The organism is Bacillus sp. JK106 (assembly GCF_053663355.1).
Window position 1 is genome coordinate 342,390 of sequence record NZ_JBSJQC010000003.1, and the last position, 461,373, is coordinate 803,762.

A 461,373-nucleotide genomic window follows, 5' to 3' on the forward strand; every position below is an offset into this window, starting at 1 on the left:
ACAAGCTGAATCAATGTATGTTCTTTCGGATGGTCTGTCAGTTCCCGTTTGAGCATATGAAATATGCGCTCGGCATCTGCTCCAAACTGCTCATCTGCAACCTCATGCTCCCTTTTCAGTTCTATCACTTCCGCTTCCGGGCAATATGTGCCGAGTTCACCGGTGAGACGGGGTCCTGCCTCGGCAGCGATAATGAGATGACGGGTGTGTTTTTGCCCGTTCTGCACCGCCGTTTCCAGCGGCTGATCTTTCCAGGCGGGTTCAAAAAACAGAACCTCATCAGCAATGTCAGCGTCTGATGTATGCCGTTCTTCGGCCGAATCTTTCAGCACACAGCCCGCTTCATTGATAAGGTAATCCGCAAGGCGGCGGACAGATGAATATTCAAATAGCAGTGTCGGATAAAACTGCTGCTGAAAAGTCTGCTCTAATATCTTTACAAGCTTCAGCAAATGCGCCGAGTCAAGCCCCATATCATAAAAGCCTTTCCGCACATCAATAGCCTGTGCCGGACGATTGATCAGCCTGGCGATTTCCGACTTTATGTAAGTCACCATGTTTTGTTCCGGCGTTTGCTGTTCAGACACGTCTTCTGCGGCCACAGGACTTTCGGGCTCTCCACGGCCGCTTCTGTTCTGCTGAGGCGGCTTCTCTTTGTCTATCAGATGGGTAATCATATTCGCTTGTCTGACCCTTTTTACTGTCAGTTTCTCACATTCGGCCAATACGTTCCCTGCCCTGTCGTAAATCGTGAAGTCGGCCGAATAAAAATCAGGTTCGCTATCTGATGCGCCGCTTTCAGTGCGGCTGTTTTTCGCAGAATAAGTGTAAATCGTTTTCGGAAACGGATGATGTATGCAAAAACGATTGATCATAAAAGGAATATAAGGTGTGTCATTCTGCTTTTGGGCCGACAATGCAAAGGAAGAGCCGGCAAGGGTGGACGCATCTAAAAAAGCCGGATGCGCCTTAAATTTCTCCCGGAATCCTTCAGCCAAATCACTCAGAGTGAGCTCCATTAATTCTTCTTTATCCTGAAGCTGATAAACAGCCCCTTCATTTTTCATAAACTCGCCATGCTCAATATGGCTTCTTCTTGCAATTCCGTAAATGTCATGCATGTCCCATTTTCGGCTTGCGTTTTTCTTGAATGCTTCAATATTCAGTTCTTTTGCCCGGGGCGTGTCTTTTTGCAAATAAAGCTGACATTCCATATTCTCATCCCGTTTTCCGCCAAGCGGTGTGCCGTTTTTTGCTTTTTCGCTTGTGATCTCAACTTTCCAGCTGTCACTCGCCGGCGTAAAGGTGACATACAGGTGTTTATCAAACTCTTCAGATGTTACAACAGGCTGCTTAAAAATAATCTGTCTTAATTCTATAGGCCTTTCACCGAGATACCCGGCGGCGAGCCGATACAGCATATCTATTAAAGTCACGCCCGGGAGGACGCGGATTTGATGAACGCGATGATCCCGGACGATATAATTCGAATGGCTGATTTTCTGCAGGAACGTTTTGACTTGATCGGTGGCAACTGCCAATCTATCACACCTCGCTTATTTCAAACATTGCTTCTGTGCCCGCCTCATTTTCTTCCGCTTCGGACAACTGTGCTTTTTCAGGCCAATACCGCTGTTTTCGGTATACTGTCTGACCGCCTTTCGGTTCCATGGTCGCTTTTCGTTCTTTCGGAATTCCTTCGTTGCTGACAATGATATGGGCGTTATTCCCGCCCAAACCGAACGCGCTGACCCCGGCCCTGAGTATCTCTTTTTTTCCGTCCCACCGCTTCAGCTCAAGCACAGGATAAAGCGGCGAATCATGAAATTGAAAGCGGGGGTTCGGTTTATGGCAATGCAAAGTCGGCGGGAGTTCTTCATTGGCAATCGCCAGCAAAACTTTGATGATTCCCGCCGCGCCCGCCGCACTCAGCAAGTGGCCGATATTGCTTTTGACGCTCCCTACACCGCAAAATTGTTTTTCATCGGAATAAGCAGACAAGACATTGGTTAATCCTTTTAATTCAATCGGGTCGCCGATCAAAGTACCGGTTCCGTGAGTCTCTACGTATGTCATGGTGTCCGGCTCGATTTCCGCTGATTGAACCGCCTGCTCAATCAAGTCCTGCTGCGCCCGGGGATTCGGCGTCGTCACCCCCATTGTGCTGCCGTCATTATTTATCGCAGAGCCGTCAATAACGCCGTATATTTTATCTTCGTCTTCTATCGCTTTTTCGAGCGGCTTCAGCATCAGCACACCGCAGCCCTCTCCGATTCCTGTTCCGTCCGCATCGGCATCGAAAGATTTTGAACGGCCATTTGGCGATAAGATTCTCGCCGCGCTCATTGTGAGAAAAGGTTTTTCATCAAGCAAAATGTCAACCCCGCCCGCAAAGGCCGCCTCCGCTTCTCCATTTTGAATAGCCTGCACAGCCAAATGAATTGCCGTAAGCGAACTGGAGCAGGCCGTATCTACGACCAGGTTGGGCCCTGTAAAGTTATAAATGTGCGCCATATGTGCGGTAATAAAATTTTGCCCCGCGCCAATAATCGCGTCTTTTTGCAAATATTGAAATTTCTGATGAAACGCACCTGCCCTTGCACCGGCAAAAACGCCGATACGGCGGCCCCAGAGATCCTCTTTTTGATAACCGGCATCGGCCAAAGCTTCCGCGCTCACTTCGAGCCACTGCCTTTGCAGCGGGTCTATCATCGGTGCCAGCGTTTCTGAAATATTAAAATACTCCGGGTCAAATTGATCAATATCGCGAATAAAACCGCCCCATTTACTGATGCTTTTTCCTTCTTGATATTCACCCGGCTGATAGTGTTCCCCGGCGTTCCATCTGTCCGGCGGAACTTCAGTGACGGCATCCGTTCCGCTGCGGAGATTCTTCCAAAATTCTTTTATATCCCCCGCTTTCGGAAAATGACAGGCCATGCCGATGATCGCAACCTTTCCCCGTTTCCCGGGCTTATCTGCCGTTTTTTTGCTCTGTTTCGGCGTTTTCTGCAAAGGGACCTTCTCCGCGGGAACCGCTGCATCTGCCGAAAAAGCTTCCGAACAATGTGCGGCTAAATAATCCGCGAGCTGTTCTATGGTAGGGTGTTCCAGAAGGACAGTCGGATCAATTGAAACGGACGGCAGTTTTTGATCGATCTTTGTCAGCACTTGCGCCAGAAAAATAGAATCCATTCCGTATTCCTGAAAAGGCACATCGATATCCATATGCGTTTCATCGATACTCAGCTCTTTTGCCAAAAGCGACTTCAGCCAAGATTGAATATCAGTCCGGTTTTGGACCCGTTTTTTTGTTTCAGGAGGTTTGGAAGCTGTTCTCATTCCTTTATGGGCGGCTGGCTTGGCGTTTTCAAGCGCTTTGATGTCCCAATCATGTTTCACTTGTGCCGGCAGCACGACAGCTCCGGGTCTTTCTCTTAAAATGTAATCAAGCATCTTGAGACCTTCCGCGTCAGAGTGCCGCAGCAATCCCGTTTGCTGATACACCCCGCTTTTTGTATCCCTGCTCATGCCCGTCTCATCCCATGCCGGCCATTGTATGCTCATGATGCCGCTCTCATTGTTTTCTGCAAAATAGTCCATATAAGAATTTGCCATCGCATAATCGCTCTGACCCGCCGCAAGAATCGGGACGGCTGCCGAGACAGATGAAAACAGGACGAAAAATGCCGGCGCATCATCCTTTACACTCTCATACAGACTGTGAAGGCCGTCTGCTTTCGGTGCGAGCACCCGCGCGATACTGTCTTTGGATTTGCGGAGAAAAGCAGGGTTTTCACGGTCCGCAATTCCCGCGCAATGCAAAATACCTCCGACAGGTCCGAGCGTTGTGGTTACCTCTTTTATAAGCCGTCCGACGGCCTGCTTATCCGTCAGATCAACTGTAGAGACGCACACTTTTACGCCTTGTGATTCCAGCTTTCGGATAAGCTGTATTTTTTCCGAAACGACAGGGTCTGTTTGCTCAAGATCCCACTCGGTTTTCGGCGGCAGCTCCTTTCTGCCTGTCAGAAGCAGTTTCTTCACACCGTATGCGGAAACGAAATGCTTGGCGCATAAAGCGCCGAGTCCGCGCGTTCCTCCGGTTATCATCAGGACGGCGTCTTTTGGAAACACAGTCCGGTCTGTTTGCACGGCTTCTGGTTCAATCTGATCAGTCTGCCGAAGAACATAGCTGAAGCGCATGCCGTCCCTGTAGCAAACAGCAGATTCCGTTAAGTCTGATTCAATTTCTTGTTTAATAAAAGCGGCTGTCTGCTCCAGCGGCTTTTCAGGATCAATATCGGCGTGACAGGTGAGAATATGGCTGTATTCATGCCGCAGCATGCGATAAAGCCCCGCTTTTTCAATACCATGCATAGCGGCCGCCTTATTTTTGAAGGATTCAAGGCCTTTTGTAAGATAAAGCATTTTCATGTTTTCTTTTCCGCGGCCGTATTCAATCAGCTGCTGCAGCGATGCCACCCAGCTGATGTCCTGCCGCTTTTGCCGGGAGCCGCAGCCGGTGAAGTCAATAAACCCGGAATAGATGGCCGCATTCGCATCCTGTAAGAAAGAGATGAGCTGATTTTCCTGCACAATGTCAGCATCGTTCAGCTGTTTTTTCACCTCGGCGGCAAGGTCTTTTGTATCCTCGGAAACGATGAGCGCTATTTTGCTGAATGGCTCGGATGAAGACACTGCCTCGCAAGGCTCCCATGTTTTCTGCAATACTACTGTTTTTTGATTCGAAAGCGGCAGCTGCTCCCGTTTCGGCACCCAATAGCGGTCGGCTCTGAACGGATAGGAGGGCAGGCTGATGCGGCGCGGCTTACTGTCCGTATACAGCTGCTCCCAATCTGTGTCAAATCCGTTTGCCCAGAGCCGCAGCACTTTCTTGTATTTCTTTTTCTCAATCCAGGCGCTGACGAGGTCAGCAGCGTCTTCATCGTCTGAGAACATGGAGATCGTGTTATTCTCGCGTTTTTTGCGCCCGCTGATGATATCTTCGCTGTTTTTTTCCGTCAGAAACGCGTTCAGTTTTTCAGTCAGTTCCTCTGCGGAGCCTGCAATGATTCCCAGCCTCGCTTCCATTGCGTCCCGTCCGGTTTGCAGTGTGTATGCAACATCTGCAAGATCGATATGGCGGGATGATCCGTTTTGGATAAAATCCCGAAGGAGACGCGCTCTTTCTTTCAGCCGCTCTTCATTTTTAGCCGACAAAACAAAAAGAGATGACGCTTTCTCACGGGTTTCCGGCTGTTCCGTCTCACTTTTGTCCATGTATTCTTCAATAACGATATGCGCATTGACACCTCCGAAACCGAATGAGCTTACACCCGCCCGGCGGGGAAGGACCCGGCCGTTTTCATCACGCAGCGCTTCCCACTCCTTTGTTTCTGTCACAATGTAAAACGGGCTGTCCTTCAATTTGATATGGGGATTGATGTTCTCGCAATGCAGACTTTTGGCGAGCGTCCGATGTTTCAGCTGCATCAATACTTTGATAACGCCCGCAATACCTGCTGCGAGCTCCAAATGTCCGATATTTGTCTTCACTGAGCCTATCCCGCAATATCCGCCCGGAGCCCCGTCTGTTTGGAAAGCTTTTTTCAATGCATTGATTTCAATCGGATCTCCGAGCGCCGTACCTGTTCCGTGCGCTTCTATATAAGTGATCGTTGACGGGTGAATACCGGCTTTTTGATAAGCGCTTTTCAGCACATCCGTCTGAGCCTGCGGGTTCGGCGCGGTAAGTGACGCTGAGCGTCCGCCGTGATTTTCCGCTGTACCGCGGATGAGGCCGTAGATGTGATCCCTGTCATGCTCAGCCTCTGAAAGCTTTTTCAAGACAATCATGCCGGCACCCTCTCCTCTGACATAACCGTCAGCCTGATCAGAAAATGTTTTGCAGCGTCCGTCTTCACTGAGCATGCCTGCTTTTTGAAAACCGATATGGCCTTCAGGCGTGACGATCGTGTTGACGCCCCCTGCGACCGCCATATCACAATCTCCCGTTTCAATGGCTTTTACCGCGCGGTGAATGGCGACTAAAGAGCTTGAACAAGCGGTTTCTACCGGCTCGCTCGGCCCGTGGATATCAAGAAAATAACTCATCCGGTTCGGCCCGACGGACGGCACGATTCCGGTCATCGTATACCCCTCGACAGGAAGACCCGCCTTATTGATTAAGGTTTGATATCCGCTTCCCAATGTGCCGGTGAAAATGCCGGTTTTTGTTCCGGCAATCCGTTTTGCTGAGTACCCCGCGTCTTCAATGGCTTTCCACACATACATCATTAATAGGCGCTGCTGAGGATCCATCATTTCAGCTTCTTTCGGAGATATCCCGAAAAACAGCGGGTCAAACCCGGCGATTCCATCTATAAAACCGCCCCATTTAATTGACGTTTTATTTGCATCCGCTGCCGGATCGCCGTCATATTCGCGCCAATCCCAGCGATCCCGGGGAATTTCTGTGATGCAATGCTCTCCTTTTGATAAACGTGTCCAGAATTCATCTATGTCTTTCGCTTGCGGAAAAATACCGCTGATTCCGATAATGGCTATCGGTTCGGTTTTTTCTTCTGATTTTCCTTTTACGGATACGGGCGTTTCCCGTTTGACATGAACGGCCGCCGGAGCTTCAGCTTTTCTTATTCCGGCTTTTGGAGCGGTTTTTAAACGCTCTCTTTCTAAGCCGCTGAATGCTTCTTTCCATTCAGATATCAAATGGCCGCTCAGTTTGCGCAATGTCGGAAATTCAAAGAAGATAGTCGGGCTGAGCTCAAGCTGATAAGACCGATTTAATAGATTTGTAAATTCAGTGAAGATGATCGAATCAAATCCGTATTCCGTCAGTTCGCTGTCAGCCTCAATATCTTTCATGCTTACCTTTAAAAGATCTGATACATGCCGCTTTAGTTTCTCTTGAACCCGATCTTTCAGATCTCTTGCATCTGTCTCTGCCGCAGCTTGTCCGGCGGCGCTTTGTTCTTCGCCCAGATCGAAAATATGGCTGCGAATCCGCTTTTCATCTCCTTCTGCCACCATGACCTGGTGTGCTCCGGAGGCAAAAGCGGCGTACAGCGCCTGGATGCCTGATGCCGATCGCATGGCTTTCATTCCGGTCTGTTCATACATCAGCCGTTCGGTCTCTTTGTCCACACGCATACCGCCTTCTTCCCAAAGCGGCCAGTTGACGGACAGGGTCTGCCCGCTCCGCTTGTTGTCCCGCACGAGACGGTTTCGGCGGGCTGCATATACGTCCATAAATGCGTTGGCTGCCGCATAACCGGCCTGCCCCGGATTTCCCATGCCTCCCGCCAAGGAAGAAAACAGAATGAAAAAGTCCAGCCGCATATCTTTCGCTGCTTCATCAAGATTGATAAGCCCTTTCACTTTCGGCGCCATGACGGCCTTCCGTTCGTTTTCTGTCTGGTTCAGAATGTAATTGTCAGCGATCACGCCGGCGCCGTGAATGATCCCGTCGAGTGTTCCGTGCTCCTCCTGTATGCCGCGGACGAGGGCGATGACCGCCGCCCTGTCTGTCACATCTACCGGTTGATACAATACGCGGGCGCCTGACGCTTCCAAGCGCCGTAAGCGGGCGGAGCGGTCTTTATTAAGCGCTTCCGCCCTTCCCGTTAATATGAGGACGGCGTTTTTGACGCGGGAGGCTATTTCTTCAGCGAAAATCAGCCCGATGCCGCCCGCTCCCCCGGTGAGGAGGTAAACCCCTTCGTCTTTCCACGGAACGGTGCCGCTTTGAGAGGCCGGCAGGTGACGCCAGTTTCTGACGAGACGTTTGCCGGCTTCATAACGGATTTCTGCTTGTTCAGGGTGCGCCCGGTTTTCTTTCAGCTTGGCAAGAAGCGCTGATGCTGACTCGTCCGGATCGGCTTGGATGACTTGGCCGTACAGCTTCGGATGTTCAAGGTGAGCCGTTTTCAGAAAAGCGGCCAGCCCCGCCAATACATTGTCTTCCCCCCTGTCGGGGACAAGAAGCTGGATCAGCGTTTTTTTCTTCTGTTTTTCTTTGATAAGACGCTTGACGATCGCTGACAGCTCCGCCGCACAGGCGTCATAACGGTCTTCAATCGGACCTTCGCCGTCAGCCGCACATACGGCGCCGCTTATCTCCTCAGCGTTCATTCCGCCATACAGCGTCACGTATCTGAAAGACTCTTCTTGTCCGCCGCCTTCATCCGGCGGTGATTCCTGCCACTTTGGCTGAAGCAAGAGCGGTTTTCCCTCCGTTTCCTCCTCCAGAAAACGGGCGGTGAGCCCCGTCAATCGGACACATACCTCGCCGTTTTCATCACACAGCTCAATATGATAGGCGCCGTCCGCTGAGGAAAGCACCGCCCACATCGTCTCCCGGCACGCAGAAAACACCTGCATATCCCGGAGGGCAAACGGCAGAAACGGCCGTCCGGACGCGGAACCGTCTGAGAGCACGAGACCGATAGAAGCCTGAAGGGCGGCGTCCAGCATGCTCGGATGCAGGATGAACGGCTCCTTTTCCTCGCGGGCGGACGGCGGAAGAGTGAGCTTCGCGAGCACTTCTCCGCTTCCGGCATAGACGGCGTCAAGCGCCTGATGAGACGGTCCGTAGGTGATGCCGAGACTGTCGAATGCTTCATAGCACTCAGCCTTTGACATGCGCCGGCCGCCGCAGCGCGCCTGAACCGCCTCCACATCGAGTACAGGAGCACGCTCCGTCTCTTCGAGCACGGCCTTTCCCTGGAAAAAGACAAGCGGCTCTTCTCCTTCGGCATACGCTTCAAAAGCGATGTCTCCGTTTTCTTCCGGCTGAAGCTTTACATGAAGCGTCACGCCTTCAGAAAGCGCCGTCACCGGGCGAAGCCAAACGATCTGTTTGAGCCGGACACCCGCTTTCCCGCCCGGCAAGTCCTCAGCGGCAAGTGTAACGGCGGCCCGGGCCATTTCTAAAGCAGCCGCGCCCGGAAGCACCGGTTTTCCATTGACGATATGATCAGCAAAAAACGGTTCATGCCCTGAAAAAACAGAAGTAAAGCGCTGGGCGGTAAAGGTCGACGTATTCGCATGGAGCAGCGGGTGAAGCTTTTCACGTTCAGCTGAATTCCGGCTTTCAAGCTCTCCCTGAAGACAATCGGACGCCCAATACGTCTGCCTGGCAAACGGGTAGCCCGGCAGATTGCCGATTCGCGGCAAAGGTCCGCCATAAAGCAAGTCCCCTTCGATTTCATAACCTTGACAATAAAAATCTGCCAGCACGCATAACAGTTCCTGATATTTTCTATGGTCAGAATATGAGGCGCTGCACTTGCCGAGCACTTCTATTATGTGCTCCTGAATATGCTGTCGGCCTGCAAAGTGCTGCGGTACTTTTCCCGAAAACACATAAGGATGATGTTCATTAAGCTTTGCCTGCTTCCATACATACACTGCGTCATCAGCATCTTGAACCACGATGGCGGCGCGATGGTTAAAGTGATGCCGTCCTTTTAGCAATGTATAGCTGAGCTGGGCTAGATCATTTTCTTTCAGTCCGCCATTTTCCGCCCAAGTGATCATATCTTCGATTTTTTCCTGAAGGGCCTCCTTTGTTTTTGCTGATAAAGTCAGTAAATAAGCAGGGGCATCCGGATGAGGTGAAGCGCTGCGCTTATAGCTTTCCATAACGACATGGGCGTTTGTTCCGCTCATCCCGAATGCGCTGACTGCCCCCATTCGGTTTTTACCCGGCAGAGATGGCCACGGTTTACCCGTTTTATTCACATAAAAAGGACTCTTCTCCCAGTTGATATAGCGGTTTTCCCCGCTGCAATGCAGACTGGCGGGAATCATTTCACGGGAGAATGCCTGTAAAAGACTGATCAAACTGACAATGCCTGACGCGGCAAACGTGTGGCCGATATTGGTTTTAATTGATGTGAGCGCGCAAAATGCTTCTTCGTTTGTATAGGCAGAAAATGCGTCATAAAGCGCGTTAATTTCCACCGGATCACCGAGTTTTGTACCCGTGCCGTGTGTGACGATATATTCGATATCTTCAGGGTTGATACGGCCCCGGTCATAAACGGAAGTAAGCAGCCGGGTCTGCGCGACGCCGCTCGGAGCGGTAATTCCGTTTGTTTTCCCGTCATAATTGATGCCGCTCGCCCGAATCACCCCGTAAATCGGATCACCATCTTCTTCCGCCTCTCTCAGCGGCTTCAGAACAACCGCCGCGGCCGCTTCCCCGGGAACCATGCCGTCAGCCCTTTTATCAAACGCGAAGCATTTCCCGTTTTCCGACAGCATTCCGGCTTTATCTATCGTTTCAAAAAAGTCCGGAGTATTCATGATATTCACCCCGGCCGCAACAGCTGTTGTACACTCTTTATTCTGCAGGCTTAATACCGCCTGATGGACAGAAACGAGCCCCGAAGAACATGCTGTATTTATCGCCATCACAGGACCTGATAAATTCAAGTGATAAGCCAGCCGCGCCGCCAAAATACCGTTATGATGAGACGTGACATTGCCTTTGTCCCGTGTTAAAAGGTGATAATCTCCTTCTTCCGCACCCACAAACATACCGATCGTCTGCTGCCTGATGTGACTGGCGCCGTAGCCGGCGTCCTCAAGGGCCCTCCACGCTTCCTGTAGAAGAAGCCGCTGCTTCGGATCCATCGTTTCAGCTTCCCTCGGCGATATTTCAAAAAATAAAGGGTCGAATTCGTCCGCCCCCGGTACAGCGCCGAGTTTCCATTTTGAACTTGTGAAGCCTTTTTTTGCGACCGGTGCGACAACGTCCTTTTCCTGAAACAGAATGTCCCACAGCTCGTCCGCCGTGCGCGCCTGAGGAAATCGGCCGCTCATGCCGATAATGGCAATGGAATCAGCTGCCTGACTGCCCTCGGTTCCGGCGTTCAGCTTATTCCTTCCCCTCTGCTTCTTTCGCTTTTCCGTTTCTGCCTTTTCAAAGACAGATTGATCTGCGGATTCAGGTTTCTTTTCTTCATAGACATGCTCTATGACGGACTTGTGTTCCGTCAGAAAATAGCGGACGACCTTCTCCAGTGTGGAATGTCCGAAAAACAGGGCCGGGGTCACTTCAATTCCGTAGTGAGCGGACAAAGAAGAAGCGAATTCCGCCAAACTGATAGAATCAAAGCCGAAATCAGCCAAATTGTCAGCGTCCGTCAGTCTGTTCTTGTCTATTTTCAAAAGCCCCGCCGCCAGTTCCTTCACATCCCAGCTTACGCATTCTTCCAGTGTAAAGCCTTTCATTTCACTCCGCCTTCCTGAAAACGGGACGTTCCTGTGTACAGAACCCGAAATCGGCCGTTCGCCTTGATCTATCTGCAGGAAGCGTTTAGCCCTCGACGGAAAGCCGGCCAGGACGAGATACTGGCTGGACGGCTGGACCAACAATGTTTCAAAAGCTTCGAGTCCTTCCTCTGTGTATAAATAACGCTGTCCGCTTGATTTTAAATACATATCGGTGCTTTCCGCCGTGCCGACATGCATCCCCCCTTCTTTCCAAAGCGGCCAATTGATGGCAAGTGACTTGCCGCTTCTGAGTCCGAGGCTCACAAGCTTATCCCGGTGACGGACAAAAGCCATTTGGAAGCGGTTCCCCATGGCGTAGTCACAAGAACCGAAGTCTCCTAAAATCGCTGAAGAAGAAGAGAAACAACAGAAGAAGTCAAGCGGCTCCCGTGACAGAACCTGATCTAACACCGCGGTGCCGTCCGCTTTTGGCGATAAGACTTGCTGAAAGGTTTGCAGATCTTTCTCCAGAATGCTTTCAGTGCCTTGAAGACCTGCAGCGTGAATGACACCGTGAATCGGCCCGCATCCTTTCTCTTTCGCTTCTTGCAAACCTTTCTCCATCTGAGCCTGATCTGCGGCATCCGCCTGCACGTAAAACACCTTGGCGCCTGATTCTTCCAATCTCTTTATCTTGTTCAGCACCGGGCCGCCTGCCGCTGATCTCCCCGTCAAAATGAGCGTAACCGGTCCTTTTTCAGCAAAATATCCGGCAAATAACAAGCCTAATCCCCCGCATCCGCCGGTAATCAAGTACGTTTTTCCGCTTTTTATCACACGCTGCTCAACAGGGGCAATATCCGTCTGCTTCATTTCCATGACGTGACGGCTTTCCCCACTGTACATGACACTGCGGAATGACTCGCTGTGAAACTCTTCACATACGTTATGGATCAGCTTTTCAAACGGTTCTTTTTGTCCAAAATAAACCGCGGCCGTATCCGTCTCCGGCAAGATCAGTTTCAGCGACCGTTCCAGCCCGATCCATGACTCGGCGTAACTGATATCGGTATCGGTCCCGCACTGAGCGGAAAGAAGGATTCGCCTCGGTTTAGAACGCAAAGAAGCCGCTGCGCGGATCACATGATAGAGAATAGAATAGTCTTTCACGGCCTTTTCATCTTCAAGCGGCCATCCATATAAAACAGCATCCGCTTTGCCAGCAGCCGTTTCAATATGCCGAAACGTTTCTTGATATGCTTGTCCGTCAGTGATTTTAATTTGATAATGCGTGTTTGAAAGCTTTTGAGTTTCCTCACCCTGTGAAATAAAAAACACGCCGGTTCCCGGATAAAGGGATTGTAAAGACCGATAAGCATGCTTTCTGGCAGCTTCTCCCGTAAGAAAACAGATGACCGTTTTCAGCTCTTCATGAATGGATTTCACCAGAGGCTGCTGAGTCCACATTTCTTCAAATATCATCATCTCGGATTGTTCATCTTGCCCGTAATCCTGCTGAGACGGCTGTCTCATTCTCACCCCTTTGATTTCTGCGCAGACAATGCCGGTTTCGTCACAAAATTGAATGTCACAGCCGGTTTGATTCTTTTTATTCATATACATCCACATGCCGGATGAGCACGGACGCATGACGCGCAGTTCTTCAACCGCTTCAGGCACGATATGGACTGACGGCTCCGTTTTTGCCAGGACATGAAAAGCTGCGTCCAGAAATTCCGGCGGCAGATGATATCCCGGATTACGGCCGCTTTCATCTGTAAGAGCAAGCTTCGCCCAAACCGTATTTTCTCCCGTATAAAGCTTTTCAACGGTGCGGAACTCCTTACTGATCGTTACACCTGATGTGCCTGGTGTTTCATAATCGAATGACAGCGGGCGGCAGTCTTTTTGTAAGGAGGCAATATCAAGCATGCGGGACGGCTGTATGTTCCCTTGACCGATGATTCCATAATGATGCAGCTTCTCTTCATCACTGTATATTTCATAATGGATGCCTTCCTCGTCTTCAGACAGAAGGGAGAGATTGACGCCCGCACCGTGATGTCCGCCGGTAATCGGATCAGTCCATGCCGCCGTTCGGATCCATATCTCTTTTTCTTCAGAGCTGTCTGCCGCATGATGATAAGCCGCAAGCGCCATTTCTAAATAAACGGCTGCCGACAGAACCCGCTCCCCTCTCACATCCTGGAAAACGTGTTCCCGGCCTGTAAAAGATGTATGATAGCTTTGCTCCGCCAAGGTTGACGTATTTTCATGCAGGAAAGGATGCACATATTCAGTTGTTCCTGTTTTTGGTTCTTCCCGCTTCATCCAGTAGCTTTCTTTTGCAAATGGATAAGACGGCAGACTGATACGATGCGGCAGCGCGCCTTTATATAAAGATGCCCAATCGACGGGCGCCCCGTGGACCCAGGCATTCAAAAGACTGTCAAATTGACTTTTTTCCATCCAATCACCGACTGTGCCTTCCGTCTCTGTGACAGCACTATCACTCCGGCCCGTAAACACCCCGCTTACGGAACCGGCATTATTCAGAAAAGCAGTCAGCTTCTGTTCCAATTCAGAAACAGAGTCCGCTGTCATCGCCAGCCGTTCTTCCATCTGAACCCTGCCGACTTGAAGGGTAAATGCCGCGTCAAGCAGATTCGCATCTGTAATTGTTCCGTTTCCGGCGGCATTCGACAGCAACAGAGCCCGCTCGCGCAAGCGGTCTTTATCTTTTGCCGATAAAACAAAAAGCGCCGGACGGCCGAAGTCCGCCGAAGTCATTTCAGCCGGTTCATACTCTTCTATAAGCAGGTGGGCATTTGCCCCGCCCGCTCCGAAAGAAGATGTACCCGCGATTCTCGGATATTCCCGTGTTACTCCTTCAGATTCTATGACCGGCCGTCTCCATTCCGCCGTTTCCTGCTGCACGATAAAAGGAGAAGTTTCAAAATCAATTTCCGGGTTCAGCTGCTTTGAATGCAGCGACGGCACCAGATATCCGTGTTTCATCTGAAGAAGAATTTTGGTGACCGCAGCAATGCCCGCCGCACTTTCCAGGTGTCCGATATTGGATTTAACAGAACCGATGGAACAAAATTGCTTTGCATCCGTATAGCGGCGGAAAGCCTTGGTTAACCCCGCGATTTCAATCGGGTCTCCCAAGGAAGTGCCGGTGCCGTGGGCTTCCAGATAGCTGATTGCTCTCGGATCAATCCCTGCCCTCTCCATCGCGTCTGCGATCACTTCCCCTTGTGCATTCGGGTTCGGAACGGTGAACCCGTTCGTTTTGCCGCCGGCATTCAGAGCGCTTCCTTTAATGACACCGTATATATGATCATGATCTTCAACAGCCTTCTTCAACGGCTTTAACACGATACAGCCGACGCCCTCTCCGTCAACAAACCCGTCAGCCTTATCACCGAACGCTTTGCACGCGTTTGACGGCGACAGCATTCTCATAGAAGAAAGTCCGATATAATGAACCGGATCTGTAATCAGGTTTACGCCGCCGGCAATCGCGCATTCAGATGCACCTGTTCTGATGCTTTCTGCGGCGAGATGAATGGCGGTTAAGGATGAGGAGCATGCGGTATCGACCGCGATGCTCGGACCGTGAAAATCAAACACATAGGATACGCGGTTCGGGATAAAGTGGTAGTGGGCCCCTGTCGGATAGTTGCCGTTCATGACACCTGCAAAGACACCAACCTTTTTACCGGCGCATAGTGAATCAGGGGTATATCCGGCATCCTCAAGGGCCGCATAAGCGGTTTCCAGAAACAGTCTCTCCTGCGGGTCCATGCGCTCCGCTTCTTTCGGGGAGATTTTAAAAAACAGCGGATCAAATTTATCAATATCTGTTAAAAAGCCGCCCCACTTTGTATACATCCGGCCTTCCTTACCTTTTGTCTCATCATAGTAGTCCCGCCAATCCCAGCGGTCTTTCGGAATTTCGGTGATTCCGTGTTCACCGGTCTTTAACCGTTCCCAGAACTCATTAACATTTTCAGCTCCGGGATACTTCCCGGCAAGACCGACAATTGCCACTTCAAGGTGTTTTGACGGCGGTTCGGAAGCGGGCGGCGCTTTTTCAGAAAAAGATGCCGCTTGGCGCTTCGTCAATCCGGCGCTTTTTTTGCGGCTTTGCTTTTTCTGTAGAGTGTGCGGCACCTTTTCGGCTTCTTTATTTGTCTTGAAAATCCCAGCCATATCTTCCTGTCTTGAGCTGACGAGATATTCCGCTAATCCGCCGATTGTCGGATACTCGAAGAACAATGTGCTGCTGATATCAGGGACGTCTTCCCGCACGCGGTTGGTCAGCTGTACGATTAAGATGGAATCGATTCCGTATTCTTCAAGGGGCGTATGGGCTTGAACGTCCTCAATCGGCATCTTTAAGATGACGCTGACGATCTGTTTCAAATACTCTGTGCTTTTTTCAAGCAAAGAGCCGGATGATACCGCTTCAGTATGAGGGAGTTCTTCAGAAAATTGCGCAAGCAGTTCGCGCTCCTTCGTTTCAGCCAAGTATGCGGCAAGCTCTTCTATCGTCCGGTATTCAAAAAACAGCGTGCTGCTGATATCAGGTACGAGATCCCGCAGCTCATTCGTCAGCTGAACGATCAGAATAGAGTCAATGCCGTATTCATCCAGAGGAGCCAGCGGGTTTATCTCTTCTGCCGGCAGTTTTAATACTTTTGCCGCAGCCCTTATCAGAAAAGCCGCTGTCTTTTCCGAAAGCCCCTCTCCCGCTTGTTTGATGGGGAGCTGACGATCAGAGGATGTTCGCGGTACGTTTGATTGGCGCTTTTGCGCGGTGTAAGCTTCCCTGCTCTGCCTGATGACTCCGTTGCTTTTCGCCGTGATAATCTGCTGGGTGTGCAGACGTTCGTTTTCAGCCGGAAATTGAATGGAATGAAAGCCTTCAGCCATTAAAACCGATTTCCATGTTTCCGGATAAAGACCGGGGCACCCCGGAATCCGCAGCGCCTCGTCTTCGTACAGCCACCAGCCCTCTAATAAGCCGAATGTAACATGTGTAAACGGCGTATGTCCGCCCAGTTCATTAACGAGCAGCAAACCGTCTTTTTTCAATACGGCTTTTGCCGTCCGTAAGGTTTTCCGGATATTTTTGGTCGCATGCAGCATGTTTGCGGCGATAGCGATATCGTAGGTTCTCAGATGTAATCCCTGGCCCGCCGCAGGCTTCTCCACATTAAACAGCTGATACGTCAAATACGGATTGTCCGCGCCGTATTCCTTTTCGGCATGCATTAAAAAAGCTTTTGACAAGTCGGTATAACAGTATTCCTGAATATGGTTTTGATAGGGGCGGAGCTTTTTAAACAGTGTGCTGCTCGTTCCGCCGGTGCCCGCTCCGATCTCCAGCAGACGGATGTTTGCCTCAGGATTGTTTTTAATTACATTTTCCACATAAATACACGCTTCATTTGCCAGCACATCGTTGTAATAATCAGCGAGAATGTTATGCTTATAGATTCCTTCAACAAGCTCCATTGAAGAATCGGGAAACATCACGTCAGTGGCTTTTATTTTGCCTGTTAAAATGTCAGGCAAAGCTTGAATGACGGTATCCGCCAGCAGAGCCTGCGCTTTCATATCCGGATCTTTCAGCCATTCGTTTTTCTTCTTATGCCACTCTTCCCACACCGCGGCCGTTTCACCGCTTTTAAAATCGCTGTCTAAAAGACGTATGCTTTCTTCCAGCCAGCGCTCATATAAAGGCAGACAGGAAGCTGCCGGCGCTTCGCCGGTCAGACCCATTGAACGCAGCGTCACCCGCAGCACTTGCAGCAAAAGCCGATTCAATTCTTTCATTTGATTGCTTATTTCTGTTCTTAAGGATAACTGTGTACGGTCTTTTTGTTTGTCTCCCTTACCCAAAACCTTATCCTCCTAAGAAAATTAAATTTGCTCCGTCATTTTGACAGGCAATCAGATAGTCACAAATTCATGAGGGTTCATTCCCTCGATCGGAATCGGCTTGGTCAGCTTCATCAGCCCCATGCGGGAGATCGGCTGCGTCAGCAGAGTTTCCAGCGCCTGCATCCCTTCCACCCGGCTGATCAGTCCGAGACCGATTGCACTCAGTCTGTCAAACTCTTCAGAAATGTGATTGTCAGCCCGCTCCCAATACCCCCAGTTCATCACTTTGACCGGGCATGACAGCCGCCCGGAAAGCTCATGGGCAAATGCGTCTTTAAATGCGCACCCCGCCGCATAATGACTTTGATTCGGATTCTTAATATATGAAATAACCGAAGAGAAAAAGAGAATAAAGTCCAAAGACTCTTTCGCAAATACTTCGGCAATGTTGACGGAAATATCCACTTTCGCCGCAAGGCCGGCGCGAAACTGTGATTCTTCCATATCTTTTACGCTTTCATTCGCAAATACCATCGCTGAATGAACGACGCCGCTGATGGTGCCGTATGTGTTTTTAATCTGTTCATAGACGCGCTGAAGCGATGGAAGATCAGAAGCATCTGCGGCTATATATTCGGGAGCCGAGCCTGATGGCCGGTACCGGTCTATTTTTTGGCGTATCCGGCTGTCCAGCGGCCGCCTCCCGATCCAGACGACTCGGGCTTTATACGTCGTCACCATATAATCTGTCCAAACCTCGCCGATGCCTCCCGCACCGCCGATGATGACATATACGCCTCCATATCGGTAAGGAACACTTTCAGACGGCCCGCTTTGGACCGGAAGCAATTGAGGCCGGTGCCATTCCTGATGTCTGCGCACCCATGCTTTACCCGTACGGTCGCGGGGCAGGCTGAATATGTCTTCTGCGGGGAAATCCCCCCCGTCTTCAAGATCGACCAGACGGATGTGCCAGCTCGGATGTTCTTTTGCAAGAGACCCGACGAAACCATGCACACTGGAATGAGCGGGACGCACCTCATCATATTGGGTGATAGGCTGTGCTTGGTGCGTAATCACCGTCATCCCGAGCTGCTCTTTTCCATACCCGAGACCGATAAGAGCTTTGGCCGCTCTGAAAATTTGCAGCACCCCGCTTTTTTGATCATGGATGTAAGAATCAGCCGGCTGAGGGGCAAACCAGATCATATGCTGAATCTCACCGAGACGGCGGAGCCGATCGGATATCACTTCAACGGAAGCACTTTGGCTGCTATCAAATCGCACAGCTTTAGGAAACAATCGTAAAACCGCGTCCGCCTGCCCGTCTGTACCGCCTATGATGACAGCTTTTGCTTCAGAAATGGGGAAGCCGGTTTGGTTGTCTATCGGTTCCGCGTCCCATACCTGCATCAGTTTGACGGCTCCGGTAAGGTTACCCGGCAGATCGTATTGCTTGTCATCCGTTTCAGCCGGCGCACTTTCGGCCATCCGGGCAGAAAATCCTTTTATTCTTACACACACATTGCCGCGTTCATCACATATATCAATGTCCATTCTTCGCACGGCCGGTGTTTCATGCGTCACAAACACGGCCGCCCACATGTTTGGACTGCACGGATGAAAAACGGTCAGTTCATGCAATTCAAAAGGCATTAACGGCTGCTCCGGATAACCCGCTTTATCTTCATTCATAACGCCGATGGCCGCCTGAAAAGCGGAATCAATCAGACTCGGATGGAGCACAAACTGTTCGGCCTCATCACAAACGGAAGCAGGGAGCACCAATTTAGCCAAGGCTACTTTTTCCCCGCAATAAATGTGATCAATTCCTTGATGTGAAGGTCCGTATACAATTTCCGCCTTTGCAAATGCCGCATAGCAGTCTTCTTTTGACAGCACTTTTTTGCGGCAGCGCGCTTTCAGCTGTTCAATATGCAAAACCGGCGCCTCAGACAGCGGCTCAATCACAGCACTGCCTTCACAATAAATGTCTGAATCGTTTTCATTGCTGTACACTTGAAATGAAATATTGCCGTTATCCTCTAAGGAAAGACCTGTCGTCATACGCAGCGGCTCTTTTTTATGAACGGCCTGGCGTATCCAGCTGATATACCGCAGCGAAATGCCGGTTTTAGCCGTGTATTCAGCGGCTAACGGCGCGGCAGCCAGTTCAGCCGCGGCTCTCGCCATTTCAAGATAAGCCGCCCCGGGGAGAACACGCTTGTTTCGGACGATATGATCGGCTAAGAAGAATTCATCTCCGTTCAGTACCGTGCTGAATTTTTGTTCTAACAAATCTGAAGTATTGCGGTGAAGCAGCGGGTGAAGCCTGCTTTCTGTATTTACGGAAGTGACGGGATGATCGGGCTCCGGTATCCAATAGCGGTCCTTTGCAAACGGGTACGTCGGCAGACTCATCCTGCGCGGTTTCTCCTCCTGATACAGCCGCGTCCAGTCTATCTCAAATCCTTTTGACCACAGCTCCGCAAGTTTTTTGTAAGTGCCGCTGTCCGTCCATTTTCGGATCAGCTCCTCCGTATCCTGATCATCATTCAGGAAACCCCTGATTTCCGTTCCGCTATCAGACCGCCCTTGAAAGCAGCCGTCAATCTGCCGTTTTCGTTCTGTAAATTCGGTTAATTTCCTGATCAGGTCCGCTTGATCGTTCACTAAAAAAACAAGCCGTTCTTCCATTGCCAGCCGTCCCGTTTGCAGCGTATACGCCAGTGACCGCAGGGAAAAAGGTTCATCAGACTGCTTCTCTAAGCCGGACTGACCGAAAAGACCGGAAAGAATATTCTTATGTTTCTCATCGTTTGTCAGACATTCTGCTAAAGTCCGGACGGAAGTATGCTGTATGAGATCAGTCATGTCTATTGCCAGCCCGTATTGATCCGTCAGCCGCTCAGAAAACTGTGTCAGCTGCATGACATCCAAGCCGAATTCCTTCCAATCCTGTTCACCATCTACCGAGCCGGCCTCTACATGCAGAACTTCGGCCAGAGCACCGCGCAGCGCATTTTCCAGCTGATTTTGCATTGTATCTATTTTGTCATAAAGCGGCCCGCTTCCTTCAAGCGCTTTATCTTTGAGAAACATCAGCAGGCGGGCAGCGTATTCCTTCAGCCGCTCCGGATTTTTCGCTGATAGAGGCACGATATACGGTCTCTCTTGATTCTCCGTAATGCCGGGGTTTTTGGGCCTGTACTCTTCTAAAATGAGATGAACGTTTGAACCCGTCGCCCCGAATGAACTGATGCCTGCGCGTCTCGGACAGGAATGTTCTCTGCCGTTCTCTGTATACGCCGGCTTTTTCCATGACTCGGTTTTTTGCTGCACGTAAAATGGCGAGTCCTCTAAACGGAGATACGGATTAATCGTCTCTGAGTGCAAAGAAGGGACAAGCGTTTTGTGAAACAGCTGCAAAACCGTTTTATGAAGCCCGCTGATTCCGGCGGCTGATTCCGCATGTCCGATATTCGATTTAACGGAACCGATCGCACAAAATTGCCGATCCTCCGTAAACGTGCGGTAAGCTTTAACAAGACCTTGTATTTCAATCGGATCTCCTAAAGAAGTTCCGGTTCCATGCGCTTCCACATAAGAAATCGTCCTGGGATCGATCCCCGTCTTTTCAAGACATTCGGCTATCATATCCCCCTGCGCCACGGGGCTCGGCACGGTAATCCCGCTGACGGTTCCCACGTGATTGACGGCGCTGCCTTTTATCACCGCATAAATATGATCCTTATCTTCTTCGGCTTTGTGAAGCGGCTTCAGCAGCACGGCCCCGATGCCGTCAGCTGAGACATAGCCTGTGCCGCCTTCGCCGAACGTGCGGCACAGCCCGTCACTCGAATGCATATCCATCAAGCCGTATGTGATATATTTTGTCGGGTGCAATGATAAATTGACGCCTCCGGCAAGAGCTGCTTCACATTCACCGCGTCTCAGACTTTCCGCCGCCATATGGACGGCCGTCAGAGATGACGAACACACCGTGTCAACCGCCATGCTCGGCCCGTGAAAATTGCAGAAATATGAAACCCGGTTTGCAATCGGCGCATAGTTCAAGGGATAAGGAAAGACCAGCCCTTTGGCCGCAGCTTCAGCGCCGGCGAGAGAATAATCCATATGCATCACCCCGGCAAACACACCGACGTTCATTCTCTTATTCGGCCCTTTCGGCTGAACGATTGTTTCCGGGGTGTAGCCCGCATCCTCAATCGTTTCCCAGCATGTTTCTAAAAACAATCGTTCTTGCGGATCTTTAGCTTCTGCCTCCCGCGGAGAAATCCGGAAAAATTTCGCATCAAAACAATCCGGATCGTCTATAAAACCGCCCCATTTGGAAATCGGCTTGCCGGACGGCGATCGCAAATGCTCATATTTCCTCGTATCCCAGCGGGAACGAGGCACTTCCGTTACGCTGTTTTCTCCATTTTTTAAATTTGTCCAGAATTCACGAAGATTTTTGGCGCCGGGGTACCGTCCCGCCATCCCGACAATCGCAATATCTCCATTCTGCGTTCCGGCTGACGCCGATTTTTTCACACGGATTTGGGTCGTCCTCTTTTTTTCCCTGTGCAAAGGTTCAGCATTTGAATGCCCGCTTTGAGCACGGCCGAAGCCGGCTCCGTAATGTTCGCACAAATACCCCGCCAATTCCGTGATTGTCGTGTATTCAAATAACAGCGTCGGCAGAAGCTGCGTTCCGATTTTTCGTTCAATTTCCTTTACCATGTCCAACAGCCCCGGAGAATCCAGCCCCATTTCATAGTAGCCGATATCCGGGTCGATCTCTTTCACAGGTTTGTTCAATCGGGCGGCAAGCAATTCTTTTAAATAAAGGATGCACTGTTCAGTAAGGCCGGCGGAAGGCGCCGGTTCCGCTTGCGGAGCCGGGACGGCATTCCGCCCGTCAGGTTCTTTCTTTTGCCGTTTCTGATTGATCAGTTCCGGGCCCCTCACCCGTTTATTGGCGAAGTTTTTCAGTTCGCCGACTTTTCTGCCTTCCTCATTGAAAAACTCCATTGTCACGTAAACGAGATCTTTCTTACGGGTGACGGATTCTTTTTTTATCTTGGTGATACATGTCGTCTGCAGCAATTCGGCGCAATAAAACGATTCATAAAACAGCGGCAGAAATAATTGCCCCTCCTCCCTCGTCAAAGGAGCGAGATATACATTGGAGCCGATGCTGCTCGCATCTATCAATGCGGGATGAAACATCGCCTCTCCTGCATGTTCCAGCTGATCCTTTTGCACCGACAGATCAATATAAATCTCTTTTTCAGTCTGGTAGACGCTTCCGCAGCCTTTCATCATTCCTGAATGAACCAGTTCTTGATCCCTGCATTCCGCGTAAATGTCCTCAAGCGGTATTTCTGCCGCCGTTTGTTTTACGGCATCCATCCGGACGCTCTCTTGGAAGCCGGCGGGCTTGACGGAATGCATTTGCGCCGCGGCATATATCTTTGTCTCTGCTGCTTCGTCACCTTGTTTTCGCCCTTTCACCTCTACCTTCCATTGCCCTTCGCCGTTCTCTGTACAGTCAACGGAAAGCAGGATTGTTTCTCCCTGTTCAGGAGCTAAAGGGTGAAAAATCGATAAGTGCCTGAGTTCAAGGCCGGCATAAAAAAAACCGTTTTCTCTGAAAGTCTGATAGATCAGGTCAATATAAGCCAGACCCGGCAGCAGTTCCTTTCCATAGGCTTTATGATGTTTCAGAACGGGATGCTGATTGTTAATAAGAAGCTGCTCTTGCATATGAACTTCCTCCATATCGACGTTCAATTTTCAGCGCAATCAGTAAGTCTTCATTTGTTTCCAAAACGTATTCGGGCGGGACTTATGTGCGTTTTCATGCAGGTTTTCAGCTTTGTCCGGACGGATGGGCCGGCGTTTTAATTCCTGTCTCGGCAAAGGCTTTCTAACCGGGGTGTACGCCTCTTGCTCCCAGGCTTCCACTATGACATGGGCATTCGTCCCTCCGTCAGCGAAGCTGCTGACGGCGGCAATCCGCGGTGAATCCGTCCATTCACGCAGAACGTGCGAAAAATAAAACGGCGAGGCGGACAGATCGTAATGCGTCATCGGCTCTTTGCCCGAAAGGAAAGGCACACGCATTCGGCGCGAAAGCATAAGCACTGTTTTAATGAATCCGGCAATCCCTTCAGCGCATAACGGGTGTCCGATATTCGGCTTCATCGACCCCAATTCGCAAGGCGCGCTGTTTTGCATACGGTACACCGCTTCAATCGCCCTCAGTTCCAAAAGGTCGGTTACTTCAGAGCCTGAACCGTTTGCTTCAATGTAGCTGATATCCTCCGCTTTTCTGCCGCTTTTGGCAAGCGCCTTGGCCATCACTTCTTTCTGCGCCTGTATATTCGGTGTGGCAGGCCCCGCGGTTCTGCCGTCATTGTTTACGGAAATGCCTTTAATGACCGCATGAATCCGGTCCCCGTCTTTTACAGCCTGGGCCGCTGTTTTTAAATACACCATTCCGACGCCTTCTCCCAATACGATGCCTCCGGTGCGGCGGTCAAAAATATGAAACGCAGGCTCTTCGCTTAACAGATTGCGAAGTTCGAACATCCGGTGGGTTTGACCGGATTCCAGCAGACTGACTCCCCCAACCACCGCTGAGTCGATTTCACCGCAAGAAAGCGCCTGTATCGCCATATTCATACCGACAAGCGCTGAAGAACAGGCCGTATCCAAAACGAGACTCGGCCCCTTCAAATCAAAGAACTGAGAAAGATTGGCCGCCAAGTAATTCGGGCCGGCGGCGACTATCGGATTTTTTGCATGCTTCAGACGGTTTTCGTCAGGCATACTGCCGCCGCGTCCTCCTAAATAGACACCGGCTGACCTGCCTTTCATTTCTTGTAAAGAGTAACCGCTGTCTCTGAACAGATGAAGCGCCTCTTCTAATATAAGAAAGGACTGGATATCCATTGCCTTGATGTCTTCTTCGGGAATAAGGAAAAACTCCGGGTCAAAATGCGTTACATTTTTTAAAAGGCCCGCATAATCCGCCTTCTCCGTTTTCCAGCGCTCTTTCGGCACCCTTTGAATGGCCGACGTTCCTTCAGACAGCAGCTTCCAATAAGCTTCAATTGATTCAGCTCCCGGAAAACGGCAGGACATTCCGACAACAGCGATGTCTTGCGCCGCTGCAGCGCCAGAAGGCTGAATGACAGCGGCTGCTGTTTGTTTGGGAACGTCCGGGATTACAGGCTGAACCGGTTTTGAAACGGCATCTTTGATTTCCGGATATGCCGTTTCAAGCCATCCCGCCAGCGCAGCAACCGTAGGGTATTCATACAGCACCGCCGGGTCAAGGTCAGCTTTGATCCTCATTCCGATCGCTCTGGACACTTGGGCAAGCATGATGGAATCGGCTCCGTAATCTTGAAACGGTGTATCAGATTCAAATCTTGACGGCTCCAGTCTTAATTCCCGGCAGCAAATGCCCGTCAGCCACTCCTCTACGCTTTCTGTCTCACCCTGTACATGCTGCTTTGTTTCGGTAAGGCCGGTTGAAAGCATCAGACGGTCGGGCTCCCATTTTTCCGGGTGAATGACGGCCGGCATAATAACAGATCCGCAATCGCCTGCCATAACGGCATCAAACAGACTCAGCCCTTCTCTGTCAGTGATGCTCTTTAAACCGCTTTTCAGATAGGCCCGGCTTTTTGATTCGCCCATACCCGTTTCTTTCCAGCTCGGCCATTGGATGCTCAGCACCGGAAAACCTTTTGCGGCCGCAAAATAATCCATATAGGCGTTAGCCATGGCATAATCGCTTTGTCCCGCTCCTAATTCGGGCATCACGCCGGACACTGAAGAAAACAGCGCAAAAAATCGGAGAGGCTCCTTGTGCAGCGCTTGATACAAAAGGTCCAGTCCGTCTGTTTTAGGTTCAAGCACGGGCATCATCTGTTCTCTCGTTTTGCGGATAAAGGCTGGATGATCGAGATCTACGGCTCCCGCTGCGTGTATCACGCCTCCTATCGGCCCCATCTTCTCTTTCACCCGGCTGACGGCCTGCTCATATTCAGGACCGGAAGATACAGTCAGCACTTCCGTCCGGACACCTTTTTGTTCGAGCTCTCTGATTCTTCTCACTTTATCGGAAAACGGGGAATTCCGTTTGATATGATCATCCCACTCCGCTTTCGGAGGCATTGTTTCTTTTCCGGTAAGCACGAGTTTCGTGACTCCGTAACGTTCGGCAAAATGCCGGGCGAATAAATATCCGAGTCCCCGGGTCCCTCCGGTGATCCAGAGCACATGGTCTTTCGGAAATGAAAATTCTTTTTCAGCTAAGCTGTTTGTTTCCTTTAACCGCGCGTGATAGCGCACATCGTTTCGGTAACACACTTCGATGTCTGCAGAATCGCGAAAAAACTCCTCTGCGATCTGGTTTGCCAGCTCGGGATCTTCGGCAGTCCGTTCTGCATCCATATGCCGCGAGCGGATATCCTTATACTCACTTTGGAGCATCCGGTACAATCCGGCCTTTTTTGCACCTGAAAGATTTATCGTTTCATTTGCAAAAGGTTCAAGCCCCTTTGTCACACAAAGCAGCTGAAGCTTTCGGCCGCGGTTTCTGTTGTCAATGAGACACTGCAGACGATGAATCCAGCCGTCATCATGCTTGATTTCCGTCCCGCACCCCGTCACATCAATCAGACCGCCAAACCGGGCCGCGTCCCCGGATATTTCCGGTGATGCAGCGTCAATGATTTCAGACTCGGGGAAATAACGGGACAGCTCAACGGCCAAATTTCCTGTCTGGTGATCAGCAGCTATTCCGATGACGCCCCGCACTTCCTTAACCGGAACACGGCTGCTTTCTGCCCAGCTTTTCTGTAAAAAGCGGAATTCACGAAATGTTTCAGAATGTGTTTCAGCATCACGAACATTGTCCGGCGCTGCATCGTCCGGCCAATAACGATCCTTTATAAATGGATAACCGGGAAGGCTGACGCGATGCGGCAGGCTGCCGTTATAAAGCTCTGACCAATCAATCTTCAGCCCTTTTACCCAAAGTTCCAGAAGCTTTGCGAATTTTTTTCTTTTCATCCATTTACGGACGGCTTCCTGCATATCTTCATCCTTAAAAACGGCTAGAATATCTTTATACTGTTTGCTTTTTCCCCTGAAGCAGCCGTCTGTTCCGCCGTCAATAAAACGCTGCAGTTTTTCCGCTAACTGCTCTGTCGACGTCACGATAAACGCCGCACGTTCTTCCATCGCTTCTCTTCCGGTTTGAAGGGTGTAAGCCGCATCCCGGAGGCTACGGTCTGTGACGTCATTTTTTCTGACCGCTTGAAGAAGCTGCTGCGCCCGCTGCTTCAGGCTGGCCTCCTGTTTGGCGGATAATAAAATGACTGCGGGATCTTCATCTGTGAATGGCTCAGAAATCTCCCTATCAGGTTCAATATATTCTTCTATCAATATGTGGGCATTTGCCCCGCCCGCGCCAAAAGAAGAGATTCCCGCGATTCTCGGAATCTCTTTCTGCGCCCCGTTTTCCTCAATGACCGGCCGTTTCCAGTCTGCCAATTCACGCTGCACCGCAAACGGCGTCCGGTCGAATGCAATATTCGGATTCAATTTTCGGCAATGTAATGAAGGGGCCAGCTTTCGTTTCTGAAACTGGAGCAGCAGTTTTGTTACACCGGCAATGCCTGCCGCGGCTTCCAAATGCCCGATATTGGATTTAACTGAGCTGATGGCGCAAAAGCCTTTATCTGACGTTTTCATTTGAAATGCCCGGGTCAAACCGTCAATTTCGATCGGATCTCCGAGTTCAGTGCCCGTGCCGTGGGCTTCGATACAGCTGATCATCCGCGGATGTATTCCTGATTTTTCAAGCGCGCCGGAAATCACGTCAGCCTGGGCGCTCGGACTCGGCACTGTATACCCGTTTGTTCTGCCGCCGTGATTGATATGAGTGCCGCGAATCACCCCGTAAATATGGTCCTTATCAGCCATCGCTTTTGACAGCGGCTTTAACAGCACGGCCCCGACGCCTTCCCCGGGAACAAATCCGTCCCCGCCTTCACCGAAACTTTTGCACGTTCCGTCTTTTGAAAGCATTCGATAGGCGCTGAGCTCCGCATAAGCCGAAGGATGCGTATACACATTCACACCGCCGGCAATCGCCATGTCACATTCGCCGCGAAGGATGTTTTCACACGCTTCATGAATTGCAGTCAGCGAAGACGAGCACATCGTGTCGACCGGCATGCTCGGCCCTTTCAGATTAAGAAAATAGGAAACTCTGTTGGCCGCTGAACTGAACGACGTTTTCGGCTGCAGGGTGCCGCCGTTTTTCCAGTACATTCCGTACCCGTTTTTCGTAATGCCCGCAAAAACGCCGACCCGGCCGTTATACAGATTCTCAAGCTGTTCCTTCGTATAACCGGCATCCTCCAGCACCTGCCAGCACATTTCAATAAAGAGACGCTCCTGCGGGTCCATATTCAAAGCATCACGGGGTGAAATTTGAAAAAACAGCGGATCAAAGAAAGCGGCATCTTTCAGAAACCCGCCCCGCTTACTGTAACTTTTCCCTGCTTTCACGGCCGCTTCGGGATCAGGGTTGTAGTACTTGTCCTTTTCCCAGCGCTCTTCGGGAATTTCCGTCACACAGTCTTTTCCGGCCGCTAAGTTATCCCAGTACGCTTCAAGTGTTTCAGCTTGCGGATAACGTCCGCTGACGCCGATAATCGCAATCCCTTCTTTTGTCTGTTTCTCATTGGAAAAAGCAGGCCGTTTCTTTCGCTTGATAAACGACGGAAGCACCGGAAAATCTTCATTTGCCAAAACCTGTTCTGATATGCCTGAACGGTGCTCATCATCATTTGTCCATTTTCGGCATTCATTCGGATAATCCGTGACAAAGTGAGCTGCCAGGGAGCCCAGTGTCTTATATTCGTAAAAAACCGTTTTGGAAAGGTCACCGAAAAGCAGAGACAATTCGCGGTTCAATTTCGTCACAGTGACTGAGTCGATTCCGTAAGTTTCCAGCGGCTCTTCAGTATCTATGTTGGAAACAGCAATTTTTGCAGTCAGGCCAAAAAGCGTTTTGAGCTGAAGAAGCGTTTGTTCATACAAACGTTCACTGCGGTGTTCGGTATTGGTTTTTCCGGAAGCGCCCGTCTTGATGACAGGCTGCAGCTTCAACCCCGACAGGGAAGCCCATATTTTTCCTTCTTCATCACATAAATCAATATAAAAGCTCCCCGCCTTCTCTTGTATCTCGGCCCATACCTTGTCAGGACAAGATTCATAAAACAAAAGCTCGTCCAATGAAACCGGGGCGAGCGTTTTATATTCTTTGCCGCCAAGCAGCGCGCATGCCTCTGTCACACTTTGCATCACACAGGGAGGGAGGCCGAATCGGGCGGATTCTTTTTGGTCTGTCAATGGAATTGATATGTCTGCCAGCATCCGTCCTGCTGAGGCGTAAATACGCTCAATTCCTTTCATGTGCTCACTGTATTGAACGGTATCGTTCTGAGTGATGGCTTCAATTTGCTGCTGATCCATCAGGGAACCGCTGTTTTCCATCAAGCGGCTGATATCCAGCATGCCGGGCGCAGCATCAACTGGCTGAATCGTCCCTTGGCTGTACACATCATAATGACTGGAATCAGCAGAAAATGGATTATAAATCTCAAACCTTTTGGCTTCACCCTCTGCGGGTATCAGCCTGATTTCGATATGGAACGGCTCAGCCTCAGTCAGAATGGGCTTTGACCACACGATATGCGTCAGCCGGACAGCCGCAGTCTCCTTTACTGTCAAAACAGCCGCAGCTCTCGCCATTTCCAAAAGAAGTTCTCCAGGCATAAGCTTTTTATGCTGTAAAGAAACATCAGCGAGAAAAAATTCCCGGCCGCTGAAAGCTGCCGAGAATCCCTGTCCCGTTTCATCGGAAATATGCTGCTGAGCAAGCGGATGAAGGGAAGCCGCTTGGCGAAGTCCCATCCGCATATCATAATCACGCAAAATGCCGATCGCATCCTGTTTTGTCATTTTTTTATTTTTGACGTCAGAAAAAACCCGGTACAGAAACTCTTTCATATGGTTTCCTCCATTACGCTAATCCCTGTAAAAACCGATCGTTCTTTTTACAGCGGCTTCTATGCTTATTTCGTTTTTCTCCAATTCATCAAGCAGGCGCTCATAAGTCTCAAGCGGGGACGTATCAGTCCCGTAAGTCTCCCGGTGCCTTATATGCTGCGCACTGTGCGGTATCCAGCAATGTGTTTTCGCAAAAGGATAGACGGGCAGGCTGACTTTTTTCGGTCTTTCGTCCTGATACAATTTACTCCAATCAACATGCAAGCCTTGCACCCATAATTTTGCAAGCATTGCATACTTTCCTGCTTCAATCCATTGATCTACGGCCCCGCTCATTTCTGCATTGTCCGTCATCTCTGTAAACAGCTGTTTCATCGCTTTGTTCCGGCCTGTAAAGAAATTCTGCCCCGTCTCCTTGCCGCTGAGGAAATCATTCAGCGCGTTCGTAAGCTCTTCTTTTGTTTCAGCAATGACGGCAAGGCGCTCTTCCATTTCATCCCGGCCAAGCTGAAGCGTATAAGCGATATCCGCAAGAGCTCCGTCAGCTGAATGTGACTTTTCCAAATATCTGCGCAGCTGTTCCGCACGTTCCTTCAGCTGTTCCGCCGTCTTTGCCGAGAGAATGAATAAGGACCGCTGAAGTTCACCGGCCGTCCATTGTTTCTCTTCAACAGGAGAAACATATTCTTCGAGCACGACATGAGCATTGACACCGCCAAATCCGAACGAGCTGACACCCGCTCTCCGCGGCAGTTCATTTCCGCTATCATCAGTCGCCGCTTTCCACGGCTGAGTGTCGCGGACGAAATAAAACGGGCTGCCGTCGAGGCTGATATACGGATTAACGGTTTCACAATGCAGACTTTTAACGAGCGTTTTGTGCTGCATCTGCAAAATAATTTTTAAAAGACCGGCCATGCCGGCGGCAAGCTCTGTGTGGCCGATATTCGTTTTGACGGAACCGAGGCCGCAATGAGGCTGCTCGGGTGCCGTTACTCCGGCTTTCTGATAAAGCGCTGCAAAAGCCGCTTTGAGTCCGTTGATTTCTATCGGATCTCCGAGCGCCGTTCCCGTGCCGTGGGCTTCAATATAACTCACTGTACGGGGGTCGATGTTCGCTTGCTGATACGCTTTTATCATGACTTCTGTCTGCGCTTTCGGATTCGGCGATGTAAGGGAAGCCGCCCTTCCGCCATGATTTTCCGCCGTTCCGCGGATAACGGCATAAATACGGTCGCCGTCACGTTCCGCATCGGATAATGTTTTCAAAACAATCATGCCGGCACCTTCAGCTCTGACATACCCGTCCGCTTGATCGGAAAATGTTTTGCAGCGCCCGTCTTCACTGAGCATTCCCGCTTTATTAAAGCTGATATGCATATCCGGCGACACAATAGCATTGACGCCTCCTGCAATCGCGATGCCGCAGTCTCCGGCCTGAATTGCTCTGACCGCACGGTGGACAGCGACCAATGAGCTTGAACAGGCGGTTTCAATCGGTTCGCTCGGCCCATGTATATTCAGAAAATAGCTCATGCGGTTCGGACCGATTGACGGAACCGTTCCGGCGGCGGAAGAACCCTCAATCTCTATATGGAACTTTGAAGCTTCCTGGGCGTAACCGCTGTTTGCCGTGCCTGCAAAAATGCCTGTATTTGTACCTGACAGGCTTTTGGCAGAGCAGCCGGCATCTTCAATCGCTTTCCATACATGCATCATTAAAAGTCTTTGCTGAGGATCCATCATTTCGGCTTCATGCGGAGAAATACCGAAGAATAAAGGATCAAATTGAGCGGTTTCATCAATGAAGCCGCCCCACTTTACATTGCTCGCATTTTTATCTTTCTGCGGATCTCCGTAATACTGTCTCCAGTCCCAGCGCTCCGGCGGTATTTCAGAAATGCAGTCTTTTTCTCCGGCTAAATTCTCCCAAAACATTTCCGGATTTTCAGCCATTGGAAATGCACAGCTGATTCCGATTATCGCCACGGGCTCTTCAGGTGCAGCTGCGGTTTTTGTTTTAGGAAGGCGGGACGGAATCGAGAATGGCTCCGTCTTCATTTTTTTACGCTCAACCGGTTTCTCCGTTTCTGTTTCTTCCTGTGAGCCGAATGTATCCGGATGTTCCGTCAGCAAGTATTGGGCAAAACTAAAGACTGTCGGGTATTCAAAAAACACGGCCGGTGTCAGTTCAAGCCCATACATTTTATTTAGTTCATTTGCAAACTGCGTGAATGAAACCGAATCAAAACCATAATCTCTCATCTCTGATTCAGCATCTATTTCTTCTTCTTTCACCTTCAGAATGCCTGATATCATATGTTTGAGTTCCGCTTGTACTTTATTTGGCAGATGGACGTGCATCTTCCTTGACACATGAATGCTACGTGACGGTTCCGACGCTTCAGGCATCAGGTTTTTTCGAATCCGTTTCTCATCGCCCTCTGCCACCATGACCTGGTGTTCTCCGGAGGCAAAAGCGGCGTACAGCGCTTGGATGCCTGAAGCCGATCGCATGGCTTTCATTCCGGTCTGTTCATACATCAGCCGTTCTGTCTCTTTGTCCACACGCATACCGCCTTCTTCCCAAAGCGGCCAGTTGACGGACAGGGTCTGCCCGCTCCGCTTGTTGTCCCGCACGAGACGGTTTCGGCGGGCTGCATATACGTCCATAAATGCGTTGGCTGCCGCATAACCGGCCTGCCCCGGATTTCCCATGCCTCCCGCCAAGGAAGAAAACAGAATGAAAAAGTCCAGCCGCATATCTTTCGCTGCTTCATCAAGATTGATAAGCCCTTTCACTTTCGGCGCCATGACGGCCTTCCGTTCGTTTTCTGTCTGGTTCAGAATGTAGTTGTCGGCGATCACGCCGGCGCCGTGAATGATCCCGTCGAGTGTTCCGTGCTCCTCCTGTATGCCGCGGACGAGGGCGATGACCGCCGCCCTGTCTGTCACGTCAACCGGTTGATACAGTACGCGGGCACCCGTCGCTTCCAAGCACCGTAAGCGGGCGGAGCGGTCTTTATCAAGCGCTTCCGCCCTTCCCGTTAATATGAGGACGGCGTTTTTGACGCGGGAGGCTATTTCTTCAGCGAAAATCAGTCCGATGCCGCCCGCTCCCCCGGTGAGGAGGTAAACCCCTTTGTCTTTCCACGGAACGGTGCCGCTTTGAGGTGGCAGATGACGCCAGTTTCTGACGAGACGTTTGCCGCCTTCATAACGGATTTCCGCTTGTTCAGGGTGCGCCCGGTTTTCTTTCAGCTTGGCAAAAAGCGCTGATGCTGACTCGTCCGGATCGGCTTGGATGACTTGGCCGTACAGCTTCGGATGTTCAAGGTGAGCCGTTTTCAGAAAAGCGGCCAGCCCCGCCAATACATTGTCTTCCCCCCTGTCGGGGACAAGAAGCTGGATCAGCGTTTTTCCCTTCTGTTTTTCTTTGATAAGACGCTTGACGATCGCTGACAGCTCCGCCGCACAGGCGTCATAACGGTCTTCAATTGGACCTTCGCCGTCAGCCGCACATACGGCGACGTTTATGTCCTCAGCGTTCATTCCGCCATACAGCGTCACGTATCTGAAAGACTCTTCTTGTCCGCCGTCTTCACCCGGCGGTGATTCCTGCCACTTTGGCTGAAGCAAGAGCGGTTTTCCCTCCGTTTCCTCCTCCAGAAAACGGGCGGTGAGCCCCGTCAATCGGACACATACCTCGCCGTTTTCATCACACAGCTCAATATGATAGGCGCCGTCCGCTGAGGAAAGCACCGCCCACATCGTCTCCCGGCACGCAGAAAACACCTGCATATCCCGGAGGGCAAACGGCAGAAACGGCCGTCCGGACGCGGAACCGTCTGAGAGCACGAGACCGATAGAAGCCTGAAGGGCGGCGTCCAGCATGCTCGGATGCAGGATGAACGGCTCCTTTTCTTCGCGGACGGACGGCGGAAGAGTGAGCTTCGCGAGCACTTCTCCGCTTCCGGCATAGACGGCGTCAAGCGCCTGATGAGACGGTCCGTAGGTGATGCCGAGGCTGTCGAATGCTTCATAGCACTCAGCCTTTGACATGCGCCGGCCGCCGCAGCGCGCCTGAACCGCCTCCACATCGAGTACAGGAGCACGCTCCGTCTCTTCGAGCACGGCCTTTCCCTGGAAAAAGACAAGCGGCTCTTCCCCTTCGGCATACGCTTCAAAAGCAATGTCTCCGTTTTCTTCCGGCTGAAGCTTTACATGAAGCGTCACGCCTTCAGAAAGCGCCGTCACCGGGCGGAGCCAAACGATCTGTTTGAGCCGGACACCCGCTTTCCCGCCCGGCAAGTCCTCAGCGGCAAGTGTAACGGCGGCCCGGGCCATTTCTAAAGCAGCCGCGCCCGGAAGCACCGGTTTTCCATTGACGATATGATCAGCAAAAAACGGTTCATGCCCTGAAAAAACAGAAGTAAAGCGCTGGGCGGTAAAGGTCGATGTATTCGCGTGGAGCAGCGGGTGAAGTCTGGCTGCTTTCTCACTTTCCGCTGAGCCTGTTTTGTCAAGTGACACATCAGCTTTTGTGACCCAATATCGGTCTTTGGCAAAAGGGTAAGCCGGGAGACTGATGCGGCCCGGGTTGCGCTGATAAAGAGCTGACCAATCGACGTCAAGTCCTTTAACCCAAAGGTCAAGCAGCTTTCCGTATTTCCCTTTTTTCAGCCAGGCATTTATGGTAAGCGCCATATCTTCATCGGAAGTGAGCGAAGCCGCCAATGAATGATGTTTGGCTGTCCTGCCCCGCCAGATATGAGCATGTTCGATATTATGATCGTTTGAGAAACTCATAAGCTTCATTTTCAGTTCTTCTATCGACTCGGCCGTAAATGCAAGCCGCTCAGCCATCGGTTCTCTTCCCGCCTGAAGCGTGTAAGCGATTTTGGCCAAATCCCCGTCAGAACGTTTTTTTCTTATGACATCATCCAGAAGCTGGCGGGCGCGCTCTGTCAATTGCTGCTCATTTCGTGCTGATAAAATAATAACAGCCGGTTTTTGCGGAGAAACAGACGCGTTTTCCATTGGTTTCAGGCTGTCAGACGGCACATATTCCTGAATGATGACATGCGCGTTTGAACCTCCTGCTCCAAATGAGGAAATACCGGCAATTCTCGGATATTCTTTCATTTCACCCGTGATATTTAAGACAGGTCGTTTCCATTCCGTTTCTTTTTGCTGTACGAAAAACGGAGTGTGCTCAAACTCAATATTCGGATTCAATTCCGCCGCATGCAATGAAGGGGCAATCCTCTTATGTTTCAATTGGAGAAGCAGTTTGGTGATTCCCGCAATCCCGGCAGCGCTTTCTAAATGTCCGATATTTGATTTAATTGAACCGATGGAACAAAACTGCCGGTCTTCTGTTGTCAGGCGAAAAGCTTTCGTTAACCCGTCGATTTCAATCGGATCACCGAGCGCAGTGCCCGTTCCGTGGGCTTCCAAGTAACTGACCGTTCTCGGGTGAATGTCTGTCCGTTTCAACGTCTCTGCGATCAGATCAAACTGCGCTTTCGGATTCGGCACCATATAAGCGTTTGTCCTGCCTGCTGCGTTCAGCATGCTTCCTTTGATAACGCCGTAAATATGATCGCCGTCTTTCTCCGCTTGAGCAAGCGGCTTTAACACAATCGCCCCTACTCCTTCACCGTCAACAAAACCGTCCGCCCTGTCTCCGAAAGATTTGCATTTATCACCGGGAGACAGCATTGAAAAAGCGGACAGCCGCTCATAGTGAGCCGGATCAACGATAAGATTGACTCCGCCGGCAATCGCTGTTTCACTCATTCCGCTCCGCAGGCTTTCTGCAGCGAGATGGACAGCTGTTAAAGAAGAAGAGCAGGCTGTATCCACTGCCATACTCGGCCCTTGGAAATTGAACAAAAACGATACTCTGTTTGCGATAGACCAGTCGCTGGGAACTGTCGGGTAATTGCTGTTCATCACACCGACAAAGACTCCGATTTTCCGGCTGTCACATAGCGTGGCCGGGGTGTACCCCGCATCTTCAATGCTTGAATAAGCAGTCTGCAGAAACAACCTTTCCTGTGGGTCCATCCTTTCAGCTTCCGCGGGAGATATACGGAAAAACAGCGGATCAAATTTATCAATGTCATCGAGGAAACCGCCCCATTTTGAATAAATGGACCCCCATTTTCCGCGTTCCTCGTTATAAAACGTTTTCCAGTCCCAGCGATCTTTCGGCACTTCAGTAATAGAATGCCTGCCGGCTTTTACATTTTCCCACAGCTCATCAACGTGAGCGGCGCCCGGATACCGGCCTGACAGACCGATGACAGCGATATCCTGGATATAGGGATCTCCGTTTGTCCTGCTGCCTTCCTCGTTTTGAGGAATTACATTCAGGTTATCTGTGTGATCAGACAGCTGCTCCTCACGCACACCCATTGCTTTCATAAATGCTCCCCGCTGAGAAAGAAGCAGGTAATCCGCGATTTCTTCTATCGTCTGATATTCAAAAAAGAGGGTGCTGGTCATTTGGTCAAACACGTTACGAAAAGCATTTGTAAGCCTGACGACCAGAATAGAATCCAAACCGTATGCGGTTAAGGAAACCGACGGATCCATTCTCCCGCTCGGAATCTTCAGCGTTTTTCCTATTAATTCCGTCAGATATGTGATGCCCCGTTCCCTTACGTTTGGAATCGGCGCGGCGCTTTCTGCGGGAGCCTGCACCCGTTCGGCGTTTTCAGGATGAGCCCGTCCATTCCCGAATTGCCGCTCGAGCGCTTCTTTACGGGAAGACAGAAAGTAATCAGCAAGCTCATCAATGGTTTGATATTCAAAAAACAAAGTGCTGCTGACAGAACCGAAGACGTCTTTTAACGCGTTGGTCAGTCTGACGACCAGTATGGAATCCAATCCGTATGCGGTTAAAGGTTCATGGGATAAAAGACGATGCGCCGGCACTTTAAGCGCTTCACCGATTACCTTCTTCATCAGTTCAACGCTTTTTTCTCTCAAGCTGAAATGCAAGGTATCATCCGAAAGACCATCTGCGTCATACGGACGGCGCTCCGGTTTTTCTTCTGACGCCTGCGGGAGGGCAAGCCTGACCGTTCCGTCACTTTCAGCCGCTATAATCTGCTGGCCCAAGTCGTGTGCGGCTTCAGCCGGAAACAGAGGATGGACGAATCCTTCAAGTGAAAGCGCTTCCCCCCAGCCGGCCGGCTCAACCCCCGGACAGCCCGGAATCCGTAAATCATGATCCTCATACAGCCACCAGCCTTCAAGAAGGCCGAATGTCACATGGTTAAATATGGTGCGGCTGTTGATCTCATTTATAAACAACTGGCCGTTTTTTTGCAGCATTGCTTTCGCATGGCGCAGCGTAGAGCGGATATTTTTTGTCGCATGAAGCACATTGGTCGCGATCACTGCGTCATACGTGCCGATGTCCGGCACTTCTGTTGATACCGGCTGCTCAGCGTTGAATATTTTATAAGTGACATAAGGATATTCCGGACCGAATATGTCTTCTGCATGTAAAAGAAATGCTTTAGAAATATCCGTGAAACAATATTCGGCAATATGCGCTTCATACGGTTTCAATTTTCTCATGACCGCGGCGCTCGTCCCGCCCGTTCCGGCTCCGATTTCTAAAATGCGGATTTTCGCCTGCGGGTCTTTTTCCAGACGTTCCCGCAGAACTGCAATCAATGTGTCAGCAAGCTTGTCATTGAAAAAATCAGAAATGATATTATTGCGGTAAATACCTTCCACAAGACGGAAAGAGGAGTCTGGGAACATCACTTCCGTTGCCGGAAGCTTACCGGTTAAAATGTCTGGAAGCACACGCAATGTCTCTTCTGCCAATCTGACATGCGCCCTCATGTCTTTCTGGCGCAGCCAAGTCTCTTTTTTCCGCTCCCATTCCTCCCACACCTGCCCTAAATCCGTTTTTTCCTGAGCAAGCGCTAATTCAGTCAGGAAGACAAAGCTCTCTTTCAGCCATCTGCTGTATTGTTCCGTTATGCCGGCAGCCGATTGAAATAACGGCAAAGTCTCATCAAGCCTTGTGCCCATCTCATAAAGGGTTGATACAAGTATTTTTTCAATGAGGGATTCCATCTCTCTCATGCAGCTCATGACATTTGATGCTTTTACCCGCTCAGCTTCGTCATTCTGCGTGATGTTAACCGCTAATTGTCCGAGTGCGGAAGGAATCTTTTCCGGATAAACCGTTACTTGTTCTTTCAGATCATCTTTCATAAAAACCGGATCTGTCGTTTTGATCAGCGCCAGCTGGTCATAAGGTCCCGAAAGCAGGGTTTCCAGCGTTTTCATCGCTTCGGGCGCCTCAATAGAAGCGATTCCGTCCCGCTCCATCCGTTTCCGGTATTGTTCTGAAGCGACAACGCCGACACTTCCCCAAAAGCCCCAATTGACAACCTTTACGGCATACGGCGCTTTTTGTGAGATCCGCTTAGCAAAAGCGTCTTTAAACGTGCACCCGGCGGCATAATTGCTCTGTCCCGGCGCTTTTTGAAACGACATCATCGAAGAGAAAAACAGCAAGAAATCCAGCGGTTCCCCTTCAGCTACCCGGGCAATCTGCAAGCTGACATCAGTTTTTGCAGAAAGTGAAGCGCGGAACTGGTCCTCTTCCATATTGGCAAAACTCCGGTCTGATAACACGATGGCGGAATGAATGATTCCGCGCACCTTTCCATGTTCCTTCACAATGGTGTCATACGCCCGCTTGAGAGAATCATAATCCGCAGCATCCGCGCTGAAATATTGCGGTGCGGGACCTAAAGCCGCAAGTCTTTTCAGCTTTCTTTCAATCTGTGTATCTTTTTTCCGTCTCCCGATCCAGACAATTTTCGCCTGATAGGTCTGAATCATATATTCAGTCCATACTTCTCCTATTCCGCCTGCTCCGCCGATAATCACATAAACCCCGCCGTGCCGGTATAATGAAGGCTCACCTGCATGAGTCTGGCAGACGGCCAATTGCTGGCGGTGCCACTGACCTGCACGAAAGACCCACGGGTTTCCCTCGGGGTCCGCCGGTAAAGAGAAGATATCGGGAAGATGCCGGTCTCCCCTTTGAGATTCCAAATCAAGAAGCCGGATGCTCCAATTGCTGTATTCTTTTGCGAGCGATCCCGCTAATCCGTGTATGCTTGCATGACTCGGATTAACCTCATCATGTTCATGAATCGGCTGTGCTTGAAACGTGCAGAGTGTCAATGATAGTTGTTCCGTGTCAAAATTCAGAAGCAGAAGCGATTTTACCAGCCGGAAAAGCTGCATGACCCCGTGCTCCTGTCCGTCGGCCGTATCCGCATCATAAACGGATGGAATCGGATGATCCGGCGCCGCCCATATCATGTGTTGAAAAGAGCCTTGCGCTTTCAGTGTTTCAGCCATTTGTTCCGCGCTGTCCAAAGAAGTGATGTCCGGAAAACGGACATCGGAATACATCTCTTTCAAAGCCTGCTGAAAATCCGGCCCGCCCCCGATGACGATTATTTTTTCTTCACGCATGAAAGACATGCCGGTTTCCGGAATGGTGACGGTGTTCCAAACCGGTGTCATAAGCAATTCCGTTTCACGGCTTTTCTTCGGCGTGAAGCCGGCTTTTTGGTTAAACCCGGCGCTTTCCTGCACCTCTTTTATGATAAAATCTTTCACTGCCGCCAGCAGCACGCCGCGCTCATCACAAATATGCAAATCAAATTGGTGAACGGAGGCCGCTTTTACCTCCGCATGCACAAATACGGTTTTCGCTAACGGTTTAAGCAGCTGTATTTCTCCGAAGGAAAACGGTACGATAAGCGCAGGCTCTTTTTGAAATTGCAGCACATGCGCCATTGCGGTTTGAACAGCGCCATCCATTAAGGACGGGTGCAGGATGTACTGTTTAAAATCGGCTTCCAAGTGTGACGGGAGCGTTAATTTGGCCAGTGCTTTCCTTTCTGTATAAGAAAATTCGCGGATGACCTGAAAACTGTCCTTTTGCACGATTCCCGCCTCAGAGAACGAGTGATAGATGTCTTTCGGCTCCGTTCTCTGCGAAAATAACGCCGGGAGCTGAAAGACCTGGACCTCAAAAGGCGCTCCTTTTTCTTTACAAATCACTTCTCCTTGCGAAAAGAGAGTGCCGGCCGCTCCTTTTTCCTTAATGACATAGCTTATACGCTCTTTTTCCGCTTCAAACTCTATCATGACGGATCTTGGGTCTGTCCCTGTCACAATCGGTTCCATGTACCACACATTTTGGAGAGAGACGGCCGGGCGTTCTCCCCACAATGCCGCGCCGTATGCCGCCATTTCCAGATGACAGACTCCGGGGAGCACGTATTTTTCGTTCACTAAATGATCTTTAAAGAAATATTCATCCTTGGAAAATATCTTTTGAAACGTCCCTTTCCGGGCGGATGAAACATTCTCATCTAGCAGAGGATGCAGCGCTTCACGCCTTTTGGTATTTTGGGGCTTTTTTGTATACCGCTTTTTTTGATCGGTCAGCCAGGACGTTTCCTTTAAAAACGGATACGTAGGAAGCGGAACTTTCTGATACGGCGTTTCCGGCTTTTTGCAACCTTGAAAGCCTTTCACCCACAGCGCGGCAAATTTTTCAGGATCTGAAACGGATTGGCCAGAAACGTCCGGCCGCCCGGGTGACGCTTTTCCGAAGTAAATATGCCTGCCGCCGCTGTGACCGCTCACAAATCCGTCCAATCGCTGTTTCAGCTCAGAAAGAGATGATGCGATTACCGCAAGCCGGAAGGAGAAAGGCTCTCTGCCTGACAATAGGGTGGCAGCGATATTTTCCAGGCTGTATCCGCCGGCAGAAGGCAAGTTTTCCAATCGGGCAAGAAAGGAGCTCAATTTCCCGGCATATTCTTTCAGCTGCTGTTCGGAATGTGCGCTTAGTACGACGGCATGCGGTTTTTGCTCAGTATTCCCGTCCGCTTGCCGTTTTGGCTGATAAGCACCTACGATCAGATGGGCATTAGAGCCTCCTGCGCCGAATGAACTGATTGCGGCGATTCTCGGTTTATCTCCTTCAGCCGGCCACGGCCGATTGTTTCGGACGACATAAAATGGCGAATCAGAAAAAGAAATCTTGCGGTTCAGTTCCTCGGCGTGCAGACTGGCGGGAAGCGTTTCATGTTTCATGCTTAAAAGCACCTTGATTAAACCGGCGATCCCTGCAGCCGCTTCCAAATGTCCGATATTGGATTTCACCGAGCCGATTCCGCAGTCATTTTTCTCATCGGTCTGTTTCTCAAATGCCATAGACAGACCGCGTATCTCAATCGGATCGCCGAGTGCCGTGCCGGTACCGTGAGCTTCAATGTAGCTGATATCCGCCGGACTTACCGCGGCTCTGTTTATAGCGGATAAAACCAGGTCCCGGTGCGCTTCCGGATTCGGCACCGTATACCCGGTCGTTTTGCCGCCGTGATTAGTGGCGGACCCCTTAATGACACCGTAGATGTGGTCGTTGTCCGCAATCGCTTTTTTCAATGGTTTTAACAAAACGGCTCCCGCGCCTTCGCCGGGCACGTAACCGTCTCCGCCTTCACCGAAACTGCGGCATTTTCCTTCAGAAGACAGAAAATGCGATTGGCTTAAAAACATGTATTTTTGCGGATGTAAGCTGAGGTTGACGCCTCCGGCAAGCGCCATTTCACAGTCGCCCGACATAATGGCCTGACAAGCCTGATGGACGGCGACAAGCGATGAAGAACACGCCGTATCAACAGCGATGCTCGGCCCATGGAGATCAAGGAAATAAGAAACCCGGTTCGGAATGCCCCAATATAAGGAGCCGGGGCCTTTATACTGATCTTTGAGGAAACCTTCTTCGTGTGCAATTAATGAATATTCATTCCAGGTCACTCCGGCGAATACACCGATTTGATCCGTCGGCCTCGCCGCCGGGTTCCCGTAACCGGCATCCTCCATCGCTTCCCAGCAGCACGTGACATACAATTTTTGCTGAGGGTCCATTAAATCAGCTTCCCACGGGGAAACAGAAAAAAACAGCGGGTCAAATCGATCCGGACGATCAATAAAACCTCCCCATTTACTGTATGACGCGTATTCTGCCGTTTTCTCTTCCGAGTAATAAGAGCTGTCCCATCTGTCCTCAGGGATTTCGGAGACACAATCTTTATTTTCCATTAAATTGTCCCAAAAATCATGCTGGTTTTCCGCTTTCGGAAACATCCCGCTCATTCCGATAACCGCAATATCAGAACTCCTATCCGTTCCCGGTACAGGCACCTTTTCAGCCGCCTGTACAGGAAGCAATTCTTCTTCCTGCCGGCTTCCCGTATCAGGCTCCGTTTCTTTGAATTCAAGAACGCTTTCGGGATTTCGTTTCTGCGCACTTAAAAACTCACTCAATTTCTCAATGTTCGGATATTCAAACAGCAGCGTTTCAGAAAGGCCGGTAAATTCTTTATGCAATATGGTCATGATTTCTTCACTGATGAGAGACGTCACGCCAAGAGTAAAAAAAGCGGTTTTATCTTCTGCTTCGGTCACCTCGGCACCCAGCTTTTCCGCTATTACCGTTCTTAAAAATTCGTTAATACATTTCATGAAGATACCATCCCTTGTACAAAAGAATTTTTCTGTGCTTTAACAAGTTAATCCGCCGTCTATCGCAATTATCTGTCCGGTCATAAAGGACGATTCAGGAGAAAGCAGGAAACGAACGAGTCCGGTCATATCGTCTGTTTCGCCTAAACGCCCCATCGGCGTCCTTCTGATAATCTGCGATTTTTGTTTTTCCGGCATATTTTTCGTCATATCGGTGTCCACAAAACCGGGGGCAAGTGAATTGACACGGATTCCTTTAGACCCGAGCTCCCTGGCCAGGCTTCGCGTCAAGCCGTCAAGAGCCGCTTTGGATGCGCTGTAGACTGAAGTGCCTTTAAATCCTCTTGAACCGATAATGGAGCTTATGTTAACGATTGATCCGGAATTTTGTTTCAGCATGACCCGGGAAACGTTTCGGGTCAGCTTGATGACTGAACCGATATTCAGATTGAGGATGCGGTCAATGTCTTCATCATTGGTCAGGGGCAGCAGCTGATCAAGGTTCAAACCGGCGTTATTGACCAAGCCGTCTATTCTGGAAAACTTGCGGTATACTTGAAGAACAAACTGTTTCATGGCGGCATCATCCGCCGCATCCGCCGCTTCCCAATAAAAACGGTCACGGTACTTTTCACTCTCTCTCAATGTGTTAATAAAATCAGATTCACTGCGGCTGAAAGCGGCTACTTTGTAATTCTCATCCAAAAGCGCCTGTACAATCGCTTTTCCGAGCCCCCGGCTACCTCCGCTGACGACCGCTACTTTTCCGTTATTCATATTTGCCTCCTGTTTTACACGTTTCTTATTTTTTTAAATCGGTCATTAGACAGTTTCCGATCTGTAACAGAGATGATCTGCGGTATCTGATATGGCTGCAGCTTCTGTCTGCAATGAGCTACGGCCCGCTTTCTGAAAGATTTGATATCTTCCTCTTTTTCAAGCACGGCCTCTGCCGCGACAATCTCGCCCGTAATCGGATTTTTTCGGCCCGTTATGAGAACATCCCGGACATTCGGTATCTCCAGAAAGACGCTTTCCACCTCTGCCGGAAACACTTTCTCTCCGCCCACATTAATAATTTCACTCTTTCTTCCGAGAATTCTTATATATTCGCCGTCTGTTTCCACCTGGTCACCGGTGTCGTACCAGCCGTCTTCATCGAAAGGTGAGGGTGCGTTTAAATAGCCGAGCATCGCCGACTCAGAACGGACCCAAAGCGTGCCTCCGGTAATTTTGGTCTCTGTTCCGGCACCGCCTACTTTCATCCAAGTGGATTGGCTGTCTTTTGATTTCGTTGAGAATATACCCAACTCAGTTAATCCGTATGTTTGTTTCAGCCGTACATCCGGAAACAGCCGGTGAATGCCGCGCAGCGTTGATTGGGGCATCGGTTCTGTGCCGTAAGTGATCAGCTGGAGTGAAGACAGGTTATAGCCGGCATCCGCCTTGGACATCAGCAGCATGTTTAAAAAGGTCGGGGTGGCGGGGAGCACTTGGACAGCATGTTTGTCGACCGCCTGATAAACGGACTCCGGCGTTCTGCTGTCTGATGTGACGATCGTTCCCCCGTTAAACAGAATCGCAAACAGCGTATTAATGCCGCCTATATGATCCAATTTCAGAAAAATGAGCGTACGCAGCGGTTTTCTCTTCGCCGTTTTGTATTTTTCAAGCAGCCGGCCGGCGCTTAACACGGATGCTTTGCTTTTGCCGGAGGTTCCCGATGTGAAAATAATAATGCCTGACTCCCCTCTCTCTCGCAGGTCATCAAGCAGAGGGTGAGAGGCGCTTTCAGAACCTTCACGAAGCGTCCAGCTGTCATTTTCATTTATTTCAATGATTTGATTCACTTTCGCGTCTTCAAACATATCAAGATGCTTTTCCCTTGATTCATTGCTGAGAGGGACAACGATATTTCGGTTTAACAAAAGCGCCATCAGCAAAAAAATGGCGTTCGGGGAATAATCCCCGATAAGCGCCACACATTCTCCTTCACGTATTCCGTTTTGTTCAAGTTCTTTCTGAAAAAAGCTGATTCGTGTCAGCAAATCATCATACGTAAAAGTCTGCCCTTTAAAAATGAGAAACTCACTGTCCTGCGTTTCCCTAAGCTTATCAGTCACCCAGCTGATATCTCCCCTGCTTTCTGTTTTCATGATTGAGCACTGTCCATATATTTTTGATAAATATCACAAATGCTGCCGACGGTTGTAATGCTGGAAATCGTTTCTCCTTGGGAAAAAGGATCTACTCCGGTTTCCATCTCCATCTGTGCGACTAATTGAGCGATATCCAGTGATGAGAAGCCCAGATCCTCTATGACTCTCACATCATCTCCCGCTTCGACGGCCCGATATGACTGCTGTTCTTGAATATCCTGAATAATTTGAGCGATGATCTGCTTCATTTCCTTGGTTTGTTCCATTTGCTTTCAGCTCCATTCTTTATTTTATAAACTTCTGATGACCCGTTTATAATCCGGAATATGATCTTGTGAAGAGGTCGGCACCGCCAGCAGCTTATCCACCTTGGAAATGGCCAGCAATGTATGATTCCTTTTCATATAGACTTCAATCTGATAGCTGATTTTCGCCACTGAGATCATACCGAGGGACTCACCGTGAAAGTCGGGATCGCATTCTTCAATGTGTCCCGTCATATAAATATCAAGCTCTTCATCTGCAAAACAATTTCCGTAATAATACGTCTCTCTTTCAAGCAAAAATAAATGCCGCGCGATTGAAACCGGAAAACCCGGCTTCGACCGGCGCGTCATCCATTCAAATTCCGCCGCATCCATTATCTTGCTGAATTTCGCAAACACCATGGCATGCCCCGGCGCAGCATCCTGATCAACAGGAACCCGATATGAAACGGGGTCCGCTGTTTTGAGGTTGCCCGGCTTCATACCGAAAGCGTCCGTTCTGATTTTCTTTGAGCGCATCAGCGCGTAAGGCGGCTTGGCTAGCTTAGAAAGTTCCGCAATGCATTCAGCCTTCGGCGCTGAGACTTTGCGGGTCGAACCTTCTGTTTGCGTGACGTCGACGACAATTAAACTATTGGCTTTCATAGAAGGAAACCGTCCGCGGTCCCACTCGCTTTTATCAGAGCTGACCGCTCCTTTCGGCCCGAACAAATAATCAGATTCTAATATGGTTTCTCCAAACCGGGAGATATCGACTCCGACGGAAACCTCGTCCCATAATCGGTACTGATCAAGAGGCTTATCTGAAGGAACTTTGAGATGTGTCATAAAATAAGCCGGATACAAAATCAGCCCTTGGTGATCGGCCATCTGATCAGGCCGGAATCCCGTTCCGTCCGTTAAATGGTGACTGTGTGCGTTGCCGAATAACAGCAGCAGCGCGTACTCATTCAAATTCCCTAACCCGACATGGCTCATCGTTAATTCATGATTTTCAATCAGCATGGTAGTCCTCCGCAGAAAAAATGTAATGTCTGGTCATACTCAGCCTGTAATCGATACCAGCCTTTGCGCAAGAAGGCCGGCTGTTTCTTCCATGAGCTGTTTGCCGATCAAGTCGACATGCCTGTTCCTCCAATTTTCAAGCGGGGTTCCTTTCACCCATTGATTAAACGCCCCGAGTGCAGGGCCGCAATGAATTTGGTAATCTATTTTACTTTCGCTTTTTCCTTCCAGAGCGAGTCTCGTCGTATGGGAAAAATACCATTTAAATACCATCGCCATTTTGTGTTTCGGATTCTGTTCGGCTTTGGCGATCTGTTCAGGAGATTTATCACGTTTCAACTGCTCATACACTTCCTCAAAACTGCGCTGGAAATACTTATCTTCAATTAATGTTTTCGTTTTTTCATCTATTTCATCTAAAGAATTGTATTGTCTGTACAAGTCAAAGAGTTTATTGGCTCTTGCCGGGAAAAACAGGCCTTTTTTCAGCACCTGCACCCTTGCTCCCGCTTCAAACATATCTCCCGCGGGAGCGTATGACGTATCCTGCACGTTCGCTTCCTGAAGCAGATCTTTCACTGAATCACTTGTCCCGGCTTCGACCGTGCATTGATTAATAGAACCGGTTCCGATAAATTCGGCGCCGAGCAGAAACGCCGCAGCAGCCGCTTCCGGAGTGCCGATGCCCCCGGCTGCGCCGATTCTTACTTTTTTCGCATAACCGTGCTTCTCCATCATGCGGTCTCTGAGTCTGATCATGGCAGGCATTAATGTATACGGAATCCCTTGGTCGGTATGCCCTCCTGAATCCGCTTCAACGCAAATGTCATCAGCCATCGGAATTTCTTTTGCAAGCGCCGCTTCCCCGGCTGTCAGCCGATTGTCAGACACAAGTCTTTCCAGCACATGAGCCGGAGCCGGATTCAGAAAGGCCTCAGCGACTTCAGGCCGGGATACTTTCGCGATGATTCTGTTTTGAACTGACACCGACCCGTCATGATTCCTGCTTAATCCCTTTGCCCTGTATATCACGAGAGCCGGGGTTATGCCCATAAATGCCGATGCTTCAATAAGATGAATGCCGTTTTTCAAATATAAATCTATCATTCTGACTTCCTTGTCAGGTGACATCATATGATGAAGAAGATTCAATCCGAATGTTTCCCCTTGCCGCAGTGCAAACCGGATGGTTCCGATGGCCTGCCCGATCCGTTCGATACTCAATCCGCCCGTTCCGAAAAAGCCCAGCATTCCCGCTTTTGCCGCTTTAATGACCATCTGTTCCGAAGCAATTCCTCTGTACATGGAGCCCGTCATGTAAGCATATTGGATGTTATAATCTTTTTTAAAATCTTCGTTCCCTAATCTCATTCCCGCCGTTTTTTGTGAATCAGCTGCCGATGCTTTAACATCAGCAGTATCAGACTCTTCTTTCGGCATTGGTAATGGGACGGCATCTTTTTTAATCTGCCGCGTCAGTTTTGTCAGCACTTCCCCGGGCCCGACTTCTGCAATTTCATTATTTTCAAGCCCCATCAGACGGCGTATCGTGTCCGTCCACTTTACCTGATTGGTCATTTGCAAAGTCAGATTTGTTTTGATTTCATCATTTTTATAAGGTGCGGCATGAAGATTTGAAATCACCGGAAAACGAAGAGGCATAAACGCCGTTTCTTCTAAATAATCCGCGAACTCTTTTTCAGCATCTTTCATATAGCGGGAATGGAAGGCGCCGCTCACATTTAAAGGAAGATACATTCTCACGCCGGCTTTTTCAAAGACGGGGCCCGCTTTTTCAATGTCTTGTTTCGTTCCGGCGATCACAATTTGCGAAGGTGAATTGTGGTTAGCGATATCAATGCCGGTCAGATGATAATCGGATAGAACCTCTTTTACTTGTTCAGCCGTAAACCCCAAAACCGCCGCCATGCCTCCGGGAGCTGCCTTGCTCATGAGCTCCCCTCTTTTTTTCACAAGCTGCAAACCGGTCTTAAAATCAAAGCAGCCGGCCGCAAATAACGCATTATATTCTCCTAAACTGTGCCCTGCGGCGTAATCGGGCTCTCTGCCGGACTCTTTAATCTTCTTTAAATAACTGAGTGCACTTACCGTATATAACGCCGGCTGGGTAAATTGCGTTTTCCCCAGCTGATGATTCGGATCCTCCAGACACAATTCTTCTATAGAGTAGCCTAATATGTCATCAGCCTGACGTGTCAGATCTTGAAATTCATCAAACAGCCCGGCTCCCATTCCTTTAAATTGAGAACCCTGCCCCGGGAACACAAACGTAAGCATCTTATCCTCATCCTTTCCGCATCGTCAATTTGAATATCACATGTGGTTCTCCATACAAAAACGTCTCTTATATTTATTGACTGGTGTAAACACCGCCATAAAAATAAAAACACAAACGCGTTTGCGATTCAGCACAGGTTTAAAAATCGCAAACGCATTGTGTTTTCCTTTTCTAACATAATTTATATAAAGACATCTTGCTTGTTTACTGAATGTTTCGCATGACAAGCTGCAGTGCCAATATGCCCGAAAACAGCCATGACGGCACACTTCTCCCTTATCATGTATATGTAGATATATACACTGCAATCATTTTTATAATCCCTATTTCCTCTTCAACGTGCCGAAACAGCGATTGAAATTTAATAGGTGCTTTACTTTAATTTAATAAATTTAACAAATAGTTGCTATTTAAAGAGAATAATATCAATTTATAGATAATAATGTCAAGGCTTTATTTCGTTATTTTCTGACATTTATTCCACAGTTTTATATTCGGTGGACAGTCGGCATAATTGTTTCGGGATAAATGTCAGATAATTCCCTGAACCCTTTTCATGTCAAAGAAAATTCATCACCTCTCTGTCAATTGGGTCTATACTTATTTTTCATTTTCATATATTATGTAAAAAAAAGACGAATTAGAAAAATTTTTAATCACTTTAAATACTATCCATTAAATACTTTCTTTGTATAATAATTTCTTATTATTCTAAGGAGGATCCAGTCATGAAATGGTACGCACTTTTTGTAGAGTCGGGAAAAGAAGAAGCAGTTCAAAAATTTCTGCGTCTGCAGTTTGATGAGCAGGCTCTCTACTCAATCATACCCAAGAAAAAAGTCACAGAACGAAAAGCCGGAATCAAATACGAGGCACTCAAAAAGATGTTTCCGGGATATGTTCTGTTTAAAACAAAGATGACAGAGCGGACATTTCATAAAATCAAAGAACTCCCCATTTCATGCAGAATCGTGAATAACGGCGCATATTATTCCAAAGAGCGTAAAACCTATTTCACGACAATTAAGGATGAAGAAATCCTCCCTATTATCAGACTGATCGGAGAAGGAGACACTGTAGATTATTCAAAAGTCTATATTGAAAATTCAAAAGTAACCGTTGCCTCAGGGCCTCTTAAAGGAATGGAAGGCATTATTAAAAAGATCGATAAAAGAAAAAGACGCGCCAAAATCTGCCTGTCTTTTATGGGACTGGACAAAATGGTCAACGTCGGAATTGAAGTGCTCTCCAAACCCTAGCATTTCAAAAAAAGCATCAACAGCATGTGCCGTTGATGCCCTTTTTATATAAACAGACGAAAGCCCGACATCAAAATAACCCCGCTCACCACCGTCACGGTCAAATTTTTGTTTTCAAGGCATAGTTGACCTGAAGCCGGGCTGCGCCTATGAGACAAAATCATATTTAGGGGAATCCATTTTAATCAAGAGCGGTGAATTGACGGTTGAGCTTCATGACGAAAAGCATATGCTGACTTCGGGCGATGCCGCACAATTATTTTCATTCCTCGGATGAACCGGTGACATATTTTATGCTGGTCTATTATCCTGAACCGGCTTAAACGCATATCAGGCTTCTTCAGACAGAAGCCTGATGGACCGCAACCCATTCTTGTATGCATTGAATCAGTTTCTGGACAGAAGGTGTCTGCGTCTCCTTTGCATGAGCTGTCAAAATGCCGAGCTGCCTGGAGACATACCGGTCGAACCGTTTGATGAGCACATCACAATCATTCACCAAAAGCTGCGGCAGGATGCTGATCCCCAGATTGTTCCGCACCATTGCAATTATCGCTTCATCCCCTCTGATTTGATAAGCGACCCGCGGTGTGATCTTTTCTTCCTTCAGCACTTTCAGCACATCAAAATGTGTCTCCGGATAAGGCACGATACATTTGACGGATTCCATGACATGTAACGGAACCGTTTCACATTGCGCCAATTCATGCTGCGGGCTCATCACCGCTACAATCGGGTCCTCGGCCAACGGGTAAAAATGCCACTTCTCGCTGTGGGATGTCCCGATCGCCGCATCAATCCGGTCATCTTTCAGCCATTGTTCCAGCTCAGTAGAATTTCCTTCAAACAAATGCACCTTAATAGAAGGATACAGCTCATTAAATTCCCTCAAAATTTTCGGCAGCCATTTTACCGCCACGCTCGTAACAGTGCCGAGCCGGACTTCCCCTCTTTCTAACCCATTAATATTATCAACGGTTTGAGACAGTTTTTCATAGTTTTTTTGAATTTCCTTCATAATATGTAACACTTTCAACCCATTTGCGGTGGGCCTCACTCCATGCCGCTGTCTGATCAAAAGCGGAAAACCGTACTCTTCCTCTAATTTACTGATCATTTGGCTGATGTTCGGCTGTGTGTAATTCAATATGGCAGCGGCTTGGGTCAGGCTGCCGCTTTCTACCGTTTTAATAAAGGCTAAATGCTTCTTTAAATCCAACCGGCTTCATCTCCCAGATATCATTACTTATTATCCAATGCATTAGTTATATTTAGTTTACTTATACATCAATCAAAAATAAAATGGCAATGTCTCCATCATTATACTTGATAACAAACAGAAGGTGAGCGTTTCAGCATGAGTTTTCTCATTCAATTTTTTATCGGCGGCACCGTTATGGTGGCCGCCGCGTATTTAAGCAAGTCGAAATACTTATTTTTATCAGGCGTTATCACATTGCTGCCGATCATGACGTTATTGAATATTCACTTGCAGCTGAAAAATATGAGCCCCGACGATTTCAGAGCCGCTCAAAAAAACGGAATATTCGGTGCCTTCGGCGCAGTGATCTTCATCAGCAGTATTTTCATCCTGACAAACTGGTTCAAAGGAGGCCACGCAGTCATCGGTGCGTTTCTCATCTATATTTGCTATATGATCGGCTGTAAATGCCTGTTATGAAGATACGGCCACGCTGTGTATAAAAAAATGCCCGTCCAGAACAATAAGAACGATCTGTTCAGTTGTGAGCAGTTTATATGACTGAATGATCATGAGTTGTTATAATCAATGTCTAAAAACATTCCGGGAGGCGAAATAAATGGCGAGAAAATTATTCACACCATGGACCGTTAAAGATGTAACGATCAAAAACCGTATTGTTATGGCACCGATGTGCATGTATTCCTCACATGAGAAGGACGGAAAACTGCAGCCTTTTCATATGGCGCACTACATATCGCGTGCAATCGGACAGGTCGGCCTGATTATCGTGGAAGCGACAGCCGTTAATCCTCAGGGGCGCATTTCCGATCAGGATTTGGGCATTTGGAGCGATGATCATATCGAAGGTTTTGCCAAACTGACGGAACAAGTGAAAGCGCAAGGATCTAAAATCGGCATTCAGCTTGCGCACGCCGGACGTAAAGCTGAGCTTGAGGGAGACATTTACGCTCCGTCAGCCATTCCGTTCGATGAGCAGTCCAAAACACCGGCTGAAATGACGACAGAACAAATTAAAGAAACCATTCAGGAATTCAAACAGGCAGCGGCGCGCGCGAAAGAAGCCGGCTTTGACATTATTGAACTTCATGCCGCACACGGCTACTTAATGCACGAATTTTTGTCCCCTCTGTCCAATCACCGTACAGACGAATACGGAGGCTCACATGAAAATCGCTACCGCTTCTTAGGCGAGACCATTGAAGCCGTCAAGGAAGTCTGGGACGGCCCGTTATTTGTCCGTATTTCTGCATCGGATTATACAGACAAAGGGCTGGACATTGCGGATCATATCGGTTTTGCGAAGTGGATGAAAGAACAGGGAGTCGACCTCATTGATTGCAGCTCAGGCGCACTCGTTCAAGCTGATATTAACGTCTTCCCCGGCTACCAAGTGAGCTTCGCGGAGAAAATCCGTGAACAGGCCGAAATTGCAACAGGCGCCGTCGGTTTGATAACGACGGGAACAATGGCGGAAGAAATTCTGCAAAACAACCGCGCTGACCTTATTTTTGTCGCGAGAGAACTTCTGCGCGATCCGCACTTTGCAAGGAGTGCAGCGAAGCAGCTGAATACTGAAATACCGTCACCGGTCCAATACGACAGAGCATGGTGATGAAGTGACAGCCGGAGTTTTTCGATCCGGCTGTCTCTTTTTTTATTTTTCGAGAAACGATTGCCGAAGCTTCTCCGTCTTCCCTATAGAACCAATTAGAGGAGATGACTCCAATGAAAGCAGCATGGATGGAAAGGACATATCTGATTGACGGGTGTCCGTTTTATACGAAACACCGTAAAGGCGCCGGCGAAGTGACGATCGTCTTTGAAGCCGGCTACGGCACTTCTTCTGAAACATGGACATCATTACTCGCTGACATAGATGAAGAATTTGGGGTTTTCACATATGACAGAGCCGGAATCGGCAAAAGCGGACGAAGCCGAAACAAGAGAACGGCGGACCATATGGTACAGGAATTAAACGCTCTTCTTCTGAAGGCCGGCGTCAAGCCTCCTTACCTTGTCGTCTCGCATTCATACGGCACGATTATCAGCAGACTTTGGGCGAGCCGGAACCGCCGGGATATTCTCGGGATGGTGCTGCTTGATCCGGTTTCTGAGGATCAGGAGACGAAAGTGCTTCCGCTTCTTCCTGAAGAAATGAAGGCCGCCTATTTGAAACAGTTCAAATTGGAAGGATCACACGCGGAATTTTTAACAAGCCTTAGGCAGATCCAGCATCAGCAGATTCACTTCGGCGATATGCCGCTGTTGATTTTATCATCGGGAGAGCGGGATGAGCGCTTAAAGCACGCTCATGAACAATGGGTGAAACTGCACAGAAGCATGCTTGATGTCTCTTATCAAAGCGGATGGATTCAGGCCAAAAACAGTTCTCATGCCATTCATCACGATGAACCGCACATCGTCCACCTTGCCATTTATGATGTTTGGTGCGCGGTGCGCCAGCAAATGAATGCTCCTGCCTATCAGGCGGTAAACTGATAAAACAAAAGCCATTGTGCAACGGCACAATGGCTTTTGTTATCGTGATCTATTTGGTCTCACGATGCAAAGTATACTTTTTCAACCGGGGTGAATACTTTTTCATTTCTAACCGGTCCGGATTCGTCCGTTTGTTCTTCGTCGTGATATAATTTCTGTCCCCTGTCTCTGTACAGGCCAATGTAACATTCACACGCATCATTTTCACCCCTTTTGTAAATCGTAATTATTACGTTTTATTATATCTCATCAGAAAAAAATGTCAAGCGTCTATTTTTTAAGACCGCTCCACAGTGACCTCCATGAAGTCAAATGCGATCTTACTGTTTTCAAATACCGCTTTCGCCTCATGTTCGAGACGCTCTATCGGCGATTCACCCTGATACCTTGCGCTGATATGAGTTAAGATCAGCTGTTTGGCGCCTGCTTTTTTTGCCGTTTGCGCAGCCTGTTCTGTCGTCGCGTGATAATAATTATGTGCGAGCTTTGCATCTTCCTTGGCAAACGTCGCTTCATGAACAAGCACATCCGCATTGCGCGCAAGCTCCGTTACCCGCTCTGATGCCCTCGTATCCCCGGAAAAAGCGACGATTCTCCCTTTTTTCGGGGATTCCAGAAAATCCCGTCCGTTAATGATTCTGCCATCGTCAAGTGTGACCGTTTCGCCTTTTTTGAGTTTCTGATAGACGGGTCCGGGCGGGATATTCATTTCTTTCAATCTGCCGGCCTGCAATGCGCCGGGAATATCCTTTTCCTGAACCCGATAGCCGAACGCTTCCACACCGTGAATGACGGATGCTGCGGTAACAATGAAGTGCTCATCTTCAAAAACCGTCCCCTCTTCGATTTCATGTACGGTAAGAGGATACGTCAGATGAGTCGCCGTCACGTTCAGGCTTGTTTCGATAAAGGCTTTAATGCCTTTTGGCCCGTAAATCGTCAGCTCTTCTTCACCGCCCTGAAATGAACGGCTCCCCAACAGACCCGGAAGACCGTAAACATGGTCGCCGTGAAGGTGGGTGATGAAAATCTTTTCTATTTTCCTTGGTTTGATTGTTGTATGTAATATCTGATGCTGAGTGGCTTCTCCGCAATCAAACAGCCATACGGAACGCCTTTCTTCAAGAAGCTTCAGCGCGACGGACGTTACGTTTCTCGTCTTTGCCGGCATGCCGGCCCCCGTCCCTAAAAATAATAATTCCACAATGCTTCCTCCTAGACCTTTGTACTACTAAGGATACAGGATCAGGCTGAAAATGTGAATTCACCCGGGCCTTCTCCTGCCTGATTAATTTTTTTCCGCAAACCGCAAAAAACAGGCTGAAATGTTTGCTTTCAACGAATTTTAGATTTAAAATGAAGGAAATATGCGGGGTTTTAAACCATGCTTCAGATAAAGTGAGGTACTCTAAGTGAAAACAAACGACAAACCAAAAGCAGTAATTGTAATATTTGGTGCCACAGGGGATTTGGCAAAACGAAAACTTTACCCATCCATTCACCGTTTATATAAAAATGGTCAAATTGGTGAAGAGTTTGCAGTTGTAGGTGTTGGAAGAAGACCTTGGTCAAACGAGGACCTCCGGGAAACGGTTAAAACGTCTGTTTCTTCTGCCGGGCAAAAAGACATAGACGATTTCACATCTCATTTTTATTACCATCCGTTTGATGTAACGAATCCGGGTTCCTATCAGGAGCTGAATGTCCTGCTGGATCAGCTTGAACATACATATGAAATCCCGAACAACAGAATGTTTTACTTGGCGATGGCTCCTGAGTTTTTCGGCACGATCGCAAAATCACTTAAAAACGAAGGTGTCACAGCGACAAATGGCTGGTCCCGTCTCGTCATTGAAAAACCGTTCGGCCATGATCTGCCGAGTGCGAAAGAGCTTAACAAAGAAATACGCGAAGCTTTCACGGAAGATCAAATTTACCGGATCGACCATTACTTAGGCAAACAAATGGTTCAAAATATCGAAGTCATCCGGTTTGCAAATGCGCTGTTTGAGCCGCTGTGGAATAACCGCTACATCTCAAACATCCAGATTACATCAAGTGAGGATCTCGGCGTTGAAGATCGCGCGAGATATTATGAAAAATCAGGCGCACTCCGTGATATGGTTCAAAACCATATTTTACAAATGGTCGCTCTCTTGGCAATGGAACCGCCGATTAAACTGAACACGGAAGAAATCCGCAGCGAAAAAGTGAAGGTGCTGAGAGCTCTCCGCCCTGTCGCTCCAAACGAAGTGAGTGACTTCTTCGTCCGCGGACAATACCAAGCGGGAAAGATTGACGGAAACGCTGTACCGAGCTATACAGATGAACAAAATGTAGCACCGGATTCCAATACGGAAACATTCGTGTCCGGAAAGCTGTTAATCGATAACTTCCGCTGGGCCGGCGTTCCGTTTTATATCCGCACAGGGAAACGGATGAAAGAAAAATCAACGAAAATCGTCGTTCAATTTAAAGACATTCCGATGAATCTTTATTACGGCAATGAAACGAATGTAAATCCGAACCTGCTTGTCATCCATATTCAGCCGGATGAAGGCATCACACTATATCTGAACGCTAAAAAATTAGGCGGAGCCGCTCATGCTCAGCCGATTAAGCTGGATTACTGCAGCAACTGCAGTGATGAAATGAACACACCGGAAGCCTATGAAAAATTAATCCATGACTGTCTGCTCGGTGATGCGACAAACTTTGCCCATTGGGACGAAGTGGCGCTTTCCTGGAATTTCGTCGATGCGATTTCCGAAACGTGGGCAGCCGACAAAACCCTTTCTCCGAATTATGAAGCCGGGTCAATGGGACCGAAAGCTTCGGACGACCTTCTTGAAAAAGACGGCCTTCACTGGTGGAATATATAAGAAAAAATTAAAAAACCGCGGCGCCGTTCATGACGGCCCGCGGTTTTTAATATCAGGAAAAGCCCCCGCAATCAATGCGGGGGCTTCTTCATTACTTCATCCATTCAGTATGGAAAATGCCTTCTTTATCTGTGCGTTCATACGTATGCGCGCCGAAGTAATCACGCTGCGCTTGAATCAAGTTTGCAGGAAGCACTGCCGTACGGTAGCTGTCGTAATACGCAAGTGCGCTTGAGAACGAAGGTACCGGCACGCCTTGGGCTACGGCAAGTGAAATCACTTGGCGAAGGGCGCCTTGGTAGCTTTCTGCAATGTTTTTGAAGTAGCTGTCTAACAGCAGGTTGTCAAGCTCCGGTTCACGGTCATATGCGTCTTTGATCTTTTGCAGGAACGCCGCGCGGATGATACAGCCGCCGCGGAAGATCATCGCGATTTCACCGTATTTCAGATCCCAGTTATATTCTTCAGACGCGGCTTTCATTTGGGCGAAGCCTTGTGCGTAAGAACAGATTTTACTCATGAAGAGCGCTTTTCTGACCGCTTCAATCAGCTCTTCTTTATTTTCAGTGACCGGCTTAACGTCTGGTCCGGACAGAAGGCCGCTTGCTTTCACACGCTCTTCTTTCATTGCGGAAATGAAACGCGCAAAAACAGATTCAGTGATAATCGGAAGCGGCACGCCTAAGTCAAGAGCGCTTTGGCTTGTCCATTTACCCGTTCCTTTTTGGCCCGCTTTATCAAGGATGACGTCAACAAGCGGTTTGCCCGTTTCTTCATCTTTTTTAGTGAAAATATCAGCCGTGATTTCGATCAGATAGCTGTCAAGCTCTCCTTTGTTCCACTCAGCGAATACTTCGTGAAGCTCTTCGGCAGACAATCCGAGCACCTGTTTCAGAATGAAATATGACTCAGAGATCAGCTGCATGTCACCGTATTCGATACCATTGTGCACCATTTTTACATAGTGCCCCGCTCCGTCCGGGCCGATGTATGTCGTACAAGCTTCTCCGTCCACTTTAGCAGAAATGGCTTCTAAAATCGGTTTTACGAGTTCGTGCGCTTCCTTTTGGCCGCCCGGCATAATAGAAGGCCCTTTCAGCGCTCCCTCTTCACCGCCTGATACACCCGTTCCGATAAAGTGAATGCCGCTTTCGGCAAGCTCTTTGTTCCGGCGCTGTGTATCTTTATAGTATGTATTTCCGCCGTCAATCAAAATATCGTCTTTTTCCAGATGAGGAAGAAGAGATTGAATCGTCGCATCCGTTGCAGTTCCCGCTTTAACCATTAATAAGATTTTACGGGGTGTTTCAAGAGACTGGACAAACTCCTCAATGCTGTATGTGCCGACAACATTTTTGCCTTTTGCCTCTTCTAAAAACTCTTCCGTTTTGCTGCTTGATCTGTTGTATACAGACACAGAAAATCCCCGGCTTTCGATGTTAAGAGCCAGATTTTTACCCATTACCGCAAGACCGATAACTCCGATTTGTTGTTTTGACATATTCTAACGTCCCTTCTTCAAACGTTTAACCATTTTAAAATTTAAATTAAAATAAAATGATATTTATACTAAAGAAATTATCATACATAACCCCTTTTTTCAAGTTATTCACCTTTTCTTTTCATCCTGAAAAAAGTCTCTGTTAAAGCTCGTTCCCCTTGTTTTGCTTTCTTCTTTTTTTATAACGGCGCCTTTTCTGATCAGGTTTTGGCCGTACTTTTCATTCAGCTCGTTCATCATCTGAAAAATCGGCTCATCCTTTGCGTCCTCCTTGAATGAAAACAGATCAAGCTGTTTATACGCCTGCTGTTTTTCAACCAGTTCCGTCCCGGTGATGCCGAGAAGCCTTACCGGATTTTGGTTCCAGTGCTTGTCAAACAGTTCCATCGCCGCTTCCATGATGTCTTTTTTCTGATCAGCCGGATTGCTGAGGGTCATGCTTCTTGTGACCGTTTTCCAATCCGCATACCGAATCATGATGAACAGCCGGCAGGCCATGACCTCCTTACGCTGGAGCCGTTCGCTCACAGACAGCGCGAGCCGGTCAAACACGCCCGTTAATTCATCCCAGTCAGCCGAATCATGCGACAGGGTGGATGAGTTGCCGACGCTTTTAAATTCATAAATCCGCTCGGGATTGACTTCTGCAGGATGGATGCCGTTCGCTTTATCCTTCAGCCTCGGGCCGTTTATGCCGAGAAGCGTTTTCAGCGCATGTTCATCTCCTTTTGCCAAATCACCGATCGTTTTGATGCCGAGCGTTTTTATTTTTTCCGCAGTTTTCGTTCCTATACCGTGCATCTCTTCAATCGGAAGAGGCCATAAGACGTCCGGCAGCTCTCTTTTTCTTAAAATGGTGATGCCGAGCGGTTTTTTCATGTCAGACGCCATTTTAGCGAGAAATTTATTCGGGGCGATGCCGATGCTTGACGGAAGCAAAAGCTCTTTTTGCAGTCTCGCCTGAATGTCTTCGGCTGTCTCATACGCCCTGTGTCGGTGCGGTGTGTCCGTAATATCCATGTATCCTTCATCAATAGAAACAGGCTCGACTAAATCCGTATACTCCCTCAGAATGCTGAACATTTCTTTTGACGAACTCCGATAGCGGTCAAAATTCGGAGGCACGACGATGAGTTCCGGACAGAGGCGTTTTGCCCGCCACACCGGCATGGTGGTCTTTACGCCCCGCGCTCTCGCTTCGTAGCTGCAGGTGACGATGATTCCTTTCCGTTCCTTCACGTTTCCGGCAACGGCGATAGGTTTTCCTCTTAAAGACGGATCATACGCCATTTCTACGGAGGCATAAAAACTGTTCATATCGATATGAAATATAATTCTCCCTTTTCCGGCCACTCCCGGCGCCTCCTTTCCTTTCATAGACAACCTTATATATATGTAGTAAAATAAGAGCTGAATGGATGTGATAAAATGATTCTTGAGTCAATGAATGACTTTTTATTTTTAGTCGATTTTTTCACAATTATTCTTCCCGCTCTGACCGCGATCGGCATCGCTTTTCTTTTGCGTGAGCGCCGCGCAGGCGAGCATTGGAGAACGAAACGAATAGATGGACATCAAGCAGTCGTTCAGCTGAACCGAACAGACTTTCTTATTATTATATATCATCGCATTACAACTTGGATACGTAAAGTCATCCGCATGAATTCACCGGCGAATGATGATGAAGATGTCAGCTTCCTCCTTTTATAACGGCAAGTGAAGATAAAAAGGAGGAGACATAATTGTCTAAAACATATCAAAAATGGATTGCATTCGGATTGTTTTTTATCGTACTGTGCACAGGCCGCTCGGCTTTTGCCGCGACATCTCAGACTCAGACGGGAGGCCTCGGGAATATCGGTTTTTTCCACGATTACCTGATCGAGCCGTTTTCGGCACTTTTAAAAGGGGTGGCGGGCCTGTTCCACGGTGAGTACGGACTGTCGATTATTCTAGTGACGATTATCGTCCGGATCGTTGTATTGCCTTTGTTTGTGAACCAATTTAAGAAACAGCGGGTGTTCCAGGAAAAAATGGCTGTGATCAAACCGCAGGTCGACAGCATCCAGGCTAAAATAAAACAAACGAAAGATGCGGAAAAACAAAAAGAACTGCAAATGGAAATGATGAAGCTTTACCGTGAGCACAATCTGAATCCGATGGCAATGGGATGTCTTCCGATGCTGGTGCAATTCCCGATTTTGATCGGTTTTTATTACGCCATCCGCTCAACGCCGGAAATCGCTTCACACTCATTTCTGTGGTTCAGCTTAGGGCATTCTGATATTCTTGTATCACTGTGCGCGGGGGCCATGTATTTCTTACAGGCTTATATTTCCCAAAAATTAAACGAGAAATATTCACCGGCTGCTCAAAATCCGGCCGCGATGCAGTCAGCAAAAATCATGGTCTTTATTTTCCCTGTCATGATGACCGTTTTTTCGCTTAACGTACCGGCTGCGCTGCCGCTTTACTGGTTTACAAGCGGACTGTTTTTGACAGTGCAGAACGTACTTTTACAGCAGACGCATCATAAAAAGAAACAGGCTGCGGCTCAGGCGGAGCCCGCCAAATCATAATACTGAAACCCTGCCGGAACCTATCCGGCAGGGTTTTTTCTTGTATCTGCGAAGCTTTACGCCAATTATCATGAAGAATGAAAAAAGCACCCAATCAACTGGGTGCTTCGTTTTTAGTTGGCCGCTGTTTCGATAATGGCAACGACCATTTCCGCCGTTTTGACGAGCTCTTCAATCGGCATTTTTTCATTTTTCGTATGGATTTGTTCATAGCCTACTGACAGGTTGACTGTCGGAATGCCGTGGCCGGCAATGACGTTTGCATCACTTCCGCCGCCGCTTGTCTGAAGTTCGCTCGGACGGCCGATTTTTGCCGCTGCTTTTTTCGCGACTTCCACAACCTGATCGCCGTCCTGATATTTGAAACCCGGATACATGACCGCGATGTCCACTTCCGCGCGGCCTCCCATCTCAGCTGCAGCAGATTCGAAAGCTTCTTTCATTTTCTGCACTTGCGCTTCCATTTTTTCAGGCACTAATGAACGCGCTTCAGCCAGAATATCAACCTGGTCGCAGACGATATTGGTTTGCGTGCCGCCTTCGAAACGGCCGATATTAGCCGTTGTTTCTTTATCAATACGGCCGAGCGGCATTTTAGAGATTGCTTTTGATGCGATGGTAATCGCGGAGATGCCTTTTTCCGGTTCCACTCCCGCATGAGCCGTTTTCCCGAAAATGGTTGCTCTCACTTTCGCTTGTGTCGGCGCGGCTACAATAATGTTGCCGACTTTTCCGTCTGAATCAAGCGCAAAACCGTATTTCGCGGTAATGTCTGAACGATCCATTGCTTTTGCCCCGACTAATCCCGATTCTTCTCCGGCCGTGATAATGAATTCAATGGTGCCGTGCTCGATGTTTTGTTCTTTCAGCACTTTAATGGCTTCAAACATTGCGGCAAGACCCGTCTTATCATCAGCGCCGAGAATCGTCGTGCCGTCGGATTTTACATAGCCGTCTTCCACAATCGGCTTAACGCCTTTGCCCGGAACAACCGTGTCCATGTGCGATGTGAAATAAATCGTATCCGCATCTTTTGTGCCCTTTAACGTACAGATTAAGTTGCCGGCTCCATGCCCGGTCACTTCTTTTGTATCATCTTCTTTTACGCTCAATCCTAAATCAGTGAATTTTTGTTTGAGCACCTTGCTGATTTCCGCTTCATGTTTTGTCTCTGAATCAATTTGAACGAGTTCAAGAAATTCTTCAAGCAGACGTTTTTCATTTACCATTTTCAGTTCCCTCCGTTTAAAGCGGTATATTACCGTGCTTTTTTTTCGGTCTTTCCTCTTCCTTATGCGCAAGCATGTCAAATGCCTGAATCAATTTTTTCCTCGAGTCTTCCGGCCGGATGATATCATCCACCATTCCGCAGGCCGCCGCTCTATACGGACCGGCGTTTTCCTTTTCGTATATGGCTTTTTTTTCGCGCTTCGTCTTCTCCGGGTCGCCAGAAGCCTGTATGTCTCTGCTGTATAAAATCGACGCCGCGCCTTCCGCTCCCATCACGGCGATTTCCGCATTAGGCCAGGCGAATACAAGATCTGCCCCGAGCCCTTTCGAATTCATGGCAACATAGGCGCCTCCGTAAGCTTTTCTGATGATGAGCGTCACTTTCGGCACCGCCGCTTCGGCAAAAGCATACAGCAATTTTGCTCCGTGACGGATGATTCCCGCATGTTCCTGCTGAAGGCCCGGAAGAAATCCCGGAACATCAGCGATCGTCAATAGCGGAATATGAAACGCGTCGCAAAAACGGATGAATCTCGACGCTTTGTCAGCGGCATCAATCGTGAGGCTCCCCGCCAAGTGTTTCGGCTGGTTTGCGACAACACCGACTGTGCGCCGTCCGAGTTTCAGAAAACCGACAGCAATGTTTTTGGCAAAATACGGCTGAATGTCAAAAAACGTTCCGTCATCCGCCAGCTCTTTTATTACCTGTAACACATCGTAAGGTTTCGAACTGTCCGCGGGAACGAGGGTGTTTAATAACGGTCTGGCGTCTTCCTTTTTAACGGGTAATGCCGTCTGTCCGCCGTGCGGGAGATAAGAAAGCAGGGTTTTCACAGCGGAAAGTGCCTCTTTTTCCGTTCGTGCGGAATAGTGGGCATTTCCGCTTATCACATTATGTATTCCCGCACCGCCTAAACTTTCCGCGTCAATCTGTTCACCCGTCACCTGTTCAATGACTTTCGGGCCTGTAATAAACATGTGCGACGTATGTTCCGCCATAATCACAAAATCCGTCAAAGCGGGTGAATAAACAGCACCGCCGGCACACGGCCCAAGGATGACAGAAATTTGCGGAATCACTCCCGAGTAAAGGACGTTGCGCCTAAAGATATGACCGTATCCATTTAATGATACCACACCCTCTTGAATTCTCGCACCACCTGAGTCGTTCAGCCCGATGATCGGGGTTTTGTTTTTCGCCGCCAGATCCATTACCGCCGCGATTTTTTCCGCATGTGTCTCGCCGAGCGTCCCGCCGAGTACGGTAAAGTCATGGGCAAACAAATACACGGGCCGTCCTTCAATTGTGCCGTATCCGGTAACAACGCCGTCTCCCGGAGCATTCTGGCACCCGGGCGTGCGGCTTTTGGCAAACGGCTGCAGCTCTGAAAAACTGTCTTCGTCCAATAGATAGTCAATTCTTTCTCTTGCCGTCAGCTTGCCTTTTTTGTGCTGTTTTTCATTTTTTTCCGCTCCGCCGCCGTTTGTTAAAAAGGAGCGTCTTTCGTTTAAGTGTCTGATATGATCACTCATGCTCATCTTGAGTTTCTCCTTTTTCAATTGTTTCACAAAGCTCAATCAGGACCCCGTTCGCCTCTTTTGGAGAGAGAAATGCGATCTTCTTCCCGCCCGCTCCGTTTTGCGGTTCATGATGAATCAAGGTCATGCGGCATGATTCAAGCTCCTTGATCGTTTCCTTCATATCGGCGCAGCGGAATGCCAAATGATGCAGCCCTTCGCCTCTTTTCTGTAAAAAAGAGCTGACGGGAGACGCGTCCGACAGCGGCTCAATCAGCTCAAGCTTTGTGCCTCCCGCTTTTAAAAAAGCAACTCTCACATTTTGGCCGTTTACCAGCTCGTCTCCCATATACGTAAGCCCGAGCATCCGTTCGTAAAATCCTCTCGCGGCTTCAATAGAGCTGACGGCAATGCCGACATGATCAAGTTTTTTCATAGCGCGGCCACCTGCTTTCCGCCATAGGATATGGCTTGTTCATACAAGCAAAACACGTTAAAATGGTAGACAGTAATCTTAAGGAGTGAAACAATGTCTCAAAAATTTATGAAAAGCGCCGTCATCGTCATTTTGGGCGTATTTATACTTTCAACCCTCCTCTCAGGTATTATGATGTATTTGCGGTAAAAAAGCAGGCGCCTCATTGCAAGGGGGTTTCCTGCTTTTTTATGAGGGCTTTCCGCTCTATTGCAATGTCCTCAAATGAGCGGTTTTCTTTTGTGATCAATACTTTCGTTCCGGGAGGGATAATCCGGAAAATACGGATGACATCCCGGTTTTTCATACGGATGCAGCCGTTTGATACAAACCCCCCGATCAGCTCTTCTCTGTTTGTTCCGTGAATGCCGTATATCCTGCCGTCGGTTCCTTTCGCATCAAAGCCGATCCAGCGGACGCCGAGCGGGTTTTCCGGCGCGCCTCCCTCTACATTTTTCTTCCGGTAATACGGATTGACGGCTTTGACCGTTACCGTAAATTCTCCTTCAGGCGTCAAATCATCCGTTTTTCCCGTCGCCACCTGATAAATGCCTTCTATTCGGTTATCCTTCACAACAGCAAGCGCATTTGTGGCTTTATTGACGATAATATAAGGGTCACCCGGCAAAGGGTTCGCGCCAAGCGGCCAAAGCGGAGACAGCAGCAGGGCGGCTGACAATAAAAAAAATCGCATGGGCTCCCCTCCTTTTTTCATTAGAATGACCAATGAAAGGAGGACTCATGCGATTGATCCATATGTTTTTTTACAGCTTGATGCCTTTGAAATAACTTTTAATCACGAGATATTGTTCCATCTCACCGAGGAGGTGGAACAAAGCCGCCCGCGCTTCAAACTCCTCGCGCGTTGCCGGGAGCGGCATTTCTTCAAATTCCGTTCTCATTTCTGCAAGTCTTTTTAAAAATTTATGAGCGGTATTGCCGGGATGAATGGCTTCCCTTAATTCATGGATGAAATGGGCGATTATTTTTCCCTGCTCCACCGTTATTGAAATAGAGGTAATCTTCGGCAGCAGCCGTTCAATGATTTCAAATTGTTTCTGTCTCATCTTAAAATAATGATAGTAGAGATTTTCATGGCGCAAAATATGATTCTGCACGTCCCGATAGGCGAGGTTTTTCGCCTCTTGAATCATCTGATGCGTCTCCGGTATTTCCTTCCCCGTCCAATCTTGCTCACCAGTTAACAAATACCGTTCGATTTCGGCGAAGATGACGGAAAAGTTGTCCTCGATTTTTTTCCTGTACGCCGCGAGTTTTCTGTCGAGGCTCGGCATATACAGATTCATTAACAGCGCGACGCCGATACCTACGGTGATCAGCTGGAACTCATTCCAGATAAACGCCATCGTAATGCCGCCGGACATATATAAATGAAGAATGATTACTGAACTGGTGACGATCCCTTCATTTATTTTTAAAACGACTGTAGTCGGAATGAACAGCACCAGCAATATTCCGATCGCAAACGGATAATAGCCGATCAGTCCGAAAAAGACATATGAAAAGACGATCGCCAATAAACAGGCGGCAAATCGGGCCCACGAGGCCTGAAGCGACCGCTTTTGCGTAATCTGGATGCACAATATGGTGATGATTCCTGCGGATGCGAAGTTTTGCAGATGCAACAGCTGGGCTAAATAAATGGCCAGCGCCGTTCCAAGTGCGGTCTTTAGTGTCCGGTAACCGATTTTAAACATTGCTTGCTCCATTCTGTTTGTTTCTTTCTCAAAAAAAAGAAGAAGAGCATTCTTCTTCTTTTCTTACAGTTATATTTTATAATATTTTTTCTAAAAAGTCCTGTGCTCTTTTTGACTTCGGAGAAAGAAAAAATTCTTCCGGCTGACCGTCTTCCACGATCGTCCCTTCATCCATAAATAATACGCGGTCTGCGACTTCTTTGGCAAATCCCATTTCGTGCGTTACGATCACCATTGTCATGCCCGTCTGCGCGAGCTCTTTCATCACCTCAAGAACTTCTTTGACCATTTCCGGGTCAAGAGCCGAGGTCGGTTCATCAAACAGCATGATGTCAGGATTCATGGCAAGCGCCCGCGCGATGGCGACCCGCTGCTTCTGTCCGCCTGACAAACGGTTCGGATAGTCGTTCCGTTTGTCAAGCAGTCCGACTTTTTCAAGGAGAGCGCATGCCTTTTCCTCCGCCTCCTTTTTAGACTCTTTCTTCACGCTGACCGGCGCGTATGTGATATTTTCAAGCACCGTTTTATGAGGAAACAGATGAAAATGCTGAAATACCATGCCGATATTTTCCCGCACTTTCAGTTTATTCGTTTTAGCTGCGGTGATTTCGTTTTCTTTAATGGCAATCGTTCCGCCGCTCGGGGTTTCCAGCAGATTTAAGCAGCGCAGAAACGTTGATTTGCCGGAACCGGAAGGGCCGATGACAGCGACGACTTCCCCTTCTTCGATCTGTGTTGAAATGTTTTTCAGTACTTCATGTTTCCCGAATGATTTTGACAGGTTGTCGACCTTAATCATTGGCTTTCAGCTTCCTTTCTACGCCTTTTCCGATGAATGCTAAGATCAAAACGAGCACGTAATAGATTAAGCCCGCCACAATAAGAGGTTCTAAATAGTTGTATGTTGCGGCGCCGGACTGGTAGGCCCGTCTCATAATGTCTCCGAGACCGATTACCGTGACGATCGCCGATTCTTTCGTCAAGGTGATTAATTCGTTAATAATAGCCGGAGAAATGTTTTTAAACGCCTGCGGCAGCAGCAGATCTTTCATCATTTTTCCGTACGGCACGCCGAGAGCGACGGCAGCCTCTTTTTGTCCTTTGTCAATTGCGTTGATTCCCGCTCTGATAATTTCAGAGACGTAAGCGGCTGAATTGAGCGATAATGCGGTGACCGCCGCCCAAAATTGATCGATCTGAAAGCCGAGAAGCTGCGGCATACCGAAATAGATGATCATCAGCTGCAGCACGAGCGGCGTGCCGCGGAATATCGAAGTATAAAAATCCGCAATCCATTTCAGCGGACTGATCATGCTGATTTTAAATAAGCTGAGCACGATTCCTAATACAAGACCGATGACCGCTGAAACGAGCACAATTTTTAATGTGACCGCAAGGCCTTCCAATATAAAAGGAATTTGGGGGATTGTCGCTGAGAAATCCAAATTCATACGTGTGATCTCCTTTGTCTTTATTCAAGATAAAAAGCTCAACGAAAAGTTGAGCTTTCTTTTATTTCTCGTTGGTGAACCATTTTTTCTTCAGTTTTTCGATTTCTCCGTTTTTCTCCATTTCTTTCAGCGCTTTGTTAAACTTCGCTGTCAGATCACTGTCTTTGCGGAACGCAATCGCGGAGCCCGATTCGTCTGACTTCGCATCTGCTGACGCAAAGCCCTGCAGATCGTTATTTGAACTGAAATAGCCTTGTGCTACGATGTCTTCGATAATCGCGGCATCAAAACGCCCGGATTTGATCTCTTCCGTTAAGTCTGAGATCCGGTTGCGGTCTTCGAGCTGAAAACCGTATTTCGAAGCGAGCTTCTTGCCTTTTTCCTCTTGAATGGAGCCGAGCTGAACACCGACGGTTTTGCCTTTCAGATCATTCAGGGATTTAATGCTGCTTCCCTTTTTCGTAACGATCATATTGTTAGCAGTATAATAAATATCAGAAAAATCAACTTGCTTTTTCCGTTCCGGCGTAGGTGTCATTCCAGATAAAATCATATCTACCTGCTTGGACTTTAAGGCTGTAATCAGGCTGTTGAAGTCCATGTCCTGCACCTCAACGTCATAGCCGGTCTTTTTGCCCAGAGCTTTTGCCAGATCAACGTCAAACCCGGTGATCTGATCGCCGTCTTTATATTCAAATGGTTTATAGTCAGCCGATGTACCCATAATCAGCTTGTTCTTTCCGCCCTCTGAGCCTGAATTGCCTGATCCGCAGGCGGACAGCGCAAAGGTGATACATGCGGCAGCTAATACCAACAGCCATTTCTTCATAATTCATTTCCCCCATATCTACTGATCTCTTAAATTTGAATATTTATTCGTCAACTTGTATTTTAAACACTTTTTAATTGTGATGCAATACTATTTTTGAAAAATATATTTTCCTTTCTGTGTTTATTATAGTCATTGTTTTTCCGATTAGTGACAGCTGAACGCCGGTGTATAAATATTTATATTTATACAGATTCCATATAAAAAACCCCGGAAGCGCTCGGCTCCGGGGTTTTTCTTTCACTTATACTTCTTCACAATATTCTTCAAATGCTTCCTGCAGTTTTGTGACGACGGCCATCGGCTCATGGCCTTCAATTTCATGGCGTTCCACCATTTTCATGATTTTCCCGTCTTTTAAAATGGCAAATGACGGAGAGGACGGCGGATAGCCTTCAAAGTATTCTCTCGCTTTGGCTGTCGCTTCTTTATCCTGTCCGGCAAATACCGTCACAAGCTGATCCGGGCGTTTATCGTAATGTACGGAATGGTACGCGGCAGGCCGTGCAATACCGCCTGCGCATCCGCACACAGAGTTGACCATAACGAGTGTCGTTCCTTTTTTCGAAAGCGCTTCGTCCACTTCCTCAGCGGTTTTCAGCTCTGTATACCCGGCGGCCGTGATTTCCTGGCGGGCTTGACGCACGACATCATTCATAAATAAATTAAAATCCATATTCAACTGGGACCTCTCCTTTTTGATCATCTCTTCTTATGATAGCAAGGAACCTCCCTATCGGCAAATGACACCGCTCATATCCAATTGTTTTTGTCCCTTTTATGTACCCGATGTAAGTTTATGACCTTTTAAAAACGGGAAACTTGTTAAAGAGATTGTCTGAAATAAAGGAGCAGTCGTATGAGCCAACGGAAAGCAGTATTAATTTATAACGGAAACGCCGGTCAAAAACAGATTGATAAAACGCTCGGCACGGTCGTCCCCATTTTGGCCCAGTCAGCTGACGAACTTTTGATTAAACCGACCAAACATCAGGATGATGCCCGTCAGTATTGTGAAAATCTCGACAGTTCAGTTGACCATTTATATATTTTAGGCGGAGACGGCACTGTGCATCAATGCATCAACAGCATCAGCAAACTTGATCACAGGCCCGCTGTCGGCATTTTGCCGGGAGGAACGTGCAACGATTTCTCACGGGCGCTCGGCATCCCGCAAAACCTTCAAAAGGCCGCTGAAGCGCTCGCGGCCGGACATAAACGGATGATTGACGTCTGTAAAACGGATGACGGCTATTTTCTGAACTTTTGGGGCATCGGATTGATCACTGAAGCATCAAGCCATATCAATGAAACTGAAAAAGCATGGCTCGGTAAAATCAGCTACTTCACGAGCGCCTTGCGAACGATGACAAGCGCGAACCCGTTCCCTGTCAAATTGACGATTGACGGCGAGGTGAAAGAAGACGAAGCCGTAATGGTGCTTGTCATGAACGGGCATTATATCGGGACAAACCGAGTTCCCCTGCCTGATGCCAGCCTCCGGGACGGCTTAGCCGATGTGTTAATCTGCCGCAACACAAGCCTTGCCGCGTTGCGGGAGCTGATGACGATGGAGCAGGGTTCATTTGATGATTTCAAAGGGGAGCTGTCCTATATTCAGGCCTCGAGGATTGAAATCGAAACCGGACGTGAAATGGACGCGGATACAGATGGCGAGGTATACGGAACAACACCTTGTACGATCGAAGTGAAAAAACGTCATCTCACTATGCTTGTTCCCGAGGACTCACAATGAAAATAAAAAAGCTCCTTTTGCCGCCCGGGCAAAAGGAGTTTTTTTAATAGACGGAAGTATGTTCATCAATGTTTTCTAAGATCTCTTTGACGCGTCCGAGGAATCGGCCGCATACGAGCCCGTCAAGCACTCTGTGATCTAAAGACAGGCAAAGATTAACCATATCACGCACTGCGATCATCCCGTTATTCATGACAACCGGACGTTTGACGATTGATTCTACCTGAAGAATGGCCGCCTGCGGATGGTTGATAATGCCCATAGATTGAACTGAGCCGAAAGATCCCGTGTTATTGACGGTAAATGTGCCGCCCTGCATATCTTCCGCGGTAAGTTTTCCGTTTCTCACTTTTTTCGCAAGGTCCGTTATTTCTCTGGCTATGCCTTTAATCGTTTTTTCATCAGCATGCTTAATAACCGGAACAAACAGCGAATCTTCCGTGGCAACGGCAATGGAGATGTTGATGTCTTTCTTTTGGACGATTTTGTCTCCCGCCCACATGCTGTTCATCTGCGGGAACTCTTTGAGAGCCTGCGCCGCCGCTTTTACAAAGAAAGCGAAAAATGTTAAATTGAAGCCTTCTTTCTGTTTAAATGAGTCTTTTATGCTGTTTCTGTACGCCGTCATGTTCGTGACGTCGACTTCCATCATCGTCCAGGCGTGCGGAATTTCTGTTTTGCTTTTATGCATATTGGCGGCGATGGCTTTTCTGACGCCTGTAACCGGAATCTCAATATCACCGGCTGACAGAGCTGGCGCCGGCGCTTGTTTTTGCTGTTGTTTCGGCGCTTGTTGCGTTGTTTGAACGGCAGCCGGCGCCGGTGCTTCCGACTTCTGCTGCATTCCCGAATCAATGATCTTTTGAATGTCTTTTCGCGTAATTCTTCCGCCTGCGCCCGTTCCTTCAACTTCTTCAAGCTGAATGCCGTGTTCTCCCGCTAATCTGAGCACGGCCGGCGAATAACGCGCTTTATTTGACTGGTCTTTACCTTTACGGTTTGCATCGGTGTCTGAAGGGGTATTCTGCTCTTCTTCCCGCTTCGGCGCCTCTTCGGTTTCCGTTTCTTCCGTTTCAATTTTGCAGATGATCTCGCCGACTGTAAGAGTCTGGCCTTCTTCTCCTACAAGTTCTGTAATCGTACCGGTAAAAGAAGACGGCACCTCCGCATTCACTTTATCCGTCATGACCTCCGCAATGGGGTCATATTTATTCACTTGATCACCGGGGGATACCAGCCACTTACTGATCGTCCCTTCCGTCACGCTCTCTCCGAGCTGAGGCATAGCCATTTGTTCAATCGCCATGTCAAAAACCTCCTTACGTCTTTAAAACTCCGCTAATTCTCTCATCGCGGCTTCTGCTTTGTCAGGATTCATCATGAAGTATTTTTCCATTGTCGGCGCATAAGGCATTGCCGGAACATCAGGACCTGCAAGCCGCTTGATCGGCGCGTCTAAATCAAATAAGCAGTTTTCAGAAATAATGGCGGCGACCTCACTCATAATACCGCCTTCTTTCGTATCTTCTGTGATCAGCAATACTTTTCCCGTTTTAGACGCAGCTTCAATGATGGCTTCTTTATCTAACGGATAAACCGTACGCAAATCTAATACGTGCGCGGAAATTCCGTCTTTTTCAAGACGCTCGGCAGCCTGCAGAGCGAAATGGACGCATAATCCGTACGTAATGACAGTAATGTCGCTGCCTTCGCGTTTTACATCCGCCTTTCCGATCGGAAGGACGTAATCATCCGCAGGGACTTCGCCTTTAATCAGACGGTACGCCCTCTTATGTTCGAAAAACAGCACCGGATCTTCGTCACGGACTGCGGCTTTCAACAGCCCTTTTGCGTCATAAGGAGTTGAAGGCATGACAATTTTAAGACCCGGCTGGTTGGCAAAAATGGCCTCCACAGACTGGGAATGATACAACGCGCCGTGCACGCCGCCTCCGTAAGGCGCTCTGATGACCATCGGACAGCTCCAATCATTGTTTGAACGGTAGCGTATTTTGGCCGCTTCTGAAATGATTTGGTTGACCGCAGGCAGAATGAAATCGGCAAACTGCATCTCGGCAATCGGGCGCATGCCGTACATCGCGGCGCCGATCCCGACACCGGCAATCGCTGATTCCGCAAGCGGCGTATCCATCACCCGCTCTTCTCCGAACTGTTCATAGAGACCCGCCGTGGCTTTAAACACGCCGCCTTTTCTCCCGACATCTTCCCCGAGAACAAAAACGCGCGGATCTCTTTCCATTTCTTCTTTCATTGCTGCATTAATACTGTCAATATAAGACATTACAGACATAAGTATTCCTCCCTACTTCGCATAAACGTGATCAAGCGTTGATTCAGGAGATGCGTATGGCGCTTTCTCCGCTTCGTCTGTCGCTTCGTTTACGATAGCCATGATGTCATCCAGCATGGTCTTTTCTTCTTCTTCATCTAGAAGCCCGGCTTCTTGCAAGTATGCTTTGTATAAAAGAAGCGGATCCTGTTTCTTTGCTTCTTCTACTTCTTCGCGTTCTCTGTAGCTGCTGTCGTCGTCATCACTGGAATGCGGCGTCAACCGGTAGGAAACCGTTTCTATTAATGTAGGACCTTCGCCTTTAGATGCCCGTTCGCGCGCTTCTTTCACGGCCCGGTAAACTTCCAGCAGGTCATTTCCGTCAACTGTGACTCCCGGCATGCCGTAGCCTGCCGCCCGGTCGGAAATATTTTCGCACGCCACCTGTTTGTCATACGGAACAGAAATAGCATACTTATTGTTTTCACACATGAAAATGACCGGCAATTTATACACGGCGGCAAAGTTTGCCCCTTCGTGAAAATCCCCCTGGTTGGAAGATCCTTCTCCAAAGGTAACGAAAGAGACGATATCCTTTTTATCCATGCGTCCCGCAAGCGCGATTCCGACTGCATGAGGCACCTGCGTTGTCACAGGGGATGAGCCCGTTACGATTCTGTTTTCCTTTTGCCCGAAGTGGCCAGGCATCTGCCTTCCGCCTGAGTTCGGGTCAGCCGCTTTCGCAAAACCGGACATCATCAAGTCCTTTGCAGTCATACCGAATGCAAGCACAACTCCCATATCTCTGTAGTAAGGAAGCACATAGTCGGTATCACGGTTTAAAGCATAGGCCGCGCCTACTTGAGCCGCTTCCTGTCCTTGACATGAAACAACGAACGGAATTTTGCCCGAGCGGTTTAAGAGCCACATTCTTTCGTCGATTTTTCTGGCTAACAGCATGGTTCTATACATTTCAACGGCTTCTTCGTCAGAGAGCCCTAATGCTTGATGGCGGTTTGTAGTCATTCAAACCCCTCCTTCTTTCCTTTTAAAAATGAATCGCGTTTCCGTCTGCGGCTAACGCAGCTTCTCCAATCGCCTCTGAAAGCGACGGATGCGGATGTATGGACTGGCCGATTTCCCAAGGCGTCGCGTCGAGCACCTTGGCAAGCCCCGCTTCAGAGATCATATCGGTGACGTGCGGGCCGATCATATGAATACCGAGAATATCATCTGTATTCCGATCGGCGACGATTTTAACAAAGCCATCGCTTTCTCCGTATACAAGAGCCTTTCCGATTGCCATGAACGGAAACTTCCCGATCTTCAGTTCATGTCCTTTTCGGGTTGCTTCCTCTTCTGTCAGACCGACACTCGCCGCTTCCGGATTTGAATAAATGCATTTCGGCACAAGAGCGGCATCAAGCGGAGCCGGATTTAGACCCGCCATATGCTCAACAGCAATGATGCCTTCACGGGAGGCCACATGCGCAAGCTGAAGACCGCCGACAACATCACCGATCGCATAAATGTGCGATTCCTTCGTCTGCCCGGCTTCGTTCACGATGATAGAACCGTTTTCCGCTTCAATATCCGTGTTTTCAAGGCCGATCCCTTCAATGTTCGGCTGGCGGCCGATGGAAACAAGCATTTGTTCCGCGTGATACGTTTCTTTTTTTCCATTCTTTTCAGCGGCAATTGAAACGCCGTCCGCTTTTTCCAATGTATCCGGAAGCACTTTCGCACCCGTTACGATCTTAATTCCTTTTTTCGTTAACAGTTTTTCCATCTCGCTTGAAATATCACGGTCTTCAGTCGGCAAAATGCGGTCCGCATATTCAATCACAGTGATATTGACGCCGAAATCGTTCAGCATGGATGCCCATTCAATTCCGATGACACCGCCGCCGACGATCATCATGGATTTGGGCAGACGCTCAAGCTCTAACGCTTCATCTGATGTCAGAATATATGTACCGTCTGCTTCTAAACCCGGCAGCATTTTCGGCCTTGAACCGGTTGCGATAATCAATTGTTTCGGTATCAGCATGTCGTTTTCTTCACCATTTGCGTATTCGACAGAAACCGTACCGGGAAGAGGTGAGAAGATGGAAGGGCCGAGCATACGTCCGTACCCGTTGAATACATCAATCTTCCCCTTTTTCATCAGGTGGGCGACACCGCCGGCCAGACGGTCAACGATTCCCTGCTTTCGTTTTTGCACGCTGTCAAAGCGGAGGGAGACACCTTCCGTTTCAATGCCGAATGCTGCCGCTTCCTTTGCGGTTCGGTACACTTCCGCGCTTCTTAACAGCGCTTTACTCGGGATACATCCTTTATGCAGGCATGTTCCGCCGAGCTTTTCTTTTTCTACAACGGCCGTTTTTAAGCCGAGCTGGGCCGCTCTGATGGCGGCTACATAACCGCCCGTCCCGCCGCCCAGAATGACCACATCATATTCAGTCGCCATTTGTTTTCACTCCTTCGCCGATCTGATATTGCTTTGACTGCTCCTCACCGGCTAAAACCCGAAGCGCGCCTTGCGCGAGAGATTGCAGTTCATTTTCTCCCGGGTACACCAGTACATCCGAAATCCAATCTATGTACGATCTGATGGCGGATACGAAACTTTTCCCGTACGCCAATCCGCCCGTCAGGACGATAATGTCTACTTTTCCTTTTAATACGGCGCTTGCCGCCCCGATTTCTTTTGCTACTTGATAAGCCATGGCGTCATAAATGAGCCTCGCATGCTCATCTCCGGCCTGAATGCGTTTTTCCACCTTCACCGCGTCCGTTGTCCCCAGATAGCCGGAGAGTCCGCCCGTGCCGACAAGTTTTTTCATCATATCGGCTTTTGAATACTTGCCGGAAAAACACATCTCCACCAAATCACCCGCAGGAACGGTTCCCGCGCGCTCCGGGCTGAAGGGCCCTTCTCCGTGAAGCCCGTTGTTGACATCCGTCACCCGTCCGCAATCATGGACACCGACTGTGATGCCGCCGCCCATATGAGTGACGATCATCTTCATCTGTTCATACCGTTTGCCGAGGGACGCCGCCGCCTGACGGGCAACAGCTTTTTGGTTCAAAGCATGAAAAATGCTTTTCCGCTTGATTTCAGGCATCCCTGATACTTTAGCGAGCGGAGTCATCTCATCCACCACGACCGGATCGACGATATACGCGGGGATATTTAGTCCGTCAGCTATTTCCCTGGCAATAATTCCGCCCAGATTAGAAGCATGCTGGCCGTTGTAGCCGTTTTTCAAATCAGTGATCATGGCGTCATTCACTTCATATGTGCCGCCCTCAATCGGTCTGAGCAGGCCGCCCCTGGCACAAACGGCATCAAACTTTGAAATGTTGATGCCCTGTTCGTGCAAAGACTCAAGAATGCTTATTTTTCGAAATTCGTACTGGTCGATAATGCCGTTAAATGTTTTCAGCTCTTCTTCGGGATGCCGCAGCGTCTTTTCAAAGATACAGCGTTCATTGTGAAAGACACCGATTTTCGTTGATGTTGAGCCTGGATTCAGAATGAGAATGCGTTTTTCCTTTTCGAACATTTTCATACCTCCAGATCGAATTCCTATCGTCTGCTTAATATACTTTGGCCGTTTTGCAGAAACTGGCTTCTTGAACGGCGCATGCGTTCAATTCGTTCCTCAGCCAGACGGTCGGCCGCTAAGTATGTCGGAATGCCGTCACGCGCGGAAATATCGAGCACCCGCTCAATGTTTGCATAGATGCCTTCAACTTTTTTTAAAGCCCGCTCAGCATTGTAGCCGTAAAGCTCATCGGCCACATTGATGACGCCGCCTGCATTGATAACATAATCCGGAGCGTACACGATTCCCATTTCATGAATGGTATCGCCGTGACGTGTTTCTTTCAGCTGGTTATTGGCCGCCCCCGCAATGACTTTCGCCTTCAGCTGTTTAATCGTGTCATCGTTAATGACGGCGCCGAGAGCACATGGGGCATAAATATCGCACGCCTGTGAGTAAATGTCGCCGGGATCAACTGCGCGGGCGCCGAAGTCCTCAACGGCACGTTTAACAGATTCTTTATTGATATCCGTTACGATTAAAGAAGCGCCTTCTTCGTGAAGGTGGCGGCATAGATTGTAAGCCACATTTCCCACGCCTTGCACGGCAATTGTTTTACCTTCCAGTGAATCAGTGCCAAACGCCGCTTTCGCTGCGGCTTTCATCCCTTTGTAGACGCCGTACGCCGTAACCGGGGACGGATTTCCTGATGAACCGAATGCCGGAGAAATTCCGGTTACATAGTCTGTTTCATCATGAATAATGTCCATATCTTCAACGGTGGTGCCGACGTCTTCCGCCGTAATATACCTTCCGTTTAAGCCTTGGATGTAGCGGCCGAACGCGCGGAACATTTCTTCATTTTTATCTTTGCGCGGGTCTCCGATAATAACGGTTTTCCCGCCGCCTAAGTTTAAACCGGCAGCCGCATTTTTATAAGTCATGCCTTTTGCGAGTCTCAGTGCATCTTCAATCGCCGCTTCTTCACTGTCATATGTCCACATTCTTGTTCCGCCGAGTGCAGGGCCGAGCGTCGTATCATGAATCGCAATGATCGCTTTTAATCCGGATTGTTCATCTTGGCAGAATACCAATTGTTCGTAATCGTAAGTCTCCATATATTTAAAAATTTCCATAGGTTCGTTCCTCCTACTGTTCTTGTGATGCGCAAATCGCAAGCGCAATTGAATACAGTTTATTTTCTGCGGTATCCGCTCTGCTCGTTAATGCAATCGGCGCTTTTGCACCGGCGATGACGGCAGCAACATTTGCTTTCGCAAAATAAATCATTGACTTATAAAGCATATTTCCGGCCTCGATTGAAGGAACCAAGAGAATGTCCGCCTGGCCCGCTACGCTTCCGGAAATCCCTTTTTGCAGCGCAGCCGCTTGGGATACGGCATTATCCAAAGCAAGCGGTCCGTCCGCAATGCAGCCGGTAATCTGTCCTCTATTGCACATCTGGACGATCGCAGCCGCATTCAGCGTCGCCTCCATTTTCGGATTAACCGTTTCAATAGCGGCAAGGACTGCGGCTTTCGGCATAGGGTTCCCTACTGAATGTGCGACATGAACCGCATTTTGCAGAATATGCCCGAGCTCTTCAAGAGACGGGGCAATGTTCAGCGCTGAATCAGTCACATACATCAGCCGGTCATAGTCCGGCACCTCAAAAACGGCTACATGTGATAACACCCTTTTTGAACGAAGCCCTTCCTGGCGGTTTAAAACCGATTTCAAAAGAGTTGAGCTCGGGAGATTCCCTTTCATTAAAACGTCCGCCTCTTGTTCACGCACTGCGCGCACTGCTTTTGCCGCAGATTCTTCTGGTGAATCGGCGTGGATGATGTCAGCATTGAACTTCGGCTCATTTGCCAGAAGCTCTTTCAGCTTTCCGCTGTCACCCGTCAGTAAAAATCGTGCCGACAAGTGTTCTGCCGCCATTTTGACGGCCTGGATCACTTCTTTATGTGCTGCGTGGGCCACTGCAATGGTTTTTGCGTTTTTTGCCGCGGCTTTTTCAACTAGGTCTTTCAGCTTCATTTTGTACCACCTTTCTTGTGCGAATCCGCTTTTAACAATGCAAGTTCCGTGCCAAATATGCGAAAGGGTTTATTCCGGCTTTTTTCAAGAACACATGCAGCTGTTTGCGCTTTCTCTGCAACTTATTGCATGCCGTCATTTGCAAGGCCGTACTTGTCCATTTTGTAGTACAGATTCCGAATGCTGACACCAAGCGCTTTCGCCGTTTTGGTTCGGTTGAATTTATGCTTTTCAAGCGTTTTTTGAATGACGTGCGCTTCAAATTTTTCAACAGCCTGAGACAGCTTTTCCCCTTCTACATCCGGAAAATCACTTTGGGTGCCGTTTTTTTCATTCAGCTCTGATTCGAAAACAGGCAGATGCTGCTGTTCGATCCGTTCCATGTGCGGCTCTAAAAATATCATTGCCCGTCCGAGAACATTTTCAAGCTCCCGTACGTTTCCCGGCCAGCTGTAGGCTGATAAAGCTCGCAGCGCGTTCGGCGTGAGCCCCTTTACATTGCGGCCGTAATCCTGATTGATTTTTTCAATGAGCCGAATGCTCAGCGCTTCAATATCTTCTTTGCGCTGCCGAAGCGGCGGGATTGAGATCGGATAGCGGTTAATCCGGTAATACAGGTCTTCACGGAACGCGCCTTCCGCCATGGCCTTTTCGATGTTGACGTTTGTCGCTGCGATAATTCTGACATTGACAGAAATCGCTTTAGCGCCGCCGACTCTGATAATTTCTTTTTCCTGCAGAACTCTGAGCAGCTTTGCCTGGGTGCTTTGGGTCAGCTCTCCGATTTCATCTAAGAAAATGCTGCCGTTATTCGCTTCCTCAAAAAGTCCTTTTTTGCCCCCGCGCCTCGCACCCGTAAACGCGCCTTCCTCATAGCCGAAAAGCTCGGATTCAAGCAGGGATTCAGACAGGGCCGCACAATTGACCCGGATGAATTTATTGTATTTTCGGTCGCTTTCATTATGGATGGCATGGGCGAAAAGTTCTTTTCCTGTGCCGGATTCTCCCCGCAGCAGAATCGTCGCCGGCGTTTTCGCCCCGAGCTTCGCCTGTTCAAGGGCGACCAGCATTTGTTCACTCGTGCCGATAATGTCGTCAAACGTGTATTTCGCTTCAAGCGTGCGGATGATCTGGCGCGCCCGATTCAGCTCAGCAGTCAGCGTTTTAATTTCTGACACGTCATGGATGACGCCGACGCTGCCTTTTAAAATACCGTCCACAATAACGGGGGCAACATTTACGATGACATCCTTTTTATTGGGGCCGACCTTCATCCTCACACCCCGAACGGGCCGCCTTGTCCCCAATACTTTCAGGTGCATGCTTTCCCCTTCTGAGATATCGGTGGAAGCGGGTTTTCCGATGACTTCGCTTTCTGACAGCCCGGTCATTTTTGTATACGCTTTGTTGATTAACATTCCGATGCCGTTTTCATCAACGACGGAAATGGCCTCGTCTGACGATTGAATAATCGCTTCAAGCATGGTGCGGATTTGTTTTAAGTTCGTGACCTCTTCCGCCAGTTCAACTGCGTCGGTGATGTCTTTAAACACGCATAACGCGCCGAGAAGTTTTCCGCCTTCATCAATGATCGGCAGTCTTGTCGTGACAATCTGCAGGTGCTTGCCGAGAAGCTGCTTCTGGTTATATTCCGGCTCTCTCGTTTCCAGAATCCGCGGCAGCTTTGTGTTCGGCACTACATCTTTAATTTGGCGGCCGATGACATCCTCCCGTTTTCGGCCGACCATTTTTTCTGCCATCTGATTAAATAAAATGATCGTTTCGTTGACGTCTATAAAAATCATACCGTCGTGCGTTGAATTAAAAATGCGGTCATGCTTATACGTCTGCGACTTCAGCATTTGGATAAGCTGCTGTTTTTCCTCCATCAGCTGAAACACCATGTACGCCAATTTTCCCGGCATGACGATGGTTTGTTCTTTTTTCTCATGGAGCAGCTCATCCATGACCGCTTTATCGCCTGTTGTATGGATGATAATATCTATATCTTCAGTTATGTAGGGTTTCCAATCTGATGAGGTTGCAATTCCATATCTCCGGGCTTCTTGCAGCCCTTGCGCCTCCGGATCTTGATCAACCACCGCAATAATCCGGATCAGTTTTGTTTTCATCAAAATCTGTAGGAGCGCCGTGCCTCCTTTACCAGCACCTATAATCAGCACCTTCTGCATCCCGATACCCCTTTATATGAAAAAATTTGCACACCTGTATTTCCCGTTGCAATAATTTGCACAACCCCTATGTTACCACGTTTTGATCTCTTGACAAAATATTTTTTCGATTGGACAATAAAGGAAATCATATCGTAAAGGGGTTTTCTGAATATGAGCCGGCTTGTTGCGCTTTTGATTCTGGTCCTCCCCGGCGCTGTCGCGGCGCTCGGCATTAAGCTGATGAGAGATGCATTATTCGGGCATGCGTTTTCCCCGTTTCCGTCCCTTTTTCTTCAGGGGGCGGCCGGATTGGCGTTTTTTTTGTTCGGCCTTTATGTTCTGGCCGGGTTTATTTTGTACAGAGATCGGAAACGCAATCAAGTCAGCCCGCGGTTCAGGAAAAAAAAGCTGTAAAAAAAGCCCTTGCAAAAAAGGGCTTTTTCAGTCGTCCGGCAGTATCGTTTTGGCAATGGATTGATCCAGTTCTTCATAGTCATCGTAAGCGATCGTTTCATATAATTCTTTTCTCGTCTGCATATCCGAAAGCCCCTCTTTTTGAGAGCCTTCTTCTTTCAGAAGGCGGAAAATACGCTCAAAAGCCTTGGCAGCCGTTCTGAGTGACGTGACCGGGTAAATGACCATCTGACAGCCCATATCGGAAAATTCATCAGCACTGTAATACGGCGTTTGTCCGAATTCAGTCATATTTGCGAGAATCGGCACACTGATTTGTTTGGAAAACGCTCTGAATTCACTTTCGGATTGGAGCGCTTCCGGAAAAACAGCGTCAGCACCCGCTTTTATATAAGCGGACGCCCTTTTTAATGCCCCCTCCAGCCCTTCCTGCTGTCTGGCGTCTGTTCTCGCAACAACAAGAAGAGTCGGCGCGGCCCGCTTGACCGCTTGGATTTTTTGCGCCATTTCTTCAATCGGCACGAGCTGCTTCCCATTCAGATGTCCGCATTTTTTCGGCAGGCGCTGATCCTCCATTTGGACGGCGGCCGCGCGCGCTTCATACATTTCTTTCGCCGTCCGGGCGGCATTCAGCACGCCTCCGAAACCCGTGTCAATATCGACGAGGACGGGCAGATCAGACGAGCGGACCAGATCTTTAACCCGTTCAGCCATTTCCGCCGACGTGATGATGCCTAAATCGGGCAGCCCTCTGCTCGCCGTGTAAGCCGCGCCTGATAAATAAAGAGCCGAAAAACCCGTTTTCTTGGCGATAAGAGCGGCCATCGCATCGTGAGCGCCGGGAATCTGCAATAGATCCGGCGCTGCCATCAGCGTACGGAACCGCTCTGCAAGCTCCTCTTGAGACGACTGCTTGCTGACGATCCACGTCATGTTTGTCACCCTCCTAATTTATATGAGAAATAAGTCCATAAATTCACTAACGCTGAGCTTCTGCATTTGGCCGCTATCTTTACAGGCCTCTTCGATTTTCCGCTGCTGCTTCAATGAAAAATGAGTGCTGATGTTTGCTGAAAACTTGGCAAGAATCTTCGGAACGGCTTCTTTTCTGCGGAATCGGTGCCCGAGCGGATATTCACATTCAATCCGTCCCGTAGCCGTGCCGTCTGTAAAATGCACCTGTACGGCATTTGAGATGGATCGCTTATTCGGGTCTAAGTAATCTATTGAGTACGCTTTGTGTTCCGTCACCTCCATTTTGCTCCGCAATGTATCAATTCGCGGGTCAGACGCCGTTTCCTCTTCATAATGATCCGCCGTGATATCTCCGAAAAGCAGCCCGATTGCCGTAATATACTGGAGGCAGTGATCCCGGTCAGCCGGATTGTGAAGCGGCCCTTTTTTATCGATAATCCGGATTGCCGACTCATGGGTCATAATCGTGATCCTGTCAATGTCTTCGATGCGGTCTTTCACCTCCGGATGAAGCCGGACCGCGCATTCCGCCGCTGTCTGGGCGTGGAATTCAGCCGGGTAGGATACTTTAAACAGAACATTCTCCATCACATAGGACCCAAGCGGGCGGGCAAGCTTCATTTCCTTCCGGTTAAATAATACGTCTTGAAATCCCCACCCAGATGCGGTCAGAGCCGTCGGGTACCCCATCTCACCTTTTTGCGCCATAAGGGCCAAATATACCCCTCTGCTCGTCGCGTCGCCGGCCGCCCATGATTTGCGTGATCCGGTGTTCGGCGCATGACGATACGTTCTGAGGCTTGAATTATCAATCCAAGCGTGAGATACGGCGTTATTGATTTCCTCTCTTGAGCCGCCCAGCATTTGTGCGCAAACAGCCGCAGTCGCCACTTTCACAAACAGCACATGGTCAAGCCCGACTCTGTTTAAACTGTTTTCCAAAGCGAGAATTCCTTGAATTTCGTGCGCTTTGATCATTGCGCAAAGCACATCACGCACGGTAAGCGGTTCTTTCCCTTCTGAAATCCGCACTCTGGATATATAATCCGCACAAGCCAATATGCCTCCGAGATTGTCAGACGGATGCCCCCATTCGGCCGCAAGCCACGTATCATTATAATCGAGCCACCTGTTGATACAGCCGATATTAAAGGCAGCCGTGACCGGGTCTAAAACAAAAGGCGTGCCCGGGACTCTGCTGCCGTTGGGCACGGAGGTTCCCGGGACAATCGGGCCGAGCAGCTTTGTACATTCGGGATAGCTGAGCGCCAAAATTCCGCAGCCTATCGTATCAAGAAGCACATGTCCTGCCGTAGTGAAAGCTTCTGAACTGTCAATCTCCTGATGGAGCACGTAGTCAGAAATCTCTTCGATTACAGCATCCATTCGGCGGGGTTCTGTCATGTTTTCATCTTCCTTTCTCATCTGTTTACAGGCGCGCTCCGGTATAGCGGACACGCGGGCGGAAAAGCCGGTTTCGGCTGTGCTGTTCAATGACATGAGCGCACAGTCCGACCGTCCGTGCGCTGAAAAATATAGGCGTATACAGCGGGATCGGGATGCCGAGCATGTAATAAACCGGCGCTGCGTAGTAATCTAAGTTCGGATAAAGGCCTTTTTTCTCCCGCATGACGGTTTCTCCGGCTTCACACATATGATAAAGACGGAAATCGCCTGAAAGATCAGACAGTTTTTTCAATGCTTCTTTCATCATGAGCGCCCTCGGGTCCATTTTTTTCATGTAGACGCGGTGGCCGAAGCCCATGATTTTTTCTTTGTTTGCGAGTTTTTGAGTTAATAATTGTGTAAACCCGTCTGTATCCTTCGCTTCCTCAAGCATGTACATAACCGCTTCGTTCGCTCCGCCGTGAAGGTTTCCCTTAAGCGAGGCGACGGCTCCGGTCAGCGCGCCGTAAATATCCGATTGCGTCGAAGCAATGACACGGGCCGTAAACGTTGAGTTCGGCAATTCATGCTCACTGTATAAAAGAAGCGACCGGTCGAATATTTCTTCTTCCAAGGAGGACGGCGTTTTTCCGGTAATCATATATAAAAAGTTTGCGCTGTACGATAAGGTTCCGACAGGCGCTAAAGGCTCCAGTCCGTTGATGACTCGATAGCTGTTGACGGTCAGATTGGGCATTTTGCCTATCAGCCCGCGGACACGGTGCCGATTTACAGAAGAGGTGCGGTTATCAATATCCTTATCAAAGCCTCCAAGCGCGGACAAACCTGTCCTCAGTCCGTCCATCGGGTGAGTACGTTCGGGCAGCAGACGGCATATACGCAAGATTTCCTCGGGAAGGTGTCCGCCGCGCCGAACGTCTTCTTCTAGCGCCTTCTTCTCTTTCGCATCAGGAAGTCTGTCTTCCAATAAGAGATGAACAATGTCCATATAGCCGGCCGTTTTAGAAAGCTCAATCAGATCGTGGCCTTTGATTAAAATACTGCCCTGCTGTGTATCCAGGAAAGAAATCCCCGTTTCCACCGCAATGACGCCATCTAAACCGGGAGAATAAGATTCCATGGTTTCGCTCCTTTGCGCACTTTTTATTGAAGAAGATACTTAGAAATAATCAGCCTTTGAATCTCATTGGTTCCTTCATAGATTTGCGTGACTTTCGCATCCCGAAATAAACGCTCCGCGGGATACTCTTTCATATAGCCGTAGCCGCCGTGAATCTGCACAGCCTCCACCGCCGCTTTCATCGCCGCATCGGACGCGAATTGCTTCGCCATAGATGCTTCTTTTCCGCACGGAAGCCCTCGCTGATAAAGATCAGCAGCATGATAGACCAATAATTTGGCAGCTTCCGCATTCGTTGCCATGTCAGATAATTTAAATGAAACGGCCTGATTCGAAGCGATGGGTCTGCCGAACTGGCTGCGGGTTTTGGCGTACTCCACCGAGCAGCCGAGCGCCGCTTCGATAATCCCGAGCGCCTGAGCCGCTATGCCGATCCGTCCGACGTCAAGGTTTTTCATGGCGATTGAAAAACCCTCGCCCTCTTCGCCGAGCCGGTTTTCAATCGGAATTTCCGCTTGGTCAAACTGCAATTCGACAGTATTGGAACCTAACAATCCGAGCTTTTTTTCTTTTTTTCCGACAGAAAAACCGGGTGTGTTTTTTTCAACGATAAACGCCGAAATTCCCTTTCTCCCTTTACCCGGATCGGTTATGGCGAATGTCAGATACAGATCAGCCGCTCCGCCGTTTGTAATAAAGATTTTTGAACCGTTCAGAATATATGAACCGCCTTTTCGCACGGCTGTTGTTTTCAGACTTCCCGCATCAGATCCGGATTGAGGCTCAGTAAGCGCAAATGCCCCAATATATTCGCCCGCTGCCAGCTTCGGAATATACGTTTGTTTTTGGGCTTCTGTCCCGAAATGCAAAATCGGGATTGTCCCTACCGATGTGTGGACGGACAAAATGACGCCGACGGCCGCGCTGACTTTTGATATTTCATGAATCGCTAAAATGTAAGATGTTGTATCAGCACCCGCCCCGCCGTAAGCTTCCGGGACGGGAATGCCCATCAATCCCGCTTCGCCCATTTTTTTAATCAGCCGCTCCGGAAATTCATCTGTTGATTCCATGAGCTCAACCACCGGCGCGATTTCCTTGCGGGCAAAATCACGCACCATTTTCCTCATCATGATGTGCTCTTCTGTAAAATGCATGGCTGCCGTCTCCCCTCATGATCTTTACATCATCTGCCGTACTCATAAAAACCGCGCCCGCTTTTTTTGCCGAGCCAGCCGGCGCTGACATATTTTCTGAGCAGAGGGCATGGGCGGTATTTCGGATCTCCGAGCCCCGCGTAGAGAACCTCCATAATGGAAAGGCACGTATCCAGCCCGATGAAATCAGCTAACGTTAAAGGGCCCATCGGATGACGCATGCCGAGCTTCATCACCTCATCAATCGCTTCCTTTGAAGCTGCTCCTTCGTAAAGGCAATAAACGGCTTCGTTAATCATCGGCATTAATATGCGATTAGATATAAAGCCCGGGAAGTCATTGACTTCGACAGGGGTTTTATTCATCCGGACGGCAAGCTTCTTTACTGTTTCCGCCGTTTCTTCCGATGTGGCGAGTCCTCTGATGACTTCGACAAGCTCCATGACAGGAACCGGATTCATAAAATGCATGCCGATTACTTTTTCAGGCCTTTTTGTGGCCGCGGCAAGCTCCGTAATGGGAAGAGAAGACGTATTGCTTGCCAATACGGCATGAGGGGGACAGATTTTATCAAGTGTGTCAAACAATTCCGCTTTTGCTTTTTTGTTTTCGGCAATGGCTTCAATGATAAAATCAGCATCTCCCGCTTCTGTAAGCTCTGCCGGGGAAATACGGCTGAAAACGGCATCTGTCTCCTGCTGTGACTTCCGTCCTTTTGCCTGCTCTTTCTCCAGGTTTGTCTTTATGCGGTGAAGACCTTTTGTTACCGTTTCCGGCTCCCAATCGTATAACTTGACGGCAAACCCGGCTTCTGCAGCCGTCTGAGCGATGCCTGCCCCCATCTGACCGGCACCTGCGACCATGATTGTTTTCATCTTCATCCGGCGCTCCCTCCTTTGATCAGTACACCTCCAGCAGGACGGCATCTCCTTGAGCCGCTCCGCTGCATATAGCCGCTATGCCTAAACCTCCTCCGCGACGCTTTAATTCGTATATTAAACTCATGATGATTCTCGCTCCGCTTGCGCCGATCGGGTGGCCGAACGCGATTGCCCCTCCGTTTACATTCACTTTCTCCCGGCTGAACCCGGCTATTTTTTCACTCACGAGCACGACGGACGCAAATGCTTCATTTACTTCAAACAAATCAATATCGTCAACGGACAGTCCGGTTTTTTTCAAGAGCCGGCTGATGGCCTCTCCCGGCGCGCTTGCCAGCTCGGACGCTTCCAGTCCGACTGACGCAAAGCCAAGTATTGCTGCGAGCGGCCTGACATGCTGCTTTGCTGCTTTTTCCTCTGACATCAGCACAAATGCTCCGGCCCCGTCATTTACACCGGGAGCATTTCCGGCTGTAATCGTTCCGTCGGCTGTAAAAATTGGCTTGAGCGCTGCGAGCTGCTCAAGGCTTGTATCAGGACGCAGCCCCTCATCCGCTTCAACGATATGCTGTTTGCCCTTTTTGCCGATCCAGGTGACGGGGACAATTTCTTCACGCAATTTGCCCGCCTCAGCCGCCTCAGCCGCGCGTTTCTGACTCAAAAGAGCGTAATGATCCTGTTCATCCCGGGAAATGCCGTGCTTTTTGGCCGCAGTGCTTCCGTGGACAGCCATATGCACCTGGTCGAACGCACAGGTGAGCCCGTCATGAACCATTAAATCCTGAAAAACCCCGTCCCCCATCCTCACACCCCAGCGGCCGGCCGGAATGGCGTACGGAATGTTGCTCATGCTTTCCATTCCGCCTGCAATCAGCACGTCCGCATCTTTCGCCCGGATCATTTGATCACAGATGGTAACAGCCCTGAGCCCTGATGCACAGACCTTATTAATGGTTTCAGCCGGAACGGACCACGGAAGCCCGGCATATCTTGCAGCCTGCCGTGCCGGAATCTGCCCGGCACCCGCCTGGACGACCATTCCTATCACCGCTCCTTCCGCTTCGCTTTCACTGATAGCGGCGCGCTTCATTGCTTCTTTTATGGCAATGCCGCCAAGCTCGGCTGCCTTTACCTCTTTTAATGCACCGCCGAATTTTCCGAACGGCGTTCTTGCCGCACTGACGATAACCGTTTTTCCCACAATTTTGCCTCACTTTCAATAAGATAAAAGATAACGCTTACAGAAAACGCCCTGTTACAATATATGAACCGGCTGACCGAGTTATGAGTGCACCGCCTTTTTCCCGCCCATAAAAAAAGAAGACTGTCTGAACAGTCTTCTCAGCTGCGGCATTCTTCTTTTATAGAAACAGCCAGCTTTGGATAATCGGTAAAAATTGCGTCAATCCCCGCTTTCATCATCTGCTTCATATCCTCAGGACGATTGACAGTGAACGGACGGAGCGCCGCTTGGTGTTTTGCAAGATGTTTGATCACTTCAGCGCTGACCGCAGGCGTACCGAGCTTCGGATGATAACCCGAAGCGGGAATGGCGGCAAGATACCGTTCAGGCCGGTACAGCACATCCATTGTCAGCACCGCCCGTTCAATTTCAGGCGCCAGGGCATGGCAAACCGCGAGACTCTCATGATTAAATGAAGAAAAAATAACGCGCTTTTCCAGTCCGTAATATCTGACTTTTTTAATCACTTCTTCTTCCATTCCTTCGTAACGGAATACACTGTTTTTCAGCTCAATGTTTATCAGAAAATCAGCACGTTCCGCAAAACGCAGCACATCTGACAAAAGCGGAACTCTGACACCTTTAAAAGCATCTTTCCATTTTCCGGCGGCATCGGCGGTTCTGATTTTGTCATACGCCGTATCTTTCACAAATCCTTTCAAAGACGTCGTGCGGTCGAGGGTTTCATCGTGAATGACCACGATCCGGCCGTCTTTTGTCATCTGTACATCAAGTTCGATTCCGTCAGCCCCGTCCTCAATCGCTTTTTTGAATGCGGGCATCGTATTTTCAGGGCAGTCGCCCGACGCCCCCCGGTGGGCAAAAATATTCGTCATATGTGTCACCTCAGATGTTTGTCATCGGTTTTCTCTATTATAATCGTTATGCACATCAGGAGGGCGCTATTTACACATATTTTATCATTACCGTCCGCTGTAATAGGTTTCGATTCCGTTTACAACGGCGTCCGCGGCATGCTCTTGTCCGTTATCGCTTTTCAGCTTGTCCGCATCTTGAGGATTTGTGATAAAACCTAATTCAGCCAGCACACTCGGCATCTTTGAATATGTAATAACATAAAAAGGAGCTTCTTTTACGCCTCTGTCCCTCATCCCTAAAGACGTGACAAGCTGCTGCTGAATGTCGGAAGCAAGCCTTTCGCTGTCCGCGCCTTCATATGTCGAATTAAAATACGTTTCCGTGCCCGATGCCGTTGATACGGCTGAATTCGTATGGAGGCTGACGAATAAATCGGATTGGCTGGCGCCCGCTTTCGCCACCCGCTCGTCCAAACGTAAAAAAGTATCGTCAGTCCTTGAAGCTACAGGTTTTGCGCCTTCTGTCTCCAATTTGGCGATCACCTTGTTTGACACCGCTAAATTGATGTTTTTCTCAAGCAGTCCATTTCCGCCGGCCCCGCTGTCTTCTCCGCCATGTCCGGCATCGATATAAATGGTTTTCCCTTGCAAAGGTTCGGCTGCATAAGCGGACGGCGCAAGCAGAAGCAGAGCGGCACCGAAGGCAGCAGCGCTTTTTGTCAGTAAACCCACGTTTTTTCCTCCTCGTTTTCACATATCTGTTTCTTTTTTCAGTTTCTCAAGCCGTAATTGTCCGTTGCTCTCTTTTTTATAGGTGATTTGCACCGCCGTATGTTCAGGCAGAGACTGACATTCAAACCGCTTAGCGAAAGGCACCTTCACCTCTTGCCTTTCTCCGTCAATTTCGACCGCGATCGCATCGTTTCCGGCCGCTTTTATAAATGTTCCTTCCTGTGTAAATGACGGCGCCGCATCAGCCTCCGCGGTATACTCGCAGCCTGATAACAGCCATGCGGTGAAGATCAGAAGTATGACAGACTTCACACAGATCACCTCACGTTTTCTCATTCGGCTTTATCTTTGAACAGATTGGCCGATTTGTAAAGGGAGCCTCCATTCCTCCAGCGCTTTTCCATATTTGGAATGAAGGCTATCTGACCTGCTGTTTACCTGAACTTAGAAAGAAAACAAGCTGATCAGTCTATGAAAAAGGTTCTGTCTGAAGGCCGAATATGCAGAATTTAACGGAAACGGACGACTTTCTGTTCATTTTGAAAAAATATCAGATCGGCAAAAAAAAGAGAGCCGCGTCATGCACTCTCCCGAATAGAAACATTCATATTTATTTTGAGCTTTTCATAAAATGAACGGGACAACTTAAAAGAACAGCGTATCGGCGGCAATGATGAGAATAATCACTCCGCTCAGCACCGTGCTGAACTGTCCGACGTGAAAAGAACCGATGCGCAATGACGCGGCTTTTTTTCCAAGCGAGCAGCCGATCCATATGGTCAGAAAGCTTCCGATCGCCGCAGTGATGGAAATGGCAGCAGGAGAAAGCCCGATCAACCCCGCGCTTAATCCGTTGGTCAGCGCATTTGCGGATACGGCCACCCCGAGAACCATGGATTCCAATATACCGATTTCTCCCGAACCGTCGGCATCCGCTGCCTCCGGATTTTGCAGCAGACCGGCAAAACGGCCTTTTTTTCCTGACGCGCCAACACGCGCTGTTTTTCTCGGCACAGCCAGCAGAATGATGCGGATACCGATGACAGATAAAATAAACGCCGCCAGCAATACAGGAAGAAAGCCCGGTAAAACGGCTGAAATCCATTTTCCGAAATAAATTCCGATATAACTGAATACAAAACAGATAAAAGCGATCATCATATTTGACGCATGCGATATTTTGATTTTTCTGATGCCGTATGACATCCCCACTCCTAAATTATCAATGCTTGAGGACACTGCCAAACCTAAAATCAATAACCAAGCCATGTTCGTTTCTCTCCATTCTTTGATGTCTTTTCAACATGTTGTGCCGTTGAATCTACACTATCCTATTCAGCAGCACAGAAAAGGTACCTTTTCTGCAAAAATTATTGATTGACGATCATCATTCCGGCGGAAACGAGGTGACACCCTTGACAGAAAATAAAAATAAGACACTGGGACCCCTTTTAAAATCACTGCTTGATAAGCACTCGCTCTCCATGAGAAAGCTCGGCGCCTTAACAAACATTGATACGGCCACCATCTCCCGGATTATCAACGGCAAACAGAAGGCCAATTTAAAGCATCTTCAGGAATTTTCAAAACACCTCCGCACCCCGCTGGAGGAATTGCTTGAGGCGTCAGGCATAGACATCGGTCATGAAAAAGAAACTGCGCCGCAAGACCCGATGCACGCGATTCAGGATATGCTGAATATGGCCGAGATGTTTGATCAGCCTTTTTCCCGGGAGCAAATTGAGCGCGAACTGACCAGATATGAACAATACGCCAAAACCCAGCAGGGCCATCGCCTGATTTGCGATGAGTTTCAAAAGAAAATGGACAATGAAGAAAGCGTCGGCCCTTTTATTGATCATTTGAAAAACATGCATCATCAGTATATGGATGAATCAACACCGGCTGAAGACCGCGCGATTCTCGGGAGCGCGCTGCTGTATTATATTTTAGCGACCGACGTCATTCCGGATTACATGTTTCCGATCGGCTACCTGGATGACGCCATCGCCGTGCAAATCGCTTTGAACCGGCTGAAAAAAAAGTAAAGGCGCTTAAAAAAGCGCCCTTTTTGTGTTGAAAAATATGAAACACCGCATTACGGTTTTGTCAAAACAGAGACAGCTGTCATATGATACATCAACCTAACAAAAAGGAGGGTGTCTTCTATGGACAGCAACACAGTAGTGGCAGTGTGCGCTCTGTTAAGTGTTGTGATTCAGATCGGAACGATATTCGCCGCAGGAAAGTGGAAAAAAGAATAAACAAATTGACGGTTTTTTCGCACAAGCGTATGCTTATAAATAACCTTGTAAAAGATAAGAAAGAAGATATGCATATGAAAAAAATCATTCTCCTCTTCGCCGCCGCTGTCATATTCAGCTCGATCGGCCATCAAATTTCAGGAGGATATAAAGATCCTGAAAAGGAACGGAGAAAACCGTTTCATTCGTTTAAATGGTTCAGCCGGTCATAACCTCCGGAAGAAGAACAAGCAAAATAATTGCACACAATGAAAACATAAGCTAGAATACGGACGAGTTAAACTCCTAAGGAAGAAGGCGAAATGATGAAGCAAACTTATCAACCGCTGTTTGAACCTTTTACGTTCGAAAGCGGCGTCACCATACCAAACCGTATTTCAGTCGCACCGATGACACATTATTCATCAAATGATGACGGAACGATTTCCGACCGTGAATTAAGCTACATTACTCCCCGTTCAAAAGAAATGGGCATGGTCATTACGGCATGTGCAAACGTAACGCCGGACGGCAAAGCGTTTCCAGGCCAGCCCGGCATCTATGATGATTCTCACATTCCCGGCTTGAAAAAACTCGCTCAGGCGATCCAGTCTCAAGGAGCGAAAGCCGTTGTGCAGATTCACCACGGAGGATTGGAATGCCCTCCTGAACTCGTGCCAAACAACGACGTCGTCAGTCCGAGCGGCTCAGAAGAAGACGGCAGACAAACGTCCCGGGCTCTCACCGAACAAGAAATTGAGCACATCGTGAAAGCATTCGGCGAAGCGACACGCAGAGCGATTGAAGCCGGCTTTGACGGTGTTGAAATTCACGGGGCAAACGGGTACCTGATTCACCAATTTTATTCACCGAAAACAAACCGGCGCACAGACCGCTGGGGCGGAAGCGATGAAAAGCGCCTTGCGTTCCCGCTTGCAGTCGTTGACGCTGTCAAACAGGCGATTGATACACACGCTGAAAATCCATTCGTTCTCGGCTACCGCCTGTCACCGGAAGAGCCGGAAACACCGGGGCTTACAATGAAAGAAACATTCATGCTCGCCGACGCGCTTGCGGAAGAGAACTTGGATTATCTGCATATTTCACTGATGGATGTCAATTCCAAAGCCCGCCGCGGCGCGGATACTTCACGGACCCGGATGGATTTATTAAACGAACGCGTCGGCCATAAAGTGCCGCTGATGGCCGTCGGTTCCATCTATACCGCGGACGAAGCGCTTGCCGTATTAGAAAGCGGAATTCCGCTGGTGGCTCTGGGACGTGTCATTTTGATTAACCCCGAATGGGCGGTGCTGGTCAAAGAAGGCCGCGAACAGGAAATCGAAAAAGCCATTCAAGCATCTGAAATTGAGAAATACCGACTTCCTGAACCGTTATGGGAAATGATTCAGAATACAGGCGGCTGGGTGCCGTTTGAAAAGTAGACTAAAAAAACTGCCGGATGTCCGGCAGTTTTTTTGATTCACAAGTTTTTACCGCTTTGTTTACTCTTATTTCCAACACACAGCGTACATATAGTAAATAGATTAATAGAAAGGAGACCGTATATGATGGCTGGTTTCCCTATTACGATTAACAGTCTTTCCGGAAACGGGGTTGTCAATGTCGGCGGTGCGTTTTCGATAAGTCCTTTAACCGTATCAAAAACCGTCTACGGCTCAGGAGGGGGAAATACAGGTATGGTCCTGCAAATGAATCAATCCAGCACATCTCAATCTTCAAACTCTCAATACTCTGATCAAAATGTAACGAAAACATTATGACATCCGTATTTCCCTCCCTTTCCGGCTGGCAGCAGCCGGATTCTTTTTGCCGTTTTGTTTAATCTTATTCAAATATCACAGCGTACATATAGTTAGTAGACTGAGAGAGAAAGGAGAAAAAATAGAATGAGCGGTTGCCCGATTACGATAAACAACGTATCAGGAAACGGAGTTGTCAATGTTGGCGGCGCCATATCCATCAGTCCGCTGACTGCATCAAAAACCGTTTTCGGTGCCGGAGGGGGAAATATCGGCATTGTCATTCAAAACAATGCTGTAAGCCAGTCCAAAATGTTTGAACATCAATTTTCAGATCAGAATATTGTGAAGTCATTGTAAGGGCTGCCATGCAGCCCTTACTGCATAAATAAAGCAGGCGCATGATTTCCCGAAAACTTGATTTTAAACATCAGCGGTCACCTTCTCATGTTTTGAATGATTTCAGTTAAAGATGAATAGAATGCAGATTGAAAGCATGAGTACTGAATCTCATTAAGGAAAGAAGGAATCGTGATGAAAAAACTTTGCCGGGAAGTTTGGATTGAAGTTGACCTTGATGCGATAAAAAAGAACGTACGGGCGATCCGCCGCCATATTCCGAATACGTCTAAAATTATGGCCGTCGTAAAAGCGAACGCTTATGGCCACGGCTCTGTGGAAGTAGCGCGGCAGGCACTGGAAAGCGGGGCGAGCGAGCTTGCTGTCGCAAGCGTCGAAGAGGGAATTGTGTTACGGAGAGCGGGAATTACGGCACCTATTCTCGTGCTCGGCTTCACAGCTCTCAGCTGTGTGAAAAAATCTGCCGTTTGGAACATCACATTATCAGCGTTTCAGGTCAGCTGGATCAAAAAAGCGAATCGGATATTGGAAAAAGAAGCAGATTCGAAACGGCTGTCCATTCATATCAATGTGGATACCGGAATGGGCCGGCTGGGTGTGCGCACGGAAGAAGATCTTTTAGCAGTGGTGAAAGCGCTCAAGTCGAGTACATACCTGTCATGGGATGGCATCTTTACACATTTTTCAACAGCGGATGAACCGGACACTGAGCTGACGATGCTGCAGCACGAAAAGTTTATCAGCTTCCTCCGCTTTTTAAAAAATCAAGACATTACGCTGCCTACCGTGCATATGTGCAATACAGCCGCCGCTATCGCATTCCCGGAATTCAGCACCGACATGATCCGTTTAGGCATTGGGTTATATGGTTTATATCCGTCCGCCTCGATAAAGGAGCTGAGCCTCGTGGATCTCACGCCCGCACTAAGTTTAAAGGCGCGTATCGCTTATGTGAAAGCCATGGTGACAGATCCCCGGACCGTCAGTTATGGTGCCACATATATCGCCGAACCGGGTGAAATCATCGCGACGATTCCGATCGGCTATGCTGACGGTTACTCCCGCGCCCTGTCCAACCGCGGGTTTATTCTGCACCGCGGCAGACGGGTGCAGGTAGCGGGGAGAGTGACAATGGATATGATAATGGTCAGTTTAGGTGAGAATGAGGGCAAACAAGGAGAAGAAGTCGTCATCTACGGCAAACAAAAAGAAGCCGAGATTTCCGTTGATGAAATTGCCGAAATGCTCGGTACGATCAGCTACGAAGTCCTGTCAGTGTTAAGCCGCCGCATCCCCCGCTTTTATTTCAGAGACGGCAAAATCATTAAAATATCAGCTCCGGTATTATACGTATAGACGCCATAGTTCCCGCATTTATGTATAGAACAAGTACCAGCGTGAGTGGTTCCCATTGTTTTCGTCAGCAAAATCTCAAAACGCCTTCTCTTCCGCGTTCATGCACGGAATAGAAGGCGCAAAAAGACATTTAGCCAAAGGCTTGCGTTACGAAGCTTTATGCTCCAATCTCAGCTTGTCAGCAACCATCGCGATGAACTCCGAGTTGGTTGGTTTTGCTTTTGTCATGCTTACCGTATACCCGAACAGTGAAGAAATGGAATCAATATTTCCCCTGCTCCATGCGACTTCAATGGCGTGGCGGATGGCCCGTTCTACACGGCTTGCGGTCGTGTTGAATTTTTTGGCGATGTCGGGATAAAGGACTTTTGTGATGCTGCCGAGGAGTTCAATATCGTTATACACCATGGAAATGGCTTCACGCAAATAAAGATAGCCTTTGATATGGGCAGGCACACCGATCTCATGGATAATGCTTGTAATGCTGGCATCGAGATTTTTCCGCTTCGGCTCCGGCTGGCTGCGGATAATGCTGCTTTGCGCGGACGGCGCACGGTGTGTGACACTGCTGACATTTCCGCTTACCTGGCGGATATGGCCGACAAGGTTTTCCATATCAAACGGCTTCAGGATGAAATAGGACGCGCCTAAATCGACGGCTTTTTTCGTAACGTCTTCCTGACCGAATGCCGTCAGCATGATGACGTTCGGCTGCTTCTCGAGCTCTGATTCCCGCAGACGCTCCAAAACCGCAAGTCCGTCCAGATGCGGCATGATAATGTCTAAAACGAGCACATCGGGATTCTTATCTTTAAACAAAGAAAGACATTCCTGTCCGTTATAAGCAACGCCGATCACTTCCATATCATCCTGTCCCTCTATATATTCACTCAACAGGCTTACAAGCTCTCGATTATCATCAGCAACACAAACTTTAATTTTCTCCACGTTTCTTCCTCCCCCAATGTATTAACAGGACGCAACCCATTTGACTGCTATATGTTACATTCGACAAAACCACTACTTCCCCTTTTAAAAAATCCATATTTACCAATAATAGTGGTATATCTTTGTTTTTCTAGCATTTTCTAGGTTTTTCGACTAAAAATTAAGTTTGACAAATCAGGAAACGTGAATTTGTCGAAAAATCTTCATGTCTTATTTTACATGAATCCAGGAAAGAAGTGAAGAACGCATCACATAAAAAAACTGCCGGATCATCCGGCAGTCAGCTTGCTTTGTCTTTCCCGTAAACATCAACACCCGCTTCAGACAGCATCCATTCGATATGAACGCCGTAGCCGCTTGTCGGATCATTGACAAATACGTGGGTTACGGCTCCGACGACCTTTCCGTTCTGAATGATCGGGCTTCCGCTCATCCCCTGAACGATTCCGCCGGTTCTTTTCAGCAGTTTCGGATCTGTCACTTTCAACACCATTCCCTTTGTCGCCGGGAATTTTTGCGGCGTGGTGCTGACGATTTCAATATCAAATTTCTCTACTTTATCGTTTTCGATAACCGTCAGCATTTGCGCAGGTCCTTTTTTTACTTCATTTGACAAAGCAATCGGAAGCGCTTTGTCGGAAATGTTGTTTTTAATCGGCTGATGCAGTGTCCCAAAAATGCCGAACGGGCTGTTGCGGTTAATATCGCCGATTGTTTTCCGTTCTGACGAAAACCTTGCCAGTTTTTCGCCGGGATTGCCGCCTTTTCCTTTTTCAATCGATGTTACAGTAGAACGGACGATTTCTCCGTCTTCTACAACAATCGGTTTTTTTGTATCCATATCAGAGATGACGTGGCCCAATGCGCCGTATTTTTTTGTTTTCGGTTCAAAAAATGTCATGGTGCCGATGCCGGCTGCCGAATCGCGGATATAAAGGCCGATTCGATATTTCCCCTCGGCTTCGTCCTTTGTCGGAATCAGCTTTGTTTTGATTTTTTGCTTATCGCGTTTCACCAATAAATCCAAAGATTCACCGGTTTTGCCCGCTTTTTGAATAAACGGGGCGATGTCGCTCATTTTTTCAATTTTATGTCCGTTCATTTTAATAATGATGTCGCCAGATTCAATACCCGCTTGTTCTCCCGGAGACTTTTTCCCATCCTTTGTCATCACCTGGTGAAAACCGACGACCAAAACACCGACTGAATGCAGTTTTACACCGATGGACTGTCCGCCCGGAATGACCTTCAATTCTGGAAGGACACGCACTTTCGTTTTTTTAATGGGAAACCCGGCAAGATCATATACTACTTCTGACCGGCCTTGTGTTTGCCCTGTTATGTTTGCATGACCGTGCTCTTCTTTCAGCGTAAAGGCTTCTGATAATTCGCCCTTTTCAGCGCTTATTGATGCATTGACCGGAACGGCCTGAGTCTGGTTTTCAAAGACGCTCATTTCTGACGGTATCAGTAAATATTCTTTAAACGGCTTAAAAAAGCCTACACTTAGTAAAGAAACAAGGAGAATTACACCTATTGCTTTCCTCATGTTATCGTGCATTCATTCCTTCACTCTCCTCGCTCCTATCCCACACCACTTTCTTTTTCTGCTACATCTATACTTTTGCCTTCCTGCGCTTGATTTATAACCGGCATACGAAGAAAAACATTGGATACACTGTTAGAGAAATGGAACAAAAAAATAAGCTGCCTGTATCAGCAGCTTATCCTGTCGTTTTTACCTGTCCGGCCTGTTTTAAAAGCTCTTGTGCATGCCGCTTCGTCAGCTCGGTCACTTCAACACCCGCAATCATACGGCCGATTTCCGCTACCTTATCCTGCTTGGAAAGCGGCGTGACATGCGTTGTCGTCCGTCCGTCTTTGAATTCTTTTGCGATCAGAAGGTGCGTATCCGCCATGGCGGCAACCTGGGGCAGGTGTGTAATGCAGAGCACCTGTGAACCGGTCGATACTTTATGGATTTTTTCCGCGATGGCTTGGGCAACCCGCCCGCTTACACCGGTGTCCACTTCGTCAAAGATGATGGAGGTGACATCCTGCTGGGAAGAAAAAATACTCTTCATCGCCAGCATCACCCTTGAAAGCTCGCCTCCGGAAGCGACCTTTGACAGCGGTTTTAAAGGCTCACCGGTGTTTGTTGAAATTAAAAACTTCACAAGGTCAATCCCCTTTTGGGTAAGCTGCACGGGCTGCCCGTTGACAACCGGTGCTTCACTGGCTGACGGATCGGTTTTCACGAGAAATTCCGTATCAAACGTTGATTTGCCCATATACAGACTTTGTAATTCCTGATGAATCGCTTCCGCCAGTTTCTTGGCCCATGCTTTTCTGATTTTTGATAAATTGGCGGCTTCTACGGCCACATCTTTGCCGACCGACTCCAATTCCTTCTTCAGGGCTTCAAGGTGGCTGTCGCGGTTCTCGATTTGATCGATTTCCTCTTCTATTTTAGATCCGTATTCCAAAATGTCTTCTACCGTCGCTCCGTATTTGCGCTTCAGCTGTTTGATCTCATTTAAACGGGTTTCAATAAAATTCAGCCGTTCCGGATCATATTCCAGATCATCTAACAGATTGCGCATCTGAAAGGTTGCATCCTCCAGCAGATAATAGGAACTTGACACACTTTCAGACAGCTTTTGCAGCGGTTCATTGATATCCGAAATATCTTCAAGCTGAGCAGAGGCCATTCCGACCCAGTCAAGCCCCCCCTGCTCGCTGCGGAGCGCATTATAGGCGTTTTGCAATGATTCATAAATTTTTTCAAAGTTGGATATCTGCTTCCGCTCTTCCTGAAGAAGTTCGTCTTCATTCAATTCAAGCTTCGCCGACTCGATTTCTTCAAGCTGAAATTGAATCAGGTCTAACCGATGCGCCATTTCCTGCTCGCTTTCTGACAGCTTCTTCACTTTTTTGAGCAGCTTCATATAACGCTCATAGCCTTCATGGTAAGCCTGAAGCGCGGATTCGGCCTCAACGCCCGCAAATTTATCCAAAAGCTCCAAGTGTTTGTCGTCCTCCATTAACAGCTGGTTATCATGCTGTCCGTGAATATCTAATAAAAGTCTGCCGATTTCCCTTAAAGCCGCAATCGTCACTAATTTTCCGTTGACACGGCAGACGCTTTTTCCTCCGGCATTGATGTCCCTTCTCATGACAATCATGTCGTCAGATGCGTCTATTCCCTGCTCACGGCATACTTCAAAAACGGGATGACCGCTGTCCAATAGAAACAGTCCTTCAAGCTCGGCCTTTGTTTCACCGTAACGGACAAATTCAGACGAGCCGCGGCCGCCGACTAATAGGGAAACGGCGTCTATAATAATTGACTTGCCGGCCCCTGTTTCTCCCGTCAGGACGGTGAGCCCCCGTTCAAACGAAATCGTCAGTTCCTCTATAATGGCAAAGTTTTTTATTGATAGTTCAGCTAACAAACAGCATTCCACCTTTTATCTGATAATTACGCTACAGCAGCTCCAAAAGACGGCTTTGTACGCCTTCCGTATCTTCAGGCGTCCTGCAGATGATTAAGATCGTGTCATCTCCGCAGATCGTGCCCATGATTTCTTCCCATTCGAGATTATCCATCAGAGCGCCGATTGCCTGAGCATTCCCCGGCATCGTTTTTAATACGATCATATGGCTTGCTGAGTCAATTTTTACGAACGCATCCATTAATGAACGCTTCAGTTTTGACAGCGGATTGAACCGCTGATCCGCCGGCAGGCTGTATTTGTAGGAGCCGTTGTTCGTCGGCACCTTTACGAGATGCAGCTCTTTAATGTCTCTGGAGACAGTCGCCTGGGTTACCTTATATCCTTCTTCTCTCAGCATGTCAACTAAGTCATCCTGCGTTTCAATCTCATGGCTTGTAATAAGCTCTCTGATTTTTATATGCCTTTGGCCTTTTGTCATGTAAGCACCTCTGTTTTCAAGCTGTTTGTCATTATGTTAACCGCTTCTTGATAAAAAGTACATGATGGCAGAAAAAAGGAATAATAGCCCCCTATTATTCCGGTACATCTGTCTTTTTGGCTTTTAATGTCTCATGTGCTTCGCGGACGGTACGGAGAATGTCTTCTTCCGGCAGTTCAGCGCCGTTTCCGTCTTCTCCGCCCCATTCCAAATGAAGCAGAAACTCAATATTGCCGTCTCCCCCCGTAATCGGTGAGAAGGACAGTCCTTTCACTGTATATCCTTCAGAAGCTGCAAATTGATTCATGCGGCGGAGAACGTCAGCATGAACGCCGGGATCTCTGACAATGCCTTTTTTTCCGACGGATTCCCGTCCGGCTTCAAATTGCGGCTTCACCAGTGCGATACAATCGCTCCCCGGTACAAGCAGCGTTTTTAAAACCGGCAGAATGAGGCGGAGTGAGATGAAAGAAACATCGATTGTCGCAAATTCCGGCAAACCCTCTGTGAAATCGGAAGGCTCGGAATAGCGGAAATTCGTCCGTTCCATGACGACGACCCTCTCGTCCTGTCTGAGCTTCCAAGCAAGCTGATTATAGCCGACATCCACTGCGTAGGACCGCTCAGCTCCGTTTTGGAGGGCGCAATCCGTGAATCCCCCTGTAGACGAGCCGATGTCAATCATCGTTTTGCCTTTTACCGAGACAGGAAACACTTCCAGGGCTTTTTCAAGCTTTAATCCGCCTCTGCTGACGTATTTAAGAGGGTTTCCTTTTACCGTTAACGGAAGATCCCGGGCGATTTTTTCACCCGGTTTGTCCAATCGGTTTTCATTTGAGTATACGATGCCCGCCATAATGGCGCGTTTCGCTTTTTCCCGCGTTTCCGCAAGGCCTTTTTCTACAAGAAGTACATCTAATCGTTCTTTTTTTGCTGTCATGATCCAATTCCTTTATGTGTCTTCGGCGGCATCAGCAGTTTTATCCGGTTCATAACCTCAGCCTTCGTGAGACCGATTTCTTCAAGCAGGGCGGTTACGCTGCCGTGTTCAATAAACCGGTCTGGGATGCCCATTCTGTCAATCGGTGTATGATACATGCCGAGGTCATGAGCGTATTCAAGAATCGTGCTGCCGAATCCGCCTTCAAGCACGGCTTCTTCTATCGTTAAAATCGGCAGACCTTCATTAAGAATGGCCTTCATCATTTGTTTATCAATCGGTTTTATGAACCTCGCATTCACGACACGCACGGACAGGCCTTCTTTTTGCAGTTCTTCAGCCGCTTCAAGCGCCATTTCAATGGTCGTACCGAATGTTAAAATGACCGCGTCTTTTCCGGGACGGAGCACTTCCCATGTTCCGATCGGAATGGTTTTCAGCTCTTTATCCATCTTAACGCCGAGCCCGTTTCCGCGCGGGAAGCGCATCGCGATCGGACCTTCCTCATAGGAAAGGGCTGTATTGACCATATGGCGGCCTTCATTTTCATCCTTCGGCATCATTAAAACGAGGTTCGGTATATGCCGCAAAAAGGCGATGTCAAAGACGCCTTGATGCGTCTCCCCGTCAGCGCCGACCAAACCGGCGCGGTCAATGCCGATAAATACATTCGCGTTTTGACGGCAGATATCATGGACGACCTGATCGTACGCCCGCTGCAAAAAGGTCGAATAGATCGCAAGAAACGGCTTCATACCCTGAAGCGCCATTCCCGCGGCCATTGTCGCCGCATGCTGTTCTGCGATTCCGACGTCAAACATGCGCTCAGGAAATTCTTTCGCAAATCCTTCAAGCTTAGAGCCGACCGGCATAGCCGGTGTAATCGCGACAATTCTGTCATCCTCGCGCGCCAGCTCCTGCACGGTGCCGCTGACAAGTCCGCTCCATGAAGGCGCCGCGGCTTTCGGTTTGACAAAATCACCCGTATTGATTTTATAAGGACCCGTTCCGTGCCATGTGCCGATTGTGTCGGTCTCAGCCGGTTTATAGCCTTTGCCCTTTTTCGTAATGACATGTAAAAGGACAGGGCCTTTCGTTTTTTTGGCGTATTGCAGGTTTTCAAACAGTTCGTGGTAGGAATGACCGTCAACCGGGCCTAAATACGTAAAGCCCAGCTCTTCAAAAAACATACCTGACACAAGCATATATTTTAAGCTGTCTTTTATCCGTTCCGCTGTGGCGGCCAATTTTCCGCCGACGGCCGGGATGCGCTTAAATAAATATTCAAGCTCGTCTTTCACCCATTGATATTTGCCGGCCGTGCGAAGCCGTCCCAGCATAGAATGAATCGCCCCGACATTCGGCGCAATGCTCATCTCATTATCATTCAGAATGACGATCATATCTTTTTTCTCATCACCGATATGGTTCAGCGCTTCAAGCGCCATTCCTCCGGTTAAAGCGCCGTCTCCGATAATCGGGATGATATATTCTTTCGATCCTTTAATATCACGGGCGGCAGCCATTCCCATCGCGCCTGAGAGCGATGTTGAGCTGTGGCCTGTTTCCCATACGTCATGTTCGCTTTCGCTGCGTTTCGGGAAACCGCAAAGCCCTTTATATTGGCGCAAGGTTTCAAACTCCTTGCCGCGCCCGGTTAACAGTTTATGAACATAGGACTGATGTCCGACATCCCATAAAAATTTATCTTTCGGACTGTCAAATTCTTTGTGAAGCGCAATTGTCAGCTCGACAACCCCGAGGTTCGGCCCGATATGGCCGCCAGAGGCAGACAGCGATGTGATGAGGAAATTGCGGATCTCCTCACTCAGCTCTTCCAGCTGTTCAATTGACATCTTTTTAAGAAATGACGGGTCCTGTATTGATAAAAGATCCAAAGCGGATCAACTCACTTTCAGCATGAATTTCTGCAAATTAAACAGTGTCTTTTTGAAAAAAGAAAAAGACTCCCTTTGTATTTTCATCGAAACTGCTTACATTTTACCATAGGAGCGGCAGCCCCTTCAAATCAGGACCGTTTTTAATGATCTCTCGCCGCGATTAAATCACAGAGGTCATGCAGCAGTTCTTTCTGAAGAGAAAGGCCGCTGATGATCCGTTTCGCCTCGCTGATATGATACGCCAGCTTCTCTTTCGCGCCTTCTAGCGTTAAAAGCGACGGATACGTTGACTTATCATTCGACGTGTCTGAGCCGACCGGTTTGCCGATCTTCTCCTCATGCCCTTCAATATCAAGGATGTCATCTCTGATTTGAAATCCGATGCCGATATGGCTGCTGAACAGACGCAGCTTTTCGACTTCATCCTCCGGCGCATCTGCCAAAATGGCGCCCGCCGTCACGGAAAAACCGAGGAGCTTGGCCGTTTTCCGCTCGTGGATGGATTCCAGCTCCTCAAGCGTTATCCGCTTTTGTTCCGCTTCCATGTCGGCAGCCTGCCCGCCGACCATTCCTTCCGTTCCTGCCGCGCTGATCAGCTCATCGACGAGACGGAGCCGTTTTTCTGCTGAAACCGCCTCAGACACGTGAGATGTGATCAATTTAAAGCTTTCTGTCAGAAGCCCGTCTCCGGCCAATACGGCTGCCGCTTCTCCGAAGACTTTATGGTTTGTGGGCTTTCCCCGGCGCAGATCATCATCGTCCATGCAAGGAAGATCATCATGGATTAAGGAATACGTATGAATCATTTCGACAGCGCATCCGACCGGAATCCCGTCTTTTTCATCTTTTCCGTAAGCATTCAGAACGGCTAAGACGACGAGGGGACGCAGCCTCTTTCCGCCCGCTTCCAAAGAATACAGCATAGATTTTTTGAGGATTTCCGGCATCGCAAGCCGTTCCGTATACAAAAAAAGCTGCTGTTCAATCAGTTGTTTGCGCGATGCTAAAAATGCGTCCAGTTTATTTGTCACCTTCTTCTTCCTCCTGAACGCTGAAAGGTGCAAGTTCGCCGTTATCTTTTAAAATAAAGTCCATTTGCTTTTCGACATGCTGAAGCTTTTCATGGCACATTTTTGAAAGGGCCATCCCTTCCTGAAAATAATTAATCGCCTGCTCAAGCGGCACGTCTCCTTCTTCAAGCTTTGCCACAATGCCTTCAAGGCCTTTCATCGCCTCTTCAAATGTCAGCTCTTCACTTTTTTTGGTTTCTGTCATTTTCGTTCGCCTCTCTTTTGCAATACTTCACACGTCAGAACGCCGTCTGTCATCTTTACTTCAAGCGTATCATTTTGTTCCACTTGATCAACGCTTTTGATCAGCTCTTTGTCTTTATAGGCCAGACTGTATCCTCTCTCCATCACCTGAAGGGGACTTAATGCATTCAGTTTACCAAGAACCGTCTGAAACTGCGAATGAAGCTGCTTCAGCTGGACATTCATGCTTCGGGCGAGCTGATTTGAGCGCTCCTCGTACCGTTTTTTCGCCTGTTTCAGTTGGGTTTCAGGGTGGAGCGCCGTTAATCTGTACGTATTCCGCTCCAGCTGCCTTTGTTTCCTGTCCGTAAGCCCTGTGAGCTGTGATTGGAACTGCTGATACAAAAGATCAAACTGCTGTTCTTTTTGGGTATACAATCGTTTCGGAAAACGGAACGCGTAGGATGACTGGAGCGATTGAACCCGTTCTTTTTTCTTGCTGATATGCTGCTGTATCGCTCTTGTCAGGCGGACTTCCGCCGTTTTTGTCCGTTCCATTAAGTCCGTCGTGTGGGGGACGGCGATTTCTGCCGCTCCTGTCGGCGTTGCCGCCCGGATATCCGCGACGAAATCACTGATTGTAAAATCTGTTTCATGTCCGACGGCTGATATAATCGGAATGGCGGAAGCAAAAATCGCCCGGGCCACGATTTCTTCGTTAAATGCCCACAATTCTTCGATCGAGCCCCCTCCCCTTCCGACGATCAGGACGTCACACATTTTTTGTGCATTGGCTTCTTCAATGCGCTTCACAATCGATCTGCTGGCATTTTCACCTTGAACGAGCGCGGGAAGCACAATGACTTTCACAAGGGGGTATCTTCTTTTGAGTGTGGTAATGACGTCTCTGACGGCTGCTCCCGTCGGTGACGTGACGACCCCGATCGTAGCCGGAAAAGCGGGGATGGCCTGCTTATGCCGGTCATCAAACAACCCTTCGCCGGCAAGTTTTTTCTTTAATTCTTCATATGCTAAGTAGAGCGCCCCCACACCGTCCGGCTGCATTTCTTTCGCGTACAGCTGATAGCTTCCGCTCGGTTCATAGACGGAGATGCCGCCTCTTACGATGACCTTCATTCCGTCCTCGGGCTTAAACGCAAGCCTCGAACTTTGTCTTTGAAACATGACGGCCTGCATGCGGGCATGCTCATCTTTTAATGTAAAATAGATGTGGCCTCTCGTATGAATTTTAACATTGGAGAGCTCACCCTTAATCCAAATGTCTTCAAGATGAGGGTCCACATCGAATTTTCGTTTAATGTATTTGGTCAGCGCGGAAACCGTGACATATGCCGCTTCACTCACATCCTGCACTCCTTTCATAAAGGCTTTTTGCCCTAAACTAAGAAAACCCGCTCTGGCTGAAAGGAGCCTTAAGAAGCGGGTATCGTGCTCATTGTCACACTTTTTGTGACTGTCTCCGGTTATCTATGATAACGTACGTCTGGCAGATTTAACAGTATTATGCGCAAGCATTGTGATGGTCATCGGACCTACTCCGCCCGGCACCGGTGTAATGAAAGATGCTTTTTCTTTCGCTTCATCAAACTGAACGTCTCCGCAGAGTTTTCCGCTTTCGAGACGGTTGACGCCGACATCAATGACAATGGCGCCCTCTTTGATTTGATCGGCTTTGATGAAATTCGCTTTACCGACCGCTACCACAAGAATATCTGCTTTTTTCGTATGCTCAGCCATATTTTTCGTGCGGGAATGGCAATATGTGACGGTCGCGTTTTCGTTCAGCAGCAGCTGGCCGACCGGTTTACCGACAATATTGCTTCGTCCGACTACAACAACTTCTTTGCCGGAAAGATCTACGTTCGTCTTTTTCAATAACTCGACAATTCCGTGCGGCGTGCATGGAAGAAATGTATCTTCGCCAAGCAGCATTTTCCCGACGTTGAGAGGGTGGAAACCGTCAACATCCTTATCGGGAGAGATCCGCTCGATTACGGCTTTTTCAGAAATATGATCCGGGAGCGGCAGCTGGACGAGAATGCCGTGGAATTCCGGATTTTGATTATACTGATCAATCACTGTTAAAAGCTCCGCCTCGGTTAAGCTTGAGTCAAAGCGGTCAAGCTTAAATTTCATTCCCATTGTTTCAGCGGCTTTTTTCTTGCCTGTCACATATGAAACAGAAGCGGGATCGTCTCCGATTAAAATGACCGCCAAACCAGGCACTACGCCTTGTGCTTTCAGCTCTTCTACTTCTTTTGCCAATTGTTCGCGTTTTTCTTTAGCCGTTTCTTTTCCGTCGATGATTGTTGCAGTCATTTTCTTTCCTCCTATGATTCGATATCAGTTTTAATGTTAGAAAGAACCCCGTTTACGAATTTTGCAGCTTTATCGTCGCCGAACCGTTTTGCCAGCTCGATTGCTTCGTTTAATGACACGTTAGCAGGAATGTCGTCAGTATAAACCATTTCATACACCGCCAGACGCAGGATCGCGCGGTCTACGTTTGCAATCCGGTCAAGCTTCCAATTGACGAGATGGCCGGAAATCATTTCATCAAGCTGAACCTGATGTTCGATCACTCCGTACACCAGCTGTTCAAAGAAGGCATCTGTTTTTTCACCATCAAGCGCGTGCTCAATGGCATCGTTCGGTGCAATATCGCTGACATCAATCTGAAAAAGTGCCTGCAAAGCTTTTTCTCTAGCTGTTCTTCTTTTCATTTTCTTTCTCCTTCAGATCCGCTTTATCCGCTTGTCGTTAAGCTTAAAGAGATCATAACATATTTTTTTCTCAATCGCATGTCGAAATTTAGGTTTTTTCACCCTAATGCCGAATATTTTCACAAACCGTATTAATTTCATTCGGATTTCACAGCATGAAGAAACTCGGCTGCCGTTTGTAAGCCGGCTTTCTTCATGCCTGAAATGACGGGAAACGTATAAAAAACCAAAGGGCTGCCCATCCCCTTGGTTTTTATACGCTCATTACATTTCTTCGTCGATTTCGACTTCTTGGGCTTTCGTGTCAAATTGAATGCCGACGATATGAATATTGATTTCATTAATGGTCAGAGACGTCATGTTTAATAAGGTTTGGCGGATATTCTCCTGAACGCTTGCCGCCACTTTCGGGATCGAGATCCCGAATTGAACGACGCAATAGACGTCGATGGTAATCCCGTCATCGGCTAAATCGACCTTTACGCCTTTACCGTGATTGATTTTGCCGAAGCGCTCTACGACGCCGGTGGCGAAATTGCCGCGCATTTCAGCAACTCCTTCAACTTCGGAAGCGGCGATGCCGGCAATGACTTCAATGACCTCAGGAGCAATTTCAACCTTGCCTAAATGAGCCTCATCATGATCCATTTTAAGCACACTGTTGTCTTCCATTCAATTCACCTCCCGCAAAAATTATGAGCCCATTACATCATATGTTTCTAAAAACTTTGTATTAAACTCTCCGCTGACAAATGTTTCGTGCTCAAGCAGTTTCAGATGGAACGGAATCGTCGTTTCAATACCTTCAATCACGAATTCGCTCAGCGCGCGTTTCATCCGTGCGACTGCCTCATCACGCGTTGTTCCGTATGTGATGACTTTAGCAATCATACTGTCATAGTACGGCGGGATCGAATAGCCGGGATATGCGGCTGAATCCACGCGTACGCCGAGTCCGCCCGGCGGCAGGTACATGTTAATTTTACCGGGTGAAGGCATGAAGTTTTTCGCAGGATTTTCAGCATTGATGCGGCATTCAATCGCCCAGCCGTTAAATTCAACGTCTTCCTGTCTGAGCGAAAGCTCCTGTCCGGATGCCACTTTGATCTGTTCTTTGATCAGATCCGTTCCCGTCACCATTTCTGTGACAGGGTGCTCTACTTGAATACGCGTGTTCATTTCCATGAAGTAGTAGCGCTGTTCTCTGTAGTCATAAATGAATTCTACTGTGCCGGCTCCCGTGTAACCGACGGCCTTCGCTGCTTTTACCGCAGCTTCGCCCATCTGCTCCCTGATTTCAGAATCAAGCGCAGGTGACGGTGACTCTTCAAGAAGTTTTTGCAGACGTCTTTGGATAGAACAGTCACGCTCTCCGAGATGGATCGTGTTTCCGTAATTATCCGCAAGCACCTGAATTTCAACATGGCGGAAATCTTCTATGTACTTCTCGATGTACACACCCGGATTTCCGAATGCCGTAGCGGCTTCCTGCTGGGTAATCTCAATGCCTTTGATCAGTTCTTCTTCTGTGCGTGCGACCCGGATGCCTTTTCCGCCTCCGCCCGCAGTGGCTTTTATAATGACAGGATACCCAATTTCACCTGCAAGCGAAACCGCTTCTTCCGTATTTTTTATAATTCCTTTTGAACCGGGCACAATCGGCACGCCGGCCAGCTGCATCGTGTCGCGCGCGATATCTTTTGTTCCCATTTTTGAAATGGCGTCAGCCGTAGGGCCGACAAACGTTACGTTCAATTCCTCGCACAGCTCGGCAAAGTCGGCGTTTTCAGCTAAAAACCCGTATCCCGGATGAATCGCATCCGTGCCGGTCAGCTTTGCGACGCTGACGATGTTCGTTACATTTAAATAGCTTTCTTTTGATGTTTTCGGCCCGATACAAAAAGCCTCATCGGCCATTTGGACATGCAGGGCATCTTTATCTGCCTCAGAATAAACGGCTACAGTTTCAATGCCCAGCTCTTTGCAGGCCCGGATGATTCTGACGGCGATTTCTCCTCGGTTGGCGATCAATAGCTTTTTAATCATAATAGCAGGTCTCCTTACTCAGCTTTTACAAGAAATAGAGGTTGTCCGTATTCGACCAGCTGGCCGTTTTCAACTAACACTTCAACGATTTCTCCTTTTACTTCGGCTTCAATCTCGTTAAAGAGTTTCATTGCTTCTACGATACAAACAACTGTATTTTCGCTCACTTTTGAACCTTGGTTTACGTAAGGGCCGGCTTCCGGCGATGAAGAAGCATAAAACGTTCCGACCATCGGAGACGTAATTTTGTGCAGGTTTTCGTCTTGTTTCGGCGCTTCCTGAACAGGAGCGGCTTCACGCGCTTCCTGTTTTGCAGCCTGCGGAGCAGGTGCGTAAGCGGCGGGAACGGCTTGGGCTTGTCCCGTTACATTCACTGCCGGCGCTTCATTTTTTTTCAGTTTGAGGCTTACGCCTTCGATTTCGTAAACGAATTCGTCGATGGAAGATTCATCGATTCTTTTTATCAGTTCATGAATTTCGTTGATTTTTAACATCAGTTTCCACTCCTATGTATAAAAAATAGAAATTTATGGGTTGCTACTAAAAGTACATACTATGTTTATCTTACAGGAGCGCTTGTGTAAATTCAACACTGATCTAAAATGACATCAGAAAAGCCCGCAGCAGGTGCGGGCGGTGGAGATCTCTTATTTTGTCGGTTCAAACGTGACGGCGACGTCTTTCATCGTCTTGATTTCTTTTTCCACCAGGTCAATGATAGCGGAAGCTTTTGCGTTTGAATGTTTGTCAGACATGACCGTAATGTTGATTTTGTCTCCTTCAGCATCCACGAGCGCATCTTTGTAGCCTTGTGTTTTAATCAGCGTTTCCAGCTGTTTTTCCGTCCCTTCAGCATTGCTCAGCGCCGTCATTTTATCGTAGGCTTCGCTTTTTTCCTTCGCGGTCGCATCATCGCTTGAAACTATGCTGTTTAACTGTTCCCTTTCTTTGCTTCTCGCGTCTTCAAGCTCCATGCGGTATGCGGTAAATAAGTTTTCATCAGCTGTTTCTGTAGCGACCGATCCGTCTTTGTCCGATGCTTCGGCGGATGTTTCTTTATCCTCTTTTGTGCCTTTAGAATCTTTCGTTCCTTTTGTTCCGTCTTCTTTATCCGTGCCGCTTCCGTTCTTATCTTTCGTTTCAGGAGCCGGCGTTTTTTCAGTTGCCACTTCTCCGCTGCTTTTTTCGCTTTTCATCTGCACGGCATTTTTGCTTTCCGGCGACATAATATAATAAACACTTAATACCACGACGAGACTGAGCATTGTTAAAAGCCAAACCGTTTGTTTTTTCAGCATGATTTATGAATCCTCCTTGATTTTTTTAGGGGCAACCGCTACACGGTAGCTCGGAACATCAAGCACCCTTGTGACGGCATCAATGATGGTTTTTTTTATTTGAACGTTGTCCACTCCCTGAGCGACAACGAGTACACCGCGGATATCGGGTTTTTTCGTCTGGACGACGACCGGGGTTTCCTGATCCCCGTTTCGAATCATGACAATTTGCTCCTCTGAGGTTTGATCGGTTACGCTTCTTTTGCCGCCTTCTTTATCGGTTTCTTCGGTGGTGGTGTCTTTTTTCGTTTTATTTTTCTCAAACACTTTCAAAGATGTTGCGTCTACGTTCACGACAATTGATACATCCTCCACGCCGATAATCGTTTCAAGGATTTCTTTAAGCTGGTTTTCATAGTCTCTTTCATAATCATCGATCGTGTTTTTGGCGCTGCTGTCTTTCGATGCCTTAAAAACGGGTGCGCTTTTTTGCCCGCTTTTGTCTTCCGTTCGGCCGGACATGACGGTCTGCGCCGCTTGGTCCTTCCCGGTTTTCTCCGGTGAAGAGAACAGCTGGCTCACCAGCATAAAAGATACCCCGAGCACAAACACGAACAGAAAATAATGATATTTTGTCAGTTTTGGTTTTTCTCCGTCTTTCGCCTGTCCGATCATCAGCTGTTTTTTGAGTATGGTCCATAGTCCGTTTTTATTCATGGCCGTTTTTCTCCCCGCCTTCCATATAAACCGTAATTTTCTCACTGCCGATTTCCCATATATCCGCAAGTTTTTCTTTGATGTCTGCGGCCTCTTTTTTTTCGGCTGCGCCTTCCGGTTCGTATTTGCGGTCTGTGCGGATGTCGATCGGTGCGACGGTTTGCACGGTTTTTTCAGAAGATGGGGCCATATACACGCTGATCGTTCTTACATCTTCTTCTGAACGAACCTGTTCTTCCGCTGTAAGGCGGATGTCGTCTATTTTGTATTCGTCATGACTGAACATCTCCTCCGCTTTCTTTTTTAGTTGGACAGCCATTTCTTCTAAAACATATGCGCGGTTTGATGCTTGTATTTCTTTTTTTTCTGATTTGATTTGATTTTTTATATCAGCGGATTGAGATTGCTCTTGTTTTGTCAAATAATCGAAGATGATTTCCGGGTCTGTTTTGAAAAGTTTGAAGATCGGGTTGAGCATGACAATGATTAACAGCAGGCTGACAACCATCTTGGCGTATTTTTGCATACTGGAGCTTGGCAGCAGCATGTCGATGACGATGGCGAATAAGATAAATAAAATAATGCTTGTCAGCCATTCTGTTAAAAAGCTCATATCCAATGGGCCTCCTTTATTTCATCATCATGGTGAGGTTGCCTGCTGTAATAATGACTGTAATACTGAGGAAAAACATGAGAGAGACGATGGCGAGCGCCGCGAAAATATACAGCACGCTTCTGCTGATGACGCCGAGGCACGTAATGACGGGCCCGCCTCCGAGCGGCTGCAGAATAGCGGCCGCGAGCTTATAAATAAAAGCGAGCGAGAGCACTTTAATCGCCGGAAACGCGGAGATGCAGATCAAAATTCCGACTCCTAGGATTCCCACGGTGTTTTTTAATAGGAGCGAGGCGCTGATGACCGTATCCGTCGCATCCGTAAACATCCGGCCGAGCACGGGAATAAAATTGCCTGTGATAAATTTTGCAGTCCTGAGGGTAATCCCGTCCGTCACGGCAGCCGAAGCCCCCTGTACGGAGATGACGCCGAGAAACACGGTGAGAAATACGGCAAGCGCGCCGATCGCGATATTTCTGAGCAGATTGGCAAGCTGCGTGACTTTATATTGATCCGTCATCGTGCTGACGATGCTTAAAATCGCTGACAGGAAGATAAGCGGCATGACAATGTTTTGAATGAGAAGGCCGCTCGTATTCATCAGAAATAAAATAACGGGGTGAAAAAAAGCTGCGGAGACGGCTCCCCCAGAAGACGCCAAAAGCGCGAGTAAAAGCGGGATGAGCGCGAGAATGAAACTTGTCATCGTCTGGATCGCTTCACTGGCATAATTGACGGCAACATGAAAGCTGTTTAAAGCGAGAATAATCAGCACCATGTAGACGATTGCATAAGCCACTTTGCTGACGGTGCTCTGCTGGAACGCATTTTGCAAAAGCTGCAGAATGACACAAAAAATGGTGAGAAGAATCAAAGTTCCCAGGAGCTTTCCGTTTGCGAGCACTTCATGAAACAAGTATGAAAATAAAGCCTTCAGCCATGCCTCCGGCGAGAACGTTTTTTCTCCGTTAATAAAGTCGATGATGCTTCCCTTTTGGCTTTCAGGCAGAAGACCGCCGTATTCTGTCATGATGTCGTCCCAAAACTTTCCGATGCCTTCTGTTTTCAGCGCTTCAGCCTGCTTTTTCGCCACTTCATCAGCGGATTCTTGGTGAACTGCGGTTTCCTGCGACGCACCGTCTGTTCCGGCAGCTTGTACACATTCAGTCTGAAAAAATAAGAGGATGAACAAAAAAGCCCCCGCCCACCGAAAGCGCTTCATTTTTTGTGCCCCCCCTTTCCATTTTATTGATGATCAAGAAGGAATAAGTCCGAGAATCGTTTCAATAATGACGGTGAGTATCGGCACGGCCATTACCAGTATCAAAATTTTTCCGGCCAGCTCTATTTTCGAAGCAATCGCTCCCTGGCCCGCATCCTTTGTCAGCTGCGCACCGAATTCAGCGATGTAGGCGATGCCGATAATTTTTAAAATGGTTTCCACATAGACCATATTGACATTTGCATTGACGGCTATTTTTTCTATCATTCTGATAATGTCGTAAATCTGATCGATGAGATAGAGAAAGATCACGCAGCCGCTGAAGACGACAATCATAAACGCGAAAGTCGGTTTCTGTTCTTTCACGATCAGGGAGAGAAATGTGGCGATCAGGCCTAAACCTACAATTTGAACAATCTCAATCTGTAAGCCCCCCTATCCTTGGAATAGAAACACAGCTTTGATCTTTTTGAACAGGTCATCGACAATCGTCGCCACCATAAATAAAATATAGATAAAGCCAAGCAGCGTCACCCATTGGGCGTATTCTTTTTTTCCCATTTGGTCAAGTATGGTGTGCAGAAACGCAACCACGATACCGACTCCGGCGATTTGAAAAATGACATTTACGTCGACTCCCATTTTATGTTTGCTCCCCTCATGTTTACATCAATAGAAGAATGAGTAACAGTCCGGCTAAAAATCCTAAGCTTTTCACCATTTTTTCATTTTTCGCCTGCGCCCGTCCGGCATCCGCTTCCGCCGCTTCCAAATGTGTAAGCGCAAGCTTGATATGTTTCTGCTGAGAAACACGGTCATGGAGCCCGAGCGTCTCTCCGAATTGCTTCAGCACATCGTATTCGCTTTTTTTCATCGCCATGGAGGGCCAGTTATGTTTCAAGCTCTGTTCCCAAGCCGTTTTGGCGGAATCGCTTCCCTGCTCAAGCCTTCTGCTGAAAGCTAGAAACAATAACGATACAGGTTCGGAAAGCTGTGCGGCAATTTGTCCCGAAGCTATGTGCAGCGGTGTATGCCCGAACATGATTTCCGCTTCTAGCGATTGGAGCGCCGCGCGCAGCTGACGGATCTGCCTCGGCCTTTCAATATACATTTTGGCGATCTCAAATCCCGTCCATGTCGTCGCCGTCAGAATGAACACGGCACCCAAAAGCTTCAGCATGTCATCACGCTTTCAGCATGCGGAACCGGTTCTCCGTCCTTTCCGTACATCCTGCTGATCGTTCCCGGACCGCGGTGCCTTGACAGTTCAACATACCGGTCAAACACGTTTTCCTCCCAAAGCATTTTCAGCGACGGCCTCTTGACCAAGTCTTTCATATTCCATCCGTGCGCAGAGACGATAACGGATACGCCCGCATGGAGCGCCTCCAGCAGCGCTTGTGAGTCTTCCATTCTCCCGATTTCATCCACAATTATGACATCAGGACTCATAGAACGGATCATCATCATCAGCCCTTCCGCCTTCGGACAGGCATCAAGGACATCGACTCTGCGGCCGAAACTGTGCTGGGGAATGCCCCGCAGGCAGCCGGCAATTTCCGACCGTTCATCTACGATACCTGTCTTTTTTGCCGGAATGCGTTTTGATCCGGTGCTGGAAAGCCGGGCCAAATCACGAAGCAAGGTCGTTTTCCCCGTTTGCGGAGGACCGATGATCAGCGTGTTCAGCCAGTTTTCTTTCCATAAGAAAGGAATGAGCGGTTCTGCGATCCCCAGCTTCTCCCGGGCGATTCGGATATTAAAAGAAGTAATATCCCGGAGTCCTTTGACGGCTCCGTTTTCGACGATGACTCTTCCGGCCAGCCCCACACGGTGGCCTCCTCTGATTGTGATGTATCCTTTTTTCAGCTCTTCTTCAAGCGTGTACATACTGTAATTGCTGAGCCGGCTGAGGATCAGCTGTGCGTCGCCGGCCGTACACACATATGACAAATACAAAGGTTGTCCTTTTTGGATCAGTTCAACCGGCCTGTCGACCCGGATTCTGATTTCTTCTGTATCCCGCCTTGCTTCTTCGGGCACGGCGGAGATGGCATCTCTCAATAATTCAGGGAGAACCTCTGTAATTTCATTCAATAGAGTCTCCTCCTTTTTACCGATTGGCTTCTTTAAAATGTATGATCCGGGACAGACTTTATGACACCCCGGCCCTCTATTTATGCACACCGGCCAAAATCAGCACCACCCCCGCAAAAATCAATATTAATTTTGCATATGAGAGCTGTCCGGCAATCTGATAAATGCCGATCGTCATTGTGATGATAAAGATCAGAGGGCCGACGATTGCCAAAATACTATTCACCACAACCGCTTTTCTGATGTCGTTTGTCAAAAGCATGATAATAGCGGCCGATAATTCAATGAGCGAGGACAAAACTCGTAAACCGGCCATCGTTAAAACAGTAGAATTGATTGAACCGAACAAAAATTTCATTGCAATCCCCCAACTTCAAGCATTTTGTTACACTATATGCTCTAGCTGACGGAAGTAGTCTCACTATTTTCATATAGAAGAAAGATTCTGAGGCAGAACGCAAAAAAAGCCTGCCCCGTAAAAGGAGCAGACTCCGAATTTCTTTAACTACGCTCTTGACACGTAAGAACCGTCTGATGTATTTACAACCAGCGTATCGCCTTCGTTCACGAAGAACGGTACGTTTACGACAAGGCCTGTTTCCGTTTTGGCAGGTTTCGTGCCGCCTGACGCCGTGTCGCCTTTAATTCCCGGCTCTGTTTCAACAACTTTCAGTTCAACTGTGTTCGGCAGTTCAATACCGAGCGTTTCAGACTGATACATCATGATATGCACAGACATATTTTCCAGAAGGTATTTCAATTCTTCTTCGATTTGGTTTTCGTTCAATTCAAGCTGTTCATATGAGCTTGTATCCATGAACACGTGCTGATCGCCGTTGGCATAAAGATACTGCATCGTTTTTGTTTCGATTTGAGCTTTCGCGACTTTTTCACCTGCACGGAATGTTTTCTCCTGAATAGCGCCCGTGCGCAGGTTACGCAATTTAGAACGGACAAATGCCGCTCCTTTTCCCGGTTTTACGTGCTGAAAGTCAACGACGCGCCAAATGCCGCCGTCTACTTCAATCGTTAGTCCTGTACGAAAATCGTTAACTGAAATCATGTTTGATGTCCTCCTATATTCCGATCACAAAATAATTAATTCTTTAGGGGAATGCGTAATTGTCCGGTTGCCGTCCTCAGTGATGATGATATCATCTTCGATTCTTGCGCCCCCAACATCCGGTATGTATATGCCCGGCTCAACCGTTACCGCCATGCCCGGCTCAAGAACGGCCGATGACCTGAAAGACAGCCCCGGTGATTCATGGACTTCCATTCCGAACCCGTGTCCTGTCGAATGGCCGAAATACTGTCCGTAGCCTTTTGCGGTGATATGATCCCTCGTCAGGGCATCCGCTTCTTTTCCCGTCATGCCGGGTTTTATATGCAGGACACCAAGCGCTTGGGCATCGTATACGACTTGATAAATCTCTTTCAGTTTATCACTTGGCTCTCCGACCGCGACGGTGCGTGTGATATCAGAACAATAGCCTTTATAATAAGCGCCGAAATCAAGCGTGACCAAGTCTCCCTTTTCAATCAATTTGCCGCTTGCCACTCCGTGGGGAAGGCTGGATCTGACTCCCGAGGCGACGATCATATCAAAGGAAGAGCCGTCTGCTCCTTGACGTCTCATATAAAATTCGAGCTCGTTTGCAACTGAAATCTCTGAGATGCCCGGTTTGATAAACGTCAGAATATGTTCAAACGCATCATCCGCAATCTTCGCAGCTTCCTCTAATATCTTAATCTCTTCACTTGACTTAATCAAGCGCAACTTTTCAACGGAATCCGCGACGGGAACCATCTCCGCTTCCTGCAGCACCGCTTGGTAGGATGCATATGTTCCGTACGTCATGCTGTTTTGCTCGAAGCCGAGTTTTTTAACGCCGTACTCAAGAATCGTATCCGCAGCCGTTTGGATTAAGCTACCGCCGTGCTCGATAATGTCAAAACCCTTCACTTGCGTCTTCGCCTGCTCGGTGTAACGGAAATCCGTGATAAATGCCGCACGTTCTTTCGATATGACCGCAAGGCCTGACGAACCCGTAAATCCCGTCATATACTGCAGATTGGCGGAGCTTGTCACCAACATTCCGTCTATATCCAGCTGACCGAAAAGATTTCGCAATTTCTCAAGTTTCATTCCCTTTCTCCTCCTCGCCGATTCTTGACTGCCGCCTGACAACGCGGGAGCATCCCCGCCCGGTTTTCAGCACAAAAAATGTTCACTTCTCGTGAACATTTTACCATACCGGACAGGGATTATACACTTATTCACTTGTTGCCGAGCGCCCTTGCAAGCTTGTCTGACGTAAGTTCATTGTAGTTGAAGGAAATTGAGTAGCCGACAAACAAACCGTACAGAATGTAAAGGCAAAGCGTCGTCACGATTGTATCTGATTTCAATTCAGTGACGGATTTCACATCTTCGAAAATCGGATTGAATAAGAAAAAAACCGCACACCATAAAATGACGCCGTACACCATCCCCGGCCACATGGTTTTAAAACGCTTCAGGCAGACGAAATAAATAAACGCCCCGGCAATTGAAATGAATCCGATGACAACGATGCTGACCATCGTGCCTAGCCATTGTTTTTTCCATTCTCCGATCATAAACGGCTGAAGAATCATGTTGGGGCTGATCTCTGAAAAATGAAAGACATACCCGAGATAGCCGATCAAACTCCAAAATACACCGCCGGCAAATCCGATACCGCAAATTCTGCCGGTAAATGAAACAGGCTGCTGATCATCATCCTGCTTCTTTTTTTCTTCCTGTTCTGAATGTTTTTCGCTTGTCATCATGGCACCTCCAGTCATAGACTGCCCAAAAATTAAAAAGTCATAAAAAGCTGCGCCATATTTTCATTCAATGAGTAAAATCTAAAGAAACGGGGTATACTGCATGTAGAAAAAGCATTGATTTTCCGGCTGTCTAACTAGAGGTTTACCGCGGTTTCCTGTACAATAGAGTGAAAGGAAATGGTTAGTAAATCCTAAGAAAACAGGCAGGTTGATAAACAATGTCCAAACAAAAAACGCCCCCTGCATACGGCGGGCAGGCTGTCGTTGAAGGGGTAATGTTCGGCGGCAGAAAAAATTATGTTACCGCCATCCGCAGGAATGACGGAAGCATTGATTTTTTCAAGCTTCCGAGAGTGCCGAACGCCAAGCTTTCGGCTTTAAAAAAGATTCCTTTTTTGCGGGGAATCGTCGCCATCATTGAGGCGAGCGCCAACGGCACAAAGCATTTAAACTTTTCCAGCGAACGTTACGGGCTTGATCCTCAGGATGACGCCAAGCTGGAGCAGGAAGATAAGAAGGGTTCCGGCTTATCGATGTTTTTCAGCCTGGCGGTGATCGGCGTTCTGTCGTTTTTGTTCAGCAAATTCGTTTTTACGCTCGTCCCGGTCTTCTTAGCGGAGCTTGTAAGGCCCGTATTTTCCTCAGACGCCGCGCAGATCGGAATCGAAAGTCTGTTTAAGCTGATTCTGCTTCTCAGCTACATTTATTTTTTATCAATGACGCCGTTAATTAAAAGAGTGTTTCAATATCATGGAGCCGAACATAAGGTCATAAACTGTTATGAACAGAATTTGCCAATTACAATAGAAAATGTTCAGAAACAGTCACGGCTTCATTACCGTTGCGGTTCAAGCTTTATTTTATTTACGATCATTGTCGGCATGTTCGTCTATTTACTTGTTCCGACAGATCCGCTTTGGGTGCGGATTTTAGACAGGATTGCGCTTATACCGGTCGTTCTCGGCATCTCCTTTGAAGTGCTCCAGCTGACGAACAGAGTGCGGAATATCCCCGTTTTGAAAGTGCTCGGTTACCCCGGCCTGTGGCTGCAGCTTTTGACGACAAAGGAACCGGCGGATGATCAGGTCGAGGTTGCCATAGAAAGCTTTAACGAGCTTCTCAGACTGGAAGACATTTCAGAACAGAGCGAAAAGCCGTCTCACAACGTAATCTGAACCGTTACCGTTATTATTTTGGAGGTGGGCAGTTATGAATCATCGTGTACAACCTTTTTTTGCTGTATTGATAGCGCTTGGCGCATTCGGTTTCATTTATGCGGCGGTAACCAACCCCGGGCAGATGATTTCAAGAGCGATCACCGTAATTATCGCAGGCGTTATTATTTATTTTATCGTGAGGACGGTCCTGAACCGACGCACCGGCCGCGACGGAACCGCTTTCAAAAAAGCGGCCAGACAATCGCGGCTCCGAATGAAGGAGCAAAAAGCGAAGCACCGCGCCGGACACAGAGGCCGGGTCAGCCATTTGCGGAGCGTGCCGAGCAGCAGCAGACCGAAGCCGATGATTCTTAAGAAAAAAAGCCAGACCCAGCTTACCGTCATAGAAGGCAAAAAGAATAAAAAGAAAAACAGAGCGCTTTTTTAATAGCTCCATTGCTTCAAAAATTGCTCTGTTCTGCTTTTTCCTAGCTCAATGAGAGCTAGTTTTTTTTGCGGTGTGAGATGAAACTCCGTCGCCATCACATGTTCCACCGGAATAAAAATAATATTCTGTTCGTACTTTGTCGCGATATGCCTGGCATCATGAGCGTCTTTCATCGTTTCAAACAAAGCCCCGAACAGCTCAAAAGCGTTGCGGATTGATTTTTTCGGGCGCTCTTTTTCGTTGGGCGAAAGCGAAATTCCGATGACCGGCCGTTTGCGTTCTTTTGAATACAGCCAAATCGGGAAATTGCTTAACACGCCGCCGTCAACGACCGTTGAGGTGCCTTTTTCGGTCTTCAGTTTTATCGGTTCAAAAAAATAAGGAATGCTGCAGCTCATTCTGACGGCTCTGGCAACCGGGAACATCTCCGGATTTAATCCGTAGCGGGGAAGATCGTCAGGAAGCACGATCATCGTTCCGTTCGTCAGATCTGAAGCGATGAGACGGAGCGAGCCTTTTTTCAAATCGCCGAACGCGATGATGCCCTTCGCTTTTAATTTATCCGCAATCCATTTTTCCAGCATATCGCCTCTGTATAGTCCGAGGCGCCAATATATCGACACCCACTGCAGGATTTTCAGCGGGAGGAATGAGCATCTCTGATCAAGCAATTGCCTTCCGTCCACCTCATCTATGATGGAATGAACCTCTCTGCTCGTATAGCCCGCAGCGATAAATGCGGCAATAATCGCGCCGGCGCTTGTTCCGGCGAGCCTTTCAAAGCGAAAGCCCTTTTCTTCCAGCGCTTCATAAGCGCCGGCAAGCGCCACCCCTTTTATCCCCCCGCCCGAAAATACGCCGTCAATCTGCATAGCGCGCCCTCTCCCTTCCATCTCAAGGTGTATTATTATTTTAAGAAACGGCTGGGCGAAATAGACCAAAGAATGAAGACATTAAAAAAAGGGCGCCCCATTTCGGGCTGCCCTTTATTCACCGGGATTTTCGGTTTTTTTCTGTACGGATTTCAATTCTTTTTTCCGGCTTTCGTCATCTTCAAAATACTGAACGAGGTCGCCGATGCGGTCAATGCTGTTCCAGCTCAGATGATGTTCGATTCCTTCAACATCATTGTAAATCTTCTCTTCATCAACACCAATGATTCTTAAAAACTGCTCAAGCAATTCGTGTCTGTATACGAGCCGTTTGCCGATCTTTTTGCCTTTTGACGTCAATACGAGCCCGCGATATTTTTCATAAATCAAATACTCGTCTTTATCTAGTTTTTGAACCATTTTCGTTACAGAGGAGGGGTGGACTGCCAAAGCTTCCGCGATATCAGAAACCCGTGCATATCCTTTTTCTTCTATCAGCATATAAATCTGTTCAATATAATCTTCCATACTTGGTGTTGTCATAAGTAACCCTCCCAAAAAGCACCTTAACTTTATAAACCATTACAAGTTTACACTAACGGTCATGAAAAAACAAGGATGCTTCCGGTCTGTCAAGCCTTATCAGCGCTTATAATTCCATTCATCAGACGCGTATTTCGTCTCAGCCAGCTCATTGACAAATGCAAGCTCTTCAGACGTGAGTGTGTAAGGCTCAAGATGAATGTTCAGCCCTTCCTCAAAACCGGCTTTAAAAGCGATTCTGGCCTCATCCATCGTTACCCGTTTCGGCGCTAAGGCGTTGATGGCTACCGCTTTGTTTTTGAAATTCCGCTGCATGCGCTCACGGACTCTGTCGCTCGGATATAAAAACAGATCAAACAGTTTATCCTCATCAATGTCAAGCAGGATGGAACCGTGCTGAAGAATGACGCCTTTTTGGCGTGTCTGTGCGCTTCCGGCAACTTTCCGTCCTTCGACGACCAGTTCATACCACGAAGGCGCATCAAAGCAGACGGACGAGCGCGGATTTTTCAAGCTTTCTTTTTCTTTCTCCGTTCGCGGAATCGCAAAGCAGGCATCAAGTCCAAGGTTTCTGAATCCCTGCAGAATACCTTCTGAAATCACCCGGTACGCCTCTGTCACCGTGGCCGGCATTTCCGGGTGATCCTCTGAAACGATTACGCTGTATGTCAATTCTTTATCATGCAGAACACCCCGTCCGCCTGTCGGTCTTCTGACAAACCCGAGGCCGTGTTTATGTACTGCGTCAAAGTTAATTTCCTTCTTAATATTTTGAAAATACCCGACAGACAAAGTTGCCGGATTCCAGCCGTAAAATCGGATCACCGGAGGAATTTTCTTTTGGCTGTGCCAATATAAAAGCGCTTCATCCAGCGCCATGTTAAATGCCGGGCTTTCATTCCCTGAGTCAATAAACCGCCATGTTTCTTTTTCCATATACTGAACCCTTCTTTATCGTTTTAATAAAATCAGTTTAGCAAACTGCCTTGAAAATGAAAAATATTTCGTTTCATTAAGGATGACAATCGCTTCATGCTTTACTATAATAGTATTTGTCCCAAAACGTCCGGTAAGCCTTGTTTTCAGGAAGCAGGGTTTTGATTTTATAAGCTAAAGGAGTAGAATTGCATTGTCTAATATGATTGCTTTAATTATTGTTGCGGCGTTTATCGTTTATATGATCGTGTCGTATTTTTACCAGCAGCGTTTAATGAAAACACTTACGGAAGAGGAATTCCGCGCGGGCTACAGAAAAGCGCAGCTGATTGACGTCCGTGAACCGAATGAATTTGAAGGCGGCCATATTCTCGGCGCGCGCAACATTCCGCTGTCACAGCTGAAACAGCGCAAAAGTGAAATCCGTCCTGATAAACCCGTTTATCTGTACTGCCAAAACAATGTCCGCAGCGGACGCGCGGCACAGACGCTCCGCAAACACGGCTGCAAAGATATTTACAACCTGAAAGGCGGATTTAAAAAATGGGGCGGAAAAATTAAAGCAAAAAACTAATCATGAAAAAAGAGCTGTCCGTTTTATACGGAAGCTCTTTTTTTATACCGTGTCAGCGGCTGACGTCAGGTGTACGTTCGTATTTTAAAACCGGCTTTCTTGCCGCCTTGGTTTCATCCATTCTTTTGACAACTGTTGTATGCGGCGCCTCCTGAACGATTTCAGGCGATTCCTCCGCTTCCCGCGCAATTTGAATCATGGCATCTATAAACGCATCAAGCGTTTCCTTCGATTCCGTTTCCGTCGGTTCGATCATGATGCTTTCTTCAACATTGAGAGGAAAATACACAGTCGGCGGATGATAGCCGAAATCCAAAAGCCGTTTGGCAATATCAAGCGTTCTTACGCCGAGCTTTTTCTGCCTTCTTCCCGATAACACAAATTCATGCTTGCAATGACGGTCAAACGGGAGATCATAATAAGGCGCGAGTCTTCTCATCATATAATTTGCATTTAAAACCGCGTTTTCGGTCACAGCTTTTAAGCCGTCAGGCCCCATGGAACGGATATACGTGTAGGCTCTGACATTAATGCCGAAGTTGCCGTAATAAGGTTTTACGCGCCCGATCGACTGCGGCCGGTCATAGTCAAAAGTCAAACGGCCCTCTTTTTTCGTAAGAACGGGTTTCGGCAGATACGGAATGAATTCTTTTTTCACTCCGACCGGCCCTGAGCCCGGTCCTCCCCCGCCGTGCGGCCCGGTAAATGTTTTATGCAGATTAAGGTGAACGACGTCAAATCCCATATCTCCCGGTCTTGCTTTACTTAAAACGGCATTTAAATTCGCTCCGTCATAATAAAGCTTTCCGCCGGCCTGATGGACGATGTCAGCCATTTCCGTAATGTTTTCTTCAAACAACCCGAGGGTGTTCGGATTCGTCAGCATCAGCGCCGCTGTTTCTTCGTTTACCGCTCTTTTCAAATCTTCAATGTCAACCAGCCCGTGCTCATTTGACTTAACGGTAATCGTTTCAAAACCGGCGACCGTGGCGGATGCCGGATTCGTACCGTGGGCTGAATCAGGGACAATCACCTTCGTCCGTCCGAAGTCTCCCCGCGCTTCGTGATAGGCGCGGATCATCATCAGGCCGGTCCATTCGCCGTGAGCGCCCGCCGCAGGCTGCAGCGTCACCTCGTCCATGCCCGTAATCTCCTCCAAGTGTCCGCTTAAATCGTATAAAAGCTCAAGCGCCCCCTGAACTGTGTCCTCGTCCTGAAGCGGATGAATAGCGGAAAAACCTGCGAACCGGGCAATTTTTTCATTTAATTTCGGATTGTATTTCATCGTACAGGAGCCGAGCGGATAAAAGCCTGAATCAACTCCGTGGTTTCTCTTAGAAAGAGCGGTATAATGCCGCATAATATCAAGCTCTGATACTTCCGGCAGCTTTGCGTCTTCATCGCGGATATAGTCACCGGGAAGAAGGCTTTCAAGCTCTGTTTCCGGCACATCAAGCTCCGGAAGGCTGTAACCGACACGCCCTTCGCGGGACATTTCAAAAATAAGCGCCTGATCTTGATTATTCATGTTGATCCCCCAATCCCGCAATAAGCGAATCGATCTCTTCTTTCGTTCTCAGCTCTGTGACGGCAATCAGCATATGCTGATTCAGTTCCGGATACGCAAGACCTAAGTCATATCCGCCGATGATGCCGTCTTGCAGGAGCCGCCGGTTTGCTTCCTTGACGGGAAGATTCAGCCTGACGGCAAATTCATTAAATATCGGGCCGTCAAATGCTACGTGCAAGCCGGCTTTTTCCGCTTGGCGTCTCGCGTAATCAGCTTTCAATATATTTTGACGGGCCATGTCTTTGACGCCGTTTTTTCCGAGCGCCGTCATTGCGACTGAAGCCGCTAAAGCATTCAGCGCCTGATTTGAACAAATGTTAGACGTGGCTTTGTCTCTTCTGATATGCTGCTCGCGCGCCTGAAGAGTGAGAACAAAACCTCTTCGCCCGTTTTCATCCTCCGTTTGGCCGACAAGCCGGCCCGGCACCTTTCTCATCAGTTTTTTCGTTACTGCAAAATAGCCGCAGTGCGGGCCGCCGAATGCCGCAGGTATGCCGAAAGGCTGCGCGTCCCCGACGACAATATCAGCTCCGTATGCCCCGGGCGGTGTCAAAATACCGAGCGCGAGCGGGTTTGAAGAAACAATCAGCTGGCTGTTTCCTTTATGTGCGAGCGGCTCAATGCCCTTTAACGGCTCGATTTGTCCGAAGAAGTTCGGATACTGAACGATCACGGCGGCCGTCTCATCACAAACGGCATGTTCCAATGCTTCAAGATCTGTGACGCCGTTTTTCGCGGGCACCTCTACAACCTCAATATATTGGCCCTTTGCGTATGTTTTCAAAACATCCCGTGATTCCGGATGAACGGCTGCGGAAATGACGATTTTTTTCTTTTTCGTATGTCCCGATGCAAGCATCGCCGCTTCCGCAAGCGCCGTTCCCCCGTCGTACATAGAGGAGTTTGCGATATCCATTCCCGTTAATTCACAGATCATCGTTTGAAATTCAAAAATCGCCTGCAGCTCCCCTTGTGAGATTTCAGGCTGGTAAGGCGTATAAGCCGTGTAAAACTCTGATCGGGAAATCACATGATCGACGATAACCGGCTGATAGTGATCGTACACTCCTGCGCCCAGAAAAGATGCATATGTAACAGCGTCTTTATTTTTCGCCGCAAGCTTTGTCAGCTCTCTCGTCAGCTCCGTTTCAGCTTTTGCTTTTTTAATTTGGTAGTCTTTTTGAAACCTCACATCTTCCGGAATATCGGCAAACAGTTCATCAATTGTTTCTGCGCCGATGGCTTTCAGCATTTCTTTTTTATCCTGTTCTGTCGCGGGCAAATATCGATGCTTCATATGACTCTCCTTTTTCAGCTCTGTTTTGGACGTTTATAAAACGGTGTGCGGACAATCTTCGCTTTTACCGTTTTTTTACGGATTTCCACTTCTACTTCCGTTCCGACTTCACTGAATTCCGTTTTGATTAAGGCAAGGCCGATATTTTTCTTTAAAGTCGGAGATTGCGTGCCTGTCGTGACTTCCCCGATCGGAACACCGTCTTTTTTCACGGCGTACCCGTGTCTCGGAATCCCTTTTTCAATCATCTCAAGTCCGACCAGCTTTCGCGGGGCTCCTTTTTCTTTCTGTTCGCGCAATACAGATTTCCCGAAAAAATCGGAATCTTTCTTGTGTTTCACGGCAAATCCGATTCCGGCTTCAATCGGTGTAATATCTTTCGTCAATTCCTGACCGTATAAAGCAAGCTTCGCTTCAAATCTCAGCGTATCACGGGCGCCGAGGCCGCACGGAACGAGGCCTTCATGCTCTCCCGCTGCAAGTATCTCCTTAAATAGATGAACCGCATCTTCATTGCGGCAATATAACTCAAACCCGTCTTCACCGGTATAGCCTGTTCTTGAAAGCAGGACTTGGCGTCCGGCAACGTCCGCCTCGTCAATAAATGTAAACGGCTTTAAGGAGGACAAATCACATTCAGTCAGCTTCGCAAGAACCGACTGAGCATTCGGCCCCTGAACGGCAAGCAGTGAAATCCCGTCAGACTGATTCGTCAGCGTGACGTCGCCTTCCGCATGTTCCGTCAGCCAGGCGATGTCTTTTTCAATATTAGACGCGTTTATCACGAGCAGATAGCAGCTCTCGCTTTTCTGATAGATCAGCAAATCATCGACCGTACCGCCGTCAGGATAACACATGGCGGTATAAAGCGCGTTTCCCGGCTTTAAATCGGCAACGTCATTTGTCATCATTTTTTGCAGAAAAGACAGGGCGTCTTTACCGGATACTTCAACTTCCCCCATATGAGACACATCAAACAGTCCCGCTTTTGTGCGGACGGCTTCATGCTCCTCTTTAATAGAAGAAAATTGAACCGGCAGCTCCCATCCTCCAAAATCAATCGTTTTTCCGCCGTATTCTTTATACACGTCATAAAGCGGTGTTCGTTTCAGCATCATCTTCCCCCTTCAGTCATTGGCGCATTGTAAAAACATATAAAAAAGGACAGAGAAACACCTCATGAAAATGAAGGTTTCTCTGTCCCGGCACCTGAAAGTTTACTTTATGAACATATCATAAAGACGTCCCCTTTGGTGGCCTGCTTCTTCTAAGTGCAGACACTCTCCAGAGTTGCGTCGAGCAAGAGTTCTTTTGCCTGAGAGATTCACTCCGCAGTTTGCTCCTTCGGCGCCCGGACGCCCATCTTTCGTCCGAGTCTCTCCCCTTGCTGTCATTCGCTCATATTTACCAATTTTATGGACATACTAAAGCAATATCTTTTAGTGAAATCATTACTTATATCCTACCACCCTCATTTACGTCCGGCAACAAAAATTATGATAAATCAGTTTTTTAAAAGAAAGGCGGTTTTGTTACATATGACAGCAGAGATCATATTTGATGCAAACTGGCCGGGAGAGTTTTCTGAGCGGCTGAAAACGGACGGTCCCTGGTCAAATTGGGAGATGTACAAACTGTCGGCTGAAGTCCAGCAGACCCTTGCCATTCCTGAATTCGAAGGGTTGAGGGCTCCTTTGTACCTTCCCGATTTCACTCCGCTTCCCCATCAGCTTGAGGTCGCGCAGAAAGTCGTTGAAAAAATGAACGGCAAGGCGATTTTGGCTGATGAAGTAGGGCTCGGAAAAACGGTGGAAGCGGGCCTGATTTTAAAAGAATATATGATTCGCGGGCTGGCCAAAAAAATCCTGATTCTTGTGCCGGCATCACTCGTTTCCCAGTGGGTGAAAGAGCTTCAGGAGAAGTTTTTAATACCCGCTGTTGAACAGAAGAAAAGCTATGTGTGGGAACAGTGCGATATCGTCGTTTCTTCTATTGATACGGCCAAACGCTCCCCTCACAAAGACATTGTCCTTTCTATTCCGTATGATCTCGTCATTATTGACGAGGCGCACAAGCTCAAAAACAGCAAAACGAAAAATTATGAATTTGCGAGAAGTCTTGTGAAGAAATACTGCCTGCTTCTGACGGCGACGCCGATTCAAAACCGGATCGAAGAAATCTTCAATTTAGTGTCACTGTTAAAGCCCGGCCATTTAGGAAACGAAAGCGGATTTCAAGAAACCTTCAATCAGAAGGACGGGATTGACGCTCATGAGCATTTGAAAGAACTCGTCAATAAGGTGATGATCCGCAACACGCGGAGCGACACCGGCCTTACATGGACGAAGCGCCACGTGGAAACAGTGCCGATCACCTTTTCACCGACGGAACAGGCGCTTTACGATGACATTGCCGCACTGAAAAACGGCACGGAAAAGCCCGCAAGCGCATTTTCCATTATGACGCTGCAAAGAGAGTGCTGTTCAAGCCGGGAAGCCGTGTATATGACGCTCAAAAAAATGCTTGACCAAAAAGATAAACAAGCGCCCGCATTCGATGAACAGACGATCGCTAATTTAATGGACCGCATCAATCAAGTCACGCAAAACTCAAAAGCGATTCAAGTTGTTGACTTGATCCAAAAGATTAATGACAAAGTCATTATTTTTACTGAATACAGGGCGACACAGATTTACCTGCAATGGTTCCTTCAGCAGAACGGCATAAGCTCCGTTCCGTTCAGAGGCGGATTTAAACGCGGAAAAAAAGACTGGATGAAGGATCTCTTCCGCGGCAAAGTGCAGGTGCTGATCGCTACAGAAGCAGGAGGCGAAGGGATCAACCTGCAATTCTGCAACCATATTATCAATTATGACCTCCCGTGGAACCCGATGCGGCTTGAACAAAGAATCGGAAGGATTCACAGACTCGGTCAGGAAAGAGATGTCCATATCTACAATATGGCGACAAAACATACGGTGGAAGAGCATATCTTAAAACTTCTGTATGACAAAATTCATTTATTTGAAAATGTCGTCGGAGAATTAGATGACATTTTAACAAAAATCAAAGTGAGCAATTTTGAAGACCATTTGCATGATATTTTATGCCATTCGCTGACAGAGGAGGAAATGAGAATCAAAATGGACAATCTCACCTCTTTTCTGTCGTACAGTACGGAAAAGCCCGCCAGAAAAAAAGGCTCTTAAAAAGGAGGAAGCGCGACATGAGACAGCAGGAGGTTCACCAATTTTTACTGCGCTTTTTTGAAGCGAACCACTGCCCGATTACAGAACACGGGCCGGGTTTTATGACGGTTCAGTTGACGGTCGAGATGGACAAACAAATTATGAACCGCCCGTTTTATTGGCATTGGCGTGAAAAAACGGGCGGCGAACCGAACCCGATGAAGATTACGTTCATCACTGATAAAGAAACGGCTCCGGAGGATATGGACGGCGAGTTTATTTACTTTGGAGCCCCGCGCCTCTTTCAAATCTTTCAAGCAGTTAAACAAAATGGGAGATTTACAAGAATATATGAGAAAATTGTATCAGCCGGAGCCAGAGTGCCGCTTCAGCCCTGGCTTGGATTAAATGTAGTGATTTCATACCAATCCGACATGAAAAAAGACAGACTTTTGTCTTTAGGCCTGCATCTTGTTTCTGGAACAATTATAGAAGGGTTTCAGCAGAAGCTTGCACCGCTTCCGCTGACCTCGCAAATATCAGACTATTGCTTTACCATATCGCCGATGATTAAGCCGGAAAGCGGGATTAAAAGGATGGAGCATTACTTAAAAGACGCTGCCGCCAAAGAGCCGTCAGACTGGGCTGACAGCGCGATCGCCAGATGGAAAAAGGACCTCAGGCTGCTCGATCAGTTTTATGAGCAGACAGAAGAAAAACCTGAGGAATACCATTTGGAAAAACAAGCGCTGAAAGCCTTATATCAGCCGAAAATTCACATTCAGATTGAAAACGGCGGTTTATTTTTCCTGCAAAGTAATTTTTCTGGATAAGCGTTATCCATTCGACACCTTTCCCGTTTTTTCTGGAAATTCTATATTATAATAAAAGTATATAGAAAAAATTTCTGGCGTTTCGCATGCGATGAATCACTTCCAGACATGTAAAGATAAGGTCATGGGCGGATTGGCTGAAATACATAAACAAGTATTTTAGGAGGAGAAAATGCATGAAAAATGCAAAAATGGAATTTTCGCAATTAGATAAGGAATGGGTTGAGCTGATATTAGAAGCCCAAAAAGCAAATATCAGCCTAGAAGAAATACGCAAATACCTGCTTTCGCATAAAAAGTCTTCTCAACATATCCAGGCAGCCAGAAGTCATACCGTAAATCCTTTCTGAATGTGCTATAATATCACAAGGAAGGTGATGACATTGATTGGCCAGCGTATTAAACAATACCGAAAAGAAAAAGGCTACTCACTATCAGAACTAGCTGAAAAAGCTGGGGTAGCGAAGTCTTATTTAAGCTCAATAGAACGAAATTTACAGACGAACCCCTCCATTCAATTTCTCGAAAAAGTCTCCGCTGTTCTGGACGTCTCGGTTCATACTTTACTTGATGAAAAACATGAAACCGAATACGATGGTCAATTAGATAGTGAATGGGAGAAATTAGTTCGCGATGCGATGACATCCGGGGTATCAAAAAAACAATTTCGTGAATTTTTAGATTATCAAAAATGGAGAAAAGCGCAAAAAGAGGAGTAGTGCCGCCATATGTGCACAACTCCTCTTTTAACTGTCCGACTTTCGGATTAGTTTTTATCCTCACTGTGAGCCTTTTCATTTTCCTTGACGTAACCGTCTTTATCCGTATGATCTTTCGTAATGGTCAAGCCGTTCCATTGCGTTGCTTCAAAAGAGAATTGAAGAGAAATCGCATTGCCTTGGAACTTGTTTTGCACACTTAATCCGTCCGCAGTTTTTGCGGTGTCATTTTTAAATTGGATTTCCATTCTCACCTGGTCATAATCAGCAGGCGTTTTCGGAACTCCGTCGTACTCAGGAGCTGTTTTGCCGTTAATGGTTGCCACATTGACTTTTCCGCTCTCACTCAGGAATTTCGGATCAATGTGCTTGCTGATCGCTTCGGCAGCTGCTTTATCCTGTTTTGTTGACATTAAGTATAAGTCTTTCAGGCTGGCCGCCTTTAAAATGATATTTTTAGGATAGCCGTTGCCCCCTTCTTTACCGACTGTCAGAACCGTAATTTCAAACTGGCTGAGGAAATCCTCCGCAGATTCATTTCCTTTCTTTGCTCCTTTAAAGTCAGTAAAATTCAAAGCCATCAGCACTTCTTTAATGGCAAGTGAACCGTTGTTTCTGAATTCAAAATCTTTCGTCAATTTATCACCTGGTTTTAAGTTTGACAAATTGACATTGGCTGATTGTTCTTTAGCCGATAAATCAAGTGTTCCTGACGCAAATGTAGCGTCCGTCGACTTCACATCATTAAATGCGGCCCATGTGCCTCCTCCTACTAATGCTAAACCGAGTGCGGCAGAGGCAACGCCTAAGCTTAATTTCTTTTTCATACCCATGTTTGTACTCCCCTTACTTTTTATTTTTTGTTATCAAATCCTGTCGCCAGGTTGCAACCGTATTCATGTGGAGATGGTTCCCTTTTTCGCATGTTCTTCCAGCGCTTTCGTTTTCCGCTCAATATCGCGGAGGGCGCTGACGATGACTGTTATTGAGTAAATCAAAAGCATGACGCCGGGAACGATTAACAGAATCGCCGTTCCGATCGGCTGGCTTGCCAAATGTATGACATATCCTGCATACGGAAGCTGATATCCCGTATACTGGGCCGCCACTTTTTCAGCTTGAACGGGTGCGGCATCCGGGGCGGCATTATGGTCCCCTTTTGTCTCAAACAGCAGGTTCCCGTCCTTTTTTGTGATCCCGATTATTCTGTGTGTGACGGCTGTTCCGTCATCTTGCGTAAAGGTGATCACATCCCCTTTTTTTAAGTCATTCACGTCAGAAATTTTCTTTACCGCTATGAGCGAACCCGTCTTAAATTCCGGGTCCATTGAACCCGACAGCACGGATTTCAGCGTATAGCCGAAGATGGCCGGCTCACCCCCGGAAGCCCGGGTCGAAATCACCGTTAACGTCAGCACAATAATCAGACTGAAGATGACGGCATACAAAATATTACTGATCAGTTTCAGCGTTTTTTTCATGTTCTTCCCCGCTTTCTTTTACCGGCTCAGCCGGCTCTTTCTCCGTTTTCTTTATATCAGAAACGGTTGCCTGTTCCCGGCATTTGACGAGTTTCATCGGTTTTGACCACTCAAATTTTTCTTCGTCCGCCGGATACCCTTCAGGCTTGTAAACCTTGAATGCGTATATGCCCGGCTGCAAAGACCGCTTTGACTCAATTTTATAAATCGTTTTGCTTTTTTTATCAGTAATAAGCCCTTTATCCACAACATTGCCGTTTCGTAAAGGCTGCTGCTGAGAAGCGATTTTATGGAGCTCCCATTTCCAGTCAGAAACAGTCCGCTCTTTTCCCTTATTCTCCAGCTCGGCATAGAGTTGAAGCGGCGCACACACGGTGCCTGACGTATCAGTTTGATTTGTTATATGTAAATCACTCTGATCCCAGCGTTCGTCATAACGGCAATCGTCATCCGTATATTGAAAATCTCCGCACGTTTGAACCGGGAGACTGAAGCTTTTCACATCATTGAAGGAGGAACTTGTATCACCTGTGAACTGAGCACATATCGTCACGGACAGGCAAAAAATGAACGAAAGCCGTAAAAATAGCATCATCCGCCATCTCACCTTGCCCTTTTTTTCCATTCGCAACCATCGGAACATGCCTTACCCCCTGTAAAACTGTTAATAAATATGACAACCGTTCTTTTTAAAGAACCGCATGAACAAAGTATAATCAAGGATTATCGTCTTGAAAAATGTCAAAATCGGTCAAATTGTTCGTTTTTAAGAATGGTATCTTTCAAAAACATCGTTTTGCTTCAAATTACACACCTTTTTGGAATTTTTTCTAATAAAACGTGAGAAAATAACGAGGTGACTAGAACAAAATGGAAAGTATATACAGCGAAAGGACGAAGAATGATGATCACACAAAGTCTGATTTGCCTTTCTCTTCTTGTTTTCGGGGTTTCAGGAACAGCTCAGGCGGAAACGGTGCCTTATTATGCTGTTCACCATAAATCAAAATGGGAAAAGTTAGCAGAAAAAGAAGCTAAAAAAAGATATCCGCTCGCCCAAACATTATTTATTCAAAAGGTGTGGGATCGGAAAAGAACGGATGAAGCAGTCAAACAATACCACTTGACATTGCGGGATGGCGCAAAAGAATTTGGTGTGTTTGTTACGATTTCTTTTAATCCCTACAGCCAAAAGGTAAATAAAATTGCCGTCATTGAGGAATACCAATAAGGCCCTCCTGATACAGGAGGACCTTTCGTGTGATTCACTTTATTTTTTCCGCTGCATCCACAGCTTAAAACTGTACGGCAATATTCCGAACCAGTGCTGAGAAGCCGGCACTTTCTTTTCTTTCCGCACTTCTTTTCGCTCTCTCCGTTCCTGTTTCGGCGTATCGAAATATTTAACGAATTGCTCAGTCATATATTTTACATAATCATTTGTTTTCACGGCTCTCACCTCATAGTGCTGTCTTTACTATGAAGTGTTGTCCCGCCGCCTCTTTTTTATACTTCCGTCCATTGAATCAGCTGTTTCTTCTTCTGATCGAACAAAAGGTGAGCCTCGCGTCTCGTGCCTGACACTGTTTCGGCCTGAATTGTAACCTGAACCGTTTCCCGGCGATCACTCCCGGTGATGTGGAAGGAAACAGTTCCGTACGGAAAACGCTGTGTACCAGTTTGGACCTTTTGTCCCTGTGTCATATGGCGGCTTGACAGCAGCGCGCCGTTTTGGAGCAGATTCTCTCCGATCCAGTACTCCCCGGCCTCTTTCGCAAATGTTTTTCGGGTGATGAAATCAGATGAAGTATAGCTGATGACAAGTAAAACTGCGGCAGAAACAAACAGAATCGCGGGATATATAAAACCGTCAGATTTGTGCATTTAATCACCTTTTAAAGAGCTGTAAACCGGAATGACCGCCTGATTCTTTTTACCTGTAACGCTTGAGATCTCTAATAAGAGCAGGCCGTTTTTCACATCAGCCGTTAATGATGCCGTGTTTTGCAGGATCGGCACGTGGCCTTTTCCGTTTACTCTTTTCCTTATCATCTTATGATAAATTTCAAAACGCACTTCTTCGCCCCCTGTTTTCCGGCATGCTAACGCCCGTCCGCCGTCCGCCGGCTTAGCAGTCTCAGCCTGTTTACATTCGTTCATGATCTGCTGAACGGCAATTTGATGCTCCCGGCTGTCTATTCCGCCGTTATCGGTCCGGTTTGATAAAAACAGATGTAAAATCGGGCCCAGGGTGCCTGATAGGAAAAGACAGACTGCCAAGGAGAACAAAACATTAAGAAGCGTAAAGCCAGTCTGTTTTGAGAATGCTGAGGCACATTTCTTTTTCGCCGCGGTCAGCCGCACACACTTTGTAATACTCACCATCCTCCTTCCACTTCACACCGGGAGACGGCGGCTTTTTTCCGGTCATCATATAAGTGCTGATATGTTTCTGAAGAAGCTGGTACGCTTCCTGGCGATCTTCTATTTTCAGACCATCTGTCAGCATGCCCGTCCAGACCGGAATGATAGACGTCATAAGGAACAGCCAAATGGCCATTGCTGATAGTGTTTCAATAGTAGAGAACCCTTTATTTCCGTTTAGCATGGACATTTCCGCTCCCTAAGTAAACTGTGATCTCATAGGTGAACCCGGCGCTCTTCAATTGAATCTTTCCTCCCGAATTCGGATGGCCTTTTTCGTTAAATTCAAGGCTCTCCGGTAAAGTTACAAGTGTAATGTGAAGCGAATCAAAAGAACGCTCGACAATCCTTCCGGCTGACTGCAGTTTGTATTTATGCTCTTTTGGAAGAAAAGTGATTTTTGTTCTTTTATGTTCTGCGATAGCCGTTTCCTGCGCAAGCTGAATATCTTTTTGAAGCTGTTCTGTTTTTTGCCGCACGGCAAGGTGGGTGCAGACCGGCGGAACCGTCGTGAACAAAACCGTCAGCAGGACGGACGCCAGGCTTAACACAATCAGGCTTTCAAGAAGGGTAAACCCGTTTTCTGTCCGCCTGTTATTGTTCAACTGTAACTTCTCCGCCACTAATTAAGATCTGTTTACCATTCGGGCAGGCTGTATTCTTTTTGATATACCCCTCTGATTGTAAATCGTTCATATCCGGCATTTTACCTTCATGGTCGATTTCGTACGCCGTCACTTGGGCTTTCACCATATTCTGCAGTCCTTCACAGCCTTTATGCTGAATGCTTTGATTATGTTTTGTAACGTTAGGAATGGTGATTAAAAGCAGAATGGAAACGATAAATAAAACGATCAGCATTTCAATTAAAGTAAATCCATCTTGATTTTTCAGACGAAGCACTCCCTTACATTTGGTTCATCATCTGGTACATCGGCATCAGCATTGACATGTAGACAATTAAAATCATACCGGCCACAACACCGTAAATGACAGGCTGGAGAATGCCGGTATACTTCGCCGCGTTTTGTTCAAGACGCTCCATCATAAACTGGCTGTACGTATAAAGTTCGCGGTGAAGCAGGCCGTTTGCCTGTCCGTGGCTGACTGCAGCCGCAAGATCTTTTTCATAACACGGATGCCCGGAAAGAGCGGATTCTATGGTTTCTCCGGCTTTCAGACGTGTAATGAGCATCTCTGCTTCTTCACGATAAAAAGGCAGAAAAGATTGTTCTTTAAAAGCTGTTAAGCTGTCATAGATAGAAAGGCCGGATTTCAGAAGACTGCTGAGCTGTAAAGAGAAAAAGTAGCTGTTAAAAAGAACGGCCGCTTTTCCTAAGAGGGGTATTTTCACAACAATGAGCATTTTATCTTGCGGGGATTTTTTCTTACATAAGAACCAAACGTACAAAAACAAGCAGAAAGCGGCGGACAGCGCCAGTGCGCAGGCTTCATGAAAATGCCGAAAAAACGCAAAGATGAAAGCAGTCGCACCGGATGTATTCATATTCATTGATTGATAAATCCCAGAAAACTGCGGAATAATTAAACTTTGCAGGATATAAAACATGACACAGACGGAAGAAATTAAAAACATCGGATACCGGAGCATTTTTTTGATTTGATTCGTCTGCATGAGCTTTCTCTGTAATAATTCGCCGCTTTGTTTCATCGCCCCTGGCAATTCTCCGTGTTTCTCTGCGAAATAGCAGATAGAGACGGCTTCTTTATGAAAAGACAGTGCCTCAAGCACTTCGTAAAACGCATCACCTTCCCTCAGCCGGCGGATTCCGTCCGTCAGCTCTGCAAGCTGACGTTTATGTAGCTGGAGTTTCAGCAGTCTGAGCCCTTCAATCAGACTGTATCCTTTTTCCGTCATTTCACCGAGCCTTTTCAAAAAAGCCGCTTGATCCTTCAACGGCCAGGTTCGTTTAATCCGCTTCATGATACACCCACCGATCGTAATTGTCGGTCGTGACATAGCCGAGCGCGATTCCTTTTCTGATCAGCCTGCGGAGCGTCTGATATTGAAAATTGGCGTGCTCTCCCTTTGCTTCCTGAAAGCATTGGGTAAGGTTTTTCCCGTAGAGCAGTTCATAAATGCCCGCACGGCGTGTCTGCCTGTACATCCGGCAGTACACCGAACAGTTTTCCTCTTTGCAGAACGGACATGTTAAATCAACCAGACGCTGAGCAGCGATGGCAATGACGGTTTGTTCAATTTCTGTCATGTTCACCCCAAACTCCAGCAGTCTGTATATGGCGCCCTTAGCATCCCTTGTGTGCAGGCTTGAAAGAACGAGGTGTCCCGTCATGGCCGCGCGGACTGCGATTTCAGCCGTCTCGGCATCCCTGATTTCCCCTAAGATGATCATATCGGGATCATGTCTTAAAATCGCTTTTAAACCGGCGGAATATGTGACTCCGGCTTTTTCATTCACCTGGACTTGCAACACATCCTCATCTCTTGTTTCTACGGGGTCTTCAAGCGTGACAATCCGCCGGTTGAAATGCCTTTTTGCATAGTTGACAAGCGAGTAAAGGGTGGTCGTTTTTCCAGATCCGGTCGGTCCGGTAAACAGAAGCAGGCCGTGCGAATGCTTCAGAAAGGACAATAGTGCGGCGCCCGCCCCCCGAAATAAAGACAGTTTATCCAGAGGGGGAATCTGCCGCTTAGGCAAAAGCCTGATGACAAGACTTTCATCATTCATTGTCGGCAAGGTTGACATTCTCAAATGAACGGTTTCCGTCGGAAGCGGCAGAGACAATGACCCGTTTTGCGGCTTACGTCTTTCTCCTATATCCATGGCCGATAAAAACTTGAAATGAGAAATAAGCCTTACGCATTCCTCTTTTTTTAAGACTCTTTTTTTCACAAGAGCATGGCCGATGCGAAAATGAATGAAAGCATCCTTTTCTCTCGGCACAATGTGTATATCTGAAGCCCTTGCTGTATAGGCCTCATTTATGATGTTCCTGCTGTATGTTTCAATATTTTTCACAAGACTTTCCTCCTTCCGCACGTATTGTAAATCAGATACACAAAAGCCGGCAAAGGAGAGATTATGCGTTTTACACTGTGTAAAACGCAAAAAAATAAAAAATAAGCCCCCTGACTTTGATTTACTGAATGAAATCCGGAACCATTCGGCCATTTTCAGCCATCAAAAAAGCAGGCGTATGCCTGCTCTTCTTAGCGTTTCTTTTCTTTCCGCAAATATTTTTTTTGATGCTCCCTCAAAATGTCCCCTGTCCAGCCTTTCTGCCGCAGATAAATATAAATCAGCAGGGTTGATACAATAATGAGCACGATGGAACAGATATACGCATATTTCCAATGAAGCTCCGGCATGTTATCAAAGTTCATCCCCCAGAGAGCTCCAAGCGCGGTCATCGGTGTAAAGAGAGTTGTAAAGATCGTCAAGGCTTTCACAATTTCATTTCCTCTTTGGGAGGTAATGACTTCCTCGGCGTGCAGCAGATTGCTCAGTTCCTGATCAAACTCATTGATATATGTAATCCCTCTTTCCATCTTATGATGAGCCCTGAGGTAATCTTTCTGCCTGTCATTTTTCGGGAGAAACGCTTCTTTTAAAGCCATTTCCACTTTTTTAGCTCCCAGTGTAAGACCTTTCCAAATGAACAGCTCATGGCGCAGTTTATGCACATTTTCCAAGATTCCTTTGCTGTTGTCATCATGAATCTGCCATTTCAGCGTCCGCTGCTTGACTTCAAATTCATCCAGTCCGATCAGATAGGAATTCATCAGCTCTCCCAGCAGAACAAAAAAGCCTTCAATCGGATTTTCACAGGTTTGAATCTGCTGTGTGGCATGCTTTTCTTTTACACCGCGCAGCAGCGAAAAATCAAAATTAATCGTAAAAAAGAAGTCTCTCGTAATATAAAAGTGAAATACGGTATGGTTTTTTTCATCATCTAATCCTTGATGATAGATTAAAGATCCGAAAACCGCTTCATTATTCTGATCATTTGTATCTGAGCGCAGAAAGTTTATATGATTTTCATGTTCAAACCACTTTTCGCATTGCGGCCAGTGATTGTGATGGATCATTTTTTTCGCTTCCGCTTTTTCATGCGGACCGAGCTGGTACCACAGCCAGTCCGCTCCCGAATGTACCTTCATCTCTTGTCATCCTCCAGTATCGCTTTCTTGTTTTATTACCGTAAATGAGGCGGGCTAAACCAGGTTCGATGTTTGAGCAGCTTTCTACAGTGGTATTATTCCGAAAAAAGGGAGGTGCAAGCCTTCCTTCGCGGAAGGCGTTACATTGTATATCATCAAACTATCTGCCATCGTACTATTTATTTTATTAACGGCGTGTTTTGTCGCCATAGAGTTTTCAATTGTTAAAGCAAGGCGCTCCCGCATTAATCAGCTCATTGAGGAAGATGTAAAAGGAGCAAAAGCAGCCAAGCATGTCATTACACACCTCGATGAATATTTATCGGCGTGCCAATTGGGCATCACCGTCACCGCTTTGGGGATCGGCTGGCTGGGTGAACCGACAGTCAAAGCAATGCTTCAGCCGTTATTTTTAAAAACCGGAGTTCACGAAGCGGTTGCCCAAGTACTGTCATTGATCATCGCCTTTCTGCTGGTTACATATGTGAATGTCGTCATCGGCGAACTCGCCCCGAAAAGTTTTGCTATCCAAAAAGCCGAGCGGATTACACTTTTATCTGCCAGACCGATGATTTTGTTTTATAAGTTAATGTTTCCATTCATCTGGCTGCTCAATCATTCCGCCCGCCTGATTACAGCCATGTTCGGCTTGAAGCCTGCTTCCGAACATGAAATGGCTTATACGGAAGAGGAATTGCGGGTGCTCCTTGCCGAAAGCTATCGAAGCGGCATGATCAAAAAAAGCGAGCTGCATTACGTAAATAACATTTTTACATTTGATAAGCGCACTGCCAAAGAAATTATGGTGCCCCGGAATGAAATGGTGAGCCTGCCGTTAGACAGCGGATCGGGACATATGCTCCGGGACATTATCAAAACAAATAAATATACCCGGTATCCCGTAGTAAAAGGAGATAAAGATCATGTAGTCGGCATCATCAATATTAAAGAAGTTTTATTCAGATTCCTGTCAGAAGGAGGGGCGTTTACAAAACACGAACTCAGCCCTTACATCCAGCCGGCGATCCACGTGATTGAGACGATTCCGATTTATCAATTGTTCGTTAAAATGCAGCGAGAACACGCCCATATGGCCATTCTCATTGATGAGTACGGCGGAACCGCGGGATTAGTAACGGCGGAAGATATCATTGAAGAGATCGTCGGCGAAATCCGCGACGAATTTGATACGGACGAAACACCTTCCGTTCAAAAGCTTGGGAAGAACCGCTATCTCCTGAACGCCAAATTGCTGATCAGTGACGTCAATGATTTACTCGGAACAGAGATTACGGCTGATCAAGTCGATACACTCGGGGGCTGGTTTCTTACTCAGCATATTGACGCGAAGCCCGGGAGCACCATTGATTTTGAAGGCTACACATTTACGGTAAAAGAAATCGACAGCCATCATATCATGACGATTGAAGCTGACAAAGCTGAATAGCTGAGGGAGAAATCCTCCCCGGCCATTCAGCTTTTTATCATCTTAATGATTCTTTTACGATAAATCCGTTTTTTGCCAGCGCCTTCGCCAGACTCTGCTCTGTTTTCACCTGAGAAAAATCGATGCCGAGCTTCACGACAGTCTGCGCGATTTCCGGTCTGATGCCTGAGATTGTCGTTTCTATGCCAAGAAGTTTTGTGCTGTCAATCACTTTGAAAATCTGATAAGCGACCATCGTATCCACAATCGGCACTCCTGATATATCTAAAAATAAATAAGAAAGACGGAGTGAAGAACATTGGTCAAGCACCGATTCCAAAATCATTTTTGCCCGGTAGGTATCAATTTCGCCGACGAGCGGCAAAATTCCAATACCGTCGGCAATCGGCATAATCGGCGCGCTCAGTTCGTTAATCATTTCCTTTTGGGCGTTTAATTGTGTAACCGTCACTTTATAATATTCCTCTGTAAATACTTCAATCATATGGTCAATTGCTTTGTTCAGCTTCTCTCCCCAATGGAATACCGCATTCGCCCCGGGCTTCTCAGACATCGTTTCACAGCATGTCTGTATGCGGTTCCAGACCAATCTCCGGAATTCTTTAAAGCTCGTGACGCTTTCATAGACCGGTACTTCATGGACGGCCCGGTCCCTTGCGAACTGAAGCGCCCACTTTGTCAGCTCCTCTTCCCCGCCGTCTTTTTCCGATAAAATGCCGGCAACGATTTCAATTAACAGACGGTGCTGCATTTCCGCTTTCTGATCATCTGAAGGCCGCCCCGATTTTGGTATGAGCAGCCACTGGCGTGTGATTTCACCTGATTCTTCAATTAAGGTTCGAGATAATGTTTCATTCAAATGTTTCACGGGTCTCCTCCATTCAAATTACTTTGTATGTATAAATCGGCGCCGGACGCACATACTGTAATTACATCCGATGGGCTATAGCCAAGCGGTAAGGCAATGGACTTTGACTCCGTGATCGTTGGTTCGAATCCAGCTAGCCCAGTCCCGCAACCGCAAAAAACGAAGATTAGCTGATAAATTTGATCAGCGGATCTTCGTTTTTCTCTTATGATACAGATTGATGTACCGTTTTTTTCTTCGTCAGCTTCATCAGTTCTCCCGGATTGTATCCGATAACGAGCTTATTGCGATCGATCAGAATCGGACGCCGCAGCAGTTTCGGCTTCTCAGTCAAAAGCTTCAGCACTTCATTTACAGTCATTTCTTCAATGTTCAGGTTGAGGTTTTTAAATGTTTGGCTTCTCGTCGCCAATATTTCATCAATTCCTTCGGTCGTTAATGATAAGATCTGCTTCAATTCATCAATTGTCGGTGTCTCCCTGAATAGATGGCGCTCTTGAAAGTCAACATTGTGGGCTTTTAGCCAATGTTTCGTTTTTCGGCATGATGTGCAGCTCGGGTATGAATAAAAAATAAGTTCTTTCATTTTTAAAAATTCCTCCCTCGGATAATCCGTCTCTTTGTTAACATAAGTACCCTGAACTTTTTTTCCCTAAACGTATTTCAAAAAGATTTTTCGGATCTTTTTTAGAGAGCGGCATAAGATATAAAACACAGGGAAAGACATAAATTCCACAATAAATATAATCATGAAAATGTTTACATTTTGAGTGCCGATCTATTATAATAAACTTCAGATAGACTCTCGGGAGGGGATAAGGAATGAATCGCATGTTCCGGGTGTTAGGATTTTGGACGGGGATATTTGCAGTCATGTTTTTTCTAGGGGGCATGAAAGACGCTTCTCTTTTGTTTTTTGGACAGACGATCTTTTTCGTATTTCTTTCTTATTTGAATCTGACTGAGCGGATGTATATTTATATTTTTGGAGCTTACTTAACCGTATTTTTCGCCGGATTTACATATTACTCTATTTTTATTATGACACCGGGCGGCGGAACCCATTGAACAGAAAAAGACAGACCGATTATGGTCTGTCTTTTTTCATTTACAGTGAAAAACCATTGATAAACGGGTTTCGCTCCTGCTCTGTCTGGATGTCCGTTTCCGGCCCGTGCCCGCTTAATACAAGTGTATGTCCGGGAAGCGTGAGCAGTTTTTGATGAATGGAATCAAGCAATACGTCCTGACTTCCGCCGTGTAAATCAGTTCGGCCGATGCCTCCCTGAAAGAGCACATCACCTGAAATCACCAGATCCGCGTCCTTCACATAATAAGAAACGCTTCCCGGTGAATGTCCCGGCGTAAACAATGTCTCCAAATGGAAAGGCCCGATGTCCAAAATGCCGTCGCCTTCGATGAGCCGTTCGGCGGGCCGTGCCGTTACGGCAATGCCCCGCAATATGCCTGATCCGTTTAAGGAAGAGTCCTCCAGCCACTTTTCTTCATTTTTGTGAAGATAGACGGGAACATCCCATCTGTCTCTTACTTCGTCAAGTGCGCCGATATGGTCAAAATGGGCGTGCGTCAGTAAGATAGCCAGCGGCTTCAGATTGTTTTCTTTTATGTAATTGTTGATTTTGTCCGCTTCCCCGCCCGGATCAAAAATAAGACAGGACTGATCCTCACTGACAAGAAAATACGCGTTTGCCTGAATCGGACCGGCCGGCATTCGTCTCCATTTCACTTTCATCACCTCTTTATGTATATGCCCTTATTATGAAGGTTTTCTGCGGAAGATTCAATGAATGCGGCCGGGAAAACGCTATCGACAAACAAAATGAAAACGGTTAAAATAAAATGGAAAGATTTTCAGGTTCCAATGACAAAGGAGGAGCATGATGTTACTTGTTGTAATCTTCGGCCTTGTCGCATTATTAGCTGTATTAGGAGTCCTGCGGGCTGTCAGACAGAGAAATATCCTGGGATTTTTGTTAGCCGTCGCCACGCTGGGCGTGTTTGGCTGGTTTACCGTAATGACCGTTGTAACCAGCGGCTATCCGACTGCACATTAAAAGCCTGTATCCAATGGATACAGGCTTATTTTTTATTGCTGCAAATGTTTGCTGACACTTTTGATTTTGCTCTCCAGCGTCGTTTCTTTATCACGTCTGTCATCAATGCGGATATTTGTCGCCACTCTGTGCAGCCCTTTTTGAAACGGGGCTTCGTGAATGTCCTGAATGACTGCGAATAAGTCGCTCAGCTCACCTTCAATCAACGTGTTCATCGGCGTGAGCTGAAATTTGATTTTGCCGGCAGCTTTGTAACCCTCCAAAATGTTTTGCACATCCGCTACATACTCACTGACGCTCGGTGTTTTTGTTCCGATCGGAATGATTGTGACATCTGCAATTGCCATTTGGTTCAAACTCCTTTTTCATTTGTTATGATTGGTTCTGTCATGCCTGTTTTCAGTGAAATCAGACGGTCATACGTAAAGCCGTATAAAGCGTATTCCCCGTTCGGAGAGATCTGAATCGGCTCCATTTCCGTGTTTTTGAGCACCGTCCGCTCCCGTTCGTCTCCTAAGTCAAAGCTGATCAGATTGTAAGAGCGGCCTTCAGGCTTAAATATGTAAAACCGCTTGTGTGTCTGATCGTAATCATATTCCATCGGCGCAAAGCTCTCATACTTTTTTTGGAGAGGAAAGCGGTGTGTCACGGATGCCGGCTTTTGGAAAAGGAACTCGCCGTCTCCGTCCGATTGATCCGTTTGTCTGACGGCAATCGTCATGCCCGGGCGGGAATCAGCCCAGATGACGTGATGAAGCACTCTTTTTTCTTTTTTCGTCTGCAAGTCATAAGAATATAAAGGACCCTCTTCCTCCGTTTTTCCTTGCTTGATATATTGGAATTCATTAGGGGAGGTCCAATGAACAAAAGGGGCCTGAACGGGACTCTTTTTTAAAATGCCATTGTTCATATCGGCCGTATAGGCTGTGAAGTCCCATGTTTCAGTAAAAACGGTAATCATCATTTGATACGGGTCATACGGATTCCAAGCCGTCTCCAGCTCATAAGAGTTAAAGGCTTTGTGATAAAGTCTTTTCCCCTGCTTGTTTATAAGCACAAGCTCAGTCTGACCGCTGCTTGTCACCTGTACAAGAATCAGCTGTTTTTTCCGGCTGATCTTTACATTGACAATATTGCCCTTTGTTTCATAGAGCCGTTCGGACTTTCCGCTGAAAAGATCATATTTCATCAGCTGATGATGTGCTGTATACAGAATTGTTCTGTTATCCAGCCATCCTTCCGTTTTTTCCGCTTCCTTTTTACTGAGCGGAACGATTTTCTGTTCTGCCGATTTTGCCGAAACGCCTGTGTCTTGCTGCTGATGAGATGGTTCACAGGCCGCTAAACACAGAACGAATGCGGACAGCAGAACACAAACCAAGTATCTCATCAGCCTTCCCTCCATTCTTTTCTATTGTCCCATATTTGTTTATGTAAACAAATGAGAAATTTCACAGATGTCTCAAAAAACAAGCGACCTCCACAAAATACCTTCCGTCGCTTGATAAATATCAGCAAACTGATGAAAAGGCAAAGGGTTTTTTCCCTTCCCGAGCTCAATGGTATAGCCCTCTTTTCCATACTGCTGTATAAACCAATCCCTAAAACCGGCATGGCTGTCAATGGTTTTAACGCCTTGATAGCGGTTTCCGCTTATCGCTTCAAACTCCCGAATCATCTGAGATGATTGCTCCGGTTCACATCCTTCGTATCCCCAGTAAATCTCTTCTCCCTGCGTATGAAGCGCGATCAGCCGGTCAGGCGGCTGTTCCGTTATCATCCGGTGCATTGCCTGCGCCTCCGGTTCAGTGAGCGGCGCCGTTCCCGGAAAATCACGGTATGAAGGGGCTTTCGGTTTGCGCCTTTGTTCAATATCCCAATTGGATGGGAAATGTTTATTTAAATCCACACCGTTTATATTCGCCTTCCATTCGCGGAAATCCGGGCGGTACTCATTTAATTCGTTGAGAAATTCATTTTTTTCTGATAAATCTTCACACCCGTAAAGCACGAGATCAACCCCGTCGGGATTTACGAGCGGAACGAATGACAATGATGTCCGGCTGAATATATCAAGCGCAGAGTGCCCGAAAACGGTTTTATTTTCGCATAATGCCGCGCAATATTCTTTACACCATTTAAGCGCGACCGAGGTGGTGATCCATTCATTGGCATGAAATGAGGCGTTTACATGGACTTTTCTTTCGGCCGTATCCGCACCTATTTTCAGCTCATAAAGCGGCTTTCCCAATACGGAACTGCCGATTTTACGGCATGTGACAAACGGAAAGACATCCGTTATTTTCTCAATTTCTTCATAAACCGATTGGGAGCCGTACACCTTTTCTTCCTTCACCCATTGATCAGCGGAAAGAACGCTTTCACAGTGCCGGATGTATCGCGAAAGCCCGCTCAGCGTCTCAAGCGGCGGACCCTCTGACTGCCCGCTCACGGCAAAGCCGGGACAAAATAATTCATCGCTTTCCGCCATTTTATCAGCGGCTTTCAACAGTTTTTCATCAATTGAAAGCACCTTTGCAATATCTTTCATATGCTGTTTCAATTCAGGTTTGACACGAATTCCCGCCATGTTCATCCCCCTTTTTTTAAAACTATATGACAGGGGAGATAAAAAAAGAAAGCTGCCCGCGATATGGGCAGGCAGACTTTCTTCAGCAGTTTTGATGTTTGAGCCATTCATTTTTGGCAATCCACGCCCCGCCGATGACTCCGGCGTCATTTCCAAGTGCCGCAATCGAAATATCGGCCGCTTCCGCAGAACGCGGGAACGCGGTGATTTTGAAGGTCTCTTCCACTTTTGACCGCAGGATTTCACCCGCTTTAGACACGCCTCCGCCGAGCACGATTTTCGTCGGATTCATGGCGCTTGCCAGATTTCCGAGCACGAGGCCTAAATGTTTTGCGACGTAATCAACGACTTCAAGCGCTGTCTTATCCTGCTGTTTAGCCGCTTCGAACACGTCACGTGCCGTCAGATCGCGCACTTTTAAGAGCGAAGAGTCGGAAACCGCTGCAAGCTTTTCTTTCGCGATGCGGACGATGCCGGTTGCGGACGCAATCGTTTCGATGCAGCCGGATTTTCCGCAATTGCACGGAGCTCCTCCTTCCGGAATACTGCAAATATGACCGATTTCTCCGCCGGCCCCGTTTTTACCGTGAACGATTTCTCCGTTGACGATGATGCCTCCGCCGACTCCGGTTCCGAGCGTCACTAAAATGACATCTTTGGCCCCGTCACCTGCACCCTTCCACATTTCTCCGAGCGCCGCGATATTGGCATCGTTTTCAATGACGGCCGGAATACCCGTTTCCGCCTCGAGATGGTCTTTCAGCGGATAGTTTTTCCACCCCATATTTGTCGTCTCATAGACCATTCCCGTCGCCATTTCCACGGGTCCGGGCGCTCCCATTCCGATCCATTTTACGATCCGTTTCGGCTTGTTCAGTTCTTCCAGCTTCTGATCAAGCGCTTTGGCGATCGTGACCGTAATTGTGTTTCCTGATTTATCGGTCGGAACTTCCCATTTATGCTGAATTTCACCGTACATGTTGATAAAGGCCAGCTTGATGGTCGTTCCGCCAAGATCAATCCCCGCAAACCATGTATCTTCCATAATAATCTCCTTTTCTTATTTAAAATCCTGCTGTGTTATCTGTCTTTGATCCGCTCCGATTCTCTCTGAAGAACTCCGGCGGCTTTTTGCCATAATTCTCTTTCAATCACGTTTGACAAGTACATTTCCTTTAATTCATCTTTCATAAAGTCAATTTCGGCTTGTCTGTCACCGAAATAAACGATATGTCCGAATGACTTAAACAGCTGCTGCACGTCATAAAATGAATTCATCTTCTTCACCATTTCTATTCTTCTTAGTATAAGCGTATTTCATCTCTGATCCGGGCGTCAAGCAAAAAACGATTGGAGAAAATATCCTTGTATTATTTTCATAAATTGTATATTCACAATTGTAAAAAAACACTCATTTATGCGTTTTTCTGTTACAATACTTTCGTGCCCAAAAGCACAAAAGGATTAAAGTTTGATGGGGTGTTGTTTTGAAACAAGAAAAAAGGCTGACGTTCATCTCAGCCATCAGTTTATTTGTCTTGATGTTAGCAGTCATTATTTCCTGCCTGTTTTTCTTTCATACAGAGCCGCATATGCCGCTGTTCTTTTGCGTCATTATTCTGTCTCTGGCAGGTTTATGGCTCGGTTTCTCGTGGGACAGTCTTGAAAAAGGAATTGTCAGCGGATTGAAAAACGGTGTGCAGCCGATTATCGTGCTGGCTTTGATCGGTGTGCTGATCGGCGCCTGGATGTACAGCGGCGCCATTCCCACCGTCACCGTTTACGCTTTGTCAATTATACAGCCGAGTCAGCTACTTTTGACTGCATTATTTTCCTGCATGATTATCAGCACGCTTGTCGGCTCAAGTCTGACAACTGTCAGTACAATCGGCGTCGCGCTGTTAGGGGTAGCAAGCGCGGCGGGAGTTCCGCTCGAATGGACGGCGGGAGCAGTCATTTGCGGAGCTTGTTTCGGTGATAAAATGTCACCGATGTCCGACACGACGAATTTTGCCGCCGGAATCGGCGAAATTCCGATTTTTAAGCATATTCGCCATATGATGGGCACCACCGTTCCGGCACTGCTGATCACGATCGTTCTTTTTTATATTCTCGGTTCATCTGTTTCAATAAATGCCGCTTCAACGCAAAATATTGAGGCGGTCATTTCCGGAATAAAAGAGGCCGTGCACGTTACGCCTTGGTCGCTTCTTTCACCTCTGTTGGTGATCATTTTAGCTGTGAGACGGGTTTCCGTGATTCCGGTGCTTACCGCCGGTATTATTTCCGCAGGGCTTCTGACTGCTGTTTTTATTCCTGACAGCAGCATTCAAGGATTTATATCCGCCCTGCAAAGCGGGACGGCGTTTAAAACCGGCGACCAGGCTGTGGCCAGCATTATCAACAGAGGCGGGCTCCAATCGATGATGGGATCAGTCTCTCTGATCATGATCGCCTTTGCGCTCGGCGGCCTGATGGAAAAAACGGGCCTGATCGCGGCGCTGCTTCAAGGATTGATAAAAGGCGTGCATACGAAAGGACGTCTTGTCATGGCGACCGTCTTCTCAAGTATAGGCGTAAACCTTGCGACAGGTGAGCAGTATTTGTCGATCTTAATTCCGGGTCAATCTTATAAACCTTTATATGACAAGCTCAGTATTAAGCGGATTCACCTTGCGCGGTCGCTTGAGGACGGCGGAACATTGATCAACCCGCTGATTCCCTGGGGAGTAAGCGGCGCTTTTATGGCAAGCGCATTAGGGGTTTCCGTCATCGACTACCTGCCGTTTACCTTTTTCCTGTACATTTCTCCTATGATCTCAATTCTGCTCGGTTTCCTGAAAAAAAGCTGACAATACGAGAAAACCTGCCGTTTTTTACCGGCAGGTTTTCTTATGCAAAAAATCCCGCTGAAAAAACGGGATTTGTTTAAAATGCCTGCTGAATGAATTTGTTTCTGATAAACGGTATTTTTAAAAAGAAATGAATGAATGTCCGTCTGATCCCCGGCTGGCTGAGCACGCTGTTCATCAGACGGTAGCGGTTTTGGTAAACGGCTAAAACAGATACGGCGCATAATGAGTAGATCAACAATTTTTTCATCTTATCCCTCCTGCCCCTATCGTTTGTCAAACAGCGAGAATTATTCCGGTGCAAGAAGTTTTTTATGCGATTAAGCGATGGTTTCAGATTCAGTCACGATCATATCGACCGGAATATCGTGGGGCATGCGGGGAATGCGGTCTGTCAGCTGGCAGTCAAAGAGAAGCGACACGGTACGGCCTTTATAACCGGACAGGTACCGATCATAATATCCTCCGCCGTATCCGATTCTGAAGCCTTCCCGGTCAAAAGCCACGCCGGGCACAATCACAAGGTCAATGTCATTTTGGGCGGCTTTTTCCGTCAGACTCCCGATCGGTTCACTGAGGCCCGCATATACGGTTTCCAGCTGATCATACGCAGAAAATGTACGGAACTCCATTGCTCCCGTCTGCGGAAAGCATTTTGGGATACAGACTTGTTTTTTCTCTTGCCAGGCCTGTTCAATAATCGGCCGTGTCGGAATTTCCAGGCGTGTCGAGATGGTAACGGCGATCACGCGGGCCTGTTTCCATTCTTTTAAAGAAAACAGCGTTTCACGCATGCTGCGGCATTTTTTCTCCCATTCACTTTCTGTCATGTCAGAAAGCTTTGCTTTTATATCGGTTCTGATTTGTGCTTTCACGTTTCTCAAACCTCCCTGAAAGACAAAAAAGCCAGAACTTTATTGAAAGCTCCAGCTTTTTCCGCTGTGTTAAACAGCTTATTTTGTTTCACGGTGTAACGTAGATTTTTTATCACGTGGGCAATATTTTTTAAATTCAACGCGGTCCGGATTGTTGCGTTTGTTCTTTTTAGAAATATAGTTACGCTCACCACATTCAGTGCAAGCCAAAGTAATATTAACGCGCATTATTTTCCCTCCAAACTAAATATCATTTACTTATTCAGACTTATATATAATACCACTATAATGGACGGAATGCTAGAGCTGATTTACATGAAATGTTGTTTAAGTGCAGAAAACATCAGTTTACGCTTCTGATCCTCTGAATGAGCTTGCGTCAGAAGAAGGCAAAATATGACGAAACAGGACAAAAAAGGGCTTTCCGATACGAAATCTATAGAGAAATAACCGTTTGCTCCCCGAGTAAAAAAGATTTTCCGACAAAATTCCGTTTTTTTCTCTATTTCCTTTAGAATGGCGGCGTTTTATGGTATAAAAAAGAAGGGCAAATTAATAATAGAAGGTGATGAAACGTGGAAATTGCTATTATTGCGTTGTTTATCGTCAGTATAGCGCTTATTGCATTCTCATATTCTCAAAGAGATCCGATGAAAGACGTGGAACAGGAGCTAGAAACGCTTCAGCTTTCCGCCATGCAGGAAATTTACAAGTTGAAAAAGAAAATGACGGTGCTTGAAGAAGAATTGCTGGAAACCAACCTCGTGATCCGCAAAGCCAAAAGCAGCGGCATTAACCAAAAAATCGCCAAACAAATCATTTCAAAATATAACAACGGAATGTCTGCGGAAGCCATCGCAAAAGCGGAGCACGTGTCTGTCGAGGACGTCAATACCATTATTAAAGATAATGAGAAGGTGCTCGTATGACAAAACGGGGCATTCAGGCTTTTGCAGCAGGCATGATTTTAGCGACGGCCGTTCTCGCCGCTGTCTTCTATTTGACTGACCATGACCAGGCAGCCGCCGTTAAAACCGAAAAAACAGCATTGACAGAAAAAGAAGTAAACAGCTACCTCGACGATCAGCACAAAGTCTCCGTCAACCGGGATGACTATCAAAAACTGCTTGATTCTAAAGAAAAATCATTAAACAACGACCAAAACATAGACGCTAAAAAGAAAAAAGTAACATACAAACTGACGATTAAAGACGGAATGAGCACTGCTGATGTGTCATCCATTCTTGAAAAAGAAGGGATTATTCCTTCAGCGAAAGACTTCAATGATTACGTCATTGACGCAGGCTACCACAAAGAAATCCGTGCCGGCCATTTCAAAGTCGACTCAGATATGAGCTTTAAAAAAATCGTCAAAACATTAACCCGCTAAAAAAGCTTGCAGGCATCGTCCATTCAGATGGATACGGCCGGCAGGCTTTTTTAATAGGCATATAAAAAGGACCCGGTCAATGGCCGGGCCCGTTTTTTTATCCGAATTTTCCGGTGATATAATCATGTGTTTTTTGATGATCCGGCTGACAAAATATTTTTCCTGTATCGCCCCACTCCACCAGTTCGCCCATATAGAAAAACGCGGTTTGATCAGAGACCCTCGCAGCCTGCTGCATGTTATGAGTCACAATGACGATTGTATACTTTTCTTTCAATATCAAAATCAGCTCTTCTATTTTCCGCGTGGACACGGGATCAAGAGCGGACGTCGGTTCATCCATCAGAAGGACGTCCGGTTTGGTGGCGAGCGCCCTTGCGATGCACAGGCGCTGCTGCTGACCGCCTGACAGTGAAAGCGCCTGCTGGTGAAGGCGATCCTTCACTTCATCCCAGAGCGCAGCTGCTTTTAAAGATTCCTCAGCGATTTCAAGCAGTTTCTTTTTATTTTTTTCGCCGTGAATTCTCGGACCGTACACGACATTCTCAAATATTGACTGGGGAAACGGATTGCCTTTTTGAAACACCATACCGATCTGTTTTCTTAATTCTGCCGCATCCGTCTTTTCCTTCAGCAGATTGCGCCCGTTATAGATCATGTCGCCTGTCACTTTGACATTCGGATCCATTTGCAGCATTAAATTTAATGTTTTAATAAAAGTGGATTTCCCGCAGCCGGACGGACCGATGATCGCAGTTACCTTCCGCTCCTCAAAACCGATCGTAATGTCTTTTAAAGCCTGATGGGCTCCGTACCATACGTTCATGCCGTGAATATCAAATAAATTCTGTGTGTGCACCGCTTCCTTCACAAGACTCACAGTCCTTCCCCCTATCCGAACTTTCCGTTAATGTAGTCATCTGTCTTTTGCGCTTTAGGACTCGTAAAAATTTGTTCTGTCTGCCCGTATTCCACCACTTCCCCGTTTAAAAAGAAAGCCGTTCGGTCAGACACCCTCAGCGCCTGCTGCATGTTATGCGTAACGATAATAATCGAATAATCTTTTTTCAGTTCTGTCAAAAGCGTCTCGATTCTGGCGTTTGAAATAGGGTCCAGAGCGGATGCCGGTTCATCTAAAAGAAGCACGGCAGGTTTCATCGCAAGCGTACGGGCGATACAAAGGCGCTGCTGCTGGCCGCCTGATAACGACAGAGCCGATGAATGAAGCCGGTCTTTGACTTCATCCCAAAGCGCCGCCTTCGTTAAGCTTTCCTCGACCGCATCATCCAAAACGGCTTTCCTGCGTTCCCCTGCATACTTCAGCGCATGTGTGATGTTATTGTAAATGGATTTCGGGAACGGATTCGGTTTTTGAAACACCATACCGATCTCCCGTCTGAGAGACACGACATTAATCGCTTCACCCAAAATATTCAGCCCTTCATAAAGGATCTCTCCCTCGCTTCTTGCCGAAGCAATGGCATCGTTCATTCTGTTAATCTGTCTCAAAAATGTTGATTTCCCGCAGCCTGACGGACCGATCAGAGCCGTCACCGCATGTTTTTCAATATTCATGTTTACATCTTTTACCGCTTGTTTGTCACCGTAATAAATTGATAAATGCTTCACTTCCAAAATCGAAGACTCCGGCGAACGCTTTGTCTGTTCCGCTTGTTCCCTGATGATGTGATCAATCATGTTTTCGCCTCTTTCCGATTAATTTGCCGTAAGCTTTTTATAAATGACAGACCCGAGCCATCTCGCAGAAAGGTTAAACAAGAGAACCGAAATCACCAGCACCGCCGAGCCGCCGTTTGCAATCGCTTCGGCGTCAGGGATAATTCCCTGCGTATTGACACTCCATATATGAACCGCCAGCGTCTCAGCCGGCCTGAAAATGTTGAAAGGAGATGATTCAGAAAACGGGTTCAAATCCGTAAAGTTCAGCCGCGGCGTTGTCAGCCCAGCTGTAAATAACAATGCGGCCGCTTCTCCGAATACTCTTCCTGATGCCAGAATGGCTCCGGTTAAAATTGAAGGAATCGCACTCGGAATCAGCACCGTTTTGACGGTATGCCATCTCGATACGCCTAAAGCGAGAGAAGCTTCTTTCAGCTCCTTAGGGACTGCAGTGAGCGCGCCTTCTGTCACCCGGACCATAACGGGAAGGTTAAAGACCGTTAATGCGAGCGCGCCCCCGATAATCGTGTAGCCCCATCCGGTCAGGTTTACAAACATCAGCATGCCGAACATCCCGATGACAATGGACGGAAGCGAAGACAGCACCTCAATACACGTTCTGATAAAATCGGTGATTTTATTTCGGGGCGCATATTCAGCCATAAAGACGCCGCCCCCCACACCAAGCGGTATCGTGATCAGCATGGTGATAAACAGAATGTAAAAGGAGTTAAAAAGCTGATCCCGTATTCCGCCGCCTGACGCAATGGCGCTCGATTTTGACGTAAGAAAATGCAAGGAGATTTCAGAGACGCCGTGAATAAGAATGTACAAAAACAATCCTGCCAAAATCGCCGCGATTACAGCGGCGCATAACCCGAATACACCGGTGGCCAATTTATCCGTTATTTTCCGGTTCATTACACTTTCCTCCTAGATGACAAGTAGCGTATGAGCAATATAAACAGAAACGACATGATGAGAAGAACAAGCCCCATAGACCATAACGTATTATTTTCAATACTGCCGTATGTGGTATGGCCCATGTTTAACGTGATAATCGTCGTTAATGTTCCCGCCGTATCAAGCAGGCTTTCCGGCAGAAGCTTTGTATTTCCGATAACCATCTGTACGGCGAGTGCTTCTCCGAACGCTCTTGCCATCCCGAGCACGACAGCGGTCAGCAATGTCGGAAACGCCGCCGGGATAAGCACCTTTCTGATTGTCTGCCACCTCGTCGCACCAAGCGCATATGAACCGTCGCGAAGGTGTTTCGGAAGTGACGCAAGCGCATCAGCGGAAATCGATGTAACAGTCGGCAGAATCATTACCGAGAGTACGATCGTCCCCGCCAGAAGGCTGTGACCCGTTCCGCTTGATTTAAAAGAGCCGATAAACGGAACCAATACTGTAAGACCTATGAATCCATAAACGACGGACGGAATGCCGACAAGCAGCTCAATTACCGGCTGCAGCACCTTCTTTCCCCAAGTCGGCGCAATTTCCGTCATAAACACGGCACCCGCAATACCGAGGGGCGCTGCGATCAGAGCGGACAGAACCGTGACCGCAAATGATCCGAAAATAAAAGGCAGCGCGCCGAACTCAGGTTTTGCCTGGGTTGGATTCCAATTCAGACTTGTTAAGAACTCAATCGGGCTTACACCATTTACAAAAAAAGATTGCAGCCCCTTTATACCGAGAAAAATTGTGATCGCCGCTGATGCCGCAATGATAATCGCGGCACACACAGACACAATCACCCTTCCGCGGACTTCATCCAATTGCCTGTTTTGTTTTGAGCTTATTAAGCGTTCGCTTACAGACTCTTTTTCTCTGTGATTTATCATTTGTTTACACTCCTATAAAGAAGAAGAGGCGGGGAGCCCGCCCTCCCCTCAGCTTTGCTTGCCGTTTGCGTCACGTGTGACTTTCATATCAGAGATCGGAATGTAGCCCTGATCTTTTACGATACTTTTCTGTACTTCATCGCTGTTCATATAGTCAAGAAACGTTTTTGTAAGGCCTGACGCTTCATCTTTCGTATAAGAGTGCTCGTAAGCCCAAATCGGATACTCGCCTGTGACGACGTTTTTCTCTTCCGGTTTGATGCCTCCGATCGATAAAGGCGTTACTTTGTCATCGTTTATATAAGAGAATGCCAGATAACCGATTGCTCCCGGCGTTTCCGCAATGATTTTTTTGACTGTATTGGAGGAATCCTCTGTAATGCCCTCTGCAGGCTCTGCTCCGTCAAGAGCATATTTGACGAACGTAGCGCGTGTTCCAGATGAATCAGGACGGTTCACGAGTGTAATTTTTTGATCTTTACCGCCAAGCTCTTTCCAGTTTTTAATTTTTCCTGTAAAGACGTCTGTCAGCTGTTTTTTGGTTATATCCTTTACGCCCGCACCGGGGTTGACCGCAGCCGCCATCGCCACTACCGCTACTCGGTGGTCTTTTAGGGCTTTCGCATCAATGCCTTCTTTTTCTTCAGCAAAGACATCTGAGTTGCCGATTTGCACTGCCCCTTCAGACACTTGCGAAAGTCCTGTTCCTGAACCTCCCGCTTGCACCTGCACATCAGCATCCGGATGTTTTTCCATAAACTTTTCCGCCGCTGCCAGTACTAACGGCTGCATGGCTGATGAACCAGAAATGGTTAAAGAACCTGATGCTTTTTTATCCTCACTTGCAGATTGACTGTCTGTCTTGCCGCTTTCCTTTGCATTTCCGCATGCTGCAGCAACAATCATAACAGCAGCCATCAGAAGCATAAGCATCCATTTGTTTTTTTTCATTTCCTGAATTCCCCCTGCATTTAATGTGTAATTTGTCCTACACGTATAGAGTAAAGGGTTCTTGTAAAATGCGTATAAATCAAGTGTTAAGGTTTTGTAAATCCGGATGTTTTTTTGTATAAAAAAAACGCTCACAGGTTGTGAGCGTTTTTCTGTTAGTTGCTTGTATTGCCGTTTTCAGCGTCTTCCTGAATTTTATCTTCGTTTTTCTGCTTCGTATTATTATCTTCTTGTTTCTTTTTCAGCTCAAAGTATTTGTCCAGAGCTGCTTCCCCGATGTCATTAGTTATTGAATACCTGTCATTGTAATTTTCATAAGCCCATGGAACCACTACCGAAATAGCAACTTCAGGATGATCTGCCGGAGCATAAGCCACCAAAGTTGTGTTATAAGTAGAAGCACCAGTTCTTGATTTTATAGGTCCATCATAGAAAGCTTGTGCTGTTCCAGTTTTACCGGCAGGGTGATAACTTTTATTAGCAAAATTTGCTCTCGCAGTCCCTTGAGCTCCATTCATAACAAGTTTAAAGCCTTGTTGAACACGTTTAATTTCACTTTCCGTCATATCAAGACGGTTCATCACTTCCGGATTAACAGATTCAACGACGGCCCCGATACCTTTTTTTGAAGGTTTTCTTACTTCTTTCACGACTTGGGGCTTCATACGATAGCCGCCATTAGCAATGGTCGATACATACTGAGCCATTTGAAGCGGAGTGTATGTGTCATATTGGCCGATCGCAAAATCAAGCAAGAAACCTGACTGTCTTTTAGTTCCCACATATCCTGTAGCTTCGTTAGGCAGATCAATTCCTGTTTTTACCCCTAAACCGAATTCACTGAAGTAATAACGAAATTTATCAAATGCGCTGTAATCAAGCGGCAGTGGATGTCCTGATATATATTTACCCTTACCAATTGCAATCGCAGTTTTAAACATATAAACGTTAGATGAACGCTCAAGTGCAGTTAAATCATTTATCGGCCCCATTACACTTACCGATTTTTTAGGAGGAGAATCTTTAATATTTAAAACTTCATCCGTAAATATATTTCCGATTTTTATAGCACCTGTTTGATAACCTGTTAACAATGTTGCCCCTTTTACAGCTGAGCCCATGTTATAAGAGGAAGTCATTGTTCCTAGTGCATAATCATCAATTTTATATTTGCCGCCTGCTTGTTTAATCTGTTTACCCGCCATTGTAAGCACTTCTCCATTACGGGGATCCATCATTACGACAAATGCTCTGTCAAGCAACTGTGTACTCGGTCTTGCCTTTGCAGCCCTTAAATTTTTCTCAATAATTTTTTCAACGTCTTTTTGCAATTCGGTATCTATAGTGAGTACTAAATCATCCCCGGCTTTACCTTTTGAAACCGTTTCTGTATCTGTTACGTTTCCAGAGGAATCTGTCACATTTCTCACTTTCTCTTTTTGGCCCTGCAGCAGATTTTCATATTGATACTCTAAATAACTTTTTCCTACTCTGTCATTCCTGCTGTAGCCGAGGGACAAATAATGCTCAAGAAGATTTGAAGGGAGTCCCTCATTGGAGCTTGAGACACTGCCGAGAACTGATTTTAACAACCCTTTATTTGGATAAGACCGTTCCCAGTCAGACGTCACGTCAACTCCCGGCAGTTCATCTAAATGTTCGCTGACGACGGCCATTTCTTTTGCCGACACCCCTTCATTTTTGATGTATTGAGGCGTCAGTGAATAGCCTGAATCCATCTGCCTTTTGATCGCAAGGATCTGCATATCTTTTGAAGTGAGCTCATTCAGCTGTTTGTCTGTGATACGTTTCAGCTGAAGCTGATATAAATCATCTTCAGACAGTTTTTTGTCTTCAGCTTTTTGCTTTTCTTCGGCCGTAATCAGTTTTTTCGCTTCATCAGGCCTCGTTAACATCCAATAGTCTTTTTTATCCCGCTCAGTCACCTTTTTGGTGCTTACCTTAATCATACCCGACAGTTTTTTTGCGATTTTTAAACGCTGCGCCTGGGTGGTTGAGGCTGAACGTGTATATGTAATCGCATTTAATGCTTTATTCGTTACGATAGGATTTAGGTTCCGGTCGTATATTTTCCCTCTCGGAACCGCCGTGCTGACATCAGACTCCTCCTGCTTATTAGCGGCGTTTTTATAATCATCACCCTGAACGATCTGCTTGATGCCAAGCTCGACGATAATCCAAGTAAAAATAAGAAACGCGGCCAAAAACAAAAAATTAAGCCGGATCGGCAGTGATTTTTTCTTTTCTTTGTTTACAGCTATTTTCTTTTTATTTCTCCTCATGACATCACCTTTTCTTATTTACAGAAAGAAATGACACCTTCTGTTCAGGTGCCATTTTTCATTCTAAAGGTTTTTTCGATATTTTTCTACAGATAACCCTTTTATCTTTCTCCTTTTATAAAATTCGGTTCCGCCGCCTGTTTTTGTCGGTCTTCTTCTACTGTTTCATCAGAAGTTTCCGTATCCAGTCTGATGTCTTTTATAAAGTAATAAATCAGCGGATGGCCGGCTCCGAGCAGCACGAGCGCCGCCGGTATTCCCACTTTTTCCTTGAATAATGTAACGATTACAAGGAAACAAAGGATGGAAACGATCCGGCCCGCATTTAAAAATAACTCCCTGAGCACAATGTATTCAATTCTGGCTTTTCTGGCAAGACGCGCCCGGCCTATCACATCATATGTAAGCGAGACATACGGCACGAGCAGAACTGGATAGCCGATCGCAATAAACACTCCGTACAAAAGGAGCGTCGTGAAGCTCATTTTAAAAATGATGAGAAACAGGGCGCCGTACAAGATCAATCCGCCGATAAGAATCGCCTTTTTCCGCGCTCTTTTTTTGATGAGCCTTGATGCAAAATAATAGGCAAAAAAAGAAACCGCGGAATTGACGAGACCGAATGTTCCGAGCGCCAGCTCACTGTTTGTCGCAATGAATACAAATACGCTGATTAAAAAAACAAAAATCCCTTCTCTCAAGCCTTGAAAAAAGTGCGCGTTGGTAATCCGGCGCCAATTCAGATTCGTATGGCGCTCATCAAAAACTTTTTTCAGCATAAACCGGCCTTTCGACTCCCTCCGCTTCAGAAAAAAGCTCATGACCACGGCAAGGGCAAATAAGCCGAGCGACAAGCTGAAAATGATTGTATAACCCGTATTGTTTTCAAGTCTTGAAATGACATATCCGGCTACAATCGGACCGATCATGCCCGCCGATGAAGACAAAATGCCTAAAAACCCGTTAAAAAAATCTCTCGTTTCCGGTTCCGTGATTTCGAACGTCAGCACATTAAAAGCCAGCCAGTAAAAGCCGTATCCAACTCCGAGCACGGCCCCTATCAAAACGAGACGGGAAGCCGCAGTTTCTCCGGCAAGCAGCACACTTAAATAAAAAGCAGCCAAAAAGATAACGCCGAACCTGAGAATAAACACCCTGTCAATTTTTTTAGCCAGCCGGCCGGCCAGCAGAAAGGTAACCGGCTGCATCGTTACGACCGACAAATTGTATATGGCCAAATCAATAAATTTTCCCGACTGCTTCCACAAATACACGTTGACAAATGTATTTGACAGCGCGATGCCCAATGAGTAAAGGCCGCCAATCGTCAATAACAGCAGCAGCCCTTTATTTATTTCGATGTCGCCGATAATTTTTTTTATTTTGCTCATCATTGACTCCCCTTTACTACACATTAGTTTGTCTCACTCAAACTGAGATATGTAAAAGGATTCAAAGTCAATAAAAAAACAAGGCCTCCCGCGGGAGACCTTGTTTGATCGAACTATTTATTTTGCTTCGCTGTAAAGACGGGCAACTTCATCCCAGTTCACAACATTCCAGAAAGCTGAAATGTAATCAGGACGGCGGTTTTGGTAGTTCAGGTAGTACGCATGCTCCCAAACATCAAGACCGAGGACAGGCGTTTTACCCTCTGAAAGCGGTGAATCTTGGTTTGGCGTGCTTGTAATTTCAAGTTTGCCGTTGTTTACAACAAGCCAAGCCCAGCCTGAACCGAAACGGCCGGCAGCTGCTGCGGCGAATTTTTCTTTAAATTGATCGAAGCTTCCGAACGTGCTTTTGATCTCTTCAGCAAGCTCACCAGTCGGTTCGCCTCCGCCGTTCGGAGATAAAAGAGTCCAGAATAAAGAGTGGTTGGCATGTCCGCCGCCATTGTTGCGGACAGCTGTGCGGATGTCCTCCGGCACTGCGTTCAAATCAGCAACAAGCTCATCTACAGATTTCTCTGCAAGCGCTGATCCTTCGATCGCTTTGTTGAGGTTTGTCACGTATGTGTTATGGTGCTTCGTATGATGAATCGTCATCGTTTCCTTATCGATATGAGGTTCTAAAGCATCATAAGCGTAAGGCAATTCTGGAAGTTTGTAAGCCATAATTTTTTTCCTCCTTTAAATATATGTACTGAAATGCCGCTTAACGCGAACTTTTCTAATCTCAATGTAACAAAAGAAAGCATGGTAATCAATGAAAAAGCTCACAATCCGGCGATTCCAGCAGACATAGTACACTTTATCCGTTCACTGCCGAAATTAAACCTTTCTAAAGCACCGTCCATAAGAAATATCCGATCATAAAGAGCTGAATGACGCCTTTTGCCGCCACGCTTGTTAAAAAGCCGATTAACGAGCCGAGCCCCACTTTTGCCGCGGACTTGATATCCTTTTGATGAACAAACACCTCAGCGCAGACAGCACCGATAAACGGGCCTATTATAATGCCTGCCACGGGAATAACGAAGGGCCCTATCAACAATCCGATCGTGCTTCCCCAGATTGCCGCCCTGCTTCCTCCGTACCTTTTAACGCCAAGTAAATTTGACACATAATCAGCTGCAAATAAAACGGCCGCAAATACCGCCTCAATGAGCCAAAACAGGTAAGAATAAGGACTGAAGGAAAACAAAAATCCGTAGAGAAGAAAACCGGCCACAATAAAAATAACGCTTGGAATCACCGGATATACAAGCCCGATAAAAGCAATGACGAAGACCGCAATGATAATCAGCCAATACAAAACACTCATGACAAAAACACCCTCCTTTGTTTTGCGGGCGATCACCGCTTCCCGCTTTATCTTATTATGTATGATTCCTTATCACCGCTTTAAATACTCTCACTTGTGTTCATCCCCTGTGAACGATACAATAAGCAACATATACCAGTTTAGGCTAGGAAGTGAAGATGTTGAACATATTTACGGCTTTATTGAAAAGTACATACTCTCCGGCAGATATTGCAAAAACACGGTTTCAGGGGATAGGAAAAGCGATCCTTTATGTATTTTTGCTGTCTGTCCTTTTTACGCTGCCAAGCGCTTATTACCTTTGCTCCGGCACCGTAAACTCAATGAACGGTTTCAAAACCGTGTTAAAGAAAGATTTCCCTGATTTCAGCATTTCAAACGGAGAATTGCAGACGAAAGCATCCGCCTCTAAGGAAACGGAAGCGAACGGGTTCGTCATCGTGTTTGATCCCACAGATGCTTACGGCGCTAAACAAATAGCGGCGAAACAAAATGCGATCGGCATTTTGAAAAATAAAATGGTGCTTGCTGTAGACGGACAGGCGACAGAAATGAATTATTCGCTGATGCCTGCCGATATCACAAAAAAAGAAATCATATCAGCATTAAACCAAAATAAAACAATGATCGTCACCGTCCTGTCCGTTTTGCTGTTCATCATGACAGCGGCCGGCAAATTCATTGAAGTATCATTTCTCGCCGTCATCGGCCTGATATTGAAAAATGCGCAAAGAAAGACATTGAATTACCAGCAGCTCTGGAAGCTTTCGGCTTATTCCATTACACTTTCGACCGTATTCTTTACGATCATGCGCGCGCTTGTTATTACGGTGCCGAGTGAATTTTTAGTGAATTGGTTTGTAAACTTTATCATCCTTTTCCTCGTCTTAAAAGAGATACCGCGAAGTAAAACAGCTGTGTAACAAAGACTGCCCCCGGCGGTCTTCTTTTTTGTCATGAACAAAATGGGACAAGCATACAATGAAGTAAAATGTATGCGGGAGGCGGTTGGAATGAAGCGGCTTACTTTTGTATTCGGCAGTTTATTTGTGATATTCATTATCTTTTACGATCTTAAAATCGGCACGATCCCTTCTCAAGACCTTCCAGCATACGCAGCGGCGGCACAGCCAGCCCAACAGGAAGCTTCATACAGAACGGTTACGGTCAAAAAAGGCGATACGGTGATGTCGATAGTCGGCGCACATAAAGCGCCAGATGATATTGCACAAGATTTTGAAGCGCTGAATCCGAATGTAAAAGCAAACGCCATTCAGGCAGGCACCGCTTATAAATTCCCCGTCTACCGCAATTAAACGTTAATTTCTTGTCAGTTCGGCAAATACACTGTTACAATATAACATGTAAATAGAAGTTGCCTGACATGTAAAAGGCTCAGCCTGCAAAAGCGGTAACTACAATTAAGGAGCGATTGACAAGTGAGTGAAATCACACATCGTACAAAAACGCGTCCCGTCAAAGTGGGACCTTTAACAATAGGCGGAAATAACGAAGTCGTCATTCAGAGTATGACGACGACCAAAACACACGACGTAGAAGCAACAGTTGCGGAAATCAACCGTTTAGCCGAAGCCGGCTGCCAAATTGTCCGGGTGGCATGTCCGGACGAACGCGCCGCTAACGCGATTGCCGACATCAAAAAACAAATTTCCATCCCTCTCGTTGTCGATATTCATTTTGACTACAAGCTTGCATTAAAAGCAATTGAGGGCGGGGCCGACAAAATCAGAATCAACCCGGGTAACATCGGCCGGCGCGAAAAAGTGGAAGCCGTCGTAAAAGCGGCGAAAGAAAAAGGAATTCCGATCCGGATCGGCGTAAACGCGGGATCTTTGGAAAAGCGTATTTTAGAAAAATACGGCTATCCGACTGCTGACGGAATGGTTGAGAGTGCGCTTCACCATATCAAAATCCTGGAAGACCTTGACTTTCATGACATCATCGTCAGCATGAAAGCCTCTGACGTCAATCTCGCCATAGAAGCATACGAAAAAGCGTCAAAAGCATTTGATTATCCGCTTCACCTCGGAATTACAGAATCGGGCACGCTGTTTGCCGGAACGGTAAAAAGCGCGGCCGGACTCGGAGCGATTTTAAGCAAAGGAATCGGAAACACGCTCCGGATCTCTCTGAGCGCCGACCCGGTTGAAGAAGTGAAAGTAGCCAGAGAACTGCTGAAATCATTCGGTCTCGCTTCAAACGCGGCTACGCTTATTTCATGCCCGACATGCGGACGGATCGAAATTGATCTCATCAGCATCGCAAATGAAGTGGAAGAATACATTTCAAAAGTCAAAGCGCCGATTAAAGTAGCGGTTCTCGGATGTGCCGTTAACGGACCGGGAGAAGCAAGAGAAGCCGATATCGGGATTGCCGGCGCGCGCGGCGAAGGACTTCTTTTCCGCAAAGGCCAAATCGTCCGCAAAGTCCCTGAAGAAACAATGGTCGAAGAGCTCAAAAAAGAAATCGACAAGCTGGCAGAAGAACACTATGCAAAGCTTGAAGCAGAAAAAGCAAAAGCAGAACAAGAAACACAAAAAGCTTGACGGATATTCCGCCAAGCTTTTTTTTTGCGTTGTGTTAAAAAAACGGTGTAATGAAGATGCCAAGCACAAGGGAAACAATACCGATTCCCATCGCCCATCCGCCTAAAGCGCCTGCTCCTCTTCTTCTGGCGATATAGCCGACGATAATGCCGCATGCCCCTAATAAAACAGGGAGCACAAACAGGGAAATGATAGAAATAGCCAATGCTGCATACCCTATCCCCCGGCCTTCACTTACTCCGTCCCGATTATCATCACGGTCTGCTGCCCGGTCAGAAGCACGATATGGCTCTGAGATTTCGGCCGCTGTTTCTTCTGAATAAACATCACGCGTGATATCGGTTCCTTCCGATCCATGATCTACATAGTAATCGTTGCCTTTTCGATTTTCGTAATCGTATGCCACCTTCAATTCCCCCTTTTTCTTTTATGAAAGGAGCTTTTTTAGTTTCCGCGTTTTTTACGAATTCATGTTTGCTAAACTTTTCTGGTATTGTTAATTGTTTATGTTACACTTGAAGGGATGAATTTATAGGAGTGTGGACATGTTACGGTTAGGTATAGATATTGACGGCACAGTTACAGCACAGGATACATTTGTCCCTTATTTAAACCGCTCATTTCATCTTTCCATTACCTTGGATGATATGACTGATTATGATCTGACGAAGCTTTTGAACATTACAGACGAGGAATTTTGGGAATGGATGAACGTTCATGAAGCAGCCATATATAAAGAAGCGAAGCTCGCGGAATTTGCCAAGCAGGCACTGGACGGACTGAAAGAAGAGCACCGTCTTATCTACATTACGGCAAGACGCGGCCACTTAGAAGATGTTACGCTGGACTGGTTTGCAAACCGGGACATTCATTACGATCACATTGAGCTTGTCGGAGGCCATCACAAAGTGGAAGCCGTCAAAAAACACGGCATTGATTTATTTTTCGAAGATCACCACGGCAACGCGACAATGATCGCAAAAGAAGCAGGCATTCCGGTTATCCTTTTTAACTCCCCATATAATCAGCTCCCCATCGATTCCAATATTATCAGGGTGCAGAATTGGCTTGAAGCCGTCGCCTGGATTAATAAAAACAAACACAGCTTTCAGCATGTTAAAAGCTGAAAAAAACCTCCTGTATAAGCAGGAGGTTTTTTATCGGCACGCCGGACAGGTGCCGTAAATTTCAAACTTATGGCCGCTGATTTCATACCCTTCCAAATCATCGTGCAGCTTATCCATCGGACAGGACTCGATTTCCTTCGTTTTCCCGCAGGTTAAACAGATAAAATGGTGATGATGATGGGTATAAGAGCATGTAAAACGGAACAGTTTTTCTCCGGAAAGCTCCGTCGTTTCCAAAATGCCGAGTTCTTCATATAACGAAAGATTTCTGTATATGGTATCAAAGCTCAGACCCGGATAGTCGTCATTTAATGCGGCAAGCACGTTTTTGGCGGTCAGATATTTATCAGAATCAGCAAAAAGCTGCAGCATGTCTTCTCGCTTACTCGTATATTTATACCCTTTTTCTTTCAGCAGGTTCAACGCTTCTTGTACGTTCATGAGGACCTCCCCTTTACAACACGGTATCGCTCCAAAAAGAAAATGGCAGCTGTCTGAACAGCAGGCCATTTTCTTATGATGTATCAAATTATACCTATAAAATGATGAAAAGTAAATGAAAGCCTAGTGAATCGCGGTTTTGAACTTACCGCCCCTCGTTTCATGGGTATTCATGATCGTAATAAAGGCGTTTTTATCAATTTCAAACACAATGGATTTCAATTTAGTCACTTCAAGCCTTGTCACGACCGCGTAAATGACTTCTTTGGATTCATCCGTATATCCGCCTTTTCCCTGAAGCTTGGTGGTTCCCCTTCCAAGCCGGTGCAAGATTGCGTCTGAAATTTCCGCATACTGATCTGCCACAATAATGACCGCTTTTGTTTCATCAAGCCCCTGGATCACAGCGTCAATCGTTTTCATGGCAATATAATAAGTCATGAAAGAATACATCGCCTGCTCCGGACCGAACACAAAACCGGCCCAAATAAAAATAAACACATTGATGAGCATAACGAATTCTCCGACTGAGAAGGGCAGCTTTTTTGTGAGAAGGATACCGAGTATTTCAGTACCGTCCATCGAGCCTCCGTTTCGGATGACAAGGCCTACCCCGAAACCGAGCAAAAGCCCGCCGAATACCGTCGCCAAAATAGGCTGGGTCGTAATGGCCTCCACATGGTGCAAGGAGGATTCAATCAGCGCTAAACCGACGATTCCAATAACAGTAGAGATGAGAAATGTTTTTCCGATATATTTATATCCGAAAATCATAAATGGAATGTTGAGTAACACAACGAATAAGGCGAAATTGAGGAGGGGATTGGACATAAAGAGGTGGTCTAAAATTAATGAAACACCGATAATGCCTCCGTCGATAAAATTATTAGGGACCAGAAACAATTCAATACTTACGGCGGCTGAACCCGCCCCGATCAGAATCATGATGACCCTGAAGATAAAGTGTAAAAATGATTCTCTTTTGTGCTGTTTATTTGGGGTCATAAAATCTCCTTTCCTGTAATAACTATTTTAAACAGTAAGCAACTTCATTTTACCATTAAAAGCCGTAACATTTTAATGATTTGCTCAATACATTATGTCTAAAGAGGTGAAAGTATCGATGATTTTAATACAAAGAATTATTTTGCAGCGGCTCAATCAAGTCACTGCGGACGATCTTCTGAAATATTCCAAGCAATACGGAATCAGCATTACGAGAAGTCAAGCGGCTGAGGTAGCGGCTCTGATGCACGGAAAAAACATCAATATTTTTGATGAACAGGAGCGGCTGCGCCTGCTGAAAAAAGTGGAAACGATAACCTCAAAAGAAACGGCTCGGAAAGTTGACGAACTTTTCAATCAATTCTCAGGATAAAAAAGGAGGGGCAATTCCCCCTCCTTTTTTATTGAGCTGATATTTTTTCAAGAAGCTCCTGATCAAACTGCTTTTCTTTCAGCATTTCGATTTCAAAACGGTACGGCGGCTTCTTATTTTTCTTGTCTTCGCCTACATACGGTGTTTCGAGGATTTTCGGAATATCGGCAAGCTGCTCGTGATGAACGATGTACTGCAGAGCGTCAAAACCGATCTCTCCGAACCCGATATTTTCATGGCGGTCTTTCCGGGCGCCTTTAATATTTTTACTGTCATTCACATGAAGGACTTTTATTCGATCGATGCCGACGATTTTATCAAACTCGTTAAGAACGCCGTCAAAATCATTGGCGACATCATATCCTGCATCATGGGTGTGGCAAGTGTCAAAGCAGACGGATAGATGTTCATTATGCGTAACCCCCGAAATGATCTCGGCCAGCTCTTCAAAGCTTCTTCCGCATTCTGATCCTTTGCCCGCCATTGTCTCCAGCGCAATCTGCACGTTTTGACCGGGAACAATCACTTCGTTTAAACCTTCAATGATTTTTTTGATGCCCGTCTCAGCCCCGGCTCCGACATGCGCTCCCGGATGAAGCACGATCTGTTTCGCGCCGATCGCTGCCGTTCTTTCAATTTCAGAACGCAGAAAATCAACACCCAGCTCAAACGTTGCCGGATTTGTCGTATTTCCGATGTTAATGATGTACGGCGCATGCACGACAATCTCATCGATGCCGTTTTCCTTCATATGGGCGCGGCCCGCTTCGATATTCAAGTCTTCAATTTTTTTGCGGCGCGTGTTTTGGGGAGCGCCCGTATAGATCATAAATGTGTTCGCCCCGTATGAAACGGCTTCCTTGCTTGCGGCAAGGAGCATATGTTTTCCGCTCATTGAGACGTGTGAGCCTATTTTCAGCAACCCGATTCCCCCTACTTTCCTCTGTTAGATTGGTTTCTTCTCTGCTTCTTTCTGATTTTTTCCATTTCGTAGCTCATTTTCTTTTTATAGCCCGGCTTTACTTTTTTCGGCTTTTTCACAAGGCGTTTCGCCATTTGGTCAGCCTCATTTGCCGTCTTTTTGCGATTTTTGCGGCGGTGGCGGTCATCGCCTTTCTTCCATTCGCCGTTTACAAGCTCCGCATATTCAAACACAATACCCATCTTTTCGAGTCTTACGAGCGCATCTTCGTCAGAAAGCTCATAAATGGTCAGTGCTTGGCCTGATGAACCGGCGCGTGCGGTTCTCCCGACGCGGTGAACATAAAAATCCAGATCGTCCGGAAGCTCATAGTTGATGACGTGGCTTACGCCTTTAATGTCAATTCCTCTTGCCGCAAGGTCTGTCGCAATGACATAAGTGAATTCCAGATCATTAATCTGCTTCATTACCTTCTTACGCTCACGCGGCGTTAATCCCCCGTGCAGAAGACCGATCCTCATGCCCTTTTCAGTCAGGTATTTCGCAATATGGTCAGCCGTGTTTTTCGTATTGGCAAACACAATGCCCAGATAAGGGTTCAGATGAGACATCATATCAAAAAGCAGTTTGTCTTTATCACGCTGTTTAGAAGGAACCAAAACATGTTCAATCTTTTCGGCTGTGATTTTTTTCGGCTCAACATGCGCGTACTTCGGATTTTCCATATACTTTTTCAAAAACGGCTTCAGCTTTTCCGGAATCGTAGCTGAGAACACAAGCATCTGAAGTTCTTCCGGCATCCGTGATCCGATGTAATCAACGTCTTCTAAAAAGCCCATGTCAAGCATCAGATCTGCTTCGTCAATGACGAGAGACTGCGCTTTATAGACGTTCAATGCCTGCGCCTTAATCAGATCCGCGATCCGGCCCGGCGTTCCGACGACGAGATGAGGCTGTGTTTTCAGCTTATCAATTGATTTTTGCTTGTCCGTCCCGCCGATGAAGCATTTTGTCCGGATCGGCTCATCTTCCGCACCCTGTGTGATTTTGAGCGCTTCCTGATGAATCTGATTGGCAAGCTCTCTCGTCGGCGCCGTGATAACAGCCTGCACCGTATCAGAACCCGGATCAATCCGATTCAAAATTGGCAATAAATAGGCGTGGGTTTTCCCCGTCCCCGTCTGGGACTGCCCGATCACGCTTTCGTTTTTCAGTACGGCAGGTATCAGCCGCTTTTGAATATCTGTCGGTTCATAAAAACCAAGGCGGTGAACTGCATCTATAATAAACGGTTTTAAGTTGTATCCATCAAATTTAGTTTCTTTCATTTTTCCCAGCTCCTTAAAGCGGCACATTCTGTGTCCATCATCACATTATAACCGATTTTACTTAAAAACACCATGTCTTGGGGGAATCCTGTTTTCGAGACAGAAAAGCAAATGCCCCCTCCGATGCATATTGTAATAGCAGAGAGACAGAAAGGAGGTACAAGTATGTTTCCACAGCAGCCGATGAGAAATATGGCGCAACAGGGCCGGCCGTTGATGAATCCGCGTATGATGATGGGAGGAAGACCGTCATTGCCGGGCCGGCAGCTGATGCAGCAGGGCCGGCAGCTTTTCCCTCAGCAGCAGATTGCCGGAGCGGGCCTGAGAAACGCAGGCACGGGCGGCGGAGGGGGCTTAAAAGGGATGCTTTCCCGTTTTTTACCCGGTTCAGGAGGAGGAAGCGCTGCCGCGTCGGCACCGGCGGCGGCCAGCGGAGGAGCAGGTGCAGGACTGCAGGGAATACAGAACCTGGCAAGTCCGGCATCCCTGTCGAGCATGCTCGGCAACGTTCAGAAGGTGCTCGGCGTGGCGCAGCAGGTTACGCCGATGATCCAGCAGTACGGTCCTTTAGTACGGAGTCTGCCCGCCATGATGAAGCTTTACAGCCAATTAAGCAGCAGCGATGATGAGAATGAATCTGACGAGACAAAAGAAACAGACGAACAGAACAAAAAGGATGAAGCTGAAAAAACAGATGAAACAGAAGCTGAAAACAAATCAGACGCCTCATCCAACACATCAAAGAAGACGTCTGAAAAAGCATCCGCTTCAAAAGAAAAAGACGCCGCACAGGCAGAATCAGCGGAACAGCCGCGTCCAAAAAGAACATCGGGCAGATCAAAGCCGAAATTATATATTTAACATTCTTTGATATCTCACGAAAGATTAGCTATAATGAGATCAGAAGAATGCAAGATTTGAGCCGTTTAACTACGGCTTTTTATATTGCCTCTACACTCACTTTTGATAGGAGGACATCTACATTGGACGTTATCAAAATATCGCCGCGCGGCTACTGTTACGGCGTTGTTGATGCCATGGTCATAGCCAAAAACGCGTCACTCGATAAAACACTGCCAAGACCTATATATATACTCGGAATGATTGTTCATAATAAGCATGTCACAGATGCGTTTGAGGAAGACGGCATTTACACGCTTGACGGCACAAACCGTCTGGAGATTTTAAAGAAGGTGGAAAAAGGAACCGTTATTTTCACGGCTCACGGGGTATCTCCGGAAGTAAGAAAAGCCGCTGAGGAAAAAGGGCTTGTTACGATTGACGCCACATGCCCGGACGTCACGAAAACACATGACTTAATCCGAAAAGTAAAAGCTGAAGGCTATCACGTCATATACATCGGCAAAAAAGGCCACCCCGAGCCTGAAGGAGCCGTCGGCGTCGCTCCTGAAATCGTTCATCTCGTTGAAACAGAAGAAGACGTGAGAAATCTCGATATTCAGGCTGAGAAATTAATCGTTACAAACCAAACGACAATGTCCCAGTGGGACGTCCACGATATTATGGAATCAGTCAAAGAAAAGTACCCGCACGTGGAATACCACCAGGAAATCTGCCTGGCCACACAGGTTCGTCAAGAGGCTGTATCGGAGCAGGCAAAAAAAGCGGACTTAACCATTGTTGTCGGCGATCCGAAAAGCAATAACTCCAACAGGCTGGCTCAAGTGTCAGAAGAAATCGCCGGAACAAAAGCCTACCGAATCGGAGACATCAGTGAACTGAAGCTCGAATGGCTGAAAGGCGTCAATACCGTCGCCGTTACCGCGGGCGCATCAACACCGACACCGATTACAAAGGAAGTCATCCGCTTTTTAGAGCAGTTTGACCACAACGATGAATCGACATGGCAGCTTGAACACAGTGTGCCGCTCAAAAAAATCCTTCCGAAAGTAAAAATAAAAAACTGAGGCCCGGGGCCTCAGTTTTTTTTATAAGAAGGTAAATGGGTTTGTATCTGTTTCGGAAGCGAAAATGCGCACGTCATAGTTTTTCTCTCCGGCCATTGCCGTAAGCTTCTCAGCCGTGCCTTTTCTCATGATCTTTTCAGCATAATGCCCCGGGTCCACGACGTTTAATCCCATCATCATCGCATCATGCGCTACATGAAAATAAAGGTCGCCCGTCACGTAAACATCTGCACCTTTCCGCTTTGCCTGATAAATATATTTATTTCCGTCCCCGCCAAGAACCGCGACTTTTTTCACCTTGCTGTTTCGCTCTCCGACCATCCGGACTCCGTTAACGTCAAACTTTTCTTTCACAAACAGAGCAAACTCTTCAAGCGTCATGTCCTGCTGAAGTTTTCCGATCCGGCCGAGGCCTTTTTCAAGCGGAGACTGCTCCACCGGATAAATATCATACGCCACCTCTTCATACGGATGGCTTTTTTTCAGCGCTTTTACGATGGTTTTCTCCATACTTGCCGGAAAAACGGTCTCAAGTCTCACTTCATGGACGAGTTCCAGCTCTCCCGTCTGTCCGATAAACGGGTCTGCCCCGTCCAGCGGCTTAAAGCTCCCGATTCCCTCAGAAGAGAACGCGCAATGGCTGTAATTGCCGATATGTCCCGCTCCGGCGTTGCCGAGTGCGGTTCTTACAGCTTCTTCATAGTCTTTCGGAACATATACGGCAAGTTTTTTCATCGGGTCCGAATATGTCGGGACGAGCACTTCTGTGTCTGTCAGGCCGAGAGCTTCGGCAAGCAGATCGTTAACACCGCCGTCCGCTACATCAAGATTCGTATGAGCCGCATATACGGCAATATCATGCTTTATACATTTCTCAATCAGTCTTCCGCCCGGCTGATCAGTGGTGATCTGTTTAAGCGGCCGAAAAATCGGCGGATGGTGGGCGATAATTAAGTCAACTTTTTTCTCAATGGCTTCATCTACCGTTTGTTCCAAAACATCCAGTGTCACCATGACATTTTTCACCGGCTTATTCAATGTACCGATCTGCAGTCCGATTTTATCTCCTTCCACCGCATAAGCCTTCGGTGAAAATTGTTCAAACAGCTGGATGATTTCCTGTCCGTTCACATGTTTAGGCATGTCCGATTACCTCCTTCAGCAGAGAAATCCGCTCTTTCAATTCAGCTAATTTTTCATGATTTTCATGCTTTGCGCTGCGGCTGATCTGTTCATAAATTTGTTCAGTATGCTTAAGTTCCTGGCTCCATTTCCGAAGAAACACTTCATTCCTCTCTTTTAACAAAAACGGACCCGCAAGCATTCCGGCAGCCATCGGCACGTCCCGATAAGGCGCATCACGGTCGCCAGTTTCCGCAACGAGGATTTCATAACACTTTCCGTCTTCTTCGAGAATCACTTCATCAAGCAGTTCATAGCCTTCCTGATACAGCCACTCTCTTATATGAACGGCATGAATATTCGGCTGCAGAATCAGCCGTTCACGCCCCGTCAATTTCGTTTTCCCCGATTCCAAAATATGAGCGATCAGTGCTCCGCCCATGCCAGCGATTGTAATGGCGCCGGCTTCTCCTTTTTCAAGGACGCTCAGCCCGTCACCTTTCCTTACGGAGATAAGAGTGCTTAAGTCCAGTTTTTCCACCTGCTGTTTGGCGGATAGATACGGCCCGTCTGTAATTTCACCGGCGATTGCCCGGCTTGCCAAATGATTCAAAACTGCATAGCAAGGAAGATACGCGTGGTCTGACCCGATATCAGCAACCAGGGCACCCGGAGGGATATATTCCGCCACAGACTGCAATCTTTTAGATAACTTCATTTCATTCACAATATCACAACTTTTCTCAGGTTCTTTTTCCTTTACTATCATATAAAAAAACCGCCCGGAATCCAAGCGGCGGATAGAGTTTTTCATATGTCTTTTATATAGGGACCGGTAAAGCTTTATTTAATGTCAGAAACCCATTTTGCCATGTCATCCAGCTTTTCGGCCGGCACAAGGCCCGCGGGCATCCCGTTGCCGCCTTTTTCAATTTTTGTTTTAATCTCAGCGACATCTTTTCTTTTGCCGACGCCTTTTAAGTTCGGCCCTGACACACCTTCATAGTTTTCTCCGTGACAGGTGATGCAGTTCGCTTTATAAATCTCTTCAGGTGAAGCGTTTGCAGTTTCCTTCTCGGCATTTTTGCTTTCACCGCCGCTTGCGATCTGATGCGCATCTCCATTGCCTTTTACAGCTAAAAAGAAAGTCAGCCCTATTCCCAGCACTGCAATGAGCAAAAAAGGAATCAGCGGATTCCACTTCATATCTCCATCCCCCTTTTTCATTCTCCCCCTATGTAAACACTTCTAATTCTAACTTATTTTTACAAAAAGTAAATGGTCTTGCTCAGCAATTTCATTGATTTCACAATTTATACAAAAAGCAAAAATAACTGTTTTGTTTATCACAAAATTATCTTTATTCTATTGTATAATGAATTGTATACGCTTACAATAAAGAATATAAATAAACTTATCTCATTTTCCCCCTCCCAGGACATGCCGCATTTTTTCCGAACTCATTTGCAAAACATATGCTTATCCAGTAAAATAAAGGTATATTATCCATATATCTTATACACAAAAAAGAACGGATCAAAAAGACCCGTTCCATTCTATTCGAGAAAATCCTTCAGACGTTTGCTTCTGCTCGGATGTCTCAATTTGCGAAGCGCTTTTGCTTCAATTTGGCGAATACGCTCTCTCGTTACTCCAAACACTTTGCCGACTTCTTCCAAAGTTCTTGTGCGTCCGTCATCCAGACCGAAACGGAGACGCAGCACGTTTTCTTCACGATCTGTCAACGTATCCAGCACATCTTCCAGCTGTTCTTTTAATAGCTCATATGCCGCATGATCCGACGGAGATGTCGCTTCCTGGTCTTCGATAAAATCACCGAGATGTGAATCGTCTTCTTCACCGATCGGTGTTTCTAAAGAAACTGGCTCTTGAGCAATTTTTAATATTTCACGGACTTTTTCAGGCGTAAGATCCATGTCTTCAGCAATCTCTTCCGGTGTGGGCTCTCTGCCAAGATCCTGAAGAAGCTGACGCTGCACCCGGATTAATTTGTTGATGGTTTCCACCATATGAACCGGGATACGGATTGTTCTCGCCTGGTCAGCGATGGCGCGTGTAATCGCCTGTCTGATCCACCAAGTCGCATACGTACTGAATTTATATCCTTTACGGTAGTCAAACTTCTCGACGGCTTTCATGAGACCCATGTTTCCTTCTTGGATCAAGTCTAAGAAAAGCATGCCGCGGCCGACATACCGTTTAGCAATGCTGACAACTAAACGAAGGTTTGCTTCAGCCAGTCTGCGTTTAGATTCCTCGTCACCCTCTTCAATTTTTTGAGCGTAGGTGATTTCTTCTTTAGCAGAAAGAAGATTTACCCGTCCGATTTCCTTAAGGTACATGCGGACTGGATCATTGATCTTTACGCCAGGCGGTACGCTGAGGTCATTAAGGTCAAATTCTTCTTCGGCTTTGGCAAGCTGTTGAATATTAGGATCTTCCGTTTCTTCATTTTCACTAATTAATTCAACACCTTGTTCTCCTAAAAATTCATAATACTCATCCATTTGGTCTGATTCAATTTCAAAGCTGGACATGCGTTCAGCAATTTCTTCATATGTTAAAACGCCACGTTTTTTTCCAGTTTCAGTAAGCTGCTCTTTTACCTGGTCTAATGTAAGTTCTGTTTCTGTTTCGTGGGTTTGTTTATCAGCCATTATGGATCCCTCCTTCCAAAGCTTGCAACGAATTCTAAAAGCGGTATGTTTCTTATCCGCCCCGGAAGCCTTCTCTCTTTTTCAGCATGCAGGGCTGCGGATAATAAATGACAATTCATGATGAGGTTAAGCGATCTATTTGCTCCTCCGCAAGGAATCATTGCCAATCAGAACGCAAGCCTCTTTTTGGTGTTACTTTAATGATCGGTTCAATGCAACAATTTCTTGAGCCAGAGACGCAGCTTTCACGAAGTCTTTCTGCCTCTCCGCATCCGCTCTTTCTGCTTCTTTTTCCTTTATCATTGACCATTTTCGGTGATCCAACACTTTTTTTACGTAATCGGATAACTCGGCCTCTGAGAGCTCCTCGTTTACTTGGAGCATCCCTATATCTGAAAGCAGCTGGCTGATTTCCTCATCCTGCATTCTCGCCATAAGATGCTGCGGCGTCATGTCAGCACCCTCTTCATAAACAGCGTACAGGTATGCTGCCAGCGCACGATGTCCGTCAATGTTAAATTCAAAGCCGACACGCTCAATCACTTTCTTTATGACGTTTCGGTCTCTCAGCATATGAGCGAGCAGAAGTCTTTCCGCGTTCTCATAGGCGGGACGGAGACGGCGCCGTTTCGCTTTTGTCTTCACCCGGGCCCGTCTTGTCTGCGGTTCGGCGTTTTTGTCGCCGGGGGCGTTTTGTCTGGCATAGATGGAAAGCTGTTCCGTCAAAGATTCTACCGAAAGAGAAAATTCAGAGGCGAGCTGCTTCACATACATTTCCTGCTCAAGCGACCCGGAAAGAGCGCTGATTTCTTTCAGCACTTCTTTCATGTAAGCGAGCCGGTCTCCTTCGTCAGATAAGTTTTTCCCTTTGCGGAAATATTGCATTTTAAAAGCCATGACCGTAACGCTTGCATCAATGATATCGGTCCGGAATTTTTCTCCGCCCCGGGTTCTGATATAATCATCAGGATCAAGCCCGTCAGGCAGCATGCTTACTCTTACCTTACAATCAGCTTTCTGGAGCAGGCCGGCCGCTTTCAGCGTAGCTTCGTACCCGGCTTTATCCGAATCGTAGCAGAGAATGACCTCCTGAACATTTCTTCTGAGGATTTTCACATGCTCTTCGGTGAGCGACGTCCCCATTGTGGCGATACTTTCTTTTACGCCTGAGCTGACGGCGGATATGACGTCAGCGAAGCCTTCAAACAGAACGGCTCTCTCCTCTTTCCTGATCGGCAGGCGCGCCTTATGAAAGTTATACAGCAGCTTAGATTTATGAAACAGCGGCGTTTCCGGGCTGTTCATATACTTCGGCTGCTGGCTTCCGAGCGCCCTTCCTGAAAAAGCCGCCACGGCTCCGTGGTGATCATGAATGGGAAACATAATTCTGTTTCTGAAACGGTCAAAATACCCGCTGCCGTCTTCCCTTCTGATCAGCAGACCCGCTTTTTCCATCATTTCTTCCTCAAAACCGCGCTTTTTCAAGAATTTCGTCATGAAATCCCAGGAATCCAGCGCGTAGCCGATTTCAAACTCATCTATGAGCTCTTTCGTAAAACCCCTTGATAAAAGGTAATCTAACGCTTCCTGGCCTTCCTTTGTATTTATTAGCAAATGATGGTAAAATTTCTTCAGAAGCTCGTGGGCTTCCGCCATCTTCTGCTCTCCGGAAGATTCAGGCCTGGATGCAGAGTGAATCGTTATATCATCAGGGAAATCAATCTGATATTTATCCGCAAGGTGAGAAACAGCTTCCGTAAATGAATAGCCTTCCATCTGCCGTAAGAAAGAGAAAACGTTCCCGCCCGCTCCGCATCCGAAGCAATGAAAGATCTGCTTATCGCTGGAGACGGAAAACGAGGGCGTGTTTTCCCCGTGAAACGGACAGAGCCCAAAGTAGTTGCGGCCTTGCTTTTTCAATTGGACATAATCACCTATGACTTCAACAATGTCTGCTGACTGCTGCACCTGATTAACTACTTCATCTGGTATGCGGTTTCCCATCTTATAACACTCCGTCGTACATTATTCGATGTTTTGATTTGAAATCCCTTCATCATTCGACAGGATTTTTTTAAGCAGGGTAACAAATCGATTCCGATCTTCTTTATTTAATTTTTTAGGTCCTTTGGAATGAATGCCGCTTCTTCTCATTTTGCCTGACATATGACGGCTCATCAGAGCGAAGTCAATCGTGTCTTCAGTATAAGAACGGCCCCTTTCCGATAAGACGGCAATATTTCTGTTCAGCAAAAGAGATGCTAAACCGATATCCTGCGTGACTACGACGTCTCCCGATCTCACATGGTTTGCGATATATAAATCTGCCGCTTCTTTATGAGGATCAACGTATACCCAGTTCTCGTCTTTGCTTCTGGAAAGCTGGTAGTGTTCAAATGATGCGACGAAAATAACCCGAACGCTGAATTGCGATGCAATGAGCATTATTTCCTCTTTTACGGGGCATGCGTCTGCATCGACAAAAATCGTCTTTTCTTTTTCATTTAGAAGACTAATTCTCCATCCCTCCATCAATCTCCTGCATAAAAACAAGCGAAATCGCATATGCTCCATGACTGCGGATCTATTTTGAGCTTTGTCGAAAAATTTCCGGGAGTTATTCTTGACATCTTACCCATAATAGTTTATTCGTATCACACGAAGCTTAAACCTAAAAATAAACATTTTATCACAATTTTTTATTATAATACAAACTTCGCGAAGATGCCATCCTTTTTGTTTATTCCCTATTTGCATACCCAAAAACCCAGGATAAAGCGTCCTGAGTTATCGGCCCTTTGTTTTGAGATGATGAATGATGTTCGCTGTTTCTTCGACCGCTTTATTCGAAACGTCAACGACTTGGCAGCCGATCCGGTTCACGATTTTCTCAAAATACTCCAGCTCTTCTTTAATTCTGTTGATATTGGCGTAAATGGCTTTGTCATTTAAGCCGAGAGATTTTAACCGTTCTTTACGTATATGGTTCAGTTTATCAGGGCTGATTTTTAAGCCGATGCATTTTTTCGGATCAACGCTGAACAGTTCTTCCGGCGGATCGACCTCAGGAACGATCGGCACATTGGCCACTTTCAGACGCTTATGGGCAAGATATTGTGATAATGGGGTTTTAGACGTTCTGGATACTCCGAGCAGGATGATATCGGCTTTTAAAATGCCTCTTGGATCCCTGCCATCGTCATATTTGACGGCAAACTCGATCGCCTCGACCTTTTTGAAATAATCTTCATCAAGCTGGCGGACGCGGCCCGGTTCATATTTGGCGGTCAGACCGTAAGCCGATTCCATTTTATCGATGAGCGGACCGATAATATCGTAATACAGCACATTCGCTTTTTCCGCTTGTTCAACCAGGTATTTGCGCATTTCAGGAACAACGAGCGTAAAACAAATAATGCCGCCGTCCGCTTTGGCGAGAGACACGACTTCATTAATGGTGCCGATATCTTCCACATAAGGTATTCTTCTGATATGCGTATCATCGGCTGAGCCGTTAAACTGGCTGAGCGAGGCTTTTACAACGAGTTCGGCGGTTTCTCCGACTGAGTCTGATACTACATAAATGATGCGATTGTCCATGTTATCCCCCCGTTAGTTTTCAAGCTTATATGATTTCATTTTCTGATAAACTGACAAGTATCTTAGTCATATTCGTTTTGGTAAACCGGCCGATGACCTCAAAGCCTTTATCCGTATCTTTAATAACGGGCAGGGCATCGATCTGTTTCTCAATTAAATACTTGGCGATGTCCATCACATAATCATCACGCCGGCAGACGGCGATATTCGGCATTCTTGTCATGATAATATGAACCGGTATTGAGGCAAGTTCCTGCTGGCCGATGCTCGCCCGCAGCAAATCTTTGCGTGACAGCACACCGACTAAGACAGCATCACGATCTACGACAAATAACGTGCCGACATCTTCTAAAAACATGGTGCAGATGGCATCGTATACCGAGACATTTTCATTGATGACAACAGGGATCGATTGAAAATCTTTCACTTGCAGCTTTTTCAATTTATCCGCAAGCAGCTGATTTCCCGTTTTCCCCGTATAAAAATAACCGACCCGCGGACGGGCCTCTAAGAAGCCTGACATGGTGAGTATGGCCAAGTCCGGCCGCAGCGTGGCCCTCGTTAAATTGAGCTGTTCTGCGATATGCTCTCCGGTAATCGGGCCGTTTTCCTTTACAATCTGTAAAATTTGTTCTTGCCGTTTATTTAATTCGATCGTACTCACCACCTTTATGGAAGGGTTTCTTTATCTATGTTTTCATTCTGTGATGTTTATGTAAAAGGGGAAAAGACGATTGCCGATCACACAGCAACCGTCTTTTTCTTTATTTTACAATAAGATGATTCATATTAGCAAAAGACTTGATTACATCTGCAAGAGCGGTCATTTGCGCTAAACGGTTGGTTTTTAATGCTTCATCGTCCGCATTTACCATCGTGTGATTAAAGTAATCTTCGATCGGCTCTTTTAATCCGCTGAGCACGGCAAGCGCCTGTTCATAGTTTTTGGAGGCAAAGCTTTCCGCGACACTGTCTTTTGTTTTTTCATAAGCGTCAAACAGCTTTTTCTCCTGTTCATTTTCAAACAGATCCGGCTTGATATCGCGGCTCTCGCCTTTTTTACTGATGGAGATAACCCGGCCGAGTGATTCAGCCGTTTCTTTAAAGCCGGGTGTGCCGAGGTGCTTCTCAAGCACTCTTGCCTTATGAACGGCTGCATACGGCTCAAGTTCTGTGCTGTCCAGAACGGCTTCAATAACGTCATGACGGATGTCTTCAGCGTTTAAGACGTATTTCAGACGCTGTGTAAAGAAATCAAGGAGCTCATTTTCTTTTTCCGTTTCTGTCAACGACAGCAGTTCTTTAAAAGAAATGCCCCAGTTGCGGTCGATCAGAATGGAAACAATGCCGCTTGCCTGACGGCGCAATCCGTACGGATCCTGAGAACCTGTCGGAATTACGTCAATGCTGAAGAAGGAAGCAATCGTGTCCAGTTTATCAGCTAACGCCACGACCGCGCCGGTAAAGGTTGAAGGCACTTCTCCCCCGGCCGCTCTCGGCATATAGTGCTCATTGACAGCGGCAGCGACGGCTTCATCTTCACCGAGCATGCGCGCATATTTTTCTCCCATCACGCCTTGAAGCTCAGGGAACTCATAGATCATATGTGTAACCAGGTCAAATTTAGAAATCTCTGCGGCGCGCTTCACAAGTTTTTGCGTCTGTTCATCCGCTTTCAGGCGGACGGCAAGTTTGCCCGCAATGGTGACCGCTCTTCTCACTTTATCCCCGAGGGAGCCGAGCTCTTCATGGAAAACGATATTTTCCAGTTTCTTCACGTTCTCATCAATGTTCAGCTTTTGGTCTTCTTTGTAGAAGAACGCAGCATCTGAAAGCCTTGCTCTCAGCACTTTCTCGTTTCCGCGGGCAACATTTTCAATTGCATGGCTGTTCCCGTTTCGCACCGTAATAAAATGAGGAAGCAGATTCCCGTTTTCATCTTTTACCGGGAAGTAGCGCTGATGCTCTTTCATTGTTGTCACGAGCACTTCTTCAGGGATAGAAAGAAACTCGGATTCAAAAGATCCGTAAAGCGCCGTCGGATATTCCACCAGATGGTTGACTTCGTTCAGCAGATCCTCATCGACCGGAATATTCCATTTTTTCTTGGCCGCAAGCGCATCCAGCTGGCTTTGGATCATTTGTTTGCGTTCTTTCGGGTCAGCAATGACGCTTTGTTCTTTCAGCAACTTTTCGTATGATGACGGCACATCAACAGATACTTCTTGGCCGAGAAAGCGGTGTCCCTGCGTGTTCCGGCCCGTCTCGACATTTGTGATTTCAAACGGAATGACATCTTTTCCAAAGAGGGCGGCAATCCATTTGATCGGACGGATATAACGCAGATCCTGCGTGCCCCAGCGCATGTTTTTCGGAAAATGCATTCCGGCAATCAAATTTTCCAGCTGCGGTAAAAGTGTCTTCGTCTCTTGTCCCGCCTGGAATTTTTGAACGAAGACATATTCCGTGCCGTTTACATCTTTTATATACAGGTCATCCACTCCGGCGCCTTGGCCTTTTGAAAATCCGATAGCGGCTTTTGTCCAGTTTCCGTCAGCATCCAGAGCGATTTTTTTCGCAGGGCCTTTTGCTTCTTCCTGAATATCAGCCTGTTTTTCTGCTACGTCTTTTATATATACTGCCAGACGTCTCGGCGTATTAAAAAGTTTCACTTCGCCGTGGGCGATATTTTTTTCAGCAAGCCAGCCGGTCAGCTTTTCACCGAGCTGCACCATGCTGTCATGTAAAAACCGCGCCGGCATTTCCTCGAGTCCGATCTCTAAAAGCAAGTCTTGTTTACTCATGGGAAGAGCCCTCCTCTTTAAGCATTGGGAACCCTAATTTTTCCCGTTCTTCATAATACGTTTTTGCCACTTTTCTCGCTAAGTTGCGGACACGGCCGATATAACCCGTCCGCTCTGTCACCGAGATCGCGCCTTTTGCATCAAGCAGATTAAATGTGTGAGAGCATTTCAGCACATAATCATAGGCCGGATGCACAAGCCCGTTATCCATTTGTCTGATCGCTTCTTTTTCATAGGTGCTGAACAAATGGAAAAGCATATCCACGTCAGATGTTTCAAAAGTATAAACGGAATGCTCATATTCAGCCATCATAAATAAATCTTTCACAGTAAATCCTGACGTCCATTCAAGATCAAAGACGTTTTCTTTATCCTGAATATATGACGCGAGACGTTCAATACCATATGTGATCTCAACGGACACCGGTTTACATTCAATTCCGCCCACCTGCTGGAAGTATGTAAACTGAGTAATTTCCATCCCGTCAAGCCATACTTCCCAGCCGAGACCTGCACAGCCTAAAGACGGGTTTTCCCAGTTGTCTTCTACGAAACGGATATCATGTTCAAGCGGGTCAATGCCGAGCGCACGCAATGAATCAAGGTAAAGCTCTTGAATGTTATCAGGCGACGGCTTGATAATGACTTGGAATTGGTGATGCTGATAGAGCCTGTTCGGGTTTTCACCGTACCGTCCGTCCGCAGGCCGTCTGGACGGCTCAACGTAAGCCACTCTCCACGGCTCCGGCCCGATGCTTCGTAAAAATGTATACGGACTCATTGTGCCTGCGCCTTTCTCCACATCATACGACTGCATGAGCACACAGCCTTCATTCGACCAGTGCTTCTGCAAGGTTAAAATCATATCTTGAATGTTCATTTCAAGCACCTCCACTTTCTCCATTCTTTTACAAGTGCGGCGGCAACCAAAAAACTCCCGTCTCTATGCTTGCCGGCCGCAAACATAGGGACGAGAGTTCTCCCGCGGTTCCACCCTAGTTGCTGAGGATGTGAATCACTCAGCCTCTTTTTAAAGGGTTGCTCGAGAATGCCTTTCGTTGCGCGCTCATCCTTAGCTTACACTGCCCTAAGGTCGCTTGTATGAGTTGGACGCAAGTACTTCTTTCTGTCACTGCAACATATTTTATAATAAATGATCATATAAAAAGATGGGCAGAATGTCAACTTTTGTTTTCATCCAAAAGGTTCTTCATGCTTTCCATCTGGTCTAAAAACCGTTTTGACTTTAAATAAAGTCCTGAATATTCCTCGTAATACAGATCAATGACCTGTTTAATTTCGTTTTTGGTTTCCTGTTTTAACGAGACGCTGCCGAGCCTTCCGATATCAAAGTAATAAAAAAGCCTTAGCAGCCTTGCCGTTTGCGGCGAAATCGGAACTCTGTACGGATCCTTTTCAAAGCAACGGTGGCAGATAAAACCGTTATCTCTTATCGAAAAATGAAACGTCCCTTCCCCGCTTTTGCAGTGGACACAATGATTCAGCTCCGGATACAGCCCCATGACGCCGAGCATTTTCATCTGCACGATGAATGTGATCACGTCCGGGTCAGTCCCGTCATTCAGCCTCTTAAAGGATTCGAGAATCAATTCGAATAAATAGGGGTTCGGTTTCTTCTCTTCCGTTCCTTTGTCAGTGAGTTCAGCGATAAAAGCGGCATACGCCGTCAAAAATAAATCTTCTCTGATCGTTCTCATGCTGAGAATCATTTCACCCTGCTGGAGCGTGCCGAGTCCGGATGTTCTTTGCATTAAAAATGACCCGTACAAAAACGGCTGGCTGACTGCTGACAGCCGGCTGGCTGACTTCCTGGCGCCTCTTGCCATGACGCCGATTTTGCCGTGTTCCCTCGTCAGCAATGTCACGATTTTATTCGTCTCCCCGTAGTCATTCGTACGGAGCACGATTCCTTCACATTTAGTCAGCATTTCCGCACCTTCCAACAACGGGAGGGGCCAAGAGGTTTACAAAATTGGAAAATCAATTCGGGCTAGCTCATCTTCCGGTTCTTCGGGTCTTTCCAGGTTCTCTTTTTCCAGTTCTTTAAAAAGAAGGTACGTATCAACACTTCCTGTTTGAGAAAATACGTTCCAGGTAAAATTCAACACAAAAAACCCACCTTTCATCATTAAACTAGCTTGCCAATCCAAATTCTTACCCTTATCTTGACCTGATGTCCTCCTTTTCATGTTAAACAAATTTTGCTAACGAATCCTTGTTTCTGTGAGGTAATCCCACACATCAGGCATGCGCCTCAGATGAATTAATATTCATCCTCTTTGAAGCCGAAATCACGCAGCTGAGACATTTTATTCCGCCAGTCCTTCTGCACTTTCACCCATAATTCGAGGTAAACGCGTGAACCCAGCAGCGCTTCAATATCAGCCCGCGCTCTTTTGCCGACTTCTTTCAGAAGCGCTCCTTTTTTCCCGATGACGATGCCTTTTTGAGAATCCCGCTCAACCACAATGGTGGCGGCGACATGGACGGAGCCGTTCTCCTGCCCTTTAATGGACTCGATAGCGACAGCGATGCTGTGCGGCACTTCTTCCCTTGTCAGATGGAGCACCTTTTCCCTGATCAGTTCAGAAATAATGAACCGCTCGGGATGGTCAGTCACCTGATCGCTCGGATAGAACTGAGGCCCTTCCGGTAAATACGCTTCAATCTGCGCGAGAAGGGTTTCAACGTTGTTCCCTTCCAAAGCTGAGATCGGCACGATTTCTTTAAACGGATAGCGCGTACGGTACTCATCAATTAAAAGAAGCAGCTGGTCGGGGTGGATCTTATCAATTTTGTTTACGATCAGAAAGACCGGCGTGGACGTCTGTCCGAGCTTTTCAATGATAAACTCGTCGCCCTTTCCGTACCCTTCTTCGGCGTTAATCATAAATAACACCAAGTCAACTTCTTTCAGCGTATTCTGCGCCACTTTCATCATAAAATCGCCAAGCTTGTGCTTCGGTTTGTGAATGCCCGGTGTATCAATAAAAATGGTCTGCGACGTGCCGGTTGTCAGCACCCCTTGGACTTTATTTCTTGTCGTCTGGGGTTTGTCGCTCATGATGGCGATCTTTTGACCGATGACCCTGTTTAAAAAGGTAGACTTTCCTACGTTCGGTCTTCCGATGATAGATACAAATCCTGATTTAAAGCTTTCGTTCGTCATGTAAATCCTCCGATGAAAATGCGCCCGGCAATAATTCTTCCGCAGTCATTTCTTTTATTTGTCCTTGTAAGTTGGTCAGAATAACAAGCATATCCTTTGAGCACAGCTCGGAAATTACTTGTCTGCAGGCTCCGCACGGCGAAACCGGTCCCGGAGTATCCGCAGCCACGGCGAGCATCGCAAATTCCGTATCCCCCTCGGAAACAGCTTTGAATATCGCCGTGCGTTCAGCACAGTTGCACATGCTGTATGCCGCATTTTCAATGTTGCAGCCTCTGTACACTTTTCCGTCTTTGGTAAGAAGAGCGGCTCCCACTCTGAAATTTGAATACGGTACATACGCTGTGTCCCGTGCTTTTAATGCTTCTGCAATCAATTCTTGTCTGTTCATGTGTACTTAATTCCTCTCTTACCTTTATCCTGTATGATACCGCTGTCACTTTTATTTTACATAATTATGATCGGTTTTTCACGCCCATTTTTGGCAATGTAAAATAATTGTAAGAATCTTCTGCTAACATATCTTCGGCAGGAAGATGAGTAAACCAATGATACACGATATCACGGCAAAGACGCAAACGGCTCCGGCGGCCGCGTCCTTTGCCGCTTTTGCGAGCGGGTGATACTGATCGGTAACTAAATCCACAACATGCTCTATCGCCGTATTTAAAAGCTCCAAAGCAAGCATCCCTCCGATCAGCACCAAAACAACGGCCCATTCGGCTGTGCTCAGCCCGGTGAGAAAACCGCAAACGATAACGGCGCAGGCCGCGGTAATATGAAATTGAAAATTCCGCTCTGACCGCGCCGTTTTCCAGATTCCCCTCCATGCATGGACAAAGCTCTTCAGGAACCTGCTCCACTCATTTTTATGATCTCGTGAGTCCATACTCATCCAGCAAATCCTTTTGCTTTGAAAACATTTCTTCCTCTTCTTCTTTTGTCATGTGATCATAGCCAAGCAAATGCAAAAAGCCGTGCACGGCCAGAAAACCGAGCTCTCTCATAAACGAATGGCCGTACTCTTCCGCCTGCTCTTTCGTTCTGTCTGCGCTGATGATAATATCTCCTAAAACAGGCGGCATGTCGGCGCCTACGATTTCAACCTCGTCTTCGCCTTCTTCTTCAAGCGCAAATGAAATGACGTCAGTCGGAGTGTCTTTTCCCCGGTAGTCTCTGTTGATTTCTCTGATTTCTTCATTTGTCACAATCGTGACCGATACTTCAGCCTGATCCTGAACGCCTTCTTTTTCCGCCGCGAATTGGAGCAGCTTCTCCACTTCTTGGAGCGCATCAGCTGAGACGCTGTTCGTTTCATCAACAATATCTATGAGTAAACCCATTTATTTCACCTTCTTCGTAGCCTCCGGATATTCAATCCGGGAGTGGAAAATTCCTTTTAAAGTCGCACATAGCGTTTTGGCGATCGTATCCAGTTCTCGGAACGTGAGATCACATTCTGAGAATTGTCCGTCCTGAAGCTTATCGGATATAATTCCCCGCACCAGTTTTTCGATCCGCTCGGGATTGGGATTATGCATGGAACGGACGGCGGCTTCAACGCTGTCGGCCACTGAGATAATAGCCGCTTCTTTCGATTGCGGCTTCGGCCCCGGGTAGCGGAACTCTTTCTCTGTAATCTGGTCGCCCTTTTCTTTCGCTTTATAATAAAAGAATTTTAAAAGGGACGTTCCGTGATGCTGCTCCGCGATATCCACAAGCTCTTTCGGAAACTTATAGCTTCTGAGCATATTCGCACCGTCTGTCGTATGTGCGATAATGATATTTTTGCTGAGCTGCGGAGACAGCTTGTCATGCGGATTATCCATATTCATCTGATTTTCAATAAAATATTGCGGACGTTTCGTTTTGCCGAGATCGTGATAATACGCTCCGACCCGTGCCAAAAGACCGTTTGCCCCTACGGCTTCACAAGCCGCTTCCGACAGATTTGCCACCATGACGCTGTGATGATATGTACCGGGTGTTTCCGTTAAAATCTTTCGAAGCAGGGGATGATTCGGATTAGACAGTTCAATCAGCCTCATCGTTGAAAGAATGCCGAATCCCGTCTCAAAAAACGGCATCAGACCGATAATTAAAACGGATGAAGCAAGTCCCGAGACGACCCCCATCAGCATCAGCGTTCCGATTTCAACAGGTGACAGCGCCGTATTTTGTATTAATAAAAGCGACAGCACGATAATCATATTAATAAATGAGACGAACAGTCCCGCCTGCAATATTTTTGATCTCGCATTGTGTTTCCCCAAAAACAGAATGCCTGAAATGCTGCTGATTAAATAGTAAATGCCGATGACGTAATTAAATGTTCCCGTCACACCCTGATTAAACATCATACTGCCGCAGATCGCCAGAATGATGCTTCCTAAAATGGCGAGCCTTTCATTGAGCAGCAGCCTGATTAAAATCGCGCCGGCGGCGATCGGCACAAGATAGCCGATATTGGTGTATTCAATCTTCTGAAAGAGACTGACGACTTCCATAATGACGAGAATAAGCGTTGTAATGATAGAAAACAGCAAAAGAGATTTATTTTTCAGCTTAAGCTCCTGCTGCTGTTTCTCAAAATAGTAGACAAGCGTGGCAATAAACAGCCCGATCATCAGAAGCAGACCGCTGATCGGTTTTAACAGGTTGGAATTATTCAAAAGCCCCGTCAGTTCAAGCTTCCTGTATACTTCCCGGTCGATCAGATCATTCTCTTCCACGAGAACCTGTCCCTGTTTGATCTGTACCGGCTGGACGCTGTCTGACGCTTCCTGGCGTTTTTCATCCGTCGCTTTCGGATCAAATACGTAATTCGGGATGACCGCGTATTTTCCGATTTCAGTCGCAGCCGCTAAATATTTTGACGGCACAGAAGCGCTTTTGAGCTCTTTTGCGACCTTATCCTTCGCTTCGGCAAGCTTTTCAGAAGGAATTTCACTGCTCATCACCGTATTCACCGCGGTAATGACGGAATCCCTCACAAATGAGAAATCTTCATTGTTTGCATGGAGAAGCGATTTAATGGCATCTTCCGAGACGGATTCATTGACATCCTGTGTCAGCTTGTTTTTCACCGATTTGACCAGTGATTTTTCCGAAGGTGACTTTTTGTCTTTTTCCGCATCTTTTTTCACTTCGCCGATGCTGTCAAAAATGGAAGTGATCAGGTCAAGCCGGTTGTCGGTATAGCCTTTTTTCAGAGTGTATTGATCTTCCACCGCATCTTCGGCCGCCTGTTTTTTCGATTCCGTCGCCTGCTGATCTTCCACTGTGGCGGGCGCGTAAATCGTCTTATCACTGACTGAAAACAAATCCAAATTAAGTGATTCAGGTTTTACATGAATAAAGAGCAAACCAAACATGATCGCTGAAAGCAGCAGGTACAGCAGCACATGGGCTGAGCGGGCATGTCTGAAACTGCGGAACCGTTCCCGGGCGCTTTTGCCCTTTCCCTTCTTTTTCAAAACAAGAACCTCCTCCCTGAAACATCAGGAACACATCATATAAAAATGACCCGATAACGGGAGATCGGGTCATTTTCGCATTACTTTTGCTTATCATAAGCTTCAATAATTTTTGCAACAAGCGGATGCCTGACCACATCTGTCTGGTCAAGTTCAATAACGGAGATGCCGTTTATGTCCTTCAGCATATCCTTCGCTACTGCAAGTCCCGATGTGACGCCTTTCGGCAGGTCAATTTGGCTTACGTCGCCCGTAATGATCATTTTAGAGCCAAAACCCAATCTCGTCAAAAACATTTTCATTTGAGCGGGAGTGGTATTCTGGGCTTCATCAAGAATCACATACGCGTCGTCAAGCGTCCGCCCTCTCATATAGGCAAGCGGGGCGATTTCGATAACCCCTCTTTCCATAAGACGCTCCGTATGGTCGCTTCCGAGCACATCATGGAGCGCGTCATACAGCGGGCGCAGATAAGGATCTACTTTTTCCTTTAAATCTCCGGGCAGAAAACCGAGGCTCTCGCCGGCTTCCACAGCGGGTCTTGTTAAAATGATTTTTTTAATGTGGCCGTTTTTTAAAGCATGCACCGCTTTTACGACCGCCAAATAAGTTTTGCCGGTTCCCGCCGGCCCGATGCCGAACACCATGTCGTTTTTCTTCATCGCCGCCACATATTCTCTTTGGCCGAGGGTTTTGACACGGATCGGTTTGCCTTTTGCCGTTTTCGTTATTTCCTCTTCATACATGCTTTCAAAATAGTCCAGTTCATCTTTTTTTGCCATTTTCACGGCATACAGCACATCACGTTCCGAAATCTCGATCCCCTTACGAATTAAAGTAAGGAGCGAGCCTAATAATCTGTCAGCGATCTCAAATGTTTCATCATTCCCGGAAACGTAAATGGTTTCACCGCGTGTGATGAGGCTAATGCCCAGATCCTTCTCCATTAAATGTAAAAAGGCATCTTGGCTGCCGAACAAAGAAAGTGCTTCGTCCGGGCTTTTCAGTTTGTGATTAATCGCAAGTAAATGTTCTGCCATTCTTTAGTCTCCCTGAACAATAGGTGTGGTTTGAACGATATCTTCTATAACTTGGTAGAGAATAATCAACTTTACTTTACCATTCTCAACGGATTGGTGCAAAACTTTTTCACTTTCCACCTCTCCGCTGCCGTTTAATCGCTTTTCTACATCTTGTCTTCCCATTTTGATACCGGCCTGAACCGCTTCGCCTTTCGTATAAGTCCGCACGGTTGTTTCACTTTCTCTTGTCTGTTCTTGAACGTAAGAAACCGGAAGCTTCATCCCCAGAAATTGAAACGGGTGCTTTTCTTCCTCTGTTTTCGGATGTTTCAGCGGCTCCTCATTAAATTCAAAGCCCCAAAAAGGCACGCCCCATGATCCGAAAGACAGCTTGTGCTTCGTCCTTACTTTACCCGTATATAGCGTAAATGATGTTTCAAGAGGCACGGTTACTTCTGACTTGTACCATGTTTCTCCGTAAATTTCCGCTTTTGAGGCGACTTTCCGATCTTCATTTCCGATCAGTCCTGAGACGAGGAGCTGTCCTTTGTTAACATGATCGTTCACAAAAGCCATCGGCTGCCCCTTTTGCACGAACATCCTTTTGATGACCGCCTTCTTTTTGGCAACGATATGGCGGGGGCTCACGTACTTTTCTTTTGTCGGTTCGTTTTTTTCGACCACTTTCATATGAAGGGCTGTCCCGTTCAATTCCACACCGACCCACGTAATATTATCAATGCCGTTTGTTAATGATTTTTGAATTTTCTCCGGCGTCATCATTAAAAATTGCAAACGGCCTTTTTTCACACCGATTTCTTCAAGGTGCTTTACCATCTGATGCTCTGTTTCGGGCTTGGCCCCTTTAATATCAATGTCCCAAATCATGTTGGACAAAAGAAACAATATAATGAAAAACATCACAAATCCCGCAGTGAAGCCCAGGTTTAATTTTGATTTGAGAAGCAGAAAGGGAAGACCCTTTCTTTTTGTAAAGCTTGCTTTGCATTCATGTTTTCTGATGACTCTTCTGAAAGCATGTACATCTTGAAGCTGAATCATCAGCAGAACACAGTCTTGCTTTTTTTTCACCGCAAAGATGGCGATTCCGTTTCTCGTGCATTCATTCAGCAGCCGTTCAATCCCTTTTCCTTTGACTTCCATTTGGACTTTACCCGAAAAAAATGACAGCCATTTGTTTTTCACATTATTTCCCCCCGGCTTTATGAATCGACATATCGTACGTGATCTATCGTGCCTTCCAAAAGAATTTCCTCAGGAAGGATTGCCTTAATGACCAAGTTTTTTCCTGATATGATACATTGCCCCTGCTTGAGCATCAGCCTGACTTCTTCTTCGCTGAACAGCAGGAGGCCTCTGTGATTCTCTATGTAGATATGAAGTCTGCCGACCATCGTAATACGAGGCAGATCCATCATAACGTCCGGGGGAATTTCCAATGCTCTTGTCAGCCATGCCTTTACACGATTCTTTCTTTGCCCCATAAAAAAAGAACCCCCTTTCATCTCATATGTATGATTTGAAAAGGGGTTCTAACACTTTATTTTTTACCGATGCTCCGCATGGTCCGGTGCGGTTTTTTTGCACGGGGCGGACCCAAAACCTCACTGAATATAATGCCTTGAACCGCAGTTTCTTTATTTATTTTGAGGGCTGATTTCTTCAGAGACGCGTTTCGTGCGCGTTGAGATGTCAGCTTATGTTCAAGCCCGTTAAACATCTGCTCCGTCTCCGCTAAGCGCTTTTCAGCTTCCCTTCTTTTTTGCTCAAAAGGGTTCTCTTCTGAAACGGCAGGCAATTCTACCGCTTCCGGCTTATGCTCTTTCTGCGGCTGTTTTTGATCCTGCTTTTTTGCCTGATTTTCGGGACGTGTACCCGGCGGCCGTTTTTCATCTTTGTTTTTCTTGCCGAATATTGCCGATATAATGCCGATGACGGCGGCAATGACGAGCGGATTTGTCAGAATCTCGTGCATATAGCGGCTCCCTCCTTAATAGAGAGGTTATTGTTGGTCTTCATCTTGCTGGTCATTCGTCAGCTTGCCGATAGAATCCCTCATGTCCGTATCCGCGTCGATATTTTTTATGTTCATATAGTCCATGACGCCGATGTTTCCTTCACGCAGCGCTTCTGCCATCGCAAGCGGCACTTCGGCTTCTGCTTCCACGACTTTTGCACGCATTTCTTCTACGCGAGCGCGCATTTCCTGCTCTTGGGCGACCGCCATGGCACGGCGCTCTTCGGCTTTGGCCTGCGCAATGTTTTTGTCTGCTTCTGCCTGATCCGTTTGAAGAATCGCTCCGATGTTTTTGCCGATATCAACGTCGGCGATGTCAATCGAAAGAATTTCAAAGGCGGTGCCTGAATCCAGCCCTTTGCCAAGTACGGTCTGCGAAATCATATCAGGGTTTTCCAGCACTTTTTTATGATTACCCGAGGAACCGATTGTCGAGACAATCCCTTCTCCGACACGGGCGACAACCGTCTCTTCTCCCGCTCCTCCGACAAGGCGCTCGATATTGGCTCTTACGGTGATTCTGGCTTTTGCTTTTACTTCAATTCCGTCCATGGCGACACCCGCGATAAACGGTGTTTCAATGACCTTCGGATTGACGCTCATCTGTACGGCTTCCAATACGTCACGCCCGGCCAGGTCAATGGCTGCGCAGCGTTCAAATGTCAGCTCAATATTGGCGCGCTGTGCCGCAATCAGGGCATTGACTACCCTGTCGACATTACCACCGGCCAGATAATGGCTTTCGAGCTGATTTGTTGTTGCGGATAGGCCGGCTTTGTGCGCTTTAATTAACGGATTGACAACGCGGCTTGGTATGACGCGCCGCAGCCTCATCCCGACCAAAGTGAAAATGCTGATTCTGACTCCTGCCGCAAGCGCCGAAATCCATAGCATCACCGGTACAAAGGTGAAGAATATGGCTAACACGATTATGGCAGCTGCAACTATTGCTAAAATCGCCAAACTTGACAGTTCCATCTAATTCCTCCTCAAGGTTATCATCTATATTTCTCTCACGACAATGCGTGAGCCTTCCGCTTTCACTACTTTCACCTGTCTGTCTTTTTCAGTGAATGATCCTTCCGAGACGACATCCAGACGTTCATCATCAATAATGACGGTGCCTGACGGTCTGAGGGCTGTAGCGGTAACGCCGACTTTCCCCAACAGCTCCGTCCGGTTCTGATTTGAAACATAACCGCTCTCCGTGCTTGTTGAATCAGTTAATATTAATTTTTTAAAGAATTTCATTCGTTTCCCCAACACCCTTGTTAATATGATAAAGGCTGTAATAGACACAGCAATGGCGATCAAGAGAGAAACCGCCATTACGGTAAAGCTGCCCGCAGCGAGAAAGAGGCTCGCGATGACGCCTGCAATACCGATAAGACCGATTATGCCTCCGGGCAGAAATATCTCTAAAAGGATAAAAACCAAGCCCGCGCAAAATAAGAATACGCTGTCATAGCCGGCGAATCCGGCAGCGATATGCCCGGTGAAAAACAGCAGCATGGCCGTCAGTCCGACGGCACCCGGTATCCCGAGGCCCGGCGAGAACAATTCAATGGTCAAACCAAGCAAAGCAAGCGTTAATAAGACGGGGACAACAAACGGATTTGTCAGCCATCTGCCCAGTTTGCCGACGAAACCTTCTTTTGCATGGTGAACATCCGCTTTGTCAAAACCTAGCTTTGTATATAAAGCATCAAGGTCTGAAACCGTGCCCTCCGAATATCCGACTTCCTTGGCTTTTTCAGCTGTCAGTGTCAGCAGTTTTCCCTTTGGGGCGCCCGCTTCCTTTGCATTGATGGCGGGATCTGCCATGGCCAGGGCGTATTTCTGATTTCGGTTGTTTTTAACCGCTGCGTCCTCCATTTCTGCATGCCACAGTGATTGAGCCTTTTTGTCCGCCGCGTTTCCTTTTCCGTCGATGATGGCTGCGGCACCCATTTTTCCGCCCGGCGCCATATAGATTTCATCTGCCTGAAGCGCTATATACGCTCCGGCAGAAAGCGCCCGTTTATTAACGTAAGCGGTAACAGGCACATCCGCGCGGCCGATGATATCCGCAATATCCAAGGCTGATTGAACGGCGCCTCCCGGTGTATTGATGTCAAGAATAATGTGTGACGCGCCGGACTCCTTCGCTTCTTTGAAAGAACGCGATAAAAACGAGGCGAGCCCCTGTTCGACATTTTTCTCAACCGGGATGACATAAACCGATGGATGATCAGCTTTCGCGTTCAATTGAACCCCTAATAAAGATAATACAAATAAGCCCAATAGAGCAACAGCAATTCCGGTTTTTTTTCGGAACAAGGCAAATATACCCTCCTTCCCGTTTCGTTCTTCTTTATATACGTAACAAATGTACTTTAGTTTCATTTTTTTATGTATAAAAAAAGACATCTCTCTAGGAAAGATGTCTTTTTTCTCGTCAATTAAGATAATTGACTGCTGACAAGTCTGTTAATTACGCTGCCGTCAGCTTTACCTTTTACTTTAGGCATAATAGCACTCATCACTTTGCCCATGTCCGCTTTGGAGCTCGCACCGACTTCAGCGATGGTTTCATTTACAATTGTCTGCAGCTCTTCTTCAGAAAGCTGCTTCGGTAAATAAATTTCTAAAATGTCCAGCTCTTTTTGAACTTTATCTACTAAATCTAAACGATCAGCGTTTGAAAATTCATGGAGGGAGTCTTTACGTTGCTTAAGTTCACGAGATAGGACAGTAAGTTCCTCATCCTCGGTCAAACTGTCTTTCTTAAGCTTAATTGCTTCGTTTTGAAGTGAAGCTTTCACCATTCGAACGACAGTCAGTTTGTCTTTCTCACGGCTTTTCATATACAGCTTCATATCTTGGTTAAGTCGCTCAAGAAGACTCATAAATCCACCCTCTTTTAGAATTTGCGTTTTCTAGCAGCTTCTGACTTTTTCTTGCGCTTTACGCTAGGTTTTTCATAAAATTCGCGCTTTCTTGCTTCTTGCAAAGTACCTGTCTTTGATACACTGCGTTTGAAGCGACGAAGAGCATCTTCAAGCGATTCGTTTTTTCTAACGACCGTTTTTGACATTCTCTTTCCCTCCCTCCGAATACACCAATCGACTACCTTTAAAAAGATACATATATAAACATGTACTTTGACATTATAATATAAGCCATCAGTCAGGTCAACTAAGCGAGCTCACTTTTCCGTCATGAATAAGGCTGCTTGTCTATATAATGATGGAAAGGGGTGTTTCGTTTGATAATACTGATTCTCTTTACCGCACTTATCCTGTTTTTTTTACTCGGAATGAGCCTGCTCAGGCAGGGCCTGATCGCATTAACGTATTCAAAAATTGAGAAAAGCCTGCTCTTATTTACCGACCACCCTTTGAAAGCTTTTCTCATAAGCATCATATTCACCGGTTTTCTTCAGAGCAGCTCAGCCTTCATGGTCATTGTCATCGGCTTTGTCAGCGCAGGCGCTTTATCTTTTAAACGGACCATTCCGATGATTCTCGGCACGAATGTCGGCTCCACATTTACGACGGAGTTTTTAGCCATAAAGATGGATGTGCTCATTTGGGTGCTTTTTATCGGAGGCCTTGTGTTTATCCTCATCCGTAAATATCCGTTCAGGCAGATCGGTATAAGCTTCCTCGGTCTCAGCATCATCTTTTTTTGCATCACATGCTTCAGCCGGCTTGCCGTTCCGCTGACAGAAATGAAGGCGGGGGCGGAGGTTTTGCGCCATGTGAATGATTCGAGCTGGTCCGCTCTTTTTATCGGTATGATATTGACGGCAATCATTCATTCAAGCTCCGTCTGCATCGGCATTTTGATGAGTTTTATGAACGAAGGGGTGATCGGCATTGAACAAGCGGTCAGCGTCGTTCTGGGATCTAATATCGGGACATGCGTCACGGCCGTCATGGCTGCTGTTTCAGGCGGTTATGCCGCCAGACAGACCGCCGGTGCTCACGTAGTGTTTAATATTCTCGGCGTACTGCTCGTCTTTCCCTTCCTGTCTGCATCAGCAGGTATTACGGAGCGCTTGTCTGATGATCCCGCGCAGATGATTGCGCATTTCAGCCTGTTATTTAACGTAGTCACCGCCTTATTGTTTCTGCCGTTCACACATTTGTTTTACCGGCTGATTGACAGGATGATTCCTCCGAAACCGTAAAAAAACCGATGCGGGAAGGCACCGGTTTTTTTATCTGTTATGAAGACATGCGCATGTTCCGGGTCATTTCATCCTCAACGACGCGGACGAATTGTCCTTCATTATACGGATAGCCCGCTTTTTGAATTTTGACTTTGACAAGTTTGCCGATTACATCTTCCGTGCCTTTGAAGACGACTTTCATGTAATTGTCCGTATAGCCGACGAACATGCCGTCCTCATCAGACTCTTTAAATGCCTCTTCCGGAATGATTTCCAGAACCTCTCCTTCATAATCGGAGGCGTATTCTTTGGCAAGCTGGTCAGACAGCGCAATCAGCTTATGCACCCGTTCGTTTTTCACGTTCTCGTCAACCTGGTCTTCCATTCTGGCCGCAGGTGTTCCGGTACGTTTGCTGTAAGGGAATACGTGAAGCTCTGAAAACTTATGTTCTTTAATGAACCGGTATGTTTCCATAAATTCTTCTTCCGTTTCACCCGGGAAACCGACGATGACATCAGATGTGACGGCAAGACCCGGCAGCGCTTCTTTCAGCTTATTTAAACGGTCCGCGAAAAATTCCATCGTATATTTGCGTCTCATCCGTTTCAGAACGGTGTTTGATCCTGACTGAATCGGGATATGAAGGTGGCGGACGATTTTATCAGACGCGTCCAGCACTTCAATCACTTCATCAGTGATTTGGCTTGCTTCAATAGATGAAATTCTGATCCGCTTCAGTCCTTCTACACGTGTATCAAGCTCGCGGAGAAGCTTGGCGAAATTATAATCTTTCATATCTTCGCCGTAGCCGCCCGTATGAATCCCCGTCAGGACGATTTCTTTATAGCCGGCATCCACCAGCTGCTGCGCCTGTTTAATGACTTCTTCCGGATCGCGGGAACGAAGCAGGCCGCGCGCCCAAGGGATAATGCAGAACGTACAGAAGTTATTGCAGCCCTCTTGGATTTTTAACGACGCTCTTGTGCGGTCAGTAAAAGCGGGAACATCCAGCTCTTCAAACACGCGTGCTTTCATAATATTGCCGACGCCGTTGATCGGCTGACGCTCTTCCCTGTACTGCTCAATGTAACCGAGCATTTTTTCACGATCCTGCGTGCCGACGACGATGTCAACACCCGGGATGGCCATAATTTCTGCCGGAGAGGTTTGCGCATAGCACCCTGTTACGCAGATGACGCCGTCAGGATTTTGGCGGATCGCCCGTCTGATGACTTGACGGCTTTTTTTATCTCCCGTGTTTGTTACCGTACATGTATTAATGACATATACATCTGCTGTCTGTTCGAATTCTTTTCGTTCATAACCCGCATCTTTAAACAGCTGCCAGATTGCTTCTGTTTCATAATGATTGACCTTGCAGCCAAGGGTATGAAAAGCAACAGTTGCCATTACTGATCACCTCTTAATAACTCTGTATGATAGGAAACTGCGCTTAACGCGTAAAGAGGCGCAGTTTCAGTCCGTAAAATTCTCGGTCCGAGGCCGCATAAGACGGCGCCTTTTTCTGAAAGCTGATGAACTTCAGACTCAGTCAGACCGCCTTCAGGGCCGAATACGATTAAAAGAGACGAACCTTGCGGAAGGCTTTTAAGCTCCGCGGCGAAAGCGCCCGTTTCTCCCTGCTTTGATGACTCCTCGTATGCAACGACACATTTATCGACATTCTCCGCCATTTCAAGCAGCTGCCGGAACGTATGAACGGTTTTCACTTCGGGAATTTCATTGCGGTACGATTGCTCCGCCGCTTCCTTCGCGATTTTCGCCCATCTCTCCCGCTTTTTCTTTGCCTTTTTGTCGTCTAGCTTAACGACGGATCTGGCGCCTTGAAAGGGGATGAACATACTAGCCCCCAGCTCGGTCCCTTTTTGGATAATCCATTCAAGCTTATCGCCTTTCGGAAGGCCGCTGGCAATCCTGATCTTCAAAGGCAGTTCACGGTTTTCACCCGTCCATTCAGCAATGCTGCATGATATATGATCTTTAGAAACCGCTTTGAGCAGGCATAACGCTTCATGGCCGTCTTTCGAACAGCAGATAATCCGGTCTCCCGCACTCATTCTCATGACGTTCGCTATATGGTGGACGTCTTCCCCCGTAATTTGAAAATCGGGAGTTTCGTCCATCTCCTGCTTCGTGAGCTCGATAAAATATCGTTGCATACGCTGTGACACCTACTAACTGTTATTTTTTCGCGATGATGCTGACCCAATCTTCCATAGACAGAATCTCTGTGATGGTAAAGCCGGCTTTTTCCAACGCTTCTTTTACTTCCTGTTTTTTCTGGCCGATAATGCCTGAAGTAATAAAATGGCCTCCGTCTTTGAGCAGGTCGTACGCCTGTGATGTAAAGCGGAGAATCACTTCTGCCAAAATATTTGCGACAATGACATCATGTTCGCCCGTGATGCCGTCTAACAAATTGTTCTGCTTCACTTCGGCCGTATCACTCACTTTGTTCAATTTTAGATTCAGACGCGCGCTTTCAACAGCGACCGGATCAAGGTCATATGCATGAACCGATTCGGCCTCAAGCATGGCGGCCGCGATGCTTAAAATTCCTGAACCGGTGCCGACATCAATGACACGGTCGCCTTTTTGAACGATACGCTCAAGCGCCTGAATGCACAGAACGGTTGTCGGATGCGTTCCCGTACCGAATGCCATGCCCGGATCCATTTCGATAATCAGTTCATCGGTATTCACGGGTGTGTACGTTTCCCATGTGGGCACGATCGTGAATTTTTCAGAAATTTTCACCGGATGATAATACTTTTTCCAAGCTGTCGCCCATTCTTCTTCATTAACTTCAGAAATGGTGATTGTGTTTCTGCCTAAATCAATGTCGTACAAAAGCAGATTATTAATCGTCTCTTTAATGCCGTCCACCGTTTCGCCGAGGAAACTGTTAATCGGCAGATACGCTTTGACAATGACACCCTCATCGGGGTAATCATTGGGGTCGAGCTGGTAGATTTCCCCGTAAACATTCTCACGCTCTTTCATTAAATCAAGCGGATCTTCGATGACAACCCCGCTCGCACCAGCTTCATGCAAAATATTTGAGATGGGTTCGACCGCTTCATGTGTTGTGTGAATGCTGATTTCGGACCATTTCAAAACTACCAACTCCTATCCAATCATTACTCGCCTTTAAATGCGCGTTTTACTTTGTCAAAGAAACTCATTTCTTGTTCATCCGGCAGGTTTCCGCTGACTTCAGCGAACTCGCGGATGATGTCTTTTTGTTTGTCTGTCAGATTCGTCGGTGTGACGACGCGGACGACAATGTGCTGGTCGCCTTGTCCGTAGCCCCGGACGTTCTGAACGCCTTTGCCTCTTAATCTGAATTTCGTGCCGGTTTGTGTGCCGGCAGGTATTTTCAATTTCACTTTTCCGTGAAGCGTCGGCACTTCCACTTCGTCTCCGAGTGCCGCTTGGGCAAACGTTAACGGCATTTCGCAATAAATATCGTCTCCATCGCGTTCAAAGAACTCGTGGGCGCGCACATGGAATACGACAAACAGATCTCCCGCAGGCCCTCCGTTTACGCCAGGTTCACCTTGGCCCGGAACGCGCAGCTGCTGTCCGTCATCCACACCGGCAGGAATCGTGACATTGATTTTTTTCCGTTTTTTCACTTTGCCCGTACCGCCGCAGTCAGAACACTTGTTTTTGATGATTTTTCCTGTTCCTTCACAGTGGTGGCAGACTCTTCGGTTAACCACTTTGCCAAACGGCGTGTTCTGTTCGACGTTCAGCTGGCCTGAACCTCCGCAGTGCGAGCACGTATCCGGCTTTGTTCCCGGCTTTGCGCCCGATCCTTTACATGTTTCGCAATTCTCTTCGCGCGGAATTTCAATGATCGTTTCTTTTCCGAAAGCCGCGTCTTCAAATGACAGGGTCATTGTATACTGCAGATCCGCGCCTTGCCGCGGCGCATTCGGGTCACGGCGTCTCGTGCCGCCTCCGAAGATGCTTGAGAATATGTCATCGAAACCGAAGCCGCCGAAGTCTCCGCCGCCTCCGAAACCGCCGCCGAATCCCTGGTTAGGGTCTGTATGGCCGAATTGGTCATATTGAGCGCGTTTTTGGTCGTCTGAGAGCGCTTCGTACGCTTCTTTTACCTCTTTGAATTTTTCATCTGCTCCGGATTCTTTATTGATATCAGGATGATATTTTTTTGAAAGCTTCCGATAGGCTTTTTTGATTTCATCCTTTGAAGCGCTCTTACTTACCCCAAGCACTTCATAGTAATCACGCTTACTCATCTCGCTTCACTCTCCCGAATTTCTCACATAAATTAGATTGTATCATTTTGAATTATGTTTTTTCAATTCCTTTTATCCCGGGCAAGAAAAAAAGTCAAAGCCAAGAGATGCCTGACTTTGACTTTCTGTCTGTTGAATCAGAATATGCTGTGTGTTCTTCCGCCTAAAGCCATGCGGGAAAGAACTTATTTTTTCGTTTCGTCGTCTTTTACTTCTTCGTATTCCGCATCGACAACGTTGTCATCCGCTTTTTTGCCTTCAGCGTTTGCTGCGCCTTCAGCCTGCTGCGCTTTTGCCGCTTCTTCATAAAGCTTCATAGAAAGCTCTTGAACGATTGTTTGAAGCTCATCTTTTTTCGCTTTGATGTCTTCAATTTCGTTTTTCTCGATAGCGGCTTTCAGCGCGTCTTTCGCGTCGTTTGCTTTTTTCACTTGCTCTTCGTCCACTTTGCCTTCCAGATCTTTTAATGTTTTTTCCGTTTGGAACACAAGCTGGTCAGCTTCGTTGCGGACTTCGATTTCTTCTTTTCTCTTCGCATCAGCGTCAGCGTTTTCTTCCGCTTCTTTTACCATGCGTTCGATCTCATCATCAGAAAGACCTGAAGAAGATTTGATTGTAATCTTTTGTTCTTTTCCTGTGCCTAAGTCTTTCGCTCTTACGTTTACGATACCGTTTTTGTCAATATCGAAAGAAACTTCGATTTGCGGTACGCCGCGCGGTGCAGGCGGGATATCAGTAAGCTGGAAGCGGCCGAGCGTTTTGTTGTCCGCAGACATCGGGCGCTCACCTTGAAGCACGTGAATGTCAACAGCCGTTTGGTTGTCAGCTGCAGTTGAGAATACTTGAGACTTGCTCGTCGGAATTGTCGTGTTGCGGTCGATCAGTTTCGTGAACACGCCGCCCATTGTTTCAATACCGAGAGAAAGCGGTGTAACGTCAAGAAGAACAACGTCTTTTACGTCTCCCGTGATGACGCCGCCTTGAATCGCTGCACCCAGCGCTACAACTTCATCAGGGTTTACGCCTTTATGCGCTTCTTTACCCGTTTCTTTTTTGATTGCTTCCTGTACGGCAGGAATACGTGTTGATCCGCCGACAAGGATAACTTTGTCGATTTCGCTCGCAGAAAGATCCGCATCTTGAAGAGCCTGACGGACAGGAGCCATTGTGCGCTCAACAAGGTGAGCGGAAAGCTCTTCGAATTTAGCGCGGGTCAGTGTCAGCTCAAGGTGAAGAGGACCTGCTTCTCCCGCTGTGATAAACGGTAAAGAAATTTGTGTGGATGATACGCCGGAAAGATCTTTTTTCGCTTTCTCAGCCGCATCTTTCAAACGCTGAAGCGCCATTTTGTCTTTTGAAAGATCAATGCCGTTTTCTTTTTTGAATTCTGCTACGAGATGATCGATGATGACTTGGTCAAAGTCGTCCCCGCCAAGACGGTTGTCACCGGCAGTTGAACGGACTTCAAACACGCCGTCGCCAAGTTCAAGAACAGATACGTCAAACGTACCGCCGCCAAGGTCGTAAACAAGAATCGTTTGGTCTTCGTCCGTTTTATCAAGTCCGTATGCAAGCGCTGCTGCAGTCGGCTCGTTGATAATACGCTCTACTTCAAGACCGGCGATTTTACCGGCATCTTTTGTCGCTTGGCGCTCTGCATCGTTGAAGTATGCAGGAACCGTGATAACGGCTTTTGAAACTGTTTCGCCGAGGTAGCTTTCAGCGTATGCTTTCAGATGCTGAAGGATAATAGCTGACACTTCTTGAGGCGTGTAGTCTTTTCCTTCGATTTCCACTTTATAGTCAGTACCCATATGGCGTTTAACAGACATGATTGTGTTAGGATTTGTGATTGATTGGCGTTTCGCCACTTCCCCTACTTGGCGCTCGCCGTTTTTAAATGCAACGACTGACGGAGTCGTACGGTTTCCTTCAGCGTTGGCGATTACTGTAGGCTCTCCGCCTTCAAGCACTGCCACACATGAGTTTGTCGTACCCAAGTCAATTCCGATTACTTTACTCACTTTGAATTACCTCCTGCTATGTAGTTATTGATTCACTTTTACCATTGAAGGACGGATGACGCGATCCTTCAGTTTGTAGCCTTTTTGCAGTTCTTCGATAACAATATTGCTGCCGAAGTTTTCATCTTCCACCTGCATGACGGCTTGGTGAAGGTTCGGATCAAATTCCTGACCGACAGCTTCGATGGCTTCAACGCCTTCTTTTTCAAGTGCGTCCATCAGCTGGCGGCGGACCATTTCCATACCTTGCAGCAAGCTTTTTGTCTGCTCGCTTTCAGCTTCTACCTGTAACGCCCGTTCAAAGTTGTCGAGAGCCGGAAGGATTTCCGTTACGACGTTTTGAGAACGGTATTTCTGAGCAGCTTCCATTTCAAGGCGGCTGCGTCGTTTATAGTTTTCAAAGTCTGCTTGAACACGCAAAAGCTTGTTTTCTTTTTCATCAAGCAAACCCTGCAATTCATCAATTTGGTGCTGAAGGGCTTCTTCCTGACCTGCCGTTTCTTCATGCTGCTCTTGTGAAGCCGCTTGTTCTGCCTGTTCTGTCACTTCTTCTTGTTCTGCTGCTTCAACCTGTTCTGCGGTTTGTTTTTCTTCTGACATTGTGTTCACCTCCCTCAAATGCTGTAAAAAGATGACTGAAAATGATTGCCAAAATTCCCTTATTCATCATACAAACTTGTGAATGCTTTTGACAAGTCTGAAGTCACGTGCTGCAGCAGGCTGACGACTCTTGAATAATCCATTCGCGTCGGCCCGATAATCGCGATTGATCCGATCTGTTTCGTATCAACTGTATAAGTGGCCGTGATTAAGCTGCAGTTTTCCATTTCTTCGTAGTCGTTTTCTTTCCCGATTTTGATTGAAATCCCGGCTTTTGATGACTGAAACAGCTTCAGAACATCCTGCTCTTTTTCAATTAAAGATAAGAGCGAGCGGACCCTTTCAATATCATGGAACTCCGGCTGATTCAGCATGTTGATCTTTCCGCCGAAAAACAATTTCTCAACGTGGGCCGCCGGATGGAATGTGGAGCGGAGCGATTCAAGTATGCTGTCATAGTTGGCGATATGCTGCCTTAAATATGTGACAACCTCTTTAAAAATGCGCTCATTCAGTTCGTCCATCGGCACGCCCGCTAATCGATCGTTTAATATATTGACCAGTTTTTCAATATCGGCCAAATCCACTTTAGCCGGGAAATTGATGGTGCGGTTTTCGACATGCCCCGTGTTCGTGACGAGGATGGCGACCGCCTTATCCGGCTGGATCGGAACGATTTGAATCTGTTTAAGATAGTTCTCGCTCAGCGTCGGCCCGAGGACAATCGATGTGTAGTTTGTCAGGTCGGACAGGATTTGCGCTGATTTTTGGACTGTTTTTTCCAGCTCGAAGATTTTTTCTTTAAATATCGAGTGAATTAAATCCAGATCGGTTTTTGTCAGCTTGACGGGTGACAGCAAATGATCGACATAATACCTGTACCCTTTTTCCGACGGAATCCGTCCTGAGGATGAATGGGTTTTTTCAATAAAGCCCAATTCCTCCAAGTCAGCCATCTCGTTTCTGATCGTTGCAGAGCTGAATGTAATCTCGTCTTTTTTTGAAAGAGTTCTTGATCCTACAGGCTGCGCTGATTGTATAAAATCATTAATAATCACTTGCAGGATCAACAGCTGACGATTTGTTAACATCATCATCACCCCTGTTAGCACTCAAGGTCAGCGAGTGCTAATTCTATATCAAAAGTAACAAACCAAAAGAAAAATGTCAATTATAACTCACCCAAAAAAGCGCCAAAAACCTCATTTCCTAATAATTTGCCCTCATGCGTTAATGCAACCGATTCTTCCGTGTCACAGATCAGGCCTTTTTCGGTTAAATCTTTGAGAACATCGGGAAACAGTTCGTCAACCGAGCGTCCGAATTTATCGAGGAAAGCTTGCTTTTGTACGCCGGACATTTTTCTGAGACCGAGGAACATTTCTTCTTCAATCTGCTCCTCACGTATCACCTCGTGCGTGTCACGATAAGGCAGCCCCTTTTCTTCGATGAGCTGAATGTAATGTTTCACAGGCCCGGCGTTGACGGTGCGCGTGCCGCTGATATACCCGTGAGCGCCTGCGCCAAAACCGAAATACGCTTCATTGCTCCAATACGTCAGATTATGCTGCGACTCGTATCCGGGCTTTGCAAAGTTACTGATCTCGTATTGACGGATGCCCGCTTCGCTCATCTGCCTCATGACCGTTTCATACATCTCGGCCTCTTGTTCTTGCGCCGGGAGATGCAGACGGCCTTTTTGCATTAAATTATAAAACACCGTTTTCGGCTCTACGATCAGCGAGTAAACGGAATAATGCTCCGCATCAAGAGACAAAGCCGTTTTGACGGAATTGTCAAGATCGGCCAGCGTCTGACCCGGCAGGCCGAACATTAAATCGAGACTGATGTTGTCGAAGCCGAGAGCCCTCGCACGTTCAAAGGAAGTGAATACGTCCTTTTGTTTATGCACTCTGCCGATTTTTTGTAAAAGCTCATCTTCAAAGGTTTGAACACCGAAGCTCAGCCGGTTGACACCGGCATTTTTCATGATTTTTAATTTTTCCGGGGACAAATCATCCGGATTCGCTTCCGCGGCAAATTCTATGAGTCCGTCAGAAGGTTTCAGCACGCGGTGAATGGAATCCATCAATTTTTCCAGCTGGTCGGGTGAGAGCGATGTCGGCGTGCCTCCCCCGATAAAAATCGTGCGGAGATCGGGGCGTCCTGTCCGTTCTATTGTGTTTATCATTTCCTTTTCGAGTGAGTTTAAGTACTCATCGACAGGCTGGCTCTGAATAAAATATTTATTGAAATCGCAATAGTGGCAGATATGCTCACAAAACGGAATATGAATATAAGCTGATTTCATTTTGAAACACCTTCTTCTTTACAGAAAGAAGCCGCAGCGCGGGACTGCGGCGGCTTCCGTTATTTTTTCGGGCTGTCATCCATTTTAAGAACGGCCATAAACGCTTCCTGCGGCACTTCTACCGAGCCGACCTGCTTCATCCGGCGTTTTCCTTCTTTTTGTTTTTCAAGAAGCTTCCGTTTCCGCGAGATGTCTCCTCCGTAACATTTTGCAAGGACGTTTTTCCGCATGGCCTTAATGGTTGAGCGGGCCACGATTTTCTGTCCGATCGCTGCCTGTACGGGCACTTCGAATTGCTGGCGGGGAATCAATTCTTTCAATTTTTCGACGATGACTTTCCCGCGCTCGTATGCGTAATCGCGGTGCACGATAAACGACAGCGCATCAATTTTTTCTGCATTCAGCATAATATCCATTTTGACGAGTTTGGACGGTTTGTAGCCGATCAGCTCGTAATCGAAAGAGGCGTACCCTTTCGTGCTGGATTTCAGCTGATCAAAAAATTCATATACGATTTCCGCAAGAGGCATCTCATATACAATGCTGACCCGGTTGGCGTCTAAGTACTGCATATCGATAAAGTTGCCCCGTTTCCCCTGACAAAGCTCCATAACCGCTCCGACGTAATCGTTCGGAACCATCATCGTCGCTTTGACATAAGGTTCTTCCACCCGCTCTATTTTTTGCGGGTCAGGCATGTTTGACGGGTTATCCACGATGATCTTTTCGCCGTCCGTCATATAAACGTCATAAATAACGCTCGGCGCGGTCGTAATAAGGTCAATTTTAAATTCCCGTTCAATCCGCTCTTGAATGATTTCCATGTGAAGCATTCCTAAAAAACCGCAGCGGAAACCGAAGCCGAGGGCTTGTGACGTCTCCGCCTCGTATTGAAGAGATGAATCGTTCAATTCAAGTTTTTCCAGAGCTTCACGCAAATCATTATATTTGGCTGTGTCAATCGGATAAAGTCCGCAGTATACCATCGGATTGAGTTTGCGGTAGCCCGGAAGCGCTTCTGCCGCAGGCTTAACCGCGCTCGTGATCGTATCACCGACACGGGTGTCGCCGACGTTTTTGATTGCGGCTGTCAAATAGCCTACGTCACCGACTGTCAATTCGTCAGCCGGCTGCGCTTTCGGCGTAAAGACGCCGACTTCAATGACTTCAAACTCTTTTCCGGTTGCCATCATTTTAATTTTCTGGCCCGGTTTGACCGTTCCTTCTACGACTCTGATATACGCGACGACTCCGCGGTACGCGTCATAAAGCGAGTCAAAGATGAGCGCTTTCAGCGGAGCTTCCGGATCTCCCGCGGGAGCCGGCACTTTTTCTACGATCTGTTCTAAAATGTCTTCGATGCCGATGCCCGCTTTCGCTGAAGCGAGGACGGCGTCTGAAGCGTCAAGGCCGATAACGTCCTCAACCTCTTGACGCACACGTTCTGGCTCTGCGCTCGGAAGATCGATTTTATTAATGACAGGAAGAATCTCAAGATCATTATCAAGCGCCAGATAGACGTTCGCCAATGTCTGCGCTTCTATTCCCTGAGCCGCATCAACAACGAGAATCGCGCCTTCACAGGCAGCCAGGCTTCGCGAAACTTCATATGTAAAGTCGACGTGTCCAGGCGTGTCGATGAGATGGAATATATATTCTTCTCCGTCTTTTGCTTTGTATTTCAGCTGAACGGAATTTAATTTGATGGTAATTCCCCGTTCGCGTTCAAGGTCCATTGAATCAAGCAATTGTTCTTTCATTTCCCGCTGGGTGATCGCCGATGTTTTTTCTAAAATCCGATCCGCCAAGGTCGATTTGCCGTGGTCTATGTGGGCGATGATGGAGAAATTCCGGATTCTTGACTGCCTCTCTAAACGCTTTTCTTTATCTGTCACAATCTATCACTCCTACTATTAAACGCAAAATACACTAGCTTAGATTATATCAATAGGATTGTAAACATTCAATTAAAACAAGAAAGAGAAAAGCTTCCTTTAAGGAATCATCCGCTTTTCTCTTCATCAATGCTATCGGTTCAGTTTCGAAACCCACTCGTACATCGCCTGCGCCGAGTCCGTCACGGTATTTGAAAGGGTTTCTCCCGCTTTTGAAAACAGGTTGAAGGTTTCCGCCTGTTCCAGCTGTTTTTGTTTTTCTTCCAGATCTTTCGCCGTAACGGTTTGCCCCAAAATGGAAGCTTCTTTTTCCTGTCCTTCTCCGCCGCCGAGCGTGAATGCTCCTTTTAAGGAGGGATCTTTGTATCCTTTCATATCAAGCATTCCGCTGTTTGCCTGCTGCATGCCGAACAAAACGCCGAAAAACATGACAATGGCGATCAGCAGGCATTTGCCGGTAAAACGGATCATTCGAATCACCTGATTTCTATTGTTTTTTCTTCTCTCCTGATTGCGAGCTGACCTTGTCTGCATCCCAGTACAGTTCGCTGAACACATCGGCCACGGCATCTGATGCGCGCCTCAGTTCTTCTAGATTGTTATCCACGCCCCCGAATTCCAGCAGAAGCGACCTGTCGTTTAAATCCTGGTTGTATACTCCATTATCTCCCGGAGAGCCTTTTGATAAAACACCGACGCTTAAGCCGGGGTATTTTTTCTCCATCAGCTTATGAAGTTCACTTGCGAGTTTATAGTTTTCTTCAAAATTAGCGCTTTTTTTCCCGACCACGATGGCGACTCTGGCATAGCTTTTTCCTTTGATGTCGGCTGTCGTATTTTTCTTGCGGCGGGAATCCCGGTGAATGTCTATGGTATATTGCAGATTTTTATTTTTGGCGAGCGCGCTTTTTACGACCGGCCTTGATTCGTCATAGCTTCGCGCATAATTTAAGCCGTCTTTGTTCAGGCGGGCCTGAATGTCGGTTTTATCTACGGTCGCTCCTACACCTTGCGCTTCAAGCGCTTTTCCGAACATATCTCCGACAAGCGTGACATTGGCCTTCGAATGGCGGGCGTTATTCGGATTTGTTTCCCCCTTTAACAGAGGAAGATAGGATTCGGTATTATGAGTGTGGTAAATAAAAACGACTTTTTTGCTGCCTGTTGAATGTTTCGGCGGCGCCGTTTCTTCTTTTTTCGTTTTGTTTTCGATTTCTGCCAGGTTCACTTCTTTTTCTTTTTCCATCACCTTCGACGGCGGCGGAGATTCAGCAGGCATATTCGTATAATCCGTCCCCTGCCCCGCCAGAAGGATCTCCGTATCGTATTGGGCAAATCCCGGCAGCTCACGTCCCAAGAAACTCCGCGGGTCTTCCATATTAATGCTTGTCGCCAGTTTTAAGGAAAGCCGGGACAGCTGAAAAGAGTCTTTTTCAGGAAGCTCTGAGGCGAAATAATGATTTTCCATACCGAGGAGGTGTGCAAACGCGTCACCCGGAAGTTCTCCGGCAATTCCGTGAAGAGAATCCGAAGAAAGCCTCAGTTCAGGGCGAAGCGATGTGAGCACACCCGATAATACGAAAATAACGATAAGGCTTGTCATAAACAAAAACATGCCCTTGAGCGCATTTCCACCGTTTACTGCAACGACAATTTGACGGTTTCTGCGTTTTTTTCTCATGATTTGAATCCCTCCAGCGCTTGTCTAGTAATTACTCTATGAACAAGCTAGAGGAGGTAGAACCATTTTAATGATTATAAGAGCCTTTGTTATCTTGTGACACTTTTTCATGAAGGGCGGTGTTTAACCCGTTTGCAAGCACGTTCGCCATATCATCAATAAAGGTGTCAATCTCCTTCGGTGTGACCATCAGATTATGGCCGAGCGGAGAGAGCACTTCGTGAATCAGCTGGCGTTTTTCGTTTTCGTCCAGTGTGCCGACAATACCGAGAAAGGATTGGCGTTCTTTTTCTCCGGGAAGGTCTTCGTCTGTCAGCACCTTCTTTTTGCCGAAGTTCATTCCGGCGGGCACCAGAGATCTTGACGGGCTGTCATCTTTCATCTCTCTGCCGAAATGCTTTAATATATAATCCACCGTATCGCTCGCGATCGTAACCGCATCAACGACAGTCGGTACCCCGATTGCGATGACGGGGATGCCGAGCGTTTCCTTGCTTAATTCTTTTCTCTTATTGCCGACGCCTGATCCCGGGTGAATGCCCGTATCAGAAAATTGGATGGTCGTGTTCACCCTTTCAACGGCTCTTGCCGCAAGAGCGTCTACCGCAATCACAAAATCCGGCTTTGATTCTTTGATCACACCTTGAATAATATCGCTCGTTTCAATTCCCGTTAATCCCATCACACCGGGAGCAAGCGCGCTGACCGGCCTGTACCCTTCCTGTACGTTTTCCGGCTGAAGCCTGAACAGATGCCTTGTCACAAGAAGGTTTTCGGTCACGAGAGGGCCGAGCGCATCCGGCGTCACATTCCAGTTGCCGAGACCGACGATCAAACAGCTTGCATCCTTTGGAATCTTTAATGCCGACAGATAGGCGGAAAATTCCTCGGCAAACACTTCCGTTACTTTTTCCTGCATGTCAGAGTCGTGTTCCCGAACCCCTTGAGCCTCGATCGTGACATAGCGTCCCTGCTTTTTCCCCGATAGCTCGGCGCCTTCTTTGGTAATATCGACGGTTCTGACTTTAATGCCGCCCTTGTCGCGTTCTTTTTCAATAAACCCGTTTATTTCTTTTGTCTGACCGGCTTGTCCGTCTTTTACCGCCTGTTTCGTTTCTACCGCTAAATCCGTCCGTATCAGAAATTGATTGACATCCAGTTCGTTGTTTTTCACAGGAAAGACCTCCTTCAATCATCGTGGTATATAGTGTGACCATTTACAAAACGAATCATGCGAATTTACCCATCAACGAAAAATACTTTACATTTATATTGCAATCTAAAGTTCTGTTTGATAGAATACAATTTGTTCTATTGTGAAGAAGATTTAACCTTAAGACACTGTGCTACAGGTTGTATCTTAGGAGGTGAAACACATGCCAAACATTAAATCAGCGATTAAACGTACAAAAACAAACAACGAACGCCGCGCTCATAACGCGACAATCAAATCTGCTATGCGTACTGCAATCAAACAAGTTGAAGCTTCTGTTGCTAACAACGAAGCGGATAAAGCGAAAACTGCTCTTTCTGAAGCAGCGAAACGCATTGATAAAGCAGTGAAAACAGGTCTTGTACACAAAAATGCCGCAGCTCGATACAAATCTAGACTTGCGAAACAAGTGAACGGACTTTCTGCATAATACAAAAACGATCCCTTTAACGGGGATCGTTTTTTTCATTCAGTCCGGAGAAGCTCAAGGAGAAAGAGCTCCAGCAAGAGCTGCTTGTCCTTTTTCCCCGTTTTCATTTCATAATCCATCACTGCGAGCCTTTCTATAATACGCCGCAGCTCTTCTTCAGAAAAAAGCCTCGCCTGATCCATCGCCAGCTTTACCCGGAAAGGGTGCACCTTTAAGTTGGAAGCGATTTGCTTTTGGCCGTATCCTTGTCCCGCAAAATACTTTGTCTGCATAATCAGACGGAATTGGTTGGCGATCAGCGCCATAATTTTGATCGGTTCTTCGTTTTGTTTTAAAAGATCATAAAATATTTGAAGGCTTTCCGTCCGTTTTCGGTTCACGATTTTGTTGATCAGCTCAAAAATATTCTGCTCCAAACTTCTTGCGACAAGCTCCCGGACATCTTCAAGCGTGATCTCATGTCTGTCACCGGTGTAGGCGGAGAGTTTTTGTATTTCCTGATATATGGAAGACAGATGGCCGTTTGCAAGCAGAACCAAATGCTCGGCAGCTTCTGTATCCATCGTTTTATTTTCGGATTTCGCCAGATTAATCGTAAAATCAGTCGTCTCCTTTGCATTCAGCTCCTTAGCTTCAATCATAAGGGCTTTTTGCTTCAGCGCTTTCGTCAGCTTTTTCCGTTCGTCCAGCTTTTCATACGGAGCCACAATCACAAAGACCGTATAAGGCGCAGGCTCCTTCAGGTAAGTCTCCAAAGCGCTTGTATTATGCTCTATTTTTTCTTTCTTTTTTTCCCCTGTTAAAAAAGACGGATTTTTTACGATAACCAGCCGCTTCTCTCCCATAAACGGAAACGTTTCCGCATCGGTTATGGCCTGGTCAAGCGGATCCTCTTCAAGATCAAAAACAGACAGGTTAAAATCTTTAGTCTCCTCATCAACGACAGCTTGTCTGATCCGGCTGACAGTCTCTTGGAGCAGATACGTTTCTTTTCCGTATAAGCAATAAACGGAGCGGACATCCCCTTTTTTCAGGGCTTTCCAAACATCAAATACCATGATCGTATGACTTCCTCTCTTTCTTGATCCCCTTCTATCCTAAATTGAGTTCGGCAAATAGTAAAGAGGAAGCTTTAAAAAGGACAGCTTCCTCATTTATAATAAACGCCTGATTCACAAGCTCCCGGGTCTGCTTGTAAAAAGGCGATAATCACAAGAACAGAAAACGTTACCATCACTTCTAGATTTTTCAAAACAATTCCAGTATACTTAGGGAAGTCAGGAGGGATGAAATTGAATGATTTTGAAAAAAACGTTCAAAGCAAACGAAATGATGCTGTTGACTCAGCTGTCGGTTTTGTCGTGTCCTTCGGATTTTTCGCCTTTTTGTTCGTGATGGCAACAGCCATCCATCTTATCGGCTCTTAGCCGCATTCCGGGCTGCTGTCAATCGGCAGTCTTTTTTACTTCTTGCGCCCTGGTTTCTTCTATATCATATGGAGGGAAGACGGAAAACGTTCCGGCGCCTTTTTCAAATCTGTATTGAATCGTTCCGCTGATATCGGTGCGAAGCACATTGACAGAGTACGCCTTCAAACGATCCAGCACTTCTTCATGCGGATGATGGTATCGATTCTCTTTTCCTGCTGAAATCAGCGCTGCTTCCGGCTGAAGCTGTTTCAAAAAGGCTTCACTCGTTGAGCTTTTGCTGCCGTGATGACCCGCCTTCAATATATCAGCCTTCAGTTTCGGATACGTTTTCAGCACTTCTGTTTCGCCGTCCGATTCTAAATCTCCCGTCAAAAGCCAGCTCACTCCGCCTAAAACCGTCCAAAGCACCAGTGATGAATCATTTTTACTCTTTCCGTCAGATGACTCCGGAGACAGCACCTGAAACTGAAGATCACCCGCTGTAATGGTGTCGCCCCGCTTTGCTTCGGCAACGGGAATGTTGTTTTCTTTCGCCATTTTTAATATGTTCTGATCCTTCGGTTCTTTTACGAATCCCACGGGGACAATTAACCGTTTGACTCTATGATTTTTGATTAACACTCCGGCTTCTCCGATGTGATCCTGATCCGCATGGGTTAAAAACAGCGCATCCAGCTTTTTCACCCCTTTTCCGTTTAAAAACGGAATCAAAACCTTCTCGCCGATAGAATACGGGTGGCGTTTTTCTTTCCATGATTCTCCGGGATAAGCAATCACTCCCCCTGTATCAACCATTACGGTCCCTTTGCGGTATGGCGCGCTTATAAACAGCGAGTCTCCCTGCCCGATATCAAGCATATCCGCTTCTCCCCATGGACTGAAATACGGACGGCATATTAAATAAGCCAAAACCGCGCAGAAAAAAAGAGCCGATTTCCTGAGTTTTAAAAAACCTCCCTTTTCCAAAGCCGCAAAAAGCGTAAAAACGGAAACCGCAAGCAGAAGAAGGGAAAGAAAGTCAGGCTTTGACACAATCATAGTAAATAAATCAACGGATGCCGCATATGTAATGAAATCATGCACAGGCTTCATCACAAGGTCAAACATATCAAACAAACATTCTCCCATCTGCCTTGAAAGCAAAAGAAGAAGGAAGCCGATGACAGAAACCGGAATGACAAATAACGTATAAAATGGCACCATCACCATGTTCATCGGAAAACTGACAAGTGAAATTTGCTGAAAATGATAGAGAAGAAACGGAAGTGAGCTGAGCTCTGCAATGAATGAGGCCATCGCAAGCCCGGCAAGTCTGCTTTTCCCCGCTTTCTTTAAAATGGAGGATGACAGAATTAAAGAGGCGCTTACCGCAAAGGAAAGCTGGAAGCCCGCCTGCCAAAGGAAGTAAGGATTAAACAGCAGGAGCAGCAGATAAGACAGAGACAATGCAGCAGAGGAATGAATGCCGCGTTTAACAAGAGTTCCGGCGATATAAAATCCCAGCATGAGGGATGCGCGCAATACGGATGGGGCGGCACCGCTCAGCAGCGTATATACCGGCAAAAACAGCAGCAGCAACACCCCCGCCTTTTCTCTTGTCAGCCCGATTCTGATCAGAGCATAAAATAGTCCCGCCGTAATAAGACCGACATGCATTCCTGAAATCGCCATTAAATGAACGACTCCCAAATTTTGATATGCACTCAGTATATCGTCCTCTATAGAAAATCTTTCACCTAAGGTCAGCGCTTCAACAATTCCGGCGGAAGATTCAGGCACGTGATTCCGAATGATTGAAATCAAATTTTTTCTGATGTTCAGCAGTTTAAACAGCGGCTGTTTGGATTTTTCACACCGCTGAATGGAAGTCACGGAAAATAACCAGTGAATCTGCTGAGAGTAAAGATATTCCTTATAATCAAAACCTCCGGGAATCGTCGCATGTGCAGGCTGTTCCAGAGAGCCTGTAAACGTGCAGCGCATCCCCGGTTCAAGCTGTTCAATGAGTCTCTTTTCCTCAAGAGACCGGATTTTATACGAAGCCGCCCATTTTTCCTTGTCATGTGTACGGATAACGGCTGACATTTTCGCTCCGTCAACCTTCGGAATATTAGTGATGACGGCCTGTTCAGTATAACTGCCGGCCTGATATCGCGTTACATTCGCAGCGTCACAAACCGTATAAAGAAAGAAATAAACACAAAAAGAAACGAGGCAGATGATAACCGGAGCAGGCTGCTTTGTTTTTATCATAATAAAGAGAAGATACAGAAGAAAAAGGAGCAGAACCCAGAAGACATGAGCGGCGGCAATTCCCGCAGTTGCAGAAACCGCCGCCAGAGGCAGAAGAAGGTATTTATATTTCATTTATACGTAACTGGTAAACAGCTCATTGGCCTGTTCATGAATTTTTTTCAGTTCATCTGCCTTAACTCCCGCATCAGATAATTGCTGAATCAGACCTGCGACAAAAGACAATTTTTCGCGATTTTTGAGATCGATGATCATTTCATCAAGTTCGACCTGCTCCACCTTGACTCCGGCTTGGCTGAACAGCTCTTTTGCATAAGGCTGTGTTTTGTAATCTTCGGCATAATAGACCGTTTTGATGCCTGCCTGGATAATTGATTTGCAGCATTGAATACAAGGATAATGCGTCACATAAATTTCGGCGCCCTCCGTCGGAACACCGAACTTAGAACATTGCAGAATCGCATTCATCTCTGCATGTATGGTCCTCTGGCAATGATTATCTATTAAAAGGCATCCTTCATCAGCGCAATGGACGCCGCCGGCAATTGAGCCGTTGTATCCGCCGGCAATCATCCGCTTATCTCTGACTACGGTTGCCCCGACTGACAGTCTCGGACATGTGCTTCTCAGCGCCAGCAAATGGCTTTGCGCCATAAAATATTGATTCCATGAGATTCGTTCCACAAGTGTTCCCTCCAAAAAGTCTTGTTGCTTTTCTAAGTTTACATAGATTTAAGCAGAACCGTCAATTCACTTTACCGTAATGGAAGTTTTTATCCGCTCAAATGACTTTTCTCCAAAGCCTGATACATTCATCAAATCTTCAGCAGTCTGAAACCGTCCGTTTTCTTCTCGGTAGGCGATAATGGCTTCCGCTTTTTTCTGCCCCACCCCGGAAATCGCCTGAAGTTCGTCCAAAGATGACGTATTGATATTGACAGCTGCATTCTCCTTTTCACCCGCTGCTGTTTTCGGGTGATTCTCTTCTTCGCCTTCACTCGGAATATAAACAATCGTCCCGTCCTGCAGCTGCTCTGCTAAATTAACATTCAATTCATCCGCCTTTTTCTTCAGGCCTCCGGCTTTTTCAATGGCTTGCGTCACTCTGTCTCCCGCTTTCATTTCATACACGCCGGGATTTCGGACCGCACCTTTCACATCAATCATAATCTTATCGTCTGCGGTGTCTTTGTTGTCCGCGACGGATGCCGAGGCTGTTTGGCCGAGCACGGACTGCTGTTTGACCGGCTCTTCCTTTTCAGAACGAAACAGCCAAATACAGATAAAAACCGCCCCTGCCGCAAGACAAGCGCCCAGAATTTTCAGGTTCCGCCGCAGCCGCTCCGTCATCATCGCTTTCGTCATATTGCATTGCCTCCCCGCATAAGGTTTAGAGGATTAAGGGAAAAAGGAGGGGAATTCATTGAAAATAGGCTTTATCGGCACCGGAAACATGGGAACGATCCTGATTGAATCGTTTATCGAATCAAACGCTGCCGATCCCTCACATATCACCATCACAAACAGAACAATCGAAAAAGCATTAAAACTAAAAGAACGTTTCAGCGGCATCCATGTCACCGAGGATCAGGAAAAGCTCGTACAGGATAATGAAATAATATTCATTTGTGTAAAACCGCTGGATATATATCCTTTGCTGAAAAAACTCACACCGCATTTACGGAAAGATCACATTTTAATCTCCATTACCAGCCCCGTTCAGACGGATCAGATTGAACATACGGTTCCGTGTCAGACGGCCCGCGTCATTCCGAGCATTACGAACCGCGCCTTGGCCGGCGTCTCGCTTGTTACGTTCGGCAAAAGCTGCAGCGAGTCTGCAAAAGCGGATATTCAAACGCTGTTCACTCATATTTCAAAACCTGTGGAAATCAGCAGCGGCATTACAAGAGCGGCGTCAGACATTGTCAGCTGCGGACCCGCTTTTATGAGTTATCTCGTTCAGCGCTTTATTGACGCGGCAGTGGAAGAAACGGACATCACCAAAGAAGAAGCCGTGATTATGTCGACAGAAATGCTTGTCGGTCTCGGAAAGCTTCTTGAAACGGGGCATTACACGCTTCCCGCCTTGCAGGAAAAAGTATGCGTAAAAGGCGGCGTCACCGGAGAAGGACTGAAGGCTCTCGAAAGCGGTGTTCAGGATATGTTCAATCGTGTCTTTCAGCGTACACATGACAAATACGATGAAGATATATCGTTAGTGAAGAAGCAATTTCACGTGTAACTGAGTATGCCATAAAGAGCTTTATCGCGCCAATCGCAAAAAATGCATTTTAAAAACCATCGTTCCGTTTAAACGATGGTTTTTGGTTTGCCTGCCGTAAAGAAAAGACGTTCAGACTCTGTTGAAGGAGGCCGGTCTGTAAAATCAGCCGTCACTTTCTTCAATTCAAATCCGGTCTCTGCAAGCATTTGTTTATATTCTTCAATGTAAAATGTTTTTTGCTCATGCGTCTCGTCATAGCGGTCATAAGATTGTCCGTTCCATACGAAAAAGGACATATCATGGATGACAGAAAGCTCTTCATCGCCGGCAAAGCTTTGCCAGATATAGCTGATCTGCTCATCCTGATCCGCATGGGTGCTGTCCGGAAAAAGCTCCGTCATTTTATACGGGGAATGGACGTCAAACAGAAGCAGGCCGCCCTCCTTCAAAACTTGAAAAACACTTTTGAAGGTGCTTAAGACATCATTTTTCGTTTTTAAGTAATTTAGGGAATCACAGCAGATGACTACGGCATCAAACTGTTCTTCAAAACCGGAAAGCTCTCTCATATCCTGCTGGAGAAAAAGAATCGGCTTTCCTGTTTTTTTCTGCTGGGCACAGCTCAGCATATCTTCACTCAAATCAATCCCCGTGACTTCGCAGCCTTTTTCAGCAAGCCTGATGGATATTTCTCCGGTTCCGCAGGCAAGATCAAGCACCCTTCCCTTTTCCGGAAGAGACGCTTCGATCCAGCCCGCCCATTCATCATACGGCGCATGGGACATTAACTCGTCATATACACCGGCGAAGCCTTGGTAAATCATGAGTTCAAGCCGAGTTCAAGCTCTGCGAGCGGCGCGTCGCCCCATAGCTTTTCAAGATTATAGTAGCTTCTTTCATCTTTATGGAAAACGTGGACAATGACGTCGCCGAGATCAACTAAAACCCAGCGGGCCTCATCAAACCCTTCCATCTTTTTGACATCAATGCCGTTTTCTTCTGCCTGATCTTTAATTTCGCGCGCAATTGCCTGAACCTGTTTATCAGAATTCCCGTGGCAGATTAAAAAGTAATCCGCTACAAGTGAGATTCCTTCCATGTCCAGCGCTAAAATATCTTCTGCACGTTTATCGTCGCATGCTTTTGCCGCGATTTTTAATACGGAAGCTTGATTCATTTTCCATATTCCTCCTGTCGTTTTTGAGACACCAGCCAGTTATAGGTTGCAAACGTCTCCGGAAAGACCGGCTGGTTTTTGTTCATCAGAAATATCATTGTATTTTTCATCGCTTGTATGAGCGCTTCGTTCAGATCTGTTTCCGCCAGACGGCGCACCTCTTCCACTCCGGGAAAGTGGCGGCCGGGTTCAATGTAATCCGCAACGTAGATGACTTTGTCTAAAAGGGTCATTCCGGGACGCCCTGACGTGTGATAGCGGATTGCATCCAAGATCTCGGGATCAGTGATCCCCGCTTCTTTCTCAGCCAAATACGCTCCCACAGGGGCATGCCACAGCTCGGCATTGTAATCCAAGAGCTCAGCCGGCATTTTTTCCCGCACGATGATCTGCTTCATTTCTTCTTTCGGCCGGAATTTCGCATAATCATGAAAAATAGCCGCCATTTCCGCTTTTTTCGGATCTGCTCCGAACCGGCCTGCGAGAATAACCGCCGTATCTGTCACGCCGATTGTGTGGATGTAGCGATGCTCGGTCAGCTGTTCTTTGACGCAGGCAAGTGCTTCCTCACGATTCATATAAATCATTCTCCTCTATATACTGCCTCACTTTATCCGGCATTAAGTATTGCGTCGGCTTTTTTGCTTTGAGACGTTCTCTCAGCATCGTTGACGAAACGTCAAATTCCGGAACGTCGGCAAAAAGCAGCGGGTACGGGGTCTCAATATGATACCCCGGGCGCCGCACTCCGATAAATTGAATGAGCGTGAGCAGTTCGTCCAGTTTGTACCATTTCGGCAGATATTCAATCATATCCGCCCCGATAATAAAGAAAAGCTTGTCGTTCGGGTGCCGCTCCTTCAGTAAACGGACGGTATCATAGGTATAAGAAGGGCCTTTCCGGTCCATTTCCGCAAGCTCAAGCTTAAAGAAGGAATTAGAGCTGATGGCAAGCTTCAGCATCTCCACCCGGTGCCGGCTGTCTGTAAAGTCTTCATTCTGCTTATGCGGCGGGATTTTATTGGGCATAAACCAAATCTCATCGAGCTCCGCCTGATGAAGGACTTCATTAGCCATCAGAAGATGTCCGTTGTGCGGAGGGTCAAATGTGCCCCCGAATATTCCGATTTTCTTCATGTCAACCACCTTACGGAAGCTCGATTTGTTTATTTTCCTTTGATTCCTTATACAATACGATCGTATTTCCGATCGTCTGCACCAATTGTGAGCGGCTGCCTTTCACAAGCGCTTCTGCGACATCGTTTTTATCGTCTTCGCAGTTTTGAAGCACGCTGACTTTAATCAGCTCTCTTGCTTCTAAAGCCTCGGCAATCTGTTTCACCATGTTTTCGTTGACTCCGCCTTTTCCCACTTGAAAAATAGGCGTTAAATGATGCGCTTTTGAACGCAAAAACCGTTTTTGTTTTCCTGTTAACATTGTGTTCCTCCTAGTTTTCCTTCAACAATTGCTCTCATTAAGCTGCTGTCAGGCTCTTGTTCCGTCCACAGCTTGAAAGACAGTGCAGCCTGTTCCACAAACATGCCGACACCGTCAAGGGTTGTTAAACCTCTTTTTTCAGCTTCTTTTAAGAACGCCGTTTGAATCGGGTTGTATACGATATCACAAACGATGGCGCCCGTTTTGGCCCGTTCCAATGAGAGCGGCACGGCATCCGTTTTCGGATACATGCCGACAGATGTTGTATGAATAATGACGTCATATTGTTCAAGCTGATTTTCAGCTTCTTTTAAAGTAAGGGCGCGTTTCTGCTGAAAAGAGGGAGCGGCAGAAATAAGACTTTCTGCTTTTTCCGGCGTGCGGTTGCAAACGTCAAATTGTTTCGGCTCTCTGCGGACGATCGTCGTAAAAATAGCTCTTGCCGCTCCTCCCGCCCCAATCATGAGGATGGAGAGCTCTGATATCGGTTTGTCCAATACTTTGACTAAGGATTTATAAAACCCATCTCCGTCAGTATTATACCCGATGAGCCTGTCTCCCTCTCTTTTGACGGTATTTACGGCCCCGAGTACTTTCGCGCTTTCATGTATTTCATCCAGATGCTCCAGGATCGCGACTTTATGCGGGACTGTGACGTTCACTCCGCAGATGCCAAGCGCCTTGATTCCGTTAACGGCGTCCTTGAGATAATGAGGTTCCACCTGAAACGCAAAATACTGCCCGTTGATGTTCTTATCTTGCAAAGCCGCGTTATGAATATCGGGTGACATTGAATGCCCGATCGGATTTCCGATTACTCCGTACAATTGTTTCATGCTCCCTCTCCCCTTCTCTCTATATTAATGAACGGCGGACAAATACGTGTACGCCTTTCGGAGCGTATGCCGTTATTTTTTTATCTGCTTGCTGCACCGTGACCCAGCCGAGTCCGGAAAAAACGATATCCGTCTTTCCTTCTTTAATCGTAAACGTGTGGGCCGTGAGCTCCGGAAATTCATCCAAATGATCTTTTCCGGGCGGGGTAAGCAGTTCTCCCGCATGCTTTTCGTATAAGGCATCAGCATTTTCAAGCTTTGTTCTGTGAATCATCAATTCATTCGGCATATAGCATACAAACGCCGTTTTATCGCCTGATACATAGTCAAACCGGGCAAGCCCGCCGAAATAAAGCGTTTGTTTTTCATTCAGCTGAAAAGTGCGCGGCTTCAGTTCTTTTTTCGGTGTCAGCACCTTTAAGTCACGCTTGTCCACGTAATGCGCCATCTGGTGATGGTTAATGATTCCCGGCGTATCATAAAGCGCAGATCCGTCATCAAGCGGGATTTCAATCGCATCAAGCGTCGTGCCCGGAAATTGAGAGGTGGTAATAATATTCTCTTCCCCTGAGACCTCTTTAATAATCCGGTTGATAAATGTGGATTTACCGACATTGGTACAGCCCACCACATACACATCGCGCCCTTCGCGGTAATGTTCAATGGCGTCAATGACTTCCTTCATCCCTTGTCCGCGGGAAGCGCTGATTAAAAAGACATCAAGAGGTTTTAAGCCGTATTCTTTCGCTTCGCGTTTCATCCATTGGACGAGCCGTTCCCGCTTTACGGATTTCGGCAGGATATCGGCCTTATTACCGACAAGAATGATCGGATTACCGCCGACAAAGCGGTTCAGCCCGTTTATCCAGCTTCCGTTAAAATCAAAAATATCAACGACTTTGACAATAAGAGAGTCAGTATCGCCGATTGTGTGCAAAATATTTAAAAAGTCATCATCCGTTAATGAAACATCTTGAATTTCATTGTAATTTTTCAGTCTGAAGCAGCGCTGGCAGATGACATTCTCCTTTGTGAGTGATGCCTTTGGCGCGTATCCGAGACCTTGTTTATCCTCGGTCTGGATCGTTACTCCGCAGCCGATGCAAACAACCTTTTCCATTCCTAATCCTCCCACTGAATATGGCCTTTACGTTTCAAAGAACTCAATATTCTCCGTTCAATCCGGCGGTTAAAGCGCGTCATGACTCCGTCAGAGGAAGCGACAGGCACGACGAGGATCGTATGATACCCGTTTCTGTTTCCGCCGAGAACATCAGTAAGCAGCTGATCGCCGATGACCACACAGTCTTCTTTTTTCAGATCCATGCTGCTGACAGCTCTTTTAAAGGCGCGCCCCATCGGTTTTCTTGCCTTATAAATAAACGGTATGCCAAGCGGCTCCGAGAATAATTTCACTCTTCGTTCATTATTATTGGAGACGATCGTGACTTTAATGCCGTGCTCCTTCATTTCTTCAAACCACTCGATTAATCGAGGTGTCGCACTCGGTCTGTCCCACTCCACAAGCGTGTTGTCAAGGTCTGTAATAATCCCTTTCACATTGCGTTCCTTGAGCTTTTCCGGTGTGATATGAAATATATTTTTCACAAATTCGTCAGGTAAAAAAAACTTTTTTAACAAAACCCGCACCCTTCCTTTTCTTTCTATCATCTATATGTCGAAACCTGTCAGATTTAAAAACAAAGTCGGACTCAGTAAAAAAATTTCGACAAAAATTGGGTTTCTTCACCAGTTGTGGATAAAATTACACACATTATCCACTCTTATTACATCCGGATTTATCCAGATTATAAACAAGATACTAACAAGTTATCCACTTACGAGTGTGGATAACAGAACGATTGTTCTTATTTGTATTTCATGGTAGATTAAAGATAACCTCACCATGATTGAAACGCAACCTTCCATCATATGCTTGCGTCTGATGATTGATTACAATTGTAAGGAGGTGCCACTCCCATTAATTGGGTCCCCGGCATGAGAAAGCTTTCTGATGAATTACTAATAGAATCTTATTTCAAAGCCAATGAAATGAATTTGAGCCGTGAATTTATCGAGTTAATTGAAAACGAAATCAAAAGAAGATCGCTCGGACACATTATTTCCGTTTCTTCTTAAACAGAAAAAAATTCCCGGGCGAATTTCCTTTTTTTACTCAGATGACTGATATTATATCACTTCGGTTATGCGCATTACTACCACTTTCAACAAAAAACACCCCTAAAATAGAGGTGTTTAAGAGGACGGCTGCTATATATTGAACCAATACAGACCGCCCAGGATGAGAATGACGACGAGCAGCACAACAAAAAATGCGTACCAGTACCCCGCATTCACCCGAGGAGGCGGGCATACAGGATATTGCGGAGGGAAACCGCGGTTCATAGCAATCGCCTCCAAAAGATGTTTTTTCTACAGCCTATGAAGCAGAAGCAAAACGGTTTAGGCAGCTGACGGCGTCAGCGTTCCAAAACCCGCCCATTTTTTATGCCTTCAATTAAGATTCTGGCGCCTTTTGGCGTCATATGATTTCCGGAGGGATCTATCAGTCCGGATTGGATCAGCGCCCGGTCTGTATCTTTGCCGCCGTCCGCGCGTATAAAGTGTTTCCAGTTATCCACCAGCGGCACTTTCAACTCAGCTGCAACCTGCCTCGTAACGCCGTTATAGGAATTATGCCATTTTCTCGCGCCGCCTTTTTCTTTAAAGGCTGAGGCTTTATATCTCGAATAGTAATAGAGATGATGCGTTCCGTTTCCTTCTATAACCGGGATGCACGTCATTAAAATCGGCTTTATGCCGTGATTTCTGCTTTCGTTTATGAAATAAGTCAGGTTTTCTTTAAACCGTTTCTTTGATACTCGCGGCTGATCTCCCGTCAAAATGCCCGCATCATTTGTTCCGAACATGATAAATAAATATTGGGGCTTACGCTCCAGCACATCGCTTTGAAAGCGCAGGCGCGCATCCTCAGTCGTCTGGCCGCCTATTCCCGCATTTATAACCGTAAGACGGCCGCGTTCCGCTGTTTTTAAAATATTTACCCACTGCTGCGCCTTCGGATAATCACGATAATCCCAGTTGGAACCGCGCGTATTGCTGTCGCCGAACGCGACAACACTTTTCTCTTTGCCCGCAGCGCATCCTGATAACAGACAGGTTATCGTAATAAAAAGAACAGCAAACTTCATTTTCTCTCCCTCCAAACCTTACCTCCTATGGTACACATCTCTTTGGCGGCTTTCAACGCGGCGCTCTCTTTACTGGATATGAAAAGGACCGGAATCCTGTCCGATCAAATCCGAAACCTTAACAAACGTGTAGCCCTGCTTTTTCAGCTGGGGAATGATTTCTTTCAAAGCCTCCACCGTCTGGCGCCGGTTTCCTCCGCCGTCATGCAGAAGAACGATATCTCCATCTCTGGCATGTGAAACAACGTGCCTGACGATTTTTCCTTTTCCGGGCCTTTTCCAGTCCCTCGGATCTTGGTTCCATGACCACATGATGATATGATAGCCCTCTTTTAAGATGCTTTTGAAAGCCGTCTGATTCAACGACCCTCCCGGCGGGCGGAATAACTTGTCCCCTTCCGGCTGCAGCGATCTGATATGATGCGCGGAGCTGTGAAGCTCTTGTAAAATGTCTTTGCGTTTTAAACGGTGAAAATAAACATGGTTCATCGTATGGTTGCCGATTTCATGTCCTTCTTCAACGATGCGTTTTGCCGTTATGGGGTATTTGTCTATACGGCTCCCGATACAAAAAAAGGTTGCTTTAACATTGTGCTGTTTCAGCACGTCTAACACAGCCTCCGTATAGACAGGATGGGGGCCGTCATCGAAGGTTAAAGATAGCTTCTTTTTTTCAGACCTTATATCCCAGTACACGTTTCCCGTCTTCTCCATGTCACTTCTTTTTAAAGATTTCGCATCGGCGGACACGGCAGTGAGACTCGTGAGGACGCATATCATGATGATCAGATGAAAGCATCTCAACGTTTACACCTCCAGTAAACACTACTGTTAACGTGTCCCCTTTTATAAAAAATCATTCTCTGCATCAAATGATGTACATCCCCGCTTCCCGCTTGTTTTTGTCCAAATCCGGGTGCAGCCGTTTCTCATCAAACGGCAAATGCTGATAAACAAGTACGCTTATCGGACAGCTTATTTTAATAGAAGGAGATAGATTTGTGCTGTATACTAATTGAAAAGAGGTGAACGTACAGATGATAAAAAAGGGATTCAGTCTTGCCGTCATCATTGCTGTCGTGATGATCGGCTTTATGCAAAAAGACGTCTGGCTCAGCATGATTCGCGCGGGCGGCATGTACGCCGTGCTTATGAGTATCCTTCTGGTCGCAGCTGACGTATTTTTTCCGATCGTTCCATTCGCCATTATCGCAGCCTTAAACGGAGCGGTTTTCGGGATTGTAAACGGAGTGTGGATTACATTGTCAGGCGCGATGCTCGGAACAATGGCATTGTTTTTTCTCGTCCGGTACGGATTCAGAGACTGGGCCAGAAAAAAGCTGGCGGCTTACCCGGCCGCGGCTCAATATGAAGATTCATTTCATCAGCACGCGTTTACGGCGGTGCTTTTCGGGCGGCTGATTCCGATTATACCGTCGCTTGCCATGAATACCGTCTGCGGGCTGAGTAACATACGATGGCCGATCTTTTTTTCTGCGTCGGTGCTCGGCAAAATTCCGAACATTGTGATCGTGACCGTCGCAGGCGCTTCATTTACAAGCAACAAACTGCTGTCTTTCGGGATTTACGGAATGTATATGCTCGTCTTAATGGCGGTCATTTATAAGAAGTTTCCCGGTCTTTTAAAAACAACGAGAAAATGAAACGCGTACCGCCCCCTATTCCGGCGGTACGGCTCCTCTCATTCTGAGAACTTTTCCGTTACATTCTGAACCGATCACTTCCATGTTTTTCTTTCTGTAAAATGACAAAGCCGCTTCATTGCCCGGCGAAACTCTCAGGTGATATTCCGAAACACCGTTCGCTCTGAAAAACTGATTCGCGTATTGATGCAGTTTTGTTCCGCTCCCTCTTCCCCTCTGCTGCTCAGTCATATAGTAAAGGTGCACATAACCGATTTTTTGGCTGCGGTAAAATTTGATGGAAGCTTCAAGCTGTCCGATCGGCTGCCCGTTATGAAGAAGCAGCATAAAACCGTCGGGAAAGCATTTGATTTGGGATGACAGCCATCTGAGATATTCATCCTTATTAAAATGATCCGCCGTGCCAAAGCTGACGAAAAACGAATCCTCACGAAATGAAACGGCCGTCTCTTTATGTTTGTTTACATTGATCCGCTTGAAATACATCGGGAGTCCTCCTTTTTGAGGCTGCAAATAAGAACGAGCATAAAACGGCTGCCAACGCCAGCATAACAGCAGCCCCTGCGAGGACGATGCCGCGGACGGAAGAACTGACAGCCGCCGCTCCGAAAACCGCCGTTATCAATATAATGAAGACGGCTTCGACTAATGAATAAAAGCTCCCCACTCTCCCCATAATGTCCACCGGAACATTTTTTTGATAAAACGTCTGAAATCCCGTATTGGCAAACGCCAGAAAAAAAGCGAGAAGGAAAAATCCGAAAGCAGCCGTCCAAAAAACGTCAGAAAACGCATAAATTATATATCCAAACGCTGTGAATAAAGAGCCCATTCCCATCAATAAAGAAGCCGGCATTTTTTTATTAAAGAATACATTGACAAGCGCCCCCGCAATAATGCCTGCCCCTGAGACACTGACGAGAAAACCGTAATCGGCATCAGTCAGCTGAAGAACTTCTTTTGAAAAAGCGGCTTCAAGCGAATCAAGCGCGGATGGCATAACGGTCATGACCAGACTGAATAAAAAATAAATGATCATGACGTTTCGCGCCGTTCGGCTGAAGCGATAGACGAGCTTCCAATCTTCTTTGCACACTGCCAAAGAAAGCTTCTGTCTGGGAGAATGTACGTGGGGCTCATTTTCAAGGTTCGGCAGCATCATCGTGATGAAACCGGACAGCACTAAAGCCGCCGCATTCACCCAAATCGCAAAAATCGGCGTGCCGGCGATAAAAAGCAGCCCGGCCGCAGCCGGCCCGAGGAGAAAAGCCCCTGATTCCGACAAAGCCCTTAGTGAATTGAATCGTTTTCTCCTTTCAGCCGGGATAAGCATCGTCACATACGCTATGGAACACGGTCGAAACATCGCATTGGCCATTTGAATCAAAAACACGATACAATAAATGGAAAATAAAGACCATACAGTAAACATCAACGGCAGAACGGCAATGAATGCAGCCCGGATGAAATCAAGCGACATCATCATATTCCGTTTGTTACACCGGTCGATGATGCTGCCCGCCCACCCATTTGTCATCAAAACAGCCGCAGGTCTGATTAAATAAAGGATGGAAACCGCAAAAGCAGACCCCGTTTCTTTTAAGACAATAAGATTAAGAGACAAAAAATAAATCCATTCACCAATATTTGCTATCCCGATTCCGGTTAACAGAAGCATCGGGTACCGCCAAGACTTCAGGTTTTTCATCTTATCCCTCCCTTAGAAATAAAAAACGCCCTCAAGACAATAAAGTCTTGAGGACGGGAAACAGCCCGCTATGCCACCTCAATTCGGTTTGGTGCCGGCCTTGCCGGGTACAAAGCTTACTCGGTAACAGGAGTATCCGCCGCATCATCCTCGTTTTTCATGATTCCGATGCGAAGCTAAGAGGTTTGTTTCAACACATCCATTCATACTCCTTCACAGCTCCCGGAGCTCTCTGTCATGAATGATATCTGTCTACTCGTCTCTTCAGCGCTTTTCGTTATATTCTTTTCACCCTTACTTTTTTTAACAATATACAGGCTCAATCAGCAAAAATCAAGAGGCTGTAAGAAATAAAACCTGCCTTTGATTAATTTCCCTGTACAGACACAAACAGCCTGACTGCCACATACAGTTACATATAGGCTTTTGCCTACATAACTTTGTGGAGGTGAGGATGGTGACAGGTGTTTTTGCAGCGCTCGGGTTTATTGTGAAAGAACTCGTGTTTTTAGTATCATACGTGAAAAATAATGCCTTTCCACAACCGCTCTCAAATAGTGAGGAGAAAAAATACTTAGACCTTATGGCTGAAGGCGATGAACACGCCCGCAACATGCTGATCGAACATAATCTCCGTTTAGTCGCCCATATTGTGAAAAAATTCGAAAACACGGGAGAGGACGCAGAAGATCTGATCTCCATCGGTACAATCGGACTGATCAAAGGAATTGAAAGCTACTCAGCCGGAAAAGGCACGAAGCTTGCCACATATGCCGCACGATGTATTGAAAATGAGATTTTAATGCATCTGCGCGCATTGAAAAAAACGAAAAAAGACGTCTCCCTTCATGACCCGATCGGCCAGGATAAAGAAGGGAATGAAATAAGCCTGATTGATGTTCTCAAGTCGGAAAGCGAAGATGTGATCGACACCATTCAGCTCAACATGGAACTTGAAAAGGTCAAAAAATATATTGATATTTTAGACGACCGCGAAAAAGAAGTCATCGTCGGCCGCTTCGGGCTTGATTTAAAAAAAGAAAAAACGCAGCGCGAGATCGCAAAGGAGCTCGGCATTTCAAGGAGTTATGTGTCGCGGATTGAAAAACGCGCATTGATGAAGATGTTTCATGAGTTTTACCGGGCGGAAAAGGAGAAGCGGAAGAAGAAGGGAAAGTGAGCAAAAAGCCGGATCTGACATTCCGGCTTTTTCTATTTTATCTTTTTCAATCATGACTATAAACAGAATATGCGTAGCGCTCAGTGTGAAGGGACAAATATACAAACTGTTTAATCGCGTCAAGGCCTGTGATGAATTCATTTGTGATACGGCCATTTTCAAAATATATTTTGTAGGTTTGAGAGGTCCCTATGACTTCGCTGTCATCTTCAATATCATCAAATTCAATTTCTGAGGAAAGGGTCATGATAAGATCACTCCTATAACGTTCCTCCATTTATTGATTGAATGAACCATAATAAAAACCGCTCCTAAAGAGCGATTTTAAAATATAAGAAATAATCATTCTAAGAAGAAATCGAAAGGGATTTATTTACTGCTTTTTGAGCATGGATTAAAGTCGTATCAAATAATGGCACTTTTGAATCGTCTGCCTTTACTAATAGTCCAATTTCAGTGCATCCAAGAATGATTCCTTCTGCTCCTCTATCCACCAAATTATTTATGATCTTCTTATAAATGTTTTTGGAAGACTGTTTAATTTCACCCAGACACAGTTCTTGATAAATAATATTATTTATTAATTCCCTTTCATCATCATCAGGAACAATGACATTAATATCATGAGACGCAATACGTGATTTATAAAAATCTTGTTCCATCGTATATTTAGTACCTAGCAATCCTACTGAGCGAATGTCTTGTCTAATAATTTGTTCTGCAGTTGCATCGGCAATATGCAAAATAGGTATAGTGATCATTTCTTGGATATATCCAAGAACTTTATGCATAGTATTTGTACATATTACAATAAAATCTGCACCTGCTTTTTCTAATGATCTTGCAACTTGACCTAAAGCTTCACCTGCTTTATCCCAAGCTCCTATGGATTGATAATGTTCAATTTCCTTAAAATCAACACTGTATAAAAGGCATTTTGCCGAGTGAAGCCCTCCTAACTTCTTTTTTATTTCTTCATTGATAATTCGATAATACTCAGCTGAAGATTCCCAACTCATTCCGCCAATAAGACCAATAGTTTTCATAACCCACCTCGGATAAAATTTTCAAAATATTATAGTTATTTTAAAGCATAGATTAGGTCTTTACAATTATTTATTTTTTCAGGATTACTATTATTAAATTTTATCGAGAATAAAAAATGATTGCCCGCCTTTTAAGGAGACAACCATCAAATTCTCACCCATTTTCAGTTCTTCATCTTCTCCAGAGCGCAACCGTTTAGGAATAATAATCAAATCAGCAGTATTATTAATTTGTCATTTTCATTAAGCCTTATTTCAATAGATGAAACGGAAATCACTTCAGCCGGCATAATATCCACCGGTGACTCAGAATCAATAAAGTCAGAATATAGAAAAAGAGATGTGACAGTTATGAAAATCATTTTTCTCATTCGTTACTGCATTTTGGTATCAAATGACTTGACTTATAAGTCCTTAACTTGCGTCCTCTCTCAAACGATTCAACGCCGGACGCTCTAAAAAGCTCTCAGAAAGTCCTTCACAGGCATACTTCAGTCCCTGCTTTCTATTTGCAGACCTCGATCTGGCTGCCGATGCTCGATCCCTTGTTCCTCGGTTGATAACCTTACAGCTAATGGCTATCATCCTGAATCTTCTTCTTATACAGTTTTATTAAATAATGATAGAAATCGTTATGCATTTTCCAGTTTGCGGCTCTCGAAGATTATCACCTTCTTTAAATGCATCACCCCTTTGGTTATACTACGTAATAACTGTTTGTCCTACTTAGGTGATTTTCAACGGTGGAAAAAAGAAAAACTAGTTACTGATTAGTAACTAGTTTTTATCTTAAAAGATTCAAATATTAGGTTTCGGATTTTCTGGTTTAACCATCTCATCACATTGTTCTTTCGTTAATAATGTAAGCTGCACGCAGTCTTTTTAGCATTAACCCTTCCTTATGAACAAACTTGGTATTTTCTAATAATTTTCATACCCGATAAGGTTCTAATTCCCTAAGTTGTAGTATCAATATCCTCTGTGTAATCCATGGAATTAACCTTTTAAGTTTATTAAACCTAACTGTTTTATTAGACAAAGCTTACAGATCGAATTTCATGGCGCCTATCGATTTTACAATTTCCGGATCTCGGTGCGACCCGAAAAGACTTTCTCCTTTATCAAGGGTGGAAATCTTTTCGATATCCTCTAAGCTCAACTCAAAATCAAAAATGTCAAAGTTTTCGACAATCCGTTCTTTGCGCACCGATTTTGGAATCGTAACGACTTCACGCTGAACAAGCCAACGCAGCACGACCTGGGCGACGGATTTATTGTGTTTTTCCGCAATGGAAGTCAACACGCCGTTGCTGAACATGTTATTGCGTCCTTCAGCGAACGGTGCCCATGACTCGTGTTGAACTCCCTGCTCTTTCATAAAAGCAGCACTTTCTTTTTGCTGGCAGAATGGATGCGTTTCGACTTGATTGACGGCTGGCACGATTTCATTATGCATGATCAGATCCATTAGACGGTCGGGATGGAAGTTGCTGACTCCGATTGCCCTGATTTTTCCTTCGCGGTACAGATCCTCCATCGCGCGCCAAGCGCCGTAGTAATCGCCGTATGGCTGGTGAATAAGGTATAAATCAAGATAATCCAGCTGCAGCTTATTTAAAGATTTGGAAAATGCCGCCTTGGCACTTTCATAGCCGGCATCCTGAATCCAGAGCTTGGTCGTAATGAACAGCTCCTCACGCGGTACGCCGCTCCGCTTGATTGCACGTCCGACTGCCTCCTCATTTAGGTAACCGGAAGCAGTGTCAATCAGGCGATAACCGGCCATCAGTGCTTCATATACTGCGTTTTCACATTCTTGAGCATCGGGGACTTGGTATACACCGAAGCCGATAATTGGCATTTTCACTCCGTTGTTTAATGTTACGGTTTGCATTGTAATTCCTCCTATTGTTCAAATGTAGAACGACAAACGGCACGCATCCCGAAAATCGGGCACTGCAGAATGAATTCCGCTGCGGCTGGTTTGCGTTATAATAAGCTTATTACCTTCGTGCAACACGAAGGCAAGCACTTTTTTTAAAAATTTTTAAAGGAGGATTATACATGCATACAGTCAAAGAAGCAGCGATGATAACCGGACTCACTGAGCATGCGGTGCGCTTTTACACGGATAAAGGCCTGGTGCCGAGCGTACAGCGCAATAAAAACAATATCCGTTTGTTCGATGAAGAATCAATCAACTGGCTGTTTGGCGTCAAATGCCTCAGGCAATCCGGAATGCCGATTGAAGACATTAAAACGTACGTGAATCTCTGTCTCGAAGGAGATTCGACCATCCCACAACGGTACACACTCATGATGGAGCATAAAGAAGATGCGCTCGCTCAGCTCGAAGAAGCCAAACAGCACATTGCCCATTTGGAACAAAAAACCGCCCTATATCAAGCCATTCTGGAGCACCGCTCTTTTGATACAACCAATCCCGCCAACTGGGAAAAAATACAGCATATGCATAGTGACGTATTTTACTCGCCCACTGTCCGGTAGATGTGAAAGATATTTATGAGCACATCAATGGATCTTAAACTCCTAAATTGGAATCCATATTGAATAGGCTAAGTTTGATGACATGTTATGAGCGATTAAATTTGTTTATATACGGCTATAAGGCTGCAAGTCCTTAAGGTTACTTTCTATTAATATAAATTGATAGAGGTCGCATCTGTATGCGACTTCTTGTTCGATGTTGTTTTCAAGTGTGTCATAGGTAATGTTAACTTCAGCAATTACTTCTTTTGTGCTTAAGTTAACTGTGCTAGTTGATGGAACTGACTTTCGATCTTTAGTCAGCGCAACTCCCTCTTGAGCTGCTCTTAAAATACGCTGACCAAAACAGCTCTTCTCGATTTTCTGTGTGTCATGATCCATTCGGATAACTCGCACATCTCTTAAAATCGTTGGCGTATCTTGAACCATTCGAATAAAAGTTGAAGCTTGAACAGGCTTGCCATCAAAAGGATCGGCTTCTCGCACGCTTGGTTTTCTGTATTTTCTTTGTTTGAAGGCTCGGAATCGATAATTTCTGAACTGTCTGCTTCATTAATAACTGCTTTTTTGAAAGAATCCCCCACTTGTTCAAAACTGCTTTTCATACAGTCTTAAGAGCCATCGCATCCCAGTCATTTTTCCATCCAACATCAGATTTACTGAGTTTCTTTTTGTGTTTCTCCACTTGTACCTTTGTCCAGTACACTGTTTTTCGGAAACCATTTATCAAAAATAAGCTCCATAACCAATCACTACGTCTGAATTCACGCTTTTCAAACTCAATCTCGATCTCCTCAGTCAGCGGATTCCGCTTCTCCAATTCGCCTTCATGAATGGGTATGCAATTGATGGACTTATATTGGCCTGTTCGCAAAGCAAGCTGTATGTACCCTTTGTATCCTAGCTGGAATTGGGCCTTTCCTCCATAAGGAACTATCCAGGCATACCCTAAGTTTTTATCTATAGGCAGGTCGAGTGTCTGCCACAGGAACGCTTTTCATACATCATAATAAAACCTTATTAAAACTTTACAAGACAAGCTGAATTGACTATAGTCTAATTAGACTAAAATATTGATGTAAAGAAGTGAAAAATCAGATGATAAAGTCTTTTTTAATGTTGGGGCAGTCGAATATGGCGGGCCGTGGATTTTTGAATGAAGTAGACCCTATCTATAATGAAAAAATTAAAATGCTGCGCAATGGACAGTGGCAGATGATGACAGAGCCGATTAATTACGACCGTCCGGTTTCCGGCGTTGGCCTGGCGGCATCTTTTGCAGATGCATGGTCGAAAGCTCATCCCAATGAAGAAATTGGCTTGATCCCGTGTGCGGAAGGCGGCAGTTCATTGAATGACTGGCATCCGGAAGGCATCCTTTTTCAGCATGCTTTGTCCGAAGCCCGCTTCGCCCTCCAGTCCAGTCAAATTTGTGGAATCCTTTGGCACCAAGGTGAGAGTGACAGTTATCGTTCGCTGCATGAAACTTATTACGAGAAATTAACTCTTATCATCGAGACGCTAAGAAACGAGTTGAAACTTGATGAGGTACCGTTGATTATTGGAGGGCTTGGTGACTTTCTTGGGAAGACCGGTTTTGGACAGCACGCGACTGAATTTCGACAGGTTAATGAACAATTGCTGCGTTTTGCTAATGAACAACAGAATTGTTATTTTGTTACTGCGGCAGGTTTGACTGCGAATCCTGATGGCATTCATTTAGACGCAGCTTCACAACGCAAATTCGGTTACCGCTATTTCGAGGCTTTTTCGAAAAAGCACCATATCCTTAAACCCATTTCGGGAGAGGAGCAATCACTGAAAGTGAATGGTGACTATTCTAAAACAGAACAGATTTACCTTCATAGTATGGATTTGGCTTCGGGTAAAATCACGTACGCGGAATTTGAGGCGCGGATGGCGAAGTTGATGAAACCATGATTCCCTTACTTATCCTTGGCTTGCTCATCCAAAACCCCGGAGCTCACGGCTATGAACTTCTGGCTTTAATGGAAAAACGTCATTACAAATACATTGTTAACTTCACGAAAGGTTCATTTTATTACAATCTGCAGCAACTTGAAGAAAAGTGTTTGATTGAACAGATTCAGCAGAAACCCTCAACCAGCGGGCGTGAAATCCGTAACTTTAAAGTCACAGATTCGGGAAGGGCAGAATTCGAAAAATTAATGATCAAATACGGCACCAAATCGGAATATGTGAACCTGCAATTTTATGGGGCGTTACTCTTTGCCGATGAATTCGACAAAAATAAATTACTGGATCTGATCCAATCACAAATCGATCAGACTAAAACTCGAATCGAGCTCCTTGATGAATACCTGTCCATCACTCAAGAAATTCCCGGCACAATCAATTACTTTCGCCGTATGAATGAAAATTCCCGTTCACATCACTTGGTTAATTTAGAGTGGTTCGAAAAATTGAAAGCAGAAATAGAGTGAACTATTGCATAATAAAATTTCGCATCGTCGGCATTAAAAAAAAGAGTCCCTATTTTGTTCAAAGGCGTGAATCCTGACATTGCAGCGATGTGGGAAAGTTTAGATGAAGCAGCAATCAATCAACTAAAAGAGCTTTCTAATGCAGCGCCTGCAGGACTCATCAGTGCATCCACGAACTTTTCTGAAGGCCGGACAGAGGAAAACGGAGAGCTTGATCACTATATTGGCGCAGCCACAACGAAACATTGCCCAAATCACCTATCACAGCTTGAAGTCCCTGCCTCAACGTGGGCTGTATTCGAAGCAGCCGGATCATTTCCGGATGCACTGCAGGAAGTATGGGGACGGATTTATTCCGAATGGTTTCCATCGTCCGGATTATGAACAAATTGAAGGCCCAGAAATCCTGTGGAACGAGCATAAAGATGTAACATCGCCATCTTTTAAAAGTGAAATTTGGATACCCATTTCAAAAAAGGAATATATCTTACAATGAAATTAGAGGAATTGAAGGTTTTAAGGAAGGGGTCTCATCCCTTCCTCTTTATGTCACTAACCCGATCTGCGGCAATATTGATGCCACTAATCTTCGAATTGAGTTTTTTAATGAGCAGAGCCGATCTTACTGAAAATATAAATTGAGGTGTATTGCGTTTTGATGATCTGCTTCTCACTTCTTATTTTCCGCCTTAACGTCCGATCATTTCTGCAATTCTTCCCCAAAGTCTGACGTTGATGATTGACCGCCAAGTCTCCCGTTTTGATTCCTGCCTTCACGGTTTCCCGAAGTGAGTTCTCTATTAATTCCGCTGCTTCTTTCCGGAAATAAATCACTTCACAACAGACAAACTGAAGGCGGTATAAAAAAACAGCTCCGTTAAAATGGCCGGAACTGTCTTTGAATTTTGGATTTTGCAGTTATCTCCATCCGTTAGTTTAATTAGAATTCAGATAATCCAAGACACGATCAACTTTTTCATTGACTGAGTAATCTCCTTCAATTTTTAACAATGGACAAGATAAATCTGCCATCCAATGTTCGTGTAAAGCTTTGCTTCTAACTTCCATTCCGGCATGATCATATAAAGAAGCCCACTCTAAAAATGTTTTTGATTGTTCATATTTACTGCCGCCGGCTAACACTTCGTTTCCATAACGCTGAAATTCCCTATGCCTTAATCTCTCAAGCCGTATATCCTGCGGAATCCATAAGAAGATGACAAGGTCAAAATAACTTTTTAGATCATCGCCCCAGCGGCACACTGCGCCAGAAAGAATCCATTTCTCATTTATTGTCAAGTCTTTTTCAAGCAACTTTCTTCTTTCAGGGATTTCTCTTTTTTTAGTGAATTTATCTGTCCAATAGTAATCATCAGTATCAAGATGCGTATGCGGCAAATGCTTTGATAATGCAACACCCAATGTTGACGTTCCGACACCAGAGGCTCCCAATATGTGAATCTTATTTTTCATACTTCCCCCTCCTTATGAAGCAACCAAACTCCCTGTTGCATAAGGTATTTACTATTATTTTGACATAAATCCCCAAAAACCTTTACTTTGCCAGGAGAATCCAGATGCATGTTAAAACCATACTGCTTACGAACTTCATGGTCATTTTCAAACAGAATGATTAACTTTCTCTCCGGCCTATTTTAATATCCCTATACACTTTTTCAAAAGTCTCGATTGGCAGTGAAAACTTGGTTGTTTTCTCGTTACGGTGATTGATTACGATCTCAATTTGATTATTTTTTTGTTCAAACTCAATAAGTGCGTTCTCCCATTTATCTCTGATTGAAATGATACAATTTCCATTTTTCTTTTCCTTTTTCTTATAAATGTAATTCACTTTAACTCCCCTTTCATTGATCGGCAAAAGGTTTCGGAATAAGGAAGCTCCTCAAAAAAAGGATCAAAACTTTTATCAAGTTTGATCCTTTTCCCTTTTTAGTCATTTCTTCGCGAACGTTTATAGACATTCACGGTTACCAGCCAGCTCATAACAACGATTCCTGAAAAAAGAATGAGCATATTACTGTACAAATAAGCGGAATGATCAGCGTTAACAGGCAGCAGCCTTTGATTCAGCAAGCGGATCGATAATAAACCGCCTGCAATCGAAATACCCGTTCCCTCTGATAAAAAGCTCGTAAAATTAAGAAGACTCATTCCGGCGCCGGCTTCCTTTTGTTTCAAACTGCCAGACACAATTGTAGATATAACCGTTTTTGTGAAGGAGAGCCCCCCAAAAACAAAAACGATTATAACGGTCATGAGCCAAGGTGCCGCATCTATGAAAAAGGCAGCGATTAAAAAGCTGGAAGACATCAATACAATCCCAATGGTCAGCACATACAAAGAACCTTTCCGATCAACAAGCAATCCTCCAATGTAACCGAAGATGATGACGCTCATCGTCCCGGGGAACATAATCCCGCTTCCAATTGCCGCAGTACTTAAATGGTGAACATCTTTCATCATATAAGGAACCATAGACACAAATCCTGCAGCAGTGCCGAATATCAGGCCTCCGCAAAGGACGCCCATCATAAACAAAACATTTTTCCCCAGTGCAGGGTCAACAAAGGGATCTTGAGTTTTCCTAATATGTCTCACAAATATCAGGAAAGCTAGAGTACTGATGATCAGAAAAGATAGTCTATATGACGTTGTAAACAGCAGAAAAAATACGATGCCTGCAGACATTAATATAATCCCCGTCATATCAAAGCGCCCGCTGATTCTTTCTTCCTTTTCCAGCAGTTTCATCAGGAATGGAACGGTGATAACTGTTGCTGTCGGAATAAGCAGCAAATATGACCAGTGAATATAATGAGCGATCATTCCGCCAATAGCTGGCCCGACACCTTCCCCCATTGCCACCAGCGACCCGATCAGACCAAATGCTTTACCCCTGTTTTCTTTCGGAATATAGCGTACTACTGCAACCATCACAAGAGCCGGGAATGCGGCTGCACCAGCCCCTTGAATAAATCGGGCCAGAATGAGTACAGGAAAGAAAGAGTGTCCGACAAATCCAATGATCGATCCGAAGCCATTTACCATAATTCCAAATAGGAGCAGTTTTTTGATGCCCAGCTGATCTGATAACTTCCCATACAGAGCAGTTCCGATGGAAAAGGTTAACATAAAAGCCGTGTTCACCCAGTTTGCACTCGATGGCAGTTTATGAAAATCGTTAGCGATATCAGGTAACGAGACGTTCAAAACCATTTCATTTAATACGCTGAAAAATGACAAAACACAAAGCCAAATGAACACTTGGTTGTGCCGTAAAGCTGACTGTGAATAAGGCGTATTCACAAATTTCCCTCCATTAATGAGGGCAGACGCAGTTTATAGGGCCATTGATACGCTTCCCTCTTTTAATTGTACCCTGTTCATTTTTTTGCACTTCATACATAACTCCCCCTGCATTGATTGATATACCTTATTATAAATCCTCAAGCCGATGTTTTGAATACTTTGCGGCACACACCCGCAAATGACGAAACATCAAATACTGTTATATTTAAAATTTACAGTACCAAAAAACCGCAATTTCATTTGCTGTTGAAAGATTGGAATAAAGCATTGTATCGACCGCTCCTATGACAAAGTTATTTTTGGCATAAAAATGACAAGCTGAAACATTAATATCTTGTGTTTCAAGCATAAGACCGCATAAATGATTCTCCTTTGCCCACTCAATCGCTTTATGTAATAAAGCCGTCCCGACACCATTTTTTCTATAATCTTTTGCAACGGCAATGTCTTCAATCAGTGCGTATCCATTCCAATTAGAACGAAGCTTACTCCGGCCGACACAGTCGTTCTCTGCGTAATAAAAAAAGACAACTTTATCCTCTTCTTCAATATAACTGACATCAATGTCTTCATCATCATATTTTTTGACATAAGGTTCAGCAAATTTCTCCTCTGTATATGTCCAAACATTGTTTTCAAATGAAGGGATGATTCTCCCTGAAACAACGAAAGGTTCGTTTGGTTTATTGAAGTCTTTCATATTGAAACAAGTCATTTTAGTTATCATCATAATCACCTTTCTGCAGTTATTGAATTCACTTTACACCTTTTGAACTGTTGATTCGTCTGCATGTCACGAAGACTAAAACAAAAAAGATACCAACCAACATCGATTGGTATCATCTATTCATTCGAGCCCTTACAACAACATCCTATCTCGGAGCTTCCAAACCAAATGTTGTCCATTCCTCTTTTGCCGGACCATAAATACCCGGAACAGGTAAACCCGCTTGTCTCATAAGGACAGTCATTTGTCCTCGATGATGGTTTTGATGTTGAATTAAAAACATCAAAAGTGAACCATTCGGCAATTGCTGACCAATAAAGTTGACACATTCTTGAAGTGTATCGTCAGTCCATTGCGTTTTTAACGCCTGTACAAATGCATTACTGGCTTGGTGATAACTCTCAGCAATAAACCGCGCCGATGCAGGAACAGGATAATCTTCAGCAGGAGCGTGGAACGTTAAATCTGTGTTTGAGGTAATGATGTGAATGGCCGCGACAGTATGCCATGCAATACGGCCTAAAGTCCAATGTTGTGAAGTGATTTCTTGTTTAAGTGATTCATCAGTCAGATGATTCAGCAGTTTTTGTGTCGCATCGGCTTCGAATTCCCAAGATTTCAAAAAATGGTCTAAGGTTTGAAACATAAAAATCCTCCTTATCCTTTTTTGTTTTTCTATGTATCTGCAGTTCAATTATAGTGCTCCGTTTAGTTAAAAAAGAACAAAACGATAGACAGACATGACAATAACAGACAAAATATAAGAACATAACAGATCACTCTATACTTCCTTTTCTTCAATCGGCAAAAAAGGATCGCTGCTCAAACAGGATTTTTCAGTCTAATATTTTCGCTTTGCAAAAGTCCATATCGTCTTAGTGATTGAACCGGAGATAAAACAGCTCCCCGTCATCATAGCCACCCAAATGAAAAATGTCGGTTCGGCACCTATTACAATAAACATAAATATCAAGGACAAAATGAATACAATAACAACCATCATCCATACTTTTTTGAAAATGAAATATCCTAAAATCCCTAACAGAAAAGAAGCTGCCGGAAGAAAAATGAGAATGATATACGCGGGACTCAACAGCGGGCTAATACAAACACCTCCCAATTTCAAAACGAGAAAGTTCCTACTTTTTGTCTGATATCAAATGATATGAAGTGATTTTTTTCATCTTGATATTACGCCGTTTCATTCATTTTATACATATTATACCAATACAATCGAGTCAAATATAGATATTTATTCATTTTTAACACATTTTAGGGAAATGAGGAGTGGATTAAAGTCTGAGGATAGCCCGCTTTTTCTTTCCCTAGTAAGTCCTGCCGCATTGATTTTAGCGCATCTGCTTTCTCATTGTTTTTGCAGCGCTAATATTCTCATAATCGTGTGCATGACGCTGCTTTCGTCATTTGATTTGATGACAAAGTGCGCCGCATCTTTTATTTCGTCAATGGCGTTCTTAACCGCAAAGCTGTAGGATGCCGCTTCCATCAATTCTTTGTCATTGCGGCCGTCTCCGAATGCCATTGTTTCATCTGCCGAAACCCCTAATAATCGCTGCAGTTCTTGTACTGTTGATCCTTTATGTATTCCGATATTTGATATATCCATCCAGGTATCTTCTGATGCTACGATATATAATTGGTGAAAAAATTCATGCAGCTTTTCTCTCGTTTCCGGACAGTTGGCGTCGGGGTCATGAACCGTAATCTTGATAAAATCGTCTTTTATCTCAGTAAAATCAGTTATTTTCGTTACATGTGCATAAGAGGCATTTACATATTTCATTTCACTTTCAGACAGATTTTCTTTTACGATCGCGCCTTTTTTTGTGCACGCGATAATGGTGTGCCCGCAGCTGATTTTTTCTAAAGCGCCTATAATTGACAGTCCGGCTTTATTGCTGATCAAAGATTCATATACGAACTTGCCGTTCTTTTTCATACGTGCGGCACTGTCTCCTAAAATCCAAAAATCTTTCGCGTCTTCTCCGAATAAGGCTTCCACCCTTTCACACTGTTTCCCGGTGCAGATGGCGAAAGCGACATGCTGTTCCTCCATTACTCTTTTTGTCTTTTCAAATAACGTTCTGTCAAAATCGCCTTGATTATTTAAAAATGTGCCGTCTAAATCCGTAATCACTAATTTAATTATCGTTCAGCACCTCCGCAGTTAAAATGTCTTTTTTCAGACAAAGGGTTTTTCACATTTGAGAATGGAATCAATCGCGTTTAAGACCCCTTCCTCATTGTTTGATTGCGCGATATGCGCCGCGGCCTGTTTAATGCTTTCCTGCGCATTATCCATGGCGACTCCGTATTTCACGGCGGACACCATCTCCAAATCATTGCCGCTGTCTCCGAAGGCCGCGCATTCTTCAGCATTTATCCCCCATTGTTTCTGGAGAAGCTTAATCCCGCTTGCTTTATGAAGCCCCGGTATGATCAGATCTATGTCACCGTGCCCGCTTGATACAGACGTGACGAAAGACCCGATTGCGTTATTTAAATGGCTCAGAAGTGCGGAACAATGTTCGGCGGGAAAGCTGATGGAAAATTTTAAAATGTCATCATCGATGTTTTCAAAATGCGGCACCCTTTTTAACACATAATAATACTTACTGGCATGCAGATATTCATCTTCACTGGCATTTTCATGAATATACGCGCTTTTTTTTCCGCAGACAATGACGTTTTTCACCTCATACTGCTCTAAAGCAAGGATTACTGCTTTTATAGTGTCTTCAGACATGCTACCCGCGAATACTTCTTCTCCGGCATTCACGACGAAAGCGCCATTCTCGGCAACGAAAGCGATTTCACTTTTGATTTCCGGAAAGAAGGATGTAAGCTGCGCATATTGGTTTCCGCTTGCTACGGCAAATTTAATTCCCCGCGCATTTAATTCACGATACTGATTCATAAAACGCTCTTCGTTATATGCCATTTCATCATTCAAAAACGTTCCGTCCATATCAACCGCTATCAGTTTGATACTCATATTGTCCTCCTTTTTTCGGCCGCTTTTGTCAGCGCCCCTTGAAGAGATCATGCATAAAGCGTATGAACGAATTATATCCGCAGTTGTTTTGACCGTAAATCATTGGCTGACGTCTTGTTTTGAATGACACAAAAAGTGATTTGTCACATAAATATAACACTATGTTTCTTTTAAAAATGATATGTTACGATGAGATGTACATTCACCATTCTCATAAAAAGGAGAATCCCCCTGCATGTTCACACACGAAATGATTGCTTCATTTAACGAGCTTGAAACTTCTTTATACAACTACATCTCCCAAAACAGCGAGAAAGTCGTCTATATGCGCATCCGTGAATTGGCAAATGAAACCCATGTATCTACGGCTTCTATTTTACGTTTCTGCAAAAAAATAAACTGTGAAGGGTTTTCAGAGTTTAAGGTGAAGCTGAAAATGTATGCGGAGGCAAATAAAAAAACGATTTTAAAGAGTCCCCATCATTCCGTTGCCGAGTTTTTTGAAAGAACAGTAAGCGGAGGGATGGAAGAAAAGCTGAAGGAAGCAGCAGCCCTTGCGGCCGATGCAGAAAGCGTCATTTTTATCGGAGTGGGAAGTTCAGGAATTCTCGCCGAATACGGAGCCAGATATTTTTCGTGCTTAGGGAAACTTTCAATGTATATTAAAGATCCTTACTTTCCGGCCCATTCCCATTTCCGCCATAACAGCATCACGATCGCATTATCGGTTTCAGGTGAAGGAGATTCTACGGTGACTCATCTGAATCAGCTGAAACAAGAAGGAAGCCGGGTCATCAGTATTACAAATCATAAACATTCAACCATTGCCAAAATGTCCGATGTGAATATTTCATATTACGTGACGGAAGAATGGGTTGAAAATGCGAATATCACCACCCAAATCCCCGCGATGTACATACTTGAATCGATGGCTCGAGAGATATACAAATTGAGAGAATAAATTCAGGAACGAACCACGGAAATTTCGGCCTTTTTGTAAAAGTAACGAGAAACCCTTCTCTGATGCCAGAGAAGGGTTTTGAAGATCACAGATGAGACACAATACAATTTGCATGGCCCGCCAGTTTATATTCTCCCAAACCGGAAGGCAGGAGAATATGATCTCCTTTTCTAAAGGAATGTTCATGCCCGCCTGCAATCATTATTCCGTCTCCTTCGATCACGCTGACAAGAAGGAAGGGATGATTCTGGAATAAATTCACTTCACCTTTTACATCCCACTTTTCGACTGAAAAATAAGGACATTCTATTAAAACAGCTGCCAGCAGATCATCTGTTTGTTTATATTGAACGGTCGGCCGTTCACGGACAGATGGAACGTCTGTCACTTCTATACTTTTTTCCAAATGGAGCTCGCGCAGCCTGCCGTCCGCATCTTTTCTTCCGTAATCATACAATCTGTAAGTCGTATCTGAATTTTGCTGCGTCTCTAAAATAAGTGTGCCCTTTCCAATCGCGTGAACGGTGCCGCTTGGGACAAAAAAGAAATCTCCCGGCTTTACCTTAACTCTGTTCAGGAGCCCGTCCCATTCTCCGCGCTCAATCATGGATATCAGTTCTTCTTTTGTTGTTGCGTTATGGCCGAAAATGATCTCCGCATCTTTTTCACAATCAATGATATACCAGCATTCGGTTTTTCCAAGTTCCCCGTTTTCATGCATTTTGGCAAAGTCATCATTCGGATGCACCTGAACGGACAGGTCTTGGTCCGCATCCAAAATTTTTGTAAGAAGAGGAAAACGGTCTCCTTCAAGGTTTCCGAATAAATCTCTGTGATGCTCCCACAATTCACCGAGCGTACATCCTTTATACATGCCGTTTCGAACTGTGCTCTGTCCATTTTGATGAGCGGCAAAGGCCCAGCACTCCCCTGTCCGCTCGGACGGAATATTATAGTGAAAATCACGCAGGGCGGCGCCTCCCCAAATTCTTTCTTTGAAAACCGGATTGAAAAATATCGGTTCAGTAGACATGATCATCCCCCGCTTTATTCGATTTCTTCCAGAAGCTCATACGCCTCTTCTTTTGTCTGAACGGAGAGCAGCCTTTCCCGATAGCTGTCATCCATCAGTTTTCGGGATAACATCTGCAATATTTTCAGATGCTGATTTCCGCCGCTTTCCTTCGGTACGGCAATCATAAAAATCAGTTTTGCATCAGAACCATCAAGGCTGTTCCAGTCAACACCCGAACGTCTTATTCCGAATGCGACACCCGGCGTTCTGACGGCATCAGACTTTCCGTGCGGAATGGCGATATTCATACCTATCGCCGTGGTTCCCTGCTGTTCACGGCTCAAAATGGCCTGTTTAAATCCGCTGTCAGACAGAAGCATACCTTTACGGGACAATTTCTCGATCATTTCATCGATAATGTCATCCCTCGTTTCGCCGGATAAATGCGGTTCAATCAAGTCCGTGCTGATAATGTCAGTCAGTTTTTTGATTTCGGTCATCCCGGCTTTTCGGCTGTCAGCCTGAGATGGTTCCTTTGTTTCTTTTGCCGCTGCAGCTTCATTTGATGCGGCAGACGGCAGCACCTCACCGGGCGCGGGGGATTTCGCCATATCTTTCTTCAGTACATTAACCAACAGAGCGGTGACAAGAGAGCCTGCTGTTACAGCGATAAAAAACATCAATACATGATCTACTGCTCCAAGTACAGCAACGATGGGGCCGCCGTGTGCCACTCTGTCCCCCACATGGCCGATCATCGCTATCACCGAGCCGGTCATAGAACCCGCCATAATACTCGGGATCACTCGAAGGGGGTCTTGGGCCGCAAATGGAATGGCTCCTTCCGTGATACCGAAAAGGCCCATCGTAAATGAAGCTTTTCCCATTTCTCTTTCTGCGGCGGCGAATTTTCTTTTTCCTAAAAACGTCGCAATCCCAAGCCCTATCGGCGGTATACAAATGGAAACGGCAATCGGGCCCATAATTTCATAATTTCCTTCTCCGATCATTGCCGATCCGAATAGAAAGGCCACCTTGTTTACGGGTCCTCCCATATCAAAGGAAATCATCGCTCCTAAAATCAATGCCAGGAGAATTGAGCTCGAGCCTTTCATTCCCGCAAGCCAAACCGTTAATGATGCGAAAATATGAGCGACGGGGGCGCCGATCAGAAACACAAACGCCAAACCGACGATCAGTGAGGCAAACACCGGAATAATAATGATCGGCATAATCGGCTGTATTGCTTTAGGAACTTTACATTTTTTGATTCCAAGCGCCGCATATCCCGCCAAAAATCCCGCAATGATTCCTCCAAGAAATCCTGCGCCGCTCGCACTGTCGTAAAAGCTGCCGGATGCCGCAATATATCCGCCGATCATTCCGGGGACAAGACCCGGCTTATCGGCGATGCTGAACGCGATGTACCCGGCTAAAATCGGGATCATGAATGAAAAAGAAGCGCTGCCGATCTGTTCAATCGTTTTCCAAAAAGACGCATCCGGAATGACTAAGCCCTTTGGTGTTTTTTCTCCTCCAAGCGTCAATGCAACCGCTATCAATAATCCGCCGACGACAATGAAAGGAACCATAAAAGAAACGCCGTTCATTAAATGACGGTAAATCGGGTTTTGTTTTTTGCCCTGCTGACTTGCGGATTCAGTTTTTGAAGCAGATTGATAGACCGGCACTTCACCGCTAAGCGCTCTTTGAATTAATTCTTCCGGTTTGCGGATGCCTTCCTGAACCCCGACGGCCAGCAGCTTTTTTCCCACGAATCGGTCTTTGTTCACCGAACGGTCCGCCGCGATAATGATTGCGTCTGCTTCCCGGATTTCCTCTTCGGTCAGCCTATTTTCCACCCCGATTCCGCCCTGGGTTTCCACTTTGATCTCAACGCCTAATCTGCCGGCTGCTTTTTGTAAATTTTCAGCAGCCATATACGTATGGGCAATGCCGTTCGGACATGATGTAATCGCTAACAGTTTCATATAAATTCTCCTTTGCAGTCTGAATTTCAAGATCTTGTCTCAACTTTATACTGAAATCAGCCTGTGATAAGCGCGTTTTTTTACCATAAGTTCCGGAAATAACGGCATTTTTCCCTATAAACAGAAAAAAAGCAGGGAGCCATTCCCTGCTTTTAATAGTTTAAATACGATAAAAACGTCATCACATTTTTTTCTTCCGTCAGTTTTTGAATAAATGCCGGCTGCTCGCTAAGATAGGAAAGCTCACTGAATAATTGCTTTACCTTGTTTTGATCTTCGTGTTTGACGGCAAGCATAAATACAAGCGACACCTTTTCCGTCCCCCACTCAATGGGCTCTTTTAAGGTGGCGATTGCAATGGCTGATTGTTTGATATATTTAGAGTTCGCGTGAGGGATGGCAATACCCGCCCCGATATTTGTCGCCGACATTTTTTCTCTCATTACTGCATGAATGCCATACTCTTTTTCTACATAGCCTTTTTCATACAAAGCCTGCGCCAGCTGTTCAATGACCTGATAACGGTGCTCTGTCTCTTGCTGTAAAAAAACGAGAAACGGAGTCGTATCATTCAGCATTTTAAACGTTTTTTGCTCCCGGCGGTATGATGTATCAAGCTGTTGCATAAATGCGCTGAGCTTCTTTTCATCAGCAGGCTCCAAAAGCGGTGATACGACGATATGAGGGATCGTTACATTTCCAAGCTCTATCGTAGAAATGACGAAATCTATATCTTTATGCTTTTTGATATACTCTGTCAGCTCCGCTTTTGCGATACAGTCTTTTATCGTAATGTGATGAAATTTGCGTTCAATTTTAGTCCGCAGCAATTGCGACATGCCAATGCCCATATGGCAGACGATGATCGTCCTTTTAGGGTTATGACTGCTTCGGCGCAGCCGTTCGATCGCTGCCTGAAAATGCAGCGTCAAATAGGCCGCCTCTTCTTCAGGAATATAAAGATCAAATGTTTGATTGATGTCTTCTAAAACGTCAATGATAAGATGAAACAAATAAGGGTACATTTTTTTGATATCGTGGAGCATGGGGTTTGAAACAGAGAGATCATAGCTCAGCCGCTTCAACACCGGATCGAGATGAATGTTCAATCCGTTGATCAATTCCTGGTCTTTGTGAAAATCCAGCATTTTCAGTTCTGAAACACGATTGATCAAATGCCTGACGACTTTGGAAAGCTCAGAATCTTCAAGATCAAGCTTCTTTTCTTGCTGCAATGGATAGCGGACTTTCCCGCCTATTATATGTAAAGTTAAATAGACGGCTTCTTCCTCGGGAAACCGGATGGCAAATACCGGCTCAAGCCGTTTTAAACAAGCCAGTGTCCATTCATATTCTTTCTTCTTTTTTACCGCCTCCAGCTGTCTTGCAGAGATGGCGACCGGCTGTTTCATTTTGATACGGCGGATGGTCAGCAATGTATGCAGCAGCAAATTTTCAAATGTTTCATCCGTAAAATAGATAGAATGTTTTTTTTGTAATAACTTGATTTCTTTTCTCACAAAGTCCGCTTCATGACTTAAAAACTTACTTTTTATAAATTGGCTTGTAAACTCCGCATTATCAATCAAATCTGACATTCGCGCCAATGCTTTTCTTTTGTTTTTTTCGTCCCCTTCAATCTTTAAGCCGAGCCGCTGTTTAGAAACCAGTATGAGGTCAAATCGCTTCAGCCACTCTTCAACCGCACTAATATCCTTTTTAATGGAAGCTCTGTTTACAAAATGCTGTGCGGCAATTTCTTTTGCGGAAACGGGCTTTGAATTCATTAATAAATCATAAGCGATGTGAAGTATTCTTTCTTCATCGGTCTTGTGCCTGCATGTAAAGTGCTCATTATAAATGTGCCGGCTTAACCGTGACCTTTCCTGTTCAGATATATGTAAATAGACGCCTAATCCCGGTTTGCGGATCAGCTGAGCTTGAGCATGTTCATTCAGGAAATCTTCAATCGTTTTCAAATCATTCCTGATCGTTTTTTCAGAACAGCGGACCCTGTCTGCGAAATCTTGCACAACTAAGTAGTCATCAGGTTCAGATAACAACAGATACAAAATCTTTTTCTGTCTTGAATTCATGTATTTCATCTGTTTTTCTATCCTTCCTGTCCGTTTCTGCTGGAGCAATTATGATAGGTTAAATATACTGCGCATACGAAACCGTTTTCATTGTATAGTGAAACAAAAGAGTAAAAAGTTTTGTTTTTTACCGCAGATTCCGGAAAAATCATGTTTTATACTGAGGCTGTTCACCTTTGGTTGACAACAAAACACCAACCGTTTTTAAACGATTGGTGTCGGCAGCGAAAACCTGCTGTTACAGCCAAAATGTTTCGCCAAGCGCTAATGCTTTCAGGTTTTCAGGAGGTAATGCACGCCGGTCCCACTCGCTGTGCAGTCTGCTTAATGCTTCCGGGCCTGTATCATCAGCAAGCCGGAATGCCCCGTAATGCATGGGAATGAAGCTGTCAGCCTTCAGCTCCAAAAACGCTTTCACGGCGTCTTCCGGATTGATATGTGACACTTTCATAAACCATTCGGGTTCGTATGCTCCGATCGGCATCAGAGCCGCCTTAATACGAAACCTCTCTCCGATTTCTTTAAAGCCTTCAAAATAGCCTGTATCTCCTGCAAAATAGATGGACTCGCCGTTTTCGCTTTCTATGACCCAGCCTCCCCAATGAGAGGTATCGGTATCCCAAAGCGTTCTCCGTGTCCAGTGCTGGGCCGGAACAAATGATATACTCACCTCCCGCACCTCAAAACGATCCCACCAATTCATTTCATGAACCTTTTTGCGGCCTTTTTTGATGAACAGCTTTTTCAATCCCGCAGGCACGTAAAAATCCGGGTTTCCTCTCAGTTTTTTTATACTCGGAAAATCAAGATGGTCATAATGCCCATGTGAGATGAGCACGGCATCAATGTCAGGCAGTTCGCTCAATTCATATCCCGGCTCTGTCAGCCGTTTTTGAAAACCCATCCTCCGCGCCCATACAGGGTCGGTCATTATGTTAAGCCCCTGTATTTGGATCAGAAATGAAGAATGGCCGATCCATGTTATGGCGGTTTCCGTCCGATTGACGGCAACATCACGGACATCCCTTGTGACCGCCTTCGGAATATTCTCGTTTAAATCTTTACTTTTTTCTCTTCGTTCTTTCATCCATTTCCACATATCTCTGAATCCATGTTCATTCTTCACGCCATTCAAGTTTTCATATCTTTTTTTCATTATCATTCTCCCTTGAAACGTGTATTCCATTAGATTCATCGGACATTTATACAATGTCTGTAAATACCGCTCCGCTTGCTTCGGCTAAATCTTGAGGCGCTACTTTCAGCTGCATTCCGATTTTCCCCGCACTGACAATCATAAACTCCAGTGTTTCAGCGGATCTATCAATAAAAGTCGGAAACCTTTTTTTCATTCCGATCGGAGAGCAGCCGCCGCGTATATAGCCGGTCACTCCCAAAAGGTCCTTCATGGCAATCATTTCTATTTTCTTCTCACCTGCCGCCTTCGCAGCCTTTTTCAGATTCAGTTCTTTTGCAACGGGAACGACAAAGACGTAATAACGATCAGTTCCTGCAGATGCCACTAAGGTTTTATAAACATATTCGGCAGAGTATCCGATTTTTTGTGAAACGGAAAGACCGTCTGCGGGCTGTCCCCCTTCTGTTTTGTAACCTAATAGCTCATAGGGAATGTTTTGCTGCTCAATGATACGGACAGCATTTGTTTTCACTGTTTTTTTCGCCATGGTTTTCCTCCGTTTTCTGTATTTCTTTCTGCTTTATTTTCAACTTCGATTTTAATAAAATGACCGCTCAGTTGCGTGCTTTGTAATAATCAAGTGCAAACTGTTTAAAACGCTCAGCAGCGGGAGAGAGAGCATGGTTTTTTAACTGGGCTAACGCTATGGTGCGTTCGCATTGGTAATCTGCAACCGGGAGAAAAACGACCGGAAAGTATGAATGCTCCGCGGTTTTCGGCAGCACTGCAGCCCCCAGACCCGCGGCGGTCAGCCCTAATATGGTTGACACTTCCTCTCCTTCAAATGCGAGATGCGGGTGTATATTCAAATCCCGGCACATCAGATCAAACATATACCTCAGCCCGTATCCCGGTTTAAATCCGACAAAATCCTCGTCCTGCATCTCTTTCATTTGAATGCTTTTATTTCCTGCAAGCGGGTGGTTCTCAGGAAGCACCGCATAAAGAGGCTCTTTCTCCAGCACTGTCCATTGTAAAAGCTCGCTGGGAAGCGGCGGGGAGCTGAGACAGATATCCGCATCTCCCGTTTCCACCATTTTGCGAAGCGTTTCATTTGCGCCTTGATAAAGCCGGAAGGTCACGTTTGGGTATAGCTTTTTAAATTCGGCAATCAGCTGAGGCATTAAGCGCAGCCCGAGCGTATGAAGAAAAGATACAGATATTTCGCCGTGCTCCAGGCTCATATTTTTTTTCACTTGTTCAACGCCTTCATTTAAAGCTCGTCTCGCTTGTTTTGCTTTTATTAAGAACTGCTCTCCGTGCCTTGTCAGCCGGACGGCTTTTGTCTCTCTGTAAAATAACGGCGCGCCTAATTCTTCTTCGAGCCTGATAATCGATCGGCTTAATGCCGGCTGAGAAATCATCCTTTCTTTTGCCGCATTTGTGAAATGCTGATGAGTTGCCGCCGCAATGAAGTTGTCAATTTGATGAAGCTCCATTTTCTCCTTCTCCCCTTTCCTCATAACCTACACGCATTAATTCTATAGTTATTATAAATTAGACACATTGAAATGAAAAGCGTACGATACATATATAACCAACAGTGAGAAAAGAGGGACATTCATGACGTTTATTCAGCCTCATACAAAGGCTTACAGAAAGGCCAGCTTGGCTCTGTTTATCAGCGGCTTTGTGACATTTGCCACGCTTTACACGACACAGCCGCTTATGCCTTTGTTTTCGGAAGAGTTTCATATTTCCGCTGCAGCTGCCAGCTTAACTTTATCCATCTCAACAGCCGTTTTGGCATTTTCATTATTGGCCGCCGCTTCGTTGTCTGACGGATTCGGCAGAAAAAAATTAATGGTGCTGTCGTTAACAGCTACTTCTGTTTTAGGTCTATTAACAGCGTTCAGTCCGGCTTTTCCGGCGCTTTTGGCGATGAGGGGGCTGCTCGGTATTTTTCAGGCAGGCGTTCCTGCTGTCGCTATGACATATGTAGGCGAGGAGTTTGATCCGAAGGGCCTCGGGAAAATGATGGGCTTATATATCAGCGGCACAAGCATCGGGGGAATGAGCGGCAGGCTGTTAACGGGGCTTCTGACTGATGTATTCGGCTGGCGGCCGGCGCTTGCCATTATCGGCATTCTTTCTATTGTATTAAGCTATTTGTTTTGGCGTTTTCTTCCGGCTCCGCGCCATTCATCTCAGCGGCATGCGGGCGTAAAAGCGGCATGTAAGGAATACGGAGCGGTTCTACACCGCAAACGGCTGCTTTTGTTAATATCTCTGGGATTTATATTAATGGGGAGTTTTGTGACATTATATAATTATATCGGCTTTCATTTAATGGCGGCTCCTTATCATTTGTCACAGACTGTGATCGGTTTTATTTTTATTGTCTATCTCGCGGGAACGTTCAGCTCTGTCTATATGGGGAAAAAAGCGGACCTTTTCGGAAGTGCAAAAATGATTAAGATTGCGATTTTTGTTATGCTGGCCGGTGCAGCGGTGACACTTTTGCCCCAGCTTGCCCTTAAAATCGCGGGGATTGCCGTCTTTACCTTCGGCTTTTTCGGCGCACATTCGATCGCAAGCGCCTGGGTCGGCCGCGCAGCCGGTGATCAGCGCGCGCAAGCCTCTTCATTATATCTGCTTGCATACTATATCGGGTCAAGCGTGGCCGGGTCTTGCGGCGGTTTCTTTTGGACGCATTTTCATTGGATCGGTATCATTTCATTTATTTCGGTTTTGCTATTGCTGTCTTATCCGGTTTTATTTCTGGCGGAATTCAGAAAAAAGGGACATAGCCGCCTGCATGTAAATCAATAAAAACATTAAAGATTTGTGTCTTTTGTCCGATACTAAAGATAAGGCCGGCACGATACTCCCTATAACTATTCCTTTTGATTCAGTAGATTTCAAATATCGTGCCGGCTTTCTTCAATTAAAACACAATCTTCAATTGCCTTACGCTTCTGTTACACACCTGCCCAAACATCTTTTGCATATCTTCCTTCCGCCTGCAGCTGTTCAAGCCAATTCAAGGAAACTTTTGAATCAGTGTTATGCACCTTTTCATACGCCTGAAGCAGTACATTTTCGACAGCCGGAGCCATTTTGCTTCCGTCTCCGCATATATAGAGATGGCCGCCTTGGTCAAGAAGCGCAATAATCTGTGCAGCCTCGCGAAGCAGGACATCCTGTACGTAAACTTTACAGTCCTGATCTAATCTGGAATACGCCCGATGCACGGTGACAAGGCCGTTTTTCTCCGCATGGTCGAATTCATCTTTGTACAGATCGTCTTCTTCAGGATGTCTGCAGCCGAAGTATAAATGAGCTTCGCCCAGGCTGTTACCGGACATTTTTTCTGCAGCCCGCGCCTGGATAAATCCCCTGAACGGTGCAATTCCGGTGCCTGCTCCGATCATAATGAGAGGCGTTTTCGTATTTTCAGGCAATGCGAAACCCGACTGCGGCGAGCGGATGAAACAGACGGCAGAATCGCCATTTTGTAATCCGGCTAAATAGTTCGAAGCCACGCCCTTGTATTCTCCCCGGCCGCTCCACGCCGGAGCCGTCACAACGCCGACCGTGATACTGAGCTCCCTTTTGTTTGACTTCGGTGAGCTTGAGATTGAATAATAGCGCGCCTTTAAGGACGGCAGAAGTTCTAAAAAGCGCTCAAACGGCAGTTCACAAGCCGGATAATCTTCCAGCAGGTCCAGCATGGTCATTCGTTTTTTCAGCACGTTTTCTTTATATGCCGCATCGTCAGAATAAAGATGCTCCAATTCTTTTTGGTGCGGCGGGCACACGGTATGGGCGGCAAGTTCGCGAAGCTGGGCTCTCGTTGCCGGTTCCTGCAGCTCTACATATGACGCCAAAAGCTCCGGCGCATTAACCGGCCGGTCCATCGGCAGATGAGGCAGCTGCCGGCCCTTGATCTTAAAGTGCTGGTTCGGATCAAGACCGAATCGGCGAATGACACGGCTGATCAGTTCCCCGCTGTTTTGCGGAAGCACCCCGAGATGGTCTCCTTCCCGATACGTTTCGGTTTTCGGGAGACGCAGCTCAATATGCCGGACTGAACGCTTGCTGCTTTCGGTATGAAGCTCTTTGTTTGTGATGACTTCCGCCTCAAATGCTTTGTACGTTTTGGCAATCGGCGTCTCGGCTGCTTCACTTACGTATTCGATTGATAACTGTGATTTGTTTGCCTGTTTTGGAGCGGCCTCTATATGAAAAGCCTTCATGATGTCCTTCCAGAATGAGTCTTCCCAGGCTTCCTGACTGTACTCAAAATCATCGGCATTGTCGCCCTCCCCGATAGAAGTCAGCCGTTTTGCCCCTTTTTCTTCAAGCACTTTGTCTATCAGGCGGGGGATCCTCTGGTAAGTGGCGGCCCAGTTGCGGTCTCCGCAGCCGAAGACAGCATAAGAAACACCCTTTAATTCCTGATCTTCAAGGGTTTCCATCCATTTCACAAAACCCGCCGCATTATCAGGCGGCGCCCCGTTATAAGAAGCCGTCACAATAACGACTGCGCCTTTTACAGGCAGTTTCCCCGTATAATCATCGAGCGGGCCGGTTTCAGTTGAAAATCCTTTGCTTCTGCCGATGTCAGCCAGCTCTTCCGCGATTCCTTCCGCAGTTCCCAAATTTGAACCGTAAAGAATGAGAAGCGGCGTTCCGTGGGACGGGATTTCTTTCGTTTCTTCTTTGTGACCGCTGCCTTCAGCTTTATGGTTTTGTGCGGACTGCTGATTGGACACATCCTTGTTTTTCACACGGATTTTAAAATCACCGGGCTTAATGGTTAAAGCTTCTTTAATCGTAAGCTCATAATCAGTATGATCAATCAGTTCAAAGTGTTTAAGGACAAGGCCGAGCACCATTGTCGCTTCCTGCAGGGCAAACTGCATCCCGATGCATGCGCGCTGTCCGTTTCCGAACGGCTTATACGCATCAGCCGGAATTGCCGCGGGATCGCTGAACCTTTCCGGACGGAATAACTCGGCATCTTCTCCCCACGCGCTTTTATCCCGGTGCAGCTGCGGAGTCAGAATCGTCACCGGCTGTCCCTTCGCAATCGGATATTTCCCGCCGAGAACCGTATCTTCTTTCGCGTACAGGGAAAATGCCGGGGCAGTCGGATACAGCCGCAAAGTCTCGTTCAGCACCATGCGGATATATGTCAGCTGCTGAATCTGCTTATATTCAGGTGTCTCTCCCGTCAGCACCCGCTCGGCTTCCTGAACGGCTTTTTTCAATTTATCTTTATTTTTCAGCAGGCAGTAAATCGCGAATGAAAGCAGTCCGCTTGTGGTTTCATGCCCCGCGATCAAAAAGGTAATGATTTGATAGCGGATATTTTCATCATCCAGCCTTTCACCTGTTACAGGATCTTTCGCTTCAAGCATCAATGCTAAAAGGTCAGACAGATTCTCATCCGGATTTTCCCTCCGCTCAGCGATGATCCGGTCTACGAGTTCATTCATCACTTCAATATCCTGCTGGAACTGATGTCTCGTTTTGATCATCAGCTTGTCCTGCAGGCTGTGTCTCTGTGATTGGCGCATTGCCTCCTGCAGCGCGCGAAGCATGCTCGTGATAAAAGGATGCTGTGTGTCGCGGTAAAAGCTGTTAAAGCGGTAATGAAATCCGCACAGGCCGATTGTATCCAGCGTCAGGCGCGTCATATCTTCAGCGACGTCAATTTCTTCATTCGGATTTAACCTGCTCCACTTCTGCACGAGCTGCATGGCAATATCAAGCATCATTGAATGATAGCCTTTCATCGCCTTCTGGCTGAAGCTCGGCAATAAAATCCGATGCGCTTTCTGCCAATTCTTTTCGTGAGTCCAGCTCGTAAATAGTCCGTCACCGCCAAACTCACGGACTTTCAGCAAGGCTTTACTGAGGTTTTTATCAAATCGCTTTTCATCACAGACTTCTGCCGCGAGCTCGCGGCCTGAGACGAAGACCCCGACAGAGTTCGGAAATTCAAAACGAAAGATCGGGCCGTATTCTTCGGCAATTTTCCAGAGCGATTGTGACAGTTTTTCTTTTTCCAAGTGAGGGAGATTTTTCAGAGGTCCGTATGTTTTCGGCTGCGGTATAGCGCTTAGCTGTTTCATATCGATCTTCCTTCCTTCGGCGAATAATTAATGAGTTCTGATGGCATCCCAAGAACATTGTTCCAGTTCTTTCAGAAACGGTTTTGTTATTTCGACGCTTCCCGTCCGGATAAGCTGATAGAGTTTGAGATATGCCCCGAGCAGCAGCGCCATCAGCACATTGGACGGCAGATTGCGGAGCACACCTTCAGACTTGCCGCGCTGAAAAAAGACGTCAAGCATCTGTGTTATTTCATCAAGAAGCTTACGGCTCGTTTCATTCAGAAAGTAGGCGTCCTTATTCGTTTCAAGAAAAAACAATGCATACTCACTTTCCTTCGTAAAATCAATCAGACAATAAAACAGGTGATGAAACCCTTCTCTTACAGAGATACCCTGAAAGTCCGTTTTGACTTTTTTCATAAAACGCTGCGCACTTTCCTGATACAGTACGTTCACAAGTGTCTCTTTACTGTCAAAGTAACGGTAGATTGTGCCGGTTCCGACATCGGCCTGAGCGGCAATCATCGGAATCGTCGTGGCGTCAAATCCTCTATCTGTAAACAAAGTAAGCGACGCTTTCATAATGAGTTCAACCTTGTTTGAAGCTGTCATTTCATCCCCCTTTCTAAACGCGGAATGAATATTCATTCCGTTTGTTCAAAATATTTAAAATGTACGGTCATCTGATTACCATTGTATAAGAAAAAAACTTTTTTTAATATAAAATAGATGTGAAATAACCAAAAATAAGGAAATATGCCCAATTTCACAAAAAGAGCTGCAGTGACTTAAGCAGCTCTTTTTATTTCCCAAGAAATATTCTATTTAATGGCAGTAATAAAATGGAATGAATCTCTGCTGACAACTGAAATGTGTCTGAAATGCTGATCATAGAGCACCTCAATCATATCCTTCTCACTCATCCGCGAAGGTTTCAAAACCATATAGAAACACCCGTCAATTTGAAGAACGCGGTACACTTCTTTACATGCTGTCCTGTAATCGCTGACTGTTTCAGCAGTATGTAATGAAAAAACTTTATGAAAGCTGCGATCGCGGAACGGTAAGTTTTCAGGCCTCCCCTGCTGAATGTTTCCGAGCCCGGCTTTTATAACCGAACGGTTTGCGCGCTGTGTTTTCCGTATTTTACGTTTCGATGTTTCTATGCTTTTAAGACTGCCCTTTTCAAGCTGTCCGATGATTTGTTTAAACATTGAGCCGTTTCCGGTCCCGATTTCCAAAATGCGGTCGTATTCCTGTATGTCCATCAAGATTTGCTGAATGACTGACTCTGCCGGTTCTGATGCAGCAAAGTATTTCGCGCGCATTCGTTTTAATGCTGAAGATGTATGTTGCAACATTGTATAACACCCGCTTTTCCATTCCTGTGATTTATTATTCAGAAATAATATCACCTCGTATTAGTATGAGGTACTAACTAGACGCACTTCTCTTCATGAACGTTTCGATTTATTTGAAATTTATATTTGTTTTCATAAAAAAAAGACGGAAAACGTAGGTTTTCCGCCTGCTCTAGTACCAATAATACGGTGCTGTATATCTTGTCTGCCGGGAAAGCGCCGCCATTCTCTGCCGGCGATACGGGTTGCCGTAGCCGTGTTTAAATGAATGGGGCATTGACGCATACCCGTGCCCGATGGATGGAATTCTGTTCTGACCGCCTTGCATGCTATCACCCGCTTACCAATTTTTCTTTCTTTACCATGGTATGCAGGCCGTCTGCGACGTGACAGCAACATCCTCGCTAAACCTGGTCCTTCTCCATTGTGTAATGATTCAGCAGTTCAATTCTGAACATGATGATCTCCTCCTTCTCCTCCGTTTTAGCCCTTCGTGTCCGTTCAGTTCATATAAAAGTGTTTCAGCTGTCGTTCTTTCGCTTCATTATAAAACTCTTCGACCTGCTGTTCTCGTTCATACTCTTCCGCACTTTTAAAACGCTTTGAAATGGTCAGTGTTAAAAAGAAAAGATTAATGGTCATTATCGCTCACCCCCTTTCAATATCCGCACAAGCGAAAATAACCCGCAGCAAACTTCATATGCGCTGCGGGCAGACTAAATCCGCAGACAAAAGAAGACGGAGCTTCTTTCCCTGCGGGGAGCTGCGAATGTCCTGATACTCCGAAATTAACGTGCTTGACGGGCAGAGGTTAAGGAAGGACACGAACTCTTCCACAGGCTGAATCGGTTCAATTGTAAATTTTGATTGCCGTTTAACGTCGTCATGTGATTCAACCTCCCTTTGCTTTTTTCTTACTTTGTAAGTATATCCATCAGCTTCCATTTTGTAAACATTTTTTTCAAGATTTGGACGGAAAATGTGCTGGCATTCCGCTTCAATTGTCCTTGTTTTCCGGCATCTTTCTTACCTCAGGAAACTCTTTTCATCCCTTGCTTTTTCTGATCTTTTTTTGAATATGCAATAAAATAAATAAGGCCGACAAACACTGCCCCGCCGATTACATTCCCGATAAAGGCCGGAATGAGATTGCCAATCAGATCACCCCACGAAAAAGAACCTGCAAAAATCGCAGCCGGGATGATAAACATATTGGCTACAACGTGCTGAAAACCAATCGCGACAAACGCCATAATCGGAAACCATATACCCGCGATTTTTCCGGCTCCGTCTTCTGCGCCGAAAGAAAGCCAGACGGCCAAACAGACAAGCCAGTTACAGCCGATCGCCGAAACAATAACTTTTCCAAACGGCATATCCAATTTGCCTTGTGCGACCGCAATCGTTTTTTCCAAGTAAGGTCCTGTTTCGGTTAATCCGACAACATGTCCGAAAAAGTAAGCGACAAACAGTGCGCCGACAAGATTCATCAACGTCACGATCACCCAATTTTTCACTAATGCACCGGCGGATATTCTTCTGGAAAAAAGCGCCATAGATACCGACATCATATTACCCGTAATCAGCTCCGCGCCGGCAAGAACGACGAGCACCAATCCGATGGGAAACACGGACGCCCCGATTAAACTCGACAGGCTTCCCCATTCTTTCGGAAGGTCGCCGATGACACGGATATCAAGCAAATAACCGAGTGCGATAAACGCTCCTCCCAAAAATCCTAATACAATCAGTGCTGAAAGCGGTGAATGCACCTTTTTTACCCCTGATTCGACCGCAAGCTCCGCTATTTCGTCCGGTTTACGAAAAGCCATAATAACCCCTCCATTTATCATTTCAGCCCCGCAGTTTCCAAAGACGCCTAACAAAAAAGGCAGCATTCAAACAGCCCGTCTAAAACGGGTTTGAATGCTGCCTAACTTGTATGCATACCCATACAACAATATCAAGCAGAATGAAAATATTAGCTATAGAAAATGTACAGATCATGCACACATTCCATAAAAAAATCGTCCTTAAGCCACTGCTGGCAGTTCATATCATATCAAATGTGACAATTTCGTGTCAATTGAATTTTTTTCAGCTTTTGATTTCTTCACGGCGCTCTTCAATGGTTCGGTCAAAGACAAATACAGACACCGCAATATTCTCTTCGATCTTGATGTCTGAAAACAGATGCACGAGCTTTGCTCCGATGAGCTCTTCCATTCCGTCAGGCGTTTGTTTTGAATACAGTTCCTGAATTAAGCTGGTCCGCGCCGCATGAACCATTTCTCTTCCTTCAGGCGTGCGTGCGATAAACTGCTCACTTGCGCTTAGATTGCCGTAAAGCGTTGATACCGCCATGTTATCCACAAAAACGGTGTGAATTCGTTCCGGCCCCTTTCCAAATAATTCTTTGCGCAATTTCCGGATAATATCGTTAAATTCATGAATTTTTTTAGACATATTGTCCCCTCCGATTTCAGCCTATGAAAGACATTCCCGGTTCCCCTTTTTGACATTTCACCTGGTTAAAGTTTTCCTTTCGTATTGTATTATAATAAATATCACCTTATAATAAAAGCAGTGAAGATGGATTTGTAATAGGAAACGTGTTACGAGTCTATCGTTTTATACAAATAGGATTGGTCTGTTAGTAAGACTTGCTAGTGAACTATTCCGCCATGCGTATTTATACCGTTCTCCGGACAGGAGGCCGGTATCTATGTGCATGGCTTTTTTTCGAGTTTAAAAGATGGAGGGGAATTGGAAGTGACAGACGTTCAGTCTATCCGTGTCAAAATTGACGGCACGGAGTATGAAGCACCAGAGGGGTCTAAGATTTTAGATATTTTAAACCAAAACGGCATTGAGATTCCGCAAATATGCCATGTACCGGAAGTAGATCCGATTCAAACATGTGACACCTGTATTGTTGAAGTAAACGGGAAATTGCAGCGCTCTTGTTCCACGGCTGCAGAAAACGGGATGTCCATCTCGCTTACGTCGGGAAGGGTAAAAGAGGCTCAAACAGAGGCCATGGACCGCCTGCTCGAGAATCACCTGCTTTACTGTACGGTATGCGATAACAACAACGGCAACTGCACACTGCATAATACAGCGGAAATGATGGGAATTGAGCATCAGAAATATCCGTATACGCCGAAAGATGATTCAAAGTGCGCGGTTGATATGTCTCACCCGTTTTACCGCTATGATCCGAACCAATGCATCGCCTGCGGTCAATGTGTGGAAGTGTGTCAAAACCTTCAGGTGAATGAGACCCTTTCAATTGATTGGGAGCGCGACCGCCCGCGGGTCATTTGGGATGAAGGCGTCGCCATTAATGAATCATCCTGCGTCAGCTGCGGCCAATGTGTCACTGTCTGCCCTTGTAACGCACTGATGGAAAAATCAATGCTCGGCCAAGCCGGATTTATGACAGGAATAAAAGAAGATGTCATGGAACCGATGATTGATTTAGTGAAAAATGTTGAACCCGACTATACCAGCATCTTCGCCGTGTCAGAAGTGGAAGCGGCTATGCGCGATAAACGGACGAAAAAAACAAAAACAGTCTGCACGTTCTGCGGCGTCGGATGCTCTTTTGAAGTATGGACAAAAGGCCGTGACATCCTTAAAATTCAGCCTGTTTCCGATGCTCCGGTTAACGCGATTTCCACTTGTGTGAAAGGGAAATTCGGCTGGGACTTCGTGAATTCGGAAGAACGGATTACAAAACCGCTTATCCGGAAAAACGGCGCATTTGTTGAATCGTCATGGGAAGAAGCTCTTGATCTTGTCGCTTCAAGACTCGGTTCGATCAAGGCCGAACACGGAAATGGTTCTGTCGGTTTTATTTCTTCTTCTAAAATTACGAATGAAGACAACTACGTTATTCAAAAATTAGCGCGTCAAGTATTTGAAACCAACAACGTGGATAACTGTTCACGCTACTGCCAGTCACCGGCAACGGACGGCTTATTCCGCACAGTCGGTATGGGAGGTGACGCCGGCACAATTAAAGATATCGCAAAAGCGGGCCTCGTGCTCATCGTCGGCGCCAATCCGGCCGAAGGACATCCGGTTCTGGCTACACGCGTGAAACGCGCACATAAGCTGCACGGACAAAAATTAATTGTTGCCGATCTGCGCAGAAATGAAATGGCTGAACGGTCCGACCTCTTTATCAGCCCGAAACAAGGGACTGACCAAGTCTGGCTCATGGCAGTGACAAAATATATGATTGACCAAGGCTGGCACGATCAAGCGTTTATTGATGAGAATGTCAACTACTTTGAAGATTATAAAGAAACGCTGAAAAAGTATACATTAGAATATGCGGAGCGCATCACCGGACTTTCTCAGGATACGATCATCCGCATTGCCGAAATGATTCGTGATGCAGACGGCACCTGTGTTCTTTGGGGCATGGGCGTTACCCAGAATACAGGCGGCTCTGATACATCAGCGGCGATTTCCAATCTGCTGCTTGCCACAGGGAACTACCGCCGCCCGGGCGCCGGAGCCTATCCGCTGCGGGGACATAACAACGTTCAAGGCGCTTGCGATATGGGAACTCTTCCAGGCTGGCTTCCGGGGTATCAACATATTACCGATGATGAGGCACGCGCTAAATTCGAAAAAGCTTACGGTGTTGAAATTGACGGCAAGCCGGGTCTTGATAATATCGAAATGCTCCATGCGATTGAAGAAGGAAACATGAAAGCCATGTATCTTGTCGGTGAAGATATGGCGCTCGTCGATTCAAACGCCAACCATGTTCATGACATTTTATCCAGCCTTGATTTCTTTGTTGTGCAGGATATTTTCCTTTCAAGAACGGCGCAATACGCGGATGTCATCCTGCCTGCGGTTCCATCTCTTGAAAAAGACGGAACATTTACAAACACAGAGCGTCGTGTACAAAGATTGTATCAGGCGCTTCCGACACTAGGCGATGCCAAACCCGACTGGTGGATTATTCAGGAAGTCGCCAATCGTTTAGGCGCTGATTGGAATTACACGCATCCAAGCGACATTTTCTCAGAAATGGCAAGCCTTTCTCCGCTGTTCGGAAAAGCAAGCTACGACGTTCTTAGCGGCTGGAACAGCTTCCTGTGGGGAAGCTTTACGGGAGAAAGCACTCCGCTTCTTTATGAAGACGGCTTTAACTTCCCGGACAAAAAGGCCCGTTTTGCGCTGAGCGATTGGGTGGAGCCTGCCGTATTCCCTGAAGAATATGACCTGCATATTAACAACGGACGGATGCTTGAACATTTCCACGAAGGAAACATGACAAACAAATCGAAGGGCATTCAGTCTAAAGTGCCGGATGTATTTGTTGAAGTATCGCCGGAGCTCGCGGCTGAACGCGGAATTTGCGACGGAACAATGATCCGGCTCGTCTCTCCTTTTGGGGCGGTTAAATTGAATGCGCTTGTGACAGACCGTGTCCGCGCAAATGAGCTTTATCTGCCGATGAACTCTACAGATAAAGATTCTGCGATTAATTTCCTGACCGGGCCTGCGTATGATTCACGGACACATACACCTGCCTATAAACAGACAAAAGTCCGCATGGAAGTGCTCGGTTCCTGTGATACACCGCCGCTTCCGAAAACGAATCCGCGGAACAAAAAACGTCATCCGCAAAACGGTGTGGAAGCTCAGCGAAAATGGAACCGTCCGGGCTATGTGCACTTAACTGATTAAGGAAAGGGGGAAACATTATGGCAAGCCCAATTACTGAAATTCAAAAAGAAACGAAAACAGAGGAACAGCTGAAAGCTGAAAAACTGGAAGAACTGAAGACGCTTCTCGCAGAAAATGAAGAAGCCGTCGCGAAAACGATGTCTATTATGGCAGAGCTGAATGGCTTGGGCATTTTTGATGCCGCCGGCTATATGCTCCAGGCAAAAGAGGAGATTGCCAAAATCGCACTCGGACAGATTTCCCGGGAACCTGTCACCAATCTTCTGAATACGATGATGGCCGCGGGAGGCGCGCTGTCAAAAGCTGATCCCGAATTTATGGGCAGACTTTTAGAAAGCGCCATGGCCGGGACGGATCAGGCGCAAAGATTTTTAAAAGAGGACAGGAAAGTCAGTATGTTTGAACTGATGAAAGCCGTCGGTGATCCTGATATTAACCGCGCGCTCGGCTTCGGGCTGCAGTTTTTAAAAGGAATGGGAAAAGAATTACGCGAAACCCCGTCTGAATAAGAAATGAAAAAGCCATTGTCAAAAGACAATGGCTTTTTTTTATTCATCGGCCTCTTCCAGCCTCTTTTTATAAATAAGTGAACGGTCAACGCAGAAATAAGCGCCCGCTAAAAATGCACAATCCGTTACAAACATCAGCATTTTCTGGCCCGCAGTCAGCCCTTGTCCGGGAAGAACCGCGCCGATATAAATGAAGGTGCTGACTGCAAGCAGAATAAATGCGTAATGCTTAAAATCTTCTATTAATGATTTCAGTCTTTTCTTCTCCATATAAGGTCACCTGCCAGTTTTATAGTCTACCAACATTATAATACAAGCTGACAGCCGACAGAGAATGTAAATCTATCCATTCTTTATAAAAGTGAATCAAGCGCCTGTTTCACATCCGCCGTTAAATCCTCAGTATCCTCAATACCGACTGAGATCCGTACGAGCCCGTCGGTAATGCCAAGCGCAAGCCGGCGGTCGCGCGGGATCGAAGCGTGCGTCATTCTGGACGGCACGGAGATTAAGCTTTCAACCGCTCCTAAGCTTTCAGCGATTGTAAACAGGTTCAATTTTTCTAAAAATGCGTCGACGCGTTCACTGCTGCCGATATCAAAGGAAATCATTCCGCCGAAACCGGAGCTTTGCGCTTTTGTCAGCTCATGGCCCGGATGTTTCGCTGATCCCGGATAGTAGAGCGTCTGAACGGCATCATGCGCTTCAAGCAGCTCGGCGATTTTCCCGGCGCTGTGATTGATGGCATCCATTCTGAGTCCGAGTGTTTTAATGCCTCTCATTAAAAGCCATGAATCCTGCGGTCCTAAAACGCCGCCCGTTGAGTTTTGCACGTAATGAAGCTTTTCACCGAGCTCTTTATCAGCCGTCACGACTAAGCCGCCGACGACATCACTGTGGCCGCCGAGATATTTTGTCGCGCTGTGCAGCACGATGTCCGCGCCAAAGCTGAGCGGCTGCTGGAAATACGGCGTGTAAAATGTATTATCGACGATAAGCAATACGCCCGCTTCTTTTGCGATGTCAGACATCAGTTTGAGGTCAGTCACTTTCAATAGCGGGTTTGTCGGTGTTTCGATATAAATGGCTTTCGTATTCGGGCGAATGGCCTTTTTGACTTTTTCTTCACTGCTCGTATCAACAAAGTCCGCTTCAATGCCGAAGCGGTTCAGCACACCTGTCATCACCCGGTAAGTGCCGCCGTATACATCATCCGTCAAAATAACATGATCGCCGCTGTCAAACAGCATCATGACGGCAGTAATCGCAGCCATGCCTGAGCCGAACGCATATCCCGCCGCGCCGCCTTCAAGCTCCGCAATTAAGCTTTCAAGCGCCGTCCGCGTCGGATTGGCCGTTCTTGAATATTCATAACCCGTGTGCTCGCCCGCTTTCGGCTGCCGGTACGTGCTTACTTGATAAATCGGTACGGAAACCGCTCCTGTTTTTTCATCTCCCGTAATTCCTCCGTGCACCATCAGCGTTTTTTTCTTCATCTTACTGACCTCCTTGAAAAATGTTTTTGCTTATATATCGATCGCTGCCGTCAGGGAAAATAGTGACGATATTTGATCCGGCGGGCGCTTTTTTCGCTTCTTCAAGTGCTGCATAAAGAGCCGCCCCTGAAGAGCTGCCGATTAAGAGGCCTTCTTTCTCGGCCGCTTCTCTGACAAGCGAAAACGCCGTATCGTCTTCCACTGTGTAAATGGCGTCAAAATGGTTCTCGTCCATATATTCCGGGATAAACTCCATGCCGATGCCTTCCGTTTTATGGGCATGCGGCTCTCCTCCGTTCAGGATCGAGCCTTCCGGTTCAACGATCACCGTTTTGACGGCAGGATTTTTCTCTTTTAAATAAGCTGCCGTACCGGCAAAGGTGCCGCCGGAACCCGCTCCTGCGACAAAGGTGTGGATATCCCCGCCGAGCGCGTTCCATATTTCGGGTCCGATCGTTTTATAGTAAGTCAATGGATTTACTCGGTTTTTAAATTGCAGAACGGCATAAGAATTATTAATCTCTCTCTCCAGTTCAAGCGCTTTTCGAATGGCTCCCTGCATGCCTTCTTCTCTCGGCGTATGCACGATGTCCGCTCCGAGAGCTTTCATAATTTGCTGCTTTTCTCTGCTGAAATGCTCCGGGACGCAAAAAACGGCGCGAAGCTGATGCTTTCTGGCGCACAGAGCGAGTCCGATCCCGGTGTTTCCGGCAGTCGCTTCGATGATAACACCGCCCGGTTTCACCTTTCCCGTGCGTAGCGCATCTTCAATGAGCATTCCGCCCAGCCTGTCTTTAATGCTTCCGCCCGGATTCATCATCTCAAGTTTAGCATAAACCGCTGTTCCCTCCGGTATATCAAAATGCTTGAGACGGAGCAGCGGTGTATTTCCGATCAGTTCTGTAATATCTGTTATCACGTTCAATATGTGTCCTCCTCCTGGAAAAGCGGAGGAGAACGAGAATCCCCCGCTTAGTGAATTCGTTTGATGACATTCAGGACAAGCTCAGTTGAATGAACGGCAGCCTGTTCTAAAAATTTATCAAATGAAACGTCAGATTCTTTTCCGGCAATATCAGATAAAGCTCTGATGACAACAAAAGGCGTTTTGAACTGGTGGCACACCTGTGCGACAGCCGCAGCTTCCATTTCAACCGCGTACAAATCCGCAAATTTGGCGCGTACGTCTTCAACCCGCTTCGGATCATTCATAAAAGAATCTCCCGTAGCGATTGTGCCTTTGGCGACTTGAATGCCGTTCAGTTCAGAAACCGCTTCCTCAGTAATACTGATCAGCTTTTCATCAGCTTTGTATGCTGCCGGAAGACCCGGCACCTGTCCGTATTCATAGTCAAACGCCGTCACATCCACGTCATGATGGCGGACATCTGTTGAGATGACGACGTCGCCTACATTCAATGTATGATGAAAACCGCCCGCTGAGCCTGTGTTAATCACATAATCAGGTTTGAAACGGTCAAGCAGAAGCGTCGTGCTGATCGCGGCGTTGACTTTTCCGATCCCCGATTTCAGCAAGATAACTTCGACGCCTTCATAGCTGCCCGTCGTAAACTCACAGTGAGCGATCATCTCTTGTTTTGCGTCTTTCAGTTTGCTTCTTAAAATCGTAACTTCCTCTTCCATTGCTCCGATGACTGCCAGTTTCATTTATACACAATCCCTTCGATTTACCGTTTAATCGCCTCCATTATCCAGACAAAGTCATTTTGCTGCGTAAACCGCGCGGCAAATCCCTCTTCTGAAAAGATGTTTTTCATTGTCCCGAGTGTCGGATAATGTTCCGTCTTTAAATCGTCCGCTAATTGATGATAGCCGTTTCGGATTGCTTTTTTAATTGTTTCATCATAAGCTTCATGATCTTTAAAGACGGTATCGGCAAACACTATTTTATCATGCTTCTGAAGGATTGTGCCATATTGCTTTACAGCCGCTTGCTTTTCTTCATCTGTTAAATGATGAAAGGCGTACGAGCTGACGATGGTATCTATTTGAAAAGGCGGAGCGGGAAACTCCAGAAAATCTCCGTCACTGAACACGGCTTTGTCAGAAAGCTTGTCAGCCGCCAGTTTTCTCATTGACGGAGACGGTTCTACACCAAACACCTTTTTGTTCGCGGCGGCTAATTTCGCCGTTAAATTCCCTGTGCCCGGTCCGAACTCTAAAACGTTTGAACCTGAAAGTGCGACGATGCTGTCAAGAATATTGTCATACCCTTTAAAAACATCAGCATATTGTTTGTCTGCCCCATGCACTGTGGCATCATAAGTCGCTGCCCAATCTTCAAATAATGGAATAAATTCACGGCCCATATTTTTCACTCTCCATAATTTATAATTCCTATGAGTATAGTATGGATTAATCGTGGAACAGTTCCTATCCTATCACAAAAAAGAATGGAAGGGTACTAAAATACTTTGGGATTATTGCGCAATTACGGCAGAAAGGCTTATACTTTCATTGACTCAGAAGAAAAATCAGGAGGATCTGTACTGATGAATTTTCAATTGGATTTAATCAAAGATAAAGTAGAATTTTTCGAAGCGGCATCTTTGCAGGAGCTTGAAAAGAAAATAAACGTTCAGATTGAAAACAACCAGGCGATTATGCTTCGCGTCCGTTCTGTATCCCATCAAGTGACGGCCGTTGACGGCAGAATCCTTTACAGCGCGTCGGTGCATTTTTCAGCTGACGTATGACAGAAAAAAGCAGCTGAATAATCAGCTGCTTTTTTGCGGTTATTTTAACGTTTCTACTTTTGTCGGCTTCCAGCCTTTTTTGTCTTTCCAAGTGATGGTGACCTGATACTTTTTGCCGTTCGTTTTGTCTAAAACTTTACCCTTCGCATCTTGCGGGCTTCCATTGTTTCCGAGCCACAGCACTGTCATGTGATCTTTTGACACGCCTGTTGCGTAAGAGATGGCGTCAAGCATTTCGGACCAGTCTTCAGAGCTTGAGTCATACGTCGCCGCATGTTCTCCCGTCTGCTTTGTTCCGACCGCTTTCCATTTTGGGTTAACAATTGTTTTCTCAACATCGCTTGATGAGCCGCCCTCTGTTATTTTTGCTCCTTTAAAAGGATCGCTTGAATCAGAGTCTTTTTTGCTGCTGTCATCACTTTTCGATGAATCATCGTCTTTTTTGCTGTCAGAGTCTGAAGATGAATCAGATGTGTCCTTATCCTGTTTATCTTTTTTGTCATCGTCTGATGCCTTATCTTTTTTGCTGTCTTTTATGTCTTCATCGGATGTCTGCTTCGTCTTGCCTGATGCAGGTGTTTCCTGCTTCTGGCTCGTGTCCGCTTTTTCGCTCACGTCGCTCGACGGACTGTTGATGAAGAGGCTGACTGCAACGACGACAATAAGAATAGATACGATAGCAATTAAAATGTTAAGCACCATATTTGCTTTTCTGCGCTTATCACGGTTTTCAAAACGAGATTGTTTATTGCTCAATCATTCTGCACTCCTTTATCCCTCTTGCTCAGCATATATTTTAACATGGGCTGAGCGGTTGTTCTATGTCTGATTTGTTTCATTTTCATGTACCTTTTTAACAATATCATAAAACACTGTATTTGTCAGAGCCTTATCCCCCGGCGTGTCCATATGCAGCACCACGAGAGCGTATTTCGGCTTGTCCGCGGGAAAGTATCCCGCAAACCATTTGTGGTAAAGCGTCTGTTTTTCTTTTGTGAACATTCCAGTCTGGGCCGTTCCCGATTTGCCTGCTATCTCATACGGCAGATCCTGAAACCTTCGGCCGGTTCCTTTCGGTGAGGTGACGACTTCTCTGAGAATTTTTTGAAGCTGCTGCGCCGTATATTTGTCGATGTTTTCCCCTTTTAACGGCTGATCTTTGAATGACGCCATCGTCGTTTTGTTTTTGTATTCAATTTTGTCCGCGATTTTGACTTGTTTTTTTTCACCGCCGCGCGCGATCGCCGCCATCATATTGGCGACTTCAAGAGGCGTGACTTTCACGTTCTTTTGCCCGATCGCCGTCTGTGCGACGGCTTTTTTTACGGTTTTGTCTTTGTCATCTCCCCAAATGACCCCGCTTTTTTCATTATACAGCTGCCTGAATCCGTCTTCCCGGTACAGCTTGCCTTCCCAGCCCGCCCGCTGTGTGAGACCTAGTTTTTCCGCCATGTTTTCAATAACGGAATCATCTTTTTTGATCAATTTTTCCGCAAGACTTGTAAACGTATAATTGCAGCTTTGGGCAAAGCTTTCTCCAAAACTGAGCGTGCCTTTGTCATCCCCCGGCTCTCCGTACAGGTTGAGATTGCAGTTAAAGGATGTGCCCGGCTTCACTTCGTTTTGTTCTATTGCGGCTGCGGCGATCACCGTTTTAAACACTGATCCCGGATAAATCGGCGTCAGCATGTAATTTTGCAGTGTCTGCTGCTTTGACATGTCAGCGTCAGGCTTTGATACCATTCCGAGCACACTGCTTTTTTCAATGTCTAAAAGGACGGCTCCCCCCTTTTTTAACCCGCGGTCTTTCAATACATCTTCCATTGCTTCTTGAATATTGCGGTCGATGGAGGTTTTGACTTGCAGCGGATAAAACGCGTTTGCTTCAGCCGTATATTTGACGTCCATTCCGAATAAAGGGTTTCCCCTTCCGTCGACATGATACAAAAGTTTTGTGTCCTGATCCGCCAGTAAAAACTCATCAAACGTCCGCTCCATCCCGCTTGTCCCGATTTTTGCCGTGATCGGCAGTTCCTTCCTCCCGGGGTATTTCTTTTTCAAAAGCTCAGGGTCCTGGTTTGTCGCGCCCAACAGATGAGCGGCTATGTTTGTTTCTTTGCTGTCTTTCATATATACGCCGTAAATGCCGGGATATTTCAAAGAATTGATATTTGCCACGGATTGTTTCGTCAGATGTTTTATTTTTCTGCTGTTCAGGATCACCGGTTTTTTTGCTTCCGTGAGCAGCTGCCTGAGCTCCCCCTGTTTCATTCCGAGAATGTCTGATACCCGGTCAACCGGCCAATCCTGCGTCACGAGAAAGGGAAACAGTATGACGGCAGGCTGCTTTTTTCCGGTCAGCTCTTTGCCGTTCCGATCAAGAAAAGAGCCGCGTCCGTCTGAAATAAGGACTTCTTCCGTCCGCTGCTTGACGCTTTCCTGAATCAGATTAATATTGGATTTTGAAAAAGATTCTGTAAAAAACAGCTGAATTTCAGCCAGCCTAGCAAGCAGAAAGAAAAACACGAGCAGAAAACAAATCACGGCCGTTTTCAGCCTTTTTGATACGATCATAAAAAACACCTCATCCACATTTTGGACGAGGTGTTTCATTGTTAAACGGATCTTATGAAATTTTCACAATTTTCACGAGCATTTCTCCGCCCGGCGTCTGAACTGTCACTTCTTCGTCCACTTTTCTGCCGAGCAGGCTTTTTGCGATTGGCGAGTCGTTTGAGATTTTTCCTTCAAACGGATCAGCTTCAGCGCTTCCGACAATCGTGTAAGATTCTTCTTCACCGTCGGGCAATTCGATGAATGATACGGTTTTTCCCAAACCGACTACATTTGAACCGCCGTCATCCTCGATGATTTTCGCATTGCGGATCATGTTTTCAAGCGTCGTGATGCGCCCTTCCACAAATGCCTGTTCTTCTTTTGCGGAATCATACTCAGAGTTCTCTGACAGATCTCCGAAGCTTCTTGCGATTTTAATGCGTTCTACTACTTCTTTACGTTTAACCGTTTTCAATTGCTCTAATTCTTGTTCAAGTTTTTGTTTTCCTTCGTGAGTCATCGGAAAAACTTTTTCTTGTGCCATGTTCCTTCACTCCTTGGTGGTTGTCCCTCAACAATAACGTGTGATTATGTATGAGAGCATAAACGAAAAAATCAAGAATGAGAACACAGGGCAGTCCTCGTTCTTCTCTCCCATATAGGTACTGTTTATCTTAAACTGAATGTGTGTTTTCTGCAAATGTTTCGGTTTATAAACAGGGAAAGAAGGGAACTGTCTCATTCCCTTCCAGCCTATACATAATATGGTCTGAGTTATTTATGTCTATGCTATGGTATTACAAAATTGCATTTTGTTCAAGGATCGTTTGAATCTTCGTGACCATCAGATCAATTGCGACGTGGTTTTGTCCGCCTTCCGGAATAATGATGTCCGCGTAGCGTTTCGTCGGTTCAACAAACTGATTGTGCATCGGTCTGACGACGGACACATACTGCTCAATGACAGAATCGATTGAACGGCCTCTTTCGTTAATATCTCTCATAATCCGTCTGATGATACGGAGATCCGCGTCCGTGTCCACATAAAGTTTCATATCCATGAGGTCGCGAAGTCTTTTATCTTCGAGAACGAGAATGCCTTCCAGAATAATGACATCCTTCGGCTCAACCGGAATGGTTTCCTCAGAACGCGTATGCAGTTTATAATCATAAATCGGCTTTTCTATCGGCCGGTAATTCAAAAGCTCTTGAATATGCTCGATTAAATAGTCATTATCAAATGCGAGCGGGTGATCATAGTTTGTGTTCAGCCTTTCTTCAAACGGAAGATGGCTTTGGTCTTTATAATAAAGGTCTTGCTGGATCATTAAAATCGAGTGTCCTTTAAACTGTTCATAGATGGAACGGGTGACGCTTGTTTTTCCTGATCCGGAACCTCCTGCGATGCCTATAACTACAGGACTCTTACCCATTGGTGATTACTTCCCCTTTCTCATCATGTTGCTCGGATAAATCTTTTTGTCTACTTTAAATGTAACGATTTGCAGGGGATGGCGGGCAGCATCAAGCTCGTTTCCGTCTTCGTCCCAAATAGTGCCGATTGTGAATGTAAAATTGTCGATTTCAGGACCGAAAAATTCCACTTCGTCACCTTGTTTAAAGAAATTGCGCTGCTGGAGCGTCACCATTTGAGTTTCCTCGTTATACGCGAGCACGAGACCGGCAAAATCAAATGTTGTTTTCTTTCCGTGTTCGCCGAACATCTGCTCTTCATACCCGGGCGTGCCTTCAAAGAAAGCAGGCGCGGTATCCCGGTTTGCACATTTGTCCAGCTCATCCAGCCATTCTTTTTGAATGACAAAGTTTTCAGGATCAGCGCAGTATGCGTCGATGACTTTGCGATACACGCTGACAACCGTCGCAACGTAATGAATCGATTTCATCCGGCCTTCAATTTTCAGACTGTCGATACCCATCTCGATCATTTGCGGAATGGATTCAATCAATTTTAAATCTTTCGGGCTCATCGCAAACGGAGCGTCTTCTTCGTCATAAAGCGCGACCGCGTTTGCACCGTCTGTCTGATACAGGTCATAATCCCAGCGGCAGGACTGACAGCAGCCGCCGCGGTTGGAATCCCGGGCCGTCATGTGATTGCTCAGCACGCATCGTCCTGAATAAGCGATACACATAGCGCCGTGGATAAAGGTTTCAATTTCAATATCCACCTTTTCCTTCATTTCTTTAATTTCCAGTCCGCTCGTTTCACGGGCAAGCACCACGCGGTCAAGCCCTTCTTCTTTCCAGAACTGCACCGCTTTCCAGTTTGAAAGGGACTGCTGTGTGCTGAGGTGAATTTCTACGTCCGGGGCCACTCTCCGGCATGTTTCAATAATCAGCGGATCAGCGACGATAATTCCGGCAACTTTTGCGTCTCCCAACGCTTTTAAGTATTCTTCCAGACCGTCCATATTTTCATTATGGGCGAAAATGTTTGTTGTCACATATATTTTTGCCCCGTATTTTTTGGCAAATTCTACGCCCTCTGCGATTTCTTCTATTGAGAAGTTATCCGCATTTGAGCGGAGTCCGTATTCCTGTCCTCCGATAAAAACCGCGTCCGCTCCGTAATGAACGGCAATTTTTAATTTTTCAAGGTTTCCTGCCGGAGCAAGGAGTTCAGGTTTTTTCGTAATGACGCGTTTTCCGTTTACGACTTTGGAAATGGTTTGATTTACGGCTGTCATCCGTTGCACCCTCCTTTTTAATAGACCGTTTCTTTAAAGAAGAATCCTGTGTCGATGCTTCTGTTCACAGGCTGAATGCTTTCAATCCGCTCTATCCAGCTCTCTTTTTTCTCTTCGTATGTCTCTCGGCTTTCAAAGCACAGATCGATTGCTTCTCTGTACATGCGGGTCACTTCAGTTAAGTATTCAGGAGACTTCAAAACTCCGTCAATTTTGAAAGAATCGATGCCGGCGTCCATCAGGTCCTCTAATTCATCAATCATGCACACATCGTTCGGGCTCATGATGTGCGTGCCGTTTTCATCTTCAAAAATCGGGTATTTATTGCCCCGTTCCTTGTCATGCAGAAACATTCCCGCTTCTTTTTTCTTCTGTTCGATGTCCATGACTTTTCCCTGGTATTCGAAGTAATGGCCCACTAAAGAACGCTTCGATTGGAACATGCACGTCATGCCGTGGATTTGAATTTCAATTTCCACTTCGGCGTTTTCTTTTATGTCAATGATGCTGTCCATATTTAATTCTTTAGCCAGCACTGCCCGCCGTGCGCCTTTGCGTCCCCAGTAATTGCAGGAATAGTAGTTGGTACCCGTTGTTTCCGTGCTCCAGTGCAGTTTGAGATCGGGAGCCGCTTCACGCGCCGCCATTAAAACGGCCGGATCACCGAAAACAGCCGCATCAACGCCGGCCTCCTGCAAAAAGGCAAGATAGCCGTTCAGCTCGTCCACTTTTTCGTTGTGAAAAATAGCATTGACGGCGGCGTACACTTTCGCGCCTTCCTGATGAGCTGTCTTTACGGCTTCTTTTATATCTTCTCTTGAAAATTCACCGGCCAGTCTCAGGCCGTATCTCTGTTCTCCGACTAACAGGGCCGTTGCGCCCGCTTGAATGAGCGGAAGAATATCCTGTACAGAAGTCGGAGTCACCAAAAGTTCAGGTTTTTTCATGATCATTCACCTCTTCTTTTTACTGATGGCGATGCCGTCTCCGACCGGCAGTATGACCGTTTGATAGTCAGGCCGGTTCATCAGCCATTGGTTATATTGATCAATTTTTTCAACAAGCTTCCGTCTTCTTTTCGGCTCAATGTCCGAGTGATTTTGTGCCACCAGTCCTTTAAACAGAACATTGTCCGTAAAAATGACTCCATCCGGCGCAAGCATCGGTTCATAGAGCTCAAAAAAGTTCGTGTACTGGCCTTTGGCCGCGTCGATAAAAATGGCATCATAAGGAGCCGTGACACGGACAGACTCAGAAAGTTCCAGCGCATCCCCGTGCATTACGTGAATCCGTTTTTCCATTTCAAAGTCTTTTATATTGTTCACAGCTTCTTCATAGCGTTTGTCGTCCCGTTCAATCGTGTAAATATTCGCATCCGGAAGCTCAAGCGCCATCCGTATGGCGGAATATCCGATTGCCGCGCCGATTTCCAAAATGTTTTTCGCCTGTTGAATCGACAGCATTTGAAGCAGCACTTCAATGCCCGCTTCTTCCATAATCGGAACATGGTGCTCTTTTGCATAGGCTTCAAGCTTTTTCACTTTATCAGGCCGAGGCTTCAGCATCGCGTTTATATACTCGTTTATTTGTTCATACCGATCATTCACGGCAAACAGCCTCCGTTCTAAAAAGGAGTGCCCCTGACGAATCCGCGGGGACACTCTCTTAAGACACTTCTTTATCCATAAGTAAACAACCCGATATATTTTATCATAAAACCTTTCAGAATGGAATAAAAGGAGAGCTTTTGCCCTCCTTTTATTCGCTGTCTTTTTTGGAAATATACTTTTCCTTCGCTTTATTATGGTCTTTTAATGTTTTGGTGAAAACGACCTCGCCGTTTGATTTTGCAAGGAAATAGAGATAATCCGTTTTGTCAGGGCGGAGAGCCGCTTCCCATGATGAATCGCCGGCATTTGCAATCGGTCCCGGCGGCAGCCCCTTATGTTTATACGTATTAAACGGAGAATCAATTTTCAGGTCTTTGTAGTAGACCCGGCTTTTATGCCTGCCGGCCGCATATAATACCGTCGGGTCAGTCTGCAGCGGCATTTTTTCTGCAAGCCTGTTGTAAAAAACGCTGGCGATTTTGTGACGGTCGGCTTTGGCGGTGGCTTCTTCTTCAATAAGCGATGCCATCGTCAGCGCGTTATGGACGGAAAGTTTCTTTTTTTCCAGTTCAGATTTATACGTTTCGATACGGGTGTTTGTTTCCTGAACCATTGCCGTCAAAATCGTGTCAAGCGATGCATCCGGATCATTAAACGGATATGTGGCCGGATACAGATAGCCTTCGAGCGGATGCTTGAGCTTCTTGTTTGAAAGTGCGTCCGTTATTGTATCAGGAAACTGTTTTTTCAGTTTGCCGATGAATGTTTTGTCATCCAGTTTCGCCATAATCTCTTCTTTTGAATATGATGTTTCTTTTGCGATCGCATCCGCAATCTGTGTAAGCTGTTTTCCTTCAGGAACGGAGATCTGAAAGGCATATCCCGTTGATCCCGCGGTCAGTTTTTTGATAATCGCATCCGCATCCATTCCTTTATTCAGGTGGTAAAATCCCGCCTGAAACCCGGAAGCGCCTTTATACTTCACATACAGCTGAAATGCTTTTTTGCTTTTGATGACATGCTGATCCTCAAGAATTTCAGCGATTGCCGAAACGGAAGAACCGCTAGGAATATTAATATTGACTGCCGTTTTGCTGCCTTTGTCAACCGGAGACAGCAGAGATTTTCCATAGAAAAAAGCACCGCAAATGATGATAAGCAGAGCAATCACGGAGGACAGTATTATCGTTGTTTTTTTGTTTTTACGCGGAAATGAATTTTTAGTCTGATTGATATTCATACAAGTATTTTCCTCCCAACAGCTCTTATACTACATGATTCATGTGCATTCGGCAATTTATTACAAAAAAAAGCCGAAGCACATATGCGCTCCGGCTTTTTCTGTTCATTTTATTCTTCGTCTTCTTCCGCTAAAAACGTGTTCAGCGTTTCTTCGATCATTTCCCACTCTTCATCAGTTTCAATCGGCATCAGTTCGCCGTCTTCACCGTTTTCGTTCGGTTCGAAGCTTGAAGCGTGAATTTCGATTTCATCATCGTCTTGAGCATCAATCGGATAATAAAGTACGTAAGATTTGTTGAATGTGTCGTTTTCAAATGTGAACAGCACTTCGCAAAGCTGTTCGTTGCCTTGATCATCGACAATTGTAATGTGTTTTTCGCCGTGTTCCATTTCTTTCACCTCTTAGTTTAAACTGTCCAGATATCCTTGAAGGATCATGACAGCCGCCATTTTATCAATGACTTTTTTTCGTTTTTGCCTGCTGACGTCAGCCGCGATCAGCATTTTTTCAGCCGCCATCGTCGTCAGACGCTCGTCCCACAGCACAACAGGGACATTGTACGCTGTTTCAAGCAGTTTCGCAAATGTTTGGCTGGCTTCGCCTCTCGGACCGATCGTCCCGTTCATGTTTTTCGGAAAACCGAGCACGATCTTCTCTACATTATAGTCTTTCATCAGCTCGGATAAACGGTCCAGACCGTAATCTCCTTCAGCCTCGTTTATTTTTATCGTCTCAATGCCTTGAGCGGTCCAGCCCATTTCATCGCTTAAAGCTACGCCGAGTGTTTTCGTACCAAGATCAAGTCCCAATATTCTCATGAATGTATTTACGCCTCTTTATGCTGTTCTAGATAGGATTTTACCAATTCCTCGATTAATTCGTCACGTTCCAGTTTGCGAATTAAGTTCCGGGCGTCGCGATGCCTAGGAATGTATGCAGGATCTCCAGACAGCAAGTATCCGACAATCTGGTTGATAGGATTGTACCCCTTTTCCTGAAGCGCATCATATACCGTATTCAGCACTTCTTCGACGTTTGTTTCAGCAGAATCATCGGAGAAATTAAATTTCATCGTTTTATCAAACGAGCTCACCGTTTTGCACCTCTTTCCCAAATTCGCAGGCAAAGTTCAGCCTGAGGTCCTCATCTTATCATCATTCTACACTAGTTGAAAGGATTATAAAACGGATTTTATCCAATCTTCCGCAGATGCGAGCGCCTCTTCCAATTTTTCAGGCTGCTTTCCGCCGGCCTGCGCCATGTCCGGACGGCCTCCGCCTCCGCCTCCGCAGACTTCAGCCGCTTGTTTGACCATTTTGCCGGCGTGAAGGCCTTTTTCGATCAGGTCTTTCGTCACGCCTGCTGAAAGGTTGACTTTCTCGTTTTGCACGGCGCCGAGAATGATGACCGCAGAACCGAGCTTCGCTTTCAGATCATCCACCATAGTGCGAAGGTGGTTCATGTCTTTCGCATTTACTTTTTCAGCCAGCACTTTTACGCCGCCGATGTCTTTTACTTTAGACAGAATGGCTCCGGCTTCCACATTGCCGAGTTTGCTGAGCAATGATTCATTTTCTCTTTGCGCTTCCTTCAGCTCTGCTTGAAGAGACTGAATTCGCTTCGGTACGTCTTTTACGTTTGATTTCAGCTCGTCCGCAGCGTGCTGCAGAAGGCTGAGCTGGCTGTTCATTTCCTGATAAGCGCCTTTTCCTGTTACGGCTTCGATTCTTCGCGTACCTGCGCCGATCCCTGATTCGGATACGATTTTAAACAGACCGATTTCAGCCGTATTCGTGACATGGCATCCGCCGCAAAGCTCAAGGCTGTAATCTCCGACTTGTACGACGCGGACGATATCGCCGTATTTCTCGCCGAACAGGGCCATCGCGCCCATTTCTTTCGCTTCATTGATCGGTTTCAAATCAATCGCTACCGGAATGCTCTCCCAGATTTTTTCGTTGACGATTCCTTCAATGCGTTCAAGTTCTTCTTTTGTCACTTGACCGAAATGAGAGAAGTCAAAACGCAGACGATTTTCGGTAACGAGTGAACCCGCTTGGTTGACATGTGTGCCGAGAACGTCTTTCAGCGCCTGGTGCAGAAGGTGGGTTGCTGTATGGTTTTTCACCACGCCGCTTCTCATTTGATCTTCAACTTCAGCCGTCACGCTTGCGCCTTTTTGAATCGTGCCGCTATCCACCGTGCCTTCGTGTACATGCTGACCGTTCGGAGCTTTTTTCACGTCCTTAATGGTTACGACAGCCTGCTCGCTTCTCAGCACTCCTCTGTCACCGATCTGTCCGCCGCTTTCAGCATAGAAAGGCGTTTTGTCGAGAAGGATTTGGACGGTATCCCCTTCCTGCGCCTCGCTGATTAATTGCCCGTCATGAAGAAGCTCGATCACCTTCGCTTCAGCTTTTACGGCACTGTAGCCGACAAATGTGCTTTCTGCGGTAATGTCGCGCAATGCGCCGCCCTGCACCTGCATGCTTCCTACATCTTGGCGCGCATTTCTCGCCCGTTCACGCTGTTTTTCCATTTCGGCTTCAAAGCCCTTATGGTCAACCTTCATTTGCTCATCTTCCGCGTATTCCTCCGTCAATTCAACCGGGAATCCGTACGTATCGTACAGTTTGAATACGTCTTTTCCGGAGATGATGCCGCTGCCTTTTTCCTTCTCTTTCTTTATCACGTCGGATAAAATGGCCAGACCTTCGTTTAATGTTTCATGGAAGCGCTCTTCCTCCGTTTTGATGACTTTGGCGATAAACTCTTGCTTTTCTTTCACCTCCGGATAGAAAGCGTCCATAATTCCTGCAACAGTCGGAACCAGCTCGTACATAAACGGACGGCTGATACCGATGGTTTTCGCGTATCTCACTGCCCGGCGCAAGAGGCGTCTCAGTACATACCCGCGCCCTTCATTTGACGGCAGAGCTCCGTCGCTTACCGCAAATGCGACCGTTCTGATATGATCGGCGATCACTTTAAAGGCCGTATCCTTCACTGCATCCTTTCCGTAAGTATCTCCGGAAATACGCTCTGTTGCTTCAATAATCGGCATAAACAAATCAGTGTCAAAGTTTGTCGGGACGTCCTGAATCACGGAGACCATCCGTTCAAGCCCCATGCCCGTATCAATGTTTTTCTTCGGAAGCGGTGTGTACGTGCCGTCCGGGTTGTGGTTGAACTCTGAGAATACCAGGTTCCACACTTCAAGATAGCGGTCATTTTCGCCGCCCGGATACAATTCAGAATCTGACGGATCATTGCCGTATTTCTCGCCGCGGTCATAGAAAATTTCTGTATTCGGTCCGCTCGGGCCTTCGCCGATATCCCAGAAGTTCCCTTCCAGACGGATGATTCTTTCTTCCGGAACGCCGATTTTTTCCGCCCATAGCGTATAAGCTTCTTCATCCTCAGGGTGAACCGTTACAGACAGCAGCTCCGGATCAAAGCCGATCCACTTTTCGCTCGTTAAAAACTCCCAAGCCCACGTGATGGCTTCTTCTTTAAAATAATCACCGATGGAAAAATTTCCGAGCATCTCAAAGAACGTGTGGTGGCGCGCCGTTTTCCCCACATTTTCAATATCATTTGTGCGGATTGATTTTTGCGCGTTTACAATTCTCGGATTCTCCGGCACAACGCGGCCGTCAAAGTATTTTTTCAGCGTCGCAACGCCGCTGTTGATCCATAATAAAGACGGATCTTCATGCGGAACCAATGAGGCGCTCGGTTCAACGGCATGGCCTTTTTCTTTAAAGAAATCTAAAAACATTTGACGCACTTCAGCAGAAGTTAAGTGTTTCATCTATATTCCTCCTTATCACTACCCGAAATTCTCTTTTGCGACAGCAAAAAAGCTCTCTCCCTATGCAAACCATGCGTTCACACAGGGACGAGAGCTGTCTCGCGGTACCACCCTGATTACAGGCCGAAAAAGGCCTGTCACCTTTCATCCCGTAACGCAGGATTGCGGCAGCCTTTAACTGCACTCAGGATTAGCTTCGGCCGATCTTCTGCTGAAGCTCCTTTCAGCGTATCGGAGCTTCTCTCTTAAACAGGGCTTCGGCGTACTCATATCCGTCACTCGAGATTCGTATGTATTCTACTCGAAATTATAGACAAGCAGAACCCGAATGTCAATGTTCCGTCCTGATCCGCAAAAAGTGAATGGCCGTCACTTTTAAAACGGCTGCCGCCGGAACAGCGAGAATCATGCCGGGAATGCCCGCGAGCTCCCCTCCGGCAAGAAGCGCAAGCATGATCACGACGGGGTGCATTTTGAGACTTCGCCCGACAATGAGCGGGCTCAAAATGTTTCCTTCTATAAATTGAAGAATAAAAATCGTGACGATTACGATGATCACAGCCTTGGAGGAAATCGCCAGCGAAAGGAGCAGCGCCGGCACAGCGCCGATAAACGGACCGAAATACGGGATGACATTCGTAATCCCGATGGCAAGGCCCAAAATCAGCGGGTAAGGAAGCCCGAACAGCCAAAATGAAACACCGGCTATTAACCCGAGCAAAAAACAAACGAGAAGCTGACCGCGGATGTAATCACCGAGAGAGTCGTCCACATCCCGCAGAAATTCACTCCCCCTTTTTCTCCAGGACTTCGGCGTCAAATACCAGACCGTCTTTTTCATGACGCCTATATCCTTCACCATATAGAACACGAGAAAAGGAATCGTCGCCGCGATCAGGATATAATCAAGCACGAAACGGATGCTTCTGATCGTGCTTTCAATCGTGCCGGCAAGAAACGTTTCTGTCTGCTGAATCATTTTGTCCATCCGATGGTGCATGCCGTCAGGCCAATGATCCGTGTGATTATGCAGATGCCTCAGCATGCTGTTGTAGTTTTCGGCAAGACCGGGAATGCTCTCAGACAGATCCTGCAGCTGTTCAATTAAAACAGGAACCCCTTTATAAACCCCCCAGCCGATTCCGCCGAAAAACAGGCAATAAATCAGAAGCAGGCTTAAAGTTCTAGGCATCCCTTTTCTATGAAGCCATTCAGTAATCGGAAGTAAAAGATAAGCAATAAATACTGCGATGAATATAGGAATAAAGAGAGATTTTATAACAAGCCAAATGGGAGACCATAACATATCGAGCATGCAAAAGACATACACTGTTAACAAAACGAGCAGACATACAGCCGTCCACAGTAAGAGCTGCAGCGGTTTTTGAAGCATGACGTTTCACCTCTTGCTTTATCTTTTGACAGAAAGCCGGAATTATTCCCGATTCATAAACTCCGCCTTATGACGCAGACCTCTTGACGGGAATAATTATCAGAAATTACGAAATAATCTAAATAATATTCATAAAAGTCTGTATAACCATCGTAATGTGTTAAAGGATTTCAAAACTGTCCAGTCAATATGACTCATGTTTTTTAAGGAGGATGGCCATGATTTCATTTCAGGATGTAAATAAGCACTACGGACATTTCCACGTGCTGAAAAACATTAATCTGCACATTAAAAAAGGGGAAGTCGTCGTTATCATAGGACCTTCAGGATCGGGAAAAAGCACGCTTCTCCGCTGCATTAATCAGCTGGAAACAGTTGATGGAGGCGCCTTAACGGTAAACGGCGTCTCCATCCATGACAAGAAAACGGATATCAATCAGGTCCGCCGGAATATCGGCATGGTGTTTCAGCATTTTCATCTGTACCCGCACAAAACCGTTCTGCAAAATATCATGCTCGCACCGATCAAAGTGCTCAAGCAATCAAAAGAAGAAGCAAAGGAAACGGCTTTATACTATTTGAAAAAAGTCGGTATACCGGACAAAGCGGACGCTTATCCTTCACAGCTTTCCGGCGGCCAGCAGCAGCGTGTCGCCATCGCCAGGGGGCTTGCGATGAAGCCCGAAATTATGCTGTTTGATGAACCCACATCCGCGCTTGATCCGGAAATGATCGGGGAGGTGCTGGATGTCATGAAAACACTCGCAAAGGAAGGCATGACCATGGCAGTCGTCACACATGAAATGGGATTCGCAAAAGAAGTGGCGGACCGCATCGTGTTTATCGACGGCGGATCCATCTTAGAAGAAGCTGCACCGGCTGAATTTTACGAAAGCCCCCGTGAAGAGAGGGCGCGTTTATTCTTAAGCCGTATTTTAAATCACTGAAAAGAAACGGAGGAGCGCTTATGTCACGCGTAACAAAATGGTTGTCATTCGGATTGATATCACTGCTGGCCGTCTTTATGCTGGCAGCCTGCGGAGGGAAAGAAACGTCCGGGGATTCAAAAGGAACGGGAAAAGACACGTTAGCCTCTATTAAAGACAGAGACAAAATCATCTTCGGCGTCAAAACCGATACGAGGTTATTCGGGCTGAAAAACCCAAGCTCCGGTGATATTGAAGGCTTCGATATTGATATCTCAAAACAGCTCGCAAAAGATATTCTGGGGGATGAGAAGAAAGCGGAATTTAAAGAAGTGACGTCAAAAACGAGGATTCCGATGCTGCAAAACGGCGATATCGACGCCATCACCGCCACGATGACGATAACGGATGAGCGGAAAAAAGAAGTTGATTTCTCAGATGTTTATTTTGAAGCCGGGCAATCCCTGCTCGTCAAAAAAGGAAGCAGCATCAAAAGCACCGAAGACCTGGGAAAAGGCTCAAAAGTATTGGCGGTAAAAGGCTCCACTTCCTCACAGAACATCAGGGAAAAAGCGCCTGACGCCTCAGTGCTGGAATTTGAAAATTACGCCGAAGCGTTCACTGCGCTTAAAGCGGGACAGGGAGATGCGCTCACAACCGATAATGCGATTTTATACGGCATGGCGGATGAAAATAAACAATATCAGCTGACAGGCGAAACCTTCACCGATGAACCTTACGGAATCGCCGTCAAAAAAGGCCAATCCGGCCTTGTCAAAGAAATCAACGCCTCTTTGAAAAAAATGAAAGCCGACGGCAGGTACGAAAAAATCTATAAAAAATGGATAAAAGAAGAACCGGCAAAATAGGACGGACCGCGGGATGAGCAGGCATGCTCATCCCCGTTTTATAAGGAGTGACATAGATGAACTTTTCAATTTTAACGGAAAACTTCGATATGTATATGGACGGTTTCCTGCACACATTGCTTGCGAGCTTCATCGCGCTGGCAGGCAGCTTTGCGCTGGGCGTTCTGATCGCAGTCATGAGAATCACGGCTTTCAAACCCCTTCAATGGATCGGCACTGCGTATGTGGAATTTATCCGGAACATCCCGCTTCTCCTCATCACATTCGTTTTTTATTTCGGACTTCCGAACGCCGGGCTGAGACTGGACGGCTTTCAGGCGGGAACAATTGCGCTTACGATTTACACGTCCGCCTTTATCGCAGAAGCCATCAGAGCCGGAATTCAGACTGTCCCCAATGGGCAGATGGAAGCGGCCAGATCGTCAGGCTTCACCTACAGTCAGGCGATGAGATATATCATTCTTCCTCAGGCCGTAAAAATCGTCATTCCCCCGCTCGGAAACCAATTTCTCAACCTTGTCAAAAACTCATCAATACTCGGAGTGGTGGCGGGACTCGATTTGATGTATCAGGCGGATCTCGTGTCCTCGAGCACTCTTGTCGTGTTTGATGTCTATATTTTCGTCGCGCTTTTTTATTTGATATTAACGATCCCGCTCAGCATCGGGGTTCACTATTTGGAAAGACGTCTCGGAAAGAGTTATTAGAGAAGGAGAGTGAAAAACATGGATTTTAGCGGCGCCTATACACCTGACCATCTGCTGTTTTTATGGGACGGCTTTTTGGTCACACTTTATGTTGCGCTGATCTCCATTGTCCTGAGTTTTATTTTCGGGCTTGCCGCCGGCACTTTGCGCTATGCGAACATTCCTATCGTCTCGGGCATTATAGCGGCCATTGTGGAAACCATCCGCAACCTGCCGCTGTTATTAATCATTTTCTTTACGTTTTTTGCCCTTCCGGAAATCGGGATCAAACTGGAAATTACCGCGGCCGCCATCACGGCGCTGACGATTTTTGAATCGGCCATGCTGTCAGAAATCATCAGAAGCGGTTTGCAATCCGTTGACAAAGGACAGATTGAAGCGGCGCGTTCTTCAGGACTGACGTACACGCAGACTCTTTTTCTCGTCGTCATGCCGCAGGCGCTCAGGCGTATGGTTCCTCCGATTGTGAGCCAGTTTATCTCCTTATTAAAGGATACGTCACTTGCGGTCGTCATCGCTCTGCCCGAACTGATTCATAACGCGCAGATTTTAAACGGACAAAGCGCTGACGGGGGGTATTTTTTCCCGATCTTTCTGCTGGCGGCCCTGATGTATTTCGCGGTCAATTACAGCCTGTCTCTCGCAGCCAGACGGCTGGAAGCGAGACAAACGTAAAAAGGATACTTCCGGAGAAGTATCCTTTTTTCTGCTTAAAACATTTTCATGACTCGTCTTCTCATCCGTTTCATCCCTTTTTTATTCAGCATATCGGACTGAGAAGCCATACGATACATAACGGCTCCAGCTCCTAAAGCCAACAGAGAGGTCATTGTTCTGCCCATCGCGCGTATCTCCTTTCAACTTTAAAAATTGATACTGCGTTCGTCTTCAGAAAACAAATCATCAAGACTGCTTAACGTGCCGTCTTCCTCTACTTGATGTGTCGCAATTTTGCCTTTGGCCACCGTCAGCTCAATGAAGCAGCCCCAGCAATAGTATTGGTTTACGCCGATTTTGCCGATATCTTTACTTTTGCAGTTCGGACATACAAGCACAGACTACACCTCTTATCCGTTCAGGACGATGCCTTCTTTCCCCGCTTCAATAAGCGTATCGGCGGCGCGGCGCACTTGGCGTCTGCCAGCCAGATCTGAAAAGAAGCCGTCCGAGAGTTCATATGCTACGATTATGCCCCTGTCCAAACAAAAGTATACATCTTCCAGCAAACCGAACATTTCACCATCAGGCGATTTCACCGGCTGCATTTTAATCTGTTCAAAGGTGAAACAGCTCTTCGGCAAAGGCTGCAAATGAGCATGACCGGCAGCTACGGCTTCTTGATCCATCTCTTTTATATCACTTGCCCCTAAAAAAAGATGGCGGTTGTGAAACAAGCGTTTCTGCTCCAGCACGAAACCGAGAAACCGGCCGTCCAGAGAGAAACATACATCCGATATCATTCCAAGACTGCGCCCGGTGTTTTCGTCATATACTGTTCGTCCTTCAGCTGCATGGCATGTTCTCAAAGTGTGATCAACCACCTTTTGTTGAACACGTATAGGTTTTGCCAAGAAGCCGGGCAGCATACTTTGAAATGACTTCCACAGGCGAAAACCCGGCGCATAAACATACGCCGGGTTTTATTTACGCTTTTTCTTCCATAAAGTCAAAAGGCGTGATGCCTTCCATTCCGATGTTCGCATCGTATACACTGAACGGCAGCTCTTTTTGCAGGGCGGCCAGTTCTGCATCCATCTCTTCAGTCTGCTCTGTGAGCCTGTTTTTAAGCGATGTCTGTCTGACGGTGGCATCATTGTTTTTGACGCCCCATTCAAGCGCTTCTTCTTCTCCGCAAAGAATCAGGAATTTTTTCGCTCTTGTAATGGCGGTATAAAGCAGATTTCTCCTGAGCATTCGATAGTAGCCTTTGACGACAGGCAGGACGACAATCGGGAATTCGCTTCCCTGCGACTTATGGATGGAACAGCAGTACGCGTGGGTAAACTGGCTGAAATCCTTTTTCGTAAAGGTGATTTCGTTGCCGTCAAACGAGACGACGACCATGTCTTCTTTTTCCGTATTTTCTTTGGCATAAAAAATGGACACGATTTCGCCGATATCGCCGTTAAACACATTGTTTTCCGGCTGGTTGACAAGCTGCAATATTTTATCGCCCGTCCTGTAGACGACATCCCCGAATTTCAGCTCCCGCCTTTTTTCTTTAGGCGGATTCATGATGTCCTGAAGAAGCATGTTCAGCTCGTTAATTCCCGCTTTTCCCCTGTACATCGGGGCAAGCACTTGAATATCTCTGGAGGTATACCCCTTTTTTAACGCGTTCGAGACGACCTGGTCCACGACTTCTTTAATCTGTGAAGAATTACAGCGGATAAATGAGCGGTCCTTTGTCGGCGCGGTCAGCCCCTTTGGAAGCAGCCCTTTTTTCATATCATGGGCAAGTTCCACAATGGATGATCCTTCAGCCTGACGGTAAATATCTGTCAGGCGTACGGTCGGCAGCACCTCAGAAGCCAAAAGGTCTCTGAGCACCTGCCCCGGTCCTACTGAAGGAAGCTGGTCTTCATCACCGACTATAATGAGCTGAATGTGCTTAGGAAGCGCCTTAAACAAATGGCTGGCGAGCCAAATATCGAGCATACTCGCTTCGTCTATAATGATCAGTTTTCCTTCAATCGGCTGATCTTCATTATAGGTAAAGCCTTCAGCGCCATTCCAGCCAAGCAGCCTGTGAATCGTAACAGCCGGCAGACCCGTAGATTCGCTCATTCGTTTGGCGGCTCTTCCGGTCGGCGCGGCAAGCAGCACCGGAAATGCTTCATCTTTTTTATAATCACCAGGGTCAAGCGATACTCCGTGCAGTTCACTGTATAATTCCACGATTCCTTTAATAACGGTCGTTTTCCCCGTTCCCGGTCCCCCGGTCAGTAAAAGCATCGGTGAAGACAGCGCTTTTTGAATGGCATCCTTTTGGCTTGGTGCGTATTGAACATTCATCCGTTCTTCCAGTTCACCGAGCGCAAGAAGAAATTCCGATTCAGGAAACTGATCGGCATACTCCGTCTGGGCCGCAATGTCGAGCACGCGTTTTGCGACGTTTTGTTCCGCGTAAAACAAGGACGGAAAATAGCAGCGCTCTCCTTCGATGACGATATCCTTACTCTCCCCGAGGGCGATGATGCCGTCAGCCGCATCCATTTCCGTGACCCGGCCGCCTTCAACTGACTGATTCAGAAGCGTTTGCGTATTGATAATCAGCTGCTTCGTTTCTATGTACGTATGGCCCTCTGAAAGACAGGTCGATTCAATTGTATATAAGATAGCCGCTTTGATCCGCTCCGGGTGGTTTCCTGACAGACCCATTTTTCCGCCCAGCTCGTCAGCTTTCACAAAGCCGATGCCTTCAACGTCTTTTACAAGCTGATAAGGATTTTCCTGAATTTTCTCCAAGGTTTCCGTTTCGTAGGCCTGATATATTTTCATGGATAGCTGGGGCCCGAAACCGTATTGGTTCAGAGAGATCATAATCTGCTCGAGACCCTGATGCCGCTGCAGCTCTCCGGCAAGCTTATCCGCTTTCTTTTTTGACATTTTCGGCACATCATAAAGCACCGATGCATCAGCCAGAATTTTATTGAGCGCGCCGTCTCCAAGCTTTTTGACGATTTCTTCCGCCGTTTTTTTTCCGATTCCTTCAAACAGATCACTTGATAAATAGTGAATGATCCCTTCTTTTGTGGTCGGAATTTCTTTTTTAAAGTGTTCAGCCTGAAATTGCAGGCCGAACTTAGGATGCGTGGCGGTTTTTCCGTAAAATGTGTAGGTCTCATCTTCTTGCAGCAGAGGGAAGTAGCCCGTTACGGATACGACCTTGTCTTCGATCGCCTCAGACGTTTCTGCAACCTTGACTTTCAGCACTGTATACAGGTTGGTGTCATTATGATAAATGACCGTATGAATGACGCCTTTTACATACGGCTGTTCTTCGATGTTCAGCTGATCCACGAGCCTTCCCTCCTTTTGTTATGACTGGGTGATAAGCTGTTTCGCATGAAGCGCAAGCATATGATCAGGCTGTATGCCGATTGCGCCTTCCAGCATCTCAAGCGCCTTTTCACGATTTTCTTTGTACGCGTAAGCGACCCCGGCATTATAAAATGCGTCCGCGTGGCCTGGATCCTGCTCGATCACCGTCTCAAACTGCGCAAGAGCTTCATCCAGCATTTCTTCATTTGCGAGACACATTCCGAACTGGAAGCGCGCTTCCGTGTCATTTTCGTTTAATTCAACGGCACGCTGCAAATACGGCAGTGCAAGCTTCGGCCGCTCTAATTTAACGAGAACGGTCCCCAGCATATAAAACAAATCTCCGTTTTCCATTCCGGAGCGAAGCGCTTTTTCAAACATATCCTTCGCTTCGGAAAACGATTCTTTCATCACATATACGTTTCCCGCACCGTAATAAGCGGCTGCCGCCGAATTGTCCAATTCAAGCGCTCTGTTATAGAATGCAAGCGCTCGTTCGAGTTCGTTCACAGAAGAAAGCAGATTTGCGAAGTTGATGTACGGCACCGGGTCTTGGCCGTTTTCCTCAATCGCTTTCGTAAAAGCCTCTGCCGCTTTTTCAAAATCGCCCTCCTGCATGGCGTCAATCCCGATTTTATTATAATCCATTTTTAACTTCCTTTCGCTAAAAAACCCCAACATGCGAGTTGAGGTTTTTTACATGTGTTATACGTACCACAGTTTTGTTCCGTCTTTATAAACGTCATCTATCGTTCCGCCGCCGAGGCACTCTTCTCCGTCATAAAAAACGACGGCTTGTCCCGGCGTAACGGCGCGTACCTGCCCGTCAAAAATGATTTCCGCTTCATCATCACCCGTCATTTTCACCGTTACTTTGTGATCTTCCTGACGGTAGCGGAATTTCGCCGTGCATGTCATTTCGCCGCTGTCCATCAGACCGGGACGCGTCCAGCTGACATTTGTCGCCGTGATCTTATCGGAATACAGAAGCGGATTATGGAATCCTTGATCAACATACAGAATGTTTTTTTCAAGATCTTTACCGACGGCGAACCACGGCTCGCCGCTTCCGCCGATTCCAAGACCGTGGCGCTGTCCGATTGTATAATACATCAGACCGTCATGACGCCCTTTTATTTCTCCGTCCATTGTCATCATATCGCCCGGCTGAGCGGGGAGATATTGGCTGAGAAACGTTTTGAAGTTGCGTTCGCCGATAAAGCAGATTCCCGTGCTGTCTTTTTTCGCAGCTGTCGCAAGTTCCGCTTCTTTGGCGATTTCCCGCACGCGGCTTTTTTGCAGATCACCGATCGGGAACATGACTTTGCTGAGCTGTTCCTGATTGAGCTGATTCAGAAAATAAGTCTGGTCCTTGTTTTCATCCAGACCGCGGAGCATGCGCACTGTACCTGCGCTTCTATCCACGCGGGCGTAATGGCCCGTCGCAAGATAATCCGCGCCGAGTGACAGAGCATGATCCAAGAAAGCCTTAAACTTAATTTCTTTATTGCACATGACATCCGGATTGGGGGTTCTTCCGGCTTTATATTCATCAAGGAAATATTGAAATACCTTTTCCCAATATTGCTTCTCAAAATTGACGGCATAATACGGAATTCCGATCTGGTTGCAGACCCGGATGACGTCTTCATAATCTTCCGTTGCCGTGCAAAAACCGTTTTCGTCCGTATCATCCCAGTTTTTCATAAAGATTCCGATTACATCGTAGCCCTGCTCCTTCAGCAGAAGGGCCGCCACGGAAGAGTCCACGCCGCCGGACATGCCGACTACGACTCTTGTATCCTCCGGCCGTTTTTCCATTTGCATTCACTCCATTAAAAACGTAAGTCCGCCGTTTTAAGCAAGCCGTTTAACGACGGCGGCAAGCTTTTCGGCGGCTGTTTCGATTTGTTCCGCCGTATTGCCGAGGCCGAAGCTGAGGCGGATTGACGAAGTCAGCCTGCCGCTCTCACTTCCGAACATGGCCGTAAGCACATGGGACGGAAGAACGGATCCCGCTGTACAAGCAGATCCGCTGGAGACGGCAATGCCTTCCATGTCAAGATTGACCAGCAGCGCTTCCACCGGCACACCGGGAAAGTAAAGGTTTAAAATATGAGGCAGGCATTTCTCGGCATCTCCGTTCACCTCCGCTGTGACGCCGGCTTCTTCCAGCGTGCTCATGATGATGTTCTTAAACTCCTTATACTTCGCTGTTTTCTCTTCCCTCTCACGGTTTGAAAGGACGACCGCTTCTTTTAAGCCGGCGATGCCCGGTACATTTTCCGTCCCCGCGCGGCGCTTTCGTTCCTGCTCTCCCCCAAGAAGAATCGGTGACAGCTTCACCTCTTGATTTACATATAAAAAGCCTGTCCCTTTAGGCCCGTTAAGCTTGTGACCGGAAACAGACAGCATGTCAATTCTGCTTTTTTTCACATCAATCGGCATATAACCGAATGCCTGGACGGCATCTGTGTGAAAATAGGCCTGATGCCCGCTTAACAGCTCTCCGATTTCGTCAATCGGCTGAATGGTTCCGACTTCGTTATTGCCATACATGACGGTAACAAGGATTGTATCATCACGGAGCGCTTCTTTCACCTGATTTGCACTGATCCGTCCTGAAGGGCCGGGGATGAGGTATGTCACCTCAAAGCCGTCTTCTTCCAGCTTTTCGCAGACGTGCAATACAGCATGATGCTCAACAGCCGTCGTAATGATATGCTTTCCTTCATTCTTCCGGGCGGCAGCCGTTCCGAAAATCGCTAAATTATCAGCCTCCGTGCCGCCGCTTGTGAAAATAATTTCCTGTTCTTTCGCACTGATTTCGCGCGCGATGTCCGCTCTCGCTTCATCGACCCATTTCCGGGATTCTCTCCCGAATGAATGAATGCTTGACGGGTTGCCGAAACTGCCGAAGAAATGGGGCTTCATTTCTTCGAGCACACGTTCATCCATCGGGGAAGTCGCGGCATGATCTAAATAAATCCGTTCCATTGTCTTTACACCTCTGGTTTAAATATAGAACATATAAGCTTCCTGCTCGCCGTCCGTGTAGCTCGCAAGGTCTTCTAACGTCGTGCTGTCCAGCACGTCTTTTACAGCGTCGCGGATGCGGATCCATAACTCCCGCTTGGCAGGCTCTTCATCCTCAAGCACTTCTACCGGGCTGATCGGCCCTTCCAGCACTCTGATAATATCTCCGGCCGTTATCTCTTCAGGCTGGCCCCCGAGCACGTAACCCCCGTAAGCGCCTCTGATGCTTTTTACGAGTCCGGCGTTTCTGAGCGGTGATACAAGCTGTTCCAAGTAATGCTCAGAAAGGCTGTTTGTTTGGGCGATGCTTTTGAGCGACGTCGGACCGTCTCCATGCTTTTTCGCCAATTCAATCATAATGGTGAGCCCGTATCTTCCCTTTGTCGATATTTTCAATATGAACACCCCAGTCAATTCTAATTGTTAATTTATACAAGTAAATGGATATGAATAATCTGTTTAGTATCTTATAGACCAACTGTTATTATAACATAACTTATCCTAATTTTCATTGAAACACGGGGCCCGCCGCAATTCGCTTTTCTAATCGGCCGTTTTCCGTTACCCTGTATATGTAAGGAGAGATGTTCATGAAACCATTGGCATATCGGATGCGGCCTGCCAATATCGAAGACATTATCGGCCAGGAACATTTGGTCAAAGAAGATAAAATCATCGGCAGAATGGTGCGTGCGAAGCACTTATCATCCATGATCCTGTACGGACCGCCGGGCATCGGAAAAACGTCCATCGCCACAGCGATCGCAGGATCGACAAGCATCGCATTCAGGAAATTGAATGCCGTCATTCATAATAAAAAAGACATGGAGATTGTCGTACAGGAAGCGAAAATGTCAGGTCAGGTCATTTTAATCCTTGATGAAGTGCACAGGCTTGATAAGGGAAAGCAGGATTTTCTGCTGCCCTATTTAGAAAACGGCATGATTATTTTAATCGGCGCGACGACCGCCAATCCTTATCATGCCATTAACCCGGCCATCAGAAGCCGAACCCAGATATTTGAGCTTGAACCGTTAACACCCGACCTGATCAAGCAGGCATTGAAAAGAGCGCTCACAGATGAACACCGGGGACTCGGTTCCTACAGCGTTTCGGTGGACGACGACGCGATGGATCATTTCGCACAAGGATGCGGAGGAGACGTCCGCTCCGCTTTGAACGCACTGGAGCTTGCCGTGCTCTCCACAAAGGAATCAAGCGACGGCACGATCCGGATTACACGGGAAACGGCGGAGGAATGTCTGCAGAAAAAAAGCTATACCCATGATAAAAACGGCGATGCGCATTATGACGTCTTATCCGCGTTCCAAAAATCGATCCGGGGCTCGGATGCAAACGCCGCCCTTCATTATCTGGCCCGTCTGATCGAAGCCGGAGACCTTGAAAGCATATCAAGAAGACTTCTCGTGATCGCCTATGAAGATATCGGCCTCGCAAGCCCGCAGGCAGGCCCCCGGGTGCTGAGCGCGATTCAGACCGCAGAACGGATCGGCTTTCCGGAAGCGAGAATTCCGCTGGCCAATGCGGTAATCGAATTATGCCTCTCGCCAAAATCAAACTCCGCCATCTCAGCCGTTGATGAGGCGCTCAAAGACATCAGGACTGGTAAAATCGGCGATGTGCCGAAACATTTAAAAGACGCTCACTATAAAGGGGCCCAAGAGCTCGGACGCGGGATCGGCTATCAATATCCTCACGATTTCGAGAACGGATGGGTCGAACAGCAATATTTGCCCGATTCGTTAAAAAACAAGCAATACTATAAACCGAAACAAACGGGGAAATTTGAAGCCGCCATAAAGCAAGTGTATGAAAAACTGATGAAGCAGAAAAAATAACCGGACAAGATCTTTCGTGTAAACGGCGGATTCAAATAAAAAAACAGCCTTTCCTGAAGAAGGCTGTTTTTCTTTTTACTTATCTTTAACCCGTTTAATGTCGATGTCCTTTAAGAGCTCCATGACAACATGTCCGCCCATAATCAGACCGCCCACTGACGGAACCCAGGCGTTGGAAGACGGCGGCATTTGCGCTTTGCGGATTTTCGCTTCATCATTCCCGACTTCTTTTCTGACGTCTTCACGGATGACGATCGGGCTTTCATCAGAAAAAATGACCTGTATGCCTTTTTTAATGCCCTCTTTACGAAGCCTTGTGCGGACGACTTTGGCAATCGGATCAGTATGGGTTTTTGAAATGTCAGCAATCTGAAAGCGTGTCGGGTCTGTTTTATTCGCCGCTCCCATGCTTGAAATCAGCGGAACATTCCGTTTCAGACATTCTTTCATCAGATGAATTTTATAATGAATCGTATCCGACGCGTCAATGACGTAATCAAGCGGATACTCAAAGAACTGCTCATACGTCTCTTCTGTATAAAACATTTTTAAGGCGACGACGTCACAATCCGGATTAATATCAGCGATCCGCTCTTTCATCAATTCTGTTTTCGGCTGTCCCACCGTCGACAAGAGCGCATGCAGCTGGCGGTTTACATTTGTAATGTCAACATCATCTTTATCGACAAGCACGATCCGCCCCACTCCGGACCTCGCCAATGCTTCGGCTGCGAATGAACCGACTCCGCCGACGCCGAGAACGGCAACCGTGCTGTTTCTTAACGTGTCCAGCCCTTCTTTTCCAATCGCTAGCTCATTTCTGGAAAACTGATGTAACAAGAGACTCACTCCACATTCTGGTTTTATAAACTCGGCTTGTCAGAAAGCCGCTGGTTTTAGCGCACAAAAAATAAAGTCCCAATTGTGCCGTTGCAGCTTTCCTTCGTTTTGAACCCGCTCTCAGCAGGTGGGTGCCCTTTTTTAAATCTTGTAAGTCCTCTTTAGCGAATGAAAAGAGGCATGTACGCCATTTAAAAATGCGGGCTCCCAAATCAAAAAAATGTTCGGTCAAAACTAGGTGTACAACTAACACATCAGGACTTTATTTAACTTGTCAAAATCATATCACAGCAGATTTTGATTTTCAAGAAACAAACTGCCGATCTTTACTGTTTCACTTTTCTTTTGACAGAAAGGTGAAGTTCTTCAAGCTGGGCGTCGCTCACTTCGCCGGGCGCTTCCGTAAGAAGGCAGCTTGCGCTTGCCGTTTTCGGGAAAGCGATCGTATCTCTTAAGTTAGTGCGGCCTGCAAGAAGCATAACCAACCGGTCTAAGCCGAGCGCGATTCCGCCGTGCGGAGGGGCGCCGTATTCAAAGGCTTCAAGAAGGTATCCGAACTCCTCCTCCGCTTCTTCTTTTGTAAAGCCGAGAAGCCCGAACATTTTTTCCTGAACGTCTTTTTCAAAAATACGGATTGAGCCTCCGCCGAGTTCATAGCCGTTTAAGACAAGGTCGTAAGCCTGCGCTTTCATATCTTCAGGCGCCGTTTCAATCAGGTCAAGATCTTCACGGACAGGCATTGTAAACGGATGGTGAGCCGCATAGAAACGGCCTTCTTCCTCGTCATGCTCCAGTAACGGCCAGTCCACAACCCACAGGAAGTTGAAGAGGCTTTCGTCAATCAGGCCGCGTTCTTTGCCTAGTTTTAAGCGAAGCGCGCCGAGGGATTGAGCCACAACCTCAAACTTATCAGCGCCGAACAGGAGCAGATCGCCTTCAGAAGCATCCAGCGCTTCAGCCAGTTTTGCCTGCTTCTCTTCATCAAAGAATTTCGCAATCGGGCCTTTTACGCCGTCAGCTTCAACTTTCACCCAAGCGAGACCTTTCGCGCCGTAATTTCCGGCAAAAACGCCGAGCGCATCGATATCTTTTCTGGAATAGTCGCCGGCAGCGCCTTTGACATTGATCGCTTTTACAACGCCTCCGTTTGCCACGGCTGATGAGAACACCTTAAATTCAGTATCTTTCACTATGTCTGACACGTCCGTCAGCAGCATGCCGAAGCGGGTATCGGGTTTGTCGGAACCGTAGCTGTTCATCGCTTCTTCATATGTCATTCGCGGAAGCGGCAGCGGTACTTCAACACCTTTTGTTTCAAGCATGACTTTCGCCATCATCTCTTCCGCCAGAGCCATGATGTCCTCTTGACTCATAAAGGACATTTCAATATCAATCTGCGTAAATTCCGGCTGGCGGTCGGCACGCAAGTCTTCATCGCGGAAGCAGCGGGCCACTTGATAATACCGTTCAAAGCCCGACACCATCAGAAGCTGTTTAAAAATCTGCGGCGATTGCGGAAGGGCGTAAAATTCCCCTTCATGCACCCGGCTCGGCACTAAGTAATCACGGGCGCCTTCGGGAGAACTTTTTGTTAAAATCGGTGTTTCAATATCAAGAAATCCGTTTTCATCCAAGAAATGGCGGATGGATTTTGTGACTTGATGGCGCATTTGCAATGTTTGAAACATCGCCGGGCGGCGCAAATCCAAATAGCGGTGTTTTAACCGGACGTCTTCAGAAACATCAGCCGCCTGATCACTGATCGGAAACGGAGGCGTTTTCGCCGTACTGAGCACCGTCACCGCTTCAGCTTTGATTTCAATTTTACCGGTTTTCAGGTTGGGATTCACCGTGCCTTCTTCACGGGCAGAAACCGTGCCTTCGATATCAAGCACATATTCGTTTCTGATTGCTTCCGCTGCGGCAAGGGCTTCCTTCGATACGTCAGGGTTGAACACGACTTGCACAATACCCGAGCGGTCCCGCAAATCAATGAAAATCAAGCCGCCGAGATCGCGCCGTTTCTGCACCCACCCTTTCAGTTTGACGGTTTCGCCAATCGCTTTTTCAGTTATCTCGCCACAATAATATGTTCTTCCAAACATAGCGTTCCTCTCCTTCACTGCTTTTGATCTGCCTTTAACACTTGTATCAGCTCGTCTAACACCACTTCACGCTGCTCTCCTGTTTCCGCATCTTTTACATTGATTTTATTTTGAGCAAGCTCATCTTCCCCTAAAATCGCAATAAAACGTGCGCCGAGACGGTCAGCCGTTTTGAATTGGCCCTTCATCTTTTTATTTTCATAATCGATTTCACTTGAGATGCCCGCTTCTCTCAGTTTGTACACAAGGGAAACGGAATAATCCTTCGCTTTTTCTCCGAGCGTCACGATGTAGCAGTCAATCCCCTGATTGACGGGAAGCTCTGTTTTCTCAGCGTCAATGGCTGCCAGCAGACGTTCGATGCTCATCGCAAATCCGATACCCGGCGCTTCAGGTCCGCCGATCTGTTCAACAAGCCCGTCATAGCGGCCCCCGCCGGCAAGGGTTGTAATCGCTCCGAATCCTTCGGCATTGCTCATAATTTCAAAAGCGGTATGGTTATAATAATCAAGCCCTCTGACAAGGTTCGGATCTATTTCGAACGGGATGCCGAGATCGTTTAAATATTGTTTTACCTTCTCAAAATAAGCGGCTGATTCTTCATTTAAGTAATCAAGAATGGACGGAGCCGTTTTCATCAGTTCATGCTCTCTGTCTTTCTTGCAGTCAAGAATTCTGAGCGGATTTGTGTGCAGGCGCGACTGGCAGTCTGAGCAAAACTCTCCGATGCGCGGTTCAAAATGTTTGACGAGCGCTTCCCGGTAGGATTTGCGGCTCTCCTGGTCACCAAGGCTGTTCAGCACAAGCTTGACATGTTTCAAACCGGCTTTACGGTAAATACTCATCGCAAGCGCAATGACTTCTGCATCCACGGCCGGATCTTTGGAGCCGATCGCTTCAATTCCGAATTGATAGAATTGGCGGAAACGCCCTGTCTGCGGACGTTCGTAACGGAACATCGGTCCGACATAATAAAGCTTCGTCGGCTGCACCGGGTTCGCAAATAATTTATTTTCATTGAACGCGCGGACTGCGGCGGCTGTTCCTTCCGGCCGAAGCGTCAGGCTTCTCCCTTTACGGTCTTCAAACGTGTACATTTCTTTCTGCACGATATCTGTAGACTCACCGACGCCTCTTGCGAATAATTCCGTATGCTCGAAGATCGGCGTGCGGATTTCTTTATATTGATAAGTGCGGCACGTCTCCCTCATAATTTGTTCGACGAACTGCCATCTGTCTGATTCACCCGGCAGTATGTCCTGTGTGCCTCTTGGAATGTGATATGCCATGTTACAGGCCTCCTTAATGTCTTTCTTCAAATAAAAAAACTCCCGCTCCTACTATACATGTATAGTAGGGACGAGAGTTATACCCGTGGTGCCACCCTAGTTGGAATGCCGAAGCATCCCCGCTCTGACCTTTAACGCAGGTTCACGTCCGCTGCCTAATGACTTGCAAAAGCGTTCAGCAGGGAACCTCCGGAGTGTTGTTTCGAGAAAGATGCAGTGCGGATCCGCTTTCAGCCCGGGACGGTTCCTCTCTTCTCCATGCATTCTGACCTACTCTTCTCCATTATCGGTTCAAAATCGTTATCATGACTTATGTACATCAATTTCTATTATAATAATGGGATTGCACTCCCCTGTCAAGTTTTATTCCGTCTGTTTTTCCTTGCGACCGCTTCTTTCGATAAGAGACCGAACTCCGTCGACGTCTCTTCTAGAAAACCCGCCTTTTCTCTATCGCTCTGATCACTGAAGTGCAGATTTCCTTCCGCATCGTGCAGCGCGCGTCCCATTTTTGGTTGATATTTCATGATTTGCACACCTTTTCGCTGTATTTATGACTAGTATAAACAAACCATTTTATTTTTATTTAACATTCAGCAAGGAAAATACGATATTATACAAGAATGTATTTTAGTTAGTTCAGAAAGGAGGACAGCCATGAAGAAGAGAACTCTTGCTCTTATTTTATGCGGCGTCATCATCACAGCGCTTCTTCCGTCATTTCACACCGCAATCGCCGCAGAGGGAGAAGCGGTCATCGCGACAGACAAGATCAATGTCAGAGGCGGTCCCGGCCTGAGCTACGGAATTAAGGCTGAAGTGAAAAAAGGGGAAAGATACCCGATCACTAAAGAAGAGGGAGACTGGGTACAGCTTCAGCTGAGCCCAGGTAAAACCGGATGGGTCGTTTCCTGGCTGATATCAAAAACAGCCGGGGGAGCAGACAATTCATCCGCAACAAGCGGAACGGTCACTTCCACCGATCCTGACCTCCGCATCAGAAAAGGCCCGGGGACATCGTATGAAGTCATCGGCAAACTTCCGCAAGGCGCGCATGCATCCGTGCTGGACAAGAACAGCGGATGGGTGAACATTTCTTATCAAGGCACAACCGGGTGGGTTTCTTCCGAATACGTCACCGCGGACAGCGGCGGATCGGATACGAAAGCAACTTCGGCCCGAAGCGGGTCAAAAAGCGGGACTGTCGGCGTTTCTTCATTGAATGTCAGAAGTGCAGCGTCACATGATTCAGCGATTATGACTAAATTATCACGCGGAACAAAGGTTTCCATCTTAAGTGAAGACCACGGCTGGCTGAAAATTGAAGCAAACGGTCAAAAAGGCTGGGCAGCAAGCCACTACATCATAAAGGATTCTGACTCATCGGGCAGCGCATCCGGCTCGGGAGACGGTTCTGCGGGCTCAGGCTCCTCGAAAAAAGCGTATATTGTTTACGGCGGCACCAACTTAAGGAGCTCGGCCTCGACTTCCGCTTCTATCGTAAAAAGAGCAGATAAAGGCGCAGCCTACCCGATTGTCGGCTCAAGCGGCAAATGGTATGAAGTCCGGCTTGAGAACGGACAAACCGCATATGTGGCAAACTGGGTCGTACAAACGTCAAAAAGCGGTGAGGAAACAGGCGAAGCACCTTCTCCCATCACGTCAGGCGGCAGCGGCTCACTTAAAAACAAAACGATCGTCGTTGATCCCGGACACGGAGGAAAAGACAGCGGAACGATCGGCTACTCCGGAAAGTTTGAAAAAAACGTAACGATTAAAACAGCTAAGCTGCTGGCCCAAAAATTGAGAGCGGCCGGTGCAAACGTGTATATCACCAGACAGGATGATACATTTATCAGCCTGCAGGCCAGGGTTTCAACCTCTCATTACCGGAATGCGGATGCCTTTATCAGCATTCACTATGACAGCTATGCCGATACGTCAACGCGGGGAAGCACGGCTTATTATTACAGTCCGTCTAAGGACCGCCAGCTTGCCTCAGACGTCCATTCTGAAGTAGTGAAGCGTTCCCCTATCCCGGATCGCGGCGTTCTGTTTGGCGATTATTACGTCCTGAGGGAAAATAAACGGCCTGCCATGCTGTATGAGCTCGGCTATCTCAGTCAACCGCAAGAAGAAACAATCATACATAGCGGCTCTTACCAGGAAAAAGTGACAGACGGAATTGAAAGCGGATTGGAACATTATTTTCAATCATAAAAAAAAAGCTGCCGAACGGCAGCTTTTTTATTGTTTAGAATCCATAATCAATGTAATCGGCCCGGAATTCGTCAGCTGAACATCCATCATGGCTCCGAATATTCCGGTTTCCACTTTGACTCCTTTTTCCCGAAGGAGTTCGTTCCACTTTTCATAAAGGAGCACAGCCTGATCCGGTTTAGCCGCATTCATAAAATTCGGGCGTCTCCCTTTCTTCGTTTCGCCGTAAAGCGTAAACTGGGAAACGGATAAAATCTCCCCGCCCGTATCCAAAAGCGATAAATTCATCTTGCCGCTTTCATCATCAAAAATCCGAAGATTCACGATTTTATCCGCCAAGTAAGCGGCATCTTCTTCTGTATCTTCATGAGTGATGCCGACAAGCGCCATAATACCGGGTCCGATCCGGCCTGCGACAGCGCCGTCAACCGTCACACTCGCTTCTGTTACACGCTGAACAACTAATTTCATAGCAAGCTCCTTTTAGTTCATTACCCGGCGGACTGAATAGATGTCTCTGATCTGTTTAATCCGCTCGACCACTTTGTGCAGATGATTGATGTTTTGAATAAAAATCGCCATATGAATCGTAGCGACTTTATTGCGGTCGGATTTGCCGGAGACAGAGGAGATGTTGGTTTTCGTTTCATTTACGGCTTGGAGCACCTCATTTAAAAGCCCGAGACGGTCATACCCCAAAATCTCAATCTCAACGTTATATTCTTTGCGCCTTTGAACCTGTGATTCATGCTCCCATTCAACGGGGATCAAACGTTCCTGCGCTTCATTCGTTTTGACGTTCGGACAGTCATCCCGGTGAACGGATACACCGCGCCCTTTTGTAATAAAACCGACAATATGGTCGCCCGGCACCGGGTTGCAGCATTTCGACAAGCGGACGAGAAGGTTGTCAATGCCTTTTACGCGCACACCCGCTTCCCGTTTTCTCCCTTGCGGATAATGTTTCGGCTCGGAAGTGACTTCCTGAACGATTTTTTCCTGCTCTTCCTGGTCACGCAGCTTCCGTTCTTTTTCGGTGAGCCTGTTGGCCACCTGAAGAGCGGTAATGCCGTTATACCCGACCGCCGCGTACATATCCTCTTCATTTGAGAAATTGAACTTGTCGGCAACTTTTTGAAGATTTTCAAGCGTTAAAACATCTTTCACTTCAAAATCAAGATTTTTAATTTCTTTCTCGACAAGCTCACGGCCTTTTTCGACGTTTTCTTCCCGGCGCTGTTTCTTAAAGAATTGGCGGATTTTGTGTTTCGCCTGGGACGTCTGCGCCAGTTTGACCCAGTCTTGGCTCGGACCGTAAGAATGCTTGGACGTCAGAATCTCGACGATGTCGCCCGTCCGGAGCTTATGGTCAAGCGTCACCATTTTTCCGTTCACTTTCGCCCCGATTGTTTTGTTGCCGATCTCCGAATGGATCCTGTAGGAAAAATCAATCGGCACAGAGCCTGACGGCAGTTCAATGACATCGCCTTTTGGCGTAAATACGTATACCATGTCAGAAAACAGATCGATTTTCAGCGATTCCATAAATTCTTCCGCATCGGTAGACTCGTTTTGGAATTCCAGAATTTCACGGAACCAGGACAGTTTTTTCTCAAATGTCGCTTCTTCGTTTGCAGCCTTGCCTTCTTTATATGCCCAGTGTGCGGCCACCCCGTATTCAGCGATCTCATGCATCTCAAACGTTCTGATCTGCACTTCCAGCGGATCGCCTTTAGGCCCGATTACGGTCGTATGCAGAGACTGATACATATTCGGCTTAGGCATCGCAATATAATCTTTGAATCTGCCCGGCATCGGCTTCCAGCACGTATGAATAATGCCGAGTACGGCGTAGCAGTCTTTAATGCTTCCGACAAGAATACGGACGGCGAGCAGATCATATATTTCATTGAACTGTTTATTTTGCAGCGCCATCTTGCGGTAAATGCTGTAGATGTGCTTCGGACGTCCTGAAAAGTCCGCTTTAATATTCACTTCTTCAACGCGTTTTTTCACTTCATTGACAACCTCTTCGACATAAAGTTCGCGTTCCGCGCGCTTTTTCTTCATGAGGTTGACGATTCTGTAATATTGCTGAGGATTCAAATAACGGAGAGCGGTGTCTTCCAGCTCCCATTTGATCTTAGAAATCCCGAGCCGATGGGCCAGCGGAGCGAAAATCTCCAGCGTCTCATTTGAAATTCTCCGCTGCTTTTCCTGCGGAAGATGCTTTAACGTCCGCATATTGTGAAGGCGATCCGCCAGCTTGATCAATATGACTCTGATATCCTGAGCCATAGCGACAAACATTTTTCGATGGTTTTCCGCCTGCTGCTCCTCTTGAGATTTATACTTAATTTTACCGAGCTTCGTCACGCCGTCGACAAGCATCGCCACTTCTTCAGAAAATGCTTCCTTCAGGTCGTCGAGGGTGACATCCGTGTCCTCCACCACATCATGCAGAAATCCGCCCGCAATTGTGGAAGGGTCCATTTCCAGATCCACGAGGATCCCCGCCACCTGAATCGGATGAATGATGTACGGCTCACCTGATTTGCGGTACTGTTCGCGATGCGCGTCTTGCGCATACAGGTAAGCTTTCTCAACAAACGCAATCTGCTCCTCCGGCAGATAAGTGCGCGCTTTATCTATTACTTGCTCGGCAGTCAATACTTGTTCGTTCGCCATGGAATCACCTTTTTTAAATGTAAACTGTATTAGTTTATTATCAAGAAAAAAACGAGAGATGTAAAGGGCAGAAGTTCAAAACACCTAAAGAATCTGTCAGGATGATGAAATAATAGGAAAAAAGCACCCTGACACGAGTGCTTTTTTCCATATGCGGTTAATATTTCATTAATGTTAAAATATCGTAATCGTCAAGCTTGTCTCTGCCGTCAAGGTAAGAAAGCTCGATTAAGAATGCAATACCGGCTACGACGCCGCCCAGTTCTTCGACTAGCTTAATCGTTGCTTCGATCGTGCCGCCTGTTGCAAGCAAGTCATCAGTAATCAGCACGCGCTGTCCCGGCAGGATCGCATCTTTATGAATCGTCAGTACGTCTTTTCCGTACTCCAAACCGTAATCGACTTTAATGACCTCACGCGGAAGTTTTCCTTCTTTCCGAACCGGGGCAAAACCGACTCCGAGCGCGTATGCAACCGGACAGCCGATAATAAAGCCGCGCGCTTCAGGCCCGACAACTAAATCAATTTCTTTTTCTTTTGCATATTCAACAATCTGGTCAGTGGCGTAACGGTATACGTCGCCTTTGTCCATCAATGTCGTAATATCTTTAAATTGTACGCCTTCTTTCGGGTAATCGGGCACAATTGTTACGTATTTTTTAAGATCCATCTGTTCTATGTCCTCCTCGTACTTTCATAAGCCTCTGAACCTTGGTTCATCAGCTTATTCAGCCATTCCTTCAGCTCATGGGCTGCGGAATAATTGAGCTTCTGGTCTAATTCCATCAGCTGCTGTTTTACCTGATAGGTTTGCGAATCTGCCAGGTCGCGTTTTTTCGCGCCGTTCACGACAGACAGCACACCATCTTCTATTTTAACAAAACCGAGATCAAAAAACACCTTTGTCATAAAATTGATTGTGTCAATTGACCATCCTCTGTGTCTCGCAAGCTCTGAACCATGCTTGCCGAAGTCAAAAGCGCCCCTTTTCAAGAGAAATGCGTAAAACCACTTGAAATCATTCCGCGATGGAAATGAGGACAGGAAATGTTCTTCATGATTGATAAAAACAAAATAAATCCGTTCCGGCTTCTTTCCGTCTAGCAAATGCTGCAGGCGATCCGCTGACGGCGGCACATCCAGAAAAACGGCATATTTTCCGTCAAGCTGGAGAACTTCCGCCTCGGATTCCGAAGTGATCTCGGCAAGCTCGCCCGACAGCTCTTTTTCACGGAGCTTCTGAGCGGTTTTTTCGTTAAAGCTGATGAGCACCCGTTTTTCCTTCGGCAGCGCGGTGACCGTATCTTCCCACGTCCGCTTGCCTCGAATATCAAAAAGCTGCCATTCCGGCACCGCAGCATCTTTAATCATCAGCTGGGGCTTCTTTCTGTTGTTCCATTCATTAATGGACATCTCGCCGACAATGGAAATCGTTGATCCGGGAACAACTCCGGCTTCCAGCTCTCCTTTGTTAAAGCCGACGCAGTCAAGGACGGCGGAATCACTTTTCACCGTCATTTTTACGTGGTTTTTATTCGCTCCGATCAGGCGCACATCATCAAGCACGGCATTTTTCACCATCACATGCGGTTTAGGGTTAAGCATGCCGAACGGCGACAGCATATTCAATTCTGTAATGCTTTCAACGGTTATGTCTTCAACGCCGCAGACAAGATCAACCTCCTGAACGGGAATAAAATCCTCTTCCGTCAGGGTTTCTTCAGCCATTTGATTCAGCCTGTCCCTTAATTCCGCCACATCTTCAGCCTTCAACGTCATTCCGGCCGCCATCGGATGCCCGCCGAAATGAGGAAGAATGTCTCTGCACTGTGAAAGGCTCGTAAAAAGGTTGAAGCCCCTGATGCTTCGCGCCGACCCTTTAGCGATTCCCTGCTCCTCATCTATTCCAAGCACAACAGCGGGCCGGTAAAAACGTTCAGCCAGCTTCGATGCGACAATACCGACGACTCCCGGATTCCAGCCGGCTTTTGCCACTACAATGGCAGACGGGTTTCCGCCTTGCTGCTGAACCATTTCAACAGCCTCTTCGGTCATGGTTTTCACCATTTTCTGCCGCTCTTTATTCAGCCGGTCAATATCCGAAGCCAGTTCCTCCGCTTCAAACTGATCTTCGGTCATCAGCAGGTGAACGGCGGGATCGGCCTGTTCTATTCTTCCGACGGCATTGAGCCTCGGTGCGACCTGAAATCCGATCGTTTCCTCATCAGCTTGTCCGATATCTCCGCCGGAAAGCTTAATCAGAGCTTTGAGGCCCGGCCGATTTGTCGTCCGAAGCCTTTCAATTCCGAGTGACGCAATTAATCTGTTTTCATCATGAAGAGGCACCAGATCTGCAACCGTACCGATTGCCGCCAAGTCCAGCATAGCTTCCGGCAAAGAACCCGTAAGCGCGTGGGCAAGCTTAAAGGCCACACCGACGCCGGCCAATTCTTTAAACGGATAGCCGCATCCCGGCTGCTTCGGGTGGATGATCGCAAATACGTCAGGAAGCTCGGGTCCCGGCTCATGGTGGTCGGTAATAATGACGTCTAAGCCCAGCTCTTTTGCGACTTCAGCTTCATGGACGGCGGCGATTCCCGTATCCACTGTAATGATCAGCGAAAATCCCCGCTCTTTTATGGAGCGGAAAGCTTGTTCATTCGGGCCGTAGCCTTCTGTAAAACGGTCGGGAATATAAAAGTCAACGTCCGCCGACAGCTGTCTGAGTGCCGTCAGCATCACTGACGTGCTTGTAACGCCGTCTGCATCGTAATCTCCGTAAATCATAATCGGTTCCCCTTGAGAAACCGCCAGTTTTATCCGATCAACTGCTTCCCGCATCCCCTTTAATTCATACGGGTCATAAAAGTCTGCATCCTTTGTATGTAAAAACAGCCTTGCGCTTTCGGCAGTATCAAAACCTCTTTTTACAAGCAGTGATGCCACAAGAGGTGTTATGTCCAATTGTTCTGTGAGTGATTTGACTTTTTCCTGATCCGGCTGCTGGATTTCCCAGCGCATTATTGACGCTAACATAAATTCACCCCTCAACCACCCTATTATACTAGAGCGGACTGAGGGGTTTCAAATGTTATTCTGATCCTTTTTTCTCTTCAAGCATTTCTTCCGGCGGAGCGGCTGTTTTTTTGCCGTCCGAATCAGCCGTCAATTCACCTGCGGATCTGTTTTCTTTCCGCAGCATTTTAATTTCGCGCTTCAGTTTCATCACTTGAAAGATACCGGCTGAAAACACGATCAGCGCTCCCATTAACACAGAGCCTAAAATGACTAAAATCAGCGGCCATTCAGCGGTTCCGAACAGATAATCAACCTCAACCGCCCGCACGTTAATGACAGCAAAGATGGCGACAATCAGAGTAAATAGTAAAGCGAATATAATAGTCCATTGTTTATTCATGCGTCTGCCCCCAATTATTGATTCTTATCTTTTCCCCCGTTTTCCCGGGAGTAAACCCCGGCCTCAGGAAATCCGGGCCGTCAACTGCTCGCGGACCAGCTTTTTCAGTCCGCTTCTTTCTCCCGATATGACGAGGGTGTCCCCTTCTTCAATTATGGTATCAATACCGGGGCTCAGCTGTTTTTGCCGGTTTTTCTTCACGATCGCAATAATCTGGACGTTGTAATGTTTCTTGGTCTCCAAATCTCCGATTGTACGGCTGACAGCCGGTGCATGAGATTCGGCTTTAAACCACTCAATGACGAGGTCATCAAGCGCGACTTCCACAGATTCCAGCGCTTTCGGCTTATACGTCATCCCGCCTAAAATAGCGGAAATCTGCCTTGCCTCTTCGTCGTTAAATTCAACGGATGCCAAGCATTCGTCATGATCATTCTCATCGAAGTAATAGAGCTCTTTTCTGCCGTCATCATGAAGAATAATACTGATTTTATCGTGATTTTTCGTAATGACTTCTACTTTCTGGCCGATGCCCGGAAGCTCCGACTCACGAACGTTCATAAGAACCCTCCTACATGTTTTTACAATGATGATTGATTATGTAAGCGTATGTCATTATAGCAAATGCAGGTTTTAAGTTCAATGCGGCCTAAAAAAACAGGCTGCCTTCCGGAAGACAGCCTGTTTCCTTTTACTCTTCGATTGATTTTTTCCCTTTAAATTCTTTTCCTTTCCATACAAGCCACAGCTGCGCGGCGATGTAAAGAGAGGAATAAACGCCCGTCAATAAACCGACCAATAAAGCGACGGAGAAGTTTGTAATTGACGATGAGCCCAAAATGAGCAGCACGACGACAACAATCACAACGGTCAAGACCGTATTGATCGAACGTGTAAAGGTTTGCTGCAAACTCAGATTCACGATGTGTTCCAGATCGGCAAATGACTTCGGCTTGCGTTTTTTCATCTGCTCGCGTATCCGGTCAAATGTAACGATCGTATCATTTATCGAGTAACCGATTATGGTGAGAATAGCGGCGATAAAGGTTACGTCAACCTCCAGCCTTGTAATGCTGAAAAACGCGACGATAAAGAAAGCGTCATACAGCAGGGATACAATTGCGGCGATAGCCATTCTGTACTCGAAACGTATTGATACGTAAATAATGATGCCGATTGATGCAATGGCGACAGCATATAAAGCATTACGGGCCAGTTCTTTTCCGACTGTCGGCGATACCGTGCTGACGTTCGGTTCAGATCCGTATTTGTCCTTAAAGTACGTTTTGATTTCAGCGATCTTTTCTTTAGATGGCTCTCCGACAAACCGGGCTGCGGCAACATGGTTCTCTTTACCCGAGAGCACGATGTTTTCCGGATCCATGCCGAGAGAGTCAAAGTCTTTTTCAACCTGCTGCGCCGTCAATGCATGATTGCTCTGCACGTCAATCCGCGCACCGCTTGCAAAATCGATTCCCAGGTTGAGCTTAAAGACCAGCAAGATGATAATTCCCGCAATGGTTACAGCGCTTGAGAAAATAAAGAAATATTTTCGCTTGCTCGTGAAATCCCATTTTTGGAATGCCGTATGCGGTTCAGTATTTTCATCCGTTTTTTGAATGTCCATAATATGTTTTTTCTTGACGCCGAACCAGCCTTTTTTCCGGTCAAGCCATCTGCTTTCCACAAGAAGGGCGAGCAGGAATCTTGAAAGGAAGACAGCTGTAATAAAGCTTGTCAGTATTGACAAAATCAGCATCGTCGCAAACCCTTTTACAGAGCTTGTCCCGAAAATAAAGAGCACGACTGCTGCGATGATCGTTGTGATGTTCGCATCAAAGATCGTCGCAAATGACCGTCTGTTCCCTGAACGGAAAGCTGAGCGGACGGATTTGCCGAGTTTCAGTTCTTCTTTTATCCGTTCATAGGTGATGATGTTGGCGTCAACCGCCATCCCGACACCCAAAATGAGCGCCGCAATACCCGGAAGCGTCAGCACCGCCTGCATCCAGTCAAACACTTGAAGCGTAATATACACGTATACAGAAAGCGTAATGACCGCTATGAGTCCAGGCAGTCTGTAATAAAGCAGCATAAATAAGAAAACAATTGCAATACCGATGATGCCGGCCTCTACCGTATCATGCAAAGCCTGCTGTCCGAATTGCGCCCCTACTGAAGTAGAGTATTTTTCGGTCAGTTTCACAGGCAGCGCACCCGCGTTTAAAATATTGGCCAAGTCCTTCGCTTTTTGAACGGTGAACTGACCTTCAATCGTGACATCCTTCGTGTTTAATTCCTGGCTCACATTCGGAGCGGATACATATTTCGGATGTTTTTTGCCGACTTCTTTTTTAAATGAATCGCCCTTTTGGTAATCAAGCCAGATCACAAGCTGATTATTAGGGGCCATTTTCTTGACTTTTTTCGTCACTTCTCCGAACTTATCCGCATCCTTCAGCTTAACGCTGACAATCGGTTCGTTCGTCGTCGGATCAAAGGTTTGCTTCGCGCCGTTTTCCACGAGATCAGAGCCGTTTAACAGCTCTTTATCATTCGTATCCCTGAACGAGAGCTGCGCTTCCGTTGACAGAATTTCGCGCGCCCTGTTCTGATTCGTGACGCCCGCCAGCTGAACGCGTATGCGGTTATTTCCTTCAATCTGAATGTTCGGCTCGCTTACGCCGAGAACGTTAGCCCGGCGGTTCAGCGCCTGCACCGTGCTGACGAGCACGTCTTTTGTGATTTTATCGCCTTTTTTGACGGGCTGCACATCGTACAGAACTTCAAACCCGCCGCGTAAATCCAATCCTAACGTAATATTATCGGCAGCCGGTTTTGTAAAATACCCCAGCCCTGTGCCGATCAATAATACGATCAGGAAAAACGCAATCAAGCGTCCTTTTTTCATTATGTATTTCCTCCTTAAACCTATGCCATCATTATCTCAGCAGTTCATCCAAAGCTTCCTGACCCTCATCGCTTTCCAGCCAATTAGACGACTTAAAAGCTTCAACGGTTGCATAGTTCATAAAATCGCCAATTTTAACTGATAAAATATTACCGGCCAATTCATGCAGCGGCAGTTCCTTTTTCTGTTTCCACTTTTTATGTATTAAGTATGACCATAAACTCTCGTGCTCAACATCATCGTATCCGAGGATTTTGAACTCTTCAAGTTTACTGTACAAGAAAGGCCGCAAATGATCTTTGTACATTTCGGCGGGATGTTTCTCCACTGGGCGCTCGCTCCTTTTTCCATTTTTCTCGAAGACTTGTCATGCTCGGACGACATCGGCGCATATCTTTATTGTATATGATTCCAGGTAGTTTGAGAAGGCAGGGGTTTATAAAATGGCAAAACAGACTTTTTTAAGGGGCACTCTTATTCTCATTGCAGCCGGGATGATTACGAGAATGCTCGGCTTTGTCAACCGGGTGGTTATCGCCCGGTTTATCGGTGAAGAAGGGGTCGGTTTATACATGATGGCTGCCCCGACATTTTTCTTGGCCACCACTTTGACTCAATTCGGCCTCCCCGTTGCCATCAGCAAACTTGTCGCTGAAGCAAGCGCGCGGGGGGACCGGCAGAAAATGAAACACATTTTAGTGATGTCGCTTACCGTCACTGGGATATTAAGTCTCATCTTCACGCCGCTGTTTTTATGCTTTGCGCCGATTATGTCCGAAACGATGCTGACGGATCAGCGCACGGTTTACCCGCTTCTGGCGATTACGCCCATCGTGCCGATTATCGCGATATCCAGCGTGCTGCGCGGTTACTTTCAGGGCAGGCAGAATATGAACCCGCTGGCGTTTTCCCAAGTGCTTGAGCAGATCGTGCGGATTTCACTTGTCGCAGTCTGCACGACGGTGTTTCTGCCGTACGGGATTGAATATGCCGCAGCAGGAGCCATGATTTCGTCTGTCATCGGGGAGCTTGCCTCTCTTATTTATTTATTCATTTGTTTTAAAGCAAATAAAACAATCAGAATCAGAAAACAATTTTTCAAGTCGATTGCAAATGGAAAAGAAACCTTCCGCCAGCTGATGAGCGTGTCGCTCCCGACAACCGGAAGCCGCTTCATCGGAAATTTATCTTGGTTTTTTGAACCTATTGTCGTCGCGCAGAGCCTTGCGATTGCAGGAGTAGCCACCGCTGCCGCCACCAGCCAGTACGGAGAGCTGACCGGATTTGCCATGACGGTTTTGACGCTGCCCAGCTTTATAACCTATTCTCTGTCAACGGCGCTTGTTCCTGCGATCAGTGAAGGAATGGAGCAAAAAAAGCTGCAAGTTGTCGAATACCGTCTAGAACAGGCGATGAGGCTGTGTCTTTTAAGCGGAGGCATTTCGGTGGTTATTTTATTCTCTTTCGCTGATGAACTGATGTCCGTCATGTACGGATCAACTAATGCGGCGGTATTTGTTAAAGTGATGGCGCCGTTTTTTCTGCTTTACTATTTTCAGGGGCCCCTTCAGGCGGTGCTGCAGGCTCTCAATTTAGCCGGGGCAGCCATGATGAACAGTTTTATCGGCGCCGCTGTCAAAACCGGCCTAATTTTTGTTTTGGCGACCAGGCCTTCCTTGGGCATCATGGGCGCCGCACTTGCGATTGTAACGGGGATGGTCCTTGTCACCCTGCTGCATGCGGCCACCGTAAGCAAGGTGCTTCCGATCAGCATTAAAATAAAAGAATACGCGCTCTGTTTTGCCGTCATATTCATTTGCGGTTATGTCAGCCGCATCATCAAGCACGCCGTTCATTTTTCAGGATCAGAGGCTGTTAATCTCACAGGCTGGATTGCAATGACGGCGGCTTTGTACATTGCGCTTCTTCTGTTATTCAGGCTGATTAAAAGGGAAGAGCTGATCCGTATTCCGGTCATCGGCAAGTTCGTGACGCGGTGAAACCGATTTATGGCTCCCCTTTTTCATCTTTAAGATCAATAAAAAAAGCGCCGTCCGTAAACGTGCAGAATGATATAACCGAAAGATCGCGATATCCTCTTTTTGCTAAATTTTTTTCAAGCCAGTGTTTATCTTTCCCGATTCTGTCCAGATGCTCGTTCTGAATGACCCCGTCAACGATAAGCGATGTTTCCATCTGCTTATCCTTATTGTTTTTCTTTTTGACGATTGACAGTTTGCCCGAAGACTCCAAAATGGCGTACGACACGTCAGAGATTCTATCGATGTTATTCTCTCTCAGCTGCATAAGAAGATCGTCAAAATTGTAGCGCTGCGATCTCATCGCCCGTTCATCAATTTTTCCCTGTTTTATAATAATGGTGGGTTTTCCGTCAAGCAGCTGCCGTATTTTTTGGCTTTTGAGCGAAATAAAAGCAAGGCTTACTTGAATAATCATTAAAACGACAATCGGCACTATTGTGTGCAAAAGCTTATCTTTTACATTTTCAATTGCCAATACGGCAATCTCGGCAATCATAATGGAGACGACAAGGTCTAAAATGCTCAGTTCTCCGATTTCCCGTTTTCCCATCAGTCTGAAAATCACAAGAATGATAAAATAAAGCACAATCGTACGAAACGTAATAATGAAAATATCTTCCATATCGCACCTCCAACGGTCATAGCATTTGCCATCGGCTCTGAATTATGTAATAAACGGGCTGAACATCATGCATTTACGTCTAATTCGAACATTCAGAGAATACATTTAGAAAAAGACGGGCTCCGGCTTGTCATATATCAGGCCGCAGAGCGGAGAGGAGATAAAAATGGAAGAAACGAAACAAGTGGGAAGAGGCGTTTTGTACGGCTTAGTGGCTATTTTTGCGGTGATGCTTCTTACGAGTTTGGCGATTTCGCTTTTACTGACGGTTACCTCAATGGAAGAATCATCTTTCAGCTGGCTGATCACCGCGCTTTCTTTTCTTTCTTTATTTGCGGGAGGTTTTATATCGGGCGGCAAAGCGAAGGAAAAAGGCTGGATGATCGGAGCGTTAACCGCCGTCTGTTTTTCATTAATCATCTTGCTGTTTCAATATTTAGGGTTCGGAAAAACGTTTACATCCGGTCAGCTTTTGTTTCATCTCGGCTTTTTGGGAGTCAGTATGCTGGGCGGCATTTTCGGAGTGAATTTGAAAGGAAGCAGATCAGCGTAATAAAAAAAGAGCGGAGAATCCGCTCTTTTTTTGTATGTATGAGCTTCGCTGTTATTCAGCGGAAGCTTCTCTGATTGCGCGGCGGTCAAATGTTAAACGGGTGTTATCACCTGTTTTAATGACGACCTTGCTTTCATCAATTGAATCAACAGTGCCGTGCAATCCTCCGATTGTCACCACTGAATCCCCTTTTTTCAGCTCTTCCTGCATCTGGCGTACGGCCTTCTGCTGCTTTTGCTGCGGACGGATGAGCAGGAAATAAAGCACTGCAAACATTAAAATAATAGGAACGATTGTGCCTAAAGTACCCATCTGTTTCCCTCCTTTCAAGAATGGTTTTATTTAGAAGCTTTTCGCATTTGGCTTATTATAGCCGTAACGCTCAAAGAACTCTTCTCGGAAATCACCAAGACGATCCTCCCGGATGGCTTGTCTGACCTGCTCCATTAAGTGTAACAGAAAATGAAGGTTATGGTAAGTTGTTAATCGAATTCCAAACGTTTCATTACAGCGGATCAAATGTCTGATGTAAGCGCGGGAGTAATTTTTGCATGTATGGCAGCTGCACTCTTCGTCAATCGGACGGAAATCACGCTCATATTTGGCGTTTTTCATATTCAGACGCCCTTCATTCGTAAACACCGTGCCGTTTCGGGCAATCCGGGTCGGCAGTACGCAGTCAAACATATCCACGCCGCGGATGGCGCCGTCAATTAAGGCATCCGGTGAACCCACACCCATTAAATATCTCGGCTTGTCCTTCGGTAAAAGCGGAGTTGTAAACTCAAGCACTCGGTTCATGACGTGCTTCGGCTCGCCGACAGATAATCCGCCTATGGCATAACCCGGAAAATCAAGCGAAACCAAGTCTTTTGCACTTTGTGTCCGCAGGTCTTCGTATTCTCCGCCCTGTACGATCCCGAACAGACCCTGCTCATCTGAGCGCCCGTGCGCCTCCAGGCAGCGTTCCGCCCAGCGACTGGTCCGTTCCACAGAGCGTTTCATGTAATCATACTCTGCCGGATACGGCGGACACTCATCAAACGCCATCATGATATCAGAGCCGAGGGCGTTTTGAATTTCCATCGCTTTTTCCGGAGATAAAAACAGCTTGTCTCCGTTTAAGTGATTGCGGAAATGAACGCCTTCTTCTTCTATATTACGAAACTTGCTCAATGAAAAGACCTGAAAACCGCCGGAATCTGTTAAAATCGCGCGGTTCCAGTTCATAAACTTATGAAGCCCGCCCGCTTCTTTTACAATGTCGTGTCCCGGACGGAGCCATAAATGGTACGTATTGCTTAAAATAATGCCCGCATCCATAGATTTCAGCTCATCCGGAGACATCGTCTTTACCGTAGCAAGCGTGCCGACCGGCATAAATACAGGCGTCTCAAAGGAGCCGTGGGGCGTATGAACTCTGCCCAGCCGTGCTCCCGTTTGTTTGCATTCCTTTATAAATTCATAACGTATCGGTTGTTCAGCCACTTTGTATGAGGCCTCCTGTCATTCAAATTAGATAATCAGCATGGCGTCGCCAAAGCTGAAGAAACGGTATTCCTCTTCTACCGCATGACGGTAGGCGGAAAGAACATGCTCTCTGCCGGCAAGCGCAGAAACGAGCATGATAAGGGAAGATTTCGGCAGATGAAAATTGGTGATCATGCCGTCAATCGCTTTAAATTCATATCCCGGATAAATGAAGATGGACGTCCAGCCGCTCGAAGCGGTAAATACGCCGTCATGCTCGCCGGCAATGGTTTCCAGGGTGCGCGTTGATGTCGTCCCGACCGACACGATGCGCCCTCCCGCCTTTCTGACCTCGTTTAAAGAGGCGGCGGTTTCTTCCGTCATTTCATAAAATTCCGCGTGCATGTTATGCTCTTCCACATCATCCGCGCTGACCGGGCGGAATGTGCCGAGTCCCACATGAAGTGTGATAAATTCAATCCGCACACCCTTTTGCTTCAGCTCGTCCAGAATCTCTTCCGTAAAATGAAGTCCGGCCGTCGGAGCTGCGGCAGATCCGATTTCTTTTGAAAAGACGGTCTGATACCGTTCTTTATCATCAAGCTGCTCTTTAATATAAGGAGGCAGCGGCATTTCACCGAGTGATTCAAGCACTTCGTAAAAAATCCCGTCATACCGGAATTCAATTTTTCTGCCTCCGTGATCAAGCTCCTCCGTGCAGACCGCTGTCAGCCGGCCGTCGCCAAATGTCAGGACCGTTCCTTTTTTTACGCGTTTCGCCGGCTTTACGAGCGTTTCCCATGTATCATTTTCTTCCTGTTTTAATAACAGAAGCTCCACTTTCGCTCCCGTATCTTCTTTTGTGCCGAATAATCTTGCAGGCAGCACACGGGTATTGTTCAAGACGAGACAATCCCCTTCATTAAAAAAGCTTACAATCTCTTTAAATGAACTGTCCGTCAGCCCGCCCGTCTGTTTGTCGAGCACCATCAACCGCGATGCGTCACGCTCTTTCAGCGGCACTTGGGCAATGAGGCGTTCAGGCAGTTCAAAATCAAATAAATCGACTTTCATCATTTCACCTTTATTCTGTCTATTGTTATTTCATTCTGCCGAAAAAATTAAGCAGAATGGATAGTATCACACTGATCACAATACAAGTGACAACGGGAAAGAAAAATGTAACATTTCCCTTCTTAACGAAAATATCTCCGGGCAGCCTTCCGACAAAGTGCCAGACTGCGCCGGCAATAAGCAAAACGGCACCAAGAACCATGAGAACCTTCGGAAAGTCAGTCACGGGCGGGCGCCTCCAATCGAAAATGTTCATACACAGCCGGAGTCACGACCCGTCCCCTCGGCGTCCTCTGGAGAAATCCGATCTGCAGCAGATACGGTTCGTACACATCCTCTATTGTATGCGGTTCTTCGCCGATTGTCGCGGAAATCGTATCAAGGCCGACAGGACCGCCGCTGAATTTTTCGATCATGCCCATCAGCAGCTTATGGTCGATATGGTCAAGGCCGAGCGCATCGACTTGAAGACGTTCGAGCGCGTCGTGAGCGATTTCTTCCGTGATGCGGCTGTCGCCGAGCACCTGGGCAAAATCTCTCACCCTTCTGAGAAGCCGGTTTGCAACCCGCGGCGTTCCCCTTGACCGTCTGGCGATCTCCAGAGCCGGAGCTTCTTCGATATCCACTTCAAAAACGTCAGCCGTTCTTGACACGATATCTGTCAGCTCTTCCTGCGTATAGTATTCAAGGCGCGACAGCACCCCGAACCGGTCTCTGAGCGGTGCGGTCAATAATCCGACCCTTGTCGTCGCTCCTACAAGCGTAAAAGGGGGAAGGTCGAGACGGACGGAGCGGGCGGACGGGCCTTTTCCAATGACGATATCAAGGCAGAAATCCTCCATCGCCGGGTACAGCACTTCCTCAATCGAGCGGTTCAGCCTGTGAATTTCGTCTATAAACAGCACATCCCCTGGTTCGAGCGCCGTCAAAATGGCTGCCAAATCTCCCGGTCTTTCGATGGCGGGACCTGACGTCGTCCGCATCTCCACACCCATCTCATTGGCCACGATAGACGCAAGCGTTGTTTTCCCGAGACCCGGAGGCCCGTATAAAAGAACGTGGTCCAGCGTTTCCTGCCTCATTTTCGCCGCATCGATAAACACGCGCAGATTTTCTTTCACCTTCTTTTGGCCGATATACTGGGCGAGATTCTGCGGCCTGAGGCTTTGCTCGATTATTGATTCATGGCTGTCTGCTGCACTTGAAACGAGCCGTTCATCCATGAACATCACCTTACTTTAATAATTTTTGCAATGCTTTTTTCACATATTGATCTGTTGAAAGCGCCGTTTCCTCTTTTAAGTGAGGAAGCACTTTTTTAATTTCTTTTTCGGCGTAGCCGAGAACCCGGAGCGCTTCAAGCGCCTCGTCAAGCGCCGTTTCAGCCTCTTGTTTTTCAATGCGCGCTTCATGATTGAACAGGTTGTCAATCATTTCAGGCACGACGTCGGCCAGTTTGCCTTTCAAATCAAGAATAATCTGCCGCGCCGTTTTTTTGCCCACACCCGGAAATTTCACCAAAAAGGCTTCATCTTCCTGTTCGATCGCTTCGATGACGGCTCCGGGGTCACCGGAACCGAGGATGGCGAGCGCCCCTTTCGGCCCGATGCCGGTGACGTTCAGCAGCTTTGTGAAAAGCGCTTTTTCTTCCCGGGTTGAAAAACCGTACAAAGAAAAGGCGTCTTCTTTTATATGATGATACGTAAAAATGGTCTCTTGATTGCTTACCTTATAAATAAACGGGTTCGGAGTGAAGACCTGATAGCCGATTCCGCCGTTTTCAATCACGATGTATTGGGGAGATACATAATCAATCGTCCCCTTCACGAATTCAATCACACCTATTCACCTCTTTGACTGCTTATCATTGTAACACAAAAACAGCCAAAGTCTTATAGAAAAGTTAACGTATGTTCGCTTTGACACCTTCCGTTCAGAAAAAAAAAGACATGTGTCACATGTCTTGCGTCAAAGTCAGCCGCTGTAAGTCTTAATATGATCGATCACGCTCTCAAACTCCGCTTTTGTCCTGTACGGTATGCCGTGTTCCAAGTGCTTTTGCAATCGGCTTTCCAGCCTTTCTATATCAATCTGGAAGAAAGATTGAATCGGCTCGGCCAGCGATCCGGGACGGCCGTGAAAAGTGGAGATGACGCCTCCGTCCGTAACGCCGATATAACCGTTAACCTTACTGAGCGGAGAAATGTCATCAACATGCTTACGGAAAAGGACGAAGCCTTTTTTCTGCTCAACGAGCGTCCAGCCCGCATATGCGGCCCAAAAATCCTCCATCGCCAAAACGGTTTCATCCGTATGTTCGATGCCGACATCACCGTCCAGATAGACCTTTTCCAGCTGGACGTGCACCCGAAGCGGCCCGTAATGCTCAACCTCCGCCCCGTATGCGCCTTTTCCTCCGCAAATCAGGACTGCAGCCGATAAGATAAGCATAAACAATAGACGAGCACCGCAAATTCGTTTCACCAATAACACCTCTTTATTCAATCAAACTCTTGATGCTAGTTTGACCAAAGATGCCGGTGCTTAACCGTTTTCTTTCATTTGTCTGTTTAAGCCGAAAAAAAGCAGCCTCTATATGAGGGCTGCCCCGATGATTATGCCCGGCCGGCTGAAATCAGTTTCATTTGTCCGGGCGTCAGTTTGAGCCGGTATCCCCTTACGGTCAGATACATAGTTTTTTCTCCGCGGCTTTTGTCATGCTCCGTTTTTTTCATTCCGGCCCCTCCGTTACGTTTTATTACTTTTATATTAACACCGCAACATAAAGAGCGTTTTAAGAATATGTAAAGAAATGATGAAGCTTTATCCATAAAAATACTGCCGGATGAAATCATCCGGCAGTCCCGTTTAACGGCTGTTTCTGTTCATGTCTTGCAGCTTTGTAAAAGTAGCGTTGTCGGTAAACACTTGAATTGTACGGCCGTCCGCAAATTTTTTGGCCGCATGTTTGACATGTTTATCATCATTTTTCGTAAAAGGATGATTTGTTCTGACGGCAATGACGACTCTCGTGTCAGTCACGATGACCTGACTATCCTGTACGCCTTTTACTTTTTTCACGCGGTTTGCAACTTTTGCCGCCAGCCTGATGTTTTCGGCGTTGTCATACCCATTATAAGACATTGCTGCCGGCGGCGTATTGACATTTCGGCCGTTATATGTGCCGTCCGTCGTTAACGGAACCCCGTCATTAGGCGCATACTGGTCGGACACGTTTGTCGTATTATGACGGCCGTTTCGGTTTTCCATCATTTCAGAAACGGGTCCTTGATGGTCCATTCCGTACTGGCGTCTGCCGTTATCATTATCATTCGAATAATATCCGACCGGACGTGTTGACTGATTGTAGCGTCCGTCATTCATGGCATTATTTGCTCCGCATGCCGTTAAGCTTGCCGTCACGGCTAAAACGCCTGCGATCGTCATCAGTTTTTTACCCAATGGAAAAACCCCCCGTGGATTCATCGCTGTTTGAGCGTTTTCCGCTCATGTTTAGGATGTGCGGCCGACGGCGGGTTTAAGCTTGTCAGTTATGTCCATTCCTCAGTTGGACATAAAAAAAGGAACGACATACATCGTCCCGAAACATTAATCTTCTTCTTCCTCCGGCCGTCCGAATACTTGATTTGGACTCGGCTGATTCGGCGCGGCATTAGGATTTGCTCCGCCGTAAGGCATAAAATATCCGGCGTTTGCACCCACATTCGGATACGGCTGCACAGGCACATTTGCGTGATGGTGATGTGAACCGTGGTGATGATGGTGGTGGTGATGTGAATCATGGCAGCCGCAATCATCATCCTTATATTTTCCATCATGATGAGGCGCGTTTGCGTAATGTGACGAATATCCGCCGTAATACGGCATTTGACCGTACGGAGCACCGCCGAAACCGGATGCAGAACCATCATAATGCTCTGCATTTTCATGGGCTTGGTTTTCATATTCACCGTAACCCGCTTGCGGCCCAAATCCCGGATGATGGAATCCGTGATGATGGAATCCGTACGGTAACGGCATCGGCATTACCGGAAAGCCTCCATAACCTCCTCCAAAACCGCCGAAACCTCCGCCTACCGGGAAGCACGGATGGCATAGTCCCGAACCCGGCAGCATCGGTGTCACCGGAACCGGACAAGGACAAGGCATGCACGGCATCGGGTAATGCATAAAAGGCGGTTCAACGGCCGGCATATTCGGAAACGGGACATTCGGAATGTTTGGCATGTTCGGCAGATGATAAGCGGCGTTTTCTTCTTCCATCTTTCCGGCTTCAGGCGCCTTCGGCATATTCGGGTAATTCGCGTTTTCCATGTTGATCATTTCCTCCTGTTGTGGAATGTTATTGTCATGCTCTTTTTCTTTCGGCTCGACAAAATGTGTCACCGGTTCCTCCGGCTTAGGAGGCGACCACGGCTGAAACAGCTGATTGGACGGATAATATTGGTTCATATCAGCTTCCGGCAGCACATTTTCATGCTTTTCAGGGATTGGCGGCACATACGGAATTGACGGCTTTGGTTCTTCCGGTATGGTGTCTTCAATGTCCACAACTGATTTCGGTTTTTCTTTGGCATATGGATGCTCATGCTTATGCGCAGACGTTCCGAAGCCGGCCTTGGGCTCTTTTCTGACCGGAACGGCTTCTGAAGGCACCTTTATCTTCATTCCAGGCATAATTAAGTCTGGATTGCTAAGCTGATGATTCAGTTTTTTTAACTCTTCAAGATCAACTCCGTATTTTTCAGCTATTTTCCAGAGCGAATCGCCTTTTTGAACGATATGAATTTTCAACGTTTTCCCCTCCTATGCACAAAACGTGAACGGTACATTTGTCATTACAATACGTTTCTTCACACTATATGCCGGTGGACTGGGCATGATGATAAAAAATTTGGGAAGGAGGGGAAATTTTTATGATTACGTATGACTCAGCATTCTGTTCAAAGCACGAAGCGCTTCTGTCCGAACCGCTTCCGGAACTTTAATGACACCCTTCGGCTCGCCTTTTTCAAGCTGCTCAAGCGACCACAATAAATGCGGCAGGTCGATTCTGTTCATTGTCAGACACGGACACATATCGGGATTCAATGATTCAATCTGTTTATCCGGGTGCGAGTGAATGAGGCGCTGAACAAGATTCATTTCCGTGCCGATCGCCCACTTGCTTCCCGGTTCTGCCTGTTCAATCGTATCAATAATATATTTGGTAGACCCGCTGTCGTCACTGAGCGAGACCACTTCCCGCGAACATTCCGGATGAACGATAATGCGGATGCCGGAATCCCGCTGCCGCAGCTGAGAAATATTTTCCGCTGTAAACTTTTCGTGTACGGAGCAATGCCCTTTCCAAAGGATGACTTTAATGTTTTCCGGATGTTCAGTAAGCAATCGGTTCTGCCCCGGGTCCCATACAGCCATTTCTGTCAGCGGAATGCCGAGGTCATAGGCCGTATTTCTGCCTAAATGCTGATCCGGCAAAAATAAAATTCTTTCTTTTTGTTTAAAAGCCCATTTCAGCACACTCCGGGCATTCGAAGAGGTGACGGTCGCTCCTCCGTGCCGTCCGACGAATGCTTTAATTTCCGCCGTCGAGTTAACATATGTTAACGGAATGATGGTGTTACCGTACAGTTCTTGAAGCTCTTGCCATGCTTTGTCCGTCTGCTGAATATCTGCCATATCAGCCATCGAGCATCCGGCGCGCATGTCGGGCAAAATGACAGTTTGGTTATCATCAGTCAGCATATCAGCGGTTTCCGCCATAAAATGCACGCCGCAAAACACAATATATTCCGCCTCTTTATTTTTTTCCGCCACTTGAGCAAGCTGCAGGGAGTCACCTGCCGTATCGGCGAATTGTATCACTTCGTCTTTTTGATAGTGATGCCCCGGAATGAATAAGCGCTTTCCGAAATCCCGTTTAATGGCGGCGACACGCTTTTCCATTTCTCCGGTGCTCATGTCTTTATAATGGCTCGGCATCATTTCGGCTGATGCAGTTAGCACGTCAAAAATAGACATCTTAAAAATCCCCCTGTTCCGCAGCCTCAACATCCATGCTGATGTCGGCGCTTTTTACTGAATGAGTCAGAAATCCGAGTGAAATATATTGGACGCCCGTCCCTTTATAAGCGGGCAATGTGTCGAGCGTTATGCCTCCGGATGCTTCCGTTTTGATATGACCCGGTGTCATGCCTGCAAAACGCCGGACGGACTCAGGCGGACAGTTGTCAAACATAATAATGTCTGCGCCCGCTTCTATTGCCTCGAGCAGCTGCTGTTCGGATTCAATTTCGACTTCCACCGCAAGCATCTGCCCCGCCGTTTTTCTTGCCCGCTCCACGGCTGCCTTTATCGATCCGCAGGCGGCAATATGATTATCTTTAATCATGATGCCGTCATATAAGCCGAAGCGATGATTAAAGCCGCCTCCGATGCGCACAGCGTATTTTTCCAGCATTCTGAGCCCGGGTGTCGTTTTTCTCGTATCACAAAGCTTGATGGACGGATCATCAAGACGCCTTTTGGCCTCATCCGTCATGGTCGCAATGCCTGACATTCTTTGTATGAGATTCAAAATGACCCGCTCCCCCGTAAGAAGAGCTGCCGCCCGGCCTTCCATTTCAGCGAGCACGTCTCGTCTTTTCATCCGTTCTCCGTCTTTTTTCAGGGAGCGGATGCGGATATCATCGTGTAAAAGCTTCCATCCTTCACGGATAACGTCTTCTCCGGCAAACACGCCGTCTGTTTTTGCGATGATCCGCGCTTTACATTGCTGATCAGAAAAAATCGCTTGTGACGTCGCATCACCCGTTCCGATATCTTCCTGAAAAAAATGAGTCAGCATTTGTTTCAGCTGCAGAATGTCCATAGTTCCCCAATCCTTTCGTTTTTTCTGATAACTGTTCCAGATGTTGAATGAATGATTTGTTTTCCGTGCCACTCTTTCTCCGTCCCGGGAAAATCAGTGCGAAAATGAGCGCCTCTGCTTTCTTCCCGAATAAGGGCTGAGGACACAACAAATTGCGCAGTCTTCCATAGGCAGGATAGCTCGGCTTGTTCCATTGTGATATCCTTCACATTCATATGACGCACAGATACGTTGTTAAGCCAGGATGCCAGCGCCTGCAGGTTTTCTTTTTCCCTGACGATGCCCGCTCCGGCTGTCATTTTGGCTTGAAGGACATGAAGCGTTGTGTCCGGCACTTGTAAGATGACATCAGTTTTCTTCGGGGTTTTTTTATATCTTCCGTTTAACGGTGTTTGAATGATATGTTCAGCACATCGTTGCCCGCTTGCCAGCGCTTCCAGCAGTGAGTTGCTCGCAAGGCGGTTCGCCCCGTGCAAGCCTGTGCAGGCGGTCTCGCCTATAGCGTACAAATCAGGCACGGACGTTTTCCCCCATGTATCGGCTTTTACTCCGCCCATTAAAAAATGCATTCCGGGTGCTACAGGAATCCCGCTTTCAAGATCAACGCCGGCTGTTTGACAAATTTCTGTTATGGTCGGAAAACGTTTGTTAAAATCGGCTATTCGGCTGCAATTTATAAAAACAGGATTTTCTTTCATCATTTCTTCATAAATCGCCCGTGAAACCACATCCCGGGGCGCCAAATCTTCAAGCGCGTGTCTGCCAGCCATGATCCTGCGCCCGAAGCGATCCGCTAAATATCCGCCTTCTCCTCTCACTGCTTCAGAAATCAGACCGTAAACAGTCCCGTTTTTCACAAGGAGGGTCGGGTGGAATTGGGTGAACTCCATATCCGTGATCTCAGCACCCGCGCGGAAGGCAAGAGCGATGCCGTCTCCCGTTATGGCGGAATCATTTGTGTGATATTGGTACAGACTGCCGCAGCCGCCTGAAGCAAGCACTACACAATCCGCCCTTCTGTAAGAAACGGCGCCTGAAGCATCCTTTACGGCAACGCCTGCGCATCGCCCTTGTTCAATCAGCAGATCGACAACCGTCTCGTGTTCAATGATCCGAATGCCGTCTCTCAGCTGCCGAACCAGAAACTCAACCAGCATCCGTCCGGTCGCATCTCCCCCGGCGTGCAGAATCCTCCTTTTGGAATGAGCGCCTTCCCTGCCGAGACAAAAGGTTCCATCCGACTTCGTATCAAAAGGGAAACGGCCTTCTATCAGCCTGTTTATCATGCTCTGTCCGCTTTTCAGCAAATGCCGCACGGCTGTCACGTCATTGTGTCCGCATCCCGCATACAGTGTATCGTTCACATGGGATTCTATAGAGTCATCTTTTGCGTATGACACAGCAATCCCGCCTTGAGCATAATGCGAATTGCTGTTCGTTACGTTTCTCTTTGTAATGACGGTCACTTGGTATGACGGAGGAAATGAGGAAGCACAGGCAAGGGCCGCCGTCCCCGAACCAATGACGATAATTGTTTTTTCAGACATACATCACCCTCCTGTTATATTTACACCTGTCTTGACACCTATATTTACACAACGATAAAATAAACTCAAGCTTTTTTTAACATAAACGGATAGGAGACGGGCTGTATGATTTATCTTGATTACGCGGCGGGAACGCCTTTAAGCAAAGAAGCCGCGAAAGTCTTTCAGCATCTCAGCACAGAGGTATACGGCAATGCAAGCAGCCTTCATGACGCCGGAGGAAGAGCGGCGGACGTGCTGGAATATTGCAGACATTCTGCAGGAAAATTGATCGGCGGAGCGGCAGACGGCATTTACTTTACAAGCGGCGGAACGGAAGCGAACATCTTGGCCGTCCAATCGTTGCTGCACGGTCTGCCCGACCACAAAAAACATTTTATTACGACCGCAATGGAACACCACTCGATCCATAATGCCGCGGCGTTTTTAGCTGACCGGGGAATTGATGTCACCATCATATATCCCGACGAAAACGGCCTTATAACCGAGGACATACTGGCGGCTCATATCCGTCCTGACACGGGGCTCGTATCCATACAGCACGCCAATTCAGAAACCGGCCTCATCCAGCCTGTGAATCGTCTGGCCGCTTTTCTTCACCAGAGAAACATTTTGCTGCATTGCGATTGTGTTCAAAGTTTCGGCAAACTGCCGATTGATGCGGATCAGGCGGGAATCGACGCCCTTTCCGTCTCCGGTCATAAAGTATACGGCCCGAAAGGCACCGGGGCTGTTTACATTCGGCCCGGTGTCAGCTGGAATCCGGTTTATCCGCATACCGTGCATGAAAACGGGTTCAGGCCCGGTACGGTGAATGTGCCGGCCATCGGCGCTTTTACCGCTGCTGCGGAGTACGCAGTGAAACATATGGAGGAACACCGTGAGCATGCTGACAGGCTGAGGAATTATTTGTATGATCAAATTCGGCGTCAAGGCCTCCCCATTTCATTTTCAGAGGAAGAAACCGGCGGTGAATGCCTGCCCCACATTGTCGGGTGTTTTTTTCACTCCTTTGAAGGACAATATATTATGTTAGAATGTAATCGTAACGATATTTGCATCTCAACCGGGAGCGCATGTTCCGCCGGCAGCCACGGCCCTTCTTCAGCTATGAAGGCGCTGAGAAAAACCGAACGGGAAGCGCGGCAGTTTTTCCGGATCTCATTCGGAAACGAAACAACATGTGAACAGCTCGATATGCTGATACATACATTTACGGCGCTATGGGAGCAAAAGAAAGGAGAATCAGCAATTTGACAGAAGGAACGAAGCTTACTGGGGCGAAAAGACGCGACATGCTGCTTCATTGGCTGAAAGAAGCCGGCTCGCCATTAACAGGAGGCGAATTGGCCAAAAAAGCAAATGTTTCAAGACAGGTGATCGTGCAGGACATATCGCTCTTGAAAGCAAAAAGCGAACCGATTATCGCGACGAGCCAAGGCTATTTATACATCAGCATGAATGCCGGCGGCGAAAAAAACGCCGAACGGATTGTCGCCTGTCTGCACGGCCCGGAGCGGACGGAAGAAGAGCTTGAACTCATTGTCGATGAAGGCGTCACCATAAAGGACGTCATTATTGAACACCCCGTATACGGCGATTTAACCGCCGCCATAAGAGTCAGCACACGGAAAGAAGTCAAACAATTCATGGATCACATTAACTCGACAAATGCCGCTTACCTTTCACAGCTGACCGGAGGCGTGCATCTCCATACGTTAAGCGCCCCGACAAAAGAGCGGATTGACCAAGCCTGCCAAGCGCTGGACGACGCGGGTATTTTAATAAAAGATTAAAAAAAAGCCCCCTGAAGGGCTTTTTTTATATCGAATAGGATTGATATGTTCCCAGAAGCTTGACCCGGCAGCCGAGGGCTTCCATCTCTTGAACGGCACCGGGAATGAGAACCTGATCCATCGCCTGTTCAATATCAATAATAAAGAAATAGTTGCCGAGACCCGTTTTTGTCGGGCGCGATTCGATCTTTGATAAATTCAGGTTTCTCCATGAAAAAGCGGACAGCACCCTGTGCAGCGCGCCTGATTGGTCATCTTGGGGAAGCGTTACCATCATCGTCGTTTTCGGCCGTGAAGACAGTTTCGCATTCACTTCGAATGAGACGTCTTTTTCAGGCGAAAGTATGACAAATCTCGTGTGGTTGTCCTGATAATCCTGAATATCCCGCTTCACGATGCTCAATCCGTATGTAGCGGCGGCCATTTCATTTGCAATCACGCCGATCGGAAGGTCCGAATGCTCACTGACATACTTGGCAGCCGCACCTGTTGACTTCGCATACTCATAAGGAACGGACGAAAAATGCCGGTGAAGAAATTTGTGGCATTGCGCAATCGCATGGGAATGAGAATAAATTTTCTCAAGCTTTTTCCACTCATTTTCTCTCGAAGGGTGAACGAGCAGATGCTGGTGAATCGGCAGCGTCATTTCCCCCACGATCGCAAGAGGCTGCTCATGAATCAAGTAGTCAATCGTTAAGTTAACCGAGCCCTCCAGCGCGTTTTCCAAAGGAACAAATGCAAGATCAACTTCTCCCGCAACCGCCGCATCCATACATGCCGGTATTGTTTGATAAGGTGCTTGTGTCACGCTGTTTTGAAAGCAGGAACTGACTGCTAGATGTGTAAATGTGGCTTCTGGCCCTAAATAACCGACTTTCATGTCTCTTCTCTCCTTACGCGCCTGACCCTAAGATCTCAACTTTTTCTATAAAATCAAATTTTCTCAGTTTATTCATTAACGTATGAATGTTTTCTTCCATTGCGGACGTACTGATTGAGAGCGTGACATTCGCCCTGCCCTGAAGCGGAATCGTCTGGTGAATGGAAAGCACGTTGCTTCCTGAGTCAGCCACCGCCTGCAAAAGCTGGGATAACGCGCCTGACCGATCCTCCAAATGAAAGAAAAGTGTGATTATTTGTTCTTTAACCATCGTGTAAAAAGGGAAAACCGCATCTCGGTATTTGTAAAAAGCGCTTCTGCTTAAATCAACTTTCTGCACGGCATCTGCAACCGATTCAGCCTTTTTTCTGTCGAGCAGCTTTTTGACTTCAAGGGTTTTCCGCATCGCATCAGGCAGAACGTCTTCACGCACTAAATAAAATGTCTCTTCTTTCACCTGCACCCCTCCCTTTTACATCAGAGAGCCTGCATTGCAAGCTCTCCATTTTTTTAATCAATAAATTCAAATTCAAATTCCAGCAGCCGGATGATATCGCCGTCTTTAGCACCGCGTTCTCTGAGCGCTTCATCAACGCCCATACCGCGCATCTGTCTTGCAAAACGCTTGACGGATTCGTCACGGGAGAAGTCAGTCATTTTAAAGAGACGTTCCAGACTGTCACCTGAAAGCACAAACGCGCCGTCCGGATCACGGGTAATGTCAAATGGAATTTCTTCATCTTCCATCGTGTACATTACGCGGTTTTCCGCCAGTTCTTCTTCATCATACAGCGGGAATTCAGGCGTTGTTTCCAGCTGGTTGGCGACTTCAAACAGAAGATCGCGGAGCCCTTCTCTCGTCACCGCGCTGATCGGGAAGACAGGATGGTCATCCTGAAGCTTTTCTTTAAACGCTTTAAGATTTTCAGCCGCTTCGGGCATGTCCATTTTATTCGCAACGATAATTTGCGGACGCTCCGTCAGCCGCAGATTATATTCACTGAGCTCCTGATTAATGGTCACATAATCCTCATACGGATCACGGCCTTCCATCGCTGACATGTCAATAACGTGAACGATGACGCGCGTCCGTTCGATATGGCGGAGAAATTGGTGGCCTAAGCCGACTCCTTCGTGCGCTCCTTCAATCAAACCGGGCAGATCCGCCATGACGAAGCTTCTTCCGTCATCCGTTTCCACCATGCCCAGATTCGGAACAAGCGTTGTAAAATGATAATCGGCGATTTTCGGCTTTGCCGATGAAACGACAGACAGAAGCGTAGATTTTCCGACGCTCGGGAAGCCGACGAGACCTACGTCTGCAAGCACTTTCAGTTCAAGCACGATATAGCGCTCTTTTCCGGGCTCTCCGTGCTCTGACAGCTGCGGTGCCGGGTTGGCCGGTGTCGCAAAGCGGGTATTTCCGCGTCCGCCGCGTCCGCCTTTTGCGATGACGGCGCGCTGCCCGTGCTCTGTCAGATCGGCAATGACCTGTTTTGTATCGTCATCCGTTACGACTGTGCCGGGCGGAACTTTAACAACCATATCGTCCGCATTTCTGCCGTGCTGGTTTTTAGACATGCCGTGCTCGCCGCGTATCGCTTTGAAATGGCGCTGGTACCGGAAGTCCATAAGCGTGCGCAGTCCTTCATCAACCTCAAAAACGACGTCGCCTCCATTACCTCCGTCACCGCCGGCAGGCCCGCCTTTCGGCACATATTTTTCACGGCGGAACGCAACCATTCCGTTACCGCCGTCGCCGCCTTTTACATATACTTTCACCTGATCTACAAACATAATATCCTCCGTTCTAAACCGTAAAAAACCGCTAGTTCATTCCAATTTCGGCCACACATTCATGGCCGGTCAGCTCAAATTGCATGACATCAAAGTCCTCATACCGCGATTTGCGAAATTCATCAAACACATCTGCATTTGCAATCGTTCCATGAAAATCGAGATATACAATAAGCTGTCTGTCAGGGTGATCCGTCTGCAGCGATACGGTCAGATGATTTTCACTTTCATTGCTTACCGCCAGACCGAACAGATGAAACAGTTTTCTCATCAGGTTCGACAGCTTTTGATCATATGCCGATAAATCTTTAATTTCTCCGAGCACTTCGTATTCGAGCCTCATATAACGGGACTTCCAATTAAATGTCAGAAAGTCAAACGCCAAGTGCGGGGTTTTCAGGTTTGAGAGCTTTGACTCGTGCTTTGCATCTATGACCATTTCGTCGATTATTTCAACGACCCTGTCATACTTCTGCAAACTTAAGTTTCCTTTTATCAGCTGCAGCTTATTCATCCAATCATGACGGAAATGGCCCATTAATTGGATCAGTTCATTGATCAGAGCCGCATCGCTTACAGGTTCTTCTTGTTTCTTCGATACATCCTTCATTTTCGCACTCCCAATCGTTTAATTTCTTTTTAGGAGTCTTGATAAGTGTGTACTATGAATTATAACAGAGAAGGCTTTGTTAAAAAAACACTTGTTTTTCCTGGTTCATCATGTTCCTTTTTCGGATCGCATACAATGCGGATGCCAGGCAGAAACATTTTTGGTATCACTGCTTGGGGAACATATCCAGTGGGTATGAGAAGCTGATGTCCTCATTCAAGGCGGGGTTCACTCACGCATCCTCTGCTTTTCATTCTTGATGTTACTCCGCTTACTGCAAAAAAAACTCCAGTCAACGACCGGAGTTTTTTGTGTCATTATTGAGCTACAGGATATACGCTCACTTTTTTGCGGTCACGGCCGAAACGTTCGAATTTAACAGTTCCGTCGATTTTAGCAAAAAGAGTGTCATCTCCTCCGCGGCCCACGTTTTCACCTGGGTAGATTTTCGTTCCGCGTTGACGGTAAAGGATAGATCCGCCTGTTACGAATTGACCGTCTGCACGTTTAGCGCCTAAACGTTTAGATTCAGAGTCACGTCCGTTCTTTGTAGAACCTACACCTTTTTTAGAAGCGAAAAACTGAAGATCTAATCTAAGCATGTAACTCACCTCCTATATTTGGTTTGCAGTCAACCGTAAGTGTTCACTGTAATCCCGCTCGATCGTTTCAAGAGAAACAATCATGCCTTCAATCAGCAGCTGCGCTTTTTGCAAAGCTTCCTGATCAGCGGCTTCAGGGAATTCAAAGTAGAAATAACCCCCGTCCTCGCCTATATCAAGAATCGGTTCGAGAGGAGCCAGCGCGATAACCGCATTGACCGCTCCGAAAACGACAGCCGTGACCCCGGCGCAAACGAGATCTCGTCCATGTTCAGCAAAATCGGCATGTCCCGTCATTTCAAAGGACAAAATGCCCCCGTCATCCCGGGATCTTCGAATTGTTGCCTCAATCATGCTTACGCGTTGATTTTTTCGATTGTCAATTTAGTATAAGGCTGACGATGACCTTGTTTTTTATGAACATTTTTCTTTGGCTTGTAACGGAAAACAGTGATTTTTTTCGCACGGCCTTGTTTTTCAACTTTAGCTGTAACTGTCGCGCCTGCAACTGTTGGGTTGCCGACTTTCACGCTGTCTCCGCCAACAAACAATACGTCTTCAAACGTCACTGTTTCACCTGCTTCAGCAGCAAGTTTTTCGATGTAAACAGTTTGACCTTCTTCAACTTTGATTTGTTTTCCGCCTGTTTTAATGATTGCGTACATTCTCTGCACCTCCTATTAGACTAAGACTCGCCAGCAACAGGGGGCTTTAAAGCTCTTATCACCTGTCCCGAGCGGTTGTAGCATTGGTGCTACATCCATAACATTAAAAAATATATCAGAACCAAAAGGATATGTCAATCTATTTCTAGTAAGGCAGCAGCAGGTCTTCCATAGAGGAATCTGTCCGTTTATCGGCAAAATACGCATGAAGCACTTCATTTTCATCGAGCTGGCTGAGCTTTTCGCCGGCTTTTTCAATGATAATGGGGTGCTTGCATCCCCGTTTGAATTCGGCCATGACATGCTTTACTTTGGCATCGGCCGCGACCGTCAAAGGATGCAGCATGGCGACATCTCGGTTTTTGCCGTAGTATCTCTCCAAAAGAAACCTCAGCTGAATATAATGCCGCTTCCGGTATTCATCCCATAAAGAAGCGGCGAGAAAGACGAACAGCACCCATGCGCTGACCTGAAGGGGGACGGCCAGCACAATCCAGCAGCAGAGCAAAAGCGCGGAAACGGCCGATGTCTGCAGGCTGAGGAGATGCGCTTTTTGAAAAGCCATTTGTTTAGAGAAGTATAAAAACACGAACTTGCCGCCGTCAAGCGGCCAGATCGGCAAAAGATTGATGAAAAGAATGGAGAGATTATAAAAGGTAAACATCTCAAATGTCTGCTCACTTGCAAAGCCTGACATGAAAAAGAGCCAGGCTGCCGCCTGAAGCCACACATGCTGAAGCGGGCCCGCCAAAATGACCGCGAATTCCTCTTTTAGCGGCCGGTTTCCGTGCTCCTCCACCTCAACCGTCCCGCCGAAAGGCAGCAGAAAGATGCGTTTAATGCGCCACGAAAAAAACACAGCCAGAGCAGCATGCCCCAGCTCATGAACGGATACGACCAGCAAAAGACACAGCAGCGCTTTGATGTGCCCCGTCATAAGACCGAGCCCCATAATAATCCAAAGAAAAGGATGGACATGAATTTTAAAAAGGAGGATGAGCCATTTATTCATCAAATGTGATCACCTGGATCGGATCTATGAATTTATCGCCATCCTGGATCGCGAAATAGTACTGGCCTTTACTTTTATCGTTGAGCTTGATCGAACCGATCTTTTTCCCTTTATCGACAAAGTCGTACAATGAAACGTTAACATCTTTTAGCCGGCCGTAAATGCTGCTGGTATTGTCGGCATGCTGCACCTTCACTGTCAGCCCTGTTTTTTTATCTTTGCTCACTTCCATAATGTAGCCTTCTTTTACGCTGTCAATGGCTTCACTGGCGGTTTCGACGACGACGCCCTCTCCGTTATTTTGAAAGTCCTGCTGGATTTTCCCCGCGGCAGGAACGGCCATATCCTGACTGACCGCCACCTGACCGTCCTTCTTTTTCGTTCCCGGCGTAAGAAAAGCGAGCGGGTTTCCGAAGGAAGATACGAACCAATTGCTTACGGCAGCAAACTGAAATTCTTTTTGAAAGGTTTGTGCGATTGCCGGTTTGATCTGACTCAGCGGCTGTTTATCAGTTTTATAGGCAATAGCGGAGATCAGTACGAGACAGGCGGCCAGCAGGCATTTTAAAATAATAGAATGAGCGCTGATCAATGGATGCCGCCCGTTAAATTCGGGCGGGTGTTCCGTTTGATATTCGTAGTCCGGAAGAAGCTTGTGCTTTTCCTGCTCCTTGACCGTCTGCCACGCGGGAAAATTCTGCGTTTGAGCGTTTTGAACGAAAGTCCGTTTTGATTCAGGCCGCTGTTTTCTTCTTTTGGCCAGTCTTTTTCTAATTTCATCAGCTCTGTGACTCATCGCCATCATCCTTTGCAATCGTTGGGTTTGTACATCCTATGTCTTGTCCATTGCAAATATGCGCTCTTAAAAAACAAAAAAGACCTGATAAGCTGGGCTTCATCAGATCTTTGTATTCTGGTATATATTATGAACGCACGCCGAAAAATGACTTGATTTTCGCCATCATCCCTTTTTGCTGCTCTTCAAGCACCTGCAAAGGAACGGATTCTCCTAAAATGCGCCGGGCGATATTGCGGTACGCAATGCTGGCGCGGTTTTTGGAATTCATGGCAATCGGTTCGCCGATATTTGAAGCCCTGATCACTTCATCATCGTCAGCAACGATTCCGAGGAGATCAATAGACAGATGATGAACAACTTCATCCACATCCATCGTGTCACCGTTTTTCACCAGGTGATTTCTGATGCGGTTCACGATAAGGCGCGGCGGTTCGATATCTTCCTGCTCCAAAAGTCCGATAATGCGGTCAGCGTCCCGCACCGCTGATATTTCCGGCGTCGTCACAACAATCGCCTTATCAGCTCCGGAGACGGCATTTTTATAGCCTTGTTCAATTCCGGCCGGACAATCAATAATGACATAATCAAATTCCTGCTTAAGCTCCTGCACAAGCAATTTGATCTGCTCAGGGACAACAGCCGTCTTGTCGCTTGTCTGGGCAGCCGGCATTAAATGTAGCAGATCATCAAAACGTTTGTCTTTGACAAGCGCCTGATGCGTCTTGCATCTGCCTTCAATTACATCTACTAAGTCGTAAATAATTCTGTTTTCAAGACCCATTACGACATCAAGGTTGCGCAGTCCGATATCTGTGTCTACCAAACAGACGCGCTTCCCTAAAATGGCTAAGGCGGTACCGAGGTTTGCAGATGTTGTTGTTTTACCTACTCCGCCTTTTCCCGAAGTTATTACGATAGCCTCACCCAATTTCACATTCCTCCCTCAAGCCTTGTTAGATCAGGTCTTAAATGAGCCAATTGCTGAAGGCGTTCAATGACCATATTTCCGTCAGTATCTAAATAAGCACATTCCATGTCGTTCCCTTTTTGAATGTGGTCTGGGGAGCGATTTAACACATGATTGATCCTCAATTGTGTCGGCATCATTTCGGATGCGGCGATCACAGCCCGGTTATTTCCGTTATAACCCGCGTGGGCAATCCCTTTTAATGAACCGAGAACAAATATATTTCCTCCGGCTCTGATCGTACCGCCGGGATTCACATCTCCGATTAAAAGCAAATCTCCTGTCACGTGAAGCACCTGGCCCGAACGGACGATTTTGGAAACCGAAACAATTTCCTGCTCCTCTTTCATCCGCTGCGCTTCTTCTTTGGCGATGACTTCACTGTCAATTGAATGCACGACTAAATCTTTCTTTGACGCGATCAGATCAGTCAGCTGCTCTGCCTGTTCCTGATACAGATACCGATGCCCGAGTTTAATATGAACACTGATTTTTTGGCCTTTGCCATCAGTATATTGTTCAATCGACAGCATGTTTTGAAGACCATCGAGAAGCTCATCAAAAGAACACGCATCATCCAGATGCAATGTTAAGCCGTTTTTTGTTCCTTTTATTGTTACATATTGCTGCTTTTTGGTCTTCATCAATGTTCACCTCAACAACATACTCTTTTCGTCAAAAAAAGATAAAATCCTTTTTACTCATCTCTTAATTCTTTCTTCAGACTTATATAAAACAGCCTGAAGGGCAGGACTAATATAACGGCTCCCGCAATATTCAGCAAAGCGGTCGGCAAGAACCGCTGAATGACAAAATCGTTAAACGTCATAGTGCCGCTGCGGATTAACGTCTGAATGCCGTAGACGTAAAATTCAAGCACACATACGCTCAGCACCGCGACCAGAATGACCATCAGGGCGTTTGTCTGCAGCACTTTAAACGCTTTGGCCGCCAGATAGCATAAACCGGCAAAACCAAACATATAAACGCCTAAAACACCCGTATAATTGATGTCATAAAGAAATCCGAAAATGAAACCGTAGATCACCGCATGCTTTTGATTGATATAAGCCGACATAAAAATCAGCGCAAGCAAAAGAAAATGCGGAACGACCTGCTGCTCGACGGAAACGAAAGGAAAACGCACCAGATCGGTATAGATGCTTTCCGCACAAAAGACCAAAATCATAATCAAAGGGAGAAGGAAACGTTTCACGATCCTTCCTCCCCTGTTGCTACGCTTCGGTTCACGACGATGACATGGTCAAGATCGTACAAGTCGGCAGCCGGTTTCACGTAAGCGATTTTCGTCAGGCCGTAAGCATCTGATTCTACATCGGTCACTTCGCCGACCGTCAGCCCTTGAGGAAATACGCCGCCCGTTCCGGAGGTCTCCACGAGGTCGCCTTTTTTCACTTCACGTTTTTCATCCGGTTCAAGGATGGTCATTTTCAGGGTCTGTTTCTTTTTATCATACCCTTCAATTAAACCGTAGCCTTTGCTTCCCTTTTTGCCGGAGATTTTGGTGGCCACTCTGTTATTGCGGTCAACATCGCTCAGCAGCTGAACGGCGGATGTGAAACTGTTGAGTCCGCTGCTTTTGATCTTCCCGACCAGCGCACCCTTTTCGTTCGTGACAGCCATGTCTTTGGCCACTTTGTGCTTCGTTCCCTTATTGATCATGATCTGCTTGTACCATTGATCAGGGTTTCTCGCGATAACGGTCGCTAAAATCGGATCATAGTCGGAAATTGATTTGACATGCCCGAGTTCATCACGCAGCTTCTTGTTTTCATCTTTGAGTTCTTGGAGCTTCGCTTCATATTGTGTCTGTCCGTCCAGCTTTTGTCTTAAGCGTTCGTTTTCTTTGTACGTGTTTTTCAGGTCTTTTATGTCCCCGAAGAACCCTGCAAAATATTCGGCAGGCGTGTGAAAAATGTTTTGAAATACTCCCGTCGTATCACCGATCAGCTTTTCAGGCCAGGTGGTATTACGGCCGTTCTTCAGCGAGAATCCAATCATAGCCACCAATATGATAATACACAGAAGTAATAGCATTAACCGTTTGTTCGGCATCGTGATACACCTCTTCTATTTAACTCCTGATTATCTTGTTTTTCCTTTGAAAAGATGGATGTGCTCCAGTGCTTTTCCAGTGCCGATCGCAACACAATCCAGCGGATCTTCAGCGATAAGAACAGGCATTTTCGTTTCGTCGCTGATGACTTTGTCGAGATTGCGGAGCAGGGCGCCTCCCCCTGTTAATACAATACCTCTGTCCATAATGTCAGCGGCCAGCTCAGGCGGTGTTTTTTCAAGCGTGCTCTTCACCGCATCAACGATTGAGAGAACTGTATCACGCAGTGCATTTGCAATTTCCGTTCCCGTGATTTCGATCGTTTTCGGCAGACCTGTCAGAAGATCGCGGCCGCGGATTTCCATTGACGCATTTTCTTCACCGGTTTCGGCTGAACCGATTTCCATTTTAATGGCTTCCGCCGTACGGTCACCGATCATCAGATTATATGTTTTTCTGATATAGCTGATGATTGAGTCGTCCATTTCGTCACCGGCTACGCGGATTGACTGAGACGTGACAATGCCGCCTAAAGAAATGATCGCCACTTCAGTTGTTCCGCCGCCGATATCAACGACCATGCTGCCCGTCGGCTCCCATACCGGAAGATTCGCGCCGATTGCGGCCGCAAACGGTTCTTCAATCGGATAAGCGTCACGTGCGCCCGCTTGTCTTGTCGCGTCGATGACCGCCCGTTCTTCAACGGCCGTAATACCTGACGGCACACACACCATAACGTACGGCTTTCTCGCAAACAATCCTTTATTTTTCACAGCCTGATTAATGTAGTATTTCATCATTGTCGCAGTTGTTTCATAGTCAGCGATAACGCCGTCTTTCATCGGACGGAGCGCAACCACGTTGCCCGGAGTTCTTCCGATCATGTTTTTCGCATCGTTACCGACCGCAACGATTGACTTCGTATCCGTTTGCAGAGCAACGACAGACGGCTCTCTCACTACGATTCCTTTACCTTTAACAAACACAAGCGTATTCGCGGTTCCCAAATCTATACCAAGGTCTCTTGTACCAATTCCGAACATATGTATGTATCTTCCTTTCTTAAAGCAAAAATACCCTAAAGGGAAAAACTCATAAAATCTATTATATCTTAAATCAACGAAAAAAAAAGTGTTACAAATATCCTTTTTCCTTTAAACTCACAAATTTTTTATCACCAATGACCAAATGATCCAGCAGCTCGATGCCGATTAAATTTCCGCACTCAAAAAGCCGCCTGGTTACCTCTATATCTTCTCTGCTCGGTGTAGGATCTCCTGAAGGATGATTATGAACGCAAATGAAGGACGCGGCGGATCGTTTGAAAGCTTCTTTAAACACCTCCCGCGGGTGGACAATAGATGAATTCAGACTTCCGATAAAAACGGTGCGTTTATGAATGACTTGATTTTTGGTATTTAAATATAAACAGACAAAATGCTCCTGGGATAAAAAGCGCATATCCTCCATCACATACTTCGCCCCGTCTTCCGGAGAGCGGATGACGCAATGCTCCCCGGCGGATGTCTTATGAATGCGGCTCCCCAGCTCAATTGCGGCAAGAATCTGAACGGCTTTCACCGTGCCGATTCCCGGAATGCTGGAAAGCTCCTGGGCAGAGGCGCCTTTTAACAGGCGCAGCCCGTCAAACGTCCGCAGCAGCCGGTGAGCGAGGTTCATGACGGACTCATGTTTCGTTCCCGTCCGCAGCAGGATGGCGAGCAATTCATTGTTAGAGAGATGTTCGGCTCCGAAGTGCAGAAGCCGCTCTCTCGGTTTTTCTTTTTCGGGGAAATCTCTTAATTTTAACGGCAGATCACGGATGATCAACCCCTCCTTGTTCCCCTTCCCGGTTTGAACATCAAGCTTTTATATTAAATTCTTTCAAGGCTCTCATTGTTTTAGCGACAGGAAGCCCGACGACAGAATAAAAATCACCGTCTATTTTTTTCACTAAAAGCGCGCCTTTTCCTTGGATGCCGTATGCACCTGCTTTATCCATCGGTTCTTTTGTTTCAATGTAGAGCTGTATGTCGTCTTCACTGAGCGGCCAAAACGTCACTTCCGTCGTGTCACAGAATGTTTCTTTCCGGTCATGCGTCTGAATGCTGACCGCCGTAATGACTTGATGGCTTCGGCCGGAAAGCCTCCGCAGCATCTGTGCCGCTTCTTCCCTGTCACGCGGTTTGCCGAGGCACTCGCCGTCTATGCACACCATCGTGTCAGCCCCGATAACGACTGCATCGGGATTTTCGGCCAATACAGCACCGGCTTTTTGCTCGGCCAAACATTGGACGTTTTCTTCCGGCGAAAGGTTTCGATTTAATTTTTCTTCTGTGCGGCTCGCAATAATGCTGTAAGGAATCTGAAGAAGATTAAGGAGTTCTTTTCTTCGCGGAGATTGTGATGCGAGTATTAAGCGTTTTGTCATGGTTGTCATCCTTTCAGGGTTTGCTTAAGAAAAAAAGATACTTGTCTATCCTACCAAATCAAACGGGCAACCACAATTTCAGAAAAATAACTTTTTGATGACAAAATAAAAAATCCCGCCGGATGACGGGAAATGAGATACTATTTTACAACACTTAAAAGCTCTTTTTGGGCTTTCCAGCCGGATTCTGACCCCGACGTTTCCAGTTCTTTCAGCGCTTGAAGCACGGCCTCTTTCTGCTTTTTGTCAGCGGCGTCTGCGCCGTCTGCCGCTTTTGCCGCTTCAGCCACTTCCGTTTTTGAAAGATCTTTGCCGATAATCGCTTTGGCGGAGAGCTCAGATGCCTGTTTAAAAGAGTCTTCCAGCCCTGAATCGACCGCAAAGCTGAGCTCTTTTCCGCCCCAAGCCTCAAAATCATGGTCTATCAGTGTCTGACCCAATTGCTGTGATAAGCTTTTTTCCGCTGCAAGCCCGGCGATCACGTATGTGTATCCGTCTTCTTTTGCCAGAGAGACGGCCGAGTATCCTTTTTCAGTCAGCTGGTCAACAAGCGTTTGCGCTCCTTTTTCTGATGAAAATTTTCCGGCCTGCACCGCATATGTTTTATAGTTTCCCACTGAAGATTCCGCATCTCCTGTGCCGGCTGTTTCAGATTTGTCTTTAGAAACATCACCCGCTTTCACCGTCTGCCCTTGTGAACCTTTGTCAGCTGATGCCGGAGCGGAGGCTTCTTTACTTCCCGACATATTTAAGGCGACAAGGCCGAGCCCGGTGCCTAAAACAGCCGCAACGGCAATTGTCGTGACCGCTTTTTTAACTGGAGAAGACGGCTGCTTTTTTTTCGGAAAATGAGGGCCTGTTTTTTTCTTCTGGTATGGCGGAACAACTTTCGGGTCATCTTCAAATACCTCAGAATTCTTCTCATGATCCCAATTGAAATCTTCTTCTTTCGGATCTTCATGGGAAGCGGCGGTCTCCTGTTCCGCCTTTTTTGTTTCTTCCCAATTGGAAAATGTGACGGTCTTCTCCCCGCCTTCATTCACATCTTCTTGTCCATACATCGTTTCTTCTTGTCCGTTAATGGTTACTTTAAGGGCATTGTTTTTAGCTTTGCTGTGCTTTTTGCTCTTCCTTTTTTTCAACGTCTCTTCCCCCTTGCATTCGTCTTGGCCGTACCTTGAACTGATCATGGTTCACACTTTAGCATAGGCGAAAAAAAAAAGAACAAGACTTTTGTCGTCTTGTCCAAAAAACGTTCGCCAAATTTTTCAAGCTCCGCCTGAAGCGAGCTTGATGTAAAACGAAAACAGCTCTTCACCGTATAAATAACTCAAAGCGCTCCCGGCTGAGATGGCCGGCGCAAACGGAAATGGCTGCTTTTTACCAAGCCTGCCCCGGGCTGCGGCGCACATACCGTATACGGCTCCGATCATAACGGAAAGAAAGAATGCAATGAGCACGAGCTTCACGCCGAGCGTCAGGCCGATCACCCCAAACAGTTTCACATCACCTGCGCCGATGCCTCCTTTACTGATAAACATGATAAAAACTAGCAGAAAAAATCCGCAAACAGCTCCGGCAAACCCCGCATACCATGAATCCAGCGGAGAAAACATACGGCCGGCGATGAAAAGCGGAAGAAAAAACAGCAGAACTTTGTCAGGAATCAGCATATATTGCAGATCCGTCATAGTAACAATCATGAGCAGAGACAGAAATAACAGCGCGACTAACAGTTCTTTTGAGAAACCGAAATGAATGCCTGCAGCCGTGAATAAACACGCCGTCCAGCATTCCGCCGCCGGATACATAACCGACAGCTTCGCACGGCAGTTTCTGCATCTGCCTCTTTGCAGAATATAGGAGACGACGGGCACAAGCTCCCCCCAGGAGAGCGGCAAGCGGCAGAACGAGCAGGCTGAACGCGGCGAAATAACCGAGATTCGAAGCGGGATACGGCACGCTGCTGTATAAAAAAAAGAACCGAAAATCAAGCCGAGAAAAAACAGAATCAAAAGCACTCAGACCACACCTTTACTATCAATCTGGCTCAGATTATAGCAAAGAAAAACACCATGACTGAAATGGCTGAAAATATATTTTCAGCATAAAAACACCCGGCAAAACCGGAAAATGGTCTGCCGGGCATCCGAGGGGCTGTCAGATAAGCCGCTTTCTCATTTCTGAAATAAAATATAAGGAGCCGGTAATGATGATGACATCATCCGCCTCGTCTTTTTGTTCTATCCATTCTTTCACACTGTCCGGGTTCTCATCGAAGCTCTTAGACGCAAGACTGCTTGCATTGTAAAGAGCTTCGGCGCTTGAAGCACGCGGAAAGTCAAATGATACAAAGTGAATGGAATCTGCTTCGGTTTCAAGCTTTTTAATCATTTCCTGATACGGTTTGTCTTTTAATGCGCTGAATACGACATGGACGTTTTTATCAGCAAAGCGCTGCCTGATCGTTTCTGTCAGCGTTTCAACGCCCTCTTCGTTATGCGCGCCGTCCGCAAACACTAAAGGGCGGCTTTGAAGACGTTCAAACCGGCCCGGCCAGGAAGCTTTTTTCAGGCCGTTTCGCATCGCTTCTTCTGAAATGACTGCGGCTTCCAGGCGATTCAGCCATTCAGCGGCCAATATCGCCAATGCCGCATTCTGCCTTTGGTGAATGCCGATCAGCGACGTTTGAATGTTTTCATAGCATTTCGTTTCTGTTTCCAGCGAAAAGCTTTCGCCGGACGGAAGCGCCGCTTCATTAAACAGTCTGCACGTTTTATATAGTGACTGATACGGAGCCTGCTTTTTTTCGGCTTCCGCTTCAATAACGCCGAGTGCTTCCGGCTGATTGACACCCGTAATGACCGGAATGGAATTTTTAATGATACCGGCTTTCTGCCCGGCGATCTCCTCGATGGTATTGCCTAAAATGGCCATATGGTCATGTCCGATACTTGTAATGACCGACAGGAGCGGTTTCACAATATTGGTTGAATCAAATGTGCCGCCGAGCCCCGCTTCAAAAATAACAAAATCGATATCAGCCCGCTTCGCAAAATATAAAAATGCACACGCTGTAATGATTTCAAATTCTGTCACCGTTCCGGCATCAGTCTTATCGAGCTCATCGACTATCGGCTTTATGTCATTAACGAGCGTTCTCCATTCCTCATCGGTAATCGGCGTGCCGTTGACGCTGATACGCTCATTAAACGTAATCATGTAAGGCGATGTGAACGTGCCGACCGTATAACCGGCTTCTTGAAGCACGGAACGGATAAAAGAGACGGTTGATCCTTTGCCGTTTGTGCCCGCCACATGAATGGCGCGGATGTTCTTTTCCGGGTGTTCCAGTTTTTCCATCAGCTTTTCCATACGGAGAAGGCCCGGCTTAACGCCGAACTTGAGTCTGCCGTGAATCCAGCTGATCGCTTCTTTGTACGTATTAAACAATGAAATCCCCTCTTTTATACGACAAGGCGGTTTCTTAGGAAACCGCCCCGCTGTTTTATCAGCCTTTCAGCTCTGCAATCCGCTGCCGGACAGCTTCGCGTTTTGCCGTGTAGTCTTTCTCTTTTCCGCGTTCTTCTTCAATGACATGCTCAGGAGCTTTTTTAATGAATCCTTCGTTGCCGAGTTTTTTCTGAACGCGTTCGACTTCTTTTGTCAGCTTGTCGAATTCTTTTTGCAGACGGGCGATCTCCTCATCAATGTTAATCAGCCCTTCAAGCGGCAGAATGACTTCCGCTCCGGTGACGACCGCTGTCATCGCCTTGTCTGCCGCAGTGATATCCGTCCCGATTTTCAGCGTGCTCGGATTCGTGAAGCGTTCAACGTAAGAACGGTTCTTCTCAAGGCGGCCGGCAATGTCTTCGGTAGATGTTTTAATGTAAAGTTCAACCTGCTTGCTCATCGGCGTGTTGACTTCGCTCCGGATATTGCGGACAGAACGGATTAATTCTACGAGCAGTTTCATATCCGCCGCTGCCTCTTTATCCGTATGTTCCGGCACCGGAACCGGCCAAGAGCTGATCGTGATTGACTCGCCTTCATGAGGAAGGTGCTGCCAGATTTCTTCCGTTAAAAATGGCATAAACGGGTGAAGAAGACGCATCGTCTGGTCAAGCACGTATGCCAGAACAGACCGGGTTGTTTTCTTCGCCGCTTCATCTTCCCCGTACAGCGGAAGCTTCGCCATTTCGATATACCAGTCGCACACATCGTCCCAGATAAAGTTGTACAGGTGGCGTCCGACTTCACCGAATTCATAACGATCCGCAAGCTGTGTTACGTCTTCTATCGTTTCATTCAGTCTTGTCAGGATCCACTTATCAGCAACTGTTTTTTCACCGGACAGATCAAGCTCGTCATACGTCATGCCGTCCATGTTCATTAATGCAAAACGGGAGGCGTTCCAAATTTTATTTGCGAAATTCCATGTGGATTCCACTTTTTCATAGCTGAAACGGAGATCCTGTCCCGGTGAACTTCCGGTTGCCAGGAAATAGCGCAGGGAATCCGCTCCGTACTTGTCGATGACATCCATCGGGTCCACGCCGTTCCCAAGGGATTTACTCATTTTTCTGCCCTGCTCGTCACGGATTAAGCCGTGAATCAGCACGTCTTTGAACGGACGCTCGCCGGTAAACTCAAGACCTTGGAAAATCATCCGGGATACCCAGAAGAAAATGATGTCATATCCCGTTACAAGAACATCGGTTGAGTAATACCGCTTAAAGTCTTCAGCGTTTTCATCAGGCCAGCCCATTGTAGAAAACGGCCAAAGCGCGGAGCTGAACCATGTATCAAGCACGTCTGAATCCTGTTCCCAATTTTCGCTGTCCTCAGGCGCCTCAAGGCCGACGTACACTTCTTTTGTTTCTTTATGATACCAAGCCGGGATGCGGTGGCCCCACCACAGCTGACGGGAAATACACCAATCACGGATGTTTTCCATCCAGTGCAGGTACGTTTTCTCGAACCGGTCAGGAACGAAGTGAACCTTCTCTTCTTTTGCCTGAAGGTCAACCGCAGCATCAGCCAGCGGCTGCATTTTGACAAACCATTGTGTGGACAGGTACGGCTCAACAACGGCGCCGCTTCTCTCACTGTGGCCGACAGAATGCATATGGTCTTCGATTTTAAAGAGAACGCCGGATTCCTGAAGATCTTTGACGAGTTTTTTGCGGCATTCAAACCGGTCCATGCCGTTATATTGCAGCGCTTTTTCATTCATTGTTCCGTCTTCATTCATGACGAGAATCCGCTCTAAATTGTGGCGGTTTCCGAGTTCAAAGTCATTCGGGTCATGGGCAGGCGTAATTTTAACGGCGCCTGATCCGAATTCCATATCAACATAATCATCGCCGACAATCGGAATTTCGCGGTTTGTAATCGGCAGAATCACCGTTTTGCCGATTAAGTGCTTGTAGCGCTCATCTTCAGGATGAACCGCGACAGCCGTGTCGCCAAGCATCGTTTCCGGACGGGTGGTCGCGATTTCAATTGAGCCTGAGCCGTCTGCTAACGGGTAGCGCAAATGATAAAACGCGCCCTGTACGTCTTTGTAAATCACTTCAATATCGGATAAAGCCGTTTTTGTGGCAGGGTCCCAGTTGATGATATATTCGCCTCTGTAAATCAAGCCTTTTTCGTACAACTTGACGAATACTTCACGCACGGCTTTGTTCAGCCCTTCATCAAGAGTGAAACGTTCGCGTGAATAATCGAGTCCGAGTCCCATCTTGGCCCATTGGCTGCGGATGAAATCAGCATACTCTTCTTTCCACTTCCACGTTTCTTCTAAAAACTTTTCACGGCCGAGGTCATAACGGCTTGTGCCCTGTTCGCGGAGTTTCGCTTCGACTTTTGCCTGAGTGGCGATGCCGGCGTGATCCATGCCCGGAAGCCAGAGCACGTCATAGCCCTGCATGCGTTTCATACGTGTAACGATATCTTGCAGCGTCGTATCCCACGCATGTCCGAGGTGCAGCCTGCCCGTCACGTTCGGCGGCGGAATGACGACAGAATACGGCTGTTTCGTTTGATCGCCGCCCGCTTCAAAATATTTTCCTTTCAGCCAAAAATCATAGCGGCCTTTTTCAATCGCAGACGGATCATATTTTGTCGGCATTGTTTGTTCGTTTGTATCCATGATAACCCTCCAGCATGTTTAGAAATGGCTGAGCAACTAAAAAAGAGCCTTCATCCTGATAAAGGACGAAAAGCTCTTTCGCGGTACCACCTTTTTTCATGAACAGATTTGTTCATGCACTTAAACGGATAACGGGTGCGGCCCGAATTTCTCTACTGTATGTTCAAGAAATTATGCTCCCGGGCGACCTTCCAATGAGACGGCATAAGAAGCCTTTCAGCACAGTAGCTTCTCTCTCTTCATGCGTCTTTCTTGTACTCTTCCCGTTCAAAGCAGGTGTATTTATATCAGCTCATGATCTTATTTATTATGTTCTTTATTATAGTAAAAGTGTTTTTGATTCGTCAATCATCTTTTCCAAAAACCGCTGCCGTCATACATAAATGGGCATGCACCCCGCTCTTCCCCTTACATACGATACATAGAAAGGCGAATGTGAGGAGGAATTGCCCGTGAGAAAAAAATTCAATTCTTATTCGCTCCCCCAGTGGGCCAGACAGGTCCGCCTTGTATCCGTGCAAGTCATTATCCCGATTACGATCTTTCAGGGGATCAGGACGATTTTCTTTCCGACGACTTTTGATGTCCTGCTGCTTGCCATCCTGCTGTTTTTAGCGTGCGCCCTGCATTTGGAATGGATATAAAAAAACGAGTCCCGTTATGAAGAGGACTCGTTTTCCGCTTTTATTTTTTTCTCCCGCTCAATCTGATGAACCTTCATGAGAAAAGGTTCAACATTTTTCATCTGCCAAAACGCTCTTAATAATTGCGTGCACTCTTCTTTTTCAGAGCCCCTTTGGCCGGTCTGATACCGTTTCAGCACTTTGTACATGGCGGACGGATAAGCCATATAGCTGAGAAACAGGCTGATTTCCGCTTCACGGAGCGGGAATGATTTGTGATACGTATAAAACCAGTCCAGGCATTCCGGACATGCTTTCGGATAGCTTCTGAACATTCTGGAGTAAAAGCCGAGCAGGTCATTTTGCGGAGGACCCAGCGCAGCTTTCTCGAAATTCGTGAAAAAGCCCGATCCCGCATCATTATACAGAAAGTGGCGGCTCGATAAACTGCCGTGGTTGATCACCGCTCTCGTCTTGTCATGATCCTTTGCCGCGTCAAACCATTCTTCCAGACGTTCGAGAGCAAAATTGACGGCGGAAACCGTTTCTGTAAGATACGTAACAGCCTGCAGTTCAAAAGGTGAAAGGTACCACTCTTTTTCCGCCCGGTCGGCGAATTGTTCATAGACAAGTTTATCATTTTCCCAATCTCTTTTCGTTGCTTCATAAAAGCGGCTGATATCTTCAGTCCGGATTTGGATGTCCCGCACAGTCGCAGAATGGAGCTTCGCGACCTCTTTAAAAAGGTAAACATGTTTTTGGTCCCGTTCTTCTTCCTGATCGTACTGAAGCCAAGGCATTAAATAATAAGAATTCTCCGTCTGTCTTCCCGCAAAAAAATCGCCGGCATACGTGCGGCAGATCGGCACAAATGATCGGTAGCCTTTCTCCTCAATCTCAATCATAAGATCCGTAAATTCACTGCTGCGGGCCGGCTTGAGCTGTTTCAAAGCAAAAATGCCGTAGTTTGAGTAGACCTTCCAAACATGCGGGCTGACAGGCTCAATGTACTCAGCCGTCAGCCCGTATTCCTGAAGCACTGATTGGACTGCTTCCATTCCATTCACCACATTTTTACGGCCTCTTTGTGCTTACACATGGCTGTTATTATATTCAGGTATATACAGAAGCTGACCTTCCTCAAGCTCGTCATCAAACGATAAAGCATTCGTTCGGATGAGCTGCTGGGATGTAATGTCATATCGTTCACACACCCGGTCGATTGTATCTTGCTGCTGCACGATACAAATTTTCATTCTTGAAAACTTTTCTTCTTCCCTTGTAAATAATTTTGTCAAGTAATGAGAGTTGTCATTTTCCTTCTGCTCGGTTCCCGGTGCCGCTTCTTCATTCTTTCTTTCAGGCTTAAGCGGCTCAGGCTGTTCCGCTTGCGCCGGCTCCTCCGGCGGCAGTTTGGAAAACTGAAAAGACAAATCGAGAGGCTTCCCGGTTTCCTCCTCCGGCGGCGCCATCTTCCTTACCTCAATTTCAAACCCTTCTTCATCATGAGCCTCTTCTTCAAGCAGCTTAGGAGCGCTGTAAAACTCCTCTTCCTGCCGTTCCGGAACGAACTCACGATAAACGGGCGCCTGCTCTTCTTGAAAAACCGCAGGCTCATCTTCGTCTTCTGCCGCCTTATGATCGCTCTGACGGAGAAGCGGCTCGGCCTCTGGCTGTTCTTCTTTTTGAAGGAAGGGCTGTTCCGCAATTTTTGTTTTTTCTGCATGCGGAGTCAGAGTGAATGCAGGGAAAACCGGTTCGATATCATCTTTTGGCTCTTCCTGCGCTTCTGCTGAATCATCCTCAAATACGGGTTCATTCCTCACGGCTGACATGATTGCAGGCTCCTCAGCTTCTTCCGGCTCTTCTTCGTGCTGGAAGGAAACGGGAGGAGGAGGCTCAGTAAAGGAAACAGGTTTCGGCACCTCTTCTTGCTCCCTCATAATCGGGGCTGCTTCCTGCTCTTCTTCCTGCTCCCTCAGAATCGGGACTGCTTCCTGCTCTTCTTCCCGCTCCCTCATAATCGGGGCTGCTTCCTGCTCTTCTTCCTGCTCCCTCAGAATCGGAGCTGCTTCCTGCTCTTCTTCCTGCTCCCTCAGAATCGGGGCTGCTTCCTGCTCTTCTTCTTCCCGCTCCCTCAGAATCGGAGCTGCTTCCTGCTCTTCTTCCTGCTCCCTCAGAATCGGGGCTGCTTCCTGCTCTTCTTCCTGCTCCCTCAGAATCGGGGCTGCTTCCTGCTCTTCTTCTTCCCGCTCCCTCAGAATCGGGGCTGCTTCCTGCTCTTCTTCCTGCTCCCTCAGAATCGGAGCTGCTTCCTGTTCTTCTTCCTCCTGCCTGAGTGAAGACGGGATTTCTTCCTCGTTTTTCTCTGTTTCTTGTGCTGCTTCTTCTGATACAGTCAAAGGTATTTCAGGCTCATGGCGTATCATTAATTCTGGTTCATTTTCGTCCTCTGAATGATGTCCGGCAAGATTGATCATTTCTTCTCTGGCAAATTCAGGCGCCACGTACAAAGGGATCTCCGGCTCTTTTGGCTCGGATTCCTCAAGCAGCCCTTCAATTGCCAAATCAGCTTGAATGGTTAAGATCCTTGAATCCGTCAGCTGATAATCAAAGGCATCAATAAATACGAAAACATCATTGAGGTGGCTCACTTTATTTTTCGGAATCGTAATGTCCACCGGGAAACAATGAATGAGCTCGGCCGTGCCATCCTCCCTTGCCCTCACTTCCTCTACATGCCTCAGCTCACTATTAAGCTTTTCAAAATGACTGCTGTGATCTATGTTGTACTCGCCAGTAAGTTCTAATGACCCTTTAATTGAGACATAATCATTTACTTCCTGCACCCTGATGTCAGGGTCTAATGAAATCGAAAGTAATTCAGAAACTTCCTGTCCTTTTTGGAAACAGATTGATTCTTCAACAGAAAATTGCAATCGGTGATTATGCGGCAAGTTCATATCCTCCTTTCATCTAATCCATACAATTAGATGTCACTAAAGGTGTATGCCGCAATCCGGGAAAATATGATAATGGAGGCATTGAAAAAAGCCGATACAAGTCTTGCTTGCATCGGCTTTTCGGTATCAGCGGCTGATCGCCTGGAACACTTTCTCAGCGGCTTGAATGGTATTTTCAATATCCTCCATTGTATGCGCAGTGGAGAGAAACAATCCTTCAAATTGAGACGGCGGCAGAAATACGCCTGCGTCGGCCATCCCTTTATAATACTTGGCGAACAGCTTTAAATCAGAAGATTTGGCTGCTTCATAGTTAATGACAGGCTCATTGGTGAAAAAGAAGCCGATCATTGACCCTGCCCGGTTAAACGTGTGCGGAATGCCATGTGCTGCAGCTGCTTTTGAAATGCCTTCTTCAAGCATATCGCCTTTTTTCACAAATTCTTGGTAAGATTCAGGTGTGAGCTGCTGTAACGTCTCAAGTCCCGCTGTCATGGCAAGCGGATTTCCTGACAATGTTCCCGCCTGGTAGATCGGACCGCTCGGCGCGATTCGTTCCATGATTTCGGCTTTGCCGCCATACGCACCGACAGGAAGACCGCCGCCGATGACTTTGCCGAGACACGTTAAATCAGGCGTCACGCCGAAATATCCTTGCGCACAGTTATAGTCCACGCGAAAACCGGTCATGACCTCATCAAAAATGAGCAGCGCGCCATACTGTTCCGTAATGTCGCGAAGTCCTTGTAAAAAGCCTTCCTGCGGCGGAACAACGCCCATATTGCCCGCTACCGGTTCAACAATGACCCCGGCAATATCTTCACCGTACTCCCGGAATGCGAGTGCAACGCTTTCCAAGTCGTTGTATGGAACGGTAATCGTATTCATCGCTATTCCTTCCGGCACGCCCGGGCTGTCCGGCAGGCCGAGTGTCGCCACTCCGGATCCCGCTTTGATCAGCAGCGAATCACCATGGCCGTGGTAACAGCCTTCAAATTTCAAAATTTTGTTGCGGCCGGTATATCCTCTTGCCAGACGCAGGGCGCTCATTGTCGCCTCTGTGCCGGAGCTGACCATCCGCACGATTTCAACAGACGGCACACGGTCAATGACCAATTTGGCCAGTTCGTTTTCCACTTCAGTGGATGCCCCGAAACTTGTCCCGTTCTCGGCTACTTTTTTCAGGCTTTCAACGACCCGGTCGTTCGTGTGACCCAAAATGAGCGGCCCCCAGCTCAGGACGTAGTCGATATATTCATTGCCGTCAATATCAAAAATTTTCGATCCTTTTCCGCGCTGCATAAAGATCGGGTCCATATCAACTGATTTAAACGCGCGCACCGGGCTGTTCACTCCGCCCGGCATCAGTTTCTGCGCTTCTTTAAAAGCGGCTTTTGATTTTTCATAGCTTCTCATCTGCCTCAGCTCCCGTCAAATGAAATCGTTACTCAGCAAGCCATTTTGCTGCGTCTTTTGCATGATACGTCATAATCAGATCGGCTCCTGCACGTTTCATGCCCGTTAAAATTTCCAGCACCATTTCTTTTTCTTTAATCCAGCCGTTTTGGGCTGCCGCTTTCACCATGGAATACTCCCCGCTCACATTATATGCGACCAGCGGCAGGTGATGGCGGTTTTTCACATCACGCATAATATCTAAGTATGACATAGACGGTTTGACGATTAAAAAGTCAGCGCCTTCTGCCGCGTCTGATTCAGCCTCACGTAGCGCTTCCAGGCGGTTGGCCGGATCCATCTGATATGTTTTTCGGTCACCGAACTGCGGCGTGCTGTCAGCCGCGTCGCGGAACGGGCCGTAGAATTCACTTGAATATTTCACGGCATAAGACATGATCGGAATATTCGTGAATCCTTCTTTGTCGAGCGCTTCCCTGATCACTGTGACAAAACCGTCCATCATATTTGAAGGAGCGATGATGTCAGCGCCGGCTTTAGCCTGGCTGACGGCTGTCTGCGCCAGCAGCTCAAGCGACTCGTCATTGAGGATTACTCCGTCTTTCACGACCCCGCAATGGCCGTGATCCGTGTATTCACAAAGACATGTATCAGCGATGACGATCATTTCAGGATAATGCTTTTTAATTTCAGCAATCCCTTTCTGCACAATGCCATGATCGTGAAAAGCCTGGGTTCCGCAGGCGTCTTTTTCTTCCGGCACGCCGAAAACGATGACCGACTTAATGCCGAGCGATATCAGCTCAGCCATTTCATCCTTTAACAAATCGAGTGATACATGATAAACCCCCGGCATGGAAGGAACTTCTTTTTTTCCTTCGAGTCCTTCAACGACAAATAACGGGTAAATAAAATCTGAAGGGTGAAGACGTGTTTCTTTTACTAAATCTCTCATCGCAGCGTTCGCGCGCAAACGGCGGTGTCTGTTAAATGTTTGATTCATCATTATCTATCCTTTCCCGACATGCTGCACATGACGTCCAGCATGCCTTCAATCGTATAGGTGTCAGGCACATGGGATGAGATCCCGTATTCCAAGAGCGCTTTCTCTGTCAAAGGGCCGATGCTGATATAGCTCGCACCGCTGTTTTCCCACGCTTTTTCTCCGTCTCCGACCGCGTGCATAAACGTATGCACCGCCGATGAGCTGGTAAACGTAATAAAATCAAAATGAGAGCGGGATGCAGCCCGTCTCAGCTCGTCCATGCCTTTTTCATCCTGAATGGTATTGTATAACACCCATTCCCTTATTTGATAGCCAAGCGGCTCAAGCTCCGCTTTTATGACATCGCGTGATAAATTGCCCTTTATCACTGAAATGGGTTCGGCAGCTGATGCGTGCCGTTTTAAAGTATCAGCCAGACATTCCGCCACATACTCGTCAGGCATCGCATCCGTCCGGGCTCCCCGCTCTTTCAGGGCGCGCGCTGTCTTTTCACCGACGGCTGCGATTTTTTTCCGTCCCGAAAGCGCAAGGCCATGCTGATCAAGGTAGGAAAAAAAGAACCGGACACCGTTTACGCTTGTAAACACAAGCCAGCCCGGTTCAGAAAGGTCTTCCCGCAGACTGTCCGCACATTCATCCGGGAGCGCTTCCTGAAAAGCGATCAGAGAGGCGGAAACAGCCGTTCCGCCGAGCGCCTCCACTTTTTTTCGGAACGGTGCTGCCTGTCTTTTGTTCCGGGTGACGAGCACGGTCTTTCCTTGTAAAGGAAGGTCAATTGCCATCCTGATCGAGCTCCTGTTTCACGCTGTCGATTAGTGCTTTGGCTCCTTTTTCAGACATCATCGCCGCACAGCGTTTCCCGATTTCTTCCGGATCATGTCCCGCCGCTGTTTCTTTATAAATCGTCTTTCCGTCCGGAGACGCGACAAGACCGACCAATTCAACCTCATCCCGGTCATTGACGGACGCATACCCGGCTATCGGCACTTGGCAGCCGCCTTCCATCGCGTGTAAGAAAGCCCGTTCGGCTGCCACCGTGCGCTGCGTATACTCATCGGTAAATTGCGCAAACAGCTTCAAAAGCTCTTCATCCGACTCTCTGCATTCAATGGCAAGAGCGCCTTGGCCGACCGCAGGCAGACAGCGGTCCGGTTCGAGGAATTCAGATACGACATCATCTTTCCAGCCCATTCTCGAAAGCCCCGCAGCCGCTAAAATAATAGCATCGTAATCTTCCGTTTCAAGCTTTTGAAGTCTCGTATCGATATTGCCTCTGATCCACTTAATTGTAAGGTCAGGGCGTTCAGCAAGAATCTGGGCGCTTCTTCTTAAACTGCTGGTGCCGATGATGCCCCCTTCTTTTATGCCGTCCAGCTTTTGATGCCCTTTTGAAATGAGCGCATCACGCGGATCCTCACGTTTCGGTATGCAGCCTATGACAAGACCTTCAGGCAAAACGGCGGGCATGTCTTTCATGCTGTGAACCGCCATATCAATCTCCTGATGCAGCAGCGCCTGTTCAATCTCTTTGACAAACAAACCTTTGCCGCCCACTTTTGACAGTGTAACATCGAGGATGCGGTCGCCTTTTGTGACAATCTCCCGGATTTCAAAGTCATAGGAAGGATTCAATTCCTTCAGTTTGTTAATCACCCATTTTGTCTGGGTCATAGCCAGTTTGCTCCGTCTGGAACCTACCTTAATCGTTCTCATTTTCTTTCCTCCCGAATCTGTTTGGGCGCGTGCGTTAACTGAACCAATGGAATTGTGACAGGCTTCCGAGCAGGAAGTAATTAATCATCAGCACGAGAAAACATGCTGAATTCCATAACGCCGCCACTTTTCCCTGCAGTTCCTTAATCATTCTGATATATAAATAGTAGCTGTATAAAAGCAGCACAATAAACGAGCCGAGCACTTTTGAATCAAACCAGTACAGCGTTTCCAGCGACACATACGCCCAGATCACGCCTAATATCAGGCTCAACAGCAGCATCGGAACCCCGATGACATTTAAAACGTAAGCCATATAATCAAGTTTTGACAAATCTTCAATTCTCAACAGCCATTTTCCCCATTTTTTCTTCTTTAATAAAGAATATTGAAACTGATAAAGAAGCGAAAAGACAAAAGAAAGGGAAAAAGCGCCGTAAGACAGAATCGCCATTGTAATATGAATGACCAAAAGCTCTGAGACCAGCTGACCGGAAAAGGCGGCCGAATGCTGATCCGTCGGTGAAAACGTATGGATCGCAATCATCGAGAAACCGATGACATTCGTGAAAAACACGATAAAATCAACCCGCAGAATCTGCGTGACCACAAGTGAAAGCGTGACAAGCACCCACGCATAAAAGTAAAGGGCCTCTGTAATATTCAAGACCGGAAATCTGCCCGTCTGCCACATGAAATAAGAAAGATAGACGGTTTGCAGAGTCCAGACAATAGAAAGCAACCAGAAGGCTATTTTTCCAGCCTTCCGGTTGTGTTGAAGAAAATCTATAAAGTAAAAAAGGACGCTTACTGCATAAATAACAATTGTCGCTTCATTAAGTCTTGCCATTGCTGTATCAATCATACAGCCCTCACTCACTTACAAGCGGACGTAAGCCCGTTTTTGCTTCTGCCTTTTGAAACGAATGAACCGTCTGGCGGTTATCCAGGCTTTTGTCCAGCTGGCGGCCGGCCTCTTCCTCAATATCGAAAATCTGCATAAACAGCTTCAGCTTTTCATCTGAATCCGCTTCAGCCGCAAGCTCTTTCGCTTTCAGAATCGGGTCGCGCAGCATTTGGTTAATGATGCTTTTCGTATGTTTGCTGAGAAGTTTTTTCTCTCTCACCGTCAGATGAGGCAGCTTGCGCTCAATGCTCTGCATCGTATCGGACTGGATGGACAGCGCCTTTTCACGCAGCGCCGAAATGACCGGCACGACGCCGAGCGTATTAAGCCACTGCTTAAACTCAACAATTGCCGCTTCAATAAACAGCTCGACTTTTTCAGCGGTTTCGCGGCGTTCTTGTAAGTTGGCTTCAACGATTCCTTCAAGGTCATCAATATCGTACAGAAAAACACCTTCAAGATCGTTAAGCGCCGGATCGAGGTCTCTCGGCACAGCGATATCCACCATAAATAACGGACGGCCTTTCCGCTGTCTGCCCGCTCTCTCCATCATCTCTTTAGACACGACGAAATCACTTGCGCCTGTCGAACTGATTAAAATATCAGCTTCAGCGAGTGCATGTTCAAGCTGGTTTAAGCTGCGCGCTTCTCCGGAGAAACGGTCAGCAAGCGCTTTTGCCTTCAAAAACGTTCTGTTGATGACCGTTACTTTGCCGATACCCTGACCGTGCAGGTTTTCTGCGGCGAGCTCGCCCATTTTTCCCGCACCGAGAATCAAAATGTGCTTATTTGACAATGAGCCGAAGATTTTTTTCGCGAGTTCAACGGCGGCGTAACTGACGGAAACGGCATTGGCGCCGATATCGGTTTCGGCATGCGTGCGTTTGCCGACGGTCACCGCCTGTTTAAACAGCTCATTGAAAATGGTGCCGATCGTCTTTTCTGCCTGCGCCGTTTTAAAGCTCGAGCGGACCTGGCCGAGTATTTGCGTCTCTCCGATGACCATGGAATCCAAACCGCACGCCACACGGAATAAATGCTCGATCGCCGCGTCGCTCTCATAAAATTTCAGAAACGGAGACAGCTCTTCTTTCGGCAGCGAGAACCATTCGGATAAAAATGTCTTTATATAATAACGGCCGGTATGAAGCTGGTCGACCACCGCATATATTTCGGTGCGGTTGCAGGTTGACACGATAATGTTTTCAAGAACGCTTTTTTCTTCTTTTAAACGGAGCATCGCTTCTGCAAGCTCATCCGGCTGAAAACTTATTTTTTCGCGTATTTCAATAGGGGCGGATTTATAATCTACTCCCACAACAAGAATATGCATCGCTTTCATGCACCCCCGTACATCGCAATTTATTTATAATCATTCTAACATAGAATTTATTATTTATAATAATTATAACATAGTTTCTTCGGGAAAATGTGAACAGATTTCAAAAATGTTATGCTATAGTATAAAAAGCTCGTTTCCACTGTAATCATCATACTAAAAATCCTTTACTGCGGGTAGGTGACAGGATGAAAAAAACATCAATTTTATTACCGGGACTTCTGCTAGCCGCTTCATTATTCGCATGGCTTCAGAGCGGACAGGTTCACCTGTTTGCGAATCAGGGGGAATGGCCGGTGCTCCTTATGCTCTTGGGGGCCGTGCTCTTGTATCAGGGCAAAAGGGAAGCGGCCGGGCCTCACGTCCTGATCGGCATGCTTCTTTTCGGCATAGGTTTACACTTTTTCGCCAAACCTGAGCTCTCATGGTGGCCGGGAGATTTTGAAATGATTCTCTTCGTCTTCGGATTCTCCTTATTTGCGGCAGCCAGAAAAGAATATGTATACGAAGCGGCTGCCATGATTGGTTTTTCCCTCTTTTTATACTTCTTTAAACAAATTACGGCGTGGCTGGAGTCCGTCCATATTCCGACGGAACACTTCAAAACATACTGGCCGTATGTTTTCATCGGAATCAGCCTTTTATTATTGTTTATCAAGCGGAACAAAACTATACGATAAAACCCAAAACGCACTGCGTTTTGGGTTTTTCATTACCGGCTGATCATTTTTTTAATGGCTCCCCATGCTTCATCTTTGCCTTTTTTCGTTTCAGAGGAAAATAAAATCAGCTCATCTTCAGGATCCATATCAAGCGTCTGTTTGACAACCTTTAAGTGCTTGTCCCATTTTCCTTTTGGAATCTTATCCGCTTTTGTCGCGATAACGATGACGGGAATGCCGTAATACTTCAGGAATTCATACATGTTCACGTCTTCAGCAGACGGCGCGTGCCTGAGGTCGACAATCTGCACGCAGGCTTTCAGCTCTTCGCGGGTCGTCATATAGGTTTCAATCATTCTCCCCCATGCTTCCCGCTCGCTTTTGGAAACTTTCGCAAATCCGTACCCGGGAACGTCGACAAAATGCAATTCATCATTGATGATGTAAAAGTTTAAAGTCTGTGTTTTCCCCGGTTTTGATGACGTTCTGGCCAAGTTTTTCCGATTGATTAATGAATTGATAAAAGATGACTTTCCTACATTTGATCTTCCCGCCAGCGCGATTTCCGGAAGCCCCCCATCAGGGTACTGTTCGGGTTTGACCGCGCTGATCACGATTTCTGACTTTGTGACTTTCATTTCTTCTCTCCTACTAAGGCATGTTCCAAAACGTCATCGAGATGAGACACATATATAAACTTCAGTCCTTCTCTGACGCTTTCAGGAATATCCTCTATATCTTTTTCGTTATCTTTAGGCGCAATAATAGTGGTCAGGCCCGCTCTGTGCGCGCCGAGCGCCTTTTCTTTCAGTCCGCCGATCGGAAGCACGCGGCCCCGCAGCGTGATTTCTCCCGTCATACCGACTTCGCGTTTTACCGCACGGTCCGTTAATGCTGAAACGAGCGCCGTGGCCATCGTAATTCCGGCAGAAGGGCCGTCTTTCGGCACCGCTCCTTCAGGGACATGGATATGAATGTCATACTTCTCATGGAATTTCGGGTCGATTCCGAACTGTTCCGCTTTCGAGCGGACATAACTGAAAGCGGCCTGCGCTGATTCCCGCATGACATCTCCAAGCTTCCCGGTCAGAATCAGCTTTCCTTTTCCCGGTGACAATGACACTTCGATTGACAGCGTATCTCCGCCGACCGTCGTATACGCGAGCCCCGTGACAACCCCGATTTGATCTTCGGTTTCCGCCTGTCCGTATCTGAATATCCGTTTTCCGAGATAGTCGGCCAGATTTTTCTCTGTAACGGTAATGCGTTTTCTCTCCTCAGACACAATGGCTTTCGCAGCCTTTCGGCAAATGGCGGCAATCTGGCGTTCAAGCGTTCTCACGCCGGCTTCCCTCGTGTAGTAGCGGATGATGTCCGTAATCGCCTGATCCCGAATCTGCAGGCTGCTCTTTGTGAGCCCGTGCTCTTTGATTTGTTTCGGCAGCAGGTGATCCTTCACGATCTCCAGCTTTTCGTTTTCAGTGTAGCCTGACAGGCTGATAATCTCCATTCTGTCTCTGAGAGGGCCCGGGATGGAAGCAAGGTTATTCGCAGTCGCGATAAACAGCACTTTCGATAAATCGAACGTCTCTTCAATATAGTGGTCGCTGAATGTGCTGTTTTGTTCCGGATCCAGCACCTCAAGCATCGCCGAAGACGGATCGCCTCTGAAATCAGATGACATTTTGTCGATCTCATCCAGGAGAAAAACCGGATTTTGTTTGCCGGCTTTTTTCATTCCCTGGATAATCCGGCCCGGCATCGCCCCGACGTATGTGCGCCGGTGCCCGCGGATTTCAGACTCATCGCGCACTCCGCCCAGTGAAATTCTCACAAAACGGCGCCCCATGCTCGTACTGATTGATTTTGCAAGAGATGTTTTACCGACTCCCGGAGGTCCGGCGAGACAAAGAATCGGCCCTTTCAGCGTTTTCGTCAGCTGTTTCACGGCCAAATACTCCAAAATCCGCTCTTTCACTTTCTCTAAGCCGTGATGCTCTTTATCTAAAATTTCCCCGGCTTTTTTAATATCAAGTTTATCTTCTGTTTCATCCGACCACGGAAGGGCGATGAGCCAGTCGATATAGTTGCGGATAACAGAGCTTTCCGCTGAGCTTGACGGCACTTTTTCGTAACGGCTTAATTCCTTAAGCGCCGTTTCTTTGACACGCTCAGGCATGCCTGCTTCTTCTATCTTTTCCGTGAGCGACTGAACTTCGCCGGTTTTTCCTTCTTTGTCGCCAAGCTCCTTCTGAATGGCTTTCATCTGTTCACGCAAATAGTATTCCTTTTGAGTGCGTTCCATCGAACGTTTGACGCGCTGACCGATTTTTTTCTCAATCTCCAGCACTTCTTTTTCATTATGAATGGAACGAATGACCTTATTCAGACGTTCTTTAATATCCGCCGTTTCTAAAATGTCCTGCTTGTCCTTTAATTTCAGCGGGAGATGAGAAGCGACGATATCCGCCATTCTGCCGGGCTCTTCAATATCAGTCACAGCCGCATACGTTTCTGCGGAGATTTTTTTAGAAATTTTTATGTACTGGTCAAAATGGTCCAGCAGCGTCCGCATAAGCGCTTCGTCTTCCACGTCTTTTGAATCATCCTCATGCATCAGCTGTATATCGACCGAAGTATAATCTTCGAGTTCGGTGTATTCAAGGATCTGCGCCCGCTGAATGCCTTCTACAAGCACTCTGATCGTACCGTTGGGCAGCTTCAGCATCTGTTTAATTTTTGTATAAGTGCCGACGGCGAAAATATCCTCTTCACCCGGTTCGTCTATCGAAATATCCTGCTGAGTGGCTAAAAAAATCATATGATCATGCATCATTGCCTGTTCAAGAGCCTGAACCGACTTGTCACGGCCTACATCTAAATGTAAAACCATTGTCGGGTATACCAATAAGCCTCTTAAAGGGAGGAGCGGGATGCTGCGTTTTGTATCTTCTGCCATGTGACTGACACCTCCGTGACTTTAGTATGAACCATTATAATACAACTTTTTCATCGTTGTACAATTCCGGGATCGGGCTTTAATCGGCTTATCCGCCTGCCCTGTATATAAAACAGTCTCTTCGTAGTATACCCTTTCTTTCTGTTCTGAAAAAGGAAAAGATGTCCTCCATAAAAAAACCCCATTATAAAAATGGGGTTTATACAGATTCTTTATTCATTTGGATATCAAACGGTTTTTGTTCTGAAGGAGGGTCAACCAATATGACGTCAAGCACTTCCTGGAACGTTTTTACCGCTTTAATGGTGATTCCGTCTATTCGTTTCAGAATGGACTGCTGATTTTCATATGGGATAATGACCGTTTTTGCTCCGGCCTGTTTTGCGGCTTTAATTTTCGGAATGACGCCGCCGATCGGTTTGACAAGCCCCGTCAGGCTGATTTCTCCCGTCATCGCCACCGTATGGTCGATCGGGATGCGGTGAATCGCGGAAAAAATCCCCGCGGCCATCGCGATACCTGCTGAAGGTCCGTCAATCGGGCCTCCGCCCGGAAAATTGACGTGAATGTCATAGTCTGAAGGTTTGATGCCCATTGTGCGGAGAACCGTCAGAACATTTTCCACAGATCCCTTCGCCATGCTTTTGCGGCGGATCGACTTCGATTGGCTGCCGATGCTTTCTTCCTCTGCAATTCCCGTGATATTCAGGCTTCCTTTGTCCTGCGCCGGTGTGACATTCACTTCGATTTCCAGCAATGCGCCGCTGTTCGGCCCGTAGACGGCGAGTCCGTTCACGATGCCGACTTGCGGTTCATCGGCGATTTTCTGCTCATTTTTAGGTGTGAGCTGACTGGAATGAACAACCCATTCTATATCTTCTGTCGTGATTTCTTTTCTGTCCTCAGTCACCGCCATGCCGGCGGCGATCTGGATCATATTGACGGCTTCACGTCCGTTTCTCGTATATGCGGTCAGCACGCTGAGAGCTTCGTCAGAAATCTCTTTCTGAATTTTGTCGGCTGCTTTTTTCGCAACGATTTTAAGTTCATCCTTTTCCAGCTCGCGGAAAAATACTTCAAGACAGCGCGAACGGATGGCCGGAGGAATTTCAGTCGGCATTCTCGTTGTCGCTCCGATCAAACGGAAATCCGCCGGAAGCCCATTTTGAAAAATATCATGAATGTGATTCGGTATTTGCGTATTTTCTTCACTGTAATACGCACTGTCTAAAAATACTTTTCGGTCTTCAAGCACCTTCAGCATTTTATTCATCTGAATCGGGTGAAGCTCGCCGATTTCATCAATAAACAATACCCCGCCGTGAGCATGGGTCACAGCCCCTTGCTTCGGCTGCGGAATGCCTGCCTGGCCCATCGCACCCGCTCCCTGATAAATCGGATCATGCACTGAACCGATAAGCGGATCGGCAATCCCCCGTTCATCAAACCGCGCGGTCGTCGCATCAAGTTCAACAAAAACAGCCTGCTTTTGAAACGGTGACTGTTTATGTTTTTTCGCTTCTTCCAATACCAGCCGCGCCGCAGCCGTTTTACCGACTCCCGGAGGACCGTAAATAATGACGTGCTGCGGGTTCGGTCCGCAAAGCGCTGCTTTTAACGCTTTAATTCCGTCTTCCTGGCCGACAATGTCCTGAAAGCTTTTCGGCCGCACCTTTTCTGATAAAGGTTCTGATAAACTGATGGCGCGCATTTTGCGCAGCTGTTCCATTTCCTTTTTTGATTCTTTATCTATCGTCACTTTTTGTGTTCGCTGGTTTTTGAGCAGATTCCAAAAATATAGTCCGATGACTATCCCGAAAAACAGCTGTACAAATAATGCGATCCCTGTCCAACTCATACTGGTCCCTCCTGAAAAAACGATTTATGTATCCAATTCATTCCTCTGTCCGCTAGTATCTCCCAGCAAAGCCCGGAATAAACATTTTCAGAAGGGTCAGGACAAGAAAAAAAACCTCCTGATCAAATCGGGTCAGGAGGTTTTGTCGTGTTATGCTGATGTTTTATCTTGGCCGACAACAGTGCCGTCTTTTAATACAAGACGCGGCGCTTCACCGTCTGCGACTGTCGCTCCGGTAATGACACATTTTTCAATATCATCGCGGGACGGCAGATCAAACATGACGTCAAGCATGATGCCTTCAATGATAGAACGCAGGCCGCGTGCGCCTGTTTTACGCTCGATCGCTTTTTTCGCAATTTCAGATAATGCCTCGCCTTCAAATTCAAGCTCGACATCATCAAGTTCTAACATTTTCTTGTATTGTTTGACGAGTGCGTTTTTCGGTTTAGTCAGAATTTCAACCAGTGCCGTTTCGTCAAGCTGCTCAAGGCTTGCAATGACAGGAAGACGGCCGATGAATTCAGGAATCAGACCGAAACGGAGCAAGTCTTCCGGAAGAACTTTAGAAAGCAGTTCTTCTTTTTCCAGGTCTGCCGCTTTATTATCAGAGCCGAAGCCGATGACTTTTTGTCCGAGACGGCGTTTGATGATTTGTTCAATGCCGTCAAATGCACCGCCGCAAATGAACAGAATGTTCGTCGTATCGATCTGGATGAATTCCTGATGTGGATGTTTACGTCCTCCTTGAGGCGGCACGCTTGCAACCGTTCCTTCAAGAATTTTCAGCAGCGCCTGCTGAACGCCTTCGCCTGATACGTCGCGTGTAATGGACGGGTTTTCAGATTTTCGCGCTACTTTATCGATTTCATCGATATAAATAATGCCTTTTTCTGCTTTTTCCACATCATAGTCTGCTGCCTGAATCAGCTTGAGGAGGATGTTTTCTACGTCCTCACCGACATATCCGGCTTCAGTCAGAGATGTAGCGTCCGCGATCGCAAACGGAACGTTCAGAATACGCGCAAGCGTCTGGGCAAGAAGTGTTTTCCCGCTTCCAGTCGGTCCGATTAAAGAAATATTACTTTTAGAAAGCTCAACATCATCCACTTTACTGTTGGAATTGATGCGTTTGTAATGGTTGTATACCGCAACCGCAAGTGATTTCTTCGCCTGATCCTGTCCGATGACATATTCATTCAGAATCTCACGGATTTCCTGCGGCTTCGGAACGTCTTTAAATTCGACTTCTTCTTCTGTACCAAGCTCTTCCTCTACGATTTCTGTACAGAGCTCAATACATTCGTCGCATATATATACACCCGGTCCTGCAACCAGCTTACGAACCTGATCTTGCGTTTTTCCGCAGAACGAGCATTTCAATTGTCCTTTTTCCTCGTTGAATTTAAACATTCTTTCACCCCTTAATCTTGTCTCACTTTTTCTTTTACCTGAAGGGCAAAAGAAAACGGTTCTTGCTACGATCGAGTATGTATTGCATTTTACCATACTTTCCAGTAAGACGGTAACAATGTGTTTCGCACTTGCACATTCTATATGTATGACGAAAAACAGCCCGGCAATGACTATCTTGCCCCAAGAAAAAGAGTTATATCATAATTGTACAAAACAAGGCACGAATTAATCGCGCCCTGTTTTATTATGTCTATTATTATGAACCATATTAACGGTTTTCTACAAGAAAATCAATTGCTTTTCGAACTTTTAAATCTTCTTTCATCGCGTCAGTTGAACCGATTGCCTGCTTGATGTTTTCAACCGGCATGTTGTAAGCTTCAGCCATTTTAGTCAGCTCAGCTTCAACTTCTTCGTCCGTTACTTCAAGGTTTTCAGCTTGAGCGATCGCTTCAAGAGTCAGGTTTGATTTTACGCGTTTTGCGGCATCTTCTTTCATTTGCTCTTTTAACGCGTTTTCGTCTTGGCCTGAGAATTGAGTGTAAAGCTCAAGGTTCATGCCTTGCATTTGCAGACGCTGTTCGAATTCTTTCAGCATGCGGTCAAGCTCAGTGTCGACCATCGCTTGAGGAACATCAGCTTCAGCGTTTTCAGATGCTTTCAGAACAAGCTCTTCACGCAATTTAGCGTCAGCTTCGTTTTCTTTTGCTTCTTCAAGGCGTTTTTTTGTTTTCTCAGTTAATTCAGCAAGCGTTTCAACTTCTTCGTCAATGTCTTTTGCGAATTCGTCATTAAGCTCAGGAAGCTCTTTCGCTTTGATTTCATGAATTTTCACTTTGAAAACAGCTGGTTTTCCGGCAAGCTCTTCAGCGTGATACTCTTCAGGGAATGTTACTTCAACATCCTTTTCAGCGCCTGCTTCAAGGCCTGTTAACTGCTCTTCGAAGCCCGGGATGAATGAACCTGATCCTACTTCAAGTGAGTAGTTCTCAGCTTTTCCGCCTTCAAACGCTTCGCCGTCAACGAAACCTTCGAAGTCAAGAACGACTGTATCGCCGTTTTCAACAGCGCCTTCTTCTTTCACGACAAGCTCAGCCTGACGCTCTTGAAGCGCTTTAAGTTCGTTTTGTACATCTTCGTCAGTAACAGCAGTGTCATCTTTTTCGATTCCTAAGCCTTTGTAATCGCCAAGTTTCACTTCCGGTTTTACAGTCACTTTTGCAGTGAAAATTAAGCTTTCGCCTTTTTCGATTTTTTCAACATCGATTTCAGGGCGGTCTACAGGCTCAATGCCGGCTTCTTCAACCGCTTTAGGGTATTCTACAGGAAGTAAAATATCTAAAGCATCCTGGTAAAGAGCTTCAACGCCGAAACGCTGTTCGAATAAACCGCGGGGAACTTTCCCTTTGCGGAATCCAGGAATAGAAACCTGTTTTACTACTTTTTTAAATGCATCATCAAGAGCTGTTTTGAACGTATCCGCATCAACTTCAACCGTTAATACGCCTACGTTGCCTTCTTGTTTTTCCCATTTTACAGACATGTGTTTCCCTCCAAAAATCTATTCAGGTTGTGTCGGTCTTCCATTCTAAAGCAATCCGCGGCTTTGTCAAAGAAAAAACCGCTTTGAATCAGAATCATTATGTAAAGAACTGGCAGCCTGTCCAACCGTAATTCTCATTTCAGTTAAACCGCTATACATAAATACAACCACTATATTATAACATAACGCCTACCGCTTTCAACTATATGGTGTGATTTACAAATAAGAAATTTCTTCAATATCCTTAATCATCGTGCAGGCTTCTTCGAGTTCGCGGCTGTCAAACTCGTACATCATATGAAGTTCCTCCGGCTCAATGTCAATGCCGTGCATCTCGTAACCGACCTTATGAAGCGCAGCCGCCCATAAATCCGCGTTCAAAAACTTCGGCATAAAAGGGTGCAGGACGTACAGATGCCTTCTCCACAGCTCCTCGACGGCAGCGTATAATGTAGGGTTTTCATTGCCGAGCGTTTCATCAAGCACCCGAAGAACGCGATGCAAAATCGGAGCTGCATCAGGCTGAACCGTTTCACTCGGAACCGCGGTCATTGAATCGCCGAATTTTGTAATATGAACCGGCTTGCTGTAGTCATGCTCCGCCATCAGCGTCAAAATCATCGTCTTGATAAGCGGATGCGCGCCCGGATCTTGAAGAATTGTTTTTAAGAGACCCGTGTATTTTGCAATATTGCGGTCTTTAAGAGAATGAATCAGATTCATTTGTTCAGCCGGGCTGTTCAGCACTTTTTCCGCATCAAGAATGTCCTCGTATTCCTCCTCCCACGCCTCATCCTGCTGATCGGGATCGGTCATTTTGCGGCTGAATTCGAGCAGCCGGTAGAATTGCTCCGCACTTTCTGCGGGCAGCTGGTTTTCTTCCAGCACAGCTTCAATTGTGCTTTTGACTTCTTCATATTGTTTCAGCTGAATTAAAATGGTCATGTACACCTGCAGCACTGTGAAATAATGGCCGTACCCTTCATTCAGCATTTTCTCGCAAACTTGTTTTGCTTCTTCCAATTCCCCGAGTTCCAGAAAACAAATCGCCATGCCTAAATGTACGTCGGACTCGGTATCGCCGTGGCTTACCGCCTCTGAAAACAGTTCGAGGGCCTCCTCATACTGTTTATCCTTCATGGCGGCCATCCCTTTATCAACCAAGCGTTCTTTCAGACGGGGGAAAGGAATGATATCAGCTTTTTTCTTGTCATGCGTCATACTTTATTTCCTTTCAGGCGCTATTTTGTTCAAGTGTATCAACACGCGTCATGAAACACAAGAAAGGATGATGCACACGGTAAAAAAAGCCGCCGGACAGATGCCGGACAGCTTTTTTCAGGCTTGAAGCCATGAACTTCTTTTCGATTCAAACTGCTGAATGTCGTCCTCCAGCAGAAGCGTTAATGAAATTTCATCATAACCGTTAATCAGCATTTCCTTCCAGTGAGGATCGACTTCAAATGAAATCTCTTTTCCTTCACTGTCATGAATGAGCTGGTTTTCCAAATCAACCGTCATGTTAAGAGACTGATTTTCATATTGACCGGCGAGTTTTTTCCACTGATCATACGGCATACGGATGGGAAGCATACCGTTTTTAAAACAGTTTTGATGAAAAATATCGGCAAATGACGGAGCAATGATGATTTTGAAGCCGTAATCATCCAGCGCCCAAGGAGCGTGTTCACGGGATGATCCGCAGCCGAAATTCTCTCCGGCAATTAATATGGACGCGCCTTCATAGACTTTACGGTTTAATTCAAATTCAGGGTCAGGCTCACCGTTCTCAAGGTATCTCCAATCAAAAAACGCGAATCTGCCGTATCCGGTTCTTTCAATTCTTTTCAAAAACTGTTTCGGAATAATCTGGTCCGTATCGACGTTGATCCGGTTTAAGACGGCCGCTTTTCCCGTATGCGTTTTTAAAGGTTCCATCTTTTCGCGCACTCCTTACACAACTGTTTTTTCTTGATAAAACTTTCTTACATCGACGAAATGCCCGTGAATGGCCGCCATTGCCGCCATCGCCGGGCTGACAAGGTGTGTTCTCGCGCCTTTTCCCTGTCTGCCTTCGAAGTTGCGGTTGGAAGTGGAAGCGCATCGTTCCCCTTCAGGCACGACATCATTATTCATACTGAGGCACATGCTGCAGCCTGATTCTCTCCATTCAAAGCCGGCCTCGAGAAACACGCGGTGCAGCCCTTCTTCCTCGGCCTGCTGTTTCACGCTTTGAGAACCCGGCACCACAATGGCTCTGACGCTGTCGGCGACTTTTCGGCCTTTGATCATATCCGCAGCCTGGCGAAGATCGGTCATCCGCGAATTTGTACAGGAGCCGATAAACACATGCTCGACTTTAATATCTTCAATTTTTTGATTCGGTGAAATTCCCATGTATTCGTACGCGCGGATGGCTTCTTTTTTACCGTCTTCAGAATCAATCGTTTCCGGCGCCGGTATTTGGGCATCGACCGGAAGAACCATGCCGGGATTGACGCCCCATGTTACCATTGGAGAAATCTCGCTGCCGTCTAACACGATGGAATGATCGTATACGGCGCCCGGATCGGTTTTTAACGCTTTCCATTCTGCGGCGGCTTTTTCAAATTCCTCGCCTTTTGGCGCGTATTTACGGTTTTTACAGTATTCAATCGTCGTGTCATCTGGAGCGATCAGTCCCGCCCGTGCTCCCGCTTCTATTGACATATTGCAGACGGTCATGCGTTCGTCCATAGACATGTTTCTGAATACTTCCCCGGTGTATTCAATGACATATCCGGTACCGAATTTCACCCCGTATTTTCCGATGACCGACAAGATGACATCCTTCGCTGTCACTCCTTTTTGGAGCGTTCCGTCAACGCGGATTTCAAGCGTTTTCGGCCGCTGCTGCCATAATGTCTGTGTGGAAAGAACATGTTCCACCTCACTTGTGCCGATACCGAAGGCAAGCGCTCCGAACGCGCCGTGAGTCGATGTATGGCTGTCTCCGCAAACGATCGTTTTTCCCGGAAGTGTCAGACCAAGCTCAGGCCCGACTACATGAACGATCCCCTGGTCTGCGCTGTGAAGATCCGCAAGACGGACGCCGAACTCCTCGCAATTCCGTTCAAGCGCGGTTACTTGGCGCTTTGCGACTTCATCTTTAATGTCAAAACGGTTGACGGTCGGAATATTGTGGTCCATCGTCGCGAATGTGTTCTGCGGCCGTCTGACCTTTCTTCCCTTCTGCCTTAACCCTTCAAACGCCTGAGGAGACGTCACCTCATGAATGAGGTGCAGATCAATATAGAGAAGGTCGGGTTTTCCTTCACCGCTTTTTACAACATGCCGATCCCAAATCTTTTCGATGATTGTTCGAGGCATCATCTTTGTTTCCTCCCTCTACCTATGAACTAAGACCGCTTTCTTTAAAGCGTCATACTATAGATTTTGTATTCGAGCCGGCTAATGCGGCTTTTACTTTTTCAGTAATGTCATGCGTTCCGGCATATTGGCCGTCCCGGGCGATATCACGTGTACGGCTGCCGTCTGCAAGCACCTTTGCGACCGCTTTTTCCACCGCCTGCGCTTCGTTTTCAAGTCCGAAAGATGTTCTCAAAAGCATCGCCGCTGATAAAATCGCCGCAAACGGATTGGCCATCCCTTTACCGGCGATGTCAGGCGCAGATCCATGCACGGGTTCAAACAAGTGAAGACCTGAACTTGATAAACTGGCTGACGGCAGCATGCCGAGCGAGCCTGTCAGCATGGAGGCTTCATCGCTTAAAATATCGCCGAACATATTCTCAGTTACGATGACGTCAAACTGGCTCGGAGCGTAGATGAGCTGCATCGCGGCATTATCGACAAGCATATGTTCAAGCGTCACATCAGGAAATTCTTTTGCGATTTCATCTGCCGTTTCACGCCACAGTCTGCTTGAAGAAAGCACATTCGCCTTATCAACGGACGTCACTTTTCCTTTTCTGCCGGCAGCCATCTTAAAGGCTTCTCTGACAACGCGTGCGATTTCTTCTTTCTTATAAAAAAGGGTATCGACCGCTTCCTTTTCTCCCGCTTCATTGACATACTGTCTGCTCGGTTCTCCGAAGTAGAGGCCGCCCGTCAGTTCCCTGACGATTACAAAGTCGACGCCGCTGATATATTCTTTTTTCAGCGGAGACGCCTCAGACAAGCTTTCAAATACGGTCACGGGACGCAGATTCGCAAACAGGCCGAGTTTTTTTCTGATGCCGAGCAGGCCTTTTTCCGGTCTGAGCTCCGGAGGATTTTGGTCCCATTTCGGTCCGCCGACTGCCCCGAGCAGGATGGCGTCGGATCTTTCACAAAGAGCCACCGTCTCCTCAGGAAGGGGGTTTTGATGGGCGTCAATGGCCGCTCCCCCGATCAGTCCGTTTTCAAATTCAAATTCATGTCCGAATTGTTCGGCAACGCTTTTCAATACATCTGCCGCTGATTCCGCCACTTCCGGTCCGATTCCGTCACCGGGAAGCAAAGCAATGCGTTTTTTCAAATCAAACGTTCTCCTTTCTATTACGAGCCGACCGCAGTCCGTCTCTTTAATCCGTCTAAATTGCAATCCAGCACCAACTGCCGGTTCACGGCGTTCAGATAAGCTTTAGCAGAAGCTTCCAGAACATCCTGCGCGATTCCCCGCCCTGATGTTTCTTTTCCGTTCACGGTCACTCTGACATAAACTTGAGCCAGCGCGTCTTCGCCTTTCCGGTTGGATTGGATGCGGTAGTCTGTCAGTTCAATATTTTTATCGATGCAGCGCCCGAGCGTATTATAAACGGCTTCTACGCTGCCCGCCCCCGTTGCCGCCTCTTGCATCAGCTGTTCGTTTTCCTGATTTTTTAAAGAGACTGTTGCAGTCGGAACCTGAGACGTCCCGTAATGCACTTGCAGAGACAGAAATTCATAGCCGATTTTTTTGTCCGTCACTTTTTCTTCTAAAATAAGAGAAATCAAGTCATCATCGGTGATTTCTTTTTTCTTTTCGGTCAGTTCTTTAAACATCGTAAAAAATTTATTGATTTCCTCACTATCAAACTGGAATCCAAGCGCATTCAGGCGGTCTTTGAACGCATGGCGTCCGGAATGCTTTCCGAGTACGAGCGCATCAGCAGTCACGCCGACAAGTTCCGGTGAAATGATTTCATATGTTGATTTTTCTTTCAGGAAACCGTCTTGGTGAATGCCGGATTCATGTGCGAAAGCGTTATCTCCGACGATTGCTTTATTGCGGGGAACGGCCATGCCCGTCAGTTTGCTGACAAGATCACTCGTCCGCTTCAATTCATGAAGATTGAGAGATGAATCGGCTTGATGCGCGTCATTTCTGACATGAAGCGCAACGGCGATTTCCTCTAGCGCGGCGTTCCCGGCTCTTTCTCCTATGCCGTTAATGGCGCATTCAATTTGATCAGCGCCGTTCTCAATTGCCGAAAGTGAGTTGGCAACCGCCATTCCGAGATCATCGTGGCAATGGGCTGAGAGCTTTACCCGGCTGATATTCGGAACGTGTTCCTTCATATATTTAAAGATGTTTCCGTATTCAGCAGGCGTCAGGTAACCTACAGTGTCCGGCAGGTTGATGACGCTCGCGCCGGCATCAATCACTTTTTCCACGATTTCAGCCAGAAACGGAAGTTCGGTGCGGCATGCATCTTCTGCCGACCATTGAACGATCGGAAAGCGTTCTTTTGCATACTTCACCATTTCAACCGCTTTTTCCTTAACCTCTTCCCGCGTCATTTTCAGCTTATGCTTCAGATGAATGTCAGAGGTGGCGATAAAGATGTGAATGCGCGGGCTGACCCCGTCTTTCAGCGCTTCCCAGGCTGCGTCAATGTCACCTTTGACAGATCGGGCAAGCCCTGTTACCGAACAATTTTTAATCGTTCTTGCGATTTCCTGCACGGCTAAAAAATCACCTCGGGATGAAGCGGGAAATCCCGCTTCAATAATGTCCACCCCGAGTCTTTCAAGCTGCTTGGCTATCGCCAGTTTCTCCCGGGAATTGAGGTTGACCCCGGGAGATTGTTCACCGTCACGAAGGGTCGTGTCGAAAACATTAATTTTGCGCAACGGAGACCACCGCTTCCTTCTTCTTGCCTTGTTTGACAAACGGCATCATTTCACGAAGCTGTCTGCCGACCTTTTCAATCTGATGCTCGTTTTCGCTTGCATTGATCGCATTGAAACGAGGACGGTTCACTTGGTTTTCCACGATCCATTCTTTTGCGAATGTACCGTTTTGAATATCCGTTAATACTTGTTTCATCGATTCTTTTACCTTTGCATCAACTACGCGCGGTCCTGATACAAAGTCTCCCCATTGAGCCGTATCGGAGATAGAGTATCTCATGCCGGCCAACCCTTCTTCATACATCAAGTCTACGATCAGCTTCAGTTCGTGCAGACACTCGAAGTATGCGAGTTCAGGCTGGTAGCCGGCTTCTGTCAGCGTTTCAAAACCCGCTTTGACAAGCGCCGTTAAACCTCCGCACAGAACAGCCTGCTCACCGAACAAATCTGTTTCCGTTTCTTCCTTAAATGTTGTTTCAAGAACCCCCGCACGCGCTCCGCCGATTCCTTTTGCATAAGCAAGAGCCGTATCTTTCGCTTCGCCTGATACATCCTGGTAGATGGCAAACAATGCCGGTACGCCCGCGCCTTGTTCATATGTTCTTCTGACAAGGTGTCCCGGTCCTTTAGGGGCGACAAGGAATACATCCACATCAGCAGGAGGCACGATCTGATGGAAATGGACGTTAAATCCGTGTGCGAATACCAATGACTTGCCCGCCGTCAATTCATCTTTGATTTCAGCTTCATATACTTTTTGCTGCTGTTCATCCGGAAGAAGAACCATAATGATATCAGCCTGCGCAGCCGCTTCTCTTACCGAAAAGACTTGATGACCGTCTTCTTGGGCCTGTGTAAATGATTTGCCTTGTCTGACGCCGACAATGACATCAATTCCGCTTTCTTTTAAGTTCAGCGCGTGTGCATGACCTTGTGAACCGTAACCGATAATCGCTACTTTTTTACCTGCCAATACGTTCTCTTTGATATCACCGTTATAATATACTTTTACCATTTTAATCTCTCCCTTTTTTGTGTTATACAATTGAAATTGTTTTATTGGATGACGCCCTCTGCTGGGTTCCCCTCGCAAAAGCCGTTGTGCCCGTTCTCGCGATTTCTTTAATTCCGTAAGGTTTGAGAAGCTCTATGAGCGCTTCGATTTTATTAGATTCGCCGGTAACCTGAACGACGATGCTGTCTCTTGAGACATCAACGACAGAAGCTCTGAACGGCTCAATGATTCCATTGATTTCCGTTCTGGCCGACGGTGCGGAAACAACTTTGATTAATGCCAGCTCACGCTGTACAATCGATTGGTTTGTAATATCCGTCACTTTCAGGACGTCAATTTGTTTGTTAAGCTGCTTTGTCAGCTGCTCTACGTCATTTTCGCCTTCCACATGGACGACAAATGTAATCCTTGAAACACCGCTTGTTTCCGTGTGGCCTACAGTGATGCTTTCGATATTATAGTGTCTTTTTGTAAACAGGCCGGTGATCCGGTTTAATACTCCCGAGCGGTTGACCACCGTTAATGTGATAATGCGTTTCAAGGTTTCACCCCCACCATTTCATGAAGTCCTTTACCCGGCGCGATCATCGGGAATACTTTCTCGCTTTTGGCGACCCGGACGTCAATAACGGCCGGTTCTTTTGATGAAAGCGCCTTTTTAAGCTCTTCTTCCGCCTCTTCTTCCGATGAAATCCGGACGCCTTTAATGCCGTAGGCTTCTGACAATTTGACAAAGTCAGGCTGCGCCGAGAATTTGGATTCAGAATAGCGTTCTTCATAGAAGATTTCCTGCCACTGTCTGACCATGCCCAGACATTCGTTGTTCAAGATAACCACTTTGACAGGAAGATTCAGCTGCCGGATGACATCTAATTCCTGAAGGGTCATCTGAAAACCGCCGTCTCCGAGGATGGCAACGACCGTGGCGTTACGATCGGCCAACTGCGCACCGATAGCCGCCGGAAGGCCGAAGCCCATTGTGCCGAGTCCCCCCGAGGTAACCCACTTATCAGCCTTTCGGAAAGGATAAAACTGAGCCGCCCACATCTGGTGCTGGCCGACATCCGTCGCCACAATCGCCTCACCGTTTGTGAATTGGTGAATATACTCAATCAGCTTTTGGGGTTTCAAGCCTTCTTCACTGTCGTCTGTATACCAAAGCGGATATTCTTCTTTCCATTCTGAAAGCTGCTGTTTCCATTCCTCTGTCTGTCCCTGTTTTCCGTTTTGCTTCAATAATTCCTGAAGGACGATTTTACTGTCGCCGACCACCGGAATCTGCGTTTCAATAATTTTTCCGATTTCAGCAGGATCAATATCGATATGCGCTACTTTGGCCGTTTTTGCAAAATGCTTCAGATTTCCGGTCACGCGGTCATCAAACCGCGCTCCTATGCTGATCAGCAAGTCACAGTGATAAAGCGCCATATTCGCTGTGTATGTGCCGTGCATCCCCGCCATTCCCAGAAAAAGAGGATGGTCTGCCGGGAAACCGCCCAGACCGAGAAGCGTGTGCGCTACCGGAATTTGCTGCTGTTCGGCATAATTTTTTAAATCTTCTGAAGCTTTACCGTGCAAAACACCCGCTCCGGCTAAAATAACCGGCTTTTTCGCACTGCTGACAGCTTCCACGAGCTTTCGGATCTGCAGATAGTTAGGCTCTTTTACCGGCTGATAACCCGGAAGATTGATCTCGTGATCATATCTGAATTCTCCTTCAAATGCTGCGACATCCTTCGGTATATCAATTAATACCGGGCCCGGTCTTCCCGTCGTGGCAATATGGAACGCCTCTTTAATCACACGAGGGAGATCTTCCGGACGGCGGACTTGGTAGCTGTGTTTCGTAATCGGCATCGTAATTCCTAAAATGTCGGCTTCCTGGAAAGCGTCGCTGCCAATGACCGAAGTGGCCACCTGACCGGTAAACACCACGAGCGGCAGTGAATCAATCATCGCATCCGCAAGACCGGTAACTAAATTTGTCGCTCCGGGTCCGGAGGTAGCAATCACAACCCCCGGCTTTCCGGAGACTCTCGCATACCCTTCTGCCGCATGAATCGCGCCTTGCTCGTGGCGGGGCAGGATGTGAACCAATCCTGATTGATACAGTTTATCGTAAATCGGAAGGACGGCTCCCCCCGGATAGCCGAAGATCATCTCGACATTTTCTTTCTTTAATGATTCAATCAGCATCAGAGCCCCGTTCATTGTTTTTGTACAATCGGCAGACAAAGAATCCGCCTGTACATTTGTGCCCATTTTCAGTTCCTCCTTTTCAATGTTCCCTTCTAAAATCCAATTCATAAAACTCAGCGCCGGCTGACGCAAATAAAAAAGCCTTCCCACCCACATTCAGCCAAGCATTTCATGCGATAGCCAAAAGGGGCGAAAAGGCTTTGCTCTCCGCGGTACCACCCTTGTTTACGGTCATATGCAGACCGTCTCATGGATAATGATTATCCGTTTTGATAACGAGTAAACATTGCGTTCACTCGGCCGAGTCCTACTCTTTACATTTCAGACCGGCACTCTGAGGGGAGTTCACTTTGATTTGTTTTACCGGCTCTCAGCGTTACCGGCTCTCTGTGAAAAACTTCAGCAAAGCTACTTATCCTCTTCTGCGCTTTTTATTATGGCAGCTCTTTTATTAAAAAAGAACCTTCATTTGTTTGTTTTTTCAGTGTTTTATGATTTTTCTTTTTAGCGTGAATCATTTATTTATTTTTGTTTGAACTCATATTACGCCCGTTTGCAGACAGTGTCAACAGCATTTTTATAATTATTAGACAATTTAGATTAATCAATCTACTTTGTATACGCTTTCATTACTGGTACAAAGGGATCTGTAAATATTAAAAGTTTTTATCATTTTTTTATTAATCTCTCAAGATTACATGAAATTTTTCCGTTCATATACGAATATGTCACATTTTATTACGCGATTTTTCTCTGTCCTTCCGGCATGCTTGTCAGATATTCCGTTCGATTGAACAGGCTCTTTATACAGACATACGCATACACTGTTCTTATCTCGTAAGAAATGAGTGATGTCATGAATAAGATGTTATCAGGCATGCAGGGCCTGCCTCCTGGATTTCCGCCTTTACCGGTCTTACCGCCGCAATCTTACTATCCTCCGGCCCCGATGCATACAGCACCATATCAAGGCGGCCCTTCTTTTCAGCAGGGATTTCCGCCATCCGGATACGGACAGCAGACCCCGCAAAGCACGCTGTCATTCGCCGGACAGCAATTCGTTCCGTACCCTTATACATCCGGGTACTACGGCCAAACCTTCAGTGACGTCGGCGGAAGCCTCGGCGCCGGGGCACATCCCGGCGCGCTCGGAGGCGGTTTCAGCGGCCATGCCGGGGGCTTCAGCGCTCCGAGCGGATTCAGATGATACAAAAACCGGTCTCACACGGCCGGTTTCTTTTCTTATTCACAGAGTATAACGGTCATTCCACTGATTCATTTCCTGCTCCGTATAGTAATCAGCCCTTGAAACCTCAACAATGATTAAACCGCATTGAGTGATTAAAAATTGTTTCAGTTCCTCAAACAGCTCGTCTTTTCCGCAAAAGATCGTTTCTATATTGTGATTTTTATATGCAAATGCGTACTTCAAAAGCTAATTCCTCCTGCTGTCTTTCTAACAATCACCGACAAAACGTATGATAGAAATCAGATAATTTATCACTCAAGGGCGCCTTAAGTATCTTTATACATATATTTATTACGGTAAATATTACATTAAGTTTCATTTATATTAAAATTACTTTACAATTTTCATCAAATACGGAACTTTTGTTTCGTAAAATAAAAATAAAATACAAAAAAAACCTCAAACCCATTGTCAGGGCTTGAGGTTTTTTATACGTCCCAGGAGAGATTCGAACTCCCGACCGACGGCTTAGAAGGCCGTTGCTCTATCCGGCTGAGCTACTGGGACATGAAAAACAAATATCTGCTGATCATTTTACCATGATATCAGCGAATTGACAATATAGTCATCCGATAAAAAAGGCCAGCGGCATCAGTTTTCACTCTGATGTCACCAGCTCTTTTTTTGTACGTCCCAGGAGAGATTCGAACTCCCGACCGACGGCTTAGAAGGCCGTTGCTCTATCCAGCTGAGCTACTGGGACAGCTTTTGCTTTATGTATCAGCGACAAGATTTATTATATACAGGTTCAAATCATAAGTCAATATTTTTTTAAAAACTTTTGATGGGGAAGAATGAAATCTCCCCCATCACTTGTTAAAAACTGATTGTATTCCCCAAGTCCTTCAATTCCCGACCCGTTTCGTCGTAAAATGTCACGGCGCCTTCTCTTTCTGTAAGAGTAAGAATGGCATAGCTTTTCACATTGCGGACTCTCGGAAGACGGATGCTGCCCGGATTAATCAAAAGCTTGCCCCGAAGCACTTCACTCCCGGCAATATGTGAGTGGCCGAAGCAGACGATATCCGCCCCAAGCTCTTCCGCCCGGTAAAAAACAGTTAAAAGTGACTGTTTAATGCCGTGAAGATGCCCGTGAACGGCCAGAATTTTCTTTGAGCCGGAGTCCAGAAGGAGTTCATCCTGAAACCCGCCGCCAAAGTCGCAATTGCCTTTTACCGTGTGATACGGCGTGAGCGCCGGATGTGCGGCGTCAAGCTCTGAATCACCGCAATGAATCATCAGATCCGCTTCGTCTTCGTGCCGCTTTGCAATCGTCTCCAGCTCGTCTTCAAGGCCGTGACTGTCACTTATTATCAGCACTTTCATTGCATACGCTCCCCCTTATGAATCAAGCAGCTTTGACAGTTTCTTGAGCGCCTCAGCCCTGTGGCTGATTTTGTTTTTCTCAGCGCTTGTCAGCTGGGCCATGGTTTTATCTTTATCTTTTACAATAAAAATGGGATCATAGCCGAACCCGTTATCTCCCTCGGGTCCTTCCGCAATATACCCTTCAACATGACCTTCGACCGTTTTTGTTTCCTGCCCCGGCATGCTGACGGCAAGGGCGCAGCGGAAACGGGCCGTGCGCTGCTCTTTTTCGATGCCTTTTAATTCTGACAGCACCTTGTCCATATTCGCCTTATCATCTTTTGCTTCTCCGGCATAACGGGCTGAATAAACGCCCGGTCTGCCTCCAAGGTTGTCCACTGATAAACCGGAGTCGTCTGCAATGACCATTTTGTTGACGGCTTTTGCCACGGCTTCCGCTTTTAAGATGGCGTTTTCTTCAAAGGTATGTCCGGTTTCCTCAATTTCTTCCATAAATCCGATTTCCGCCAAAGAAGAGACGCTGTAGCCTTTCGGTTCGAGTATTTCCTTAAATTCTTTCACTTTTCCCTGATTGTGTGTCGCAATAATGGCTTCTTTCACGCTGATCAGGCCTCTCTTTCTTATTTCAGTTCAGGCAATGTTTCTCCGAGCACTTCTTTTTGCTTTTGAATAAGCGTCTGGATTCCTTTTTCGGCAAGGCTTAACAGTCCGTTTAAATCTTCACGGGAGAATGTGGCTTCTTCGCCCGTCCCTTGAAGCTCTACAAAACGTCCGCTTCCCGTCATGATGATATTCATGTCGACTTCAGCAGCCGAATCCTCTTCATAATTCAGATCCAAAAGAAGGCCTTCTTCTTTATCCATCCCCACAGAAATGGCCGCGAGATAATCTGTCACAGGAGAGGTTTTGATAACGCCGCTTTTTACGAGTTTGCCGGTCGCAATGGCCATTGCCAAGAATGCGCCGGTAATGGAAGCCGTTCTTGTTCCGCCGTCAGCTTGAATGACGTCACAGTCGATCCAGATCGTCCGTTCGCCGAGCTTCTCCAAATCAACGACGGCCCGGAGCGCGCGCCCGATCAGCCGCTGAATTTCCATCGTTCTGCCGGAGACCTTTCCTTTTGAAGATTCTCTTATCGTTCTTTGATTCGTCGCGCGGGGAAGCATGCTGTATTCCGCTGTGATCCAGCCTTTTCCTCCGCCGCGTAAAAATGGCGGCACCCGGTCTTCCACAGATGCATTACAGATGACCTTTGTATTTCCCGCTGTAATTAAAACAGAGCCTTCCGGGTGAGTGATAAAATCCAAATCAAATGTGATAGGGCGCAGCTCATCGTGCTGTCTTCCGTCGTGTCTCATATTTTACCTCCGATTATATGTACATAAACCTTTTGTTCCGGATTGTGAATAAAGAAAGAGGCAGCCGGAACGCTAACCTCTTTTTTACTAGTATATCAAAAATCGCAAATTAAAAACTACCCGTATTCACTTGTGCCGGCCTCGAAACAGGTTTTGAAAGGGATTCTCCTTTTTCATTCACCAGTTCTGATTTTCCGTTTACTTTTATAGAAACACTTTTAATCGACGGCTGTTCGGTTAACGTGAGAACGATGCTGTCCAGTACGCCCGATGACACCATTTTTGTTTTTTCGTCGGCGCTTCCGTAAATAGAGCTGTTAAAGTCCAGTGTAACCTGGCCGTCTTTCACTTTCGGCTTGCTGAGAAGCTTAACATCGTTGTTAAAGTCCGTCAAAAGCCCGCTTGCTTTGCCCGGTCCGTCGGTGAGCTGTTCAACGGCAGCGGTGATGTCATTTGTTTCCGAATTGTCAATCCGCTTTGTAACAGGCACGTAGTATTCGCTTGTCTCTGTTTCCGCCAGATAATATACAGTCAGCGGATGGGTGTCTGTCAGATCATTCACTCCGGCCGTTTCAATATTAATCCCGTCTTTTCTGCTTAAGTCGCCCGTAATCGGCGTGCCGCCCACCGGCATTTCTTTCAATTCGTGCCCGTTGATTCTGATTTTGACTTTATCTATTGAGCTGAATTGGGTAAGCGTCCATGTAATCGATTGCAGGATTTTTTGTTCGTCTTCTTTTTTATAGTTTTTAAATTCCTTCGAAAAATCAGCGACGGCAGTGCCGTCTTTTTTAATATCGACATTTACCGTCGTATCCGCAGGGAGCACCGCTCTGAAGCCGTTCGGCAGGATTTCTGATACAGGCCCTCCCTGAACCAAGTACTCAAGGGCCTGCTTTGCGGTTCCCTCACTGTTCGGAAGAGGCAGTGTCTGTGCTGCGACATAGCCGTTTTTATCAATCAGATACAGCTCTCGCATGACTGTATTGGCCGGCTGGTCGGCTTTAGAAGTGCCGTTTTTCTCTGACTGCTTTGGTTTTGCCTGAATTCCCGCTTCATCCTTTACATATGAAATGTCTTGAGGCGGGTCAATTTCCCCGGCTGTTTTATCGGATTGAAACAAACCGCATCCAGATAACACAAAAGCCGAAGTAAGACATGTTGCAGCAATGACTGCAGGTCCTTTTTTCAGCATACTTTTCCCTCCTAAGGCTGTTTGTACTATGATGTATACGAGCCCTGTCCGGGAAATAGACCGGGAAGCGCAAAAAAACCCGCTGTAAACAGCGGGTTTTTTGATTTATTTTCTGACCGGCTCTTGAAGGGAGATGCACTCGACATGGCCGATTTCGTGGCCGAACCAGTCTTCGGCAATTTTTGCGAAGCCGTTCCGCTCTCCCGTTGTAAGAAATTGATGCTCCGGTGCATGTTTCGATTGGTTTAACAAACCTTTATAAGACAAGATGGTGCTCACTTCTCTCGCCGTCTCGTCTCCGGAGGAAATGATTTTCACATGCTCTCCCATATAATTCTGAATCGGGTCTTTTAAAATCGGATAATGCGTACATCCTAAAATCAAGGTGTCAATTGATGTACCTTTTAAAGGTTCAAGCGATGCTTCAACCGCTTCCTCCGCTGATTCCTGAAGAAACCGTCCGCTTTCCACAAACGGCACGAGCAGCGGACAAGCCGTGTTCTCAACTTGAAGTTCTGCGTTTAACCCGAGCAGCGCCTGCTCATACGCTCTGCTTTTAATGGTATTGACCGTGCCGATGACGCCGATATGCTGGTTTTTCGTGACCTTTATCGCCGTTCTCGCACCCGGCTGAATGACGCCGACAACCGGAATATCCGTTTTGCGCTGAATATCCTCCAAGGCAATGGCCGTTGCCGTATTGCAGGCGATCACGAGCATTTTGATATGGTGGTTTTCCAGCAGGTAATCGGTCATTTCCCACGTGTATTGAAGAACTTCTTCTTCAGGACGCGGGCCGTACGGGCAGCGTTTTGTATCTCCCACATAGATGATATTTTCCTTCGGTAGCTGTCTCATGATTTCCTTAGCAACGGTTAACCCGCCAACCCCGGAATCAATGACTCCTATCGGCTGTTCCAACAAAATCGCCTCATTTTCTTTTCATTTCATGCTGCAGTTTCAATAATGATTTTTCGAAAGCGGCTGTTTCTTCTTCGGAAAATGTCGCAAACATATCCCGCAAATAAGCCTGTCTTTTCAAAATCACTTCTTGGATAATGCGCTCTCCTTCAGCGAGAAGATGAATTCTGACGACCCGTCTGTCAGCCGGGTCTTTGACCCGCTCGACAAGCTTATTTTTTTCCATGCGGTCTATCAGATCCGTCGTCGTGCTGCAAGCCAAATACATTTTGCCTGATAATTCGCCTATTGTCATATCCCCCAATTCATAAAGCCATTGAAGCCCCACGAATTGCGGCGGTGTAATTGCATATTGGTTAAGGATTTCTCTTCCTTTTTGTTTAATGATCGCAGCGATATGGCGGAGTGATTTTTCGATATCCGCAACATGCTCTACAGATTTTGATGTCATTTGTCCATCCCTCACTCAAGGATCTTTCTGGGCTATGCGCTCCGTGTCTATTTTCCTTCTTTTTTTAAGAAAATGCAAGACTGACGGAGAAAAAGGAAAAACCGGGATTTTCACCGCATGCCCATCAGCCCGGGCGCCAACGCAAATAACCGGCTCCTTCTCGTAAAGAAGGAAAACCGGCAAGAATCAGAGCTCTAGCTCACCCATTCTAAGAAGCTCGACAACAGCTTGCGAACGCCCTTTCACACCTAACTTCTGCATGGCATTTGAAATGTGATTCCGTACAGTTTTTTCACTGATAAATAGCTCGCTTGCAATTTCCTTTGTTGTCTTGTCTTGAACGAGCAATTCGAATACTTCTCTTTCTCTTTTGGTCAGCAGCGGCTTTGATTGAAAATCTTTCTCCTTCAAGTATTGTAACCCTCCTTGCTAAGGTGAGAGCGAATCTGAAACGAATGGGTTTATATAGTCAAGATATCATATGTAAAGGGCGCTTCGGAGGTGACGTCTCTTAGAGAAATAGTTATCCGTTCAGGCGAGCAGAATGCCTTTCTCCCGCTCCGTCCAGCTGACCGCTTTGCCGCTTTTCTTCGACACTTGAACCATAACGACGGAACCTGTAAAGCACGGCAGGCCCGACTCATTTTCTCCAAGGTAATGTAGGGTGACGGACGCATTTCCGGCAGCGCTTGCTTTCACATAAATCCGCAGATTTTCATACGGCATCACCTGACGCATATAGTCGCACTGCTGGCTTGCGACGACCGTCATCGTTTCCGAGTTTTGCGCCGTCATGCCCCGCTGTTTAAAATAAGCGATCCGTGCTTCTTCAAAATAGATGAAAGGGGTTACATTATTCATATGACCGAACATATCCGTTTCTGAAAAACGAACCGATACTTCAGTAAAGAAAGAAAACGACTGTCTCCATTCTTCAAACGGGATATCAATATATTGCGGTTGTTTCATCACCTTCAGCTCCTTATAAAAAAACCTCTCCCGTGCGGAAGAGGCTCTTTTTCTCTTTCTTATACTCTGTCGCTTCCGAAGAAATTACGGAATGCTTGTAAATTGGTATCTCTGTTCAAAGCAGCGATTGAAGTCGTAAGCGGAATGCCTTTCGGGCAGGATTGAACACAGTTTTGTGAATTCCCGCAATCTCCGAGGCCGCCGTCTGTCATTAAAGCTTCTAAACGTTCTGCTTTGTTCATCGCGCCCGTCGGATGGGCGTTAAACAGACGCACTTGCGACATCGGGGCAGGCCCCATGAATTTCGACTTGCTGTTGACGTTCGGGCAGGCTTCGAGGCAGACGCCGCATGTCATGCATTTAGACAATTCATATGCCCACTGGCGGCGTTTTTCCGGCATTCTCGGCCCCGGCCCCAAATCGTAAGTTCCGTCAATCGGCACCCATGCTTTCACTTTTTTCAGTGAATCAAACATTCTGCTGCGGTCAACCTGAAGGTCACGGACAACCGGGAATGTTTTCATCGGCTTCAGACGGATCGGCTGTTCCAGCTTATCAATCAGCGCAGTACATGACTGGCGCGGTCTTCCGTTGATGACCATGGAGCAGGCGCCGCATACTTCTTCAAGACAGTTCATGTCCCATGCGACCGGAGTGGTTTTCTCTCCTTTTGCATTCACGGGATTTCTGCGGATTTCCATCAGGGCGGAAATCACGTTCAGATTCGGGCGGTAATTGATTTCGAATTCTTCATCGTATGGCGCGCTTTCGGGCGTATCCTGGCGTGTAATGATAAACCGTATCTTTTTCTCACTCATGATTATTTCGCCACCTTCTTCTTCGAGTAGTCGCGTTTACGGGGCGCAATCAGTGATACATCGACATCCTGATATTCAAATTCCGGAGCTTCAAACGGACCGGCATGTTTAGCCATCGTCGTTTTGAGCCACTCATCGTCATTTCTTTCAGGGAAATCCGGTTTATAGTGCGCTCCCCGGCTTTCATTTCGGTTATATGCGCCGAGCGTGATGACTCTGGCAAGCTGAAGCATATTGGAGAACTGGCGGGTGAACATCGCCCCTTGGTTGCTCCATTTTGTCGTATCGTTGATATTGATTTTCTTAAAGCGTTCCATCAGCTCTTGGATTTTGTCATCCGTTTTCAAAAGCTTGTCGTTGTGGCGGACCACCGTGACATTGGCCGTCATCCATTCTCCGAGCTCACGGTGAAGCACGTAGGCATTTTCGTCGCCGTCCATCTTCATGATATCGGCCCATTTTTCTTCTTCTTTTTTCACATAGGAATCAAATAATGAAGAAGACAGGTCTTCCGCTGATGTTTCAAGTCCGGAAACATATTTCACCGCATTCGGTCCGGCCACCATTCCTCCGTAGATGGCGGAAAGCAGAGAGTTCGCCCCTAGACGGTTTCCTCCGTGCATTGAATAATCACATTCACCCGCTGCGAACAGTCCGCGGATGCTTGTCATCTGATCATAATCAACCCACAGTCCGCCCATTGAATAGTGAACGGCAGGGAAAATTTTCATCGGAAGCTTGCGCGGATCATCGCCCATGAATTTTTCATAGATTTCGATAATGCCGCCAAGCTTAACGTCAAGCTCTTTCGGATCTTTGTGCGACAGATCGAGATACACCATGTTTTCTCCGTTGATGCCGAGTTTCTGATTCACGCACACGTCAAAGATTTCACGTGTCGCAATATCCCGCGGCACGAGGTTTCCGTAAGCCGGATATTTTTCCTCGAGGAAGTACCAAGGTTTTCCGTCTTTGTACGTCCAGACTCTTCCGCCCTCGCCGCGCGCCGATTCACTCATCAGACGCAGTTTATCGTCCCCCGGGATTGCTGTCGGGTGAATTTGGATAAATTCGCCGTTTGCATAATAAGCGCCCTGCTGATAGACGATTGATGCGGCAGATCCCGTGTTGATCATACTGTTTGTTGATTTTCCGAATACGATTCCGGGTCCTCCCGTCGCCATAATAACGGCGTCAGAACGGAATGACTCGATTTGCATATTGGTCAGATTTTGGGCTACGATACCGCGGCACGTGCGCTCATCGTCAAGAACGGCGCCGAGGAATTCCCAGCCTTCGTATTTTGTGACGAGACCCGCCACTTCATATCTGCGCACCTGCTCGTCCAGTGCGTAAAGAAGCTGCTGACCCGTCGTCGCTCCCGCGTAAGCGGTTCTGTGATGCTGTGTACCCCCGAAACGGCGGAAGTCCAAGAGCCCTTCCGGCGTTCTGTTAAACATAACCCCCATGCGGTCCAATAAGTGGATAATGGACGGCGCCGCTTCACACATCGCTTTTACAGGAGGCTGGTTTGCCAAAAAGTCGCCTCCGTATACCGTGTCATCAAAATGCTCAAACGGAGAGTCTCCTTCCCCTTTTGTGTTGACAGCTCCGTTTATCCCGCCCTGCGCGCAGACCGAGTGAGAGCGTTTGACAGGAACGATGGAAAACAATTTCACGGCCGTGCCTGATTCCGCTGCTTTAATTGTCGCCATGAGGCCGGCTAGACCCCCGCCGACTACGATAATGCTTGATTGACTCATGATAGCCCCTCTCCCTCTAGTAATCTAGTTCTCTTACACAAACGCAAAAATCGCTTTTAAACCTACGTATGAAAGCGCTAAAAATATAATCAGCGTCACGTAAGTCGAAATTCTTTGAGAACGCGGCGTAACCGTGATCCCCCATGTGACCGCAAAAGACCATAAGCCGTTTGAAAAGTGGAAAATGACCGATAAAACGCCTACAATGTAAAAACCGAGCATAAACGGCGAGCTCAGAATATTCGCCATCATATCGAAGTTGACTTCAGCGCCCATCTGCGCGGCAATCCGCGTCTGCCACACATGCCAGCTGACGAAAATAAGGGTGAGAATACCAGTGACACGCTGAAGCACAAACATCCAGTTTCTGAAATAACTGTAGTGGCCAGCGTTGTTTTTCGCAGTAAATGCTATGTACACACCGTAAACCGCATGATAAATTAAAGGTAAGAAAATAATAAAAATTTCTAACGCATACCTGAACGGCAGACTGTCCATAAAGCCGGCCGCCTTGTTAAACGCATCCGCTCCCCTTGCGGCAAATTGGTTGACGACTAAATGCTGGATCAAAAAGATGCCGACCGGAATAACACCGAGCAAGGAATGCAATCTTCGAAAATAAAACTCTCTGTTCCCAGACATTACTTTACCCCCTGTTTGATTTAAGTGCGAAATGTACTAAAATCTCTGCCCCCACTTCGTTTCAATTGTAAGCACTTTATTAAAATTTATTGACAATTTCATTTTACTCCTCCCTCAAAAGGGCGTCAAGAAAACGTGTACATAAATTATAATTTTCGGAATTGATTATCTGGAGGGAAAATTTTATTTTCCTGCGATATCTTTCTCACATTTTTTCGCGTGTTTTATAGGATCATCCTGTAATCCTCCCCCCTGTTTAAGCTATAATAAACGAAGGAGAGAGGGGAATACATAATATGAAGAATAATTATGAAGCAGCTTTAGAACCTTTAACTGAACTCGACGTCAGCGCATACGGCTACGAATTAATCCGGGAAATCGTGCTTCCGGATATCCTCGGCCCGGATCATTCATCGATGATGTATTGGGCGGGAAAACGCCTCGCCCGCAAATTCCCTCTTCAATCGTGGGAAGAAATCCCCGCCTTTTTTGAAAAAGCCGGATGGGGAACTTTGACAAACGCAGGATCAAAAAAACAAGAATTGGAATTTGAACTGGAAGGACCGCTCGTGTCCAACAGGCTCAAACATCAGAAAGAGCCTTGTTTCCAGCTTGAAGCCGGTTTTATAGCCGAACAGATTCAATTGATGAACGATCAGATTGCAGAATCTTATGAACAGGTAAAAAAGAGAGCGGATAAAGTCGTCCTGACCGTAAAATGGGATATGAAGGACCCTGTATAATTGAAAAAAGGCGGTGACTCCAAGTCCCGCCTTTTTTCCTGCCCGTTTATACGGCAGACGGCTGTTTAGAAAGCTCAAACGCGTCATGAAGCGCTTCGACCGCTTTCACCATATCATTTTCGCTGACAACCGCTGATACTTTTATTTCGGATGTGCTCACCATTTTGACTTGTACATTTTTTTCCGCCAGTACGGCAAACATGTCCGCGGCGACGCCGGGATTTGAAACCATGCCCGACCCGACAATGGAGACTTTCGCCAGTTTTCTTTCGGTTTCAATTTTTTCATAGTCAAGCGCGTTTTTATATTCTTCAAGCACGGCGACCGTTTGCGCGGCATCTTCCGTTTTCACCGAGAAAGAAATATCCGCTTCCCCATCATCCGACTGTGTCTGAATAATGATGTCAACGTTGATGTTTCGTTTTGCCAGCGCGGTGAAAATTGTTGAAAGTGTTGTCAGTCCGCTTGCAAGGCCCGTGACGGACACCCTTGTGATCTGGTCTTCAAATGCAATTCCTCTGACGATTAAATTCTGCTCCATTGATGATTCCTCCTCAATTAATGTTCCGGCTTCATGCTCCGTGCTTGACCGCACTTCTAAAGGCACTTGGTAGTTTTTCGCGAACTCAACCGCCCGCGGGTGAAGAACACCCGCTCCTAGATTTGCAAGCTCCAGCATTTCATCATAAGAAATTCCCGCCAGTTTTCTCGCTGACCGGACATACCGCGGATCTGTCGTAAATACGCCCGGAACATCTGTATAAATGTCGCATTTATCCGCTTCCAGCGCTGCTGCAAGAGCGACCGCCGTCGTATCGGAACCGCCCCGTCCGAGCGTCGTGATGCCGCCGTCTTCCGTTACGCCCTGAAAACCGGCAACGACTGTAATTTTGCCTTCTGCAAGCTGCGAACGAATCGCCGTGATATCAATATCCGTAATTCTCGCATTGCCGTGAACGGCTTCCGTGCGGACACCCGCCTGCCAGCCCGTATAAGAGACGGCGTCATATCCTTTTTCCTGAAGCGCCATGGCCAAAAGCGAAATCGTGACCTGCTCCCCCGTAGACAAAAGCATATCCATCTCGCGTCTGCTTGGTTCAGATGTGATTTCAGCCGCGAGGTTAACGAGCGCGTCGGTTGATTTTCCCATTGCCGAAACGACGACTACGACATCATGGCCTTTTTGCTTTTCAGCAATGGCGCGATTTGCGGCATTTTGAATTTTTTCGGCAGAGCCGACGGAAGTGCCTCCGAATTTTTGTACGATAAGACCCATACTAGACCACCCTTTACATTTTGGTTCGTGCGGGTGAGGAGAAAAGAGCGTTTTGTCCACAATAAAAAAAGCAATGAGAGGAATAGCTCTCATTGCTTTTTCATATCAGTACGATTGATTATGAACAACGAGATAGCCCTCCAAGAAAATGAATTCTTGACAGCCTTACATTTATTTAATGCAAGGCCAGCAAATCACACCGATGGGATGTGATACACTTCGGCGACGCTCCCCTTTCAGCCTTTTTCGCAGAATCCATCATTCTCCAAAGGCTTACTATTGAAGTTCGCACCTCTATCTTCACCATATAACACGATCTTATGAAATTAGTTCACATTCTAGCAGATTTTTCAGAAAAGCACAATACTATTTTTTTAATTTTTCAAACAGCAGCTGGGCCGCCGCGGCCGGCACACCGGCTTTTTTGATATCGTCAAGGCTTGCTTCCTTCATCTTTTTGACAGATCCGAAATGTTTTAAGAGCATTTTTTTTCGTTTTTCGCCGATTCCGGGGATATCATCCAGAACGGATTGAAAGACGCTTTTTCCCCGGATCTGTCTGTGAAAGCTGATCGCAAAACGGTGAACTTCGTCCTGAATGCGCTGAAGCAGGTAAAACTCTTGGCTGTTCCGCTCCAGAAACACCGGTTCAAGCGGGTCGCCGATCAAAAGGTTCGATGTCCGGTGTTTATCATCTTTCGCCAATCCCGCTACCGGGACATCAAGGCCGAGCTCATTCTCGAGCACGTCGCGCGCCGCGTTAATCTGCCCTTTTCCGCCGTCAATGATGATTAAATCCGGCAGCGGAAGATTTTCGCGGAGCACCCTCGTGTATCTTCTTCTGACGACTTCCCTCATTGAGCCGTAATCATCAGGCCCTGTTACGGTTTTAATTTTATATTTGCGGTATTCCTTTTTATTCGGTTTTCCGTCTATAAAGACAATCATGGCCGATACGGGGTTTGTGCCTTGAATATTGGAGTTGTCAAACGCTTCAATCCGATGCGGCGTGTAAATATTCAGTGCTTCGCCAAGCCGTTCGGCTGCACCGATTGACCGTTCCTCATCCCGCTCGATTAACGAGAATTTTTCCCGCAGGGCGATTTTCGCATTTTTGTGCGCAAGCAAAAGCAGCTCTTTTTTCGGGCCTTTTTTCGGCTGATGCACGGCGGTTTCCAACAGCTCGCTGATCATGTCCCTGTCAACGCTGTCAGGCACCAGAATTTCCTTAGGCAGAAAGTGATTGTTTTTGGAATAGAACTGGCCGATGAAGGTCAGAAACTCTTCATCCGCTTCCTGATACATCGGAAACATGCTGACATCGCGTTCGATCAGTTTTCCTTGGCGTATAAAAAAGACTTGGACGCACATCCAGCCTTTATCGTAGGCATATGCAAACACATCGCGGTCCAGAAGGTCATTCATGGTCATTTTCTGCTTCTCCATCGTCGATTCAATGTGAGCAAGCTGGTCGCGGAATTCTTTAGCCCGTTCAAATTCAAGCTTTTCGGCCGCTTCTGCCATTTTCGCTTCAAGCTCTTTTTTGATTTCGTTATGCCCTCCCTTTAAAAAACGGGTGATGTCTTCAACAATCTCCCGGTTTGTCTCCTCAGATATATCCTTTACACATGGGGCGAGGCATTGTCCGAGATGATAATAAAGACAGACGCGGTCCGGAAGCTTTGAGCATTTCCTGAGCGGGTAAAGGCGGTCCAGCAGTTTTTTCGTTTCCCGCGCCGCCTGCACATTCGGATACGGGCCGAAATAGCGTCCTTTGTCTTTTTTGACATTCCGGGTGACAATCAGCCGAGGATGGCGTTCATGGGTGATTTTAATAAAAGGATAGGTTTTATCATCTTTCAGCATGACATTGTATTTCGGATCGTATTTTTTAATCAGATTCATTTCCAAAATAAGCGCTTCAAGATTGGAGGAAGTCACGATATATTCAAAGTCCTCAATCTCCGTCACAAGCCGTTGGGTTTTTGCGTCGTGAGAACCGGTGAAATAAGACCGCACCCTGTTTTTCAAGACTTTCGCTTTCCCCACGTAGATGACTGTTTTTTGACGGTCTTTCATTAAATAACAGCCCGGCTGATCGGGAAGGAGGGCCAGCTTTTCTTTCAGTTGTTTATTCATACGTTACCCTTCCTTACATTCATTTCTCGTGTCCATTCAGTGTATCACGAACATTTGTTTTTCTCCATTCTCAGCTTTTGGAAGATCAAAAAAAGGCGATTCCCTTTCAAAGGAATCGCCCTGCCGTAACGGAAGCTTTCGGCTTACAGATGTTTGTTTACAAGCTCTTCAAGAGCTTCTTTCGGTTTGAAGCCGACAGATGTTTCAACGACTTCTCCGTCTTTTAGCACGAGAAGTGTCGGGATGCTCATGACGCCGTATTTACCGGCAGTTTCTTGGTTTTCATCCACGTCGATTTTGACGATTTTCAATTTGTCTCCCATTTCTTGATCAAGCTCTTCAAGAACGGGCGCGATCATTTTACAAGGTCCGCACCAAGGAGCCCAGAAATCAGCCAATACGACACCTTCACTTGTTTCAGCTGAGAACGATTGATCAGTTGCTTTTACGATAGCCATTTGTTATTCCTCCAATTGTCAAATGATGATTTTTAGTATAGCATCTCCCATTCGTTCATGCTAATTTAATGCTTATATTATTTTCTCCCGAACCCGCCGGAAATAATCTTATTTATACAGTGTATTATAACCGGGCGGCGGGCGTTCAAAACTTAAGATGGATCCGCAGGCAGCGTGATTAATACAATCGCCATCGGAGGAAGCTCCGCCTCAAGTTTTCCTCCCTTTTGAGCAAACCCGGAAAACGGCTTCGGTTTGACGTTTTCCGGACTGCTGAATGTATTGCGGGCATTCATTTTTTCCGCGTGCAGAATCGTTCCCGAAGGCGTCCCTGTCTTTTTCATGCCCCGCAGTTCAATCTTCACGTCAGCTTTGTGCAGATGATCGATATTGCAAATGCTGATATGTATGTCTCCGTTTTGCTGTTTGGACGCTGAAATGCTGACTTGCGGGAGCCGGCCGTCATTCCATTCGTACCCGGCCGCTATTGTTTCTGAGGCTAAAAGAGATGCGTCCTGGTGCACCTTAAACATATCAAACACATGATACGTCGGCGTCAACAGCATATCGTTCCCTTCTGTCAGGATCATTGCCTGAAGCACGTTGACGGTTTGCGCGATATTGGCCATCTGTACGCGGTCTGCGTGCTGATGAAAAATGTGAAAATGCGCGGCGGCGACAAGGGCGTCGCGGATCGTATTCTGCTGATACAGAAAGCCCGGATTCGTGCCCGGCTCAGGATCAAGCCACGTGCCCCATTCATCAATGATCAGCCCGACTCTTTTTTCGGGATCGTACTGATCCATGATGGCGCTGTGCCTTGTGATCAATTCATCCATATGCGCCGCTTTTTTCATCGTGATGAACCATTCATCTTCCGTAAACTCCGTCGCTGATCCTTTCCCCTTCCAGAAGTCGCCCGGTATTGTGTAATAATGCAGGCTCAGCCCGTCCATGAGATCCGCGGCTTTTTTCATTAAAATTTCAGTCCAGCGGTAATCGTCGACATTCGCGCCGCCGGCAATTTTATAGATTTCATTACCGCTGTAATTGCGGACATAGGTTTGAAAGTTTCTGTAAAGGTCGGCATAATACTCAGGATGCATGTTTCCGCCGCAGCCCCAGTTCTCATTTCCTATTCCGAAATACTTCAGCTTCCACGGTGTTTCCCGCCCGTTTTCTTTTCTCCAGTCGGACATCGGCGTGCCTGCTTCAAACGTCATGTATTCAATCCAATCAGCCATTTCTTTAACCGTTCCGCTGCCGACGTTTCCGGCGATGTACGGTTCGCATCCGAGCAGTTCACAAAGCATCATAAACTCGTGCGTGCCGAATTCATTAGAATCAATCGTCCCGCCCCAATGGGTATTCAGCATGGTTTTGCGTTTCCCTACGCCGTTCGCCCAATGGTATTCATCAGCAAAACAGCCGCCCGGCCATCTGAGGACGGGAATCTGAAGCTGCTTGAGGGCGGCGGCGACATCCGTCCTGACCCCTCCGGTATTCGGAATATCGGAATCTTTTCCGACCCAGATGCCCTCATATATGCCTCTTCCCAGGTGTTCCGCGAAATGTCCGTATATGTTTTTATTAATGGTTCCCCGTGTGATATCAGTTTGAATGACTGCCGTATTGTGAGACAAACTTGATCATTCCTTCCCCTTAATAAGAATGAAAGCACTAGAGCCGATCTATCTGGGATGTATGCTGACTGGATAAGTTTGTAAGCGCTTTACAAAAGCTTATTACATTGGTTCGTACATGTCAATCTATTGTTTTATCAATATGTAATTTGTACGAATCAATTAACGCAAACCAAAACCCTCTGACAAATAAGCCAGAGGGTTTTGATTATGAATGAATATTGGCATTTTTAAATTCCTGGGTCAGAAGCGGTACCACTTCGAACAAATCGCCGACAATTCCGTAGTCCGCTATTTTAAATATTTCCGCTTCCGGGTCTTTGTTAATGGCAACGATGACCTTACTGTTTGACATGCCCGCCAAATGCTGAATCGCTCCGGAAATGCCGCAGGCGATATACAAATCCGGCGTGACGACTTTTCCCGTCTGGCCGATTTGAAGAGAATAGTCGCAGTAGTCCGCGTCACACGCGCCGCGCGAAGCGCCCACCGCTGCTCCGAGCACCTCGGCAAGTTCTTTTAACGGTTCAAATCCATCTTTGCTTTTTACACCGCGGCCGCCTGCTACGATAATTTTCGCTTCTGATAAATCTACGCCGTCCGCCGTTTTTTTGACTACTTCTTCAATGACCGTCCGCAAATCTGCCGGAGGCGCCGCAAGCTCTTCAATATCACCCGTCCGGTTCGCGTCTTTTTCTAATGCCTGAATATTATTCGGACGAATTGTCGCCAGAATGAAAGGATCGGTTGAAATCACCTGTTCAAAGGCTTTTCCGGAATAGATCGGTCTTGTAAAAACGATGTTGTCTCCGGTAACGCTTACATCCGTGCTGTCTGAAATCAGCCCCGTTTCAAACCGGGCCGCAAGCTTAGGCGACAAATCTTTTCCCATAGAAGTGTGGCCGAAAATGACCGCATCAGGCTTTTCATTTTCGATCAAATCCCCGAGAACCGCGGCATATCCGTCCGCCGTATACTGAGAAAGCCCCGGCGAATCGGCCGTAAATACTTTGTCGGCGCCGTACTGAATGAGTTCTGATGCTGCATCAGCCGCGCCCTTTCCCATCAGCACGCCGATGACATCTCCTCCGCCGGAAATGGTTTTGCCTGCGGCTATGGCTTCAAAGGTGACGTTCCGTAAGGCGCCGTCACGAATTTCTCCGAGTACGATCACTTTTTTTCCCATTCTGACATCCCCCAGTTTCTTTAATATCAGTTTATACGACTTTGGCTTCTTTTCTCAGCAGTGACACAAGCTCCTTCGCCTGCTCAGCGGCTTCTCCTTCGATCAGTCTGCCCGCTTCTTTTTGCGGCGGCAGAAAACGTTCGATCGTTTTGAGCTTCGGTGCGGCATCATCTTCATCAATGCCGAGATCATCGAGCTCAAGTTCTTCCAGCGGTTTTTTCTTCGCCTTCATAATGCCCGGAAGCGACGGATAGCGCGGCTCGTTTAAGCCTTGCTGTGCCGTGATGACTAAAGGAAGTGAGGTTTTAATGATTTCGGTATCCCCTTCGTTGTCTTTCTCTGCCACAGCTTCATCGCCGCTGATTGTCAGTTTTGTAATCGTTGTGACGCAAGGAATGTTAAGCAGTTCGGCAAGCCTTGGAGCCACTTGGCCGGAACCGCCGTCAATCGCGACATTTCCGCCGAGAATCAGATCATATTCCCGGTCCTTGAAATAATGATATAAGATAGTTGAAATGGAGTATTGGTCAGGATCGCTCAGATCATCTTCAATATTGATTAACACCGCCTGGTCACAGCCCATTGCAAGGGCGGTTCTCAGTTCTTTCTCCGCATCTTCTCCGCCGACGGTTACGGCGGTCACGGTTCCGCCGTGCTCTTCCTTCAGCTGAATGGCTTCTTCAATGGCGTATTCATCATACGGATTAATGATAAATTCGGCCCCGTCCTCCTGAATCTTTCCTGCTTCAATGACGATTTTCTCTTCTGTGTCAAACGTCCGTTTCATCAGTACAAATAGATTCATATTCTTATCCCCTTTATCTTCGCCCACCGAATTGAGGCTTTCTTTTTTCGAGAAATGCCTGAATGCCTTCTTTTGCGTCATCTGATGCAAATGCTTCCCCAAAGCGCTTTGCTTCAAGCTTTAAGCCGCCGTCATAAGAATAGACCTTGTTTGAATAAAGGAGCTCAAGCAGAGAAGCCATCGACTGCGGGCTTTTTTCCGCAAACTTGCCCGCGAGCGTTTTCGCTTTTTGCAGCAGCTCTTCCTCATGTTCGGCGCCTATCGTGACAAGACCGAGGCTGAGCGCTTCTTCTCCGGTCACAGGTTCTGAAGTGCCGATCATTTCAAGCGCTTTCGCCGTACCGACGTACCGGGGAAGCCGCTGCGTCCCGGCAAAGCCCGGAATAATGCCGAGATTCAGCTCGGGCAGGCCGAGCTTTGCATCCAATGTTGCGATTCTGATATGGCAGGCCATGGCAAGCTCAAGGCCGCCGCCGAGCGCAGCGCCGTGAATCGCCGCGATAACGGGCTTCGGAAACCCTTCAATTCTTTCCATCAGCTGCTGGCCTTTATCCGCCATGGCAGAAGATTGCTCAAGATTTTCAAGCGACGTAAATTCCTTTATATCGGCGCCCGCCGAGAAAAATTTCCCCTCTCCGCGAATGATGATGCTTCTGACGCTGTCATCTGTTTCACAGCGGTCGAACAGACCGGACAACTCATCTAAAACCGCACCGGACAGCGCGTTTGCCGGCTGATGATTAATGGTGATCACCGCAACAGATTGTTCTACCCCCATCGAAAGGCTGTTCATCCGTCAACCCCCTTTAGTTTTGATGAATCCCTGACACCAACAGCTCTAATACCTTGTCTGACAAATCCGGAAGATCATATTTCTGATCGTTCATCACCCATGTTGTCACTGTTTCATCTATCGTCCCGAATATCATCTGCCGGGCGAGGCGGACGTCGAGATTGTCTTTCCATTCCCCCGACTTGATTCCTTCGGTCAAAATGGTGTCCAGCATGTTTAAATAACCTTTTAAAATATCATTGATTTTCAGGCGCAGCTTGATATTCGACTGTCTGAGCTCAAGCTGGGTCACAATCGCGAGGTGGCGGTCATTGCCGAGCAGTGTGAAATGCTGCTTAATAACGAGAGCGAGTTTTTCTTTTGCCGTCGTTTTTTCTTTCACTTCTTCTTCCATGCGTTCAATGAACTGGCCCATCTTTTCTTTAAAAAGAGAAATGAGTATATCCTCTTTGTTTTTGAAATATAAATAGATGGTGCCGTCCGCAACGCCGGCCTGCTTGGCGATTTTGGACACCTGTGATTGGTGATAGCCGTTTTCCGCTATGACTTCTACTGCTGCATCAATAATCTGCATATACTTTGGCCGTTTTTGGTTCAATGTCATCGTTCCTTCCTTCGATAAATGAATGACTATTCATTCATAACTTCATGATAAAAAGGAATCCGGATTTTGTCAAGTTTTTCTTTTAAGGCACCTTGTTTTCATGGGAAGCATCTTCCTCTTCGACTAAACGCCTTCTTAATATTTTTCCGACGGCCGTTTTCGGAAGCTCTTTTCTGAATTCGTACAGCTTCGGGACTTTGTACGGCGCAAGCCGCTCTCTTGCAAACGCATCAAGCTCATCGGCATCTGCCTCGGCGCCTTTTTTCAAAACGATAAATGCTTTCACCGTTTCCCCCCTGTAGGAATCAGGGACGCCCGCTACGACGATTTCCTGAACGGCTTCATGCTCATAAAGCGCCTCCTCCACCTCCCGGGGGTAGATGTTGTATCCGCCGGCAATGATGATGTCTTTTTTCCTGTCGGCGATGTAGAAAAATCCTTCCTCATCCATATATCCCATATCTCCGGTAAACAGCCAGCCGTCTCTGATGACACGCGCCGTCTCCTCCTGCTTATTCCAGTATCCTTTCATGACCTGAGGGCCTTTTACGATCAGTTCGCCGTGTTCATACGGCTCCGCAAGCCCGCCTTTTTCTTCTGAATAGATTCCGGCATCGGTATTGGGCCAGGGACAGCCGATGCTGCCGGGTTTATTTTTTCCCCAGATGAAGTTTGAATGGGTAACCGGTGATGCTTCGGATAATCCGTAGCCTTCCACAAGCTTTCCTCCGGTCACTTTTTCAAATTTCTGTTTGACCTCAACCGGAAGCGCCGCTGAACCGCTCGGACAGCTTTCAATGGAGGACAGATCATACTTATTCAGCTCCGGGTGATGCAGCAGCCCGATGTAAATCGTCGGCGCCCCGGGGAAAACCGTCGGCTTCAGCCTGTCGATTGTTTTCAGGGTATCAAGAGGATTGAATTTAGGAAGAAGGATCATTTCACATCCCTGCATAATGGAAAAATTGAGCACGGCGGTCAATCCGTACACATGAAAAAAAGGCACGATGCCGAGCACCTTTTCGGCTCCCTTTTTCATTTTGTACATCCAGGCGGCGCACATTTCTGTATTGGCCTGAATGTTTCGGTGTGTGAGCATGACGCCTTTCGGATAGCCGGTTGTTCCGCCCGTGTATTGAAGCACGGCGATGTCATGCGCAGGGTCAATATCAAATGGCTCTGCTTCCTCCGCTTTTTCGTTTTTTAAAATATCCGCTAATTTGTGAATTTGTTCGCAGCCGTCATAATCAATATGCACCTGTTGTTTTTGCGTGAGCGTATAAAGCATATTTTTCGGAAACGGCAAAAAGTCTTTTATACTTGTTGTAATAATGCGTTCGACGAGTGATAACGTTTTCATTTTTATCACTTTCGGAAACAGCATATCGAGGGTGATGATCACGCGCGGCGCACTGTCTTTCAGCTGATACTCAAGCTCGTGTTCCGTGTAGAGAGGATTGGTCTGAACGACAATGCCGCCGGCAAACAATACGCCGTAAAAAGCGATGACCGACTGCGGACAATTGGGCAGCATAATGGCGGCTCTGTCACCTTTTTTCAGGCCTGTTTTGCGTAAAAAAGCGGCTAGCTTTAATGAATCTGTGAGAACGTCTTGGAATGTGAGTTTTTTTCCTAGAAAATAAATGGCGGTATGGTTCGGGAATTGAGCTGCGGAGTTTGTCAGATTGGATGGCAGGGTTTGATCGGTAAATTCAAGCTCATGCGGAATCTCTTCGGGATATTGAGAAAGCCATGGCTTTTCAGACTGCATAATACCTCTCCCTTCTGTTTTCCTATACGCTATTATTATAGCAGAAGGGTGATTGGAATGGGAAAGCGTTTCATGTGAAATTTCGAGTTTCGGGAGGTGTTGAGTTTGCTGGAAACGCTGCATTTTGAAGAGGGAGTTCCTATCCTGCGCCAGCTGCCGAAGCCGTTTACGTCGGCCGCCTTTTTGCTCCATCCCTTTGTCCGGATGCCGGATGGTCGGGAAGAGCAAAAGCGCAAACGGCCTTATGAACATATGTATCCGAGTGATGAGGAGATCATCGCGATGGGCAGACCCGTTTCCTGGCAAACCGTCATGAGCATTTGCGGCCTGCGTTCTGAAAAAGAAACGGCGCTTGCGCTTATGACTGCTGTCACGGCATTGCGGGAGGAATATGCACATCCTGAATCCGCCGAGCGGTTAAATCGGCTCCATCATCCCGATCTGTACTTGCCGAGCGATGATGTCACTTCGCCATTTTTGATTCCGGGACTTTTGGATGTGTTCCGTTCAAAAGGCATAAAGCGCTGCACTTATTATGAGCCGTTCGAAGAGAAAGGCATATTTTTACTCAATCAAACGGCGGCTTCGGATGTATGCGGACTGCTGCGGGCTGACATGATCATTGCCGATGTAAAGCGGCGCGCCGCTTTTATGAGCATATATGATTCTTTTACGACACTCTTTCTTATGGAAGAACAAGACATGCCGTCTGTTGTCCACGCCATGAATTGGGAAGCCGTCATTTGCTCTGATACGGCCTGCATAAACTGGTATTCTCAATAAAAAAAGGCCGCCGATTTGAGTTCGGCAGCCTTTTTTCAGTATTAAGATGTCATGACCAGATAAATAAGTCCGATGAACAGAAAAATCCCCGCTGCCGACAGCAGCACTTTCGCAAGCTTCTCCATTTTTCCCCGTCCCCTTAAATCCCGGCGGCCACCACAAATGACAGGCCGACTGAGATGACAAATGAAATAAAGCCGACAGCTCTGTTATCTTTTTCAATTTCTTTATCAATTTTAAACCGGGGCGTCAGAAATTCAAAGATAAAATAGCTGATTAAAAGCATAATAAATCCGTATACGCCCCAGCCGATCATTTGCAAAAGCGAATTATGCTGGGCGATGCTGTGCTGAAAGACATTTGCGATACCGAGAATTTTCCCTCCGGTCGCCATTGCCACCGCAAGATTGCCTTTTTGGATTTCCACCCAGTTTTTATAGGATGTCACCAATTCAAACACGGTCAGAAAAATGACGAGACACAAGACGGCCACACTGTAATAAGCCGCGATTTCAACAAGCTCATTTTCCCAAAAAGCATTCATGACGTTTTCTCCCTTTTTATTTTAGTTCGACAATCGTTACGCCTGATCCTCCTTCTCCCGCTTCCCCGAACCGCGAGCTTTTCACGCTGCGGTGGTTTTTCAGAAGATCCTGCACCCCTTTTCGGAGGGCGCCCGTGCCTTTTCCGTGAATGATGGACACTCTCGGATAGCCGGCAAGCACCGCGTCATCTAAATATTTTTCGACGCGGCTGAGGGCGTTTTCGTAACGCTCTCCCCTGAGGTCAAGTTCAAGGGATACGTGATAATCCTTCCCTTTTACGGCGGTGATTGCTTTTTCTTTTTTCGGTTCAGGAGCCGATTTGAGAAACTCGAGATCTTTTTCCTTCACCTTCATTTTGAGGATGCCGATTTGGACGTTCCATTCTTTCTCGCCGGTTTTTTCAAGCAGCGCCCCTTTTTGTCCGAATGTGAGCACCTTTACTTCGTCGCCCGGCTTCAGCTCGCGTTTTTTCTCTGTTTTTCTTTCTGGCTGCTTTGATTTTTCAAAAGCCGGCATCGCGTCTCCGAGACGTTTTTTGGCGTCAATCAGCTCGTGTTCCTTAAAGGATCTGTGTTCTTGCTTGATGGACCTGAGCTCGCGGATAATCTGTTCGGCTTCATTTGCGGCGGCTTCCAGTTTTTCAGCAGCTTTCCGCTCGGCTTCTTCCATCATTTTATCTTTTTGGGCGTTCAGCTCAATGATTTGCTGCTGAAGCTCTTTGTGCAGTTTTTCTGCTTCTTTTCTGAGTGATTCGGTTTCAGAAAGCTCTTCATCCGCTCTTTTTTTGCTTTTTTCAAGCGATGCGATCATCAGATCGACTTCGTTATGTTCGGCGGTCATTTCTGACTTCGCCTGGCCGATGATATGCTCCGGAAGCCCAAGGCGTCTTGAGATTTCAAATGCGTTGCTTCGGCCCGGCACTCCGATCAGAAGCTTGTAGGTAGGCGAAAGCGTTTCAATGTCAAATTCAACGCTGGCATTCATGACGCCTTGTCTGTTATATCCGTATGCTTTCAGTTCCGGATAATGGGTGGTCGCAAGCACTCTGGCGTTTGTCCGGTGAACTTCGTCAAGGATGCTCATGGCAAGCGCCGCCCCTTCCTGCGGATCTGTTCCGGCACCGAGTTCGTCAAACAGCACAAGACTGTTTTCAGACACGTCTTTTAAAATATTGACGATATTGACCATGTGGGATGAGAACGTACTCAGACTTTGTTCGATCGACTGTTCATCGCCGATATCGGCAAACACATTGTCAAATACAGCTGCTTCCGAGCCCTCGTCAGCCGGTATGTGCAATCCTGCCTGCGCCATTATCGTCAGCAGCCCGAGTGTTTTTAACGTAACGGTTTTACCGCCCGTATTCGGTCCCGTGATGACGATCGTTGAATAATCTCCGCCCAGTTCAATATCGTTGGCCACGACTTGATCTTGGGGCAGCAGCGGATGGCGCGCTTTTTTCAGACGGATAAAGCCGTCTCCGTTCATGAATGGTTTTGTCGCCTTCATTGCTTTTGCGTATCTCGCTTTGGCGAAAATGAAATCCAGTGTCTGCAGCACTTCCACATTTTGAGCGATTTCTTGTGTGTGTTCAGCCGTATGCTCCGTCAGCATCCGGAGAATCCGTTCGATTTCCTGTTTTTCTTTTACTTTCGCCTGCTGAAGCGAGTTGTTCATATCTACGATCGCCTGCGGTTCAATAAACAGTGTCGCACCGGATGAAGATGTATCGTGGACAATTCCGCCGTAGCTTGATCTGTATTCCTGTTTGACCGGGATGACAAAGCGGTCATTCCGAATCGTAACGATGGTGTCAGACAGCATTTTAGAAGCGGAAGATGAACGCAGCATCGATTCAAGCCGGTCTCTGACTCTTGATTCAAGCGTCCTGAGCTGTGTGCGGATTCCCCTTAAAGCGGGAGACGCATGATCAAGTACTTCACCATGGTCATCGATGCAGGAGTTAATCTCCCTTTCCAAATCGCCTAATGTAATCAGCTCTTCTGCATGGGCCTGTATCAGCGGAATGCCGACGCCGTCTTCTGTCATTTGGCTGATAAAATGCTTCATTTGTTTAACGGCATACAGCAGCCCGGACAATTCGGTGAATTCCGCCGGCGTCAGCACACTGCCGATTTCCGCCCGCCGTAAAGCGGATCTTATGTCGGTCAGGCCGCCGAACGGAGCATGGCCTCTCAAGCGCATGATTGCGGATGCTTCTTCGACTTCATCCAGCTGTTTTTGGATGTCGGCGAGATCCGTCAAAGGTTTCAGCTGCAGAAGCTTCTCCCTGCCGAGCGATGAGGCGGCATGTGCGGTAATCTGTTCTTTTACTTTATGAAATTCAAGTGATGATAACACTTTTTGCTGCACGGTTTTATGGTCCTCCTTACTTAATCATTGCGCGTCAGAAATGCTTTGACCTCATGTAACGGCCGGGCGTTTAACACATGTTTTGTCTCCGTCCAGCCTTTGCGCGCAGCGGTCACGCCCGTTTTCATATCATCGAGCATCTCGATATTATGGGCATCGGTATTAATGACCAAAGTCACACCTTTTTCATTTGCTTTGATCAGATGCTCAGTCCGTAAATCGAGGCGCGCGGGGTTTGCATTCAGTTCAAGCGCCGTATTTGTTTTGGCTGCGAGTTCAATCAGCATGTCGATGTCGACTTCATAGCCGGCCCGTCTGCCGATCAGGCGTCCCGTCGGGTGAGCGATAATGTCCACGTGCTTATTCGTCAGCGCCTGTTCAAGCCGTTTCATAATGACATGCTCCGGCTGGCTGAAGCTTGAATGAATAGATGCGATGACAAGATCCATTTCAGACAGAACGCTGTCATCATAATCAAGCGAACCGTCGGGGAGAATGTCCATTTCTACGCCTTTAAAAATATGAAAATGTTCAAATTCAGCGTTTAACGCGTCAATTTCTTCCGCCTGTTTTCTGAGCCGTTCGGCCGTTAACCCGTTGGCTACCTTTAAATATTGGGAATGGTCGGTGATCGCCATGTACTGGTAGCCTTTTGCCATACACGCTTCTGCCATTTCTCTGATGGAAAAAGCGCCGTCACTCCAGGCTGAGTGCATGTGGAGATCGCCTTTTATCGCTTTATGCTCCACAAGGTCCGTTTCTTCCCGGTACGTGTCGACCTCCTGCCCGCTTTCTCTGAGCTCAGGAGGAATAAACGGCAGACCGAAGTGGGCGTAAAACGCTTCTTCGCTCGGGAATGTTTTGACGTCTCCCGTTTCTATGGTTTCTACTCCGTATTCACTGATCCGTTCACCGCGCTCTTTCGCCAGCTGGCGCATTTTAATGTTGTGATCTTTAGAACCTGTAAAATGATGCAGTGTGGTGGCAAACTGTTCCTCTGTCACAAGCCGGAAATCCACACTCGTCTCATATTCAAATGTGAGGATAACGGATACTTTTGTATCCCCGCCCGCTATCACGTCTTTTACGTTCGGGAGGGAAAGAAGCTGTTCTCTGACAGCCTCCGGATGATCTGTAGCGATAATGTAATCCAGATCTTTTACGGTTTCCCGCGCTCTTCTGAGACTGCCGGCCCGGGAATATTTCTGAATATCCGTCAGCCGGGCCAAATGTTCTTCAATGACTGAAGCAATGCTGAGCGCATAGCCGATCGGAAACCGTTCCGGCTGTTTTCCGGCTTCTCCGAGAGCCTGAAGGATTTTCTCCTCCGTTTTTTTGCCGAAACCGGCGAGCCCCTGTACTTTTTGCTGCTCGCATGCTTCTTTCAGTGATTCCGCGTCATGAACACCCAGTTCCTGGTACAGCTTGGCGATTTTTTTGCCGCCGAGGCCCGGAAGCTTCAAAAGAGGAACCAAGCCTTCCGGGACTTCTTTCTGTAATTGGAGAAGCGTGCCGGACACACCTTCCTGCATATATTCACGAATGACGCCGTAGGTGCCTTTTCCGATTCCGGATAAAGACATCATGTCGTCGATTTCCGACAGGCTGCGGTCATCCTGCTCAAGCGCCGCTGCCGCTTTTCGGAAGGCTGATATTTTAAACGGGTTGTCCCCTTTCAGTTCCATATAGACCGCAATCGTTTCAAGCAGCCTGATGATATCTTTTTTATGCATACTGTTAACCCCCAGTCGTTTCCTGCTTTTCATCATACAAATTTTTCTCCTCCGGCACAACTGACGCAGAGCTTGAAAAAAACTTCTCCGGTCAAGAGAAGTTTTTTATGCCCCGTACTGGGCCCACAGTTCTTGCAGGAGCCCTGACAGATACGGCGTATGATGTGTGATGATATTTGCAAGCGTCGATTGTGCGAGCATATCCTGAAGCGCGCTTACCGGCAGTACGGATGCGACGTATAACAGGATAAACGCAAATAAATAGACTTCCAGAAATCCAAGCACCCCGCCCAGCAGTTTGTTGATCTGTTTAATGACCGGAATGCCGGCGATGATATTAAGCGCCGCTCCGATAATCCGGAGCAGAATCTTTGCGATGATAAACAAAATGACAAACGCGATCGCGTTGTAATAAGCCGTCTCCACGTTTCCTTTAATAAAAGACAGAGCCGCCTGCCCGCCGGAAAAATCAGGCGCGGGTATAAAACTCAGATGCGGGGCCAGATTTTTGTAAAAAAGCGCCGCAAACGCAATCGAGAGGATGAAGCTCGTTAAATATATAAATTGGAGGATAAACCCTCTTTTTAATCCAAGCAATGTGCCCATTAAGAGCAGAACTAAGATGATGATATCTATCATATGGTGTTCATTCCTTTTCTTTAAGCTGCCGCTCCAGTATTTCATATTTTTCTTGCAGTTTCATATAATCATGCACGACATTGACCGCAGTCAATACAGCGAGCTTATTTATATCAAGATATGGATTTTTCTCGTTGATTTCTCTCATTTTATCATCAACCATTCCGGCCACATGGCGCATGTGCGCTTTGCTTTCTTCTCCGATAATGGTGAAGTGCTGGCCGTAAATGTTTACTGTCGTTTTGGTTTTTTTGCCGTCAGACAACGTTTCTCCTCCATTCCGCGAGAATCCTAGTTCCTATCATACCACGATTATCGTTTGAATGGAAAGACGAGCCTCGGGCTGTTATGATACACTGGTATATACAGTGAAAAGTGCCAAAAAAGGAGATTATATCGTGTCCCATTCTGTTATAAAAGTATCCGCTTCCGCTATGGAACAAATGAAACAATCCTATGCCGGCTCCCTAACTCCCGCCGTTCCGCAGGGCGCCGTCTTCCAGGCCAAGCCTCCGGGCTGTACCATTACAGCCTACCGCTCGGGCAAGGTTCTCTTTCAAGGAAAAAACGCCGGCACAGAAGCGGCCCGCTGGGGAACGGCTGAGGCGCCGAAAGCAAAGAAAACCGTCAAAAAAGCGGCCGACCCGCTTTACGCTCCCCCGGCGGGCATTGCCTCCATGTCAGTGATCGGCTCTGATGAAGTCGGAACAGGCGATTACTTCGGGCCGATAACGGTTGCCTGCGCTTACGCCGACAAAACAAAGCTTTCTTTAATGAAAGAACTCGGTGTGAAGGATTCGAAGGATTTAAAAGATCCGCAGATTATTGAAATCGCCAAACTGTTAATTAAAACCATTCCTTACAGCCTGCTTGTGTTAAAAAACGAAAAATACAATCAGATGCAGGAAAAAGGCATGAGCCAAGGAAAAATGAAGGCGCTCCTTCATAATCAGGCGATTTCCAATCTGCTGAGAAAAATGAACGGCGTTAAACCGGAAGCGATTCTGATTGACCAATTCGCAGAGCCCGGCATTTATTTTAAGCATCTTTCCGGACGGGATATCGTAAAAGAAAAAACGTTTTTCAGCACGAAAGCGGAAAGCATACATCTTTCCGTCGCCGCAGCCTCTATCATTGCGCGATATTCTTTCTTAATTGAAATGGATAAGCTTTCCCGTGAGGCTGGGATGACGATTCCAAAAGGCGCGGGGCCGCACGTCGATGAAGCTGCCGCCAAGCTGATCATCAATAAGGGAGAAGGTGCGCTCAGAACGTTCACCAAACTTCATTTTGCCAATACGCAAAAAGCGAAACGCCTTGTAGAACGGAAACGGTCATAATAAAAAAGCTTGCAGAATGATCTGCAAGCTTTTTCTTTATCCTCTTAATACCGCCTGATACGTTTCTTCCAGCGCTTTCAGCACGTTTTCATGTACTTTTGTCACTTCTTCTTCTGTCAATGTTTGTTCAGGGTTAACATATTGGAGCGAGAAGGCGACGGATTTTTTGCCCTCTTCCATATGCTCACCTTCGTACACATCAAATACGGTGACTTCTTTCAGCAGCACGCCGCCGGCTTCTTTGATCACGGCTTGGAGCTGTCCGCTTGTAACGGTTTTATCTGCCACAAGCGCAATGTCGCGCGTGACAGACGGGTACTTCGGAATCGGCGTATACACGACAGGTTCTGTTTCCTCGGTCAGAAGCGCGTGCAGATCAAGCTCGAACACATACGTTTCTTTGATATCCAGCTCTTTTTCCATTGCCGGATGCACCTGGCCGATAAATCCGGCAAGCGAACCGTTCAATAGAATGTTTGCCGTCCGGCCGGGATGCATGTTTTTGCGTTCAGACTGGACAAATTCAACCCGGTCTGACACATTCAATTGATGCAGCAGGCCTTCAACGATTCCTTTGGCGACGAAGAAATCAACCTGCTTTTTCTCACCCTGCCATAAATTTTTGCGCCACAATCCGGTTACAGCTCCGGCAACCCGTTCTTTTTCAACCGGTTTTGTGTTTTCTTCTTTCGTCAGAAATACAGAACCCGTTTCATATAAAGCAACGGAATCAGTCTGTCTGGCCAGATTGTATGAAACGGCTTCAAGAAGATTCGGCACGAGGCTGTGTCTGAGAATGCTTCTTTCTTCGCTCATCGGCAGAGAAAGCATCGTGTTGAATGATTTTTCGATCGCAAAAGCGGCCGCTTTTTTATCATTCGTTAATGAATAAGTGGTCGCTTGTGAAAGACCCGCTCCTTCAAGGAAACGTCTCACTTTCCGGCGTTTTGCCTGATACGGTGTCAAGCCGCCTGTCGTGCCGGCCGTTTCCGGAAGCGTGGACGGAATATTGTCATATCCGTACAATCTCGCCGCTTCTTCAATCAGGTCTTCTTCTATTCTAATATCTCCGCGGCGCGACGGCACCGTTACGACGAGAACGTCTTCAGCTTCACCGACTGCAAACCCGAGGCGCTTGTAAATGCTGATGATTTCTTCTTTAGCGATTGCCATGCCAAGCACGGCGTTCACTTTTTCAACAGACACGTGAATGTTGTTTGCTTCGATTTTCAGATGGTTTTCTTCAACCGTGCCTGAGAGCACTTCTCCGCCGGCATATGCCTGAATGAGACTGCAGGCCCGTTCAGCCGCCAGCAAAACGCGGGCCGGATCAATGCCTTTTTCATATCTGGCGCTCGCTTCGCTTCTCAGTCCGAGGTCTCTCGACGCTTTGCGGACGGTCTGTCCGTCGAAATAAGCGGCTTCCAGTAAAATCGCAGTGGTGTCTTCACGGACTTCAGACTCAGCTCCGCCCATGACTCCCGCAACGGCTTGCGCTTTTTTTCCGTTTGTGATGACCAAATGGCTGCTTGACAGCTTGCGCTCTTGTTCATCCAGCGTCACGATGGTTTCGTTTTCCGCCGCTTTTCTGACGACGACCTCTTTTGAACCGAATCGGTCGTAATCGAAAGCGTGAAGCGGCTGTCCGTACTCAAGGAGGACGAAGTTTGTAATGTCCACGACGTTATTATGCGGGCGGATGCCTGCATTCATCAGCTTCGTCTGCATCCAAAGCGGTGACGGGCCGATTTTGACGTTTTTAATGATTTTTGCGGCATAATGCGGATTGGCCTGCGTATCTTCAATCTTGACGGAGACAGCATCCGCCGCTTTTTCTGCCGCTTTTTCATATGAAGCCTCCGGAAGCTTTACCTCTGCGCCGAGGATAGCCGCAACTTCATAAGCCACGCCAAGCATGTTCATCGCGTCGGCGCGGTTCGGCGTTAAGCCCAATTCTAAAATCGCATCATCAAGCTGAAGGGCCGCCATTGCGTCAGCTCCCGTTTCAGCATCATTCGGAAAAACGAAAATGCCTTCCGCATATTCTTTCGCCACGAGCTTGCTTTCAATGCCGAGCTCCTGAAGGGAACAGATCATGCCGTGAGACGCTTCGCCGCGCAGCTTGGCTTTTTTAATTTTGAAATTGCCGGGAAGCACGGCTCCGACCGTTGCAACGGCAACCTTCTGTCCTTTATCAACATTCGGGGCGCCGCAGATAATCTGAACGGGTTCCTCCGCACCGATATCAACAAGGCATTTGTTGAGTTTGTCGGCATTCGGGTGCTGTTCACGCTCAAGCACGTGTCCGATGACAACGCCTTTTACGCCTTCCCCTTTATACTCGATACCCTCAACTTCAATACCGGCTCTTGTAATTTTTTCTGCAAGCACGGCCGGGTCGATTCCCTGCAAGTCAACGTAATCTTCTAACCATTTATATGAAACAAACATGTGTATCCTCCTCTTACGCCTGTTTAAACTGCGAAATGAATCTGACATCATTGGTATAGAAATGGCGGATATCTTCAATGCCGTATTTCAGCATCGCGATACGTTCAACACCCATTCCGAAAGCGAAACCCTGGTATTCCTCAGGATTGAATCCGGCCATCTTCAGCACGTTCGGGTGAACCATGCCGGCGCCGAGAATTTCGATCCAGCCTGTTTTTTTGCAGACGGAGCAGCCTTGGCCGCCGCACTTAAAGCAGGTTACATCCACCTCGACAGAAGGCTCTGTGAATGGGAAGAAGCTCGGACGGAGCCTGATTTCACGGTCTTGGCCGAACATTTTTTTGGCAACCAATTCAAGCGTGCCTTTCAGGTCGCTCATGCTGATTTTGCGGTCCACGACGAGACCCTCGATCTGCATGAACTGATGGGAATGTGTCGCGTCATCGTTGTCGCGGCGATACACTTTACCGGGACAAATGATTTTGACGGGGCCTTTTCCTTTATGCTTTTCCATCGTTCGCGTCTGCACCGGTGACGTCTGCGTTCTCATCAGCATTTCTTCTGTAATGTAAAAGCTGTCCTGCATGTCGCGGGCCGGATGTTCCTTCGGCAGGTTCAGCGCCTCAAAGTTGTAATAATCCGTTTCCACTTCAGGGCCTTCTTCGACGGTATATCCCATGCCGATAAATAAATCTTCAATTTCTTCAATAACGACCGTCAGCGGATGGCGTCCGCCAATGTTTACCTGACTGCCCGGCAACGTGACGTCAATCGTCTGGCTGCTGAGTTTTTTATTCATCTCTTCTTGTTCAAGCTGTTCATTTTTCGCCGTAATGGCTGCTGCAATGCGCTCTCTCACTTCATTGGCGAGCGCTCCCATTTTCGGGCGCTCTTCGGCGGACAGTTTGCCCATGCCGCGGAGAACTTCTGTAATCGGCCCTTTTTTTCCGAGATATTGCACCCGAATGTCGTTAACTTCTTTTAATGAACCCGCCGCTTCTACTTTTTCTGCAGCTTCCAGTTCAAGCTGTTTAAGCTTCTCTTCCATCATGCATCCTCCTTTTATGTAAACCAAACCGTTCTATGCCTTTTTCAGAAAACAAAAAAACCCGCCCCTTGAGAGAAGGGACGAGTTGTGGCCGCGGTACCACCCTTTTTAAGGCAGACTTCATCTGCCGACAGCTTCATTGACATAACGGAAACGATCGTTCCGGTTCACCTTTACGCGCGTTTGGCGCGGTCCCGGTGACAACTCGAGAGGTGAAAATCAATTTCTGTGCTGCGATAAAAATGCTCTCAGTCAGCGGCATTTTCTCCCTGGAAGGCAGCGTGTGCAAAAATTGACGTCCTCTGTCACGGTTTTTACATTATTGCTATCTATTATAGTGAAATCCAAGGCTTTTCGCAACCTATCCTCTGAGATGATAAACGAGGATGGCGGCCGCTACCGCCACATTCAGCGATTCCGCCTTTCCGTACAGCGGAACGTACAGGTTGAGATCGGTTTTTTGCAGAAGGCCGGCGTCCACTCCCGCCCCCTCGTTCCCGACGATTAACGCGAACGATTCTTCAGGCTTCACGCTTTGATAAGCGGCACCGTTTTCAAGCGCCGTGCCGTAGATCGCGACGCCTTGTGATTTCAGCTCAGCGGTAAACTCATCAAGCGGACGTTTCAAAATGGGAATATGAAAATGAGATCCTTGCGCTGAACGCAGCGTTTTTCCGTTGTACGGGTCTGCCGTTCCCTCACCAAGGACAACGGCGTCGATTCCCGCCGCATCTGCCGTTCTGATCATTGTTCCTAAATTCCCCGGGTCCTGTACGGCATCAATAAGAAGCAGCCGCTTCAGCTGATCAGGCCGCTTATCCGGCATATGGCAGACCGCGGCGATCCGCTGCGGCGTTTCCGTTTCCGTCACGGCTGAAAACGCGTCTTCGCTCAGCACGTAGCATGGAATGCTCATGTCCAGATCGGCCGGGATGGCGCTCTCATCGTTTACGAGAATTTCTTTTACCGTTCCCTTTGATTTGAGCGCTTCTTCTGCCAGATGCTCTCCTTCTATCAGAAATGTATTCGTTTTAAGTCTCTCTTTTTTTGTGTGAAGTTTTTTCCAGTCCTTCACTTTTTGGTTTTTTGCAGAGTCGATTCGTTTCACTTTATGTCTGTGCTCTCCTTTTTTCATGCATGTTGTTATTATATCTCAAGAACAGCACATAATAAACCGCGTGCGCGGTAAGAATATGCGTATCACATTCAGGAAAAAGGAGCGGTTGTAATGGATCTTAATTTACGCAACGCCGTTATTGCCAATGTAACCGGCAATAACCAGGATCAGCTGGAGCATACTATCGTTGACGCCATCCAAAGCGGTGAAGAAAAAATGCTTCCGGGCCTCGGCGTCTTATTCGAAGTTCTTTGGCAGCATGCGTCAGACTCAGAAAAAAATGAAATGCTCAAAACACTTGAAGGCGGATTAAAACCTGCGCAATAAGCATGAACCGGGTGATGGCACACCCGGTTTTTTTTGTATAATAATGGCGAGGGGGATCGCCATGCAGTTACAGCCGGAACTGGCAAAGAAATTGATTGCCGAAGTCAAACATATGTACAGCCGCGAAGTGATTATTGCCGATACAAAAGGGATGATCATCGCAGGCACCAACGAGGCGCGCGCCGGATGGTTTCATGAAGGCGCACTGATCTGCGCCCGCGAAAAACGGAATGTCATCATTACGAAAGAAGATGAAAAACGGCTCCAGGGCGTAAAAACAGGACTGAACCTCCCCGTTTTTTCAGGCCATGAGGTGATCGGAGTGTTCGGTCTGACAGGAGACCCTGACGATATCCTGCCTTTCGGAGAATTGCTCAGGAAAATGACGGAGCTGTTTATTAAAGAAACGCGCCATATGGAAGAAGCGCAGTGGCGTGCGAGAATGCTTGAATCCTTTATGGTTGATTGGCTGCAGCTGAAAGAATGGTCTCCGGGCTTTTTAGAAAAAGCAAAGCTCATCGGCGCAGACCTTCACGCATACCGCCGGATCATACTCATTCAAGGACGTTATGAGCAATATAAAGCGGAGGAGCTCGGGCGGCTCTGGCAGAACGAATGCCCTGAAGACCTGTTTGTCCGCTGGGGAAATGAACGCATTCTCATTAATCATGAAGCAAATTCGGCTTCCAAAACACAGCTCATCAAAAAGATCGGCGCCGTTTTTGGGCAGCCTGTCACCGCCGGCATCGGACGGATCGTTCCGGGAGAGCGCCTCGCGGAATCATACGAACAGGCGGATAAAGCACTTTCAGCCGGAATCGGTGACAAGCAGGCCGTCTTTGAAGAAGATTTAAAACTGGATATGTGTATTGCCGATATCGCACCCGGCACGCGGTCGGAATTTTCACGGCGGGTTCTCGAGCATGTACTCGGCCGGGAAGAACTTCTGGATACGCTGCGCGCCTTTTTCGACCGGCAATTATCGTTAAAGCGCACCGCCGACGACATGCATATTCATATCAATACATTGCGCTACCGTCTTTCCAAACTGGAATCACTGACAAATATGAAGCTTGACCGCCCCGAAGACATAACGGCTTTTTATTTGGCGCTCCGCTTTTTAGATCAACATACAAAAAGCATGTAATCAAATCATCATTTTTCATATGTTTCTCCATAGTGTGCGGAATCGTTTTTCTTTACAATTAAATGAAAACGCTTTTCTTATCAGGGAGGTTGGGAGAACATGATTTCACGAGAGGCAAAAGAAGCGTTCATCCGGACGGTCGGGAAGGAGAATTATGATGATTCGGCGGCGGGGCGTCTAGTGTATTCTTATGATGCGGCTCCTCAGCTGCAAGCCATGCCGGATGCGGTAATCGCCCCCCGCAGCGCGGATGACGTGTCCCGTATATTAACGATTTGCAGCAGGCATGACATTCCGATCGTGCCGAGGGGTTCAGGCACAAACTTATGCGGCGGCACATGTCCGTCTGAAGGCGGGCTTGTGCTTTTATTCAAACATATGAACCGCATTCTTGAAATTGATGAAGAAAATTTGACGGCAACCGTCCAGCCGGGCGTGATTACGCAAGATATGATCCGTGCGGTTGAGCAAAAAGGTTTATTTTATCCGCCTGATCCGAGCAGCATGAAAATATCGACGATCGGCGGGAATATTAATGAAAATTCCGGCGGACTGCGCGGTTTGAAGTACGGCGTCACCCGGGATTATGTCCTCGGCCTTGAAGCCGTCTTGGCTTCAGGCGATATCATCCGCACAGGAGGAAAGCTGACAAAGGATGTCGCCGGTTATGATCTGACCCGGCTTTTCGTCGGATCAGAAGGTACGCTCTGCGTTGTGACGGAAGCGACTTTAAAGCTGGTTCCGAAGCCGGAAACGAAAAAAACGCTGCTTGCACTCTATGAACATATTGAAGCGGCTGCGGAATCTGTTTCTGCCATCATCGCTGAAAAAATCATTCCGGCCACACTCGAATTTCTGGATCAGCCGACACTGCAGGTCATTGAAGATTACGCCAAGATCGGGCTTCCGACCGACGCAAAAGCGGTGCTGCTGATCGAACAGGACGGTGACATCGAAACGGTCAGACGGGATATGGAAAAAATCGAAGCCATCTGTAAAAACGGAGCAGCCGTATCCGTCCAAACGGCCGAAACCGAGGAAGAGGCATTCGCGCTTACAGAGGCCAGACGGTCCGCATTATCAGCCCTTGCCCGGCTGAAACCGACAACGATTCTGGAAGACGCGACCGTGCCGAGATCACAAATTGCCGGCATGGTCAAAGCCATTAACGAGATTGCAGAAACATACGGCCTGTCCATCTGCACATTCGGCCATGCCGGAGACGGCAACCTTCATCCGACGTGCACCACCGATATCCGAAATGCAGAGGAGATGGAACGTGTCGAAAAAGCTTTTGCCGCCATTTTTGAAAAAGCGATTGAGCTGGGCGGGACGATAACGGGTGAACACGGGGTCGGTATCGTAAAAGCGCCGTATTTAGAAATGAAGCTGAAAACAGAAGGCATCACCGCCATGAAAGCGATCAAACAAGCGCTTGATCCCCAAAATCTGCTGAATCCGGGAAAAATATTCGCCAATTCATCAAGGAAACGCGTGGTGGTGATGAAATGACAACGGCTAAAGAGCAGCAACACATTCAAACAGAATTCAAAACCCGCATGGATGAAGGTGAATTGCTGAACTGTATGCGCTGCGGCTTTTGCCTTCCTTCCTGTCCGACCTATATCGAATCGGGATTTCAAGAATCTCATTCGCCGCGCGGCCGGATCGCCCTGATGAAAGCCGTCACAGACGGACTGATCGAGCCGGATGAAGATGTCGAACGCTCACTTTCGCTGTGTCTCGGATGCCGGGCATGCGAGCCCGTTTGTCCGGCAGGGGTCAATTACGGACAGCTGCTTGAAGAAGCGAGGGATATCATTCATCAAAATAAAAAACATAAGCCGGGCGTGCGCCTCTTGCGGAAAGCCGCCTTCACCGGGCTTTTCCCTCATCAAAACCGCATGCAGGCAGCCGTGAATCTTCTCGGAATATACCAAAGATCGGGACTGCAGACAGCCGTCAGAAAAACCGGTATGCTGCGCGTTTTGCCTGAACATCTGCGCACGATGGAACAAGTGCTCCCGCCCGCCCCGAAACGGAAAGACATGAAGGAAAGGCCGCGTTTTCTTCCTGCCGCGGGTCCCGTCCAAAAACGGGCCGCTTTTTTCTCGGGCTGCTTAATGGATACGATGTTTTTAGCGACAAATCATGCGACAACGGCGCTTTTACAGGCGGCCGGGTGTGAAATCGCGGTTCCGGACGGCCAGGCGTGCTGCGGCGCGCTTCACGGGCACAGCGGAGAAAAAGAGATGGGAAAAGAACTGGCCAAGCGGAATATCGCCGCTTTTGAGGCGCTTGACGCTGATTATATCATTACAAACGCCGGCGGATGCGGCGCCTTTCTTCAGGAATATCCTCATTTACTGAAAGATGAACCTGGATGGGCGGAACGTGCCGAACAATTTGTCCGGAAGCTCAAAGATTTTTCATCCGTACTGGTTGATCTGAAGTTCCATCAAAAAAACCTGCGGGCGCAGTCTCCTCATATCGTCACATATCAGGACTCCTGCCATCTCCGCAATGTGATGCATACGTCAGAGGAACCGCGAACGCTTTTGAAAAGCATTAAAGGGGCGGAGTACAGAGAAATGGAAAAGGCCGACAGCTGCTGCGGGTCGGCGGGAATTTATAATATAACAGAGTCAGAAATGTCTATGAAAATATTAGACAGCAAGATGAAAGCCGCCGGAAAAACGGAGGCGGCCGTCATCGTGACAGCCAATCCCGGATGCCTTTTGCAAATGCAGCTCGGCATTTTACGCGAAGGATTAACAGACCGTGTCCGCGCGGTTCATTTGGCGGATTACCTTTTGGAAGCGGCGGATTTGTCATAAGCCGAAAGCAGAGAGACCGATCGGCTCTCTGCTTTTATGATGCTGCAATGTTCGGGTCGGCCGCGGATTTATCCGGGTATTGAAGCTTCCAGTCTGGCACTCGGATCACGCCATACATTCGCCCATTTTTTCACAGCCGCAATGATAATCACAAGCCCGAGAATGAGCATGATAATGGATAAAACGCCATTCAGCACGTTGTATCCCGCCGCTTCGGGGTTCAAATACACATACCGCACCATCCAATAACCCGCATAGTTGACGGTCACGTACAAATAAGCGAGAGGAATCAGGCATGTCAGCATATAGCGCCGCTTATCCGCTATTTTTAATACGACGGTCGCACCGATGATTAAGCCGACAGATGCCATAAGCTGATTGGATACGCCGAACAGCGCCCAAATGGAACTGATGTCGCCCGAATACAGAAGATAGCCCCACAGCAGGCAGGCGAGCGCGCTTGAGAAAATCGAGCCCGGCAGCCAGTCTGTTTTTTTCAGCGGCTTATAGACCTCTCCGAAAAACTCTTGAATCAAGTACCTGGCGACACGGGTTCCCGCATCAATCGCCGTTAAAATAAACACCGCTTCAAACATAATGACGAATTGAAAAAAGTATGAAGCTAAATGACTGAAAAACGGAATCTCCGTAAAGATATACGTCATTCCGACGGCAAGCGTAACAGCGCCGCCCGTTCTTCCCTCCAGACTGAGCCCGATTTCTTTGCTCAATTCAGGCAGATGGACGACATTCATCCCGAGGGTGCGGAATATTTCAGGCGTGCTGTTAATTGCAAAATAGTCGGCGGGCTCAAGAGCGGCAGCTGCAATGAGCGCCATAATTCCGACGAGACATTCCACAAGCATCGCTCCGAAAGCAACCGGTTTTATATCACTCCATTTATCCAGCATTTTCGGCGTTGTGCCGGAACCGACAAATGCATGAAAGCCCGAAATGGCGCCGCAGGCAATCGTTATTGAAATAAACGGCCAGACAGGACCCGCGATCACCGGCCCTCCGCCGTGAATAAACTCCGTTACGGCCGGGAATTTAATGGCGGGGTTGACGAAAAAGACGCCTGCGATCAAAGCGGCAAAAACCCCGATTTTCATAAAACTGCTTAAATAGTCACGCGGAGCCAGCAAAAGCCAAACCGGAAGCGCCGCGGCGAAAAACGCATAGACGGGAAGCGCCACTGCAAGCGTTTTCGCATCCAGTGTCAGCATGTCCCCGAGAGCCGTTGTCTGCAGCCGCGGTCCGATTACAACACCGGCCATTAACAAAAGAAACCCGACAGTTGATGCGAGTTTGAGATTGCCCGTTTTTTTATAGTAGAGGCCGACCCCCATCGCGATCGGAATCGTAATCCCCACCGCAAACGTTCCCCACGGGTTTTTCTCAAGCGCATGCAGCACAACCATGGACAGCCCCGCCATCGTGATCGTAATGATAAACAGCATCGAAAGACCGGTGCAAAAGCCCGCCACCGGGCCGAGCTCTTCTTTGGCGACTTCAGAAAGCGTTTTCCCGTTTTTCCGCATTGATGCAAACAATACGACAATATCGTGCACGGCTCCCCCGATCACCGCCCCGATTAACAGCCATAAAAGCCCGGGCAGATAGCCGAACTGAGCTGCCAGAATCGGTCCCACAAGCGGGCCGGCAGCGGCGATTGCCGCGAAGTGGTGGCCGAATGACACCCACTTATTCGTCGGCACATAATCTTTCCCATCCTCAAGCACATGGGCCGGAGTCGGTGTCTGATCATTGATTTTTAATACTTTGACCATCATAAAGGTACCGTAAAGCCGATAGGCGATCGCCAAAATACATATAGACGCTATGACGATTGTAATCGCATTCATTTAATCCCAGCCCCTTTTCTCTTTTTCTAAATATTATCACAATTATCAGATAACAGGAGATGATTTTTGCGTAAAAAAAAGCCGGCAGCGGCAGCCCGGCTTTTCGGAACATTATTTTCCTGATAAACGGATGACATTCCAGGACAGCGGAGTAAAATGTGCCGTTATCCCTTCAGCGTTTGCCGAAGACGTTCCGTTGGAGTGAGGAATGACTTCTTTTCTGTTTTTTTGATTGGTCGCTTTCATATCCTGATGCTCCAGCACGATATGCTCAATGATGCGGTAATCTTCAAACCCTCTCAGTTTGATCTCCGTTTCCATCAGTTCCTTGCTTTTGTTGACGGCAAAAATGGTCAGTGCTTCATCCTCTTCATGGTAAACGGCCGCGGCATCAACATACGGCACATCCGTAAAGTCCGCCGAGTCGTATTTCGGGGAGGTGATCAGCAGCTTCATTGAAGCCCCTCTCCCGTAGACTGAGGCGTGCATGTAAGGGTAAAAGATCGGCTGCCTCCATGCTTCTCCGCCCTTTTCAGTCATGATAGGCGCAATCACGTTGACAAGCTGGGCGAGACAGGCGATCTTTAGTCTGTCCGCATGCTGCAGCATCGTAATCAGCAGTGAACCGATCAACAGCGCATCTTCAAAATTGTAGATGTCTTCGAGAATCGGCCGGGCCGTAATCCATGGCTCCACTTTTTTATCCGCTTCATTTGAGTGATACCACACATTCCATTCATCTAAAGAAAGGTGAATCGTTTTTTTGCTGCGTTTTTTCGCTTTCATATAATCACATACGGCTGTGACGGATTTAATAAAATGGTCTAAATCCATAGACTTCGCCAAATAGTTCTCAAGATCATTTTCATGGTTGCCGTAATACGTATGCAGTGAAATGTAATCCACATGCTCGTACGTATGCTCAAGCACCTCGGCCTCCCACTCGATGAAGGACGGCATGCCGCTGTTTGAGCTTCCGCAAGCCACCAATTCGATCGTCGGGTCCGTCCATTTCATCACCTTTGCTGTTTCAGCGGCGAGCCGTCCATATTCATGCGCCGTTTTATGACCGATCTGCCAAGGGCCGTCCATCTCATTTCCTAAGCACCATGTTTTGATGCCGTAAGGTTTTTCATATCCGTGCGATTTTCGTAAGTCGCTCCAGTATGACCCTTCAGGATGGTTGCAGTATTCAACGAGGTTCCGGGCGGCATCGATCCCTCTCGTCCCGAGATTGACCGCCATATTCACTTCGGCGTTCACTTTTTTCGCCCACGTTAAAAATTCATTCGTCCCCACTTCGTTCGTTTCTGTCGTCTGCCATGCCAAATCAAGCCTCCGCGGGCGGTTCTTCACCGGCCCGACGCCGTCCTCCCAATTGTAGCCTGAGAGAAAATTCCCTCCCGGATAGCGGATGAACGGCACTTGCAATTCCTTGATTAACTCCTGCACGTCTGTTCTGAAACCGTCCTTGTCGGCTTTCGGGTGTCCGGGCTCATAAATGCCTTCATACACCGCCCGGCCCATATGTTCTATAAAAGATCCGTACATCCGTTTGTCCACTTCACCGATGATATATTCTTTATCTGCTGTAATCCCCGCTTTTTTCATTACATTTCCTCCCTCTCTCTATCCCTTCACTCCGCCTACTGTGAGGCCGGAAATGAAGTATTTTTGGAAAAACAAGAATATGATGATCACCGGCAGTATCGCAAAAACGGACCCGGAAATCAGCATGTCATAGTTGTTGCCGTACGGACTCAGCAGCCCTGAAAGTCCGATTGGAAGCGTAAACATTTCTTTCGACCGAAGCACGATCAGCGGCCATAAAAAGTTATTCCAGCTGTTTAAAGATTGAAGAATGATCATTGCTCCGAATGCCGGTTTCATGAGCGGCGCCATAATTCTGAAAAAAATGCCGAATTCGGTGCAGCCGTCCATTCTCGCTGAATCAAGCAGATCCTTCGGAAGTCCGAGCGCATATTGCCGGAAAAAGAACACGGCGACAGGCGACACAATAAACGGCAGAATCACCCCCGTATAAGAATCGATCAAATGAAGACCCACCGTCAATTTGAACAACGGAAGCATCATCACTTCAAGAGGCACCATCATAATGATCAGCACAAGAACAAAAATAATATTTCTGCCTTTAAACTCGTAGACACCGAGTCCGTAGCCGATCAAAGAGGAAAAAAACAGCGTGAGAACCGTGGTGAGGACGCCGAGCAGCAGGCTGTTAAAAAACCATTTAAAATAAATGCTCCCCCCGTTGAACAAATAGGTGTAGTTATCAAGGCTCATCACATCCGGATCAAGACGCAGATTCAGCCCGATGCGCATCAGCTCAGATGACGGCTTTAATGAACCGAGCAATAGACAGATCATCGGAAAGATATACAACAGGCTCAGCATGATAAAAAACAAGGTAAACGCGACTCTGTACACGGAAAACATGTGATTGTTACGCAACGCTTATCCCTCCCCTTTAAACGAACCGGACAGTTTCAGTGAAACAAGGCTGACTAGTAAGATGACAAGCAAAAGGACAATTCCGATTGCGGCCCCGTACCCCATTTCGTTGTATGCAAGCCCCTGCTGATATAAATAACCGACAAGCGTGAGGCCGATATTGCCCGGGGAATTATTCTGCCAAAGCACATAGCTTTCCTCAAACATTCTGAAACCGCCGATCATACTGATCGTTAACACATAAACGGACACCGGCTTTAAAAATGGAAGGGTGATATGCCGGAACTTTTTCCACGTGCTCGCCCCGTCAATTTCAGCCGCCTCATACAATTCTTTCGGCACGTTTTGCAATCCGGCCAGAAAGTAAAGAATGTTAATGCCCATCCACCTCCATGACGCAAGCAGCACCATTAAAAACATGCCGGTACCTTTGTTGTTGAGCCAGTTTTGGGGTGATGCGCCAAGCTTCATCATCAGCTCGTTTGCAAGCGACGTATTCATTTCTCCGAACATCAGCCGGAAAATAATCCCCGCTACGATCGTCGATGTTAAAGCCGGTACAAACAGAGCCGATTTAAACACATTTCTGAACCTGACGAGCTTCGAATTCAGAATCACCGCCAAAAGAAGCGGCACCGGAATCAGCACGATCAGCGTCCAGAAGGTATATTCCAATGTGTTAAATAATGCCGTATAAAAGGTTGGATTAAGAAGAGCGGTATAATTGGAAAACCCGACAAATGTCATTTCTCCCGGCAGTATCCGCTGAAAGCTCATGATAAACACGCTGATGATCGGATACAAAAAGAAAACGAGAAACGAAATGATAAATGGCGCCGTAAAAAGATAAGGCGCCGCTTTTTTTGAATACAGCACATTGCGCCGGCGCGGCTTCTTCCGGACTGCAGAAACGGTTTGCGCTGTCTCTGTCTTTACAGGTCTCATAAAAGCTCCCCCGCTTTCACTGTTAAATAGGGCGGCTTCTCCTATTTTTCCAATTGCTCTGCCGCCTCGTCCAAGGCTTCCTCAGGTGTTTTTTCCTGCGTCTTCAGCGCATCGAACAGCACCTGTCTGACAACGAGATCAGCCGCTTTAGAGAAGTCTTCATGCAGATAAATCGGATTGATCTCATCTTTTATTTCAAGAAGCGAGGAAAAAATTGACGTACCGTTCTGGAAGAAATCCGTGTACTTGTTTTTCTCCTTCAATTCTTTTGAATCCCACACGTCCCAGCGGAGCGGGTCAAAGCCGAGCACCGTCCACAGCTTTATGTTCCCTTCCTTTGAACCTTTCGCAAATCCGAGAAATTCTTTCGCGAGCTCCAGATGTTCATCCTGCTTCGGCACGACGGTGGCTGTTCCGCCTAAACCCGCTGATCTGTCACCGCCTTCTTTCCAGGCCGGCATAGGGTAAATCGCCATTTTTCCTTTTAAATCAGGCATATAATCGATAAACCGTCCCATGTACCAAATGGGCATCAGCACGGAGGCTGCCCCGCCCTGATTCATAAAACCGTAGTATTCTTCGCTGTGATGGCCGCCGCCGGGAGCCGGCAGAAGGGTTTTATCATTCACCATGTCCTTTACATCATTCAGTGTATCTATATTCTTCTTGCTGTTCAGAATCAATTTTCCGTTTTTGCTGTAGTAGCCTGACCCTTGCTGCGAAATCATGGATAGGAATGTGGCGGAGTCGTTTGTTTCAACCGTTCCCATCGGTTTCCCCGCGGCCTTACGCACTTTTTTCCCTGCCCGCCGGTAATCTTCCCATGTCTTAATGGAGGCGGGATCAACGCCCGCTTTTTTCATGATATCCATGTTGTAAAACATGACGGTCGTCCCCACATGTGTATCAAGGCCGTACAATTTTCCGTTTTTGCTGTATAAGGCCAGACGCGCTTCCACAAACTTATCGCGGTCTTTTTCAATCAGCGGCGTCAGATCGGCAAGCGGGATATCCTTCCCCTTCAGAAAGTTCGAGAACCGGCTTAATTCCACGTCGGCTATATCGGGAAGCCCCTCACCCGCGATCAGCGAAACCGATAAATTATCATGCATTTGTCCATAAGGATAAACAACGGTATTCAGCTTGATTTTGCGATCCGGATACTTCTGATTCCATTCTTTGACCATTTCCTGATAAAACTGTTCGTGCAGACCGTTAAACGTCCAAAACGTCAGCTCCGTTTCTCCCGGCCGGCCGGCAGTCCGTTCTTGTGAACAGCCGGCGGTAAACAAGAAGAGCATCATCAGCACCAAACATACAGCGGTTGTTTTTTTCATGTCATTACCCCTTCCACTTTAGGCCGTGCGGCTATTGATGCAAATGATGTGCAAAGAGCGCTGCATTTTCATTTATGATGGTTAAACCGGTATAACGGTCTCGCAGTGTGTGCGCATGCTTAAGCGCATCGCTGACAAGGTCCTTTTTTACACCGATCTCATCGAAACAGGCGGGACCTCCCGCAGATGAGAGCCACCCGGCAATTGTTTTGCCGTCGGGAAGCCCTTCATATGCGGACTGAATCGCCTCGCGAAAGTGCGGCGGCAGTTCAGCAAGCTTTTCGTGACAAGCCAGTTCTTTGTAAATATCACTCAGCACCGCGCACGCACAGCCGACCTTCGCACCGTGGAGAATCGGAGGCTGTTTTGCCTTCAGCATTTCCATCTCAATCCAATGCGAGATGTGATGCTCTCCTCCTGAGGCGGGGCGGGAGTGGTCAAGAGCAAGCATGACAAGACCCGAAACGATCAGCGCTTCCATCAGTATCTGAATGCCGGCCTCCGTTCCCATGGCAATGTCAGCGCGGTGATCAATGCACTGCCAAAGCGCGTCTTTCACAAGCTTCTCCCCGGCTTCTGAGTACGGCTCACCCGCAAGCCTGCGGGAAATCTCCCAATCAGCCAGCGATGTTATTTTTCCGAGCATGTCTCCGAAGCCCGCGGCTGTCATTGAACGGGGCGCTTCTTTTAATACATTCGTATCGGCAAATAAGGCGATCGGTGCTTTCGTTTGGATCGTCGTTTTGATTCCGTTTAATATGAGCGGCGCTCCCGCCGATGTAAAACCATCGACTGACGGAGCGGTGGGGAATGAGATAAACGGCAAACCGCGCTGATAAGCGGCAAACCGCGTAATGTCGTGAATCGTTCCTGAACCGGCCGCAATGATGACATCCGTCTCTTCCGCGAGATTGATCAGCGTATAGACCAATGTCCTCTCATCAGCCGCGGCGGCCCCGGCTTCATGCTCCGGAATGATGACTTTTGATGCTTTGATTCCGCCTGCCCTTAATTCGTCCGCAAGCAGACGTCCCGCCGCCTCGTACGTGTTCCGGTCACAGACGAGGACCGGATGATTCCAGCATTTTTTTTGCAGAAATCTGAGAAGCTCTTCTTTTGCATTCGCCCCGATCACGATATCTTCTATTTGAATCGGTGAGCGGCTGGCCCCTTCCTTGTCAAACTCGGATTGAATGTCCTCAGGAGAACGTTTCATAAAAGGATTCCCTCCTTCGCTAATTCTGTCAGGTCTTTAATAGAATTAAGGACGATGTCAGGTTCATATAGACGGGGCTCCCCAAGTTTGGCCGACCCCGTCAGAACCAATACGCTTTTCATTCCGTACAGCCTGCCCATTGCGATATCAGATTCGAGGCTGTCTCCGATAATGGCGCATTCCTCAGGGGGAAGTCCGAGCGCTTCACATGCCGCCTCAGCCATCAGCCAAGACGGTTTGCCGATGACAAGCTCCGTTTTTGCTCCGGCGGATGCTTCAATGGCCCCGATCATTCCCGCGACATCCATGGCATGGCCGCCTTCATTCGGAAAAGAGCGGTCCCGATTCGTGGCGATGATGCGCGCGCCGGAGGAAGCCGCCTTAAAAGCGAGATTCAGATCCTCATAGGTGACGGTTTCATGCAGGGAGATGACAAGCCAGTCTGCCGCCTGCGGATTTTGCGCCAGGACGACACCCGCTAAAGCGAGTTCATCAGTCAGCCCTTTCTCTCCTAACACCCAGACCTTTGACAAAGGATAATGCTTCTTTAAAAATGATGCCGTCACACTGGAGGACAGCACGATGCTCCGTTCATCCGTGCGGATACCTGCACCCAGCAGTTTCTTTCGGCACATTGCTCTTGATAGATTGCCGCGGTTGCTTAAAAAGACAACGGCTTTGCCCAGTGACTGAAGGGTATGAACGGCTTCTTTTGCGCCGTCAATCAGCTCCCGCCCCCTGAATACGGTTCCGTCTAAATCAATCAGAAACCCGGCTGCGTCAAGTTTGGCCATAATAAGCATTCGCCCCGTGTTTTCTGTAAAAATGCTTATCATGCAGCACTCTGTCGATCGGACTGAGCTGTTTGTTCAGCATAAGCGAATGGTAGGCCATTTCCGCTACCGTTTCGAGCACAACGGCGTTATGCAGGGCATTCAGCGCGTCCGTTCCCCAGCAGAACGGGCCGTGGCTGTGGACGAGGACACCCGGATTTTGTTCATACGGTTCGTTTTGAAAGGTTTCGGCTATAACTTTGCCTGTATGATACTCGTAATCTTTCACAATTTCTTCTTCATACATTTCCCTCGTGCAGGGTATAGCGCTTTCAAAGTAATCCGCGTGAGTCGTTCCGAGAGCGGGTATGTCTCTTCCGGACTGCGCCCAGCTCGTCGCCCAGCGGGAGTGAGTATGAACGATTCCGCCGATAGCCGGAAACGCTTTATACAGATAAAGATGGGTCGGCGTGTCAGAAGACGGTTTCAGCGATCCTTCCAAAATGTCTCCGTCCTCATTCAGGACGACCAGTTTGTCAGCGGTCAGCTCACTGTAATCGACACCGCTCGGTTTAATGACGATTCTCCCGCTCTCTCTGTCAATGCCGCTGACATTCCCCCATGTAAACGTGACAAGGTTATGTTCCTCAAGCTTCAGATTGGCGGCGAGCACTTCTTCTTTTAACGCTTCAAGCATGGCGGCTCCCCCCTTTCGCAAAATCACGGTTTTTAATGGCTTTCAGGCGTTTCATGACATTGTTTTCTTTACCGAAGTAGTGTACGAGCTCTTTATATTCCGCATATAAGCTGTCATAAATCTCAGCTCTTTCCCGGTTCGGGGCATAAAAGCCGTCTTTTAATTTCCCCATATGCGCGCATGCTTCAGCAATATTGGAGAATCCCCCGTTTTCCCGTCCCGCGGCGAGCGCTCCGAAAATCGCGGAGCCCAGTGCAGGCGCCTGCGGAGACCCGGATAATTGAATGTCCATATTTGTGACATCTGCGTAAATCTGCATGACAAACGGATTTTTTTCGGCGATTCCTCCGGCTGCGTAAAGCTCTTCGACCGGAACGCCGTTTTCCCGGAACGTTTCGATAATCATCCTCGTTCCGAACGCCGTCGCTTCAATCAATGCCCTGTAGATTTCTTCCGGCTTCGTGTGCAGCGTCATGCCGAGCATCATGCCCGTCAAATCGGCGTCCACCAAGGTTGAGCGGTTTCCGTTCCACCAGTCAAGCGCGAGAAGGCCGCTTTCCCCGGGAACAAGTTCAGCTGCTTTTTTGCTGAGCAGCTCGTGAATGTCTATGTGTTTATCCTCAGCTTCCTTCTCATAGTCGCTCGGAACGCACGTTTTGACGAACCATTCAAAGTGGTCGCCGACACAGGACTGCCCCGCTTCATATCCCGCATATCCGGGCAAAATACCGTTATTGACGACCCCGCACATACCGGGGACGATATGTTCTTCGTCGCCGAGCAGCACATGGCAGGTAGACGTTCCCATGATCATCAGCATTTTCCCCGGCTCTGTAATACCGACCGCGGGCACTGACACGTGAGCATCGACATTGGCGACGGCAACGGCCGTCCCCGGCAGAAGCCCTGTCAGCTCCGCCATTTTTTCGGTCAAACCTCCTGCTTTTTCCCCGACTGAATAAATCGTGCCGCTTAATTTATCCTTTGTAATCGTTTTCATTAACGGGTTGAGCTTTTCGAAAAAATGATCCGGCGGATATCCCGTCTCCTCATTCCAGATTGCTTTGTAGCCGGCCGTGCAGTTGCTTCGCTTCAATGAACCGCACAATTGATAGACGATCCAGTCTGCCGCTTCCACAATCCGATCTGCCGCCTTGTATATATGCGGCGCTTCTTCCGCGATTTGCATGATTTTCGGGATCATCCATTCAGAAGAAATTTTACCGCCGTATCTTTTAAGGAATGGTTCCTTTGTGTCTTCGGCAATCGTGTTCAAACGGTCTGCATGTTTTTGAGCCGCATGATGCTTCCACAGCTTCACATAACTGTGGGGCTCCCGTTCAAATTCCGGCAGCATACAAAGCGGCTGCCCCGCGCCGTCTATCGGTAAAATCGTGCAGGCGGTAAAATCAATTCCTATGCCGATCACGTCTTTTGGATCAGCGCCCGCCTGCTCAAGCAGGTTCGGAATCGCCGTTTCCAGAACTTCGATATAATCGGCAGGATGCTGAAGCGCCCAGTCCCGAGGGAGTTTTTCACCCGTCTTCGGCAGCGTGCGGTCGATGACAGCATGAGTGTATTCTTTTACCGCAGACGCGATTTCTTCGCCCGTGCGGACATTGACAAGCACCGCCCGGCCGGACAATGTGCCGAAATCAACACCAATCGTATACGCCATATCAATTCCCTCCCAACCGGTATAATACGTCATTCCATTTCAGCTCTTTTTTCAGCTCATGTATTTCGGTATTGCGGGAAATAAAGATGCTTTCAATGCCTGCCATCTCAGCCCAGTCAAGCATCTGTTCAGCCGTAAGCCGGAAAGACATACAGGTATGGTGGGCGCCCCCCGCCAAAATCCATGCTTCCGCAGCTGTTTTCAGCGATGGCTCCGGCTTCCACAGCACCCGCGCCACAGGGAGATTCGGCATATCATGATCAATTTCCCTGCCTTCCGCTTCATTCAGAATGAGACGGAATCGCCCGCCGATATCAATGATGGTGGCGATGATGGCTGAACCGCCGATTCCGTTAAAGACCAGCCGGGCCGGATCTTCCTTCCCTCCGATTGAGAGAGGATGGACTTCGATTTTCGGCTGATCAAGGGCGATCGTCGGACATACTTCAAGCATATGTGATCCGAGAATCATCGCACGCCCCGGTTCAAAATGGTACGTATAATCTTCCATGAAGGAGGTTTGTTCTCCGTCCGCCATTATTTTCATCATTCGCACAAGGGCAGCCGTTTTCCAATCGCCTTCGCCGGCAAATCCGTACCCTTTTTCCATGAGACGCTGAACGGCAAGACCCGGAAGCTGCTTCATTCCGTGCAAAACTTCAAAGGAGGTCGAAAACGCTGTATATTCGCCCCGTTCGAGAAAGGCCGTTAATCCGAGTTCAATTTTCGCCTGTTCTTTAATGGAAGCAACTTTTGCTTCATCCCGCTTCGTTTCGTCGCTGATGACATACAATTTGTCGTATTCCTCATAAAGCGCCTCAATTTCTGCGTCAGTGACGTTGTTCATCACCTCGGTAAGATCGCCGATTCCGTACCCGTCAACCTGCCAGCCGAATTGGATGTGGGCGCCGACTTTGTCTCCGTCAGTAACCGCCACATTCCGCATATTGTCGCCGAACCGGGCTACTTTAATATTCCTGCTTTCATTCCAAGCGGCAGCCGTGTTCATCCATTGCGAAATGTCATGTTTGACTTCCTCATCATCCCAATAGCCTGCGATGACTTTTCTCGTCTGCCCCATTCTTGACTGGATATATCCGTATTCCCGGTCTCCGTGAGCGGATTGGTTGCTGTTCATAAAGTCCATATCAATCGTTTCCCACGGGATGTCGCGGTGATATTGGGTATGCAGATGAAGCATCGGCTTTTGAAAAGCGGAAAGACCTTCAATCCACATTTTCGCAGGGGAAAATGTATGCATCCACGTCACGACCCCGGCACAGTTTTCTTGATACTGCGCTTCCCGCAAAACCTCTCTGATCGTTTCAGATGACGTGACAACCGGTTTATGCCTGATCTTGTATCTTGATGACACCCCGCTGAGACCGTCACATATTCCCTTTGCGTGTTTATCGACAAGCTGAAGCGTTTCCTCTCCGTATAAGTGCTGGCTTCCCGTTACAAACCAAAATTCATATTCTTTGTTCTGAAGCACATTCATTTCCCCTTCCCATCAAAATAAAGCGCTTGCATTTTTAAATAAATATACGTACGAATATAAATAATAAAACTTTTATTCTTTTATTTGTACGAACAACTTTATTATAGTTAAGGAGGAATCAAACTGTCAATCTTTTATTGCAAGTAAAAAAGCCGGACACACATGCCCGGCTGATCAATTAATAGGAAGGCCAGCCTGAACTCCAATCGATATCATTGATGAGCATCTTCGGAATTCCGCTGTTTTCGGCATCATACGCATGACGCACTAAAATATTCCCGTTCACAATGTCCTGACCGCCCGGGCCTTTCCAGCGGTCATTGCCGGAATCAAGAATCGTCCCTCCGCCTTCAGACATGCTTTTCCCGCTTTTATCGAGATATGGGCCGGTGATGCTTTTGGATCTTCCATAAGCGATTTTGTACGTACTATTCACGCCTGAACAGCATTTATCAAACGACACCATTAAGTAATAGTAGCCGTTCTGGTAGGTGATGGCCGGCGCTTCCAAAGCTCCGCCGTTATTCGGCCTGGCAGCGATGGAATAAAGTGACCCCGTCGGTTTCATTGTATTTTTATCAAGCTTTGTCAGCTTAATGCCGCTCCAAAAAGAACCGAAGGCAAGCCAAGGGTTTCCGTCTTTATCAATTGTCAGCTCCGGATCAATTGCATTGTAGTTATTGGCGCTTGTTGAACGGATGACGAGCCCTTCGTCCTTCCAGTTTCCCGAACTGAGGCTTGTAGATGATGCAAGACCGATCGCGGAGGTATTTTTGCCGAATGAAGAAACGGCATAATACAGCCAATACTTTCCGTTAAAATATTGAACATCGGGGGCCCATTGATTCAGCCCGTAATTCGGCACATAATTGCCCCACCATGACAGCGGGGAAGTAAAGATTGATTTCTGAACGGTCCATACGCCGCCGCTGCCCGCCTTTAAGACGCGAAGCCCCCTCTCCCCTTCCAAACCGGTTCCGAAAGCGTACCACGTGTTTCCTTCCTTCGCCATTGTCGGATCATGAAGCAATTCATTTGATGCCCCCCAAAACGCGGCAGATGCCGGAGATGAAGACATCAGAAGCAGACCGGCTGTAACGGCTGCGCATGAAAAGCGGATCATGCGTCTGAATCTGTTTTTCATTTGTAAACCCTCCCCTTTTTAAAGCGCTTTCAAAAACATGTTGTCAGATTTTTCTATGTCTTCTCTTATTGTAGACGCACGGCTCATATTTGTACAGACAAAAAAAAAGAATCTGCTTAAAAAAGCAGATTCTTCCGTATCTTTATTGATAAGTAATACGGTCAACCGTTTCCCGGTCTAATTTTTTAATCACTTCTGTGATCAATTTTACCGTATTCTCATAATCATCCCGATGCAAAATAGCGGCATGAGTGTGAATGTAGCGCGTCGCGATCGTAATGGACAGCGCCGGCACTCCGTTTGCGGTTAAATGAATGGAACCTGAATCCGTGCCCCCTCCGGCAATGGAATCGAATTGATACGGAATTCCCGCTTCTTCCGCCGTGTTCACGACAAGGTCGCGCAGCCCTTTGTGAGATACCATTGACGCGTCATACAGAATAATTTGCGGCCCTTCGCCGATTTTGCTTTGCGCCTCTTTTTCAGAAATTCCCGGTGTATCTCCGGCAATTCCGACATCCACACCGAACGCGATATCAGGCTGGATCGTATGTGCCGCTGTTTTCGCCCCGCGCAGCCCGACTTCTTCTTGAACCGTTCCGACCCCGTATACTTCATTCGGGTGATCACTGTTTTTCAGATTTTTTAATACATCGATGGCAATCGCACAGCCGATACGGTTGTCCCATGCTTTCGCCAATAAATGCTTTTCATTGTTCATCACTGTAAATTCAAAATACGGCACAATCTGGTCACCCGGAAGAACGCCCCATTCCATTGCTTCTTCACGGCTGGACGCCCCGATATCGATGAACATCTCTTTAATATCGGCGGCTTTTTTTCTGGCGTCAGGAGGCAGAATGTGAGGCGGTTTCGAACCGATGATCCCCGTGATGTCCCCTTTTTTTGTCACGACGGTGACGCGCTGGGCCAGCATGACCTGAGACCACCAGCCGCCGACGGTTTGAAAGCGGAGAAAGCCTTTATCAGTGATTTGCGTCACCATAAAACCGACTTCGTCTAAATGCCCTGAGATCATGATTTTCGGACCGTTTTCTTTGCCGGTTTTTTTGGCGATTAAGCTTCCCAGCCGGTCTGTTGTGACATCATCGGCAAATGGTTCTATGTATGATTTCATCACTTGTCTTACTTCTCTCTCATTTCCCGGTATCCCTTTTGCATCCGTTAACGCTTTCAGCATGGTGAGCGTTTCATCTAATTTTGTCATCAATAAACCTCCTTTTTTTCACTACCCTTCTTATTATACAAAACCAATGCTGAAGCATACGATTAATTCGCCTGAAAAACGGGTAAATGTTTTTATCTATTTCTTTTAAAAAAATGAAACTTTTTGTTTTGTTTTTCGTATTACATCAGATCATGACAAAGGTGAGGAGGTGCCTTCACACATATGGCCATTACAGTATTGAGGATTGTCTTGCTTGCACTTCTTATTTATTTTATTTACATGTGCGTCAAATTTTACGCAAACCCGAAAAGAAGGCTCAGACTGGCGCAATCAAAAGAGAATTTTTATTTTATTGACGAACAGAAAAACACGCGAAAAAATCTCCAGCTTACTTATAAAGGAGTGCTCTTTGAAGGAGAAAAGCATATCCCTTCCAAAGATCATCCGCTGTTTATCCATACAATATTTGTATGGACCGAAAATCCGGAAAAGCTGAACCGCTTTTCTGCAGGTGATTTTGAAGAAGTCGAAAAAAAGGTATTGGAGCGGTACCCGAATTGCAAGATTGATTGGGACCAGCCCATCAAAAAAGCGAAAAAAGCAGGCGAGCGATAAGCTCTCCTGCTTTTTATTTTTTAGACATCAAATACATGAGTACAAGGGCGGCTTCAGTGAGAAAAAGCAGCGGCACCCCGTATAAAAAGGATTTGTGCTTCGTCTTATGCCTGAAGGTGCGCATGCCGATCCATACGCCGAGTGAGCCGAACATGGCGGCTGTGAGCCATATTCGTTTCTCTGATATTCTCCACCTGTGCGCCTTTGCTCTTCTTTTATCAGCGCCCATGATCCAAAAGCCGTATCCGTTTATCAATACGGCGTAAATGAAGAGAGCCATTGATTGTCACCCTTTACGTAAAAAAACCGCTCCCGGAAAGAGAGCGGCTTTTTCAACTTACTTGTCTAACTGAGCTTTAGCAGCATCAGCAAGCTGATTGAAAGCAGTAAGATCGTTTACAGCAAGATCAGCAAGCATTTTGCGGTTTACTTCGATGCCTGAAAGCTTAAGACCGTGCATTAAACGGCTGTAAGAAAGACCGTTCATACGTGCAGCAGCGTTGATACGAGTGATCCAAAGCTTACGGAAATCACGTTTTTTCTGACGGCGGTCACGGAATGCATAGTTTCCTGATTTCATGACCTGCTGGTTTGCTACTTTGTATAATGTATGTTTTGAACCGAAATAACCTTTTGCTAATTTAAGAACCTTTTTACGACGCTTACGTGTAACAGTTCCGCCTTTTACTCTTGGCATTAGATTTCCCTCCTAATTGTTCCTTGTCCGATTACTTGATGTTGGCAAGCTGTTGTTTGATGCGTTTGAAGTCTCCTGCGCTCACAATAGCACCCTTGCGAAGCTTACGCTTTTGCTTTTGGGATTTGTTGGCGAATAAGTGACTTGTGTATGCATGAGAACGTTTTAACTTCCCAGAACCTGTCTTTTTAAAACGTTTAGCAGATCCGCGGTGAGTTTTCATTTTTGGCATGGGATTTCCTCCTTATTGCTTTTCGTTTTTCGGCGCGAGCATTAAGAACATGCTGCGGCCGTCCATTTTTGGTTTTGTTTCGACTGTCGCAACTTCCGCACATGCTTCAGAGAAACGGTCCAATACGCGCTGGCCGATTTCTTTATGAGTGATTGCGCGCCCTTTAAAGCGGATAGAAGCTTTCACTTTATCGCCTTTTTCAAGGAATTTAATCGCATTGCGCAATTTCGTGTTAAAGTCATGCTCATCGATCGTCGGACTTAATCTAACTTCTTTTAAGTTAATGATTTTTTGATTTTTGCGTGCTTCTTTGTCCTTTTTCTGCTGCTCGAATCTGAATTTACCGTAGTCCATGATGCGGCAGACAGGCGGTTTTGCATTTGCTGCAACTAACACAAGGTCAAGATTTGCGCGGCCGGCGATTTCAAGTGCTTCCTGACGGGACTTGATGCCGAGCTGATCGCCATTTTGTCCGATCAGACGAACTTCACGTGCACGGATACCCTCATTAACCAATTGATCTTTGCTAATAATGAGCCACCTCCATAGTTTCTTCGAATTGATTCACAACGCTTTTTGACTGCATTCTGCAGGCAAACAAAAAGTGCGGGCATGACAACACACCCACACTACGAACATCTGCATAAATAAAAATGTACGGTCAACCTGCCAACTACATGAATGTGTCAATCAGGTGAGAAGCGGGTGCCTCTGCTTGTGATTTATATTCAATTCAATAACTATTCTACACAATACCGGATCATTAGTCAAGAATGACTTCTCCGGATCAACTTTTTCATTTTAACACGATGCCGGGGTGAGCGCAAGGAAAAATGTGAAATTTCGTTATATGCCGCCCGCGGGCGTGCCAACACAATAAAAAACCCGGGTCTATGACCCGGGTTTATCCTCCGATGAGCTGAACGAATACCGGAATGACCAGCACCGTCACCACTCCTACGACGACAACCGCGATACTTGCCATTGCCGCTTCTACTTCCCCCATCTCAATGCCGACCGCAACACCGAGTGCGTGTCCTGATGTGCCGAGAGCCAGTCCCTTAGAGATTGGGTGCTTTACTTTAAACAGTTTTAAGAATAAAGCGCCAAGAGCATAGACGATAACGGCGTTGAAAATAACGGCGAAAGCGGTGATGTCGGTGATGCCGCCGATCCCTTTTGACAGCGGAAGGGCAATTGCCGTTGTCGCCGCCTGCGGAAGCATGCTTTTCATAACGGCCGCGTCAAGATGAATGCCTTTTGCGATCAAATAGACAATCGTGACTGAGCAGATAGAGCCGACAATGATGGAAGACATGATCTGCCACCAGTATTTTCTCAGCTTGTCACGCTGTTTGTATAAAGGGATGGCAAAAGCGATCGTCGCGGGCTCCAGGAAGAATTTAATAATGTCTCCTCCGCTTTTATAATCTTCATATGAAAAACCGCCGAGCTTCAGAAAAAGAATTCCAAGCACCATCGCGACAAACAGCGGGGTGAAGAGGAAAAAGCCTCTCGTTTTTTTAAATAAATACGTGCCGATGCCAAAGGCCGCAAGTGAAACGACAATACCGAAATATGGACTCATCCGTTTTCCCTCCTAATGCTGCACAAGTTCGTTTTCCTGATTGGAACGGCGCACCGTTTGTTTATCAGCCGGAGCAGCCTTCTGACGTTTTTGGCTGACAGACAAGATCAGCTGAGAAAAAAGGCCCGTCGCCCCTAACAGAATGATGGTGGCGAGTAAGATGACGAGTGCGATCTGCACGCCGTACTGCTGCATGACGCCAAGTGAATTCATCACGGAGATGCCCGACGGGACAAATAAAAATCCGATCAGTGACGTTAATGATGTTCCCAGCGCTTCTACTTGTTCAAGCTTAATCACTTTCAGGCATAAGAGGACAAATAATAACACCAAACCTACTACGGAAGCGGGTATAGGAATGGGGACAATCGCTGCAATCCCATTAGATATGAGCATAATTACGGCAAAAATAAATGCTTGTGTCAGAAATCCGTACACTTTTTTCGCACTCATTTTCTTCACCTCTTTCTCTTTGTTAGGTCCATTATAAAAGAGAAATTGATTTTTAAAGCGCTTTCATAACAAACGGCTGAATATTCATTCTGAAATGCAAAAAACGGCTGCTGAAATGCAAAAGCCGCCTCATATAATATGAAGCAGCTTTTTTAAGTCCTTGGCGTATGTACGGCTGACGGGAATTTTTGAGCCGTCTTTTAAGATCAGATTGTAAGTCGAATTAAACCACGGATGAATTTCCGTAATATGCTCCGTATTCACGATGAACGCGCGGTGCACTCTCAAGAAACCCGTATCAGGCAGTTTTTTCTCAATGACCGCCAAAGTTTCATGAACGGAATAAGACGCGGCAAACGTTTTGACGGAAACGTGTCCGTCCTCCATGCCGGCGTAAATAATGTCCTTCGTATCTAAAATGACAATAGATTCACCGGCTGATACAGCCAGTTTATGCGCTCCGGCTGCGGACGGCTGCTCCGAGACGGCTCCTGCCCTGTCCAGCTTCACTCTTTTAAACTTTCTGATCGTCTGGCGCACTCTTTCTTCATCAAAAGGCTTCGTTAAATAATCGAGCGCGTCGACTTCAAAAGCTTTTAAAGCAAATTGGTCATACGCCGTCGCAAAAACGACGGCCGGCGGATTTTTCATGTTTTTCAGCCGTTTGGCAATGTCAAATCCGTTTTCTCCTGACAAATCAACGTCCAAAAACAGCAGATCCGGTTTTTGATCCATCATACTGTCAAAAGCGGATTCAATATTTTCAGCTTCGTTTATGTCACTTACTTCATTCGTCCGTTTCAGCAAATAAGCTAATTCATCTCTTGCCAGCATTTCATCATCAACGATTAACACCTTCAGCATGTTCTTCTCCTTTAGTCATCAGTTTCAAAGGCAGCTCAAATGATACGTCCGTACCTTTGCCGGCCTCACTTTCCAATCGCAGGGCTGCTTGTGGGCCGAACAGCCCGATCAGCCGCTGATTTAAATTGTAAAGCGCGGTTCCCGTCCCTTCTTTAGACGGGAGCGGACGGTTTCCGAGCACGGACAGCAATTCCGGATCAATTCCCCTACCGTTATCTCCAACCCGCATTAAAACCGACTGACCGGCGGATACCACGCTGACATTGACGGCACAGCTGTCCTGCTTTCTTGAAAATGCATGGCGAAGCGCATTTTCGACGAGAATCTGCAGCACAAAAGGAGGAATTTCGATGTCCTCCAAACCGCGTTCGATTTCAAGACTGATTTTATATTTCCCGGGAAAACGGGCCTGCTCCAATGATAAATACGCCTGCAGATGGTTCAGTTCTTTAGAAAGCGGGATGAGCAGCTGCCTTGCCCCCTGCAGATTGGAACGGAAATAGACGCTGAGCTGCAGCAGAAGCTTTCGGGTTTTTTCCACATCCGTACGGCAAAGAGCAGAAATCGTATTGATCGCATTAAACAGAAAATGCGGATTGACCTGTGCTTGAAGCGCTTTTATTTCTGCGTCTTTCAGCAATTTGCTCTGCAGTTCCGCCTCGCCGAGTTCAAGCTGGGTGGAGAACAGCATGGCGAGTCCTTCTGCAAGCTCTTCTTCAACCCGGCTTAAACCTGACGGGCTTTTAAAGTACATTTTCAGCGTCCCGATCGTTTTGCCGTTTGACGTCAGCGGCAATACGATCGCCGCATGCAGCGGACAGGGATCGTGCGTGCATTCAATTTCTTCCTTTGATGTCGCTTTCATAATATGACCCGTTTTAATGACGCGTTTTGACAATCCGGTGATCAGGCTTTCAGAAGGAATATGATGGTCGGCACCCGCGCCGACGTGCGCCAAAATCTTTTCGTTATCCGTAAGCGATACTGCGTCCGTTCCTGTTTGCCTGTGAATGATGGCGGCGACGCTTTTGCATGAGCTTTCATTCAGTCCCTGGCGGAAAAACGGAAGCGTCTGATCGGCAATCATCAGCACCCTGTGGGTTTCAAGGGCTCTCGCCCGTTCTTCCTTTCGGATAATCGACTGAATGATCGAAAGAAAAATGAAAGTCCCTGACCCGTTTACCAATATCATCGGGATGCCGATGATGCTCACAAGCGTCCAAGCATCAGAAAACGGCTTGGCCATCAAGAGGATGAGCAGCATTTGCAGCGATTCCATTCCGAGTCCGACAAGCGCGGCCACACGCGGTGTCGGCATCGCATAGCGTTTTCTGAAATACCGTCCGATCCAGCCGGACAAAATGCCCGCTAAAACGGATGAGACGGCACAGCTGACTGCCGTCGCGCCGCCGAGTGATAAACGATGCAGGCCGGCCAGTATGCCGACGCCGATTCCCACATACGGGCCGCCTAAGAGTCCGCCGATTTCAACGCCCATAATTCTTGTATTGGCAATTGAACCGGACGGATTAATTTGAAACACCCAGTCATTATTCATGATTGTATTCCGCTGAATTTCTATTCCCGTATAGTTGCTGATGATACTGAACAGCGAGAAAATTGAAATCAGCACCGCTTTGCCTTTATAGCTCTCAGGCTGCTGGAGCGCCTGTCTGAACAATCTGGTATGAGCCAGAACAAATCCCAATATGACGATAATTCCGACTCTTTCCAGCATCATGATGATCAAATGCAGCATACTTTTCACCTGTTCTTTCAAATTGTATTTTATCACGTTTTAGAGCCTGAGACAGAATCTGACACAAACCTGCCTGTTTTTTTCAAATCATCTGAAAACATCTTTCACAGTCTATGTATCTATTGTAGAATAAACGGGAGCCTTGCGGCAGAGAGTTTCAGAATATAACAAAGAGGAGAAGATCATGAAAGCCGTATTTTTTGATTTGGACGATACACTGTTATGGGATGAAAAAAGCGTCAGAACAACATTCAGGGAAACATGTTTACAAGCGGAAAAAAAATATGGCCTTGACCCGCATACATTTGAAGAGGCGGTTCGGAAAGCGGCACGGGAATTGTATATGTCATACGAAACCTATCCTTATACGGTCATGATCGGCATTAATCCGTTTGAAGGATTGTGGGCGAATTTTTCCGAGCCGGTCAGCGAAGGATTTAAACAGCTGAATCGGATTGCGCCGGAATACAGACGAAACGCCTGGACGAACGGCTTAAAAAGCGTCGGTATAGACGATGCGGCTTACGGCGAATATTTGGCGGAGTTTTTCGCGGCGGAACGCAGACAGCGTCCGTATGTGTATGATGAAACGTTTGCGGTGCTTGATAAGCTGAAAGGTGTTTATGAATTGCTTCTGCTGACAAACGGCGATCCCAGCCTGCAGAAAGAAAAACTCGCCGGCGTTCCTGAGCTCGCGCCTTATTTTAATGAAATCGTCATCTCAGGCGCTTTCGGAAAAGGGAAACCCGATGCCTCCATATTCGAACATTGCCTCGGCCTCCTGAACCTGAAAAAAGAAGACGCCATTATGGTCGGAGATAACCTCAATACTGATATATTGGGAGCGAAACGGGCAGGCATTACGACAGTCTGGGTAAACCGGACGCAAAAGAAAAATGATACGGACATTGCGCCTGATTACGTGATCAGCGATCTTCACGAGCTGTTTGCGATTATAGAGAAACAAAAAGAAAGATAATTTTATACGCAAAAAAACCCCATTCTGAATGAACGGGGTTTTTGTATTTCCGGTTATTTTTTCGCTTCGGCTACAGCCTTTTTCACAAAATCGTCTAATGAGACGGTTTCTGATTTCTGCTCGCCGTATTTCCGGACGTTTACCGCGCCGTTTTCCGCTTCTTGGTCACCGACCACAAGCATGTACGGGATTTTTTGCATTTGCGCTTCACGGATTTTATAGCCGATTTTTTCGTCCCGGCTGTCAAGCTCGACACGCAGGCCTTCGCGCTGCAGGCGCTCCTGCACTTTTTTCGCATAGTCAAGATGCACGGACGGTGATACAGGAATGACTTGGAATTGCACCGGCGCAAGCCATGTCGGAAGGGCGCCTTTGTGCTCTTCGATTAAGAAAGCAACGAAACGCTCCATCGTTGACACGACGCCGCGGTGAATAACGACAGGGCGGTGCTGTTTGCCGTCTTCTCCGACGTAAGTGAGATCAAAGCGTTCCGGAAGAAGGAAGTCAAGCTGTACAGTTGACAATGTCTCTTCTTTGCCGATCGCCGTTTTCACCTGCACGTCAAGCTTAGGGCCGTAAAACGCCGCTTCGCCTTCCGCTTCATAATAGTCGTGCCCCATCTCATCCATTGCGGCCTTCAGCATGGATTGCGCTTTGTTCCACATCTCATCATCATCAAAATATTTTTCCGTATCTTCAGGATCGCGGTAAGACAGGCGGAATGTGTAATCATTCAGGCCGAAGTCTTCGTATACGTCTTGAATCAAACGGACCGTGCGGATGAATTCTTCTTTAATCTGATCAGGGCGGACGAAAATGTGCGCGTCATTTAACGTCATGCCGCGTACGCGCTGAAGACCTGAAAGCGCCCCGGACATTTCGTATCGGTGCATCGTTCCCAGCTCTGCAATCCGGATCGGAAGCTCGCGGTAGCTGTGAATGTCCTGCTTGTAAATCATCATATGGTGAGGACAGTTCATCGGACGGAGCACGAGTGTTTCATTGTCCATTTCCATCGGCGGGAACATCGTATCCTGATAATGATCCCAGTGGCCCGATGTTTCGTACAGGTCTTTGCTTCCGAGAACAGGCGTATAGACGTGCTCATAACCGAGGCTCAGCTCTTTATCCACAATGTAGCGCTCGATCACGCGGCGGATGGTCGCGCCTTTCGGCAGCCAGAGCGGCAGACCTTGTCCGACTTTTTGAGAGTTGGCAAACAACTTTAATTCTTTGCCCAGTTTTCGGTGGTCACGCTCTTTCGCTTCTTCAAGCATGCGCAAATGCTCTTTCAAGTCATCCTTTTTAAAGAAGGCCGTGCCGTAAATGCGCTGAAGCATTTGGTTTTTGCTGTCGCCGCGCCAGTATGCGCCCGCAAGGCTCAGCAGCTTAAATTCTTTAATTTTGCCTGTAGACGGCACGTGCACGCCGCGGCACAGGTCAAAAAATTCGCCCTGCTCATAAATGGAGACCGTTTCGTCTTCTGGAATCGCATCCAGCAGTTCAAGCTTCAGATTATCGTCGATTTCCGCAAACATGGCTTTTGCTTCATCACGGCTCACTTCTTTTCGGATGATCGGCAGATTTTCACCAATGATGCGTTTCATTTCTTTTTCAATCTTCGGAAGGTCATCCGGCGTCAGCGCCTGCTCCATTTCAACGTCATAATAGAACCCGTTTTCAATGACGGGGCCGACTCCGAATTTCACATCTTTATAAATGCGTTTAATCGCCTGGGCCAATAAATGCGCCGTGCTGTGCCGCATGATGTTCAAACCTTCTTCTGTGCCTTCTGTAATGATTTCTACGGCACCGTCCTCTTGAATCGGCGTTCTTAAATCAATTTCCTGTCCGTTCAGTTTTCCGGCTAAAGACTTTTTCTTTAATCCCGGACTGATGGATGCCGCGATATCTTCTGTTGTTGTTCCTTTCGGAAATTCCTTTACCGCTCCGTCCGGAAATGTGATGTTGATCATATCTGACATCTTCGTCACTCCTTTTTTTATGCAAATCAAAAACCCCGCCCCCTATGAAAGGGACGAGGTTAAATAAACGGAATCGTGGTTCCACCCTTTTTTCCGCACGGCCGATTGTTTCGGCACCTGCGGCTCTAAACTCTGTAACGGGAGTTCCCGTCAGCTATTACTGGCGCTTATTCCGGCGTTCACAGCTGAAGTTCAAAGGCGGTAAAGACAATGATCCATAGCTGGAAAGCTTTCAGCCTGGGCTCTCCTCTCTTATAAAGCCGGTATCAATGCTTCATGTCCTTATCAATACGTGTAGCAATCATTAATCTTTTATGTATTATAAAATGTCTGTGAGAAAAATGCAACTCGGTTTTCCGTCTGATTTCGCACAGACAGCCCTGCCGCTTACGCAAGGCCGTCCGAGCGGCTATCCTTCCGTCTTCTCGGCTGCAAACGCGCCCAACGGAAAAAGGCGCACCCTCTCCTGAAACACGTTTTGAATCGTTCTGGACATCATATGTTCCGGTTTGTCCGTATACAGTTCTACCGTCTCAGGCGCAATGGAGATCAGCGGCGCAAGGAGATGGGAATCTATATACATCGGGTGCTCCCGCACAAACCGTCTGTCTATGTATTTTTTCTGTTCCCGTTCTGACACATAGCGCAGCTCCCACAGCGTAAAAGCCCGGTCATGTACGATGCGGACTTTCTTCATCCGCGGCGGATTGGATGTCACATAATCTCTCAGAGACTGGATAAAGTTTTGATATTCCTGTTCCATCCGGTATTCATCTATCGCAGCCTCCGCGTATTCTCTGAGCCTCTCATAATACCTGCCGAGCCGGAACGTCTGAAACGAACGCACGGAAAAAACACCCGCATCAAGTGAAATCGTCCGGAGCGCATCTGAAATAAACTGTGTGCGCGGCTCTTTCTTCGGCTCAAACGGATGATCCTCAAGCTCTCCTTCCATAATGCTGTGTGCAAGCTGAAGGATTTGCTGCTGTTCATCCTGATCGGTGAAGCAGTATGCGTCCTCAATAAGCGAAAGCATATGCTCGTCTTCTTTGCATTCCAAAAAAAACCTGACAAGTATCGGCTCAATAAAGCGCTGAACGCAAAAAGCCGTTTCAGACCTTGCGATTCCGACTTTTTTTATGCCTTCACGGACAATAAAATGTCTCCGGTCGTCCGATTGCTGAATGAGATGTAAAAAAGCGGCGGTATCGTGGTCATCTTCAAAGATCACTTCAAGCATATTTGTCCCCCCTTACGGCATCTGTTACAAGTATATGGGGGATGTTTTTAAAATAGACGTAAAGGTTAGCTTTCACCGCCGAACAAATGACGCACCTTCTTTTTAAATATAACGGGAAGCGATAAAAATACGACGTAAAGACAGATCACGCAGAGTACGGTCAGCACATTGCCGGACATAAAGCTCGCGCCGAGCACATTCAGGACGATCGTCCCCGGAATGATGCCCGCTGCGGTCGCCAAAAAATACGTTACCGGCCTGACTTTCGATAGGCCCGCGGCATAGCTGATCACATCAAAGTTAACAGGCAGAATGCGCAGGATAAAAATATAAAAGAAGCCATTGGTTTTCATCTGCTTTTGAATGGCTTCCATTTTTCCATGACGGCTTTTCTCATTAAAGGCAAACAGCCCCGCCGCAAAAAAAGACGCGGCGGCAGCGCCCATTGAGCCCGCCAGCGTATACATGGTGCCGAAAAACGGGCCGAACGCCAATCCTCCGGCGACGGAAACGATTGATACGGGAAACAGCACAAAAGGCCTGACGATGGAAATTCCGATAAACACAAGCGGCGCAAAAACACCGAACGATAACACCCACAGCCGGATCTCCTTAGGCGACAGATTCAGATATTTGCGGTTTGCCCACAGCAAAAGACCCGCTCCCGCCGCAGCCGCAGCCCAAGTGACAGCCTTCTTATTCCTCATTCCCTCAAATCCTTCCCATTGGACGCCGGCATCATGAACGGCGGCGGTTTTCCCCGTCAAGACGGACGGGCGAAGCCAAATATAAAATCCGCTCCATCAGTCTTGCCGCTTTTACTTCTTCCTTTTCTCCCCGCTGTGAATACGTAAAATGATGCTTCAGCTCGTCTGGTGAAAAATTAGACGAGAAGAAAGTGGGAAGCTGCTGGCTCATTCTGTGCTGAAGCACGGTGCCGATGACTTCATCCCTGACCCAGCTTGTCATTGATTCCGCTCCGATGTCATCAAGCATCAGTACGGGCGTCGTTTTCACCATATTCAGTTTCGCCTCCAGCGACTGATCCTGGAGCGAGTTTTTCAGCTCTCTGACAAATTCGGGAACATATACGATCATTGATGAATACTCTTTTTCCGCCAGTTCGTTGGCAATGGCGGCTAAAATAAATGTCTTTCCGATTCCGAATTTTCCGTACAGATACAGGCCTTTGCCTTTTCCCGTTTCATTATAGCTCTTCAGAAAATCCGTCACATGCTGGAAAATGCCGAGTCTGCTCGGATCGGTAATGTCGATCTGCTGAAACGTCGCGCCGAGAAGATCCTGCTGGATATACATGCTCTTCATCAGGGACTTTTGCCTTTTCTGGCGGTCGAGCTTTCTCTTTTCCGGACATTCGTAATATTCAATATCAATGGAACGCCCGTTGATCACAAGCTTCGGATGGTAGCCTTCAAGCAGGCTGTTCGTCCGGCTGTCTTTCGAACAGAAGGCGCACTGTTTGCTTTGCTGAACGAATTCGTACAGTTTATTTAACCCTCTGTCAATCATGCTTTGATTGATTACATCTTTCTGTTCCTTCAAAAAAGCCTGGACGTCTTCGTCGGCCATGACTTGCTGCTGCATTCGTTCCAGGCGTTTTTGAAAGTCAGGTCTTTTCGTCACGCCTTCTAAGGATCGGCTGATCGGTTCCATTCAATATCACCCCGCTTCTCTGTCTCAATAGGCAGAGTATTTTTTCAGTTTTTTCATTTCTTCCATCATTTTTTTCTTCTGTTCTTCAAGATCCTGTGCGGAAAGAGCCGGCTGTTCTTGTTTCTTCCCGGTTTCTTCTTCTTTCATCCAATCAGGGCGCTTTTCTTCCCGGACGGTTTTTTTGCTGCGCGCCGCGCCGTTTGTTTTGCCGTCCGCCCAATCAAGATATTGCCTGTGCTCTTCGATTGCGAGCTTCATTGCTTCCCGTACCGTTTTGACTTTCTTTCTGGCCCAGTGGGCGGCGATTTTTTGGATATAGTTTTTGGACAGCTTCATATCCGTTTTCAGCATGACATAATAAATCAGCACATTGGTGACGCCGGGCTCAAGCTTTTGTTCGAACATAATATCGGCGATGATCTGCAGGTCGGCTTTTGACGGCTCGGTCCCGTCCGCAATGTCCTGAAGAAGCTTTCTCGGTGATATGGTCTCAAGCTGTGCGATGAGTTCGCCGTTCAATGAATCGTCCTTTTCCGTCCGGTTTTCTCTCAAGGTGACAGGCTGTGTTTTATCAATCAGTTCCGGAAGCTTGCCGCTTCTTTCAATTTGGTACCAGTCGCTGGCCGCTTTCCTCAGCGCTTCTGCCGTTATCGTATCCTGTTCATTAATTGCGGTCATGACGACGTGCTGCATGGAGATAGGATCTATTCCGTATAAATATGAAAGCTTTTTAATGCTCTCCCGCACATCCTGTGTGATTGATTTGCGCGGTATCATCGTTTCTGATAACCCCGCCAAAAACAGCTCAAAATCAAACACTTCCTCCGTCACCGTATAGGAAGGCGCTTGTCCGACAGACGCCGTCTCATAGTCCTCGGGGAGCTTCATCGCCTCTTCCATATCAGGCGTCATTTTCCATTCACTCGGCTGAAAAGAGGCAAAGGCGTGATTAAACGGACGGGTAATTTCCCTTGCGCCCGCGCCGACGGAAGGGTGCGTGTAAAATTGTCTCAGCTGCTGGTATTTCGTTTTACCGACTCTGTTATAAAGAAAGACATTCAGCATGCCGTCTTCAAAAAAATCATTCGGCCTGAGCGGGGGCAGCAGCTCATAAATAAACATCCGCTCTTTTTGCTCGGACTCCCGGATATACACTTTCAGCAGCCCGATTCCTTCAAGCTTTCCCTGTTCATGATGAATCTTTTTTAAATTTGACTGCATCATGCCCATCAGCTGCCTGTGCGTGGATTCCGCTCCCCACAAGCGGTTCTGCTCAAGCTCCCCCCACAAGGTCATATAAAGGGAGAATGCAAAAGAACCGATCAGCGGCTGGTACAGATGTGTCAAAACCTGTCTGTCGACATCCTGAAGAAGCGAACGGCTTTTGACCGTATAAGGATCTACAGGCAATACGTCATTCCAATAGTCAGCCATGATTCTCAAACCTTCCGATATGTTTCTACTCTCATTTTACACCGTTTCTGCGATCTATCAAATGCCAATTTTGCTCATGAGAAAAGAGCCAGACACAATCTCTTAGCTCTCTCAGCGTTCTTTCTTTATTAAATCTTTCAATTCATCGATAAACACGTTTATATCCTTAAACTGCCGGTAGACGGAGGCAAAGCGGACATAAGACACCTCATCGATTTTCGCCAGGCGGTCCATTACCATTTCTCCGACAAGTTCGCTTTTGACTTCAGATACGCCTTGGTTTCTCAGCTCTTTTTCAATGTCAAAGCACATGTCTTCCAATGTTTTTAAAGGAACGGGCCTTTTTTCACAAGCTTTAATTAACCCGCGCAGCATTTTTTCACGGCTGAATTCTTCCCGGACGCCTTCTTTTTTCACGACGATCAGAGGCATCTCTTCAAACTTCTCAAATGTAGTGAAGCGGTAATGGCAGGCTTCGCATTCCCGCCTTCTGCGGATTGATTTCCCTTCGTCCGCAGGCCGTGAATCAAGTACGCGGGAACCGTTATGCTGGCATGAAGGACATTTCAAATTGGATCAGCTCCCATCTGTTTCGTTGCTGTAATGCGGTTCGCAAGCTTCCGGTAAATGCCCGCCAACGTTTCTAGGATGAGCCTATTTGTTGGGAGAGCCGATAGACCGGCCTTATCTTTTCTATTTTACAAAAAAAATGCTTAAAGAAAAAGCAATGCTGTTTTTTTACATTAGAAAAGGAGCATCAGCTTCAAAGCGCGTAATGGCTTTTTCAGCTTAGCTCCCTTGTGTTTGCGTTTTGAAAATTACAGTACTTTCGCTTGTGCCTGTTTAATCTGTACAGGCCCCATTCCTCTCGGTATTTCAATGTTTTCTCTTGTATCTGCATGTAATGCGTCCGCAATGTAATCCGCAGCCACATTAGGATCCAGGTCTCCACAAGTATAAACATCAATGCTTGCATATCCGTGTTCAGGAAAACTGTGAATCGTTAAATGTGACTCAGAGATAATAACGACTCCGCTTACGCCTTGCGGTGCAAATTTGTGAAATGCGACCTCGCGCACCTCAGCTCCTGATTTCAAAGCAGCATTTACAAACGTTTTTTCAATAAAATCCATGTCATTGAGCTTATCAAAATCGCATCCCCACAGCTCGGAGATGACGTGACGCCCCATTGTTTCCATAATCATGGACCCCCCTTAACAAGAATTAAAAAAGTGAATTTCCGAGAACTGACCCGGCCATTTACCACGGGGGAAAGTTAGTCCGGAGAGGTCCTAACCCTTTAAGTAATTCCGAAGCAGTCACGAGCAAGAAGTTCACGAAAGATAGTATACTGTGTTTAAGTTTATTTTGCAAGGTGTGTTTTTTGCGAATATGCCGTTAAGGGTTTTTTTCTAACAAATGTCCATGATCTTTAGTCTACACAGCTGACGGGTGTTTCATTCGCGCGGCGACGTGACGGATAAGATCAACGACCCGGCAGGAATATCCCCATTCATTGTCATACCAGGCGAGCACCTTTACTTTTCGGTCTTCCATCACCATCGTTGTCAGTCCGTCGATGATCGCAGAGTGTGAATTCGTATTATAATCCGAAGAAACGAGCGGCTCATCCGAATAATCAAGAATTCCGTACATCGACGTTTTTGCGGCTCTTTGGAAAGCGGCGTTCACTTGCTCGGCAGACACATCTGTTTTCAGATCGCAGACAAGGTCCACTAATGACACATTCGGAACGGGAACACGCAAAGCAAGACCGTGAAGTTTTCCTTTCAAATGAGGCAGCACGAGCGACAGCGCTTTAGCGGCGCCTGTAGAAGTCGGAATGATGGATTCTCCGCACGCTCTCGCCCTCCGCAGATCTTTATGCGGATTGTCGATATTTTTTTGATCATTCGTGTAAGCGTGAACAGTCGTCATCAGGCCGCTTTCAATCCCGAATTCCTGATCAAGCACTTTGACGACCGGCGCAAGGCAGTTTGTCGTGCAGGATGCATTTGAAATAATGACATGTTCATCGGGGTTGAACTGCTCTTCATTTACTCCCATGACAATGGTAACGTCTTCATTTTTGCCCGGAGCCGTTAAAATGACCTTTTTCGCCCCTGCTTCAATATGGCTCATCGCTTTTTCTTTTGAATTAAATTTCCCCGTTGCTTCTACAACGATGTCTATTCCGCATTCTTTCCACGGAAGCTCTCTCGGGTCCCGGCGATTGAACAGCATAATATGTTTTCCGTTGACAATCAGGCTGTCGTCAGCGGTCTCAACTTCTTGATCGTATTTGCCGTGAATTGTGTCATACTTTATCAAATGAGCAAGCGTTTCCGGGGGATAGCTTGCATTAATGGCTGTTATTTGAATTTGATCATCTTCCATTGCTTTTCTGAACACCATTCTTCCGATTCTTCCAAACCCGTTGATTGCTACTTTTACCTTCATGCTCAGGTCACCCCTTTTTAATATGCCACTCTAATTTACCTTTATTTATATATAGTATAACACATTAAAAGAAATCCGCCAGTACAACTTGATAAAAATCCACCCTTATACCGATCAATATGTTGTTCAATCGGTTTTTTTGCATATAAAATGATCTTTCTTCCATAAAAAAAGCAGGATCAGCGTCTCAGGCTGCCTGCTTTTTTCTTATATTTGTCCCGGTTCTTTAAATTTGTCATTTAAAATGCTGTCCTCTAACACGGAAGACACCTCGCCGTACCGTTTAGCAATATGCATCGCGCCCCAGTCACACAGCGCATTTAAAATTCTTTCCAGACTGTGCCCGTATTCACTCAGCTCGTATTCCACTTTCGGCGGCACCTGATTGTACACGATCCGGTTGATGACGCCGTCAGCTTCCAGCTCCCGCAATTGCTGTGTCAGCATCTTCTGGGTGATGTCCGGCATAAGCCGCTTCAATTCGCTTGTCCGTTTTTTCCCGCGCATGAGGTGGCAGAGGATCACACACTTCCATTTTCCGCCGATCACTTCAAGCGCCGCCTCTACGGATATATTGTATTTTTTCTTCAGCAACGGTAATTCCTCCTCATCTATAGGAACTAAAAAGTGCCTATGGCACTTAAAAGTACGTTCTTTTCAATGACACTTCTATCAATCATAATGACATTTGCCGGCTGAAAAGGAATGTACTCTTATACTTATATCGTTTACCCGGCATCATTTCAACCATACATTATCGTTCAAGGAGGAAAACAGATGTCTTCACATCGCCAAAGCTATTTACCAGCGCTGCTGGCATTAGCCGTCAGCGCTTTTGCGATCGGCACAACCGAATTTATCAGCGTCGGACTGCTGCCGCTTATATCTCAAGATCTGCATATACCTGTGACAACGGCGGGACTTACCGTTTCCATGTATGCTCTGGGCGTGACATTCGGCGCACCGGTTTTAACGTCTCTCACATCCGGCATGTCGCGGAAAACGCTGCTGCTCTGGGTAATGTTGATTTTTATCGCCGGAAATACACTCGCAGCGAGCGCTTCCTCAATCGGCGTCTTACTGGCGGCACGGGTCATTTCGGCTTTTTCCCACGGCATTTTCATGTCAATCGGGGCAACGATCGCCGCCAATATCGTGCCGGAGCATAAAAGAGCAAGCGCGATTTCTATCATGTTCACGGGGCTGACGGTGGCTACGGTGACCGGCGTTCCGTTCGGCACCTATCTCGGCCAGCAATTCGGATGGAGGATTGCCTTTGCCGTCATTGTGGCGGTAGGAATCATCGCATTCCTCACAAACGCGCTTCTCGTTCCGTCACATTTGCGAAAAGGGACGAAAACCGCATTTTCCGAGCAGGTCAAACTCGTCACAAACGGCCGGTTATTGCTTTTATTTATTATTACGGCGTTAGGCTACGGCGGAACGTTTGTCGTGTTTACGTATTTATCTCCGCTTCTTCAGGAGGTAACCGGTTTTCAGAAAGAAACCGTCGCGGCCATCCTGCTCATTTACGGAATTGCGATTGCCATCGGAAACATGATTGGCGGCCGTTTATCAAACCGGAATCCGCTGAAAGCCTTGTTTTATATGTTCATTGTCCAGGCTGCTGTGCTGTTTGTCCTGACTTTTACCGCGCCGTTTAAAACAGCCGGGCTGATCACCATTATTTTCATGGGGCTGTTGGCGTTTATGAATGTGCCGGGGCTTCAGGTATATGTCGTGATGCTGAGTGAACGTTTTGCGCCAAGCGCCGTTGATACAGCATCAGCCTTAAATATCGCAGCATTTAATGCCGGAATCGCGATCGGCTCGTTTGCCGGCGGAATCATTACAGACTCAATCGGAATCATTCATACCGCTTGGATCGGGGCGCTGATGGTGCTCAGCGCGGTCGTATTAACCGGATGGAGCAGGAAGCTTGAAAAGCGGGATCGCACTGCCATTGAAAGGAGGTGAGTTTTTCTTCAGCGCATTTTGATTTTTTCAACAGACAAATAATAGGAGGAATATATACATGACAACACATTTACAAGCAAAAGCAACATTGCATAACGGAGTAGAGATGCCTTGGTTCGGCATCGGAGTTTTCAAAGTAGAGGAAGGCGCGGAACTCGTCAACGCGGTGAAAACGGCATTGGTGCACGGCTATCGCAGCGTTGATACCGCCGCGATTTACGGAAATGAAGAAGGTGTCGGCGAAGGGATCCGCCAAGGGCTGCAAGAAGCGGGATTAAAACGTGAAGACATTTTTGTCACGTCAAAAGTATGGAATGCCGATTTAGGATATGAAGAAACGTTAAAAGCGTTTGACACAAGCTTAGAAAAACTCGGTTTAGATTATTTAGATTTATATTTGATCCATTGGCCTGTCGAAGGAAAGTACATCGATGCGTGGCGGGCGCTCGAAACCCTCTACCGGGATGGACGCATTAAGGCGATCGGGGTCAGCAATTTCCAAATTCACCATCTGAAACATCTCATGAAAGAAACGGAAATCAAGCCGATGATCAACCAGGTGGAGTACCACCCGCGCCTGACACAGAAAGAACTGCTTGCTTTCTGCACTGAACAAGGCATTCAGCTTGAAGCGTGGTCGCCATTGATGCAAGGGCAGCTGCTTGATCACCCCGTCTTACAGGAGATCGCTGAGAAGTACGGCAAATCAGCCGCTCAAGTGATTTTGCGCTGGGATTTGCAAAACGGTGTCATCACCATTCCGAAATCAACTAAAAAACACCGTATTGAAGAAAATGCAAATGTCTTTGATTTCGAACTGTCAGCTGACGATATGAAGCGGATTGATGATCTGAACGAAAATCTCCGTGTCGGTCCGGACCCTGACAATTTTGATTTTTAACCAGAAAAACACCGTTCGGCTTTCCGAACGGTGTTTGTTTATGCCCAGCCGCTCAATACTTCCTCAAGCTGGTGCTTTGTATGTTCAAGACTGCCGCTGTTATCAATGACGGCGTCAGCTTTTTTTGCTTTGTCCGCTAAAGGCATTTGCGACGTTATCCGGCTCATCGCTTCTTCTTCTGTAAGGGAATTCCGCTCCATCAGCCGTTTGAGCTGAATGTCTGCCGGTACGGTGACGACGAGCACCTTGCCGACAAGATAATCAAGCCCGCTTTCATACAAAAGCGGTATATCCAAAACGACGAACTGCTCTTTTCTCGCAACGGCTTCATCCCGCTGTTTCAGCATTTCCGCACGCACTGCCGGATGAACGATCTGATTCAGCTTCAAACGCTTCTGTTCGTCAGTGAAAACGATAGAACCGAGTTTTTTTCTGTCAATGCCGCCGTTTTCCAGCAGGATGTCTTTTCCGAATGCTTCCACAATTTGTCCGTAAGCCGGCATTCCTTTTTCCACCGCCTGTTTCGCGATGACATCCGCATCAATGACTGTTATTTTTTTGTCGATCAGCATACGCGCTACCGTGCTTTTGCCGCTTGCGATGCCTCCCGTTAAACCGATGACCAAGCTCAAAAAGCCCACTCCTTCTTACATTTTCCAAATCCCGATGATAATCAGCAGGACTCCCGGCAAAAATGTCATTTTATCTATCCAATTCCATCTTGAGAGCAAATGCCCCGCGTTTATGCCGAGTGAAACAAACAGCGAGCTCATCAGCCCGACAGTCACGCTCATCATAACCGGAGAAAAGCCGAGAATGGCCGCTCCCAGTCCGGCGCCAAACGCGTCAATGGATAAGGCGATACCGAGCAGAAGCGCCTCGACTCCGTTAATGGTTCCGGATTGATCAATATCGGCGCTGGTCGGTTTTTTCAAAATATGAATGACGATGCCGAGCGATTTCACTTCAAGATTAAGCAGCGTTTTTTCATGCAATAAGTAATCCGGCTCTTTAGCCGGTTTAAAAAATTGCCAGATGACCCATGCCCCGATTCCGATTAAGATCAGCCCGCCCAGTTTCTCCGTGACGGATACAGGAAAAATCTTTGTCAGAAAATGGCCGATCAGCATGGATATAAACATCACAGAGGCTGAACAGCAGGCGATCACGGCAATCGCTTTGAACGGGATTTTCATTTTTCTCAAACCGTACGTAAACCCGACTGAAAAACTGTCCAAGCTGACAGCAAAAGCCAAAAGCAGCAAAGAAACAATCTCCATATCCGTTTCTCCCTTTCTCTTGATCGGCAATTGTGACATATGCCTATTGGGTGAATCACAATATATATATGGAGAAAGGTCATCAACTGTGTTAGAAAAAAGTCATTCTGCTGCCGCCTGCTTGAACAGCTTCAGTTTATGATTTTTTTTGGCAGCGGGCGCAAAAATGCGTTCCCCTTCCGCCGACCACGATTTTAGAAATCATCGTGCCGCACGTTTTGCACGGTTCATCCTTTTTGCCGTATACGTAATGTTTGAGCTGAAACATTCCGATTTCCCCTTGAGAATTGATATAAGACCGGACGGTGCTCCCGCCCGCGTCAATCGCTTCCTGAAGGGTGTCTTTAATTTCTGTATGAAGCGTTTTTATCTGCCCGTCAGACAGGCTGTTCGCTTTTGTCTCAGGATGAATACGCGCCCGGAATAAAGCTTCATCGACATAAATGTTGCCGAGGCCGACGACCGCTTTTTGATCGAGCAGGGCGGTTTTCACCGCGCGGTTCGTTTTTGCAAGCCGCTCTTTTAAATAATCGGCGGTAAATGCTTCATCATCTGGTTCGGGCCCGAGCTGTGAAAGCGGCAATGCAATCCGTTCCTCTCCCGGCGCAAATAAATGCATCGTGCCGAATTTCCGGACATCCCGGTAGCGGAGCTGTGTTCCGTCCGTCATGTGAAACACGACGTGCACATGTTTATCGTCAGGCTCATCGGCCTGATGAAGACCGTATTTCCCCTCCATCCGCAGGTGGGACACCATGACATAATGATCCAGATGGAAAAGCAAAAACTTTCCCCTTCTTCCGATGGATCGGATCGTTTCTCCTGCAATCTGCCGCGCGAATTCCTCCGGCTCGGCGGGTTTTTTGATGATATTCGGCCATCTGATATCCGCCGATTCAATCGTTTTCCCCTTCACAAGACCGGTCAGAGTGCGCCGGACCGTTTCAACTTCTGGTAATTCCGGCACAATCATCACTTCCTTTTTTTCTGTTTATTTTGCATCGTACCAGGACGGCCCTGAAGCATAATCAGCCTTCAGCGGCACGTCTAATGCCAAAGCATGCTCCATCACTTCAGGAACCAGCTTTTCTAATATTTCAATTTCTTCCTTAGGCGCTTCAAAAATCAATTCATCGTGCACCTGAAGCAGCAGTCGCGCCTTCAGGTTTTTCTCTTTCAGCTCAGCTGCCATGTCAATCATGGCTTTTTTAATAATATCAGCGGCGCTTCCCTGAATCGGCGTATTCATGGCCGTCCGTTCCGCAAAGCTCCGCAGGTTGAAGTTGCGGCTGGTCAGCTCAGGGATATAGCGGCGGCGCTGCATAAGTGTCGTCACATATCCTTTTTGTTTCGCTTCCTGCACCGATTCTTCCATATATGCCTTGACACCCGGGAAGCTCTCCAAATAGCGGTCAATAAAAGCGCCCGCTTCTTTCCGGGTGATGCCGAGGTTTTGCGACAGCCCGTAATCACTGATACCGTAAACGATCCCGAAATTGACGGCCTTTGCCTGGCGGCGCATCGCTTGTGTCACTTCATCTTCACTGACATGAAACACGTCCATGGCGGTTTTTGTGTGAATGTCCATGTCATTCGTAAATGCTTCGATCAGATTTTCATCTTTTGAAATATGCGCAAGCACCCTTAATTCAATTTGTGAATAATCAGCGGCGAAAATAAGCCAGTCCGGTTCGGACGGTACGAAAGCCTGACGGATTTTCCGCCCTTCCTCCAGCCGGATCGGAATATTTTGCAGGTTCGGATCCGTTGAGCTCAGGCGTCCGGTTTGCGTCAATGCCTGATTGAATCGTGTATGCACCTTATGAGAATCCTTGCGCGTGACTTTCAGCAGCCCTTCAATATAAGTCGATTGGAGTTTGCCGATTTGTCTGTATTGCAGAATGTACGCGACGATATCATGTTTGTCGGCGAGCTTCTCAAGCACATCAGCTGAAGTGGAATAGCCTGTTTTTGTTTTCTTTACTGGCGGCAGGCCGAGTTTTTCAAACAGAATGACGCCGAGCTGTTTTGGTGAATTGATGTTAAACGGCTCACCGGCGATGTCATGGATTTTTTCTTCATATTCTTTCAGTTTTGCCTTGAGCTCTTCTCCCATTCGCTTCAGTCTTTCAACATCCACTTTGACGCCCATTGATTCCATTTCTCCGAGAATTAGCGCAAGCGGGAGTTCAAGATCTTGATAAAGTTCAAGCTGATTATTTTCTTCCAAAGCGTCAAGCAGTTTGTCACGGAGGCTGTTAACGGCAGACGCTTTCCGCGCGAGATGATCGGCAAGCTCTTTTTCAGCCGGAACGGCGCGTTTTGCGCCTTTTCCGTATACCGCTTCATCTTTTGAAACGATATTCAGCCCGTATTCTTTCGCTACGCTCGCGACATCGTCGTACGAATTGCCCGGGTTTATAATATAGGCAGCAAGAAGCGCGTCAAATTCCGTTCCCTTCAGCTCAATTCCCTGCCAGCGCAAAGCGACGACGGAACGTTTGCTGTCGAACACCCATTTTTTCATTGATTCATCTTCAGCCCAAGATTTAAAAGCTTCAGACTGAATGGCGATTTCTTTCGGAATATAATAAAGACCTGTTTCATTCACGATGGCAAAGCCGAGGATCGGTTCTTCGTGATAGTTATCACCGATTTGTTCGACGACCAAAGCGGACGGCGAAACGAGCATATCTTCGGTGATTTCTTCTGCCGTTTCGACATTGATGTCTTCAAAATTTTCTTCCGCCGTTTCCCCGCTTTCTTCTCCGAGCCGCTCAAGAAGCGTATTAAAACCGAGGTCTTTAAAAATGGCAACAACTTGTTCACGGTCAAACCCTTGGTAATCTAAATCTTCGGGCTTGACTTCAATCGGCGCATTTGTCATAATCGTCGCCAGCTCTTTGCTCATCAGGGCTTGTTCCTTATATTCTTCAAGCTTTTCTTTTAATTTTTTTCCGCTGACTTCATCAATGGAATCAAGCAGTTTCTCAACCGAATGGAACTGCTTTAAGAGCTTAATCGCGGTTTTTTCTCCGACGCCGGGGACGCCCGGTATGTTATCGGATGAATCCCCCATTAATCCCTTCATATCAATGATCTGCAAAGGGGTCAGACCGTACTTTTCCTGCACGTGCTCCGGCGTGTAATCTTCTACGTCGGTAATGCCTTTTCTCGTAATGGCAACGGTCGTTTTCCCGGTTGCAAGCTGGGTTAAGTCCTTGTCCCCCGAAACGACCTTCACTTCGAAGCCGTCTTTTTCAGCAGATACGGCAAGCGTGCCGATAATATCGTCCGCTTCATATTCAGGAAGCTCGTAGCGGCTGATGTTGTAGGCATCAAGGAGCTCGCGGATGAACGGCATCTGTTCTGAAAGCTCCGGCGGCGTTTTTTGTCTTCCGCCTTTATATTCTTTAAACGTGCTGTGGCGGAAAGTGGTTTTTCCCGCATCAAAAGCCACCAGCATATGGGTCGGTTTTTCATCTTCCAGCATTTTCATTAAAATCATCGCAAACCCGTATACGGCATTTGTATGAATGCCTTTTTCATTGCTTAAAAGCGGCAATGCAAAAAACGCCCGGTACGCCAGACTGTTTCCGTCGACAAGCACTAATTTTTTTCGTTCCGTCATTCAATATCCTCCTAAGAGCAAAAGCTCGTCATTCCTCTGTTTTTTAATCTCACAGCTTCTCTTATTTTAACAAAGTTCAATTTGAAAGGAAAATGAGCGGACCCCGTGAAAACGCAAAAAAGGACGGGAACAAGAAAACGCGTTCCCGCCGTCAAAATTGGCTCCTTGGATGAAGGGGTTCTGTTATATCCTAACAAGATAGGTTTAACAGGTCATGAAGAAATTGTTAATCCTTTGTAAAGCTGATCACGCTGCCGGCGGCCGCTTCAGCGTCACAGTGAACACAGTTCCCTGTCCAGGCTCGCTTGTGACCTCGATTTTACCTTCATGGGCTTCTATTAAGTGCTTCACAATGGCGAGGCCGAGGCCGGTTCCTCCCGAGTTGCGGCTTCTGTCTTTATCCACGCGATAGAATCTCTCAAATATCCGCGGGATCTCTTCCTTCTGAATGCCGATTCCCGTATCGGACACTTTGATATCGACGACGGTTTCTTTCACATGTACTGAAATCCCCACCGTCCCTTTTTCAGGCGTGTAGGTCAGGGCATTGTTCGCCAGATTCAAAAATACCTGCTTCAGCCTGTGCGCATCACCCGTCACAAAAATCGGCTCTTCCGGGAGATCGAGCTGAAAGCTGATGCCTTTTTCCTCAGCCTTATGCTGCAAAAGCGCCTCAATTTCATGCAGAATTTTTGCAGCATCAAAGGACTCTACGCGCATCGTAAAGTTTTGCTGCTCCATCTTGGATAAATCCAATAAATCCTGCACGAGAGATTGGAGCCGCTCACTTTCTTTCAGAATGATAGACAGAAAGTCTGAAAGCGCCTTTTCGTCTTTCATCGCTCCGTCTAACAGTGTTTCCGTAAATCCTTTAATTGAGGTGATCGGTGTTTTCAGTTCATGGGAGACATTGGCGACGAAGTCCTTTCTCATCTGCTCCAATTTTTTAATTTCCGTCATATCGTGAAAAACGAGGACGATGCCCTTCCATTCATCGTCAGGGCCCATGATCGGAACGCCGTCAACTTCAAAGTAGCGCCGCTCAATGTTGATGGGAAGTCTGAGCAGCTGGCATTTTTTCGTCTCCGTCATAAAAATGTCTTCGACAAGCCGAATGATCTCCTCATGTTCAAACGCATCGTGGTAAAGGCGCCGAAGCAGACGTTCAGGCTTTGTATGAAACTGCTTCGTGTATGACCGGTTCACGAGATTGATAAAACCTCTCCCGTCTATTAAAATCAAACCGGATCCGATATTTTCAATGACGGTTAACAGACGATCGCGCTGCATATCCTGCGTTCTTGTCATTTCCATTAAATCGACCGCCAGGCTGTTCATCGCACGCCCGAGACGGTCCGACCGCCTTGCGTAGCCGCTGTAGGAGCGGGCGTCGTAATTCCCTTTGGACAGCTCCGTCGCCACCTTTGTCGCGGCGTCGATTGATTTTTTGTAACGCGACGTCATGTTTGTATAAAAGAAAACGATAATGATAAAAGCGGTACAAAGACTTGCTGCCAGCATGCCCCACATTTCTCCGGTAACGCTTGAACCGCCGTTGATCTCCGAGGAAACGAGTACATACCCCGCAATTTTCCCTGCGTCATTTTTTACAGCAGTGCCGCGGATGACTTTGCTTTTCGACTGTACGGCTTCCTCGCTTTTATTGTGAGAAATGAACTCCTTTACGGCTGAATCATCAGCACGACTGCCGGAATGATATACGGCGTCACCCTTCTCGTTGAGCACGGAGACGTTTATACCGAGGGTGCGGCCGGCGTCACGGATTACCGTTTCATTGCTTTTATTGCCGATTCGGCCGGTGTCAAGAAGGCCCGCTATGTATACCGATTCCTTTTTCAGCTGATCCGCCGTTCTTTCTTCAGCGGATGAAGAAATAAGCTGCTGTAAAAAAAGGCCGAGAACACTGAAAACCAATATGATACATACAACGAGTAAAGCGAACAGACGCACACGGACTTTATTCATTCATTTTTGGCTCCTCCAGTTTATACCCCAAACCTCTGATTGTTTTAATATAGATGGGTTTTTTGGTATTTGATTCGATTTTGTCGCGCAGATGGCTGATATGAACGTCAACAATCCGGGTATCCCCGGCAAAATCATAGTTCCAGACCGCGCTCAGCAGAAGATCTCTCGTCAGCACTCTTCCCTTGTGTTTTCCCAAATACAGAAGCAGTTCAAATTCTTTAGGCGTCAATTCCAGCTGTTCTGACTTAAAATACGCTTCGTAATGCTCAGGAAGAATTTTCAGCTCGCCGATGAGGATCTGCCCGTCCTTTTCCTCTTCTCTGCCTTGTGACAGCGAAGAAATGTCAGCCCTTCTTAAAATGGCTTTCACCCGCGCAGTGACTTCCCGCGGACTGAACGGCTTTGTCATGTAATCATCCGCTCCGAGCTCCAGTCCCAGCACCTTATCAAATTCCTCATCTTTTGCTGTCAGCATCAAGATCGGAACCATCATTTTCTGCTGTCTGAGCTGTTTACAGACATCGATTCCGTCCACTTTCGGCAGCATGACATCCAGTACGATTAAATCCGGATTTTCATTCTCTGCCAGCTCCAGAGCCTCTTCGCCGTCTGATGCGGTTATGACATCATAGCCGGACCGTTCCAGATTATACTGTAAAAGAGTAACGATAGATTGTTCATCATCTACAACTAAAATTTTTTTGTTCATGCTGCGCCCTCCGCTGTCTATTTTCCCCGACATCCAATTTTCTCTATTTTATGTGCTGCATATCACTTTATGATTTCATTTTATCCAATACTGCCCGTTCAGACAATTCGCCTTTTTGATCATTTTCAGAGAAAGGATCGCTCAGGGAAAAAGAAAACGCTTTCATTAATTGTAAAAAGAGGAAGGCTTCTGATTCGGAAGCCTTCCCTTTTTTCTTATGACAATACTTTCATCACGTTTTTGACAGATTCAACTGATTTACTCAGCTGCGCTTTTTCATAGTCTGTCAGTTCAAGCTCGATGATTTGCTCTAGGCCGTTTCCTCCGATAATCGTCGGTACGCCTAAGTAAATGCCTTCATGACCGTATTCGCCTTCTAAGTAAGCGATGGTCGGAAGCACGCGGCGCTGATCTTTCAAAATGGCTTCTACCATTTCAGTCAATGATGCAGCAGGCGCGTAGTAGGCGCTTCCGTTTCCGAGAAGGTTGACGATTTCCCCGCCGCCTTTTCTTGTGCGTTCTACAATCGCATCAAGACGGTCTTTCGGGATAAGCGTTTCAAGCGGAATGCCGCCCGCATAGGAATAACGGACGAGAGGAACCATGTCGTCACCGTGTCCGCCAAGAACAAAACCGGTCACATCTTTTACAGACAGGTTTAATTCTTCAGCAACGAATGTTCTGAATCGCGCAGTGTCAAGCACTCCGGATTGTCCGATGACGCGTTCTTTCGGGAAGCCTGATTCTTTGTACACCGCATATGTCATCGCATCAACAGGGTTTGTCAATACAACGATAATGCAGTCAGGAGAATATTTCACGATCTCACGTGTGACGCTTCTCATGATTTTTTCGTTTGTAGATACGAGATCATCACGGCTCATGCCTGGTTTTCTCGCAATTCCGGCTGTGATGACGACGATATCAGAACCGGCTGTGTCCTCGTAGTTGGACGTGCCTGTGATTTTCGCGTCAAATCCTTGAACCGGACTTGCTTCGAGCATGTCTAGCGCTTTTCCTTTTGTCGGGTTTTCTAATTGCGGAATATCAACGAGCACAACGTCCGCAAGCTCTTTTTGAGCTGTAAGAAAGGCTGTTGTCGCTCCCGTAAATCCTGCTCCGATAACAGAAACTTTACTGCGTGTTTTTCCCATGATTCTCTTCTCCTTTTTTGGCTTCATTAGAAGTCTGCTTTAGGTTCAGTCCATGTTTTTGATGAGCTCTTCACCGAACTCTGAACATTTCACTTCAGTTGCACCGTCCATTAATCTAGCAAAATCGTACGTTACTACTTTTGAAGCAATCGTTTTTTCCATAGATTTAATGATCAAGTCAGCAGCCTCATTCCAGTTCAGGTGTTCAAGAAGAAGCACTCCTGAAAGGATGACGGATGACGGGTTGACTTTGTCAAGGCCGGCATATTTAGGAGCCGTTCCGTGAGTCGCTTCGAAAATCGCATGCCCTGTTTCATAGTTGATGTTCGCTCCAGGCGCGATCCCGATTCCGCCTACCTGAGCGGCAAGCGCATCAGAGATATAGTCTCCGTTTAAGTTCATTGTCGCCACGACGTCGAATTCGCTCGGACGGGTTAAGATCTGCTGAAGGAAAATATCAGCGATGCTGTCTTTGACGATGATTTTCCCTGCCGCTTCCGCTTCGCTCTGCGCTTTATCAGCCGCTTCTTTTCCGTCTTTTTCGACAATGCGGTCATATTCAGCCCAAGTGAATACTTTATCTCCGTATTCTCTTTCGGCAAGCTCGTAGCCCCAGTTTTTAAATGCCCCTTCAGTGAACTTCATGATGTTTCCTTTGTGGACAAGCGTGACAGACTTACGGCCGTTTTCGATCGCATACTCAATGGCAGCTCTGACTAAGCGGCTTGTGCCTTCTTCAGAAACAGGCTTGATGCCGATTCCTGACGTTTCAGGGAAACGGATTTTGTTAACGCCCATTTCATTTTGCAGGAAGCTGATCAGCTTTTCAACTTCTTCAGAACCTTTCGCATACTCAATTCCGGCGTAAATATCTTCCGTATTCTCGCGGAAAATGACCATATCCGTATCTTCAGGACGTTTGACCGGAGAAGGCACTCCCGTGAAATATCTGACAGGGCGCAGGCACGTAAACAAATCAAGCTCCTGTCTCAGCGCCACGTTCAGTGAACGGATACCGCCGCCGACCGGTGTCGTCAGAGGACCTTTGATGGCGATGAAGTACTCTCTGATGTCTTCCAGCGTTTCGGCAGGAAGCCACTCACCTGTTTTATTATAAGCCTTTTCACCGGCATAAACTTCTTTCCACGTGATTTTTTTCTCGCCTTTATATGCTTTTTCAACAGCGGCTTCCAATACTTTAGAAGCGGCGTTCCAAATATCAGGGCCTGTGCCGTCGCCTTCAATAAACGGGATAATCGGATTATTTGGTACGTTTAATACTCCATTAGAGACTGTAATTTTTTCACCTTGTGACACAATATTACCTCCCAGTATGTAATTCATATTTAGAAAACATTTTATTTTTCTTGTATAAAAAATAAAATGACTTTTCTCAAGATTCTATCAAAATTGTAAACCAATCCGGGCTTGATTAACAAGAGGCTAACGACATGAAAATCACCAGCCTCCCGTTTGATCAGGCTCTTTCATCAATCGGAACAAAAGTCTGCTTATCCGGGCCCGTGTAATCAGCGCGCGGGCGGATGAGGCGGTTGTTATCGTACTGTTCAAGAATATGGGCGATCCATCCTGACATTCTGCTGACCGCAAAGATCGGCGTGAACAGATCGTGATCAATGCCGAGACTGTGGTATACAGATGCGGAATAGAAATCAACGTTAGGCGGAAGTTTTTTCTCCGACGTCACGATTTCTTCGACACGGATTGACATCTCGTACCATTTGCTTTCACCCGTCAGATTCGTCAGGCGTTTGCTCATTTCTTTTAAGTGTTTGGCGCGCGGGTCTCCATGCTTATACACACGGTGTCCGAAGCCCATTACTTTTTCCTTTTTCTCCATTTTGCTGCGGATATAAGGCTCGGCGTTTTCCACTTCGCCGATTTCTGTCAGCATTTTCATGACGGCTTCATTGGCTCCGCCGTGAAGCGGTCCTTTTAAAGCGCCGATGGCGGCAGTGATGCCTGAGTAAATATCAGATAAGGTGGCGACACATACTCTCGCCGTAAATGTTGATGCGTTCAGCTCATGATCCGCATGAAGAATGAGCGCTTTGTTAAACGCTTCCACTTCGATCGGAGAAGGCTCTTCACCGTTTAAGGTGTAAAGGAAGTTCTCCGCGATTCCGTACTCTTCCTTCGGTTCAACAGGATCAAGTCCTTTGCGGATTCTTGAGAAAGCGGCGACAATGCCCGGCACTTTCGCCTGCAGACGGATGGCTTTTCTGTAGTTCGCTTCCGGATTCATGACATCGGCTTCACTGTCAGTCAGACCGAGTAATGAAATCGCCGTCCGGAGCGCAGCCATTGGATGTACGTTATTGAGGGGATAGGATTTGAAGTGCTCAATGATTTCTTGTGGAACGGCAGCTTCTTTCGCAAGCTGTTTTTTCAGTTCAGCAAGTTCCGTTTTATTCGGCAGGCGCAGATGCCACAGCAAATAAATGATTTCTTCAAAACTTGCATTCTCTGTCAAGTCGTCAATATCGTACCCTACATATGTAAGGGTATCGTCGATAATAGAGCTTACAGATGATGTTGTTGCTACAACCCCTTCAAGACCGCGTGTTGCTGTCATATTCAACCTCTCCTTTTCAATCAAAATTCCCCTTTAAAGAGTATATAAAACATACGGCTTACTTAAAATGAGTCATGCAAACAATCCCTTTCCCCTTTAAGAAAATGCTTACATTTCACTGGTTGCGGTTACATAACCGGTATGCTTATAGAGGAACATAACAAATTCTTATAAGCTTATTTAAGTTTAAGCCTATTCTTATTATAAACAATAATCTGATTAATTTGTAGACTTTTAACTAAAAATGTTTTAAAAGCCCTATATATCAAGGCTTGGCGTTGATAAATTTAATCGCTTGCTTTCAGATGCTTTGTAAAACCATGTATTTTATGTCTTCATTTGGGGGAGCTTTGGGGAAACATTAAAAGGACAGGCGCGACAACTTCACCGCAAATCCCCCCCTTCTTTACCGGAGAAGGGGGGATTTTGTTTACTCGACTGAATCAATGTTCGGATCAGCTTCGGAAATCCATGTTTTGGTTTTAGTTGGTTCAAATTTTCTTATAAATATCTTTGTTGTTACTTCGTATTTCGCTTTTGTGTATATAACGATTCTTTTGTATGTTTCTGCGGACTTCAAACGAATATCACCCTTTGAAGCAACTTAACCTGTTACCATACTTGTAAATGCAACAGCCTAAGCCCCCGCCTAAATTAAAAGTTGCAGTCAAATATCTTGTAATATGGTACATACCTATACCACCTGATGCCACCGAAGCAACTGCATAAGCCGGTATCGTATAATCTGGTTTCAATTGCCCGTCCCATTTCGCCTGAACATAAGCTGCATTTTTCAAGACATTGCTTGAGGCATATTAATTTAATCCAGCAGTATGATAAACCATCAAATTTTCAATACTCACATTAGGGTCTAAATCGGAGGTAACAATATTTCCTCTATTACCCTCTTCCTTTTCTGTGGCAAAAGCCAAAGTAACCCCACTAAACACCAGTGACCAGGAAATAATACCGATCACCAAAGACTTGTTGGTTCTTAAAAACCCACAGGTCTTTCTCCTTTCAAATACACATTTAAGTTTGTTTTTGAAAACGCTGCCTTTTTTTGAGTTATTTAAGCTATGATTTGAAATAGGGGGGTGGAAAATGAGGGAATTGATTTTGACAATAATAAACGCAATAATTTGTGGTGTCATCGTTTATTATGTTAGTTCCTTAGGTTTTCTGCTGCTAGTCATTTGTTTGTTTATCCCCACCTATATTATTATGAAAATTAATGTTTTTTTAATAAGAGAAAAAACAAAAATACTTGACAATAAAAAAAGATGCAACCTTTTAAAAGGCCACATCTTTTTTAGTTTTGAAATCATGTTTGCAGTCGCGCAGCTAGTTGTATTACCTCGTTATCAGTTTTGGCTGCATTATGATGAAGATGAGTCGTGTTTCCTACAAAAGCAATTATACCGAACGTAATAGCGAAAGCAGAGACAGAGAAACAAATTGCTTTTTTAATATTCATACAAACAATCCCCCCGCTGTATTTGAAGTTGAGACTCCACCATCTTATCATAAAAAATTGTAGCCATTTCAAAGTCCTTCATTTCTTTGAAAAAATTTGCTGTTAAAAGTGTCAACTCTTCGACATACGAATACATATGAATATTTTCAAGCTTACTTAAAATTTCCTCAAGGCTTTCTTTGTTAATGGGTTCAGCAAATAAAACGTATAAAAACTCTGTTAATAAGCAAAACAAATTGTCGTCATATTTTACTGCTGTTTTTAAACCTTCTTTTAAAGCTTGGCCTGCCGCGGCTGTTTTCTTTTGTTTAAATAATACTATGGAAAGTGAATAATATGAATGGGGCAGAGTTCTCAATTTCATTTCTTCACCAATCTCAATTGCTTGTCTCAAATACGCTTCGGCCTTTTCTTCTTGTCCCATGTAGTGATAACTTTCACCCAAATTATAAAGAGCAGAGGAAATCAACCTTTTATGACCAAATTCTTGCGAAAGCTTCAAGGCTTCCTTAAGATGCTGTAATCCTTTTTCGTAATGTTTAAAATCAAGATAATTACCCACAATTACAAATAAACTTTGAATTTTTCGGACGGTATAAAGCGGATTTCGATCATAAATTTCTAACGCTTTTAGAATATGATGCATGGATACGTGCGTTTGTTTCATATTATAATAAGCCTCTGCCAACTTAAAATGAAACTCAGCTTGTTCTATTTCATCAGAGACATGATGAATTTCCATCTCTGCTTTACGATAAAAATTAATTGCTTCTACATATTGCTTCTGATCAAATTCGTACATTCCGCGAAAAAAATGCGAGTAATATTTTAAGAGGCCGGTAAGTGTTTTTTGTGGTTTCTCAATCTTCTCAAGTAGTTCTGTGGTGGTTGGCCTATCAGACCTATACTTTATTTCTGGGTTTAGATAATCCAGCATAAGTTGATGACGAAAAGTCATGAGCGAGTAATAAATAAGTAAATACTCGTCTTCTTCCATTTCTTTTATTTCGTTTTCCACTTCGGCTTTTAAAATTTCCGCGTCTGGCACACTAAATTGACGAATCATCTTGTACCACTCGTTAATTTTAACGCCTACATGTGAAGACGGTAATACTTGGTCCATGCATTCCCCTCCTCCTCTTTTGATTTATTTTCCACTAATTTCTTATTTTCTGTAAACGAAAAAATACCGCAATTTTCCTAATTAACCGAAAATAACAAAAAGTGATAGCGATTTTGGAAATAGAACATCCATGAATAAAACACTTATATACACCCTTGCGGATGCTAAACTTACGATTTTCGTCAAGTATATTTATGCTATAAAGAGAAACTAGAAGTCTATTTTTTGCCTTAAAAAGGAGTACAGAAATTATCTTCTGTACTCCAAAATCTAAATAAGAAATCAATCTTGAGATAAATAAATCCAATTTATATCGTCAAATTCTTTGATAACATAATCTGATCCTATACTACGTAAAATTCTATTAAAGAAAATGATGTCATCTTCATCATCATAATCATATAAATTCTTTTGAACATATTCTTTAATAATAAAATTCGTTAAATTTGTATGATTAACAAATTCGGAAAAGTAAGATCTTATAAAAATTGAATCATCTTCATTTAATTTTTCATCATTAACAATTGAAATCTTAAAAACATTTAAAATCGCATTAATATCTTCTTCATCCATATAACACAATGGTGCTATTTTTTTGTCTTCTTCTGTAAATGGCTTTCGAGTATCTTCAATTATTACGTAAGATAAAATGTTACCATCTTTCAGCACACGAAAAACTTCTAAATCACGTAATTTTAAAACTCTGTTAAGTGATAGCATTATTTCCCCCTACTCAAATATTAAAACCCAAACCTACTGTTACACCTATTTAAAGCTGCTATTGTTATCACATATGCAGGATTCAATAATATATCAATCCAACTATATTTAGAAATTTTTTTCGTTCTTTATCTAATTTTTCTTGTTTCTTTAACGCTGATTTTCATCTTTTTCTTTGGTCCATAAATGCCGTCAGCAGTCATGCCGTACATGGACTGGAATCGTTTGACTGCATTTGCGCTGTTGTCGGCGCGTAAATATCCTCATCAAACCGTTCATCAATTGAAACTGACTCATTTACTGATGTAAGTGAAGTTAAATAAATGCAGAAAAACCCTCCTCATCTCGAGAAGGGCTCGATTTCTGCTTCTTTTTTCTAAATCAGTCCGAAGAAAAAACGGATGCCGCTCAACTTTTCAATCGAAGGGCTTCATCGGGTTCTCCAATTATTTGCCCCTATGCTTTTCTTTTGCTTTTTGTTTTCTGATTAAATATTTTTGTTCCTTTATTTTTTCTCTTTGTTTTCTGTTCAGTTGTTTTTTCTTTTCTTTTCTTGCTTCAAGCTCCTGTTTTATCGCTTTTTGCGCCTTAGTTGATATCCCGATATTTTTCATCTCTTTAGAAGCTTGCCGTTGTAATCTTTTTGGGTTTAACTTCTTAGATTTTGCTTTAACACAAACCCCTGCTTGTTCAGTGCGGGAGAGAGTCTGTAAAAGTTGATTATGAACAAAATGCATGATTTCTGAATCCTTGGGCTCTTGTCCAAACAAATGACGAACTGCTCTTAATTTCCCATCATTCACAACTTCAATGACTCCTACCCAAAACTGACCATCGTAGTAAACCGTTAATTTCATAACGATTCCCTCCTCCTAAATTTACTGAAGAATGATGGACATCCCGAGGAGGGGAAGGTTACTGACATTTTAAATCATGCATCCGGACTACCAACCGAATTGTGTTTTTTCATTCTCATTATAAATTTAACAAACTTTCAAATTGAAGGAAAGGGTCTCCGCTTATTTTAACAACACTTCAAGTTTTGATTTGGTTCAAGTGCATAAATTCCATCAGCTTTTAATCCATTCATCAATTGGAACCGCCTTACTGCATCCGCTGTCATCGCACAATATGCGCCGTCGATTCCGAAGTTCTTTGTTACATGGTAAGCCACTTCATTCCTCGGAATAATGCAAATGGCATTTGTCTGAACTACAAAATGCGCTGCAAACTCTTATTTTCACCCGCAAAAAAAAGCAGCTTTACGCCGCTTTTTTACTTTATGAAGTGAATATTTTAACGATTTGCATGGCCAAGTAGGCGATTCCGGCGCCGATTAACGGGCCGACGGCGACGCCTCCGAAAAGCGCGACGGCAAGTATCGTGCCGATGACCAGCGCCGTTGTAATATGAGGGTCGTTTTCCAATAAGGTGAGACCGTTTTTGGCGATTAAGGCAACCGCGATCCCGGCACCGAGAGCGATCCACGCATAATATGATTTCATCGCTTCTCCGAGCTGTTTAAAACCGATATCACCTGTGGCAATCGGCACTAAAACGGCGATTGTAATGACGGTGACCCCCCAGTTGATGCCTTTTGACTGAATAACCGGATATAGTTTCTGATCAAGACCGACAGCTTTTATCACAATGAGAAAGCCGACGGCAAAAAGCAATGACTGATTTTTGGCTACCAATGCGATGGCCAGCAATAATAGTAAAAATAAATTCGCCTGTGTAAACATCCTGAAAGCACCCTCTTTCATCATATCTGTAATCATATCCTTTTTTTTGACGAATAAACTAATGTAATAGGACGTGCCGACCGAGAGGAGGATCGATGTGAATCCGCACTATGCAACTGTTTTTTTCCGCACGCTGTTTGTACTCGCTGCGGCCGGCGGCGCTTTAGCGGCCGGTTACGCCTCATTTCCGTTAACTTATCCGTTTCTGATCGCCCTTATTCTGTCATCAGCGATCATTCCCGTTGTTGACTGGCTGGACAAACTGACGGGGCTGCCCCGGTCAGTCAATACAGTCATTGTCCTGGTCTTCTTTTTGCTTATTCTTCTCGGCGCGGCGACATTTCTCGTTGCGGAAATCATTTCGGGAACCGCCTATCTGGCCAAAACGCTCCCTCCCCATATCAGCGCCTTTATGACGTATTGCGAAGAGCTGTTCACTTCCCGCATTCAGCCATTGTATCACGAGCTGACCGTCTTATTTAACGGGCTGGAAACCAATCAGCAGGCTTCCATCGTGACGCATATTCAGACCCTCGGTGATACAGCCGCTAAAAATGCAGGGCTCATGCTTTCACATCTTTTGGAGCTGGTGCCGAAATGGATTGCCTTCCTTCCCAATACAGCTGCCGTCTTCATTTTCGCAATGCTGGCGACTTTTTTTATGACAAAGGACTGGCATAAGCTGAAGGCGCTGCTTTATTCCATTTTTCCGGAACGGGTTTCGGCAAACGCCAAGGCCGTATCGGGAGAGCTGAAAAAAGCGATGGCAGGTTTCATTAAGGCGCAGGCCGTGCTCATACTTTTCACGATGATCATTGTCTTTATCGGACTTTTTCTTCTAGGGATTGAGCATGCGGCAACCATCGCCTTTTTTATCGGCCTGGTTGATCTGCTCCCGTATCTCGGCGCCGGGTCGGTCTTTGTTCCCTGGATTATGTATTCGGCCATTGCCGGTCAGCTTCCTCAAGCGATCGGTCTCGGTGTTTTATATATTGTGGTTCTCATTCAGCGCCAGCTGACGGAGCCGAAAATTTTAAGCAAGTCAATCGGACTTGATCCGCTTGCGACCTTAATCGCCCTGTTTGCCGGCTTTAAATTGTTCGGAATTTTAGGACTGGCTGCGGGGCCCGCGCTGCTCGTTTTCATTCAGGCCTTTATCACAACGGGCGCTTTAAAAGAAATATGGGCCTATATTACTGTTCAATCCAAATAAAAACAGCAGCCCTGTAAGAAGGCTGCCGTTTTTATTTGATAATGATCCGCTTGTTTTTTGACATTCCTCTCAGCCATTTGAACAAAAGCGGCTTCATGCGGTTCCGAGTGAACGGAATCAGAAGACAGGCCCCTGCAATATCGGACAGAAAACCCGGAAGCATCAAAAGCAGGCCTCCGAAAAAGACGCATATCCCGTCAAGAAGCGCTTCCCCCGGCATTTTGCCGTGCTGCAGGTCGCGCATCACCCGATGATACACATCGGTTCCCTGTCTTTTTGCCACCAAAGCGCCTAACACGCCTGTCAAAATGATGAGAAGGAAGGTCGGAAAAATACCGAGCCATTTTCCCGCCAGCAGAAACAAACCGATTTCAATTGCCGGACATACGATAAACAGTAAGAATAACACTCTCATTTTTCTGCCCTCCTGCCCTTCTAAAAGCGCGTCACCGCCCGCATGGGAATAGGAAAATCAGCCTAAAGACAAAAGAGAAGGGAGAACCCCCCCTCTCTTTTTTAAAGCTGTTTAAAGAACGCTTGCGCGGCCTTCATACACAGCGCCGCGGGCAGCGTCAACTGTGATAACCTGTCCTTCTGTTAAAACTGAAGTTGCGTTCTCAAGGCCGACGATAACCGGAATGCCCAAGCTTAAACCGACAACGGCTGCATGGCTTGTCAGACCGCCTTCTTCAGTGATGAGCGCTGATGCTTTTTCAAGTGAAGCGATCATGTCGCGGTCAGTGCTTGAAGCAACCAATACTGCGCCGTCTGTCATTTTTTGTTCAGCTTCCTTCGCATTTTTTGCAACAACGACCGGACCGAATGCAGATTTGCGTCCGATGCCTTGCCCTTTCGCGATAATGCTGCCGACAGTGTGGACTTTCATCAGATTCGTCGTGCCTGATTCACCGACAGAACCTGCTGTAATGACAATCAGATCACCGCGTTTCACGATGCCGCTGTCAAGTGATTTTTGAACCGCGTCTTCAAGCATTTCATCTGTAGAATTCGCGTTTTGGCCGCTTGACGGGAATACACCGAATACAAGGCCGAGTTTGCGTGATACAGACTCATTAACCGTAACGGCTACAATCGGAGCCTGCGGACGGTATTTCGCGATCATACGCGCCGTATGGCCGCTTTCTGTAGGCGTCACGATAGCTGCCGCACTCAGATTGATCGCCGTGTGCGCAACTGATTGGCCGATCGCATCGGTAATCGTCATGCCGACCTGATCTCTGCGTTTAGACAGAATTTCTTTGTAGTTCAGAGATTCTTCCGTGCGTGTGGCGATGTTAAACATTGTTTGAACCGCCTCAACAGGATATTGTCCCGCAGCCGTCTCACCGGAAAGCATGATCGCATCTGTGCCGTCGAAAATGGCGTTGGCAACGTCACTTGCTTCAGCGCGTGTCGGACGAGGGTTGCGCTGCATGCTGTCAAGCATTTGTGTCGCTGTAATAACCGGTTTGCCGAGCGCGTTGCATTTTTTGATCATTTCTTTTTGCACGAGCGGCACTTCTTCGGCCGGAATCTCTACGCCGAGGTCTCCGCGCGCTACCATTAGGCCGTCAGATACTTCCAGGATCGCATCCAGGTTGTCCACGCCTTCCTGGTTCTCGATCTTAGGAATGATTTGAATGTCAGACGCGTTATGCTCTTCAAGCAGTTCGCGGATTTCCAGGACATCCGTAGAACGGCGTACAAATGACGCAGCGATGAAATCAACGCCTTGCTCGATACCGAATACGATGTCTTTGGCGTCTTTTTCAGTAATTCCGGGAAGGTTGACGCTGACGCCGGGAACGTTTACGCCTTTTTTATTTTTCAGCGTGCCGCTGTTTAAGATTTTTGTTTTGATTTCGTGTTTTTCCGGATTTGATTCCAGCACTTCCAATCCGATTAAACCGTCATCCAGCAGGATGATAGACCCTGCTGACACGTCGTCTGCCAGGCCTTCATAAGAAACTGAGAATTTTTCAAGCGTTCCCAGCACCTGTTTCGTAGAAACGATAATTTCATTTCCCGCCTGAAGCTCAAGCGCGCCGTTTTCCATATCGTGCGTGCGGATTTCCGGACCTTTCGTATCGAGGAGAATCCCCACGTTTTTGCCGAGCTTTTTGCTGGCTTCTCTGATGTTTTTGATTCTTGCGCCGTGCTCTTCGAAATCACCGTGTGAAAAATTCAGACGAGCAACGTTCATACCCGCTTCCATCAATTTTGTCAGCATTTCTACACTTTCACTGGCCGGACCGATTGTACAAACGATTTTTGTTTTTTTCAACTCGTTCACTTCCTTCTGAAATCTTCAGCTTCTTCCGCCTTAAATAGACAGTTCTTTTGAAAGCTGATACATGTTTGGTTCAACAGTATGTTTTGATTCTAAAATTTCTATAATATCATGGTCTACAAGCTTGTTGTTTTGTATACCTACGCAGCGTCCGCCTTTTCCTTTAAGCAGAAGCTCAACCGCGTAAGCGCCGAGGCGGCTTGCAAGAACCCGGTCAGAAGCGCTTGGAGATCCGCCGCGCTGGATGTGCCCTAAAACGGATACCCGTGTTTCAAGGTTCGTTTCTTCTTCGATGCGTTTTCCGAATTCAACCCCGCTGCCTACCCCTTCTGCAACGATGATGATACTGTGTTTTTTGCCGCGGTCGTGCCCTCTCTTCAAACGGCCGATAATTTCCTCCATATCGTAGTCCGCTTCAGGAATTAAAATTGATTCCGCTCCGCCTGCAAGACCTGCCCATAAAGCAATGTCGCCCGCATGGCGCCCCATCACTTCAATAACGTATGTACGCTCATGAGACGTAGCGGTGTCACGGATTTTATCAATCGCATCAATTACGGTGTTTAACGCCGTATCAAATCCGATCGTAAAATCAGTTCCCGGGATGTCATTATCTATCGTACCCGGTACACCCACACACGGAAACCCGTGTTCCGTTAATTTTTTCGCACCCATGTATGAACCGTCTCCGCCGATGACGACAAGACCTTCAATGCCGAGTTTCTTTAAATTTTCGATTCCTTTTTCACGGCCTTCAACTGTTTTGAATTCAGGACATCTGGCCGTATACAGCTTTGTTCCGCCGCGGTGGATGATGTCACCGACCGAACCCAGCTCCAGTTTTTCTATTTTTCCGCTGATTAATCCTGAATAACCGTTATAAATTCCGTACACTTCGACGTCGTGGTAGATAGCTTTCCGCACAACCGCGCGCACCGCAGCGTTCATACCCGGGGAATCCCCGCCGCTCGTTAGTACTCCTATACGCTTCATTTCCTATTCACCTCAGCAACATATATATGTTAAACATATCATGATCATTGCCCTAAAACAATGAAAAGGGACGCCTGAGCTCCCATGAAACCTTACCTATTATACAATTAAATAAATTGTTTTTAAATAAAATTTAAGGAATATCACAAAAATCACAAAAAATAAACGTGAGCCATAGGCTTCACGTCTATTCAGTTTACCCCGATATATTGATCCTCAACCGAAACTTTCCCGATTGCTTTATATTTTTCATAGCGCTGTGAGATCAACTCTTCGGCGTTCAATCGAAGAAGAGATTTTAACGTTTCTTTAAGAATACCGTCAATGTAGCCCGCCTGCTGCTTGATATCATGGTGAGCTCCGCCCTTCACTTCTTTAATCATATCATCAATAATTCCTAATTCTAATAAATCGGGCGCAGTAATCTTCATGGTTTCGGCCGCTTTTTTCGCAAGGCTGGAATCTTTCCACAAAATGGACGCGGCTCCTTCAGGAGAAATAACGGAATACGTCGAGTTCTCAAGCATCAGCATGCGGTTGCCCACACCTAACGCAAGCGCGCCTCCGCTGCCGCCTTCCCCGATGACGATACAAACGACAGGCACTGTCAGGCCGGCCATCTCGAACAGGTTCTTGGCGATGGCTTCACTTTGTCCCCGTTCCTCCGCCGCTTTACCCGGGTACGCTCCCTTCGTGTCGATGAAGCAGATAATCGGGCGGTTGAACTTATCCGCCTGCTTCATGAGACGAAGCGCTTTGCGGTAGCCCTCAGGGTGAGGCATCCCGAAATTGCGGACAAGGTTTTCTTTCGTGTCTTTTCCGCGCTGATGTCCGATGACGGTGACCGGCATGCCGTGATATTTGGCGACTCCGCCGACAATCGCAGCATCATCTCCGTATGTTCTGTCTCCGTGGCACTCAAAAAAGTCGGTAAACAGGTATTGAATGTAATCAAGCGTCGTCGGCCGGTCGGGAAGGCGTGCGATCTGCACTCTGTCCCACGGCTTCAGATTTTTATAAATCTCATCCTGGAGCTTGCTGAGCCGGTCTTCAAGCCTTGCGATTTCAGCGCTTAAATCCATCTCCGAATCTTGGGTGAATTTTTTCAGTTCGGCGATTTTCGTCTGCAGTTCAATCACCGGTTTTTCAAATTCTAATCTTGCAGCCACTCATGCTCACCTCCTGTTTGGTGCATGTCCAGCAGAAATGCGAGTTTGTCTTTCATGTCGTTTCGGTGAATCACCGCATCAAGCTGGCCGTGCTTTAATAAAAATTCCGCCGTCTGGAAATCTTCCGGCAGTTTTTCCCCGATCGTCTGTTCAATAATACGTCTTCCTGCAAATCCAATCAAGGCGCCCGGTTCAGCGAAATTATAATCACCGAGAGACGCGAAACTGGCCGATACGCCGCCTGTCGTCGGGTGGGTCATGACAGAAATAATCAGTCCCTGCTCCTCACTGAACAGTTTTAATGCAGAGCTTGTCTTTGCCATTTGCATAAGACTTAAGACCCCCTCCTGCATACGTGCGCCGCCGGAAGCGGTAAAGATGATAAACGGGACTTTTTCCTCTTTTGCTTTTTCAATTGCAAGCGTGATTTTTTCGCCGACAACCGAACCCATGCTGCCCATTCGGAATGTTGAATCCATGATCGCGATCACGGCAGGGAATCCGCTGATGGTTCCTTTTCCGGTAACCACCGCTTCATTCAGCGATGTTTTCTCACGGTCTTTTTCGATTTTTTCTAAGTATTCCGGGAAACCGAGCGGGTTTTCAGATATCATTCCCTGGTTGAATTCTTCGAATGAATCTTCATCCAGGAGGCTTTCAATGCGCTGCTTTGCATTCATCGGGAAATGGTGCCCGCAGTTCATGCAGACGCGCAGGTTTTTATCTAACTCTTTTGTGAGCATGATTTTTTTACATTTGGGGCACTTTGTCATAATGCCTTCCGGAACATCATGTTTTGCCTGCTCAGACGGCACGGAAGCATATTTTTTCTTTTTTGTGAATATATCCTTTAACAAATGATTACCTCCCTTTTGTGAAGGGTTCTCTTCACTGCATGTCTTCCGATTAGATAGACTTAATAATAACTTTACCGAAACTATTGTACTTTTTTTGTCAAACGGTGTCATCCTCCATTCGACATTTTTTGCTGCAAAACAGACGGAAACGGACGGATTTCATACCGTCAAAAGCGTTGTTCAGCCTTATCTGTCAGCGTTTTCAAAAGAAATAAGGATTCTGCTGAAATTTTTTTAAGACCTGCCCTTAAAAAAATGCCGGCAGTCCGTATATTGAACAGCAGCGCGTTGTTTTTTTCCAACGCGCTGCCATTTCATTTTTGTGTTATTATTCGCCGATGACCGTGAGCTGTCTTGTTTTTTCAGCCACTTCTTCAGGATCGACCGTAATTCTGGCGACGCCCGTTTCCATCGCTGCTTTCGCAACAGCTTTCGCAACGGCAGGAGCCACGCGTTTGTCAAATGGAGCCGGGATGACGTAATCAGCGCTTAATTCTTCCTCTGAAACAAGGGAAGCAATCGCTTCAACCGCAGCAATTTTCATTTCTTCGTTGATGTGAGTCGCGCGAACGTCAAGCGCCCCGCGGAAAATTCCAGGGAATGCCAGTACGTTGTTAACCTGGTTCGGGAAATCAGAACGGCCTGTTCCGATGACGCTAGCGCCGGCTGCGCGCGCGTCTTCAGGCATGATTTCCGGATTCGGGTTGGCCATTGCGAAGATAATCGGATCTTTCGCCATGCTCTCCACCATTTCTTTCGTCAGCGCGCCTTCGACTGATACGCCGATAAAGACGTCTGCATCTTTAATGACATCCTGCAGCGAACCGTCGTTGCGGTCTTGGTTTGTAAACTTGGCCACTTCGTTTTTCACCGCGTTCATGCCGGCCGGACGCCCTTCGTAAATCGCTCCTTTAGAGTCGCACATCACGATGTCGCGTACGCCGAAATGGTAAAGAAGCTTGATGATCGCGATGCCTGCCGCTCCCGCTCCGTTTGCCACAACTTTAATGGATGACATGGATTTTCCTGATAATTTCAGCGCGTTTACAAGTCCGGCAACGGTTACGATGGCAGTGCCGTGCTGATCATCGTGGAAAACCGGAATGTTTGTTTCTTTTTTCAGGCGCTCTTCGATAATGAAGCAGTTCGGCGCCGCAATATCTTCAAGGTTGACACCGCCGAATGTCGGTGCAAGCAGCTTTACAGTGTCAATGATTTTGTCCACATCGTTTGTGTCAAGCGCGATCGGGAATGCATCCACGCCCGCGAAACTTTTGAACAGCACCGCTTTCCCTTCCATGACCGGAAGTGAAGCTTCAGGCCCGATATTACCGAGACCGAGAACGGCTGATCCGTCTGTTACGACTGCTACCATGTTCCCCTTCATTGTATAATCATATACTTTATTTTTATCGTCATAAATCTCTTTACAAGGCTCAGCTACTCCGGGAGAGTAGGCAAGGCTTAAGTCGTCCGCGTTTCTGACTTCTACCTTTGCTTTTGATTCCAGCTTTCCTTGATTTACTTTGTGTAAATGTAACGCTTCTTCTCTTAATGACATTCTAAACACTCCTTTTAAGTACTTTGTTACATATTCTGCCGCATAGACTGGTACAATCGCTGGAGGTGAAAAATTTCAGAATCTTTAAATAAGATAGCACAATTGTTTCAATTGTATAACAAAACGATTATTGTTACCACTATTTTAACACGACGTTTTCGCGGCCCAGCAGCTCTTTTAAACGGTATAACGCCTGATGGTCCGCCTGAATATGAAAAGTATCCGGCAGCCTGATCGTCTGCTTGTCTTTTTCATAATATAGATAAACGCCGGTTTCCCCTTTATGCTCCAGTAAAATACGCTTCATCTTTTCCAAAAACTCCTGATTGTGCCGGCTGCCTTCGATTTTGATGTAAACAGACGGCGCTCTGTCTGCCTCGGTCTGCTCAAGAAGAGAGGCGGATGACATGATGAATTGTGTCTTCTCCTGACGCTCTTCCATTTTTCCGGCGGCGAATAAAAGCGCGCCTTCTTTTAACAGCGGAGACAGCCTTCTATATTGGTCAGGAAACACGACGGCTTCCATTTCTCCCGTTTCATCGCTTAATGTGAGAAACGCCATATGCTGACCTGTCTTTGTCCGAATCGTTTTGATGCCCGCGAGCAAAGCGCCGATTGAGAGCTGTCCCTTCGGCATCTGCCGCGCTGCTGTGATTGCTTGCGCCCCCCGTTTGTTCAGGAGATCCCTGAAAGCAGACAAAGGATGGCTTGAGAAATAAACACCGAGAGCTTCTTTTTCGAACCGAAGCTTGTCCACGAGCGGAAATTCCTCAGCCTCTACATATTTTGGCTTAATGGAGAACGATTCTTCCAAAAACAATCCCATTTGGTCATCGTCTGCACGAAAAAGTTCAGCGTGCTCTAAAGCCACATCAACGGAAGCCAGCAAGGCGGCGCGATTTTGATTGAATTCGTCCATGGCGCCAGAAAATATAAGGGCTTCGATGGTTTTCCGATTCACGCTTTTTGCAGGTACGCGAAAGCAGAAATCGAAAAGATCCTCGAACGGTTTATGTGTTCTTGCTTTATAAATATCTTTCACTGCCGAGACGCCTACGTTTTTAACGGCCCGCAAACTGTATCTGACGGCTCCGTTTTCCGGCGCAAACGGAAAACCGCTTTTGTTTATTGACGGCGGAAGGACTTGAATCCCGCTCCCCTTCGCTTCATGCAGATATTGCGATATTTTGTCCTCATTGCCGATGACGCTCGTCAACAGCCCGCACATAAAATATAACGGATAATGCGCCTTTAAATAGGCGAGCTGATAGCCGATCATGCTGTATGCGACAGCATGGCTTCTGTTGAATCCGTAGTTAGCGAATTTTACAATCAGATCGTAGACCTCGTTTGCAGTGACTACAGAATACTCCTTTTTTAAGCACCCTTCAACAAAATGGCTTCGCTCTCTGTCCAGAATGTCCTTTTGCTTTTTGCTGACAGCCCGTCTGAGCAGATCCGCTTCACCTAATGAAAACCCTGCCATGCGCGAGGCGATCATCATTATCTGTTCTTGATAGACGATGACGCCGTAAGTGTCACTGAGAATATTTCTTACGTCCTCGTGCGGCACTTCCACACGCGCGCGGCCGTGCTTCCGATCGATAAATAACGGAATATTTTCCATCGGTCCCGGCCTGTAAAGCGCGTTAACCGCGACAATGTCTTCCAGTCTTGACGGCTTCAGGCGCTTCAGCACGTTTCTCATTCCTGATGATTCCAGCTGAAAAATGCCCGTCGTATCACCGTTTGACAATAGCGAGAACGTTTTTTCATCCTGATAAGAAATCTCGGAAAAATCAATTTTCGTATTCGTCTCTTTTTCAATCATCGTTTTAATGGATTCAATAAGCGTCAGGTTGC

Annotated in this window: 438 protein-coding genes, 3 tRNA genes, 1 other RNA gene, 10 pseudogenes, 2 riboswitches and 6 other annotated features (2 of these 460 running past the window's edge); of the genes and pseudogenes, 79 read left to right on the forward strand and 373 right to left on the reverse strand. The window is 46.9% G+C overall.

Going from position 1 to position 461,373, the window contains the following annotated elements; genetic code table 11:
* The 10 genes in view from ACWJJS_RS12205 to fabD are tightly spaced (at most 51 nt apart) and all read right to left on the reverse strand, a layout consistent with a single transcriptional unit that may run on beyond the window.
* A protein-coding gene (locus ACWJJS_RS12205; protein ID WP_454023603.1) for an SDR family NAD(P)-dependent oxidoreductase crosses the window boundary here: on the reverse strand, positions 1-1,541 show its start. Its footprint begins 6,175 nt before the window's first position; 1,541 of the gene's 7,716 nt are visible here — the first part of the coding sequence; its start codon is at positions 1,539-1,541; its stop codon lies beyond the left edge, outside the window.
* 4 nt (positions 1,542-1,545) lie between these two features.
* Complete coding sequence (locus ACWJJS_RS12210; RefSeq protein WP_454023604.1) at positions 1,546-17,157, reverse strand: SDR family NAD(P)-dependent oxidoreductase; 15,612 nt, start codon at positions 17,155-17,157, stop codon at positions 1,546-1,548.
* A 51-nt stretch (positions 17,158-17,208) separates the two neighbouring features.
* A complete protein-coding gene (locus tag ACWJJS_RS12215) occupies positions 17,209-22,911 on the reverse strand; it encodes an SDR family NAD(P)-dependent oxidoreductase (RefSeq protein ID WP_454023605.1) in 5,703 nt (1,900 codons plus the stop codon).
* A gap of 39 nt (positions 22,912-22,950) precedes the next feature.
* Positions 22,951-29,247, reverse strand: coding sequence for a beta-ketoacyl synthase N-terminal-like domain-containing protein (locus tag ACWJJS_RS12220; protein WP_454023606.1), 6,297 nt, complete (start codon positions 29,245-29,247; stop codon positions 22,951-22,953).
* A gap of 18 nt (positions 29,248-29,265) precedes the next feature.
* Positions 29,266-41,847: an SDR family NAD(P)-dependent oxidoreductase gene (locus ACWJJS_RS12225; protein ID WP_454023607.1), complete on the reverse strand. Its 12,582-nt coding sequence runs from the start codon at positions 41,845-41,847 to the stop codon at positions 29,266-29,268.
* A gap of 39 nt (positions 41,848-41,886) precedes the next feature.
* Positions 41,887-42,624 (reverse strand): SDR family oxidoreductase, encoded by a 738-nt coding sequence (locus ACWJJS_RS12230; protein WP_454023608.1) that lies wholly within the window; start codon positions 42,622-42,624, stop codon positions 41,887-41,889.
* 14 nt (positions 42,625-42,638) lie between these two features.
* A complete protein-coding gene (locus ACWJJS_RS12235; protein WP_176283415.1) occupies positions 42,639-44,003 on the reverse strand; it encodes a long-chain fatty acid--CoA ligase in 1,365 nt (454 codons plus the stop codon).
* Positions 44,000-44,272: an acyl carrier protein gene (locus ACWJJS_RS12240; protein ID WP_003153264.1), complete on the reverse strand. Its 273-nt coding sequence runs from the start codon at positions 44,270-44,272 to the stop codon at positions 44,000-44,002. Before ACWJJS_RS12240 ends, ACWJJS_RS12235 begins: the two co-directional genes overlap by 4 nt.
* Before the next feature lie 24 nt (positions 44,273-44,296).
* Positions 44,297-45,277, reverse strand: coding sequence for an LnmK family bifunctional acyltransferase/decarboxylase (locus ACWJJS_RS12245; RefSeq protein ID WP_014418317.1), 981 nt, complete (start codon positions 45,275-45,277; stop codon positions 44,297-44,299).
* A gap of 39 nt (positions 45,278-45,316) precedes the next feature.
* A complete protein-coding gene (gene fabD / locus ACWJJS_RS12250; RefSeq protein WP_454023609.1) occupies positions 45,317-47,575 on the reverse strand; it encodes an ACP S-malonyltransferase in 2,259 nt (752 codons plus the stop codon).
* A gap of 729 nt (positions 47,576-48,304) precedes the next feature.
* Here fabD and loaP point away from each other — a divergent pair.
* Positions 48,305-48,835: an antiterminator LoaP gene (loaP, locus tag ACWJJS_RS12255; protein ID WP_003153257.1), complete on the forward strand. Its 531-nt coding sequence runs from the start codon at positions 48,305-48,307 to the stop codon at positions 48,833-48,835.
* A gap of 340 nt (positions 48,836-49,175) precedes the next feature.
* Here loaP and ACWJJS_RS12260 read toward each other — a convergent pair whose 3' ends face one another.
* Entirely contained in the window at positions 49,176-50,054 is an 879-nt protein-coding gene (locus tag ACWJJS_RS12260; RefSeq protein ID WP_070082078.1) for a LysR family transcriptional regulator, read from the reverse strand.
* 138 nt (positions 50,055-50,192) lie between these two features.
* Here ACWJJS_RS12260 and ACWJJS_RS12265 point away from each other — a divergent pair, with 138 nt between their 5' ends.
* The 3 genes from ACWJJS_RS12265 (at position 50,193) to ACWJJS_RS12275 (ending at position 52,559) form a co-directional block, all read left to right on the forward strand.
* A complete protein-coding gene (locus tag ACWJJS_RS12265) occupies positions 50,193-50,516 on the forward strand; it encodes a GlpM family protein (protein ID WP_015240166.1) in 324 nt (107 codons plus the stop codon).
* Between the two features lie 139 nt (positions 50,517-50,655).
* Entirely contained in the window at positions 50,656-51,672 is a 1,017-nt protein-coding gene (gene namA, locus ACWJJS_RS12270; RefSeq protein ID WP_003153250.1) for an NADPH dehydrogenase NamA, read from the forward strand.
* A gap of 113 nt (positions 51,673-51,785) precedes the next feature.
* Complete coding sequence (locus ACWJJS_RS12275) at positions 51,786-52,559, forward strand: alpha/beta fold hydrolase (protein ID WP_043867272.1); 774 nt, start codon at positions 51,786-51,788, stop codon at positions 52,557-52,559.
* A gap of 49 nt (positions 52,560-52,608) precedes the next feature.
* Here the strand turns inward: ACWJJS_RS12275 and rpmG (ACWJJS_RS12280) are convergent, their stop codons facing one another.
* Together rpmG (ACWJJS_RS12280) and rnz are read right to left on the reverse strand one after the other, a co-directional pair.
* Complete coding sequence (gene rpmG, locus ACWJJS_RS12280; RefSeq protein WP_003153246.1) at positions 52,609-52,758, reverse strand: 50S ribosomal protein L33; 150 nt, start codon at positions 52,756-52,758, stop codon at positions 52,609-52,611.
* A gap of 78 nt (positions 52,759-52,836) precedes the next feature.
* Positions 52,837-53,763: a ribonuclease Z gene (gene rnz, locus ACWJJS_RS12285; protein ID WP_003153244.1), complete on the reverse strand. Its 927-nt coding sequence runs from the start codon at positions 53,761-53,763 to the stop codon at positions 52,837-52,839.
* 208 nt (positions 53,764-53,971) lie between these two features.
* Here rnz and zwf point away from each other — a divergent pair, with 208 nt between their 5' ends.
* Positions 53,972-55,441, forward strand: a complete 1,470-nt coding sequence (gene zwf / locus ACWJJS_RS12290; RefSeq protein ID WP_053573216.1) for a glucose-6-phosphate dehydrogenase — start codon at positions 53,972-53,974, stop codon at positions 55,439-55,441.
* A 91-nt stretch (positions 55,442-55,532) separates the two neighbouring features.
* Here zwf and gndA read toward each other — a convergent pair whose 3' ends face one another.
* Both gndA and ACWJJS_RS12300 read right to left on the reverse strand, forming a co-directional pair.
* A complete protein-coding gene (gene gndA / locus ACWJJS_RS12295; RefSeq protein WP_003153241.1) occupies positions 55,533-56,942 on the reverse strand; it encodes an NADP-dependent phosphogluconate dehydrogenase in 1,410 nt (469 codons plus the stop codon).
* Positions 56,943-57,050: 108 nt separating this feature from the next.
* Positions 57,051-58,295, reverse strand: coding sequence for a DNA polymerase IV (locus ACWJJS_RS12300; RefSeq protein ID WP_029973901.1), 1,245 nt, complete (start codon positions 58,293-58,295; stop codon positions 57,051-57,053).
* Between the two features lie 75 nt (positions 58,296-58,370).
* Between ACWJJS_RS12300 and ACWJJS_RS12305 the strand changes: the two genes are divergently transcribed.
* The gene (locus tag ACWJJS_RS12305; protein WP_454023610.1) at positions 58,371-58,652 is read left to right on the forward strand and encodes a hypothetical protein; all 282 of its coding nucleotides are present in this window, start codon (positions 58,371-58,373) and stop codon (positions 58,650-58,652) included.
* 32 nt (positions 58,653-58,684) lie between these two features.
* On the forward strand, positions 58,685-59,521 hold the full coding sequence (locus ACWJJS_RS12310; RefSeq protein WP_015240168.1) for a membrane protein insertase YidC: 837 nt from the start codon (positions 58,685-58,687) through the stop codon (positions 59,519-59,521).
* 113 nt (positions 59,522-59,634) lie between these two features.
* On the opposite strand, the gene ACWJJS_RS12315 is transcribed toward ACWJJS_RS12310, so the two are convergent.
* The 3 genes from ACWJJS_RS12315 to mce are packed head-to-tail and all read right to left on the reverse strand — an operon-like array spanning position 59,635 to position 62,705.
* Positions 59,635-60,750 carry a tripeptidase T gene (locus ACWJJS_RS12315; RefSeq protein WP_003153237.1) on the reverse strand — a complete coding sequence of 372 codons (1,116 nt, stop codon included), beginning with the start codon at positions 60,748-60,750 and terminating at the stop codon, positions 59,635-59,637.
* A gap of 16 nt (positions 60,751-60,766) precedes the next feature.
* Positions 60,767-62,290: an acyl-CoA carboxylase subunit beta gene (locus ACWJJS_RS12320; protein ID WP_454023611.1), complete on the reverse strand. Its 1,524-nt coding sequence runs from the start codon at positions 62,288-62,290 to the stop codon at positions 60,767-60,769.
* Positions 62,277-62,705: a methylmalonyl-CoA epimerase gene (mce, locus tag ACWJJS_RS12325; protein WP_278071157.1), complete on the reverse strand. Its 429-nt coding sequence runs from the start codon at positions 62,703-62,705 to the stop codon at positions 62,277-62,279. Before mce ends, ACWJJS_RS12320 begins: the two co-directional genes overlap by 14 nt.
* A gap of 93 nt (positions 62,706-62,798) precedes the next feature.
* Here mce and prli42 point away from each other — a divergent pair, with 93 nt between their 5' ends.
* The gene (gene prli42 / locus ACWJJS_RS12330) at positions 62,799-62,894 is read left to right on the forward strand and encodes a stressosome-associated protein Prli42 (protein ID WP_007408390.1); all 96 of its coding nucleotides are present in this window, start codon (positions 62,799-62,801) and stop codon (positions 62,892-62,894) included.
* Between the two features lie 13 nt (positions 62,895-62,907).
* Here the strand turns inward: prli42 and ACWJJS_RS12335 are convergent, their stop codons facing one another.
* The 6 genes from ACWJJS_RS12335 to brxB all read right to left on the reverse strand — a co-directional run bounded on the left by ACWJJS_RS12335 (position 62,908) and on the right by brxB (position 67,424).
* Positions 62,908-63,438, reverse strand: a complete 531-nt coding sequence (locus tag ACWJJS_RS12335) for a L,D-transpeptidase (protein ID WP_003153233.1) — start codon at positions 63,436-63,438, stop codon at positions 62,908-62,910.
* A 70-nt stretch (positions 63,439-63,508) separates the two neighbouring features.
* Positions 63,509-64,462 (reverse strand): aromatic acid exporter family protein, encoded by a 954-nt coding sequence (locus ACWJJS_RS12340; RefSeq protein ID WP_003153231.1) that lies wholly within the window; start codon positions 64,460-64,462, stop codon positions 63,509-63,511.
* 76 nt (positions 64,463-64,538) lie between these two features.
* On the reverse strand, positions 64,539-65,261 hold the full coding sequence (locus ACWJJS_RS12345) for an amino acid ABC transporter ATP-binding protein (protein ID WP_003153229.1): 723 nt from the start codon (positions 65,259-65,261) through the stop codon (positions 64,539-64,541).
* On the reverse strand, positions 65,254-65,913 hold the full coding sequence (locus ACWJJS_RS12350; protein WP_069473495.1) for an amino acid ABC transporter permease: 660 nt from the start codon (positions 65,911-65,913) through the stop codon (positions 65,254-65,256). The genes ACWJJS_RS12345 and ACWJJS_RS12350 overlap by 8 nt, the downstream gene beginning before the upstream one ends.
* 61 nt (positions 65,914-65,974) lie before the next feature.
* Positions 65,975-66,742 carry a transporter substrate-binding domain-containing protein gene (locus tag ACWJJS_RS12355; RefSeq protein ID WP_003153224.1) on the reverse strand — a complete coding sequence of 256 codons (768 nt, stop codon included), beginning with the start codon at positions 66,740-66,742 and terminating at the stop codon, positions 65,975-65,977.
* Between the two features lie 244 nt (positions 66,743-66,986).
* A complete protein-coding gene (gene brxB / locus ACWJJS_RS12360; RefSeq protein ID WP_003153223.1) occupies positions 66,987-67,424 on the reverse strand; it encodes a bacilliredoxin BrxB in 438 nt (145 codons plus the stop codon).
* A 177-nt stretch (positions 67,425-67,601) separates the two neighbouring features.
* On the opposite strand from brxB, the gene ACWJJS_RS12365 reads away from it, so the two are divergent.
* Positions 67,602-68,498, forward strand: a complete 897-nt coding sequence (locus ACWJJS_RS12365) for a YegS/Rv2252/BmrU family lipid kinase (protein ID WP_167860269.1) — start codon at positions 67,602-67,604, stop codon at positions 68,496-68,498.
* A gap of 43 nt (positions 68,499-68,541) precedes the next feature.
* On the opposite strand, the gene ACWJJS_RS12370 is transcribed toward ACWJJS_RS12365, so the two are convergent.
* From ACWJJS_RS12370 to ACWJJS_RS12405, 8 genes are all read right to left on the reverse strand, one after another.
* Positions 68,542-69,804, reverse strand: coding sequence for a dihydrolipoamide acetyltransferase family protein (locus tag ACWJJS_RS12370; protein WP_069473498.1), 1,263 nt, complete (start codon positions 69,802-69,804; stop codon positions 68,542-68,544).
* 21 nt (positions 69,805-69,825) lie between these two features.
* Positions 69,826-70,809: a 3-methyl-2-oxobutanoate dehydrogenase subunit beta gene (bfmBAB, locus tag ACWJJS_RS12375; RefSeq protein WP_003153216.1), complete on the reverse strand. Its 984-nt coding sequence runs from the start codon at positions 70,807-70,809 to the stop codon at positions 69,826-69,828.
* A gap of 12 nt (positions 70,810-70,821) precedes the next feature.
* Positions 70,822-71,814 carry a thiamine pyrophosphate-dependent dehydrogenase E1 component subunit alpha gene (locus ACWJJS_RS12380; protein ID WP_071391643.1) on the reverse strand — a complete coding sequence of 331 codons (993 nt, stop codon included), beginning with the start codon at positions 71,812-71,814 and terminating at the stop codon, positions 70,822-70,824.
* A 22-nt stretch (positions 71,815-71,836) separates the two neighbouring features.
* Positions 71,837-73,258 (reverse strand): dihydrolipoyl dehydrogenase, encoded by a 1,422-nt coding sequence (gene lpdA / locus ACWJJS_RS12385; protein WP_017418112.1) that lies wholly within the window; start codon positions 73,256-73,258, stop codon positions 71,837-71,839.
* Positions 73,248-74,363, reverse strand: a complete 1,116-nt coding sequence (buk, locus tag ACWJJS_RS12390) for a butyrate kinase (RefSeq protein ID WP_094247799.1) — start codon at positions 74,361-74,363, stop codon at positions 73,248-73,250. The genes lpdA and buk overlap by 11 nt, the downstream gene beginning before the upstream one ends.
* A 17-nt stretch (positions 74,364-74,380) precedes the next feature.
* Complete coding sequence (gene bcd, locus ACWJJS_RS12395) at positions 74,381-75,475, reverse strand: branched-chain amino acid dehydrogenase (RefSeq protein WP_003153209.1); 1,095 nt, start codon at positions 75,473-75,475, stop codon at positions 74,381-74,383.
* Between the two features lie 13 nt (positions 75,476-75,488).
* Entirely contained in the window at positions 75,489-76,382 is an 894-nt protein-coding gene (gene yqiS, locus ACWJJS_RS12400; RefSeq protein WP_454023612.1) for a phosphate butyryltransferase, read from the reverse strand.
* Positions 76,383-76,504: 122 nt separating this feature from the next.
* Entirely contained in the window at positions 76,505-78,574 is a 2,070-nt protein-coding gene (locus tag ACWJJS_RS12405) for a sigma-54 interaction domain-containing protein (protein WP_007612462.1), read from the reverse strand.
* A 153-nt stretch (positions 78,575-78,727) separates the two neighbouring features.
* Here ACWJJS_RS12405 and ACWJJS_RS12410 point away from each other — a divergent pair, with 153 nt between their 5' ends.
* Positions 78,728-78,970, forward strand: a complete 243-nt coding sequence (locus ACWJJS_RS12410; protein WP_007408378.1) for a DUF2627 domain-containing protein — start codon at positions 78,728-78,730, stop codon at positions 78,968-78,970.
* A gap of 27 nt (positions 78,971-78,997) precedes the next feature.
* Here the strand turns inward: ACWJJS_RS12410 and prpB are convergent, their stop codons facing one another.
* From prpB to ytaF (ACWJJS_RS12460), 10 genes are all read right to left on the reverse strand, one after another.
* The gene (prpB, locus tag ACWJJS_RS12415; RefSeq protein ID WP_003153200.1) at positions 78,998-79,903 is read right to left on the reverse strand and encodes a methylisocitrate lyase; all 906 of its coding nucleotides are present in this window, start codon (positions 79,901-79,903) and stop codon (positions 78,998-79,000) included.
* A gap of 18 nt (positions 79,904-79,921) precedes the next feature.
* Entirely contained in the window at positions 79,922-81,349 is a 1,428-nt protein-coding gene (locus ACWJJS_RS12420) for a bifunctional 2-methylcitrate dehydratase/aconitate hydratase (RefSeq protein ID WP_454023613.1), read from the reverse strand.
* 25 nt (positions 81,350-81,374) lie between these two features.
* Positions 81,375-82,472 carry a citrate synthase gene (gene mmgD / locus ACWJJS_RS12425; RefSeq protein ID WP_003153198.1) on the reverse strand — a complete coding sequence of 366 codons (1,098 nt, stop codon included), beginning with the start codon at positions 82,470-82,472 and terminating at the stop codon, positions 81,375-81,377.
* Between the two features lie 23 nt (positions 82,473-82,495).
* A complete protein-coding gene (locus tag ACWJJS_RS12430; protein WP_014418343.1) occupies positions 82,496-83,629 on the reverse strand; it encodes an acyl-CoA dehydrogenase in 1,134 nt (377 codons plus the stop codon).
* Positions 83,630-83,658: 29 nt separating this feature from the next.
* Positions 83,659-84,510, reverse strand: a complete 852-nt coding sequence (locus ACWJJS_RS12435; protein WP_024085587.1) for a 3-hydroxybutyryl-CoA dehydrogenase — start codon at positions 84,508-84,510, stop codon at positions 83,659-83,661.
* 19 nt (positions 84,511-84,529) lie between these two features.
* Positions 84,530-85,711, reverse strand: a complete 1,182-nt coding sequence (locus ACWJJS_RS12440; RefSeq protein WP_454023614.1) for an acetyl-CoA C-acetyltransferase — start codon at positions 85,709-85,711, stop codon at positions 84,530-84,532.
* 140 nt (positions 85,712-85,851) lie between these two features.
* Positions 85,852-86,589, reverse strand: coding sequence for a glycerophosphodiester phosphodiesterase (locus ACWJJS_RS12445; RefSeq protein ID WP_454023615.1), 738 nt, complete (start codon positions 86,587-86,589; stop codon positions 85,852-85,854).
* Between the two features lie 87 nt (positions 86,590-86,676).
* Positions 86,677-87,303, reverse strand: coding sequence for an N-acetylmuramoyl-L-alanine amidase family protein (locus tag ACWJJS_RS12450; protein WP_454023616.1), 627 nt, complete (start codon positions 87,301-87,303; stop codon positions 86,677-86,679).
* Between the two features lie 18 nt (positions 87,304-87,321).
* The gene (locus tag ACWJJS_RS12455; protein WP_454023617.1) at positions 87,322-87,639 is read right to left on the reverse strand and encodes a hypothetical protein; all 318 of its coding nucleotides are present in this window, start codon (positions 87,637-87,639) and stop codon (positions 87,322-87,324) included.
* Positions 87,640-87,948: 309 nt separating this feature from the next.
* Positions 87,949-88,572: a sporulation membrane protein YtaF gene (gene ytaF / locus ACWJJS_RS12460; protein WP_454023618.1), complete on the reverse strand. Its 624-nt coding sequence runs from the start codon at positions 88,570-88,572 to the stop codon at positions 87,949-87,951.
* A gap of 146 nt (positions 88,573-88,718) precedes the next feature.
* On the opposite strand from ytaF (ACWJJS_RS12460), the gene ACWJJS_RS12465 reads away from it, so the two are divergent.
* The 6 genes from ACWJJS_RS12465 (at position 88,719) to alr (ending at position 93,025) form a co-directional block, all read left to right on the forward strand.
* Positions 88,719-89,351 carry a helix-turn-helix domain-containing protein gene (locus ACWJJS_RS12465; RefSeq protein ID WP_071391633.1) on the forward strand — a complete coding sequence of 211 codons (633 nt, stop codon included), beginning with the start codon at positions 88,719-88,721 and terminating at the stop codon, positions 89,349-89,351.
* 290 nt (positions 89,352-89,641) lie between these two features.
* Positions 89,642-89,779 carry a hypothetical protein gene (locus ACWJJS_RS12470; RefSeq protein ID WP_014470646.1) on the forward strand — a complete coding sequence of 46 codons (138 nt, stop codon included), beginning with the start codon at positions 89,642-89,644 and terminating at the stop codon, positions 89,777-89,779.
* Between the two features lie 93 nt (positions 89,780-89,872).
* The gene (locus ACWJJS_RS12475; RefSeq protein ID WP_003153184.1) at positions 89,873-90,991 is read left to right on the forward strand and encodes an NADH-dependent flavin oxidoreductase; all 1,119 of its coding nucleotides are present in this window, start codon (positions 89,873-89,875) and stop codon (positions 90,989-90,991) included.
* A 126-nt stretch (positions 90,992-91,117) separates the two neighbouring features.
* Positions 91,118-91,330 carry a spore germination protein gene (locus tag ACWJJS_RS12480; protein WP_003153183.1) on the forward strand — a complete coding sequence of 71 codons (213 nt, stop codon included), beginning with the start codon at positions 91,118-91,120 and terminating at the stop codon, positions 91,328-91,330.
* 126 nt (positions 91,331-91,456) lie between these two features.
* Positions 91,457-91,669, forward strand: a complete 213-nt coding sequence (locus tag ACWJJS_RS12485) for a spore germination protein (RefSeq protein ID WP_014305392.1) — start codon at positions 91,457-91,459, stop codon at positions 91,667-91,669.
* A gap of 174 nt (positions 91,670-91,843) precedes the next feature.
* Positions 91,844-93,025 (forward strand): alanine racemase, encoded by a 1,182-nt coding sequence (alr, locus tag ACWJJS_RS12490; RefSeq protein WP_454023619.1) that lies wholly within the window; start codon positions 91,844-91,846, stop codon positions 93,023-93,025.
* Positions 93,026-93,172: 147 nt separating this feature from the next.
* Here the strand turns inward: alr and spo0A are convergent, their stop codons facing one another.
* The 26 genes from spo0A to ACWJJS_RS12620 all read right to left on the reverse strand — a co-directional run bounded on the left by spo0A (position 93,173) and on the right by ACWJJS_RS12620 (position 115,533).
* Positions 93,173-93,973, reverse strand: a complete 801-nt coding sequence (gene spo0A / locus ACWJJS_RS12495; RefSeq protein ID WP_003153177.1) for a sporulation transcription factor Spo0A — start codon at positions 93,971-93,973, stop codon at positions 93,173-93,175.
* A gap of 280 nt (positions 93,974-94,253) precedes the next feature.
* Positions 94,254-95,534 (reverse strand): SpoIVB peptidase, encoded by a 1,281-nt coding sequence (spoIVB, locus tag ACWJJS_RS12500; protein ID WP_007408360.1) that lies wholly within the window; start codon positions 95,532-95,534, stop codon positions 94,254-94,256.
* A 163-nt stretch (positions 95,535-95,697) separates the two neighbouring features.
* Positions 95,698-97,428, reverse strand: a complete 1,731-nt coding sequence (recN, locus tag ACWJJS_RS12505) for a DNA repair protein RecN (RefSeq protein ID WP_102421902.1) — start codon at positions 97,426-97,428, stop codon at positions 95,698-95,700.
* Positions 97,429-97,459: 31 nt separating this feature from the next.
* Positions 97,460-97,909: a transcriptional regulator AhrC/ArgR gene (ahrC, locus tag ACWJJS_RS12510; RefSeq protein ID WP_003153173.1), complete on the reverse strand. Its 450-nt coding sequence runs from the start codon at positions 97,907-97,909 to the stop codon at positions 97,460-97,462.
* Positions 97,910-98,003: 94 nt separating this feature from the next.
* The gene (locus tag ACWJJS_RS12515; RefSeq protein ID WP_003153172.1) at positions 98,004-98,849 is read right to left on the reverse strand and encodes a TlyA family RNA methyltransferase; all 846 of its coding nucleotides are present in this window, start codon (positions 98,847-98,849) and stop codon (positions 98,004-98,006) included.
* Entirely contained in the window at positions 98,846-100,747 is a 1,902-nt protein-coding gene (dxs, locus tag ACWJJS_RS12520) for a 1-deoxy-D-xylulose-5-phosphate synthase (RefSeq protein WP_024085592.1), read from the reverse strand. The genes ACWJJS_RS12515 and dxs overlap by 4 nt, the downstream gene beginning before the upstream one ends.
* 143 nt (positions 100,748-100,890) lie before the next feature.
* On the reverse strand, positions 100,891-101,781 hold the full coding sequence (locus tag ACWJJS_RS12525; RefSeq protein WP_454023620.1) for a polyprenyl synthetase family protein: 891 nt from the start codon (positions 101,779-101,781) through the stop codon (positions 100,891-100,893).
* Entirely contained in the window at positions 101,771-102,025 is a 255-nt protein-coding gene (locus ACWJJS_RS12530; protein ID WP_061890718.1) for an exodeoxyribonuclease VII small subunit, read from the reverse strand. Before ACWJJS_RS12530 ends, ACWJJS_RS12525 begins: the two co-directional genes overlap by 11 nt.
* Entirely contained in the window at positions 102,022-103,368 is a 1,347-nt protein-coding gene (xseA, locus tag ACWJJS_RS12535) for an exodeoxyribonuclease VII large subunit (RefSeq protein WP_077722585.1), read from the reverse strand. Before xseA ends, ACWJJS_RS12530 begins: the two co-directional genes overlap by 4 nt.
* Before the next feature lie 123 nt (positions 103,369-103,491).
* Positions 103,492-104,343: a bifunctional methylenetetrahydrofolate dehydrogenase/methenyltetrahydrofolate cyclohydrolase FolD gene (gene folD, locus ACWJJS_RS12540; protein WP_146277157.1), complete on the reverse strand. Its 852-nt coding sequence runs from the start codon at positions 104,341-104,343 to the stop codon at positions 103,492-103,494.
* A gap of 11 nt (positions 104,344-104,354) precedes the next feature.
* Entirely contained in the window at positions 104,355-104,747 is a 393-nt protein-coding gene (gene nusB, locus ACWJJS_RS12545; RefSeq protein WP_061890719.1) for a transcription antitermination factor NusB, read from the reverse strand.
* A gap of 264 nt (positions 104,748-105,011) precedes the next feature.
* Positions 105,012-105,419, reverse strand: a complete 408-nt coding sequence (locus ACWJJS_RS12550) for an Asp23/Gls24 family envelope stress response protein (protein ID WP_003153156.1) — start codon at positions 105,417-105,419, stop codon at positions 105,012-105,014.
* Between the two features lie 21 nt (positions 105,420-105,440).
* Positions 105,441-106,793: an acetyl-CoA carboxylase biotin carboxylase subunit gene (gene accC / locus ACWJJS_RS12555; RefSeq protein WP_007408348.1), complete on the reverse strand. Its 1,353-nt coding sequence runs from the start codon at positions 106,791-106,793 to the stop codon at positions 105,441-105,443.
* Positions 106,794-106,807: 14 nt separating this feature from the next.
* Positions 106,808-107,287 (reverse strand): acetyl-CoA carboxylase biotin carboxyl carrier protein, encoded by a 480-nt coding sequence (accB, locus tag ACWJJS_RS12560; RefSeq protein ID WP_454023621.1) that lies wholly within the window; start codon positions 107,285-107,287, stop codon positions 106,808-106,810.
* 153 nt (positions 107,288-107,440) lie between these two features.
* A complete protein-coding gene (locus ACWJJS_RS12565; RefSeq protein ID WP_003153150.1) occupies positions 107,441-108,091 on the reverse strand; it encodes a SpoIIIAH-like family protein in 651 nt (216 codons plus the stop codon).
* Between the two features lie 3 nt (positions 108,092-108,094).
* Positions 108,095-108,787: a stage III sporulation protein AG gene (gene spoIIIAG / locus ACWJJS_RS12570; RefSeq protein WP_003153148.1), complete on the reverse strand. Its 693-nt coding sequence runs from the start codon at positions 108,785-108,787 to the stop codon at positions 108,095-108,097.
* Positions 108,780-109,400 (reverse strand): stage III sporulation protein AF, encoded by a 621-nt coding sequence (gene spoIIIAF, locus ACWJJS_RS12575; protein WP_172614819.1) that lies wholly within the window; start codon positions 109,398-109,400, stop codon positions 108,780-108,782. The genes spoIIIAG and spoIIIAF overlap by 8 nt, the downstream gene beginning before the upstream one ends.
* Positions 109,401-109,416: 16 nt before the next feature.
* Positions 109,417-110,625, reverse strand: a complete 1,209-nt coding sequence (gene spoIIIAE / locus ACWJJS_RS12580) for a stage III sporulation protein AE (protein WP_003153145.1) — start codon at positions 110,623-110,625, stop codon at positions 109,417-109,419.
* Positions 110,626-110,658: 33 nt separating this feature from the next.
* A complete protein-coding gene (gene spoIIIAD, locus ACWJJS_RS12585; protein WP_071392571.1) occupies positions 110,659-111,048 on the reverse strand; it encodes a stage III sporulation protein AD in 390 nt (129 codons plus the stop codon).
* Positions 111,049-111,060: 12 nt separating this feature from the next.
* The gene (gene spoIIIAC, locus ACWJJS_RS12590) at positions 111,061-111,267 is read right to left on the reverse strand and encodes a stage III sporulation protein AC (protein WP_003153142.1); all 207 of its coding nucleotides are present in this window, start codon (positions 111,265-111,267) and stop codon (positions 111,061-111,063) included.
* Between the two features lie 22 nt (positions 111,268-111,289).
* On the reverse strand, positions 111,290-111,805 hold the full coding sequence (gene spoIIIAB, locus ACWJJS_RS12595; RefSeq protein ID WP_070082101.1) for a stage III sporulation protein SpoIIIAB: 516 nt from the start codon (positions 111,803-111,805) through the stop codon (positions 111,290-111,292).
* A complete protein-coding gene (gene spoIIIAA / locus ACWJJS_RS12600) occupies positions 111,799-112,722 on the reverse strand; it encodes a stage III sporulation protein AA (RefSeq protein ID WP_015388013.1) in 924 nt (307 codons plus the stop codon). The genes spoIIIAB and spoIIIAA overlap by 7 nt, the downstream gene beginning before the upstream one ends.
* A 76-nt stretch (positions 112,723-112,798) precedes the next feature.
* Positions 112,799-113,080 (reverse strand): YqhV family protein, encoded by a 282-nt coding sequence (locus ACWJJS_RS12605; RefSeq protein ID WP_003153124.1) that lies wholly within the window; start codon positions 113,078-113,080, stop codon positions 112,799-112,801.
* A 147-nt stretch (positions 113,081-113,227) separates the two neighbouring features.
* Positions 113,228-113,785 (reverse strand): elongation factor P, encoded by a 558-nt coding sequence (gene efp / locus ACWJJS_RS12610; RefSeq protein ID WP_003153123.1) that lies wholly within the window; start codon positions 113,783-113,785, stop codon positions 113,228-113,230.
* Between the two features lie 24 nt (positions 113,786-113,809).
* Positions 113,810-114,871, reverse strand: coding sequence for a M24 family metallopeptidase (locus ACWJJS_RS12615; RefSeq protein WP_070082103.1), 1,062 nt, complete (start codon positions 114,869-114,871; stop codon positions 113,810-113,812).
* 131 nt (positions 114,872-115,002) lie between these two features.
* Positions 115,003-115,533: a YqhR family membrane protein gene (locus ACWJJS_RS12620; RefSeq protein ID WP_003153121.1), complete on the reverse strand. Its 531-nt coding sequence runs from the start codon at positions 115,531-115,533 to the stop codon at positions 115,003-115,005.
* Between the two features lie 221 nt (positions 115,534-115,754).
* Here ACWJJS_RS12620 and ACWJJS_RS12625 point away from each other — a divergent pair, with 221 nt between their 5' ends.
* Together ACWJJS_RS12625 and ACWJJS_RS12630 are read left to right on the forward strand one after the other, a co-directional pair.
* Positions 115,755-116,711: a DUF1385 domain-containing protein gene (locus tag ACWJJS_RS12625; RefSeq protein ID WP_454023622.1), complete on the forward strand. Its 957-nt coding sequence runs from the start codon at positions 115,755-115,757 to the stop codon at positions 116,709-116,711.
* 34 nt (positions 116,712-116,745) lie between these two features.
* A complete protein-coding gene (locus ACWJJS_RS12630; protein ID WP_017418130.1) occupies positions 116,746-117,141 on the forward strand; it encodes an SA1362 family protein in 396 nt (131 codons plus the stop codon).
* Here the strand turns inward: ACWJJS_RS12630 and ACWJJS_RS12635 are convergent.
* The 3 genes from ACWJJS_RS12635 to ACWJJS_RS12645 form a co-directional block, all read right to left on the reverse strand.
* The gene (locus ACWJJS_RS12635) at positions 117,138-118,013 is read right to left on the reverse strand and encodes a patatin-like phospholipase family protein (protein WP_015388011.1); all 876 of its coding nucleotides are present in this window, start codon (positions 118,011-118,013) and stop codon (positions 117,138-117,140) included. The two genes, ACWJJS_RS12630 and ACWJJS_RS12635, sit on opposite strands and share 4 nt — an antisense overlap.
* 114 nt (positions 118,014-118,127) lie before the next feature.
* Entirely contained in the window at positions 118,128-118,556 is a 429-nt protein-coding gene (gene mntR, locus ACWJJS_RS12640; RefSeq protein WP_007408338.1) for a transcriptional regulator MntR, read from the reverse strand.
* 99 nt (positions 118,557-118,655) lie between these two features.
* Positions 118,656-119,492: a lipoate--protein ligase family protein gene (locus tag ACWJJS_RS12645; RefSeq protein WP_003153114.1), complete on the reverse strand. Its 837-nt coding sequence runs from the start codon at positions 119,490-119,492 to the stop codon at positions 118,656-118,658.
* A 193-nt stretch (positions 119,493-119,685) separates the two neighbouring features.
* On the opposite strand from ACWJJS_RS12645, the gene ACWJJS_RS12650 reads away from it, so the two are divergent.
* Complete coding sequence (locus ACWJJS_RS12650; protein ID WP_007408335.1) at positions 119,686-120,066, forward strand: rhodanese-like domain-containing protein; 381 nt, start codon at positions 119,686-119,688, stop codon at positions 120,064-120,066.
* Between the two features lie 52 nt (positions 120,067-120,118).
* On the opposite strand, the gene gcvPB is transcribed toward ACWJJS_RS12650, so the two are convergent.
* The 3 genes from gcvPB to gcvT are packed head-to-tail and all read right to left on the reverse strand — an operon-like array spanning position 120,119 to position 124,048.
* Positions 120,119-121,594 carry an aminomethyl-transferring glycine dehydrogenase subunit GcvPB gene (gene gcvPB / locus ACWJJS_RS12655; protein WP_070082106.1) on the reverse strand — a complete coding sequence of 492 codons (1,476 nt, stop codon included), beginning with the start codon at positions 121,592-121,594 and terminating at the stop codon, positions 120,119-120,121.
* The gene (gene gcvPA / locus ACWJJS_RS12660; protein WP_454023623.1) at positions 121,587-122,933 is read right to left on the reverse strand and encodes an aminomethyl-transferring glycine dehydrogenase subunit GcvPA; all 1,347 of its coding nucleotides are present in this window, start codon (positions 122,931-122,933) and stop codon (positions 121,587-121,589) included. Before gcvPA ends, gcvPB begins: the two co-directional genes overlap by 8 nt.
* A 14-nt stretch (positions 122,934-122,947) precedes the next feature.
* Positions 122,948-124,048: a glycine cleavage system aminomethyltransferase GcvT gene (gene gcvT, locus ACWJJS_RS12665; RefSeq protein ID WP_015388009.1), complete on the reverse strand. Its 1,101-nt coding sequence runs from the start codon at positions 124,046-124,048 to the stop codon at positions 122,948-122,950.
* 178 nt (positions 124,049-124,226) lie between these two features.
* A riboswitch (glycine riboswitch) is annotated at positions 124,227-124,327 on the reverse strand.
* Positions 124,328-124,471: 144 nt separating this feature from the next.
* Between gcvT and ACWJJS_RS12670 the strand changes: the two genes are divergently transcribed.
* From ACWJJS_RS12670 to sinR, 4 genes are all read left to right on the forward strand, one after another.
* The gene (locus ACWJJS_RS12670) at positions 124,472-126,142 is read left to right on the forward strand and encodes a DEAD/DEAH box helicase (protein WP_128574830.1); all 1,671 of its coding nucleotides are present in this window, start codon (positions 124,472-124,474) and stop codon (positions 126,140-126,142) included.
* A gap of 17 nt (positions 126,143-126,159) precedes the next feature.
* Positions 126,160-126,954, forward strand: a complete 795-nt coding sequence (locus ACWJJS_RS12675) for a YqhG family protein (protein ID WP_014305407.1) — start codon at positions 126,160-126,162, stop codon at positions 126,952-126,954.
* A 176-nt stretch (positions 126,955-127,130) separates the two neighbouring features.
* Complete coding sequence (gene sinI / locus ACWJJS_RS12680; protein WP_003153105.1) at positions 127,131-127,304, forward strand: anti-repressor SinI; 174 nt, start codon at positions 127,131-127,133, stop codon at positions 127,302-127,304.
* A 33-nt stretch (positions 127,305-127,337) separates the two neighbouring features.
* Complete coding sequence (gene sinR, locus ACWJJS_RS12685; protein ID WP_003153104.1) at positions 127,338-127,673, forward strand: transcriptional regulator SinR; 336 nt, start codon at positions 127,338-127,340, stop codon at positions 127,671-127,673.
* Positions 127,674-127,720: 47 nt separating this feature from the next.
* On the opposite strand, the gene tasA is transcribed toward sinR, so the two are convergent.
* The 3 genes from tasA to tapA all read right to left on the reverse strand — a co-directional run bounded on the left by tasA (position 127,721) and on the right by tapA (position 129,797).
* Entirely contained in the window at positions 127,721-128,506 is a 786-nt protein-coding gene (tasA, locus tag ACWJJS_RS12690) for a biofilm matrix protein TasA (RefSeq protein WP_007408329.1), read from the reverse strand.
* A 63-nt stretch (positions 128,507-128,569) separates the two neighbouring features.
* On the reverse strand, positions 128,570-129,154 hold the full coding sequence (gene sipW, locus ACWJJS_RS12695) for a signal peptidase I SipW (RefSeq protein WP_012117977.1): 585 nt from the start codon (positions 129,152-129,154) through the stop codon (positions 128,570-128,572).
* Positions 129,126-129,797 carry an amyloid fiber anchoring/assembly protein TapA gene (tapA, locus tag ACWJJS_RS12700; RefSeq protein ID WP_454023624.1) on the reverse strand — a complete coding sequence of 224 codons (672 nt, stop codon included), beginning with the start codon at positions 129,795-129,797 and terminating at the stop codon, positions 129,126-129,128. The genes sipW and tapA overlap by 29 nt, the downstream gene beginning before the upstream one ends.
* 258 nt (positions 129,798-130,055) lie before the next feature.
* Between tapA and ACWJJS_RS12705 the strand changes: the two genes are divergently transcribed.
* A complete protein-coding gene (locus ACWJJS_RS12705) occupies positions 130,056-130,385 on the forward strand; it encodes a DUF3889 domain-containing protein (RefSeq protein WP_003153097.1) in 330 nt (109 codons plus the stop codon).
* Between the two features lie 39 nt (positions 130,386-130,424).
* Here the strand turns inward: ACWJJS_RS12705 and ACWJJS_RS12710 are convergent, their stop codons facing one another.
* The 9 genes from ACWJJS_RS12710 to ACWJJS_RS12750 form a co-directional block, all read right to left on the reverse strand.
* Entirely contained in the window at positions 130,425-130,604 is a 180-nt protein-coding gene (locus ACWJJS_RS12710; RefSeq protein ID WP_003153093.1) for a YqzE family protein, read from the reverse strand.
* Between the two features lie 56 nt (positions 130,605-130,660).
* Positions 130,661-131,038, reverse strand: a complete 378-nt coding sequence (gene comGG, locus ACWJJS_RS12715; RefSeq protein ID WP_182069279.1) for a competence type IV pilus minor pilin ComGG — start codon at positions 131,036-131,038, stop codon at positions 130,661-130,663.
* Positions 131,039-131,539, reverse strand: a complete 501-nt coding sequence (comGF, locus tag ACWJJS_RS12720) for a competence type IV pilus minor pilin ComGF (protein ID WP_454023625.1) — start codon at positions 131,537-131,539, stop codon at positions 131,039-131,041.
* Complete coding sequence (comGE, locus tag ACWJJS_RS12725; protein WP_015388003.1) at positions 131,448-131,762, reverse strand: competence type IV pilus minor pilin ComGE; 315 nt, start codon at positions 131,760-131,762, stop codon at positions 131,448-131,450. The genes comGF and comGE overlap by 92 nt, the downstream gene beginning before the upstream one ends.
* Positions 131,746-132,183: a competence type IV pilus minor pilin ComGD gene (gene comGD, locus ACWJJS_RS12730; protein ID WP_025852922.1), complete on the reverse strand. Its 438-nt coding sequence runs from the start codon at positions 132,181-132,183 to the stop codon at positions 131,746-131,748. The genes comGE and comGD overlap by 17 nt, the downstream gene beginning before the upstream one ends.
* Positions 132,173-132,481 carry a competence type IV pilus major pilin ComGC gene (gene comGC, locus ACWJJS_RS12735; RefSeq protein ID WP_003153087.1) on the reverse strand — a complete coding sequence of 103 codons (309 nt, stop codon included), beginning with the start codon at positions 132,479-132,481 and terminating at the stop codon, positions 132,173-132,175. Before comGC ends, comGD begins: the two co-directional genes overlap by 11 nt.
* A gap of 4 nt (positions 132,482-132,485) precedes the next feature.
* The gene (gene comGB / locus ACWJJS_RS12740) at positions 132,486-133,523 is read right to left on the reverse strand and encodes a competence type IV pilus assembly protein ComGB (RefSeq protein WP_063174751.1); all 1,038 of its coding nucleotides are present in this window, start codon (positions 133,521-133,523) and stop codon (positions 132,486-132,488) included.
* Positions 133,510-134,580, reverse strand: coding sequence for a competence type IV pilus ATPase ComGA (gene comGA, locus ACWJJS_RS12745; RefSeq protein ID WP_003153083.1), 1,071 nt, complete (start codon positions 134,578-134,580; stop codon positions 133,510-133,512). The genes comGB and comGA overlap by 14 nt, the downstream gene beginning before the upstream one ends.
* Before the next feature lie 191 nt (positions 134,581-134,771).
* Positions 134,772-135,722 carry a magnesium transporter CorA family protein gene (locus ACWJJS_RS12750; protein ID WP_071391609.1) on the reverse strand — a complete coding sequence of 317 codons (951 nt, stop codon included), beginning with the start codon at positions 135,720-135,722 and terminating at the stop codon, positions 134,772-134,774.
* A 145-nt stretch (positions 135,723-135,867) separates the two neighbouring features.
* Between ACWJJS_RS12750 and ACWJJS_RS12755 the strand changes: the two genes are divergently transcribed.
* A complete protein-coding gene (locus ACWJJS_RS12755) occupies positions 135,868-137,169 on the forward strand; it encodes a hemolysin family protein (RefSeq protein WP_070082114.1) in 1,302 nt (433 codons plus the stop codon).
* Positions 137,170-137,206: 37 nt separating this feature from the next.
* Here the strand turns inward: ACWJJS_RS12755 and ACWJJS_RS12760 are convergent, their stop codons facing one another.
* Positions 137,207-138,037, reverse strand: coding sequence for an STAS domain-containing protein (locus ACWJJS_RS12760; RefSeq protein WP_070082115.1), 831 nt, complete (start codon positions 138,035-138,037; stop codon positions 137,207-137,209).
* A gap of 71 nt (positions 138,038-138,108) precedes the next feature.
* On the opposite strand from ACWJJS_RS12760, the gene ACWJJS_RS12765 reads away from it, so the two are divergent.
* Positions 138,109-138,179: transfer RNA gene (locus ACWJJS_RS12765), tRNA-Gln, on the forward strand.
* Positions 138,180-138,242: 63 nt separating this feature from the next.
* On the opposite strand, the gene ACWJJS_RS12770 is transcribed toward ACWJJS_RS12765, so the two are convergent.
* Positions 138,243-138,623, reverse strand: coding sequence for a Spx/MgsR family RNA polymerase-binding regulatory protein (locus ACWJJS_RS12770; protein ID WP_003153079.1), 381 nt, complete (start codon positions 138,621-138,623; stop codon positions 138,243-138,245).
* A gap of 236 nt (positions 138,624-138,859) precedes the next feature.
* Between ACWJJS_RS12770 and ACWJJS_RS12775 the strand changes: the two genes are divergently transcribed.
* Positions 138,860-139,105 (forward strand): DUF2626 domain-containing protein, encoded by a 246-nt coding sequence (locus tag ACWJJS_RS12775; RefSeq protein WP_003153078.1) that lies wholly within the window; start codon positions 138,860-138,862, stop codon positions 139,103-139,105.
* Positions 139,106-139,145: 40 nt separating this feature from the next.
* On the opposite strand, the gene ACWJJS_RS12780 is transcribed toward ACWJJS_RS12775, so the two are convergent.
* Positions 139,146-139,784 (reverse strand): MBL fold metallo-hydrolase, encoded by a 639-nt coding sequence (locus ACWJJS_RS12780; RefSeq protein ID WP_003153077.1) that lies wholly within the window; start codon positions 139,782-139,784, stop codon positions 139,146-139,148.
* A gap of 154 nt (positions 139,785-139,938) precedes the next feature.
* On the opposite strand from ACWJJS_RS12780, the gene ACWJJS_RS12785 reads away from it, so the two are divergent.
* Positions 139,939-140,112, forward strand: a complete 174-nt coding sequence (locus tag ACWJJS_RS12785; RefSeq protein ID WP_454023626.1) for a DUF2759 domain-containing protein — start codon at positions 139,939-139,941, stop codon at positions 140,110-140,112.
* 32 nt (positions 140,113-140,144) lie between these two features.
* On the opposite strand, the gene ACWJJS_RS12790 is transcribed toward ACWJJS_RS12785, so the two are convergent.
* The 5 genes from ACWJJS_RS12790 to ACWJJS_RS12810 all read right to left on the reverse strand — a co-directional run bounded on the left by ACWJJS_RS12790 (position 140,145) and on the right by ACWJJS_RS12810 (position 143,992).
* A complete protein-coding gene (locus ACWJJS_RS12790; RefSeq protein ID WP_003153073.1) occupies positions 140,145-140,459 on the reverse strand; it encodes an MTH1187 family thiamine-binding protein in 315 nt (104 codons plus the stop codon).
* 5 nt (positions 140,460-140,464) lie between these two features.
* On the reverse strand, positions 140,465-141,502 hold the full coding sequence (locus ACWJJS_RS12795; RefSeq protein ID WP_146277167.1) for a YqgU-like beta propeller domain-containing protein: 1,038 nt from the start codon (positions 141,500-141,502) through the stop codon (positions 140,465-140,467).
* 72 nt (positions 141,503-141,574) lie between these two features.
* Positions 141,575-142,702 carry a M14 family metallopeptidase gene (locus tag ACWJJS_RS12800; RefSeq protein ID WP_071182126.1) on the reverse strand — a complete coding sequence of 376 codons (1,128 nt, stop codon included), beginning with the start codon at positions 142,700-142,702 and terminating at the stop codon, positions 141,575-141,577.
* Between the two features lie 82 nt (positions 142,703-142,784).
* On the reverse strand, positions 142,785-143,747 hold the full coding sequence (glcK, locus tag ACWJJS_RS12805) for a glucose kinase GlcK (RefSeq protein ID WP_077722597.1): 963 nt from the start codon (positions 143,745-143,747) through the stop codon (positions 142,785-142,787).
* A 35-nt stretch (positions 143,748-143,782) separates the two neighbouring features.
* Positions 143,783-143,992, reverse strand: coding sequence for a YqgQ family protein (locus ACWJJS_RS12810; RefSeq protein ID WP_025852938.1), 210 nt, complete (start codon positions 143,990-143,992; stop codon positions 143,783-143,785).
* A 197-nt stretch (positions 143,993-144,189) separates the two neighbouring features.
* Here ACWJJS_RS12810 and nhaC point away from each other — a divergent pair, with 197 nt between their 5' ends.
* Positions 144,190-145,554, forward strand: coding sequence for a Na+/H+ antiporter NhaC (nhaC, locus tag ACWJJS_RS12815; RefSeq protein WP_021494320.1), 1,365 nt, complete (start codon positions 144,190-144,192; stop codon positions 145,552-145,554).
* A 76-nt stretch (positions 145,555-145,630) separates the two neighbouring features.
* Here the strand turns inward: nhaC and ACWJJS_RS12820 are convergent, their stop codons facing one another.
* The 3 genes from ACWJJS_RS12820 to rpmG (ACWJJS_RS12830) form a co-directional block, all read right to left on the reverse strand.
* The gene (locus ACWJJS_RS12820) at positions 145,631-145,804 is read right to left on the reverse strand and encodes a hypothetical protein (protein ID WP_003153061.1); all 174 of its coding nucleotides are present in this window, start codon (positions 145,802-145,804) and stop codon (positions 145,631-145,633) included.
* Positions 145,805-145,874: 70 nt separating this feature from the next.
* On the reverse strand, positions 145,875-146,429 hold the full coding sequence (locus ACWJJS_RS12825) for a 5-formyltetrahydrofolate cyclo-ligase (RefSeq protein WP_353575137.1): 555 nt from the start codon (positions 146,427-146,429) through the stop codon (positions 145,875-145,877).
* 78 nt (positions 146,430-146,507) lie between these two features.
* Entirely contained in the window at positions 146,508-146,657 is a 150-nt protein-coding gene (gene rpmG, locus ACWJJS_RS12830) for a 50S ribosomal protein L33 (protein WP_003153056.1), read from the reverse strand.
* Between the two features lie 347 nt (positions 146,658-147,004).
* Here rpmG (ACWJJS_RS12830) and ACWJJS_RS12835 point away from each other — a divergent pair, with 347 nt between their 5' ends.
* Complete coding sequence (locus tag ACWJJS_RS12835; protein ID WP_003153047.1) at positions 147,005-147,358, forward strand: hypothetical protein; 354 nt, start codon at positions 147,005-147,007, stop codon at positions 147,356-147,358.
* Complete coding sequence (locus ACWJJS_RS12840) at positions 147,355-147,819, forward strand: endolytic transglycosylase MltG (RefSeq protein ID WP_176283425.1); 465 nt, start codon at positions 147,355-147,357, stop codon at positions 147,817-147,819. Before ACWJJS_RS12835 ends, ACWJJS_RS12840 begins: the two co-directional genes overlap by 4 nt.
* Positions 147,820-147,916: 97 nt before the next feature.
* On the opposite strand, the gene pstB (ACWJJS_RS12845) is transcribed toward ACWJJS_RS12840, so the two are convergent.
* From pstB (ACWJJS_RS12845) to ACWJJS_RS12885, 9 genes are all read right to left on the reverse strand, one after another.
* Entirely contained in the window at positions 147,917-148,699 is a 783-nt protein-coding gene (gene pstB, locus ACWJJS_RS12845) for a phosphate ABC transporter ATP-binding protein PstB (RefSeq protein ID WP_094247731.1), read from the reverse strand.
* Between the two features lie 11 nt (positions 148,700-148,710).
* Positions 148,711-149,517 (reverse strand): phosphate ABC transporter ATP-binding protein PstB, encoded by an 807-nt coding sequence (gene pstB, locus ACWJJS_RS12850; RefSeq protein ID WP_070082116.1) that lies wholly within the window; start codon positions 149,515-149,517, stop codon positions 148,711-148,713.
* A gap of 18 nt (positions 149,518-149,535) precedes the next feature.
* Positions 149,536-150,420: a phosphate ABC transporter permease PstA gene (gene pstA, locus ACWJJS_RS12855; RefSeq protein ID WP_094247730.1), complete on the reverse strand. Its 885-nt coding sequence runs from the start codon at positions 150,418-150,420 to the stop codon at positions 149,536-149,538.
* Entirely contained in the window at positions 150,420-151,349 is a 930-nt protein-coding gene (gene pstC, locus ACWJJS_RS12860; protein WP_007612605.1) for a phosphate ABC transporter permease subunit PstC, read from the reverse strand. Before pstC ends, pstA begins: the two co-directional genes overlap by 1 nt.
* A gap of 48 nt (positions 151,350-151,397) precedes the next feature.
* On the reverse strand, positions 151,398-152,300 hold the full coding sequence (locus tag ACWJJS_RS12865; RefSeq protein WP_094247729.1) for a phosphate ABC transporter substrate-binding protein: 903 nt from the start codon (positions 152,298-152,300) through the stop codon (positions 151,398-151,400).
* Positions 152,301-152,455: 155 nt separating this feature from the next.
* Positions 152,456-154,603: a peptidoglycan D,D-transpeptidase FtsI family protein gene (locus tag ACWJJS_RS12870; RefSeq protein WP_070082117.1), complete on the reverse strand. Its 2,148-nt coding sequence runs from the start codon at positions 154,601-154,603 to the stop codon at positions 152,456-152,458.
* Between the two features lie 101 nt (positions 154,604-154,704).
* Complete coding sequence (locus ACWJJS_RS12875) at positions 154,705-155,994, reverse strand: MFS transporter (RefSeq protein WP_014305429.1); 1,290 nt, start codon at positions 155,992-155,994, stop codon at positions 154,705-154,707.
* A gap of 117 nt (positions 155,995-156,111) precedes the next feature.
* Positions 156,112-156,717: a superoxide dismutase SodA gene (gene sodA / locus ACWJJS_RS12880; protein ID WP_003153025.1), complete on the reverse strand. Its 606-nt coding sequence runs from the start codon at positions 156,715-156,717 to the stop codon at positions 156,112-156,114.
* Between the two features lie 166 nt (positions 156,718-156,883).
* The gene (locus tag ACWJJS_RS12885) at positions 156,884-157,366 is read right to left on the reverse strand and encodes a DUF456 domain-containing protein (protein ID WP_017418157.1); all 483 of its coding nucleotides are present in this window, start codon (positions 157,364-157,366) and stop codon (positions 156,884-156,886) included.
* Between the two features lie 158 nt (positions 157,367-157,524).
* Between ACWJJS_RS12885 and ACWJJS_RS12890 the strand changes: the two genes are divergently transcribed.
* From ACWJJS_RS12890 to ispG, 3 genes are all read left to right on the forward strand, one after another.
* Positions 157,525-158,289, forward strand: a complete 765-nt coding sequence (locus ACWJJS_RS12890; protein ID WP_139890046.1) for a DUF1189 domain-containing protein — start codon at positions 157,525-157,527, stop codon at positions 158,287-158,289.
* Between the two features lie 90 nt (positions 158,290-158,379).
* Complete coding sequence (locus ACWJJS_RS12895; protein ID WP_003153022.1) at positions 158,380-158,682, forward strand: LysM peptidoglycan-binding domain-containing protein; 303 nt, start codon at positions 158,380-158,382, stop codon at positions 158,680-158,682.
* A gap of 132 nt (positions 158,683-158,814) precedes the next feature.
* Entirely contained in the window at positions 158,815-159,933 is a 1,119-nt protein-coding gene (ispG, locus tag ACWJJS_RS12900; protein ID WP_169510269.1) for a flavodoxin-dependent (E)-4-hydroxy-3-methylbut-2-enyl-diphosphate synthase, read from the forward strand.
* A 34-nt stretch (positions 159,934-159,967) separates the two neighbouring features.
* Here the strand turns inward: ispG and ACWJJS_RS12905 are convergent, their stop codons facing one another.
* On the reverse strand, positions 159,968-160,345 hold the full coding sequence (locus ACWJJS_RS12905; protein WP_087920773.1) for a DUF308 domain-containing protein: 378 nt from the start codon (positions 160,343-160,345) through the stop codon (positions 159,968-159,970).
* 133 nt (positions 160,346-160,478) lie between these two features.
* Here ACWJJS_RS12905 and ACWJJS_RS12910 point away from each other — a divergent pair, with 133 nt between their 5' ends.
* Positions 160,479-161,060: a nucleotidase gene (locus tag ACWJJS_RS12910; protein WP_007408297.1), complete on the forward strand. Its 582-nt coding sequence runs from the start codon at positions 160,479-160,481 to the stop codon at positions 161,058-161,060.
* Between the two features lie 30 nt (positions 161,061-161,090).
* Here the strand turns inward: ACWJJS_RS12910 and ACWJJS_RS12915 are convergent, their stop codons facing one another.
* On the reverse strand, positions 161,091-161,501 hold the full coding sequence (locus tag ACWJJS_RS12915; RefSeq protein WP_003153018.1) for a Fur family transcriptional regulator: 411 nt from the start codon (positions 161,499-161,501) through the stop codon (positions 161,091-161,093).
* A gap of 123 nt (positions 161,502-161,624) precedes the next feature.
* Positions 161,625-162,506 carry a YitT family protein gene (locus tag ACWJJS_RS12920; RefSeq protein ID WP_003153016.1) on the reverse strand — a complete coding sequence of 294 codons (882 nt, stop codon included), beginning with the start codon at positions 162,504-162,506 and terminating at the stop codon, positions 161,625-161,627.
* A gap of 118 nt (positions 162,507-162,624) precedes the next feature.
* On the opposite strand from ACWJJS_RS12920, the gene ACWJJS_RS12925 reads away from it, so the two are divergent.
* Positions 162,625-162,879, forward strand: a complete 255-nt coding sequence (locus tag ACWJJS_RS12925) for a DUF2624 domain-containing protein (RefSeq protein ID WP_003153013.1) — start codon at positions 162,625-162,627, stop codon at positions 162,877-162,879.
* A gap of 28 nt (positions 162,880-162,907) precedes the next feature.
* On the opposite strand, the gene ACWJJS_RS12930 is transcribed toward ACWJJS_RS12925, so the two are convergent.
* Both ACWJJS_RS12930 and ACWJJS_RS12935 read right to left on the reverse strand, forming a co-directional pair.
* Complete coding sequence (locus ACWJJS_RS12930; protein ID WP_015387993.1) at positions 162,908-163,801, reverse strand: deoxyribonuclease IV; 894 nt, start codon at positions 163,799-163,801, stop codon at positions 162,908-162,910.
* Between the two features lie 11 nt (positions 163,802-163,812).
* Complete coding sequence (locus ACWJJS_RS12935) at positions 163,813-165,129, reverse strand: DEAD/DEAH box helicase (protein ID WP_454023627.1); 1,317 nt, start codon at positions 165,127-165,129, stop codon at positions 163,813-163,815.
* 165 nt (positions 165,130-165,294) lie between these two features.
* Here ACWJJS_RS12935 and vrrA point away from each other — a divergent pair, with 165 nt between their 5' ends.
* Together vrrA and ACWJJS_RS12945 are read left to right on the forward strand one after the other, a co-directional pair.
* On the forward strand, positions 165,295-165,990 hold the full coding sequence (vrrA, locus tag ACWJJS_RS12940; protein ID WP_454023628.1) for a VrrA/YqfQ family protein: 696 nt from the start codon (positions 165,295-165,297) through the stop codon (positions 165,988-165,990).
* Between the two features lie 122 nt (positions 165,991-166,112).
* The gene (locus ACWJJS_RS12945; protein WP_077722602.1) at positions 166,113-167,057 is read left to right on the forward strand and encodes a 4-hydroxy-3-methylbut-2-enyl diphosphate reductase; all 945 of its coding nucleotides are present in this window, start codon (positions 166,113-166,115) and stop codon (positions 167,055-167,057) included.
* 21 nt (positions 167,058-167,078) lie between these two features.
* Here ACWJJS_RS12945 and ACWJJS_RS12950 read toward each other — a convergent pair whose 3' ends face one another.
* The 25 genes and pseudogenes from ACWJJS_RS12950 to rpsU form a co-directional block, all read right to left on the reverse strand.
* On the reverse strand, positions 167,079-168,200 hold the full coding sequence (locus tag ACWJJS_RS12950) for a Nif3-like dinuclear metal center hexameric protein (RefSeq protein ID WP_454023629.1): 1,122 nt from the start codon (positions 168,198-168,200) through the stop codon (positions 167,079-167,081).
* Complete coding sequence (locus ACWJJS_RS12955; RefSeq protein WP_038460841.1) at positions 168,193-168,897, reverse strand: tRNA (adenine(22)-N(1))-methyltransferase; 705 nt, start codon at positions 168,895-168,897, stop codon at positions 168,193-168,195. The genes ACWJJS_RS12950 and ACWJJS_RS12955 overlap by 8 nt, the downstream gene beginning before the upstream one ends.
* A 125-nt stretch (positions 168,898-169,022) precedes the next feature.
* A complete protein-coding gene (gene cccA, locus ACWJJS_RS12960; protein WP_003152999.1) occupies positions 169,023-169,385 on the reverse strand; it encodes a cytochrome c550 in 363 nt (120 codons plus the stop codon).
* Between the two features lie 350 nt (positions 169,386-169,735).
* Positions 169,736-170,857: an RNA polymerase sigma factor RpoD gene (rpoD, locus tag ACWJJS_RS12965; RefSeq protein WP_003152998.1), complete on the reverse strand. Its 1,122-nt coding sequence runs from the start codon at positions 170,855-170,857 to the stop codon at positions 169,736-169,738.
* A 192-nt stretch (positions 170,858-171,049) separates the two neighbouring features.
* Entirely contained in the window at positions 171,050-172,861 is a 1,812-nt protein-coding gene (dnaG, locus tag ACWJJS_RS12970) for a DNA primase (protein ID WP_454023630.1), read from the reverse strand.
* A 21-nt stretch (positions 172,862-172,882) separates the two neighbouring features.
* On the reverse strand, positions 172,883-173,389 hold the full coding sequence (locus ACWJJS_RS12975) for a YaiI/YqxD family protein (protein WP_014418404.1): 507 nt from the start codon (positions 173,387-173,389) through the stop codon (positions 172,883-172,885).
* A 255-nt stretch (positions 173,390-173,644) separates the two neighbouring features.
* A complete protein-coding gene (locus tag ACWJJS_RS12980) occupies positions 173,645-174,457 on the reverse strand; it encodes a pyruvate, water dikinase regulatory protein (RefSeq protein WP_071181854.1) in 813 nt (270 codons plus the stop codon).
* Between the two features lie 25 nt (positions 174,458-174,482).
* Positions 174,483-175,121 (reverse strand): transcriptional regulator CcpN, encoded by a 639-nt coding sequence (gene ccpN, locus ACWJJS_RS12985; RefSeq protein ID WP_003152989.1) that lies wholly within the window; start codon positions 175,119-175,121, stop codon positions 174,483-174,485.
* A 100-nt stretch (positions 175,122-175,221) separates the two neighbouring features.
* Entirely contained in the window at positions 175,222-177,261 is a 2,040-nt protein-coding gene (gene glyS / locus ACWJJS_RS12990) for a glycine--tRNA ligase subunit beta (protein ID WP_229154277.1), read from the reverse strand.
* Positions 177,254-178,141: a glycine--tRNA ligase subunit alpha gene (gene glyQ, locus ACWJJS_RS12995; protein WP_003152984.1), complete on the reverse strand. Its 888-nt coding sequence runs from the start codon at positions 178,139-178,141 to the stop codon at positions 177,254-177,256. Before glyQ ends, glyS begins: the two co-directional genes overlap by 8 nt.
* 301 nt (positions 178,142-178,442) lie before the next feature.
* Entirely contained in the window at positions 178,443-179,210 is a 768-nt protein-coding gene (gene recO, locus ACWJJS_RS13000) for a DNA repair protein RecO (protein ID WP_003152982.1), read from the reverse strand.
* 36 nt (positions 179,211-179,246) lie between these two features.
* Entirely contained in the window at positions 179,247-179,390 is a 144-nt protein-coding gene (locus tag ACWJJS_RS13005) for a YqzL family protein (protein ID WP_007408286.1), read from the reverse strand.
* A gap of 155 nt (positions 179,391-179,545) precedes the next feature.
* Positions 179,546-180,451 carry a GTPase Era gene (era, locus tag ACWJJS_RS13010; protein WP_007408285.1) on the reverse strand — a complete coding sequence of 302 codons (906 nt, stop codon included), beginning with the start codon at positions 180,449-180,451 and terminating at the stop codon, positions 179,546-179,548.
* On the reverse strand, positions 180,432-180,842 hold the full coding sequence (locus ACWJJS_RS13015) for a cytidine deaminase (protein WP_003152976.1): 411 nt from the start codon (positions 180,840-180,842) through the stop codon (positions 180,432-180,434). Before ACWJJS_RS13015 ends, era begins: the two co-directional genes overlap by 20 nt.
* Positions 180,843-180,965: 123 nt before the next feature.
* Positions 180,966-181,340, reverse strand: coding sequence for a diacylglycerol kinase family protein (locus ACWJJS_RS13020; RefSeq protein WP_003152974.1), 375 nt, complete (start codon positions 181,338-181,340; stop codon positions 180,966-180,968).
* Positions 181,321-181,794, reverse strand: a complete 474-nt coding sequence (gene ybeY / locus ACWJJS_RS13025; protein WP_003152973.1) for an rRNA maturation RNase YbeY — start codon at positions 181,792-181,794, stop codon at positions 181,321-181,323. The genes ACWJJS_RS13020 and ybeY overlap by 20 nt, the downstream gene beginning before the upstream one ends.
* Positions 181,795-183,927 (reverse strand): HD family phosphohydrolase, encoded by a 2,133-nt coding sequence (locus ACWJJS_RS13030; protein ID WP_015387990.1) that lies wholly within the window; start codon positions 183,925-183,927, stop codon positions 181,795-181,797.
* Between the two features lie 80 nt (positions 183,928-184,007).
* On the reverse strand, positions 184,008-184,967 hold the full coding sequence (locus ACWJJS_RS13035; protein ID WP_003152970.1) for a PhoH family protein: 960 nt from the start codon (positions 184,965-184,967) through the stop codon (positions 184,008-184,010).
* Positions 184,931-186,155 (reverse strand): annotated as a pseudogene (yqfD, locus tag ACWJJS_RS13040) (sporulation protein YqfD). Before yqfD ends, ACWJJS_RS13035 begins: the two are co-directional and overlap by 37 nt.
* A gap of 17 nt (positions 186,156-186,172) precedes the next feature.
* Entirely contained in the window at positions 186,173-186,454 is a 282-nt protein-coding gene (yqfC, locus tag ACWJJS_RS13045) for a sporulation protein YqfC (protein ID WP_003152966.1), read from the reverse strand.
* Positions 186,455-186,510: 56 nt separating this feature from the next.
* On the reverse strand, positions 186,511-186,945 hold the full coding sequence (locus ACWJJS_RS13050) for a hypothetical protein (protein ID WP_173613047.1): 435 nt from the start codon (positions 186,943-186,945) through the stop codon (positions 186,511-186,513).
* Between the two features lie 27 nt (positions 186,946-186,972).
* A complete protein-coding gene (gene floA, locus ACWJJS_RS13055; RefSeq protein WP_003152961.1) occupies positions 186,973-187,965 on the reverse strand; it encodes a flotillin-like protein FloA in 993 nt (330 codons plus the stop codon).
* Positions 187,966-187,989: 24 nt separating this feature from the next.
* On the reverse strand, positions 187,990-189,306 hold the full coding sequence (locus tag ACWJJS_RS13060; RefSeq protein ID WP_369614547.1) for an NfeD family protein: 1,317 nt from the start codon (positions 189,304-189,306) through the stop codon (positions 187,990-187,992).
* Between the two features lie 122 nt (positions 189,307-189,428).
* Complete coding sequence (locus ACWJJS_RS13065; RefSeq protein WP_003152958.1) at positions 189,429-189,875, reverse strand: GatB/YqeY domain-containing protein; 447 nt, start codon at positions 189,873-189,875, stop codon at positions 189,429-189,431.
* 14 nt (positions 189,876-189,889) lie between these two features.
* Positions 189,890-190,063 carry a 30S ribosomal protein S21 gene (rpsU, locus tag ACWJJS_RS13070; protein ID WP_003152957.1) on the reverse strand — a complete coding sequence of 58 codons (174 nt, stop codon included), beginning with the start codon at positions 190,061-190,063 and terminating at the stop codon, positions 189,890-189,892.
* A 171-nt stretch (positions 190,064-190,234) separates the two neighbouring features.
* On the opposite strand from rpsU, the gene ACWJJS_RS13075 reads away from it, so the two are divergent.
* Entirely contained in the window at positions 190,235-191,161 is a 927-nt protein-coding gene (locus ACWJJS_RS13075) for a Na/Pi symporter (protein WP_070082128.1), read from the forward strand.
* 37 nt (positions 191,162-191,198) lie between these two features.
* On the opposite strand, the gene mtaB is transcribed toward ACWJJS_RS13075, so the two are convergent.
* The 12 genes from mtaB to gpr form a co-directional block, all read right to left on the reverse strand.
* Entirely contained in the window at positions 191,199-192,554 is a 1,356-nt protein-coding gene (mtaB, locus tag ACWJJS_RS13080) for a tRNA (N(6)-L-threonylcarbamoyladenosine(37)-C(2))-methylthiotransferase MtaB (protein WP_014305444.1), read from the reverse strand.
* Positions 192,554-193,324 carry a 16S rRNA (uracil(1498)-N(3))-methyltransferase gene (locus ACWJJS_RS13085; RefSeq protein WP_003152900.1) on the reverse strand — a complete coding sequence of 257 codons (771 nt, stop codon included), beginning with the start codon at positions 193,322-193,324 and terminating at the stop codon, positions 192,554-192,556. The genes mtaB and ACWJJS_RS13085 overlap by 1 nt, the downstream gene beginning before the upstream one ends.
* A gap of 22 nt (positions 193,325-193,346) precedes the next feature.
* Positions 193,347-194,282: a 50S ribosomal protein L11 methyltransferase gene (gene prmA, locus ACWJJS_RS13090; RefSeq protein WP_003152897.1), complete on the reverse strand. Its 936-nt coding sequence runs from the start codon at positions 194,280-194,282 to the stop codon at positions 193,347-193,349.
* Between the two features lie 23 nt (positions 194,283-194,305).
* Positions 194,306-195,433, reverse strand: coding sequence for a molecular chaperone DnaJ (dnaJ, locus tag ACWJJS_RS13095; protein WP_003152895.1), 1,128 nt, complete (start codon positions 195,431-195,433; stop codon positions 194,306-194,308).
* A gap of 185 nt (positions 195,434-195,618) precedes the next feature.
* On the reverse strand, positions 195,619-197,457 hold the full coding sequence (gene dnaK / locus ACWJJS_RS13100) for a molecular chaperone DnaK (RefSeq protein ID WP_454023631.1): 1,839 nt from the start codon (positions 197,455-197,457) through the stop codon (positions 195,619-195,621).
* Positions 197,458-197,481: 24 nt separating this feature from the next.
* Complete coding sequence (grpE, locus tag ACWJJS_RS13105; protein ID WP_003152892.1) at positions 197,482-198,057, reverse strand: nucleotide exchange factor GrpE; 576 nt, start codon at positions 198,055-198,057, stop codon at positions 197,482-197,484.
* Between the two features lie 59 nt (positions 198,058-198,116).
* Positions 198,117-199,148: a heat-inducible transcriptional repressor HrcA gene (gene hrcA / locus ACWJJS_RS13110; RefSeq protein WP_017418176.1), complete on the reverse strand. Its 1,032-nt coding sequence runs from the start codon at positions 199,146-199,148 to the stop codon at positions 198,117-198,119.
* Positions 199,149-199,228: 80 nt separating this feature from the next.
* Positions 199,229-200,368, reverse strand: coding sequence for a radical SAM family heme chaperone HemW (gene hemW, locus ACWJJS_RS13115; RefSeq protein WP_454023632.1), 1,140 nt, complete (start codon positions 200,366-200,368; stop codon positions 199,229-199,231).
* A gap of 59 nt (positions 200,369-200,427) precedes the next feature.
* Positions 200,428-202,263, reverse strand: coding sequence for a translation elongation factor 4 (gene lepA, locus ACWJJS_RS13120; protein ID WP_013352938.1), 1,836 nt, complete (start codon positions 202,261-202,263; stop codon positions 200,428-200,430).
* 132 nt (positions 202,264-202,395) lie between these two features.
* Positions 202,396-202,734, reverse strand: coding sequence for a YqxA family protein (locus tag ACWJJS_RS13125; RefSeq protein WP_007408270.1), 339 nt, complete (start codon positions 202,732-202,734; stop codon positions 202,396-202,398).
* Between the two features lie 16 nt (positions 202,735-202,750).
* Positions 202,751-203,944 carry a stage II sporulation protein P gene (gene spoIIP / locus ACWJJS_RS13130; RefSeq protein WP_173613049.1) on the reverse strand — a complete coding sequence of 398 codons (1,194 nt, stop codon included), beginning with the start codon at positions 203,942-203,944 and terminating at the stop codon, positions 202,751-202,753.
* Between the two features lie 67 nt (positions 203,945-204,011).
* Positions 204,012-205,118 (reverse strand): GPR endopeptidase, encoded by a 1,107-nt coding sequence (gpr, locus tag ACWJJS_RS13135; RefSeq protein WP_003152878.1) that lies wholly within the window; start codon positions 205,116-205,118, stop codon positions 204,012-204,014.
* Positions 205,119-205,320: 202 nt separating this feature from the next.
* Here gpr and rpsT point away from each other — a divergent pair, with 202 nt between their 5' ends.
* Positions 205,321-205,587 (forward strand): 30S ribosomal protein S20, encoded by a 267-nt coding sequence (gene rpsT / locus ACWJJS_RS13140; protein WP_003152876.1) that lies wholly within the window; start codon positions 205,321-205,323, stop codon positions 205,585-205,587.
* A 16-nt stretch (positions 205,588-205,603) separates the two neighbouring features.
* On the opposite strand, the pseudogene holA reads toward rpsT, so the two are convergent.
* Positions 205,604-206,645: pseudogene (holA, locus tag ACWJJS_RS13145) on the reverse strand (DNA polymerase III subunit delta).
* A 39-nt stretch (positions 206,646-206,684) separates the two neighbouring features.
* A pseudogene (locus ACWJJS_RS13150) lies at positions 206,685-206,839 on the reverse strand (hypothetical protein).
* Positions 206,840-206,879: 40 nt separating this feature from the next.
* Here ACWJJS_RS13150 and ACWJJS_RS13155 point away from each other — a divergent pair.
* The gene (locus tag ACWJJS_RS13155; protein WP_003152870.1) at positions 206,880-207,014 is read left to right on the forward strand and encodes a YqzM family protein; all 135 of its coding nucleotides are present in this window, start codon (positions 206,880-206,882) and stop codon (positions 207,012-207,014) included.
* An 18-nt stretch (positions 207,015-207,032) separates the two neighbouring features.
* On the opposite strand, the gene ACWJJS_RS13160 is transcribed toward ACWJJS_RS13155, so the two are convergent.
* From ACWJJS_RS13160 to ACWJJS_RS13170, 3 genes are all read right to left on the reverse strand, one after another.
* Positions 207,033-209,384 carry a DNA internalization-related competence protein ComEC/Rec2 gene (locus tag ACWJJS_RS13160; RefSeq protein WP_454023633.1) on the reverse strand — a complete coding sequence of 784 codons (2,352 nt, stop codon included), beginning with the start codon at positions 209,382-209,384 and terminating at the stop codon, positions 207,033-207,035.
* Positions 209,385-209,954, reverse strand: coding sequence for a ComE operon protein 2 (locus ACWJJS_RS13165; RefSeq protein ID WP_003152868.1), 570 nt, complete (start codon positions 209,952-209,954; stop codon positions 209,385-209,387).
* A gap of 66 nt (positions 209,955-210,020) precedes the next feature.
* A complete protein-coding gene (locus tag ACWJJS_RS13170; protein ID WP_454023634.1) occupies positions 210,021-210,635 on the reverse strand; it encodes a helix-hairpin-helix domain-containing protein in 615 nt (204 codons plus the stop codon).
* A 58-nt stretch (positions 210,636-210,693) separates the two neighbouring features.
* On the opposite strand from ACWJJS_RS13170, the gene comER reads away from it, so the two are divergent.
* On the forward strand, positions 210,694-211,515 hold the full coding sequence (gene comER, locus ACWJJS_RS13175; protein WP_014305449.1) for a late competence protein ComER: 822 nt from the start codon (positions 210,694-210,696) through the stop codon (positions 211,513-211,515).
* 68 nt (positions 211,516-211,583) lie between these two features.
* On the opposite strand, the gene ACWJJS_RS13180 is transcribed toward comER, so the two are convergent.
* The 8 genes from ACWJJS_RS13180 to ACWJJS_RS13215 are packed head-to-tail and all read right to left on the reverse strand — an operon-like array spanning position 211,584 to position 216,589.
* On the reverse strand, positions 211,584-212,321 hold the full coding sequence (locus ACWJJS_RS13180; RefSeq protein ID WP_014305450.1) for a class I SAM-dependent DNA methyltransferase: 738 nt from the start codon (positions 212,319-212,321) through the stop codon (positions 211,584-211,586).
* Positions 212,318-212,674: a ribosome silencing factor gene (rsfS, locus tag ACWJJS_RS13185; RefSeq protein ID WP_003152864.1), complete on the reverse strand. Its 357-nt coding sequence runs from the start codon at positions 212,672-212,674 to the stop codon at positions 212,318-212,320. Before rsfS ends, ACWJJS_RS13180 begins: the two co-directional genes overlap by 4 nt.
* Positions 212,671-213,252, reverse strand: coding sequence for a bis(5'-nucleosyl)-tetraphosphatase (symmetrical) YqeK (gene yqeK, locus ACWJJS_RS13190; protein WP_017418181.1), 582 nt, complete (start codon positions 213,250-213,252; stop codon positions 212,671-212,673). The genes rsfS and yqeK overlap by 4 nt, the downstream gene beginning before the upstream one ends.
* Complete coding sequence (locus ACWJJS_RS13195) at positions 213,242-213,811, reverse strand: nicotinate-nucleotide adenylyltransferase (RefSeq protein ID WP_003152860.1); 570 nt, start codon at positions 213,809-213,811, stop codon at positions 213,242-213,244. The genes yqeK and ACWJJS_RS13195 overlap by 11 nt, the downstream gene beginning before the upstream one ends.
* A gap of 10 nt (positions 213,812-213,821) precedes the next feature.
* Complete coding sequence (gene yhbY / locus ACWJJS_RS13200; protein WP_003152858.1) at positions 213,822-214,112, reverse strand: ribosome assembly RNA-binding protein YhbY; 291 nt, start codon at positions 214,110-214,112, stop codon at positions 213,822-213,824.
* The gene (aroE, locus tag ACWJJS_RS13205) at positions 214,106-214,948 is read right to left on the reverse strand and encodes a shikimate dehydrogenase (protein ID WP_165409541.1); all 843 of its coding nucleotides are present in this window, start codon (positions 214,946-214,948) and stop codon (positions 214,106-214,108) included. Before aroE ends, yhbY begins: the two co-directional genes overlap by 7 nt.
* A gap of 19 nt (positions 214,949-214,967) precedes the next feature.
* On the reverse strand, positions 214,968-216,068 hold the full coding sequence (gene yqeH / locus ACWJJS_RS13210; RefSeq protein ID WP_014305454.1) for a ribosome biogenesis GTPase YqeH: 1,101 nt from the start codon (positions 216,066-216,068) through the stop codon (positions 214,968-214,970).
* 2 nt (positions 216,069-216,070) lie between these two features.
* The gene (locus tag ACWJJS_RS13215; protein WP_007408254.1) at positions 216,071-216,589 is read right to left on the reverse strand and encodes a YqeG family HAD IIIA-type phosphatase; all 519 of its coding nucleotides are present in this window, start codon (positions 216,587-216,589) and stop codon (positions 216,071-216,073) included.
* A gap of 357 nt (positions 216,590-216,946) precedes the next feature.
* Between ACWJJS_RS13215 and sda the strand changes: the two genes are divergently transcribed.
* Positions 216,947-217,087: a sporulation histidine kinase inhibitor Sda gene (sda, locus tag ACWJJS_RS13220; RefSeq protein ID WP_003152850.1), complete on the forward strand. Its 141-nt coding sequence runs from the start codon at positions 216,947-216,949 to the stop codon at positions 217,085-217,087.
* Positions 217,088-217,219: 132 nt separating this feature from the next.
* Here sda and ACWJJS_RS13225 read toward each other — a convergent pair whose 3' ends face one another.
* The 3 genes from ACWJJS_RS13225 to ACWJJS_RS13235 all read right to left on the reverse strand — a co-directional run bounded on the left by ACWJJS_RS13225 (position 217,220) and on the right by ACWJJS_RS13235 (position 218,964).
* Positions 217,220-217,354, reverse strand: a complete 135-nt coding sequence (locus ACWJJS_RS13225) for a hypothetical protein (RefSeq protein ID WP_258570278.1) — start codon at positions 217,352-217,354, stop codon at positions 217,220-217,222.
* 74 nt (positions 217,355-217,428) lie between these two features.
* Positions 217,429-218,160, reverse strand: a complete 732-nt coding sequence (locus ACWJJS_RS13230) for an SGNH/GDSL hydrolase family protein (RefSeq protein WP_025649828.1) — start codon at positions 218,158-218,160, stop codon at positions 217,429-217,431.
* Between the two features lie 69 nt (positions 218,161-218,229).
* Positions 218,230-218,964, reverse strand: coding sequence for a polysaccharide deacetylase family protein (locus ACWJJS_RS13235; RefSeq protein ID WP_013352949.1), 735 nt, complete (start codon positions 218,962-218,964; stop codon positions 218,230-218,232).
* A gap of 233 nt (positions 218,965-219,197) precedes the next feature.
* On the opposite strand from ACWJJS_RS13235, the gene ACWJJS_RS13240 reads away from it, so the two are divergent.
* Positions 219,198-219,824, forward strand: coding sequence for a TVP38/TMEM64 family protein (locus ACWJJS_RS13240; protein ID WP_013352950.1), 627 nt, complete (start codon positions 219,198-219,200; stop codon positions 219,822-219,824).
* Between the two features lie 15 nt (positions 219,825-219,839).
* On the opposite strand, the gene ACWJJS_RS13245 is transcribed toward ACWJJS_RS13240, so the two are convergent.
* Both ACWJJS_RS13245 and ACWJJS_RS13250 read right to left on the reverse strand, forming a co-directional pair.
* Positions 219,840-220,310 carry a GNAT family N-acetyltransferase gene (locus tag ACWJJS_RS13245; protein WP_063636714.1) on the reverse strand — a complete coding sequence of 157 codons (471 nt, stop codon included), beginning with the start codon at positions 220,308-220,310 and terminating at the stop codon, positions 219,840-219,842.
* On the reverse strand, positions 220,276-221,532 hold the full coding sequence (locus ACWJJS_RS13250) for an MFS transporter (protein ID WP_454023635.1): 1,257 nt from the start codon (positions 221,530-221,532) through the stop codon (positions 220,276-220,278). Before ACWJJS_RS13250 ends, ACWJJS_RS13245 begins: the two co-directional genes overlap by 35 nt.
* Positions 221,533-221,986: 454 nt before the next feature.
* On the opposite strand from ACWJJS_RS13250, the gene sigK reads away from it, so the two are divergent.
* Entirely contained in the window at positions 221,987-222,712 is a 726-nt protein-coding gene (gene sigK / locus ACWJJS_RS13255; RefSeq protein ID WP_020956104.1) for an RNA polymerase sporulation sigma factor SigK, read from the forward strand.
* A gap of 49 nt (positions 222,713-222,761) precedes the next feature.
* Here sigK and ACWJJS_RS13260 read toward each other — a convergent pair.
* The 6 genes and pseudogenes from ACWJJS_RS13260 to ACWJJS_RS13285 all read right to left on the reverse strand — a co-directional run.
* A pseudogene (locus ACWJJS_RS13260) lies at positions 222,762-222,959 on the reverse strand (DUF2634 domain-containing protein); the annotation flags it as partial.
* A 100-nt stretch (positions 222,960-223,059) separates the two neighbouring features.
* Complete coding sequence (locus tag ACWJJS_RS13265; RefSeq protein WP_176283430.1) at positions 223,060-223,758, reverse strand: aspartate/glutamate racemase family protein; 699 nt, start codon at positions 223,756-223,758, stop codon at positions 223,060-223,062.
* A gap of 93 nt (positions 223,759-223,851) precedes the next feature.
* Positions 223,852-224,120, reverse strand: a pseudogene (locus ACWJJS_RS13270) (DUF2577 family protein).
* A gap of 55 nt (positions 224,121-224,175) precedes the next feature.
* A pseudogene (locus tag ACWJJS_RS13275) lies at positions 224,176-224,293 on the reverse strand (hypothetical protein); the annotation flags it as partial.
* Positions 224,294-224,689: 396 nt separating this feature from the next.
* Positions 224,690-224,797, reverse strand: coding sequence for a winged helix-turn-helix transcriptional regulator (locus ACWJJS_RS13280; RefSeq protein WP_369719086.1), 108 nt, complete (start codon positions 224,795-224,797; stop codon positions 224,690-224,692).
* Between the two features lie 3 nt (positions 224,798-224,800).
* Positions 224,801-225,652, reverse strand: coding sequence for an aldo/keto reductase (locus ACWJJS_RS13285; protein ID WP_070082139.1), 852 nt, complete (start codon positions 225,650-225,652; stop codon positions 224,801-224,803).
* A gap of 170 nt (positions 225,653-225,822) precedes the next feature.
* Here ACWJJS_RS13285 and ACWJJS_RS13290 point away from each other — a divergent pair, with 170 nt between their 5' ends.
* Entirely contained in the window at positions 225,823-226,266 is a 444-nt protein-coding gene (locus ACWJJS_RS13290; RefSeq protein WP_013352974.1) for a MerR family transcriptional regulator, read from the forward strand.
* A 186-nt stretch (positions 226,267-226,452) separates the two neighbouring features.
* Here ACWJJS_RS13290 and ACWJJS_RS13295 read toward each other — a convergent pair.
* Positions 226,453-226,722, reverse strand: a pseudogene (locus ACWJJS_RS13295) (phage major capsid protein); the annotation flags it as partial.
* A 145-nt stretch (positions 226,723-226,867) separates the two neighbouring features.
* On the reverse strand, positions 226,868-227,254 hold the full coding sequence (locus tag ACWJJS_RS13300; RefSeq protein WP_454023685.1) for a recombinase RecT: 387 nt from the start codon (positions 227,252-227,254) through the stop codon (positions 226,868-226,870).
* A gap of 110 nt (positions 227,255-227,364) precedes the next feature.
* Here ACWJJS_RS13300 and ACWJJS_RS13305 point away from each other — a divergent pair, with 110 nt between their 5' ends.
* From ACWJJS_RS13305 to ACWJJS_RS13315, 3 genes and pseudogenes are all read left to right on the forward strand, one after another.
* Positions 227,365-228,207, forward strand: coding sequence for a sialate O-acetylesterase (locus ACWJJS_RS13305; protein ID WP_102421620.1), 843 nt, complete (start codon positions 227,365-227,367; stop codon positions 228,205-228,207).
* Positions 228,204-228,731 (forward strand): PadR family transcriptional regulator, encoded by a 528-nt coding sequence (locus ACWJJS_RS13310; RefSeq protein WP_065180886.1) that lies wholly within the window; start codon positions 228,204-228,206, stop codon positions 228,729-228,731. Before ACWJJS_RS13305 ends, ACWJJS_RS13310 begins: the two co-directional genes overlap by 4 nt.
* 17 nt (positions 228,732-228,748) lie before the next feature.
* Positions 228,749-229,227 (forward strand): annotated as a pseudogene (locus tag ACWJJS_RS13315) (GyrI-like domain-containing protein); the annotation flags it as partial.
* A gap of 440 nt (positions 229,228-229,667) precedes the next feature.
* On the opposite strand, the gene ACWJJS_RS13320 reads toward ACWJJS_RS13315, so the two are convergent.
* The 9 genes from ACWJJS_RS13320 to ACWJJS_RS13360 all read right to left on the reverse strand — a co-directional run bounded on the left by ACWJJS_RS13320 (position 229,668) and on the right by ACWJJS_RS13360 (position 235,804).
* The gene (locus tag ACWJJS_RS13320) at positions 229,668-230,204 is read right to left on the reverse strand and encodes an ATP-binding protein (protein WP_176283433.1); all 537 of its coding nucleotides are present in this window, start codon (positions 230,202-230,204) and stop codon (positions 229,668-229,670) included.
* Positions 230,205-230,364: 160 nt separating this feature from the next.
* Positions 230,365-230,583 (reverse strand): hypothetical protein, encoded by a 219-nt coding sequence (locus ACWJJS_RS13325; RefSeq protein WP_041481659.1) that lies wholly within the window; start codon positions 230,581-230,583, stop codon positions 230,365-230,367.
* 98 nt (positions 230,584-230,681) lie between these two features.
* Positions 230,682-232,058, reverse strand: coding sequence for a Tet(L)/Tet(K)/Tet(45) family tetracycline efflux MFS transporter (tet, locus tag ACWJJS_RS13330; RefSeq protein WP_454023636.1), 1,377 nt, complete (start codon positions 232,056-232,058; stop codon positions 230,682-230,684).
* 33 nt (positions 232,059-232,091) lie between these two features.
* Positions 232,092-232,154, reverse strand: a complete 63-nt coding sequence (locus ACWJJS_RS13335; RefSeq protein ID WP_134816631.1) for a tetracycline resistance efflux system leader peptide — start codon at positions 232,152-232,154, stop codon at positions 232,092-232,094.
* Positions 232,155-232,266: 112 nt separating this feature from the next.
* Entirely contained in the window at positions 232,267-232,788 is a 522-nt protein-coding gene (gene satA, locus ACWJJS_RS13340) for a streptothricin N-acetyltransferase SatA (RefSeq protein ID WP_454023637.1), read from the reverse strand.
* A gap of 145 nt (positions 232,789-232,933) precedes the next feature.
* Positions 232,934-233,434 (reverse strand): DinB family protein, encoded by a 501-nt coding sequence (locus ACWJJS_RS13345; protein ID WP_278071185.1) that lies wholly within the window; start codon positions 233,432-233,434, stop codon positions 232,934-232,936.
* Positions 233,435-233,629: 195 nt separating this feature from the next.
* Positions 233,630-233,914 carry a DUF2651 family protein gene (locus ACWJJS_RS13350; RefSeq protein ID WP_077722623.1) on the reverse strand — a complete coding sequence of 95 codons (285 nt, stop codon included), beginning with the start codon at positions 233,912-233,914 and terminating at the stop codon, positions 233,630-233,632.
* Positions 233,915-234,154: 240 nt separating this feature from the next.
* On the reverse strand, positions 234,155-234,958 hold the full coding sequence (locus tag ACWJJS_RS13355; protein ID WP_015387972.1) for an HAD-IIB family hydrolase: 804 nt from the start codon (positions 234,956-234,958) through the stop codon (positions 234,155-234,157).
* Between the two features lie 33 nt (positions 234,959-234,991).
* Positions 234,992-235,804, reverse strand: coding sequence for a Cof-type HAD-IIB family hydrolase (locus tag ACWJJS_RS13360; protein WP_454023638.1), 813 nt, complete (start codon positions 235,802-235,804; stop codon positions 234,992-234,994).
* Between the two features lie 235 nt (positions 235,805-236,039).
* Between ACWJJS_RS13360 and ACWJJS_RS13365 the strand changes: the two genes are divergently transcribed.
* A complete protein-coding gene (locus ACWJJS_RS13365) occupies positions 236,040-236,765 on the forward strand; it encodes a MurR/RpiR family transcriptional regulator (protein ID WP_053573170.1) in 726 nt (241 codons plus the stop codon).
* 85 nt (positions 236,766-236,850) lie between these two features.
* Here ACWJJS_RS13365 and manA read toward each other — a convergent pair whose 3' ends face one another.
* The 6 genes from manA to ACWJJS_RS13395 all read right to left on the reverse strand — a co-directional run bounded on the left by manA (position 236,851) and on the right by ACWJJS_RS13395 (position 244,504).
* Complete coding sequence (gene manA / locus ACWJJS_RS13370; protein WP_013352992.1) at positions 236,851-237,798, reverse strand: mannose-6-phosphate isomerase, class I; 948 nt, start codon at positions 237,796-237,798, stop codon at positions 236,851-236,853.
* A gap of 14 nt (positions 237,799-237,812) precedes the next feature.
* Entirely contained in the window at positions 237,813-239,771 is a 1,959-nt protein-coding gene (locus tag ACWJJS_RS13375) for a fructose-specific PTS transporter subunit EIIC (RefSeq protein WP_454023639.1), read from the reverse strand.
* Between the two features lie 152 nt (positions 239,772-239,923).
* Positions 239,924-241,876, reverse strand: a complete 1,953-nt coding sequence (locus ACWJJS_RS13380) for a BglG family transcription antiterminator (protein ID WP_454023640.1) — start codon at positions 241,874-241,876, stop codon at positions 239,924-239,926.
* Between the two features lie 229 nt (positions 241,877-242,105).
* Positions 242,106-243,023 (reverse strand): MBL fold metallo-hydrolase, encoded by a 918-nt coding sequence (locus tag ACWJJS_RS13385; protein ID WP_454023641.1) that lies wholly within the window; start codon positions 243,021-243,023, stop codon positions 242,106-242,108.
* A gap of 46 nt (positions 243,024-243,069) precedes the next feature.
* A complete protein-coding gene (gene ybaK / locus ACWJJS_RS13390) occupies positions 243,070-243,552 on the reverse strand; it encodes a Cys-tRNA(Pro) deacylase (RefSeq protein WP_057080462.1) in 483 nt (160 codons plus the stop codon).
* Between the two features lie 67 nt (positions 243,553-243,619).
* Complete coding sequence (locus ACWJJS_RS13395) at positions 243,620-244,504, reverse strand: LysR family transcriptional regulator (protein ID WP_003152795.1); 885 nt, start codon at positions 244,502-244,504, stop codon at positions 243,620-243,622.
* A gap of 124 nt (positions 244,505-244,628) precedes the next feature.
* On the opposite strand from ACWJJS_RS13395, the gene ACWJJS_RS13400 reads away from it, so the two are divergent.
* Positions 244,629-245,837 carry an MFS transporter gene (locus ACWJJS_RS13400; RefSeq protein ID WP_454023642.1) on the forward strand — a complete coding sequence of 403 codons (1,209 nt, stop codon included), beginning with the start codon at positions 244,629-244,631 and terminating at the stop codon, positions 245,835-245,837.
* A 149-nt stretch (positions 245,838-245,986) separates the two neighbouring features.
* On the opposite strand, the gene ACWJJS_RS13405 is transcribed toward ACWJJS_RS13400, so the two are convergent.
* From ACWJJS_RS13405 to ACWJJS_RS13435, 7 genes are all read right to left on the reverse strand, one after another.
* The gene (locus ACWJJS_RS13405; RefSeq protein ID WP_454023643.1) at positions 245,987-249,148 is read right to left on the reverse strand and encodes a bifunctional cytochrome P450/NADPH--P450 reductase; all 3,162 of its coding nucleotides are present in this window, start codon (positions 249,146-249,148) and stop codon (positions 245,987-245,989) included.
* Positions 249,149-249,175: 27 nt separating this feature from the next.
* Complete coding sequence (locus ACWJJS_RS13410) at positions 249,176-249,742, reverse strand: TetR/AcrR family transcriptional regulator (protein WP_003152789.1); 567 nt, start codon at positions 249,740-249,742, stop codon at positions 249,176-249,178.
* 209 nt (positions 249,743-249,951) lie between these two features.
* Positions 249,952-250,491, reverse strand: a complete 540-nt coding sequence (locus ACWJJS_RS13415) for a class I SAM-dependent methyltransferase (protein WP_165409528.1) — start codon at positions 250,489-250,491, stop codon at positions 249,952-249,954.
* A gap of 172 nt (positions 250,492-250,663) precedes the next feature.
* Entirely contained in the window at positions 250,664-250,819 is a 156-nt protein-coding gene (locus ACWJJS_RS13420) for a hypothetical protein (protein WP_162988639.1), read from the reverse strand.
* A gap of 173 nt (positions 250,820-250,992) precedes the next feature.
* Positions 250,993-251,133 (reverse strand): YrzI family small protein, encoded by a 141-nt coding sequence (locus tag ACWJJS_RS13425; RefSeq protein WP_003152787.1) that lies wholly within the window; start codon positions 251,131-251,133, stop codon positions 250,993-250,995.
* 389 nt (positions 251,134-251,522) lie between these two features.
* Positions 251,523-252,323 carry a formate/nitrite transporter family protein gene (locus ACWJJS_RS13430; RefSeq protein ID WP_007408225.1) on the reverse strand — a complete coding sequence of 267 codons (801 nt, stop codon included), beginning with the start codon at positions 252,321-252,323 and terminating at the stop codon, positions 251,523-251,525.
* Between the two features lie 265 nt (positions 252,324-252,588).
* Positions 252,589-252,957 carry a DUF2294 domain-containing protein gene (locus tag ACWJJS_RS13435; protein WP_003152783.1) on the reverse strand — a complete coding sequence of 123 codons (369 nt, stop codon included), beginning with the start codon at positions 252,955-252,957 and terminating at the stop codon, positions 252,589-252,591.
* Positions 252,958-253,263: 306 nt separating this feature from the next.
* Here ACWJJS_RS13435 and fdhF point away from each other — a divergent pair, with 306 nt between their 5' ends.
* A complete protein-coding gene (fdhF, locus tag ACWJJS_RS13440) occupies positions 253,264-256,206 on the forward strand; it encodes a formate dehydrogenase subunit alpha (protein WP_101235299.1) in 2,943 nt (980 codons plus the stop codon).
* A gap of 17 nt (positions 256,207-256,223) precedes the next feature.
* Positions 256,224-256,715: a DUF1641 domain-containing protein gene (locus ACWJJS_RS13445; RefSeq protein WP_003152780.1), complete on the forward strand. Its 492-nt coding sequence runs from the start codon at positions 256,224-256,226 to the stop codon at positions 256,713-256,715.
* Positions 256,716-256,754: 39 nt separating this feature from the next.
* Here the strand turns inward: ACWJJS_RS13445 and ACWJJS_RS13450 are convergent, their stop codons facing one another.
* From ACWJJS_RS13450 to ACWJJS_RS13470, 5 genes are all read right to left on the reverse strand, one after another.
* The gene (locus ACWJJS_RS13450) at positions 256,755-256,985 is read right to left on the reverse strand and encodes a YrhC family protein (RefSeq protein ID WP_013353003.1); all 231 of its coding nucleotides are present in this window, start codon (positions 256,983-256,985) and stop codon (positions 256,755-256,757) included.
* Positions 256,986-257,068: 83 nt separating this feature from the next.
* On the reverse strand, positions 257,069-258,211 hold the full coding sequence (locus tag ACWJJS_RS13455) for a bifunctional cystathionine gamma-lyase/homocysteine desulfhydrase (protein WP_003152778.1): 1,143 nt from the start codon (positions 258,209-258,211) through the stop codon (positions 257,069-257,071).
* A 1-nt stretch (position 258,212) separates the two neighbouring features.
* Positions 258,213-259,136 (reverse strand): O-acetylserine dependent cystathionine beta-synthase, encoded by a 924-nt coding sequence (locus ACWJJS_RS13460; protein ID WP_003152775.1) that lies wholly within the window; start codon positions 259,134-259,136, stop codon positions 258,213-258,215.
* Between the two features lie 47 nt (positions 259,137-259,183).
* Positions 259,184-259,879, reverse strand: a complete 696-nt coding sequence (mtnN, locus tag ACWJJS_RS13465) for a 5'-methylthioadenosine/S-adenosylhomocysteine nucleosidase (RefSeq protein WP_003152774.1) — start codon at positions 259,877-259,879, stop codon at positions 259,184-259,186.
* A 20-nt stretch (positions 259,880-259,899) separates the two neighbouring features.
* Entirely contained in the window at positions 259,900-260,541 is a 642-nt protein-coding gene (locus ACWJJS_RS13470) for a class I SAM-dependent methyltransferase (RefSeq protein WP_003152772.1), read from the reverse strand.
* 183 nt (positions 260,542-260,724) lie between these two features.
* Here ACWJJS_RS13470 and ACWJJS_RS13475 point away from each other — a divergent pair, with 183 nt between their 5' ends.
* The gene (locus tag ACWJJS_RS13475; protein ID WP_003152771.1) at positions 260,725-260,928 is read left to right on the forward strand and encodes a YrzA family protein; all 204 of its coding nucleotides are present in this window, start codon (positions 260,725-260,727) and stop codon (positions 260,926-260,928) included.
* 39 nt (positions 260,929-260,967) lie between these two features.
* On the opposite strand, the gene ACWJJS_RS13480 is transcribed toward ACWJJS_RS13475, so the two are convergent.
* From ACWJJS_RS13480 to ACWJJS_RS13540, 13 genes are all read right to left on the reverse strand, one after another.
* Positions 260,968-261,684 carry a YrrS family protein gene (locus ACWJJS_RS13480; protein ID WP_003152769.1) on the reverse strand — a complete coding sequence of 239 codons (717 nt, stop codon included), beginning with the start codon at positions 261,682-261,684 and terminating at the stop codon, positions 260,968-260,970.
* Between the two features lie 63 nt (positions 261,685-261,747).
* Positions 261,748-263,502 carry a peptidoglycan D,D-transpeptidase FtsI family protein gene (locus ACWJJS_RS13485; protein WP_003152768.1) on the reverse strand — a complete coding sequence of 585 codons (1,755 nt, stop codon included), beginning with the start codon at positions 263,500-263,502 and terminating at the stop codon, positions 261,748-261,750.
* Between the two features lie 52 nt (positions 263,503-263,554).
* Positions 263,555-264,028: a transcription elongation factor GreA gene (gene greA / locus ACWJJS_RS13490; protein ID WP_003152766.1), complete on the reverse strand. Its 474-nt coding sequence runs from the start codon at positions 264,026-264,028 to the stop codon at positions 263,555-263,557.
* 253 nt (positions 264,029-264,281) lie between these two features.
* Positions 264,282-264,917, reverse strand: coding sequence for a uridine kinase (gene udk / locus ACWJJS_RS13495; protein WP_003152763.1), 636 nt, complete (start codon positions 264,915-264,917; stop codon positions 264,282-264,284).
* Positions 264,918-264,923: 6 nt separating this feature from the next.
* Positions 264,924-266,192: a peptidase U32 family protein gene (locus ACWJJS_RS13500; protein ID WP_003152759.1), complete on the reverse strand. Its 1,269-nt coding sequence runs from the start codon at positions 266,190-266,192 to the stop codon at positions 264,924-264,926.
* A gap of 17 nt (positions 266,193-266,209) precedes the next feature.
* Entirely contained in the window at positions 266,210-267,139 is a 930-nt protein-coding gene (locus ACWJJS_RS13505) for a peptidase U32 family protein (RefSeq protein WP_003152757.1), read from the reverse strand.
* 6 nt (positions 267,140-267,145) lie between these two features.
* Positions 267,146-267,799, reverse strand: coding sequence for an O-methyltransferase (locus ACWJJS_RS13510; protein WP_003152755.1), 654 nt, complete (start codon positions 267,797-267,799; stop codon positions 267,146-267,148).
* A gap of 151 nt (positions 267,800-267,950) precedes the next feature.
* Entirely contained in the window at positions 267,951-269,042 is a 1,092-nt protein-coding gene (gene mltG, locus ACWJJS_RS13515) for an endolytic transglycosylase MltG (RefSeq protein ID WP_013353010.1), read from the reverse strand.
* Between the two features lie 110 nt (positions 269,043-269,152).
* Positions 269,153-269,434, reverse strand: coding sequence for a DUF1292 domain-containing protein (locus ACWJJS_RS13520; RefSeq protein ID WP_003152751.1), 282 nt, complete (start codon positions 269,432-269,434; stop codon positions 269,153-269,155).
* 12 nt (positions 269,435-269,446) lie between these two features.
* Positions 269,447-269,863: a Holliday junction resolvase RuvX gene (gene ruvX, locus ACWJJS_RS13525; RefSeq protein WP_003152750.1), complete on the reverse strand. Its 417-nt coding sequence runs from the start codon at positions 269,861-269,863 to the stop codon at positions 269,447-269,449.
* Between the two features lie 8 nt (positions 269,864-269,871).
* Positions 269,872-270,138 carry an IreB family regulatory phosphoprotein gene (locus tag ACWJJS_RS13530; RefSeq protein WP_012118070.1) on the reverse strand — a complete coding sequence of 89 codons (267 nt, stop codon included), beginning with the start codon at positions 270,136-270,138 and terminating at the stop codon, positions 269,872-269,874.
* A gap of 84 nt (positions 270,139-270,222) precedes the next feature.
* On the reverse strand, positions 270,223-272,859 hold the full coding sequence (alaS, locus tag ACWJJS_RS13535) for an alanine--tRNA ligase (protein ID WP_102421630.1): 2,637 nt from the start codon (positions 272,857-272,859) through the stop codon (positions 270,223-270,225).
* An 80-nt stretch (positions 272,860-272,939) separates the two neighbouring features.
* Positions 272,940-273,147, reverse strand: a binding site (T-box leader).
* 43 nt (positions 273,148-273,190) lie between these two features.
* Complete coding sequence (locus ACWJJS_RS13540; protein WP_060387072.1) at positions 273,191-274,252, reverse strand: AI-2E family transporter; 1,062 nt, start codon at positions 274,250-274,252, stop codon at positions 273,191-273,193.
* Positions 274,253-274,470: 218 nt separating this feature from the next.
* On the opposite strand from ACWJJS_RS13540, the gene ACWJJS_RS13545 reads away from it, so the two are divergent.
* From ACWJJS_RS13545 to ACWJJS_RS13560, 4 genes are read left to right on the forward strand one after another with little or no spacing between them, the layout of a single operon-like run.
* Positions 274,471-275,199, forward strand: coding sequence for an amino acid ABC transporter ATP-binding protein (locus ACWJJS_RS13545; RefSeq protein WP_014305489.1), 729 nt, complete (start codon positions 274,471-274,473; stop codon positions 275,197-275,199).
* A gap of 20 nt (positions 275,200-275,219) precedes the next feature.
* Entirely contained in the window at positions 275,220-276,047 is an 828-nt protein-coding gene (locus tag ACWJJS_RS13550; RefSeq protein ID WP_070082155.1) for a transporter substrate-binding domain-containing protein, read from the forward strand.
* A gap of 56 nt (positions 276,048-276,103) precedes the next feature.
* Complete coding sequence (locus ACWJJS_RS13555) at positions 276,104-276,754, forward strand: amino acid ABC transporter permease (protein ID WP_146277231.1); 651 nt, start codon at positions 276,104-276,106, stop codon at positions 276,752-276,754.
* A gap of 18 nt (positions 276,755-276,772) precedes the next feature.
* Entirely contained in the window at positions 276,773-277,429 is a 657-nt protein-coding gene (locus ACWJJS_RS13560) for an amino acid ABC transporter permease (RefSeq protein ID WP_025649673.1), read from the forward strand.
* 35 nt (positions 277,430-277,464) lie between these two features.
* Here the strand turns inward: ACWJJS_RS13560 and ACWJJS_RS13565 are convergent, their stop codons facing one another.
* The 8 genes from ACWJJS_RS13565 to cymR form a co-directional block, all read right to left on the reverse strand.
* Positions 277,465-277,596: a YrzQ family protein gene (locus ACWJJS_RS13565; protein WP_003152741.1), complete on the reverse strand. Its 132-nt coding sequence runs from the start codon at positions 277,594-277,596 to the stop codon at positions 277,465-277,467.
* 21 nt (positions 277,597-277,617) lie between these two features.
* A complete protein-coding gene (locus ACWJJS_RS13570) occupies positions 277,618-277,809 on the reverse strand; it encodes a hypothetical protein (protein ID WP_003152738.1) in 192 nt (63 codons plus the stop codon).
* A gap of 12 nt (positions 277,810-277,821) precedes the next feature.
* Positions 277,822-278,280, reverse strand: coding sequence for a PRC-barrel domain-containing protein (locus tag ACWJJS_RS13575; protein WP_017418223.1), 459 nt, complete (start codon positions 278,278-278,280; stop codon positions 277,822-277,824).
* A gap of 118 nt (positions 278,281-278,398) precedes the next feature.
* Positions 278,399-280,777 carry an SF1B family DNA helicase RecD2 gene (gene recD2 / locus ACWJJS_RS13580; RefSeq protein ID WP_454023644.1) on the reverse strand — a complete coding sequence of 793 codons (2,379 nt, stop codon included), beginning with the start codon at positions 280,775-280,777 and terminating at the stop codon, positions 278,399-278,401.
* An 18-nt stretch (positions 280,778-280,795) separates the two neighbouring features.
* Entirely contained in the window at positions 280,796-281,416 is a 621-nt protein-coding gene (locus ACWJJS_RS13585) for a tetratricopeptide repeat protein (protein WP_088005508.1), read from the reverse strand.
* Positions 281,417-281,503: 87 nt separating this feature from the next.
* Positions 281,504-282,619 carry a tRNA 2-thiouridine(34) synthase MnmA gene (gene mnmA / locus ACWJJS_RS13590; protein ID WP_058906210.1) on the reverse strand — a complete coding sequence of 372 codons (1,116 nt, stop codon included), beginning with the start codon at positions 282,617-282,619 and terminating at the stop codon, positions 281,504-281,506.
* Positions 282,620-282,655: 36 nt separating this feature from the next.
* The gene (locus ACWJJS_RS13595; protein ID WP_454023645.1) at positions 282,656-283,795 is read right to left on the reverse strand and encodes a cysteine desulfurase family protein; all 1,140 of its coding nucleotides are present in this window, start codon (positions 283,793-283,795) and stop codon (positions 282,656-282,658) included.
* Between the two features lie 18 nt (positions 283,796-283,813).
* Positions 283,814-284,230 carry a cysteine metabolism transcriptional regulator CymR gene (gene cymR, locus ACWJJS_RS13600; protein ID WP_003152730.1) on the reverse strand — a complete coding sequence of 139 codons (417 nt, stop codon included), beginning with the start codon at positions 284,228-284,230 and terminating at the stop codon, positions 283,814-283,816.
* Positions 284,231-284,424: 194 nt separating this feature from the next.
* Here cymR and ACWJJS_RS13605 point away from each other — a divergent pair, with 194 nt between their 5' ends.
* Positions 284,425-285,693, forward strand: a complete 1,269-nt coding sequence (locus tag ACWJJS_RS13605) for a replication-associated recombination protein A (protein ID WP_454023646.1) — start codon at positions 284,425-284,427, stop codon at positions 285,691-285,693.
* Positions 285,694-285,768: 75 nt separating this feature from the next.
* On the opposite strand, the gene ACWJJS_RS13610 is transcribed toward ACWJJS_RS13605, so the two are convergent.
* From ACWJJS_RS13610 to ACWJJS_RS13630, 5 genes are all read right to left on the reverse strand, one after another.
* Positions 285,769-286,533, reverse strand: a complete 765-nt coding sequence (locus tag ACWJJS_RS13610; RefSeq protein ID WP_094247701.1) for a tRNA threonylcarbamoyladenosine dehydratase — start codon at positions 286,531-286,533, stop codon at positions 285,769-285,771.
* A 71-nt stretch (positions 286,534-286,604) separates the two neighbouring features.
* Positions 286,605-286,797: non-coding RNA, 6S RNA (gene ssrS, locus ACWJJS_RS13615), on the reverse strand.
* Between the two features lie 62 nt (positions 286,798-286,859).
* The gene (gene aspS / locus ACWJJS_RS13620; RefSeq protein WP_007408199.1) at positions 286,860-288,638 is read right to left on the reverse strand and encodes an aspartate--tRNA ligase; all 1,779 of its coding nucleotides are present in this window, start codon (positions 288,636-288,638) and stop codon (positions 286,860-286,862) included.
* Positions 288,639-288,652: 14 nt separating this feature from the next.
* Complete coding sequence (hisS, locus tag ACWJJS_RS13625; protein ID WP_007612829.1) at positions 288,653-289,927, reverse strand: histidine--tRNA ligase; 1,275 nt, start codon at positions 289,925-289,927, stop codon at positions 288,653-288,655.
* Between the two features lie 63 nt (positions 289,928-289,990).
* Positions 289,991-290,223 (reverse strand) — a binding site (T-box leader).
* A gap of 60 nt (positions 290,224-290,283) precedes the next feature.
* Positions 290,284-290,454: a YrzK family protein gene (locus ACWJJS_RS13630; protein ID WP_094247699.1), complete on the reverse strand. Its 171-nt coding sequence runs from the start codon at positions 290,452-290,454 to the stop codon at positions 290,284-290,286.
* Between the two features lie 130 nt (positions 290,455-290,584).
* Between ACWJJS_RS13630 and ACWJJS_RS13635 the strand changes: the two genes are divergently transcribed.
* Positions 290,585-292,147 (forward strand): SH3 domain-containing protein, encoded by a 1,563-nt coding sequence (locus ACWJJS_RS13635; RefSeq protein ID WP_094247698.1) that lies wholly within the window; start codon positions 290,585-290,587, stop codon positions 292,145-292,147.
* A 27-nt stretch (positions 292,148-292,174) separates the two neighbouring features.
* Here ACWJJS_RS13635 and dtd read toward each other — a convergent pair whose 3' ends face one another.
* From dtd to ACWJJS_RS13675, 8 genes are all read right to left on the reverse strand, one after another.
* Positions 292,175-292,618 (reverse strand): D-aminoacyl-tRNA deacylase, encoded by a 444-nt coding sequence (dtd, locus tag ACWJJS_RS13640; protein ID WP_007408194.1) that lies wholly within the window; start codon positions 292,616-292,618, stop codon positions 292,175-292,177.
* A 12-nt stretch (positions 292,619-292,630) separates the two neighbouring features.
* Positions 292,631-294,835 carry a GTP diphosphokinase gene (gene relA / locus ACWJJS_RS13645; RefSeq protein ID WP_060674703.1) on the reverse strand — a complete coding sequence of 735 codons (2,205 nt, stop codon included), beginning with the start codon at positions 294,833-294,835 and terminating at the stop codon, positions 292,631-292,633.
* Between the two features lie 157 nt (positions 294,836-294,992).
* Complete coding sequence (locus ACWJJS_RS13650) at positions 294,993-295,505, reverse strand: adenine phosphoribosyltransferase (RefSeq protein WP_003152714.1); 513 nt, start codon at positions 295,503-295,505, stop codon at positions 294,993-294,995.
* A gap of 5 nt (positions 295,506-295,510) precedes the next feature.
* Positions 295,511-297,871: a single-stranded-DNA-specific exonuclease RecJ gene (recJ, locus tag ACWJJS_RS13655; RefSeq protein ID WP_454023647.1), complete on the reverse strand. Its 2,361-nt coding sequence runs from the start codon at positions 297,869-297,871 to the stop codon at positions 295,511-295,513.
* A gap of 55 nt (positions 297,872-297,926) precedes the next feature.
* Positions 297,927-298,253, reverse strand: coding sequence for a LapA family protein (locus ACWJJS_RS13660; RefSeq protein ID WP_003152709.1), 327 nt, complete (start codon positions 298,251-298,253; stop codon positions 297,927-297,929).
* 63 nt (positions 298,254-298,316) lie between these two features.
* Entirely contained in the window at positions 298,317-298,814 is a 498-nt protein-coding gene (locus ACWJJS_RS13665) for a cation:proton antiporter regulatory subunit (protein WP_156735602.1), read from the reverse strand.
* 130 nt (positions 298,815-298,944) lie between these two features.
* Positions 298,945-301,164 (reverse strand): protein translocase subunit SecDF, encoded by a 2,220-nt coding sequence (gene secDF / locus ACWJJS_RS13670; RefSeq protein WP_156735603.1) that lies wholly within the window; start codon positions 301,162-301,164, stop codon positions 298,945-298,947.
* A 31-nt stretch (positions 301,165-301,195) separates the two neighbouring features.
* The gene (locus ACWJJS_RS13675) at positions 301,196-301,492 is read right to left on the reverse strand and encodes a post-transcriptional regulator (protein WP_003152702.1); all 297 of its coding nucleotides are present in this window, start codon (positions 301,490-301,492) and stop codon (positions 301,196-301,198) included.
* A 115-nt stretch (positions 301,493-301,607) separates the two neighbouring features.
* On the opposite strand from ACWJJS_RS13675, the gene spoVB reads away from it, so the two are divergent.
* On the forward strand, positions 301,608-303,164 hold the full coding sequence (gene spoVB, locus ACWJJS_RS13680) for a stage V sporulation protein B (protein ID WP_454023648.1): 1,557 nt from the start codon (positions 301,608-301,610) through the stop codon (positions 303,162-303,164).
* Positions 303,165-303,171: 7 nt separating this feature from the next.
* Here the strand turns inward: spoVB and ACWJJS_RS13685 are convergent, their stop codons facing one another.
* Complete coding sequence (locus ACWJJS_RS13685; protein ID WP_003152699.1) at positions 303,172-303,828, reverse strand: DUF421 domain-containing protein; 657 nt, start codon at positions 303,826-303,828, stop codon at positions 303,172-303,174.
* A 166-nt stretch (positions 303,829-303,994) separates the two neighbouring features.
* Between ACWJJS_RS13685 and ACWJJS_RS13690 the strand changes: the two genes are divergently transcribed.
* Complete coding sequence (locus ACWJJS_RS13690; protein ID WP_003152697.1) at positions 303,995-304,381, forward strand: TIGR04086 family membrane protein; 387 nt, start codon at positions 303,995-303,997, stop codon at positions 304,379-304,381.
* Positions 304,382-304,432: 51 nt separating this feature from the next.
* On the opposite strand, the gene yajC is transcribed toward ACWJJS_RS13690, so the two are convergent.
* The 13 genes from yajC to nadB all read right to left on the reverse strand — a co-directional run bounded on the left by yajC (position 304,433) and on the right by nadB (position 315,367).
* Positions 304,433-304,693, reverse strand: a complete 261-nt coding sequence (yajC, locus tag ACWJJS_RS13695) for a preprotein translocase subunit YajC (protein ID WP_003152695.1) — start codon at positions 304,691-304,693, stop codon at positions 304,433-304,435.
* 30 nt (positions 304,694-304,723) lie between these two features.
* On the reverse strand, positions 304,724-305,869 hold the full coding sequence (gene tgt, locus ACWJJS_RS13700) for a tRNA guanosine(34) transglycosylase Tgt (RefSeq protein ID WP_101562314.1): 1,146 nt from the start codon (positions 305,867-305,869) through the stop codon (positions 304,724-304,726).
* Between the two features lie 27 nt (positions 305,870-305,896).
* A complete protein-coding gene (gene queA, locus ACWJJS_RS13705) occupies positions 305,897-306,925 on the reverse strand; it encodes a tRNA preQ1(34) S-adenosylmethionine ribosyltransferase-isomerase QueA (protein ID WP_003152692.1) in 1,029 nt (342 codons plus the stop codon).
* A 25-nt stretch (positions 306,926-306,950) separates the two neighbouring features.
* Complete coding sequence (locus tag ACWJJS_RS13710; protein WP_003152687.1) at positions 306,951-307,151, reverse strand: DUF2905 domain-containing protein; 201 nt, start codon at positions 307,149-307,151, stop codon at positions 306,951-306,953.
* Positions 307,144-308,148, reverse strand: a complete 1,005-nt coding sequence (ruvB, locus tag ACWJJS_RS13715; RefSeq protein WP_367069100.1) for a Holliday junction branch migration DNA helicase RuvB — start codon at positions 308,146-308,148, stop codon at positions 307,144-307,146. Before ruvB ends, ACWJJS_RS13710 begins: the two co-directional genes overlap by 8 nt.
* Before the next feature lie 10 nt (positions 308,149-308,158).
* Positions 308,159-308,764, reverse strand: coding sequence for a Holliday junction branch migration protein RuvA (gene ruvA, locus ACWJJS_RS13720; RefSeq protein WP_003152683.1), 606 nt, complete (start codon positions 308,762-308,764; stop codon positions 308,159-308,161).
* A 135-nt stretch (positions 308,765-308,899) separates the two neighbouring features.
* Positions 308,900-309,409, reverse strand: coding sequence for an intercompartmental signaling factor BofC (locus ACWJJS_RS13725; RefSeq protein WP_012118093.1), 510 nt, complete (start codon positions 309,407-309,409; stop codon positions 308,900-308,902).
* A 131-nt stretch (positions 309,410-309,540) separates the two neighbouring features.
* Positions 309,541-309,660 (reverse strand): hypothetical protein, encoded by a 120-nt coding sequence (locus ACWJJS_RS13730; protein WP_373366015.1) that lies wholly within the window; start codon positions 309,658-309,660, stop codon positions 309,541-309,543.
* Positions 309,661-309,793: 133 nt separating this feature from the next.
* Entirely contained in the window at positions 309,794-310,387 is a 594-nt protein-coding gene (locus ACWJJS_RS13735) for a YhcN/YlaJ family sporulation lipoprotein (RefSeq protein WP_069013531.1), read from the reverse strand.
* Between the two features lie 147 nt (positions 310,388-310,534).
* Complete coding sequence (gene safA, locus ACWJJS_RS13740; protein ID WP_176283445.1) at positions 310,535-311,740, reverse strand: spore coat assembly protein SafA; 1,206 nt, start codon at positions 311,738-311,740, stop codon at positions 310,535-310,537.
* Positions 311,741-311,866: 126 nt separating this feature from the next.
* A complete protein-coding gene (nadA, locus tag ACWJJS_RS13745; protein WP_060674719.1) occupies positions 311,867-312,970 on the reverse strand; it encodes a quinolinate synthase NadA in 1,104 nt (367 codons plus the stop codon).
* Position 312,971: 1 nt separating this feature from the next.
* Positions 312,972-313,820, reverse strand: a complete 849-nt coding sequence (gene nadC, locus ACWJJS_RS13750) for a carboxylating nicotinate-nucleotide diphosphorylase (protein ID WP_454023649.1) — start codon at positions 313,818-313,820, stop codon at positions 312,972-312,974.
* A complete protein-coding gene (gene nadB / locus ACWJJS_RS13755) occupies positions 313,802-315,367 on the reverse strand; it encodes an L-aspartate oxidase (protein ID WP_454023650.1) in 1,566 nt (521 codons plus the stop codon). Before nadB ends, nadC begins: the two co-directional genes overlap by 19 nt.
* 105 nt (positions 315,368-315,472) lie before the next feature.
* Here nadB and ACWJJS_RS13760 point away from each other — a divergent pair, with 105 nt between their 5' ends.
* Together ACWJJS_RS13760 and ACWJJS_RS13765 are read left to right on the forward strand one after the other, a co-directional pair.
* Positions 315,473-316,624, forward strand: a complete 1,152-nt coding sequence (locus tag ACWJJS_RS13760) for an IscS subfamily cysteine desulfurase (RefSeq protein ID WP_044801621.1) — start codon at positions 315,473-315,475, stop codon at positions 316,622-316,624.
* On the forward strand, positions 316,621-317,163 hold the full coding sequence (locus ACWJJS_RS13765; RefSeq protein ID WP_014305508.1) for a transcription repressor NadR: 543 nt from the start codon (positions 316,621-316,623) through the stop codon (positions 317,161-317,163). Before ACWJJS_RS13760 ends, ACWJJS_RS13765 begins: the two co-directional genes overlap by 4 nt.
* Positions 317,164-317,188: 25 nt before the next feature.
* Here ACWJJS_RS13765 and pheA read toward each other — a convergent pair whose 3' ends face one another.
* The 20 genes from pheA to ACWJJS_RS13865 all read right to left on the reverse strand — a co-directional run bounded on the left by pheA (position 317,189) and on the right by ACWJJS_RS13865 (position 335,160).
* Positions 317,189-318,046 (reverse strand): prephenate dehydratase, encoded by an 858-nt coding sequence (gene pheA / locus ACWJJS_RS13770; RefSeq protein WP_003152668.1) that lies wholly within the window; start codon positions 318,044-318,046, stop codon positions 317,189-317,191.
* A gap of 13 nt (positions 318,047-318,059) precedes the next feature.
* The gene (thrR, locus tag ACWJJS_RS13775; RefSeq protein ID WP_007408173.1) at positions 318,060-318,503 is read right to left on the reverse strand and encodes a transcriptional regulator ThrR; all 444 of its coding nucleotides are present in this window, start codon (positions 318,501-318,503) and stop codon (positions 318,060-318,062) included.
* A 53-nt stretch (positions 318,504-318,556) separates the two neighbouring features.
* Positions 318,557-319,843 (reverse strand): GTPase ObgE, encoded by a 1,287-nt coding sequence (gene obgE, locus ACWJJS_RS13780; protein WP_003152665.1) that lies wholly within the window; start codon positions 319,841-319,843, stop codon positions 318,557-318,559.
* Between the two features lie 31 nt (positions 319,844-319,874).
* Positions 319,875-320,453, reverse strand: a complete 579-nt coding sequence (locus ACWJJS_RS13785; protein ID WP_003152664.1) for a sporulation initiation phosphotransferase B — start codon at positions 320,451-320,453, stop codon at positions 319,875-319,877.
* A gap of 317 nt (positions 320,454-320,770) precedes the next feature.
* The gene (gene rpmA, locus ACWJJS_RS13790) at positions 320,771-321,055 is read right to left on the reverse strand and encodes a 50S ribosomal protein L27 (protein ID WP_003152662.1); all 285 of its coding nucleotides are present in this window, start codon (positions 321,053-321,055) and stop codon (positions 320,771-320,773) included.
* A 12-nt stretch (positions 321,056-321,067) separates the two neighbouring features.
* Positions 321,068-321,409: a ribosomal-processing cysteine protease Prp gene (locus ACWJJS_RS13795; RefSeq protein WP_060674727.1), complete on the reverse strand. Its 342-nt coding sequence runs from the start codon at positions 321,407-321,409 to the stop codon at positions 321,068-321,070.
* Positions 321,410-321,411: 2 nt separating this feature from the next.
* Positions 321,412-321,720, reverse strand: a complete 309-nt coding sequence (gene rplU / locus ACWJJS_RS13800) for a 50S ribosomal protein L21 (RefSeq protein WP_003152660.1) — start codon at positions 321,718-321,720, stop codon at positions 321,412-321,414.
* 13 nt (positions 321,721-321,733) lie between these two features.
* Positions 321,734-321,807 (reverse strand) — a sequence feature (ribosomal protein L21 leader region).
* Positions 321,808-321,865: 58 nt separating this feature from the next.
* Positions 321,866-322,732: a M50 family metallopeptidase gene (locus tag ACWJJS_RS13805; RefSeq protein WP_003152659.1), complete on the reverse strand. Its 867-nt coding sequence runs from the start codon at positions 322,730-322,732 to the stop codon at positions 321,866-321,868.
* A complete protein-coding gene (locus ACWJJS_RS13810) occupies positions 322,725-323,528 on the reverse strand; it encodes a M23 family metallopeptidase (RefSeq protein ID WP_007408168.1) in 804 nt (267 codons plus the stop codon). The genes ACWJJS_RS13805 and ACWJJS_RS13810 overlap by 8 nt, the downstream gene beginning before the upstream one ends.
* Positions 323,529-323,655: 127 nt before the next feature.
* On the reverse strand, positions 323,656-324,459 hold the full coding sequence (gene minD, locus ACWJJS_RS13815; protein WP_060674730.1) for a septum site-determining protein MinD: 804 nt from the start codon (positions 324,457-324,459) through the stop codon (positions 323,656-323,658).
* A 2-nt stretch (positions 324,460-324,461) separates the two neighbouring features.
* A complete protein-coding gene (gene minC, locus ACWJJS_RS13820) occupies positions 324,462-325,142 on the reverse strand; it encodes a septum site-determining protein MinC (RefSeq protein ID WP_003152653.1) in 681 nt (226 codons plus the stop codon).
* A gap of 53 nt (positions 325,143-325,195) precedes the next feature.
* Complete coding sequence (mreD, locus tag ACWJJS_RS13825; protein ID WP_003152650.1) at positions 325,196-325,714, reverse strand: rod shape-determining protein MreD; 519 nt, start codon at positions 325,712-325,714, stop codon at positions 325,196-325,198.
* A complete protein-coding gene (gene mreC / locus ACWJJS_RS13830; protein ID WP_003152649.1) occupies positions 325,711-326,574 on the reverse strand; it encodes a rod shape-determining protein MreC in 864 nt (287 codons plus the stop codon). Before mreC ends, mreD begins: the two co-directional genes overlap by 4 nt.
* 30 nt (positions 326,575-326,604) lie before the next feature.
* Positions 326,605-327,618 (reverse strand): cell shape-determining protein MreB, encoded by a 1,014-nt coding sequence (mreB, locus tag ACWJJS_RS13835; protein ID WP_003152647.1) that lies wholly within the window; start codon positions 327,616-327,618, stop codon positions 326,605-326,607.
* A 91-nt stretch (positions 327,619-327,709) separates the two neighbouring features.
* A complete protein-coding gene (gene radC, locus ACWJJS_RS13840) occupies positions 327,710-328,405 on the reverse strand; it encodes a RadC family protein (RefSeq protein WP_007408165.1) in 696 nt (231 codons plus the stop codon).
* A gap of 31 nt (positions 328,406-328,436) precedes the next feature.
* Complete coding sequence (locus tag ACWJJS_RS13845; protein ID WP_070082167.1) at positions 328,437-329,006, reverse strand: Maf family protein; 570 nt, start codon at positions 329,004-329,006, stop codon at positions 328,437-328,439.
* 140 nt (positions 329,007-329,146) lie between these two features.
* Complete coding sequence (locus ACWJJS_RS13850) at positions 329,147-330,148, reverse strand: SPOR domain-containing protein (protein ID WP_278071204.1); 1,002 nt, start codon at positions 330,146-330,148, stop codon at positions 329,147-329,149.
* 126 nt (positions 330,149-330,274) lie between these two features.
* Positions 330,275-331,027, reverse strand: coding sequence for a prepilin peptidase (locus ACWJJS_RS13855; protein WP_146284283.1), 753 nt, complete (start codon positions 331,025-331,027; stop codon positions 330,275-330,277).
* Positions 331,028-331,166: 139 nt separating this feature from the next.
* Positions 331,167-332,459: a bifunctional folylpolyglutamate synthase/dihydrofolate synthase gene (locus ACWJJS_RS13860; RefSeq protein ID WP_146284281.1), complete on the reverse strand. Its 1,293-nt coding sequence runs from the start codon at positions 332,457-332,459 to the stop codon at positions 331,167-331,169.
* Between the two features lie 58 nt (positions 332,460-332,517).
* Positions 332,518-335,160 (reverse strand): valine--tRNA ligase, encoded by a 2,643-nt coding sequence (locus ACWJJS_RS13865; protein ID WP_454023651.1) that lies wholly within the window; start codon positions 335,158-335,160, stop codon positions 332,518-332,520.
* A 58-nt stretch (positions 335,161-335,218) separates the two neighbouring features.
* Positions 335,219-335,440 (reverse strand) — a binding site (T-box leader).
* A gap of 172 nt (positions 335,441-335,612) precedes the next feature.
* On the opposite strand from ACWJJS_RS13865, the gene ACWJJS_RS13870 reads away from it, so the two are divergent.
* Positions 335,613-335,804: a hypothetical protein gene (locus tag ACWJJS_RS13870; RefSeq protein WP_003152639.1), complete on the forward strand. Its 192-nt coding sequence runs from the start codon at positions 335,613-335,615 to the stop codon at positions 335,802-335,804.
* A gap of 14 nt (positions 335,805-335,818) precedes the next feature.
* Here ACWJJS_RS13870 and ysxE read toward each other — a convergent pair whose 3' ends face one another.
* The 8 genes from ysxE to hemA all read right to left on the reverse strand — a co-directional run bounded on the left by ysxE (position 335,819) and on the right by hemA (position 345,121).
* Positions 335,819-336,841 (reverse strand): spore coat protein YsxE, encoded by a 1,023-nt coding sequence (gene ysxE / locus ACWJJS_RS13875; protein ID WP_060674860.1) that lies wholly within the window; start codon positions 336,839-336,841, stop codon positions 335,819-335,821.
* 33 nt (positions 336,842-336,874) lie between these two features.
* Entirely contained in the window at positions 336,875-338,740 is a 1,866-nt protein-coding gene (locus ACWJJS_RS13880) for a LysM peptidoglycan-binding domain-containing protein (RefSeq protein ID WP_454023652.1), read from the reverse strand.
* Positions 338,741-338,872: 132 nt separating this feature from the next.
* Positions 338,873-340,162, reverse strand: a complete 1,290-nt coding sequence (gene hemL, locus ACWJJS_RS13885; protein ID WP_077722655.1) for a glutamate-1-semialdehyde 2,1-aminomutase — start codon at positions 340,160-340,162, stop codon at positions 338,873-338,875.
* 28 nt (positions 340,163-340,190) lie between these two features.
* Positions 340,191-341,165, reverse strand: a complete 975-nt coding sequence (hemB, locus tag ACWJJS_RS13890) for a porphobilinogen synthase (protein ID WP_003152632.1) — start codon at positions 341,163-341,165, stop codon at positions 340,191-340,193.
* A gap of 2 nt (positions 341,166-341,167) precedes the next feature.
* Complete coding sequence (locus ACWJJS_RS13895; RefSeq protein WP_077722657.1) at positions 341,168-341,950, reverse strand: uroporphyrinogen-III synthase; 783 nt, start codon at positions 341,948-341,950, stop codon at positions 341,168-341,170.
* Positions 341,940-342,881: a hydroxymethylbilane synthase gene (hemC, locus tag ACWJJS_RS13900; protein WP_077722658.1), complete on the reverse strand. Its 942-nt coding sequence runs from the start codon at positions 342,879-342,881 to the stop codon at positions 341,940-341,942. The genes ACWJJS_RS13895 and hemC overlap by 11 nt, the downstream gene beginning before the upstream one ends.
* A gap of 34 nt (positions 342,882-342,915) precedes the next feature.
* Positions 342,916-343,746 carry a cytochrome c biogenesis protein gene (locus ACWJJS_RS13905; protein WP_003152629.1) on the reverse strand — a complete coding sequence of 277 codons (831 nt, stop codon included), beginning with the start codon at positions 343,744-343,746 and terminating at the stop codon, positions 342,916-342,918.
* A gap of 7 nt (positions 343,747-343,753) precedes the next feature.
* Positions 343,754-345,121: a glutamyl-tRNA reductase gene (gene hemA / locus ACWJJS_RS13910; RefSeq protein WP_003152628.1), complete on the reverse strand. Its 1,368-nt coding sequence runs from the start codon at positions 345,119-345,121 to the stop codon at positions 343,754-343,756.
* Positions 345,122-345,315: 194 nt separating this feature from the next.
* Here hemA and ACWJJS_RS13915 point away from each other — a divergent pair, with 194 nt between their 5' ends.
* Positions 345,316-345,807 carry a hypothetical protein gene (locus ACWJJS_RS13915; RefSeq protein ID WP_094247686.1) on the forward strand — a complete coding sequence of 164 codons (492 nt, stop codon included), beginning with the start codon at positions 345,316-345,318 and terminating at the stop codon, positions 345,805-345,807.
* A 32-nt stretch (positions 345,808-345,839) separates the two neighbouring features.
* Here the strand turns inward: ACWJJS_RS13915 and yihA are convergent, their stop codons facing one another.
* The 13 genes from yihA to ilvB form a co-directional block, all read right to left on the reverse strand.
* The gene (yihA, locus tag ACWJJS_RS13920; protein ID WP_003152626.1) at positions 345,840-346,427 is read right to left on the reverse strand and encodes a ribosome biogenesis GTP-binding protein YihA/YsxC; all 588 of its coding nucleotides are present in this window, start codon (positions 346,425-346,427) and stop codon (positions 345,840-345,842) included.
* The gene (lon, locus tag ACWJJS_RS13925; protein ID WP_454023653.1) at positions 346,424-348,748 is read right to left on the reverse strand and encodes an endopeptidase La; all 2,325 of its coding nucleotides are present in this window, start codon (positions 348,746-348,748) and stop codon (positions 346,424-346,426) included. The genes yihA and lon overlap by 4 nt, the downstream gene beginning before the upstream one ends.
* 199 nt (positions 348,749-348,947) lie before the next feature.
* Positions 348,948-350,606 carry an ATP-dependent protease LonB gene (lonB, locus tag ACWJJS_RS13930; protein WP_003152622.1) on the reverse strand — a complete coding sequence of 553 codons (1,659 nt, stop codon included), beginning with the start codon at positions 350,604-350,606 and terminating at the stop codon, positions 348,948-348,950.
* A 150-nt stretch (positions 350,607-350,756) separates the two neighbouring features.
* The gene (clpX, locus tag ACWJJS_RS13935; protein ID WP_003152620.1) at positions 350,757-352,019 is read right to left on the reverse strand and encodes an ATP-dependent protease ATP-binding subunit ClpX; all 1,263 of its coding nucleotides are present in this window, start codon (positions 352,017-352,019) and stop codon (positions 350,757-350,759) included.
* Between the two features lie 271 nt (positions 352,020-352,290).
* Positions 352,291-353,565 carry a trigger factor gene (gene tig, locus ACWJJS_RS13940; RefSeq protein WP_454023654.1) on the reverse strand — a complete coding sequence of 425 codons (1,275 nt, stop codon included), beginning with the start codon at positions 353,563-353,565 and terminating at the stop codon, positions 352,291-352,293.
* A gap of 216 nt (positions 353,566-353,781) precedes the next feature.
* Positions 353,782-354,786 carry a DNA damage checkpoint antagonist DdcA gene (gene ddcA, locus ACWJJS_RS13945; RefSeq protein WP_070082174.1) on the reverse strand — a complete coding sequence of 335 codons (1,005 nt, stop codon included), beginning with the start codon at positions 354,784-354,786 and terminating at the stop codon, positions 353,782-353,784.
* 117 nt (positions 354,787-354,903) lie between these two features.
* Complete coding sequence (leuD, locus tag ACWJJS_RS13950; protein WP_007408146.1) at positions 354,904-355,503, reverse strand: 3-isopropylmalate dehydratase small subunit; 600 nt, start codon at positions 355,501-355,503, stop codon at positions 354,904-354,906.
* A 15-nt stretch (positions 355,504-355,518) separates the two neighbouring features.
* Entirely contained in the window at positions 355,519-356,937 is a 1,419-nt protein-coding gene (gene leuC / locus ACWJJS_RS13955; RefSeq protein ID WP_007408145.1) for a 3-isopropylmalate dehydratase large subunit, read from the reverse strand.
* 49 nt (positions 356,938-356,986) lie between these two features.
* Entirely contained in the window at positions 356,987-358,084 is a 1,098-nt protein-coding gene (leuB, locus tag ACWJJS_RS13960) for a 3-isopropylmalate dehydrogenase (protein ID WP_003152604.1), read from the reverse strand.
* Between the two features lie 20 nt (positions 358,085-358,104).
* A complete protein-coding gene (locus tag ACWJJS_RS13965) occupies positions 358,105-359,661 on the reverse strand; it encodes a 2-isopropylmalate synthase (protein ID WP_060657399.1) in 1,557 nt (518 codons plus the stop codon).
* A complete protein-coding gene (ilvC, locus tag ACWJJS_RS13970; protein ID WP_007408142.1) occupies positions 359,648-360,676 on the reverse strand; it encodes a ketol-acid reductoisomerase in 1,029 nt (342 codons plus the stop codon). The genes ACWJJS_RS13965 and ilvC overlap by 14 nt, the downstream gene beginning before the upstream one ends.
* Positions 360,677-360,698: 22 nt before the next feature.
* On the reverse strand, positions 360,699-361,217 hold the full coding sequence (ilvN, locus tag ACWJJS_RS13975; RefSeq protein WP_454023655.1) for an acetolactate synthase small subunit: 519 nt from the start codon (positions 361,215-361,217) through the stop codon (positions 360,699-360,701).
* Positions 361,214-362,938, reverse strand: a complete 1,725-nt coding sequence (ilvB, locus tag ACWJJS_RS13980; RefSeq protein WP_454023656.1) for an acetolactate synthase large subunit — start codon at positions 362,936-362,938, stop codon at positions 361,214-361,216. Before ilvB ends, ilvN begins: the two co-directional genes overlap by 4 nt.
* A gap of 119 nt (positions 362,939-363,057) precedes the next feature.
* Positions 363,058-363,309 (reverse strand) — a binding site (T-box leader).
* A gap of 422 nt (positions 363,310-363,731) precedes the next feature.
* On the opposite strand from ilvB, the gene ACWJJS_RS13985 reads away from it, so the two are divergent.
* Positions 363,732-364,082, forward strand: a complete 351-nt coding sequence (locus ACWJJS_RS13985; RefSeq protein WP_014305527.1) for a hypothetical protein — start codon at positions 363,732-363,734, stop codon at positions 364,080-364,082.
* 39 nt (positions 364,083-364,121) lie between these two features.
* On the opposite strand, the gene ACWJJS_RS13990 is transcribed toward ACWJJS_RS13985, so the two are convergent.
* The 14 genes from ACWJJS_RS13990 to sdhC form a co-directional block, all read right to left on the reverse strand.
* Entirely contained in the window at positions 364,122-364,307 is a 186-nt protein-coding gene (locus ACWJJS_RS13990) for a hypothetical protein (protein WP_007408136.1), read from the reverse strand.
* Between the two features lie 250 nt (positions 364,308-364,557).
* Positions 364,558-364,631 (reverse strand) — tRNA-Arg (locus ACWJJS_RS13995).
* Positions 364,632-364,753: 122 nt separating this feature from the next.
* Positions 364,754-364,827: transfer RNA gene (locus tag ACWJJS_RS14000), tRNA-Arg, on the reverse strand.
* 113 nt (positions 364,828-364,940) lie between these two features.
* Positions 364,941-365,450: a YfcE family phosphodiesterase gene (locus ACWJJS_RS14005; RefSeq protein WP_077722662.1), complete on the reverse strand. Its 510-nt coding sequence runs from the start codon at positions 365,448-365,450 to the stop codon at positions 364,941-364,943.
* A gap of 15 nt (positions 365,451-365,465) precedes the next feature.
* Positions 365,466-366,062: an XTP/dITP diphosphatase gene (locus ACWJJS_RS14010; RefSeq protein ID WP_102421645.1), complete on the reverse strand. Its 597-nt coding sequence runs from the start codon at positions 366,060-366,062 to the stop codon at positions 365,466-365,468.
* An 11-nt stretch (positions 366,063-366,073) separates the two neighbouring features.
* Positions 366,074-366,811 carry a ribonuclease PH gene (rph, locus tag ACWJJS_RS14015; protein ID WP_003152583.1) on the reverse strand — a complete coding sequence of 246 codons (738 nt, stop codon included), beginning with the start codon at positions 366,809-366,811 and terminating at the stop codon, positions 366,074-366,076.
* A 109-nt stretch (positions 366,812-366,920) separates the two neighbouring features.
* Positions 366,921-368,006 carry a GerMN domain-containing protein gene (locus tag ACWJJS_RS14020; protein WP_003152582.1) on the reverse strand — a complete coding sequence of 362 codons (1,086 nt, stop codon included), beginning with the start codon at positions 368,004-368,006 and terminating at the stop codon, positions 366,921-366,923.
* Between the two features lie 105 nt (positions 368,007-368,111).
* On the reverse strand, positions 368,112-368,930 hold the full coding sequence (racE, locus tag ACWJJS_RS14025) for a glutamate racemase (protein ID WP_012118125.1): 819 nt from the start codon (positions 368,928-368,930) through the stop codon (positions 368,112-368,114).
* A 7-nt stretch (positions 368,931-368,937) separates the two neighbouring features.
* Positions 368,938-369,378 carry a MarR family winged helix-turn-helix transcriptional regulator gene (locus ACWJJS_RS14030; RefSeq protein WP_003152580.1) on the reverse strand — a complete coding sequence of 147 codons (441 nt, stop codon included), beginning with the start codon at positions 369,376-369,378 and terminating at the stop codon, positions 368,938-368,940.
* A 186-nt stretch (positions 369,379-369,564) separates the two neighbouring features.
* On the reverse strand, positions 369,565-369,789 hold the full coding sequence (gerE, locus tag ACWJJS_RS14035) for a spore germination transcription factor GerE (protein WP_003152579.1): 225 nt from the start codon (positions 369,787-369,789) through the stop codon (positions 369,565-369,567).
* Positions 369,790-369,909: 120 nt separating this feature from the next.
* Positions 369,910-370,347 carry an acyl-CoA thioesterase gene (locus ACWJJS_RS14040; protein ID WP_003152577.1) on the reverse strand — a complete coding sequence of 146 codons (438 nt, stop codon included), beginning with the start codon at positions 370,345-370,347 and terminating at the stop codon, positions 369,910-369,912.
* Between the two features lie 59 nt (positions 370,348-370,406).
* The gene (gene sdhB, locus ACWJJS_RS14045; protein ID WP_003152575.1) at positions 370,407-371,165 is read right to left on the reverse strand and encodes a succinate dehydrogenase iron-sulfur subunit; all 759 of its coding nucleotides are present in this window, start codon (positions 371,163-371,165) and stop codon (positions 370,407-370,409) included.
* Positions 371,166-371,167: 2 nt separating this feature from the next.
* Positions 371,168-372,928 carry a succinate dehydrogenase flavoprotein subunit gene (sdhA, locus tag ACWJJS_RS14050; RefSeq protein WP_003152573.1) on the reverse strand — a complete coding sequence of 587 codons (1,761 nt, stop codon included), beginning with the start codon at positions 372,926-372,928 and terminating at the stop codon, positions 371,168-371,170.
* Between the two features lie 33 nt (positions 372,929-372,961).
* Positions 372,962-373,570 carry a succinate dehydrogenase cytochrome B558 gene (gene sdhC, locus ACWJJS_RS14055; protein WP_003152571.1) on the reverse strand — a complete coding sequence of 203 codons (609 nt, stop codon included), beginning with the start codon at positions 373,568-373,570 and terminating at the stop codon, positions 372,962-372,964.
* Between the two features lie 296 nt (positions 373,571-373,866).
* Between sdhC and ACWJJS_RS14060 the strand changes: the two genes are divergently transcribed.
* On the forward strand, positions 373,867-374,313 hold the full coding sequence (locus ACWJJS_RS14060) for a YslB family protein (protein WP_077722664.1): 447 nt from the start codon (positions 373,867-373,869) through the stop codon (positions 374,311-374,313).
* Between the two features lie 46 nt (positions 374,314-374,359).
* Here ACWJJS_RS14060 and ACWJJS_RS14065 read toward each other — a convergent pair whose 3' ends face one another.
* From ACWJJS_RS14065 to ACWJJS_RS14105, 9 genes are all read right to left on the reverse strand, one after another.
* Positions 374,360-375,589 carry an aspartate kinase gene (locus ACWJJS_RS14065; protein ID WP_032873773.1) on the reverse strand — a complete coding sequence of 410 codons (1,230 nt, stop codon included), beginning with the start codon at positions 375,587-375,589 and terminating at the stop codon, positions 374,360-374,362.
* Between the two features lie 125 nt (positions 375,590-375,714).
* A riboswitch (Lysine riboswitch) is annotated at positions 375,715-375,894 on the reverse strand.
* Between the two features lie 61 nt (positions 375,895-375,955).
* Positions 375,956-377,728 carry an excinuclease ABC subunit UvrC gene (gene uvrC, locus ACWJJS_RS14070; RefSeq protein WP_007612945.1) on the reverse strand — a complete coding sequence of 591 codons (1,773 nt, stop codon included), beginning with the start codon at positions 377,726-377,728 and terminating at the stop codon, positions 375,956-375,958.
* A 143-nt stretch (positions 377,729-377,871) separates the two neighbouring features.
* A complete protein-coding gene (trxA, locus tag ACWJJS_RS14075) occupies positions 377,872-378,186 on the reverse strand; it encodes a thioredoxin (RefSeq protein ID WP_003152560.1) in 315 nt (104 codons plus the stop codon).
* Positions 378,187-378,338: 152 nt separating this feature from the next.
* A complete protein-coding gene (locus ACWJJS_RS14080; protein ID WP_173613167.1) occupies positions 378,339-379,829 on the reverse strand; it encodes an alpha-N-arabinofuranosidase in 1,491 nt (496 codons plus the stop codon).
* A gap of 208 nt (positions 379,830-380,037) precedes the next feature.
* A complete protein-coding gene (locus tag ACWJJS_RS14085; RefSeq protein ID WP_017418309.1) occupies positions 380,038-381,015 on the reverse strand; it encodes an electron transfer flavoprotein subunit alpha/FixB family protein in 978 nt (325 codons plus the stop codon).
* Positions 381,016-381,046: 31 nt separating this feature from the next.
* Entirely contained in the window at positions 381,047-381,820 is a 774-nt protein-coding gene (locus ACWJJS_RS14090) for an electron transfer flavoprotein subunit beta/FixA family protein (RefSeq protein ID WP_017418310.1), read from the reverse strand.
* A gap of 13 nt (positions 381,821-381,833) precedes the next feature.
* Positions 381,834-382,613: an enoyl-CoA hydratase gene (locus tag ACWJJS_RS14095; protein ID WP_232213396.1), complete on the reverse strand. Its 780-nt coding sequence runs from the start codon at positions 382,611-382,613 to the stop codon at positions 381,834-381,836.
* 13 nt (positions 382,614-382,626) lie between these two features.
* Positions 382,627-383,211, reverse strand: a complete 585-nt coding sequence (locus tag ACWJJS_RS14100; RefSeq protein ID WP_007408119.1) for a TetR/AcrR family transcriptional regulator — start codon at positions 383,209-383,211, stop codon at positions 382,627-382,629.
* An 88-nt stretch (positions 383,212-383,299) separates the two neighbouring features.
* Positions 383,300-384,988: an AMP-binding protein gene (locus ACWJJS_RS14105; protein ID WP_003152545.1), complete on the reverse strand. Its 1,689-nt coding sequence runs from the start codon at positions 384,986-384,988 to the stop codon at positions 383,300-383,302.
* A gap of 105 nt (positions 384,989-385,093) precedes the next feature.
* On the opposite strand from ACWJJS_RS14105, the gene ACWJJS_RS14110 reads away from it, so the two are divergent.
* Positions 385,094-385,771 (forward strand): DUF2711 family protein, encoded by a 678-nt coding sequence (locus ACWJJS_RS14110; RefSeq protein WP_182069342.1) that lies wholly within the window; start codon positions 385,094-385,096, stop codon positions 385,769-385,771.
* A 139-nt stretch (positions 385,772-385,910) separates the two neighbouring features.
* On the opposite strand, the gene ACWJJS_RS14115 is transcribed toward ACWJJS_RS14110, so the two are convergent.
* The 5 genes from ACWJJS_RS14115 to zapA all read right to left on the reverse strand — a co-directional run bounded on the left by ACWJJS_RS14115 (position 385,911) and on the right by zapA (position 391,326).
* Entirely contained in the window at positions 385,911-386,315 is a 405-nt protein-coding gene (locus tag ACWJJS_RS14115) for a DUF350 domain-containing protein (RefSeq protein ID WP_003152541.1), read from the reverse strand.
* A gap of 16 nt (positions 386,316-386,331) precedes the next feature.
* Positions 386,332-388,689 carry an endonuclease MutS2 gene (locus ACWJJS_RS14120; RefSeq protein WP_071391528.1) on the reverse strand — a complete coding sequence of 786 codons (2,358 nt, stop codon included), beginning with the start codon at positions 388,687-388,689 and terminating at the stop codon, positions 386,332-386,334.
* 20 nt (positions 388,690-388,709) lie between these two features.
* On the reverse strand, positions 388,710-390,422 hold the full coding sequence (gene polX, locus ACWJJS_RS14125; protein ID WP_229154303.1) for a DNA polymerase/3'-5' exonuclease PolX: 1,713 nt from the start codon (positions 390,420-390,422) through the stop codon (positions 388,710-388,712).
* Between the two features lie 105 nt (positions 390,423-390,527).
* A complete protein-coding gene (locus tag ACWJJS_RS14130) occupies positions 390,528-391,061 on the reverse strand; it encodes a CvpA family protein (protein WP_003152534.1) in 534 nt (177 codons plus the stop codon).
* Between the two features lie 7 nt (positions 391,062-391,068).
* The gene (gene zapA, locus ACWJJS_RS14135; protein ID WP_003152533.1) at positions 391,069-391,326 is read right to left on the reverse strand and encodes a cell division protein ZapA; all 258 of its coding nucleotides are present in this window, start codon (positions 391,324-391,326) and stop codon (positions 391,069-391,071) included.
* 133 nt (positions 391,327-391,459) lie between these two features.
* On the opposite strand from zapA, the gene rnhC reads away from it, so the two are divergent.
* Positions 391,460-392,401 carry a ribonuclease HIII gene (gene rnhC / locus ACWJJS_RS14140; protein ID WP_012118136.1) on the forward strand — a complete coding sequence of 314 codons (942 nt, stop codon included), beginning with the start codon at positions 391,460-391,462 and terminating at the stop codon, positions 392,399-392,401.
* Between the two features lie 36 nt (positions 392,402-392,437).
* Here rnhC and pheT read toward each other — a convergent pair whose 3' ends face one another.
* The 3 genes from pheT to ACWJJS_RS14155 all read right to left on the reverse strand — a co-directional run bounded on the left by pheT (position 392,438) and on the right by ACWJJS_RS14155 (position 397,008).
* Complete coding sequence (gene pheT, locus ACWJJS_RS14145; RefSeq protein WP_094247676.1) at positions 392,438-394,852, reverse strand: phenylalanine--tRNA ligase subunit beta; 2,415 nt, start codon at positions 394,850-394,852, stop codon at positions 392,438-392,440.
* Between the two features lie 13 nt (positions 394,853-394,865).
* The gene (gene pheS / locus ACWJJS_RS14150; protein WP_003152530.1) at positions 394,866-395,900 is read right to left on the reverse strand and encodes a phenylalanine--tRNA ligase subunit alpha; all 1,035 of its coding nucleotides are present in this window, start codon (positions 395,898-395,900) and stop codon (positions 394,866-394,868) included.
* 361 nt (positions 395,901-396,261) lie between these two features.
* Positions 396,262-397,008: a TrmH family RNA methyltransferase gene (locus ACWJJS_RS14155; protein WP_454023657.1), complete on the reverse strand. Its 747-nt coding sequence runs from the start codon at positions 397,006-397,008 to the stop codon at positions 396,262-396,264.
* A 120-nt stretch (positions 397,009-397,128) separates the two neighbouring features.
* On the opposite strand from ACWJJS_RS14155, the gene sspI reads away from it, so the two are divergent.
* The 4 genes from sspI (at position 397,129) to ACWJJS_RS14175 (ending at position 401,328) form a co-directional block, all read left to right on the forward strand.
* Entirely contained in the window at positions 397,129-397,344 is a 216-nt protein-coding gene (sspI, locus tag ACWJJS_RS14160; protein WP_003152527.1) for a small acid-soluble spore protein SspI, read from the forward strand.
* 61 nt (positions 397,345-397,405) lie between these two features.
* On the forward strand, positions 397,406-398,491 hold the full coding sequence (locus ACWJJS_RS14165; RefSeq protein ID WP_454023658.1) for a CdaR family transcriptional regulator: 1,086 nt from the start codon (positions 397,406-397,408) through the stop codon (positions 398,489-398,491).
* A 99-nt stretch (positions 398,492-398,590) separates the two neighbouring features.
* The gene (glcD, locus tag ACWJJS_RS14170; protein WP_077722673.1) at positions 398,591-400,003 is read left to right on the forward strand and encodes a glycolate oxidase subunit GlcD; all 1,413 of its coding nucleotides are present in this window, start codon (positions 398,591-398,593) and stop codon (positions 400,001-400,003) included.
* Positions 400,000-401,328 carry a (Fe-S)-binding protein gene (locus tag ACWJJS_RS14175; protein WP_025649708.1) on the forward strand — a complete coding sequence of 443 codons (1,329 nt, stop codon included), beginning with the start codon at positions 400,000-400,002 and terminating at the stop codon, positions 401,326-401,328. The genes glcD and ACWJJS_RS14175 overlap by 4 nt, the downstream gene beginning before the upstream one ends.
* 68 nt (positions 401,329-401,396) lie before the next feature.
* Here ACWJJS_RS14175 and cstA read toward each other — a convergent pair whose 3' ends face one another.
* The 12 genes from cstA to ACWJJS_RS14235 form a co-directional block, all read right to left on the reverse strand.
* A complete protein-coding gene (gene cstA, locus ACWJJS_RS14180; RefSeq protein ID WP_012118141.1) occupies positions 401,397-403,193 on the reverse strand; it encodes a carbon starvation protein CstA in 1,797 nt (598 codons plus the stop codon).
* A 111-nt stretch (positions 403,194-403,304) separates the two neighbouring features.
* Positions 403,305-404,804: an arabinosylfuranosidase ArfA gene (arfA, locus tag ACWJJS_RS14185; RefSeq protein WP_369614570.1), complete on the reverse strand. Its 1,500-nt coding sequence runs from the start codon at positions 404,802-404,804 to the stop codon at positions 403,305-403,307.
* Positions 404,805-404,822: 18 nt separating this feature from the next.
* On the reverse strand, positions 404,823-405,650 hold the full coding sequence (locus ACWJJS_RS14190) for a carbohydrate ABC transporter permease (RefSeq protein WP_007612991.1): 828 nt from the start codon (positions 405,648-405,650) through the stop codon (positions 404,823-404,825).
* Positions 405,651-405,668: 18 nt separating this feature from the next.
* Complete coding sequence (locus ACWJJS_RS14195) at positions 405,669-406,610, reverse strand: carbohydrate ABC transporter permease (protein ID WP_160249238.1); 942 nt, start codon at positions 406,608-406,610, stop codon at positions 405,669-405,671.
* A gap of 41 nt (positions 406,611-406,651) precedes the next feature.
* Positions 406,652-407,947 (reverse strand): ABC transporter substrate-binding protein, encoded by a 1,296-nt coding sequence (locus ACWJJS_RS14200; protein WP_454023659.1) that lies wholly within the window; start codon positions 407,945-407,947, stop codon positions 406,652-406,654.
* Between the two features lie 31 nt (positions 407,948-407,978).
* On the reverse strand, positions 407,979-409,163 hold the full coding sequence (locus ACWJJS_RS14205) for a sn-glycerol-1-phosphate dehydrogenase (protein WP_156735632.1): 1,185 nt from the start codon (positions 409,161-409,163) through the stop codon (positions 407,979-407,981).
* Complete coding sequence (locus ACWJJS_RS14210; protein WP_423220377.1) at positions 409,160-409,966, reverse strand: HAD-IIA family hydrolase; 807 nt, start codon at positions 409,964-409,966, stop codon at positions 409,160-409,162. The genes ACWJJS_RS14205 and ACWJJS_RS14210 overlap by 4 nt, the downstream gene beginning before the upstream one ends.
* Positions 409,944-410,633 (reverse strand): L-ribulose-5-phosphate 4-epimerase, encoded by a 690-nt coding sequence (gene araD, locus ACWJJS_RS14215; RefSeq protein WP_003152509.1) that lies wholly within the window; start codon positions 410,631-410,633, stop codon positions 409,944-409,946. The genes ACWJJS_RS14210 and araD overlap by 23 nt, the downstream gene beginning before the upstream one ends.
* On the reverse strand, positions 410,626-412,311 hold the full coding sequence (gene araB, locus ACWJJS_RS14220) for a ribulokinase (protein WP_326359609.1): 1,686 nt from the start codon (positions 412,309-412,311) through the stop codon (positions 410,626-410,628). The genes araD and araB overlap by 8 nt, the downstream gene beginning before the upstream one ends.
* 1 nt (position 412,312) lies before the next feature.
* Entirely contained in the window at positions 412,313-413,806 is a 1,494-nt protein-coding gene (araA, locus tag ACWJJS_RS14225; protein WP_326359611.1) for an L-arabinose isomerase, read from the reverse strand.
* A 184-nt stretch (positions 413,807-413,990) separates the two neighbouring features.
* On the reverse strand, positions 413,991-414,956 hold the full coding sequence (locus ACWJJS_RS14230) for a glycoside hydrolase family 43 protein (RefSeq protein WP_015387871.1): 966 nt from the start codon (positions 414,954-414,956) through the stop codon (positions 413,991-413,993).
* A gap of 142 nt (positions 414,957-415,098) precedes the next feature.
* On the reverse strand, positions 415,099-416,184 hold the full coding sequence (locus ACWJJS_RS14235) for a M42 family metallopeptidase (protein ID WP_007408096.1): 1,086 nt from the start codon (positions 416,182-416,184) through the stop codon (positions 415,099-415,101).
* A gap of 183 nt (positions 416,185-416,367) precedes the next feature.
* On the opposite strand from ACWJJS_RS14235, the gene ACWJJS_RS14240 reads away from it, so the two are divergent.
* Complete coding sequence (locus ACWJJS_RS14240; RefSeq protein WP_003152498.1) at positions 416,368-416,760, forward strand: hypothetical protein; 393 nt, start codon at positions 416,368-416,370, stop codon at positions 416,758-416,760.
* 13 nt (positions 416,761-416,773) lie between these two features.
* Here the strand turns inward: ACWJJS_RS14240 and ACWJJS_RS14245 are convergent, their stop codons facing one another.
* The 8 genes from ACWJJS_RS14245 to ACWJJS_RS14280 form a co-directional block, all read right to left on the reverse strand.
* Positions 416,774-417,040, reverse strand: a complete 267-nt coding sequence (locus ACWJJS_RS14245; protein WP_063174678.1) for a DUF1294 domain-containing protein — start codon at positions 417,038-417,040, stop codon at positions 416,774-416,776.
* A gap of 57 nt (positions 417,041-417,097) precedes the next feature.
* Positions 417,098-417,457, reverse strand: a complete 360-nt coding sequence (gene rplT, locus ACWJJS_RS14250; protein WP_003152495.1) for a 50S ribosomal protein L20 — start codon at positions 417,455-417,457, stop codon at positions 417,098-417,100.
* 31 nt (positions 417,458-417,488) lie between these two features.
* Positions 417,489-417,689, reverse strand: coding sequence for a 50S ribosomal protein L35 (rpmI, locus tag ACWJJS_RS14255; RefSeq protein ID WP_003152493.1), 201 nt, complete (start codon positions 417,687-417,689; stop codon positions 417,489-417,491).
* Between the two features lie 12 nt (positions 417,690-417,701).
* Complete coding sequence (gene infC / locus ACWJJS_RS14260) at positions 417,702-418,223, reverse strand: translation initiation factor IF-3 (protein WP_071543361.1); 522 nt, start codon at positions 418,221-418,223, stop codon at positions 417,702-417,704.
* A 58-nt stretch (positions 418,224-418,281) separates the two neighbouring features.
* Positions 418,282-418,412, reverse strand: a sequence feature (ribosomal protein L20 leader region).
* 181 nt (positions 418,413-418,593) lie between these two features.
* Complete coding sequence (gene lrgB, locus ACWJJS_RS14265; RefSeq protein ID WP_063174677.1) at positions 418,594-419,277, reverse strand: antiholin-like protein LrgB; 684 nt, start codon at positions 419,275-419,277, stop codon at positions 418,594-418,596.
* A gap of 12 nt (positions 419,278-419,289) precedes the next feature.
* Positions 419,290-419,730 (reverse strand): antiholin-like murein hydrolase modulator LrgA, encoded by a 441-nt coding sequence (gene lrgA, locus ACWJJS_RS14270; protein ID WP_454023660.1) that lies wholly within the window; start codon positions 419,728-419,730, stop codon positions 419,290-419,292.
* A 129-nt stretch (positions 419,731-419,859) separates the two neighbouring features.
* Positions 419,860-420,594 (reverse strand): LytR/AlgR family response regulator transcription factor, encoded by a 735-nt coding sequence (locus tag ACWJJS_RS14275; RefSeq protein ID WP_058906272.1) that lies wholly within the window; start codon positions 420,592-420,594, stop codon positions 419,860-419,862.
* On the reverse strand, positions 420,572-422,353 hold the full coding sequence (locus ACWJJS_RS14280) for a sensor histidine kinase (RefSeq protein WP_031379151.1): 1,782 nt from the start codon (positions 422,351-422,353) through the stop codon (positions 420,572-420,574). Before ACWJJS_RS14280 ends, ACWJJS_RS14275 begins: the two co-directional genes overlap by 23 nt.
* Positions 422,354-422,537: 184 nt before the next feature.
* Here ACWJJS_RS14280 and ACWJJS_RS14285 point away from each other — a divergent pair, with 184 nt between their 5' ends.
* Complete coding sequence (locus tag ACWJJS_RS14285; protein WP_014418604.1) at positions 422,538-423,332, forward strand: HAD family hydrolase; 795 nt, start codon at positions 422,538-422,540, stop codon at positions 423,330-423,332.
* Between the two features lie 53 nt (positions 423,333-423,385).
* Here ACWJJS_RS14285 and thrS read toward each other — a convergent pair whose 3' ends face one another.
* From thrS to ACWJJS_RS14330, 9 genes are all read right to left on the reverse strand, one after another.
* Positions 423,386-425,317: a threonine--tRNA ligase gene (thrS, locus tag ACWJJS_RS14290; RefSeq protein WP_326374981.1), complete on the reverse strand. Its 1,932-nt coding sequence runs from the start codon at positions 425,315-425,317 to the stop codon at positions 423,386-423,388.
* Between the two features lie 409 nt (positions 425,318-425,726).
* Positions 425,727-426,557, reverse strand: a complete 831-nt coding sequence (ytxC, locus tag ACWJJS_RS14295) for a putative sporulation protein YtxC (RefSeq protein WP_003152478.1) — start codon at positions 426,555-426,557, stop codon at positions 425,727-425,729.
* Positions 426,558-426,622: 65 nt separating this feature from the next.
* Entirely contained in the window at positions 426,623-427,264 is a 642-nt protein-coding gene (locus tag ACWJJS_RS14300) for a TVP38/TMEM64 family protein (RefSeq protein ID WP_070082726.1), read from the reverse strand.
* A gap of 31 nt (positions 427,265-427,295) precedes the next feature.
* A complete protein-coding gene (gene dnaI / locus ACWJJS_RS14305) occupies positions 427,296-428,231 on the reverse strand; it encodes a primosomal protein DnaI (RefSeq protein ID WP_007408085.1) in 936 nt (311 codons plus the stop codon).
* A 24-nt stretch (positions 428,232-428,255) separates the two neighbouring features.
* On the reverse strand, positions 428,256-429,665 hold the full coding sequence (locus tag ACWJJS_RS14310; RefSeq protein ID WP_094247671.1) for a replication initiation and membrane attachment family protein: 1,410 nt from the start codon (positions 429,663-429,665) through the stop codon (positions 428,256-428,258).
* A gap of 111 nt (positions 429,666-429,776) precedes the next feature.
* Positions 429,777-430,235: a transcriptional regulator NrdR gene (gene nrdR / locus ACWJJS_RS14315; protein ID WP_003152473.1), complete on the reverse strand. Its 459-nt coding sequence runs from the start codon at positions 430,233-430,235 to the stop codon at positions 429,777-429,779.
* 248 nt (positions 430,236-430,483) lie between these two features.
* On the reverse strand, positions 430,484-430,864 hold the full coding sequence (gene speD, locus ACWJJS_RS14320; protein WP_003152471.1) for an adenosylmethionine decarboxylase: 381 nt from the start codon (positions 430,862-430,864) through the stop codon (positions 430,484-430,486).
* Between the two features lie 238 nt (positions 430,865-431,102).
* Positions 431,103-432,125, reverse strand: a complete 1,023-nt coding sequence (locus ACWJJS_RS14325; RefSeq protein ID WP_063174674.1) for a glyceraldehyde-3-phosphate dehydrogenase — start codon at positions 432,123-432,125, stop codon at positions 431,103-431,105.
* Positions 432,126-432,332: 207 nt separating this feature from the next.
* Entirely contained in the window at positions 432,333-432,719 is a 387-nt protein-coding gene (locus ACWJJS_RS14330; RefSeq protein ID WP_003152469.1) for a winged helix-turn-helix transcriptional regulator, read from the reverse strand.
* A 183-nt stretch (positions 432,720-432,902) separates the two neighbouring features.
* On the opposite strand from ACWJJS_RS14330, the gene ACWJJS_RS14335 reads away from it, so the two are divergent.
* Together ACWJJS_RS14335 and ACWJJS_RS14340 are read left to right on the forward strand one after the other, a co-directional pair.
* Complete coding sequence (locus ACWJJS_RS14335) at positions 432,903-434,102, forward strand: MFS transporter (protein WP_063174673.1); 1,200 nt, start codon at positions 432,903-432,905, stop codon at positions 434,100-434,102.
* A gap of 58 nt (positions 434,103-434,160) precedes the next feature.
* The gene (locus tag ACWJJS_RS14340; RefSeq protein ID WP_003152464.1) at positions 434,161-435,003 is read left to right on the forward strand and encodes an aldo/keto reductase; all 843 of its coding nucleotides are present in this window, start codon (positions 434,161-434,163) and stop codon (positions 435,001-435,003) included.
* A gap of 38 nt (positions 435,004-435,041) precedes the next feature.
* Here the strand turns inward: ACWJJS_RS14340 and coaE are convergent, their stop codons facing one another.
* The 16 genes and pseudogenes from coaE to ACWJJS_RS14420 form a co-directional block, all read right to left on the reverse strand.
* A complete protein-coding gene (gene coaE / locus ACWJJS_RS14345; protein WP_031379146.1) occupies positions 435,042-435,635 on the reverse strand; it encodes a dephospho-CoA kinase in 594 nt (197 codons plus the stop codon).
* Between the two features lie 15 nt (positions 435,636-435,650).
* Positions 435,651-436,283, reverse strand: coding sequence for a sporulation membrane protein YtaF (gene ytaF, locus ACWJJS_RS14350; protein ID WP_003152461.1), 633 nt, complete (start codon positions 436,281-436,283; stop codon positions 435,651-435,653).
* A gap of 136 nt (positions 436,284-436,419) precedes the next feature.
* Positions 436,420-437,250, reverse strand: coding sequence for a DNA-formamidopyrimidine glycosylase (mutM, locus tag ACWJJS_RS14355; RefSeq protein ID WP_003152460.1), 831 nt, complete (start codon positions 437,248-437,250; stop codon positions 436,420-436,422).
* 24 nt (positions 437,251-437,274) lie between these two features.
* Positions 437,275-439,914 (reverse strand): DNA polymerase I, encoded by a 2,640-nt coding sequence (gene polA, locus ACWJJS_RS14360; RefSeq protein WP_071391515.1) that lies wholly within the window; start codon positions 439,912-439,914, stop codon positions 437,275-437,277.
* 246 nt (positions 439,915-440,160) lie between these two features.
* Complete coding sequence (pnpS, locus tag ACWJJS_RS14365) at positions 440,161-441,900, reverse strand: two-component system histidine kinase PnpS (RefSeq protein WP_101562335.1); 1,740 nt, start codon at positions 441,898-441,900, stop codon at positions 440,161-440,163.
* Positions 441,893-442,612 carry a response regulator transcription factor gene (locus ACWJJS_RS14370; protein WP_003152457.1) on the reverse strand — a complete coding sequence of 240 codons (720 nt, stop codon included), beginning with the start codon at positions 442,610-442,612 and terminating at the stop codon, positions 441,893-441,895. Before ACWJJS_RS14370 ends, pnpS begins: the two co-directional genes overlap by 8 nt.
* Before the next feature lie 215 nt (positions 442,613-442,827).
* Positions 442,828-443,766: a malate dehydrogenase gene (mdh, locus tag ACWJJS_RS14375; protein ID WP_003152455.1), complete on the reverse strand. Its 939-nt coding sequence runs from the start codon at positions 443,764-443,766 to the stop codon at positions 442,828-442,830.
* 45 nt (positions 443,767-443,811) lie between these two features.
* Positions 443,812-445,083, reverse strand: coding sequence for an NADP-dependent isocitrate dehydrogenase (icd, locus tag ACWJJS_RS14380; RefSeq protein ID WP_003152454.1), 1,272 nt, complete (start codon positions 445,081-445,083; stop codon positions 443,812-443,814).
* Positions 445,084-445,243: 160 nt separating this feature from the next.
* Positions 445,244-446,362, reverse strand: a complete 1,119-nt coding sequence (gene citZ / locus ACWJJS_RS14385) for a citrate synthase (RefSeq protein ID WP_003152453.1) — start codon at positions 446,360-446,362, stop codon at positions 445,244-445,246.
* Positions 446,363-447,177: 815 nt separating this feature from the next.
* The gene (locus ACWJJS_RS14390) at positions 447,178-447,516 is read right to left on the reverse strand and encodes a hypothetical protein (RefSeq protein WP_154066729.1); all 339 of its coding nucleotides are present in this window, start codon (positions 447,514-447,516) and stop codon (positions 447,178-447,180) included.
* Between the two features lie 312 nt (positions 447,517-447,828).
* Positions 447,829-448,962: a Rap family tetratricopeptide repeat protein gene (locus tag ACWJJS_RS14395; RefSeq protein WP_025853231.1), complete on the reverse strand. Its 1,134-nt coding sequence runs from the start codon at positions 448,960-448,962 to the stop codon at positions 447,829-447,831.
* Positions 448,963-449,244: 282 nt separating this feature from the next.
* Positions 449,245-449,682: a hypothetical protein gene (locus ACWJJS_RS14400; RefSeq protein WP_003152452.1), complete on the reverse strand. Its 438-nt coding sequence runs from the start codon at positions 449,680-449,682 to the stop codon at positions 449,245-449,247.
* 128 nt (positions 449,683-449,810) lie between these two features.
* Positions 449,811-449,924, reverse strand: a pseudogene (locus ACWJJS_RS14405) (peptidoglycan-binding domain-containing protein); the annotation flags it as partial.
* A gap of 204 nt (positions 449,925-450,128) precedes the next feature.
* Complete coding sequence (locus ACWJJS_RS14410; RefSeq protein WP_102421669.1) at positions 450,129-450,539, reverse strand: YjdF family protein; 411 nt, start codon at positions 450,537-450,539, stop codon at positions 450,129-450,131.
* 162 nt (positions 450,540-450,701) lie between these two features.
* A pseudogene (locus tag ACWJJS_RS14415) lies at positions 450,702-450,838 on the reverse strand (peptidoglycan-binding domain-containing protein); the annotation flags it as partial.
* A 124-nt stretch (positions 450,839-450,962) separates the two neighbouring features.
* Entirely contained in the window at positions 450,963-451,427 is a 465-nt protein-coding gene (locus ACWJJS_RS14420; protein WP_094247667.1) for a DUF441 domain-containing protein, read from the reverse strand.
* Between the two features lie 97 nt (positions 451,428-451,524).
* Here ACWJJS_RS14420 and ytvI point away from each other — a divergent pair, with 97 nt between their 5' ends.
* Positions 451,525-452,640 (forward strand): sporulation integral membrane protein YtvI, encoded by a 1,116-nt coding sequence (gene ytvI / locus ACWJJS_RS14425; protein WP_102421670.1) that lies wholly within the window; start codon positions 451,525-451,527, stop codon positions 452,638-452,640.
* 31 nt (positions 452,641-452,671) lie between these two features.
* Here the strand turns inward: ytvI and ACWJJS_RS14430 are convergent, their stop codons facing one another.
* The 7 genes from ACWJJS_RS14430 to dnaE form a co-directional block, all read right to left on the reverse strand.
* On the reverse strand, positions 452,672-453,055 hold the full coding sequence (locus ACWJJS_RS14430) for an FxsA family protein (RefSeq protein ID WP_012118168.1): 384 nt from the start codon (positions 453,053-453,055) through the stop codon (positions 452,672-452,674).
* 111 nt (positions 453,056-453,166) lie between these two features.
* Positions 453,167-454,924 carry a pyruvate kinase gene (gene pyk, locus ACWJJS_RS14435; protein ID WP_017418349.1) on the reverse strand — a complete coding sequence of 586 codons (1,758 nt, stop codon included), beginning with the start codon at positions 454,922-454,924 and terminating at the stop codon, positions 453,167-453,169.
* Between the two features lie 39 nt (positions 454,925-454,963).
* A complete protein-coding gene (pfkA, locus tag ACWJJS_RS14440; protein WP_003152443.1) occupies positions 454,964-455,923 on the reverse strand; it encodes a 6-phosphofructokinase in 960 nt (319 codons plus the stop codon).
* A 191-nt stretch (positions 455,924-456,114) separates the two neighbouring features.
* Positions 456,115-457,092 carry an acetyl-CoA carboxylase carboxyl transferase subunit alpha gene (gene accA, locus ACWJJS_RS14445; protein ID WP_003152442.1) on the reverse strand — a complete coding sequence of 326 codons (978 nt, stop codon included), beginning with the start codon at positions 457,090-457,092 and terminating at the stop codon, positions 456,115-456,117.
* Positions 457,077-457,949, reverse strand: coding sequence for an acetyl-CoA carboxylase, carboxyltransferase subunit beta (gene accD / locus ACWJJS_RS14450; protein WP_003152441.1), 873 nt, complete (start codon positions 457,947-457,949; stop codon positions 457,077-457,079). The genes accA and accD overlap by 16 nt, the downstream gene beginning before the upstream one ends.
* Positions 457,950-458,277: 328 nt before the next feature.
* The gene (locus ACWJJS_RS14455) at positions 458,278-459,510 is read right to left on the reverse strand and encodes an NAD(P)-dependent malic enzyme (protein ID WP_007613079.1); all 1,233 of its coding nucleotides are present in this window, start codon (positions 459,508-459,510) and stop codon (positions 458,278-458,280) included.
* A 139-nt stretch (positions 459,511-459,649) separates the two neighbouring features.
* A protein-coding gene (gene dnaE, locus ACWJJS_RS14460) for a DNA polymerase III subunit alpha (RefSeq protein WP_454023661.1) crosses the window boundary here: on the reverse strand, positions 459,650-461,373 show its 3' portion. 1,615 nt of this gene lie beyond the right edge of the window; the window shows 1,724 of its 3,339 coding nt (coding positions 1,616-3,339); its start codon lies off the right edge, out of view — the gene reads right to left on this strand; it ends in the stop codon at positions 459,650-459,652.

Excerpts from the sequence above, each read along its gene's own strand:
- ACWJJS_RS14410 (WP_102421669.1), bottom strand. The coding sequence starts at position 450,539 with ATGAAATTAACGGTTTACTACGATGGTCAGTTTTGGGTAGGAGTCATT.
- ACWJJS_RS12565 (WP_003153150.1), bottom strand. The coding sequence starts at position 108,091 with ATGCTGAAAAAACAAACGGTTTGGCTTTTAACAATGCTCAGTCTCGTC.
- ACWJJS_RS12480 (WP_003153183.1), top strand. The coding sequence starts at position 91,118 with ATGGCTGGTTTCCCTATTACGATTAACAGTCTTTCCGGAAACGGGGTT.
- sodA (WP_003153025.1), bottom strand. The coding sequence starts at position 156,717 with ATGGCTTACAAACTTCCAGAATTGCCTTACGCTTATGATGCTTTAGAA.
- pstC (WP_007612605.1), bottom strand. The coding sequence starts at position 151,349 with ATGATAAATCACAGAGAAAAAGAGTCTGTAAGCGAACGCTTAATAAGC.
- sdhA (WP_003152573.1), bottom strand. The coding sequence starts at position 372,928 with ATGAGTCAATCAAGCATTATCGTAGTCGGCGGGGGTCTAGCCGGCCTC.
- ytaF (WP_003152461.1), bottom strand. The coding sequence starts at position 436,283 with ATGGAGATTGTTTCTTTGCTGCTTTTGGCTTTTGCTGTCAGCTTGGAC.
- ACWJJS_RS12790 (WP_003153073.1), bottom strand. The coding sequence starts at position 140,459 with ATGGCAATTGCAGATGTCACAATCATTCCGATCGGAACAAAAACACCG.
- ACWJJS_RS12420 (WP_454023613.1), bottom strand. The coding sequence starts at position 81,349 with ATGACAGAACCCCGCCGAATGGATGCTGTAATCGAAGAGATTTCTGAC.
- ACWJJS_RS12810 (WP_025852938.1), bottom strand. The coding sequence starts at position 143,992 with ATGGTGAAGAAGATGAATTCATTTTATGACGTGCAGCAGCTGTTTAAG.
- ACWJJS_RS13810 (WP_007408168.1), bottom strand. The coding sequence starts at position 323,528 with ATGAGTCACAGAGCTGATGAAATTAGAAAAAGACTGGCCAAAAGAAGA.
- speD (WP_003152471.1), bottom strand. The coding sequence starts at position 430,864 with ATGGAAACAATGGGGCGTCACGTCATCTCCGAGCTGTGGGGATGCGAT.
- ACWJJS_RS13245 (WP_063636714.1), bottom strand. The coding sequence starts at position 220,310 with ATGTATTTCAAGCGGATCAATGTAAACAAACATAAAGAGACGGCCGTT.
- pheT (WP_094247676.1), bottom strand. The coding sequence starts at position 394,852 with ATGTTTGTTTCATATAAATGGTTAGAAGATTACGTTGACTTGCAGGGA.
- spoIIIAG (WP_003153148.1), bottom strand. The coding sequence starts at position 108,787 with ATGAATAAAAACGGACTATGGACCATACTCAAAAAACAGCTGATGATC.
- uvrC (WP_007612945.1), bottom strand. The coding sequence starts at position 377,728 with ATGAATAAACAACTGAAAGAAAAGCTGGCCCTCCTTCCCGATCAGCCG.
- lrgB (WP_063174677.1), bottom strand. The coding sequence starts at position 419,277 with ATGAGTCCATATTTCGGTATTGTCGTTTCACTTGCGGCCTTTGGCATC.
- mreB (WP_003152647.1), bottom strand. The coding sequence starts at position 327,618 with ATGTTCGGAATTGGTACAAGAGACCTTGGTATAGATTTGGGAACCGCG.
- relA (WP_060674703.1), bottom strand. The coding sequence starts at position 294,835 with ATGGCGAACGAACAAGTATTGACTGCCGAGCAAGTAATAGATAAAGCG.
- lon (WP_454023653.1), bottom strand. The coding sequence starts at position 348,748 with ATGGCAGAAGATACAAAACGCAGCATCCCGCTCCTCCCTTTAAGAGGC.
- ACWJJS_RS13195 (WP_003152860.1), bottom strand. The coding sequence starts at position 213,811 with ATGAAGAAAATCGGAATATTCGGGGGCACATTTGACCCTCCGCACAAC.
- polX (WP_229154303.1), bottom strand. The coding sequence starts at position 390,422 with ATGCATAAAAAAGATATCATCAGGCTGCTTGAAACGATTGCGGTCTAT.
- sda (WP_003152850.1), top strand. The coding sequence starts at position 216,947 with ATGAGAAAGCTTTCTGATGAATTACTAATAGAATCTTATTTCAAAGCC.
- yqiS (WP_454023612.1), bottom strand. The coding sequence starts at position 76,382 with ATGAAGCTGAAAGACCTAGTTGAAAAAGCCGCGGCAAAAAACGCAAAA.
- ACWJJS_RS13225 (WP_258570278.1), bottom strand. The coding sequence starts at position 217,354 with ATGAACCGCGGTTTCCCTCCGCAATATCCTGTATGCCCGCCTCCTCGG.
- ACWJJS_RS13020 (WP_003152974.1), bottom strand. The coding sequence starts at position 181,340 with ATGGACTCACGAGATCATAAAAATGAGTGGAGCAGGTTCCTGAAGAGC.
- sinI (WP_003153105.1), top strand. The coding sequence starts at position 127,131 with ATGAAAAATGCAAAAATGGAATTTTCGCAATTAGATAAGGAATGGGTT.
- rpmG (WP_003153056.1), bottom strand. The coding sequence starts at position 146,657 with ATGCGCGTTAATATTACTTTGGCTTGCACTGAATGTGGTGAGCGTAAC.
- spoIIIAF (WP_172614819.1), bottom strand. The coding sequence starts at position 109,400 with ATGAGCTTTTTAACAGAATGGCTGACAAGCATTATTTTATTTATCTTA.
- ACWJJS_RS13035 (WP_003152970.1), bottom strand. The coding sequence starts at position 184,967 with ATGGCAGAACATTTACTTGCGATTAATCACAAACTGAAAAGCCCGGAC.
- accC (WP_007408348.1), bottom strand. The coding sequence starts at position 106,793 with ATGATTAAAAAGCTATTGATCGCCAACCGAGGAGAAATCGCCGTCAGA.
- ACWJJS_RS13320 (WP_176283433.1), bottom strand. The coding sequence starts at position 230,204 with ATGAAAAATAAGATTCACATATTGGGAGCCTCTGGTGTCGGAACGTCA.
- obgE (WP_003152665.1), bottom strand. The coding sequence starts at position 319,843 with ATGTTTGTAGATCAGGTGAAAGTATATGTAAAAGGCGGCGACGGCGGT.
- ACWJJS_RS12605 (WP_003153124.1), bottom strand. The coding sequence starts at position 113,080 with ATGAAATTTTTGTTCGGTTCAATCAATTCTACTGTTTTAACGATGGCC.
- cstA (WP_012118141.1), bottom strand. The coding sequence starts at position 403,193 with ATGAATGCGATTACAATCGTCATAGCGTCTATATGTATTTTGGCGATC.
- yajC (WP_003152695.1), bottom strand. The coding sequence starts at position 304,693 with ATGGGTACTTTAGGCACAATCGTTCCTATTATTTTAATGTTTGCAGTG.
- ACWJJS_RS13305 (WP_102421620.1), top strand. The coding sequence starts at position 227,365 with ATGATAAAGTCTTTTTTAATGTTGGGGCAGTCGAATATGGCGGGCCGT.
- ACWJJS_RS13865 (WP_454023651.1), bottom strand. The coding sequence starts at position 335,160 with ATGGATACAAACGAACAAACAATGCCGACAAAATATGATCCGTCTGCG.
- ACWJJS_RS13420 (WP_162988639.1), bottom strand. The coding sequence starts at position 250,819 with ATGCAAGGCGGTCAGAACAGAATTCCATCCATCGGGCACGGGTATGCG.
- ACWJJS_RS12615 (WP_070082103.1), bottom strand. The coding sequence starts at position 114,871 with ATGAAACTTGAGAAATTGCGAAATCTTTTCGGTCAGCTGGATATAGAC.
- rph (WP_003152583.1), bottom strand. The coding sequence starts at position 366,811 with ATGAGACACGACGGAAGACAGCACGATGAGCTGCGCCCTATCACATTT.
- polA (WP_071391515.1), bottom strand. The coding sequence starts at position 439,914 with ATGACGGAACGAAAAAAATTAGTGCTTGTCGACGGAAACAGTCTGGCG.
- ACWJJS_RS12980 (WP_071181854.1), bottom strand. The coding sequence starts at position 174,457 with ATGGACAATCGCATCATTTATGTAGTATCAGACTCAGTCGGAGAAACC.
- ACWJJS_RS13015 (WP_003152976.1), bottom strand. The coding sequence starts at position 180,842 with ATGAACAGACAAGAATTGATTGCAGAAGCATTAAAAGCACGGGACACA.
- ACWJJS_RS12445 (WP_454023615.1), bottom strand. The coding sequence starts at position 86,589 with ATGACGAATATTTTTGCCCACCGGGGGGCGTCGGGCGACTGCCCTGAA.
- ACWJJS_RS12320 (WP_454023611.1), bottom strand. The coding sequence starts at position 62,290 with ATGAGCATGAGTGATCATATCAGACACTTAAACGAAAGACGCTCCTTT.
- ACWJJS_RS13685 (WP_003152699.1), bottom strand. The coding sequence starts at position 303,828 with ATGGAAGATATTTTCATTATTACGTTTCGTACGATTGTGCTTTATTTT.
- hemC (WP_077722658.1), bottom strand. The coding sequence starts at position 342,881 with ATGAGAACGATTAAGGTAGGTTCCAGACGGAGCAAACTGGCTATGACC.
- ACWJJS_RS12670 (WP_128574830.1), top strand. The coding sequence starts at position 124,472 with ATGACAGCAGAGATCATATTTGATGCAAACTGGCCGGGAGAGTTTTCT.
- ACWJJS_RS13310 (WP_065180886.1), top strand. The coding sequence starts at position 228,204 with ATGATTCCCTTACTTATCCTTGGCTTGCTCATCCAAAACCCCGGAGCT.
- ACWJJS_RS13345 (WP_278071185.1), bottom strand. The coding sequence starts at position 233,434 with ATGTTTCAAACCTTAGACCATTTTTTGAAATCTTGGGAATTCGAAGCC.
- leuC (WP_007408145.1), bottom strand. The coding sequence starts at position 356,937 with ATGATGCCTCGAACAATCATCGAAAAGATTTGGGATCGGCATGTTGTA.
- ACWJJS_RS12800 (WP_071182126.1), bottom strand. The coding sequence starts at position 142,702 with ATGGCGGGAATTCGTGTCAAACCTGAATTGAAACAGCATATGAAAGAT.
- ACWJJS_RS14300 (WP_070082726.1), bottom strand. The coding sequence starts at position 427,264 with ATGAGGAATAAGAAGGCTGTCACTTGGGCTGCGGCTGCGGCGGGAGCG.
- alaS (WP_102421630.1), bottom strand. The coding sequence starts at position 272,859 with ATGAAACACTTAACTTCTGCTGAAGTGCGTCAAATGTTTTTAGATTTC.
- ACWJJS_RS13760 (WP_044801621.1), top strand. The coding sequence starts at position 315,473 with ATGATTTATCTTGATTACGCGGCGGGAACGCCTTTAAGCAAAGAAGCC.
- loaP (WP_003153257.1), top strand. The coding sequence starts at position 48,305 with ATGAAATGGTACGCACTTTTTGTAGAGTCGGGAAAAGAAGAAGCAGTT.
- mce (WP_278071157.1), bottom strand. The coding sequence starts at position 62,705 with ATGAAAAAACTTGATCATGTCGGCATTGCCGTCAGCTCTATTGAAGCC.
- ACWJJS_RS13785 (WP_003152664.1), bottom strand. The coding sequence starts at position 320,453 with ATGAAGGATGTATCGAAGAAACAAGAAGAACCTGTAAGCGATGCGGCT.
- hemW (WP_454023632.1), bottom strand. The coding sequence starts at position 200,368 with ATGAAATCAGCTTATATTCATATTCCGTTTTGTGAGCATATCTGCCAC.
- ACWJJS_RS12305 (WP_454023610.1), top strand. The coding sequence starts at position 58,371 with ATGATTCTTGAGTCAATGAATGACTTTTTATTTTTAGTCGATTTTTTC.
- alr (WP_454023619.1), top strand. The coding sequence starts at position 91,844 with ATGAAAAAACTTTGCCGGGAAGTTTGGATTGAAGTTGACCTTGATGCG.
- ACWJJS_RS12635 (WP_015388011.1), bottom strand. The coding sequence starts at position 118,013 with ATGCAGATTGACGGCGTATTTTCGGGCGGGGGGATAAAAGGGGTGGCG.
- ytaF (WP_454023618.1), bottom strand. The coding sequence starts at position 88,572 with ATGGCTTGGTTATTGATTTTAGGTTTGGCAGTGTCCTCAAGCATTGAT.
- aspS (WP_007408199.1), bottom strand. The coding sequence starts at position 288,638 with ATGTTTGGAAGAACATATTATTGTGGCGAGATAACTGAAAAAGCGATT.
- ACWJJS_RS14275 (WP_058906272.1), bottom strand. The coding sequence starts at position 420,594 with ATGCTGAAGGTGTTAATCGTTGATGATGAAATGCTGGCAAGAGATGAA.
- ACWJJS_RS13730 (WP_373366015.1), bottom strand. The coding sequence starts at position 309,660 with ATGAAAAAAACGGAGCATGACAAAAGCCGCGGAGAAAAAACTATGTAT.
- mmgD (WP_003153198.1), bottom strand. The coding sequence starts at position 82,472 with ATGGAATCTTATTCTCCCGGTTTAGATGGCGTCATTGCGGTGGAAACG.
- glyQ (WP_003152984.1), bottom strand. The coding sequence starts at position 178,141 with ATGAACATTCAAGATATGATTTTAACCTTGCAGAAGCACTGGTCGAAT.
- namA (WP_003153250.1), top strand. The coding sequence starts at position 50,656 with ATGGCGAGAAAATTATTCACACCATGGACCGTTAAAGATGTAACGATC.
- manA (WP_013352992.1), bottom strand. The coding sequence starts at position 237,798 with ATGTCTACTGAACCGATATTTTTCAATCCGGTTTTCAAAGAAAGAATT.
- ACWJJS_RS14095 (WP_232213396.1), bottom strand. The coding sequence starts at position 382,613 with ATGAACAGCCTTTCGATGGGGGTAGAACAATCTGTTGCGGTGATCACC.
- ACWJJS_RS13360 (WP_454023638.1), bottom strand. The coding sequence starts at position 235,804 with ATGAGTATCAAACTGATAGCGGTTGATATGGACGGAACGTTTTTGAAT.
- rpmI (WP_003152493.1), bottom strand. The coding sequence starts at position 417,689 with ATGCCAAAAATGAAAACTCACCGCGGATCTGCTAAACGTTTTAAAAAG.
- hemB (WP_003152632.1), bottom strand. The coding sequence starts at position 341,165 with ATGAATCAAACATTTAACAGACACCGCCGTTTGCGCGCGAACGCTGCG.
- cccA (WP_003152999.1), bottom strand. The coding sequence starts at position 169,385 with ATGAAGTGGAATCCGCTGATTCCTTTTTTGCTCATTGCAGTGCTGGGA.
- ACWJJS_RS14390 (WP_154066729.1), bottom strand. The coding sequence starts at position 447,516 with ATGACACCACAAATTATTGCGTTTATTATTGTCAAAATCAATTCCCTC.
- rpsU (WP_003152957.1), bottom strand. The coding sequence starts at position 190,063 with ATGTCAAAAACGGTCGTTAGAAAAAACGAATCGCTTGAAGATGCTCTT.
- folD (WP_146277157.1), bottom strand. The coding sequence starts at position 104,343 with ATGACTGCAACAATCATCGACGGAAAAGAAACGGCTAAAGAAAAACGC.
- ACWJJS_RS13430 (WP_007408225.1), bottom strand. The coding sequence starts at position 252,323 with ATGGCTTTTCGTAAACCGGACGAAATAGCGGAGCTTGCGGTCGAATCA.
- spoVB (WP_454023648.1), top strand. The coding sequence starts at position 301,608 with ATGGCAAAACAGACTTTTTTAAGGGGCACTCTTATTCTCATTGCAGCC.
- ACWJJS_RS13450 (WP_013353003.1), bottom strand. The coding sequence starts at position 256,985 with ATGGAGAAGAAAAGACTGAAATCATTAATAGAAGATTTTAAGCATTAC.
- bfmBAB (WP_003153216.1), bottom strand. The coding sequence starts at position 70,809 with ATGTCTGTAATGTCTTATATTGACAGTATTAATGCAGCAATGAAAGAA.
- ACWJJS_RS13905 (WP_003152629.1), bottom strand. The coding sequence starts at position 343,746 with ATGATTGATACAGCAATGGCAAGACTTAATGAAGCGACAATTGTTATT.
- recO (WP_003152982.1), bottom strand. The coding sequence starts at position 179,210 with ATGCTGACTAAATGTGAAGGAATCGTGCTCCGTACGAATGACTACGGG.
- mnmA (WP_058906210.1), bottom strand. The coding sequence starts at position 282,619 with ATGGAAAAACGGCCGGAGGATACAAGAGTCGTAGTCGGCATGTCCGGC.
- ACWJJS_RS12455 (WP_454023617.1), bottom strand. The coding sequence starts at position 87,639 with ATGAGAAAACGTGAGGTGATCTGTGTGAAGTCTGTCATACTTCTGATC.
- secDF (WP_156735603.1), bottom strand. The coding sequence starts at position 301,164 with ATGAAAAAAGGACGCTTGATTGCGTTTTTCCTGATCGTATTATTGATC.
- ACWJJS_RS12515 (WP_003153172.1), bottom strand. The coding sequence starts at position 98,849 with ATGACAGCAAAAAAAGAACGATTAGATGTACTTCTTGTAGAAAAAGGC.
- ACWJJS_RS14420 (WP_094247667.1), bottom strand. The coding sequence starts at position 451,427 with ATGTTTACACAGGCGAATTTATTTTTACTATTATTGCTGGCCATCGCA.
- ACWJJS_RS13795 (WP_060674727.1), bottom strand. The coding sequence starts at position 321,409 with ATGATTGAGGCAACAATTCGAAGATCCCGGGATGACGGGGGCATTTTG.
- ACWJJS_RS12770 (WP_003153079.1), bottom strand. The coding sequence starts at position 138,623 with ATGAAAGAACTTATTTTTTATTCATACCCGAGCTGCACATCATGCCGA.
- sipW (WP_012117977.1), bottom strand. The coding sequence starts at position 129,154 with ATGAAAAAAACGCTGAAACTGATCAGTAATATTTTGTATGCCGTCATC.
- ACWJJS_RS13285 (WP_070082139.1), bottom strand. The coding sequence starts at position 225,652 with ATGCAAACCGTAACATTAAACAACGGAGTGAAAATGCCAATTATCGGC.
- rpoD (WP_003152998.1), bottom strand. The coding sequence starts at position 170,857 with ATGGCTGATAAACAAACCCACGAAACAGAAACAGAACTTACATTAGAC.
- ACWJJS_RS12380 (WP_071391643.1), bottom strand. The coding sequence starts at position 71,814 with ATGACTACAAACCGCCATCAAGCATTAGGGCTCTCTGACGAAGAAGCC.
- lrgA (WP_454023660.1), bottom strand. The coding sequence starts at position 419,730 with ATGAGTGCGAAAAAAGTGTACGGATTTCTGACACAAGCATTTATTTTT.
- ahrC (WP_003153173.1), bottom strand. The coding sequence starts at position 97,909 with ATGACAAAAGGCCAAAGGCATATAAAAATCAGAGAGCTTATTACAAGC.
- mdh (WP_003152455.1), bottom strand. The coding sequence starts at position 443,766 with ATGGGAAAAACACGCAGTAAAGTTTCTGTTATCGGAGCAGGATTTACG.
- ACWJJS_RS12370 (WP_069473498.1), bottom strand. The coding sequence starts at position 69,804 with ATGGCGATTGAACAAATGGCTATGCCTCAGCTCGGAGAGAGCGTGACG.
- ACWJJS_RS12885 (WP_017418157.1), bottom strand. The coding sequence starts at position 157,366 with ATGAGTGTTTTGTATTGGCTGATTATCATTGCGGTCTTCGTCATTGCT.
- thrS (WP_326374981.1), bottom strand. The coding sequence starts at position 425,317 with ATGTCAGATATGATCAACATCACATTTCCGGACGGAGCGGTAAAGGAA.
- prli42 (WP_007408390.1), top strand. The coding sequence starts at position 62,799 with ATGTCTCAAAAATTTATGAAAAGCGCCGTCATCGTCATTTTGGGCGTA.
- glcD (WP_077722673.1), top strand. The coding sequence starts at position 398,591 with ATGATTTCACGAGAGGCAAAAGAAGCGTTCATCCGGACGGTCGGGAAG.
- ACWJJS_RS13985 (WP_014305527.1), top strand. The coding sequence starts at position 363,732 with ATGAATAAGATGTTATCAGGCATGCAGGGCCTGCCTCCTGGATTTCCG.
- ACWJJS_RS12645 (WP_003153114.1), bottom strand. The coding sequence starts at position 119,492 with ATGGAAAAAGAAACATGGCGGTTTATTGACTCAGGGAATGAAAGCCCG.
- ACWJJS_RS13170 (WP_454023634.1), bottom strand. The coding sequence starts at position 210,635 with ATGACGAAAGCGATGATGACGGAGCGGCTGCGGCGGAACCTGAAAATT.
- ACWJJS_RS12620 (WP_003153121.1), bottom strand. The coding sequence starts at position 115,533 with ATGACAAGCGAAAAACATTCAGAACAGGAAGAAAAAAAGAAGCAGGAT.
- ACWJJS_RS12245 (WP_014418317.1), bottom strand. The coding sequence starts at position 45,277 with ATGCTGATTGAAAATCATGAATTAACGATGAGCCATGTCGGGTTAGGG.
- accB (WP_454023621.1), bottom strand. The coding sequence starts at position 107,287 with ATGTTAAAAATCAACGAAATTCATGAACTGATAAAAAGAATCGATGAA.
- spoIIIAB (WP_070082101.1), bottom strand. The coding sequence starts at position 111,805 with ATGCTGAAGCTTTTGGGTGCCGTGTTCATTCTGACGGCGACGACATGG.
- rpmG (WP_003153246.1), bottom strand. The coding sequence starts at position 52,758 with ATGCGTGTGAATGTTACATTGGCCTGTACAGAGACAGGGGACAGAAAT.
- yqfC (WP_003152966.1), bottom strand. The coding sequence starts at position 186,454 with ATGGGGCAAAGAAAGAATCGTGTAAAGGCATGGCTGACAAGAGCATTG.
- pfkA (WP_003152443.1), bottom strand. The coding sequence starts at position 455,923 with ATGAAGCGTATAGGAGTACTAACGAGCGGCGGGGATTCCCCGGGTATG.
- ACWJJS_RS13180 (WP_014305450.1), bottom strand. The coding sequence starts at position 212,321 with ATGATTTACCAAGGCTTCGCCGGTGTATATGACGAGTTAATGTCCCAT.
- ACWJJS_RS13845 (WP_070082167.1), bottom strand. The coding sequence starts at position 329,006 with ATGACAAAACGCTTAATACTCGCATCACAATCTCCGCGAAGAAAAGAA.
- bcd (WP_003153209.1), bottom strand. The coding sequence starts at position 75,475 with ATGGAAATTTTTAAATATATGGAGACTTACGATTACGAACAATTGGTA.
- ACWJJS_RS13375 (WP_454023639.1), bottom strand. The coding sequence starts at position 239,771 with ATGAAACTGTTAGCGATTACATCATGTCCGAACGGCATTGCCCATACG.
- ACWJJS_RS13290 (WP_013352974.1), top strand. The coding sequence starts at position 225,823 with ATGCATACAGTCAAAGAAGCAGCGATGATAACCGGACTCACTGAGCAT.
- ACWJJS_RS13895 (WP_077722657.1), bottom strand. The coding sequence starts at position 341,950 with ATGGCAATTGACCTTCCTTTACAAGGAAAGACCGTGCTCGTCACCCGG.
- nadC (WP_454023649.1), bottom strand. The coding sequence starts at position 313,820 with ATGGACATTCTGCAGCTGAAACAAATGCTGACTCATTTTTTTCAGGAA.
- ACWJJS_RS14175 (WP_025649708.1), top strand. The coding sequence starts at position 400,000 with ATGACAACGGCTAAAGAGCAGCAACACATTCAAACAGAATTCAAAACC.
- comGE (WP_015388003.1), bottom strand. The coding sequence starts at position 131,762 with ATGCTAAACGGAAATAAAGGGTTCTCTACTATTGAAACACTATCAGCA.
- ACWJJS_RS14190 (WP_007612991.1), bottom strand. The coding sequence starts at position 405,650 with ATGTTTTCCGTGTACAGAGTCGCGTTTACCTTGTTTTTTATCATGCTG.
- yqeH (WP_014305454.1), bottom strand. The coding sequence starts at position 216,068 with ATGGAAAAGGTTGTTTGCATCGGCTGCGGAGTAACGATCCAGACCGAG.
- ybeY (WP_003152973.1), bottom strand. The coding sequence starts at position 181,794 with ATGGGTTTACTCATAGATATTGTTGATGAAACGAACAGCGTCTCAGCT.
- ACWJJS_RS14065 (WP_032873773.1), bottom strand. The coding sequence starts at position 375,589 with ATGGGTCTTATCGTACAAAAATTCGGAGGCACTTCCGTCGGCTCTGCC.
- ACWJJS_RS12870 (WP_070082117.1), bottom strand. The coding sequence starts at position 154,603 with ATGAGGAGAAATAAAAAGAAAATAGCTGTAAACAAAGAAAAGAAAAAA.
- nusB (WP_061890719.1), bottom strand. The coding sequence starts at position 104,747 with ATGAAAAGAAGAACAGCTAGAGAAAAAGCTTTGCAGGCACTTTTTCAG.
- ACWJJS_RS14020 (WP_003152582.1), bottom strand. The coding sequence starts at position 368,006 with ATGCTGAAAAAAGGACCTGCAGTCATTGCTGCAACATGTCTTACTTCG.
- araD (WP_003152509.1), bottom strand. The coding sequence starts at position 410,633 with ATGCTTGAAGCGTTAAAAGAAGAAGTGCTCGCCGCCAATCTGAAGCTT.
- lonB (WP_003152622.1), bottom strand. The coding sequence starts at position 350,606 with ATGAGTTGGACAGGGATCGCATTATTTGTACAGCTGTTTTTCGGGATA.
- prpB (WP_003153200.1), bottom strand. The coding sequence starts at position 79,903 with ATGACGTGGATCGTCAGCAAGCAGTCGTCTCAAGAGGAGCTTGCAGAG.
- spoIIIAC (WP_003153142.1), bottom strand. The coding sequence starts at position 111,267 with ATGGGAGTCGACGTAAATGTCATTTTTCAAATCGCCGGAGTCGGTATC.
- dnaG (WP_454023630.1), bottom strand. The coding sequence starts at position 172,861 with ATGGGAAACCGCATACCAGATGAAGTAGTTAATCAGGTGCAGCAGTCA.
- ACWJJS_RS12470 (WP_014470646.1), top strand. The coding sequence starts at position 89,642 with ATGAAAAAAATCATTCTCCTCTTCGCCGCCGCTGTCATATTCAGCTCG.
- ACWJJS_RS13665 (WP_156735602.1), bottom strand. The coding sequence starts at position 298,814 with ATGAACGTTCGTGAGTCGGAGCTTCCGGGCATCGGCCAGAAAGTAGAA.
- ybaK (WP_057080462.1), bottom strand. The coding sequence starts at position 243,552 with ATGGCGAAAAAAACAGTGAAAACAAATGCTGTCCGTATCATTGAGCAG.
- ACWJJS_RS12340 (WP_003153231.1), bottom strand. The coding sequence starts at position 64,462 with ATGTTTAAAATCGGTTACCGGACACTAAAGACCGCACTTGGAACGGCG.
- ACWJJS_RS13565 (WP_003152741.1), bottom strand. The coding sequence starts at position 277,596 with ATGGGCAGAACAATGACCTCTCTGTTGGCTTTAGGAGCTGGAGCCGTT.
- ACWJJS_RS13265 (WP_176283430.1), bottom strand. The coding sequence starts at position 223,758 with ATGAAAACTATTGGTCTTATTGGCGGAATGAGTTGGGAATCTTCAGCT.
- spoIVB (WP_007408360.1), bottom strand. The coding sequence starts at position 95,534 with ATGCACGATAACATGAGGAAAGCAATAGGTGTAATTCTCCTTGTTTCT.
- dnaI (WP_007408085.1), bottom strand. The coding sequence starts at position 428,231 with ATGGAACCGATCAGCCGATCCTTAGAAGGCGTGACGAAAAGACCTGAC.
- ACWJJS_RS12315 (WP_003153237.1), bottom strand. The coding sequence starts at position 60,750 with ATGGTAAATGAAAAACGTCTGCTTGAAGAATTTCTTGAACTCGTTCAA.
- ACWJJS_RS14340 (WP_003152464.1), top strand. The coding sequence starts at position 434,161 with ATGACAACACATTTACAAGCAAAAGCAACATTGCATAACGGAGTAGAG.
- ACWJJS_RS13470 (WP_003152772.1), bottom strand. The coding sequence starts at position 260,541 with ATGGGCCGTGAATTTATTCCATTATTTGAAGATTGGGCAGCGACTTAT.
- ACWJJS_RS14105 (WP_003152545.1), bottom strand. The coding sequence starts at position 384,988 with ATGCAGTCTGAAAAGCCATGGCTTTCTCAATATCCCGAAGAGATTCCG.
- recJ (WP_454023647.1), bottom strand. The coding sequence starts at position 297,871 with ATGTTAGCGTCAATAATGCGCTGGGAAATCCAGCAGCCGGATCAGGAA.
- ACWJJS_RS14230 (WP_015387871.1), bottom strand. The coding sequence starts at position 414,956 with ATGAAAAACAGATTCAGACGCATGATCCGCTTTTCATGCGCAGCCGTT.
- ACWJJS_RS14335 (WP_063174673.1), top strand. The coding sequence starts at position 432,903 with ATGTCTTCACATCGCCAAAGCTATTTACCAGCGCTGCTGGCATTAGCC.
- ACWJJS_RS13605 (WP_454023646.1), top strand. The coding sequence starts at position 284,425 with ATGAAACCATTGGCATATCGGATGCGGCCTGCCAATATCGAAGACATT.
- ACWJJS_RS12890 (WP_139890046.1), top strand. The coding sequence starts at position 157,525 with ATGTTGAACATATTTACGGCTTTATTGAAAAGTACATACTCTCCGGCA.
- ACWJJS_RS14130 (WP_003152534.1), bottom strand. The coding sequence starts at position 391,061 with ATGATAGATATCATCATCTTAGTTCTGCTCTTAATGGGCACATTGCTT.
- ACWJJS_RS12365 (WP_167860269.1), top strand. The coding sequence starts at position 67,602 with ATGAGCCAACGGAAAGCAGTATTAATTTATAACGGAAACGCCGGTCAA.
- ACWJJS_RS14200 (WP_454023659.1), bottom strand. The coding sequence starts at position 407,947 with ATGAAAAAAACAACCGCTGTATGTTTGGTGCTGATGATGCTCTTCTTG.
- ACWJJS_RS13455 (WP_003152778.1), bottom strand. The coding sequence starts at position 258,211 with ATGAAGAAAAAAACGCTGATGGTGCACGGAGGAATTACGGGAGATGAA.
- rplT (WP_003152495.1), bottom strand. The coding sequence starts at position 417,457 with ATGCCAAGAGTAAAAGGCGGAACTGTTACACGTAAGCGTCGTAAAAAG.
- ACWJJS_RS14370 (WP_003152457.1), bottom strand. The coding sequence starts at position 442,612 with ATGAACAAAAAAATTTTAGTTGTAGATGATGAACAATCTATCGTTACT.
- nadB (WP_454023650.1), bottom strand. The coding sequence starts at position 315,367 with ATGTCTGAAAAAACAATTATCGTCATTGGTTCGGGGACGGCGGCCCTT.
- ACWJJS_RS14245 (WP_063174678.1), bottom strand. The coding sequence starts at position 417,040 with ATGGCTCTCTTCATTTACGCCGTATTGATAAACGGATACGGCTTTTGG.
- ACWJJS_RS12875 (WP_014305429.1), bottom strand. The coding sequence starts at position 155,994 with ATGAGCAAAATAAAAAAAATTATCGGCGACATCGAAATAAATAAAGGG.
- ACWJJS_RS12955 (WP_038460841.1), bottom strand. The coding sequence starts at position 168,897 with ATGAAGTTATCTAAAAGATTGCAGTCTGTGGCGGAATATATCCCTCCG.
- gcvT (WP_015388009.1), bottom strand. The coding sequence starts at position 124,048 with ATGCTGAAACGAACACCGCTTTATGACGTGTATAAAGAATACGGCGGA.
- ACWJJS_RS13415 (WP_165409528.1), bottom strand. The coding sequence starts at position 250,491 with ATGTTGCAACATACATCTTCAGCATTAAAACGAATGCGCGCGAAATAC.
- ACWJJS_RS13125 (WP_007408270.1), bottom strand. The coding sequence starts at position 202,734 with ATGATCCGTTTTACCGGCAAATGCCTGCTGATCGCCATTGTCATGTTT.
- mtnN (WP_003152774.1), bottom strand. The coding sequence starts at position 259,879 with ATGAAACTGGCAGTCATCGGAGCAATGGAAGAGGAAGTTACGATTTTA.
- ACWJJS_RS13050 (WP_173613047.1), bottom strand. The coding sequence starts at position 186,945 with ATGCACGAGATTCTGACAAATCCGCTCGTCATTGCCGCCGTCATCGGC.
- era (WP_007408285.1), bottom strand. The coding sequence starts at position 180,451 with ATGACGAACGAAAGCTTTAAATCAGGATTTGTATCTATCATCGGAAGA.
- rplU (WP_003152660.1), bottom strand. The coding sequence starts at position 321,720 with ATGTACGCAATCATTAAAACAGGCGGAAAACAAATCAAAGTTGAAGAA.
- arfA (WP_369614570.1), bottom strand. The coding sequence starts at position 404,804 with ATGAAAAAAGCGGGGATTACAGCAGATAAAGAATATATCATCGGTGAA.
- ACWJJS_RS12625 (WP_454023622.1), top strand. The coding sequence starts at position 115,755 with ATGTCCAAACAAAAAACGCCCCCTGCATACGGCGGGCAGGCTGTCGTT.
- minC (WP_003152653.1), bottom strand. The coding sequence starts at position 325,142 with ATGAAGACCAAAAAGCAGCAATATGTAACAATAAAAGGAACAAAAAAC.
- ACWJJS_RS14285 (WP_014418604.1), top strand. The coding sequence starts at position 422,538 with ATGAAAGCCGTATTTTTTGATTTGGACGATACACTGTTATGGGATGAA.
- gcvPA (WP_454023623.1), bottom strand. The coding sequence starts at position 122,933 with ATGAAGCATCGATATTTGCCCGCGACAGAACAGGATAAAAAAGAAATG.
- hemA (WP_003152628.1), bottom strand. The coding sequence starts at position 345,121 with ATGCATATTCTTGTTGTGGGAGTAGATTATAAATCCGCCCCTATTGAA.
- ytxC (WP_003152478.1), bottom strand. The coding sequence starts at position 426,557 with ATGCTTGAAGTGATCTTTGAAGATGACCACGATACCGCCGCTTTTTTA.
- ACWJJS_RS13805 (WP_003152659.1), bottom strand. The coding sequence starts at position 322,732 with ATGAATAAATGGCTCATCCTCCTTTTTAAAATTCATGTCCATCCTTTT.
- ACWJJS_RS14235 (WP_007408096.1), bottom strand. The coding sequence starts at position 416,184 with ATGACAAAATTAGATGAAACGCTCACCATGCTGAAAGCGTTAACGGAT.
- ACWJJS_RS13065 (WP_003152958.1), bottom strand. The coding sequence starts at position 189,875 with ATGAGTCTTCTTGAGCGACTTAACCAAGATATGAAGCTGTATATGAAA.
- ACWJJS_RS12215 (WP_454023605.1), bottom strand. The coding sequence starts at position 22,911 with ATGCAAGAGCAGCTTCTTATTAACAATCAGCATCCCGTTCTGAAACAT.
- ACWJJS_RS12550 (WP_003153156.1), bottom strand. The coding sequence starts at position 105,419 with ATGGAAGACAACAGTGTGCTTAAAATGGATCATGATGAGGCTCATTTA.
- nadA (WP_060674719.1), bottom strand. The coding sequence starts at position 312,970 with ATGTCTATTTTTGACGTGCTAACTGCATCAGCCGAAATGATGCCGAGC.
- ACWJJS_RS14165 (WP_454023658.1), top strand. The coding sequence starts at position 397,406 with ATGCAGTTACAGCCGGAACTGGCAAAGAAATTGATTGCCGAAGTCAAA.
- ACWJJS_RS12335 (WP_003153233.1), bottom strand. The coding sequence starts at position 63,438 with ATGCGATTTTTTTTATTGTCAGCCGCCCTGCTGCTGTCTCCGCTTTGG.
- pstB (WP_070082116.1), bottom strand. The coding sequence starts at position 149,517 with ATGATTGATCACATCATCAGGGAACAAGCGGAACAGACAAAGCGTTCG.
- ACWJJS_RS12705 (WP_003153097.1), top strand. The coding sequence starts at position 130,056 with ATGATGATCACACAAAGTCTGATTTGCCTTTCTCTTCTTGTTTTCGGG.
- ACWJJS_RS12355 (WP_003153224.1), bottom strand. The coding sequence starts at position 66,742 with ATGAAGAAATGGCTGTTGGTATTAGCTGCCGCATGTATCACCTTTGCG.
- ACWJJS_RS13550 (WP_070082155.1), top strand. The coding sequence starts at position 275,220 with ATGTCACGCGTAACAAAATGGTTGTCATTCGGATTGATATCACTGCTG.
- tapA (WP_454023624.1), bottom strand. The coding sequence starts at position 129,797 with ATGTTCCGATGGTTGCGAATGGAAAAAAAGGGCAAGGTGAGATGGCGG.
- sdhB (WP_003152575.1), bottom strand. The coding sequence starts at position 371,165 with ATGAGTGAGAAAAAGATACGGTTTATCATTACACGCCAGGATACGCCC.
- ACWJJS_RS12750 (WP_071391609.1), bottom strand. The coding sequence starts at position 135,722 with ATGAAGGTACATTCGGGAGCGGACTGGCTGTGGTACCAGCTCGGTCCG.
- ACWJJS_RS14085 (WP_017418309.1), bottom strand. The coding sequence starts at position 381,015 with ATGGGAAAAAAAGTGATCGTACTCGGAGAAATTCGTGACGGCGCCTTA.
- ACWJJS_RS12275 (WP_043867272.1), top strand. The coding sequence starts at position 51,786 with ATGAAAGCAGCATGGATGGAAAGGACATATCTGATTGACGGGTGTCCG.
- ACWJJS_RS14030 (WP_003152580.1), bottom strand. The coding sequence starts at position 369,378 with ATGACATCAAAATCTGTAGAGCATGTTGCGGATATCGAAAAATCACTC.
- ACWJJS_RS13365 (WP_053573170.1), top strand. The coding sequence starts at position 236,040 with ATGTTCACACACGAAATGATTGCTTCATTTAACGAGCTTGAAACTTCT.
- mntR (WP_007408338.1), bottom strand. The coding sequence starts at position 118,556 with ATGACAACACCAAGTATGGAAGATTATATTGAACAGATTTATATGCTG.
- ACWJJS_RS12915 (WP_003153018.1), bottom strand. The coding sequence starts at position 161,501 with ATGAACGTACAAGAAGCGTTGAACCTGCTGAAAGAAAAAGGGTATAAA.
- dnaJ (WP_003152895.1), bottom strand. The coding sequence starts at position 195,433 with ATGAGTAAGCGTGATTACTATGAAGTGCTTGGGGTAAGTAAGAGCGCT.
- ACWJJS_RS12435 (WP_024085587.1), bottom strand. The coding sequence starts at position 84,510 with ATGAAGATGAAAACAATCATGGTCGCAGGTGCCGGTCAGATGGGGGCA.
- ACWJJS_RS13405 (WP_454023643.1), bottom strand. The coding sequence starts at position 249,148 with ATGAAACAGCTAAGCGCTATACCGCAGCCGAAAACATACGGACCTCTG.
- ACWJJS_RS13630 (WP_094247699.1), bottom strand. The coding sequence starts at position 290,454 with ATGAAATATCAACCAAAAATGGGACGCGCGCTGCACGATGCGGAAGGA.
- mreC (WP_003152649.1), bottom strand. The coding sequence starts at position 326,574 with ATGCCGAACAAACGGTTAATGCTATTACTTCTGTGTATTATCATATTG.
- grpE (WP_003152892.1), bottom strand. The coding sequence starts at position 198,057 with ATGTCAGAAGAAAAACAAACCGCAGAACAGGTTGAAGCAGCAGAACAA.
- yqeK (WP_017418181.1), bottom strand. The coding sequence starts at position 213,252 with ATGAATCGTGAGGAAGCACTTGCCTGCGTCAAAGAACAGCTGACCGAG.
- ACWJJS_RS13505 (WP_003152757.1), bottom strand. The coding sequence starts at position 267,139 with ATGAAAAAACCTGAACTTTTGGTGACTCCGACTTCTGTACAGGATATT.
- ACWJJS_RS14115 (WP_003152541.1), bottom strand. The coding sequence starts at position 386,315 with ATGAATGCTTTTTGGGAAAATGAGCTTGTTGAAATCGCGGCTTATTAC.
- ACWJJS_RS13445 (WP_003152780.1), top strand. The coding sequence starts at position 256,224 with ATGGCAAGCCCAATTACTGAAATTCAAAAAGAAACGAAAACAGAGGAA.
- ACWJJS_RS12235 (WP_176283415.1), bottom strand. The coding sequence starts at position 44,003 with ATGAAAACAGAAAGCAGGGGAGATATCAGCTGGGTGACTGATAAGCTT.
- queA (WP_003152692.1), bottom strand. The coding sequence starts at position 306,925 with ATGAAAGTCGATTTATTTGATTTTGAACTGCCTGAACGCCTCATTGCC.
- ACWJJS_RS13595 (WP_454023645.1), bottom strand. The coding sequence starts at position 283,795 with ATGGAACGGATTTATTTAGATCATGCCGCGACTTCCCCGATGGATGAA.
- pstA (WP_094247730.1), bottom strand. The coding sequence starts at position 150,420 with ATGAACCGGAAAATAACGGATAAATTGGCCACCGGTGTATTCGGGTTA.
- comGG (WP_182069279.1), bottom strand. The coding sequence starts at position 131,038 with ATGCACAAATCTGACGGTTTTATATATCCCGCGATTCTGTTTGTTTCT.
- ACWJJS_RS12775 (WP_003153078.1), top strand. The coding sequence starts at position 138,860 with ATGAATCGCATGTTCCGGGTGTTAGGATTTTGGACGGGGATATTTGCA.
- ysxE (WP_060674860.1), bottom strand. The coding sequence starts at position 336,841 with ATGGAAGCAGTCCAATCAGTGCTTCAGGAATACGGGCTGACGGCTGAG.
- ACWJJS_RS12630 (WP_017418130.1), top strand. The coding sequence starts at position 116,746 with ATGAATCATCGTGTACAACCTTTTTTTGCTGTATTGATAGCGCTTGGC.
- udk (WP_003152763.1), bottom strand. The coding sequence starts at position 264,917 with ATGGGTAAGAGTCCTGTAGTTATAGGCATCGCAGGAGGTTCCGGATCA.
- ACWJJS_RS14240 (WP_003152498.1), top strand. The coding sequence starts at position 416,368 with ATGGCCATTACAGTATTGAGGATTGTCTTGCTTGCACTTCTTATTTAT.
- ddcA (WP_070082174.1), bottom strand. The coding sequence starts at position 354,786 with ATGACGCATGACAAGAAAAAAGCTGATATCATTCCTTTCCCCCGTCTG.
- comGF (WP_454023625.1), bottom strand. The coding sequence starts at position 131,539 with ATGGTGAGTATTACAAAGTGTGTGCGGCTGACCGCGGCGAAAAAGAAA.
- ACWJJS_RS12405 (WP_007612462.1), bottom strand. The coding sequence starts at position 78,574 with ATGCAGAAGGTGCTGATTATAGGTGCTGGTAAAGGAGGCACGGCGCTC.
- ACWJJS_RS13520 (WP_003152751.1), bottom strand. The coding sequence starts at position 269,434 with ATGGAACACGGCGAAAAACACATTACAATTGTCGATGATCAAGGCAAC.
- ACWJJS_RS12675 (WP_014305407.1), top strand. The coding sequence starts at position 126,160 with ATGAGACAGCAGGAGGTTCACCAATTTTTACTGCGCTTTTTTGAAGCG.
- hrcA (WP_017418176.1), bottom strand. The coding sequence starts at position 199,148 with ATGTTAACAAATCGTCAGCTGTTGATCCTGCAAGTGATTATTAATGAT.
- ACWJJS_RS14210 (WP_423220377.1), bottom strand. The coding sequence starts at position 409,966 with ATGCTTATTATGGCCAAACTTGACGCAGCCGGGTTTCTGATTGATTTA.
- ACWJJS_RS12240 (WP_003153264.1), bottom strand. The coding sequence starts at position 44,272 with ATGGAACAAACCAAGGAAATGAAGCAGATCATCGCTCAAATTATTCAG.
- sspI (WP_003152527.1), top strand. The coding sequence starts at position 397,129 with ATGGATCTTAATTTACGCAACGCCGTTATTGCCAATGTAACCGGCAAT.
- hisS (WP_007612829.1), bottom strand. The coding sequence starts at position 289,927 with ATGGCATATCACATTCCAAGAGGCACACAGGACATACTGCCGGGTGAA.
- ACWJJS_RS13230 (WP_025649828.1), bottom strand. The coding sequence starts at position 218,160 with ATGAAGTTTGCTGTTCTTTTTATTACGATAACCTGTCTGTTATCAGGA.
- floA (WP_003152961.1), bottom strand. The coding sequence starts at position 187,965 with ATGGAACTGTCAAGTTTGGCGATTTTAGCAATAGTTGCAGCTGCCATA.
- ACWJJS_RS14430 (WP_012118168.1), bottom strand. The coding sequence starts at position 453,055 with ATGAGAGTGTTATTCTTACTGTTTATCGTATGTCCGGCAATTGAAATC.
- ACWJJS_RS12920 (WP_003153016.1), bottom strand. The coding sequence starts at position 162,506 with ATGACCCCAAATAAACAGCACAAAAGAGAATCATTTTTACACTTTATC.
- ACWJJS_RS12820 (WP_003153061.1), bottom strand. The coding sequence starts at position 145,804 with ATGAAAAAATTGTTGATCTACTCATTATGCGCCGTATCTGTTTTAGCC.
- leuD (WP_007408146.1), bottom strand. The coding sequence starts at position 355,503 with ATGGAACCTTTAAAAACGCATACGGGAAAAGCGGCCGTCTTAAACCGG.
- ACWJJS_RS13500 (WP_003152759.1), bottom strand. The coding sequence starts at position 266,192 with ATGACAGCCGTAAATCAAACCATTTCCAAAGTCGTAAACGGAAAACGC.
- ACWJJS_RS12485 (WP_014305392.1), top strand. The coding sequence starts at position 91,457 with ATGAGCGGTTGCCCGATTACGATAAACAACGTATCAGGAAACGGAGTT.
- ACWJJS_RS13585 (WP_088005508.1), bottom strand. The coding sequence starts at position 281,416 with ATGCAGGAGGGCGATTTTGAAAAAGCGGCAGAGGCTTTTACGAAAGCG.
- sdhC (WP_003152571.1), bottom strand. The coding sequence starts at position 373,570 with ATGTCTGGGAACAGAGAGTTTTATTTTCGAAGATTGCATTCCTTGCTC.
- gndA (WP_003153241.1), bottom strand. The coding sequence starts at position 56,942 with ATGTCAAAACAACAAATCGGAGTTATCGGTCTTGCGGTAATGGGTAAA.
- clpX (WP_003152620.1), bottom strand. The coding sequence starts at position 352,019 with ATGTTTAAATTCAACGAGGAAAAAGGACAATTGAAATGCTCGTTCTGC.
- ACWJJS_RS13560 (WP_025649673.1), top strand. The coding sequence starts at position 276,773 with ATGGATTTTAGCGGCGCCTATACACCTGACCATCTGCTGTTTTTATGG.
- rpsT (WP_003152876.1), top strand. The coding sequence starts at position 205,321 with ATGCCAAACATTAAATCAGCGATTAAACGTACAAAAACAAACAACGAA.
- ACWJJS_RS14040 (WP_003152577.1), bottom strand. The coding sequence starts at position 370,347 with ATGAAACAACCGCAATATATTGATATCCCGTTTGAAGAATGGAGACAG.
- lpdA (WP_017418112.1), bottom strand. The coding sequence starts at position 73,258 with ATGGCGACTGAATATGATGTGGTCATTCTGGGCGGCGGGACGGGCGGT.
- ACWJJS_RS13635 (WP_094247698.1), top strand. The coding sequence starts at position 290,585 with ATGAAGAAGAGAACTCTTGCTCTTATTTTATGCGGCGTCATCATCACA.
- ACWJJS_RS14205 (WP_156735632.1), bottom strand. The coding sequence starts at position 409,163 with ATGAAACGTTCTCCTGAGGACATTCAATCCGAGTTTGACAAGGAAGGG.
- comGB (WP_063174751.1), bottom strand. The coding sequence starts at position 133,523 with ATGAAGCGGATTAAACGAACCTGGCCGTTGAAGGATCAAGCGGCTTTT.
- dtd (WP_007408194.1), bottom strand. The coding sequence starts at position 292,618 with ATGAAATTAGTTGTTCAGCGTGTAACAGAAGCGAGTGTGACGGTTGAC.
- greA (WP_003152766.1), bottom strand. The coding sequence starts at position 264,028 with ATGGCACAAGAAAAAGTTTTTCCGATGACTCACGAAGGAAAACAAAAA.
- ACWJJS_RS13690 (WP_003152697.1), top strand. The coding sequence starts at position 303,995 with ATGGAAGAAACGAAACAAGTGGGAAGAGGCGTTTTGTACGGCTTAGTG.
- ACWJJS_RS13240 (WP_013352950.1), top strand. The coding sequence starts at position 219,198 with ATGATAAAAAAGGGATTCAGTCTTGCCGTCATCATTGCTGTCGTGATG.
- glcK (WP_077722597.1), bottom strand. The coding sequence starts at position 143,747 with ATGGAAGATACATGGTTTGCGGGGATTGATCTTGGCGGAACGACCATC.
- citZ (WP_003152453.1), bottom strand. The coding sequence starts at position 446,362 with ATGACAGCAACACGCGGTCTTGAAGGGGTTGTAGCAACAACATCATCT.
- fabD (WP_454023609.1), bottom strand. The coding sequence starts at position 47,575 with ATGCTTACGTTTGTGTTCCCGGGGCAGGGTTCTCAATTTAAAGGAATG.
- ACWJJS_RS14280 (WP_031379151.1), bottom strand. The coding sequence starts at position 422,353 with ATGCTGCATTTGATCATCATGATGCTGGAAAGAGTCGGAATTATCGTC.
- ACWJJS_RS14005 (WP_077722662.1), bottom strand. The coding sequence starts at position 365,450 with ATGAAAGTGCTGATAATAAGTGACAGTCACGGCCTTGAAGACGAGCTG.
- pheA (WP_003152668.1), bottom strand. The coding sequence starts at position 318,046 with ATGAAAGTCGGTTATTTAGGGCCAGAAGCCACATTTACACATCTAGCA.
- ACWJJS_RS12345 (WP_003153229.1), bottom strand. The coding sequence starts at position 65,261 with ATGATTAAGGTCGACAACCTGTCAAAATCATTCGGGAAACATGAAGTA.
- ACWJJS_RS12475 (WP_003153184.1), top strand. The coding sequence starts at position 89,873 with ATGAAGCAAACTTATCAACCGCTGTTTGAACCTTTTACGTTCGAAAGC.
- rpmA (WP_003152662.1), bottom strand. The coding sequence starts at position 321,055 with ATGCTTAGATTAGATCTTCAGTTTTTCGCTTCTAAAAAAGGTGTAGGT.
- ACWJJS_RS12530 (WP_061890718.1), bottom strand. The coding sequence starts at position 102,025 with ATGACAGAAACCAAAAAAAGTGAAGAGCTGACATTTGAAGAGGCGATG.
- glyS (WP_229154277.1), bottom strand. The coding sequence starts at position 177,261 with ATGAGTAAACAAGACTTGCTTTTAGAGATCGGACTCGAGGAAATGCCG.
- ACWJJS_RS12265 (WP_015240166.1), top strand. The coding sequence starts at position 50,193 with ATGAGTTTTCTCATTCAATTTTTTATCGGCGGCACCGTTATGGTGGCC.
- ACWJJS_RS12795 (WP_146277167.1), bottom strand. The coding sequence starts at position 141,502 with ATGAGATACTTGGTTTGTGTTCTGCTGTCCGCATTCGTTCTGTGTTTA.
- pnpS (WP_101562335.1), bottom strand. The coding sequence starts at position 441,900 with ATGAATAAAGTCCGTGTGCGTCTGTTCGCTTTACTCGTTGTATGTATC.
- ilvC (WP_007408142.1), bottom strand. The coding sequence starts at position 360,676 with ATGGTAAAAGTATATTATAACGGTGATATCAAAGAGAACGTATTGGCA.
- ACWJJS_RS12865 (WP_094247729.1), bottom strand. The coding sequence starts at position 152,300 with ATGAAAAAAAACAAATGGATGCTTATGCTTCTGATGGCTGCTGTTATG.
- ACWJJS_RS13660 (WP_003152709.1), bottom strand. The coding sequence starts at position 298,253 with ATGAATAAACAATGGACTATTATATTCGCTTTACTATTTACTCTGATT.
- ACWJJS_RS12910 (WP_007408297.1), top strand. The coding sequence starts at position 160,479 with ATGTTACGGTTAGGTATAGATATTGACGGCACAGTTACAGCACAGGAT.
- ACWJJS_RS13425 (WP_003152787.1), bottom strand. The coding sequence starts at position 251,133 with ATGACCATTAATCTTTTCTTTTTAACACTGACCATTTCAAAGCGTTTT.
- ACWJJS_RS12225 (WP_454023607.1), bottom strand. The coding sequence starts at position 41,847 with ATGAAATGTATTAACGAATTTTTAAGAACGGTAATAGCGGAAAAGCTG.
- hemL (WP_077722655.1), bottom strand. The coding sequence starts at position 340,162 with ATGAGAAGCTATGAAAAATCAAAAGCCGCTTTTAAAGAAGCGCAGAAA.
- ACWJJS_RS12925 (WP_003153013.1), top strand. The coding sequence starts at position 162,625 with ATGATTTTAATACAAAGAATTATTTTGCAGCGGCTCAATCAAGTCACT.
- ACWJJS_RS12230 (WP_454023608.1), bottom strand. The coding sequence starts at position 42,624 with ATGAATAACGGAAAAGTAGCGGTCGTCAGCGGAGGTAGCCGGGGGCTC.
- ACWJJS_RS13160 (WP_454023633.1), bottom strand. The coding sequence starts at position 209,384 with ATGAAATATAAATACCTTCTTCTGCCTCTGGCGGCGGTTTCTGCAACT.
- ACWJJS_RS14060 (WP_077722664.1), top strand. The coding sequence starts at position 373,867 with ATGAAGAATAATTATGAAGCAGCTTTAGAACCTTTAACTGAACTCGAC.
- mtaB (WP_014305444.1), bottom strand. The coding sequence starts at position 192,554 with ATGGCAACTGTTGCTTTTCATACCCTTGGCTGCAAGGTCAATCATTAT.
- ACWJJS_RS14310 (WP_094247671.1), bottom strand. The coding sequence starts at position 429,665 with ATGGCTGACTATTGGAATGACGTATTGCCTGTAGATCCTTATACGGTC.
- tasA (WP_007408329.1), bottom strand. The coding sequence starts at position 128,506 with ATGGGTATGAAAAAGAAATTAAGCTTAGGCGTTGCCTCTGCCGCACTC.
- yihA (WP_003152626.1), bottom strand. The coding sequence starts at position 346,427 with ATGAAAGTCACAAAGTCAGAAATCGTGATCAGCGCGGTCAAACCCGAA.
- ruvX (WP_003152750.1), bottom strand. The coding sequence starts at position 269,863 with ATGAGAATATTGGGACTTGATCTTGGTACGAAAACACTCGGCGTAGCT.
- rsfS (WP_003152864.1), bottom strand. The coding sequence starts at position 212,674 with ATGAATCAAGCTTCCGTATTAAAAATCGCGGCAAAAGCATGCGACGAT.
- ACWJJS_RS13395 (WP_003152795.1), bottom strand. The coding sequence starts at position 244,504 with ATGGAGCTTCATCAAATTGACAACTTCATTGCGGCGGCAACTCATCAG.
- ACWJJS_RS12220 (WP_454023606.1), bottom strand. The coding sequence starts at position 29,247 with ATGAAAGAGTTTCTGTACCGGGTTTTTTCTGACGTCAAAAATAAAAAA.
- ACWJJS_RS13410 (WP_003152789.1), bottom strand. The coding sequence starts at position 249,742 with ATGACAGCTTCAAACAAGGTTGAACTCATTATGAAAGCGTCGCTTACT.
- ACWJJS_RS14455 (WP_007613079.1), bottom strand. The coding sequence starts at position 459,510 with ATGTCATTAAGAGAAGAAGCGTTACATTTACACAAAGTAAATCAAGGA.
- ACWJJS_RS13400 (WP_454023642.1), top strand. The coding sequence starts at position 244,629 with ATGACGTTTATTCAGCCTCATACAAAGGCTTACAGAAAGGCCAGCTTG.
- satA (WP_454023637.1), bottom strand. The coding sequence starts at position 232,788 with ATGATAACTAAAATGACTTGTTTCAATATGAAAGACTTCAATAAACCA.
- sigK (WP_020956104.1), top strand. The coding sequence starts at position 221,987 with ATGGTGACAGGTGTTTTTGCAGCGCTCGGGTTTATTGTGAAAGAACTC.
- ACWJJS_RS14395 (WP_025853231.1), bottom strand. The coding sequence starts at position 448,962 with ATGGACCAAGTATTACCGTCTTCACATGTAGGCGTTAAAATTAACGAG.
- ACWJJS_RS13540 (WP_060387072.1), bottom strand. The coding sequence starts at position 274,252 with ATGCTTCAAAAACCGCTGCAGCTCTTACTGTGGACGGCTGTATGTCTG.
- ACWJJS_RS12975 (WP_014418404.1), bottom strand. The coding sequence starts at position 173,389 with ATGGAGGGATGGAGAATTAGTCTTCTAAATGAAAAAGAAAAGACGATT.
- trxA (WP_003152560.1), bottom strand. The coding sequence starts at position 378,186 with ATGGCTATCGTAAAAGCAACTGATCAATCGTTCTCAGCTGAAACAAGT.
- spoIIP (WP_173613049.1), bottom strand. The coding sequence starts at position 203,944 with ATGAGAAAAAAACGCAGAAACCGTCAAATTGTCGTTGCAGTAAACGGT.
- gcvPB (WP_070082106.1), bottom strand. The coding sequence starts at position 121,594 with ATGAATAATCAAGATCAGGCGCTTATTTTTGAAATGTCCCGCGAAGGG.
- araB (WP_326359609.1), bottom strand. The coding sequence starts at position 412,311 with ATGGCGTATACGATTGGTGTTGATTTCGGCACATTGTCCGGCCGGGCG.
- vrrA (WP_454023628.1), top strand. The coding sequence starts at position 165,295 with ATGTTTCCACAGCAGCCGATGAGAAATATGGCGCAACAGGGCCGGCCG.
- ruvB (WP_367069100.1), bottom strand. The coding sequence starts at position 308,148 with ATGGATGAACGGCTCGTTTCAAGTGCAGCAGACAGCCATGAATCAATA.
- ACWJJS_RS12785 (WP_454023626.1), top strand. The coding sequence starts at position 139,939 with ATGTTACTTGTTGTAATCTTCGGCCTTGTCGCATTATTAGCTGTATTA.
- ACWJJS_RS14090 (WP_017418310.1), bottom strand. The coding sequence starts at position 381,820 with ATGAATCTATTTGTACTGATGAAACGGACGTTTGACACAGAAGAGAAA.
- tig (WP_454023654.1), bottom strand. The coding sequence starts at position 353,565 with ATGTCTGTAAAATGGGAAAAACAAGAAGGCAACGTAGGCGTATTAACG.
- ilvB (WP_454023656.1), bottom strand. The coding sequence starts at position 362,938 with ATGGGCACAAATGTACAGGCGGATTCTTTGTCTGCCGATTGTACAAAA.
- aroE (WP_165409541.1), bottom strand. The coding sequence starts at position 214,948 with ATGAAACAATTGTACGGAGTAATCGGAAATCCGATCGGGCATTCAATG.
- pheS (WP_003152530.1), bottom strand. The coding sequence starts at position 395,900 with ATGGAAGAGAAGCTTAAACAGCTTGAACTGGAAGCTGCAGAAAAAGTA.
- ACWJJS_RS13545 (WP_014305489.1), top strand. The coding sequence starts at position 274,471 with ATGATTTCATTTCAGGATGTAAATAAGCACTACGGACATTTCCACGTG.
- ACWJJS_RS12840 (WP_176283425.1), top strand. The coding sequence starts at position 147,355 with ATGACAAAACGGGGCATTCAGGCTTTTGCAGCAGGCATGATTTTAGCG.
- ACWJJS_RS14325 (WP_063174674.1), bottom strand. The coding sequence starts at position 432,125 with ATGAAGGTAAAAGTAGCAATCAACGGGTTTGGAAGAATCGGAAGAATG.
- ACWJJS_RS12410 (WP_007408378.1), top strand. The coding sequence starts at position 78,728 with ATGAGCCGGCTTGTTGCGCTTTTGATTCTGGTCCTCCCCGGCGCTGTC.
- ACWJJS_RS13250 (WP_454023635.1), bottom strand. The coding sequence starts at position 221,532 with ATGAAAAACCTGAAGTCTTGGCGGTACCCGATGCTTCTGTTAACCGGA.
- ACWJJS_RS12430 (WP_014418343.1), bottom strand. The coding sequence starts at position 83,629 with ATGCATTTTACAGAAGAGCACATCATGATGAGGAAAATGGTGCGTGAT.
- ACWJJS_RS14400 (WP_003152452.1), bottom strand. The coding sequence starts at position 449,682 with ATGCTATCACTTAACAGAGTTTTAAAATTACGTGATTTAGAAGTTTTT.
- ACWJJS_RS13650 (WP_003152714.1), bottom strand. The coding sequence starts at position 295,505 with ATGGATCTTAAAAAATACGTAACAATTGTGCCCGATTACCCGAAAGAA.
- ACWJJS_RS12935 (WP_454023627.1), bottom strand. The coding sequence starts at position 165,129 with ATGAAAGAAACTAAATTTGATGGATACAACTTAAAACCGTTTATTATA.
- ACWJJS_RS13385 (WP_454023641.1), bottom strand. The coding sequence starts at position 243,023 with ATGAAAAAAAGATATGAAAACTTGAATGGCGTGAAGAATGAACATGGA.
- ACWJJS_RS14195 (WP_160249238.1), bottom strand. The coding sequence starts at position 406,610 with ATGAGACCTGTAAAGACAGAGACAGCGCAAACCGTTTCTGCAGTCCGG.
- ACWJJS_RS12950 (WP_454023629.1), bottom strand. The coding sequence starts at position 168,200 with ATGCCTAAACATGTGAACGGACAGGAAATCATCCAGCTGTTTGAACAA.
- ACWJJS_RS13475 (WP_003152771.1), top strand. The coding sequence starts at position 260,725 with ATGAATTTTCAATTGGATTTAATCAAAGATAAAGTAGAATTTTTCGAA.
- ACWJJS_RS13555 (WP_146277231.1), top strand. The coding sequence starts at position 276,104 with ATGAACTTTTCAATTTTAACGGAAAACTTCGATATGTATATGGACGGT.
- spoIIIAE (WP_003153145.1), bottom strand. The coding sequence starts at position 110,625 with ATGAAGCGCTTTCGGTGGGCGGGGGCTTTTTTGTTCATCCTCTTATTT.
- ACWJJS_RS13085 (WP_003152900.1), bottom strand. The coding sequence starts at position 193,324 with ATGCAACGATATTTTATCGAGCTCACGAAGCAGGAGATGGACGAAACT.
- efp (WP_003153123.1), bottom strand. The coding sequence starts at position 113,785 with ATGATTTCAGTTAACGATTTTCGTACAGGACTAACGATTGAAGTAGAC.
- yhbY (WP_003152858.1), bottom strand. The coding sequence starts at position 214,112 with ATGTTAACAGGAAAACAAAAACGGTTTTTGCGTTCAAAAGCGCATCAT.
- ACWJJS_RS13485 (WP_003152768.1), bottom strand. The coding sequence starts at position 263,502 with ATGATCGTATCAAAAAGGCTGAAAACGGCCGTGATTTGTTTTCTGCTC.
- ACWJJS_RS12350 (WP_069473495.1), bottom strand. The coding sequence starts at position 65,913 with ATGAATTTGGATTTCTCAGCGACAATCCCCCAAATTCCTTTTATATTG.
- ACWJJS_RS13435 (WP_003152783.1), bottom strand. The coding sequence starts at position 252,957 with ATGTCTAAAAAAATTCATGAATTTAACGATATTATCCGGAAATTGCGC.
- buk (WP_094247799.1), bottom strand. The coding sequence starts at position 74,363 with ATGAAAATGTTCGAAAAGGAAAAACGCATTCTCATTCTGAATCCAGGC.
- ACWJJS_RS12895 (WP_003153022.1), top strand. The coding sequence starts at position 158,380 with ATGAAGCGGCTTACTTTTGTATTCGGCAGTTTATTTGTGATATTCATT.
- ACWJJS_RS13380 (WP_454023640.1), bottom strand. The coding sequence starts at position 241,876 with ATGAAATACATGAATTCAAGACAGAAAAAGATTTTGTATCTGTTGTTA.
- ACWJJS_RS13915 (WP_094247686.1), top strand. The coding sequence starts at position 345,316 with ATGAAAAAAACATCAATTTTATTACCGGGACTTCTGCTAGCCGCTTCA.
- mltG (WP_013353010.1), bottom strand. The coding sequence starts at position 269,042 with ATGAATATCAATCAGACTAAAAATTCATTTCCGCGTAAAAACAAAAAA.